Origin of the sequence: Trichodesmium erythraeum IMS101 (genome assembly GCF_000014265.1) — a bacterium.
In the GTDB taxonomy this organism is placed as follows: Bacteria; Cyanobacteriota; Cyanobacteriia; order Cyanobacteriales; family Microcoleaceae; genus Trichodesmium; species Trichodesmium erythraeum.
In genome coordinates, this window is the sequence record NC_008312.1 from 6,214,803 (window position 1) to 6,676,175 (window position 461,373).

The following is a 461,373-nucleotide window of genomic DNA, read 5'->3' on the forward strand; positions in this document are numbered from 1 at the left end:
ATGAGGATGAGAAGTTATTGGAAGGTGAGTAAATGTGGTCTATTGGCGATTTAGGTAAACAGATTAATGTGAATATTTAGAGATATTTTTTAGTAAATATTTAGTCATTAGTAATTACCTAAATAACTGCTAAGAGCATTTTTTATATCACAGAAAACTGTAGGATGTCTCAACAGATATCCTACAATTAGATGCTAATTTATTGGAAATAGAAGAATTAAATATGTCACAAAATTTAGATCATGAAAAGTTTGTTGTGTTGAATTTGCATGATGTTGTGAAAATTGATGCAAATTATTGTGATTTTTTGAGCTTGGATAGAAATGAACTTGAATATTTGTGCCTAACAATTGAGCAGTTAAAAACTGAAATTATCCACAAGTTTTCTCCTGATATATCTCATCGCTATCTTGTTGAGATACGAAATAAACTATTTGATTATAGTTTCGATGTTTGGATTTTGAAACCTGATGCCAAAAGCTGGAAAAAAGGGAAATTAAAGGTCGAATTTACTGTCAAATTTTACCCTGATGAACTTGAAGAAAAAATAGAAGAAAATCAAGCAGAAAATTATGGCAATAATAATTCAGAATTTTTGGAAGGGGATGAAGTTATTCAAGTTGATCAAAGTATAGGAACAAATTTAAATCTAAACTATAACTTTCAATATTTATATATGACAGTTAATCAATTACAAGGATCAATTATCAAGTTACTAAATATTAATCCTGTCATAAAGCATGAATTCTTTTATCCAAGTTTAAGGTGTGAAGTTTTGAGAGTAGGCACTCAAGGTTGGCAAAAAGGAAAATTTCATTTTGAATTTCCTGTCAAGTTTTACCTTGATAAGCCTCAAGAAGAAATAGAAGAAAATAAATTAAGTAACTCAGAAAATAAAGAGGAAAATTATGGCGATAATAATTCAGAATATCTGGAAACTGAACTATCTCCACTTGATGACTTACGGCAAAAATTTCATCAGGAAAATTAGTAGAAACTTTCTGGGAAAAATTTGATTTATGTCAGACATTCTCTCTCCCTACATATTTACTAGCTCCCTCCAAAATTCTGGGAGTAAATTTATCTGGAAAATCAATATAAACCACTAAAAACTGATGGCTAAAAATTTTCTGGAGAAAACAGGAAAACCTACAGAAACTTTCTGGGAAAAATTTGATTTATGTCAGACATTCTCTCTCCCTACATATTTACTAGCTCCCTCCAAAATTCTGGGAGTAAATTTATCTGGAAAATCAATATAAACCGCTAAAAACTGATGGCTAAAAATTTTCTGGAGAAAACAGGAAAACCTACAGAAACTTTCTGGAAAAAATTTGATTTATGTCAGACATTCTCTCTCCCTACATATTTACTAGCTCCCTCCAAAATTCTGGGAGTAAATTTATCTGGAAAATCAATATAAACCACTAAAAACTGATGGCTAAAAATTTTCTGGAGAAAACAGGAAAACCTACAGAAACTTTCTGGAAAAAATTTGATTTATGTCAGACATTCTCTCTCCCTACATATTTACTAGCTCCCTCCAAAATTCTGGGAGTAAATTTATCTGGAAAATCAATATAAACCGCTAAAAACTGATGGCTAAAAATTTTCAGGAGAAAACAGGAAAACCTACAGAAACTTTCTGGGAAAAATTTGATTTATGTCAGACATTCTCTCTCCCTACATATTTACTAGCTCCCTCCAAAATTCTGGGAGTAAATTTATCTGGAAAATCAATATAAACCACTAAAAACTGATGGCTAAAAATTTTCTGGAGAAAACAGGAAAACCTGTAGAAACTTTCTGGAAAAAATTTGATTTATGTCAGACATTCTCTCTCCCTACATATTTACTAGCTCCCTCCAAAATTCTGGGAGTAAATTTATCTGGAAAATCAATATAAACCACTAAAAACTGATGGCTAAAAATTTTCTGGAGAAAACAGGAAAACCTGCAGAAACTTTCTGGGAAAAATTTGATTTATGTCAGACATTCTCTCTCCCTACATATTTACTAGCTCCCTCCAAAATTCTGGGAGTAAATTTATCTGGAAAATCAATATAAACCACTAAAAACTGATGGCTAAAAATTTTCAGGAGAAAACAGGAAAACCTGTAGAAACTTTCTGGAAAAAATTTGATTTATGTCAGACATTCTCTCTCCCTACATATTTACTAGCTCCCTCCAAAATTCTGGGAGTAAATTTATCTGGAAAATCAATATAAACCACTAAAAACTGATGGCTAAAAATTTTCTGGAGAAAACAGGAAAACCTGCAGAAACTTTCTGGGAAAAATTTGATTTATGTCAGACATTCTCTCTCCCTACATATTTACTAGCTCCCTCCAAAATTCTGAGAAGTAATGGATATTTTTTCCCAGTTCGTACTCAGTGGAAAGCTACAAATATTTTCGTTATTGAAAGCTCCTAAAAAAATCGCGCTTCAAAGATATTTTTAATTGCATCTTCACAATTTTTGTGATATCTTTATAAGTGTAAGGGCTAACTCGTACAAGTGTATGATTTTTTGTTCAACTAATTTTACTAGTCCAGAAAAAGAATTAAATATTGTTGATAAATTTTCATCTTAAAAAGCTCCTAAAAAGAAATGGTGATTTTTTTATCATTAAACCTTTCCATCCATTCTTCTTCTCTTTTTCAGTGGAAAATCATAAATATTTTCATTTTATCAAGCTCTAAAAATTACAGATAAAAGGTATTACTAGTTGCATTCTCACAATTTTTTTTATATAATAAGGTTAGATGGGGTTGTTCGCCTATATGTATGATTTTTTATTCAACACAAATAGCATAATTTATCAGGGAGCACGAATTTTGTAGAAATAAAAATCAACGTAAGAGATACCAGATGGGTTATATATATTTATATATATTAAGTGAAAGAGAAAAATTATATGGGAAACAAATTTGAAAATTACAGACATGATTAAGTTATCTGAGTGGAATAAGAGCTTCGTAAAAATCAATCCCAAATAATCAAAAGTACAACCTTTCAAATTAATCAGTTAGTAAAAAAATTAGATAAAAAGATAGTTAGGGAGAAAAACTTAACTTTTAATAGTTTTGATTTTTAATTTATTCAAATTAAGTTTATGCCTTTGGGTAAAAGGTAAAATCAAACTTGCCGTATAATTTTATCCTGATGAAGAAGAAGTTTCTCAAAAACAGGAAAAAAGTCATCTAAAAATAGTAAATCACAATTTCCACTCGATGATTTATGAGAAAAATTTAATCAGTAAAACTAATATATAATAAAAACAATTATTTCTTATCGAAACTGCCAATAATTACAAATATTTTCTAATAGTCTAAGTATGTCAAAAATTTAATTTTTGAATATTTTTTTTGTAGGAGTTTAGTTGTTTTAAGAGTTTAGATACCAAGCAGGTTTGATTTCTAAACTCCAACCTTAGAAACTATTTCTATTTCCCACTATAATAAAAGGCAATTTCTTTTTCCTTCAATTGAGCAAAATCTGCATTTTTTAACATATTATTTAACTCATCTTGGGAAATATGCTTCGCCCCAATACGGACGATACGAGACCGCATTGTATTACTAACCCCGCTCCTTTGTCGTTGACCTTCTAATGCCATAACCTTGTGATAAAGTTCGAGTTTTGGTGATGGAATAGGAGAGCCATCTAAATCTATTCCTTTAGCGATCGCCTCATCAACTGCATCCGCTCCAGTAGTTGGTGCAGGCAGAGAATTTATTTCCGAAGACATAGCCATAAATTATTGAGTTTACATAATTATTTTATAGGCTCTTGGAGTATTTTTTTTTTAAATCCATTAAACCTAAATTAACGCTATAATTACATTATTTAAAATCAGTAATTTTCTGGGAAATTAATTATGAATAAAACACCACGGATAAAAATTCCTAGTTCAGTTAAAAAATATGTGTTTGAGCGGGACAATTACCACTGCCAAAGTTGTGGTAAAAGTTCAACCCAAACAGAACTTAGTATAGACCATATTATTCCCCTTGCTAGAGGAGGCAGTAATGATATTAGTAATTTACAAACTCTCTGTCAAAAATGCAATAAAAAAAAGAAACATCATTTTGATCCCCGCTTTCAACGAAACTTTAGTAATTAAAGAAAATTGCCATCAAACAAAATTAATTTATCAGTAAATATAACATAGCTAGAGGAGGCAGTAATGATATTAGTAATTTACAAACTCTCTGTCAAAAATGCAATAAAAAAAAGAAACATCATTTTGATCCCCGCTTTCAACGAAACTTTAGTAATTAAAGAAAATTGCCATCAAACAAAATTAATTTATCAGTAAATATAACATATAGCAAATCCTATAAGTATAAAATTGCTGGCGTTTATTTGTTTAAGTATAGTTTTTTTATTTGAGGTTCCCACAGATTTGTAATTGTGGAAAACGAAATAGAAAAGAATAAAAATAACTGTACCTGAGTAACTGCAGAAACCCTATAATAAATTGAGGAGAAACATAAAGTGAAATCAAACACTATCAGTTTTATCAAGATAAAAATGTATTCCTTAATTGAAAAAATGTCTGATTTAGAATTAAAAAAAGCTTGGGAATCTTTGCAAATACTTTATTATGATAGCTTTATTATGACAGCCATTCAAAAATCTAAAACAAGTCACAAACCAGGAGATATATTTACCAAAGAAGAAGCCTTACAAATATTATTTTTTGAAAAAGAAGATTAGGTAGATATTGACCTACTCGTAGTTAGTTTTTAGCTTTTTCATAAATAATGAATATAGACTATCCCTTGCCAAAGTCTGTTTTTTTTGAAAATTAATTTTAAATTATCCTTAGAGGATATCTGTAAATACAGTATTAAATTCTGGTTAAGAATTGGTTAAGCGTAAATTCATAGCATAGATAAGCTGAATAATCTCTGTAATTTGCCGTAAATTTTGGAAATATAAGACAAGCTTTAAATAGACCTAATAGATTTACCTAATAGATTTAGCTAATAGATTTATTTTATAGATATCGACCTATTGAAGCAGATAGAAAAAATTAATAACATATTTTTATAAGCTAAATCTTTATATACTGTATATCTTCACTATAAAATTAGGCAAGTCTGGTAATGACTTTTGAAGTGCAGATCAAATTCAAAAAAAGTCGTCACAGTAAAAAAAGGAATAAGAAACTAGGAAACAGGGAAAACCCTTCCTTTTTATTCTATTTTTTTTATTTGATTTTTCTGTATAACAAAATACTAGTTTTACCTAAAGAAAAAAAAAGTTAATATAGCAGTATTTTTTTGAAGCTGTCATTAAACTATCAATACCAATTTATGCTTATTAGGCAATGATTTAAGAACTAATAATTGATAACTTAATTCTTATAAAAATAGTTAAAGGAAAAATTAGCACTATTTATTAAACTAGAATAGAAAAGGTATATAAAAAAAATATTGTTGTGAACCTAGAAGTGCGTTATTGTCGGTCTTTTATTGAAGATCTTAAAATCATAGAATCTAGTGCCTATCAGCAAGTATATGATTTTGTTTTCATTCAATTCAGTAAAATAAATTACTTACAAGAATTGCCAGAACTCAAACAAATTGGAACTAGTAATATTTTCTACAGATTTACCGTAGAAAATTATTTAATAGGCATAGAAGTAACAGGTAAAATTGTTAAATTTATCCGTATTTTACCAAAGCCAGAAATCTAGTCTTCTAAACTACAGATAGTAGAAGAGCAAAAATATTGAATAAAGTAATTTTTATGGAATCAAAAGCACTTTGGCAACGCTATATTGACTGGCTTTACTACCACGAAGGATTAGGTTTTTATGTTGATATAAGTCGTATTAAATTTGACGACTCTTTTGTCGAGATCATGAAACCTAAATTTGAAAAAGCCTTCCAAGAGATGAAAAAATTAGAAGAAGGTAAGATCGCTAACCCAGACGAAAATCGAATGGTTGGTCACTACTGGTTGAGAGACCTCGATATTGCTCCTACTAAGGAAATTAAAAATGAAATTTCCACAACCCTAGAAGCAATAGAAACTTTTGCGAAGAAAGTCCATAGTGGAGAAATTAAACCATCATCTGCTCCCAAATTTACAGATATTCTGTCCATTGGTATTGGTGGTTCAGCTTTAGGCCCCCAATTTGTCGCCGAAGCTTTAGGTCTTGATGACCCACCAATGGAAATACACTTCATTGACAACACAGATCCAGCAGGTATAGACCGGGTACTCCACAAACTGAGCGATCGCCTCAAAAGCACCCTAGTTATAGTCATCTCCAAATCTGGAGGGACTCCAGAACCTCGTAATGGTATGATAGAAGTTAAAGCAGCCTTTGCATCTCAAAACTTAAACTTTGCCACTCAAGCTGTTGCCACCACTACCCCTAGTAGCAAACTAGGCCAAATTGCTAAATCTGAAGGATGGATAGATATTATCCCCATGGCAGACTGGGTAGGTGGACGTACTTCAGAATTATCCTCCGTTGGTTTGCTACCCGCAGCACTGCAAGGAATTGATATCCGGGCAATGCTAGCCGGGGCCAAAGAAATGGATAAAGTTACTCGTACACATGAAATAAAAGGGAACCCTTCTGCTTTATTAGCCTTGAGTTGGTATGCTGCAGGTAAGGGCCACGGGGAAAAAGATATGGTAGTTATCCCCTACAAAGACAGTCTATTGCTATTGAGTCGTTATCTACAGCAGTTAGTTATGGAATCTTTAGGTAAAGAAAAAGACCTAGATGGCAAAGTAGTCAACCAAGGTATTGCAGTTTACGGTAATAAAGGTTCCACAGACCAACACGCTTATGTACAACAGTTGCGCGATGGTGTACTTAACTTCTTTGTCACTTTGATTGAAGTTTTAGAAGATCGTGAAGGTACTTCTCCTGAAGTAGAACCAGGGGTAACTTCTGGAGACTACTTATCTGGTTTTATCCAAGGTACTAGACAAGCGCTTTATGAAAACGATCGAGATTCTATTACAGTCACTATTCCCAAAGTTAATCCTTATAATTTAGGAGCATTAATTGCCCTTTATGAGCGAGCTGTTGGTTTTTATGGCTCTCTGGTTAATATTAATGCTTATCACCAGCCAGGAGTAGAAGCTGGCAAAAAAGCTGCAGCTGCAGTGCTAGAATTACAACACAAGGTAATAAATATCCTCAAGCAAGAGAAATCTCCTCTATCTTTAGAAGAATTATCTGAAAAGGCAGGAGCTGGTGATCAGATAGAAACTATCTACAAGATTTTGCGTCATTTGGCAGCTAACAAGCGAGGTATTGTTTTCCACGGAAATGTCGGCCAACCAGATAAGTTAGGGGTAAGTTATAATTAAAAGTAAATAAGGTTAAACTCTTGAGAAGAAGCCATTATGATGTGAGTATTAATCTCAAACAATATTCAATGGCCGATAGCTTGTCTAAAAGTAAAGTCTTTGGATAATCAAAACTTTTCTGAGGAAAGTCTGTTAACGATAGGATAAAATACTGAAGTGGACATTTAATCTATCTAAATATTTAAGTAAGTTTGAGTAACTTTCATGAAGAGGAGTGTTGAAGGCCTACCTCTTTGTAAAGCAAACTTAATTGCATTTCTATAGTAACAGAAAAAATGGGATTGAAGCTTTGCCCTTCTAGGGCAACCTTCTCCCATAATAAAACCAGGCCTAATAAGACTGACCTGAAAAGTTAGATCAATTTTTTTCATCTTAACAACAATATAAAAAAGTGTTAAGACATTAATAAAATTGAAGCCCTTGACAACTAATAGTTTTTTCTTGAGCTAATTAGCTGTGTGCAAAGCATTCCAGTACGGAAATGCTTAATGGTAAATTTCGGGACAACTCTATTATTATTAATAATTTAAGTATTTTTCTATTCAAACACATTCACTTGTTTGACTCCCCCATAAAACCATGCCCCTCACAATTCTTGTTGTTGATGATGATTTAGGAACTAGGTTATGTATCAGTGACTACCTAGAGGTATCTGGTTACTTAGTTGTCAAAGCTGAAGATGGTCAACAAGCTTTTGATATAGTTGAAAAATCTGAGCCTCATCTTATTATTACTGATATTGCTATGCCAAAAATGGACGGTTATGAACTGGTAAAACGAGTTCGGGCACGTCCAAGTTTTCGTCTCTTACCTGTGATTTTTCTAACTGCTCATATAAGTACACAGGAAAGAGTCAAAGGTTATCAGTTGGGGTGTGATATTTATCTGCCAAAACCTTTTGAATTAGTAGAGTTAGGAGCAGTAGTTCGTTCTTTATTAGATCGATATGCTCTGATAGCCAAAGCCTCACCTAGATCCAATTATTTACCTATAAATAGTCAATCTTTGGTAACAGAAAATCCATCAAGATCAGATGATTCAGAATCAATATCTCAGTCAATTATTGTCAATTCTCAGATTAGTTTAACGAGTCGAGAAAAGCAAGTTTTAAGTCTTTTGCTTAATGGTCTTTCTAATGTTCAAATTGGCGATCGCCTGCATTTAAGTCCAAGGACTATTGAAAAATATGTTAGTGGTTTATTGAGAAAAACTGATACTAAAAATCGTGCTGAGTTAGTTCGTTTTACTATGGAAAATTACTTTACTAATTAATCTTAACTACGGTTTACTTAAAAAGTATTTTAGGGAGTAGGTAAAGACATTACATGCAAAATCTATAGATCGAAATAGGTATTAAGAGGAGGTAAGAGTAAGAATTATCCGTTAATTTTTCTGAAATTATTCTCCCTGCAAAGTTTGGTTTTTCAAGCAAATGAAAAGCTGACAGTTTTTTTAGACCCCAAAAGACTAAAGCCAATATCAGTTAATTTTCCGGTAAAGTATCTATAAAATCAATCTTAAGGTCTACTGAAATATCACCTTTCGGTGTGTTAGCGCAAATCACAGAAATTATTCAGTGTTAACTATAAATTATTACTTAACCCAACCTAAACCAATACTTAAACTTTATTTAAAGATACCCTCTGATGGTTAATCAGCAAGCCCTAATTAAGTTGAATTTAATTAAAAATTTTCAGGTAAATAATTTTGAATTCAGCCATTCTTATTACTAATTAATATTTTATTTTGATTGATCAAATAATCTAATAGCCCTTCACAAGCATCTAAAAGTATTTCAATCACATAATCAAATCCATCTGAACCACCATAGTAAGGATCAGGTACTTCCTGAACATCAAAATCTTTGCAAAAGTCACACATTAACTTCACTTTATCTCTATATTTACCAGCCTTATCTAAGGAAAGTACATCCCGATAATTTTCCTTATCCATTGTGAGAATTAAATCAAAATTATTAAAATCTTTTTCTTGAAATTTACGTGCTGAACCTTTGAGTTTAATACCTCTCATTTTAGCAGCATAAGTCATTCTAGAATCAGGAGGGCTACCTATATGATAACCTCCTGTACCAGCAGAATCACAAACTATAAATTCGCTCAAATTAGCTTTTTCTATAATATGATTCATAATATTTTCTGCCGAGGGAGAACGGCAGATATTACCAAGACAAACAAATAGTAGTTTATGAGGCATAAATTAATCAAATAGAAGAACGAATAAGTTAGGTATTAAACTTAATTAAGTCTAATATACTATCTATATTAACTAAGATAATTTACAGTAATACTGCATCAATATATAGGGTTTTGATTTGGGAGGTAAAAAATGAGTGCTCTTAAAAATAAAAGAGGCTTAAGGGAATTGTGACAATAGTAAAAAAGTGAAAAAGTAAGTATTAAATAGTGGCAAAAACTAGGATATACAGTATTTACTATTAGCGATTTTTTTCTGAGAAAAAGCCTGAATATAAACTTATATTTTTTAGACAACAGGCAAGATAAAATAGTAAATAAGGTAACAATAGACCCCTTATTTTGAGGGAAAAATTAACTCTTAATTTTACGTCTCATTAATTAGTGTTATTTTTAGGACATTCTCACCACTTCCAAATGTTGTCCATACTGCAAATTTTACTTCGCGCTTTTTGAGTTCTGACTTCTGAGTTAAACTCTAAAACCACAAGTTACGAATATTATTTTTATAAATCAAAAAAAAGACTAGGATACAGCTTTCCAGTTAGTCTACTAACTCATTATATTTTGTAGCTACCTAACTTGAAACCTTTCCTAGCCATTATTACTATTTAAACTAGGACTACCCTGGTAGATTTAAGCCACCTGTCAACTCTTCCATCCGTTCCCGCATAGTAGTAGTAGATTTCTTATAAGCATCCTGCATTGCTTCTGTCACCAGTTGATTAACTCGATTTGCATCTTCCTTCAATACATCTGGAGAAATTTCTACTCGTTTTGGTTGTTGATTCCCACTCATAAAAACCTTCACTAAACCTTCACCTGCTGATCCTTCAACTTCTAATTGTTCAAGTTCTTCTTGAAGTTTTTTGGCTCCTTCTTGAACCTCTTGAGCTTTTTTAAAGGCTTCAGTTAGTTCTTTCATTTTACCTAAGCCAAAGCCAAAACCTTTACCTTTGCTGTCCTTGTTTTCTGACATAATTAATCTTCTATGATAAGTTTTATCTGATATTTGTTTAGTTACCATTGACATATTCCTCAGTTAACCGCTATGCAGTAAAATTGAAGAATATTAAAATATAAGTTTAAGATTTCCTGCTTCATGGTATCAAGACTTGTAAAAGAGCCTGTTTCCCATTTCTACAGGTATTTTCTAATACCCTATGGACCCTCAGGCCTTTTCATAAGTTTTCTTGTAAATGACTACCATTCATCTCACTGTTAACCTCCAACCATTAGTTTAGTAGGGGTCGTATGACATAATTTTAGATAAAATCTAATTTTATTTTGCGCTATATCAGGAGTTGATGACAATGCCAAACTACTCTAGCATATTATTATAGTATTTATCATAAAAATCATAACACTGCATATATATTTTAGCACTTAATTATAATTAATAAATCGACATTTACAGTCCTAATTTATTGAATATCTCCTAAAACAATCAAACTATTTACAGCTTTTCAACTTCCTTAAATATATTAATCAATAGTTTCAGAAGGTGAGGAATCTGAAACTGCTGCTAATTTTAGGTACTTTTAAAAATAAAAAAACAATGGTAATTTATTTTTTTTTACTGAGTCAATTAGCATAAAAATTATCTTTTCCGCGATAATTTATAGATTTTATGTAGTTTATTTGTGGTCCTAAATTATACAACTATTGTCAAACAAAAGCTATGCTTTATTGTAATTATAAGCTTGCTACTTCTTAAAAATCTCCCACAAATTTTACCTCTGGTTTTAATAACAAAGACCATTGCTTTTCCACCTGTTCTTGAACATGGTAAATTAGCTGTAAAATTTCGTTAGCTGTAGCTCCACCACAGTTCAGAATAAAGTTAGCATGGCGGTGAGCAACTTGGGCCATACCTATTTGATAGCCCTTAAGTCCAGCTTGTTCAATTAACCAACCAGCAGTCTTTGGTCCAGGATTCCGAAAAACACTACCACAGCTAGGTAAATGATAAGGCTGGGTACTTTTTCGCTTCTGAAAATTTTCAGAAGTTATGGCCGTTATTAAGGCAGGCTTTTCTCCCGGTTGTAACTGAAATGTAGCTTGAGCGACCAAAATAGATTTACCTTGCAATTTAGAATAGCGGTAATTGTATTCCAAATCTTGAGGAGACAAAATATCTATCTCACCATTAGGTAAAATAACATGGGCATTCACTAATACATCAGCCATACATTTACCTTGTGCCCCAGCATTCATCACCACAGCACCACCAACAGTGCCAGGGATACCAACGGCCCATTCTAAACCTTGCCAACCCATTCTAGCTGCCTTCCAAGCAAGACGTGGCAAAAACTCACCTGCTCCTACACTAAGAAGACCTGTTTCTTGTTCAAAGGAGATGTGACGGAGATAACGGCTGCCAATAACTAATCCAGATAAACCACTATCGCTGACTAGTATATTAGATCCTGCTCCTAGAAAAGTTATTGGTAATCCTTTATAGTTAGCAAACTGAAAACTAGCTTGTAGTTGATCTAATCTTTTTGGTGTAACATACCATTCAGCAGGCCCTCCAACGCGGAAAGACGTTAGAGGTGCCAGAGGAACATTAGACTTAATTACACAGTCTTTTCCTAACAAGGGAATAGGTTGTCTTTGTGGCATTTTTTCTGAACTAGCTATGTGATAAGAAAGAGTCATGGTGATAACTAATGCTTGAATTATCGTAATTTAAGGAGTTTGTTTTGAAGTTAGTTAACTACCTATCAGCTTTTACCATTTCCGTGCCGAAATATTTTGCAAACAGCTATTAGTTAGCCGTTAGAGCTAGAGATTTAAATCCCTGCAAACCCCAACCGGATGATGTAGAAGTGGTTGAAACCAACTTATAAATGTCAAAAAAAATGAACTGAATGCTGAGTGTTGAGTGCTTCTTTGGCTCAAATTCATATTCTTCATTAGGCTATTTCACAAGACTTGACCTGGTAGTGAGGTTGTTGATAACGTGCCATAAGTTCTGGGATAATCTGATTTAGGTTACCCGCACTTAGAAATATTGCCAAATCTCCTGGTTTAAGAACTTGGTACAAAAATTTACTTACTGAGTCTAAAGATGATCGATAGTAAACTTGTCGATGATACCTAGAAATAGCTTCAGCTACTTGTTGGCTGTTAATTTGACCCTCAGATGATTCTCCTGCACTGTAGATATTGGTAACAATTACCATGTCAGCGTCATTAAAAGATTGAGCAAACTCAGAAATAAAAGCCTGAGTACGACTATAACGATGAGGTTGGAATATAGCAACAACTCTTTCGATCTTCAATGAGTTATTTTGTGTTTTGAGTGTTAATTTTTTTGTTGATATATGAGGCTTGGGACTTAATTCCTGATTTTTTTGTAAGTTAGCCGCTGCTAGAGTTGCATTAATTTCACTGGGATGATGAGCATAGTCATCAACAAATACAATACCATTGCACTCTCCTCGATATTCAAAACGACGATGAGCACCTTCAAAAAGAGCGATCGCCGAGGTAATAGTAGAAAATTCTAAACCTAATAATCTACCTACTGCCACTGCTGCCAAAGCATTACTTAAATTATGTTTACCCAATAACCTCAACTTTAATTGTCCCAAAATTTGGCCTTTTTCCCAAACACGAGCTAAGGTAACATTAGATTGGTAATGTACACAATCTACTTTATAGTGAGCGTCACTTTCGAAGTTAATACTATAACTAATAGTTGGCTGGAGTTTTTCTCTAACTGTAGAGCAGTCAATACAACCTACTAGATTTTGGCAGTTTTCTTTAAAAACTTGGAAAATTTCTACCACTTGATCCAAACTATCATAATGGTCTGGATGGTCTAACTCAATATTGGTCACTACACCAATATGAGCAGATAATTTAACTAAAGAGCCATCCGACTCGTCTGCTTCTGCCACCAGATAAGGACTTCTACCCAAACGAGCATTACCTCCCCAGGCGTCTACTTCTCCACCAATAACAATGGTGGGGTCCAAACCAGCCTCTAAAAGCATAAACCCAATTAAGCTGCTAGTTGTAGTTTTGCCATGGGTACCAGCTACAGCTATACTTTGATAATCCTGAATTAGGGCTGCCAATAAATCTGAGCGATGAAAAATTGGACATCCAAGTTCAACTGCTGCCTTATACTCAGAGTTTGTTGTATTAATTGCTGTTGAACAAACTACTTGTGGTAGTTGAGAAATTCCTTTGTGATTTTCTAATTTGACATTATGTTTTTTTGTTGTTACTTCTCCTAGACTTATGCAAGGAGTAAATTGAGATAAATTTAAGCTTGAATTGTTTGACAGAAATAAATTTTGTTCTTCAGTAGTTTGCTGAAATAACTCTAAATTTTTTGCTTCTTGGTGCCAGAATATGTGGGCTCCTATTGCTTCTAAGCGTCTTGTTATATGGCTTGATTTGATATCGGAGCCATAAGTAGGCAACTTGCGTTTAGCTAAAATATAAGCAAGAGCAGACATTCCGATGCCCCCAATACCAATAAAATGAAATGGTTTACCAGTTAAATCAACATATTTACTCATTAATTGCTCCTTAAAATCCACACACACCACACCCTTAACACGCGATATCATAGCAGTATTTTTTTTTTTTAGATAGAGTTTAGCAGTAATTTATTCAAAACATTGATTACCTTTGTGAATAGTCTCTATAATCTTGTGATTAATCTGTTTGATATCAAATATTTACTTATTGGCCCGTGTTTTTCCGGACATATCTCAAAAACTGTTTGAGGATTCATTATCTGGATTTTTTCACAAAATAACAAATATTTATGGTTTTATTACATAAAATAAAAGTTCTGAAAGTCTTATACAACTTATTCTATGTATATATGGTCTACTAATTTTAGTAGTAAAATATCCAAAGCATGAAAGCTTATTCAGTTTATCTCCGTGAAAAAAAATAGTTAAAAATAAGCTAACAATGTCAGATTTGCATCCCCCTTCGTAGTAACCCAATTTGATGTGAATAAAATATTTGTTCAAAAACTATTGAAACAAAAATAGCATTCGGTGGTAATGTTCACCTTAAAAAGCAAGGTAGCAAACTAAGAAGTATATTACATTCTCACAGAACTCAATTGATAGAGATGGTAGAAAAATATTCAGACTATACCCTAAATGAATACTTTGAATATTGGTTATAGTGAGATAACCAATTTTTGAGCCCTAGTATCATGTGTCGCTTTTTATATCGGTGAGAGCCGAAACTAAAAAAATGCAATCCTACCAGAAAAAACCATACGCAGAAGCCAATCGGCCATTGAAATAGTCAAAATTTTGAGGTATAAAATTGGGAAAAAGTGAAAAATGTAAAGCCTAAAAACTTAGTCTTCTTGAATGAAGTGGGTGTTTGATTGGGCTTAATACGTTTTATGTCTGCCAACTCTGAAACTTATGCACATTCTTAATCTAGTAGTAGAGTATTATGATTATTCACCATTTTCAAGAGGCAAAAAAGTTATATTTATTGAATAAGTTAGTATCACAAAATTGGTAATATCAATAACACTTAATGGGGTTTATATATGGTAAAAAAAAATATTTTTTTATATAACTTTTTTTGATGCCTAGTCTATGGGAAATAGCAGTAGTAGTAATGGATAATTTAGCAGCCCACAAATTCAAAATAATTGAAGCATTAATTTAATTCATTTGGGGTAAGTATAATGAATTTATCATCTTATTCATGGGAGCTTAATCCCATAGAATTATGGTGCTCACCATCAATTTTTTTTTGCTTGGGTTGAAACCTATCACAGCAAATATGGTCGATATAATATAAGCTAAGGATACTCTTTTTATTAAAAACTAATTACTTCAAAACTATTTTCCAAACTGTTTTTTTTGTTAATGTACCTCATAAACCACCGAATAAATGCTTATAACCCAAATCGGTTAATTGAAAAATAGAAATGGCAATGGTAAATAAGCTTCAGATAAAACCAAAACTATCAAATTATTGAAACCTTGATTGAGCAATTCATGTTATGAAACTGCAAAATAAATCCTAAAAATAAATCCTATACTCAACCATATTATAGCTATGAGAATATAGTATTTTTTGGAGTATTTTTCAATCTTTTTCCTACATCTACTTCTTCTAATTCTCCACTTAATAATACCAAACCTCAAAAGTCTTGCGATTTTTTTTGACAGTAGGGAATAGAAAGTAAGATTCGGTAATAAGTAGTTACTGTAGTTTGGCTCTATAATCCTTAAAAACTTTGCTTTTAATTATTTATTACCTAATAACTGAAGTATTGAACAAGTTGTCGCATTATTTTTAGGAATTAGTAACTTAAAATATAAATCGCGGGCGTCAATACTAAATGCCTTGTATCACCTATTCCGTCTCTACCGAACAATTATTTGGACTTTGGGAAAATCTCAGGTTCAGCTCATCTTAACAATCATTGACAAATAGCATCTTTTCTGAACCTATTGCCCTGAAAGTTTTTGAGATTAATTTAGTGAGAAAAATACATTCCAATTGTTAAGCCACGAAAACCGATAATATGAAAATTCTATGATCTTCATAATTCCTTAGAAAGCTTGTACTGCAAATAGATCATAAAAATATTTATTTGTCAATAAAATTTTAGGTGAGCTTGCCCTGGGGAAAATCTAAGTGTCGCGAGGATAAATCATTATTCCATTTTGGTTAATTGGATAATAAACAGTTGACTAATAGAGTAGGAGCAAAATTGTCTATTGTCTGTATACCGTAACCAAAAGTTTAATATGAAAAATATTGTAGTTTAAGTCTTTGAGGATATATAACCTCCATTTAAGATAAAACAGTAACTTTGTCAAGATTTATACCACAATTAGTACAACAGAACTTGAAGTTAACTGCATATTTGCTTTAATAAATTACTTGGAATCATAATTAAAACTACAAAAGAATATTAGATTACCACTTTGTTGTATGATAATTCTCAAGGTTAATTTTTTTTTAAGCTCTCCTGGGCAAAATTCATATAACTTCTTGAAAAATAAGGAATGTGGAGTTAAGCCCTCTTAGAGTTTAGAGCTGAAATAAATACAGCACTTTCTGTTTTTATGATGTACATGTTTGGCGATATTGATGCCCATAACACAAAAGTGTTACTGCTAACTCCTTGTACCTCATTTATCCTAAATCTGCTGTATCTGAAACTTTTGAAACTATCAATAAGTAACCGGTGGGGCATCTACGGGGACTTAAATCTTTTAACTGGGAATATATCCACTTAGCTGGATAAGTTTATTGAAAACCCTATACTGAAAATTTTTTTATTAGTATGTGGGACTGTCTAAAAATTTCAATTTTATAAGCTACTATTAGGAGGTAAAAAGTGATTAGAGTTGCCATAAATGGTTTTGGACGTATTGGACGGAATTTTTTACGTTGCTTGCTTACTCGTACAGATAGTCAACTCGATCTTGTAGCTGTTAATGATACTTCTGACCCCAAAACCAATGCTCATCTGCTAAAGTATGACTCAATGTTGGGTACTTTAAAAGATGTAGATATTAGTACGGATGAAAATTCTATTACAGTCAATGGTAAAACAATTAAATGTGTTTCTGACCGTAATCCTTTAAATTTACCATGGGCAGACTGGGGTATTGACTTAATTATTGAATCTACAGGTGTATTTGTGACTGAGGAAGGAGCTTCAAAGCATTTACAGGCTGGAGCTAAAAAGGTTTTAATTACTGCTCCTGGTAAGGGTGGACAAATTGGTACTTTTGTAGTAGGTGTTAATCATCAGGATTATAAGCATGAAGATTACAATATTATCAGTAATGCTAGCTGTACAACTAATTGTCTAGCTCCTATTGTCAAGGTCATCCATGACAACTTTGGTATTATCAAAGGTACAATGACTACAACTCACAGTTATACAGGCGACCAACGTATTTTGGATGCTAGCCACAGAGATGTACGAAGAGCCAGGGCTGCGGCGGTAAATATTGTGCCAACTTCTACAGGTGCAGCTAAAGCAGTAGCTCTAGTAATTCCAGAAATGAAAGGTAAATTAAATGGTATTGCGATGCGTGTTCCTACTCCTAACGTTTCTGTGGTAGATTTGGTTGCTCAAGTTGAGAAAAAGACATTTGTTGAACAGGTAAATGAAGTTATGGAGGTGGCTGCTAAAGGGCCAATGAAGGGAATCATTGAATACAGTGATTTACCTTTAGTTTCTATCGACTATCGTGGCCATGATTGCTCTTCAATTGTTGATGCTAGCCTGACAATGGTTATGGATGGGGATATGGTAAAAGTTATTGCTTGGTATGATAATGAGTGGGGTTACAGTCAGCGTGTTGTAGACTTGGCTGAAGTTGTAGCACAGAATTGGGCTGCCTAGTGTTTTTAAGTTTTGACTTTTTAAACTTTTAACAAAATCAGGAGTTACGGGGGCAAATCCGGAAACCAAGTTTTTTGGTAGATTTTTATTGTTAAAAACAATGATTTATTTTATAAACAGGGTTTCCCGTGTATAAGTTCTAACAATGAAATATCAAACTCCAAGTATTAAAATAGCCATGATCAGGTTTGGATTATAATGCAGGAGAAGATCACAATAAATAACTTTTTCAAAAATGTTGAAATCCTTGGCTAAGTGTAAGTTGCTCATTTGGGTATATTCCTTGGCTATCTATTAATAAGATGTCGGTGTTGTTTGTGGTTGTACCCACTATGGCTGCACCGACTCCAATCCTTTTTACTAATTCTTGGCCACAATTTGGTGGAAGGCACAAAACTAACTCGAAATCTTCTCCTCCATATAGTGCCCAGTTTAATGCTTGTTCATCTGAGACGAATTTAGTCAAGGAGTGAGGAATAGGAATTTGATTACGTTCTATCCTGGCCCCTATTTGGGATGCTTGACAAATCTGAATAATTGCATCTGCCAGGCCATCACTACTATCCATTCCTCCTACTAAAATAGAGTTTTTGCTACCTTTTGTAGCACTGAAACTATTTAAGGAAAGACAATCCCATAAAGTATCTAAAATGTCAAGCCTTGGTTTAGGTCTTTGGTGAGCCAAAATTAGGTCAGAACGTTCGAGTTCTGTGAGAGATTCACCTAGTTCTGGATAAAGTAATAATTCTAAGCCAGCCCTTGATGCTCCATGAACTCCAGTGGCAACAATTACATTTTTTGGTTGACAATTTGAGCGAAGAATGGTATATCCGCCATCTATTTGTCCAAAAGCAGTAATTGAGATCGTAGAAACTGGGGATCGCACAATATCTCCACCAACTATAGGAGTATTGTATGGCTGCAAGCATTCAGAAATACCTTGATAGAGTTGTTCGCACCAAGCAATGGGTGTATCCACAGTCAAACCAAGAGCGATCGTAATTCCAATGGGAAACGCTCCCATTGCTGCGATATCGGATAAGTTAGCAGCAGCACTACGCCAACCTACATCTTCAGGAGAGGTTGTGCGATCACTAAAATGTACTCCATCAACAAGTGTATCAGTTGTCACCACTAATGACTTGTTGGGTTGAGTTGGCAAAATGGCGGCATCATCCCCAATAATATTTTCTGGACAAAAATGGCGCAATTTTTTTAAAAGCTCTTGTTCGCTAATATCTTTAACTTTGAGCATGATAATTGATTTAAATTAATATTTCTGATTATTCTTTTTTCTTTCTTCCTATTTTAGTGTTTAATAGAGAGCTATAGTATACTGTAAAAAATCAATAATTTTTGCACCTACGATATTAATAGAAAATTTTATTATTTATAAATAGTTGATTAATTTGTTAATTTCACGAAAATCTCTCTTATTGATCTAAGCCCTTAAAAAAAAAGGGTCAGATTTAACAATCAGTTTTTTACCCTTAGTTGAAAATAGATTTATGGTAGATACTGGTGTATGATCCTAGACCATAATTAGGGCTGGCTAAATAAATATATAATCCTTATTTATAATTAGCTTAAGTGGTTCTAAACATTGAGAAAAGTGCCAAAAAATTATGAAATTAACATTCATCCTACTTGGAGTTTTCCCTGACCTAAGTCGAAAAAATTGAAAAATTTCGGGGTATTAAGCTTGTTACTAAACCAAGGGATAAATCTTTCTATAAATAGTAAATCCTATCTTTTACTTCCTCTTCCTCTCAAACTACAATTTATCCTGCACTCTATACAACGGGATAAATCGTGTAGTAAGCTACATTTTTTTTAGTTTAAATAATTAATGATAGTTTACAGTAGAAGATAAAAGAGGACTTATTAACATTACTTTAATAAATTTCCTGATCTATGAAACCTAGAATCATAGTTTGTGGCCTGGGTCGTACCGGTTACAAAATATTCCGTCTATTAAGACAGCAGGGTGCAACAGTTGTTGGCATAAGTGAGCGCCCACTCCGTGGAGAGGGTTCAGAAATTATCATCGGCAACTTTCGATCAGCATCTACTTTATTAGCAGCAGGTATTCAAAGTGCTCATACTCTGATTTTAACAGGGAAAGATGAATCTGTTAATTTGGGAGTTTTAATGTTAGCAAGGATTTTGAATCCTAAAATTCGGATTATTAATCGCTTGTTTAACACAAGTTTGGGCGATCGCTTAGATCATACTTTGACTGACCACACAAGCATGAGTGTGTCAGCTTTAGCAGCCCCAGTGTTTGCTTTTGCAGCACTAGGAAATCATGCTATTGGTCAGCTACAGATGTACAACCAGACCTGGCCTATGTACGAAGAATTAATCGATCATAATCATCCTTGGGTAGATCGTAAGCTAACTTCGCTTTGGGATGATCGTGATTTGATGTTAATTTACTACATACCAGTAGGAGATCCAATCGATCTAATCTCTGCAGTAGTACAAGAGCGAGAGTTAAAAGTAGGCGATCGAGTAATTATTGCTAGCAAACCTAGTATCCGAAATCGCAGACAAAATTTAATTCACAGCTTATTCAGAATATTTGGTAGACTTAGACAATTTCAGCGACATAGTAAATCTGCAGTCATCCTTAACTTAGCTCTTTTAGTAACAGTTTTAGTTTGTACTATTACTTATATTAGTATTAACCTGAATAATAGTTTCGTTGATTCTCTGTACTTTACTGTTGGTATGATTACAGGAGCAGGGGGAAATGAAAAAATAGCAGAACAAGCACCAGGTAGTATCAAAATATTTACCTCAATAATGATGCTTGTAGGTACAGCGATCGTCGGTATTTGCTATGCACTTCTAAATGACTTTGTATTGGGTACTCGCTTGCAAGAATATTGGGATGCTGCCCGCATTCCTGTACGCAATCATTATATTATCTGTGGGTTTGGTGGCATTGGTTTACATATTGCTAAGCAACTTATTGCTAGTGGTTATGAAGTAGTAATAATAGAACCCGATCCTAAGTGTCGATTTCTCAATATTGCCAGATCAATGAAAATTACTGTGATTGAGGGAGATGCAAGTTTATCTTCGACTTTAGAGGTTGCCAATATTGAAAAAGCCGAAGCTCTATTAGCTGTAACTGGTAATGATATTATTAACTTGAAAATTGCTTTGAGTGCCAAAGGTCTGATGCCGAAAGTATCAGTTGTAGTGAGAAATCAAGATCCGCATTTAGCCCTCATGGTACAACAAGTCTTTGAATTTGAATCTGTACTTAGTCCCACAGAATTAGCAGCTCCTGCTTTTGCTGCAGCAGCTATTGGTGGTAGAATTCTTGGCAATGGAATTACTGCAGATAGTTTGTGGGTAGCATTAGCCACTTTAATTACACCGGGACATCCTTTTTGTGGTAAACTTACTAAAAATGTGGCTCATAGTGCTGACTTTGTACCTTTGTATATAGAAAGCAACGGAAAAGAAATTCATGGTTGGGATTTGTTATCTGCGACTCTGAACTCAGGTGATGTTTTGTACTTAACGATGCCAGCTAATAGACTAGACAAACTGTGGAGAAATGCGAGTATACAATTAACGAGTAATGTAGTTGAATAAACAGAAAACCCTATCAATAAATTTTTAGGGCTAATCACTGTTGGTTATAATCTAATATTATCTATGATAATATGTAATTATCTTTCTTTATACTACTTGGATTCAAAACTGAATTAGACTAAAATAACCAGCCAAAAACATTGCTGGTCAAACACGAGCTCTGTAGTATGTCATGTAAATAAATTGGGGTTTGTGGTTAAGAAAAAACATCCTTTTTTCATAACTTCTCAAATCTCACCAAGTGTAAGATAAACTTTTCCAATACCATTGACTTATATAAGCTTTTGGTAGCTATGGTTAAACCAAAAACTGTTGGTATTATGAAGTATTATTATCTACTCCTCAGTGTGTTTTAAGGAATTTTTCATCAGCTTTTCAGTACTGTTTTACCAAAATGTCGGGAGTAGCTAAATTTCAAAAAAAAAGTAGGGGTGATAGCTTCACTCTTGATGTTTCCATAGTCACCCCAGTAAGAGGGCTGGGTCATAGGGTCATATTAAACTACGGCGAATTGGATGGGTTAAAACTTATGAAATATTACCTACCAGATAATGCTAATCCGAAGTTAGTAACTATTAGTTGAAAAGTAGACTATAAAGTAGAAAGAGAATCTATCACTTACTGATTTCTTGGTAGATGTAGTAGGTGTCGATTTATATGTCAAATCATTTTTCGAGTTATCCACTGGTGAAGTATTTGAAGGAACTATTCAAGAGCGAAAGTTTAGAAGCTAAATTATCTAGGCTACAGTACTTGAAGTAACATAAAGTTAAGTGTTCGTCTAACTGGATGCATGGCTTCTCTCAAAATGACTTAGTTACACATCGCAGATAGCTAATATTTGGAAAGATGCATTGCATAAACTAACTGCTTACTTGGCTTTTAACCACAGCCAGACAGTAAGAGAAGATCGTTATGTATCAGAAATGATATCAAATTACCACCCATATCCATTCCCTCGGTGGTAGGGAAACAACAGATATATTATTAATAACTATATCATCAAAAATTAAATAGTTATAATTTCCTCCCGTACATTAATAAGAATACTGTAAAATCCTTAGTTAACTTTTGATACGAATATTACTATTTGTACATTACTGTTCCAAATATCATTATTTGCACACTACCATCATTTTCAATGGATTATACACATATCCATCTTGGAATTGACCAATAATAAGCAAAAACAGGATATTCTGTTTTTCTCCGCTGATAAAGTCCTGACAATTTTCCAGTTTTACATAGCAATATTCGACAAATAAGGGGAGATCAATCTCAGTTTGCTTAATAGTTGTGACAACTTAAACATTTGACCTGAACCACCTATAAAAAGACGTTATTTGTGGATATCCAGGAAGCTGATCCAGCACAAATAGAATACAAATAGAATATCTTTTGTCATCGTTGACGGACTAAAATGCAAACTGATAAACTCCTGACAACACTTTTGAGAATAGTGAGGTAGAGTTTAATATTAATATCTCTTCCCTCCACTACTAAATTTGTAAAACTTTGTACCTCCAATATTTCAAAACTACTAAAGTGTGCTTAATAGTGAATATTATTTTAGCACTTGATTGATATTCAGTATTTTACTGACTTTTTTTGACCCACTCCACAATTCCATCTGCTAATGCTTTTGCTAATTTCTGTTGTTCTTGAGAATTCATAATCCATTCAAATTCATAAGGGTTAATCATAAATCCTAATTCTAACAACACAGAAGGAGCGATCGCGGGACGAGTTAAAGCCAAATTATTCCAAAATACTCCATAGGAAGGTCGGTCTAATTTTTCCACTAAATAATTATGTAAAAATATTGCCAAACTATGAGCTTGAGAATGATACCAAAAAGTACCAATTCCCTGAGTTTTTAGGGCATCTCCATAATCAGGTAAAGCATTATAATGAACAGAAAGTGCTAAATCTGGAACTTGTTGATTAATCATTTCTACACGGTCTTTAGGGTATAAATCTTCCTCTGCCTTTCGTGTCATATACACTAAAGCTCCTCGATTAATTAACTCATTTTGTAATAGCTTTGATATAATTAATGTCACATTTTTTTCAGGATAACCAGTCGGACCTATTGCCCCTAGATCATTCTCACTACCATGTCCTGCATCAATTAAAATTTTCATTCCAGTTAAAGGTTGAGTAGCAGAACTAATAACACTTTTTACCGCTGGAGGATGTCGCAAAGTTAATAGTAAAGTTGTACCAACATATTGTAATTTATAACCCCATTGTTGGTCTGTTTTTAAGTTAAACTTATATCTAACTGCCTGTTCATTTTGTACTGTTGAAGTCAAAACTGGTTGCCAGTCTAATCTCTCAATTAAGGGATCATCATCTAGGCGAATAGTATCAGTTTGAGCAGTAGTATTATGCAAAGTTAAACTTAAATAGCGAGCGCCCTGTTCAACTGTTACTGGCACCGGAACTTGCAGAGGAAACCTAATTTCCGTTGCACCTTGAACCTGACGAGCGATCGCACTCCGAATCACCGAACGCGGTGGTGTTGCATCTGTAAATATCCTGGTCTCGTTTGCTTTGATCCACCCACCATAGTCAAGGCGTAAATAATCTCCCTCTTTCCCTGTAATTAAAGCTTTAGTACCTTTTGGTAATGGTGTCAAGCGTGAATAGGTGGTACTGGGTCCGGTTCTGGCAACTCCCTCTTCTACTGTCACCTCAGCTATTTCAAACGTAGTTGGAGAAAGAATACTCACTTTTCCCGGTGCTTTTTGAGTCACTGTTTTCCCCATGAGACTAAGTTGAAACTCAGGTTGACCTAACTCTCCTGGTGTTTCTACTTTTGTACAACCTTGATAATAGTCTCCCCCAGAGGGAAAAGGTTGATTATCTCCTGTTAATACTGCTAAATTTCCTGGTAAATTTACTATTTGAGATTGGGCAAATAGGGGAATAGTTTGGGTAGCTAATAATACAGAAATATTAGCGTTTGGAGGAGCGATCGCCTGAAAACAAATCAACTCCCCGGGCATTCTAGCAATATCTTTTATCGGAGTCAAAGAATCTTGAGTAAAAGCTACCCCTACTGGTAAAGGTGGTTGATTTGAATTGCGTGTTATTTTTAAAATAATCTCTTCATTTTGATGTTGTACAGTAAATATATTTTCCCCTATTTGTAATGGAAAAGTAGGAGCAAAATGACCCATTCGACTACGCTCATTAATTAGTTTTCCATTAACAGTAACTTCAGCTTCTGGAGAAGCTGTACCAATTAAGAAAATTCTGTCAGAAGTAGTTTTATGATTGGGTGAAGGATAAGCAATAAATAGAGATTTTTTCCTTGACTTGGAGTCCTGTGGAAGTTGATTATTATCTTCATAATTTTGTGACATAGCATTAGGAGAAATGATATTTATTAGTCCTAAAAATATTATTAACTCTAGGGTAGATAAACTAATAATTTTCCTAAATACTTGGAAATTTATTGCTTTTCTTATAACCATTAGCAGTGGATTAAAATTTCCCATATTACTTTCTTTTTTTTGAGTTGATATTATTTAATTTTACCAAATTTTTCTTTTGAGAATTTGAGTTAAATTAAAATTTTTTTCCTTAACTTTTTAAGAGTTTTGTTACACAAAAGATAAAAATAGAGTATAAATAGCGACATATACTACAAGAAATCTCCACCCACACCAATATGAGTAAGTTTCAGTCCAAATCCCAATACAGAGCAAGTAACTAATCGGAATATGACCATGATGTACAATGAGCCAATAGTAAAATCTTTGTAAGTATTTTGCCTGCTCAATGTGTGCCTCAAAATCAGCTTTATTACTGTAATTTATACTTGCTAATCATAAAAAAACTAGGAAAAGGTATTATATATCCAAAAATACCGATATATGCTTATACAAACCAGATTTCTTTGCCTTTGTATAAAAATAATACTACCTAATTTGATATAATACAGCACTACAAAGACATTATTGATGAAAGAAACATTATGACCGAAAAAACCAACAATTCACATAAGTGGTAACTACCATAAAGACCGACGAATCATAACAGATAACAAAGGCAATATGGTTGAAAAAAATGCAGGTAATAAAGGTAATATGGTTGAAAAAAATGAAGGATATTTCATCTAATACTCTCCTGAATAAAAGCAAGATTTAGCCGAAACTGCTGCTGAGATTCAAAAACTACTAGAACAATTGGAGAATACTTACTCAGTAGAAACTACGACAGAAAAAATGACAATTGCAACAAAAGCCGTTGAGGAAATTGAGAAGAACCAGGGTTTAACACAGCGAGTTATTAATACTTTAAAAACAGTCGGTGCGGCAGCGTTGGCAAAATTCCTAAGCCATCTAGCTTCTAGTTTTATAATCGTAGCTCTTGATGATTGGCAAAAATCAAAAAAAAGGATTAGTTAGTAATAATTGAACCAAATAAGAGCGAAGGGGATATTAAAACTGATGGTGATTATTATCAAGACCGTCGGCTAATTTCTAATAGTAAAGGCTGTGTTGTGGAAAATTTTAAGGATAATATATCCCTAGACCAAACTGATATTAAAGCTCAAGCAAGTTATTTTTTTAAAAAAGTCGAAAAAGTTGTTATCCACAATCAAAATAACAATTATGAAACAAAACAAAGTAACAACAAATCAGACACTCAATTGGCTTTTGTGATAACTGGAAGTATTGAAGAGGGAAATTTAACTAGAGCTCAATTAAATGCTGCTGTGAAAGCTTTACAAAAAAATAAGTGGGGATGCGTCTTTGGAAATTGAGTTTATTGAAGAAGGGAGTATCAAAATTATATTAAAAGGAATTATATTAAAAGATTCAAATCAAGGTTTAAATCAAATAAAAGAACTGTTTTTATCTGATGAAATTGCTGACGATCCTGCTGTTTTAGAAGCTGTCCATGAAGATTTTTTTTTGTTGATGCAGTTCGACTTTTAACTGATTTAAAAAAAATCAAAAGATAGAGGAAAAATTTCAACTTGTAGCACAAATTAAGGAAAGGGAAAGGAAAAGTGAGTTTAGTTCGGAGCTAGCTAACAGAAAAACTAAACTGATAGAGAAAAATCTGAGAGGGTCAGACCTCAGAGGGGTTGACCTGGTAGGTGCAAATCTGAGTGGGGTTAACTTAAGGTATGCTGATTTGAATGGGGTTTATTTGAGCTTAGTTAATGTCATTAATACCAAATTTAGCAATCTTTAATTTTTAAAAGAAGTAAAGCAAGACTTCATTATCCGTGGTCATTTGCGCAGATGCTTAGAAGGAATTATTGAGGATGGATGGAAGACTTTAGAAGAAATCAAACAACTGGAAGAAAATAAACCTGCTTTTTGTCATGCTAAAATGTCTATTTTTTCTAGTGAACAACCCTTAATTACAAGAGTAAAAGAACTTATTGAATTGGAATTAGTTATAAACAAGCAAAAAGTAGCTTTAGTCATGAATATTTTCTCACAAACAGCTCAAGAAATAAATGTAAAAATATTTGATTTTTAAGCAGTTTTTTTCATGCCTAATCATATATTAATCAGCAGCTTTTTTCATGCCTAATCATATATTAATAATAGGTATTAAACCATTCACACAAATGTAAATTTTTCAGAATTAATTTTTTTTAAATAGTTATAATGCAAGAAAAATATCTTATTTACAAGCTTGTAAGCACCAATGGTTACTCAAAATAAATATTGGTAAAACTTGAAGTTATTAAACATCAATATTCTTATAAAAAAATCAGAAATTACAATTTATTTTCCTCCGGAAACTTTCCTAAAATATTACCATAATTGGCAGTTTCAATATAGAAATATACTGTTAAATCCCAGGGGGTAGTTTATATCAGGTCAAAGAACTATTTCTGTTGAGCAATGTAAAATATTTTCTCGACAACTTAAAGTAGAGCTTGATACTTGGCTAAATCCTCTAAAGGAACAATTAAAAAAAATTCTTGCCCTAAAACCAGGAGATGTTATTCATTTTCTGTTTTAAGGTAAAGACCAAGAATTATATAACTTAAATCGTTTACCTTAGATTTCATGGGATTTATTTCCTGAAAAATGTCAAGTAAAGGTAGGAAGAAGGTAAAGAATTAGAAAAGTTACGAGGAGCATATCCTTTTTTTCTTAATCAACTTCAACGTCGATATTTTGTCAATATTTGGAATAATAACTGGGATATTTTTTGTTTTCTGATCACAGCAAAATAGAAGGAAACACAGGCTTACTTACTCTGAAAAGAGATAAAAATAATCAAGAAATAAATCTGAATATTGAAGAAATTTTAGCAACTTTAACAAAAGCTATTAATAATGGGTTAAAGCTGGCAATTTTTAATTCCTGCGATGGATTAGGATTGGCAAAATTCATCCAAAATTTAACTCTTCTTCATCCCTCTGTTATTGTTTGCTAAGAACTTGTACCAGATAGGGTAGCTCAAGCTTTTATTAAACATTTTTTTAAGTCTTATCAAGATGAAAATACGTGTTTATATACTGCGGTTTTAAATGCAAGAAAAAGGTTAGATGAATTAGAAGGAAACAATAACCAAAAACTTAAGGATGCACTACCGGGAGCCACTTGTTTACCTATCATTATTCAACATTATCAAATATAACCGCTAACTTGGAATCAACTACGTGGCAAGCGCTCTGAAGAAATACCAACTCATCTGGAGCGTCAAAAGTTACTGAACAGAATCAAAACTTACTGGTTAGAAAATATATTAGAGAAACGTTTACAGGAAAAGGTGGTACTAAACCTGAATTTAGAAAAACGTTTAAATTTAGTAAAAAATGCTGCCAAAACTGAAACTCCCGAATAAAAAGTCATCCCCTTATCTCCTAGCACTAAGATAATTGATTTTTTTAGATAAAATAGAAACGCTTTTGATTTTAGGGGAACCAGGAGCAGGTAAAACAATAACTTTGTTAGATTTAGCTCGCGACCTTGTTGAATTTGCTGAAGATGATTCAAATTATCGAATTCCTGTTGTGTTAGAGCTGACTTCTTGGAGGGAGAAGCTTTATTTGCAAAATTTTAAACCTTTTCCCAAAATAGCCCAATTATTAAAGTAGGCTTAAAAATAAAAGATCAAATTTTAGAAATTGATGGTGTAAATTATAGATATGACTGACAAAATGAGTAATGAAGAAAAAAGAAAATTTTTAGATAAAAAAGTTGGAGAAAAAATGGTTATAAAAATTGCTCGCCCTGGTTTGATTATTGAAACAAAAACTGTAAGTATTACACACTCCTTAATTGACCTTTATTTAGAAGAAAAAATAGATTATGTTTTTGTAGGAATATTTGATGATAGAATCCTGAGCTGGAACGACGTTTTAGGTTGATATGATGTTCATCAGTCTTATCAGTTAAGGGGATATGCTTACTGCTATATTGGTAATGAGGAAAAAGGAAGGATGAATTGGAGAATCGCAGCAAAGCTTTTCTCTGATTCCAATGCATCTCCTAATGCTGATATTTTAAACAATCTTATAGAAAAATTAGATAAAAATCAAAAAGAGCAATCATGTATAGAAAAATTGGAAGGTATTGTTCTGAACTAGAAAATTTTTAATAGATATCTCCCATCATAAAAGTAATAAAAAATAAAACTCATTATTGCTCTGCTGATAATTTTTCTTTATTGGTGCATAAACTAGCCCAAAGCGCGATTCCAACAGAACGTTGAGGAGGTTTTTCCCAGTAATGTTTGCTCATACATTTAATCAAAAGGCTTCCAACTTGGATTCAAATTTTTTAGGATTTAATCGGTGTTTATGCTCTTTTGAACCTATCTTGTTTTAAGGCTCGTTCAATATTTAGCATTTTTCTAGTCAATTTTTTCTTCAGTCATTTTATCTTATTTCCCAACAACTTTAGTATATGTTGATAATTCTACAATTACTTCAATTTCCTTTACTCTCACACTTTTTTTATCCAACTATACAACAACTATTCAACCAGATTTGATATAAAGATTTCAGGAGCTAGATTTTTTTGATAACAAAAAAAAAGTCATCTTTTCTTTCGCGATATCATCGTCTACCCGGATTGATCATAAACAGAGGAATTGAGAAATACATAAGCCTTGGCATAGTTTAGTTTGAAAAGTCATATACTTGTCAAATAAGAGTTGTCACAAAAGTTTGTTATGACAGAATGTAATTACTCAATTTTTAGCTAAATTATTCAGATTCTTCCTCAGAAAAGTAGTATTTTTTTTCTAGTTTTAAGATTACTATAATTTTGGTAGCGTCTCCCAGTATATAAAATTAATTTTTGATAAATTCGGGTCAAATATTAGTGAAAGTCAGATATTTTTTCGGATTAAAAAAACTTTAAATAAAGGATTTTATTTTAGTTAATTAATAACTTGTACAGTGAAGTTTTAAATATATCCGTCAATACCTGGCTAATAAACATTCTAATCCTAGAAAAAGAGTTAATTTGTTTAGTTGGATTTTATTGAAGCTATTTATCTAATCAGTAATTATTTTCCTCATATTCATTCAGGAATTAACCCTTAAGGAAGTAATGTTCAGTTTTAATACTATAAATATCTATAATTTACTTAATATTTTTAAATAATTCCTCATATTTGTATAGAAAAACTTATTGTTGTTTATTCTTGAGATATTAAATTGATGCAAATTAACAAGATATTAGCCAGAAGCAATCAAGTTATAAACGAAAGTGATATCCTAATCTCTAAGTAGTTCAATCACAAAATTTATCTTCTATTTAAATCACTTGATGGCCTTGACAAAAAGAAAAAAATAGTATAATAATAAATTTATAACTAAATATCATGATTAATAAAAATTAAGGAAAGACACTAGATATAGTGCTTAATAATTATGATGTTTTTGTATTTAGTTAGAAAATTTGGATAGTGTCCTCAAGCTCTGTTATACTTTCTGTCGCCAGAGAAAAATTGTTTCGCTACGCGATCGTCTCATCAACATAAAGATTTGAATTGCTGAAAAAAAATTGAGTCAAGTCTTTCTATATTAATCAAGTATTATGATGTATAATCAAAAAAATTTTACAAAGACTTTAAAAATGGACTTTGATTATATACAATATTGTTAGCATTTAATAAGTAGTCAGAAAATTTATACTATTACAAATCTGGCGAATTATCCTCAAAAAGTTAGTTATGATCGGATTAATCGTTATTTTTAAAATCTTGATTTAGGGAGTAAAGTTTTATGGCAAAATATCAAAAAATAAATTGAAAAGACTAAATCTACACATGAAGATTTTATTTTTGACGATACAGTTAGAAATAAAATATATTCCCAAAAAATTGATAGTTTTTCTGCTCTAAAAGAGGAAGTTTTCCGATGTCAGCATAGTGCTAATAAACATACAGTAATTCGTGGAAGCTTAAGTAGTTAATTACTTATATTTTTATCCAAAAATAGAAAAATTGGGGAAACTTAGATGATCGTATTTATAACCCAAAGAGTGATAAGAAGAACCAAAAAGGACTGACGCAGTACCGTTACATATGATGTATTTTTGGTGATTTTTGCAGATTTTTACACTATAATTAGTTACTTTGGGTAAGTCCTGTCAAATATATTATGTAGAATAAATAATTATTGATGTGCTAAAAGTAATAAAATACTAGTAAAAAAAGTACCAATGGATAGCTAGTATGCAACTAAAAGACTCATAGCCTTCATAGATAGCTTAATTAAAATCTACTGTTTTCCTTTAAAAAAGAATTGTTGAGTAGACAAGACAGGGGGTGTACTATACTATTTCTAAAAAACTTTTCTATCCGCATCTTCTATAGAAGACTAACTCCTAACCTTGACGGTGGATGGAGAATAATTGAATGCAAAGTCTGTACGTCGAAGGGAGTAGGGTTAGAGGTGTTGCATACAACGTCCGTACAATACAACCTTAATAACCTAAAATTAGTATTAATTTAGTTAAAGTGAGGAAGAAGGTTATCAGTACTTAATGTTAATTACTTAATAACTCGTATGCTATCTAAGCATAGCATTAATGTATGGGAATTGGTATAAAAATATAAAAATATAAAAATATAAATCTGGAAAATTAATATGTTGTAAATCAGAATTAATCTCAGGAAAAAATGATTAAGATTAGAGATTTTCCTATAGATAAAAAAAATAAAATTATTCTAGGCTAGTGTTTCCACAAATGTAACAGAATATATAGAGACTAATTATTTTAATCAATCCTCTACATTATATGTGCAGTTTTAGTGACAAACTATATGTAAAATATAAGCATTTTACGGCATAATTAAGCAAGTAATATAAGTTTAGTTTTTCCAATGCTTAAAAATAAGAATTCAAAAAAAATATTGCTTGTATAATATTGTTTGGTAATTATTTTAAAAGCTAACAAAGGAAAATAGAAAAAACTATTGATAAAATAAAAAAATGAATTACTGTAAAATTATTGAAGCAAAAAAAATATATATAGTATAGCAATAAAATTTCAGTTACTTGGAAAAAATTTTGATGTTGATATATCAAGCAAAAATTAATCGTTTTTACAAATGTTTTTATGGTAAAAAAAACTCGAAGTAATGGCAATATAATTGATAGTAATTGCCTCTGATTAGTGTTAGTTATATATATATCTTTTGGCATCAATCCTAAATTTTTTAGTATGCTAATTAACTAGGATTGACTTAACTAATCAAAATATAGTTAGGTTAAAGTGTCTCTAATATTTATCAGGAAAATTATTAAATATTGATCAAAATCTTTAGAGTCAAATAACTAAAGACTAGGCATTGTAAAAATAGTCAAAATTTGGGATTTAGTAGTTATGAAAATTCTAGTATTAAGTTGGGAGTTCCCACCGAGAATTATAGGAGGAATAGCACGTCATGTTGCAGAACTATACCCAGAATTGGTGAAATTAGGACATGAAGTTCATTTAGTTACAGTCAAGTCTGGTGAAGCACCAATGTATGAAATTGTAGAGGGAATAGAAGTCTACAGAGTGCCAGTTGGACCAAGCCACAACTTTTTTCATTGGATAGGAAATATGAATGAAGCTATGGGTCGTTATGGAGGAAAACTAATTAAAGAAGAGAAAAATTTTGATATAATTCATGCCCATGATTGGCTAGTTGCAGATGCGACTATCGCTCTTAAACATATCTTTAAACTACCACTAATAGCTACTATTCATGCCACAGAAAATGGTCGCCATAATGGTATTCATAATCGTAGCCAACAGTATATTCATGAAAAGGAAAAAGAGTTAATTTATAATGCTTGGAGAGTGATTGTTTGCTCAAACTATATGCGAGGAGATGTAACAAGAACTTTAGATAGTCCTTGGGACAAAATAGACGTAATTTATAATGGAATTTGTCCTGAAAAAAAACCTACTCTAAATCAGTTTGATTATCTACATTTCCGTCGGCATTTTGCAACAGATGAAGAAAAAATTGTTTACTACTTAGGTAGAATGACTCCAGAAAAAGGTTTGTCAGTGTTAATTCATGCAGCACCTAGAGTAATTGAAGAAATGGGAGATAGGATAAAATTTATTATGATTGGTGGTGGCAAAACTGACTATTGGAAACAGGAAATCTGGAATTTAGGAATTTCGGAAAGATTCTATTTCACAGGGTTTATGTCTGAGGAAAAATTAGATAAATTCCAGGCGATCGCAGATTGTGCAGTATTTCCTAGCTTATACGAACCGTTTGGTATTGTTGCCCTAGAAAGTTTTGCAGCAAGGGTGCCAGTGGTGGTTTCAGATACCGGTGGTTTGCCAGAAGTGGTAGAACATGGTAAAACGGGTATTGTTACTAAAGTTGGTAATCCTACTTCTCTAGCATTGGGTATTCTAGAAGTTTTGAAAGGCCGTAGCTTTGTCAAAGAGTTGGTGAATAATGCTTATCAGGAATTAGAGAATAAATTTTGCTGGGGTAAAATAGCAAAACAAACTGATAGAGTGTATCACAGAGTACTAGCAGAAAGGACGCAAGTGACTTGGAAATAGAAAGTAGAGGAGTTGGTAAGTTTGTAAGTAGTTCGGTAATAGAAAGTAGAAGAGTTGGGGATGATATTTCCCTAATTCCCAATGTTTAATGCTTGTTTTTTTGTAGTGGTAAAAAATAAAAAATTACAGAATTAATCTTTAAAAATATGACTACTCAGACACTCAACTAAACATTCCTAATTATAAAGGTAAAAGTGGTACTTATGGTAGCACTAACAGTACTGATTAAATGAATAGTGGCAGCATTCAAACAATGATTGATTAAACACAATTGTATCGGGTAATTATAGCTAACTTTAACTTTGGTAGTCAATTGTTTTCATAGTTTTCAAAGACCAGAAGCAGCAAAAAATGCCACTGAAAAGATTGCGGTTTTATCAGTTATGACTTTTGATGATGGTCGATAATAGTACCTTCAAAAAATGGTTTAAGAGTTAAAAGTTCTAAAGACTCTGTAAGAGTTGATTTATCTATTACATGGAAAATACTAATTTTTTTGTTGTTTTATGAGTAAATTAATCACTTTCTGGTTCTTTTTATCCAACTATTACATCTACTATTTCTGTTGCTCAATATTAGTTATTATTTGTGTTTTTTATATATAACTCTTATTTTTGCCTAAATTATATTGTTTCTGTTGATAATTGTTATTTAGTCTATATCTACTCTTTTCTATACTATCTATAATTAATTTTTGTTCTTTCAACATTTATTGTATTGATAAATATTCATCTTATTTTTCCTGAAATTTTTCTAATAAGCTGAGTGATAATAATTATAGGAATATATCTATCCAATAATCAAAAATATTGTGAGCAGTCTATTAACTAACCCCCAAGTTTATTTCCAGTATGAGCAAATGTCAGTACATGATATAATCATATAAAATTAATATGATTTATTTCGATGTTTTGAAAATCTTTTTTTTCCTCCTCCTGATTAGATTAATTTTTTTTTATAATAGCGATCGCCTTTCTTTTTCTGATTTTATATTTTGAGTGTTTTTTATTAGACATCTCCAAAAATCTCAATTTTAGAGCTGCAGGGTAAGGGTTGGAGAACCTCCAAGAATGGGACTTATTGCATAAGATTAACTGAATCAAGCAAAATTCACTAGAAAAATTCTTTTTTATAAATTTTTCCTAAAAATCTCTAAAAATTTATTCCTTGTTGTCTGGTACCTGTTGCCTACTCTACCAAGAAGTATATTAAATAGTTGTGCAAAATGAATTACACATATTTGAGCAAGTTATTTATAGTATAAAAGACAAATACATTATATAATGAACATCGATTAAGTCTAATGATTAAATTTACCTCCTAACTATTTTCTGAGCAAAGAAAAAGGTTAGGTTTTTATGATTAGTAAATTATTAGTTTTATACCAAATATAAGCCTACTATTATTTAATACTCGTAGTTGCTTGACGTAAAGATTTAATTGTGGCGATCGCCTGTTCTGCTACTAGATCTATTTCTTCGGCAGTATTAAACCGCCCAATACCAAAGCGCACAGAAGCATAAGCTAACTTTTCTGAACGCCCTAAAGCTTGCAAAACATGGGAAGGTGAGATTTTGGCAGAAGTGCAAGCAGAACCAGAAGAAACCGCCATCACACTTTGTAAGCCCAACAATAAAGCTTGGCCATCTACACCCTCAACACTAATGTTTAAATTTCCTGGTAAACGCTGAGTCGGATGTCCGTTGAGAAAAATATTTTCTAATGTTTGTAACTTCTCCCATAACTGTTGTCGTAAACTAGTTAACCGTTTTGCCTCCGACTTTATTTCTGCTAACGCCAATGCCACCGCTTTACTAAAACCAACTATTTGAGGCGTACACAAAGTACCAGAACGTATTCCTCGTTCGTGTCCACCTCCATGTATTTGAGGCGCTATTTTGACTCTCGGATGGCGACGACGCACATAGATAGCACCAATACCTTTTGGTCCGTAAATTTTATGGGCAGTTAATGACATTAAATCAATATTCATTGCCTGTACGTCAAGAGAAATTTTACCAATAGCTTGTGCAGCATCAGTATGGAAAATAATCGAATTTTCTTTGCATATTTCTCCTATTTTTGCTAAGGGTTGTAAGACTCCAATTTCATTATTTGCTGCCATAATAGATACGAGAATTGTATCATCACGCAAAGCTGTTTCAAGACGAGTTATATCGATAATTCCATCTCTATTTACAGGTAAATAAGTTACTTCAAATCCCAAATTTTGTAAATAGGCACAGGGGTCGAGAACTGCATTATGTTCAGTAGTGATCGTAATAATATGTTTGCCTTTATTAAAGTAAGCTTCAGCTATTCCTTTGATGGCTAAATTATTTGATTCTGTTGCACCACTGGTAAAGATAATTTCTTCAGGACTAGCATTAATACCTGTAGCCAAAATTTCTCTAGCTTTTTTCACTGCTGCTTCTGCTTCCCAACCATATTGATGGGTAATGCTAGCGGGGTTGCCAAAATGTTCTGTGAAGTAGGGCAACATTGTTTTTAATACTCGTTCATCAAGGGGAGTAGTTGCATTACAGTCGAGATATATAGGACGTTTAAACATAGCGATCGCTTAATAATTAGTTAATTATTTTATGTTCTCATATTTTATAGTATCAAAAACTAGGTTCTTGGGAGCAAATTTAGGTATTGTGAGATGTATCATACGATGTCTAGTTATTATACATAACATTTTTTCATTCCTTTCTAATACTTCTAACTCCTGTCTTCTGCTTTACCTTCAGAAATATTGGTTTTGTCTAAACCGAATTTAGTTATAATACCGTTTCTTAAAAGTAATACTCCCATTAGAAGATAGTAAAAATAAGTACATAAATCACAAAGGTTAGTTAATAATAAATAATGCTTAATAAATAGTATTTAGAAATATAAAATCTAAGTATATAGTAACCCTAAATCATTAGTAAAAATTACTATTTTTATTGACAAATAGTTCTAACCATTCCTGCTTTTGCTTTCTACCTTCAGCATAGGTGCCTTCTAATCGCTTATCTCTTTCACTTTTAAGATAGAATTACTATATAATTGCCATAATACTAATACTATTTATCAAAAGTACTACTAGATTTTAAAATTAATAGAAATAAATATAAAAATCACAGAAGTTAATTAGTAATATAACTACGTCAATAAATCTTATTTGGAAATAGAAAATTTAAGTATAGTAAAGTTTTTAAGAAGTCGTATAGTCAATTTTATTAGCATTTTTAGGCTAGGTTTCCTCTATAAACAACTTTCTTGACAAGGTGTTAAGGAAACCCAAGAATTTAGGTAAAATAACTTGTAGGTGGGGTTGACATTAGGAAAACCAAACAATATAGAGTTTTTGGGTGTGGGAAAATTGAAAATGCTCAAAAGCTTACTCTTTATAGTTTTCAGTTTTTTTTATATTAAAAAATATGCTTTAACTTTGACATGATATGGATTTTAGCCTTTTTTTATTGCTTAATTCCCAATAACTCTAATATAAATAATGCCACTATTCTATTAGTGGCATTATAAAACTACTATAGAGTTTTTACTGACAATTACCACAGCCCTCTTACAGGAGCTGGAGGAATAGGTCGTGTAATAGGAGGTGGTGGTTGAAGCGGTGGAAACTCTAAAGATGGTGGACCTTGAAAGTCATATCGTGGTACATTAACTTTTATCCTTTCGTAATTATAATCTGGGATAACTTTAAAAAAATCAATACAACCACAAGGGTTTTCTGGGTTATCATCTTTTTTACCAACAACTGCATAAACCCGCATTCCAGGTACTAGACCTGCTATCTCTATATTGTGCTTAGGGGAAAAATATAGACTTCGTAGTTGACCACGTTCTTCTTCAGGAATTGTGACATAAGTTGGTTCACCATTATTTCCTGCAATTCCAGGAATGCCTAATTCTTCTTCTTCATCTATAAGAATTGTGACTACATTACCAACGATACCTTTAACATAGCCCACAACCTCAATTTGGTTTCCTCCCCTAGGGCGAGATCTTTCACGTTGAGCAACTAACTCAAGTTCAGGAGCCGCGATCGCAGGATAAACTGCTCCTAATGTAATTAATACTGACAAGCAACCACTTGTCAAAATTGTCTGTTTTGGAAGACGCATGACTACCTCACAAAATTTTACCCTGGCCTTAAGTCTGTTTTTCTATCAAATCTTGCCATTTAGGGCAAAGTTTTCAAAACAGGTATAGCTGGACAGTAGTTAGTTTATCGGCTATTTTATCAAACCTTGCTCTTTATAGCGGGATTTTAATTAAAGCCTCAGCCAAAAATTTATCACTAACAACTATTTTTGACAAGTCATTTCAATTTTAAATTATAATATCAGTACCTACCGCTGAAACGATGAGCTTAAAATACTGAATCAAATATTTTGTCATCTTCTATCTAATATGAAGTTTCATGAATTATAGTGATTGTAAATAAGAATGAGACACTATTGGGCACAATAATTACTAATAATTTCATCAAGATATTTGTTAATAGGTGAATACATTCTAGCTCTTTTTAATGCACTAAAATCATGTTCTTAGTCATTTAAATCAGGAGAGTATTTTGGCAAAAATAGTAATTGATGACCCCCTGCTTCTACTAATTCTCTAATAACCTTTTTTCGTTAGAATTGGTTAATTCTCTATAATTAGTACACTGGGAATTTTTCATGAGGGCAATAAATCATCATTTAACCATTATTCAAATCCTACGGTATTTAGGCTTCCTTTGAATATAATTGTTGCCATTAAATCCTTTTAATTTTTTATTTTCCAGGCTACTAAATTTTATCTTTTTCCTCATTTTACTTCTGGCTCATCATCAAGTTTTTTCCCTTTTTTTGACCAGGCATAAATACAGTATTGATTATCTTAAAATCCTGGCTCATAAATTAATACAAGGCTTTTAATCCCAATTTTTTTGATAATATTTCGTAGTTTCTGATAATATTTTATTCTTTCTTATCTATTTATTTGTCTATAACGAAGTTATTTTTTTTAAGGAAATTTTATTCTTTTCAAAGCATAAAACATAGCTGTAGAATAAACTCCAATTTTTTTAGCTCTGTCTGCTAATGAGATATTTTTTATTTGCTTTTATATCTTTTGATAATTCTTTCCAATCTAATTTTCTTTAACGAACTTTTACCTTAGTTGCTTCCAATTTTGGGGGGGGGGAGATAACTATTTATATATTAAGCTATTCTTATCCCAAATATATGAACTACTTCGGTAAGTATACCACCATTTCCTACAAAATTTATGACTTTTTGTCTTAAGTCTAAACTGTAAGGCATGGTTAAAAATAGTTTCTAGTTGAGTCGATTTTATTCTACTCAATTTTTTTCTCAATCTTAATTAAAACGACTATAACTATAATAAAAATGCTTTTCTTATATCAACTACTCCCCATTCCCAATTCACTCAAACTTTCCTAAAGTGGTTATTCAAAGAGACATGATATCAGGAGAGTTGTTAAAAATACAGAAGGAGATAGAGAGATAGTCATAACTGGGAAATTTTGGCACCCTAAGTCTGGAAACATACCATATTTATCAACTGAAAGACTTACCACTGCCGGCAAGGGTTACCTAAAAGCGGGCAAAATTTCTTAACACAACAGTTTTACTATTCAAGCCTTGTACTTAATGATGTCCGATCCCATGCTGTATCCTTGAAAGTCAATTAATTAATTGTTGCCATTTAAACTAATTGAAGCAGATAAGCAGGTAAACAAAATAAATTGCACATTTTGAGTAGATAAATGAGAAAATTTATAACTAAATAGGGTTAGCACATCTATTATCTATGGGCTAAGGTTTTTTGTAGGTCAACAGGTGAGCAGGTTGACACGGATGAATCCTTTAGTCAGCAGGTCCGGTATAGTAGGAATTGTCCCCTGCTTTTTCTGCTGTCAATATGCCCATTCATCAAATCTATGCATGAACTTAAGTAACCGAACTTATGGTATTTTTTGAAACTTCCTAATTTGGCTTAGGTATAATTTGTATCAATGTTTTGAGAATTCATCAGCAAGTCCTAAGTAGCCAAGCAAAATTAATTTTATATTTGCAACTTTTGTTAAGTAGGTAGACTCAATTATTTTTATCTACTTATAGAGTTTAATGGTATATTTTTTTCCCTACTCCCTACTCCTACTATCTATCTGAAAAATGTTAAATTAATTTAGCACAGGTAATTATCTCCGCAGAGAGTAAAACGAAGTGTAAAGAGGCAATTCTCTTGAGTTTCGACTACACTAATATGTTGTTATATAGTAAGATTTATTAGTGCTTACCTACTTAGAAGCTGAAATATAATCCCTGTATAAACATCACCCTTAGTCAATAATTATATGTAGGTGCTTATTTAGTGAGACTACTAAAAAAAGATTCGTAATTATTAAAAATATCAGTAATTATTGATTAGTTGTTTCTCCTGCCTTTACTTTTCTGTCTCCCAACATATATTCTTTTTCAATATTAATAGCTTCTATCCCCTCATTTGCCATCAAATCAAACATTGATCCTAATTGCACCCAAATCAATAAAGCAGTTGGAAATACTACTATTGCACCCATCAGAATAGATAACCATTCAATAATATTAAATACAGAAAGACTAGCTGCCACACATAAAAAGACAAATAAAGTAGTCCCTAAATAAGTAGCTATTATATTAGGTGTTTGATGATCTATTTTTCTTTTATAGTTTTTGCCTTGAGACCAGAGAGTTAATTTATACTCCAACATATCTTTAAAAACAACTCCTAAGAGAATAGCAAACAACAATGTCAACTGAATTACTGTATAAACAGGAAAATTAAAAAAAGTGTTACTGTACATTTTTGTCTAGCCACAAATATTTACAAATATTAACTATTGTAAATTATATCACGTTTTTTTATCTAATATGGGATAATAGTAAATCTGCTTATCGAAATCATATTTTTTTTTATTTTTCTCTAACCCTTCTGCCTGCTGCCTGACTCATAAGTACCTTACCTTCAGATATTAGTTGCTTTCTAAACCGGATTTAGTATAGCACTAAATTCAGCGCTTTTGAATTTCTGTATTGAAAATATTGATATAGGAATGAGCAGGTATATAGTTGATGTTGAGGGGTTTCGCTTATTCTAACTTCTGACTTAAAGTATCCTTTGTGACTATTGAGATCCTCCCCAGCTGTTAGGCACGCTTAAACCACCCAGCCTTAGCTCCGATGAGGGTTAACTTTTGATAGGCTGCCACACCTCGACCTATTGCTGGGGGGTGAGTTACACTTGCTTCTACATCTGTTGTTTGTATCCTTTTGCCCAAAGAGGGACTAATATATTTATTTCTTCATTTTCATCACGGTCGTGTTTTGCAGCACAGTTGAAAAATTCCCATTCTTACCCCTGAAAGGTCTAACTTTCTAACTTTAAAACCACAACAAGAGCAAATTTGAGATGTGGGTTATGTCCGACTAATTACTCTGAAATCACGACCATATTTTTCTGCAAATCCATATCTAACAGTATTCTAGATTGTCTTGAACCTAGTTAGAGTTGATAGGGGTGTTTCCATTCCTATCTTCTACTGTTTTCCAGTACTTGTCCATATTTATGCTCCTATTTCCTTTAGATTTAGCCCAAGTTCTTAATTTTTGGCAAACAAAGTGATCTAGTAAAAAAAATGTTTCCTTGCTGACTACAGATGAGTAATAGTTTGACCATCCTCTAATTATTGGGTTCAGCTTAATTATTAAAGCAGCTTGTGGCGAAGTCTTTAGGATATCTATTACTTACTTTTGTGATTCTTGGACAATGGGCCTTGATTTTCTTCTTAGAGGTTATTATTAGTGTTTTGAAACCTAGTGGTTATTCATTTGATTTACATACAGATATGTAATTTCCTACCTTGTGCTGTTGTATTTTGCTGGCCTTGTTGATAAAGCTTTTGCTTAAACGAAGCCTTACTATTTTTTTGACCTCAATACTTAGATAAGATAACTAGTTGTAGTGTAAATATTTTAAAGAATTACTAACAATACACTATATGTAGAGGTAATATGTAAGTCGTGAAACTTTAAGATTGAGCAATTTCTTGGCGGAAGTTTTGCCATCCATCAACAGCATTAAGATTAGAAGTAACTCCTTTTTCTAGTAAAACTACACCATCTCCAAAGTCAGTAATTCCATATTCACCAGAATTATAAAGTTCTTCAATTCGAGGAACAATTGTTTCTAGTCGTTGGCGATCGCTCTTAAAAGCTACCCGATACCTATTCAACCGCCACAGGTCAACAATAATATATTGTACTTTTTCAATCTTTTTAGCATCATTGCGAAATTGCATTCTGGGAAATCGCAAAATTGCTCGACGACTTGATAAATGTGGAATAATATAAGTTGTTGCTGCGACACTAGCATCATCAGGAATTTTATCTAACAATGGTCGCATTTGACTAACATGCTGCCATTGTTCGTTTGCTGGTATATAAACCCAAGGTTTAACTGAATCTGGTACTAAAAAATAGAAGGTGCGATTAGGATTAGATGTAAATGTAAAAAATAGTGACAGGCAAATACAAACTACCCAGAAACGAAGAAATTTTGGTGATGGTACTGGTGAATTCTTAACTTCTGATTCTCTCTTTCCCCACCATAAAATTGCACCATAAAATAATCCTGGCACTACTGTCATAGCATAACGAATTGTAATTGACAGTACAGACAAACCCTTAGCAGAAAATAGTTTCAGCAAAGGAAATCCTGCTATCATCCAAGCTGCAGGAGCAACAGCAGGCACAAATGCTAGAGGTAACCATTGACCTAATAAATATTTGAGAGTACCAAAAAATGGAGTAAAAATTTCCTTGATCAAGCGCCAAGGGTTGCTCATCATGCCCCAAATAATTTCTAGAGTAGAAGCTTGGTCTCCTTCTGTATATTGACCAAATCTTTCCATCATAAATCTCTGGGAAATGTCTTCAGAAAACACTGGCATAATAAGATTGGTTAGAGCTATCATATAGGAAAAACTGAGAGTACAGATAGCTAAACCTATTTTGGGATAGCGTTTACTTAAGATTAAGTAGAATCCGACTCCAAATAATACTACTCCTGAATCTTCTCGAACAGCTAAAGTTAATACTGCTAAAATCCAAAATAGAGACCACCAGCGTTTTTCCATGGCCAATAGCAAGCTAAATACAAACAAAGGTATTTGACAAATATCATGAAAATTGGCTAGGGTAGGGCCTATTACTGCATTAGCTCCATAGAAACTAATGCTCATCATGGCTGATAACTGTGGTTGGAGATGCTGTCTAGCCAGGATATATAGAACTAAGCCCGAAACACTAATTAATGTTACCTGTAAGACTGTTAGAGTAATAGGATATGGAAATAAGACATATATTGGCAACCAAAGCAAAAGAGCCGGGGTAAAATGTTGGCCTAAGCGGTGATAATATACTTCTGAGACTTGGCCTTGATGAACTACATTCGTGGAAAGAGCTGAAGAGAGGGAACTTTGAAAAAAATGACCGTGCATACTATTCCAAAAGACTTGGTTAAATATACCTTGGTCGTAAGAGGCGTAAAAACTGTAATAACGGTGTAGGTTGAACAACAGACAAACTACAAAAAAGGCGATCGCTACCACAAATAGCTTTATTTGGAACTGATTTTTTTGCCTACTAACCAACATTGTTATCCATATATACTTAAAGCTCGCAGTATACAACTTACCAGAAATTTACACCTTCTTGAGTCATCATAGCCACTAATCAGACTTATTGTTTTTATTTATATAAAGTATAAATTATGTCTAATGACTATTGGATAATTTCAATACTGTCAAGAAAGGCAATTTACAGTATTGAGTGTCACAATATAAAATAGAGATTAAGTTATTTCAGAAACAAATTTTCTGTTAATGGCCAATAAATTTCAAAGTAATTTGTGAATGGTTAAGTGGTAAACCCCGCCCTGCTTGTCCAGTCAGGCCTAATATCTAAGTAGGCGGGAATATTTTCGGAACGTTACAGATGGTTAATTCCTCTCTTTCTGTTCGGCAACAAGATACTAATAGCCCATCTCACTTAGCCAGGGATTTTGTACAGGTGTCTTTAGAAAAATCTAATAACGAAGGATTCTTGCAACTTTTATTGTTTATTAATAAACGTCCTGGTTCTGAAGAACAAATTCAAGCTATTCATAATTCTCTAGCCAATTTAAAAACAGATTACCCATTTGAGTTCAATATCATTGATGTAGGAGAACAACCCTACATGGCAGAACATTTTAAGTTAATTGCTACTCCTGCTCTACTAAAAACTCATCCTGAACCAAGACAAACTCTTACTGGAACAAATTTGGTGGCAAAAATGGAATATTGGTGGCCTCGTTGGCAACGTTCCTTAGCAGAATATTGGCACAGTTATAACTCTCCACCTCTATCACAAGAAGTTGTTAGTCAAAAATTATCCTCTAGTCCAATCAATTGTGCTGCTGAATTAATGCAAATGTCAGATGAAATTTTTCGCCTCAAGCGGGAAAAAGAACAATTGCAAGCTCAACTAAAATTTAAGGACCGTATCATTGCCATGTTAGCTCATGACTTACGGAATCCTCTGACGGCACTTTCATTGGCTCTGGAAACTTTAGAATCAACTCAAAAAAGGGCAAATAATGAGTCGGTAAAAAGTTCTCCAACTTTTTTTGAACGCTTGATTAAGCAGGCACGTTATCAAGTGCGTATGATTGATAGAATGATTACAGATATTCTAGAAAGACCTATAGGGAAAAGTACTAAGTTACCAATTGAACCTGACAAGTTAGATCTCGGAGCATTATGTTTAGAGGTGAAAATACAGTTTCGAGACCGACTCAAGGCAAAAAAATTGCAGCTAAAAACAGATATTCCTAATGATTTGCCCTTAATTTATGCTGATAGAGAAAGAATACGTCAGGTAATAGTTAATTTGCTTGATAATGCAATTAAATATACTCCTAAAGAGGGTGAGATTCAGATTATCATCCTTGATCGCACAACTCAAAAGGTGCAAGTAACGGTTTCTGATAGTGGGCCTGGTATTCCTAAGGAAAATCGCTATCGGATTTTTGAAGATTCTTTCCGACTAAAACGGGATGAGTCACAGGAGGGTTATGGTATTGGTCTGGCTTTATGTCACCGAATTATCTTATCTCACTATGGTAAAATTTGGGTAGATTCTAGTCCTAATAATGGTAGTTGCTTTCATTTTACTTTACCTGTTTATAGATAATTTGTGGTAGTTAGTTTTTCGCTTTTAGCTTTTAACTATTAGTCGGTTTTGTTGACCTTGATGTATTGTTTTATTTTTTGAGTTTGATACTAGAAAATTGCATAGCTTTTTCTTGAGTTAAACAGGTTCCAGTTAGAAAATAGCCAAAAATAATAATTATGTTAAGAAACTGGGTTTCTTGTTTTGGTATTTAATTACTGTTGAAGATAAAAATATCGCTTTTATAACATTTATCAAAAACTTCTCAGCCCATATCTTGAGTAGGATACCCACACTAACCCCTCCCATGAGGGCAGGGCTATTTCATTTGAAGCTTTTATATAAAAAAAATAGTTGGTCAATGTAATTATTTTTTTTACTTATCAACTGTTTTTTTGTATAAAATCGTGTATATAAATATTCTAATTAAACAGCTCAAAAAAATCCATGATTTCGGTAAATATCAAGGCTAAAGAAATGAATTGTTGTTAATCTTAATGATAACTATTCTGATATCTATGTCTTAATATACATCTATTTTTGATTCTTGGTGATTTGCCTTTAGCTAATAAATCAAATATTATGAATTTTTCAATATTTATCCAGAAAAAGTATCATCATCTTCAACAATTTATTTGAAAATAAAACGAATAAATTTTCTGAATACTCTTTAGGATTTTAATGAATAGGGAAGAAAATAATTTTGATATAATTGATTGCAAAAATGGCTGGCTGTTGATGCTCAAGGTTTCAGAAATACTCTTACTAATTTTCACAATAATCAGCAAAATTTTGTTTCAATGATTTCATTATTTAATCAAAATAGTGGATCTTTTTTTTTCTTAAAATTGTTGAAAATAAAAAACTATCATAAATCCAACAAGTGCAATACTTTATATCAAATATTTACTTCACAATACTGTTTTTATGATGGATTATTGAAATTGTCAAAAACCACTCAATTAATTACACAAATAAACAATAACTATTTAATTGCTGTTCAAAAATTAGCCAAATTTATCAAGGCAGATTACAACCCATGGTCAAAATATTTTATACTATAATTTATGGCTATTTTCTTGACCTAAACTTACTTAATAAGAAAGCCAATTTTTTAAATATTTATGAATAATTTGACATTGTGCGATCGCTGATAAAAAAAATTATTAAAAAGCAACAGAGTAAACAGCTTAAACTAGAGAGTTACAGCTAAATTAACTAGATATTTAATAGATTTTTCTAAAAACTTAATGAACTCAATTTTATTAGGTGAATAATTATTAAAGATACTTATTATATAATTCTTCTTTTAAAGTTTAATTATTTTTTTTCGGATTTGGCGATCGCTACTATGAAAGAGCGATAGTCAATCTAAAAATAAATTTTTTATTGGGAATAGAACGGAGTGGAAAGAGGCAATCTCTATTACTGTGAGATTGCTTCTTGAGGTTTATAATAACAATTATTTAACCATAATTTATTTTAAATAAAAGTCAAATCAATCATCAAATTTAACACTTATTTCAGCGCTACCTTTAGTCTTTATTTCATCTAGAATCTCAGTCGGAATATTTGTCACTCTCTTGACTGTAGCACTTGTTGTATTGAGAAAACTTTTTTCTCCTTTTTTACTGTAAGTTTTAATTTCTATCAATTCTTTTTGGTCATCAAGAATAAGACGGCTTCCCAACACAGAATATCCTTCTTGTTCAATTCTTGTATGGATATTTTCAATATCTTCCTCCAGTAAAGCAAAATTTAAAGTTTCCCTCTGGATACTATTCAAAGTATCAATATCAACAACATTTTCTTGTAATGCTTGTGATATTTTTTCCCCTGCATTTTTAACAGTATTGAAAAATTCACCAAACTTATTTCCTAAATTGTTTGCTTTTTTCATAGATATCCTCCTGAAAAAAATTAAAGTTTTTTTGAATCATTTTGTATTAACTTTAGTTGTTACTTTAAGTACCTCTTCGGCCTAACTCCAGCTTTGCTTTGTATTCGAGTTGATCCTCTAAGTCTTGAGGAACATCTAAGGGATCAATTTCCTCTTGGTCTGATAAAAGTCTTGTAGTTTTGTCATAAATATTTCTAGCAAAAATTTCAACTCTTTTGTAAATGCGTTTGCCTTTTTTAACTAGATAAACAATAGCATCAGAAGTTACCTCAACGGCTCGGTTTATCAAATCTAGTAGAGATTCTATTACGCGAGTAAACCAAGCTGTGATGTCATCCCAAAAATAACCAACAGCAGCACCACCAAAAAAACTTAAACCTATAATTGTCCAAGTTATAGGATCTATCGGCATAATTTATTCCTCCTTTAAATTTGAATTATTTCCGTTTTCTACAACAACTGTTTCTGCTAAATTAATTTTTTTGTGACGCAGTTTGATAGTTTTATATTTGTCGATTTCTTCATTTATAACTTCTTCATCAATAACTTTTACTTTACCAACTAGCAATTTTAATCCTAGCTTAATTGTGATGTTCCTAATATCTCCACCACATAATCCTTCACTAATTTCAGCCGCTCTTTCATAACTGATATTTTTAGGCACTTTTTCAGATATATGAAATTGCCAAAGTTGAGTTCTCATTTCTATATCTGGTACGGGAAACTCAACATTAAAAATAATTCTCCTTAAAAAAGCCTCATCATAATTTTCAAATAAGTTTGTGGCAAATATAATTACGCCATTAAACTTATCCATCAATGTTAATAAGGTGCTTTTGGCAGAGTTAACACCATGATCTGCTGCTTGGGATAAGTTGGAAATTCTTTTACTTAATACAGCATCAGCTTCATCAAAAAATAATAAGCTCTGATTTTCTTCAGCTAGCTTGAAAACCTTTGATAAATTCTTAGATGTACCACCTACTAATTCAGATTCTAATTCTCCATAATTAACCTTGATGATCTGAGTTTCTAACTTTTTGGCAATGGCTTCAGCAGTAATGCTTTTTCCTGTACCTGGTAATCCAAAAAAGTTGATGCTTAAACCATTACCTGTTTTGAGAAAACGATTAAATTCCCATTCAAGTAACAATTTATCCCGATTTTTTACATAAGCAATCATTTCTTTAATTTGCTCAATTGTAGTTTTTGACAAAGCTATTTCATCTAACGTCCATTTAGGTGTTTCGAGTAAACTACTAACTTCATCTTTGGCATTAGACTTGTTTTTCTCCTTGACTAGTTCAAATTTCATGGTTTGATTTTCTGTTGGCTTTATTTTGCCATTGTTAGAGATTTTTATAACAGCAAACAATACTATTCTAAATAAAAATAAGGCTTAATAATAGTGTAAAAAGTATGAACTTTACCCGTTCTATAAAAGTAGAAAAATTACGAAAAGTATAGTACTTTTAAAATGACTTAGTTTAAATACAAAGTTTATTCTGGTGACACTATATTCCTAAAATTTTATTTCTAAAAGGGATTTAGGGTTTTAAGTAAATGGTCTATTAGAACGGGATTTAATATTAATTGATTTATGAATAGTGCAGAAGTCTTGCAATTAGTAGATAATTTAATTTTTGCTAAAACCGGAAAACATTTAGAAGATTTACAAAAAAATTTATTGAAAGGCACTATAGAGGGTAAGAAATATTCAGATATTGCTAAAGACATTGGTTTTAGTGACAGTCATGTCAAAAATGTAGGACAAGAATTATGGAATATTCTCTCATTAGTCTTAGGTGAAAAAGTTAAGAAGTCTAATTTTAAAAGTGTATTTAGAAATATCAAAAGCCTTAATTTTTCATCGGCTATTATTTCGGGATATTGTCATGCTAACCCCACAGCTAATAATATTAATATTTTTTCAGATAGAGAGCGATCGCCTACTTCTATAGAAAATTCCCAAGAAACTAAAAATCAACCAAAAATTGATTTAGCTGAAGCACCCAACATTTTTAATTTCTACGATCGCTCTTCTGAATTAAAAACTTTAGAAAACTGGATAGTAAAAGATTCATCTCGCCTCATTGCACTTTTAGGAATTAGTGGTATAGGCAAAACAACTCTAATACTGGAATTAATAAAACAAATAGAAACTAATTTTAATTACATCATTTATCGGAGTCTGCGCTTTTCCCCTACTCTTGATATAACTCTTACTAAACTATTAAAAAATTTCCCCAACCAAGGAGATACTTACGAGAATATTGAAACCCAAATATCACAACTGCTCAACTGCTTACGTCAATATCGTTGTTTGATTGTTTTTGATGACTTACAAATACTTTTTTGTAGTGGAAAAATTGCCGGTCAATATCAAACTGAATATGAAAATTACCAGATATTTTTTCAGCTTATTGCCGAAATTAATCATCACAGTTGTTTAATATTAAATAGTAGGGAAAAACCCATAGAAATAGCTCAACTAGAAACAAATAATAAGTATGTGCGATCGCTCATTTTAAGTAACTTAGGATTAGCAGCAAAACAAATTCTCCAAAACCAGAAATTGTTAGACGAAGAAGCTTGGGAAAATTTAATTAATATCTATCAAGGTAACCCTCGTTGGATAGAATTTACTGGCACCATGATTCAAGAATTATTTGACAATAGTGTTGCTAAATTTTTGTCATGGGAAAAAGTAATTTTCAGTGAGTCTTTAGTAGCAGAATTAGATAAAAATTTTCAACGAATAACTCAGAATGAAAAAGCCATAATAATTCAACTTTCTCAAGCAAATAAACCAGTTACTTTGCATCAAATTGATAAAAATTTGGAGTTATCAACATCAGACTTATTGAATGCTATACAGTCACTAAAAAGACGATTATTATTAGATATAAAACAAGAATATCAGACAACTTATTTTAGTTTAAATAAAGTCTGGAAACAGTATATTCAAAATCAATCTACTTAGATTCATATTTTCTTCAAAGCAGTAATAATTTGCTCATTAGCTTCAGGAAAAGTAAATCTATCTATCTCATCTAATGTTACCCACCTAAACTCATCACATTCTATAGCTTTTGGTATTCCCCGCAAGTAACGACAATGATATACATGAAGGATGAGTCTAATTTCAGAATAATTATACTCTATTGTAATTAAATGCTTTTCTACTGCAACCTCAATTCCCAACTCCTCTAAAACTTCCCTTTTAATACAATTTTCTATTGTTTCACCAGCTTCTTTTTTACCTCCAGGAAATTCCCATAAACCACCAAACGAATCCCCTAATCTTCGTTTATCAATTAATATTTTTCCTGTTTCATCCCAGATGACAGCAACGCCAATTAACTTATTAGATAATGCCATATTAATTCTTATTTCTAATAAAAAAAACCCTTAGTCTAGCAACCAAGGGAATGATTAAAAATTGACTAATTAACCGTTCTACTAAAATTACCCAAACTTACTTATAGATGATTACATGAGCTTTGAAGCTAGCTTGGGTGTTTCAGCCATATACCACTGAGGACATTCTGTAACTTATTATCTCTCTTAAGGCTTGAAATCCCTTGAAACTCAAGCTAATGATACATATAGTTTTCGTGGGTTAATAGCGGCTATTTTAGTCTAGGCGAGGGAATCAAAATCGCCTATTTTAACAAAAACAATTGTAAGTTTTTAGGTCTAATGAAATCTTTAGTTTGTGAGTTTGTGTAAGATCAATTTTATGTCAATTAGTTATTTACCTCCTTCAGATAAATTAGACATAGCTCTCATATTATGATGACAAATAACATACAATTTTATCAACTTTTGTAAATTATTTGACTTCAATAGTTAGCCCTCATTATTAAACATTTGATTGACTTTAAAAGACTTTTCAAATGTCATTCTTTGTTCAGCATTTCTCAGAAAATAGCCACTTATCATTGCTGAAGCTAATAATTTGCCTAAATTTTCTCTGCTAGTTGTTACATTTACATTAAATTGTTCCGAAGGGATATTTCCCAAGAGTCCAACAATATTTCGCTCCATTACCTGAAAAACTTCTTGGGAAGTTGGTTTTGATAAGTGAGACACTGTATCTGGACTCATAGACTGAACATATTGCCAAAGTAAATTGGCTTCTTCCGAACTTTCTTCAAATAAATCTGACCCGTTATTGTTTCTATTAGCCATTTTTTCTCTCCATTTCAGAAATTTTTTTTGTTTTGACGACCATGGCTGATGGAATTAACCAACCATATCTCTTGAAATTATTAATATTTTTTGACTTCCTAATTACTAATTTAGCAGCTTGACATCTTCCCAACATTGTAATTAAGCTATAACGAGTAATTTATAAGAAAATATCTAGAAATCAAATATTAAATCCTGGTGTAGTAGAGTGGTGTGGTTTATCTTATTTGTGCATTAAATCTTTCAGTATAATTATTGTTTTGGTAAGGTTGGGGAACTTTTTCTCAAGGAACATTTAAGGCTTATCGGTTTACTCGTGTGGGTTAGGCGCAAATTACTCCGTTAAACTTAATAATCTTTGTAATTAGCCATAACCCACCGAAACTTAGACTTTGAGCAAACCTTAATATTTATTTTATAGATACCTTCTCAGATTTACAAAGGCCAGTTTATGTTTCATCGGAAATAAATCTGAGGTTACTTCCAGTATAGTCTTAGGGTTTCTCTACAGTACATAGCCCTAAGAATACTAAACAAACGTCTATGTATTTGCCCTAACTAGCTAAATAATCATTCATATCTTGTTTTCTTTTACGAAGTTTACTTAAAGCTTCCCGCTCTATCTGCCGTACTCTTTCACGACTAATATTCAGGTGGGCACCAATTTTCGATAGAGTCATAGTTTGGCCATCTTCTAAACCAAACCTTAAGGCCAAAACTTGCTTTTGTTGAGGAGTAAGGTCAACCATGATTGATTCTAAATCAGTTCGCATGGAAGATTGGAGAGCATAATCTTCTGGAGAAGCTCCTGTATCTTCTAGTAAGTCTCCTAATTCTGTATCTTGATTATCTCCCACTCGCAAATCTAGAGATAAAGGTAAGCGAGCCCGTTCTAAGCATTCCCGTATTTGTTTTGGAGTTAAACCTAGTTCTTCTGCTATTTCACCAGTAGTAGCCGAACGTCCTAGCTGTTGAGTCAGTTGGCGCTGAACTTTTTTAATCTTATTTAGCTTTTCTGTAATATGGATAGGTAAACGAATTGTGCGGCCTTTTTCTGCTATTGCTCTGGTTATAGCCTGACGAATCCACCAATAAGCATAAGTAGAAAATCTATAGCCCTTAGTCGGGTCAAACTTTTCTACACCTCGCTGCATACCAATGGTGCCTTCTTGAATTAAATCAAGCAAATCTACATTTCGCTTGATATATTTTTTAGCAACAGATACTACCAAACGCAAATTTGCCTCTACCATTTTTCGCTTGGCTCTTTCGCCTTCCCTAATAATTCGCTGCAATTCAGACTTCGACAGCTCCTTGGCCTCAGCCCATTCTAATAATGTTGGTTCACGGCCTAAAGCTTCTGCCAACGTTTGGTTAAATTCCTGCAAAGCCGTTAAGCGTTGAACTTGTTTTCCATAAAGAATTTCTTCTTCGTGGCTTAATAGAGGAACGCGACCAATTTCTCTTAGATAAGTGCATACAGAATCTATGTCTGAGGTTTTACCAATCTTCATAATCTTCATCCCGCTAGATAAATCTACTTTGAGATAGTAAGAAAAGCGGGCGGGCATTACGCTTTTCTTGAATTTTTCTTAAAAAAAGTTTTTTTCTCTGGCCATTTATGATTTATTTGGCTTATAGAGAGTCTAAATTATAGATTTTAGATTTTTTAGATATGAGTAAGGAGTCCAAGTATTATTTTTTTGGCTCTAAAATCGGTATTTATTGGCGATCTAAAGAAGTTTTACTATTTTGGAATTTAGATTTGGTAAATAATCCTAATGGGATTTACCTAAAATAGACTTTCTTATCGCTTCAGATAATTTTTGTGGGCTTTACATAAATAAACACTACGTTAAGAATATTAACATTTCTAAGACTAGATGGCTATACCATTACCAATTGATTTTTTGGATAAATAAGTTGAATTGCCTATATGACCCTACTCATAAATCCTAAAAAAAATTGCATCCTACACAACAAAATTACAAAAATTTTCTTTTCTAAAAAAACTTGATCGAACTAGAACTTCTGGACTTATTTTCTTAGTATTTGACTGTTATATTTTGACTTTTGAAAAAAAAGTTATATGTAATACTAAAAGACTAAAATAAAAGTCTACTTTTAGACTTTTCTCATTGCCTAGTTTTTTATTTAATAACGGCTGTAACTTTAAAAAAAGCCTCTCACAGTTGGCCGGTTTTATATTACTTATTATCTCAGTATGGTTACTGAATCTGGTTTTGATAAAATCAATTTTTATGAATCACAAATTTAATTTTTAGAAGATTTATTAGGACATGTAGTCGATATCATAGTAAAAGATTGTTTACACTCCTTTATACGAATTTAACAAATGTTTGTTAAACTTGCTTGAGTAAGAAACCTTCCCCTCACTAAGACCTTGGAAGGGTAAGAAACTTAGATACAAAGTTTATACAACATCAGAATAATTAACACACTTTTGGTTCTTTATTATCAAAAAAGCTATTGGTAAAGTGTTAATTACTTAATAATTGAATTTTCACCTAAGTTAAGTATTCTTTCTTTTCCTTTCATATTATTCGTGATTTTTTATGGGAATAAAAATTAATGGTATTCCTGGATAATTTTTATTTGTTATACCATTTATCCAAAACTTTTCTACATTTTATTGAATAAGAAAGTTAGGGCAGTGTAGGAGAAGTAAACATAATAATTAACATGAAGTTAGCTAAAGAGAGTAAAAAAAAATATTTTTTTTATTTTTATATTAATTAATTAATTATTTAATAACTAAATTTTTGTAAAAAGTTAGCATGAACCTATGAGAATTGGCATTAACTTTTTGAATGGGATCAAAAACTTAGAAAATAAAAATGATCAAGATTTAATTTACACATGCAGAGAGAAAATAAAAACCATCTAGGCTTTAGGTATTAGGTTTAATAGCTGACACAGATCAAACAATTAGAAAAGTCTTATAAGTTTTTTCAGCAAGTATTCCTGATTTTCCTGAAAGTTGATCTCAAACAAGTCTAATTCATAGGACTAATTCTGAGGAATGAATGGGTGGGAATCTAATAATTTTTGGGAACAGATACTACTAAATGCAGAGAATAAAGATGCGAGTAATTATCATCTAGTTTATACCTTAACTACTATCTACGAGTATAAATCTAACAATTAAGCTACTACAATTTAGAATAGTGCTTGATTCTCAGGTAAAGTCAAAGTTCTCAAGAAAAGAGAAAGACAGAAATCTATCACAAAGATTGCTTCCTCCCATTACAAATTTCAACCTATTTGACAAGGTTTGCTAACCATATATTTCAAGAAAATACTATGATTATTAAATACAAGAGTACTATATCTATTTTGAATATAGCATAAAGCGATCGATCAAGACATACAAACCCGGCAACATACAATCAAAACCAAACAACAATAAGATTTTTTTCTATTGTATCAATAATTTGCTTCATAAAAACTAGCAGTTTTATCACTTTGATAAATTGGTTAATTTGAGCTTTTTTTTTGGGGGGGAGGGATAATTCAGCCTAATTCCAGTTCATTTTGATCAGCACATTAAGATTTGAAGCCTCTCATTTTAAGAGGAAAAAAAGTCTTTTCGAGAAACTGGAGGTACTAATAACTAGTAACTGAAATAACTTCCCTCCCAGCTAGATATATTGAAAAACCTAAGCAGAATTTTCAACTTTTTGTTGTGATTTATAGGTACTGATAATCCTGAATTTAATAATACTATAATTATCTAAATTCTGCTAGTTTTAATAATTCAGCGCGGATGCAACCTTTTTCCCATTTCCAATTAGGTAAAGATTTTTGAGGAATAAAAATTGCCCAAATCGAACCTTCTGGACTCTTATAAAAACCCGTAATTTTAGCTTCTACCACATTACTCCAGGGTGCTGATACTAAAATTTTATCTCCTGAGCTAAAGATTTTTCCGTGAGCATTGGTCGCTTGTTTTATAGATTCTTTTAACTTTGGTTTACTTAGTTTTCTTGGTCTTTGTAGTTTACTCGGTTGATTTATACTTTCTGTTCTTGATGAGGGTTTTTTTATTAGAGTAGGTTTTTGTGGTTTGGACTCAGTTTTTTCGCGCAGTGTCTTCTCAGCAGAATTAGCTTCAATTACCTGTTTTGGTCTCACAGGCCTGTTAATTGCTATGATTTCGTGACTCATCTACTTAACTCCATATATCTGATTTTAGCGATCTTTGCTATTTATGATAGTACTACTGAAATTTTGCTTTTGTGTTTAGTAGTCTTAACTATTACTCAGTTTTCCATATTACACTTTTTACCAGAATAAATTTATGTTCTCGAATAACATATTTTCTAGAATTAATCATTGAGAGCTATTCTGAAATTTCTAATCTTCAGTAGTTAAATCAGGAAATTTTGTTAGTTAAGATGTAACTATTTAGTTGTTAGCTATTAGCTATCAGTTATTGGGGATAGAAGCAGGTCAAAGTAATTGAGAGAAAGAATAAAAATTTACTCCCAAACTACCCTAAGGTAGGAGAATATCTGTAAATAAAATATTAAATCCTGGTTTAAGCTTGGTTAAGAGTACATTCCTTCCTTCGTTTAACTTAATAATCTCTGTAATTAGCACCTAACCCACCGAAACTTAGATTTTGAGTAGACCTTAATATATATTTTATAGATACTTTCTTAACTTCAGCAGTAGTTATTCATTATTTGACTACTGATGAATCTCAAGCCTGTTATTACAGAGGTATTTATTAAAGATGCTTTAACAATTTAACTTTTACCTGTTAATGGGAGTATTAAGGCTTAAAACGTAAGTATTCAGTGGTCAGCTATTAGCTATGAGTTATTAACTCATTATATTGGAGGGAGAAATTAGTCTCCCAGGAGAGTTAAAAAGTTATGTTTGCACAGCATGACTTTTGCTCCCCATTCCATTTGCTTCCCATTTGGGATGTTAGAAATGTTTGTTTGTTATGTAATTGGTCATCAGGTAACCTTAGTAGTTGCTTGGCAGTTATTCAAAAGCCCTTTAGCTGACTGAATGCATTGCTGAATGCTTACTTTAAAACTATTTTTTTGAGCAAATAATTTTCAAAGTATATCTACTAATTTTTTAAGCTTTATTTTTGGCTATTTTGATAATTTATAGATGTCGAAGATGAGTAAATTGTTTTATGGCATAAGATAGGTTGGTAAAATTAATTAGAAAATGGAGAAAAGATGGGAACAAGCAACAGTGTCTCCTCTAATCTTGCTCTTTTTTACCTGATGACTAACTTAAGGCTGTAAATTTATTTATACTCAACTACTTAATTAAAACCCTCCTCTTAAGAAGGAGGTTTTATCAATAAAGAAAGGCTCTAGCATAATGGTTAAAAATATTTTAGATGGACGCTATAAAATTATTAAAATTATTGAGTCCGAAGGACTTGCCCATACTTATCTAGCCCAAGATATCCGTCGTCCAGGAGCTGCAGAATGTTTTATTAAGCATTTACAGCCAAGTATTTCTGACCAAAAATTTCTGGAAATTATTCGCCGTAGATTTCAACAAGAAGCACAAATACTAGAAAAGCTATCTCAAAATAATCAAATTCCTAAACTACTTGCTTATTTTGAAGAAAACCAAGAATTTTATTTAGTTCAATCTTTTATTCCTGGTAAATCTTTGGATAATGAAATATTACCAGGTAGAGCTTTATCTGAAATCCAAATAATTAGAATTCTTATAGAAGTATTAGAAATTTTGGTGTTTGTACATAGAAATAATGTAATTCATCGAGATATTAAGCCTGCTAATTTAATTAGAAGAAAATTAGATAATAAGTTAGTTCTAATTGATTTTGGAGCTATTAAAGAAATTAATATTGCTCAACCAAGTCGAACTGCAAGGATTGGTACAATGGAATATATGCCAATTGAACAATTTGAATATAACCCACAATTAAATAGTGATATTTATGCTTTAGGAATGATGGGAATTCAGGGGATTACAGGGTTACCTAGTAGTGAATTATCTAAACTAAAATATCAGGAAAATGGCAATAAAAAAGAAATATTTTGGCGAAACCGAATAAATTGTTCTACAGCTTTAGCAGATGTTTTAGATAAGATGGTGCGCTATAATTATCGTGAACGTTATCAGTCAGCAACAGAAGTTATAGAGGATTTAAAGGAAATTCGCTATAATTTAAATAAAACTAGTAAAATAAAAGCTTATCAGGAAGAGGTTATTCGTCGCGCTAGTTATCGCGGAGATATTTCTCCTGCAGGGAGAGGAATTTTAGAGGCACTACGAGAAAATTTAGAACTCTCACAAGAAGAAACAGAAATAATAGAAGATGATATATTAAATCCTTACCGTAAATATCAGGAGAAAGGAAAAAAATATGAGCAAAGATTACGAGAGACTATTCAACAAGAATATCCCTTTACTAATGAAACTCTTGAGGAGTTGAAATATTTACAGCAAGTGTTAGGACTGACTCAGGAGGACGTAAAATTAATAGAAGATAGAGTAGTTCCTAAATCTCTATTTTTAAAGTTAAAAAAAACATTTATAAATAACTATCAAAGAGCCTCTATTAGCTGGTTATTAATTGTACGTTTTGTCACTATTACCATTTCAGTAATATTTGTTATTTATATATATATAAAACTTCAAAATGATTATAAGATACAGCAAGAGAAAATTTTAAGAAAAGAACAACAAGAAGTGGCGCAATTAAATTTATTGAGAAACTTATATAGAGAAAGAAATTATGAAGATTGCATCAGTAAAAATACTATAATTACCGAAAATTCTAGTGTTTTTTCTGAAGCCCAGGATATTTTACAAAAATGTAAACAAGGTAAAAATTGGGAAAATTATCAAGTAGAAGATTTCTCTCAATATTTAGCGGCCGTTAGTAGTGTTGTATTTAGTCCAGATGGAAAAATGCTAGCTACTGGTAGTAGAGAGACAACAGTAAAAATTTTAGAAATACCTACAGGAAAAGTTATCAACACATTTCCTGCTGATGATTCTATAATTTGGTCAGTTGCTTTTAATAGTGATGCTACTCAATTAGTTGCAGGTACTTATTATTGGAGGGTAATGATCTGGAATGTGCCAACAGTAGCAGAAGAACCATTTCAAATTTTTGAACATCGAGCACCTATTTGGTCAGTTGTTATGAGTCCTGATGATGAAATAGTTGCTAGTTCTAGTGGGGATAAAAGGGTTAAAGTTTGGAATTTAAAAACAGGTTCTTTGATTTTTAGTTTCCCCGATCACTCAGATACAATTTATTCTATTGATATTAGTTCTGATGGTAAAAAATTAGTTAGTGGTAGCGCAGATCAAACTATCAAAATTGAAGATTTAGATACGGGAGATTTAATTAATACATTAAATGGGCACACAGGAGCTATTAGGTCTGTTAAGATTACTCCAGATGGGAAAAAAATAGTTAGTGGTAGTTATGATACTACGGTTAAAATTTGGGATTTAAAAACAGGAAAGTTAATCAAAACTCTCTCTGGTCATACTGCTGAAGTTATATCTGTTGATATTAGTCGAGATGGTCGCTATATTGCTAGTGGCGGTAAGGATAATAACATTAAGGTATGGGATTTAGAAAAAGGAGAATTGTTGAATACTTTGACCGGACATACAGATGAAGTTTATACAGTTGCTTTTAGTCCTGATGGCAATAGTATTGCTAGTGGTGGTAAGGATAGAACTATTAAACTTTGGCAGAGATAGTTATATAGCCATGGGTAAGTCAAAAGGTTAAAAGTAATCTCTCTTATTAGATAGGTAGGGCAACAGAAAAGGCTTGGTTGCTGAAGCTTATCAATTTATTTTTCGAGCAACTCTGGGCAACTCTATTGCCATATATTTTCATACTTCTAGGTTTTAATTTAAGTTGTGGCTGAATTTTTTATACTAATTTCATAAACCATAACTGCTACAGCAACAATACCAGTGAAAATCATTAATCCCCCAGGCATCATTTTACGAGTTTTTGCTAAACGTATCATGAATGTAATGATTAGGATAGTTGTAATAATGGTAGAAAATGTGAGACCCCAATTTATGCCCATCAGTTGAATGATTCCGCTAATAATTAGTAGCAAGCCGCTTATACTACCAGATATTAAGGATATTTTGCTGCCTACTTTTGTGTATCCAATAATGCCTCCAATAATGGCTAACATACCATAGGCGATCGCTGCTATTATTGCAATATTTATAGTCATTTTTATGATCTTCCAAAAACTCAAACTAATTTATACAGCTTACTTGCGCAAATAGCTAGCTAATTTATTAAAAATTAATATTGCATCATTAAGGTTCAATAATTATTAAATTCTGATTAAAGCTAATTTATTTTTACTATTTAATAATATTTTTTTCAATATTTCTTAGCTTTAAATTATATATTAAGTAAATGTAAAAAAAAGTGGTTTATAATTGGAGCTCGTAAAATTTATTAGAGAATGATATACTATCTAAAAAATCAAAAAAAATAGTTATTTATTAGTAAGGCAATTATATTATTAACTATGTCTTATTTAGATTCTCCAGTGTTAGCCCAAATTAAAAGCTTACAACAGCAAATAGCATCTCTATTGTTGTATCAGTCGGTTTTACAAAAAACAGTGGGTGAAGCTTTTATTAAGTTACTAGAATCTTTGTCTAAAAATGATGGAGTTGCTATAGAATGCCTTCGAGCTTATGGTAACTGGTTTAGAACTATTGCTAGTCAAAATATTTCCTGGCAAGAATATCTAATTGATCGGATAATTCAGGATGATAATCCCTTTAGTCAACAAGTTCAAACAATCAATATTACTAACCTATCTCCTAATCTAATTGCAGCAGCAAAAAATGATTTGCAAATTTTACAAAATCTTTATAAGTGCAATAGTAAAACAATTGGTCAGTGGGTAAAAACAATAGCTAAATTAGAAAAACTTCCTATTACTTGGGAAGAAAAAATAGAAAGAAAAGAACCTATCTATCAAAAGTTCATAAAGTCAGAAAATTGGGCAGATTCTATTGAGGCTTTAGCTACTCATTATCGTGATTTTGGTATAGGTTTATTTGCTGAATCAATTGCTTTTGAATGGCGTAATGATCAACTATTAACTATTACTTATCCTGATCCAGTTAAATTAAAGGAACTAGTAGGATATGAATTCCAACGAGATACTTTAATTAAAAATACAGAATTTCTTCTGGCAGGATATCCAGCTCTTAATGTTTTACTTTATGGTAGTCGTGGTTCTGGGAAATCTTCCTTAGTAAAAGCTTTATTAAATGAGTATAGTCAGAGGAATCTCCGTTTAGTTGAAGTAGCTAAGTCTGACTTAAAAGAGCTACCATTAATTGTAGAAAAATTACGGAATGTTCCACAAAAATTTATTATCTTTGTTGATGACCTTTCTTTTGAAGAAGATGATGATACTTTTAAGGCTTTAAAAGTTGTTTTAGAAGGTAATTTAACTGCTAGACCAGCAAATGTGGTAGTTTATGCTACTTCAAATAGAAGGCATTTAATAAGAGAATTTTTTAATGATCGCCCTTCCCCAAAAGATAGTGATGAGGTGCATAATTGGGATACAGTTCAAGAAAAGCTTTCTTTTAGCGATCGCTTTGGTTTAACTTTAACTTTTGAACCTGCTAACCAAGATACCTATTTAAAAATTGTTAGACATCTAGCCAAGCAAGAAAAGGTAAATCTAAATCCTGAAGATTTAGATTATCAAGCCTTACAATGGGCAACTAGAAATAATGGTCGTTCTGGGCGAGGGGCGCGACAATTTATTGATTTTATCAAAGCTAATTTAGCAGTTTTTGAGAAGTGTTGAACAAGGATATAGGATGCAAGTGATAAGTTTTAGTTTCTATTAAATAGTGGTGGAAGTTGGAGGTGTTAAGTAAATTTTTTCATCTATAACCTACAGACTATTTCCTAAAATCTGGCACTAAATATCTTAGAAAAATCAGAGTTGAGTGAAAGTAAAAAAATTACTAATAAGGTAACTAAAACATGGGTATTTTTGAGCAAGAAAAAACAACAATACAAGCTACTGATATTAAACTTGAACCAGCAGAAGCTTTTGCAGCGATCGCTTTAATTACTGTAGCTGTAGATGATATTATTACTGAGAGTGAAAAACAAGGTATTAGTAATATTTTATCTCGAATGGAACTGTTTAGTAATTATTCAGAAGAACGTAAAAAAGAAATGTTAGACCGTCTGTTAGGTATAATTAAGAATAAAGAAATTAAGCCTTTATTTGATGCTGCAGTTGCTAAACTTCCTAAAGAGTTAAAGGAGACAGTGTTTGCTGTTAGTACAGATTTAGTTTTAGTAGATGGAAACCTTGCTGAAGAGGAAGAACAACTTCTGAATGAATTGTATAATGCTTTAGAAATTTCTGAAACAGTAGCTAATAATATTATTGATGTAATGATGATTAAAAATAAGGGTTAATCTTAGTTATCAATTTCAGTACCTCTGACGGAAGCTGGTTACTTGAAATATGAATATTCAAACCTATTAATTATAGGTACTTAGCCTCCTATTAGTATATCTAATTGAGAGTAATTGGCTATATTCTATGTTTTTTATCCTCACAATTCGATTTATTTCTATTAATGTCTTTTTACTATAGAAGAATAGTTCATTTTCAGGATACTGATGCTGCAGGTGTGGTTTATTTTGTTAATGTTTTAGCAATTTGCCATGAAGCTTACGAGGCATCTTTAGCAGCATTTGATATTAATTTGAAGGTTTTTTTTAGTAATCAAGAAATTGCTATTCCAATTATTCATGCTAATGTTGATTTTCGTCGTCCAATGTTTTGTGGGGATGAGTTAACTATTGAATTAATGCCTAAAACTTGGGGAGATGATGAGTTTGAAATTTCTTATCAAGTTTTTTTAAAAGAGGTAGGAAAAAAGTGGGCAGCGAGAGCTAGCACAAAGCACGTTTGTATTCATCCTCAAAGTAAAAGTAGGCAAAAATTATCTGATGAAATAAGGCGATGGTTATTGAGTTTTCAAACTTTCTAGTTTAGTAAAATTATGGAATAATAAAATTATGGATATATTGGAGTCTTTTTTTGATTTTATAAATCTCTTTAGGAAAAGATTTATAATTTTTTCCTGATAGTTGGTTTATTGGCAGCTTGTAATAATAAAGTTCTTATTTTTGCGATAGCTGCAGCTATTATCATATTTTTTCTTGCTATCATTTTTTATCCTTTTATCCAGAATATTCAGGAAACTGAGGTTTGGTTTATTGATATATGTGTACCTAATTTATTAGCATTTATACTAGGGTTTACTTTAGGGAAAAGATTTAAGTGAGTAGCAAAAATACTATTAATATAAATCAAGTAAAATCGAATAATTTGAATATATAAAACCATAAGATACCAGAATTTAATAGTGGTTAAATTCAGTCATATTAATTTAATAATTGAATCAGCATATCAAAAAATATTGATTTTTAATTGTTAATTACTGAAGGATTATAGGTTTATTGATGATTTAAAATTTACTAATAATATTCTATTTTTTTGAATGTCATATAATTAATTCTAACTATTTAAACATTTTAAAAGTACAAATATATTTCCAAATACTCAAAATATTAGTCTCGTATTCTCAAGTTTTAAATGTATTAGTTATAATAGCTGAACCAACTTTCATCTAGTTAAGAATAATAGAAGACTTTCACTAATCAAAAAAATTTGAATTTCATATAGATTAAATGTCAAGCAATACTTATGCCATAATTGGCAGTGGTGCACTAGGAGGTTTTTACGGTGCAAAACTACAAAAAGCAGGGTTAGAAGTTCATTTATTACTACATAGTGATTATCATCATGTTCTGGAAAATGGCATAGTTATAAAATCAAAACATGGAGATTTTAAACTATCTCAAGTTAATGCCTATAAAAATACTAATCAAATGCCAAAATGTGATGTAATTCTCATAGGATTAAAAACAACACAAAATAATTTATTAGCAAAATTTTTGCCTCCTTTATTAAAAGAAAATACTGTTGTTTTACTCTTGCAAACTGGCTTAAGTGCAGAACCATAAGTTGCCAAAATTGTTGGAAAAAAAGGTTAATAAGAGGAATATGTAATCTTGCCTGTAACAAATTAAGTTTTGGTTATATTCATCATATAGATGATAGTTCAATTAGAATTGGAAGATACGCCAGGAATTATCAACTTGCTCAAATTACTAATAAAATGCGCGAGATTACTCATGATTTTAAAATTTCTGGAGTTCCGGTTTATTTCACTGAAAATTTACTACTAGAAAGATGAAAAAAATTGGTTTGGAATATTTCTTATAACAGTTTTTCAGTAATTTTAGATGCTCGAACTGACGAAATTATCGGAAATGCTAATACGATAAATTTAGTAGTAGAAATAATGCAGGAAGTTTTAGAGGGAGCAAAAAGTTGTCAGCTTCAAATTCCAGATAATTATATTCAAAAAATGTTAGACCATACTGAAAAATTACAACCTTATTTAACTAGCATGAAAATTGACTATTAGCGACGACGACCTTTAGAAATAGAAGGAATTATTGGCAACCCTTTACGAATGGCAAGTAAGGCTGGTATGAAGTTATCAAAAATGGGAATGTTGTATCAACAATGAAAATTTATAGATGCTATAAATATACAGAAATTTTCAAGTTAAATAAAAATCAAATAATGTATATATTTAAACTTTTTTATATTTCATAAATTTGTTGAGAATAGTATTGAGAATATTTTTATATTTATAGTTGCTTTTGTTGTAGCATTTGATTATCTAAACTTTTCTGAAAATTATATTTGTAGGTACATTCCTATTTTGATGGTGACTGTTTTTCCGATATCTATTCATACAATATGAAGAAATCAAGCTATAGATAAACACCCTGAAACTTTTAAATATATTGCTTGTTTGTTGCCTATTTATGTAGCAAACTGAATCAACCTCCATACTTGAGAAAAGCTATATAATTCTAAAGCAGTATTACCTTTCTCTCCTAATAAACCTTTTGATAAAACCTTTTGATAAAATTTATATAATTATGTCTAAAAATATTGCCAAAATTGGAAATCAAACCCTCTTCTAATGCGGAAATGTTTGCTAAAAACTGGCATATTTTCCAGAAAATTATCAAAAATAATCACATGAGACATAAAGAAATGTATAATGTCTTACATCAGTTTATTCTCAATTATCTAGATAAATTATTTTCTTTTTTAGACCTGGGTTGTGGGGATTTATCAACTATAATACCTTGTCTTATCGACAGTGATATCTATAGTTATACTGGTGTTGATTTATCACTATAAGCATTGAAAATTGCCCAGGAAAATATTGCCGATTTTCCTTGGAAAAAAAATTAATTATAGGCAATATTAAATATGTATTTAGAGAGTTAATTAGTCTCTACTAAAAACTTAAAAATTGATATTGTTTTTTCCTTCTATACTATTCATCACTTAAGTATATTAGATAAGCAACTAATTAATGATATTTGGCAAATACTGAATCCTAATTCTTGTTTTATTTTAATTGATCTTTTTAGAGAAGAAGGAGAAACTCATGATTGCTATTTAGCAAAATATAAGCAAAATATTAGGAAAAATTGGTTTACCTTGACTAAGGATGAAATAGATATAACAGTTACACACATCAAAAATTGCAATTTTCCTGAAACAGAAAATACAATTATAAATCAAGTAAAAAAAAGCTGGTTTTAGTAAATATGAATTTATTTATCAAGACCAAGAACATGCTGGATATTTGTTAGTTTGTTATAAATAGGGTGAAAATAATTTAATACAGCAATTTTCATGATTAGTAAACTAAAGTTGTGACGGTGCATGGAACGTTCCTAGAGATTTTTGGTTTTGATAATGTGGTTTATCTATCTAAAAAGTGCTGTAACAGTTAGACCTATTCTCCTATTCTTTGAATAGCAAATTTTTTGAACAACTCTCAATAATTTTTCCTTCATAATTACGAGGTAAACTTTCTACTTTTAGCCAATATTTAGGCTGCTTAAATTTGCTCAATTTTTTATCAATAGCAGCGCACCAATTTTTCCTATAAACTTCAAAATAATTACCCACATTTATGAGAATTTACAACCTGATGCCAAATATTTATCTGCACATATTTTTGGTTTTGATAATGTGGTTTATGTATTTTAAAAGTGCTGTAATAGTTAGACCTATTCTCCTATTCTTTGAATAGCAATTTCTTTTAAAAACTCTCGATTAATTTTTCCTTGAGAATTACGAGGTAAACTTTCTACTCTTAGCCAATATTTAGGCTGCTTAAATTTGCTCAATTTTTTATCAATAGCAGCTAACAACTTTTCCTTAGAAACTTCAAAATAATTACCCACATAAACAGCAGTTACAACTTCACCCCAATATTTATCTGCTAAGCCAATTACACAAATATCATCAACTAAACCAGTTGTCAAAATAGCAGCTTCAACTTCTGCCGGAAAAACATTTTCCCCACCAGTAATAATTTTTTGACTACTACGACCTACTATTTTTAAGTAACCTTGATGATCAAAAAATCCTAAATCATCTGTTACTAGACTTTCATAATTATTAAATATATCAGGATAATACCCTAACGCCAAAGAATTAGCTTTAATGCTAATATTACCAATTTGATTTTGATATAATATTTTCCCACTTTCATTTTTCACAATAATTTTAGCGTGAGGTAATACTTGACCGTTACTATTATTTCCTGCCAAAAAATCTTGTGGTTTAAGAGTCGCAACTTGAGAAGCAGTTTCTGTCATTCCATAAGTTGGAGCTAATTTAATTTGATATTTTCTTGCAGCATCAAATAATTCTTCCCAAGCTGCGGAACCACCTAAAAGCACTATTTTAAAATTAGATAACCAGTTAGCTGTTTCTGCCTTTTGTAACAAATGGTGTAACTGAGTTGGTACTAGGGAAATGAAAAATTCATTGGGGTTAATATTCCATTCTTTTTGTTCTAAAATATCTTTATAGGATGGCAAAATTATTAAATTTCCCCCAGTAGTAAAGGAGCGTATAAACTGCATTAAACCACTGACATGATATAGGGGTAAAACACAAAATGAATTAATTTCTTGTACTTGGAAATATCCTTGGAAACCTCTTACAGATGACATTAAAGTTTCCCATGTATGAATAGCAAATTTAATTTTGCCAGATGAGCCACCAGTAGGAATCATAATCAAATTTTCCTCAGTAGTCAGAGTTTTTTTACAGGGGTTATCTCTAGACAAACTAGATATTTTTTCTAAAGACTTTTCGAGAGATTTATGGTTAAGAATATTTCCCAAAATCATGTCTGGTTCTACTAATTTTAAAACTTTTTCCCATTCTAGTTGTCCCCATTTTGGATTACATAAAAATACTTGACAATTAGCACCAACAGCAGCAAGAAAACTAGAAATAAATTCTGTTGGATTTGATTCTGATATTAATACTTTGCTAGGAGTTCTTGGATTTGCAATTTTGATTAAGTTTTTAATTTTTTTGTTCGTAAGATAAGAAAATTCGCTAGAGCTCAAAAAAGTTTTACTTCTTTTGACTTGGTATTTTTTTAGGTAGTTAAAGATTAGGTTCATAAATTAGTTATAGTATTAGTATTTTGCTGATAGTTTATGATTAATTTTATTGTAAAAAAGACTATAAAGTTTGACTACCTCCTGCAAATAAAGACTGAAAATTTATAATTATGGCTAAATTTTCTCTAAGACAAGAGTTGATATGTTCGGTCAAATTAGCTGGTAACTAAAATATTTCATTTCTGAAAAATATATAGATAAATTTTGACTATCTCCCGCAGATAAAGACTGAAAATTTATAATTATGGCTAAATTTTATCTGAGACAAGAGTTGATATGTTCGGTCAAATTAGCTGGTAACTAAAATATTTCATTTCTGAAAAATATATAGATAAATTTTGACTCCCTCCCGCAGATAAAGACATAAATTTTTGAGTTTTGGCTTAATTTTCTATATCTGCATCAAAAAAGTGGGTGATACCAAAACCAAAAGCACGGTTTTTTCTTAAGTTTGGTTGTAATTTTGTGGCAAGCTGCAATGATGCTTTTCTAGCAATTTTTGTTTCAAATACTGAAGAAAAAACTGCATCAATGAGATAATTTTGACAAAAGTTACAGAGATCAATACGGGAACCAAAAATAGCAGGTTTAATTACGAATATTCCTTGCCAACCTTGTTGATAATATTGTTGCATTTTGCTGAGGTTAGCAACAGATTCATCTAAGGCAATAGGGGTAGAATAGAAATTACTTAAATCCAACATTTCGATAAATTTATCAACAGGTAAAGGTTGCTCAAGTAACTCAATTATATTGATATTTTCGCATATTTCTAACCATTGTTTTGCTTCTTCAAAATTTAATCCTCCATTGGCATCCAATCTTAAATTTATTCCGGTAGGGAGTTCTTTAACTAACTGCTGAAATATCTTTATTTCTGTTTGAATTTGATCAAGTCCAATTTTCCATTTGAAAGTGCGGTATCCTTTTTGCCAAAGTTGCTGCCAAGTTTCTAAAGCTGCTTTTCCTGCTGGTAATAGAGCACTGTAAAATTTCGGGTTTAATTCTTCTTTTTCCTGTACTTGTACTTCTTGAAAATTTTCCCAAGCTGACTCAAAGCCAAATTTACAACTAGGTAAATTATCGGGAATAGAAAAAATAGTTTCTGTTGTAATTTTTGGTGGTAACTGGTGACAAAAATCTAAAGCTTCCGACAAAGTTTCCGAACCAAAAAAACTTAAAGGTGCAATTTCACCTAAACCTATTTCTCCAGTTTTATTGGTTAGTTTTAAAATTATTCCTTCTCTAATACGCCAAATACCATGACTTGTTTTTAAAGGTTGTTTGAAGTTCCGTTTATAGGGAAAAATTTTTAGTTTATAATGCATATTTTTTTTGTAAGATTTTCTGGAAAAACTTAACTTTCTTACATTTTTATTGGTAAGTATTTGGCTTTTCCTGGGTCATGTTGTGCAAATATAACTTTTAATTATCCTTGAATATTAATTCCTCCTTCCAAGATAATGAGTTGACAACTCATAGCTGGTAATATAATTCCTCTGTAAGAGATTAGTTTACAGGTGAATACTTATCTTTATTGCAGTATAAGGAAATAATTTATAGTATTTTAATCATATCTAATACATCTATAAAATGTGTATTTTTACTATTTGATTAATTTACTTAAATATCATATTCATCCTTGATTTAAAATTTAAGACCTAATTTTAAATACTATTTTCATTATCCTCTATTCTGATAATTATAGAACTATTTATCAATATAAATAAATGCAGTTTTTCCTAGCTATTTGTTGATAAAAAAAACTGCTAAATATACATTTGCTAAATTTAAATTTATTCAAAACAATCGATATTTTAATAACAGTAACTATCCTAATTATTTAGATAACTGATATTTATCAATTCTCTGAATTTTAACTTTTATTGAGTTCTATAAAATTTAAAAAAAATTAGAGTAAAAAAATAGTTAGGAGTTAGGAAAAACTTTGATCTTGAATTTTCTATATTGCTAAACGAAGGTATTCATTCTCTAGCTACTAAAAAAAGGTTACTCTAGTAGTATTTTTTAAACTTATATTAGTTTTTTTCTTTCCCTTTATCAAGAAATTTATTATAGTTTCCATCCATTCTCTAGGATTTTCCCAGTGAATATTATGGCCAGATTCACCAATTACTTTCAACTTAGCAGGCAGGCATAATTCTGCTATTTCTGTATTAATAGCTTTAAATTTATGATCATACTTTCCCACCATTAATAATGTAGGAATCTGATGATTTGATAATTTATTCCAAAGTGAGGGTTGGTTACCTATTCCCAAATTTCGGAGAGATTTTCCTAATTCCAATGGATTATTTTCTAACCGTCTTTCTATGAGCTTTTCAAAATTATTATGCTGCCTCAAAGATTCAAATAACGGTTGATTATACCAGTTAATTAAAAACTCTTTAAAATTGCTATTTTCTAACTTATTAGCTAATTGAAAATCTGACTGACAACGAAGCGATCGCTCTGCTTTACTCTTTAGTCCTGGAGATGCTGATTCTAATATTATTTTTTCAAACCGAGTTGGAAAATTTATCCCTAGATATAATGCCAATCTTCCTCCCATTGAATAGCCAAATAAATAACATTTTTCAATATTTAAATTATCTAATAAACCAATCAATGCTGTGGCAGTATTGTGCATATTGTAATGTTTTTCACTATCAAAAACTCTAGTTTTTCCATGTCCTGGTAAATCAACTGTTAGACAGCAAAATTTTTTAGATAACTCAGGGATAATTTCTATAAAATCATTACTACTACCCATAAATCCATGTAACAATAAAATTATTGTTTTATTGTTTTTTTGAGATAAGGAGTAGTTGAATTTATAATTTTTCCCATTAAACATTAATCAATAATTATGAATAAAGTAATTTAATATTTATTTATATCCTTTAAAAAAAATAATTTTACCAAGAATCCTGGTAATAAATAAGTAACGGAAATAATATATAATTTTCTGAAAGCAAATCAATAACTTTCTACAAAAAATAAGCAGTTATAATCAAGTTCCTTAGTTTGTAGCTAACATTTATCTATTTTGGTGTTAATCACAACTAATTCCTCCATTATAAGAAATAAATATAGTCTCCAGCATCTGGAAGTTAATGATAACTGAAATGCCTGAACTAAAAAAATATGGTGGTATATTTCCCACCATAATTTCTAATTATTTATTCACCTTTAGAAAACTTTAGCGCAGCAGAATTCAAGCAATAACGCAATCCTGTTGGAGGGGGACCATCTGGAAAAACATGACCAAGATGAGCATCACAATTATTGCAAAGAACTTCTGTTCTCCGCATAAATAAACTCCAGTCAGTTTCTTCTTTGATATTTTCTTGATTAATAGGTTTCCAATAACTAGGCCAGCCTGTGCCAGAATCATATTTTGCTTCAGAACTAAATAGGTCAATACCACAACAAACACATTTATATATTCCTTTTTCTTTATTGTTGTAATATTCCCCTGTGAATGGTCTTTCAGTTCCCTTTTTTCTAGTTACATTAAACTGTTCTGGGGTAAGTTGTTCTTTCCACTCTTTTTCACTTTTTTTAATTTTATTAACCATGGCTTTAATGTTTATTTTGACAAACTATTTTCCAGTACAACACTAATTTTTAAGTGCTATAATATTTTATACTTTACAAATCATAACATATTCTTTATGGAAAAGCTAATGCTGAGAAGCCCTGTGAATAAATTTAGGATATTTACGAATGAAAGTTGATTGACTTTACTTTTGTAAGTAGATTATTTTTCTTACTATCTAATCTATAGATATAGGAATTATCAAATTGTTTGATTTTAGGAAATACGGAATAAGCAATAGAAAAAAAAGACTTTACCTGATTAATATTAAGAAAGCTTATAAATATATAGAACTACAAAAAAATGTCAGGGTAACTATAAGACTTTAAAACCTTAAAAATAACAGTTTTTATTCAAACTGATAACTGAATACTTATAAATATTCAGCTCTGAGAATATGTCAAATAACAAATCCTAAGCCAAGTAATAATCCACTAAAAAAATGTAGATAAACTGCAATAAATTTACAGTTACTAATTTTTTCTGGTTGGTCGTGATAATGACTAAGGTGACGACATAAATGAATAGCAAAAGGCAAGCCAGCAAAACTTAATAAAGCCCAAACTGGGAATAGTTTTAAACCTACACAAATAGAAATTAATACAAAAACAATTCCGCAAGACCAATTTAATACTTGAGAACCTGCTTTAGTTCCCATCCTCACAATAGGCGATCGCTTTCCTGCTGCTAAGTCATCTTTTACCTGATGAAAGTGGGAGCAAAAGAGAATAATAGTAGTAGTAATTCCAATAATTATTGAAGCCGTTAAACTAGTAATTGACCAAGCCTTAGTTTGACTATAGTAAGCAGCAGAAATTGCTAAAGGACCAAAAGCAAAAAAGCAGATAATTTCTCCTAAACCTTGATAACCTAATCTGAAAGGAGGACCTTGATAAACATATCCTAAAAAACAACACAGTAATATTAATCCAATTACAGTTAAATCTTGCAGCCACCAGCTAATTGTTGCAACTCCCAAAATACCTAAAAATAAACATAAATTACCTAACCAAAACATTAAGTTTTTATTCCCTGTTAGATTCACCAAAGAGTGGTGCTTATTTTTATCAATACCTGTCTCCGAGTCAAAGACATCATTACTAATATTCTCCCAACCCAAAATTAAAATTGCTGATGTGATAAACGTTAAAAAAATAGACCAGTCAATCCCATTTTTTTCCCAGATAGCTATTGCTGTTCCTATCCATATCGGCATAATTGCTACACTATACATAGGTGGCTTAATGGCAGCCAACCATAATTTTTTATCAGACTTATTTACTGTTTGAGCTGTCATATTAATTTGATAATTAATCCTTTATTTTAACAATAGTCATGTTAAATTGATTGTTATAGTTAAGTTGATTATGATAAAATTATCAACCCTAACTCCAAACAATTATAAATATAAATATGAGAGATTTTTTTGATGCTATAGCAATTTTTAATTTCTTACCACTTTCATTTCCTAGTCTAACTCAAATCTTAACAAAAAATAACTTAATTTATTTTTCCTTTACCTTTGATTTTATTTAGGCTTTCGACTTGCCTAAAAAATTCTCTATCTCTTATCGCTACAAAAGGGATGTCAAAAAAGATTTAATGTTAATTAAGGGATAAATTTTGCCTCTTTCATAAATTGGACATTCCCACTAATCACTCTATCTAATTCAGTGAAAATTTGCTATTCTTATTTTCATGCCTGTAACACCAACTTCTGTTAATCTATTTCAGACTTACCAAGATCTGTATCAATTTCTGTTTAATTGTCAACAGACATTAACAGACAATATGCAAACAAAAATAATTAGTATTTCTCGAGAAATATTATCAGTAGATCCCCTAGCAGTATTGCAAAAAATTTGTCAACCACATCAACTACATTTTTATTTAGAAAAACAAGCCATTGGAGAAAAAAACATCCACAAAAATAGGTTGGCGATCGCTGCTGTAGATACTGCTACCCATTTTACTGTTAAAAGTGGGAGTCGTTTTGCGCAAGCTGAGTCTTTTATTCAATCATGTTTAAACAATACAATTTCTCTAGGTGCAACACACTTACCATATTCAGGTCCCCACTTTTTTTGTAGCTTTACTTTCTTTGAAAAAGATACTCATGCCTATCTACAAAACCTTTATCAAAATGGTAATTACCAACAAAAATTATCTCTAAACCTTCACTTTCCTTTAGCAACAATATTTCTACCATGCTGGCAAATAACTCAGACAAATAAACATAATATACTTGTAATTAATACCGTTATTAATAACTCTATTAACATTAAAAATCTTTCCCATAAAATTTGGCATAAATTCCAGGAAATAACCCAGATAAAACATAATCATTTATCAACTTTAACCAAGCCCAATCAAAAACTTATAAAAATCAACGTCAATCATTTACAAAAATTTAAAAAATCAGTAGCTTCAGCTCTAGAATTAATCAATTCAAATTATTTAAGAAAAATTGTTTTAGCCCATGCTATAGATATATATTCTCAAAATAATTTCAACTTAATCAAATCCTTAAACAACTTGCGATTCATTTATCCAGACTGCTATGTATTTTCTATTAGTAATGGCAAGGGCCAAAACTTCATAGGTGCAAGTCCAGAACGCTTAATTAGTATTAACAATAATCAATTAGTTACAGATGCTTTAGCAGGTTCTGCACCTAGAGGCAAAACCCCTAGTCAAGATGCTAAATTAGCCAATAGTTTATTATGTAGTGAAAAAGATTTACGAGAACATCAATTTGTCATAGATTTCATTATTAAACGTCTTCAATATTTAGGATTAAAACCAAATTATTTACCCCAACCAAATCTACTACAATTGTCAAATATTCAGCATTTATGGACACCAATAAATGCAGAAGTTTCTCAAAATATTCATTTATTAGAAATATTAGCACAACTCCATCCCACACCAGCAGTGGCAGGAGTTCCTAGAGATATTGCTCAAGAACAAATACAGAATTTTGAAACTTTCGATCGCTCACTTTATGCAGCACCTATTGGTTGGATAGATCACCAAGGAAATGGAGAATTTACTGTAGGTATTAGGTCAGCTTTAATTGATGGAGAACGCGCTAGACTTTATGCTGGTGCAGGTATAGTTACTGGTTCAAAACCAGATCAAGAGTTAGCAGAAGTTCAACTCAAACTTCAGACATTATTAAAAGCTTTAGTTTAAAATGAACAGGACTTACCCACGGGCAATACACAAGCGTGAGGGCGAATAGCATTCGCCCCTAAATATGGCGTTTGCAAGGTGAATTTGCGTAAGTCCTGATGAAAATTCTGTAGCTTCGACAGAAATATTTGAATAATGTATCTGAAGTCCCTAGGCATAAAAATTAAGGTACAAATATATCCGACTACCTGCTCTCCTCTGTAGAAACATTTGCATTGTTATTATGCAACGTCCCTACATCTACTTCTGGAAGATATTAGGGGTGGATCCCCTACTCCTGAAAAAGACTTTTTCAGCTAAACCTTGCTTTAGTTCCCTAGATGCTAGACGAACAGTAAAATTCAACAAAAAAGATATCAATTTATTTATGCTAATACCCTACTTTAAACAATCAAAATTATTACTTTAATTCATATCTTTGTAAGGTTAAAAATTCAAATTTTCCTGATATATCATAATGAGCAATTAATTGGTGCATTTCTATTTCATTAATTAACCAATTAACTACACAATCAAAAGCATTCCCTATAGTTACTTGCTCAGGACAACTGATAGAAACACCATCAGGTAAAAAGAAGGTTTTATTTCCTTCCCAACTCCAATTAAATTGAGTAGTAACAGGTTCAGAAATTTGTAAAAAGGATATCAATTTATTTATGCTAATACCCTAATTTAAACAATCACAATTATTACTTTAATTCATATATTTGTAAGGTTAAAAATTCAAATTTTCCTGATATATCATAATGAGCAATTAATTGGTGCATTTCTATTTCATTAATTAACCAATTAACTACACAATCAAAAGCATTCCCTATAGTTACTTGCTCAGGACAACTGATAGAAACACCATCAGGTAAAAAGAAGGTTTTATTTCCTTCCCAACTCCAATTAAATTGAGTAGTAACAGGTTCAGAAATTTGTAAATTAGGAGTAATAGTTATTGACGTTCCCTGGCAATTTTGTGGTAAATCTCTTTGAGATAATTGTTCTAATTCGGTCGACCAATAGTCGGAGGGATAGCCAGTAGAGTCTTCTCGAATATTGGCAGTTCTAAACAAGTTTCCTTTGTCATCATAAATGATACCAAAACTATGTTTGAGATGTTGGTATCTAAAAAATAACTCCATCGCAAAATAAGCCTCTGATGGTAACTGAGTTACAGACCAAATAGCATGGCCAGAGGGAAAGAAATAAGCCCGCATCACCTCAGCTTGAGGATGAAAAATTCCATCAGATAAACTATTTGCTGATTGATAATAAGTCCAACTTTTTTCTTCCACATTATCTTCAGCATAAATATATTTATTTAGGTGATAAATCTCTGTTTTGTCAGAATTACTCTCAAAATTTCTAAGACTACGAAATGACTCTTCTACACATCCTTCTGGGGTATATTTGGTCCAAACACCATGCCAAGCATACAAATGTTGATCAATAAAGTTTTTCCAGTTTTGTGTTTTAAGATCCATAATTTTATTTCCTCAAAAAAACCTGCATTATTTAAATTAATGATGACTATAAGCAATTTCAAACTTAGTTTTAACTTGTTCAGTGATAACCGCTAAATAAACAGATAAGACAGAAGCAGTAACCATAATATATTATTTAATAATTTCTAGTTTAAAATTCATAAAATTATGATAAAAAAAGTGGCAATTGTTACCGGTAGTACTCGAGGTATTGGTTTTGGCATTTCCCAACAAATTCCGGTCGATAAATATGATCTAAATTATGGGGTTTAATAGTAATGAAACATCCGCAAAAGAGGCTAAAACAGAAGCTTGGAATTATTTAACAGCAAAATGTGATGGAGTAGATAGTGAAATGATACAGCAAATCATTAAAAATACCCCTATACAACGTTGGTATTTCTCAACAGAAATATGTCAAATTATCGCCTTTTTATGTTATCCTAAAGCTGCTTTTATTAAAGAAGAAGTTGCTTGACCTATTAATAGAAGATTAAATTTATAGTAAATTGAGATCTTTAACTTTGTAATAACGTCCAAAAATAGCCATCAGGAGCAACAAAAGAAAAGCTTTTTTCTTCAAATTCATTAATTATTATTTCTGTAACTTCTGTGGCTTCACTATTACTAACTTTTTGATGATATAAGTCAATATTAGTAACTTGTAGAGTATATAAAGATGTTCCTAAACAACCAGGACGAGAATATGTCTGTTTATTCTCTAAATTTCCTTCTAAACGTAAAAATTCAAAGTTACCTGACTGAATTTTATTTTTTTCTTTCAAGTCATAACCAGGAGCAATAAAATAATAGTTAAACATTCTTTCATCAGGATTCTCTTTTTTCAACTCAAGTATCTTACGAGAAGCAACACTATATCCACATTCAACATTATCAACAACTCGAACTAATCCTAAGACTTGATCATAAAAATCTAAGGCTTTATGTTCACAATTAACAATTAATCCAGCATGAACAAACTCTGAGGCTTTAAAATGAGAATCTAGGTTAACAATACCAGAATTAGGTCGATGATAATCATGACGTTGAAAGATAACCTGTCGGGTTAATGGTTGAATTAAAACCATTTCATGAACACAGGGGTTAGCTTGATAAAATGGCTGAAAATTTTCGGGACGATCAATTAAATTCCGTTGTGGAGAAATATAATATATTGGAAGTTTTATAGCTTGACCATCTTCAGCATGATTAGCAACATTAAACACATCTAAAGATAGAGAAGTTCCCCAGCGACTTCCTACTACTTTTAAAGGGCTTAATTCTAATCCTTAATTAATAGGATTATCCCAAACCATTAGGCGAACTAAACTTCTATCTGTGACTTTGTTTTGAAGACGCAAAGAATGTAAATTAGAGTCAACCCCATACAATTTTTTAGCTGTTTCTGCATGAAGGTTTCCAGATAGATTAACTGTATAACCAAACTTCTCCCAGTAGTTAATTAAATTGCTTTCATCTTCTACTGTAATACCGATAACAATTTCGTATAATCCGCTAATAGATGGATTACTCATAAATTAAAACTCCTCAAATAATATATATACTATAACAATCCTATTTTATTCATGTCAAAAATATTGCCACTTTTTAAGAATATGTTTGGAGGTAATGATTAATGAGTAAAACTTACAGAGTTTATTTCTATTTCTACTTTTTGAATTGTTACAGCCTCAGCCGGATTGTTATATTTAGACTTAAAAACTAGATGATTCGGAATTTCTATTCTTTATATCTGTTCTTATCCAACTATAACCTAATATATTTTTAGGATTGCTATTTTACTATTCAAGACTAAAAAATTAACTATGTCAATTGATTTTAGAAGCCTCAATACAGTATGGTCATCTATTTTAGTAGAAACACTACATCATTTAGGATTAACCACCGCAATTATCAGTCCTGGTTATCGTTCCACACCCCTAACATTCGCCTTTGCCACCCATCCCAAAATTGAAACTATTCCCATTCTTGATGAACGTTCAGCAGCATTTTTTGCCCTAGGAATAGCAAAAAAAAATTATCAGCCAATAGTTATAGTCTGTACATCTGGTACGGCCGCAGCTAATTTTTATCCAGCCATAATAGAAGCAAAAGAAAGTCGCATCCCACTATTAGTTCTAACTGCAGATAGACCCCCAGAATTACGAAATTGTCATGCTGGTCAAACCATAGATCAAGTCAAATTATATGGTAATTATCCTAACTGGCAAATTGAACTAACTTTACCTTCAGTAGAACTAAAAAGATTGGAATATTTAAGACAAACAGTTATTCATGGTTGGGAAAAAACTATGTTTCCTACACCTGGACCTGTGCATTTTAATATTCCTTTTCGAGACCCTTTAGCGCCCATAAATCAACCAGAAGCGATCGCTTTAGAATCAAAATTTTCCCAAAACTTTTTTGCTAGTTTACGACCAATTATTAGAACAGAATTAATCCCAAATTCTGACTTAATAGAATTATTAAAAAATCAATTTAAATCTCACTCAGGAATTATAATTGCAGGTTTAGCACAACCAGAAAAACCTGAAGTATATTGTCAGGCGATCGCTAAAATTTCCCAAACTTTAAACTTCCCTGTTTTAGCCGAAGGTTTATCACCTCTAAGAAACTACTCCCAGTTAAATCCCTATTTAATTAGCACTTATGATTTAATTTTAAGAAATCAAAAATTAGCCAACAAACTTATTCCCAAAATAGTCTTACAAATTGGAGAACTACCAACAAGTAAACAACTAAGAACTTGGCTAGAAGCAGCTAATTCTCACAGATTAATTATTGACCAAAGTGACCATAATTTTGATCCGCTTCATGGAAAGACAACTCATTTACGAATCTCAGTAGAACAACTAGCCAAAATTTTAATTACTCAATATTTCAACAATAACCATGATATAAATTACTTAAATTTGTGGTGTCAAGCCGAAGAAAAAGTCAGAGAAAATATTGACACAAAAATGGCAAAAATAAATCATATATTGGAACCAAAAATTTCTTGGTTAATATCTCAGACATTACCAAAAAATACATCAATATTTGTTGCTAATAGTATGCCAGTTAGAGATGTAGAGTTTTTCTGGGTTCCTAATAATTCCCAAATTCAGCCATTTTTTAATCGAGGTGTAAATGGAATAGACGGTACTTTATCAACAGCTTTAGGTATTGCCCACCGGTATCAAAAAACTGTTATGTTAACAGGAGATTTGGCGCTTTTACATGACACCAATGGTTTTTTACTAAGAAATAAATTAGTCGGTCATTTAACTATTATTTTGATTAATAATCAGGGAGGTGGAATTTTTGAAATGCTCCCAATAGCTAACTTTGAACCACCTTTTACAGAATTTTTTGCTACTCCCCAAGAGATTGATTTTGCTGATTTATGTAAAACTTATGGTTTAGAACACCAAAAAATATCTTCCTGGAACCAATTACAACAACTTTTAAATCCTTTACCAAGTAGTGGAATAAGGATTTTAGAATTACAAACAGACCGCCAACTTGACGCTAGATGGCGGTTAGATAATTTAGATACATTTATAGATTTATAGAATATTTTTTCTAAATTGAAAACTCAAAAAGAAGAGGTTTTAAAATTACCAGTTACTAAATTCTTTATGAAGTAGTGAAATAAGAGTTTCATAATTACAAACAAACCGCCAACTTGACCCTAGATGACGGTTAGATAATTTATAGATTTACAGAATATTTTTTCCTAAGTTAAAAATTCAAAAAGAAGAATTTTTAAAATTACCAAATACCCTGAAAATCATAAATAGATTTACAGAATATTTTTTTTCTAAGTTAAAAATTCAAAAAGAAGAATTTTTAAAATTACCAACTGCCCTGAAAATCATAATTTGTATCAAATCTCTTTTGCTGATCATCCTATACTTTGATATTTTCTGATATTTTCCCGGCGCTGCTTTACAAAACAGAGCAAGATTCATAAACCCTAAGTCCAGTTAGGTTTCTGTTGCCTATTTAAGAATAGATAAGCTTTTCATCTCATGAAGCGAAACATAGCAGCTAATCTGCCGAACTTTTTTATAGTCAAAAGCTCACTCCACAATACCTCACCAATTCGATGCTTTTTCTAGAAACTTTTATATCATTAAATATATATCTCTGCTATAGCACACTATTGTCAATATAGCAATATTAATTATTTTTTCCAATTGCAGAGTTATCGTGAACAAAAACCTAGGTCTTCAACCAAAACTGAGATCATTATAATTTTTGGTTTAATCTGGGAGAACCTCAATCAATAAAGGCTCTAATTGACCTTTGTTATCCAAAGCATAGATATCATCACAGCCACCAATATGTTGATTATTAATAAAAATCTGTGGCACAGTACGACTTCTATTAGCACGTTCACTCATACTATTTCTAGCACTTTCATTGCCATCTATTTTGTATTCTGTATAGTTAACACCTTTCCACCAAAGCAAAAGTTTTGCTCTAATACAATACGGGCAAGTTTGCCAAGTATAAATTTCAACCTTTGCTTTCATACGTTCTGGATGACGACCAAGAATAGGGTTAAGAAAATCAAGCATTTTTAGTAATTAATTAATAGTACTTAGACATTTTCTGGTATGAAAAATAGATCAAAGTCAGCCTAGACAAAGGAATTATTTTGAGTCACTCACAATAGTTAGAACCTGTGCTTATTCCAGATTTATATCTTGTTAATATCAAAGTCTTGGCCAGTCTATATTTGAACCTATTTTTTTTCTATTTTACCGAAAAATTGCTTTTAAAACCTCGACTACCCATCGGGCAACTTTCAATTATTTAATAAGTAGGGTTTGAATACTCACCTTATCTCATAAATACTTTAGAAAAGAAGAGGTTTATCGAATATTCTCTCATATGTCTGGATTTAGTGCCCCATATTATTGTCTGAAATTATTTATTACCTCAAAATTTAGTATCGATATCTTGTAGGTTTTGCCCTCATCTTCATTTGTGTTTGCATCTTATTTTTGATGTATAGCTGCCTAGAAATTTTAGAATAATAATGAGCCGTCAATATTACATTTATTGTAAAAACAGTTAAGACAAAAAATAGAAATAAAAAACCTACTAAAGTAGATTTATGGGATAAACTAATAATTAAAGATCCAATGGAAACAAGACCAGCTCCAGAGGCAGAAGAACTAAGAATTAGCCAGCGCAAATTAGACATAGTTAAGTTAATAAATATTTTTGATTAATTAAGACTGTTAATAATAATTATTTAATCATATAGCAATCAGTAATTATATCTGATAAACTATTTACCCCATTAGGTATTCTAGTCTTATGAATCATTCCTGATTGGTATAAATTAGTTGAACTAGTATCTAGTTATAAAAGTTAATATATTTATAAAATACTACTAATGATTATATTTTTCTGGCCATTAAGCAAGTAATTGAGGACTTTACAGATTCATACTAAGAGAACCCCAAGCTTTTGATTGAGAAAAAAGCGTCAAGTCAAAGATTCTTAACTCAAAAATACTATTACTAATTTTTACAATTAGATACTAGCTATTATCTTTAAACCCATATTACTCATTTCAAAATGTAGCACTAAAAGTGTCATAAGTTAGTGATATACTTATTGTATTTACTAAACCAACGCAATTAATCACGTATTAATACTGGGATGGCATAAAAATCGCCAAAGTTTTTATGTCAAAATACGGAGGTATATCCAGAAGAAAAAGTAGAGTTTTTATGTAAAAATTATTCATTGGTTTTAAAAAGTAAAAAAAATGTCAGTAGAAATTAAAAATGCACGACTACTTGGGACTAGTAATTAGAATCATTAGTTAAATAGGGATAATTGAAAAATTAACTACTAAAAAAAACTCTTGAATTAGTTCTAGAGATAGTAGTAAAATTCATGATTTTAAATAGTATTGAATTAGGGTCATTCTCCTCTATATTTATTCAAAAAATTATCTCAATAAAATGTATTATAAAATTTACTAGTAAAAGGAATAAAAGCAGAATATTTTAATGATAATATACTAGGTAATAGTCCTAAAAAATTATATGTGAAGTTGGTTAAAATAAAATTTTTCTTTTCATCATACTGGAAATTATAAAAAAAAGTATCAATTACATATCGAAGCATTTGACTTAGATTAAAGCTCATTTATTTCAATTTTATTGACAATAAAATAATAATGTTCACTCTCTTTTTAATTATTTTTTCATTAAATGTAAGAGAATAAGATTTTATTTTTTAGAGACTAAATTACTCTTTCTTACCGTACCATACTTTACTAAAAAGAGCCTATAAGTTTGTTGATCATAACGATTTGATTATAAGTAATACCATTTTGAAATAATAACGCTACGAATAGTAAAGGAAATAAAAATATTTTCAAGGAAATGTTCAATTGAGTAAAAAAGATGATTTACCTACTAAAAATGCTCCTTAATCTATTTATTATCAGTGATGAATTCTGAATTTTGAGTATTAAAAATTCTCCTAGCTATTTGTAGCAAACATTTATCATGCTAGGTATAAAGTATGGGAATCTAATTATGTAGATATTGCAAATATATATACAGCAGTAGAACCAAGATGGTTGTTAGTTGAAAGTAAAACAATAAAATATTTGGATTAAAAAAACTATCGAAAAATAATTTCAAAAAGCTGGAAAACGGCTCAAAAAAAACTGGGATAATTAGGAGTTAATGAATAAATCTAAAAATAGTTAATGTATTATTAATGCAAGTCTATTAATTATTTTTTATTATCATTATTAATTCAAATATAAGAATAATTATAAAAAAAGTTATACTTAGATTGTCTATTTATAAATACTATTTATTAACATCATTTTATTGTTACCTAACTCCTGTTGTTTTTTCATTCCTATTTTACTAGGTTCAGTGGGTAGGATTAAGACTTAATAAATAGAATAAGTTGAAATCATTAAACAGACCGCAAAAACTGTTTTTTCTCAAAAAAAAATGCAAAAAAAGAGAAAAAACTCTTTTCATAGGGCATAAATATTGATTACTAAAAAAGTAATTGCGATAGCATTTTTGGTATATTTTAGCTAAAAATAGAGCATAATTTATAATTAAAAATGCTGAATATGTTTACTGTCAAAAATATTGGATCTCTTAAAACAACTTAATCTATTCAAATATACTAATCCTAAAAGTATTATTTTATCTGAGTCCTGTAGAAGCTTATTAAACAAATTAACATAACTAAATTTTTGACACATACAAGCTTAAATATAACGGAGTTTATTTAATAAATATTGCCATATTATACATTTTTTTTATTAGTTAATAAATCAAATAATTGATAAAAAACTATAGATTTAAATGCAGATACTATCCTCATTTTTGGTAATCAATTGATCTATTTTTTAGTACATTTTTCTTTATATAATAGTTAATTGTTCCATGTCATATTATAAGTTTGATATTTTTTTTAGGGCTTAGTTATTTTTATTTTTATGTTTTTTTAGATTGGTTTTTAATCTCAACTTTGTTATTGTTTTAATAGCATAAAATTTTACCACTTGTTCTTTATGTTTATCTTGCATATTTTCCTACTTTAAAATTTCAATTATCTAATTCAATAATTTTTTTCTGATATTCAAAATTTATAGCGTAATCTGTTTATCTTTCATATTTTCCTACTTTCCTACTTTAAAATTTCAATTATCTAATTCAATAAATGTTGTATAAAATTCAAAAATTATAGCTTAAACTATAAGTTTTCTAGATTTAATCAGGAAATCCTAATCAAGTTTTTTTCACCATTTTCTCAATTTTAAATATTTCTAAATAATACATAATTACTAAATAAAACAATCCAGAATAACAACGATAAAAAGTATAATTTATTCCTAAATAAATTTCCATCATTAACAAGGAAAATACTACATAATTAGTAACTTAAATATTCCCCAGGCTAACAACGAAAAAAACTAAAAAAATAAAGTCTTAAGTTGAATATATATTAGCTATTTATGCATCGATAAAATTTGAAAACAAAGTGCAGGATTATTTCATGGGCAACTAAAGTTTTAAATACAAAATAATTAACTGAGAACTAAAACACTCTCAAAAAGCGAAAGTAGGTATAATGAGGTTTTATTTTCCTTAAAGACCAAATATTTTTAACGAATAGCTTATTTAAAAAATTCCCGAAACCTATTTTTTTGGAGTCAATTATGGGCTGATATTTATTAGTTTATAATAATAGAAGAAATCCAGGAATTTTTAAATTCAGTAAATTATATAATTCCTTTGAGCAGATTTAACTCGGGAATAATCAGCTAAATTTAGTTAAGTTTATGAAAAGTGTTTTTCATATAAAATAGGAAGTTACTTAGCCTTATAGTTAAGCAAAACTTACAATAATAATTATTCCTAAATCAAAAGCAATAAACTCGGTTAACTGTTTGGGCGTGTAAGTTATGAAATTACAATAAATATGGAGAGTCTTTATGGGAATTTTTGACCACTTTTGGCGGGTAATTCGTGCTAACGTGAATAGCTTAATTTCTAATGCTGAAGATCCAGAGAAGATCCTGGAACAGACAATAAAAAATATGCAGAATGACCTAGTAAAATTACGACAGGTAGTAGCAGAAGCGATCGCTACCCAAAAACAGACAGAAAGACAATCTTACCAAGCTAAATCTACTGCCGATGAGTGGTATAGACGAGCGCATTTGGCCTTACAAAAAGGCCAAGAAAATTTGGCAAGGGAGGCTTTGACCAGACGTAATTCATATCAAGAAACAGCTACGGTCATGAAAGTTCAGATGGAACAGCAAAAACAGGTAGTAGAAAAACTGAAGCAAAATATGAAGCAGTTGGAACACAAAGTTAGTGAAGCAAAATTAAAAAAGAATATGTATATTGCCCGGGCACGTTCTGCTAGGGCTTCGGAAAAGTTGAATAAAATGTTAGACTTAGTAAATACTGGCAATACTTTAAGTACTTTTGAGGAAATGGAAGAAAAAATAACGCAGCTTGAGTCTCAGTCTCAGATGATAGCTGAGTTAGGAATTGATAGTTTGGAGAAAAAGTTTAATACTCTTGAAGGAGATAATCATATTGAGGCTGAGTTGAAGGCGATGAAAGCTAAAATCTTGCGAAAGAGGTAGAAATTATCAATTACCTCATCAATAAAAACCTTTAGGAACAGGGACTAGGAACTAGCTCACTTGAGTAGGTTTATTAAAATAACTAGGGATAATAGAGTAAGACAAGGCAAACGCCGGATGGCAGTTTCAAAGTATCGTAAGTTAACAATAGGTGGGAGAACGAGAGATAAAGGAATAGCACAATAGGGAAATTTACCAAAATTTATTTTATTGCTAAATTCAGTATCCGAGTGTCATTAAACTCTTACTAAATATTTGGTTTAACTAGCTTAAATAACAATAATTAGTTAATTGACCCTCAAGAAAATTGATAAATTTAACATGTTTCCTCACTATAGGAGCCAAAATTTCTCAGTTATCCCTGTCTCTCTATCTTTCTTCCTTGACCTTTGAAAATGAAACAGATTGGCCAAAATGATAAGTAGGAAGTAGTCGAAAATTTTTTGGCTCACCTGAGTCCTGACTCCTGGCTCCTAACTTCCAGCTATTCCCGCAACTTTCTCAGCTAAAAAAAGGCTATGAATATTAGTATTGATTCATTCTTACTAATTTATGGTCATGAACTGATGCCTAGAATATGAATATTATTTACTATTATCTACTTGCTTTATATAAACTAACTTAAGTTTGGACAGCTTCTCACCGTTTCAGTTAAATTAGATATCATAGCTATAGGAGAAATACCCTTAATAAACATTTCAACAGCTTAGTTTAGAATAACTATATCTGTCATTAAAAACTGGGATCCAACTTATAACAAATAGTCAATTAAAAGGAAAGATAAAATTATGGGATTATTTGATCGGATTAGTCGTATCTTCAGAGCTAATGTTAATGAGATGGTCAATAACGCTGAAGACCCTCAAAAGATTTTAGAACAGTCTATTCTTGATATGCAAGAAGACTTGGTTCAGTTGCGCCAAGCAGTTGCTAGTGGTATTGCTACTCAGAAGCGCACCCAACAACAGTACAACCAAGCTGAGTCTCAAGCTAAACAATGGTACTCCCGAGCACAGTTAGCTCTGCAAAAGGGAGATGAAAATTTGGCAAAGGAAGCTCTACAGCGTAAAAATACTTATTCTCAGACAGCTAACACTATAAAAGTATCTTTAGAGAGTCAAACATCTCAGGTGGAAACCCTAAAAAGAAATCTAACAGCTTTAGAAGGCAAGATTTCTGAAGCTAAGGCTAAGAAAGATATTTTGAACGCGAGATTAAAAGCTGCTAAAACTCAGGAGCAACTAAATAACACAATAGGTTCTCTTAATAATAGCGGAGCAATGGCTGCTTTTGAACGGATGGAAGAAAAGGTGTTTCAAATGGAGGCTCGTTCCCAAGCTTCAGCAGAATTAGCTGGTGTTGGCTTAGAAGAGGATTTTCGAAAGTTAGAAGCTAGTAGTGATGTTGATGATGAGTTGGCAGCGATGAAAGCAAAACTGGTAGGGGGTTCAGTAAACCAGAGTCAATTACCAGCTTCATCACAAGGGTCAGCAGAAAAATCGGTTGTTGATGATGAACTAGAGGATTTACGTAAACAACTTGACAAAACGTAAACTTTATTTTAGATAAAAATTTTACCTTTAAGCAATACCTTTAGCTTTGATAGATATTTAGCTTTTCTGAGGAGAAATTCTACGGGCACTAGTATAATTATTGACTGGTACGTCCGTTTTTTTTATCTCGGAGTATCCTTAGAATAATAATATTATAACTAAATACTTAATCATAACATCTAAAATCAAAAAAAATTAAAAAGTTACTATAGAAGGGCGAGGCAATAGAGGCAAACTTTTCGCGCTTTGTCAATTAAAAGGAAATATAAAATTATGGGATTATTTGATCGGATTAGTCGTATCGCTAGAGCTAATGTTAACGATATAGTAAATAAGGCTGAAGATCCTGAAAAGGTTCTAGAACAGTCTATTATTGATATGCAAGAAGACTTGGTTCAGTTGCGCCAGGCAGTTGCTAGTGCTATTGCTACTCAGAAGCGCACCCAACAACAGCACAAACAAGCTGAGTCTCAAGCTCAGCAATGGTACTCCCGAGCAGAGTTAGCTCTGAAAAAGGGAGATGATAATTTGGCAAAGGAAGCTCTACAGCGTAAGACAACTTATTCTGATACTGCTAGCACTATAAAAGTATCTTTAGAGAGTCAAACATCTCAGGTGGAAACCCTAAAAAGAAATCTAACAGCTTTAGAAGGCAAGATTTCTGAAGCTAAGGCTAAGAAAGATATTTTGAACGCGAGATTAAAAGCTGCTAAAACTCAGGAGCAACTAAATAACACAATAGGTTCTCTTAATACTAGCGGGGCAATGGCCGCTTTTGACAGGATGGAAGAAAAGGTACTTCAAATGGAGGCTCGTTCCCAAGCTTCAGCAGAATTAGCTGGTGCTGGCTTAGAAGAGGATTTTCGACAGTTAGAAGCTAATAGTGATGTTGATGATGAGTTGGCAGCGATGAAAGCAAAACTGGTAGGGGGTTCAGTAAACCAGAGTCAATTACCAGCTTCATCACAAGGGTCAGTAGAAAAACCGGTTGTTGATGATGAACTAGAGGATTTACGTAAACAACTTGACAAAATGTAAACTTTGTTTTACGCAAGTTTTAATTTTTCAGCAATACCTTTAGCTTTGATAAATATTTAGCTTTTCTGAGGACAAATTATACGGACGCTAGTATAGTCTTTGACTGGTGTGTCCGTTTTTTGCCTCTTACTTCCTTTAGGGAGCTAATTTAATTAATATTTATTATAATATACGTCCCATAGCTACCTTTGGGATAGTGACTCATTACGAGACTTTAATTATCTTCCTGTTCGTCCACTTGTCAATCTCTGCTAGAAATCTCACTCATTTGGTAGTTAGAGCTTTGATTCCATTTAGACCAGCTTCGGGGATTGATGTTCAATCTCTACCCCATGGCCTACCCTGTCAACCTAACAACAAGGCGATAGGAATTTCAACTATAAAGTAATAACAGTTATTCACAAGTCGAGTCTGTCCTCATGTAGTGACTTGGGACGGCCATTTATATCCTGATTGAAGGCTTAGTGGCCAACAATTCCCATACAATTTTCTAGTGCAGTGTCAGGTTAGTCAACTTTATCTTTATATAGCTTGTACAAATAGAAATCTCACTTTTTGGTATATTCTAGCTAAAAACAGAGTAGAATCTCTAGTTCAAAATACCTTAAATTGTAACTGTGTAAGTTTTTTAGATTTAATTAGCAAGCTCTAATCAATAATTCTCAGGTTTTAATTTGTAATATTTTGGCTCCAGTCCTTCCTCGCGTAATCTTTGAAGAAAGATTTTTGCCCTTTCTGGCTCCGGAAATGCTCCCATCTGTATTTTGATACCATTAGTCGTTTCACGAATATAAGCATCCGAAATTATTTGCCGTGCTTGAGACAAAGATTCTTCATTCCCATAATCTACAACTACATAGTACCAACCATCATCTGATTTTATGGGATTAGTTATCTTTGAACTAATAGAAATTTGTGGGGAAGGTTTAGCTATTGGCGATGGAGTTGGAGAAGATTGAGTATTTTCAGGCCATAAAGTAGTCTTGAGATTATCCAACTGTGCAATTGAACTATTAGTAAGTTGTGGAGCATTATTAACACTTCCCGATATTTGTGGTGGAACAACTGGTTTGACTGTTGCAGTAGGGGATGGGAACTGACTAGGTGATGGGTCAATGTTACTTAGAGTATTCAAATCTAAATCTACAAATTCAACAGAAGCCAAGTCAGGGGAATTCGGTAAAGGCTGCTCATTTGTACTTGGAAGATCATCAGTGTTTTTTTGAGCAGAAGAACCTTTCAACAGACGGTCTAAACCTAAACCCAGATTACTTAGACCTGATGGGTTAAGAACAACATGACCCAAAGTCGCACAAGAGATCAAAAACAAAAACATAGAAACTATTCCCAGAGGAGTAAACAAACTTGTTAAGTAAGTAGATTTCTTCTGACGATTTGATTTTAATGTATCTAAACCTTCTAGAAGTTTCTCTGAAGATTCAAGATAATTATTTGGTGCTATTGAACTATCATTATTTAATTGAGATGTTTGTTTCTCACTATTATGATTTTCTACATCGCCTTTTTTGGGTATAGGATCTTCTTTTGGTGTGGGAGGATCGTACACTAATGGTACACTTTCTTTGGTAGAAGTATTAAAATTTTCAGAGTTTTCCAGCGGCCGCGGTGTATCGGTTTCAGATAATGGCAACGAGGATACTGTTTGGTTATCCACTGGTAATACAGACATTAATTCGGGTATTTTATAAATTTGTTTATTACTATTTTTATTAGGAACTGACGAATTTTCTGCTTGTCTACGGTACTTGCGATATCTTGTTAGTTCTGCTTCTAACTCTACATCCAAATTTTCAATTACAGCTTGTAAAGTTGGATTCAATTCCTGGGTAGAATTTTTAGTATATTTAACTATAGAACTTTGATTCATTTAAGAACTCCTACTAGTTATATTAATTGAAAAAGATTTGGCGTGGCTATTTTGGCTTTTTCAAGCTCCCTTGCAAGTTCTAGCTAACCCAAAAAACCTTCAAGTTTGGGTATTTAAACCATAGTGTATAGTACTAAAGCCAGTATCTAGATTAGATTTATTTTGTGAGTAAAGCTTATATAAATAGTTTAACTGTTAGACAAAATTTCAGGTATGGATTTTCAATCTCTCAATCAAATTTTAGCCTCTCTCAAAATTATGGAGCGATCGCCCCAACAAAAACAGTTTCAAAAAGTAATGGAATGTTGGGAACAACTTTTAGGCACTCTGGCTATAAATACTCAACCTCTATATATTAAGCGGGAAATTTTATATGTAGCAACCTCAAGCGCTACTTTGTCTACTGAACTTAGTTTTCAGGTTCCCCAACTTTTACAGAAGCTCAATCACCTTTTGCCCAAACCTCTGGATAATATCCGGTTTTCTAGTGCTCATTACCGTACCTATCATCGGAATAAATTAGTAGATACTGAAAAAAATGATTGGCTAGAACACCCTAGTATGATTTCTAAGTCTGAAAAACTACCCTTGCTAAAATCAACTCACAAAAATCAGAGTCCTCAGACCACATTTGAAAATTGGGCGAAAGCTGTCAAAGCTCGGTCCCAGCTTTTACCTATATGTCCTGAATGCCAATCTCCCACACCTCCTGGAGAAATTCAACGTTGGTCTGTCTGTGCAATTTGTGCCACGAAAAAGTGGTCATAAGCAGACTAAGAAAAGTCATCAACACAAAACTTGACCCAAAAATAAAACAAATCAAGTAAGCTGATGATTTGTATGTTGCAATTACCAACAGCATTGGAAAAAATAGAGTATCTGTACCTATCTGAATCTCGGTTTTTTATGGGGAGCAAGCTTAAGTTATACCTATTACTTGAAAATACCCTCGAACAAATAAAGGGTCGTGGCCGTAGATAGATTAAGTATTATTGGCTTTCTCCAACTTTTAATCAGTTTTGTTTACGGTTTAGTAATTGGCAATTTTGAGAGCAAATCTTACATCTAAATAATGGAACATGAAGCTGAGCAAGCCTGGGCATACTAGGATCACTTTTCAGAATAAGGGACTAATAAATTAATGTTGAGGGGTACAGCAATTATAGACAAAGCGGGACAGTTTTGGGTTGTATATATTCTTTTTACCTAAGTACTGCTCAGAAATAAACCCAATTTAGGAAGAGTTACAGCATCTCAAATAAAGATTTATCTTGTCAAATGGTTTGAGTTTTCACTTAAAGCAAGCTTTAAAAATAATTGATGGTATTTAGACTAGGGGAGAAAAGAAAAATTACAGCACAGAAAGTTTTACCGTAGATTTCGGGCAAATGATGTATGGAGTGAATAGTGAAAATCATGTAACGCTAGCATCTTACCCGCGTAGCTGTAACTTATAACAACGGAAAGCGCTGTAAATTTCACTCAAATAAAACTAGTTCAAATTTTTTTACAAATATGAGGGTGATCGGTGGGAGATGAAATGCACCTATCACATCTTTGAACAAATAATCTCTATTAAAGGTTTGAATAATAATTCAAGCAAATTCTCCACGCTTTTGCTAAGTCTATCTTGTAGCTTACTTTTCATTGATTAATTTTTGGTATTATCGGCGATCGTATTGGCTGATTGAGGATTTAGCTAAATTAGGACTTAGGCGGGTAAACCGATAAACCCGCTTTTTTAGTAGATCTCTAAAAACAACTATTTACTCTAAAAACCAGGGTATCTATGGGTAATTCCTATAAACTTTAAAATCTGATAATTATTACTGGTAAAACGTAATTGAAAAAAAAATAATTAATATAAATTAATCAATTGTGGAAAATTTTTGATTTTTTTCAGTTTTTATTTATGGGTTTATAGCCTAAAATATTGCAAAGTAATTCTTGAAAATATTGTTTATTTTACTTTGATATGAATTACATTTTTAATTGATCCCTATTAAGTTTTACCCGTATGTGTATTAATAAACACATCCATTTTTAATTACTTTTACAGATGATGTATCTATATATCAAGTAATTATAAAAATAATATAAAGTTTTATATTTTAATAAAAATATTAAGAAACTACATGTCAGAATGTATTTTATAAGCTCAAATAATGAGTCATTTAGATTCAAAATAATTAAAATCAAGTGATATAAATTTTTAGTTAGGAAAATTTTATGAAATCTAAATCTACTTTAGTTTGTCGTCATTGTCGATACTATTCACCAGAAGGAAGACGTGGTGGTTTTTGCCAAAAGTTAATGGCAGGAGTTGAAAGTAACTGGAAAGCCTGTTCACTGGCTCTGTCTCCTTTTGCCACATCCTGGGAAAATCTGAATGATACAGTTATGTGGAATCAGAAAATTGATCAAACATTAGAAGTAGTATTGCCCCTGCAACCTACTACTAATAACTTTTATCAAATAAATAATATGATTGGAGTTGCTTCTTATCATCAAGAAATTTAAGTACAGATTTAACATTTTCCCAGGGATAAAGAGGAATTCCTTTCAAGCCGTAGCTCCTCAGTGGGTTGAAATTTAATTATGTGAAGCACCCCTCCACCCCTCCAAGCTACCTACATCCTCTCCTGGGAGACCTTGGATAATTATTACTGTTTGTTTACTATTGAGATTTTTAAGTATACCAGAAACATTCAAATCTACTGAAATAATTGTTTGGTTTTCACGAATTATTTTAGTAGACAACTGATGATCGAAAATCTATTCTAGTATCTTTGAAATTAAGCTATTTTCACCACTACTTTTTCATACTTTTTAGACCCTTTGCTTTTCCTAACTTTTCTACATTTTATTGAATAGAAAAGTGGGGTAATATAACTACTGATCGTATCACGACTAATCCGAATTATAGCACTTGCTTGGGTCTTATTAATCCCATGTTATAAACTCAAATTAATGGATACTATGATCAAATTTTTATCAGAGCAAAATTAAATAAAAGTCGCCCCGAAGAGACGAGGCTTTATAAGCAATTTGCTGTTAATGAAAAATGCTAGACAAGTGGCACAAAGGTCACGGTAGCCAAGGATATTTACGAAAGTCTGGAGACCGTTTTTCTAAAAACGCCTTTTTACCTTCAGCTCCTTCCTCTGTCATGTAATAAAGAAGAGTAGCATTACCTGCCAATTCTTGTAGACCAGCTTGTCCATCACAATCAGCATTAAAAGCTGCTTTGAGACAACGAATAGCGATCGGGCTTTTTGCCAAAATTTCAAATGCCCACTTAATACCTTCTGTTTCTAACTCCTCTACTGGTACAACACAATTAACCAAACCCATGTCTAAAGCTTGTTCAGCTGTGTATTGCCGACAGAGAAACCAAATTTCTCGTGCTTTTTTCTGACCAACAATTCTTGCTAAATAACTAGCCCCAAAGCCTCCATCAAAACTACCTACCTTGGGGCCAGTTTGACCAAAAATTGCATTATCTGCGGCAATAGTTAGGTCACAAATAATATGCAAAACATGGCCTCCACCAATAGCATATCCAGCTACTAAAGCTATGACAACTTTAGGCATGGAACGAATTAACCGTTGTAAGTCCAAGACATTCAACCGTGGCACTCCGGCCTCATCTACATAACCTGCTGTACCTCGTACACTTTGGTCTCCACCAGAACAGAAAGCATATTTACCGTCTTTATGGGGTCCCGCACCTGTCAACAAAACCACTCCAATATTAGGGTCTTCACGAGCGTCAACAAAAGCATCATAAAGTTCAAATACAGTTTTAGGGCGAAAGGCATTACGTTTGTGAGGACGATTAATAGTTATTTTGGCAATTCCATCAGTTTTGTGGTAAAGAATATCGTTATACTCTTTAACAACTTGCCATTCTACTTGTGAAAGCTGATTACTCATATATCTAATATTCATAATGTTGCTCAACAAATATAACCCAAAAAACTTCTCTAAATAGGCTACGGTTTAATGGGGGTCAGTGCACGGAAAGCATTTGTTAAACCTCTATATCATTTCCCTTAAGCTATGTAGGGCAGTATTGAATCGGGGAAAATGAAATGATTTGAGTTGTCTGTCTAAATGATATCATAAGTAAAGCAAGGAGCATAGTTTTAACCTGCTTCAAGCAACGGCCTCGATCAACATCTGGTTTTAAACCATGGAGAACTCAAAGCATGATTGACGATCCAAGTTATCTGGTCCATAAAAAATGGATGAGTCGGGTATTAGAATTGGCCAAAACTGCTGGTGATGCTGGAGAGGTACCAGTAGCTGCTGCTGTAGTTAACTCAGATGGTAAGTTAGTTACAGAAGCTCAGAATCGACGAGAACGAGATTTTGACCCTACTGGTCATGCAGAAATATTGGCTTTACGACAAGCAGGACAAGTTTTGCAGAATTGGCACTTAAATCAATGTACTCTTTACGTTAATCTCGAACCTTGTCCAATGTGTACAGGGGCCATCTTGCAGGCAAGAATAGGTTTATTGGTCTACGGAGCGGACGATCCGAAAACTGGCACAGTTCGCACTGTGGCTAATTTTCCAGATAGTGTTTTTTCTAATCATCGTTTGTCTGTATTAGGGGGAATAATGGAAGGTGCTTGCCGTCAACAATTACAGTCTTGGTTTGCTAAGTTTAGATAATAGGAAAAGAAATCAATTGTGTTGTGAAATTCACTCTAATCTAGTCGCTTAAATATTATTTGTGGTTCTGGAAAAAAACGGGCAGCAAACTTAACTATGGTTTTAGAGGCAGCAGTAAAAAATATCAATGGGTAGTAAATTAGATAGTAAGAAAAAAGAAAAAATAGATCAAATATCTAAATAATCGGGATGAATTCAGGATATTGATATAATTTTTCATACAGGTAAGGTATTTTACTTCTTAATACTCTGAAAAAAAAATCAGAAAAAAGATATATATTATCTCAGGTATTTTGTCTATGAAGTTAGCATCAGAAGATTTAATCCCTAATTTCCAACCTAGCCAAATTGTTTGTTTGGAATATGAGTATACTTATTTATATGCGACAGTAATTCAGAACTTGGTAACACGAAAAATGTGTTGGGTTCGCCCTTTATTATTAAAAGTATTTGCTTCAGAAAGTAAGTCTGAAAATCATGAAGAAAATTCCGGAAAATTTACTATTTGGGATTTGCGAGAAGGTGCAGATTTAGTCTGGCCGATTTGTCTATTTAGAGAAGCTATTGATACAGAGTTTATTCCTCTTTTAACTGAATTAGAGTCCTTAGATAGTCAAGAGAAAGACCAGCCGGTATCACATCAAAAATTAAAACATTTTATTAGAAATGTTTGGCAAGCTTATCCTGATGTTTTTCCTGTAGTTGAAAGTTCATATTTGAATTTAAGTTAGGTTGAAAGCTATTTTGTGATTTGTTCTATGAACTAATAGTAGTTATAGCTCAATACAGTTCAGTGTGATATTCCCCAAGTGCCAAGTGAAAAAAAAGCAACCTCTTTTTTAATGAATTTTCTCAAACATAGTGATTACAAATGTTTGTTTTAAATAAGCCTAAAGTATATAGCAGTTCAATAGCTTTTATTGATTCTATAATTTTATTTGATACAGCAAAATGATAAACACTTTGATTTTTAATATCTCTATTTTAAAGATTAGATTCTTTAGCTATTCATGTAACTAAAATTTTCAGAAATTATTTTTGAGATTATTTTTAATGGGATGCTTTAATAAGTTCTCTAGCGACTATATTAAATAGCTGATAAGATATTTTTTTTTGTTTTTATGATTATAATTGAACATAGAAAAAAAATTGTTCAAACAAAAATTTAAGAGAAATTATTTGCTTTTTGAAATGATGATTATTCTTAAAGCATTCAACTATGATGACTTTGTTTTTGCTGACAATTTTACTATTAATAGTTAGGCATTTTTTGGGCGAAAAAATACTTGCTTATGCACCATTCTGTAGGAACTGTCACTGTAGGCAAGGGAACTATGCCGATCCCTAAAAATGGCTAAATCCCTTTTTTATTAATGATTAATGCTTTTTTGAAGTCAGAGTCTTTGCTTCTTACATTTTAGCCAATTTTATATTATAGTTTTGTGTAAGTTCTAGGGAATAGAGAGGAATAATTATTTAAACAGAAAAAAAAAGAAGAAAAACAACTACACTTCAGTAATCTTATAAACGCTATAATTAACTAAATACAGTTCAACAAGTTTCAGAAATTATTTTTATCTTAATAGCATAATTACATTTTTGATATTACACTATTATAGTAGACCGCTAATATATTGAATCTTTGTTAATATTTTACTGTCAATATATATACATCAACTTGGTCTAGCTATAAGTTAACTTGACTCAGTAATTAAGATATTTTTTCCTAGGATAAAAAAACTCTCTTATTAGTACCTAAACATAAATTTATCTAATAATTTTATATACTCAACCATTCCCTAAATCAAATATTCCATCAGATGCTATAGTTAAAATATAATATCAAAAATTACAGTTTTCTAAAAATCCAATCTTCATATATATATTTATAAATAAAATGCTTACTGAAGACAAACAAAAAACAAAACACAATTGGAAAAAAATAGCCAAACAATTTGAAGCAGTGGTTGGAAAAAAAGGTGTAGTTCAACGTAAAGAAGAATTATTAGTATACGAATGTGACGGTCTACCTAGTTATCGTCAAAGACCTGCATTAGTAATATTACCCCGCACCACCGAACAAGTCTCGGAAGCAGTAAAAATATGTCATAATCTCAATATTCCTTGGCTTCCAAGAGGTGCAGGAACAGGTCTTTCTGGAGGTGCATTACCAATAGAAAACTGCGTTTTAATCGTTACTTCATTAATGCAAAAAATCCTGAAAATAGACTTAGAAAATCAACAAGTTGTTGTACAACCAGGTATTATTAATAATTGGGTGACACAAGCAGTTAGTGGAGCTGGTTTCTATTATGCTCCCGACCCTTCCAGTCAAATTATTTGTTCAATTGGTGGGAATATTGCTGAAAATTCTGGAGGGGTTCATTGTCTCAAATATGGTGTCACAACTAACCATGTTTTAGGATTAAAAATAGTTACTCCTGAAGGTTCAATATTTGACATTGGCGGACCAATTTCAGAGATGCCTGGTTATGACTTAACAGGTTTATTTGTAGGGTCCGAAGGTACTTTGGGAATAGCTACAGAAATTACTCTGAGAATTCTTAAATCTCCTGAATCAGTATGTGTACTTTTAGCAGGATTTCCTACTATTGAAAGTACTGGGCAAGCTGTGTCGGATATTATCAGCGCCGGCATAATTCCTGGGGGAATGGAAATTATGGATAATTTTAGTATTAATGCTGTAGAAGATATAGTTAATACTGGTTTATATCCTCGGAATGCAGCAGCTGTTTTATTGGTAGAATTAGATGGTTCAGAGTTAGAAGTTGATGTGAATAAACAACGAGTAAAAGAAATATGTGAACTGAATCAAGCTATAGAAATTACTACCGCTAATGAACCAGAAAAACGGATGAAATTATGGAAAGGGCGAAAAGCTGCTTTTGCTGCTGCTGGTAATATTAGTAAAAATTATTATGTACAAGATGGCGTGATACCTCGGACAAAAATGGCTTATGTTTTGGGTGAAATTGAGGCAATAAGTAAGAAATATGGTTATCGTATTGCAAATGTATTTCATGCAGGAGATGGGAATCTTCACCCTTTAATTTTATATGATGATTCTCTAGAGGGAGATTTGGAAAAAGTAGAAGAAATAGGTGGGGAAATTCTCAAGTTATGTGTAGAGGTTGGTGGTAGTTTGTCTGGAGAACATGGCATTGGTTCAGATAAGAAGTGTTATATGCCTTTGATGTTTAATGAGACTGATTTGGAAACTATGCAATGGGTAAGAAGTGTTTTTAATCCGAAAGGTTTAGCTAATCCTGAAAAAATATTTCCTACGCCTCGAACTTGCGGAGAATCTGCTAATGTTCAAAAGGTTAAGCATTTTGAAGGAGCGGAAGTTTTTTAGACCATATCATGTCCGGATAATTAGTGCTTAAAAAGTATATGGTTTTTAGTAGAGATTTGGCCCTTGAAATATCTATCTTAGAGCTCAAGCCTTACTGCAAGCTTTAAGGGACCAGGGTTTCTCTGGCTGAAAAATCCCCCTTGGTTGGGCAAGTGCAATGTTGGGAGTATAGAGTTTAGGCAACTTACTTTTTTGTGATGATATCCTTTAAGGCCTCAAGAAAGAATAACTCTTGCCCTAATATTTTAGATCCTCTTGTCTTAACCAACTATATAGCCTTTCTTTTTCCAACACAGGTACACCAAAATAAAATTCACAGGCATAAAACCCTTCATCCTCAAGACCAACTGTATTAATATTCTTTTGATGTAAAGATTCAATAGTGTTTTGTTGCTCCAAGACACTAGCAAACTTCCGACCTTTCTTAAACGGAACACTGCTTTTGAGCAGAGTATAATCATAATCCTGAAACACTTTGTTAATTTCAGAAGAATAAAATGCTCGATAGATAACAAAAGCAAATAACGGTGATAAAGATTTATGAGAGATGATAGGAAATATTTGCTGAAAGAAATATTCACCAATGTATCCAAGAGAACCTGTCGCAATAAAGAGATCGGTTGTTTCAACAATGTGTTTCAACTCCTCCGGTAATGGCTCATGTCTCATATCAAAACAATAGGCTTTTTCACAAACCTGAACTCGTTCGGCAAAATCCATGGCAGGTTTAGAATTATCTGATAGATAAAATTTATATTCTGTATGACGGATGTCTTGATGCTTATAGAATCTTTCTATTTCTGCCCATGTTGGTTCTTGAGCGCCATCTCTCTCGATGAAAAAATCAATGAGTTGAGCCATCGTTAAATCATGGAGCAAAAGTGTAGAAATTATACCATAAGATGCACCAATATCAACAATGTTTATAGGGCGTTGTTCTTTTTCATATAACATTTTCAACAGTGGGCGAAGATATCGGATACCATAATCAGGTACTCTATATTCTTGTTGAGATACTATCTGTAAATATGATGCTGGGGTTGGCTGAACGTAAACTTCTGACCAGTTAGCTTTCTTGCTAATATCCATGATGATTTTCCTTTGTATATATCAAATACAGCAGTTTTCATTTTAGTAAACTACAGTAGGGAGCTTGCATGGAACGTCCCTATAAGGTTTTGGTTGTGACGATGTGGTTGATTAATCTGAAAAGCGCTGTAAGCAAGTCGATTCTTGTCTCATAATAAGTCTAAACAATATTTTCAACAAGACTTACGCAGTGCAGCTATATATAGTGCATTATTGACAATAAATTCAGATATTGATACTACAAGTATTGTCTTTACGTAAGTCTTATTCAATAAGCATGAACTGAAGCTCCTTACTGAGAATATACATATCATGAACGTATTGAAATATTTGTAGGGCAAGGGATTTACTTCAGAGGATGCCTATTGGAGAACAAATGCTTAGGGTCGTAATGTCATTAAAGGTCTTGATAAGCTTGCCAAGTGAATGTTATTCTTGAGAGCTAGTATTAGGCCAGCAGCTTCAGCATAGCTGTGAGCCTCAATAACATTATTTAATTGGAGTTTAGATTGAGAGACATCTAAAATGGTCTGATTCTCTCGCACAGCAATAACGGGTATATTATATTTTTCTGCCTGTAAAATAGGCACCCCTCCTAAACAAGTTGTAGGTATAACTACAGCTAATACATTATTAATATTGATAATATCCGCTATGCGGTTTTTGGATTGTTTAATTTGTGGCGCTTTTTGTAAACCAACTAATATACAGGCTAAACCACTTGTGGAAGCCATCTCTCCTGCTCCTCTTGCATCAACAATATTATTTACCAAATCTAAATCTTTAATATTTAGCAAAGGGGCGTGAGCAACAGGGATTTGGAATTTTTTCATCATAAGGTGTGACATAATGGCTTCAACACCACCAACAGGATTGGGACATTCACCTCGGAAATGCTTGGCGTAAATTTCAGAAGGTAAATCTTGAACATTTGTTGTGATAGCTATAGCATTAGCCCCTTTTTGAATCAGTTCTTGGCCAGCATTAATTAACACCTCAGGGTTATCCACACTACCCACAAAGGCTCCTACTTCATTTTGAATGCATCGACTGTAAATCGGTTCATCTGTAATTACAGGGTCTATGATATTAACACCATATATAGCTCTGACAGCATTAATCAGATTAAACAGAATGTCAATTTTCCAATCCTCTGATTTTTCAATAATTAGTCCGACGGTATTAGCATACGGAAGATGAAAATTGATGTAACCCCCACAAAATAGGTCAATAGAATGCCCTTCTGCATAGACAACATTATTCTTTAAGTTGATAAAATTGGAGGCATTAACTGTGTTAGGATTGGTAATTAAATAATCAACAGTAGAAGCTAACAAGTTAGCTGTTGGCGTGGCATCACCAGCATACCCTCCAATACTACAACCAATACCTGTGGGAATAATGTTTACCACCACAGTTTTCCCAGGATAATACTGTCCCTCTACAGACTCATCTATTTCAGCAAACTATTTAGAGTACAGTGTAGCTTAGATAATTATTTCATCTGATGTGATTTGGCTAATATACCAGCGAATAGCATCTTTTCCAACTACCTGTTTGATAACATCAATTAATGAAGTGTTTGGCGTTATTTCTGATTTATTAATGCGATATTGTTTATTCTTAATCATTTCAGAAAACCTTTGTAGTAATTTTTTGGCAGGGGACAAAGTCAGACTATAATTTCATGCGGTATTGATATAGTTCCTCATAAAAAGGTAGGCATTCTTCAAAAATGAGCTTTAAATGCTCAGGTAAGGTTGTTTCCTGCTGAGTAAAAGCAATAAATCCACTTGAATTGATAATTGTTGTATACCAACTTTTTGCCCATAGAGGATCTGTTTCTCTCATGCCGGCCTGCCATGTCAACATTTTCTCAGAATAATATAAGCCTAGTTTCGTGCATAATATCTGTAAAACTTTTTTGGGATTTTTTATTAAGTCAGTTGAATCAACAACAAGTGGTACTTTTTCAGTTTTGTCCTTAATTAGAAAGAAAAGATTATACAGATCTTCCATACCAATTTCATGCAAGGTAAAATTTTTTGGATAGTTGTATATTTTTTGTCTCGAGGCAATAATTTCACGAGGATGTCTGATTAGAAAAAAATTATCAAGGCACATTAAATGGTCTAGATCTAGGTTTTTGGGAAGATTGTTAGCCGTATGTTTTTGAAATGAAAAAGAGTACCCTTGAGGTAAATTACCAGTTATTTTCGATATAACTTTTTCATAATTAGTTTCATACCGTTCAATAATTTCTAATCTGTGGGGATGATCAAACCCTTGTGTTGTTAAATATGGAGGATAAAATGGCTCATCAAAAACTACACATCCGTCCAATTCTTGAAAAGCTCGCGTCATAAGTGTTGAACGACTTCTCGCACAAGTCCACATCGCAATATGCTTGTTAGCTGTCATGTAGCTCCTTGATTATGGCATTTTTAATGAATTTTGAGTCTTCCTATACAGAGGCATTGCATTTCTTAGAATCGTACTTTTTTTTATCAATTATTTCCTCTTACTCTCTACTCCCTAATTTTGCTAATAACTTCTCGCACTCGATAAATTGGACGTTCTTGAGATTCGTGATAAGTTCGCATGAGTAACTCTGCTAATAAACCAAAACTGAATAATTGTAAACCAGCTAGTAATAAAACAACAACCAAAATTAGTAGAGGGCGATCGCCAATATTCTCACCAAAGCCAAGTTTTAAAATAGTTAAATAAATCCCAAAAACTAACCCTAACCCCCCAGAAACTAAACCTAACATTCCAAAAATGTGCATAGGTCTAGTGAGGAATTTCTTCATAAAAAATACCGTTAATAAATCCATAACAACTCGAAAAGTTCGCCCTAACCCATACTTACTTTTACCATAGCAACGAGCATAGTGGTTAACTGGTATTTCTGCAATTCTTGCTCCTTCAATAAAAGCTAAAGCGGGTAAAAATCTATGTAATTCACCATAAAGGTTCATATCAGCAACTAACTCCAAACGATAAGCTTTTAAAGAACAGCCATAATCATGTAAATTGACTCCTGTTACTTTGGCAATTATCCAATTAGCAATTTTAGAAGGAAGTAGTCGTGTAACAAAATTATCTTGCCTATTTTTTCGCCATCCACTCACCAAATCATAACCTTCATCTAGCTTAGATAATAATAGTGGAATATCTGCAGGGTCGTTCTGTAAATCTCCATCTAAAGTCACAACTATTTTACCAGTAGCATGCTTAAATCCTGCTGCCATAGCTGCAGTTTGCCCATAATTTCGACGGAGAATTACTACTTTTAAATCTGTACGTTTTTGAGCTAATTCTGTTAGAAGTTTTGTTGAACCATCCTGAGAACCATCATCTACACAGATAATTTCGTAAGTAAGTTTATTTTCTATTAAAGTAGTAGAAATATTTGTCAGTAGTTGAGGAATACTAGCAACTTCATTGTAAATAGGCGTCACAATAGATATATCTAATTGAGTAGGGGAACCTTTATATAGCTCTATCTCTTGAATATGTAGGTGGTTACTCATTATTAATTATTCATCCAATTTTTTGAGAAAGTTTAGTTTTAAGCATTTAGTTTAAGTCTTTTACTATCAAGTATCCATACTGACAACTTATAAAATTTATAACAAAGGTTTTGAAATTTCCCTGAGAAGTTTAATCCATTACTATAATATCTGTTAAACCTCCTATTATTATAATTAAATATGCTATAAAAATGCAGATAAAATCAATCTCAATTTTTGTGATAATGAACCTCTTATGCCATATACTATCAGTACAATTATAGTAGATAAAAATTGTATAATGTGCTTAATTATTAATGCTAAACCTATTATAAATAGAGTGATATATAGCAAATATAAACTGAATAAATTTTTGAGTTTAGCATTTAATTAATTTTTGTGTTATTCCTCACCTACTTTCATCATACTAGGCTTTATTTAATATCTATTTTCAGACTGAAATTAACGTTTAATTTACTTTGTTATCTTTTCCTTTTAGCTAGCCAAATTTTCAATCTATTACATAAAACCTGAAAACCATGAGAAAAAGTCGGTAAACGTTGTAAATAAACACTAAGTCTCACTAAAGCAGCTAACCAACCATGCAAACTAATACCAAAACTCGAAACAGCAGCAGAATTTACTCCCAAAGTAATCATTTCTCCTAAGTGTAAATAACGAAAAGGTTTGGGACGTTTATTATTTAAAATTGCCCAGAGATTTTTTGCTGCTTGACTTGCTTGTTGATAAGCAACTTGAGCTGTAGCTGGAAGTTTTTTACCATTGGGATATAAAATCTCAGCAATATCTCCCAAGGCAAAAACTTCTGAATAGCCAACTAATTGTAAAGTTTGCTCGCAAATAAGTTGACCTCTAGAATTGTGGTAACAATTCAAATTTTTAACCCACTCTCTTACTTGAGTACCTGCAGTCCACAGTACCAAATCTGTTAGAATAATAACACTTTCATTAGACTGCCATAAAGTAATTTTGTCAACTTCAATAGTATCAACAGTTGTCTCTAAACTTATTAAAACATTTCGTTTATCTAAAGCACGTTGAGCATTTTTACGAGTAGCTGGAGTAAAGTTTTTTAGTATTTCTTTTCCTCTTTCTATTAAGCGTATTTCTCCTCGTCTTCCTAATCTATCTGCTATTTTTCCTGCCAACTCTACTCCACTTGGACCACCACCCACAATAGATACTCGAATTAATTCTTGATTAGAATTTTCCAAAGTTTGTAGTTTTTTCTCTAATATTTGAGCATCAGCTAAAGTTCGGAATGTTAAAACATTTTCTGCAGTAGTTGGTAATTTTCCATTAGTAACACCCACCGTAATAACTAAGTAGTCATAAGCTAAACTTCCTTGTTCTAAAAGTTTAACTTTACGAGCTTTAAAATCAATATTTTGAATCGTATCTTGACAAAAAAGTATTTTCTTATTTTGTAGAAGTTTAGCAAAAGAGGGAGCTATTTCCCAAGTTTGGAGTTCATCTGTAATTACCTCATACAGTAGGGGAGTAAAAACAAGATGATCATGTTGATCTATTAATATAACTTCACAATTTTTATGTTTAAAACCCCAAAAACTATTCAGATACAATGCCGTGTAAAGACCACCAAAGCCACTACCCAATATGCAAATTTTTGTGATTTTATTACTTGGTTTTTCTCCTTGAGGTATTTCTCCAGTTTCCATAGTTTCTCATGTTGATAAATATTAACCTTTTGTGTTGCTAGATTGTATAATATAAAATTAACTTTTGGAAGCGATCGCTTTATTCAATAAGAGCGCAAAGTAAAAAAAAGATAATGCTGTTTATTTGCTTGAGCTGAGTAAGCTACTTGTTTCTTGCTTACCTATTTGTTCCAAATCACTTCACAACAGATTCTAATAGTATAAAATACTATAAACTGAATAAATCTGTAGTTGCCCAATTTATCGACCACTTTTCTCTATTCAGTAGATAACCTCTAGTGACTTTTGTGGCGTTCAAATCTCTACTAATTAAGTCTGCAACATATTTTTTCTGAGTAGCCAAGGTAAATTCCTCCATGTTCAGATTTTTAAATAGAAGATTTTCCCTAAATAAATTTATAAGTTATAATTTTGTATCATCAAATACTATAAGCTGATTAGTCAAAGCATATATAATTATCAAATGAATAATCACAACAATCAAAACTTTAAAGAAAATCCTGAACTAGATCAGGGATATGTATCAAATTCATTGAACCCTTTCTCTAAATTTTTCAAATCAATCCAAGTTTTTTTTGCACAGTTCTTAGAATGGTTTCAGCAACTTCCTCAATGGGGAAAAATTATAGGTTTAATTATTATCCCCATCTTTGCCATCAAGATATTAGAAGCAGTTGTCAGTTTAGTTTCTTTGTTGATTACTATAGGTGTATTTGCCGGGGTTATTTATGTAGGATATCGCTTTTTAATCATTCCTAATTCACCAGAAAAAGGTCAGGATAAAAATACTAATATCTAGATTTTGCAGATAATAATTAATTATTATAAATCTCGCTAAATTAAAATTTCAAAAGTATTCAATAGATTGATTATGTCTATCTATAATACTAGAGAAAAACCTTCTTAAAATAATAGATATAAGTACACAATTTTTGAATTTTAGGTAATAGTAAGAAATACTAGAAGAACAAACTTAAAAATTTTACTTATCAGTTCTCAAGATCTGTAGCAATAGAGAAAAAATCAAATCTAAAATTCCCTTTTTTATAGCCCTCAAAGAGGAAACTTTAGACCTTATTTATTGGCAAATAAAATTTTAAAAATAAGTTTGACCACAAAACAATAATAGTCTATAATTTACCTGAAATTAATTTCAAAAACTATATAAACCTATTGTAGGTTTTATCTGTTAACAATATCTAAAGTTCACAGATAACTGGATAGTAAGTATCGGTAAAGTAGAGATAAAACCAGTTTCAATATAACACTTGTACTCTATTTTTTCCAAGTCAGGAAAATTAAGAATCAAGGCTAAAAACAGGTAAATTTAGCTACACTACCTTACTTAATAATGCAAAAAAGTTACTCTAAAAGTTGGGAATATTAAAGTAAATTATATAAATATGACAAGCCGTGATTCAGGGATTAATAACAACCCAGAGGCATCGTGGCATTTAAAATCTAAGCAACTACCAATGTGGGTTCGTAGATGTGGTGCTTGGGCTACGGAAATATCCCTCGTTCTAGTGAGTGGAACAGTTCCATTTTGGCTAGGTCAGTTAGGTAACATAGGTAACAAATCTGTTCCTCTTAATCCTGCTGTAGCAAAAACTAAAGAAGTAATTGCCAATACCTTCGGAATTCCTTTGCGAAATCGTTATCAAAAAGTAACCCCTTTAGCTAATTTACTATGGTCAACAGCATTATTAACTCCTGCAGTAATTATAAGTTGGCAGTTATTTTTATTAGCGACAACAGGTCAAACATTACCTAAACGTTGGTTTGAAGTTAGAGTAGTGGCAGCTTTAGGAAATTCTCCTGGTTGGAAAAAAACCTTGATTCGTGAGGGTTTGGGAAAGTGGGGATTTCCCATGGGAACTGCCTACTTAATTTGGCGTATGACTGGAGCATTTCCTTCTTTAGGAATCCTTTTTTTCTTAGGAGGATTAACTTCCTGTATTGATATTTATTTTGTTCGTTTTAATAAACTGGGTCGTACAGGGCATGATAAATTAGGAAATACTTTTGTTATAGATGCTCGCTCTGGTCAATTAGATTCTAATCCCTTTAATTTAAGTGATACTAATAGAAAAACTTCCATAGCAACAATTGTTCTGAGTGAAAAAAAATCAGAAAGTTTTCATCTATGGTCTTGGATGCGAAAAAATCCAGGGGTGACTTGGCTAATTGTGACTAGTGTAGGTATAGTCTCAGTTTTGGGAACTATTTTTGGTACTCACGTTTATATTCAAAATCAAGCAAATTGGCGTGAGTTTAAACAACAAGATAATGATATGTTTTTGGCTCTTATCAATAAATTGTCATTAACTTCCAATGAACCTCAGCAACGACGAGTATCAGTTTTAGCCCTTGGGTCCACTCAAGATCCCCGTGCCATACCATTATTGGTAGATTTGTTAGCACAAGAAAAGGAACCAAGCATACTTGACGGAATTCAACAATCTTTAGTTAGTGCTGGACCTACTGTGCTGCCAGAACTGCGTCGCTTAAATCAAGCTCTTAAAAATGATCTGGAGTCTTTAAGTTATGGTAGTAATACTAAAGAGCAAGTCTTAGTATCTCTGCGAATACGAGCCACTCAAAAAGCGATCGCCAAAATTCTCAAAGTTTATAGTGGCTCACTTTCACTTAGAGATATTAACTTGAGTGGGGTCGATTTAGGTCAAATTACTTCGACTCCAGCAAGTTTCACCTTAATCTTAGAAAACACTGATTTATCTGGAATTAAGCTCAGAAGTGCTATTCTCAATCAGGCTAGCTTTAAAAATAGTCGCTTCTATGGACCTGGAAAAGATAATCGTATAGGAACTTTTGATGACTCAATTGCCGATTTAAGTGGGGCCAATCTGATAGAAGTCAATTTAACAGGTGCTGTATTAGGTCCAGTTATTATGAAACGTGCAGATTTATTCAGAGCAACTCTTAGTAAAGCTATAATGCCAGGCTCCACCATAACACAAGCAAATTTCAGTAGTGCCAAATTAATAGAAACTAACTTACACCAAGCAAACTTAACAGAGGCAACTTTTACTGGTGCAGACCTAGGAAGTGCTGATTTATCAAAGGCTAATTTATACAGAGCTAATTTAAGTAAAGTCAAAGCTGAAGGTACTACTTTCCAATTATCTGATCTAAGAGAATCTAACTGGCAAGGAGCAAATTTATCGGGAGCAAATTTCAGTAGAGCTAATTTAAAAAAAGCAGACCTAAGTTTAGCCTTATTAACTAATGCCAACTTTCGGAATGCTCAACTGCAAAATGCTAATTTGCGAAATACCGATATAAGTTTAGCAGATTTGCGAGGAGCAAATCTAAGTGGAACTGATTTCAAAGGAGCAAAATTTGCAGCTCCAAAACCTAATCAGACGGATCAATTTTTGGCCAGCCCAATAGATACATTTAAATCCGATCATTTAAGAGGAGTTAATTTCAATTCTGCTAAAAACTTAAGCCCTAATCAAATTAATTATATTTGTAAACAGGGAGGAATTCACGAAAAATGTGGGGGCAATTGAGTTAGGAGGAAAAAAGTAGCTCAAACTGGAAAAAAATGAGAAGTCTTGAGTTATCTTAATCAGGACTTACCAAAAAAATAGAATTATATACCTTATATAGGGGTTAACAGCCGTCAATCCCTATATAGGTTAGGACATTTGACAATTCCTATAATATAAATATTTTACCTATAAGACTAACACTAGGAGTCTTGATAGTAAACGTAAAACCGGAAAGAAAAAAATCTCTGAGGGCAAGTGCGCAATAAAGCAAAAAGCCACTATTCGAAACAGAAAAGAATCCCGGGCTATCTCGCATATAACAGCGTCGGGATGATATCAATTCAAGAACTTCTGATCAACTAATTAAATTAATTAGATAATTAAGAACTTGGAATAAAAATTATAATTTTGCTACAAACTATACTGCAACTGCTGTCTTAGTAGTAGCAGCTAATTCTCCACGAGCATATCTATCAGCAAACTCATCTAAAGTTTGAACCTTAATCTTACTAGCATTACCAGCAGTACCAAACTGTTGATAACGATCTAGACATACTTGCTTCATATACTTGATAGAAGGCTTCAAGAAATGACGAGGGTCAAAGTTAGAAGGATCTTTAGCAGCAGCTTCACGAATAGCAGCAGTAATGGCCAAGCGATTATCAGTATCAATATTCACCTTACGAACACCACTCTTGATTCCTTTTTGAATTTCTTCAACAGGCACACCGTAAGTTTCTGGAATCTTACCACCATACTCGTTAATAATTGCCAACAAATCTTCAGGTACAGAAGAAGACCCGTGCATCACTAAGTGAGTATTAGGTAAGCGACGATGAATTTCTTCAATTCGGCTAATAGCTAAAATTTCTCCTGTAGGTTTACGGGTAAACTTGTAAGCTCCATGGCTAGTACCAATAGCAACTGCTAGAGCATCTACTTGGGTTTGTTCTACAAATTGAACAGCTTCATCTGGATCTGTTAAAAGTTGGTCGTGGGAAAGCTTACCTTCTGCTCCATGACCATCTTCCTTATCTCCCATACCAGTTTCCAAGGAACCTAAACAACCTAACTCACCTTCTACACTTACTCCAATGGAGTGAGCAACTTTAACTACTTCACTAGTAACATTAACATTATATTCAAAGCTAGCTGGAGTTTTACCGTCTGCCTCTAGAGAACCATCCATCATTACGCTAGTGAAACCATGGCGCATAGCAGAATAGCAAGTAGAGGGTGCATTACCATGATCCTGGTGCATAGCAATGGGAAGATGAGGGTAAGTCTCTACTGCAGCCAAAATTAAGTGACGTAGGAAATTTTCACCAGCATATTTGCGAGCTCCACGAGAAGCTTGGAGAATTACAGGGCTGTCTGCTTCCTCTGCGGCCTGCATAATGGACTGAATTTGCTCCATGTTGTTGACATTATATGCAGGGATGCCATAACCGTTTTCTGCTGCGTGGTCTAGTAGTAAACGCATTGGTACAATAGCCATACCTTTTCCTCCTAATATCCTTTTGTTATTATTATTAGCTTATTAGTAACTTGATTTACCTAAGCTTAATTCTTACGATAATATTAAGACAAATTGAAGATTCTGTCTATCAATATTATATATTTGGTTTTATCAACCTAATAGTTAAAAATGGGACTCATCAACCCCAATTAAAGGCCATATTTTAGAAATGATCCATACTGAGAATAGGCTCAAAAATTATGATTAATGAGGTTAGAATTCAGAGGTCACCATAAATTGGAATTAATTAGGAGGTAGTCCGATATATTTGTCCCTTCATCTTTTGTGCAATTATTCGGTCCCTAATAACAACATAAATGAGCAAGAGCCAGCCAAAAGGTAGAACTTTTTCCACCGAAAAAGATACTTGTTAATGTCAGTCAATGCTTTTAGATTTAATCAGTAAGCCCTAATTAATATCTGGGAAGATAGATCCAACAAGAGGCAACTAAAGAATTAAGGAATTATAAATTTTATTGCCAATCAAAATATCTGAAGGTTAGTTAACTGAAAGACTATATTCCAAGGAAATAGACATAGAAATCCTTTCACCATTTGCGATCAACAGAAATATTTCACCACACAGTTCACTACTTATAGATTAAATCAAATAGTTATAATGGGTCGCCCGGGATTCGAACCCGGAACAAATCGGTTAAAAGCCGAGTACTCTACCGTTGAGCTAGCGACCCTCACATACTTAATAAGAATAGCATAGCCATTAGGAACATTGCAAGAGTTTTCCGAAAAAAATTCAGATTTTGTGAAAAGTTTTGACATCTTCTCCAAACTTTAGGGACGGAAACTACCGTATCACTTCTTTTTGAGTTATCTGACCAGAAGACCTAGGCTCTAAATTAACCAGACGATCACCTGTATTGAGAGAATTATCAGGAGCATCATTCTATAATTATTTTCAATAAAAATCCAGGTTTTGAATAGCAACCTTGTTATTCGTCTTTGGATATGACCAAAAATTAGTCTTAAGGTTTGTAAAGGTCAATCCTAACAAGGAGGATAATTTTTACATAGAACTGAGAAAATGGGCTCTCAAAAACAATATAGCCAAAACTACAACAAATAATAAATTAAACCCAGGGTCAAAATAGAAACAAATTCGACCCAAAACTGGCCAGGCTTTGCTTGGTGTAGTGATAGTTATCATAATGTTTGTTGTCCCAATACAAAAATTTAATGCTACTTCAGCACCTATCACTATATTCACAGACTCAGGGCAAGCTTTTGGGAATTCTAAGAGCTCAGGTATAAGTTTAAGAGATGTGAATGGAGATAAAGAATTTGATGCTTTTGTTGCTAATTTTGACAATCAACCTAACAAAGTTTGGTTTAATGATAGTAATTTTACATTCACAGACTCTAAGCAAACTTTGGGGAATTTTTATAGCTTAGGTGTAAGTTTAGGAGATGTGGATGGAAATAATGACCTTGATACTTTTGTTACTAATACTAGGCAACCTAACAAAGGTTGGTTGAATAATCTCGATCCATCTCCCATTTGTAACAATACATCTGCGAACAAAGTTGTTAATGGCAGCTTTGAAGAACCTGAAATCTATATTTGTCAATTATCGAAAGAATCAATCAAGGGTTGGAATTTGGTTGAGGGACCATATATCGAACTTGATAGTTCAAAGATCGTTAAACCATACGATGGCTCACAAGTTTTGGATCTAGATAGTATAAATGCAAGAACTAAAATTTCTCAGAAAATTTCTACCGTACCACCGAAGACCTACAAATTAACTTTTGCCTATCAAGCTACTAATAATCTTCAGGCAGAAGTCGAACATTAAAAACTCAATGTATATTTTGGAAATGAATTAGTTGATGCCATTGATGAATTTGACAGTAATACTGAATGGCAGGAAAAAACTTATGACCTAACAGTTGAAAGTGACCAAACAGTTCTCAGCTTTAATCATCTAAATGAGGAAATAGCTAATGGTTTCGGCATTCGTCTTGATGACATTACTCTGAAAAAATGTCGAAAATAAAATCAGTAAAAAGCCCAAAATTGACTACAAAATTTTTAGCTTTTTTTGTACTTCCTATCATTAGGGTTGATGAAGATTAGTTAAAATTAAAAAGCCTGTGTAAAAGCTCCGAAGACACAGGCTTTTTATTTGTTAAAGGCAATGTACACAAATGAAGTCAAAGTCAAGGATAAAGATAATTACAGTAGTTAAAAAAAACTATTAATATCTATTAGTTAAATGAGAAAAAGTGAATTAAACTGTTAATTGGATTGATTGAAATTTGGTAAATTTTTGGAAATATACCGTAAGTATTAGTGCCAAATTCATTACACATCTCTTCTACTTTTGAGAATAACAAAACACAAAGAGTAGGACTACTAGCAGTTAGTTTTTGATATTTGTATAACCTTAATTAAATTTGTAAACGAGGCAATTCAATAAAAGGTTCTTTGATAAATGGCTTTTTAATGAAAGGATCTATTCTTTCTTTAGGAGTGGGTGCAGGACTTAATATTGGTGGTAAAGAAAAGCTATTATTATTATTACTTGCTTCTTGCTCTGAATTATTATGAGAAGAGCTTGTAGGATTTGGATCAGCTTGTGGAGATTTTAGAGGTAACTCAGGTAAAATTGGAGTTGAGAAAGTTTTAGAATTTTCTTCCCTAGGAAAAGAGTCAATACCAACAAAATTAAAATCATCATTTATCGTATTTATTATTATAGGAGTTCTCATTGGCTGGTGAAAAATACTAGAAATTTGAGCAATGTGTTTAAGAATTTCTTTACCTTTTTCACCTTTGACAATGTGGGGTTGGTACTTACTAACCACTACAGGCAAAAACTCAATCTTCATTTTTCCTGGTTTTAAAGATACCTTCAAAACTGCTGTGTCATAATCACTCTCTTTGTTAGAAGTGTCTCCAAAAATAAAATTTCCCAAAGAATATATAATAGGTCGTCCCCGATAAATTTCTGCCCCCTGCAATACTTTAGGATGATGTCCTACTACCAAATCAGCACCTTGGTCAATTGTCATCCTCGCTATATTCATCTGCCAATCTCCAGGATATTCTGAGAGTTGAACCCCCCAATGATAATTAACAATTATCCAGTCTACCTGCTTCTTCAAAATTTGAATATCTGAAGAGAGCCTATCCTTATTCCGACTATTTACATATACTGATTCAGTAGTTGGTTGAATATCTGTATCATAGTAATTGAGATATGCAATCTTTTGGCCTTTAACTTCAAAAATTTTTGGCCTTCTAGCCTCTTCTTCTGTTTTGCCCGCTCCTAAAGAATGAATACCCGCATTCTCTAAAGTTTCTATTGTCTCTAACAAACTTTTTTGCTCATAACCCAAAGTATGGTCATTAGCTAAATTTACCAGATCAACTCCTCCTGAGGTTAATGCCTTAACATAACTAGGATTTACCGTTGATTTTTGTTGCTGAGTTCTACTGTTGAGAGTAGAACGGGTCAAAGGACTTTCCAGGTTAACTATTGATAAGTCTGCAGCCCTATACTCATTCATTTTAGCAAAAGGTAACTTATAATCTCTCTTTACTAAATTAGAAACTTGGTTAGATAAATTAACATCTCCACCAAACATTAAAGTCACCATAGGATCCTGGGAGTTTTGTACCTTTCTATGCTCCACAACTCTCACCTTTTCTATAGCAGTTTCTACCCATTGACCTGAGGTTGAATTTCGTACCAAAACACTATAATAACTTACTAAAATACCTATAATGAAAGCTGCAACCGCTGAACTGAGTAAGATCAAATAACGAAATGTTTGAAATTGCAAATTATCACTTTTGTTTACAAAATTAGATTGCTTATTGAAATTTTTTTTTGCATGAGAATTAATTCTGACAGAGTGTTTCCATAGTATATTAGGTGAACCACTTAAACGCCCCACAATTTTTACTTTTTCTAGTGTAGGATAGTTAAGTTGAGAAAGTTGATAACAGATAAACTTAATTAATCTATCTACAGGAGGTTGAGTCTGAAACTCTACTAAAACTTCTAGATATCCAGTATTTTCTTTAGCTATACGAGCTGAAATTCCTTGAGGTTTAAGTTTTTTATTAATCCATTGACTAATTGCCTGAAAATCACCGGAACTTGCTAATTCAAAAAGAGATTTTTGAGTCAAATTAGGTATGTAATTCATATTTTAGATATTGTAAAGTTTTTCAACTTGTTGTATTCACCAACTTATCTTTAAGTTATAGAAGCAAAGAAATCATGTTTGTATAACTATAAAATTTGCCAATTAAAAACATATTATACTGTGGTACTTTCAACTTTTGGGCTAAAAACATTAATATCTTTATAAGCTGAGATTAGGAACTATGATGTTATTTGAAATGAAAAATACCATAATTTCTCAGTAAGCATTCAGCTGTCAGCTATGAGCTATTAAATCATTCTATTTGGAAGAGTGAATTAGTATCCAAAGAGAATTAAAAAGTTATGTTTGCAAAGCATTCTATATTCCATTTGCCCTGCATTTTGTTTGCTTCCTATTCCCTATGTTAGGAAAGTAGAGGAAAGGATAGAAAATGTAATTGGTCATTGGGTAACCTTGGTAGTTGCTTGGCAGTTATTAAAAAGTGCTCGAGCTAATTGCTAATAGCTGAATACTTAAATTTCTCAGATAAGTTTAATCAAATATTAAGTGAGGAGAAGTTATTAATTCAATGAACAAGGATGAATATTGTAGACTTTTGACCTGGAAAAGTTATACTAAATCTATCATAGTGAAAGTATGGCTAATTATGAAAAAGTTAGAGAATATTTGTCAAGCGTGCCTCACACTTTATCTATAGATTGATAGTAACTTTGACTTCATAAAGTATTTTCATAGTTAAAAATTTTTCTCTGACGACAATAAATAGAAGCAGTCTTGTTTGAGAGGGTATTTTTTTCAAGTTACAGCCCGTGCTAAATTAATAATTGGGCCATAAAAAAAGCCTACTGTTATATCAGCATTTTGTTTGAGTTGTGTTCTGAAAAAAAAAGATTATATTGGAAGATGAATAGGGTGGTTTCTTATGGAATCCTCTTTAAACTATGGCTTTGTTAACAGTTTATGAAGTCAAAATTTTGAGTATATTTAGTATAATAGTAAACGTAGTTAAGAACTTAATTATAATTTGCTCGCTTTAGCTAAATAAAATGAAAAAGCTGTAAAAATAACTACAAAGTTTGACCTGAAATAATTTTCACAGATAATTCATTGTAAACAGCTTTTTGCACCCTTTGTATAGATAATCAGAATGTTGATGAAAATTTGACTATAAAAGCAAAGTTTCTGTACTAACAAAAGATATTAATTTGCCTTGGACTAAAAAAACAAAACTATTAGGCCATATAGGCATCAACCCATAGAGTATGGCAATCAATATCATGATTCTATCAAAATGCTATTTTAGTTGTAATCTTTTGCTGGTGCTGAAGAATTAGGATCCAGTAGTCATAACTTCAATATTTTTAGTTAAAACTAGCTATTATAAAAATTGTCATAACCAATGATCAGATTGCTATATTACATTTATTCATGCTAATATAGAAAAAAAGTGGGTTCTAAGTTACAACTTATTATAATAAACTTTAAGTAAATATAAGAAACCAGAAATTTATTTTAATAAGTTTTTTTTGGATAGTCAACAGAAAATATTCATAGATTTCAGAAAAGACAAACAAAAGTGGATAAACTGTAAAACTATCTATCTATAAAAAATGATACTAACCCCTGATCAAGCTTTAACCCACTGAAAAGTTAAAAACAAGAAAACCACTGCACTAGAGGTGTAGTGAATATGTCAACAAATTATTAATTGGGAGTGTAACTAGCCAATGCTACAACGCAAGATATATCAACTTTGTTGCGATGGTCGTGAGGTCTGTATTTTCTTGCGAGACCAGCAGCGTTGGATTGAGAAAGCAAAGATATTAGACATAGAGGGAGATTTAGTAACAATACGTTATGAAACAGATGAAGAGGATGAAATCTGTTCTTGGGAAGAAATGGTGCGTTTAGAAAGTATTGGGGCTATTACCCAAAAGTTAGCCTCTGTTCCCAAGGCTGATATTGACCTTCTAGTATCTGAAGATTGTCCAGAAGCTGAACAAATTCGCAATCAGTATCCAGAATCCAATCAACAGGAATAATACATAATGGGAATAGACGATTTATGACTAAGTTATTTTGGCTAAGTATGTTAACACACTCGTTTTGTTTTTTATGATACATTAGTTTGAGTAATGCTCAACCTTGAGAAAAATTTCAAAAAATTACGAAACTAAGATTTTCTCAATGGATGTTTTCCCAGATGTGAGAGGGAGAAATTCTGAAAAATTAATATGCTATAACTATTACCTATTGCTCATTCTCTGCCAAGGGCAAAAGTATCTTGTTAATAAACTGTGGGCTATTTTAATAAGCTCTGGTTTATCAGGTTTGTTGAGAATATACTTTTCAATTACGATATTTATTTAATTTGAAAAACACTACATATAAGAATCAGTAAATTAGATTGTTGTCCCCTAATTCTCTGGCTTCACTATTAAACTTTTTCAGCAAACCCTAACTAGTTAGTTTTATCTGTTTCTTCAGTAGAAGGAAAATGAAAATGAACTGACTCAAACATGGGACAATATCCATCAAATGTTACCTTAAAGCCATATAAAGCTGAAACAGGATTAGAACAACGTTGTCCTCGGTAATGTAAACAATTACCACAACAATTTAAATCAGGAGAGCTCAAGCGGTCAGTGGTTTGACTAAGAAGTTCTCGTTGAGATATTCCTCTAACAACTAGCTCTTCTCCTTGCCAACGAACTTCTACAAGACCTGTATCAGAGAAAGTTGACCAACGACTATCATTTGTAATGCTTTGAGGTAAAGAAATTATTACCTCTGTGTTTAATTCATTTAATTCCCCTTCATAATTAGTTTCTAGTGATGTAGGTACTATAAACGTCTCACCTATTGGTAAATCTACTAATGTACCATTAGCTGGAGAGTGTAATTGATAACGGTTGCGTAACTCTTCAAGGTTAGTTAAGTCAGCTAAATAACTAGGAGAGCCATTAACAAAAATGACATGTTGAGGACGTAAGTTATGAATTAACTGTGTTGTACCAAGTCCATCACAATGATCAGTGAGAAGGTATGTTTCAGTATAAGCAAAATCTAATTCCTGTGATGTTTTTCCTGGTTGTTCCGGCAGTAAGATAAGAACAGAATTATCTTGATTAATAATGTATTGTCTCAAATCAGTATCCTTGTCTGCAATAAGGATATAAGGTAATTCTTTGTCTGGCAATTTTCCGGGCGATCGCCTCAGTACACGTGGTTTGACTTTTTCATCCCAAAATAGAGGTTGATGTTGAGCAAAATTTTGTACAGTTGTGGGAAATTGGGGCAATAGTTGTAAATAAAGGTCACAACCTCTAGCCACCTTTTCCTCTACCCAAATATCCAGATCGCGACCTGTGAAATAATGATGACTGCGTAGAAGCATTAACAATTCTTGCCCTAACCCTAAAGGGGGAGTGGGCAAGATAACTGAAGTTCCAAAAGCAATAGCTTCATATATCCTTTCTGCAAGGTTGTTTTCTAATTGTCGCCTATGTGGATAATGGGCTGTGCCATAGCTACCTTCAACTATTAATACATCTAGCTTGAGTCCTCGTAAGTATGCTAAAGGGAGACCTTCAACTAAACGGCTTTTAGATAAAAAGAAATCTCCCGTGTATAAAAGCTTATAGGTTCGATTTCCTTGAGTATAGGTGAGTAGAAAAGCTGTTGCCCCTGGTAAATGACCAGCAGGAAAAAGCTCTACAGTTAGACCACTACAAAGTTCTATTGGTGAGTGCCAAGGTAGAGGTTGACAAAAATCAGGGACTTCACAAATAGTAAGTTCTGGCCAATTTAGAGGTAGAAGTTTAGTTGTTGCCTCGCTAGCATATATTGGCAGATCTGGAAAGCTTCGGTGAAGTGCTAATAGTCCTTGAGCATGATCTGAATGTGCGTGGGAACACAATACAATATCAGCAGGTAGTTGTTGTTTTGTTTCATTAGTTAATAATGAAATATTTGTAATACCACAATCTAATAAAATCCGGTGTATTCCAATGCGAACTAGCAGACATATTCCATCATCTGCGTGACCTACACTGTAAGCTAAACATTCTAAATTTATCACAAGGTTAAACTGCTTGCGTCTAGGAAAACTTTAACTATTAATAAAATTGAATTTTTGGATATATTAAACTTAAGAAATATGAACGAAAATACCATATAAATACAAGCTAAAGTTAGCTAAATTGACGTTTAATGTCTTGAATTGCAAGTTTAGGGAAGCAGTATTTTTAGGTAAAAAATAAATATACAAAGTTTATTTATTCTTAAAAAATCAAAAGATTGAAGGCATCTTATCTTTGCTTTATTGAAAATTAATACAATTAAAATATATTATATATTATGCATTGTTTTCAATAATAATTTTATTAGCTAGCAAATCATATAATCTTCCATTCTGCTATTTTTAACTAAAAATTGCTAAATATTCAACTGTAAAAAGAATATACTAGCTTAATTGGCTAGTTTACGATCTTTGCTCAGAAAATATCCAGTGTACATTTGTATATAGTTAAAAAACTTTATAATTCTTTATAATTAAGAGTATTGTGGCGGTGTATATTCCAGAAAAGTATAAAGCTTAAAAAAATAGGCTCATAAATTCATACAATTCTTCGTTCTGCCGACAGAAGAGATTTGAGTAATGAGCCGGACTTTTTTTTTAGTTTTGTAACTAAAAAATATATTTTTTTTCAGTAAACCTTGTTGTCACCTAGGAGATAGTTCAAATGGTTTTTGGACCTGCATCTCAGTTAGGGGTTAGCCTTTTTGAAGATACAGAACCCGTAGAGCTCTTACCCGGACGCTCATCAGAAGAAATAGAAACTGTGATTCGAGCTGTCTATAAGCAAGTTCTAGGCAATGCTTATGTCATGGAAAGTGAAAGACTCACTGTACCAGAGTCTAAACTTAAAGAAGGCACAATTACTGTCCGTGAATTTGTACGTCAAGTTGGACGCTCTGACTTGTATCGTTCTCGGTTCTTTGACCCTTGCCCCCGCTATCGTTCAGTTGAGTTAAATTTTAAGCACTTTTTAGGTCGTGCTCCCGATGGCTACGATGAAATGAAGCTTCACAGTAATCTTCTGGATGAAGGAAGTTTTGAAGCTGATATTGATTCCTACATTGATAGTGATGAGTATAGTAGTGCTTATGGAGAAAATATTGTTCCTTATTATCGAGGTTACAAAACCCAAACTGGTAAAAAAATGGTTGGTTTTACTCATATCTTCCAACTATTACGGGGGGCTTCCAGCAGCGACTTAAAAGGAAGTTTATCTGGAAACAGCCCTGCTTTAAATAAATATGTGATTCAAGAAACACCTTTAGCAGTAGTTCCTCCTTCTGGGGGTTCAGATGGTTGGTCATTCCAGGATACACCTTTGGGTGCTAGAAGTAGACATGGAGTCGGAGCTAGTTCTAGTGGTAAAGTTTACCGCGTTGAAGTAACAGCTTATCGCTCAAAAGTAGTAAATCGTGTTTCTAGATTCCGCCGTAGTAATCAAGTATTTTTGGTACCTTTTGATCAACTTTCTAAAGAGTATCAAAGAATTCATCGGCAGGGTGGTGTAATTGCAAGTATTACTCCTATTAGTTAGGGGTTAAAATTAGAAAATTATTTACTCATATTTCCTGAGTTTTTTTTAGTTGCTAGGTTCATAAAAACTAAAAATGAGGTTATTACTCTTTAGTAATAATATCTAGGATAAAAAAGGGTACAATTTTTGAATTAATTTGTAGTAGTTTATAGTTGGTAGTTATTCATTTTGTACTTTATGGATGAATGGCTGTGAGCTATAAACACTGCAAAAATAGTATAAAAAAATCATAATCTTTGATTTGAGAGGAGTTAAAATGTCACTTTGGGTAGAAAAAATCGATCCAATAGAACTACGTTGGAATGCAACACAAGATGAAAAACAAGCTGTAATTAGAGCTGTTTATAAGCAAGTTTTGGGAAATATCCATGTAATGGAAAGCCAGCGTCTAATTAGCGCCGAATCATTGTTCATAGGTGGAGAATTTTCTGTCCGTCAATTTGTTAATATGGTTGCTCAATCAGACTTATATTTCTCCTTGTTTTTTGAATCATGTTCTCCTTATAGATTTGTAGAACTAAACTTTAAGCATTTGTTAGGTCGTGCCCCCCAAGACCAGGCAGAAATTTCTCAACACATTTGTATATATAATGAAAAGGGATACGAAGCAGAAATTAATTCTTACACAGACAGTTATGAGTATCTTCAAAACTTTGGGGAAAACATTGTTCCATATCCACAAGGTACTAGTACTGTAGTTGGGATGAAAAATATCACATTTAATAGGACATTTGCTTTGGAACGAGGAAATGCTACAAGTGATAGAAACAAACCTTCCCAATTGACTTTAGATTTAGGTGCTAATTTGAGCACAAAGATTCAAAAACCTGCTACTGTAGGTGGGCCGTATAATAACAGAGTTAAACGTTTCCAAATCTCAGTTACCAAAACTGGTATTGGGCCTGTTGTGAAGAAGAGCGCGACAACTTATACAGTATCTTACGAACAGTTAAGTTCAAAAATCAACAGTATCCAAAGAACAGGTGGTAAAATCTTAAAAATTACTGAGGTTCCTTAGACCAAAATTTAAGAACCTGCAAGTTATTCTTGAAAAGACCCGGTTAGTCGCGAAAATATGGCGGGATATAGTTGTCCTAAAATACAAAGAAACCGGGTTTTTCTTTGGAGTAAGTTTCAATTTTGATTTTATATTCAACTACAAAATAGTATCTTCTTTTATCAATATCACTTTAAATAATTTTAAAAATAGCAATAATGGATATCGAAGAATTTGTTGAACGTTCTATAGGATGTTGGCGATCTCAACGCAGTGGCCACAGTTTAGCATTGAGTCATTTTGAAGAAGTTCGTTCCACAATAGATATTGTTGATTTACCAAAAACTGATCATGAAGTAAAAAATTTATGTGATTCTAGTGGAGTAGATATAGAGAATGCTGTCTCTCCTTTTAAGATGAGTTGGGAAGGAGAATCAGATTGGGATGAAAATGAGATTATTAAAGGTAGTTGTGTCCTAGTACCAATACCTGAAGATGATAATCTAAAAAAAGGCAAATTATTACGTTCCCAAGGTTATGCAGAGACTGTTTCTGCTGTTGGAGAATATTACATTACTGAAGATGACACTTTTGTTCTATATACAGAATATGAAAGTGCTGCTGCGGAAGAAAAAATTTGGTTCCATACTTCCAATCTTAGGTTTAGAGTATCGTTGATTAAAACGAGTGATGGTAATGGTGTATTAACTGCTTCTTTTTCATCAGAAATTCGTTCTTGATCAACTGAATAAAAATAATTTGTAAAATAATCGCAATAGTTAATTAGCTAGGTACAAATAATTTTGACTACATAACACAGTTTTTTTGAGATAAAACTTTTGATATTGCTTGGTGTATACTCAGTTATAGTAACTGTGAGACATAGTTACATCTAATTATACTTAGATAACCAGATAAATAGGGCTTGCTGATAAAAAACTTGAGAATAAAAAGAAAAAAATTAACAATAAAGAGGGAATAAGGTAAATATTTACCATACAGCATACAAGAAAAACTTGAATAACTTAATTACTCTATCTAGTTAGATTACAGGATAATTTAGTAATCCAAAATCACCTTTTTTCAAATCAGACTCTTTATGCTAATATTTATGTTTTTTATGACCTGGGTCACAGACTTTTTTTCTGGTATAGGTTTTTGTTAAGAACAAGTTAATAGCTTATAATATCTGGATTATATATCGTAAAGGGGTACTTAAACTAATAAATAAAGGGAATCATATTTAGATCAAAAACTATAGTGTTAAAAACCCAATTATTTGTACATATAAATCACGATAACTTGATTTATTGCATACTATTTATTGAACCAAAAATTATTAAGAAAAAAATATAGGGTTAGCTCATATTAAAAATTGTTGAAAAATAGTATCTTTTATTATCCTATTGTCATGAAAGGTTTTTAGGTTAATTTAGTAATGAAAATACATTCCAATTGTTAAGCCGTAAAAACCGATAGTATGAAAATTATGTGACATTTCTAGTTCCTGTAAAAGCTTGTATTGCAAACAGGTTAGAAAAATATTGATTTGTCAATAAAATTGTGGATGAGCTTGCCCTGTAAAAAAATATAGAATATTGTTGAAACTATTCTATAGTTTATGTTTTTTCTAAATGAGATGGAAAAATATTTTTCGGTAAGTATTTTTAGGGGGGTGTTGAATCAGAAAATAAATGTTGAATTAATAATAGAAGATAGGATACTTATCTGCTTAGTAAAGTAGAGTAAGCTGAAAATATATGGGTTAGCTTAGATATGGTTCTGAATGTTAATCAAATGAATAGATATAGGGTTCAGCAGCAAAACTACTTAAGTTTGAAAAACAAACAAATTTTGTTAATGAGTTACCAAATACTAATAAGTAGTTAGACAAAATTATTTTCATGTTTACTATTGAGTTATGTTCTGATTTTTTTTATTAGCTCTTTCCCCAACCCTTAGGGATCCACAATGTATAGTTAATTTTGTCTAGGTACTTCAAAAACTAAAGGTAGCAGCAATGAAATAGTGTTAGGGAGCTAAAATAAAATGTTGCCACCAACAGCAGAGAAAAAATTACAGGGTTGGATCAGAAGTCGCCATATAATTTGTTCTGGAAATTTTTTTTTATTTGAAACTGTAGAGTATTCTACTATTGATAGGTTTACAGTATGTGTTCGAGCCTTGGGTGGGAGTTTGATATCTGTCAAACCTATTAAGAAAATTTGGATTGGTAATCATAGAAAAGTGGTTCTTTATCAAGCGAAAGCAAGTCTCCATACACCTCACCACGATTTAAAACAATATTGGGTCAAGTATGGTGGTTTTTATACCAGATTTGATGAACGAGGTTGATAAAGTTTTACTAGTACGTTTGATACCGAAACTGGTTGCCAAAAATTTCTTTTTATACCGGTTACTTGTACTTAGTTAGTAGTAGGTTAATCATAAAAAAATTAACTATCTTATCTAGGATATCAGAATGCTTTAATTAGGGTGTGCTACAAAAACTTTTTTAGGGAATAGGAAGTAAGGAGTTAGAACTCAGAAGTCAGGAGAATTAATTAGGAGGTACTCGGGTATATTTATTCTTTGATTGTTCTGTCCTCTAGAACTAAAAATACTAATATCCGTGACTTTGAGCAACTGAAAAGCTGGAAATTTTGTTTTGAGGTAAAAAGTGTAAAGCCTCTATCTGTAAAATCTTTGAGATTTAATCAGCCAACCCTAATTAATTAAGGAATACTATTAAAGGGTATACTAGAAAAGGTATGGTGGCCAAGGAGAATGTAAATGACGAAAAAACGTGGTAGTGCCACCTCTTATAGAGAAACCAAGGTTAAAGTAGGTGTGTCTCTTACTCCCACTAGCGCTGAGAAGCTAAAAGAAGTAGCAAAAGAACTTGGATTATCAAGGTCTGAGCTACTTGAGCGTATTGCTAGAGGAGACCTTGCTGTTTTGAGAGAGGCGGCACAGATAACAGCGAATTTAAATAATCAGTTGGTTCCAGTCAACAATGTGCTGGGTAAAAATGAACTCCCTGAAAGTGGTATAGATGTTGTGACAATTCCAGAACCATTAAATGAGTCTGTAGAAGCACAATATTTATTATCAGAAAGTTATCAAATTTTACAACAAGAGTTGGAATCTCAGATGGCACAGGTTAAGCATTTGGAAAAGCAAATGGTTAATATGGTGTCAAAAGAAAGTTATGAAACTTTACAAAAACAATTAGAAGAAGATAAGAAAGAAATTACAAGTTCTCGCCAAAAGTTAGCTCAACTCAAGCAATTAGAAGAGCAAGTGGCTTTAATGATACCAAGGGAAAGCTACAAAACTCTAGAGCAAGAGTCTCAAGAGCAAAAATTGCAATTGGAACTTTTGGAAGAGCAAGTAGGTTCAATGGTGCCCAAAGAAATTCATGATTCTTTGCAGTACCAGTCACAACAGCAAGAAACTCAAATTCAACAACTAGAATTACAAGTAGCTTCTATGGTTTCCCAAGAAGTATACGAAATTCTACAACAAGAGTCTCAAGAACAAAAAGTTAGGTTACAACTGTTAGAAGATCAAGTAGCTTGTATGGTGTCTCAAGGAGTTCATAATTCCTTGCAGGAACAGTCACAACAGCAAGAAACTCAAATTCAACAACTAGAGTCACAAGTAGCTTCTATGGTGTCCCAAGAAGTATACAAAATTCTACAGCAGGAGTCTCAAGAACAAAAAGCGAAGTTGGAGCTGTTGGAAGAGCAAGTAGATTCTATGGTGTCCCCAGAAATTCACGATTCTTTGCAGCAGCAGTCACAACAGCAAGAAACTCAAATTCAGCAACTAGAATCACGAGTAACTTCTATGGTGTCCCAAGAAGTATACAAAATTCTACAGCAGGAGTCTGAAGGACAAAGAGTCAAGTTGGAACTGTTGGAAGAGCAAGTAGCTTGTATGGTGTCCCAAGAAATTTATAATTCTTTGCAGCACCGATCACAGCAGCAAGAAACTCAAATTCAGCAACTAGAATCACAAGTAGCTTCTATGGTTTTACACGAAAGTTATGATGCTTTGCAACGTCACTCAGAAGAACAGGAAAATAAGTTGCAAGACCTAGAAGAACAAGTGGCCACAATGGTGACTAGAACAGTCTATGAGACTTTGCAAAAACAGTTACAAGAACAAGTGAATAACTTGCAATACATGGAATCTATGCTTGGTTCAATGATATCCCAGCAAACCTATGAAGCTTTAAAAAAAGAGTCAGAATTTCAAAAACAAATAATTGCAGATTATCAAAATAAGCTGACTCAGTTACAAGAGAAGTATCATAGCCAATCTGAGCTATTAGAGACTTCTAAAAAAGAAGTTTCTCAGTTAAAAACCCCAGCTATGATTGGAGAAAATCGATATCTTAACAAGTGGCAATATCGGACTTTTTCCAGATAATGTTAAATTATAAGAGAATAGATAATTTTTGGTAAATATAGAAGTGTTAAGTTTTCAGCTTTGAAAATTTAAAACAAAGCCAAGAGCAGAAACCAATTATTTTTCTGAAAGCGACAAAATCTCTCCGCTAATTTATGGATTTGATAAATTTAAAGTTCAAGCTGTCCATTGTCTACATGATCCACATAAGCTATGAAGCGGAGAGTACCTAAGTCGCCTGTTGAAGTATTTTTTAGGGGTGGGTTAGAGTATTTATAGGTTGAATATTTTTGATGGTAGGGGATTGAAAAAGTATTTTGAGGGAGTTTTTTGTAAGGATAAATTAAAATTATAGTTCAATACGGTTTACTTAAGGATTTTTTTCTGGGGCTTATCTAATGTGAATAATGACTTATTGTGGTGCCGTACTTTATGAGTCTTGAATATTATCTGAACTTTATTGAATTATAGAGGAAATAGACGTAAGAATAGTACCTGAATTTTTATGCTCTTGTCTGACAAAACTGCTAATTTTTTAGGCTGTTTAAACTGAAAACCTAGCAATTTTTGAAGTAAAAAGTCTTTTAGTCTCTCTCTGTAAATACTGTGAGAGTTAATAAGTAATTCCTAAATAAATGGGAATTGGGGGGGAAGAGGGAAATTTTGGTATAAGAATGAGGGTTTAATATTCCTTGTAATTAACGAGGGGCTTAATTGAGGATAAAGTCAAACTTTACCCAGACGACAAAGTTTTTTCGACCTAATTTACCTAATCAAGGATATTCTTGAATCCTGATTATTATCATTAGTAGGCAAAAAAATATGAATGACAAAATAATTAATACAAATCCATTAAAGTCTAAAATAATTATACAAAATCTAATTAAAATCTACGGTAAAAAACATCGTGCTGCTCTTAAATTATTTCGGGAGGGAAAAACAAGGGACGATATATTACAGTCTACAGGTAATGTTTTGGGATTAGCTGATGTATCTATTGATATTGGTACAGGGGAATTATTTGTGGTAATGGGGTTATCTGGTTCGGGAAAGTCTACCCTAGTTCGCTGCATTAATCGTTTAGTTGATCCGACAAGTGGACATATTTATATTGATGGTGAAGATATTGCTCATGCTGATGAGAAACGGATGCGAGATATACGACTGAATAAAGTTTCGATGGTATTTCAACGCTTTGGGTTATTTCCTCACAAAACAGTAGCGGAAAATGTAGAGTATGGCCTAAAGGTACGGGGGGTTTCAACAACTCATCGTCGTCAGAAAGCTTTAGAAACATTGGAGGTTGTTGGTTTAGAGAAATGGGCAAATTATCAACCTACTTCTTTGAGTGGGGGAATGCAGCAACGGGTGGGTTTGGCTCGTGCTTTGGCGACTGATGCAGATATTTTATTGATGGACGAAGCTTTTAGCGCTCTTGACCCACTGACTAGGGGAGAGATGCAGGATGAATTGTTACGACTTCAGAAAGAATTGCATAAGACTATAGTTTTTATTAGCCATGATATGCAAGAAGGTTTGAAGTTGGGCGATCGCATTGCGGTTATGAAAGATGGTGCAATTGTCCAATTGGGGACTCCTGAAGAATTAGTTACTAATCCTAAAAATGATTATATTAAGGCTTTTACTGAAGAAGTAAATTCAGCACAAGTTATTACGGTAGGGTCAATTATTAGTAAAAGAACTTCCCTGATAATTGGTCAAAATTCTGTTAGCTATGGTTTGGAGGAAATGTTAAAGGATAACCTTCAACTTTTGTATGTAGTTGATGAGTACAATAAACCTATTGGTTTGTTGAAAAGAGAAGGTTTGCAAGAGTTTATCAAACAGGGAGAGGAAGATTTTAGGGCAATTATGGAAACTGATTTTCCGATAGTCAATAGTTCTACTCCCTTGGAGGATATTTTTTACCTTTACAAACAGGGTTTTCCTCTGGCGGTGGTTAATGACAAAAAAGAATTTCAAGGTATGGTAGAGGCAGTTGATGTACTGACGAGTTTGGGAAAACCAAATAAAAATTATGGTTAAACCAGTAGTTGATACTTATACTTTATGAGGGTAGAAAATTTTGGGAAAAACTTTTCGAATTCTAAGCTTTTGTTACTCTTAAGTTGACCAACATTCTTGTAAAAAGTGTATGTGCTAGAAGCCAATTCTTGTTAATACTTTGAGTTTTGAGATTAAGTAATCTTTTGAGAATAACTGTGTATTTTTCATGGAGACTTAGCTAAAGGATATTGTTGATTTTCACAATACTTGGGTTTCCGCACTTGAGTTGTTAACTACAAAAAAAAGAATTTCAAGGTATGGTAGAGGCAGTTGATTTACTGACAAGTTTGGGGCAACCAAATCAAAATTTGGATTAAACCAACATTACAGGAGCTAGTCAATTGTGTTTATTTTGAATTATTTATCTTATTACTTGATCACTGAAACTCAAGGAGGATTAAACAATTTATTGAACCCTTTCGAGTCTTATACTTTACCCCTGGAGGAATGGGTTAACAATTTAGTTGATTTTCTGGTTGACAACTTTCGGTTTATATTCCAAGCTATCAGCTTACCTATTAGCGGAACTCTAAGAATAGTAGAATTGACTTTTCTAGCAATTCCGCCTTTAATTTTTCTCATTATCACTGGTTTGCTGGTCTGGCAATTAGCAGGTAGAAAAATAGCTATATACAGTTTTATTTCTCTTTGTATTATTGGTTTTTGTGGTGCTTGGGAACAATCAATGGTTTCCCTATCTTTAATACTTACTGCTGTAATATTCTGTATGCTTATTGGTATACCTCTAGGTATTGCTTGTGCCCTGAGCGATCGCTTTAATAAAATCTTGCGACCTCTCCTAGATGGGATGCAAACTCTTCCAACTTTTGTTTATCTGGTACCTGTAGTAATGCTATTTGGTATTGGCGAAGTTTCTGGTATAATAGCGACTTTTGTTTTTGCAGTTCCTCCTCTAATTCGCCTGACCAACCTGGGCATTAGACAGGTGTCCCCAGAAGCGGTAGAGGCTGCACTTGCGTTTGGTTCAACTCGCCAACAAGTTTTGTTGGAAGTGCAAATACCTCTAGCTTTACCTACTATACTTGCTGGTACGAACCAAGCCATTTTATTAGCCTTATCGATGTCAGTTGTCACCTCAATGATTGGAGTAGAGGGATTAGGACAAATGGTATTACAAGGTTTAGGACGTTTGAATGTGGGACTAGCGGCAATAGGGGGCTTAGGTATTGTATTAATTGCTATAATGTTAGACCGTATTACTCAAGGTGTTAGTCAAGGTAATATTCAGTCTTGGCAAGACCGTGGTCCTATCGGTTGGTGGCGGTCTCGTAAGTTTTTCAAACATCATAAAACAACTTTAGGGATAAGTATTCTGCTTGCCTTGTTAGTTGGTGTGACAGGTTGGCAATTAATGTCTCAAAAAAATATCAAGTCAACTGAGCATCTACTGCCAGGGGAAGGAGTAGTGGTGCGTCCAACTTCTGGCTTAGAAACCTACGGTATATTCACCACAGAAATTGTGAATATTGGACTGGAAAAATTAGGATATGAGATAAGAGGTGAAAAGCAACTGAATGTTCCAGCAATGCATCTGGCTGTTAGCAATGGAGATTTAGATTTTGCTGGAACCCATTGGGAAGCTAGCCATCAAGAATTTTTTGACAATAATGGTGGGGAAGAAAAATTAGAACGGCTAGGAACTCTGATTTCTAATTCTACTATGGGGTATCAGATAGATAAAAAAACAGCAGATAAGTACAATATTACTAATATATCACAACTTAAAGAACCAAAAATTGCTAAACTTTTTGACTCTGATGGTGATGGTAAGGCAAATTTAATTGGTTGTACTGCTGGTTGGTCGTGCGAAAGAGTCATAAATCATCATTTAGAGGTTTATGGACTTGAAGATACTGTTGAGCAAATTCAAGGAAATTATTCTTCTTTGTTGGCAGATATTTTAGTTCGTTATCGTCAAGGAAAACCAATTTTATTTTTTGCTTGGAAACCCCATTGGTTTTCTTCTATTTTAAGAGAAGGAGAAAATGTAGAATGGTTGAGTGTTCCTTTTACATCTTTGGTAGGAACTATGGAAAACTTCACGGAAAAAGATACTTTATTTAATGATAAAAATATCGGTTTTCCTATTGATAATGTCAGGATATTAGCTAATAAGAAATTCTTGAAGGCTAACCCAGTTGCTAAACGTTTATTTGAACAGATTGAGATTCCTTTAGAGGATGTTAGTATTGAACAGGAAAAAGTAAAAAATGGAGAAAATAAACCTATTGATATTCGCCATCATGCTGAGGAATGGATAGTTAATCATCAAGGGTTATTTGATAGTTGGTTAGAAATAGCAAAAAGTTAAATTTTAGTGTTAGTTTGTTGATAAGTTTGTTAGAGATTATTTATTGTTAAATTTATGACTTAAGTAGTCACGGTCTAGGTTTTTAGAATAAGTCGTTATTTTTAACAATAGATAGCTAGAAAAAATGAGACTTACACAGAGAATATGAAACTATAGATCATTTGTAGGGGTTAACTTCTATTAACTCCTACAATATATTTTGATTAAGCCTAATTTCTAAAAAAATCGGGGTTTTTTTTAGCTACCCCACTTAAGTCGTAAAACATTAACATCCTGCTGTACAATAACTATACAATTACGGAATTCAGTAGGTAAAATCTGGTAATGCCATTCAAAGATATTTGCTTCTTGCTTCAACTACCGGAGGTTGGCTTTGTCGAGTTCACAAGCATAAATTCAGATAAAGGCTACCAGATAAGTTTGATTAATTTCCCTATACTGAGATTACAAGGGTTTTATATCAGCTTAAGTGAATAAACATTAGTAAATCAACAATAGTTAACTAACCTCAACTTCTAGCAGCATTTTTTTGAACAATTTCTTCTAATTGTTTGCGAGTAATACAACGGCGTTCAGAACAATAAGCCATTAAATTAACACCATTCATCATTCGCACTGTATTAATTCGTACCCGAAAATCATCAGTCAAAAACCAACAACGTTCTTGTCCTTGATTTTTTTCATATTCTGTGTCAATTGTTAAGACTCCATCGTTGGTAAAATGATATCTACTCACTACAGGAATACTTTCAATATAACCACGATTACGCAAAAATTTTCCAGTTCTACCTGTTTGAGAATCAGGAATATCAACTAGAATAGCACTATAATTTGGGTTAGGTTCACCATGATCTAAATTATCTTGCCAGTTAAAACTTGCACCACCTTTTGCTAAAGCTGGGTTGACTTTTTGCTGTTCACAAACTTTGATAACTTTGGGGTCATCTTTTGTTAAAACTTTGACAAGTATATTAGATTTTCCTGATTCATCTTGAGCAGAATCAAAATGATGAACAGTACGTTGAGAAAACCATGTTCCCTCGCTTTTGAGAAAAAAATCCATCATTGTCATTGGTGGTTTTAACTTCATTTTTTACTCTTAAAGTTTTATTGACAAATGTCAGATTTTTAGTTAAGAAAATTAACAAAAATCTAGTTGAAAGTTATAAGATTATAGGATAAATCTAATGGAGGCTTTTGAGTAGATAATTAACGAATCTATATATATCAAAGTTATCAAAATATATCTCAAATCTGAAAAGTATTGCTAAATATTCTTGAAAGGAGAGAGGAAAGAATAGGGAGACGTAAAAATGAGATGTCAGATATTCACCCTTTTATTATAATCATTAAAAATATTACTTAATTTTATTGATTATTTAATAGATGAAGTGTTAAATAAGTGCCATATTATTTTTGGTAACTTATATGATCTACTGTAAATAAAAAAATATTTTTAGCCAAAATGCAGTTTCAATCAGCTACAGAAATTATTCAAGCTTATCAGCAAGATAAAAATCTTATTGCTAGTAATTTAGAAGGTATAGATATTAGTGAAATTGAACTATATGAAGTTAATCTGAGCAAAAGTAATTTACGACAAGCTAAGTTACATAATACTATTCTTATTGGAGCTAACTTAATTGAAGCTGACTTGAGTGGAGTTAACCTTAAAGGTGCTGATTTACGTGGAGCTAACCTTCAAGGTGCGAACTTGAATGGGGCAGATTTAACTAATACTTATTTGAATAGAGCTGAACTACAAAATGCTAATTTTACTAACGCTAATTTAGAAGGTGCTAAATTACAGGTAGCATACTATGATAGTTACACTGTTTGGCCTGAAGGATTTCCTTACAAAAAATCAGGTGCAGTTGGACCTGGGGCGAACTTAAGCGGAGCTTTCTTAAATACAGCTGATCTTAAAGGTGCTGACTTACGGGGTGCAAATTTGCGAGGTTCTTATCTGAGTGGTGCTGACTTACGGGGTGCAAATTTGCAAGGTGCGGCTTTGAGCGGGGCAAATATGAAGGGGGCTTTTTTGATAGGTGCTAACTTGCGTGATGCTCTCCTGAATGCTGTGGAGCTGGAAGGGGCAGATTTGCGAGCGGCTGATTTAACGGGGGCAAGTTTCAATAATGTTATTAGTATTGCTGGAGTTGATTTTACTCTAGCGCAGGGATTGAGTGATGATGTTAGGGGTATGTTATGTGCATATCCAGGTAAAGATTTGGGTACTTGGAATTCTTTTACTCGCACTAATACACAGAGTAGTTTATTATCCCACTTAACTGATCTGTGACTAGTTAGAAAACTAGGGTTAAATTTGAGGTTGATAGTTTAGAATTCTGGGTACTAATCATACTACAATCTAATATATCTTCTATGGTTAGGGTTGATTGCACTTTATAATTATGAATTGTGTATTATGTGCTAAATCACCCTTGCTTCAAAAGTCTAGGTCTTGGTAATTAATTTGGCAGCTCTATCTCTGGTGTGTGAGAGCTCTAGACCAAGGCGACATAAGTAATAAAGAAGTTATAATAGATTTTATAAGAATATAAGGATATGCCCTTACAAGATAGCTTTCTACTGAGTATTGCTGACAAATATTTAGCTCTTAAATTGTGTCAATTATTATAGTAAATCGCGATCGCTACTTAAATATACTTTTTCCTCAAAAAAGACTAACAAAAAAGACTAAATGGGTTTTATACTTTGCCTCTCCTCTTTGGAACAACAGACCTCATTCCCCCTTTAGTTCCTAACTCGTTCTTTTGATATCTAGGAATAACGTGAATATTAGTATGCATCATTTTTTGTCCTCCAGCATGATTAACGTTAATTCCTATATTAAATCCGTCAGGTTGATATTTTTCCTGTAAAATCTTCTGTACTTGATTTACCATTAACCAACATTCTAACTGGTCATTTATAGGCAATTCAAAATAATTTTCCTGGTGAAGTTTGGGAATAATTAATGTATGGCCTTTTGTGACTGGGTAACCGTCAAGTATTGCATAAGCTTTTGCTGATTCTGTAATTAATTGTAGATTTTTACGAGGATTACAAAATAAGCATTTGTTCTCTGAATTTTTTTGCTGATTATAATGAGTATATTCATAAATTTCACGAAGTTCATCAGTATAAATAGATTTAAAAGGTAAATTAACTAAACACTGATAAGTTGGTTTTTTGTGTATGTAATGTTCTCGAAAACCTTCTCCTTTCAAACCTCTTCTCACAGCATAATAAGCTTTTCCTTCAGAGTTTAATAACTGGGAAATTTGCATCAACACTTCGATTTGTGGTTGTTCAAATAAGACGTTTAAGACATAAAAACAAAGGATAGTATCAAATTTTCCCTGGGGATATTCTGGAAAATAATAAGGGTCGTAACCAATAATATCAAAGCCTTTTTTTTGTAGTAGTTTAACGTCTTTACCGAGACCACAGCCAAAATCAAGAATTTTACCTACTAGCAAGTTTTGTTTTAGTATTACTTGAGTTGGAAATGAGATAAATTTACGGTCTATAGCTGTAAGGTGGGTATATTGGTTTGGTTGTTTATTGGTAAACATTGGTATGGAGAGGTTAGGGAGTAGGGAAATTAGGTAAAATAGGATTTTTAACAGGATTTTTTAAGTTTGGGGCTTTTAGGAGTTAACTTACCCCTAGGCTTTCCCGGGAGAGGTAGGGAGGTTGTATTCAATGTCCCTAGAAAGAAGCAAACATCAGAATAATTAAGATTAGCTTAAACTGAGTTTTGCAAGAAGGTTTTTCAATTTTCGTTAATTACTTAAGTTTTTGAAGTGCTATTAATGCTGTTTTAGCATAACATTAATTCATGGGAATTAGTGTAATATATCTTGCTTAGTGGGTAAAAAAGTTTTACTTATAACCTTAAATATTCTTGACTTATTAAACTGTGAAGATGGGGAGCATAAGCAACTTCTTCAGGGAGGCTATACCCGAGTTCAAGTAGACTAGAATGGGTTTTACTTTTACTCTAAAAGGAATTTGTATTTAAAGCTATGGGGGTAGTTTTAATTGTTGCCAATTTATATTGGTGACAATACTTGTATTCAGGAAGCAAAATTTTAATTATCTTTGCCAAAATGATTATTTTTATAAGTAAATTATAAGTATGTTTTCTAGCTGTTTTAATTTGAGGTTTTGCATTTAATTTCTCCCCTTTGTTTTATAAATAGGTTTTATAAATAGGTTTGATAAATAGTTTGTATTTTAACTTAGAGCGATCGCTATATTTTAGATAAATATTTTAGATAAAATTATGCTGGGGCTACAATTTTATTTGGTATCAATTTCCTCAAGTATAATTACAGATAGTATTTTAATAATTAAATTATATCTTGTCAAAAAAACTAATGTCTTTTTTGCTAAATTTATGTCATAAATTTTTGATGATTATTCCTAAAATTTTTCAGAGATTGAGGATAGAATTTTTGATTTTTTTTCACTTCTATTCTTAGTCTTTTAATGGGATTAATTTGGGAAAAATAAGAGGATTAAAATAGTAATATGTTATCATAAAAAACTCATTTTTCTAAAACATTCTAAAAGCAAATATTTTGGTTTTTTTTACAGGATTATTTCATAAAATTATAGATTTTTTTACTGTTGATACTGTTTTATTTTTTCACAAATAAACAGCTTTAATTTTTGATTTTTATTGAATTTTATCCCAAATTTTTAAGAGTGATTTTATAGTTTATGCCCATTGACTGATACCACTTTTAACTACTCTCAATATTAGGCATCTTCTTCTCTAATAATTGCTTTTCAAAGCGTAACCCAGATTTATAAAACTAATATCAGTGCGTAAAGATTAATGATATTGGTGTTTATTATTTTTGAGTACAAAGTTTTCTTAAAAACGAATTGCTCTGTGAGAGGAAAATATGATGGGGTAACCCTTACAGTAGCTACAGTTAGAAAGATAACTTTTTTGAGCTTGATATCGCTAAAAACTTTAGTTAGCAATAGTTATTCCTATAACTTGGCACTGTGAATATCTATTACTTTGATTTTTATGGGAATAGTAATAAAATTTTGTCTCTTAATTATAAGTAAATATATTATATAAGATTAGACGAAAATTGGCTGGGAAGTTAAATATTATTTTCTTTTCAGAACTATTAACTATATTAATTTCAGTTTTTTTACAAAAAAATTATAGTTTTGATACTGTTGACACCAATTAGGTTCTTATTAAATGTTTTAGTTATGTTAGATTCTGTAATATTAAAATCACTATTCTTTCTCACATTTTGTTTGTGCTGTGATTTTTGATTATAGGTTTACCAAACAATTAGATTTTTTCAATAAAATAATGTATGTCTTACCACTAGGCAAATAGGAGATTTGAAAGTTAATTAAAAATTAACTATATTTATTCAAAACTACGGATAAATAGGAATATTATAGCAGTATGAGTAGTTTAGAAAACTATGTAAATAAGTAACTTAGAGTTCCAAGATATTTGAAGCTTGAGTCTGAGATGAGTTAAAGAGTATAGTCCCTAGTCTTTAGTGAAAGAGGAAGCTAGCCCCAAACCTTATGCAATTCAATTTTACGGGTAAGTTTGGGTAACTTTAGTAGAGGGCACAGAAATTTATAAATGCTCAAACTCCATCAGAACTTACTTCTAACTTTTGACTTCCCTCCCCTTACAGAAAAGGTAGCAAGTTCAATTTATTGTCACTAGAGAAAAATTGTATCCTTTGAAACCTCATTAAATCTCAGATATGTTATTAGCATTAGTTAAGCAACAATAGATATAAATATTCTCTGACAACAAAGACTAGCCCTATTTTTAGGAGGGTTAAAATTAAATTACGTGTAGCCCTATAGTAGCTTCCCTACTAATAATTTTTGATTAAGTTTGGGAGCAAATTACAAAATATATAAATAATTCAGAGGTTAAGCCATGACTAACATTCTCAAGTCTCGTCTAAATAAAGAACAAACCACTGCTTGGTTACGAGGACTAATGACTATTGCTTATGCAGATGGAAAGCTTGATGCTACAGAAAAGGATTTATTTGACCACTTTAGTCATGATGAGTTTGCTTCAGAAATTGAAATCTCAGAACTCCAAACTATTAGCCCAGATGAGCTAGCTAAGATTTTTAGGTATGATTCCAGCATAGCAGAAAACTTTATGAGAACTGCTGTAATGGTGGCTTTGGCAGATGGGGTTTACTCTAGTATTGAGGATGAAGTACTTCATAAATATTGTGAAGCCTTGGGACTAAAGGTTAAGGCTTTAGAAGCGCTGCGAAAGAATTTGGAACAAGCTAAGGAAGAAGCGGAAAATTATGACCTTAAAGGTTGGTTAGAAGGGACAGAAGATACTAATAATTCTGTTATTGCCCATGATCCTGAGCATGATAGAACTATACTCGCTCCAATTAAAGATTGGCTGGATAATTGGGAGATTAATGACTCAAAAGTGGCTCACATGGTTTGTAAAATGATTCCGTCTGAATGTCCATTTGAGCGAGATGTTGTGATTTTTGGTAAGAAAGTAGCCCATATTCCAGCTATGTGCAAACTTAACCCGGTTTATGATCAGTTGGTTGGTTTGCGCTTCCGTGCTTTGTCTTATTTGGCAGATGAATGTAAAGAAGATATTTCTAAGTATTATCAGTAAATATTGTTAGAAGGTGGAGGGTAGAGAGTAGAGAATAGGGAATAGGAGGTAATTACAGAAGATTTTAATTATATAAAATACAAATATTAATGATAAGATTTTTGTATGGTAGACGTCTTCCATGATAACTCTACCTCCCCTAAGATAAAGTCTTCTGTAAAATTTAAAAGACAATTTGAAAATCTTATAAGTTAATGACTTTGTTTTTTCCTACTCTTTACTCCCTGAGTTTAAAAAATGATTATTGGTCTGATGAAAAAATTTCAAAACTGATAACAAAATATTTTTTCTTATTCTCTAGTTTTGTCCTGTTGCCTTAATTATTTTTTTCTTTCTCTTTAATACTTATTATGCAATTCATTGACCAAGCAGAAATTCAAGTAGAAGCTGGTAAAGGTGGCGATGGCATGGTTGCCTTTCGTCGTGAAAAGTTTGTGCCGGCAGGAGGGCCTGCGGGTGGTAATGGTGGTCGTGGGGGTTCTGTTGTTTTAGTGGCGGTTGCTAATTTGCAAACTTTGTTAGATTTTAAGTTTCAGCGTGTGTTTAAGGCGGAAAATGGCAAGCGCGGGGGGCCGAAAAATATGACTGGGGCCGGAGGAAGCGATCGCTTAATTGAAGTGCCTCCTGGTACTATGATTTATGATAGGGAAACTGAAGAATTATTGGGAGACTTAGTGAAACCGGGGCAAACTTGTTGTGTGGCTCAAGGTGGTAAGGGTGGTTTGGGAAATAAACATTTTCTCAGTAATAGTAACCGCGCTCCTGAATATGCTTTGCCTGGGTTGGACGGTGAAGTCAGAATGTTGAGGTTAGAGTTGAAGTTACTGGCTGAGGTGGGAATTATTGGTTTGCCTAATGCGGGAAAGTCTACTTTAATTGCTGCTCTTTCTGCAGCTCGTCCAAAAATTGCTGACTATCCTTTTACTACTTTGGTACCAAATTTGGGGGTTGTGAGAAAACCCACGGGAGATGGTACTGTTTTTGCTGATATTCCAGGTTTAATTGAAGGTGCTTCTGCTGGTTTGGGTTTGGGGCATGAGTTTTTGAGGCACATTGAGCGGACTCGGTTATTGTTACATTTGGTTGATATTACGGATGTTGATCCGGTGGAGAATTTTGAGACTATTCAAAATGAGTTAGAAGTTTATGGGCGAAGTTTGGAGGATAAGCGGCAAGTTTTGGCTTTAAATAAGGTTGATGCGGTTGATGTGAAGGGTGCAGAAATACAAGAGTTGGTGAATAGGTTTAGGGAGATAAGTGGGGGAAAGGTTTTTCTAATTTCTGCTGTTGCGGGTATTGGTTTGGAGGAGTTGATGCAGGAAATTTGGGGGTTGTTGGAGATGGAGGAAGAGGTTAAGTCTTCGGAGCTAACCCCCACACCTCCTTTAGTTTCTAGGGAAGAAAGTTGAGTTTCTCCTGTTTTTGCAGGGGATGGTTTTTTTCAGAAGATAGTAATGGAAGTTGGGTTTGACTACTGTTGTACCCAACCTACAAATTCTAATAGCAATATTTTTCATCTTTGGGTTTAGGTTGATCTTTTGATATTCGCATTTTTCCTAAAAGGGTAGAAACCAATACACAGCGTTTTGCTTTACCTCCACTCTGAAGAGATAAAGTGAGACGTCCTAACTGACCGTTGACATGACCTTTGTGGTTAAATTGCACCCTCCATATATTGCTTGAAGGGTATTTACTTGAGGGGTATTTGTACAGGGTTGTTTCATCATCTACTTGTACAAATGAGTTTAGGTTTTCCCAGTTAGCTTTTTCAGGCTCAACCGTTGCCTGGTGAACTGCCCATTTAATTGTTTTGCCTTGTTCTTGTTGAAAACTTGCTTGCCAGGTCGTTTTATGTTGGATAGCTTTTGTCTGTGCAGTTTTAATTATTTGATATGCCCTGTTATTGGAAGCACGAAGGCGTTGGTTGTTGATCAAAGCACTCCAGCCAGGAGCAGCGATCGCTGCCAGAGCACCTATCATTGAAACTGTAATCATTAATTCTATCATACTAAATCCTGCTTTTTCTGGCTTTAGTAACTTTTCTGATAGACTCCGATGAATTTTTTTAACAATAGTTGATTTTAAAGATAGTGATGCATTTCTTTTCACTTTGACCCCGATATTCTAATATTTATTTATTTGATTTGAAGTTATTATTTTAGTAATTAAAAATTTTATGTCAAACATAGAATATGGTGATATCAAACAAACTTTTAAAAAAATTGCTATGCTTAAATTTGATATTTATAAAGACTATTTATTAATATAAATCTATTCTTAACTAATTTCTGTGGTTTATCTAATTATTTTTACTGCCCTCAGTAGAATAGCGCTACTTTCGAGAAATAGTAGGATATCTATTTACAATTATATACCTTTTAAAACCCTTCTTAAAAGTGTTCTTAAAAAATGTTCAAATTCCCCATATCTCCATCTCCCCAGTTTATATACAAAATATTAAGTAACTAACGTCTTAGAAATTAAGGGATAAATATTTTTTTGCTTTTTGCCCATCCTAAATCCTCTTTTCCCTACTTCCTACTGCCGAAAACCCTCAATATTATGTACTTCATAATTTGGGAAAAAAGGTGATGTTTTTGAAGACAAAAAAAACTGCCCTGTCGTTAGCCGGAGGTGGTATTGACAAAGCAGTCGTTTTGTGGTAAATTTCAGCTAAAGTTAAATTATGGGCATCCTTCTCCTTTACTTGAATTAAACTCTCCCTCTTCTATTCTCATGCTACCTAAGATAGTTTCAATAATTACGCATCGTTTAAAAGCATCCTCCTTTGCCGTAGAAACACTAACAGCAAAAGGCAGTTCTTGGGGTAGTTCTTGGTCATCTACTTCTACTGCGCCTAAATTGTCAAACTGAATTACACCATCTTCATCGTCTTTATAAGCTTTACAATTACCATCATCATCTTTAGTTTCACATTCTTTTACAGATAACTTAACCATTCCTGGCTTAATTTCACCATTAGCCCTTAAAGAATTCCATAAAAAACCATCAGAACCATCAGCATCGTTCTTAGGATAAGTTTCGCTAGGAGGATCCTCATCATCCCCAGGAGGATCATAAATAACAAACCTTGGTGGATCGTTATAAGGTTTATTTGTGTCAGGATCTTTTTCATCATTGTAGCGGAATTGAAGTCTTTTCTTTACCTTCGTTGACTTAGCATCACTTTGTGCTGCCCTTAAGGCTTGAAGGACCCCATTATTAACTGTGCGGGTGCGTTGTCTATTGATAAAAGCATTCCAGCCGGGGAGAGCGATCGTGCTCAATATTCCTATGATCAGCACTACGAATATTAATTCTATTATAGTAAAACCTGTAGTAGATGTTTTTGGCTGGTTTCGTAGTAACGTTTTAAATAAATTCAGAGGTTTCATATTAGTTTTTTATCTAGATAGTCTGAAAATCTTTTTGATTTTTTGTGGTATTTATACTCGTACTATTCCCCAAAGCCACTACGCGGTCCCACTTGTGCAGTTGCTTTTGGACAATATGGAGATTTTTTATACGTTGGAGGAGTTGTCGAATTGTCTTCTATGCAACTGAAGCCATCTCGACGGCGGCGCATAGCATTACCTAGAATTGTGACTCTAGCTAGCGTTTTACCTTTTGCTAATTCTGTTTGCTTTATTTCAGAGTCTTTTGTATAGTCACTTGCCGAGTCTAGGGTAAAGTCTTCTATGTAATTTACTAATACAACCGGGCTGTTACTGTAGTCTTCACCTTCTTTTTTAGTCCAGCCAGTAGGATTACTGTTATCATAGGAAGTGTAGCCCAAGTCTCGTTTAAATTTCTTTTTACTTCCTGAGCATTCTTCTGAGCGACCGTCAGTACCACAGAAATAGTTACCCCAATAATCTTTTACCCCATCCTGTATTTCAAACCTAGCTATGCGCTTGGGGCAACTACTACCAGATGGCTGACACCAGATGCTATTCTTATCCTGCTCTTCTATTAAATAATAAATAACTAACGACTGGACAAAGCCGTCGTCACACTTATTTTCATCTGCCGGACAATTAATAGACGTATCCTTATCGTCAATAGGTATAGAATGTTCTATAAACTTTCGCTTCCAGAAAACAAGGATAGGGTCTTTGTCCTCATCCTCAGAGTGCGGTAGTTGCTTAATAAAATCATCATAGCTAGGGATAGGAGGAGTTTTGCCTGGTTCTCCAACATAGTCAGGCTCATAAACATAAAACGCTTGACTCATATCCTGAGCAATATAGCTAATAGCCGTTTGTAGCTCCTGCTCACTGTTAGCCTTTGCCTGCTCCCCCACATCTCGGTTGAGCATATCTACGGCAAAGGTCAATATTGGTACAATAATTATGCTCGCCACAGCTGTTGCTACTAGCAGTTCAGTCATTGTGAAACCACTTGTTAAATTGCTGGCTTTTTGTAGCTTGCTATTTGATAGGGCTTTTATTAGTAGTTTTTGCAAGTTGTACATTGTAAATACATTTCCAAACTTTTTAAGAGTTATTATCCGTGTTAGTCGTCTTTTTATTCTGTGCCACAATGTTTTTCTGAGTGTTTGTCTTTCACGCGATCGCAAATATTTTTAAATGAACCATAGAGTTTCTTTGGAGCTATCTCTGTTGTTGTTTTAAACAGTGCCCTTTCTTTATCGCCATATCTAGTAGCCAACCCTGCATTATTAGAATAAGTCGATATGGTCTCATTCAACAGCTCAAACCCTTCGACGCCCCCACCCCTATAAACCCACACAAATAATTCGTAGCCATACTCAGGTTTCTCGTAATCCCCATGAAACCCTACAGCATATACAATCATATCTGTCAACCCTTTGCAGTCACCTCCGTCTCCTCCATCAACGCAGTATAAGTTGGAAGCAACTCCAAGGTGATTTACAGCTGTTTTACAATACTTCTTTGGGTTTAGTTTTTTGAGGTCTAGATCTTTGCAGTCTAGCTCTGTTGGAACCTTTACCCCTTGAACTGTGCTCCATCCCTCTGGATCAGTGAGAGCTATTTTTGGAGGCTCTATATCCCCTTGCCTCACAGCATCAATATAACTCCTGGCCGCTTGCGTCGCCAGTTCGACCCGTCGTGCCTGCACCCGCCTCCCCACTGATAAAGCAACAACCGGAGCAATAGCGCTCATTGTTGTCGCTACGAGAACCATCGCCACCAACCCTTCCAGGATAGTGTAACCTGAATTAGGATTAGTTTGTTGCCATTTTAGGATTTTTTGCTGAATTTGTTGTTTATTCATAGCTCCCTCATAAAACTGATATAAAACCTCATAACAAGTAACATTTTTATGTTTACTTCCTACCTTGGCTGAGACCGCCGGCGGTTACTCACCCACAAGTATTAATACTCAAGTATACCCCATTTTTTTCAATTAATGCTTGCATATCTACGGGGTCTATAGAAACTCGACGGTTAGGGCCATCATAAGCCCTGAGATTCAATAGCATATCTTTAACATCACCACACCTACTTTTTTGATTTAATTATATTTTGCCAAATATTGCAGAAAGAGGTAATAGGATAGATAGAAAATTTTAAGGATAAGACTCACGAAGAAACCGGGTTGATCAAATAAATTTTGTGGTTTAAACAACAACAACTATGGGAATAAACCCGGTTCCTTATTTGGGTGCGTGAGCCTTGAAATCTTGACCTCTACAAGATGTCTATTGATTTTTAGGTTTTATTTTGTCGATTTGTCACAGAATGCCTCGGGACGATAACCATCAGGAGTCGCGTTTTCAACAAAATTGCCATCGTCGTCTATGACTTTAGAACACAACAAAGTTTTTACCCACCTATCATCGAAACTTACTTCCCGATAATACCTGTCTGGTTTACCACTTGAGTCTTCCCCGCTCAGTAGTTGAGAAAAGTAGTCGGGGGGCTGAGATAACAAACCTACATCATATCCCCAGTTACGATCAGGTGGTAGGAAGTATCCCACCCTAGAGCCCCTTTTATCAATTACGTAGTTGTTGATTTTATAGGAACCCGGATATCCAAAATCGGTGGATACTTTATCCAAAAGATGTGGATAAGGTGCAGTAGCATAGGCACTACGACTTAATTGCATGAAACTACCAGTGATCTTGGCAGTAAAGTTGTTGTTCTTGTCTTTTGCCCAGTTTTCTAGGAAACGAGGCAAGTTTTGTAAACCACCATTGCTTTCTCCAGGACGAGGTGGCACGTCACCAGAGCCTACTATTAAGTTAAATATAGTATCTCCAGAAGCTCGGGTTAGCCACCTTGGCCCATTGTTTAGAGTTGTGTTATTCTCGCTTGGTAGTGTGGCTTGAGTCTCTTCAGGTGTTTCTGTTGGTAGATAGTTTTGTAGAACAGGTATTAGTAAAGGTTGTTGAACTGTTACTTCCTGCAAATAAGCCAAAGGATATTGGTTGCCATAGTTGTGATCATTTGGGTTGTTGCTGTGTGGCACAGGAGGATTGCTAGAAGAAGTTCTGAACCAGAGAGCATTTTCAGCTAGCCTAGGTAGGCTACCGCCGCTGTAGGGGAAAACATTCACCAGCTCATTATTATTTATTCCTATTGGAATTGGTAAACTACTGTCTAATATTAACTCGTTATTTGTATTCCGAGCAAACGCTACACGTCTTGGGTAACGGCGATCCTCAGCCTCTAGTGGGGGGCGAGCTGTTGTGCCTGCAACTAAATTATTGACACTTGTTCCAACTAGTTCAGATCCTTTCTCATCACTATTGACAGCATTGTTACCCACAAACCAATCACCAGGCCCACAAGAAAACACAGTAGGTTTACGACAGATCTCCATTACATACTCTGGGAAATTTCCACGTCGCTGAACAGGCGTCACATAATTATTGAAGTAAGAACTATTGACAGCAGGACCATTATTATTAGTCGCGTAATTCTTATCTGTTCGAGCCCCAGTTCCTGTAATATCAGCACCGCTACTCAGGCCATTGGTAACAAAATTGTTCTCATAGAAACCATTTAACATCCGAGCGCCAGCAACAGTAACATCGCTGGCTGAGACGTTGGTATTTGTGTTTTGTCTGTCGCCGTCTAGGTCAAAGTTTAATGCTGTTTCGTCAAACGGCCCTCCTACAGGGTATCCTACTTTGAGGGGGCTACCAGCATTATTTCTCAGATCAAAATCTCCTTCATCACGAAAACCCGTACGAAAACCTTCAGATAACAAAGTAATGGCATCTGACACCACAGTTGCGGGACGCCAACTATCTCCTTGTGTGCACTTAGGAAGCCTAGGATCTCCAGGACGACAAGCAAAATTAGGATTTATCTTATTTTTAGTGCGAGTATAGAAATTACTCCAGTTAGATGTTAACTCGTCATTAAACTCCTCTTGAGTATGAAGATTAAAATTACCTTTAATATACACTGGCAAATTAGTGACTAAGGTTAAACCCTTTTCTTTTACTACATCGGACAGTTTCTTAACGCCATCATCATTTTGGCCATCGTTATTATTATCATTTCTAGCTAGACGCTCACCATTGATCAACATTATGCCATTAGGTCGTCGAGTCGGATCTAACTTATAGTCTGTGGGACTTAAAGCCTTAGTCCTGTCCTCATCTATGCCTGTTCCTTCACTATTTTGAGATCGATCGCTCCTATCTGGCAAAGCATCATCCCGACTAGCATAAATAATACCGCTATATGGGAGTAAATATTCTTTTTTTAGTCCCGTTGATACCTCACTAGGAATTGCGCTACCAAAAGAAGATATACTTTGATTTCTCATTTGACCTAAGTCCAATTGAGTCAAGCGAATTTCCAGAGGTTGCCGCTCCTCTAAGGGCAGGTTATATTCTGCTTTTAATTGGGCTGGTTCAGCTAGAGTGCTATTAAGGGTAAAAGTCTCGTCAACATTAGGGGTACTGACGTTATCCGCATGTATAGCTTTTATTTGTCTGGCATCCAATAGAGTTACTTCTTTAATTACACCATCAGCAATAGTTACTCCAGGGGAAGGACTGTTAGTTGAAGTCAATGTGCCGTCTAATATATCCAAAGAACAGAGAGTAGAATCTATTGCTGCTTGTTCTGCTAAAGTGAGTTCGTTACCATTAGACAACCTTCTTAAAGCTTTTCGCAGAGGCTCGTTAGCAAACCTGCCATTTGGAAAAACCATGTTTGCTTGTGTTCCCAGTTCAGATGGGCTTGTTCCGGAAAACAAACCTGTAGTTGCGTCAAAACTAGCAGTCGTTGGTCTACTTGTTTTTGGTGGTGGGTAAACCACACCGTTGTTTGAGTTACCATCTGGTGCTGCACCAAACCCTACGTCTGGTAACGGCGATAGGTTTTTTGCTGTTTTCCTGCTTGTTGGGTCGTAGTAACTACTAATACAAGCAATAGGAGCTTGTTCGTTGTCTGTAGAATCAGATCTTTGGTCAATGGGGTCTCGTGCGTAGTGATACAACACTGTTGCACGCATTATCAGATCTCCTTTGGCATACTGGGGAGTATCTGGGTCAATTGTCGGAAGTTGAGAGGGATATAAAGATGTATCTAGAGGCCAATTTGGGCCTTGAGATGGAAGCGTAACACTGTTCACTTTAGCCCCAGGACTAGGCGACATTGGCATAGTATCTGGCCAGACAACTGTATATTGTTCAGTCTGAGGAGTTGCTGGGTCATCATAGGGGTTTCCTGGAGGTGGCGGCAGAAAAGAATTCTGGCGCTTATAAACTCCTGCTCCTGTAATTATACGTAAGCCACCAACGCCCTCTAAAGCATCTTCAGGCACTTGCGCCGCCGCCTTTTCCCAAAAGCCACCCCGATCTGTAGAACCCACATCAGGTAGTTCTGTGACGCGAGGTTTACGGGTACGAAGAGGATCATTGATTTGGTTTCCATCATCATCAAGCCATTTTCCACCTGTTTCTTGTGGATAAAAGACAAACTTAGAATCATTTGGGCTGGAGACGTCTTTAGAATCATCCCACCATTCAACTGGCAGGTTATTTCCTACAAGTATACGTTCTCCCAAAAAATTCTCTGGGCGATCATCTTGTTGATCATCTGGTTTCCTTGCTTTTAGTTGATCATTTTTGAGAGACAATTTAGTTTCAGCGTCTGTTGGCAGTATCCATTTATCTGGTGGTTTAAGTGTATTACCACTATTTTCAGGAGTATCTGTCGGATCATATACATCAGATGGGCTTACTTCTGCAAAAGTTACTCTTCTGGTTCTATCGCGGAAGTAAAGACCTATTATCTCGCGACGTATTTCTTTCTCCCTATCTTCGTCACCTTCTTTTCCTTCCTTCTTAAGCTGCTTCTCTACTTGGCTTTTAACTATTTCAGGGTCTTGTGTTTTATTTTTGTCCACTTGATCGTCAACCATAACCTCAATACGCTTACTGTATGCGTTGTTGTTATACATTGCCTCAAAAGCATTGTTATTCACAGACTGATCTGTAGTGGTAATTTTGTCTGTTGTTACAGTTACCCCTTGGCCCTGAAATAAATCTACCTCTACGTCGTTTCTCTCGTCTTTATTACTTGACATTCCATTAACAACGTTTCCCCCAACAATGATCTTGCTATTTTCTGCTTGATAGAAGCAAGACTCATTACTACTTACTTGATATAAGCGTAAAGCGTTCTCAAAAGGAGAAACTACTAAGTTACTGTTTGTTACAATTCTCCCATTCAGACGAAAAGCCGGACCTGGAGATATTTCCAAATCATCTTGATATACCACAGCATTGTTGCTCAGAGGAACTCTTTTCCAGTCCTCTTGATATTCCAGAGCAGTAATAGATGGGTTTGTTTTATTTTCCTGTATAGGAACAGCCACTGTGTAGACAAAAAAACTTTTGATGAAATCACCTGTTGCTGTGTTTTTATACCAGCCATTCCCTGTTGAGCTTAAGTCTCCAGAGCAGTCTTCCTTTTGCAGTGTTCCTACAGCTACTGGCGGAGTTCTTGCTTGTAAAGGTGTTTTCGCCCTCTTGTCAAGGGGAGTCTTGAGATATATGCCATATATTACATAATGATCATCGTCTCCATCTCCATTTGTGTCAAAAGGAAACCTCCACGCAGTTGTGATCTCATCTTCCGTTTTAGGATCGTTATCGTTGTAAGTCACCTTTAAGCGCCTTTCATCTGGAAACTTATACCTCTGATCAATGGCATCACTTAAATATGCGTCAACTCCTCGCTCACTAGGTGTTTGCCCCCTTGGTAAAGTAGGATCTTCCCTCAATAAATACTGAAGTTTAGCCTCCGCCCTATCAAGAGCAGGAGCAGCTAAACTCAGGGCTTCTTGGCTTGCTGTAACTTTGCTAACTTGTTCAGCTCGATCAAAAGACCGCAGTAATATAGCTGAAGTCAGTAATACTACTGCCAACATTACCATTGTAGCTGTTGGGAGCACAAACCCTGCATTAAAAAGGTTACCATTAACTTGTTTGCCTGGAGCGATCGCCCTGACAAACCCCTTAGCCAGTAGCCTTAGTTGTCTTCTTATCTTTGTGAGTCTACTATTGATATTTTTTAAAATACGATGGTAATACATAGGCTCTTACTTAATATTTAATATTCTTGGTATTACCTAATAAGATTTGTTATTAGGAACTCAAGCCATTACTTTTCATATTGCCCATATTGACTAAAAAAATTACACTGCCATAACAAATTGACTTAAATTAATATTTTAGCTTGACTAGGTCTAGATTTTTTTCCTCTCCCTGAATTAAAAACAGAAGCAGGCTATTGAAATAGAGCCAAAGCTTAGGGAGAGCAACCTACTACCCATGAGACGAGGCAAAATATTTAATAAAAGTAGACTCCTTGAACATTGGATCCTAATTTCATCCTCCGCCCCAGGAGTTGACACCGAGAAGTATGTCAATATAGTCCTATGATTTTAATAATTCTAAGTTAAACCCAGAAATATTATCCAATATATATTGCTTCTGAGATTCATCAAAGATTTTATTGAACTTGTCAGAACCAAATTTTTTAATTTCCTGACTAACTGTTCTCCCCCCTTTCTCTGAACTTAAAAACGTAGCAGCTTGACTGTAACTTGTGATCATCGTTTCATCAAACTCTAGAGATAGAAAATTACATACCCTCTTGATCATAGCAGAAGTATTTGTAACAAGCTCGTCATAACTCAGCAAAATATGATTAGATTTCTGAGAATACTTCATACTAATTTCTATTGACTCCTTCCATCTTTCTAGGCAGCGGTTTATGTCCCATGCCCCATACCATTCTTGAGGATATTTATGAGTCACTTCATACAAAGAAGCTACCACATCAGAACCATTTCTTAAAAGATGGATCATTCTAGCTTCAGGTAACATCTTTTCTATGTAGTCTAAATAAAGCAAATGGTCCGGTGTTTTTTCTAGCCACAGACTCTTACCTTCTTCTACAGTTAAAATATTTAAGACCTTAATAAAACTACGAGTATATAAATCTATAAAATCTAGAATGGGAATTTTAGGAAAATATTTTAACATTTCTGGGCGATTAATTTGATTTTTAAAGTATTGATTTAAATGTGGTTTTAAACGCCGGGAAATTAATCCAAATTTTTTTCGCTTAGGCTCATACTTAGCTACTCCATAGAGAAAAAACTTAGTTTCAGGAAAAGAAGCTATTTCAGGATGAGTTGCCAATATACTTTGTAATAATGTTGTCCCAGAACGAGGACATCCAAAAATAAAAATAGGTGCTTGAAGTTTTGGTTTCATAATCACCTTTTAATTAATGAAAAATTATAAACGCAAAAATCAAAATATTCTCCATTTTTTCTTATTTATTAAACCAGACCTGTACAAAATAACCCCAACTACGCCAAATACGACACCTAGTTGTTAATCGTACTCTACTTTGTGGCCAAAATTGTGCAATAACTCTTTTTAAATTAAGTAAATTCCACAAACTTTCTAGATATTCACGAGTTATGGACTTACCTATTATCTGATCAGCGATCGCATCAGACCGGCCTTGCCAATAACTGCGACTCAACAACCATTTAGCATTAATTCTTTCCTTCGGTACCCAATGCTGCACAGACGCTTTAGGGTTGTAATAAAACTTCCCACCAAATTGTTCTAAAGTTAAATTTAGTAATAACTCTTCTTGGGATAATAGTTTTTTTCCTTGACGGCCTAACTTTTCATTAAAACCCCCCACATTTTTGAGAGACTCCTTGGTATATGCCATATTTGCCCCATAGGGAAATTTATTTGTTTTAAACCACTTAGGTTGTGAGCCATAGTCAAGTACAGTAAAAAAATCCTCCATAGTTTTATCTATCCAGTCTGGTTTAGGAATTTCCCATAACCCATAAATAGGTCCACCAACACATACTGGAGATGGTTTAACCGTTGTAAAACTATCTAATATCGACTCTAACCATTCCTCACAAGGAATAGCATCATCATCTAAATATGCAACATATTTACCTTTGGCCAGACTTAAACCTAAATTACGAGCCCTTGACAGTCCCAGTACTGGTTCATATATATAACGAAAATTAGAATAGTTTTCTTGATAGCGATCGCCTATTTCTTTAGTATTATCCTCAGAAACATTATCTATAATTAAAACTTCAAAATTTTGATTAGGAAAAGACTGTTTTACCAGTCCTTCTAAAGCTAAAATCAACCTATCAGCTCTATTATGAGTGCATATAACCACAGAAACTATTGGTTGAATATTTTTTTGAATTTCAATTGAAGACATAAATAGTCTAATAAAACTTTTTTCTAGCAGTTTATAAATTGATCAAGCATGAAGCCATAGAGCAGTAGAGAAAACATCAAAATAAATAGATATTAATAGTTAAAACTTATTATTTACCAATCAAATTAAGCCAAACTAGCTAGTAGCTATTTAAGCTATTATCCTTAATAAAATGTGCGTACTTACTTTTTTTAATTGCTTGAATTAACTCCTCATAATTTTCTACCATTTTTGAAAGATCTAATGGCATTAACTTGACCAGATTAGTTTTCACAGGATTTGAGGGTAAATTAAATAATTCTAGAACTTTATCTACAGTTTTTTGATGACATTCCCTGTCAAGCAGATTCTCCTCATATGTAATACTAATGTGGGGTATTTTCTTCAGTAATTTCTTTTCATACTCTCCCAGTTCTTCGCTATATTGAATCCTTTGAAATACTTCTTCAATTTCTACCAATATCGGTTTGTACTCCAGTTCACCTTCACAAGAACGGTGGTGAAATTTTTGTTTCAGGCTAGCATTAATATTAGATAGGGCATGAGCCACTAAATTACTACGAGTTAAATAAATAAACTTATAACCATTTTCATATAGACTAAATAAAAACTTCTCTGGATCGGAAATAGGTTGCACATCTCTAACTTGATAACTCAAAAGTTTAAAACCATAAACTCTAGATTTACAACGCAAAGCACATAAGTCTATATAACTACGAGGAAATAAAAGACGATCGTGTAATATTTCATAATCACAATGAACTTTATCTTGACTATTTAAGAGGTTTACTAACAGCGTACTACCAGAACGCCCCCTGCCAAAAATTACAAATTTATTTGATGGTCAAAGTGGTTTTTGCCATAGATATAATCCATAATTACCTATTTCTTTTACGTAACGTTTAAATGCAGATAAACTCATGTATCTTCCCTAACTGTACAAGAATTATTTAAGAATAGAAGTTGACAATATTTTCATAAGTTTCTATAGTCTGCTGACCTAATATCGACCATTCTAACTGTTCTAAATTAGCCTGTGGCGATCGCCCCTGCTCCAAAGCCCACTCCAAACCTAACTTTAAAACCTCTGTTGTTAACTCCCCTTGATATAATTTTAACCAATTTTGTCCTACCTGTTCCTGTAATTCTGCCATCCCTCCCTCCTCAGGTACCAACACAGGACAATTAAAAGAAAGAGCCAATAATGTGCTACCTGAATTTAAAATCTCTTGAAACGGTAAAACAACTAAACTTGCAGCCTTAAAATATGTTTGTAACTGTTCATCGGGTATATACCCAAACTTTAACCTCACAGCAAAATCATTTCCTGCTGCCTCAGATATCTGAGCACCAAGCTCTGGAACTTCTAGCTTACCTGCCACTAACAACATCCAATTTGTGGGCGCCAACTCTCGAAAAATTCTGACCAAATGAGGCACATTTTTGTAGCAGTCAATGTAACCCAGAAACAAAAGTAAATGGTACTCAGAAGGAATATCTAAATTAGCTCTAGCTGTCTCACAACTTATACTATTAGGGTAAAACTCTCGATAATGGCCATGAGGAATAATTGTATGGGGGCGATCGCTCAAATATGTCCATGTCGACATAGCCCACTCTTTGCTTGCTTGACAATGACTGATACAACCGTCTACCCGCTTAACGAACTCTGACTGAAACCATGCGGCTAATTGAGGATGTAGTAAACTGTGAGGCCGTCGGTCGTGAATTGTCCAAATAATCTTTGTTCCTCTAGCCCTAACCCAGTCTATTGCCAAGAGCATAGCTATAGCCCGCAAAGCTGCTACAGCTCGGTTTGGGTGACGCACAATAGTTTCCATTGCCCAATGAAGATGAAAAATATGGTATTCTTGGCGCAAAAGCTTGCTGAGAGAAAACTCTGTCACCGTAACCCCTTGTTTAACTATTTGAGAATATAACAGCCAGTTATAGGGATTTTTATGCTTCGTTTTAAATGCTGGCCAAGCAATAACTTTCATCTAAATTTAAATTAACTAATATTTGTATTTGAGTAATTTCATTCAAACTACCCTAGATGCTATGGCTTAATATTGATTTTTTTCTAAATCTGCGAAATAACCATTTTTCCACAGATAAAAAGGACTAATTAAACTATTAATATATAACTCTAATTCACAAGCTGCTACTAGATCTGTTCCTAACTTTAAATTATATTTAAGTAAATGACAGATAATTTTCCGAGTATCATTAGCCATATAAGCCAATAAAACTAATTGTTTTAACCAAGACTTAACCCCTAACATTCGAGTTACATAACGACTCAAACCAATACCACAGAAAAAACTAATTAAATAATCTTTTTCCAATCTATTTTTAGGAATTTTGTGAGTTACCTCCATGCTCGGATTATACCAAATTTCCCAACCTGCTTGTTGAATATAACCAATAGTTTCTGTATCCTCACCTGTTAACATTGAACCTGGTTTTCTACCACTCAAAATACAGTGCTTTGGAACACTTTCTAACCAAGCTTTCTTCCGAATTACTAATCCTGCGGACGGAGGTATTACTTTTGATTTAGGTTTATATAGTAATGGTTTACCCCCCCTTTCAGTAATAGCAAAAAATGGTTGAATTCGATTAAAATTAGGAGGTAATTTTCCCTCAAAATCTCCATGTATTTGACTAGCATAAGCACCTGCTTTGGGATATTTTTGAGCAAACTCATAAGCTGCTGCAACCCAATTTTCTGCAGGAATATTATCATCATCTAGAAAACCAATTAAAGGAGAAATTGCTACTTGAACAGCCTTTTTTCTAGCAAAACCTGCTCCTTGTTTCTCCTCAAAAAAATATTTTAATCTATTTTCTTGATGCCAGTTTTTTTGATATTCTCTAATGACTTGTTCTGTATTATCTTGGCTGTTATTGTCTACAACAATTACTTCCCACGATAATTTCTCTGTATTGATTTGAGAATTTAGTTTTTCTAGAACTAATGGTAATTTTTCTGCGCCATTGTAAGTAGGAATTGCAATAGTAAAATCAATCATAATTGTCTATTTTCAATATTTAAGTAATTGTATCATTGAAAACCTATTAAACTAATACAATAATAGTATATTTTCGTAAACTACTAATTCAATATAGAGCTTTTTAGGAAAAACCAAAGCTTGATAATTTTTGATTAAGCAAACTTGATATCTTCCCCACCCCAAGACAATAGCTATGGCAACAGTATTCTAGTTAAATTGAAATTGTATAGTTAAAATCCCTAAAAACAAAATTTTCTTTTCCAGAACTTAATTTTTAGAAGTCTTCAATAATACTCATTCTCAAAACTTTTGAACTTAGCACTTTGAATAGAGGTAAGGACTTTATATCTAACAGATTTAGGTCTTTAAAAGCAGGGGAAAAATAAACCTCAATAAAATTAATATTCTCCCAGCTCACAATTATCAAAAAAGTTATTCGGTCTAGTGTATTAATTACTTAATCATTGAAGTTTTACCTAAGCATAAAATTAATACATAGGAATTAATATCATACCAAAGATAAAAAAAATAATCTTATAATAATCAGGATAAACTAAGAAAATATAATCAGATTTTCCTTTCATTAAAAAAGGAACATTCAAGGGAACATAATAATGTTTAAACTATTTATTTTGACCCCTAAGTACTTTTTCCTAACTTAACAGTAGCAGCCATTCATCAAAGAGTCAAATCCTGATATTTCTGGCATAAAATATATACAATTGACTTATATAAAGCTCCCTTTAGATCAATTGCCGATGAGATAAAAAATTAAAATCCCTAGCAGTTATCTCCAGCAATAACCTAATATTTAAAGACAAGTTAAAATAGACATTGATCCCCTGTTTTAACAACTTTTAGAATCTATGGGACTTTAGTCCGTGAAGAGTCAAAGTTGATAATAACAGGGCTAAATTAGACCGTTACAGGAACAGAAACATTAAAACTTATTCAAGTCAATACCAGCTTGTTTGGCCATAGCTTGTATGCCTTTGCTTTGTAAAGTTTTGATAGCTTTGGTAGATAATTTTAGCTTCACCCACTTCTTACCTTGTGGCCACCACACTTTTTTCCACTGGAGATTTGCGTGTTGTAATTTGTGGGTACGAATATGGGAGTGAGAAACTGAATAGCCATTATTAGCTTTTTTTCCAGTTAATTGACACTTACGACTCATGGTGTGATCCTAATAATTTAATGACAATATTTCTATTGTATAGGGCTTTAACTATTACTGATTTGGTAACATTTAGTGATGTAAATTGATATATACCGATATGGCATACTAATCAAGCTTAACTGATTGTAGTATAATTAGATAATAAAAGTAGTTTGTAGTGTGAAGCTAGCCCACTAAGTAATTTAATTCCTGATAGCTTCTCTAAACGCCTGGCCATATAATTCAACTTCTGTGAGCGCCGCTCCACCAAGGCGATGTAAGTACTTAAAAGCATCTACAAATTTTTACAGTAGGCATTGGGAGATACCGCCTCAGTAAATTAATTTCACTATGTATCGTTAATAATTATTAGTACTCAAAGTATGGGGAAATAAGATATCAAAAATATTATCGAAAATGTCATCGAAAAATTTAGCTTAAAGCCAAGAGCTTCATAGATAAATATATTAGTCATTAGTCCTGGGTGCGGAGTCCAAGACAAAAAATTAATGTACAAGGTTAAAGTAAACTATCCCTATCGTCCTGGTGGAAGGGAAGCAAGAGGAGAAGGTAAAGCAGTCTGAGAGAGCGCGGAGCTTTGGGATAGGAAAACATTAACCTGTAAAGGGGCTTTGGCTCCCAAGAAATTCTCCCATGGCTAATAGCTGGGGAGGACATTAATGTAATGTAGAGCTTCTCCCGAAAGTACCTCAAGGTAAACTGCTTGTCCCCGCCCTATGCTTAGACTGCTAGATAGAATTTTCAGCCCCAAAAGACTTAGTAAAATCTAGACTGCATGTTCTGTTAATTTAGTCAATACTTTATTAGACCGTTCGATAAATTCTTTCATCCCCTCAGCACCAAAACCTTTCTGTGCTATTAGGGCTAAATCATAAACATGATAACAAATTTCTTTTGCTAATTCTGCTGATGGAGATTCTCCACTGCCTTGAATAATACTACCCTGATTAATATTAGCAAGATTCTGAATTAGCGGGTGGGCTGTATTAACTAACAAAACGTGGTCTTCGGGAAATTCTGTTTTTTCCTGTTGGAATAAAGCTGTCATGTCCCGTAGCCTTCGCATTGCTTCTGGTAATAATACTATTGCTGGAGGAGTAGTTTTGGCATCTTCTGATTTTAATGCCTGAGCTTTAACATTTACTTTTGGTTTATTGAGGGCTTTTTCAAATAACTCTTTAATTTGTTCGCTGCGAGTTTTATTAGTAGTTGGGTCAACTATTTCGGATTGATTTTCTTTATCAATTAAAGTATCATCTAAATCTGAATCAACCCTAGAAAATTTAACATCTTGATATTCTCTTTCTAGGAAGCTAATAAAGTGAGTATCTATGAAAGAGTCAAGGAATAAAACTTCTAACCCTTGGTTTTTATGTAGCTCTACATAAGTTGCTTGAGATGCTGGTTCAGTACAATAATAAACCCGGTTTTCATGACGTTCTTTATTACGTTCTAAATATTCTTTGAGAGTTGTGTAATAAAAACCTTGTTGGTCAGTATTTTTAACTTCAGAAGTTTCTGGAGCTACTTCTTGCCAAACATCTTCTCCTTCTGCTTGTACTTCTACTGCTGGTTTAGCTTCAGTTTCAGTTGTTTCCTCTTTATTTAATTGGGCTGTAGTGCGGAAAATTACAATATCTTCTACTTGCTTTTTAAACTTATCATCATTGAGGGCACCAAACTTAACAAATGTACCAACATCTTGCCAACCACTAATATATTTATCCCGCTCATCACGATAAAGTTCTTTGAGGCGATCGCCTACTTTTTTAGCTATATAATCTGCAATTCTCCTAACAGTTCTATTGCTTAATAAAGAACTCCGAGAAACATTTAAAGGAATATCTGTACTATCAATTACTCCTCGTAATGGCATTAAAAATTTAGGAATAATTTCCTCACAATGGTCAGTAACAAATACTTGATTACAGAACAATTTAATATTGCCTTGAGTAACATCTACATCTGGCTTTAATTTAGGAAAATAAAGAATGCCATTAACAATAAAAGGGTAATCAGTATTAAGATGAACCCATAAAAGAGGATCTTCTTGAAAAGGATAAAGATGACGATATAATTCTAAATAATCATCTTTAGTCACATTCTGAGTAGACTCTCGCCATATTGCTTTATGTTTATTAACTTCTTCACCCTCAAATTTGATGGGCACTGGCATAAAATCACAGTAAGTCTTAATTAACTGATTTATGCGAGTAGATTCAATATATTCTTTTTCTTCATCTTGGAGGGTTAAGGTAATAGTTGTACCTCGTTCTGTACGAGTTGAATTTGATATTTCAAATTCAGGAGAACCGTCACAACTCCAATGAACAGCTTGGGCTCCTTCTTGATAGGAAAGGGTGTCAATTTCTACCTTTTTGGCTACCATAAAAGAGGAGTAAAAACCCAAACCAAAATGACCGATAATGGCGTCATTCTCACTACCTTTATATTTTTCTATAAATTCTTCGGCACTAGAAAAAGCAACTTGATTAATGTATTTTTTAATCTCATCGGTAGTCATACCAATACCATTATCGGTAATGGAAATACTTTGATTATCTTTATCTATTTTGATTTCTATTTCTGGGTTAGTAACATCACCACTATACTCTCCAGTTCTAGCCACCATTTTTAGTTTGGCAATAGCATCTACACCATTAGATACTAATTCTCTTAAGAAAATTTCATGGTCGGTATAAAGAGATTTTTTGATAATTGGGAAGATATTTTCAGTATGAATACTGATTTGACCTTTTTCTAGTGTTGTAGCCATAGTTTATCTATTTTATCTAGTTGAACATTGTAAGTCTTCAGCTATTAGCTATTAGTTATTAATTTTTCATCATACCAAAAGGGAATTATCCTTCAAGGAGTGGAGTATAATGAAATTGGACATTTGATTACCTTAGTAAGTTATTACATTCGATTATTTGGTGGCTATTTCCAGGTAATTCCATAAGGGAAATGCTAATAGCTAAAAGCTTACCTCAATACTATTTTATGATTGTGATTTATGGAGTGTTTTTTTTAAACAGGGATTGTACCAAATATCTGATTCGGATTTCACTACCTAGGAAACTATACTATAATAGGTAGTGGTTTGAAATAACTAAATATTTTTATAAGTATTTAAATTAATTAATTTCATATCTACAGGACCTAAACAAAGACACTAAATATATTTACGGCAAATAGAGCAATACCTAGCTATTTTTTTTGTGCGATCGCGCTCTATTGAGCAAAAACTTTTCCTAAGCATTTAGCTATCAGCTATCATACCCAGAGTTATTTTATTCTAATTTATGACTCGTTGTGCATTAACAAAAATATGTTTTTTATAAATAAAATAGATGAATCAATTTATCAAAGATAGTAAAACCTTAATTTGATTATAGAATGAAACTTGAGAATAATACTGTACTTTTATAGTAATCTTTAATTGGGTATGATTAAGTAATAAAACTTTGCTCTCAAATCAAGTCTAAAACTACAAAAATATATGTGTTAATCACAACCATAAGTAACTAGTTTTTTGAGAAATTTAATAGGTAATTTTTATTAAATTCTTGTTATTTTAAAAAAAGTAATTTATCTTTAATATTTAGTTCTAAAAATAAAATTATCACGGAATCAAATGAGGTCGAATTAAATGATAACTTAATTAGATTTTATATCTTTTTACTAATAGTGTGATTACGATTTATGATGGGCTAGGACGGGATTTACTGGGGAAAGCTAAATTTATTTTAGAATCTATTGAAGTAATTGATAGCAGTCGAAGCAAAGATTATGATTTAATGATTTAAAAACCATTTAGGAAAGATTATATCTTATCCTTATAGCATAGCTATGACTGAAGACAAAAATTTATTAGTGCTATTGATGGTGGAATGAGTATTATCAAGTAAGTTTTATATTTAAGGTTAGTAGTAATATTATTAATATTTAGTTATATAGAAGAAAAGAAACTGGGGATATAAAAGTAAAAATAGGTGCTCAAAAGGAGATAATCCCAAAATACTAGATTTAGAACAATTTCTTTGAATTTGTCCACATTTTAGGGACGCATTTATAGAATGTTTCTCAAAAAGAAACAGCACCCTTTCATTTTCTCCTGAATTAAATAAAGCTGCCACATAGAAAATTAATGGGATTATTAATTATTATAGTTTTCCGAGTAAGAATGAAACATTTTTGTAGCCAAAAATATTTTACAGCAACAAAACCTCGTCTCAATTTAAACCAGAAAGACTATATTTTTAGTTCCTTAGATGAGATTGTTTAATGATACTTAATCATCAATTATCAATATTCTGCACTGAATTCAAAACTATACTTACTATTAAAAGGGCTTATACTCTATTAGTATTTGAAAGTGCTGCTATTAGAAAAAAACTATTATAAACACTTATTATTAGAAGTTAGTTATAATAAATTGAAAAAGGTTGTTAGGTGGTAACCTTAATGAAGTTAGTTTAACTGATAGCTGATAAACAAAGACAAAATAAGACTTCAATTTATAACATAAAAATTAGTAAAAATTTGTAGCTTGGTTAAATATTTATACTAAACGAATTCTCTTTAATTTATCTTGATGAGGAGTCGAATTATCAGAGAAATATTAAGTATAAATACTGACTGAATTGTTAACCCCTATTGACCACTATAATTTTATTTTAAGTTTTGATTTTTGAGTTTTGATTTTTGAGTTTTGATTTTTGAGTTTTGACTTTTAAATTTTGACTTGTATTTTAATACTATATTTTGTCGTGCTTAATTGAGGTGATATGGAGATTTGGTATAATACAAAACCGACAACAATGGTTATGAGTAAGTCCTGTAACAAAAAAAACCACCAAAACAAGATATAAATCTCATCTGGTGGTCAAAAAATAAGGAGTAACCATGGAAAAAAAGAAAATTTTAGTCTAATCTCTTAGCTTCTATTGTTGTGGGTAATTTTTCTGGTTGGTCTTTAGGGATAGATAATTCCCAACCATTTCCTAAAGTTAAAATTTTATTGTCTCCCTCAATTTTTTGTGAGACAACTTCTTCTTCCAAGTCTTTCTTAGCAACATAAACTTCTAATTTTCCTGCTTCATTATTGCGTAACATTACTTTCATGAGTAGTTTTCCTCCACAAGTTCAATTTCATTTTGACGACAACCGATAACCATTCCTTTTTTGATGAAATGCACTGAATAAATATAAAATTTTTGTAAGAAGGTACCGATACCACAAATATAACCGACCTCTCCTCCTTCCAAAAGAATGTCACCTCGGTTTTTTCCGGGGAAAGTACCATCATTACGAACTAGTTTAGAAACCCTGACTTTTTGTTCGAGCTCAAATGCAGGGGGTCCATCTAATTCTATAAATTCATCTGCTTTCATTTAGTTACCTCGCTGATACTGATAAATTTACTATTTTTTCTACAATTTTTAATTGACACTAGATTAAGCTAAAGTCAGAAGGTGCGAAGTCAGAAGGCGCGAAGTTAAATTCCCAACTACGTTCCTTCCTTAAGAGGCACGAGAATGTTTTAACTGCCCTAGCTACTGCTATATTATCTGCATCATCTGCAGCCGTTATCATAATTTTTTTTACATAAAAAAGTAACATCTCATTCTGAATTATTACATATTCATGTTTGGAAAAAAAGTAGCGATCGCTGCTATTTTAGTTATCAGTTATCAGTTAATACTGTCTGCTGCTTTATCAAATTAGTACAAAACGTCACCTTTGCTCACTGAATGTTTAATTTTTGCTTCTTTTGAGGCCAATAGGCCTGATCATCCATAGGCATTGACGGTCTAGCCGAGAGTACCTTTTACTTTAATACTTGCCTTTAAATCTCAAGATATTAATAAGGGACACCTTCGACAATTATAAATTCTCAGATTTTATAGCAAATATTAAGGGTGAGCGCAGCTATAGCAAGTATTGGAAAATGGGAAAAACCATTCAGCCAAGAGAGTTTTTTGCCTTTGGTTAATTTTAAAAATGATCAGCTTAGTTGAAATCATTTCAAAATTGTTTTAATAGTACAGTAAAAACATTGTTGTAATGGTATTGCAAAAACTTACCATAACCATTCTCTATGTTCAGTCTTTTTAGCTTGAGTAATAAACTGTTTTTGTAGCGAGGGAGTTAACAGACTTCTTCTCTACTAACTTGTGTTTCTGACAGAACGCTAGAGTCTCATTCCAGACAATACGAACCAAACCATGAGCGGGCTTTGTATTCTCAGTATTTTTACTCTATTGTTGCATAGATATAATGCTTAAATATAGGGACTAATAATGTGAGTTTTTAACTCAAATTTAGGGTAACTTATTGTATTCAAATAAAATCAACTAAAAAGTAGCCTGATACGCAGACGAAACAATAGAGAGCTAATTTTTTTTGTAAAAATTCCTCTAAGTTTACGGTCATGCCGAACTGCAGCATTCGATAAACTTAACCCCCAGTGATCAAAATATCTGTTATTCTCTGCGTGTTAAGCCATCAGAGTTTTTTTGCTTATGGTATTGTAGTTAGAGTTTTGTTAGGCATAGATTTCATGTATATGTGAAGGCAAGTTGCTTGGTGGAGTCTCCTTTTTCAGCTATAGTAGTTGCTAAGGTGCTTAGGATATTCTCGTCACTGCTCTAATTTAATCTGTAACTGCCAAAAGATTTTGATGATTTACAAGATGGGATAAAATTTTTCTGGCATCAAGGGTTATAAGAGTAATAATAGTTACTATATTATATAGTATAGTGTATAATTATTTTTTGATTAATTCAATACCCTAACCAATCAAAAATTTGCTGGAGTTGATGAAGAGAAATCATACCCAACTTCCAGAGAACCATTGGTAGAGGACCGCAAGAAGTTTCACTATGTTTCCGTGCTACAGAAATTGCTGCTGGGGAAAGAGCTAGTTCTTCCTGCAAAAAATTAATTAATAGATTAGTTGTGCTATCGCCTTCCATAGTTACCATCCTTAAGTTTTAAATTAAAGGTAATAGAGCAAGAAAATAAATCTGTATCTATTACCAGTAGGTATTTTTTATTGATATACTCCCGAGGTTACGCTGACGCGACTACCCGGGTTCATTCATCCAAGGAAACCCTGAGAACTTTTTTAACTAATTCTGATTCTGATAATGCTTCTCCTTGAATTGAGGTATAATAATTGTCTTACTATTTTGATCGGGCTTATTGAAGTTATCCATAGTAGTTTGTAGTCTTTGGATAACATTTGATTAAACCTTAGAGTCTACTGACTTATGCTCACAAAATTACTTTTTAGTCTGTGTTAGGTTTGCTAGTTGAAAAGTATCTCACACAATATAACCATTGATTATGTTTGGATGCTGATCCTTTTGTATGATTATTGGTTGATCATTGTTATCTTTTTTTCTAGCATCCTGTATTTGTATTCAAAATTCAGGGATATTCTGATAAATTGAATCTACTGGCACTATTGAAATATGAAAAGGAGAAGTGTTTACTGGTTTTAGCCTTCTTTCAAACTAGTATAATGTTTTTGCTAAAAGGTAATTGTATTAATTAATAGCAAATTATAACTTTTGACTTTTTTTTGTTTGAGCTCGTCCTATATTTCAGTAGCATTTTAGAATAGACTATGATGTCAAGATTGGTATTCTATACTTGACATCAATTTTCATTTTGATGCAGAATTACAAATTACAGTACAGAATTTCCGGTCGCAGGCGTAAAAATTAATAGTTGTATTTAGGAAAAACTTCAGTGTTCCAACATCTTTCTAACCAGTCTACTAATTCTGCCTGAGGAGCAAGAAATTGCTTAATAGTGCTTTGGAGCAGAATAGCATCGGTGCAGTTGTTGACTTCTACTAATAAATCACCATTGTGAGTACACCAACTATTAATCCTTAGCTCTTGTAAGCGATGGTGAATAAACCAGCGGTCTATTTGAGAAAGATTCACGATTTTAGTCAGATATTTGGCATGAGGGTTAAAATTATGACTATTAAACATTATTATTTTTCCTTGTCTCGCCTATAAGAGTTTGTAATTTTTCTTCAAGTTGCTGAATTTTCTCAACTAAAGCACGAGTTGCGGTAGCTTCAGTATCTGGGAATTTTCCATGATCGAGAACTTCAGTCCGTTCGCTAGATTTTGATACGACTCTACCAGGTATACCAACAACGGTGCAGTCAGAAGGAACATGACGCAATACAATGGAACCAGCACCGATACGAACGTTATTACCAATATTGATATTTCCTAATACTTTGGCACCAGCACCAACTACAACATTTGTACCAATAGTAGGATGGCGTTTACCAATTTCTTTTCCTGTACCACCAAGAGTGACACCCTGATAAATTAATGAGTAATCTCCAACAATTGCTGTTTCACCAATAACCACTCCCATACCATGATCTATAAATACTCCCTGTCCAATTTGTGCTCCTGGGTGAATTTCTATTCCTGTGAAGAATCGTCCGAAATGAGAAATCAATCTTGGAATTAAAGGTATTTTGTGATAGTGCAATTTATGAGCAAGACGGTACAATAATAAAGCGTGCAAACCTGGATAGCAACATAAGACTTCTATCCAGTTCCGTGCTGCTGGGTCTCGCTCGAAAATTATCTGAAAATCTGTTAAAATTGTCTCTATTTCAGGAAATATAAAATATTTGTACCAAAATCTATGAAAACAAGAAGAGGAAGAAAGCTCTCTATTAGATTCTGATATTAGATTTTCTTGAGAAACTTCAGTCTCTACCGTTGGTTTGTTTTGAGACCTCAAGTTACCTTGGTATTTTTGCAAGGTAGAATTGTGAGTTGTATTAGGTAAGGTGCGGATATTGTCAGTCAGTAAGGTGGTCATTTCATTTATCAGTTATCAGTGGTCAGTTATCGGTATCTGCAATAATAGGGAGGTTTGAGATGTTATTTCTTGCTCATGAATCAAATAAAGGATTTCGTATTTAACAAGAATATTTGCTTTTTAATGTTTATATCAAGTCCATGGAAAACTACTGAGAAATATTTATTGCTCAGTGTTTATTAGATTTATTAGGTTTGTACTCAAAGCTTTTAAATCTTGATGGGAAAGGTATTACAGATATGTTTTAAATATATTTTGGGGTATATGTGCTAGTATTTTTTGTGGTATGTACAAGTATTTATTAAACGATGTACTAGCATTTTTGTACTCAAGCTTAATACTTCTATTTCAGGAGGTTGCGAGGATTTAAGTAGAGTTTTCTCCTAAACTTAAACTTGTACTCAACTTTAGTTTAACTCATAACTCTAGTAAAAATATGGAAAAAAATCTTAAAATTATCTGCTTAATTCTGAAAAAACTGCTAAGTTAATTACAGAAAGTAAAAACTTGTAGTTGAGGTTTTATAAGGATAAAATAAGTAAGAGTTGGGCAATAGCTTAAAAATTATATGGTTTGGCGATATGAGACAGGACAGAAAAAGGAGAGCTTGGCCTCAGCTATGAGCTAAATATGCAGGAGCTATATATATTGTTATTGGGTAAGTCCCGGGGTTTAGTTGTTAATTTAGAATATTTTGAGATATTGTTTGTTCTCAACAGTAGCCAAAAAAAGATATATCGTATACAGTAATAAAAGATTGAGTAAAATAAGTAGTGTATGAGTACAGAAGTGTAGAGAAAGAAAGGGTAGTAAAAAGAGAGCAAAATAACTAATATATATGACTTATAGCATGAGTACATACACTACTGTACCATTACCCCATAAATACATATACCCCACTTAAAAAATACAAGTACCTATACCCCAAAAAAAAAATTTAGATACCTTGAGATAATTGGAATCACTGAATTAGAAGCATCTGAGTACAAAATTAATTATCATAATAAACACTAACCACGATTTTTCAAAAGGTAAGGCTCAAACCCGGTGATATAAGAAGTATAACACTATAACGCCGGACACCTAATTCACTGATAGAACACTGCCAATGTTCAAGTCAATAGAAAAAGTGTATCGACGCGAGTAATCCGTCACCCACGGCGATAGCTAGTATAATAAGAGTGGAAACCTAGATGTTACAGCCAACAGAAGTATCTTCCCAACCAACAGTAAACAGCTTCGCAAACATGATAGCAACTCCAGAAAAACAACCTGGTGATTGCGCGTCAAAGGGTTGCGGAAGCAACGAACAAGAAGTTGCCTCCAGTATTCAAGAGCGCATTGCTAATCATCCTTGTTATAGTCAAGAAGCGCATCACCACTATGCAAGGATGCACGCTCCAGTTGCACCAGCTTGCAACATTCAATGTAATTTCTGTAACCGGAAATACGACTGTGCCAATGAAAGTCGTCCCGGTGTAGTCAGTGAACTGCTAACTCCTGAAGAAGCAGCTCACAAAGCTCTAGTAATTGCTGGAAAAATTCCGCAAATGACAGTGATGGGTATTGCTGGCCCTGGCGACCCATTAGCGAACCCAGAAAAAACATTTCGTACTTTTGAGCTTGTAGCTGAGAAAGCTCCAGATATCAAGCTTTGCTTGTCAACCAATGGTCTAGCTTTACCTGATCATATAGATCGGATTAAAGCATTAAATATTGACCACGTTACTATAACAATTAATATGGTTGACCCTGAAATCGGGGTAAAGATTTATCCTTGGGTTCACTACAAACGGAAGCGCTATAGAGGAATTGAGGGAGTCAAAATTCTGCATCAAAAGCAAATGGAAGCTTTAGACTTGCTCAGAGAAGCTGATGTTCTCTGCAAAGTTAACTCAGTGATGATTCCTGGTATTAATGACAAACACCTAGAAGAAGTTAATAGGGTTGTTCGCTCGAAGGGTGCATTCATTCATAACATTATGCCTCTAATTTCTTCACCAGAACATGGTACTTACTTCGGTTTAAATGGTCAACGTGGCCCAACTACTGAAGAACTAAAAGAATTACAAGACAAATGTGATGTTGGTGGTATGAACATGATGCGTCACTGTCGTCAATGTCGTGCAGATGCAGTTGGTCTTTTAGGTGAAGACCGTAGTAAGGAATTCACAAAAGAAGCGATCATGGAAATGACTCCAGAGTATGATCTACAAAAGCGCAAAGAATTTCATGCTGGCATTGAAGGTTTCCGCAGTAAACTAGTAAAGGCTAAGGCTTCAGGTCAAACTACTGAAAAAGTTGCCGAAGCTGGTCCGCCCATACTACTGGCAGTAGCAAGTAAGGGTAACGGATTAGTTAATCAGCACTTTGGTCATGCTAAAGAGTTTATGATCTATGAAGTAGATGGTGTGAAAGCTAGATTTATTGCTCACCGGAAAGTTGACCACTATTGTCTAGGTGGTTATGGTGAAGAAGGAAGTCTGGAGAATATCATCAAGGCAATTTCTGATTGTAAAGCTGTTTTTGTTTCTAAAATTGGTGAGAGTCCAAAGGAAAAGGTACGCAATGCAGGACTAAAGGTGGTTGAAACTTACGATGTAATTGAAACAGTTGCTTTAGATTTCTATAAGCAATTCATCGGACAACTACAAGTAGCATAGGTAATGAGTTAAACTATTACTAGCTAATGTATTTTCTGCAATTCTTGCGTTTCCCAATGCTTTTAATATCAAGTCCGGTAATGTTGTTAGTGTATAAAATCAGGTGGTAACAATAGGAATTATGCATAAGTGCCTTTTGCATTTGTGCCACCAAAGTCTAATTATTTCACCGGACATGATATAACAAGTTGATTTCTTGAATAGATATATTCAAAAATAGTCAAAGAATAAGACTAAGCTGGGAAATTATTGGCTTTAGTGGTTTAAACCCTACTTGTAAAGATTGCTGTAGCAATTTTTAGCTTCAATCTCCAAATTTATAAAAGCTAGTAGAGTTAGTCAGAAAGCGATAATATCAGAAGTTACGCACCTCAAGAAGAAACCAAGTTTATTGCCTTGATAGAAATTTCATCAATAAAATAGGTTTTTGCGTAGTTTATAAATATTTGACTACTGTTTTATCTTTACTAGTTCTTACTTACAACCATCACCTCAAATTTTTAGTCAGCTATGCAACAAACTATTTATCTAGACAACAACGCTACCACTAAAGTTGATGAGGCAGTGTTAGAGGAAATGCTGCCTTACCTGAGTCAGTTTTATGGTAATCCCTCTAGTATGCACACTTTTGGCGGAAAAGTTGGTAAGGCTACGAGAAAAGCGCGATCGCAAGTAGCAGCTTTACTCAACGCCGAAGATACAGAAATTATTTTTACCAGTTGTGGTACTGAGGGTGATAATGCTGCTATTCGAGCTGCTCTTACTGCTCAACCTAATAAACGGCATATTATTACTACTCAAGTAGAACACCCAGCAGTTTTGAGTCTCTGTAAGTATTTGGAGAAGCAGGGGTATACAGTTACTTATCTATCAGTAGATAGCCAGGGAATGATAGATTTAACTGAACTGGAAGCTGCTATTACAGGTAATACTGCTCTAGTTTCAGTTATGTATGCCAATAATGAAACAGGGGTAGTTTTCCCCATAGAGAAAATTGGGCAGATAGCTAAAGAATATGGTGCGCTGTTCCATGTTGATGGGGTACAAGCAGTAGGAAAAGTGCCTTTAGATATGAAAAATAGCACTATAGATATGTTAGCTTTGTCTGGTCATAAGTTGCATGCACCTAAGGGTATTGCTGCTTTGTATGTGCGCCGCGGTACTCGCTTCCGTCCGTTATTAATTGGGGGACATCAGGAACGAGGTCGCCGTGCGGGGACTGAAAATGTACCTGGTATTATTGCTCTGGGTAAAGCCTGTGAGTTGGCAAAGGAGCATTTGGCACATATTGACAAGGAACGGGAACTGCGCGATTTGTTAGAAAATGGTATTTTGAATACTATTCCTGATTGTGCTGTTAATGGTCATCTTATTCAAAGGTTGCCTAATACTACTAATATTGGTTTCAAGTATATTGAGGGAGAAGCAATATTGCTGCATTTGAGCCATTATGGTATCTGTGCTTCTTCAGGTTCGGCTTGCACTTCTGGATCTCTTGAGCCTTCACACGTTTTGCGGGCAATGGGTCTGCCGTATACAGTTTTACATGGTTCAATTCGTTTTTCTCTATCACGTTATACAACTCGCCAAGAAGTTGAGGAAGTACTGGCGGTGATGCCGAGCATAGCAGAACGTTTGCGTGCTTTATCTCCCTTTAAGAACGATCAAGCTGATTGGTTGCAAGAGCGACAACAAGCAACTGTATCCTCCTAAGATTTATCCTTTTTTAAGGATTGCTACACTTGATGTTGACACTACACTTTGTAGTAAAAGTAACAGAAAAGCTTGGTTGATTAAGTAACAATAATTGTAGAGGTAAAAAAGGGGTGTAAATCACGCTATAAACTCACAAAATTGTATTAAATTCAACAAAAAAAATATTTCCTAGCCTAGAATATAAGAATATAAGAATATAATTTCTAGGAGTAGTAAGTAATTTTGATGCCAATCATTTAAAAGTTATAAAATTTTAGGAAAAAATAAGGTAAAAAGGGGTTGCTTGATTCTAAAAAATGTGTAATACTAATAATATCAAGTTTAACCCACTTCTTAAAATTAATAAGTTACTACTCTACTAACTGGGTATTAAACTTCAAGAAAAAGCAGAATTTTTCATCAGTAAAATTAGGGTGTTCTAAACAATAAAAGCTATGTGGGAATATACTGAAAAGGTAATGGATTTGTTCTATAACCCCCAAAACCAAGGAACTATTACAGACAAAAAAGAGGGGGAAAAGATAGTTAGTGGTGAAGTAGGAAGTATAGCCTGTGGAGATGCTTTAAGTCTACACCTCAAAGTAAATGAAGCCTCCGGTGAAATATTAGATGCCAAATTTCAAACCTTTGGCTGTGCAAGTGCGATAGCTTCATCTTCTGCCCTAACAGCAATGCTCAAAGGCAAAACCATAGACGAAGCCATGAATATTAAAAACCAGGATATTGCCGGATACCTGGGAGGGCTGCCAGAAGAAAAAATGCACTGTTCAGTCATGGGAGAGGAAGCATTAGAAGCGGCAATATTTAAGTACAAAGGTATTGAAGTAGAAGTTCACGAAGAAGACGACGAAGGATCATTAGTTTGTAGTTGTTTTGCGATAACAGAAAACAAGATTAAGCGAGTTATTTTGGAAAACAATCTCAAAACAGCGGAAGAAGTAACAAACTATGTCAAAGCTGGTGGTGGTTGTGGTTCTTGTCTGGCAGATATTGATGATCTCGTCGCATCGGTTTATGAAGCGCCAGACACTACAACGCAACAAATTCCTACAACTACTAAACCAGCAACCAACCTGACAAACTTGCAAAAAATTACATTAATTCAGCAAGTATTACAACAAGAGGTGAGGCCAGTTCTCGCCGAAGATGGAGGAGATGTTGAGTTATTCGATGTAGATGGCGATCGCGTGCTAGTCAAACTCAAAGGAGCTTGTGGTTCTTGCAGTAATGTGCTAGTAACGCTAAAAGGAGCGATCGAAGCTACATTAAAAGAACGAGTTAGTGAAAGTCTTGTAGTAGAAGCGGTATAAAATAGTTACAAATATCAGTTATCAAGGTGTCTTCAATCAAATTTAAAAAATTAACTGTTGAGTGAAAGCCACAAAAAACCAATAAAGCTAATACATTAATCACAATTTTATATATGCAGGTAATACCTGATCAAGCTTTAGGGCGAGCGCCTCCGGGCACTCTAATGTTGCTGCTAGATACACGCTGTTCTTAAGTGAACAAAATTACGAATGTTGTGCTGTAAAGTCAAAAGCCCTAGAAACAGCAGCCACCAAACATAAAATCTAAGGAAACCCTTACACAGCAAAAAAAAATACATTCGTTCATAATTTTAAGTCAAATACGCTAACAAAACGGAGAGAATTTATCATGCGTCAGATTGCATTTTACGGAAAAGGTGGTATCGGTAAGTCCACTACTTCTCAGAATACTCTAGCTGCAATGGCTAACCGTCACGGTCAAAGAATCATGATCGTAGGTTGTGACCCTAAAGCTGACTCTACTCGTTTAATCTTAAACGCTAAAGCTCAAACTACTGTACTTCACGTTGCTGCTGAGCGCGGTGCAGTTGAAGACGTAGAACTAGATGAAGTATTGAAACCAGGTTTCGGTGGCATTAAGTGTGTTGAGTCTGGTGGTCCTGAGCCTGGTGTAGGTTGCGCTGGCCGTGGTATTATTACTGCTATCAACTTCCTAGAAGAAGAAGGAGCTTATACCGATCTAGACTTCGTAAGCTATGACGTACTAGGTGACGTTGTTTGCGGTGGATTTGCAATGCCTATCCGTGAAAACAAAGCTCAAGAAATCTACATCGTATGTTCCGGTGAGATGATGGCTATGTATGCTGCTAACAACATCGCTCGTGGTGTTCTTAAGTATGCTCATGCTGGTGGTGTCCGTTTAGGTGGTTTAATCTGCAACAGCCGTAAAGTTGATCGTGAAACTGAGTTAATTGAGAACTTAGCAGCTCGTCTCAACACTCAAATGATTCACTTCGTACCTCGCGACAACGTTGTACAGCGCGCTGAAATTCGTCGTATGACTGTTGAGCAATACGCTCCAGAAGATAACCAAGCTCAAGAGTACGATCAATTAGCTCAAAAGATAATCAACAACGAAAAACTAACTATTCCTACTCCTCTAGAAATGGATGAATTAGAAGAGTTGTTAATTGAGTTCGGTCTATTAGGTGACGAAGAAGATCGTCAGAAACAAATTGCAGCACAAGATGCAGCTATAAAAGCAACAGCAGCTAAATAAGCTTAAAATCTTTGAGCACAAAAGTGGGGATGTACAAAATACACCCCATCTAAAAAAAACAATTAGTGATGAGTTTTTCTTAATTAATTTGTAGGGGTAGATTTTGTATATACTCAAAAGGTAACTGCCCCTATTAATACAAAACTCAAATACCAAAATATTCAAATATCCGAAAGGAGATATGTAACATGGCATCTGAAAAGATTGAACAGAATAAACAGTTAATTCAAGAAGTCTTAGACGCTTATCCCGCGAAAGCTGCTAAGAGACGGAAAAAGCACCTTAACGTAATCGAAGAAAAAGGAGCTGACTGTGGCGTTAAGTCTAACGTAAAATCAGTTCCTGGTGTAATGACAACTCGTGGTTGTGCATTTGCTGGAGCGAAAGGTGTGGTTTGGGGTCCTGTTAAGGACATGGTTCACATTAGTCACGGTCCTGTTGGTTGCGGTTACTACTCTTGGGCAGGTCGTCGTAACTACTATAACGGTGTAACTGGTGTTGATACTTTCGGTACAATGCAATTCACCTCAGATTTCCAAGAGAGAGATATTGTTTTTGGTGGAGACAAAAAGCTCGCCAAAATTATGAACGAAATTGAAGAGTTATTCCCTCTGAATGCTGGTATCACAATTGAATCTGAATGTCCAGTAGGTCTAATTGGTGATGACATTGAAGCGGTAGCGAAAAAAGCTAGCAAAGAACTCAATAAGCCAGTTGTACCAGTACGTTGCGAAGGTTTCCGTGGTGTTTCTCAGTCATTAGGTCACCACATTGCTAACGACACAGTGCGTGACTGGGTATACGAACCTTCTGCTAAAGTTACTAACGAAGAAATTGGTTTTGAGAAGACTCCTTATGACGTATCCTTAATTGCTGATTACAACATCGGTGGTGACGGTTGGAGTTCTCGTTTGTTATTAGATGAAATTGGCTTAAGAGTTGTTAGCCAAGCAACAGGTGACGGTACTTATAACGAAGTATTCATGGCTCCTAGGGTGAACTTAAACCTCATCCACTGCTATCGTTCTATGAACTATATCTGCCGTTACATGGAAGAAGAGTATGGTATACCTTGGGTTGAGTTCAACTTCTTCGGTCCTAGTCAAATTGCTAAGTCTCTCCGGAAGATTGCTTCTTTCTTTGATGACAAAATCAAGGAAAACACAGAAAAAGTAATTGCTAGATATCAAGAACAAGCTGATGCAGTAATTGCTAAGTATCGTCCTCGTTTAGAAGGCAAGAAAGTAATGATGATGGTTGGTGGTCTCCGTCCACGTCACATTATTCCTGCTTTTGACGATTTAGGAATGGAAGTTATTGGTACTGGTTATGAATTTGGTCACGGTGACGACTACAAGCGTACTGCTGACTATGCTCAAGAAGGTACTCTAATCTATGATGACGTTAGTGGCTACGAATTTGAAGAATTTGCTAAGAAATTAAAGCCAGATTTAATTGCTTCTGGTATTAAAGAGAAGTATGTTTTCCAGAAGATGGGTATGCCATTCCGTCAAATGCACTCTTGGGATTATTCTGGTCCTTATCACGGTTATGACGGATTCGCTATCTTCGCTCGTGACATGGATCTAGCTCTCAATAGCCCAACTTGGAACTTAATCAAAGCTCCTTGGAAGCAAGCTAAGTAGAACCAGCCGCTACGCGGAAGTTATAGATTTAAAAGTTAAAAGTTAAAAGTATTAATTTAACCTTTTGGCTTTGAAGATCAATTTAGGAATGGAAATGGGGTAATGCTATTATTGCTACGGCAACCCCAATACACAAACAAAAGATTTGACTGGGAATTGGGAGTTAGAAGTTGTATTTCTTTCTTCCCCCTTCCTTCTGAAGAATACTATAGAGGATAAACACCATGAGTCAGAATGTAGACAAAATTAAAGATCACTTTCAACTTTTCCAAGAGCCAGAATACCAAGAAATGTTCGCTCGGAAAAGAGAATTTGAAGGCGGTGCTTCCAAAGAAGAAATAGAAAGAGTTCGTGAGTGGACAAAAAGTTGGGAATATCGTGAGAAGAACTTTGCTCGTGAGGCTCTAACTATCAACCCTGCTAAAGCTTGTCAGCCTTTAGGTGCAATATTTGCAGCTGCAGGTTTTGAAGGAACTCTTCCTTTTGTACATGGTTCTCAAGGATGTGTTGCTTACTTCCGTTCTCACTTAACTCGTAACTACAAAGAACCATTCCAAGCGGTTTCCTCTTCTATGACTGAAGATGCTGCTGTATTTGGTGGTCTGAAAAATATGATTGATGGTTTGGCAAACTCTTATGCTTTGTACAAGCCTAAAATGATTGCTCTTTGCACCACTTGTATGGCAGAGGTAATTGGAGATGACTTGGGTTCATTCATTACCAACTCCAAAAATGAAGGTGCAGTACCTCAAGATTTCCCAGTTCCTTTTGCTCACACTCCTAGCTTTGTTGGTTCTCATATCACAGGCTATGACAATATGCTCAAGGGTATCCTAATAGCTCTTACTGACGGTAAGAAGACAGAAACTGATAATGGAAAAATCAACTTTATCCCTGGTTTCGACCCTTACATTGGCAACATCCGGGATTTAAAGAATATTCTGTCTTTAATGGATGTTCCTAGCACTGTTTTAGCTGACAACGCTGAGAGTTTTGATTCTCCTAACTTGGGTGAATTCAAGATGTACAATGGTGGTACAACTCTAGAAGAAGCGGGTGATTCCATCAATGCTAAAGCTACTATTTCCTTCCAAAAATACAGCACTCCTAAGACTCTAGAGTACCTGAAACAAGAAGGTGGTCAAAAAACAGCTACATACCGCCCTATTGGTGTTCGTGGTACAGATGAGTTCTTAATGGCTTTGTCTGAATTGACTGGTAAGGCTATTCCTGAAGAGTTAGAAATTGAGCGTGGTCGTGTAGTTGATGCTATCACTGACTCTCAAGCTTGGTTGCACGGTAAGCGTATTGCTATCTACGGTGATCCTGACCATGTATTGGGCTTGTTGAATTTCACTCTAGAATTAGGTATGCAACCAGTTCACGTTGTTGTAAATAACGGTAACGTTGCTGGTTTTGAAGAAGAAGCTAAGGAATTGTTAGCTAATGATCCTAATGGCAAAGAAGCTACAGTTTGGATCGGTAAGGACTTATGGCACTTACGTTCATTGTTGGATACTGAGCCAGTTGATTTGTTAATTGGTAACTCATACGGTAAGTTCCTACAACGTGACACTGGTACTCCATTAGTACGTATTGGCTATCCTATTTTCGACCGCCATCACCAACACCGTTATTCTATCTTAGGATATAAGGGAGCATTCAACCTCATCAACTGGATCGTTAATACTATCCTTGATGAATTAGACCGTGGTAGCATGGATCTAGGTGTTAACGATACATCTTTTGACTTGGTTCGTTAAGCGATCGCCACAAAAAAAGTCAGTGTTAGTTATATTAGTGGCACTGGCTATTTCAATAAAGGAGGTAAAGTTACAAGTTTCCCTCCTTTTTTTATATCCTTCTACTTTATTTGCAGATTTGTCTGTTTTGGATATATTCTCGTTTCATTGAGCAGCAGACGCACTATTTTAGCAACAGTCCAGTCGGCTACTTGATACGGCATAAATTCAAACTATATAATGGATTTAGTAGTCTGTCGTCCGCACTCTTTTAGATGTGTCAATTCATTACTAAAATCTATTTGTTAGGTTTCGTTACTTAACCCAACCGACAAAATGCTAACCTTTATACAAAAATCATAATAAAAATTTGTCATTCTAAGATTAAATACTCCATCCCCGCCCCATAGTAGTTAATAAAGAGACTTAATAACATGGCTATGATAACCCCAGGCAAAGTTGCCGAACTTTTAAATGAGCCAGGTTGCGAACACAACCATCAAAAAAATAACGGAGATAAAAAACAGAAAGGCTGCCAGCAACAAGCAGCACCCGGAGCTGCTCAAGGGGGTTGTGCCTTTGATGGTGCTAGTATTGCTCTAGTTCCAATTACAGATGCAGCTCACCTGGTTCACGGTCCTTTAGGTTGTTCTGGTAACTCCTGGGGAGCTCGTGGAAGTCTTTCCTCCAGTTCCCATCTATACAAAATGGGTTTCACCACTGATATGGGTGAAAATGACATTATTATGGGCGGAGAGAAAAAATTATTGAGGGCGATCGCTGAATTAAAAAAACGTTATCAACCTCCTGCTATATTTGTCTATGCCACCTGTGTTACTGCTTTAATTGGAGATGACCTAGAAACAGTTTGTAAAGTCGCTACTAAAAAATTAGAAATTCCGGTCATTCCCGTTAACTCTCCTGGTTTCATCGGTAGCAAAAATCTGGGTAACCGGGTTGGCGCAGAAGCATTATTAGACCATGTAGTAGGTACGGCAGAACCTGAATTTACTACACCTTATGACATAAACCTAATTGGGGAATATAATATTGCTGGGGAAATGTGGGCAATGTTACCCCTGTTTGAAAAAGTTGGCATTCGGGTATTGTCAAAAATCACGGGAGATGCTACTTACAAAGAAGTTTGTTATGCCCACCGTGCCAAACTCAACGTTATGATCTGCTCTAAAGCTATGATCAATATGGCACGAAAAATGGAGGAAGAATATGGCATTCCTTACATTGAAGAATCATTTTATGGTGTTGCTGATATTAATAACTGCCTCCGGAATATTGCTGCCAAAATTGGGGATGCTGGCCTGCAAGAACGGACAGAAAAACTGATCGCTGAAGAAACAACTATTCTTGAAGAAATATTAGAACCCTATCGCCAACGTCTAAAAGGTAAAAAAGTTGTACTCTACACAGGTGGGGTGAAAAGTTGGTCTATTATTTCGGCAGCTAAAGATTTAGAGATGGATGTGGTTGCTACTAGCACCAAGAAAAGTACAGAAGAGGATAAGGCTAAAATCAAAAAGTTGCTCGGTAAAGATGGTATTTTGCTAGAAAAAGGTAATGCCGAAATACTCTTAAAAGTAATTGCCGAGACTAAAGCTGATATGCTTATAGCAGGTGGTCGTAACCAGTATACTGCTCTCAAAGCCCGAATTCCCTTTTTACACATTAACCAAGAACGTCATCATCCCTACGCCGGATATCATGGGATGATAGAAATGGCTAAAGAATTAGATGAAGCTCTCTATAGTCCGGTTTGGGAACAGGTGAGACAACCGGCACCTTGGTTAGAGGCATGTCAGTTAGATGATGTTTTGGCTGTTGAAACTTTACCAAGTTTAACTAATATTCCACCAACAACAGTCAATTTTCATAAACAATCATTATCCACAAATCCTCTGAAACTCAGTCAACCTTTGGGTGCGGCTTTAGCATACTTAGGAATTAATGGGATGATGCCAATGTTCCACGGTACTCAAGGTTGTACTGCTTTTGCTAAGGTATTATTGGTGAATCACTTCCAGGAAGCTATTCCCTTGTCTACTACTGCTATGAGTGAAGTGACAACTATTTTGGGAGGGGAGGATAACATTGATAAAGCGCTGCTGACTCAGCTTGAGAAGTCAAAACCAAAGGTAATTGGTTTGTTGACTACTGGTTTAACTGAAACCAGAGGGGATGACATGGAGCGTATTCTTAAGAAATTTAGGGAAGAGCATCCAGAATTAGATGGGTTCCCCATATTAAATGTTTCTAGTCCAGATTATAAGGGTTCTGCTCAGGACGGTTTTGCTACTACAGTAGAATGTATAGTAGGTTATGATTATGGGGAGCCTATTCCCAAAGAAATTAAAAAACCTTTGATTACAATTTTAGCTGGTTCTTGTCTTGCTCCTGGAGATGTCCAGGAAATCAAGGATATTGTAGAAGATTTTGGGTTCATTCCAATAGTTGTACCGGACTTATCTCAGTCTTTGGACGGGCATTTAATTGATGATATTTATAGTGCTACAAGCTCAGGTGGTACCACAATAGAGGATTTGCGTAATTTACGTCACTCATCTTTCACCTTTGCTATTGGGGAAAGTATGCGAAATGCAGCTATAATTTTGCAAGAAAAATTTGGTACTCAATATCAAGTGTTCTCTCGGTTGACTGGTTTGGGTGCTGTAGATAGTTTCATGTTAAAATTGTCTCAGCTAATTGTATCTCGAATTGATCCTCATCTTGACAAAGGCTGTGAAGTTCCTGAGAAATACCTACGCCAACGCCGTCAGTTACAGGATGCGATGTTGGATACTCACTTCTATTTTGGGCATAAGCAAGTATCTATTGCCCTGGAACCAGATTTACTTTGGGCAACAAGTTGGTTTGTGCGAGAAATGGGGGGAGATATTCATTCTGCTGTCACAACTACGCGATCGCCGTTACTTGAAAAATTACCTACGGAAAATGTGATAGTTGGGGACTTGGGAGATTTAGAAGAAGTGGCAGCAGGTTCGGATTTACTAATTACCAATTCTCGTGGTAAGATAATATCTGAGAAGTTAAATATTGATCTCTATCGGATGGGAATGCCAATTTACGATCGCCTTGGTAATGGTCAACGTTGTTCTGTTGGTTACCGTGGTACAATGAATTTATTATTTGATATTGGTAATATTTTCCTAGAGCAAGAGGAATCAAAAATTCACACCAATGATTATTCATTATTAAGTACTCAGGCATAAATAAATGAATCTTTGGCATTCAGGCTGAGTTAAACTAATAGTTTGACAAGATAAAAAATTGGAACAAATTTTAACAATTGCCTGATTTTGCCGTTTATTTTAGTCTGTGAACCCACAAGCTTGTTATCAAGGGCTAATAGTTTTTTTCTATTAGTTTTTGGTACATACAATAAGGAGAAAAAGTAACAATGAAAGTTGCATTTGCCACAACTGATTTTATTCATATAGATGGTCACTTTGGTTCTGCCAAACAAATGGCATTGTATGAAATAAATGACACAGGATATCAAGCTCTAGAACCCATGACTTTTGGTGGTAATTTAGAGCAAGATGCTTCCAAGCAAGATAAACTAGAAAAACTTCATGCCAAGGTTGAAGCTTTGCTCGACTGCACGATCGTTTATGTGCTAGAAATTGGTGGACCGGCAGCAGGTCGTTTAATTAATAAAAAAGTTACTCCAATGAAGTCAACTTCAGAAGAACAAACAATTGCTGAAGTCCTTGATAAATTGGTACAAACATTAAAAGGCAATCCCCCCCCTTGGTTAAGGAAAGCTTTACAAAAATCTTCTGAATCTGACTTAGAAGCTGCACTTGAAGAGGTATAAAACTATGACAGTTCAAACAGAAACAACAACAACAACTGACATTTATTCTGCACCTTTTATTAAGGAATTAATTAGATCAATTCAAGCTCAGGACTCCTATGGAGTATATAAATCTTGGTCTCCCGAATTAATTCTTAAGCCTTACATTGTTAGCAAGCAAGAAAAGCGCCAGATTTCTACTGATGAAGAAGTCAACCCCATGACTTTGGCTCGAATTAAGTTATTCTACAATGCAATAGCTACTAGCATTGAATTAGAAACTAATGAAATTATGCAAGTAGTTGTTAATATCAACCATGAAGGATTTGGTTGGGCTTTGGTATTTTGCGGTCGTCTTTTGGTGGTTGCTAGAACTTTACGAGATGCTCAACGTTTTGGGTTTACTTCTCTAGAAAAAATGGAAGATGAAGGAGAAAAAATGGCTAAAGCTGGCATTGAGTTGGCGAAAAAATATAAAGAAGTTTGTAAACTATAAAAAATTAAGCTTTTCCTGAGTTTGAGAGGTAAATTATATAAATATTCTGTGAATATTTAACAGCCTCTATATAGGAAAATATGACAATTTTTGTTGTTCTCAAAAATCTCCAACTCAATTAAAGTTGGCAACATTTATTGTTATTTTTATCTCTCATTATTAATGAGAAATATCCACTATTAAATAACACTGAGGTTCATCATCATGAAAACATTAAAAAATTTCAACGAACTAGTAGATGCAGAAGACTTTCTCAATTTTTTTGAAATTCCTTTTGACCAAACAACTGTAAATGTAAATCGCCTCCATATATTAAAAGTTTTCTCTTCAGCAATTGCAGAAGTTGACGAAAACACTAAACTGACTGAAACAGAAAAAATAACTGCATATAAAGCAGGATTAGAATCAGCTTATAAAACTTTTTTGACATCTAATGCTCAAGAACAAAAAGTATTTCCAGTCTTTCAAAAAGAACACAAAGATGTGGTTAAATTAACAGAAATTAGTGCTGAGTAAGGAGAAAACTTTCACGAATAGATAAAGTTAATTGCCTCCAGCCCTTTTAAGGGGATCAAAAAATAAATTTTGGGTTCAAGTCTCCCTATTGCTGGAGGTACTATTAATTAATAACTGAAATGATACTCCCAGGCTTTGGAGAGGAACCACAGCAGTGACTCAAGTCAACAACAGCTCTGGTCAAAGGAAATTTTGGATTTTAAGTTTCCTTATTGCTAGGGGTACTGAATAACTGATAAGTAATAACTGAAATGATCTCCAACCTTACACCAAAAGAATTAGAACGTTATAGTCGTCAAATGATGCTCCCGGGCTTTGGAGAGGAAGCACAGCAACGACTCAAGTCAACAACAGCAGTAGTAACTGGAGTTGGTGGCTTAGGTGGCACGGTAGCATTGTATTTAGCAGTAGCAGGTATCGGGAAATTAATTTTAGTCCGAGGTGGAGAACTACGGCTTGATGACATGAACCGTCAAATCTTGATGACAGACGACTGGGTGGGTAAAGTCCGAGTAGACAAAGCAAAGGAAACTCTATCTGCCATTAACCCAGATATTGAAATTGAAGCAGTTCCCGAATATGTTACGGCTGAAAATGTCGACCCATTGGTACAGTCTGCTGATATTGCTATAGACTGTGCCCACAACTTTGACGAACGGAATTTACTGAATGCTGCCTGTGTACGTTGGCGCAAACCAATGGTGGAAGCTGCCATGAATAGTATGGAAGCTTATTTAACCACCATAGATCCTGGTAAAACTCCTTGTTTGTCTTGTCTGTTCCCAGAAAAACCACAGTGGGACAGACGTGGGTTCGGAGTATTGGGGATAGTTTCTGGAACTTTAGCTTGTCTAGCAGCTTCAGAAGCTATCAAACAGATTACAGGATTTAGTAAACCCTTGTGGTCACAACTGCTAACAATGAATTTGGATAGCATGGAATTTGCTAAACTTCGCCCCTACCATGACCCCAACTGTCAGGTTTGCGGTTCTCTCAGTAGAGAATTAGTAGCTGACTCTATAGCTATTAAGAATAATTTTACGACAGAAATGATCACAACAAACAGTTTATAGTTAGACCTTTGGTTTAAGTTATAAATAAGGAATTAATATATACGGCAAGTTTAAAATATTTTAGGGTGTACGTTCGCGACAGCGATGTGCAGTAAGATCAGACTGACACTGAGGCGATAACTTTCAAAATTCAGGGTGCACTTGTATGAGCAATACAATCAGTTTAAGTGTTAGTCTGATTTACCTATAGCCTCTTAAAGTAACATTTTTCCTGACAATACTAAATTCACTAAGCCAGACAAGAGACGGGTGTCGCCTATCTGGATAATTATTTTATCGGTAAGTATAAATTACTTTTCCTAAAGATTATGACTCTGAGTTTAACAGAAAAAGCTGCTTCTCAACTGACAAAGTTCCTGCAAGACTCAAATCAAGGCATCCGCATCTCTGTTGTGGATGGAGGTTGCAGTGGCTATCAATATTCCTTGAATATTGCTAATGCTCCTAAGACAGATGACTTGCTCCTTGAAAAAGATCAGTTACGAATATTTATAGATCCTAAAAGCGCGCCTTTATTAGAAGGAGTTGTAGTTGACTACATAGAAAGTCTCACAGAAGGCGGTTTAAAGTTTATTAACCCCAACGCCACAGAAACTTGTAGTTGCGGAAAATCTTTCCAGGCAGGTAGCTGCACCCCCACAGCAGTACCTTGCAGTTAATATAGTTTTTAGCACTTAGTAATCACATTTAGCAAGTAAATCTTGTTAAAGTTGATAGCTGATAGCTGATAGCTCATTCACACAATTTTTCATTAAACAAAAAGGAGAATAAAACCAATGACTACTTATAAAGTAAGATTAATCAAAGGCAAGAAAAACAAACCCCCAGAAATGGATGTCACCATCGATGTTGATGAGGATACCTATATACTAGATGCTGCCGACGAAGCAGGCATAGATTTACCTGTTTCTTGCCGTGCTGGAGCTTGCTCTAGCTGCACTGGTAGATTAGTTGAAGGTGAAATAGATCAAGAAGACCAAAACTTCTTAGATGACGAAGTGATGGAAAAAGGCTTCCTATTAATGTGTGTTACTTATCCTCGTTCTGATTGCACTATCAAAACTCACCAAGAGGCTTATTTACCTGTGTAATAACACTTGTCAATAATTATTATCTTAGGGACGTTCCATGGAACGTCCCTATTAAGTTTTTAGCCGCTCAAATCTTTTTGACAACAGGAGCGATCGCTCTTTTCTGATTTAGAGGTAACTCTGCCCAAGTTATATTATGTCTGGTTAAATAATTAGATTTTAGTGCCAGGAAGACAGAAGTTTTTTCCTCTGCCTGACGTCATTTTACTATGACTTGTCTCTTTCGGGATAAAAGAGCAATAACAAAGGTGCTTACTATTCCTATAAGTAATGATGGTTCTGGTGTTGATTTATTATCAATCTTTGAGCCTTGGATAATATTATCAATTCCTGTATTAATTTTCCCTCCATCTACAGTAGTCCAGCGAATAGAACTAATTTCTTCACTAGCAAGTATTCCTAAAAATCTTACAGTTGTTGGGTCTTGATTTAGCACAAAAGTATCAAGGAGATTATTAGCACCAAAAACATTGACTGTTGCTGGACCATAAGTATTAAGATAAGTATCAAATCCTACTGCTTCCGTAGGTGTACCAAATTCCACTGTAAAATCTTCATCACCGGTAGCAGTAATTATACTACTAGTAGTTATAGGAACACCGTAATTAGTATATCCAGGGGAAGAAACCCATACATTGGGATATCGTGCACCAGTATGGCCTATATATGTATTGCCATTACTAACAAAGGATGACAAAGGCCGATTTTTTAGTGAGAAAGCCTCAAAATCTTCTATTAAAGTTGTATCTGTTAATGCATCAAAAGCATTAACATCAGTGAAAAACATTGTACTAGCATAAGCATTTCCAGCAGTAGCAGCTGTGAAAATTAACCCTCCAGCAACTATTGATAATTTCCCAAATATAGTTCCAATGTTCATATTATTTATTCCTTGTAGATTGTAGTATTATGAAGTAGAAGTTTGGTATGACTTAGCTTCATAAGTTTACTACCCTGATTCTATGAGAAATAATCATATTATAGTTCAGTTTTTTTTCAAAGAGAACAAAGGTGAAGAATATTCTGACCTATTTCTTCATTTCATAAAAAAGGTGAAAATATTATTCACTTTTCACCATAAAACAAAAAATATGGTTGAGTAAATTTCAATTTAAAACGACTAAAAATTTAAGTAAATATTTCGCCTAATATATAGTCCTTTTAGCTCCATTTGAAATAAATAAATCAAGTATAATTAGTCTACATTTTATATACAGTAATTTCTTAATTTGTAAAGTCAAAATATTCAATACTTCCTAAAACCCAAAAATTTCAAGAGAAAATAATAGGGAGACAAGATGAGCTCCGGTGAATCTACAGCATTAAGTTTTTGAGTAAGCAGTTTCTCATACTATTTCTCTGTAATAATGCTGTAATAATACCCTTAATAATTATTACCGGAATAAGTATTTTGCTAATAGTTATTATCCTTTGTTAAAGGCGACTTTATGGATAAATGGTATCAGTACCAAAATTGTAGAGAAAACATTAATCTTTGATGCTCAAGCCTTAAAGCCTGAAAGTATTGCACACAATATGTGATAATTATAGATAAAATATTACTTTTCAGAACTGAGGCAGAAGCGATCGCTAATTTTTTTGAGTTGCAAATTGGAGAAATTTAACCTAGATTTCGCCTCCGTATTGGAATTAGATATTTTATTATTTTATCGTTACTAAATAATATATTTTTCAAGTAATATCTATCATAAAAAAAACTAATTATAGTATTAAAAATTCAATATAAAAGTACGCGATATATAGTGTTATTGGGTAATTCATGATTACATATAAACTTTAGAAAAAATATCTATAATCTCATGATTAAAAACCTTTAATAATACAAACAGTTCTCAACAACGCAGGTTTAGACTACAAATTATAACTAGAAAATGGAAAAATATCAGCTTCCTAATCTAGGGGCAATTTATCAAGTTAATTCAGTATCTACAGCCCTATTTACTACTTTTTTAATAGTACCGTTGAAAATATTATGAAGGCTAATATTTATATTGAAGATTCTAATATAACATTGTTTTATCGTGGAATTTTAACAGAAAAAAATCTACAATATTAATAACTTTGAGAAAACTTAAACATGGGAATAATAGACATGAAAAAAAGCGCGATCGCTACCTTCAAATTTATAGCCATACTTACTTCTTTATTAATAATTAGTTGTAGCCCAAACACCAATAATTCATATTCTCAGCTTACCACTTCCAGAATCAACTTAACAATTTCAGCAGCAGCTAGTCTCAAAGATGCAATGGCAGAGATTAAACCTATCTATGAACAAAAAAAGCCTGATATTTCTTTAACATTAAACTTAGCTTCTTCCGGCTCTCTACGACAACAAATTGAACAAGGTGCCCCAGTAGATTTATTCATCTCTGCATCTCCTTCCCACATGAATATGTTGCAAGAAAAAGGTCTCATAATAGATAAAAGCCTTCGTGACTTACTCAAAAATAAAATGGTGTTAATAGTTCCCCAAGAAAATACAGCTTCAATTAACACCTTTCAAGATTTAACAAAAGACACTATTAAGACAATATCTATTGGTGAACCAAAAAGTGTTCCTGCAGGAAAATATGGTCAAGAAATTTTGAGTTATCTAGGTGTTTATGAAACAGTAAAACCGAAAATAGTTTTTGCTAAAAATGTGCGTCAAATCGTCAATTATGTAACAACAGGAAATGTTGATGCTGGAATTGTTTATCAGACAGATACTAAGGATTCAAGCCGAGCAAAAATTGTTGCTAATGCACCGGAAAAATCTCATACACCAATAGTATATCCTATGGCAATAATTAAAGATAGTAAAAACATTGAAGCTGCTAAACAACTAGAAGAATTTATATTAACCCCAGAGGCAAAAGCTGTATTTGAAAAATATGGCTTTATTACACTAAACAACGATGATTAATTTAGATAAAAGTTGCCATTCCTCCAGAAGTTTTCGGACATCTTTTACCTTTATTTATTCGTAGTGTTCCTGGAGTAATTTTTACAGGAGTTCCTCCATATTCATTATGGAAAAATCCTCCAGCTATTGGATGCATTCCTCCTCATAGTAGCGACTCTGGTGCGTTTTTATTGGCAGAATGTTTTAGGTGTAAAATCTAACTTTACTTAAAGATGTAAAGGGACCTTACAAGAAAAACCCTAATACCAAGAAAGATGCAAGCTTGATCTCAGAAATTTCCACAAAGGAAGTCAGAGAAAGTAATTTTGCAACCTTACCATTTGAAAGGGTTTTGTTAGATTTGCTTGATTATTTCCAACAAATAAGCCAAGTTCAAATTGTTGATAGTTTTAACCCCGATAATATTACTGCTGCAGTGAATGGTGAACACATAGGTACCATTGTTCATCGCTAAAAAATTCTCACAAATATAATCCCAATGCTGTCAGAACTTACGTCAAGCATTTGTATATTCTACATTTTGTTTTTTGTAGAAGTAATTCATATAAACCTTTGCCATGAAAAACAGAAATTATCCCTACAGGTAGCACTGTGGAATATTCCTAGCTCTGGAAAATCATTAATTTTATTGTATCATCGTAAAATTTGGTAATGCATATCTAAATATAGAAACCGGGTTTATATGTGTAGATATTATTTTTATAATATATCTAATATAAATCCGGTTTTTTATCAGTCTTCAAAGTTACTGAATTTGAGAACACTTATACTATCAGTTTCAATAGTAACGACTGCTATTAGAGTTAATTATATCATATTCTGGTAATTAATTATAAATAAAATTATTCTTTTGAGACCCTTCACTGAATGTCCCTATTTTTTTTTCTATAGGAATAAAATACTCCTCTATCCTGTAGTAAAAAAAACAGTTTATTGAATGAAAAAAGATAGAAAATAAACCTAGTTGTAGAAAGTAACTCCAGATGAAGACTAAAACTATTACGGAAATAATTGCAATGCACCAGTATCAAAATAACTACCTTGATAAAATTTATTGACATCAAATATTTTCATTTTTCCAGAAAATTAATACACAGGAAACATCAACCAAGGGTTGTTTATCACACTTAAAAACTACCCTTTATTAAAAATAATAATAATGAACTTAGACCTCTCCCCTGCTTGGATTTCCCTAAAAACTGCAACAGTAACTACAATAATCACCTTTTTTCTCGGCATTGCTACAGCACGTTGGATGCTAGGATATCGTGGTAAAAACAAAGGACTAATTGATGCTATATTAACATCCCCTCTAGTATTGCCTCCAACCGTCACAGGTTTTCTCTTACTATTATTGCTAGGTAGAAACGGTCCTGTTGGTCATTTACTCTCCTCAATGGGGATAACATTAATTTTTACTTGGCCTGCCACCGTAATAGCAGCTACAGTAGTCTCATTTCCCCTAATGTACAAAACATCACTAGCAGCTTTTAATCAAATTGATACCAGTTTGCTTGCTTGTGCCAGAACTTTAGGAGCTTCAGAATGGCGAGTATTTTGGCGAATTTTGTTACCTTTAGCAAAACCAGGAATAATTGCCGGAGCATTATTAGCTTTTGCTAGATCCCTGGGGGAGTTTGGGGCAACTTTAATGCTAGCAGGAAGCATTCCCGGCAAAACTGAAACTATTCCCATCGCTATTTTCTTTGCTTCTGAAGGTGGAAATATGAAAGAAGCACTTATTTGGGTGTTAGTCATTTTAGCCATATCTCTTGGGGTGATAACTGGTGTCAACTTTTGGTCAGAATCTCAAATCAAAAAGCGCATAGTACAAAAAACAGAAAAGCAAATTATTGATGTGCGCTCTATAACTCAAGTTCAACCTCAACCTTTTCTACTCAACTCCCGCAGCCAGTCACAAAGTCTATTTGTAGATATTCAAAAGCAACTTCACGGATTCATGTTAGATGTTGCTTTCAGCGCTAATAACAAACCAGTGGGGTTATTAGGAGGTTCTGGTGCTGGCAAAAGTATGATTCTGCGTTGCATTGCTGGCTTAGAAAATCCCACTCAAGGACGCATAGTTTTAAATGGGCGAGTATTATTCGATGCAAAACTGAAAATTGATTTACCTAGTCGCGATCGCCATGTTGGTTATCTATTTCAAAACTACGCTCTCTTTCCCCATCTAACTGTAGCTGAAAATATTGCTTTTGGTTTGCCCAAAGGTTTGTCATCAAGTGATATTCAACAAAAAGTACAAACCCATCTTTTAGCAGTGCAGTTACCAGGATATGAAAAACGATATCCTGGAGAACTTTCCGGAGGTCAGCAACAAAGGGTAGCTTTAGCACGAGCATTAGCAAGTCAACCAGAAGCTTTATTATTAGATGAAGCTTTTTCCGCATTAGATACCCACCTAAGACATCAAATTGAAACATTAGTTCTTAGCACCCTAGAAAATTATCAAGGAGTAACTTTACTAGTAACTCACAACTTAGAGGAAGCTTATCGCATTTGCCAACATCTATTAGTAGTTGATGATGGACTTATTCTTACTCATGGCCTCAAACAAGACATTTTTGAATATTCTACCAGTGTGAGAGTTGCTCAATTAACTGGTTGTAAGAACTTTTCTCAAGTCTTAATTATAGACGATCATAAAATTGAAGCTGTTGAATGGGGATGTAGTCTTGAGGTCGCCGAACCCATTCCAGAGTATTTCTCTCACGTTGGTATTCGTGCTCACCAGATTACTTTTATGGAGGAAGCAAACCAACCGAATACTTTCCCCTGTTGGTTAGCAGCAACCAGTGAAACTCAGCATCGGATGACTTTATATTTGAAATTATATCAACCTGCACTAAATTCTTTTGACTATCATTTGCAAGCAGAAGTATTCAAGGAAAAATGGTATCAAATTAAAAATAATCCTTTTCCTTGGCAGGTTTGTCTGCACCCTTTCCGTTTATTGTTACTAGAAGATACCTATCGAAATCATATGTTAACTGGTACATTGAAGTCTTCCCAGAAATTGTTCTGGTAAAACGTCAAATCAAATTCCTGAAGCATCGGCTATGAAATACTAAAGCACGAATATTTTTTCCCCGGACCAAGACAGAAAAAGCTATTGATCTAATTTTTTTGTCACTATGGGTAAACTTGTAAATTCTGATATCACAGGCAAGTTTGTACCCATGCCGAACAACGATAGGAACTAGATCAAAGTTTTTCCCATTAAGGTTTTCGTTATTTTTCTAGGGGAAAAGTTCTGGTATAAAATCAACCAAACTTTCCTTTAACACTTTCAATAATACTGGCTCGCTTAAATGAAACTTTGGGACAATTATTAATTAAATAGGAATGTAAATTAGTAGAGTTTAATAGGGAAGAAAACCACGTCCATATTTGGTTTAAGTATCATCCAAACGTTACATTAAGCAGGCTAGTTAATAACATTAAAACGTCGAGAAGCAGAAAACGAAGGAAAGAATTCGTAAAACAAATTAACAATATTTACTGGAAAGATGTTCTTGGGAAAAGTTCTTATTTTATTGCTTCTTGTGGCGAAGTAACAATTTATACTTTGAAAAAGTACATTAAGAATCAAAAAAAACCAGAATAATATTGTCAATACACAGGACATCAACCCCCATTAATTGGCCGTCGATTTATTTCAAACCAAATCAAAGATTATGGTATGAGGCTTCTCCACAATTTAGCTAAAAAATATCGTCAACAGTGTGTTTCGTAGCTTGAGCCCGTGGCCATCACATTTGCTTAAAATCCAGAGTATTTTAACCTCTGGACGCATCAAAATTGTTGTTAAGATTATTTAAGGAAAAACTGACTAAAATCAAATTGTTTTGACAAAAAACAGTAAATATGACAGAAGACAAAGAAAAATTGATAAGAATTGCCGTTGTCGGAGATATTCACAATCAATGGGAACCTGAAGATGAAATAGCCCTCAAATATCTGGGAGTTGATTTAGTACTATTTGTCGGAGACTTTGGTAATGAAGCAGTAGAAATTGTCAGGGAAATTGCTGCTCTTGACATACCTAAAGCAGCTGTTTTCGGTAATCACGACGCCTGGTATACTGCAACTTCTTGGGGTAGAGAAAAATGTCCTTATGACCTAACTCAAGAAGATAGGGTTCAAGAGCAAATAGATTTATTTGGAGAAGCCCATGTAGGTTATAGTAAATTGGACTTTCCAGATTTCAACCTGACAGTAGTGGGGACTCGCCCTTTTAGTTGGGGAGGTCCAAAATGGAAATATCAAGATTTTTATCAAAAACGGTTTGGAGTTAATAGTTTTGAGGAATCTACTGACTTAATGCTAAAAGCCATAGAAAGTGCCCTCCATGAAAATGTGATTTTTCTTGGCCATAATGGTCCAACTGGTTTAGGAAATGCTCCCGAAGATCCGGTGGGTCGTGATTGGAAACCTATCGGTGGGGATTTTGGCGATCCAGACTTTACTGATGCAATAATAGAATCCCGTAAGTTGGGTAAAAACATTCCTCTGGTTGCCTTTGGTCACATGCACCATAAATTACGCCATACTGATAAGCAGTTACGTAAGTGTGTTGATCTGGATGCTGAAGGGACTTTGTATTTGAATGCAGCAAGTGTACCACGGATTATTGATAATGAAGGCCACAAAAGACGAAATTTCTCAATTGTATCTATAGAAGCAGGTGTTGTTTCTCAAGTAGCTTTGGTTTGGGTTGGCCATGACTTGACAGTAATTTCTGAAAAAATTTTATATTACCCAGCAAAATCTGTTTTTGATCCTGCACAAGTGCTATAATAAATATTAGTCAAAATATTATGAATGTCCAAGCTTATTTGGTCAAAAATTCTATATAATTTATTTTTGGCTATCTTTAGCTTTATGGCTTTAATTTTTGGCTGATTGAGGAGAGGTGGCAGAGTGGTCGAATGCGCTCGACTTGAAATCGAGTGAGGCGAGAGTCTCCGTGGGTTCGAATCCCACCCTCTCCGTTTTTTTTATGATGTAATTTACCCCATGTTCTAGGTTTACCAAAACCGATGAATCCTGGTTTTCCATTCTTCTTCACCGTAAATTTTGATCCCTGTAGAATCTACTATCAAATGAATCCCTTCTGTTATTGGCATAACTGGTATCACTATATTTAATTTCGGGGACTCTAAGGGATATCAGTCCTATTTCATGCTCAGGTAAATCTAATCCCATCAAGTGAAAGATAGATTCTATAAATCTTTGTTTTTGTCGTCCTGGGAGTCCAAATAAACAACTCGAATGCTCTTCGAGATCTAATCTTCTTTTGATTGACCCACTCCCACTGCTTTATTACCTTATAGGGTGAGCCCATATATCAAAGTACCTCTTTGTTTTAAGGAAGTATGATACTCCGACCAGTTACTAAGACCTTACTTGGACTTTGATTTGGACTTAGACTTGGACTTAAACTTACTTATATTTACTTTTATGCCATGTACTGTCATTTTTACACTATGGGCATCCGCAGTGCAACAAAGCAAATAACCTGAGTAAATTTTCATTTAACTGTCAAGTCCCCTGAAAATTCTTATCAGTGGGATAGACTCCTTTAATTTATTTTTGACTTAAACCATACTTATCTCTCAAAGTATTTCTTGCCTGCTCTCGGTCATCAAAATGAATTTTTTCTGTACCGAGAATTTGATAATCTTCGTGACCTTTTCCAGCTATTAATACCCCATCTCCAGACTGAGCTTCCATAATAGCAGTACGAATAGCTTCAGCGCGATCGCTGATAACCAAAGGCTTAACTTCTGGGGATATTCCCTCCAATATATCCTGTAAAATTCTTTCGGGATCTTCAGTGCGAGGGTTATCAGAACTCACCACAGCTAAATCTGATAACTCAGCAGCAATTTTACCCATTTTGGGTCGCTTAGTACGATCACGATCGCCTCCACAACCAAACACACAAATCATGCGACCAGGAATAAAAGGTCGGGCTGCCTTTAACAAATTCTCTAAACTATCAGGAGTATGAGCATAATCAACAATTACACTTACATCCTGGCCCTCAGTAACCTGTACCCTTTCCATACGACCAGGTACTCCCGGAAAATCTGATAACTGAGTAACCACCATTGACAAATCTAAACCTAAATGCAACGTCGTCCCTACCGCAGCCAACATATTAGATAAATTGTACTGCCCTACCAATGGCAAACTAAAAATCATCTCCCCCTTGGGAGTATGCAGCATCCCCTTAACTCCTGTCGGCTTATATTCCAAATCTGATGCCCATAAATCTGTAGAAGTATCACTCGTGCTATAACTCCAAACCTTTTCTGACTCTAGTCTGGCAATTAACTTTTGGCCATAAGGATCATCAGCATTAACTATCGCCCGACCCTTGAGATAGTCAGAACTAAAAAGCCGTGCTTTAGCTTCAAAGTAATCATCCATATCTTTGTGATAGTCCAAATGGTCTTGCGTCAAATTTGTAAATACCGCCACCTCATAAGTACAACCCCAAACTCGTTTTTGATCTAGAGAATGGGAACTAACTTCCATGATTCCATATTTACTCCCTGCTGCTAATGCTTGTGCTAGTTGATTTTGTAATTCCACTGGGAAAGATGTGGTGTAAGCTGCCGTTTTTTGAAATCCTGGCCAACGCATATAAAGAGTACCAAATAAAGCGGTAGGTAGTTGAGCATTATTCAAGATAAATTCGACTAAATGAGTAGTAGTCGTTTTGCCATTAGTACCAGTGATGCCAACCATTTTCATTTTTTGCCCAGGGTAGTCATAGAAAGCAGCAGCAATTTCTGGGCAGGTTTGGCTCATATCCGCAACTGGAATAACACACTCATTTTTAGCTGGATGTTTTGTTGCTGCCGAGACTGAAACTATAGCTCCCACTGCGCCATTAGCGATCGCACTTTTCCAGAAATCTCCCCCATCAACACGGGTGCCTGGCATTCCTAAAAATAAATCCCCTGTTTGACAAGCATGTGAATTTGTCGCCAAACCTTTGATTTCTGTTTCTAAAGCTTGGTAATTATTAGTCAGTGAAATACTTGAAACTTTTGCTAATAATTCTCTCAATTTCATATTAGGAACTCCAATAGTTTTTGTAGTCATACCAATTCACCTTAAAGATATCACAATTTGATTTCTGTTTCTAAAGCTTGGTAATTATTAGTCAGTGAAATACTTGAAACTTTTGCTAATAATTCTCTCAATTTCATATTAGGAACTCCAATAGTTTTTGTAGTCATACCAATTCACTTTAAAGATATCACAAATAGTGTCTCACTTGAAAAGCTCAAATAATTTTCTAAAGTTACTGTCAAATCAAAGTTATAAACTTGTGAGATCTTAATGCATGACTTAAGAATTTCCAATACATGACTTCCGTTTACTGAGTGCTAACTGCTTCAAATATCTACCATTTATATCATATCTCTTTGAATACCCACCCCACCGTCTGTGGAAAAATTTTAGCCAATTGGGAACTGGGAGCAATTGATGTAAGAAAAATATTTTTATTAGAGTTGTTTCCTATGGGAAAGTTAAAAGTATTCAAAAATTTATAGGGTAAATTTTTCATGATTAAAATTCTGAAAAACACCTTTAAACCTAAACTTACTTGTTTTAAGTTTTAGCCATTTTTGGGGCTTAATTCCCAACAACTCTATTGTAGCTAATTAATCAGACTTGATATTACACTTTCTTGATATTAAACTTTTGATTTATTCAACAAATGACCCTGAATAATCATTAAGATTTTTTGTCATCCATAGCAAAAAATTACAAATATTTTTGTAACATTTGTTGCAATTTTCTCACCGGCATTCGAGGAGAGGGACGTGGTATAAGCTTTTCAGTTGTTGTATCTGTCTGAGATACACAAAGTACAGGTACTTCATATTGATAAGCTTGAAACCAGTCATCACGGGTGGTAATATCTCTAACCTCTAGCTTAAATTGACAGGGGTTTTCGGGGTCTTTCAGTATTTCTTCAAGTTTTTCTTGAAGTCCTTCACAAAGGTGACAGCCTGGTTTGCTGTATAGTATCAGGTTCATAATTTACTAAAAATTTTGAAAAATCTATTAGAGTTGTTGGGAATTAAACAAAAAAAATGGCTAAAACCCAAAACAAGTTCATGTTTAAGCATGCTTTGAAGAATTAAAATACTCAAAACCATCAAGAGTAAACTTTTGAGCATTTTTAATTTTCTCACATCAAGCAACTCTGTTATATTTATTTAATTACCAGAGTTGTTGAGAATTAACCCACAAAAAATGGCTAAAACCCAAAATCAATCTAGGTTTAAGCATGAAGATTGAGTATTAAAATAATGAAAAGCTTATAGAGTAAGCTTTTGAGGCTCTTTAATTTTCCCACACCAAACAACTCTATTATATAATCCTTATTTTAAATTCATACTTTTTCCATTTATTGAATCTTCCGATAAAATGCAGAAACTGTCTGAGTCATCATATAAAAAAATCCTTAGTTGGGAAACTCCCTAGTCACGTCCTTGTTTTTTTAACCATAAAAAAATTAGTTATCACTCCAGTTTTTTCTAGAAAAGAAGCGATCGCCATAGTCAAAAAAGACATATTGAACATCCCTCCCAATTAAAAAACCCTCAAATATACTTCTTAGCTTGCTGAGATTATGTATCCAAGGTATAGATGTAACTACTATAGCTATTTGTGCTAAAAATTTACTTATTTTTTATTCAAAGTATCAACAATATCCCCAAAGGCACTAGTTGTAGTATAAACATCTCAAATAATTACCAAAAACAAACCTTATGTAGCTATACCGCCTAAGTTTTGGGTATTTACTCTTCCTGAATATATCTTTGCAATTATCTATTAGATTTTCCATTTTTTCTAAGACTCCTTCACCTGTTTATCTTTGAAATAGTAATCAAGTTCAGTACTCAAGCATCTTATATAATAGACCTACCAACAATTTTTCAAATCCTACATAGTAATAGTAAATAGGTATGAACAACAAGAGCAAGGGTAAAATATATTCCCATTGACCCCACCCAAAGATTCAAATAACTACAGATTTTTCAAATCTAGTTAGAAACCGTTACTCTTAAATTTCTTTACTTTAATTATATTTGCTTTTGGCGGAGCATTCCCTCAACGAAGAGCTGGGAGCCACTTAAATTTAGAAGTAATTAACTTATTATTTTCGTTTTCTCTAAGACCTTATTTTTAATATTTAACTTAATTTCATAATACAGCAGTAGTTTAGCAATTCAAACTAGCTTGGTCAAGAATATTAGGTTTAGCTTAAAAATACCGAATTAAAATCCAACTTTGGCTAAATTATCACTAATTTTATCATTCTACTCAAATTACCAAAAATGATATTTTGACCAAAAAAAACAAGGTCTCAAGCCTACTTTTTAAGATTCGGAAAAAAAATAAACTTCAGTATTTTAATCTTAATACTGAACACTGCATTATACTTAGTAATTAATAACTAAAACTACTTTAAATAGATAATATAAAGATTGTAACACAAAATCTTATCTATGGCAAAGGTTGTAATTTTTTTAAATACCCTCTTACTAAAATTGATTTGGTATAATGCATTCATAAATGTCTTAATTTAAAAGACTTAGTTCCTCACAAACTTTTCCATTATTAAAAGAGGTTTAATAATATATGAAGTTGAATTTATGGCCAAATCATCCTTTTTTCAGATATTCGCTCTTTTTTTACTTACTCTTATCTATCAGTACAATCACTGTTAGTTGTACTTCAATTTTACCTCCGCTATTACCTGAACCAGACCCACAGAATCCCACTAATCTCTATTCTAGCGAGCCTTTACAGGTAGCAGTGCTGCCTTGGCAAAGTCCCGAAGGGCAGCAAGAAAAATTACAACCTTTAGCTGAACATCTAGAAACTCTTCTCAAACGCCCAGTTAATTTCCAAATCACGAAAAATTACGCAGAAGCAGTGGATTTGATTGTTAAAGAAGAGGTAGATATGGCATATTTGGCAGCTCTTACCTATATCAAAGCTAAAGAACGTAATCCCAATATTAGACCCTTAGTTATGCCCATAAACAGAATTAGTGGCCGACCTTGGTATACTAGTGTAATTATTGCTAATACTACCAAAAATATTAAAACTCTGGAAGATTTAAAAGGTAAACGTTTTGCTTTTGTTAGTCCATCTTCTACTTCTGGTTTCCTCATACCCATGAATGGTTTGGAAACTGCAGGTATAAATCCTACAAGAGACTTTTCTAAAATTCGTTACTCTGGCAGTCACGATAAAGCAACACAAGATTTAGTAGATGGTGTTGTAGATGCAGTCACTAACGATAAAGCCTCTTTCCTGCGGAGTCAAAAATCAGGAAAACTAGATGCTAATTACAAAATTATCTGGGAGTCAAACCCTATACCTGCACCTCCCATAGTTATCAATGCGAAGAAGTTTACACCCCAAATGATCGTTCAATTGCAAGAAATCTTGATCGATGCTCCCATAGGTGTTGTAGATGTAAGTGGTACTGAATCTAATGGTTATACTTTGGGTCAGGACGCAGACTTTGAGGAGATACGACAAATCTATACCCGTCTCAAGTATACAAAAGTGGCGGAAAAATGAAGATTCTAACTAAATTTATCCTTTCGACATCAATTTCTTTGGGATTAGTAACTTCTTTACTCGGAGTTAGTAGACTTTTGATTGGAAGGACAGAAAAATCCATAGAGAAAGCCCGCAATCATACTAATCAAGCAGTTTATATAACTCATGCACTTATGCTTTCTCTAGAAACACAAACTTCCTTCCTGAAAGACTATCTTTTGTTTAATCGTGGTGTTTTTTATCTGAATAGCTATCAGCAAGAGAAATTAAAGTTTTTGGCTAGTTTGGAAAAGATAAAAGAGCTAATACCAGAATCTCAAAAAACCGAAGTGGTAGGCCGCCGTTATCAACTTCTTGTACGCCTAGCTAATGAGATTATAAACAATCAAGATTATTCTACTTCTAGTATCAAGCAAGATATCAAAGCGATCAAGTCATTTGGGGGTGATATTCGGCTGTTTCTCAGCTTCTTGTTGGAGGAAGTCAGGGTAAAAAATGACCAGAGCCAACAATTTGCGATCCAATTTAAGCAAAATGCAGCTATTTTAACCTACTGTTTAATTTTGGTAGTTTTACTGATTTTTATTGGTGAGTTTTACCTAACATTGTTACCAGTAATTCGTTCAATTCAAACCCTGAAAACTGCCGCCACCAAATTAGATATCGGTACTTTAAATTATCATTTGGATATTCAGACTGGTGATGAAATCCAGCAAATAGCTCAACAATTTAACCAAATGGCAGTTAAATTAGCTAATTCTTACTATTCTTTAGATTTTTTAGAACAGAAGCGACAAGTTGCAGATGCAGCCAATAAGGCAAAAAGTGAATTTTTAGCTAATATGAGCCATGAACTCCGTACCCCTCTCAACGGGATTCTGGGTTACACTGAAATCCTGAGTCGTTCGGAAGCCTGGGGAGAAAAAGAAAAAAAAGGGATTGATATCATTCATCAATGTGGTTCTCACCTACTCACTCTGATTAATGATATCCTGGATATCTCTAAAATTGAAGCCCGTAAACTAGAATTGCAACCCCAAGCGATTCATCTACCATCTTTTCTTCAAGGAATTGGGGAAATTATTTGTATTCGGACAGAAAAAAAAGGCGTTGATTTTGTTTACCTACCAGATGCGAATTTACCCGAAGGCATTGTAACCGATCCTAAAAGATTGCGTCAGGTATTGATTAATTTACTAGGAAATGCTGCTAAGTTTACTGAAAAGGGTCAAGTGACATTTAAGGTAAGAATTATTGATTCTATGGCAGAACAAAAAAAAGATAAAGCTCAAATACCTCAAGATAATGTCAGACTCAGTTTTCAGATTAAAGATACAGGTATTGGCATAAGTCCAGATTCTTTAGAAAAAATTTTCCAACCCTTTGAACAGGTTGGTGAGGGTAAACGACACTCTGAAGGGACTGGATTAGGACTTACTATTACTGATAATATTCTCAGTCTTATGGGTAGCAATATTCAAGTGAAAAGTGAGTTAGGAGTCGGCAGTACTTTTACTTTTGAGATTGATTTTCCCTTAGCACTAGAGTGGCAAGATCAGGTTATCACTGACACTAAAAAGCAATTAATTGGTTATGAAGGGGATTTACAAACTTTGTTAGTTGTCGATAATAAGTGGGAAAACCGCTCGGTAATTGTTAACTTACTCGAACCGCTCAAATTTAATGTTATTGAAGCAGAAAACGGGGAAGATGGTTTGAATAAGGCTAATAAATTTCGACCTAACTTAATTATTACTGATTTGATGATGCCAGTAATGGATGGATATGAGTTTATGAAGCACATTAGAACATCGGAAATACTTAAGCCAATTCCGGTAATTGTCTCTTCTGCATCAGTTATATCAACAGTTAGACAGAAGAGTTTGGATGCTGGTGGGGATGGTTTTCTAGAAAAACCTGTTGGATCAGATGAATTATTTAAGCTACTACAAGAACACTTACAGATTACTTGGAAATATGAATCTATTCTTACTCCTGGTTCTAGTGATTTGCAACATCAACAAAATAGCAGGAAGCAAAAAACTACTGCTGTAGATGTATTACCCCCACTAGTAGTTCTAGAAGACTTATTTCAACTTGCTCAACAAGGTAGATTGAAAAAGTTAGTAGCAGTAGCTCAAGAGTTAGAAAAAGAGAACCAAGAATATGGGGCTTTTGTCGATCATATTGTTCAGCAAGCTAAAGATTTTGAAATTAAAAAAATTACAATCTTTATTCAAGAATCTTTAGAAAAATCAAATAATTAAGGGCTCAACTGGATGCAACTTTTCCTAACAAGTGGAAATTGAGGCAGTTATGAAATGAACCTTTTCAGCTTTATACTGAGAAACAGTTATATTTTTTGATCAAGTTATACATCATATAATAATAATATTTAAACTGATAAATTATGGACCATTCAGATTTAATTTTAGTAGTAGATGATACTCCTGCAAACTTAGCAGTTCTTTCAGAAGCTTTAAGTGATGCTGACTTTGAAGTGGCTATCGCCACAGATGGTGAATTAGCTATTACTCAAGCAAAATTAAGTTTACCCAGCTTGATTCTTCTTGATGTAATGATGCCTGGTATTGATGGTTTTGAAACTTGTCGCCGTTTCAAAGCTTGTAACATCACTAAAAATATACCCATAATTTTTATGACTGCTCTTAGTGATTGTATTGATAAAGTTAAGGGACTTAGTTTAGGAGCAGTTGATTATGTGACTAAGCCATTTCAAGAAGCAGAATTAATTGCCCGTGTGAAAACACAGTTAAAGTTGTACCACCTTACTGAAAACTTAGAACAGAAAGTAGCCGAACGTACAGTAGAACTAGAGCAAGCTTTAGAGCAGGTGAAGGAGTCACAATCACAGTTAATCCAATCAGAAAAAATGGCAGCTCTAGGACGCTTAGTTGCAGGAGTTGCCCATGAAATTAATAACCCTCTTAACTTTATTTATGCTAATCTCAATTATATGGAGGAATATACTACAATATTCTTGGATTTTCTAAAGCTCTATGAAAAAAACTACCCAAATCCTATTGATGAAATTAAAACGCAAGCTGAAGATATAAACTTAGAGTTTATCCGCTCAGATGTACTTCAAACCCTCGCGTCTATGAAAATAGGTGCTGAACGTATCCGAGAAATAGTATTGTCGCTGCGAAATTTTTCTCGTACAGATAAAGCTGAATTCAAACCCGTTGATATTCATGAGGGTATTGAGAGCACCCTAAGGATTTTACAACATCGCTTTAAGGTTCAACCTCAAGGGATAGAGATTCAAATAATCCGAGAATATGAGAAACTACCTCTTGTAGAATGCTCCTATGGCCAAATTAACCAAGTATTTATGAATATTCTGGTAAATGCCATTGATAGCTTAGAAGAAGCCAATACCAACCTTGCATACGAACAAACCCAGGATAGACCTAGTTCTAATCAAATCATAATTAGTACATCTGTAATTGACCCAGAATTAGTACAAATAACTATCACAGATAATGGTTGTGGTATCCCAGAAAATATTAAAAAGTATATTTTTGATCCATTCTTTACAACAAAACCTATAGGTAAAGGGACAGGTATGGGTTTGTCTATCAGCTATCAAATCATTACAGAAAAACATCAGGGTCAACTCAAATGTTTTTCAAAAGCTGGACAGGGAACAAAATTTCTCATTCAAATCCCAATCCATCAGCCTACGATCCTAAAGCACAAGAAAGGGTGAATATTTATTATTTATATTGTGTATAATTTATATTATCTAAAAAATTTAGTTACGATTGGCAGAAGCCCTTCTATCTTCTCGTCTCTGCCTTTATAACAATAAGAGGGTGAATATTTATTATTTATATTGTGTATAATTTATATTATCTAAAAAATTTAGTTACGATTGGCAGAAGCCCTTCTATCTTCTCGTCTCTGCCTTTATAACAATAAGAGAAAGACATTATCTTATATCTAGATCATGCAATGATTATCAGTCAGTTCATCAACCATTAAAAATCAACACCTAAGCTTTACTCCCTGAGTGACTTCTTTACTATCTAAGATTATCTATGGAGATCTACTAAGCTATTAACTTTAGTTGGATTGCTCCCTTTTTACCACTTAAAGAAGTTTCAGTTTTAGATATAGGTGTTGATTTTTAGTATTTAACGATAATGATACAAGTTTTATCTGACTTAACAGAGTTATAGCCTCCTGAGTTGCTTAAATTATTTCCTCTATATTACTACATAAAAATGGAGTAAAACTCAAACACAAACCTAAGAAATTTTTACTCCCAGATTATTAAATCTTGAGAAAATATTAGCCCCTGACAAAGGAGTAGCTGTTGATGTCTGAACAGAGAGATGATCAATTGATTAAACAGTTTTGTTTGTTACCTCCTTTAAGTTATCGCTTGAACTCTTGTACATCTTTTAAAGAAGTCTATTTACTTCTTCATATTTATAATCTATCACTATTAATCAATTATGCAAATTAATGTTATTAAACTTTACTTAGTAACTATTTATCCCTGTTGATATTGTAAATATAGGTTAAATTTTAGTTCGATTTACCATATAAGAAAAAGTTGACTGAAAGTAAATATTGGTAATAATTTAGTATTTAGGAAAATTAAAATCAATAACATTAATAATTGACAAACTCAACAATTGTCATTATCTATGAAAGAAGCTATAAGCTGATGACCTACTATTTATTGGACAATCCTTAATGTGGCCATAAAACTAGAGGTGTCAAAAGTGACTGATTCTTGACTAATATATGTAATTGGACAGTTTTTAAGGGCATCAACTGCAAAACCAAAATCATAATATTAGAGACTAAGCAAGTAACGGAGCAATTAGTTTAGACTTTTTGCTTTTAGCTCTCTCAATGAGATAAAATTTTGGGATTGTACTAATACATAAATAAAATTCAAGTAACTATCTCAAATCTCAAAAAGTAAATATAACAATAACTCAATAAACTAGCCCATAACAAGAATGTTAAAAACATCAATTCCATCTCAAGGAATTCAACAAAATCCCTTAGTATGCCAACTGGCAAATTCTATAGAGGCAGTTTGGCAGCGATACCTTAACCTAGAACCATATTATCTACCTGCAGATCTAGGTTATGTAGAAGGACGTTTGGAAGGAGAAAAACTCATAATTCAAAACAAATGCTATCAAACTGCTCAGTTCCGCAAGCTACATCTAGAACTAGCAACCATAGGCCCGAAGCTGGATATCTTGCACTGTGTCATGTTTCCCAGAATAAGTTATCCTTTGCCTATATTTGGTACAGATTTAGTAGGGGCAAGAGGCCAAATAAGTGCAGCAGTGGTTGATATATCACCTCAAAGTCAAGATAGAAAACTACCAGAAGTCTATAATTATCAACTCCAAGCTTTACCAATAAAAGAATTTGCTCATCCTCGGCAACTACCACAATGGGGAGAAATATTTTCAGAGTTTTGTCTATTTATACGACCAACTGGTTTAGAGGAAGAACAAAAATTTATATCAATAGTAGAATCTTACCTAGAAATACATTGCCAACAAGCGATCGCCCAAAAACCTGTTTCTCCAGAACAACAGCTTGAAATTCTCAAGGCTCAACACCATTATTGCACTCAACAGAGACAAAATGATAAAACCCGCCGAGTCTTGGAAAAAGCTTTTGGGCCTGAATGGACAGATTATTATTTAACAACTGTATTATTTGATAGTCCTAATTAATGATTAGAGAACAATTATGGGAGTAAGGTTCATTGGCTAAAGATATCTACACATCTTAATATCTAGAGCTGGAAAACATTAGAGTTGTTGGGTGTGGGAAAATTAAAAATGCTCAAAAGCTTACTAAATAATATTTTCATAATTTTAATGCTCAAAAGTACCCTAAATGCTGGACTTTTTTTTGTTTTAGCCATTTTTGGGGCTTAATTCCCATACTCTATTACTGAACCTTACCTGGAGTCTGTTGAATAAATCTATAAAGATTTTTATGTACTGGGTTTAAATCTGGAGGTAGTGTTAGAAAATGACTAAATCAATATTGAACACCAGGGAAAACTGTTTTTAATGTTATGAGGAGAAAAACTAAAAAAATGAACAGTAAAACTATTACTCTCCAAAAATAAAGCTTACCTTTCCCCTAAAGATTGTTCTAGCAGGGATCTCTACTTAGCCTGAGTTGTTGGGTGTGGAAAAATTGAAAATGCTCAAAAGTTTGCTCTTGATGGTTTTGAGTATTTTAATTCTTCAAAGCACGCTTAAACTAGATAAGTTTAGGGTTCAAGGGATTTTTTTTTGCTTAAATTTTAACAACTCTATTATAATTCTACCTAAAGTCATAAATAAATTATAGCATTATTTTCAGAAATTAGTATAACTTAATAGGGAAGGTAAAACTCCAAAATTCTTGTTTGTAAAAAGGATGACCAAGGTATAACCTGTAAAGTCGTAAATTTCAGGATAATTGGTAAAGTTATAACAGGGATGTCTACAATTAGTGAAAGGTTAGCAAATGAAATTTTTTTCTGTACATTCGCAGCATGGACTATATTTGAGAATAGTGAGAATGTTCTAACCGTCCTGGCGACTTCTACGTATTTGTTTTTAGGTTCCCGTTATAATCTATGAATACTATGGAAGAGAACTAACTCAGGTATAGACAAGGTATTTAATTTAATTAAGTGGGCTTAATGTTTCGGGCTTGGAACATGAAACGTGCAGTTGTGCAGAACACAAACTAAGAATCCTCGTTTCAGGAAAATCTCCGGGTCTAATAGAGAAGATGAAAGGGAATAAAACAATATTAACTGAAAATAGCTCCCCCCTGGGAATTTGGGCTAAGGAAGCTTTAGGACTTCCAGAAGTACAAGTACAGGTAAGATTGCGAGGTAATCATCTACATATTCTCTGTGAAGCAGAAAAATGTCCTGAAATGAGCTTTGCACTTGCCCAGTTTTCTCAGGCACTGAGTCAGATCAATATAGAATCTTTATTACCTCCTAATCAACCTCGGATTTACCAGACGTTTCTGTGTGGTCGTACTTTGGGACGTAGGCGACCTGACTGGACAGTAAAACTTGATAGTAATAAGGTAAGGGCTCAAAGTGGGAGACTAAATTCTCCTATCTTATCTAATGATTCAGAAACTAATTTCGATCCAACATCTACTTCTACTGCTTCTACTCCTCAAGAATACTCACAAAATTATCATGGCACTGAAGGTTTACCTGAAGAAAAATTCACAAAAATTGGTGTTGGACAATCTTCTGAACTGGATATCCATCGCGATGTTGCCTCTGAATTGCTGTTAGCTCCTGATCAGGATTTTGTCGGGTCTAATGACACATTAGATAATCTCAACTTTTTATCTCCAAAATTCGACTCAGAGACTTTTTCTAGTACTGAACCAGAAAAGTCTAAGTTAAAAACGCAGCTAGATAAACTCAAGGAATCAGATATTAATCTGATTAATTCTTCTTTAACAGTTTCTTCTAAAAGGTTAGCTAAGTATGGTCACCCAGATGCAATTGCTAGTTATCTGAGTGAAATTTTAGGTGAGTTAGGGGTCTGTGTAAATGTTAGTGTTAGAGAAAAACAATTTAAGGAAAAATTAACAGAAACAAGTTCACAATTAGAGGATGTTACTAAAAATTTTAAGTTAAAAACTCAAAAAATCTTATGGGTATCTTGTGAAGCAACTTATAGTCCCGATCCATCTCTGTTAGCTGAACCAATTACTCAAAAACTAAGAGACCTCAAACTTAAAGATTTCCATGAAGCTTTAATTTCTCTACTTGTTCGAGGTGAAACGGCTCCTGACTGGATGTTGCGAGTGGATCTAACTCCACCCGATCTGATGCTACAAGAATGGGCGAGTTGGGGGGATGTAACTGCAATTGAACGTTTGCTTAAACAAAAGCTGGCTACCCTGGGAGTTGATATTCGAGGGATCCTCAAAGAATCAACTTTACATTTATTTTGTACTAGTACTAATAATTCCAGCCAAGAGTATCCAGATCAACAGAAAACAAAAGCAGCGATCGCTTCTATATTAGCTACAATTATACCAAGAGGTATTCAAGCTGCTACCATATACGGTTGTACGGTTAATGAAAGTAACTACAAAAGGAAAGAATTTCCTCGCTGGATAGACTGGTTGAATTTACCGGCATCAGAAAATCAAGATCTATCTGCTAGTGCTGAGGTTTTGGCAAGTCAAGGAAACTATGAAGCAATTAGTTTTTTGTTAAATAGATTAGTTAATTCTAACCTTGATCAAAGACTTAAAACAGGTGGTATCCGGGTATTAATATTATCGAAGCAAGAATTATTGCATGTTATGAGCGAAGCTCCTACAAGTCCATCTCAATCTCAAGTAGGACCATGCATTGCTAATTTTTTGCGTCAACTTCAAATTCCTGGAGTTAGTGGGGTAAGGGTTTACGGTCGTCGTGCTGGTCAAAAATTACCTTTATGGCGCTACGGTATTAATTTTACTACGAAAAATCGACGATATTCTGAAAAACCTCCAGAGTTTGCTGCAACTGCCGAAATGGATTTTTTGTTGGGTAAAAGAGCAGATCGTGCTTTCCTCAAGTTAGCACCAAAAATGACTGAAAAAAGTGACTCAAGTCTTTTATATTTTCATGGGTACACATTATTTAAAGGACGTCTGTTGACAGGTATTCAGCAGTTACTTATTGGCTCGCGTTTATTTATTCCTAATGAAGAAGATTTGACAAAAATAAGTAATTCATTAACATACAATAGTCGCAGTTATGGTAAATGGTTTGCTGCTATTTCTTATGCTGCTTTGGGAATTTTATTGACGGTTCAAACTGATTTAAAAGTAGATGAAATATTAAAGAAAGTTCCAGATGTTTCTCTGTATGGAAATATTTGTCAAGGTCGAAATTGCCAAACTCAATCAGAAGAAATTGTAGATGAAAATCAAGCTTCAGGATTAATGAATTATCCTAGTTTTAATAGTCCGCAATTAGATGAACAGTTGCTTCGTTATCAACAATATTTAGAAGCAGAAAAAAAAATACCAGATATTTTAATAGTTGGTAGTTCTAGAGCTTTGAGAGGGGTCGATCCCACGGTGCTTGCTGAAAGTTTGGCAGCTTTAGGATATCCAAATTTCAGAATTTATAATTTTGGGGTAAATGGTGCAACTGCTCAAGTAGTAGATTTGATTGTACGTCAGGTTTTACCACCAGAACAATTGCCAAAATTAATTATTTTTGCTGATGGAGTTCGGGCTCTAAATAGTGGTAGAGTTGATAGAACTTTTGATATTATTGCTGGTTCTGAAGGTTATGATCAAGTAGATGCTGGTTCGTTTATTATTGGGAATAATAGATCAGACTCATCAGTTAATTATGATTTAAATAAATATAAGCAAATATTGAAAAAATTAGAGTCAAAAGTTAAGAAAATATCAGTGACTTATCAGCAGCGCGATCGCCTAAAAAGATTGATAGTATCAATTATTAAGAATCCGACAAATTTTGATTTTTTGTCTGGGGAAGGTAACCAGGATTTAGTAAAAGATCATAACCTAGAGTTAGAGCAATTTCAAGCAAATGGTTTTCTGCCAATTTCTATTAAATTTAAACCTGAAAGTTACTATCAAAATTATACTAAAGTTTCTGGTGATTACGATGCTGATTATGCTGAGTTTCAATTACGAGGAAAACAAACCACTGCACTCAAAAAATTACTACAATATACTCAGTCAATAGGGGTTAATTTTGTATTTGTAAATATGCCTTTAACTATAGTATATTTGGATGAAGTACGAACTGTTTATGAACAAGAATTTCAGGAATATATGCAACAGTTATCTGGGGAATATACTAATTTTATATTTCGAGATTTAGGCAGTGCATGGCCAGAAACTTATGACAACTTTTCTGACCCTAGTCATCTAAATCTTTACGGAGCGATCGCTGTTTCTCAAACATTAGCTGATGATCATATTATTCCTTGGCGAAAGCGTTAAATTTATGCTATGATAGATATAGATTCACAATTATTGTGCATCAAAAATAAAGGTTAAAAAACTAGCTATAACTATAGCTTAAATCGAAACCTAGGAAATAGATAAGTTGTTAAAAACTTTAATAACATATTATCAACTTAAAAAAACCATAAAATCCTAACTCTACAAAACTTGAACTGTTATTAGTATTTGTGAGAATAGGTAATTTAAATTGTTAAAATCTAAAAAAATATAGACAATTACCCCGTATCCGAATATTTAGGTCAATGTGATTACAAAATGGGTATATATTTATTGCTAACCTGAAAATTAAAATAAAAATCTCAGGAGTTTGATATGCTTAATTCCATCCAACAATTTATTCAACAGCTGCCTGAAGTATTAAAATCATTATTTATGGTAGCTTTTCCAGTATTTAACCCTCATCATAAGTTGTATTTTGTCTATACAATAGTATTTATTGTATTTATTTTGGGGGTTTATTATGTCCGTGAGTCAAAATCAAATGGTTTTGGCTTGAGAAAAGCATTAGCATATTGCTTTCCCAAATCTCTATATACTAAACAATCAGCAATTTTAGACTATCAGTGCTACCTGATTAACGGTGTATTGGCAATAATTGTTAGCCTGACTGGTTTTTTTACCCTATCACAAATTACTTCCGATTTCGTAAATCAGTTTTTATGTGGGTTATTTGGAAAGACTGAAATCCAAGTAGAAATGACTCTTGCTCTCAAAATTGTTTATACAACTTTTGCAGTTTTAGTAATAGATTTTGGTGTTTTTTTGGCTCATTATCTTCTACACAAAATTCCAGTACTTTGGGAGTTCCATAAAGCTCATCATTTAGCAGAGGGATTGAATCCTATTACAGGCTTTAGATATCATCCAATTGATATAGGATTAAAGCAAACCATGAAAATATTTTTTCTGGGAATTTATATGGGAATATTCGGTTACTTTGTTAACCAAGAAGTCAAAGCTATTACAATTGCTGGTTTACTGATATCAAGCTTTTTGTTTAGGTTTATTATTCATCTACGACACTCTCATATTTGGGTTTCTTTTGGTTGGCACTTAAGTCATATCTTCCAGAGCCCAGCTATGCACCATATTCATCATAGCGAAAAAGTAGAATATTATGACAAAAACTTTGGCTTAATATTCTCATTTTGGGACTATATGTTTGGTACAATTCACGTTCCTAAAGTCCGCGAAGAGTTAACTGTAGGACTTGGAGAAAGTGATTACCAGAATATTTGGCAACTCTATTATGTACCTTTTTTACAAGCCTATAAACTGGTGTCAAAATCCCTAGGTAAAGTAGCTAGTGCGAAGGCTAATTAAGGAAAGATGATGAGAAATAAAAGATAAGTTATTATTATAATTAATTAAGGGGAGATGGTATAACACAAAAACTATCAAAACCATCTTCCTGAAATAACCAGTTATGAAGAGCGTATCCCTGATGATGGGAATCATTCTGGCAAGATTTTATCTATCATTATTTTTGTTGCTTCATTGATATTTTTGTTGCTTCATTGATAGGTTGTCGCCTAAGATTTTCTACAAATTTTCGCCCATAATGAGGATCAGAGAAAGGAGGTTGACTATACTTTGGGCATGTCCATATTTAATAATTTTGGTCAACTTTCACTTAGGAAAATTCATCTTGACAAACCTAACTTTATTACTTTATTTTGATAAAAAACTATTACGCGATCAGGACTACTTTTTCCAGAGAATCTAGGGTTTGATTAAAAGTTAAATACAATGATATGATTGTTGTCCTAAATTGTTTAAGATATAGGTAAGGTGAAAAAACTTTATCTTGAGTTTCAATAGAAAGTCTCATTTATTTGTTCCCCTAAATAAGCCGAGATTCCTAGAAAAAGTAGGTCAAAATGAAGTTTCAGCATCTGGTTTTTCTGGGACTTAGAATACAGCATTCCAAATGCTCAAAAGCAAGTTTCAAGAGATAGTATTGCCAAGATAACTCCCAGGCCCAGAATTGTTGAGTATAATATTAGGATGAATGTTAGCGATCCTCAGAAATTAGAAAAGGATATCAAAGCGATCGCTGAGTTTCACAAATTTTTTTTTATTGATTATTTATTCATTTCAAAAGTTTTTTGAAATAGTTAAAAATATGATTAAAAAGGGTTGGTAATTACAAATAAAAATTAATAAAAGTGAATTTATTAGGCTTTTATCAAAACCATGTTAAGCAAAAATTTAGTCTATCCCAAATAGTAACATTACAAATATTATTATACGTGATTCTCAGTACATAAAACTGTACAAATATTAAAATTAAGCAGTTATTTTCTCCTACCAATAAAATTATAAGGTAAGGAAAAAAAGGTACAAATATTTTGTGCTTGTAAATGACTTTAGCATAGCTTTATTCTGGTTTCCTGTAGTTAAAAATATGAGTAAAATTTATTCCAATTCACTTCAGATATAGTATTAATTTGAGACCGTATTTACTGTTAATATCTTAATCTTTTAATGATTACTGTAGCTTCCAAAAAGATGGCTTTACCTATAGTAATTTAATAGAAAAAAAATAGTAATTTTTCCTGTGTTAAAATAATTGAAAGCATATTAAATAATTCTAACCATAGATAGAGAATTCCGTAGTATTTTCTTATCCCATTAGTTGAAAAAATATTAAAAACAAGATATATGTTTTGTTTTGAGATAAAAAAAATAAACTATCATTAGGATAAAATTTGAGATAAAAAAATAAACTATGATTAGGATAAAATATGAGCCACTATCAGAGTTAAAAGTCAATATCGGTGAAGCTAAATTATTATTCAATTAAAAGATTACCAATATGTAATAGGGAATATATAATTTACTCAATTATAAAAAACAGAAATATTGTCAAAAATATGTTGCAAAAAAAAATGGTATATTTTGACGAATTTATTATCCGTAGTCAAAGTTAAAAAAAATCTACAACCAGAGAATGGGAATAGAAGCAATGTTTAAAGATTATAAAAGCGTTGGTTATAATCTAGAAGGAGCTAATATAATTAAACGAGACTGGATAATTTAATTTTATTAATAGCTATTTCAGGCAGAATTAGTTATTTTTTATACTAAAAAATAAAAAAAAGAGGTTCAAAATATATATCAATAACTAATACAGAAAGACATAAATGAAATAAAAAAATAGTAGCTTTTTTGTAGGATTATCTTGTACTTATTGAGAAATAAATAATAATTTTTTTTTGATTAGTAGAAAATTTAATGAGGCTTAATCCTCATAGATTTATATATTATTGCAGGGGAATAAAAGCGATAAATACAGTGGTTAATTAGACCATAATTTTTGATTAAAGATAAATTTAAAAGTTAGTTTTTTTCATAATATTATTCTCTTAACTAGAATAATGATTCACCTTGACTAGGAGATTGTATTGGGTTCGCTCTTTGAACACACTACACTTCAAAATTTCTCAATAAGGGTTTCTTTTTGTTGAAATATTTTTCAGTCCCTGAAGGCTAAAACATTCTATATATGGTTTTTTAGCTAGCTTGTTACCCCGTGAATTTTTTTTACAGATACCCTCTAAGGCTTTAATATCAATTATTATGAATTAATACTATTTTTTTGTAAATTTTAAATTATTAATCAAACAAATAATTAGTTAATTTTTTTGATTATTAGCTAAACTTTTTTTCATGGATTACTAGGAAATTAAATCATTCAATAACATGATAATTGTGAGGATATATTTATGTAAAATCAGAAAAAAAAATATCTTTTAATTAACCACATTTTTTTTATAGGATGCCTCTGATAATCATAAACCAAAACAAGGGAAAAAGCAGAAAAAATAATATTAAAAATGTTAGTTTGGAAATAAGAGTAATTTCATCTTTAATATACAAATAAAAATAAGCTGCTAATTATTCTATTTTAACATTTTTTTACAGCCAAGATGTGGCATTTATGTAGGTAAAGCTATATAGCTACAAAACTTGTTTCATTACAGCTTGATTGTCATGATGAACGAACTAATTACTACTATTTATTGACTCTTTTAGAATCAATTTAAATAGAAAAAATTGATATTTCTGGTATAATTGAATTATGGCTATTATCAATTTAATAACTGATAAGGTGATAACTAAAATAACTTTTGGTTTTGAGGTGCAAATCAGCTTGTGAAGTAATCAGTACATCCTGTAATAAGGAAGCTTGAAAGACTCGAATATTTTTTTCATTTCCTATCCGAGGGGAGTATTGATATCATATCTCTGTCTTTGAACATGAAAAAAAATTAGGCAATTGAGAATATCGGATCAATTAAAGTGAGAAAAGTATTTTTATTATGGCTAATTAATGAGAGTTAACATGAAATTTTATTTTTGGTAAAATCAATAATAAACAATTACAATAATTATAGAAAACTCTGAATATACTAATAACTATGACACCAGCAGTTTTAATAGAAAATCTTCAAAAAAGTTATGGTTCATCCGTAGCAGTTAAAGACGTTTCCTTTAAGATAGAATCTGGAGAAATATTTGGTTTACTTGGCCCCAATGGTGCTGGCAAAACAACTACTCTACGCGCTCTATGTACACTAATTACACCAGATGCTGGACGCTTAGAAGTATCAGGTATTTCGGTGGTTGACCAACCAAGAATAGCCAGACAACGCCTTGGGTATGTTGCCCAAGAAGTAGCATTAGACAAAGTATTAACAGGTCGAGAACTACTGGAACTTCAAGGAGCAATATATCATATCCCTAGCAAACTGGCCAAAGAAAGAATCGACAAAGTGATTAGTCTTCTTGAGATAAAAGACTGGGCAGATAAAAAAACTGGTACTTACTCTGGTGGTATCCGTAAACGTCTTGACCTAGCAGCAGGTTTGTTACATCAACCAGATGTCTTAGTTTTAGATGAACCTACAGTCGGTTTAGATATTGACAGTAGGGTAGCCGTATGGGATTTTTTGCGTCAGTTACGCGACTCAGGCACAACAGTTTTGATCACTAGTCACTATCTTGAAGAAGTGGATGCTTTAGCAGACCGGGTAGCTATTATTGATAAAGGGGTGGTTATTGCAACTGGTACTCCTTCGGAACTTAAAGATCGAGTAGGAGGCGATCGCATCACTTTGCGCATTAGAGAATTTTCTCCTGCTGAAGAAGCAGAAAGAGCTAAAACATTACTGGCTCCCCTGCCAATAGTTCAAGAAGTTATTATCAATGCTGCTCAGGGCAATTCTTTAAACCTAGTTGTTACACCCCAGAGCGATGCTTTAATCAAAATTCAACGATCATTACAAGAAGCTGGTTTACCTATTTTTGGTATTGCTCAAGCACGACCAAGTCTAGATGACGTTTATTTAGCAGCAACAGGAAAAACCTTAATGGATGCAGAATTAGCTGCTTCTAATAGTCGAGACTTAAAAGCAGAGAAAAAACAGAGCATGCGCTAGTCAAAAGTAAACAGTCAAAACTTAAAAGTCAAAACTTAGAAAAAAATTTAGGAGTCAACAATTCAGCAAGTATTTATAATTAATATTTCACTGAGAATTTGACTCCTGATTAACCTAAAAGTCAAAACTTAAAAGTCAAAAGTCAGAAAAAAATTTAGGAGTCAACAACTCAGTAAATATTTATACTTAATCCTTTTTATAATTGTAAAGGATTTCAATTTGATTAATGTCCTAACACCTAAAAATTCTATGAATATATATCAGATCCTAAAACAAAGCCAACGTTTAAGAATTAGTGATGGCCAGACTGTTCCTATTCTCAGTGGTTGTGAAAATGTTAATCGTCTGTTAGTTTTAATCTGGTCACAATTGGGCGATTTTGATAATCTCGAATATGCTTGGTGGTTACAACGAGAATCAGCAAAATTGCAAGAATTGGGGATAACACTACGGGCGATCGGTATTGGTAATTACGCTTCTGGTGAGAGATTTTGTAAATATACCAAATTTCCCACTGAATCATTATTTGTCGATCCAGATGCCAAATTACATCAAGAATTAGAATTATATCAGGGATTAACCTGGAAATTTCCCTTATTAAATAAAGGTCAAAGTGCTTTCCTCAATTTAATGATCATGTGTGCAGGCATTGGTAGTCCAGGCACTTTAAGAGAAGTACTGAGAGGTTATCTAGGGGATAAAAAAGCACCTCAACTAATTGATGCTCATGAAGTAATTCATGCTAAACCTTTACCACCCCTAAAGGGTTCATTTTTTAACCTTGCAGGTGGAAAAGGTTGTCAACGTCCTTTTGAACTAGCAACACTCAGGTTAAGAAACATGACCGAAGTCCTAAGTAATTGGTCAACCTATATACCTAATTCTAGTTATTTAACTCAAAGAGGCGCCACTTTTCTCTTTGATCATCAGGGAAATTTGTTGTACAAACATTGCGATCGCGGCATTCTAGGTTTTGCCGAAGATAAAAGTAACCCTCTATCTTTTGTTTTAAATAGAGAATAGGGAATAGGAAAACATTAGGAAAAAATAGGTGTAGGGATATTGTCCTTTCATCCCATTTTCGCCCTTTTGTGGTGACTAAACCCCGGATTTATAAAATATTACAACATAAGTGCGGATTTCTATCAGAGCATACGCAACCAAACAAAAAAACCGGGTTTATTCCCATGACTATTGTTTTTCGCAATTCGATGGCAAATTTTGTTACCAACCCAGTTCCTACCTAAGTCGTGTCTGTTAAAGTCGATACTGGTCTAGCGTTAGTAAAAATTTCTTAATTCAGCCAGTCAGCGATCGTTCCTATTTGCTCTTTTGATAATAAAGGCGGGTTATGACCACAAGGAAAATGCTTAACATTTATTTGAGGATGAATAGATTGCATTTTCTCAATAGTTTTTGGTAACAATAAATAAGATTCTTCACCATGTAACAATAATACCGGACAACTTACTGATGACCAAGTTTGCCAAAAATCAATTGGCTTAGGTTCACCTACATTAGATCTAAATATATCTATAATGGAAAAATCGTAGTGTAATTGATATTTGTCTTCGGAAGTCTTTTTTACAGTATGTTTAGCTATATGTTCCCATTCTGAATCAGTTAAAGCACCATAACCAGAATAAAATTTTTTCACATATTCTGTTACTTGAGTCAAATTTTCAAAATCAGATCTGTCTTGACTTAAATATTGTCCTGCCCAACGTCTCAAGTTTTCAGGAAAAATCTCTGGACCAACATCATTCATAACCAATCTGTTAATTAAAGAATTGTTTTGAGAGGCAATAAACATTCCAATTAAGCCTCCCATTGATGTTCCTATCCAATCAACATTACTTAGATGTAGTTGATTAATTAAAGTTAACATATCTGAGATATAAAGAGGTAGACCATAATCAGATGAATTGAATAGCCAATCACTTTTCCCTCTGCCTACTATATCTGGGCAAATAACTCGATATTTTTGCTGCAAGGTAGCTGCTAAATAGTCAAAATCTCTCCCTGTACGACTAAAACCATGAACACAAATTAATACTCTTTTATTTTCAGGATTACCCCATTGAGTATAAGCTATCCGATGTTGACCGTTTGGGTTTTTACATTCTATATATTCATACTGTACCATGATCTTTCTTAAAGAGAATTACAATTTTTCTTGATAATATAAATACGCAATATAAATTAGGACTTACGCAAAAGCTCTAATTGTAGTAGAATTATATGAATAAATTACCAACAAGACAATACATATAGCTGTACTACGTAAGTCCTATAAATTTTATTCTTCAAATTGTGGGAAGGTTGCATAAAACCTCTGTACCTACTCCCCTATTCCTGATCCAGAAACAAAGGAAATCCTGGGTTTCTACTTAGGAGAAAGGAGAGAAAAAGGTACAAAGTGAACTCAAAAATCGCCATATTCAAGGAAGTTATAGCGATCACTTTTCAAACTTAACTGTTAATTTTTAAGTTACTCCTGCATAGTAATGATTAATTCATAAGAACAATGCCTAGCAAGGGAGCAAGATACTCCAACTGCCCTTCGTATTGACCAAAATCATTACGATAGACCACCACTACCATGAACAACCGACACTTTTAGCTTTCGGCAGGATCTATCATAATCTTGAGGTTATCAAAACTCATATTTAAGAACTCACCTTTCACAGGCGCATCTATTAAAAAGCCAATCTTAGACTCCAAGTTTGGATCATTGTCAGCAAAAGTATACTTAAACGACCATTGCTTTGTTTCTCCCCATGCAACGCGAGGCTTTGAACTAGATGTTTCAATAGCAGTAGTAAGCAATGTGCCAGGATTATCTTTATTCCCTCCCACAGTCAGGCCAATGTAATCAGCATGAGCAAGATCTGCTGATACACCGTCGTCGTTCTTGGGTCCATCGAAGTTGCAGACATCAATAGTTACAGCATATTCCCCAGGAACTAAAGGAAAATCGAAATTAATAAAGGCTTTTCCTCCGTAATCTGGAAAACTATTAGCCATTCCCAGTGTTGTTGAGCCAGCAGTGGCTTTGCAGCCCTCTGCACCATCAGGAAAGAAGTGATTCTCTGAATTTACAACCCAATCACCATCGTCTTCAATATCATTTGCAATTAGGAATATCTGTTCTTGGGCAGCGACTATAGTTGGATTCGTGCCTAAGCAAGTTAATACTAGTAGTACTGAAATTACCCATACTAGTATTGATTTCATATTAGGACCTCCAGTTTTTGTAGTTTAAATAAATACTTATGTAGTTTTTTTTCTCTATGAAAAATTGAACAACGCAGTTTTTAGCTCGGTCTGGAGATGAACCCATAAAGAATTATTTACCTTATTCTGATAAATAATAGTAAGAATTTAATATTTTTTTAATAAGTATAAATGACTATAACTTTTTTATTGTATAGCAATCGAATTAAGATGTGAGAAACAAAAACTTTAGGGTCCTTGTCTTTTCATCCTATTTTGCCCTCTTAATATGCTGTTGCTGCACAAGATATAGCAGATTTAGTTTATGAAGCTTTCAGTGATATTGGTAGAGTTAAAGTTTTTACCCCAGATATGATGATAAGTTGTTTTTGTCTATTAAATAGCGATTTTTGGCTTCTTCCAAACAAACAACAAGAAGATTCAGACCAAACCCTGGAGGCAATTAAGCGTCGTCCGGGTCAAGCTCAACTGATTATTTTGCTTGATAGTAAAGTTTTCCCAACTATTCCTAGTATAGCGTGATTAGAAAAAGTCCCCACCTATACTTATTCTTAGCTAATCGTTTATATAAATGAGTCGGGTATGAATAGCCAAAACAGTAAGATAATGGATAGATCAAAAAGGAGAACAATTCTACTCACTTTATACAGGGAAACCTCAAGAGCGTATCAACATGATTGCTGCCCTGTGAATAGGTAAGCCTAAAAGCTACATGGGTGAAAATCTAGCTAAATTCTAGTCAGGGCCTTAGCTGCGATCGCTACCTTCATTCAACAAAGTCCCAGGAACATCTACTTTCCTTCTTTATCCTTACTTCTTCCTTCTTCCCTTTCCCTTCTTTCTATAATCAAGACTCTTGACTAGTAACTAAGCTCTGGAGACCTTTTATCATAAAAAAAGCGTTGCTGAATTAAGGTATGATTTTAGTCCATAGCGATCGCTATGAATATCTATAAGTAACTGAAACATCCCAAAATTGATATTTACTGAACCAGTAAGAGAATTGAATGCTTTAACCTCTCGGAATTATTTTGAGTAGCAAAAAGTCCTTCGATGTCATCTGGCAAGATAATGCCGAAGTCTAGTATTTTCTTCTTCTACTCTGGTCATATAGGTTTTGCCGATAATTTTATCCCCATAATTAATAGGCCTTGGCATATACTTTCCATCCATCTGTAACTTAAAAATAACATTCCCCTTTTTTCACTTGTTCCCATAAAGGATAAAATGTTTTTCCACTAGGATTTCCAATAACCCATTCTAAAATTCCTTATGATTAACTCCAAATTTTTTAGCTCTGTCTGCCAATTTAAACTATGGATTTAGTTTGACATCTTTTTCTAATTCTTTCAAATCTAATTTTCTGCGACGACATTCTACCTTAGTTGCTTCCAATTTTGAGCGAGATAACCATCTACATATCGAAGCTATTCCTATCCCAAATACATGAGCTACTTCGGTGAGTTTACTACCATTTTCTACAAAATTTATGACTTTTTGTATGAAGTCTAAACTGTAAAGCATAGTGAAAAATAATTTATAGTTGACTTAAAATTATTCTTCTCAATTTTTCTCTTAATCTTAATTAAAACAACTATAAATGATTTTATTGTTACAGAGCTAGATTTTGCTTCTCCCGGTTTAACTACGCTAATGGGTGATTTTGTGACTCCACAACCAGGTATTACTGAACTTACTCCATCTCCTGTCATCTTAGAACTACTCCCGGAAGTAGTGGGAAATGTTGCCCCTTCTGTAATTGAGTGATTCGAGTATATTTGTGAATGTAGAATTATGAGCACATTTTCATGTTGCATTTCCCTAGGGCACAAAAGTCTCACCCACCCATTTCAAAAGATTTTTTGGAAGAAATAACAGCAAAATTTAAGCCCTTTTCCATAATAGGTAAAGAGTCATGGTTTCCTGCTATCTAGTAATTAGGAATATTGAGGGGACTAATTAAGGAAACCAGACATTGGTATGCTCCGAGGCTTTCATCCTTGACAACGCCCCTGGTCAATAGCAGTGCATCTAGTTGAGGTTGTAATTGTCCCAGTTTCTCTAAAAGCTTCAGGAAAGAGGTTTGGCCAGACACTCCATAAGTTTTTCCCAAAGTTAGGTCTGTAAATAGATGGGTGTCAGTCATTTGAGTAACAGTGATAGGAGATTTAGAAATCATGATTAATTAGAAAATTTTGATACAGCAGTTTGAAAAAATATGTGGTGTACGTTTTAAACTCAAACCCTAGAATATAAAAATCTTGCTAGCTACGGTTATAACTCACTGATATAAAACACCTTTTATTGATAGCTTCAAGTATTTGTCCATATTGCTTGAAAAACAAGGCCATCAGTAATTTAAACCTCGTTTAGTTTGAGGCTTGCTATATTTTCTGGAATAGTGTAAGATAAAAAGTAGTTTAGTAAGAACGGCGGCATGGCCAAGTGGTAAGGCAAGGGTCTGCAAAATCCTTATTCCCCAGTTCGAATCTGGGTGCCGCCTTTAAGTTTAGTTGTAACCTATCAATATTAATTAATCTATTGAGCAAAAAATCAATAAATAAGGTTATAGGTTTTTAGGTTTTTCTCTTTTTAGAGGTTGAAAAAAATCAGCTTTAATATTTCTAGAAAAATAATAATTGATAGCCCTCTTTTGTAAGTAATAAGTTATTAAAGATAGCTGATAGCTGAGGGCTGAAAGCCGAGGACTTATGACTCGCTTCTAATACTAAGCGTGAAAAAAAGAATGTTACAAATAATCTGGGTACAAAAAGAAAATTTAAAAAGAAAATTTAATCAGATTTCCCTTGAATTAAAAAGAAATTTTTCAACTAATATAATGAGATTTAAACTATTTATTCTGACTCCTTAGTACTTTATCCTAAATCTTAAATAGTAGACTAAATATTTGTAGCAAAAGTTTATTTTTCTGTTATAACTACTTTTCTAATGATGGTAGGTAACTAACTTTAGCCCATGCAGCAATAATATTACCTAACCATTGAATATTGTCATAAGACTGATAAGCAAGGAGTTGATAATCTTGATGGGTAGTTTTGATTAATAAACCCCATGATGATAATCTATTTCTTTTAAAACCGCTAGTTTTAATTTGTTGTATATATTTAATTTTTGAGCGTCTAATTTCGTGTTTTTTTTCTTTAAAATTACCTAATTTTTCATTGAAAACCAGGTAGTCAAGTCTTAAGTCAAATCTAGCTTTTGCTAGAAAAAAATATATGATTATATAGACTTGATCAACAATTTTAGCAACAAAAAAATACATCACTAAAGGAATAAATAAAAATATAAAAGTTAAAATAATAATTAAATAATCTTGAATCAGGAGAAATGAAGTTATTAGCAATATAGCAATAAAAATACAGAATAGTAGCCAAGCTAAAAGGCGTATCATTGAGAATATTATTAAATATCTCATGCCATTTGGACGGTAAACTAATAGAAGCTCACTGTGAGAAGAGTAGAAGATTTTAAATCCTTTCGGAGGTGGAATAATCGGTAACATAATAGGAGCAAAGATCATTAAAGATTTTCAATATTTGTTGCTAGGAAAAAAAATTAATTATACTAAAGATAAATTTTTTTTCATAAAGAAATTCTCAACTTAATTTTTTCTATAAGTTTTTGATAATTGGCATTAATTAGGTTCAGATCAATAAAGTAGACATTTGGTGAGCAAGGTACCTACACTATAAATATTTAATCAGAAAAGTTGGTATTTGTACCCATTGTCTATTGTCAGAGAGCATCCTATTTATATCAATTACTAACTAATAATAGCATTAGCATAATTATTAACTTGTTTCCAACTAAAATTTAATTTATTTTTTTCTTTTAACTGCAAAACTTTAACTGAGTAAAAAGCAAAACAATTTCATCAATAGCATTTCTTAAATATTTAGTTTCTAAATCAGATTGATTAACAATAACACTAAAAACTAAAGGTTCAAAATTAATAGGTTGCACATATCCTGCCAAACCAGAAACCCCACTAATTGTTCCTGTTTTTGCTTGTATATTTCCGGTAGCAAAACTATTTATAAAACGCCGACTTAATGTACCACTGACACCAGCAATAGGTAAAGAATTTCTATAAGCATTAGCCCAGGGAGAATTAGCCATAATTCTGAGAGTTTGTACCAAAGCCTCCGGACTAACTAAATTATGACGAGACAAACCAGAACCATCATTTAATCTAAAACTATTGGGAGTAACTCCTAACCTAGTCAAAATTACTTTTACCTCCTCCAAACTTTTTGCCAAAGTCTGATAGTCAGATTTTTTATTAGGAACTAATTTACTCCTAACCCCTAGTTGACGTAATAAAGCTTCTGCATAAACATTATTACTTTTTTTATTTACTTCCTCTATTAGTTCTCCCACCGTAGGAGACTCGACAAAAGCTAATTCAGTCAAGTTTAAATTAGAAGTTATTTGTGAACTTTTAACTATTCGAGAAACACTAATTCCTTCTAACTCTAAAACCCGACGAAAATTATTTAAAAAATTATCGGCTGGTTCCACAACTGCCACATAAACAGGTTCCGATGCCGAGCCAATTCGGAGTTGCCCAGATATACGAATTATTGGTTGAATAAAATCTCGCCCTACTTCAACAAACTCTTTTTTATTTGTCGCTACAGTCACCGAATTATTTTCAATTTGCCATTTTTTACTTTCCGCCGGATTAACAAAAGTAACTTTTAAAGGTTGACCATTACCTTGAGGCGATAAAACTAAATCTATAGCATTTTGATTAAATATTAAACTATTAATTGGTGCCCCATAACCAGCTTGGACATCTTCCCATTCCCAATTAGAATTAACTGCCATTCCTTGAAAATAAGTATCATCAGAAATTAGTTGATTAATATTTTCTATACCCCCCTCTTTTAGTTGTTCAGCCAAACTTTTTAATTGAGTTTCTGCTAAACTAGGATCTCCTCGTCCCACAATATATATATTACCTTTCCCATCACCATAAATAGAAGTTCTAATTCTAAAATTAGGTTTTAGTTCTTTTAATACTGCTGCAGTTGTTAATAGTTTAGCTGTAGAGGCAGGGGTAAAATAATATTCAGCATCTCGGCTATAAATTTTCCTTTTTCCAGATAAAGTTTCCACTAAAATTCCCCACCGAGAGCGATTAAATATTGGGCGATTTATTATAGAATTAATAGCATTATTTAATTCTATCGGACAAATTTTTCTAGTCGTTTCTTGGCTAAGTGCTATTAATGAATTTATAAATATGATCAAGAAAGTAATTGTAATTTGTTTAAGGAAAATTTTTAACATTTGCTATCTACTAAAAATAGAGTATAATACTAAGCTTTCTGAGTTTTTACTGCATTTTTTAATTTATAATTAGGGAAGTAAGGGGGAAGTAAAAATAAAAATAAAAATAAAAATAATTAATACTAATTAGCTCATAATTATTAAAATATTGTTCGGCATAATTTAATTATTTAATAATTGAGTTTTTACCTAAGTAAATAATTCTTTTTTTTTGCCATTTTTATAACATTTATTTCACTGGTTTTCAGACAAAATAGAGTTTTTAGACTCAGCTATTTGTATAATCTATAAATTAAGAGAATTTATCAAACTGGTTGATAACAATAATTCTAATATATTAAGAATATTCTGGTTAAATGTAGATTTTTACTTATATTGATTTCCAGTAGAAAAAAAGCTGATTTTCTCGTTAGGCATTTACTTATCAGAAAATTATAGCTGATTTTTTGGTTATACTTATTCTCAAATTAAACATTTTTAAACTCATAGAAAATGATGATTCAATTGCAGTTGTTAATAGTTTAGCTGTAGAGGCAGGGGTGAAATAATATTCAGCATCTCGGCTATAAATTTTCCTTTTTCCAGATAAAGTTTCCACTAAAATTCCCCACCGAGAGCGATTAAATATTGGGCGATTTATTATAGAATTAATAGCATTATTTAATTCTATCGGACAAATTTTTCTAGTCGTTTCTTGGCTAAGTGCTATTAATGAATTTATAAATATGATCAAGAAAGTAATTGTAATTTGTTTAAGGAAAATTTTTAACATTTGCTATCTACTAAAAATAGAGTATAGTACTAAGCTTTCTGAGCTTTTACTGCATTTTTTAATTTATAATTAGAGAAGTAAGGGGGAAGTAAAAATAAAAATAAAAATAATTAATACTAATTAGCTCATAATTATTAAAATATTGTTCGGCATAATTTAATTATTTAATGATTGAGTTTTTACCTAAGTAAATAATTCTTTTTTTTGCCCTTTTTATAACATTTATTTCACTGGTTTTCAGACAAAATAGAGTTTTTAGACTCAGCTATTTGTATAATCTATAAATTAAGAGAATTTATAAAACTGGTTGATAACAATAATTCTAATATATTAAGAATATTCTGGTTAAATGTAGATTTTTACTTATATTGATTTCCAGTAGAAAAAAAGCTGATTTTCTCGTTAGGCATTTACTTATCAGAAAATTATAGCTGATTTTTTGGTTATACTTATTCTCAAATTAAACATTTTTAAACTCATAGAAAATGATGATTCAATTCTACAGAAAATAATAACAAAAATAGTCTCGTCAGTATTAGCAGTTAAAAACTATTTTCACTATACATCAATACCTACAATAGTTTGATATTGTTAGTAGGAATTAAACTATTGACTGACTTATATTTTATACTAAAACTCACATAATAACTATCATATTTTTTGTGTTATAGTTGCAGTTTTGATAACTAAACTATCAGGAATTAATTTATAAACTATTCGTAATGATTCAGATATTATGTAAAAGCCTATAAATATTGACGGTAACAAAATAAATATGATGTAGTAGTGATAGTGAAATGTTCCAAAAACGAGCACCCTAATTTTACACTAATGATACTATCGGACATAATATAATTATTGCTTAAATTACTAAAACATATTCTAGTATAAAAAAGCCTAAATTTGAGTCTAGGAAACGGAGTTACTTTAACACTATAAAAATGCATTTCTCAAGGTAATTAAGAATTTATATTTGTTTTGTGTAAATCCCAATTCATCTCCTAAAATTAATCTAAATAGAAATAAAGCTTATAGTAATCATGATTGTATCTAACTCAGATAATATAATTCATCTTAGGAAGATAGTTGACAAAATCCCTAAATTATAAGCAAAAAACATTATTACAAAAAGTATAGATTTAACAGTACTATTTTGGAAGAGTATAATTTTAAAATTGCAAAACAAAAAGAAGCAATTAAGCCTTTAGAAAATAATTTAGTGCGGGCATATTGCCCGCGTACCTGTACCTTATAACAACAGAAAGCGCTGTATGTCTCAGAAGCTGATAGCTGATAGCTGGCTGCTAAATGCTTAGGAAATATGGTCAAACATATTACTTCAAATACCTAATCTTTGATAGACATCATCTAAATGTTTTAAGTGGTGTTTTGCGTCAAAACAAGCTGTAATTTCTACCTCAGATAAGTGACTTTTAATCTGTTCATTTTGACTAATTAAATCTTGAAAATTACCATTTGGTTGATTCCATGCTTTATGAGCACAAGACTGAACAATTTTATAAGCATCTTCTCGGATCATGCCTTTTTCTACTAAAGCTAAAAGCACTCGTTGGCTAAAAATTACCCCTCCATAAACATTCATATTTCGTTTCATGTTTTCTGGGTACACTAACAATTTCTTGACTAACTCAGTAGTTTCTTTAAGCATAAAATGAGTCAAAATACAAGCATCTGGTAAAATAACTCTTTCTACTGAACTATGAGAAATATCTCGTTCGTGCCAAAGGGCAACATTTTCCAAAGCAGCAACAGCATAACTGCGCACAATTCTTGCCATTCCTGTTAACCTTTCCGAACGGATAGGGTTACGTTTGTGAGGCATGGCACTAGAACCTTTTTGACCTTGAGAAAAATATTCCTCAACCTCCAATACATCTGTGCGTTGGAGGTTTCGAATTTCCACCGCAAAACGCTCAATAGAAGCAGTTAGCAAGGCGAGGGTTTGTATATACTCAGCATGACGATCGCGAGAAATTACCTGAGTAGAAGCTGTATCCGGTTCAAGTTCCAATTTTTGACAAGCGATCGCCTCAACTCGTGGATCAATATTTGCATAAGTTCCCACTGCCCCAGAAATTTTCCCCACAGCAATATTCTGACGTAGTTGTACTAACCTCTGACGATGACGACAAACCTCTGCCAACCATCCTGCTAATTTAAAACCAAACGTCATTGGTTCTGCATGAATACCATGGGAGCGCCCAACCATGACAGTTTTCCGATGTTGTTGTGCTTGATAGCGAATTGCTTGTCCTAATTCTTCTATACACGACAACAACAGATCAAGACTCCCTATCATTTGTAATGCCAGGGCAGTATCCAAAACATCAGAACTTGTTAAACCCAGGTGAATATATCGTCCGACATCACCAACATATTCATTAACATTTGTTAAAAAGGCAATCATATCATGGCGGACTTCCTCTTCAATTTCCAATACCCGCTTTAGGTCAAAATTAGCCTTGGCCTTAATTTCTGCTACGGCCTCAGCAGGTATATAACCAAGTTCTGCCTGAGCTTCACAGACAGCTATTTCCACTTGTAGCCAAGTTTTTAGCTTGGTATTATCAGTCCAAAGTTCACCCATTTCGGGTAAAGTATAACGCTCTATCACACTCTATCTGTAACTCAAACAACCGTTACATTGTACTACTGAGGACTAGGTATTATATCATTTTAAAAAATGATTATTACAAGGTATTAAGTGTTAGGTTCTAGGTTTTAGGTTTTAGGTGTTTAGTACTCCTGATTTTTGGCCACATAACCTTGTGTATTCATAAAATCTAAGAGAATTTTTTGATGAAATTCACCAAGCGATCGCTCCATTCCAGCATTTTCAGAATAAGCTTTACCTGTTTTAATTTCAGTGGGAGTTAATAGCCCCATATCCCAACCTTCTCCCAAAACTAAATCTTTTAATTCCACAGTTAAAGGAGCATAAAATACATGACGAACAACATTCGTATCATAGTAAACACCAAACTCCCAAATCATATCAGGTTTATAACCTATTTCTTCAACTAATTCTCGTTTTATAGCCACCTGTGGTATTTCTCCCGGTTCTATATGACCGCCAAAAAAAGCCCATTGACCAGGGTGAGCAATACCGGGAATATCGTCTCGTAATTGTAGGAGAAATTTCTCTTCTCGGTAAAGAATAGCGATCGCCACATGAGGTATATTATTATTCATAATTCTCTTCTTCTATTCGTTCTAACTCCTCTATATAAAAATCTCCAACATCCTTATTTCCTAATTGGGGGACCACAATACTTTGATAATGTATTTTTCCTTTAATTGTTATTTTTGCTCCTATCTTTGGTAATTCTGCTCTAGTAAGTATCCAAATACTACCTGTACTATCTGTTAACTCATAAGCACCTGTTTCTAAGAATGGAGCACGGCCCTCTACAACACCTTTTAAATAAACTTGATTATCAATTTTACCCTTTCTTTGAATTTTCCCAATCCAACTTACATTAAGATTTAATTTAATAGCTGTTTCTGTAATTTGATTACAACCAATTAGTCCACTCACCAAAAATATAATCAAAATCATTCTGAATTGAACTAAAAATTGATTTAATAAAGAAGAAGTAAACAGTAAAACATTAGATAAAAATCTATGGGATATTAATATTTGTATGTAATTCATTCCTCAAACTTTTTTCCCTATTTACATACATAATAATTTTCTAATTAATTATTACTATAGCAATTACAATTAGTAACATAACCTATGCACGCAAACCCAAAAATCTAGTTGTTTTCTTAGATGTCTATTATTAAAAACAAATATTTATCTTCAAACCGGGAGCGACCATAGGTAAGTCCTATATTTAAAAAATTACAAAATATACTTTTATATACTGATAATAATACTATTATTATTTATCTTATTAATAAGATACAGCAGATTCCATATAAGTGAGGTCAAATATTAAAATTAAAACCTCTAGTATAGACAGGATAACTGCTAGTACTGAACTGAAATAAAATTTGCCCTTGGTTTTAAAACTCAAACATAAAATAACAATGACAAATAAATTAGATGGTAAAGCATTAGCCAAAAAAATCAAAGCAGAACTCCAACAAAAAGTTCAATCTCTACAAATCAAGATTGGCCGTCCTCCTGGTTTAGCAGTATTAATGGTCGGAGATAACCCTGCCAGTGGAGTGTATGTCCGCAACAAAGAAAAAGCTTGTACCCAAGTAGGTATTACCTCCCTGGGAAAACATTTTCCTACCCAAACTTCTCAAGCTCAACTAGGCCAAGTTATTCAAAAATTAAACCAAGATCCACAAGTAGATGGTATTCTTGTACAGTTACCCCTACCAAAACATTTAGACTCTACTTCATTACTCTATCAAATTGACCCTAGCAAAGACGTAGATGGACTCCATCCCATGAATCTTGGACAACTGCTCCGTGGTGAAAAGGGTTTACGCAGTTGTACTCCCGCAGGAGTGATGCGTTTGCTACAAGAATATAAAATTGAATTACAAGGAAAACATGCAGTTATATTAGGGCGAAGTATTTTAGTAGGCAAACCAATGGCGTTAATGTTACTTGAGGCTAATAGTACAGTAACTATTGCTCATTCCCGGTCTAAGAACTTGGAAGCCATTACTAAAAAAGCAGATATTCTGATCACTGCGGTAGGTAGACCAAAGATGATTTCTGCTGAGATGGTCAAACCAGGAGCAGTAGTAATAGACGTAGGAATTAACCGAGTTATAGATGAAGCGGGTAATAGTCAGTTAGTAGGAGATGTTCAATTTAACTCTGTGGCACAAGTTGCAGAATATATTACACCTGTGCCTGGTGGAATAGGCCCGATGACCGTAGCAATGTTATTACAAAATACTGTAGAACGTTGGAGTACTTTAGTGGAATAACTTAGTAAGAAATAATTGTGTTTTCCCCCATTCCCTACTCTTTCTTAATCTATGTGTAACAAAAACTAAAGTAATCAAAAACCTTTTTTATCCTACAAATTAATAATAATATTCCCTATTACCTTCTCAAAATATTTTTTTTCTTTTTTTATTGCTACTGATTTATTCTCTTAGAATTATAGTAACGATCTTTGTAATAAATATATTGTTTCTTAGCTTATTCCCTATTCTCTATTATAGAAAACAATAGTGTATAATCTATGATGCTAATGCCAAATACTGGCAATCTAATTAATCCCATGCTCCCTCAATTTCAAATAGATACAACTTTTGACCTATCTAACTATTTAGTAGAGCGAAAAGCTCTCGTTGAAAAAGCTCTTGACAATTCTATCAAAATAGTTTATCCAGAGAAAATCTATGAGGCAATGCGCTATTCTCTATTAGCAGGCGGTAAGCGCTTACGTCCAATTTTGTGTTTAGCGACCTGTGAATTATCAGGTGGAAATATAGAAATGGCAATGCCTACTGCCTGTGCATTGGAGATGATCCATACCATGTCCTTGATCCATGATGATTTACCCTCAATGGATAATGATGACTATCGCCGAGGCCAACTTACAAATCATAAAGTTTATGGTGAAGATATCGCAATTCTTGCAGGAGATGGTTTATTAAGTTACGCTTTTGAGTTTGTAGTCACTCAAACTAAGAATGTACTACCAAAACAAGTTCTACAAGTTATTGCTCGGTTGGGAAAAGCTTCCGGAGCAGCAGGCTTAGTTGGAGGCCAAGTAGTGGACTTAGCTTCTGAAGGTATTTCACAGGTATCTGAAAAAACCCTACATTTTATCCATACTCATAAAACAGGAGCTCTTTTAGAAGCTAGTGTAGTCTGTGGAGCAATACTTGCGGATGTGTCCCAAGCTAATTTATACAGACTTGAACGCTATGCTCAAAATATTGGTTTGGCTTTTCAAATAGTTGATGATATTCTCGATATTACTGCTACAACAGAAGAGCTAGGGAAAACTGCTGGAAAGGATATTGAAGCTAAAAAAGCAACCTACCCGGTCATTTGGGGATTAGAAAAATCTCGGTTTCAGGCTCAAAAACTAGTTGAAAAGGCCAAGGCAGAGTTAGAAGTTTTTGGAGACAAAGTAATGCCACTAATAGCCTTAGCAGATTTTATTATCAGCCGTAGTAACTAGGGGGATAATATGCAGAATATTGCTGAAATAATGGACAATTATGTTCTATGGGTTGCTCTCGTGGCTTGTTTGATGGCTCAATTTTTGAAGATAGTGGTAGAGTTAGTTCAACATCGCCAGATTAATTTACGAGTTTTATTCACAAGTGGAGGAATGCCTAGTGCCCATTCTGCATTTGTGGCAGCATTAGCAGTAGGAGTAGCTCAGACAAAAGGCTGGGGTTCTCCAGAGTTTGCCCTGGCTTTAGTATTTGCAATTATAGTCATGTATGATGCAGCAGGAGTTCGTCAAGCAGCAGGGTTACAAGCACGAATTCTTAATCAAATTATAGATGAATTTTTCCAAGAAGACCATCACTTGAATCAAGACCGTCTCAAAGAGTTATTAGGTCATACTCCTATGCAGGTAATAGTAGGTTTTTGTCTAGGAGTGGCTGTGTCTTGGGTGGCTAGTTTCAATTATTAATTGCTGACAACAATTTTGCCGTTTTAGAGGTACAAAGTTTAACGAGTTTAGGAAGATGGGAAATAGAGATTGATATTAAACTGTACCTCACTATCCTTAAAATTTCTGTAGTTTAATTCTAGGACTAATTAATGTCACCTTACTACTATCTACCATAAAAGCTAAAAATCCGCGATTGCTTAACTTAACCATACTATTTGTTGCGGCTCCAACTCTATTTGTATAAGTTACTAATAAAAAAGGTTTTTGCCCATAAGCAGCTAAACCTACGTTACGCCCTAAGCTTCTTTGTAATTTTAAAGCTACTTCTGGTTGATTATTATAATCAACTAAAACAGCAAAACCATTACCTAAAGGTTGAGGGTTATAGCCTGCTTCTGGAAGTACTGGTAAAGATTCATTACGTGATGTTTTCTCTTCCCTTGGTTTAACGACATAAGCAGGAAATCCTAAAATGTCTTGAATGTAGCTAGCCCAATCATTAGCCACATCTTCGTCATCAAAGCCTCGGATACTACTAACTGTCTGGTCAATGTAACTACATATATCTATTCTAATATCTTCTGGTAAACTTTGGCGAAGAATATCTTCATTTACTGTTGTCTCTGTAAGTATTACTAATAAGTATTCATTACTAGCAGGGGATTGGCAATCATCAATTGCTTTAGCATATTTATTCTCAATTGTCAAAAATGATAAGAATAAAAAAGTTAAGGCGATCATTGTTGTTAGCTTCCCCAACCAAGATCTATTCAATTGCAGTTGAGTATTTATCATTGCGAAAGAATGGTTAATATTGACACCCTCCCCAGCTGTTGGGCAGGAAGATTACTACTAGGCTGAAGCTCTTCAGTGGGTTCAGGTTTTGTTTACTCATGAGTTCCACTAATACAGAGTAATGCACCAACCTCAACTCATCCCCTTAAGGAAGTGGGTTGAGTATTATGGTGCTGGTGATGCTTCTCTCCACGTCCATTTTTTGTCTCCCTTGAGCTTCCCTACATAAAAAGTAAAGCTCTTCGGAAAGAAATATGTCCAAGGATTAACTAGTACATTTATTTATAAAAGCAAGCTTGAGATATTAGCTCCCATCTATATAAATAATTACTATAAAATCACAATCATATTTTTCTGCTTTTCCTTCTAGAAATCTGCCTATGGGCTGCCAACATAGCCTACTAATTTCTGGATAATTTACGGTATTTTGGTGTGAACTCTCTTGCGAATATCATCGTCCTAGAGTTGTACCACTTTTTTTATCGTACCACTTTTTCATTATTCCATGAACATTCAAATCTTCCTTTACAAATTTGGTTTTCATTAATTATATTGGTTCATAATTTATGCAAAAAGTCTTTTCTCCTATCTCTAAATTGACCATAAAATTTCGCAATTTTTAATCTGGTTTTTTCATATGGTTTAGAACTTAAGAATTTTTCCCAGAAGCTGTTATACTAGAAGCTAAAGGTTCAGGAATAGTTTCTGAGGGTGCTTGAAATGCTCCTGTAATTACAAACTCTAAGCGTAATTTTAACCAATCAATAAATTGACGATTAGTAGAAATAATTGCTGCTGCTGGTTGAGGGCATTTTTCTTTGATGTTAGCTAGATCAGAAGCTTCTAAAAAAGCAGGTTGAGAAACTAACCAAAAATCAATTTCTTTTTCCTTCTCATGATAATCTCTTGTACGCTCTCTGAGTACTTCTTCTAGGGGTTCTTCCTCAAGTAAAAATTTTTTACTAGCTAAGACGTAATAATAAGTTTTCATTTGCATCAATTTTTTATAAATTGAAATTAGTAATTAGAACTTGCCATTAATAGCAAGCTTCATTTCACGGACAGCTCGCTCCATACCCACGAGTACCGCCTTAGAAACAATTGTATGACCAATGTTGAGTTCTTCCATGCCTTTTAGACAAGCAACTGAATAAACATTCTCATAAGTGAGGCCATGTCCAGCATTTACCCGAAGACCATGATTAATAGCTATGTTGCATCCATCTGCCAAAATAGTTAATTCTTTGTGGCGTGTGGCCTCATTTTTAGCTTCAGCATAAGATCCTGTATGGAGTTCAATAAACTTGGCCTCAATTTGGGCGGAAGCTTCTATCTGTAGTCTTTCGGGATCAATAAACATACTCACAGGAATACCCACTCCTTGTAACTGGGCTACAACTTTCCTCATTTGGGAGAGATTTCCTGCTACATCTAAACCACCTTCTGTCGTCACTTCTTCTCGGCGTTCTGGTACCAGAGTAATATAGTCCGGTTTAATTTCCAGAGCGATCGCCACCATTTCATCAGTAGGGGCCATTTCGAGATTCAAATGAGTCTGCACTGTTTGTCGGAGAATATGGACATCTCGTTCTTGAATGTGGCGACGATCTTCCCGTAGATGGACAGTAATGCCATCAGCACCAGCTAGTTCAGCTAAAACTGCTGCTGCTACCGGGTCAGGTTCTACAGTTTGTCGCGCTTGTCTAATTGTAGCAACATGATCTATATTGACGCCAAGAGTGGGCAATTTTTTCTTCTCCTGATTAATTTAAGCATCATATCCCTATTATATAAAACATCTCCCAAAATACCTATTTAGGTACAGCGGTGTAAGGGGTAAGGGAACCTTTTCTGGATCGGTTGAAGCGAGTGCGTCGGCGCAGCCACCGGAAGAAGTCAAATCTGTGTGTGTGTAAGTCTTACTACAAGCTTTCTGAGATTTCCCAAGTTACAGAAACTGAGGTAGTTGGTGGATAATCTTAATAAGTTCTAATTAAGGAATTTTGAGTATCAAGCCTGCCCCTAGTCTTGTAGTTTGCTCTTGAAGAGTAGGCTGAAAATTATTAGAATATTTTAAAAGCCAGGTTCATAAATTTAGTTCAAACTAAAAACTACTTGTTTTTGGTAAAATCTGGAAAATACTTTTTCTTAATAATTAAGACATTGAAATGAAAAATATAGCTATAGCTAATTAACATTTTTATTAATAGAGTTGTTTGGTGTGGGCAAATTTAAAATGCTCAAAAGCTTACTATATAAAGTTTTTATGATCTTGGATATAAAAGTGCTATAAACTTTAACTGATAAGGGTTTTAGCTATTTGTTTTCCAAAATTACCAATAACTCTAATTATGGTATCAAAGCTTAATAATTAATAAAAATGTTAACTATTTAGTTGTAAATTAGGAACTGTAATTATGCAAGTCTCACAAAATTGCCTAGATTTAATCAAAAAATGGGAAGGATTTTCTCTGAATGCTTATATAGATCCAGTAGGAATAGCAACTATTGGGTATGGAAGCATTCGTTATCCCAATGGAGAAAAAGTTCGTCTAGGAGATAGAATTTCAGAAAGAGATGCAGAAGGATATCTGGGTTTTGAATGTAAGAAAATAGCACTAGAAATTTCTAAATTAATCAAAGTTCCTGTTAATCAAAACCAATTTGATGCTCTAGTATCTTTTTCTTATGTGCGACTCGTTGGCTAGTAAAAACTGCTTAAAAGCAGCTATAGCAAGCCTTCCAGGTTTTTAAATGAAGTGAGTAACTTCAACCTGTGAAAACTCTTATGTCCTTAGTGGTGAAATTCCACCGCCTTGTTGTTGGGTAGAAAGCATAGGCCACGGAGTAGAGACTGAACATCAATCTCCGAAGCTGGCTTAAATGCGGGAAGATAATAGTTGCCAACGAAAATACCGCTAGCAGAGACTGACAAGTGGACGAATAGGAAGGTAATAAAACTCTCGTAAAAGATGGCCATTCCGAAGGTAGCTATGGAATGTAGGACGAAAGTTAGAGGGTTAATGGGTATAGATATATAAGAGTCTATATCAACAACCAATACGCACCCTCCGGGAGATTTTACCCCACTAAATCAGTTGTAATAAAGGCATAAGGGAACGAGAAAACCTCCCCAAGACACCTAAGAATATGGGTCGAGAACTTAGGAAGCCATTCAAGGTTAATCTACGCACTTAGTCGTAGGTCTTAGGGAGAGTAGGATTGGGTAAAAAGCATATCTATGCAGACGTACCCACTGTTAGACGTAATGTGAGGTAACAACTAGCAATGAATAAAGCTAAAACACTAAAAAGACATAATGGTAATCCTAATCTCTTTTTAAGTGTGGCATGGGATACAGACGATACACTGTCCCAAATTAGTATTAATCCTAATTTCAGCTGGAGAGATATTGATGGGAAACGGGCCCAGAAGAATGTATCTAAGTTGCAAAAGTTAATTTACATAGCATCCAGCCGTGGCAAAATCCCCAAGATGCGTAAATAGCAAAAACTTCTGACCAAAAGTTATTACTCCTTGTCCCTAGCTTTTAGGCCCGTGATACAGGTAGACCCGGGGAAGAAAACTGCTGGTATGAACTGAATTAAAAAGCTTCCTCCAATGCAGAGATTTAACTTGGTTGATTCGATTAGCAGAATTAGTAAATATTCTGGTGTAAGGAAAGAAGTTACGATGCTGTTAAATTGGCAAAAGAATAAATGCGCATCTTATGGATTAACTTTTAGACCAACTGACCTAATTGAATTGGACTATTTAATGCTTATTAATGTTTAGGTCTAAAGGTGGTGACAATATATAGAGGAATAAACAGTTGTTGCACCGACATTGTCACGATACTAAAACTGCTTTAGACAAGAAAACATATTTAAAAACAAGGCTACAGGAATTACTTGATGATTATCTGTGGGTTGACAATATGTTGGCGCTAAGGTGGGGATGTACCTTTTAATTGGGGCGTTTAAGAGAGGAGCCGTGTGAGGTGAAAGTCTCACGCACGGTTTTGAAGACCAGCAGACACTATAAAGAGTGATCGGAAATGGGTTTGCTGAGTTTAACAATGTAGGAACTGGCGCATTTCAAAGTAGTACCTTATTAAAAAAACTAAATCAAGGAGATTATCAAGGAGCAGCTAATGAATTTTCTCGTTGGGTAAATGGGGTGGTTAATGGTGTCAAGCAATCACTACCTGGTTTAGTATCTCGTCGTGCTGATGAAAAGAGGTTATTTCTTAAAGCTGGAGGAGAGAAAAAACCTTTAGAAGATGAAATTTCCAAACAAGATAAAGTAACTTGGTTAGAAGGATATCGTGATGAAAATAAGAAAACTGTAGTTGTAGCTTGGAATGGGGGTAAAGTAGAAGAAATTTTAACTCTAGAAAAGTTTAATAAAGAGTTATTGGCTAATGTTTTTCCTCAGTATAAAAATGCTAGGTATTATGTCACTGCTCCTGGTAATAAACGAATTCCTCCTGGTGAAAGAATTTCAGTTTTTGAAATTTCGGATATATATAATTCTGATAAACTTCCAAAACTCAATCGTGTACTAGTGCGAGGGAGTGAAGGTAGTGATGTGAAAATTTTACAAGAGAGATTGAAGGATTTAGGTTATTATCTAGGAGAACTTGATGCTATTTTTGGTAGGCAAACTGAGCTTGCAGTTATTGATTTTAAAAAAGATTATTTTGGAATCACAACAGATAATGCAACAGTAGAGTCCATAACTTGGAAAAAATTATGGGGAGATCCTCTACCTAAACCTCCCGTCTTACCACCCACGTCAAAGAAAAATTATCTACTATTAACAAAGACAAGTCGTAAAGATAGATATGGATGTTATGTACTTCACTTAGACTATTTTAAAAGTGGCAAGCTAGAGGACAGGTTAGAAGTTTGTTGCGGTGCCCCTGGAAGGCAATTTTTCCGTACCGCTGCTCGGAGTCGGGCAATGACTGGAGAACCATTACCAGAGGGAAAGTGGTACATTAATGATATTATTTGGGCTGATGGTCAAGATAATTATTATGGTCAAATTTTTCAAAGTGGTATTGGCCCTGTAACAGTTCCCTTAGACTATATAGAACCTGGCACAACTGAAAGAAGCGCGATTGAAATTCATATTGACTGGAATCGAAATTATGGTTCTCCTGGTACTGTTGGTTGTATAGCTACTTACAACATAGCTGATTATAAAAGGTTTATTACTTGGTTAAGGGATACAGATCCACGGGATCTTTATGTTGACTGGAAATTAGGGACTTCTCCTAAACCTTAGTTAAGATTATGGTGCGTTACGCTTGGCGCTTCGCACCTCGCTTTTGAGTTGATATTAATCAACTTTTTTTAGTTCTATTTCACCATCATCAGGATATTCTCCAATTAATTCACCCACTCCTTCTGACATAGTCCTCGGGTGCATAAATACTACTTTAGAATTAGCACTTTCACTTAATTTATGATTAATTTCTATGTATCTTTGAGCAATCAGAAATTTTATAAATTCCGGACTGTCTGGAGACAAGTTTAAAGTTTCAGAAAGAAGCTTGATAGACTCTGCCTCTGCTTGAGCTTTAGAAAGAACAGTTTGCTTCTGACTTAAAGCTACTCTTTCCGACTCCATCGCTATTCGCAATTTTTCAGGAAAAACAATATTCTGAATCTCAACACGAATCACTTTTACCCCCCAGTTATAAGTTGCTTCATCTAATTTTTTCAGCAAGGCTTTATCAATATCATCTTTTGTAGACAAAACTTGTCGCAATGGCAAGCGACCAATTTGAGAACGCAGAGAAGTTAAAACAATTTCTTGAATAGCATTTTCTACATTTTCAATTGCATAATACGCTCTCTCTATGTCTATGATCTGCCAGTACAGTACTGCATCTACTTTCAAAGTCAAGTTATCATTAGTAATAACTGACTGCTCAGGAATATCCAAAACTCGTTCACGAATTGTATCAACATAAGTTATTCTCTCTACTAGGGGTACAACAAACTGAAGTCCTGGCTTTAAAGTACGTCTATATTTACCTAAGCGTTCTACTAACGCTTCATCCCCTTGGCTAATAACTTTTACTGAGGAGTTAACTGTATAACTAACAATTGCGGTTGCTATCACAGGAATAATATATTGGAGCATAATTTAGGGTTGAGAATAATGGTTAATTTTCTTAATCCTAGCATTTTCTTGAGACTAGGAAGTAGAATTTTAGAGACAAAAATTTTTCCCTATTTGTAAAGGAATTGTTAAAAACGTTGCTTTTAGCTCACATCTCTTTGAATAACTACCCCGGGAAAATTTTAGGTACTGGGGAAAAAGGTAACAATTGATGGGAGAAAAGCATTTTTATTATTACTAATTAATGGGCAGTAATTAGGCAAAAACAATATATGTAGCGTAGTAATTTGTGGCTATACTAGAGAAATTAGATATAATTTGCTGCTTTCGGTAGTTCAATATGACTCCCATTCCAGTGACAATATTTCTATGATTTTTTCCAATCTAAATTATGATAAAGTGTAATGATTAACTACACAAAATATTTCAATTATTAGAGAATCAAATTATTCTTTAGTATTTGGAAACAATGAATTTGAATTATATTGGTTCTTGTCAGTATTTACTCTCATTTTACACAAATTTTACTATGACAAATTTGGCTAATTATCTGGAAAAAGTGAGTTCTGATACAATTAATTATTTGAAGTTTTGAAACTTTGAAATCGCAAAATTTATGGTTAAATGCCCAAGAATAAATTGTTAATAAAACAGGAAGAAGTATATCTAATTTTTGATGATACAGTTATAGTGATCGCTCCCCGTGGTTTTAGCCGTATCCCATAAAGCAGATAATGAAGATAGTCTAATTGGTCATACCCTGTATATATTATCTTTGCATAAGTCCTGATGTATACACTACTTTGATATCCATCTTAATTAGTGTAATTTAAAGCATTGATAAATAGATTTTCAAGGGTTATATAGTAAATTTATATGGGGTTCTATTAATCCATCCTACCTTTAATTTTTAATTTTTTCTTAAACTACCTCGTTTCATTTGTTCCCTTTCAATAGCTTCAAATAAAGCTTGAAAATTACCTTGACCAAAACCTGGTGTCTGAATTTGTTTACCATTTACCCAAACAACTTTACGTTCAATAAACTCAAAAAATACTGTTGGTTGGTTAAATATTGGTTGTGTAAAAATTTGTAGTAACATTGCTCCTGGTATTTTTTCTTGCCAGTCTACCAAAATTTGACAATTTTGAACTTTCTGCCAGTCAGTTTCTGATAGATGACTTAATGCTTCTGTTTGTAGACTATAGTAATATGTTTTTGGAACTTGTAAAAAAGGTAAACCAAGCGATCGCAACTCTCCGACCACCCCCAAAATATTTTCTGTATGTAAAGCAATGTGTTGTATTCCCGCACCAGAATTAGCATCCAAAAATTCCTGAATTTGAGAACTATCAGATGTAGGCTCATTAATAGGAAATTTGACTTCTCCCTCTGGGTGTATCATCACTAGACTACGCAAACCTGATTTATTTGTCTGAATGTCAAAATTTTGATGGGGTTGGAAATTGAAAATTTGATGATACCAATTGAAAGCAGGTTCTAAATTGTCTTTAGCTACATTTAAAACTACATGATCGATCACCATAAGATCCGTAGAAAGTTGAGAAGTAGAATTCAAAATTTTTGCATCATCAATTTTTTCTATCAAAGTATGAGTTAAGTCTCCCCATCCAGAAATTTTCGCCCATTTTAAACCGTTTAAGTTTTCCTGAATAGGTTGCAAAATTTCTGCTCCATTAGCTGCCGCATTTGCCACAACTGAGGTAATATCTCGAACTCGAAAAGCTACATCAGCGACTCCGGGAGGATGTAAGCTCAGAAAATTGGTAACAGGACTTGCTGGTGTGATGGCAGAAGATAAGGCAAAATATACTTGACCCCTGTTAATAATTTCCTTCTGGGTATGTTGACTGGTTTTAGAAGCAATGGCTTTAAAACCTAATTTTTCTCTAAACCAGTCTCTGGACTCTATAGCATTTTCAACGTAGAAATGAATGTGATCGAACTGCATAATCAACTTTTATTATTCAATCAAAATATTATTTGGAGAAAATAAATATTGTTACAAGTATAGCGCTACCTGCTAACGTTATGACATTTTGAGATTCCTCAACAACCTTTTTGGAGAATTAAAAGTTTTCAAGTGTCCCAAAGTCTTTTTGTACTGCTATATTAGGTAAGCTGTTAACTATTTAGATTCCTTATTCTAATAACAACCAATTAAAGCGAAAGTTTTGTACAGTAAGGATTTATCTATTGTCCTAAAATTTACAATAAGTTGTTTAAATGCTTAATAGTTTAATAGGTTTTAAGTAGTAGTTGAGTAAAACGGCTAAAATCTTGGAATAGTAGGGGGTGGGTTTATAATTCAAATAAATAAGATTGAACTAATAGATTATATGAAACCGCTCCCAAGGATATAATGCCAAAACTAGTTGTATTAGTCCAGTAGGTAAATCCTAAGCAAAGGACAAAAAGCTTGACTTTCAGAATAAGAGAAGGTTTCATAGAACTTAAAAACCATAATGTCCATGAAATATGAATATCAATAATATTAAAATAACATCATTTTACTACAAAAAACTTCTAAATTACAACTTTTCTTGCCATGGAGCCAGAATCAAATTTATCCCTTTATTTATCTAGGCCATATTTCAAGTCAAAAGTATTAACCAAGTACAAATAGCAACTTCATTCTCATCTAATGCTCAAGTAAGTTCTAATTACAAACCATTACCAAGGTTGTTCCCTCACTTTGACATAGATACCAGAGAGTTCCTCCAGACTGTAATTGCCATTATGAACTGCTCACAAAAATGGGTTTTGAGTAATTACTGAACTCAATGGCAGCTTGGAAAACATAGATACAACATTCTGTTGTTAGGAATTGTTGCTCAGAGCTTGGTAATTCCGATAATTTGGGATATTTTGCTGAAAAAAGGAAATTTCCAAACTACTAAACGAATAGATGTAATGGAGAAATTTTCTGCCTTATTAGGTAAGGAGCGAGTAGCATACCTAACAGGAGATAGAGAATTTCTAGGTAAACAATAGTTAAAATATCTTTCGTTTAATTGGGAGCTTCCTATCACCATTCGTCACACAGACTTAATTGGTAATGGATAATTATTTACCTTTAAGGGTGATTTTTAAGGAGTTTAGCTGTTTTACAACCACCATAGCCATATACCTCCCCCTTTTTGCTGTTGTTTTTACTCTATGAGAATCAACAACTGCTGCAGTAGGTTCCTGATGTCGTGCTTCTTTGACTCTTCTCTCTTGCCGTAGAGTATTATTAATTTGTTCCCAAATACCATATCCGTGGCATTTACGAAATTTTTTTGACACAGTTTGCCAAGGTAGTAGCTTCTGGGAGAAAGAACCCCAATGATAACCAGAGTAAAGGATCTAGGATATAGAATATACTATTTACTACTTCTGTGAGATTAGTATTTGCTTTGGGCCCTGGTTGAGAGAAGTTTCGGTAGCAGAGGTTCGAGTAGTTCCCAGTGGCGGTGGTTTAGAGCCCTGGCTAAGTTTTTTTTATTTTCCTACCTTCAATACTTCTTCATGGGCATCTTTAGCTTTTTTTTTACAAACAGTCTCTAATTAGATAACGATTATTAGGATAAAAACTTAATTAATTTTTAAGGATTCGGCGATCGCGATTTTTAAGCGGTAATGACAAACCTGATAGTTCCTTGTACGCAAACTTAAAAAATAAATAGCTTTTAAAAATATCATAAAAAACTTTTATAATAGGAATTTTATGAACATATTCTATATAATCTGAGAAACCGGCCGTGGGAGTCCGTAAGTTCTAAATATCTTATTCGGTCATTTACTCCCTACTTTTAATTCACTAAACAAGCTTCTATTGTTTCTAATACTGACTTAGACAAACTGGGTAAGTCATAACCACCTTCTAAACCAAATAATATCTTGCGGGTTATTTGCAAACAATATTCTGTAAATAATCTATAGTCTTCTGGTTGTAGAGAAATACTTGCTAATGGGTCGTCATGGTTAGCATCATAACCAGCACTAACAATCAATAAATCTGGTTGAAAATTAGCTAAAAAGGGGATGACTTTTTCCTTGAAAGCCCTTTGATAATTAGCTATTGTACTACCTGGCGACATAGGCAGATTTAGTACATTATTGTAAAAACCATGTTCCTCAGCAGACCCTGTTCCAGGATAACAGGGATATTGATGCAGAGAACAGTAAGCTATGTTCTCATTAGTTTCTACAATTTCTTGAGTACCATTACCATGATGTACATCCCAGTCGAGAATGGCAACTTTGTTAATGTCTAGTTTTTCTAGGGCATAATGAGCGGCGATCGCAGCATTGGAAAATAAGCAAAAACCCATGCCCCGTCTGCTTTCAGCATGATGTCCAGGTGGTCTTGCCAAAACAAAAGTAGGTTTCCTATTTGTTAATACCAAATCTACTCCATCTAACCAAGCACTTACCGCTAACAATGCCACATCATAACTTTTAACAAAAACTGGTGTATCTGTATCTAAAAAACCTCCACCATGATCAGCTATTTCTGCCACTGCTTTAATATGACTACGAGAATGAACTTTTTCTAGCAGTGTCATCAATAATGAATCACGCTGTTGTACTGGGGTAGGTGAGTGCCATTGCAGTTGGCCATTATCAGGAAAGGCTTTGAGAGCTGTCACAATTGCAGTTAAACGTTCTGGTCGCTCTGGGTGTAATATACCAGTTTTATGTTCGAGAAATTCATCGGAGTAAATAACAGAAACCATAATTTAATTTTAGATATTAGAAATTGTCCCATTTGATGAAACCTTGATAGGACTTATGCAGAAACTGAGTTGATTTACAGAAATTTCTTAAAAAATAGTAATCAAGGCAATAAGTCCGATTTTTTGTTTGGGTGCATAAGTCCTATTTTATTGTAATCATATCAAGATTTAAAATTAATATTTAATTAAAAATCTTGAAATATTTCTGATAAATTTTATGAAAAGATGCAGACAAAATGTGCTATAGTTTTAAATATAAAATAACTTTCTAAATATATCAAAATTAATCGAACAAAATTAGATTTTTTTGGTTTATTCCTAGTTAATTATAAATTTAATGGAGTTTTTCATTATATGACTACTTCTGAATCACGAATTGTACCAACAGATTTGCGCAATGAAATGTCCCAATCATACCTAGAATACGCTATGAGCGTCATCGTAGGTCGGGCGTTGCCAGATGCTAGAGATGGTCTCAAACCTGTACATCGTCGCATACTTTATGCTATGCATGAACTAGGTTTAACTCCAGACCGCCCTTTCCGGAAATGCGCTCGTGTAGTAGGAGAAGTACTGGGTAAATACCACCCCCATGGTGATACAGCAGTGTATGATGCTTTGGTGCGAATGGCTCAAGATTTTTCAATGCGATCTCCATTAATTCAAGGCCATGGTAACTTTGGTTCTGTAGATAATGATCCTCCGGCTGCGATGCGTTACACCGAATGTCGTCTGCAAGTGCTAACTTGTGATGCTATGCTGCGGGATATTGATTCAGAAACAGTAGATTTTGCCGATAACTTTGATGGTTCTCAACAAGAACCGTTGGTACTCCCTTCTCGTGTTCCACAACTATTTCTTAACGGTTCGTCTGGAATTGCAGTGGGGATGGCAACTAATATTCCTCCCCATAATTTGGGAGAATTGATTGATGGTTTGGTAGCTCTAATTCACAACTCAGAAATAACTGAGAACGAATTAATACAGCATATTCCCGGTCCTGATTTTCCTACAGGGGCTCAAATCTTAGGTAAATCAGGTATTAGGGATGCTTACACCCTTGGTCGCGGTTCCATCACCATGCGTGGTGTTGCTACAATAGAGACTATTGAACAACGAGGTCGCCCTGACAAAGAGGCTATTATTGTCACCGAGTTACCATACCAAACTAACAAAGCAGCATTAATTGAAAAAATTGCTGAATTGGTGAATGACAAAAAAATTGAGGGTATTTCTGATATCCGGGATGAGAGCGATCGCAATGGAATGCGTATTGTTATTGAACTTAAACGAGATGCTTATCCCAGAGTTGTACTGAATAATCTCTACAAACAAACTCCCCTACAAGCAAATTTCGGAGCCAATGTTTTAGCACTGGTAAATTCTGAACCCCAGTTATTAACTCTGAAAAAATACCTAGAAGTTTTCCTAGAATTTAGGGTAGAAACTATTACTAGGAGAACAGAATATGAGCTGCGAAAAGCTGAAGAAAGAGATCATTTATTACAAGGTTTACTAATTGCTTTAGATAACCTTGATGAAATTATTCAATTAATTCGCAATGCTGCTGATACCCCTAATGCTAAAAAAGAATTAATCGAAAATTATGGTTTATCTGAAGTTCAATCTGATGCAATTTTACAAATGCAGTTAAGAAGATTAACAGCATTAGAAGCACAAAAAATTCAAAAAGAACATGAAGAATTACTACTAAAAATTGCTGATTTGCAAGATATATTAGCTAAACGAGAACGCATTCTAGAAATTATCGAAACTGAAGCTATAGAAATTAAAGAACGTCATGCAACTCCCAGAAGAACTGTTATTGAACTAGCAGAAGGAGAGCTAGATGATACAGATTTAATTGCCAATGAAAAAGCAATTATTTTATTAACAGAACAAGGCTATATTAAGCGGATGCCAGTTAATTCCTTTGAAGCTCAAAGTCGAGCAACTCGCGGTAAATCTGGCACTAAAATGAAAGAAGATGATGTAGTTGAACATTTTCTCAGTTGTTATGACCATGACAGTATTTTATTCTTTAGCCAAAGGGGAGTTGTTTACTGTCTAAATGCTTATCAAATTCCTATTGGTTCTCGTGTTGCTCGGGGAGTACCAATAGTGCAAATGTTGCCAATTCCTAGAGATGAAAAAGTTACTTCTATTGTGGCTGTTTCTGAGTTTACTGATGACAAATATTTAGTCATGCTGACTAAGGGTGGATATATCAAAAAAACAAGTTTATCCGCATTTGCTAATATTCGTTCTAATGGATTAATAGCTATTTCTCTTGGAGAAGGTGATAGTTTAAGGTGGGTAAGGAGAGCTAAAGTTGATGATAGTCTAATTATTGGTTCTAGTTATGGAATGGCAATTCACTTTAGAACGGATAATAAACAGTTGCGTCCTTTAGGTAGAAATACTAGAGGAGTAAAATCTATGAAACTTATCAAAGGTGATGAGTTAATTAGTATGGATATTTTACCTAGTTCAATAGTAGAAAATATTGCTGATATAGATGAAGAAAATTTAGAATTAGAAGAAGAAGAGTTAGAAATAGAAACTGATGAAATAGAAGAGGTAGAAAGTGATGAATTTACTGCCACTAACAATATAGGATCTTGGGTATTAGTTATTACTACAAATGGTTATGGAAAGCGAGTACCAGTTTCTCAATTTACTTTACAAAATAGAGGTGGCAAAGGTCGTATTGCTACTAAGTTTAAACAGAAGAAAAAGAAACAAGACCAAGTAGCTGCTTTGCGAGTAGTAAATGAGTCAGAAGAGTTGATGATAATTACTGCAAAGGGAATTATTATTCGTCAAGCAATAGATGCTATTTCTATTCAATCTCGTAGTGCTACAGGAGTTAGAGTACAAAAACTTGATGATGCAGATGCTATAGCAGAGGTGGCTTTAGTTCCGGCTACGGAAACTGAAGAAACAATAGAAATAGAAGAAGGTATAATGGAAGCAGAAGTAGTGGAAACAGAAGAAGATATGGAAGAATAAACATTTGTTTGTAGTTGGGTTGGCACATCAAGATACATCTTTTGCAATTTAGCCATTCAGGCATTAGCTGTTAGTCTGTCAGCCATTAGGCTAACAGAAACAGCAAATTATAATCTAAATTATACTGTTTTTTTAAATCAAGTTGCGATAGTTTAATTACCTATAATTACCTAATTAAACTGATTATATTAAGTATCATTAATTAGTCATAATAAAATTATTTTCTCCCATCAACTGCTCTAAATTACCTAAAATTTACTAGCAACATTTTAATTATTCTTTTGTTTATTACAACCTGCTGAAATTCCATAGAATTTCCTTGCCTATTCCTCAGATAATTTATTTATGTTTACCTACTTATTTATAACATTTATTAGTGGCATTCTAATGGGAATGACCACAGCACCTATTGGTGCATGGTTTCTTGGATGGGTAGCTTTAGCTCCTCTCTGGGTATTAGTAATTCAACAGGAAAAACCTTTTAATAAATTTTTATTAGGTTTAGCTTGGGGAATAGGTTATCATGGTTTAGCTTTGTTTTGGATAACTGGAATTCATCCTATGACTTGGTTAGGAATTCCTTGGTTAGCTAGTCTAGCGATCGCTCTATTTTGTTGGATTTTTATCACCCTTTGGGGAGCAATTTTAGTTGCTATTTGGGCTTATTTATTTGGATTTTTAGCTCCTATATCTTTCTCAGATAAAATATCCTCATTTACTAGAATTTTATTAAGTATAACTATATGGTGTTGTTTAGAGAAAATTTGGAGTTTAGGAAATCTTTATTGGACTTCTCTAGCTTTTACTCAGAGCAATCACAATTTAGTAATTTTACACCTTAGTAGATTATCAGGGCCAATTACAATTACTGCAGCTATTGTAACAGTGAATGCTTTATTTGGGGAAGCTTTTATTAAAGGAAAATTACGTCAAAATTCCCCAAATTTTCAACAAATTATGTTTGGTCAAATTATGTTTGGTCAAAAACAAAATAATTCAGAGCTACCAAACTTATTGACTAAGTTTCCCTTTTTATACCAAATCTGGTTATCAAAAGGTAAATTTTTTAAATCCTCTTTAACCATCTCCGGAACCCCTCATATCTCAAGTTCCCTATATGATCAAAAAATGCTCCATAAACAGGATTTAGTATCCCTTACTCCTTCTTACTTTTTCCTGGTTCCAATAATAATTTTAATATTGTTCCATATCATAGGGTTTGGTCTATATAATACTCCTTTAAATTCAGAATCAACAGCAGCTTTAAAGGTGGGAATTATTCAAGGAAATATTCCCAATGAAATTAAGCTTAATTCCGGAGGTTGGTATCATGCTTTAGAAGGTTATACTCAAGGATATAAAGAGTTAGCAAAGGAAAATATTGATGCTGTATTAACTCCAGAAACAGCTTTACCTTTTTTATGGACAAATCAAAATAATCCTAGATTCCTTTCTTTTTATCAAGCAATTTTAGAGAAAGGAGTAGTAGTTTGGGTAGGAGGTTATGGCAAACAGAAGAATAATCTGACAAATAGCTTATTTACTATTGATAGTAAAGGAGAAATATTCAGCCGTTATGACAAAATCAAATTAGTACCTCTAGGAGAATATATTCCTTTTAATAAAATGTTAGGAAAGTTAATAGATAGACTCTCACCTTTAGATGCTAATTTAGTACCAGGAAAAATAGACCAGATATTTGACACACCTTTTGGAAAAGCTATAGTCGGAATTTGTTATGATTCAGCTTTTTCCGAAGTATTTCAAAGGCAAACATTAGCAGGAGGAGAATTTATTTTAACTGCTGCTAATAATGCTCATTATAGTTCTACAATGCCAGCTCAACATCATGCTCAAGATGTAATTCGAGCTATAGAAAATGATAGATGGACAGTACGAGCAACAAATACAGGTTATTCTGGAGTTGTAGATCCCCATGGTAGAACAATTTGGCTATCAGAAATTAATACTTATGTAACCCATACAGCTAGAATTTATAGGCGCAAGACCCAAACTTTATATGTCAAATTGGGTGATTGGTTGACACCACTATTGGTCTTAGGAGGAGTATTCACAAAAATAATTATATGGTTAAAATAAAATAATCTACTTCTGCTAAAATACAATAAATATAGGCTTAATAGTTAATTAAATATTAAATCACAATACTAAACAAAAAGTGAATAATATAACTGAAATATTTGAGAAAAAAATATGATTACGAAGAGTAAATTATGTAAATTAATTGGGTTATTTATACTTGCTTTAATATTAGTTACTTGTAGGGTTAATCCAAATAAGGATAATATCCAAAAGCCTCAATCAGATCAAGTATTAACAATTTGGTGGAATCGAGGATACTATCCGGAGCAAGAAGAAGCTCTTAAAAAAGTAGTTGTTGACTGGGAGGAAAAAACAAATAACAAAGTTAAACTTTTGTTTTTCAGTGAGGATGATATATTACAAGCAGCTATTGATGCTTTGGAAGTAGGTAAAACACCTGATATTCTCTTTTCCGAAAGAGCAGAGTTTACTTTAATTCCCCAGTGGGCTAGAGAAGGAAAATTAGTAGATGTTTCAGATGTAATTAAGCCTGTAAAAAAATCCTATGATACAACTGCACTGAACTCTTCTTATTTGTACAACCAAGTTAAGTCTAAATCTTCTAATTATACTGTGCCAATAATGCAGCAAACTCTCCATGTTCATTACTGGCTTGATTTAATTAGTGAAGCTGGTTTGGGTGAAGAAATACCAGAAGAGTGGGACGAGTTTTGGCAGTTTTGGCAAAAGGCACAAAAAGTTTTGCGTGAAAAAGGTCAAGATAATATTTATGCTTTAGGTTTGCCTATGTCTATTAATAGTACAGATACTTACATTATATTTAAACAAATCTTGGAAGCTAACAATTTACAAATAGTAGATAAACAGGGAAAATTACAAGTCGATAAACCAGAAATAAGACAAAAAATTATTGATATTTTAGACTGGTATACTAGCTTTTATAAAAATGGGTATGTGCCACCTAAAGCAGTTAACTGGAGTAATTCTGATAATAATATTAGTTTCCTCAATCAGAATACTTTAATGACAATTAATCCAAGTATGTCAATTCCTGGTTCTCAACAAGAAGATGAAGAAATTTACTTAAATAAAATGAGAACTATAGAGTTTCCGAATAATCCTAATGGAGGTGCTCCAACATATTTAGTATCTGTCAAAGAACCTATAATTTTTACATCTTCTCCTAATCCATTATTGGCGAAAAATTTTCTTTCATACTTAGTAAAACCAGATAATTTAGGACCTTATATTAAAGGTGCAAAAGGTCGTTATTTTCCAATTATGCCTAAGCTCTGGAAAGACCCTTTTTGGAGTAATATAAAAGATCCCCATATTTCTGTTGCTTCTCAACAATTTACTAAATCTCAGACTCGTTTACTTCACAATTCTATCAACCCAGCTTATTCTCAAATAGATTCAGAAAATATTTGGGGAAAAGCCATGGCAAAAGTGTTAATTGAAGGCTTATCACCAACTGCTGCAACAGACCAAGCTATTAATCAAATTAAAGAAATATTTGCTCAGTCAAAAACTCAGAATGAAAGGTAATATAGTAAAGCTAAAAATTAGAGTATTAAATGATGCACTTTTGGAAAAAAAGCCTCTTGATCCAAATTGTAGGTTCTTTTTTAATATTGTCATTAATGACAATATCAATTGTCGGATATACAACTTTTAGTCAAGCACGAGCATCTTTAAAAGAATCAGTGTTTGATCGCCTTAATTTTGCTGTAAAACTTAAGGAAAATGAACTTAATAATTGGATATTAGATCAACGTAGAAATATTTTGGCGATCGCCGACTTGCCAGAAATTAATAACCAAGCAAAAATATTGTTAACAAGCCAAAAATCTACTCCAGAATATAAGTCAGCTCAAACTTTACTATATGCTTCTTTAAAATCTTTTGTCAGTAATCTTAATAACTTGCAAGAAATTTTTATTTTAAGCAAAAGTAGTAGAATTTTAGTTTCGAGTAATTCCAATAAAGTAGGAAAATATCAAGCCCTAACTCAATATAGTCCAGTAACAAGATCTCCCACATATAAGTTAAGATCAAATCTTTACCGCAGTGCTGAAACAGATAAACCCATAATTACCTTTGCTATTCCTATTCTTAATGAAAATGGTAAACAATTAGGAATATTAGCTAGCCATCTTCGCCTAGAAAGAATTGATTCTATTATTAGAGAACAAGCAGGGTTAGGACAAACAGCAAAAATATATTTAGTAGGTAATATTGGTAATAGTTTTTCGAGGATAAATGTATTTGTTTCAGCTACGGAATTTGGTTCAAAAGAATTTCCTAATGGTATTAGTAGTAAAGGTATTAATGATGCTATTAATCATAAAAATGGTGAAGGGTTGTATCGAAATTACAAGGGTGTGCCAGTCATTGGTGTTTATCGGTGGCTAGAATATAAAGACTTAGCATTATTAGCAGAAATAGATCAAACAGAAGCATTTGCATCTGCTCGTCATCTTGCTAGTTCAATTTTGCTAGTTGGTTTGACATTAGCTTTAGTAATGGCAGTAGCTATGTTGTTATTAGGCCGTCAAATTGTACGGCCAATTTTAGCTATCGCTCATACAGCTAGGTTAGTAAGTAAAGGTGATCTAACTCAAAAAGTGCCAGTATTAACTAAAAACGAAATTGGTTTGTTGGCTAAAACTTTTAATGAAATGATTAAACAGCTAGAAAATTCATATCAGGAACTATCTAATTATAATCAAATTCTTGAGGTAAAAGTTAATGAAAGAACCCAAGAATTAAAAGAAAAAAATACATACCTAGAAAAAACACTTTTTAAGTTAAAACAAACTCAATCTCAATTAATTCAGGATGAAAAGATGGTAGCTTTAGGTCAATTAGTTGCTGGGGTAGCTCATGAAATTAATAACCCTATTAACTTTATATATGGCAATGTTAAACCCGCCAGAACTTATACAAAAGATTTATTAGATTTAATCAACCTTTATCAGCAATATTATCCAGAACGGGCATCTGAAATTTTAGAAATAGAAACGACAATAGACCTAGATTTTATAAGAGAAGATTTTCCTAGTTTGCTTGATTCTATGGAGGAAGGTTCTAGAAGAATTAAAGAGATAGTTTTATCCTTGCGTAACTTTTCTCGCCATGATCAATCTAGCCAAAAACAAGTTAATATTCACGAAGGTATAGATAGTACTCTACTAATTTTGCAAAATCGCCTTAAACCTAGGGTAGGATATCCAGAAATTCAGATAATTAAAGAATATGGTAAGCTGCCATTGGTAGAATGTTTGGCTAGTCAAATTAATCAAGTTTTTATGAATCTTTTTGCTAATGGTATTGATGCTTTAGAAATGTCATGGGAAAAATCTAAATCGAAGTTTTTTTCTATTAAACCCCAGATCATAATTAAGACGAAAACTCTCAATAAAGACTATATATCTATCCATATTATTGATAATGGTCTAGGAATACCAGAAAAAAATAAAAATAGAATATTTGAACCCTTTTATACAACAAAACCTGTAGGAAAAGGTACGGGTTTAGGATTATCCCTTAGTTATCAAATAATTGTGGAAAAACATGGAGGTAATTTTTACTGTAATTCTTTGGTAAACGAAGGTACAGAATTTGTAATTGAATTGCCTATTTTGTATAAGTTCTCATCAATGAGTAAAAGTTAATTCTTAAGGGAGTAGGGAATAAGAAATATAAAAAAGTTGTGCCTCAAGGGTTGGATAAATGGTATATAAATACGATTAAGTAGTGGCGCAAAATTAATTATACATTTATATAAGCTGCATTTTTTACATTCTCAAAAGCAAAGATAATTAAAATAAGTAAATATTTTTTTCATGGTACTTGATAAGATAAAATGTGCAAATTAAAATCCTGTATATAAATTTGTAAAATATGTGTTTTTTTGTTTGCAGTCTATTACTAAACTTTCCCAATAAATTCACCTTTATTACTTCTATACCTCGTTTTTTTATCAGCTAAAAATTAATGGCTTTAAGCAAATTAAATTATAATATTTTTGATAGAATTGAATTCTACTCAAAAAAAGTAGATAATAACTAGAATTGTAAAGATAAATCTGTATTTTAATACACGACAATATATCCCTATTAAAACTTCAAAAAAATTCTCTCTTTTTTATTTGTTCAATATTTTGTCTCCCGGATAAAAACTATCCCCCTAAAATTCTGTATGTAGCACTAGGAATTTAGGAGACGGATAACTACTATAATAGTATTATTTATTCCCTGTGATTTTTATAAGTATAGGTTGTTCAGCACAAGCAAGTTTATGTAATGAATTTATTTGGCATAAATAATTACCAACTGTGATGAATGTTTATTATAAGTTATAGAAGCAAGAAAAACTAAAGTTGAAATAGTAAAGTTGTAAGTACATCTTAAAATCAAGGGATATTAATAGAGATAACTTTATTAAATTAATTAGAGATGATATTTTTCAGCTACTATAATCAAGATTAACTAAAGATTGTCTATTATTTTTTTTTCACTCTTAGTATAAGACAAATTCTTATTAATTAGTCAGAATAAAAATGCTTTTATGAAATTAATTGCTCCCAATTCCCAATTCTTAATTCCCAATTCCCTAAAATTTTCCCACCGTGGTTATTCAAAGATATCTGATGTTATAATTTTTTTTTACTTTTGATTTTTTTTTCTGAGAAGGTAGTAGCAATTCCTATACATTAATACTAACTTTTGATCAAACTTTAGTTGTTAAATGATAAACACAAAGGGAATAACTTTTTTGCATAATGAACCCTAAATTAATGTTGATTTTATCAAGACTTTTATAAATATTTTACGGATTTTGTATTCAACGTCCCTATCCCTACTCCTCAAGGTTCGGGGTTAGGATCAAAATGTTAAGTTGAAAAGTATTTGAGAAATGGTATAAGAGGAGTTAACTTTTGACTTGCCCCTAGTGCTCACGTAGCGCTATACTCAATCATTAATAATTTAAATAATTAATTAATAATGCAAAACCAACCTCATTCCCAAATACAACAACAAAAATTACCTAACCAAAGGTGGTTGATACATCCAGAAAAACCAGAAATTACTAACAATTTAGCTAAAACTCTAGAAATATCACCCTTAATAGCTCAGAGTCTTATTAACCGCGATATTTCTACTATCGAAGAAGCACAAGTATTTTTAGACCCTGGGTCAATAAAACTACCTTCTCCAATACAAGAATTTCCCGACTTAGAGATCGCTCTTAACTTATTACAAACCACAATTTCCCAAAAGAAAAAAATTGCTATTTGTGGTGACTATGATGCAGATGGCATGACTAGCACTGCTTTATTATTGCGGAGTTTTAAACATTTGGGAGCAAAAGTTGACTACGCTATTCCCAGTAGAATGCAGGAAGGTTATGGTATCAATGAACGCATTATTGAAGAATTTCATCAAGAAGGAGTCAGTCTCATCCTGACTGTAGACAATGGTATCTCTGCATATAAACCTATCGCTAGAGCTCGGGAACTTGGTTTAAATGTTATTATTACTGACCACCATGACATTCCACCTGAGCTACCACCTGCTAACGCTATTCTTAACCCCAAACTCATTTCCGAAACTTCTCCTTATCAAGGTGTGGCAGGTGTGGGAGTTGCTTATATTTTGGCACTATCTCTGGCAAAACGTCTCGACAAACTTTCAGGTTTAACTGACCCACTTTTAGAATTATTCACTTTAGGTACTATTGCTGACTTGGCACCTTTAACTGGAGTTAACCGTCGCTGGGTGAAACAAGGGTTGCAACTTTTACCCCATTCCCAGTTAGCGGGGGTACGAGCATTAATTCAAGTATCTGATGTTAAAGCACAAGCGCAGGGAAATTTGAAAGAAACTAAGAATCAAAAATCTCTGAAACCAGATGATATTGGCTTTCGTCTTGGTCCCCGTATTAATGCAGTGGGACGCATTGCTGATCCACAAATTGTTATTGAACTTTTAACGACGGATGATAAAGAAGTGGCGGCAACAAGGGCGAAACAGTGTCAAGAAATTAATCAAACACGGCAGGAGTTATGTGCAGAAATTGAACAACAGGCGATCACTTGGTGTGAGGAGAGTCAGATAAATTTTGAGAAGGAAAGGGTGTTGGTCGTTGTACAACCAGGATGGCATCATGGGGTTATTGGTATTGTGGCTTCCCGGTTGGTGGAACGTTATGGGGTGCCTGTTTTTATTGGCAGTTATGAGGAGGAGCAAGGGCCAGATGCAAATTTGGCAAGTTCTCCAGGGGTTATGTTTGCTTCATCTGAAACAACTTATACAATTCGGGGTTCTGCTCGCGGTATTCCTGAGTTTCATGTTTTTGAAGGGTTACAATTTTGTGATGACCTATTAGGAAAATATGGTGGTCATAAAGCAGCGGGGGGTTTTTCTTTGCCTGGAAAAAATTTAGATGAGTTTCGCTCCCGTTTGAGTGAGTTTGCTCATCAATGTTTAAAAATTCATCACTTAAAACCTTTAATTACTATTGATGCTGAAGCCGAATTTAAGGAGCTCAATTTTGACCTTTATCATCAAATAGATTTACTTCATCCCTGCGGAATTGAAAATAGATCTCCGATTTTTTGGACTTCTAATGTCCGAGTTGCAGAACAGAAAATTGTTGGTGCAGGGCATATTAAATTAACTTTAATTAAGTCAGAAATAATCAAGGCGATCGCTTGGCGTTGGGGAGATTATTTTCGTTTACCAAGCTTAGTTGATATTGCTTACAAATTGCGTGAAAATACTTTTAATGGTCAAACTTCTATTGAATTAGAGTTAGTTGGTGTGCGTTTACCTCAGAAAGTTTATGCTAATCAAAAATCGTCACATTTACCCCCAATTAAAAAGTTTTATTATCGCAATTGCTCTTATACTTGTAGTCTTTATAAAGTTGGAAATTTACAGGAATTAAGAATCCAAAATTCCCGTGGTGACGTCTTAGCTATTCAAAAAGGGAAAAGAATAGGTTTGTTAGGAAAAAGCCGCAATAATGCGCAACAAGTCGATGTTTCTAAACCTCACTTTTTTCATTTAATTAAGGCAGCTATAAATGCTTTAAACCTCAATTTATAAGCTGATATTTATAACCGTGGTGCATTGTATTTATTGCACTACCGGATAAGTTATACTAAATCCTATTTATATAGGAAGTTTATTGAAAAGTTCAGCCATAAGGTTTAAAAGAATTTGGATAAAGTGGCAAATTATGAGTTATATAGGGTCATAAATGTGTTGACTACATTTTCTTCAATAAGGAAGTAGGTAGAAAGTTTATATGCAACTTCCTTATAGAATAGTTATTCACCACTACAACATCTAATTACACCAAGACTATCGAATCTTAATATAAATTATGCTCTCTACCCTTTGCATTTTCCTATCAAATAAACTTAAAGTCTGAAGAATCAATAATAGTATTAATAGCATCAGAAAAAACAGGAATATTATTGATAACTGCTAAATCAAAAGCAGGACTATTGTCGTCCTGAAGATTAGGGTCATATCCTAGAATAACTTTGCTATTTAAACTATTATTGACATAAATAAAGAAAGCTGGATTTGTACCAGAACCATTTTGATTTTTCAAAATAGAATTAACTTGCTGTACATTTTCAAATTTATTCTCAAAAATAATCAATTCTTGTTCGCTAATATTTTGACCTTGTGAACCTAAATTATCCAGAGAAACTATTACACTGAAAAATTCTGTAGCAGTACCAGGAGGATTAGTTAAATTACCAAAGTTCTTCGATCTAAACAAAAATGCATCTACATTATCCCCATTAAAATCAGTAATCACATCAACTCCTTCGTTAGGTACTTCAAAGAAGAAAGAATCAGCTCCTTGATTACCAGTTAGTCTGTCAGAACCAAATCCACCATTTAATATATCATCTCCTAAACTTCCATTAATAGAATCGTTACCTTCTGTTCCACTTAAGAAATCGTTTCCTTCATTACCGTCAAGAGTGTCAGATCCTGAGCCACCAAACAAAGAGTCATCACCTATGCCACCTAGAATACTGTCACTATCAGCACCCCCATTAATAGTATCGTTACCGGAATCACCTCTAAGAGTATCATTTCCTAGATTACCCAATAGGGAGTCGTTGTCATCTCCTCCAGATAGGGAATCATTATCTGTACCGCCGTCAAGGGTATCATCACCTAGCCCACCTTCAAGAGTATCTTGTTGTTCTGCTCCTAATAATAGATCGTTGCCACCTTGTCCTAACAAAGAGTCATTATCAGCACCACCATCAAGAGTATCGTCCCCTATTCCTCCAAATAATGTGTCAGTTTCTTCTCCTCCAAATAAAGAGTCGTTACCAGCTTCGCCTAATAAGATATCTTCTCCAGCTCCGCCATCTAAAATATCATCTCCATTACCACCACTGAGAGTATCGTTGCCAGAATTTCCTATTAAGTAATCACTTTCTTGAGTACCATTAATGTTATTATTACCATTTCCTCTTTCAATAATATTATCAACCACTCTAATGCTAAAAGATGTACTGGCAATACTTCCGCCATCACCATCAGAGACAGAAAAGAAAAAAGGAAAATTACCTGCTGTATTACCAGGAGTATACAGAATTAAATTGTTATTAATATCAGCCTGAGAGAAAGTATCATTCTGATTAAGACGTTTATTAACCAATCTAAGATTACCTTGTATTGGTGTTCTAATAAGGTTGTAGGTAATTTCTTCTATTGTGTTGTCGGTATCTGTAACTAAAAGATTAGTATTTAATATATTTTGTCTGGCTCCATTTTTGAGAAGAATAATACCTCGGTTGTTTGCTAACTGTGGTGGATCGTTGACTTTGATATTAACTTGGGCAGTATCAGAATTATTATTCCCGTCACTAATACTATAGCTGAAACTATCATTTCCCTTAAATGCAGGATTAGGAGTGTATACATAAGTTATACTATTTTCTTTTAGTAACGATCCGTTTTGTGGTCTATCTATAGCTGAAATACTGAAAGGATCTCCTTCTGGATCAGAGTCGTTTTCTAGGAGTTTTTCAGCAGTAATAGTTAATGGTTCATCTTTATTAGTTATGAAGTTATCATCCTCTGCTTTGGGTGGCAAATTAGAAGGTGTTGGTGTTGGTGTTGGTGTTGGTGCTGGTGTTGGTGTTGGTGCTGGTGCTGGCGCAGGTATTGGTGCTGGCGCAGGTGCTGGTGTGACCCCAGCACTTATTCCTAGGGGTATTGATACTGTTACTGTTAATAAGTCACTGTTAGTACCACCTACACTAACAATTGTGTTACCGGGGTTGTTTATGGGTTCTACAATATTTGGTGTGGGTGCTGGTGTTACGATTGGCGTGGGTGCTGGTGTTACAATTGGTGTGGGTGTTGGTGTAACTCTAGGAGGTGTTGCTCTGGGTAGTGAGACTGTTACAAAACTACTAGAGTCAATAGTGCTACTTTCAACTCCTGCTAATACTGCTAGGAAGTCACCATTAGTACCACCTACACTAATAATTGTATTATCGGGGTTTTCTTCGGATGGAAAAATACTTAGATCTTCAAATGTCAAACCGTTACTAAGATTAATTAAATCTTCATTGCTGAAGTCACTTATAAAGTCTGCACCACTAACTCCTGGACTTTCTGAGTTGGGTTCAAGATTAAAAGTATCTTGTCCAATACCACCTGTAAGTGTATCTTTACCAATGTCTCCTGAGAGAAAGTCTGCACCAACTCCTCCTTCTAGAGAGTCTGCATCTTTGCCACCAAAAAGTACATCATCTCCTGCGTTCCCTTCTAGAATATCTCTACCTGTTTCTCCAAATAAAGTATCTCCACCATCATTTCCTAATAAGCGATCGTCACCTACACCGCCAACTATTGTATCATTGCCAATATCCCCATTAACTACGTCATTGCCTCGATCGCCAAATAATAAGTCATCCTCTCCACCACCTATAATACTATCATTATCTTTACCTCCAAAAATACTATCGTCACCTTCATTTCCCAATATGGTATCATTTTCGCGATCGCCAAATAATATATCACTACCACTATTTCCTAGGAAAATATCTAAACCTTTCCCCCCCCGTAAACAATCATTTCCCAGACCTCCGTCGAGAAAATCATTTCCGGCATTGCCGTTCATGTAGTCTTGACCTTCACCCCCAAGGAGGGAGTCATTTTCATCTAGAGCAAAAACTGTATCATCTCCTGACAATGCTCTAATTAGATCACTTCTTGAACTTCCAATTATGGAGTCGCTCAGAGGAGTTCCCTCTCCCAAACTTTCAATAAAAATTGTTGGTGCTAGTTCGACTTGTTGTTTAACTGTTTGTGCCATCTTAATTTTTCCTCATAATTATTTTTGGGAAATCTCTTACATCAATGTGGGATTATTGTAATAGTTTTGTGGAATGAGCATCTTATATCATGTACCCTTGAATACTTATACTCTGGATGAGTTGGGCAGAAGAGAACAAAAAGCACTTATGGCAGAATGTTTTTGATCACTTATTACCCCGACATGATATTACCAGTTCCTTATATTTTCTGGCGGATAGGATGCTCATCCCACTTGCGTGAAATAGTATAACATCCTTTAATTTAGCAACTCCTTTTTTCGCCTTTTTGAGAAAGGGAAGGAAGTAGAATGTTTTTAATGACTCGTTGGCCAAGAGCGTGATTACTTTTTCGGTAAAGCTCTAAGTTTTAAGTCCTTAGCATGAAACATCTCTGCTTATTCTCCATTTATATAAAGTCAAAATCATCTGCCTCAATAATAGTTGAAATTTTATCTTTTTCTGGTTCAATAGATTCAAGGATACCTAACTCAAAAGTAGGCAAGGTATCATTAGCCAAACTGGCGTCATAACCAAGAATATATTTGTTACTTTGACTATTAAGGTAAAGAAAGAAAGCAGGGCGATCGGCAGATCCATTTTGTACATTTAAGGCAGCATTAACTGCTTGTGCATCATCAAACTTTCCTTCAAAAATAACCAATTTAGCATCAGCAATACTCAGACCTTCAGAACCAATATTTTCGTCCTGGAGAATTACACTAGAAAAATCATTATTAGAAAAATCATCATTGTTCAAACCACCAAAGTTAACAGATGTAAACAGGAATTTATCATCACCTTTACTGTCAAAATCAAGGATGATATCAATACCTTGATCAGCCACCTCATAAAAAAATAAATCATTCCCACCACCACCTATTAACCTGTCAGAACCAGAATTTCCAGTTATAGTATCATTGCCAAGACCACCATTAATCCGATCATTGTCATCACCACCTTGGATAGAATCATCTCCTATGTCACCCAAAATAATGTCTTGACCAGAACCACCATCTATAGTGTCATTACCATCATCACCTACCATTGAGTCATCACCATCTTCTCCAAATATTGAGTCGTTTTCTGAACCCCCTAAAACGGTATCTGCTCCACCGCCACTAATAATAGTATCGTTATTAGGACCACCATCTATTAAATCACTACCTTCTCCTCCAGTTACAGAGTCGTTATCAACTCCACTGCGAATAGTATCATTACCTGTATTCCCAGCTATACTATCTTGTCCATCTACTCCCAGAATAGAATCGTCACCTGCTCCTCCAATAATACTATCGTCACCATCTCCTCCTACTAAACTATCGTTATCTGCCTCCCCAAAGATACTGTCATTTCCTTGACTTCCCAAAATACTATCATTACCGCTACCACCAAAGACACTGTCGTTACCATCTCCCCCTATCATAGTATCTTGTTGAGTTCCACCAGATAGACAGTCATCACCAGAGTTACCAAAAATAGAATCATTTCCTTCATCACCACTAATATAGTCACTGTTATCCCCACCATCAATAATATCATCTCCTGCTAATCCGAAAATGTTATTACTTAGGGCAGTACCAGTGAAGTTATTAGCTTTATTAGTTAATGTTCTAGTATCATCAGCTATACCGATACTGAACGAAGTTAAAGGAACTTTACCACCATAAGTATCAGAAACGGTATAGCTGAAAAAGTCATTGCCTGCTGTATCATCGGGAGTAAATTGTAGTAAGTTACTATCAATATCTTGTTGAGTGAAAGTATCTTCTTTTCGTAACCGGGATGATCCTTTTCTGAGAATACCTAAATCTGGAGCATCTTCTATTGTATAAGTTAAGGTTAAATCATCAGGAATATCATCAGCATAAGAAACTTGCAAATTATTGGAAGTAATGAAATTTATACCTGAATCTTTTTCTATCACTATACCAGTATTTTTAACTAGCTCTGGTTTTTGGTTCACTGTAATTGTTACATTAGCACTATCACTTCCCCCATCGCCATCACTAATAGTATAGCTGAAACTATCAGAACCAACAAAGTCAGTATCTGGAGTGTACTCAAATATTCCATTGCTTTTCTTCACTAACTCTCCATTGGAAACCGTACCAAAATCAGTTACTGTCAGTGGTTTTTCTTCAGGGTCAGAGTCGTTTGTTAAGACATTGATCTCTACAGATATATCTTGACTAGCTTCTAGCTCATCATCTTGCGCATTAGGTGAAAGGTTGGGAATAGGTGGAGCTGTCGGTGTTGGTGCTTCTGTCGGTGTTGGTGTTTCTGTGGGTGTTGGTGCCTCTGTGGGTGTTGGTGCCTCTGTCGGTGTTGGTGCTTCTGTCGGTGTTGGTGCTTCTGTCGGTGTTGGTGCCTCTGTCGGTGTTGGAGTAGGAATAGGAAACCCACTAGCACCAATAAAATTACCAGAATTAATACTATTACTATCAACTCCTACTAAAATAGCTAAGAAAGGACCATCAGAACGATTCTGAATTATTGTATTACGGCCTTCTAACGTAGGACTTTCATAAATAACTAAATCGTTAAAACCAAGACCACCTCCTAGACTAATTAGGTCTATATTATTGTTAAAGTCGGCAATAACATCTGCGTCAAAAACTTCCAAAGCACCATTTTCAGGACTAATAAAAAATGTATCATTACCCTCACCACCTATCAGAGTATCTGTGCCTAAACCTCCCCCTAAAGAGTCGTTGCCAGAATCTCCTTGAACTTGGTCGTTACCATCTCCACCATTTATAGTATCGTTATCTTCGTTGCCACTCAGCAGGTCTGCTCCTGAACCTCCAAATATTGAATCGTTGCCTGAACCACCAAATGCTTGGTCATTGTCTTCTTCCCCAAAGAGAGTATCATTCCCATCACCTCCAAACAAGCGATCAACCCCTAGACCACCACTAAGAACATCTTCCCCCGCGTCACCATTAACATTATCATTACCCTCCCCACCAAAAACACTATCGTTACCATTTCCACCAGTAACCGCATCATCCCCTTTGTCTCCATATACGAAATCATCTCCTGCATCACCAGAAACATTATCGTCATCTTTACCCCCAAATATAGTATCTCTACCATCCCCTCCATTTACAATATCATTCTCGCGATCGCCAAACAATAAATCATTACCATCTTCTCCTAACACAAGATCATCATCTTTTCCTCCACGAACATTATCATTTCCTGGGTTTCCTATTACTGTATCATTCCCCCGACCTCCGTTAATAAAATCGTTATCGGCATCACCTCTAATTTCATCGTTGCTAGCTTCACCAAAAATACTATCGTCACCCCCAGCTCCAAATATTACATCTCCTTGGCTACTACCAATTAAGAATTCATTATCAGGAGTTCCTCGAAATGCCCCTTCGACTCTGATGGGTGCTCCTTCATTAAATACCTTAATGTTAACCGTCGCTAGGGAACTAGTTGTTCCATTACTTGTCTCATAACTAAAGCTATCAGTTCCGATAAAGAGTTGTCTGGGAGTATAAGTGAAAGTACCTGTATTATTTTCCACTAATGACCCATTTGTAGGCAAGCTAAAGTTAATAATGGATAGAGGATTTCCTCTCGGATCGATATCGTTATTGAGAACATTAAAACTAACAGCTTGGTTTTGATTAGTTGTCGCTTCATCATCTACAGCTATTGGTGGTGGCGGTGGTACTGGTGAAGTAGTTGGTGTTGGTTCTGATGGCGATGGTGTTGGCAATGGCTCAAAATTACCGTTAATAATAACGCCAACAAGTCTGCCACTGTCATCTCTAACTTGGATAACTTCTGTTTTTGGTGGTTCCGGTATTGGTGCTAGTGTTGGTGCTGGTGTTGGTGCTGGTAATTCCTGAAACTCACCGTTAATAATAACGCCAACGAGTCTGCCACTATCGTTTCTAACTTGGATGACTTCTGTTGATATTGCTTCCGGTGTTGGTGCTGGTGTTGGTGCTGGTGCTGGTGTTGGTGCTGGTGTTGGTGCTGGTGTTGGTGCTGGTGTTGGTTCTGGTGTTGGTTCTGATGTTGGTGCTGGTGTTGGTGCTGGTGTTGGTTCTGGTGTTGGTTCTGGTGTTGGTTCTGGTGTTGGTTCTGGTGTTGGTTCTGGTGTTGGTTCTGGTGTTGGTGCTAGTGTTGGTGCTGGTGTTGGTTGTAATGGTTGAAATTTACCATTATCCTTGTTGTAACCTTTTATAGAAACACCATTTATTTTTTCAGTAACTATTTCAATATTTGTTATTGTTCCTGCTGTTGCCATTCTTTTTCTTCCTTTAAAAATTTTATTTAAATTTATTGACGATATTTATTGACAAATACTCTATTTTATAATAGACATTAATTTTTGATTAGTCTTAAATTTGGCCAAAGACTACAATAAGTATTTATTCTGAATTGTGCAACTAATCAGTATGGGACATAGAACTGTAGACCAAAGGTAAAAGTGGCCCTGTTTGCTCCTGCCCATTGACAGCCAAATCGCTGTGACAAAGGTAAATCCGATGTTCATTTGACCCATTAACTGAACTAGAGTTGGAATAACTGACACGACTTAACAAATCTAGCAAAATTCGTCGCAATCTTTCCCGATCAGATTTTTGAGAATCTTCAATAGTCCAACATTTTCCTAACTGGCCTTGCAAAAATAATGTTGCTCCGTAGAGAGTGGCAGTACCTCCACTTAACCACAGAGGAGAACCAATATCCAACCAAAACTGCCATCTATGACATTTGCGACTAGCTCGGTATTGAAAAATCGTCGCCAAAGTTACCGCTGAAGGTGAACGACCCATTAAAGGGACTGGATATGGGTTCGCACTAACAACACCTCTGCGTAAAAACTGGATAAACTTCTCCACTGTACTAGAGGATAAACCTTCCTCCATTGAATCATCAGTCATATCTTCTGTTGCTTGCAGTTGGGAGTTTTGTTGTAATCTACGCTCTACTTCCCAATAGTGGGTTGCTGTTTCCATTAACTCTCGTAGCCCTGATAACTGAGCAAAAGAAAGATAACTAGAAATAAAAAATTTTTGAATTGCTCTATCTAGTAAAAATATTGGGTTAGGTAGTTGACCTTCTTGCTGTTGGGAACGCTGTTTTTCTATCCACTCTAAAATCTGATTATAAACATAAGTTGCTTGATGTCCCACCCGATCCCATCTAGAAAAAGTTCCTATGGGTAATAACTGTGGATGTGTAATATCTGGATAAAAGCAATTATCCGCTAATAAACCTGCCCTTACTGGATCAATATCATTAGTCTTTTGTAAATTTTCCTGACCATCTATTTGTTTTTCCCCTTTAGTAATTGACCTTTGACTTAATACCACCAGCATTTCTGCCACAGCATCACGATCTACTAGACGACCCAAACCAGGATAAACTAAAGTTAAAATAATCAACAATGCTCTAATCATCGGATAGCTAATTAGAGGACGTTGTTCTTTAAGAGATTCCACAGCAATTCCATCATTCTTGAGACTTGAAATCAAACTATAACGAGCGATCGCATCCAAACCAGGAGCTATTATTGCTACTTCTTCAGGCTTTATACCTAAACTTATATCTTTAACTATCACCTCTGCTATTTTTCGTAATAAAGCTACCCTGGATCTAGTTATAATAGATTTAAAATAAGTTGGGAGTTGATCAATATTCAGGTAATTATTGACGACTAATTCGATAATAGGTTCCCCTATTTCTTGTGCTAAATTCTGAGGATTTTCTAATGTTTCTGTTTGACAGCGCTTTTGTAGTTTTGCGAGATATTCCGGGTCAGCCCCCAAACCCAACCTAATACTACCATCAGGATTATAAGTAAAAACACTTATAGCTCCATTATCTAACAGAAAGTCAAACAACTGATAAGTTATGGCTGGATATTCATCCACATCATCTGCCAACACAAACGGATAGCGGTGAATTAAATGTTGCTGATAGGTAGAGTTGGGTAATAGATACCGCCAGTACAACTCCGTGATTATTCCGTACGTTAGGAAACCTCCTTGCCAACACCAATCTCGCCACTCTTGCATTAATTCTACTATATTGGCATAGAAGTTATCTAGAGTACTTAGGGAACCAGTCCCTACATCCTCAAATCCCTGTTGTAAAATCATTTCGATTTCTTTTGTAGGCGTACAACTGAAAGCAGCCAACTGAAATAAGTCTAGAGTTCGACGTATCATCCGCTCTAAACTAATCCCTGGCTGTTTGAGTTTATCTATCTGAGGACGCCAAAATCTACTAGCAAGTTCCTGTTCTTTTTCGGGGCGCAGTCGCAAGGGAAATTGCCCCCTCAAATCCAAGGTTTGAATGAGCAATGGCCAGAATAAGATTACCTCATCCTCAAAAAAACCCAATGGAGTAGTTGAGTAATAAGGGTATTGTTCTGATGTAGCTTCCGAAATTCTATCTATCAAATTAATCCGGCTCTTTGTATTAGCAGCTAAAACCAAAATTTTGGGTTCAGTATATTGGAAGTTCCCTATTTGATTATCACGATCGCTTTTGAGTTTTTCTACCTTCAGTACGGGAACAACTTTATTTAGGGGAGATTGAATCTCTTGGCCTCTGATACAGAATTCTTTTATTAACCGACTTGTTTTACCACTAAGAGTTTTTCCTGTAATCCATAGAGAAGTATCGGGCACTGTTAATTATCCTTTTTTGATTAATCAATTATAGTGCTTTGCACAGGGAATAAGGAATAGATACCTGGCGAAAAAATTTTTTTCTAGTATTTAGATTACACTATAATCTCAATTTTGATGAATCTTTATTATAAATGCTAGGGAGATTGTATCCAACACTCCTAATTCAGAAGCAACAGAGAAAAATTCAGAAAAAGTAAATGTTGAAAAAAAAGGAAAAATATATAGATATAGCTGTTTTATATAAATTGAAGCAGCTATTTTTAACCATATGTGATATAGGTTTACCTTTGTTTATATGGGGTTGTTTTTTTCAAACTTTGAAAATAACATTTTTCTAACCTTGATGCTACCCTTGAAAGGATATCTACTAATACAGGAAAAATCACAGAAGTTATCTAACAATGATTTAAATTACATCAATCAATAGTATTTAGGAATAGAAAATAAAAGTATAGCAAAGTTTTTGATCATTAGTACAAAACTATAACGTTTTTTGATATTATTAAATAATCAAAAAAATATTAGACAAGTGCGAATTTGGAAGTAAGACAGCTACAGCTAATGAAAATTTTGTCTAGGAAAATTTGCCTCATATATTCTATGAGTGAAACTGTGAAACATCAGCATATTTTATCAAAGAGTGCTGCCATATTTTAAAAGTCTTAGAGCCAAGCCATTAACAATATTAGATTTGAAAAATATTACAGCTACATTGTGCATAACTTTACTCGGTAGGGTGAAAAATATATTAGTAAAAAACCCTTTTTCTCATAAAAAAGATGATCAAAAGTTGGTGCGGTTAGTAGAGGATTAAAATCTTTTCCCAAATTTGCTGTATTATCAACCTCTATAGATAGCTTTTTGTAATATTTCTTTTGGCTCTAACTTCAGATATCTTTTACAAGTCCTAATCATAACAAATCAGGACTTACAGACAAATTTCATAATACCAATTCTCATGCATTAATCCTATACTTAAGTAATACTTCAGAAATTTAAGTAATTAACACAAAGGGAATAACCTTAATTACCGAAAAATTAGGTTTAAGGCCTCGTCCATAACCAGAGCGTTTTCATTGAAGGCGATCGCCAAAAAAAATAAAAGGGCTCTTTTTAGTGGTAAAATTAAAAAATTGTTTTTTTTGAATATATATGTTGTATGTTAAAGTAACATACTCCCAAAATTGCGCTGATAAAGGTAATGCAGAACTATTCAGTAATGTTCGCCCTTAGCAATTACAATTTTGAGGTGAGCTGATGCCCTCCCCCCGTATCAACCTTAATATCTATACATCACAGATAAGTTATTATAATAACTGTATTAATAAATTGTAAACAGCTATAAGAGAAAATAAGGACGAACCACATATATAGTGTCCGGCTTTCATCCCAACACTCTCCTTTTCAACCCACCCTTCTTACTAGTAATGGTTCATGAATTTTGTACATTGGGTCATAATCAACATTTATGGACCAAAAAGATTCCTTTCATATATTAATGTCTAATATCAAATGCCGGTAAAAATTAGGGAACTCTCTAAAGAAGATTAAATCTAGCATTACTCAAAATTTCTCTTTTCAGGAGAGAAAAAAATATTTGCCATCTGTATTTTAATATGGGTGCTTCAGCAGTCCATACTGATCAGGTGATAACTGAAATTACTTTAACTATAACCTGTAAAATTTTCTTTTAATGAATACACCAACTCATGGAATTATTAATCTAGCACTTCTTATTAAACCTCAAACACCACAGGCTAATCTTGCTATTGTAATTGGTGGAATTTTACCCGATATCCCCATCTTTATTTTCTACTTATGGGCAAAATTTATTGCTCGTTTGCCAGAGGTAAAAATTTGGTCAGAAGCATATTATCAACCATTTATACAAAATATTGTTGCCATCTTTCATTCTATTCCTTTAGCTATAATTTGCTGGCTAATTTCTTACTATTTTGGTTGGCAAATTCTACAAGTTATCTGTATTAGTTTACTCTTGCATTCTCTATTAGATTTGCCAGTACATAATGATGATGCTCACAAACACTTTTTCCCTTTCAGTAACTATAGATTTATTAGTCCGATTTCTTATTGGGATCCCAAACATTATGGTTCAATTGTTGCTTTGATAGAAATTTTGCTAGTTTTATTAGCAACTTTACGAGTATTTCCAGGAATTAATTCTGTTATAGGAAAGGCATTAATAATTTTAGTAAATATATTTTATTGGGGTAGTTATAGTTATTTTTATCTTCGTTCTAGATTTTTAATCAACTAGATAACTACGTAATACAATAATATTAGTGATTATCAAATGTCTAATACTAACCTTGATAAATAAATATTTACTACATTTTCTTGAGAGTAGGTAGGGACGTTGCTAGGAATGCCCGCAAACAGGAGTAAAGATACAGCATGATCTCTGACAAATAATTAACAAGGAGTGAACAATAAAACTCTGCTGCTGGGGGATATTACATTGTAAATGTAGACCTCAACCGCAGCAATAAGTTCTGTAATGATAATTAAAATGTCCTGATAGCTAACATATCAAATCAGCTTAAAAAGCCTGTTTTATACCAATTATCAAAAACCTTACTAGACTTATATTTTGTATTTTTAAATATTCCTAAATTAATGTAATCTTATTGTTGACTAACATCTGTGATTTCTCCAGTTCTAGTTGACTAATTTCGATGGGTAGGATAAAGGTTTGAGAAATGGGATTAATTACTTAATAATTAAGATGTCACCTAAACATAGCATTCTTTTTTTAGCCTTGGTTTAAAACATTCCCATATAAACAATTAACCTTTTAGCTTTTTCATTCTTGAATTTAAGAATATCGAATATTAAAACAACACCACTCTTCTTTTTTCCAAAGAGTAGCTACAACCCAACCATTTTGTTCTAAAGTATCACCAATTAATTTAGCTTGTTCTAATAGAATACCACTTATAATACCCCAAGTTTTCGGTTTAGCGATCGCTGTGAGATGTGGAATTATATCAATAATAACCTCAGCTAAAATATTGCAGACTATACCATCGACAGGTTTAGGACATAATTTAATTAATTTTTTAATATCTCCTTGTTCAACAATTAATTTTTCCGCCTTTATTTGATTCAATTTTCCATTATTAATAGTTGATCTAATTGCCAAAGGATCGATATCCACAGCATAAATCTGATGTACTCCTAATAATGCTGCTCCAATAGACAAAATACCACTACCACAACCAATATCAGCGATTATAGCTTCAGGATGAGGTTCCAAACCCAAACGCATTTCTAATGACTCTAAACACAATTGCGTAGTAGGATGAGTACCAGTACCAAAAGCTGCTCCTGGATCTAAACGGAGGATAATTTTATCTGACTGCTCTGGTAAATCTAACCAAGCAGGATGAATCAGAAAGTGATCGCCAATTTCTTGAGGTTGCCAATATTGTTTCCAACTACTTGCCCAATCTTCTTCCTCAATTAAATACCAATCCATTATTGGAACTGGAAAATTCATACATAGAGCATCTTGACGGAAATTTAAACTCAGAGCTGATAAGTCTAACAGTTGAGTTTGCTCTTCTGGTAAATAAGCTAATACCAAACAATTCTTACCTTGAATCTGACTTGCGGTGCCACGACAACCAAAACTATCCAGACGCCAGAATATTACTTCCTCTAGACTTTTGTTACACAATACTCTAATTACCCACCAGTTATAAGCCATAAAAGTTGCAGCTTTTCTAAGTTATATTGGAAATTTTTGAATTGAAGTAGTATATTCATCTAAAATTACTTAAATATTTCATCTTCCAAGTTCCCCACCCCAACCATATAATAAGTATTCAACCAGATTTTATATAAGCTCTCCAACCAATGAGATAGCTTGAAAACTAGAGTTAAAGGATTTAGCGCTCCAGATAAATACTTGTGGGTGAAAAAACTCTCAAGCCCTTTTCAGATTAATGACCTCACATCACAATCAAAACCCTATAGGCACATTCAATAAAATGTTTTTAATATAATCTAGGGAAATTCAAACCACTGTAATCAAGCTTGTAGAAGAGAAATCAAGTTTTTTGAGATGAGGGAATTGTATCCCAAGACATAAGTATACAGACTCAGTCTTAAGGTTTCGCAGCACAGCGCGAAAAGCATTTCCCTGAGCGAAATAAACAGTAAAGCTGCTCAAGAGAGAAGCAAATTTCATAAAAGCAATGAATCACTTTTATGCCCAGCAATCCCTAGCCTGAAAACAGAACCATATCTGAAATAAATGCCTTACGACATTTAATTATATCATAACTTATACACCAAAACAAGAAACCGGGTTTATTGCTATTATTATTGTTTTTCACGAATCTAGGGAAATGCTCTAGCTCAACCCGGTTTGATCGACTTTTTATACTTTATTTATAGTTGACACTACCGAATTTAATATTAACAAAATATCGGGGCTTTTAGGTATAACAGTACTTCAAAGAGCAACTGTATAAGCATTCCTAATTCCTGGTTCTTTAAGAATTTCAGTTAATATTTCTTCTGGTAATGGGTCATCAACACTTAATACCATTACAGCATCACCTCTAACAATTTTACGTCCCACCTGCATACTAGCAATATTGACATTAAAACTCCCCAGAAGTGAACCAATTTTACCAATAATTCCCGGCATATCTCGGTGGAGAGTCAATAACATATATGGGCTAGGAGGGACATTAATTGGAAACCCATCAATATTAGTAATCCGAATCTCATCTTTTCCCAGCAAAGAACCTCGAACATTATGTTCACCCAGAGACCCTTTTGCTTCTAGATGTAATGAACCAGTATAATCTCGTACTGAATCATCTCTAGTTTCCACTACTCGAATACCTCGTTCTTTAGCTTCAATAAAAGCATTTACATAATTGACGCGCTCTCGCAAAGCTTGAGAAAGTAATCCCTTTAAAGCTCCTACTACTACAGGTTTACTATCTCCACCGGCCAAATCTCCTTCAAGACGAACATTGAGAAAATCAATACGCCCACCGGCTAACTGACTTACCAAATTACCAAGAGTTTCGGCCAATCGTAAATAGGGCTTCAGTTTTTTTAAAGTATCAGGATACATACCAGGGATATTCACTGCCGATCTGGCAGGCAGCCCTAACAATACATCTCGAATTTGTTCAGCAACATCTATTGCTACATTCACTTGAGCTTCAGCAGTAGAAGCACCCAAATGAGGAGTCATCACAATTTTTTGTCCCAAATCTCGTAGTGGGGACTCAACTTCTAGAGGCTCATTTTCATATACATCTAAAGCAGCTCCAGCAATTTTTCCTTCTTTTAGAGCTTTGGATAAAGCAACTTCATCAATAATGCCACCTCTAGAACAATTAATAATCCGAGCTGTGGGTTTCATTTTGGCAAAAGTTTCAGCATTAATTGAGTGATAAGTTTCGTCAGTTTTGGGTATATGGAGAGTAATATAATCAGACTCTTGGACTAAAAGATCCAGATCTACCAAACTACAACCCAATTGTTCTGCTCTTTCTTCAGAAATAAATGGATCATAAGCCAAAATTTTCATTCCCATAGCTTTTGCTACCTTAGCTACATGGGAGCCAATTTTACCTAAACCAACAACACCGAGAGTTTTTTTGTAGACCTCGACCCCGACAAACTTTTTGCGGTCCCATTGAGCATTGATAATTGATTGGTTAGCTTCTGGAACGTGGCGCGACATAGATAACATCATTGCCAAAGCGTGTTCTGCTGCAGCAATTGTATTTCCTTCTGGTGAGTTGACTACCACAATACCTTTACGGGTTGCTGCTTGTACGTCTACATTATCTACACCCACTCCAGCACGACCAATAATTTTTAGTTTATCGGCAGCTTCTATTATTTCTTTGGTAACTTTGGTACCAGAGCGAATCATTAAACCATCATATTCTGGTATAATTTTTACTAGTTCTTCTACTGGTAGACCTATTTTTATATCTACCTGAGCTACTTGGGAGAGAATATTTATTCCATTTTGATCGATTGAATCAGATACAAGAACTTTTGGCATAGGAAGTTAGTTAAATAATTGGGTTATTTGATTATTTTTCTTACTGAAACTTCTGCTTCAGTTTAATTTTTTTGTGCCTTAAATAACAACTATACTCTTCAAAGTAACAGTATGGGCCTCTAACTTAATTGATTGTCAGAAAAATTTTAGCTAAACTCTTGAGAAGCTTCACACCATAATTTTCAGTTTTGTCTGAAATTAATCGACTCTAAATTCATGGGAGTTGATGTCCCATGAATTTACAAACACTATACAAATACTAGTTTTTGTCTTAATAGTAAAAATTCATGTTACTATTGTCAAATCTGAAAACAATGGACAAAAAAACAATAAATGTAAATCTAAATTGCATAATTCAAGATTACTAAAATTGTGGCCTAATGTTTCCGACAAGTTATTATAGAAAATCAATTCCTATCTACACTGTCCTATGTTGATGTGTTGGGATCTATACCCCCCATGAATTAACAAATATATGGCGGTGGGTTATCCCATTCTTAAACAGCCCCCTTGTCCGATGCAACAGCGGGACTGGGAAGCGATAAGCACACACTATATCGCCTGGTGATTTTAGGAGTATGTTATATTGCCTTTATTAATTTATATGAATTATCTCGTCGCTGTATTATCAGACCGCATTCAAGCTGAAGCTGCCTATTCTGCTTTGGAAAAAGAGGGTTTGCCTATTAAGCAAGTGGCAATACTTGGTCAGGGATATAAAACTGCTGATGAATATGGCCTAATCGATCCTAATGAGCAAGCCCGTAAACAATCACTCCGTATGGTGACTTGGCTTATACCTTTTGGGTTTGCTGCTGGTTTTACTTTTAGTCTGATTACAGGTCTGAATACTTTTGCATGGGCAGGAGAATTTGGCAATCATTTTATTGGTGGTATCTTGGGTAGTATTTCTGGTGCAATGGGTGGAACTTTTGTTGGTGGTGGAGTCGGTGCAATGCTTGGCAGTGGTGATGCTTTACCTTATCGTAATCGTTTGAAAGCAGGTAAATATTTGATTGTTGTTAAAGGTTCGGAGTCTTTGACCCGTATAGCAACTCGCACTCTATATAAGTTTAAACCAGAAAATATTCAAGGATATTCTACGCCGGAAAGTTAGAAGTCAGAAGTCATAAGTTGAAAGTCGGAAGAATCTTACAGTATAGAATTATATGGGTTTAGGCAACAGACCCAATAAACGTAAGTTTTAACCTGAATATAATAGATTTCATCAATGGTAAAGCACAGCTATAGTAGGCCAGGTTTTACTTAAACCCCGTCTGGCCCGGCGAGATATTTTTTAATATTTGTATTTATTATGCTAGAAATATGCTGTTTTTGAGGCTGAGATAAATATTATCTTTCCCTCCTGAATTTTAATTTATTTCTTCTTCTTTCTTACTTACTTAGAAATAATAATTATGTTACCAAAAGAAGAACTACTTAAAGGAATCCAAAATCGGGAAACTATCACTAGAATAATAGACTTAGCTGAACAAGCTATTAAGACTTGGGAAATTACTCAGAGTGATTTTTTATCCCCACCAGAAATATTTGAGTCGGAAACAATTTTTCAAAAATTAACTGAGGTAGACATCGTTTCATGGGGTGGTTATCCTCAAGCTGAACGAAAAAGATTGGCGATCGCTCGTTCAGATTTACCTATTGATACTTCGAGTGTAGAACTAAAAGCTATTAATATTGAAGGAAATTTTCTGTTTGATACTGCTACTCACCGAGACTTTCTTGGTTCTATGTTAGGTACAGGAATAGAGAGAGAAAAAACAGGAGATATTATTGTTTTGGGAGAACGAGGTGCTCAGGCAATTGTTGTTCCTAAATTGGTGGAATATTTAGAAATGAATTTTCAACAAGTTCGGTCTGTTCCTGTTAAAATTAAACCTATAGAATTCAGTGAATTAAAAATAAGACAACCGAAAAAGAAAGAGTTAACAACTGTGGAAGCTTCCATGAGATTAGATGCCGTCGCTTCGGCAGGTTTTGGAATGTCTCGCAGTAAAATGGTTGACTTAATTGACGGAGGAGATGTAAGGGTTAATTGGAAAGAAATTAGTCAGGCAAGTTATACAGTAAAAACTGGAGATTTAATTGCTATTCGAGGAAAAGGAAGGTTAGAAGTAGGGGATATTGCAATTACAAAAAAAGAACGTTATAGAGTGCATTTGACAAGATATGTTTAGTAATTCATCATATCATAGTAATAACTTGAGAGATTTGCTTTAATTATTATTCAAATTTGATAAGCCATATCAGTTAAGATTTACTGGGGAGATTTTTCCTTGAAAAATTATTCTTTGAAATCTTTTCTAAAGTAATTAGAATATTCTGGGATTATGGTTTTATTCTAACACTGTTGTTATTTGATATGAATATGAAGCAATTCTCAGATAATTGATATTGACAGTACTAATTATATTTAAGATTTCTTGAGTATCAGTTGTACTATTAATAGATAATTCTGTTTGTTCTTGAACTGTATTTATATTAAGTAGGTCACTCTTAAAATTTGTCCCTATATAACAAAATATAAATTAATCTCAAATCAACTGTCTGAAGGAGCTTAGAGTTAGTACAAAAATTTTAATATAGCCAAGTTTTTTTCACGCCTACCTACTTAGTTGGTTTGGTTATTTTTGCGAGTGGGAATTACACAACTTTTAAACCCAAATTTTTTCTGTGAGAGGAAAAAATCAATAAAATTATTAGTCAACTAATCAAAAAAATGGAAAGACATAGCTGTACAAAAAGCTTTATAAGCATCAGTAAATATCTTCAAAAATTTATGCCCCTATTGCCTTTGTCATCCTTCAGTTAGCTGATCCCAATTTATAAAATTATAAGCACTTGAATACTAAGATAAAATGGCTATCTTGTCTCCATTTATATCTGACTTGATATTCTTTTAATCCCAACTATCATGAGCACTTCTCGGTAAAAAACCTCTATTCAGTTTCTGTTTGAGTAGGTATTTACTATCCATTTAAATGTCACTTTTTACCTCTCAATATTGGTAATTAAATAATCAATCTCTGTTGCCTTTTCTATAGAACTAGCATTCATAGCGATAGGGAAAGTTTTTTCTCTTTGAAGGGGTGAAATTGAACCTTTAAATGTTCTCACCCAAACTATTTTTGGTTTTTCTACACTTAAGATAACTGGCTCAAAATCATTTTTTGGTATGGTTTTACCTAATTCATCTTTTCTAGTTTCTATTTCCTGAAATAATTTTTGTTTAACTACTATTTTTCTATTTTTGGCGGTGCCTCCGCGCATATTTTAATTCCTGGTTTTCGAGTTTTTTCAACAATCTTGTATTATTGCTTAATCCCAAATCAATTAAGACTATTCCTAAAGGATGACTTCTGGTCAGAGTAGAGTCTATTTATACTATTCCTTAATCCTACTTTTTCTGAAATAATTTGTCATGTTTTATCTCTGGTAAAGAGCTTGAATTTTGAGCTTATTTAATGTTATTAGGAAAATTTTTTTTGCAATCAGCAATCATGGGTTATTAAGGTTGCTATTCCATTATCTACTTTACCGATTTATCCAATGTATTGTTGCCCTACGACCGATGTAAAATAACCACTTTTGCAGTGTCCAGAATCGTCTAAATTAAACTAAATTCTTTCTTAAATTTAGCTTGAAAAGGTTTATTAATTATTTCTAAGCTAGGTTGATTGATTTTATTTAGTTCTCAAGGAGAATCTGAGATAAAATTATGTAGCCGATTATAAACTATTCCAATAGAGTTATTGAGAATTTACAATATGTTTTTCCTTCAAATATGCTTTATTAATCCACCTAGATAATGGCAAAATCATATTTTTTGAGGTTGATTTTTCCAAAAATTGTCAAACTTTTGGTACCTCTTTCAAAGCAGTGAGGCATGGTGTTAGGGGTTGTTTATCTCATCTAATAAAAGTTTTGAGGTAAAATCTTTTTTTAAAAAGTATTATAGCCTAATTTTACCGATTAAGTTTTGTAAGTTTTACTAGGTGTATAACTTGAAATTAATTTAGATCTTTTAGACCGGATAAGGTTTGATAAAATATTTGTCTTACCTGAGAGACTTATAGTGGAATTATCCTCAATATTGTTATTGTTATTATTTAAGGAAATTTCTTGATTAAGTAGCTGATTATTAAGTACATTCTGATTAGGAATTACTAAGGTAGTATCTAGATTTTGATTCACTCTATCATTATGAATAAAGTTAGTTATAGTAACATCAACATCTCCACCAATAACTGTTTGCTCTCCTGCGCTCAGGCTATCTCCAACATCGTCATCAATAATAACATTGACATTTCCAAGAATAACTGTTGGGTTTCTTGTAGTAATATCTTCTGATACTCTTTGTCTTAAACTTACTATTATACCATCTGATTTCAGATCTATATTATAGGTTGTAATGTAACCATCTCTCACGTCTACAAACGAAAATTTATCACCCTTGGTATAATTGTTAATTATTAATTCTCAAAAACATGACTATCAAGCTCAACCAAACAGAAGCCGTATCAATGGCCACAGCCATCAAAGCAGGGGAAACTACTGCTGAAATTTTAATAAACAAATGTCTTGAACAAATTTATGAGAATAACCGAACTTTAAATTGCTTCACCGCTATCACAACAGAAAGCGCACTTAATGCTGCCAAACAAATAGATAGAGACATTTCTCAAGGCAAAAACCCCGGTCTCTTAGCAGGAATACCCTTCGCCGTCAAAAACCTCTATGACATTGCAGGTTTAACCACCCTTGCTGGAGCCAAAATTAATGCCGAAAACCCACCTGCTACCCAAGACGCAACCGCCGTTACCAAACTAAAAAAAGCAGGTGCAATTCTGGTTGGTGCCCTCAATATGGATGAATATGCCTACGGTTTTGTTACAGAAAATAGTCACTACGGTGCAACACCTAATCCTCATGATCTCAGCCGTATCTCCGGGGGTTCCTCTGGTGCCTCTGCTGCTGCGGTTGCTGCGGGTTTAGTACCCATTACCCTTGGTTCCGATACGAACGGTTCCATCCGCGTACCTGCTTCTCTCTGTGGTGTTTTTGGGTTTAAGCCGACTTATGGACGTTTATCACGAGCTGGCGTTTTTTTGTTTGCCAGTAGTTTAGATAATGTTGGACCCTTTGCTCGCTCTGTACGAGATATTGCCACAGTTTATGATATTTTACAAGGGTCGGATACAAGAGATCCAGTTTGTACTAAACGTTCTCCTGAAAGTTGTTTACCTCAACTCAAACAAGATATTAAAGATTTGCGCATTGCTATTGCTGATGGTCACTTTGCCCAAGGTGGTGAACCGGAGGTGTTTACAGCAGTGGAACAAGTGGCAGAGGTATTGGGTGTCACTCAGCGGGTGACAATACCTGAAGCAGATCGGGCGCGAGCTGCTGCTTATATTATTACTGCGGCTGAAGGCGCAAATTTGCATTTGGATAATTTGCGCATCCGTCCCCAAGATTTCGATCCAGCAACTCGCGATCGCTTTTTAGCAGGTGCTTTAATTCCGGCAGACTGGTATATCCAAGCTCAACGTTTCCGCCGTTGGTATCAAAGTTCTGTTAAGGAAATATTTAATGATGTAGATATTATTCTAGCTCCAACTACCCCTTGTATTGCACCGTTGTTAGGAGCTGAAAAAATGACTATTAATGGGGAGGAGGTGTTAGTACGTCCGAATTTAGGTTTGTATACGCAACCTTTGTCTTTTATTGGGTTGCCAGTTTTGTCAGTTCCTATTCGACGTATTAATGGTTTACCTTTGGGAGTACAAATTATTGCTGCACCTTATAATGAGGCTTTGGTATTGCAAGTAGCAGCAGTGTTGGAATTTGAAGGGCTAACTACTGAAGTCAAATAGGTTTGTTGGGTGTGGGAAAATTAAAAATCCTCAAAAGTTTACTCTTAATGGTTTTTAGAATTTTAGGTTTGAAGAGCACTATAAACGTTGACTAATAATGGCTATAGTCATTTTTTTTATTAATTCCCAACAATTATAATCACAAGTAGCAAATAACTGGAGAAAATTAATTATACAAACAACTAATAATATATAACTCTATAAATGTCTGGTATTAAATGTATCATCATTTGCACTTTTCTTGGTTGTTACAAGTAAATTACTAATCCTTTTTGATCATGTTTTTAACTGTTTTGTGCATTTACTATAATGAACAAATAATTAACCAAGGATGGTGGTTGGAGTTCTGAGACGATCGCCGACCTATTTTCAATAAGCTTGATTTTGTATTTAGTTATAGTATTAGTCAAAATAATTTGACAAAACATCCGTAAAAAAATTTGATGGCTTGCTTGTCACCCCGTGAAATTTTCGCTATTAACTTATCTATACCAATGGAGTCCGTAACCGTTTATGTTTTTTTTCATTTTTATCAACCTTAGCAAAAACTTTTTAAAATACCTGAAATAGAGCAAGGCTTTAAGAAGCTTCAAAAAATAATTAATTATTTCAAATAATTTATTTTTCCTCTGCTTAAAATGATAAAAGATGGATAATTACTTGAGATAAAACTATAGCTATTTTATCAAGGTTTTATTATTTTTGTAGAGGCACAACATCATGAAAAAGTGAGTAATCTAAATAGAATCTACCATCAATTCCCGTAGAAATCAAATCTACAAAACGCTGATGCCAAAGAATCTGATCTAATCTATAAACATGGCGAGCATGAATAGTTTGAGAAACAGTTTCATCTAATCCTGTTAGGGTTATAAAGAGTTGAATACTCTGATTATTTATATTTTTAAAATCATCTTCAGACCAACCATATAGAGGACTATCTTTATCAATTTGGTGCATTACTAACCAGGTAAGAGAAAGCATAGGTGTTTCAGAACGAACCAATTTTAAATCACCAAATTTTCGCAAAGAATGCCCTTCAATACTAACCTCCTTATTAAGTAATACAGTTGCTTTAACTTCAGCTTCTACTATCCAGTTTTGGCGTTGGTTAGCAATACGAAACATGAGGGTAGGTACACCATCATAAGGAGAAATAACTGCTATCCTACTGAAAAGCACTCGTGCTGTTGGCAATGAGAACCGAGCAAACATTAATCCTGTAATCATTGCTATACCAATTAAACCAATAAAAACTTCTATAGCTACTAATATATGAGTATAAATATTTGTTGGATACATAGCACCATAACCAATAGTAGCTATCGTTTGTATGCTAAAAGAAAAAGCATCAATAAAGGAACCAGGTTTAGCATTATGAATTCCATCTCCACTACCTAAATATAACAATGCAAAAATAGTATTAATTAGAAAATAAAAACTAATGATTATTACCCATAATTGTCGCCAAGAAATTGTCATTAACCAATGATAAAAATCACTCCAGTAAAAACTAGGAATTCCTTTAATTACAAAGTCCATAAGACCAACTTTTCTTGCAAAGGCTTTTTGTTTTTTTGTTGTGTTCCTTTTCATGATAATTATCTAATATAGTAATGTGTAGATTAGTTGCGACAAAATTCCATACTCAAAAAGTTTAGGATAAATGAAAGAAGTGAAAATTTGCAATGCAAAAAACTTAAAATATAGCAGTGAGCGCTGGCATATTTACATTCCAAATCCTCTAAAGTAAGTCCTTATAATAAATATTGTAAATACACTAGCGCACTTTCCTATAACTTAACTTTTTTTAAAGAACTACAAAGATAATCAAACTGTCTTATAAAACTTTGGGCTAGCAACCGAATATATCCTTCAAAACTTTAGTTATTAAGTAATAAATTAAGTTTCAGCAACATTTTTAATAATTCTAGCTATTTGACTTAAACTACTTATTTAATCAAAGCTTACTGCCTGCAGATATTGCATGCAAAGCCCCTACCTATTCTGAATAAATTTATCTAAATCTGGTACGTTTACCCAAGTACCAGTTAAATTAGATTCATGGGTTAAATCCATTAATAACTGAGAATAAACACCCTCTTTCAAAGATGGAACTAGAGATTTTCCTGCAACTATAGCCTGTACCCAATTATCAACTACTCGAATAAAAGGTGCAATTCTACCATCAGAATAAACCTTCGGAAAATCTAAATTTTTAGGAATGTTTATTTCTCCTAAAGATTCCCCATTTTGAGAACCCCAAACTTTAAACCCATGTACATAATCTTTTTGATTATCGCTACCAACAATTAAAGTACCTTTACTACCATAAACTTCTACCCAATGACCACGCCCTTGATAGGTGACTGAGCTAATACAAATTTGACAGGGAGTACCATCTGCCAACTCCAACATAATGTTACAAGTATCATCTGCATCAACTTGTTTTAATTCATTTCCTGTAGCAGGGTCAGGACGAGTTTTAATGGATGTATTAAGTTGTCCCCAAAGTTTTTTAGCAGGACCAAATAACCAGTTAATATAATCAAAAGTATGGGAAGCGATCGCTCCTAATGCACCACCTCCTTTATCTTTTTGAGAATACCAATTCCAAGGACGGCTTGGGAGAGCACGACTTGATGCTAACCAATCAATTTTAATTAGGCGTTTATCCCCCACATATCCATCTGCTAAAATTTTGGCAAATAGTTGCCAAGCAGGAATATAACGAAACTCAAAATCCATAGTTACTAAACATTTATTAGTAGCAGCAAGATGATATAATTCTTGAGCTTCTTCTGCTTTTAAAGTTGTGGGTTTTTCTAACAATAAATGTTTCCCAGCGGATAATATTTGCTTTGCCATTTCATAGTGTAGAAATGGAGGAGTTGAAATGGTTACGGCAGTAACTTCAGGCAAGTCAATTATCTCTTCAATAGTGTTAAAAGCATAAGGAATATTATGGCTTGATGCAATTGATTTAGCTTTTGTATAATCTCGATTATAAACTGCTAAGACTTCAGTTTTGTGATGTGCTTGTAAACCTGGTATATGTACCTTTTGACCAAATCCTGTACCGATAACTGCTACGCCAATAGTTTGATTTTTCATTGTTTATAAGAAGTAAGAAGAAAAAAGGTAAGTTTTTAGTAATAATGATCAAGTCTTTGTAGTGTTGCTATTTTCCCCACAATGTACGTCAATAAGATGAAACATCCAAAATTAAATTGTTTAAGCTTAATGTATGCTGGCTGATTAAATATAAAAACCTTATACAGTAATAATTTCAACCATTTTTTATCATCAACTATGCCCACAAGGTCAGCTAAAGTATAGTTCCTTCTTTTAATTCTTCTTGGAGACTAATTCCTCCTTATAACTGATAGCTGACAGCTAAGTGCTTACTGGGTATTTCATTCATCACCTATAAAAAGCGTCAGGGAGCAAGTGCGGCAGCTACAACTGCCTGACTATAATTTTATAACTACATATACAGGACTACCAAATCTGATAAAAAGAGGTTAATAATTAAATATAAAAACCAGGACTTATACAAGTACAATATATATAACTTACTAATTAGTCCTGATCAGGTCTCATTAATTAGCCATCATAAAAATATTTTTATTACATTAATTGCTCCCAATTTTCAATGCCTTAAAGTTTGACCATAGTGGGTATTAAAAGAGAAATTATACTACATTATTATATTTATATCATAGTACTTTAAGAGCTATGAAAAAATAAAAATTTCTCTAATTCAAAATACATAAATTATAAATTTTAACAAGTGAATGACTATTTTTTACTTGTTACTTGATCAATTACCCATTCTATTACTTTTTTGCCCAAATTAACATGATCAAAAAAATCAATTTCTCTAATTCCTGTCGGGCTAGTAACATTAATTTCCGTAAGATAACCACCAATTACATCTATACCTACAAAATATAAACCATCTTCTATTAATTTAGGTGCTAATTGCTCACAAATTTCATATTCTTTTTGTGTAATTTCTGTCTGAGCAACTCTACCTCCTACCGCCATATTCCCTCGAAAATCTTGGCCAGTAGGAATCCGATTTACTGCTCCAATAGGCTTACCATTCAAAATAATAATTCGCTTATCTCCTTCTTTTGCTGCTGGTAAATAACTTTGAATCATCACAGGCTCTTGACCTTGTTTTGTACTAATTTCTATCAAGGAATTAAAATTTTTATCTGTGGGTTCTAAAAATAAAATTCCCTCCCCAGCTTTTCCTCCTAAGGGTTTCAAAACTGCTGCTTCTTGTGAGTCTAAAAAATCTCTAATTACCTGTTTATCTTGACTAACAATTGTTTCCGGAATTACTTTTGTAAATTGTAAAGCATAGATTTTTTCATTAGCAGCGCGTAACCCTTGAGGAGAGTTTATTACTAAAGTTTTTTGTGGATTAATATAGTCTAGAAGATAAGTAGCATAAAGATAAGGAATTGTTACTGGTGGATCTTGTCGCATAAATACAGCATCCATCAACTCTAATGGTTCCAGCACAGTTTTTTCTAAGCTATACCAAGGGTTACTTGCTACCCAATGATTTTCTCTTCTTTGAATTGGGCTCAAATTTACCCGCTGAGTTTTTGCGCAGGTTTTACTATTAATAACAGTTAGCTGGTTCATTTCTGTTATCCAAACTTCATGACCAAGTTCCTGAGAAGCTTCCATTAATGCCACGCTGGTATCGTGAACTGGGTTAAGTCGGTCTATAGGGTCTATGATGAATGCAAATTTCATCTTTGTTTGTTAATTAGTTCAAAATATTTTTACTTACTTAAGTAGAGGAGTAATAATCATTTTCTCAAAATATCTACCCCTCTAAAATCAGACATTTTAGTAGATTTTTTGTGTTACTGAAACCATTAACTATTTCTTCAAGAGTCGGTCTAGTTTCCCTTGAGCTTCCAGTCCATATAAATCATCACAACCCCCTATATGTTCCTCATCGATAAAGATTTGGGGCAAAGAATTACGGCCATTAGCTCTACAGGCCATTTTTTCTCGTTCTATATCATCGCCATCTATAGGGTATTCCTGATAGTTTACTTGCTTTTTATCTAACAGTGCTTTAGCACTGATGCAAAACGGACAACTTGACCAGGTATAAATTTCTATGTTAACAGACATAATAGATTACTCATGAGCAATATTTCTCATAATAATTGTAATATTAATTGGTTATTTGAGAATAGTTTTAGATTTTATATAACTAATATCAAGTATTGTTGATTAGCTATAATAAGTCCGACACCTTTAGTCATTTTTAAATTAATTTTATGGCCAAGCTATGATTATGATATAATGAGAAAAAAAATCAACAAATAATGGAAAAAAAGATATCTCAGCCTTGGGGAAAAAGTCTTTGAATTTTGAGGAACATAGTTCGATGGGTAATAAATCAGATGATGATCCAAGGTTTGAAAATTAAATTTGCTCCTGTGGAATAAATTAACTATTGAATTATAAAACTTGTGTAGAGACTTAAATCATCCATCAGTACAATTGCTATGGACCTGGTTAGAGGTACTAAAATTTGCTTGATATATGTTTTAAATACATTTTTATTTGTACTACCAGTTACTTTTATTTACTCAAATAAACCATAACTGACTTTCAGGAACTAAAACACTTATATTATTACTTTTATTTTTACTTTTATTTATAGGGGTATTGCTAAGGATTATCTTTCCTATTTTTCGTTGAAGATAAAGAAAAATCACTCGTTATTAACTCCTAATTTGTTGACAAAAAAAAATTATTTATGTCTACTAAACCAAGCTATTTCTAATGCACAAATGCTTTACATATTTGATATTTTATCTCTGTTAGTCACCAAACATAAAGACTTTTTTTTCTACTTATATTAATTTTTTTTTGCTCAATATATTGTTGATATACTTACTTTCACTCCGGTTATAATTTATAAATATTGACATAATAAGTCACAAAGTCAAATAACCCGTTTCAGATTTATAGGTGGGGCTCGACGGGGCTTTTGTTGACCCTAATTATTCACAAGAAAAATATCACCTGGATAGACATAATAAATATATTAACTTTTCCAACTGGACACTAGATAGACTTTGCCTCTACTATTATACTTTTATACCTATATAAATATACCTATATAAAAACTGGTAAAGCCCTTCTGTGAATTTACTTTAGCTTATTGATAATTGTCAAGTATGCATTAGCTAATTATAGATCATTATGAGTTTCCAAAACTGCTGTAATTTTCGATTAATAGTGGTAAACATTAAAATTGTTGGTGATTTTGGCAGATAATTTTTCCCAGTATATAAACCGGGTTTGTACTAGGTAGCATACCATACTAATATCTGTCTTCAAGTAACCCGGTTTCTCATGAGATTTCATAGTTCGATTCATCAACGCCCAAAAAACTTTCTTCCTTCAAGAAGCAACAACATAATCAATAAGCTGTGCGAGTCGTTGACGTAAGGTTTCCAAACCTAGAGCTTTTGCAGCAGAAATAAATACTGCCATCGGATATTCTTCATGAGCAAATTTTAAAGTATCTCCATCTACTTCATCAATTTTGTTAAAAGCAACTAAAGCAGGTCCTGGAGTTTCTGGCATTTCCTGCAAAATAGTCATCACAGAGCGTATTTGACTTTGCCAAGCCGGGTGAGACAGATCTACTACATGAAGTAAAGCGTCTGCATCTGTAACTTCTTCTAGAGTTGCTCGAAAAGCATTCATCAAAGTAGGAGGGAGTTCATGAATAAACCCTACCGTGTCAGTAATCACAATTGTAGTTGGTTTTCCAGTAACAGTATCAGGAACATTCAAACGACGAGTAATAGGATCTAGAGTAGCAAATAGTTTATCTGCTGCATAAACTTCTGAATTGGTAAGTGTATTCAATAATGTAGATTTACCAGCATTCGTGTATCCCACTATTGCCACTGTTGGCACTTCTTGATGTTGGCGATGTTGTCTTAGGCGGGAACGGTGTGCTTGTAATTGATTAACTTCTTTCTGCAAGCGAGATATCCTAGCGTTAATGGCCCGACGCTCTGTTTCTAACTTAGTTTCACCAGGTCCCCTCGTACCAATACCACCACCCAGACGAGACATTGCTTCGCCTTGGCCTGTAAGATGGGGAATAGTATATTTTAATTGAGCTAATTCCACTTGCAACTTTCCAGCGCGAGATTGAGCGCGTTGGGCAAAGATGTCCAGAATAACTTCGGTGCGGTCTACAACTCTCACACCAATTTTTGTTTCTAGGTTGCGTACTTGAGCAGGGGAAAGGTCTTGGTCAAATACAACTAGGTTCGCTCCGACCGTTTGAACACTCAGAGCAATTTCTTGAACTTTACCTTCTCCTACAACTGTTTGGGGATGGGGATGCGATCGCTTCTGATCCACTGTTTTTAGGACCTTACCTCCAGCCGTTTCAACAAGTCGAGCTAATTCAGCTAATCCATCTTCAAATTGCTGGTTGGTCATTTTATCTATTTTTAGCCCCACCAAAAGGACTAGGTCTTGGTCAGAATCAACTTCTTGAGCAATAAATTCTCGTTGAAATTCTGCTTCTAGTCCATCAATTAAGTCAATGAAGTCTTGTTTGGCCAAAGCATCAAGACTAAGAGGAGGTGATACGCTCCAAAAATTCAGCTTTTGAATATCAGTATTCACACCTTCGTGTGTGGGAATGGGTAATAGGTGAGCTAGATAAGCTTGTTTAATGTAACCTGTTGCTCCTCCACCTCGACGTTTAAATCCTTCACCGGTTAGCGTCAGTATCACTAGAGCATCAAGTCGTTGAATTACCATTGCAGTTAGAGCAGCTTCTGAAGGATCTTCTGCTTTCAGGTTAGTAGCAATACAACGAATACCACTAAGACGACCATTACCATAACGAGGTAATTCCAAGGGTGGAATTTGGGTTTGGTGGGGTGTACCAACTCCCACACGGATAATTTGTCCCCTACGATTAATATATACGCAGATTGATTGGCCAACTTCTGTACTGATGGAGGCGACTCTTTGAGCAAACTCAGAGGTAGTTAGGCGATCGCTTGTTAGTCGCTGATGATACAACCTTTGCAGTTGTTTAAGTTGGCTAGATTTTAGACCTTTCAGATTTCCGTAGATAGTTTCGATAGGCATTCCTAGCCACGTATTTGTGGCCCCTCAGTATATTACTTCTGATTATTATTATAGATATATATAAATATTTCAATTATACTAGTCCTATTTTAACTTTGTCCAAAATCTTGTCCCTTTTTGAGAATGGAGAATAGTCAATGGTCAATAGGCAAGAGTTTTGAAGTTGATTTCTAGTTTTTGAATCTTGACAACCCTGTTAAAGAATTACGATACAATAGAAATATTTGGGCGTCACTGATTAGTAATTATCTATTATGATTTAGGAAGAGTAAAAATTTTAGACAGTGCAGCAGAAGACGAGTAGAATATTTGAGCATCTCCAAGGACTTGAGTAAAAGGGTTTTATGAGGAAGGGTTTTTTATGGGACGGCAAGCCCAATATTAACGACTACAGATTTGAGATAGAAAATACTGTTGGCCAAGTAGTCGGCAATTTTTCCTGGTCTGGGTAGAGTTATATTTCCGACATTTTATGTGTGAAGTTCTACAACATTTATCATTACTTTTCAGCAATGCTGGATTTTCTTTTAGTTGAAGTATTTTTCAGTTATCGAAGGCAAAAACTTTCTATATATAGTTTTCAGATAGCTTGTCACCTCGTGAGCATTTCCACACTTTTTTGACGCACTACCAGTTATGGTTTGGGTGATGTCAAGGTAAACATTGAGGATAGGTCTTTTCATAGGAAACTATTACTTTGGTTTAATGGGTTTTTGGTGTTAGCAGAGCAAGTGTGACTGCTGTATCGTTACTATAAATATTTGGATCTATCCCATTTTATTAGTGGGATAGGTTTTTAATTATTAGAAAGCTTAATTTTTTGTAATAAATACCGATTTTCTCCTACTGGCAACATTTTTTTACTTTTGGTAACCAATGTATGGTTCTGGAAAACTTGTCACTTTTAAGGAGAAAAATTAATATATAAATATAGATAAAAAAAATACTATTAAATTCCTTTGATAAGATATATGGATAATTTACCACTAAAAATAAATAAATACTTATCATAGATCAATATATCTGAGATGACTTAGTATTAATAAAAAACTTTATCAAGGGTAAGGGTAAATTTAAATATTTTTGTCTAAAATTAAGACTTACGCAGAGGAAACAATAAATTGTTAAAACAAAAACAATGGTATCAACCGGACGCAACCTTAGGTAAGTTTTAAAATATAAAAATGTGACAAAAATACTTCAAAGTTGTACAGCTATAAAACAGCTTAACTTTAGGAGAAAAGCAATGACAAATATATTAGAAATCAAACAAGAGACTACTTCTACTAAAGAAAAATCTTTAATATTATGGTTTGATGAAGTTAGTATTAACGACATTCCATTAGTAGGAGGTAAAAACGCCTCCCTAGGGGAAATGATGCAACAACTTGCTCCCAAAGGCATCAACATTCCTAAAGGCTTTGCTACCACTGCTTATGCTTACCGTGCCTTCATCAAAACAGCAGGTTTAGAAGCAAAACTGCGCCAACTTTTCGCCGACCTTGATGTTGAAAATATTAAAAATTTGCAACAAAGGGGTAAAAAAGCCCGGGCATTAATAATGAAGACACCTTTCCCAGCAGAACTAGAAAGAGCGATAACTATAAACTACAAAACTCTATGTTACTTCTGCGGTCAAGACACAGATGTTGCAGTGCGTTCCAGTGCAACTGCGGAAGATTTGCCCGATGCCAGTTTTGCTGGGCAACAAGAAACCTACCTTAATATTCACGGAATTAAAAGTCTACTCAAAGCAGTCCATAAATGTTTTGCTTCAATATTCACAGACCGTGCTATCTCTTACCGTACTAGCAGAAACTATGATCACTTTGATATTGCTCTTTCTGTTGGTATTCAAAAAATGGTGCGTTCTGACCTGGCTACATCTGGGGTAATGTTTTCCATCGACACTGAAACTGGATTTCCCAATGCTGCCTTAATTACAGCAGCTTATGGTTTAGGAGAAAACGTTGTTCAAGGTGCAGTAAACCCTGATGAATATCTTGTCTTTAAACCAACACTCCAACAAGGTTTCTCTAGTATTCTCAACAAACGCCTGGGCACTAAGGCGGTCAAAATGGTCTATGATGGTAGTAACTCTACAAAAAACATATCTGTGCCATACCGAAAGCAACAACAGTTTGCTCTGAGTGATGATGAAATTTTACAACTCGCTCAATGGGTAGTAGTTATAGAAAACCACTATTCCCAGGTGCGAGGTAGTTACACTCCCATGGATATTGAATGGGCAAAAGATGGGAACAATGATACTTTATACATAGTCCAAGCGCGACCGGAAACTGTGCAATCTCAAAAATCTAGTAATGTGCTACATACTTATCACTTGAAAGATCAGGGGAAAGTTTTGGTGACTGGTCGCGCTGTAGGACAAGGGATAGCACAAGGTAATGTGTGCGTAATTCTGGATAAACATAAAATTGATAAGTTACAACCGGGAGAAGTATTAGTAACTAACAAAACTGACCCGGACTGGGAACCTATTATGAAAAAGGCTAGTGCCATAGTGACTAACCAAGGTGGTCGTACTTGCCATGCTGCTATTATTGCAAGGGAAATGGGTATTCCGGCGATCGTGGGTTGTGAAAATGCTACTCAACTATTGGAGGATGCTCAGGCGGTTACTGTGTCATGTGCTGAAGGAGAAGTGGGTATGGTTTATGAGGGTTTGCTACCTTTTGAGGATGTAGAAACAGTCTTGGATGATCTACCCGAAACTCGCACCCCCATCTTTATGAATGTGGGCAACCCAGAGGAAGCTTTTCGGTTATCGGCAATTCCTAATGATGGCGTAGGTTTGGCACGGTTGGAATTTGTGATTGCTAATCATATTGGGGTGCATCCCTTGGCATTGCTAAATTTTGATGAGGTGATGGATGAGGTTGAGAAAGCTAAAATTGCTAAATTAACTATGGGGTATGAAACAAAAGCAGATTTCTTTATTGATCGCCTAGCTTATGGTATGGGAACGATCGCTGCTGCTTTTTATCCGAAACCTGTTATTTTGCGGATGAGTGATTTTAAGAGTAATGAATATGCCAATTTATTGGGTGGAAAACAGTTTGAACCAGATGAAGAAAATCCGATGATAGGTTGGCGGGGTGCATCCCGTTATTATCATCCTAAATATCGGGATGCTTTTGGTTTAGAATGTGTGGCGCTGAAGCGGGTTAGGGATCAAATGGGATTAGTAAATGTGATTCCCATGATTCCGTTTTGTCGTACTCCTGAAGAAGGGGAGAAGGTATTAAGGGAGATGAGTAAGTATGGTTTGGAGCGTGGTCAAAATGGTTTACAGGTTTATGTAATGTGTGAATTACCCAGTAATGTGATTTTGGTGGAACAGTTTGCTGAGGTCTTTGATGGATTTTCTATTGGGTCAAATGATTTAACTCAGTTGGTATTGGGTTTAGACCGAGATTCAGCATTGGTTGCACAGGTTTTTGATGAACGCCATGATGCTGTGCGCAGGATGATCGAGATGGCAATTACTACTGCCCATGAATGCGGGCGTAAGATTGGCATTTGTGGTCAGGCACCTAGCGACTATCCTGAGTTTGCTCGGTTGTTGGTAGAGTTGGGAATTGACTCCATAAGTTTAAATCCTGATTCTGTTTTGAAGACTCGGTTTGAGGTGGCAAAGTTGGAAGTTAACTCCTCTATTACCCCCAGAACTGTTTCATTTTCTGAACATATGGGGAGATAGCAGAGCTGTTTCATTCTTAAGTTTGGTGATCGGTTAACCACAGAAATGTGCTGATAGCCTCGCCAAGGTAATTACAGCAATTGGTACGGATGGTGAGGTAAAGTTGATTACTAATTTCTATTCTCAATTTACTAAAATGATCAAATTTTATACCTCACCTATCTCCTAAACTGCTGTCAATTAAATATTGGGAGGAAAGAAAAATTAGCGTGACTAGGAAATTAAAATTGGGTTTATTATTTCAACCCAATTTTTTGTTGAGAAAACCCTTGAGGTTTAAATGGGAATAAAACTTCACTATATTAATTAAAAAATAACTAACGATAGAACGAGCTAACATAATAATAAAATACCATTTAAATAAGCTATATTCAATAAATTGTAAAACCTAATTCGTATATTAATAAACCGCAAGTCCTGAACTATTATTTTTCTTAAAACTTGGGAATCATAATCCTGACAATTCAAATCAGCAGCCTTTTGTACACTGAAATATTTTACTCATACTGCTACAATATTTCTGTATAGTTGTGTCAGTTTAAATCATAAAAGTTAATTTTGATTTAACTTTGAAGCCCTCCTCAAACTTCAATCTTAAACTTCAATCATTATTGCTTTGTGCTTAGGTATTTATATAGGAACCTAAATTCTTATCCCGAAGAATTTTGCCCATTTTGTCATACTCTCGACGTATGGCTCTTATTAAGTGAACCATCTCAATTACTTGATTATCATCTGCTGCTAAAAATGCCGCTGTCAGGGCGATATTGCGTATATATGTGGAAATCACAAACCATATTTATGACAAGGCATCAAGCTTTAAATCGAATCCTAAAATTAAATTATTCTATGTTACAACTGGAAAATGGACAGATGACCCAAATTTAAAGGGTATAATTAAACATGAAATTGAATCAGTTGAAGAAACAGAATTATTTGATAAAGTTTTTTTCAAAGCACTTGGTGCGAGAGATTTGTCTACTGCATATAGAAAAACTAAAGAATCTGTAAGCACAACAATTAACTTTAACAATAGAATTACAATGCCAGAGATAAATGGTATATCTCAAGCTTATATTGGACTTTTACCATATAAGGAATTTTATAAAATTGTATCTGACGATGAAGGTAATTTGCTAAGTATCTTTGAAGATAATGTTAGAGATTTTCAAGGAGAAAACAATGATGTAAATGGCGGTATTTCAACAACTCTAAAGCATGAAGGTTCAGAAATATTTAGTGTTCTGAATAATGGAGTTACAATAGTTGCAAGTTCAATTTCACCTACTGGAAACCAATTTACAATTAAAGACTATCAAATTGTTAATGGTTGTCAAACAAGTAACGTTTTATACAATAATTGTGATTCTCCAAATATCAATAATGTTAATATTCCGATTAAATTAATTGCTACTACAGATGATGATGTAAAAACGAGAATTACACTTGCAACAAACAATCAAACACCGATTAAAAAAGAACAATTAGCTTCTTTAACACAATTTCAAAGAAGTCTTGAGCAATATTACAATTCATTTTCTGGAGAATCGAAAATTTATTATGAGCGTAGGTCTAAACAATACAATTCTGACAACAAAGTATTAAAATCAAGGATTATTACTGTACCATATCAAATAAAATCATTTGCAGGTATGTTTCTAGATGAACCTCATAACGTAACAAGCTATTTTGGTTTAATAGTTAGAAGGTTAAATGAGGGTAAAATTCAAATTTTCAACAATGAACATTTTCCATCACCATATTATACAAGTGCATTTGCGTACTATAAACTTGAAACATTCTTCAGAAAAGGATTAATTGATAAGTCATATCGAAAAGTTAAGTTTCACATTCTTATGTTATTCAGAATGTGTAAAAAAACAGAATTACCACCATTTAACAGTAAAAAGATAGATAATTATTGTGAGGATTTATTGAATTTTTAAATGACGATGATAAAGCAGTAGAAACTTTCAAAAAGTGTATTAAAATAATTGATGATTCTGACTTTAAAAAAATGGATAAACAAGATGTAAAACTTTTATCTAAAACCAAAATACTGATTGACTATATGAACAGAAATAAATAAAAATTGGTGGCAACAATGGCTATAAGTAATTGCTTGTTCTCGCCTACTTCTGAAAACCCTTGCAGATTTTCAGTTTGGTGTGTACTTGAAAAGTTAACCGCTAAACCATGCAACTACTTATAGCCGAGACTGTTACAACACATTTGACCAAAACTATGGATATAATTTTTATTGATACTTCAATTTTTGAATCAAACAACTTTTTGGAAAGCGATAGGATTAAAGAAGTGTATAAGCTAGCTGAAAGAGGTGAAATAAAGGTTGTTCTTCCAGAATTGACTTATGATGAAATCTTAAACCGAATATCAAAGAATATTGAGGAGTCTAGTCAAAAATTCAACAAATATCGACAGGACACTCGAATTCTTAGGAATATACCTTCCCTCTCTGAAAAATTTAAACCATTTGAAAAAAGACAAGTTAAAGAAGAACTATACGAAATCGTAAAAGAAAAATTTTCGCAATCTAACTTCGAAATTATTGCTTACCCCACATTAAACATTAAAGAGATTTTTAGGAGTTATTTTGATAAAACATTTCCTTTTGGATCGGGAGGAAAAAAAAGTGAATTCCCTGATGCTTTTACTCTGAAATCCATAGAGATTTGGGCAGAGGAAAACAACGTTAAAGTTTTAGCATTCTCAAAGGACAAGGATATGCTAAAGTACACGAGCGAGCATTTAGAAATAATCGAAGATTTCAACAAGTATTTAAGTGACAAAATAAAAGAAATAGAAGTTGCTTCAAACAAAAAACGTCTTCGTCTTGACCAAGTAGAAGACATTATTCAAAACAGACCCGAAAGGACTCAAAAAGAAATTAAAGAATGGGTTGAGAATCAGCTTGATAATTATTCAAAATATTATGACTATTCGAACCAATGTGAAGTTCACGATGTGTCAATTATAGAAGTGGAAACTAATATTGAAGATTATACCATAACTAATATTTCTAAAGACTACATATCAGTTGAGTTGAGAGTACGGATAAACTATCAAGTTCAAATAATAATTGATGATGAGGACTCTATATATAAAGACGATGATACTAAAGAATTGTTTTTCCGAGAAACCAAGCCAGATTTAGTGGGCGACATAATAGATATTGATGTTGATTTAAGATTTTACTTTGAACCTGATGATGACACTGTTTACACTTACCAACCCCTAATCTAAACGATAAATAGAGGAGAAGCTCTTGAGGTACCAAAAAAAGAATGGATATAGTTCATAGAGGCTTTCAGCACGCTACGCACCATACCCGAGTCGTTGGGGGCAATTAAAAAAATAACAAAATGAGTATCTTTCAAATATAAAGACACCGCGGTAGTGCTAAACAAGTAATGATTGATTATAGTGATGAATAAAATACCAAATTGCACCCTAAAGATTTTCCACAGATCTAGAAAAAGACCAAGTTTTTCGCAAAAGCCTCGATACCCTTTGTCTAATGGTGTTATTGAATCGTTCAATGTAAGAGGTCTTTCCAGTTTCCTTTCCTACTGCTTGATGTCTTTTACTGGGTAGAACAGCACTGTAGGCAGCCCAAAAATCAGTGTATGCGAGCGCACATTGACGATAAACAGCGGGTACAGACAGCCACAAATGCCTGGCTGCTTCTTCATCCCGTGACCCAATATAGACACCAATAATTTCACGAGTCTCTACTTCCATGGCTAACCAGACCCACTGCTTATTACCTTTGTTGTCTACGAATGACCATAATTCATCACATTGAATTGTGAGCTTACCTTTTTTTTTGGCTGAACCTAAGCGCGAGCTTGGTACTTGTGCATATTTCTAGAGTACATAAGCCTGTAGCCATTGCTCTGAAACTTGGACTACACGAGGAATGCCGGCCAGTGAAATCCTCTCTAACAAAAGTCGATCAATCAGCTTTTGGGTAGGGTTTTCCACAAATTGTCGTCCACATTCGCAGCACAAAAACCGCTGCTTACCGTTATGGATATGGCCATTTTTAACAGCTTTTGAAGATTCACATTTTGGACAGGTCGGCATAGATAGACAACACTAACTTTTACTCCTCTATTCATAAATATTGAGCACTACCCATGGATCGTCAATTGCATAAGCTTTGGAGCTAGCTTCGGTTTTTCACCCATATATCACTGACCGCAGTTTGTAACTTATCTAGGACCCATGCCACAACATCCCTCTTCACTCAAGCTACTTATTCATATAGTTTTCACTCATTACTCATACTGTTATAATATCCCTTAGTATTGTGTAAGTTTAAATAAGTAAAGTTAATTTCTATTTAACTGTCAAGTCCCCTTTCAATAGAGCTAATATTCTAAACCAGAATTAGTATTACTATCTTTGCTATAATTTATGATCAGCAATACTAATATTTACAAATTAAATTTTTGCTGCGTAAAAGTTTTTCTGTTATAGTTGCTAGCCTCTGCAAACTACCCGCTAATTCATCAGCACGTTCTTGATGTTTTCGCTTTCGCATTAAAGCAGCACAAGCTAAATCTTCCCGTTCTTTTCTGAGAGCTGCAACTGCAACATTTTGCCAGTCATATACTTCCTGTAAATTCTGTTTATATTCAGATTGAATATTTTCCCAAGCCACTTTAATATCTGCCAAAGCTTGACTTACCAATTTGTCAGTATTGACCTGAGTTTTTCCCCCGAAAATTGCTTCCTTAACTTGTTCAGATATTTGCTCAATATCAATATAATTCAGTAGAGGAATAAAGTTTTTTATTTGTTGACTATCACTAACTCCAGTAATACACCAACTTGCAAAGTGTTCACAATTATTAAAAATAATATTATATTTTCTTTCTCCTAATCTATTTTCTGCTCTTTGAATAACTGTATCAGCAATATAACGAAGTGGGTAACGTTTAACATAAACTTTTCTCCCATCAGTAAAATAAGCTTTAGAAGTTCGTTCAATAGTTTCTGTTCCTTTGCGATAATGAATAACTGTTCCATCGCCATAGTCAATGCCATGATGTTCGTAAACACCGTCTATATTTAGAAACTCTCTAATAGTATATATTTGTTCTCCTCGTGCCATATTATTTTCCTAAATTTATCTCATTACACTTTAATCTAAAAATAAACAATAGATGTAGATTCTTATTATTAGCACTATTTTTAGATCAATTTAGTGGGACTTACACAAATTTTAAAACCCAATATAACCTAAGCTCTTTTTATTAAGAGGAAAACACATAAGTATTGTTAGTCAAAAAACAAAAAAAACAGAAATAAATAGCTTTTAAAGTACTTTTTCTGCATCAGTAAAAGCACTCAAATTTGATTTCCCCATTGCCTTTGTGGTCCTCCCCATTCGCTTATGCTAAATGATAAAATTATAAAGACCTACATACCAAGATAAAAGTTCCAGGTTCCATTTTTCTATATCCTTGATATTCCTATAATTGCAACCCCGTACTTTGACACTTTAATTTGAGAGCAAAAACTTAAGTGGCTATACACGATTAACTAGCATTATTTATTCTCTGTAATTTTTATACATATAGACTCTTGAACACAAGTAAGTATGTGTAATTATTTTGCACAACTACTTACAATATTATTTATTTTTCCAACTTCAAACCTTTTGAAAAAACTTTGAGAAAAACTAAAACTACTAGTCCTAAAGCTAATATTCCAGCGCTAATAGTAATAATCAGAATATTTAAATGACGAACTGCAATTGCTGTCAATGCCCAAACAAATACTAAAGTATAAGCAACATCTTGTTTTTGAATATTAATAATTGCTGCAATAACAGTTCCAATTATCAACATAATTATTGTCCAAACAATAGCAACTTGCTCTGAACTATTCCAGGATAAGTTATCTATAACACAGGCTACATTTACAATTGTTGCCACACTAATCCAAGCAAAATATATACTGATAGGATAATGTACAAACCATTTATCTTTTTTGGAGACTCTTTCATAACTAATTCCTAAATTTAGATATAGGCAAATCAAACAACCTAAAATACCTAACATTGCTAAGACTGAAAAAACAAATAGTTGATATTGAAATAAAAATATCCAAACAACTTGTGCCAAACTCGCACCTACTAAAAAATATTGACATCTGCGTAAAATTTGATTATCTCGTTGTGCTGGCAAGAGTTGATAAATTCCGAAGCTAATTAAACCTAAATAAATTAATCCCCAAATAGCAAAAGCATAACTGGCAGGGGTAATCAAAACATCCTTAAATATAGTATTAGAAATTTCTCCTATTGTTAGACCATTTGGAGGATAAATATTTACATAAATATTCAGAAAAAAAGTACCTAAAATAGCAATTAAATTCGCCCATTGTCGACTCATATCTGAGTTGAATTTACTTGTATTATTTGCCATAATAATTTTTGCTTTTGTGAATAAATATTGTGTTTATAAATATTGTTAAGTTACAGCATTTTTATTGATTAGTAAAACATAGTAGAAAATTACCATCAGATATCCCTACAGGATTATGTTTTTGACTGTGTTTCTCCCTCATCCTCAAAGTAATATAAAGAACTATTATTTTGGGAATTATAGGACAATAACCAATATCAATTCACTTTAAAGATATTGCCAATAATTTCCAACCATTTGATGTAAAATAATTGCTTGAAATTACTGTAACCTCAAAATTTTAAGCCGAGAAAGACTACAAGCTCGCTAATTGCTAAATAGTTACACAGAAAATCAATCTTGAATTACTTCCAGTCCACAAGCTTCTGCAAGTTGTTGTGCTATACTTTTATATTTTCGAGGTGGAGTCCGAGTATCAATATCTAAATTAAAACCCTCTACGACACGCTGAACTAATTTTGAACGCCATATAGCTTCTATTTCATAATCTGAACTAAGACTACCTTCAGATAAAGCTGCCATTAATTTATCTAATATTTGATATTGCCCTATTAAAATTGCCGCTTTAGTAACATCAGTAGAATCAGTATCCAGAGCATCCAATTGCCTACTAACTCGGTTCCATTCAGTATCAATTATTTTTGTTAAAACTGTCACTAGTTTAGCATCACGTTGCTGTTTCAATATTTGAAATTCCCTATTAGTCATTATTATTAACTCCTAAAATAAGTACCATGACAAAATTATTTATCTATATCCAATTCTTTCGCATTTTTAGAAAGTAAAGAATTCAGCTTTTATAGATATGTAATTAATTTTGTATACTTACTGATATTGTTGACATTATTTTGACTTATATGATTTTAATATATCCTATTTATATAGTTTTTACCATGAATATAATCTTAAATTTTTAATAATTCAGTTACTATATGGCCTATTTATTTTGATTTTAGATAGCAGTTAATCAAAAGACTTCTGGCAGAAATTGGAAAAGATAAAAAAAAATAAAAATGGACGAAAACAGATATATTTTTTTCATTTTTGCAAAAGTTATAATGTAACCACTCAGAACTTTAGCTGTCAGCGCGAGCCCTTTCCCTAGCTTATGCTGCGTCAAAAGATGAAGTTGAGCTGATCATCTTTTTCGTATCGGACTTTTACAGGAGTTTTGGAACTGGTAAAGTACCAAATTTTACAAGTTTAGGGAATAAAAATTAGTATTAAACTGTACTTTAATATCCTCAAAAATGTTGTAATTATTCTTGGAGCCAATTCCTCCTTCTACCTGAATGCTAAATGCTAAATGGTTACTTTTCATTGTTACTTAGTCATTGTTCCTTGGGTTGCCTTGACTGCTAGATTTTAAAGAGGAAGTGGAATATTTATTAATACTACTTTACCAGAAGAAAATCCTGCTTTTTTAAATTCTGTAGAAGTTACTCTTAGTAAAGAAAAATGCGAAAGCAAATTTTCTTAAGTTGTTATTATAATGACTGATTAACCTGAATATGATAATCTATCTAAAATAAAATTCTGTTAAAGGAATCTGATCATGACAAAATTACGAGTAGGTTTATTATTCGGTGGTTGCTCTGGCGAACATGAAGTATCTATTCGCTCTGCCAAAGTGATCGCTACTGCTTTAACTAAGGTTCAAAATAAAGAGAAATATGAACTAATACCAATTTACATTCAAAAAAATGGTCTTTGGCAACCAAGTGATTTTTCTCAAAAAGTACTAAACTCTGATCACCCATCATTGTTACAATTGACAAATGAAAATAATCATGACTTAAATACATCCTTAACTCAACAAAGCTCTTCTCCTCTCTGGCAAATTCCTCCTCAAGCAGCACAGGTAGATGTTTGGTTTCCCATTCTTCATGGTCCGAATGGGGAAGATGGCACCATACAAGGTTTACTAAAGTTAATGCAGGTTCCTTTTGTGGGATCTGGTGTTTTGGGTTCAGCAATGGGCATGGATAAAATAGCGATGAAAATAGCTTTTGACCATGCAGGTTTACCTCAAGTAAAGTATCAGGTAGTAACACGATCGCAAATTTGGTCGAATTCTTGTGTATTTCCCAAATTGTGTGATGATATTGAAACAACTTTAGAATATCCTTGCTTTGTAAAACCTGCAAACCTAGGATCATCCGTAGGTATTGCCAAGGTGCGATCTCGTTCAGAATTAGAAACCGCCTTGGATAATGCTGCTAGTTATGACCGTCGAATTATCGTTGAAGCTGGTGTAGAAGCAAAAGAGTTAGAATGTGCGGTTTTGGGGAATGATATGCCAAAAGCTTCTATAGTTGGTGAGATTACTTATAATAGTGATTTTTATGATTATGAAACTAAGTATACAGAGGGAAAAGCAGATTTACATATTCCGGCTCGGGTGAGTGAGGCGATCGCCACTAAAATCAAAGAAATGGCAACCCAGGCATTTTTAGCTGTGGATGCAGCAGGTTTAGCAAGAGTAGACTTTTTCTACGTGGAAAAAACCGGAGAAATTTTGATCAATGAAATTAACACAATGCCTGGTTTTACTTCATCCAGTATGTATCCTATGCTTTGGGAAGCAAGTGGAATTCCTTTTTCAGAGTTAGTAGATACTTTAATTCAGTTAGCTTTAGAAAGACATTCTAAGTAACTAAAAATTTTCGGCAGTGCAGAGCACAATACGTTGTGGGATAAGTAATTAAGTCGTTATAGCTTTTTTGGGGCTACTGCTAATTCCGCCCTTTGTGCTGCTGTACTCTCATCCTTACCTCTAAACATTATTTCGTTTCATAATTCACTTCAATAGACATCTATAAAAATTGCCAACGCTTTTTTGTTACTTTACTTTAGCTTCTTGATAATCATCAATAATTTTTAGCATCTTGTACACCATTATCAGTATTTGAGGTATTTCTTATTAAGAATTCAATGTATTCTTGCATCTTTATTTTATTTTTTTTGATTCAATTAATGAAAAATTTACTCATATAAACATTTCTATTATCAATCTAACTCAGTAACATATTGTTAAAATCAATTTTTGATAATTACTATATTGTAATTAGAACCTTTATCCTACCACTAAAAAAAATATCAACCTAATAACATATACAACAAATATTCTTTTTTTTTAGTTTTTTACTTGTTTTCTTATTTTCTTATTTGATTTTTGGTAGTAGTTATTGTTTTATATTTTTTTTTCGTTATTGTATCTGTCTCTGCTCCTTAATCTCCTTTACCTCCCTAAAATTTTTGTTATTTATCAAGATATATTCCATCTAAAAGGTCAGAAAATACTTGCTCCAAGATAAGCATCATTGGTACTCACTACCTCCTACTCCATGAAATTAGCTGTATCTCCTATAATTTACCTAAAATAACTATAAAAAGGTTGTTAAATATTACGGTACTTTTTAATGACCTTGAGGTGGAGATATTCAGGACCATAAAATAGGAGTTATACTATCTACTACTATTCGCTCCATATAAATTATTTTCCGATCCGATACTGTATATTTCTGGATAGTTTAGTATGCGCGATCGCAAGGTAGATAGTAGAAATTAATTTCAAGCCTTTGCAATTACTAAGCTCAAATTTAGTTTCCGGAAATACTAATAAATATAAATATTTATACCAATCTTTTCTTGATCAGTTTCAAGCCAAACTTTTATACAAATTTAATTATTTATAATATATCTATTATCTTAATGCTTCAAGGAACATGATAAAATATCAATTATTTCTTTTTCTTAAAATATTCCAATCTGTTCTCATCAAAAAATCCCAATCTCGTAGTGCCACTCGCGACCATAACCAATTTTGCCGCAGTTGAGGAATATGATATTCTCTGGCAGCTTCATTCATTACCTTTGTCCGATATTGAAGCGCTCTCAACCAGCGTTCTCTCTGCTCATCTCCTTGAGAAGTCAGAGCAGATTTCATCATGACTAATCCAATACCTGCATAAGCATTAAGAGCATGTTTTTGTTCAACTTCTGGAGTAGTAATATCTTCAGTCGACATGTTCTGCAATGTTTCTGGTAAAGTTTCTCCTGATAATTCTAATACTTTGAACCAAGCATCATAAGCTTTTTTCAATTCCCCTTTCGTATAATAAGCAAAACCTATAGCATTTTGATATAGAACATAATCAGGACTTTCAGAAATTGCTTTTTCCCAGAAATATAAAGCTTCATCTACAGAATAATTTCTATTTCCATCTTGGGCTAACTCCCAAACCAATCGACCATATAAAAAATTGATGTCAGGATCAATCTGATTGTTATTCTTAGGTGCATTTCTGACAATATTAAGAGCTTCTTTTGCCTCTAAAAAAGCGCCTCTATTTAGCAGAGATTCAATAGCTTTTTTGCCAACTTTAATATCATTTTTTTTAAACTGTTCAATAGCTAATTGTTTTTCTGCTTCTACAGTATTTGGACTATAATTAATAGGTTTTTCTTTATTATATCGTTCAAGGTTAATTGGGTCGGGAGTCAAAGGTATAGTTTCTGAAAAATTTAATGGTCGATTTTGAAACAACCAAACACCACCTAAAGTTAACAAAACAGCAATTAGGTGTGAGAGTATTCTCCCAGGAACTGAGTTAAAAAAATTGATAATATTTTCATGTTTTTGTGTCATGGTGATATTTTATATAATTAGATGAGTCATTTGAAAAATAAACTTTCAATATATCTAACCATTACTACTTTAATTAGGTAAGCTATTCAAAATTTTTCTTATATTAAACTAGTTTATTAACATCATATTCGGTTGAATACTTATACCAAGCGTGATAGATATTTGCTACTTTGAATACTAAAACTACTACACATCTTCCCTTAACTGTAAAAATGGAACCAATTCAATATACAAAGAGAAAAATACTTTGAATTCAATCAGCTTCAAACAGCCGAACAAACTCAAAATATAATTCGCCTTATGTATACCTTAGTAAATGTAATGGTAATCTTCTAGGGAAAAGGAAATAATTACTGAATAATTTAAGTCTCATATCAACAAGTATAGCATTATTTTTTTACCCTTGGCATTACAATTTGGAGAAAGGAAAAGAAAACGTTTTTTTATATATAGATAATATCAAATCTGGTAGTATTTAGCACCAAAAAGTATATAATTTCAGGAAAAGTATTAAATGCCCTACTATACTAAAATTTACCTCAGATAAACCCGGTTTCTTATAATACTTCAAAGCCAACTAATTTGATATTACAGTAGATTCCAAGTATGTGAAGTACAAATATTAACATTAAAACCTCACCAGTGCAGGATTTTCTTCCCTATTAGTCCGCCGAGTGTGAAATGAAATTTTCATTAGTTTATAAATTATAACAACCACCAGGGCGCTTAGTATATTTTCACCCCCATGCTGCGAATTTAACTGAACTACTTCAGACTTCAGCTATAAACTGTCACTGGCTCTAACATTACTATTACTAAGCCAGCTCTTCTGGTTTTTTATTATGTTCAAATTGTTGCCTTTCTCGAAGTTTCAATAGTAAATCCCAATCTTGACGTGCTTTAGGAGACCACAACCAATTTTTTTGTAGTTGTAGGACATGAAACTCTTGGCCAGCTTCTCTCATAACTTTACTAGCATATTTAAAAGCTTTATCAGGAATTTTTTGTAAATTTTGAGCATATTTAAGGGTAACTAATCCTAGACCTGCATAAGCATTTAGAACTTCTCTATTCTTGACAGATAAATTTCCCATGTAGTTATGAGAAACAGGGCTAACATTTTTTATTTCTGGGGCAATTTCTCCAGATAAATGCAACACTTTTAACCAAGCTGCATAGGCTTTTTCTATATCTCCTTTAGTGTAATAAGCAAAGCCTAAAGCATTTTGATATTGAAGATTTTCTTGGCTCTGGGCAGCAGCTTTTTCCCAATAATTTATAGCTTCATCTATCAGATTATGTTGATTTCTATCTTGGAATAATTCCCAAGCTAATCGACCTTTAAGAAAATTAATTTCTCGATCTTCACTAAGCTTTTCTGGCACAACAGCTATAACTTCTGCTGCTTGAGATAATTCTCCTTCTTCTAATAATGTTTCTACTACCATTTTACCAGCTCGAAGCTCATTTTGATTAAACTGTTGAATTGCCATGTTCTGTACTTCTGGGGTAGTATTAATTGTCTGATTAACAAGTCTAACTCTGTTGTATTTATATTTGATAGCTGGAGCAGGTGCTTTAGGTAATTCAGCACTCATTATTGATTGACGATTATTGAAAACAATGTAGTTAATTCCCAAAAATAATATTATTCCTGAAATTGCATATCCTAATGTTAATAATGTAAATCTTGTTTGCCAAAGAAACTTATGAGACTTATTTTTAGTCTTTGATGTCGTGAATATTAAATGAGTTGATTCTTCACTACTTTGTGTAGGTGTTATTAAATCTTCTTGTTTTTCATAGTCTTGATTATTTATTTGCCTTCCTATTTCTTTTTCTGGCAATATATCTTCTTTTTCTGGCAATATATCTTCAAGTGTCATAACTTGATATTTACTGTCTTGAAACTGGAAATTTAAATTATCATTTTTAGCCATAGTAGGATCCTCATCCAGGTTCCCTAAATCAATATCTGGTTGTACGGGATTTAAATTTTCTGATAAATTCGGAGTTTCAATTTTTTCATCAATAGACGTCAGGATATCCTCTTGTATTTCATTTTGAGAATCGCTTTGTTTTTCAATTAGATATCCACCAAAATCTTGATGTAGATAAACAACAGGCAATGCCCAGTAAAGTTGATGTGAACCATAGGCAGAAATCAAACCTTGTCTTGCCCGATTTAAACTTAAGTCTATCGGATAACCCTGATTGAGATTACGATAAAACAAACGTGTTAGGATAAGAGAAACTTCATCTGGAATACGTTCTGCCATTGCTAGCACCCCAGGAATTCCCCGTTTGACCATCGCTTCTGCTAAGTTGAGCTCTATTCCCTCATCAGTAGGTTCAATAAGATGGTTATACGCACCTCGACATGAGTTGAAGATCGCCATCTGAATGCCATTGTTAACTAGCAAACCTGACAGATCCTTACCACTCAGACTTTCTGCTAAACCTGTTATATTACTCACTAAAGATATTTCACCACCCGAAATACCCCAGTTGCTATGACCTGCATAGTGGAAAACTTGATATTTACCTTGTTCTAATGCTTGGGTAAGTTGTTCTCGCCCTGGTTGCCGGAGAATGTCTAGGTAAATCTGAGTTGCCCCACTATTTTTTTGCAGTTCTTCTTGTAATACCTTATATTCTTTTTCCAGTTCTAGACTATCCTTATCACTGGGAACCGCGATCGCCATTAAAATTTTTAATGGTTCTTCAGGTGTTAATATCCGGTTAAGTTTCCGTAAGCAGGTATTAGGTTGATATCGGGAGAAGACAATGTCAGTACCAGTCGCCAGGGGGCGATCGCCTACATGGAGTACCTCCCAAGGCAAACTAGATAGATATCTGTCTTTAGTACCTAAACGTAACTGTAAAACCTCACCTCGATTGTGAGCGATTCCTTGGGCACAATTCCAACTATCTCTCAGGCTATCTTTGAATAGTTCTTGATACATTTCTTGGCCTAATGCTACTAAACTTGGACTTACTACTTCCCCAGACCTGGACATAATCTGATTAGGGATCACTACCTGAGAGTTGGACTTTTCTTCTAGAAGATCAGTTAATGGATCACGAAATAGTTGACGGGCTTGAGTTAGCCATTTTTCTACAGGCCATTGGACTATTTCTTCTGCCACTGGGCCTCCAACAGGGACTTTTTCTGTCCGGACAAAATATTCGTCTTCTCCCAAGGGAGTAATTGAAACATGAAATTCTTGAGTCACTTGTTTTCTATCCTTTTACTCAAATTATTTCGTCAAAACTCCCGATCTTCGCTTTTAACCGTGAATAAATGGGAAATATTTGACGCGCTTTGGTTTTGGTACTAGTCGGTAGAACCTTCAAGCATTGGTGGTTATAATTTCCCAGGACTATTTGCGCAATGAGTTTTAGGATTATTACTTCTACTAACTTGACTGTTGGGATGACTACAGACTTGTTTGTTAGATGAGATAATTTTAATTTTGTTGCCTCTTCATCTATATTAATATCTAGGTTTCTGAGGCTTTACAGCAGATTCGAATATAGTGAGAGAATCTTGTTGGTTAACAACTGTGCCTTACACCCTGACCAAACCCGCTGTATCTTTAGATTTCCTATACAGCTACCTGTTAAATAATTCAGGAGTGCTTTTTGAATAATTTAACTATTCAGCACTAAAATATAGAGTTCCTAAACTAAGCATAAAACTTAAATTTGGCCAAATGTAATATGCTTTTTAGTTAATAGTTAGGCATTTTGTTATGGGACATGAAACGCGCTAGGGATCTGGAACATTATCACCATTTAATAAAAATAATAGCCACGTATCAGGAGTACCTTTAGTTTCATCCCCAACATCTAAAATAGTAGATATTCGGCAGTAAGTAGCAATAGTAATTATTAATCAGGTATAGCTGATACCATTCCTGCTTTGATGCACTTAATCAGGACTTACGCAAAGGATATAATTGTAGTATAAATATCTGAATAAATTACAAAAAATACACTATATATAGCTATATTCTGTAAGTCCTGTTAATATAAAATAATCAGTATAATAGGGCCGATACACAAAATTCTTAATCCCATTGTTATAGTTCAATGGTATCACTAGATGAAAGATTAATGTATTTTTATCTTCAATGATATTATATATAAAAAGTTTATTTGTTGTCTGCAATATTTACTAAAATTTTTTTCTGGTTACCATAACCGTATTTTTTAAAAGTTATTAAATCACCTTTTTTCCATTGAGAGAATACTGACTTATCAGTTAATTTTTTTAATCGTGTAAGCTAAACCATTATTTTGTTATATCATTGAAAGCTATAAAGCTTCTTTATAAAACAAATACAGCTATTGACATAAGTATAAAAATCTAATGTTGACTTCCTACTGACCCTGAAGCGTCGGCAGTTACTCATCCACAAGCATTAAAGAAAAATAGAGTCAATAAACTGCCCTTTCAAGGTTTGGGAAAATAAACATTCGATTCATTTTCAATCCTGATGCTGAGGGCTGCTAGGTACTACTAACTAATAACAGGACTTTAGTGAAAAAAATGGTAAAAAAAGGTATAAAATATATACATAGCAAGTCTTTGATATTGATTAGTATAGCTACGAAAGTATAATAAAATTAACAATTCCAGTGGCCATGCCATGGCGTCTAGTTTCTATAAATAGTGCGATCGCACTATTTAATGTATTTAAGACAAAATCTCAAAAAACTGGTTTGACAAACTATATAGGAGAATTGTTAAGAAAAAGCTTCCAGAAAATCTATCTTAGATATCAAACATTACATTCGGTCTGTCATACAAAAAACTACAGCATTTTTTAGTTCAAGCCAACTGTTCAGTAGAGACTGTCAATGAATGTCATTTCCCAGTGATGTGGGAGTATCATCAAACAAAACCTTCTCAAGTTTATTTATGAATTATAGACAATGTCACAATCTAAAGATCAATAAAAACTGTCAACTTTATGTTTGGATAAAATTGGCGACGAGGGAAATTTAACCCTTCAAGCAGTAGAATTGTTTATACATTCTACCCTATTTAACTTTACAATTACTGATTGTAAGCCGGAAAATTACAAAGTAAAAGTCTAGTTCATTCCTTCTATGGAGTAATTTTGTCTTGGCTGCAAGGCATAAAATACCAATTTTCATCGTCGCAACTTGCATCCATTTATCACTTTGATATCTTACATTGTTATTTGCCTGACCGAATGCTTCCAAAACCCATAAGGAGCAACAATAGTATCCACTCTCTCATTTTAAATTTTTACGTCCTACCCCACGAACTTCTCCCTTGTCTGGAGTCTCTCGGCTGAGGTGGAGTTATCTTGGAGGGGTAAAGCTGCTACATAAATCTAATGACTCCATAAATGCTTTCGGAACCGTTGAATTATATATTTTCCGATACGGAGATGGGCAAAGACAATATAAAGAGCAAAAGTATGTAGACCGTTTCCTTAGCTATCATTTTCCAAATCTGAATCAGAACATCATTCGCTGGAAAAGTCAATATCTCAACCAAGTCATGCCCTGAAAACTTCTGTCAGCATATTAGTTTGGCTCACCTATCCATTGAACAACCACAATTTTTCTCTTCCAACCATTGTTCTCCTAACTGTTTGAGAGCTATTATTACTGGTTGTATTTGTAGACCTTTCTCCGTCAGAGAATATTCAACATGGGGTGGCACTTCTGGATATGCCCGCCTTGCTAACAAACCATGCTTTTCAAACTCTCTCAGTCTTAACATCAGAGTTTTTGAGCTAATTCCTTGTAAAGCTTCTAATAATTCATGAGTTCGGCGATCGCCACTTAACAACTCTCGCAAAATCAACACTGACCACTTGCACCCTAATATTCCTAATGCGAACTGAATCGGACAACTGTTACTTAAACACGGTACATCTGTCATTTTCACATCTAATTTTAAAGTTTCATTTTATTGTAACTCTTAAAAATTAATTTTTCTTTAAAAAGAGCTTTTTCTACTGAAAAAACACAATTTTTTACTTTCTGTAACTATAGCTAATATCATATCCGGATAATTAGTACTCAAAAAGCATATAATATGATTTATAGTAAGGTTTGAGCTCTTAATGCCTATGGGGAGCAAGTGCAGCAGCTATATCGTCAACTTCATACAACCAAACCCATTGAAAAGAGCAAAAGACCAAAAATTAAGATCTCAAGCCTGCCCTTTTAAGGTTTGGGAAAAAATAAATTTAAATATTTGAAGCTTTTAGCTTCTACCGATAACTAATAACTAAAATGACTGAAATTTTCAAAGCAACTACTCAATGTAATTTAATTGATCATGTTCCCGTTGGCTTATGCCTACTGCGAGAAGATTTTGTTGTTCTATATTGGAATCGTTGTCTAGAAAATTGGACAAAAATTTTTAGGGATGACATCATAGGTAAAAATCTTTTAGACTTTTTCCCTCATCTCAAACAACCCAAATATATAAGTCGTTTCCAGCAAGTTTTTTTCGGGGGATTTCCTGCTATTTTTTCTCCTCAGTTGCACCCTTCTCTAATTCATTGTTTCCTACCGCATAAACAAAAAGCGATTCAAAAAACTATCGTTAATGCTATTCCTATTGAGGATACCAATAATTATTATGCTTTAATATGTATTCAGGATATTACTGATTTTGATTTAACAGATCGTATCCAAAGTTATCAAGAAAAACTGAAACAACGCCAATCAATACAAAGAGAACTAGAACGTTCTAATGCTGAATTAGAAAATTTTGCTTACCTTGCTTCCCATGATTTGCAAGAACCCTTACGAATGGTTACGACTTTTACTCAAATGTTAGGCCAACGTTACAAAGATCAATTAGATGAAGATGCCAATCAAATTATTGATTTTGCCGTAGATGGAGCTATCCGAATGCAGTCCCTGATTAACGATTTACTGTTATACTCAAGGGTTGGTAGACAATCCCAATTCTTTGAGCAAACTGACTGTGAAGAAGTTTTAGATACAGCATTAAGTAATCTTCAGTTGTTGATAGAAGAAACTAATACCCATATTTACCGAGACCCCTTACCTACTATTATGGCGGATAAGTCCCAATTAATTCAACTATTTCAAAATATCCTCAATAATGCGATTAAGTATCGCAGGGAAGAACCACCAAAAATTGAAATAGGTGTTCGTTCAGAGGATTACTATTGTCTATTTTCGATTAAGGATAATGGTATTGGTATTTCTAAACAATATTTTGAGCGAATTTTTATGATTTTTCAACGGCTACATACTAGGCAAGAATACCCAGGAACAGGCATTGGATTAGCAATATGTCAAAAAATAACTCAACGTCATCAAGGAAAAATTTGGTTAGAATCAGAATTAGGAAAAGGTTCAACATTCTATTTTACTATTCCTCAATATGTGACAGAATAAATATATTTTTTAGCCTATGTTATAAATATAACACCTGATTTTGCAGCAAAAATAATGAATATAAAAAATAACGAAATTAATATTCTTTTAGCAGAAGATAATCCAGGAGATGTTTTTATTATTAAAAAAGCTCTCCATCAAAATAGTTTGCCTTGTAAATTAACTCAAGTATCAGATGGAGAAGAAATTATGAAGTTTCTCTATCAAGAAGAAAAGTATATTAATTCTACTCGACCTCACATAATTCTACTAGATTTGAATCTACCTAAAAAACATGGCTTTGATGTCTTGAAAGAAATTAAACAAGATCAAGCATTAAAGTTTATTCCTATCATTGTATTAACTTCTTCTAAATCAGAAAAAGATATTATTAAGAGTTACTCTCTTCATGCTAGTTGTTATCTGACTAAACCAGTTGATTTGCCAGAATTTATGGCAGTAATGCAATCTTTAAAAGAGTTTTGGTTTAAATTTGTACAACTTCCTTGAACCTCTAAATATTTTTTTATACTAAATCCGGTTTACTTGTTTTATTTATAAAAGCAGATAAAAGCTTAATAGAGAACAGAATAAAATAGTTTTGTTCCATAAAGGGAGAAATTACTGTATAAATATTCAATGATTGGTATAAAAAGCTGAACTAAATAATGGTCTGTCAGTAAAACTCCCTCGTCTCAGCCCAAGTCTTCCTTCTTGATAAGTAATTGTTCTTATGGATGAGCCTATCGACATCAAAGGGTAAATATAATATTTTGCCTATCTGAAGAAGTGATAGAAAAGTTGCTCAAACTTAAAAAAAAACACAGGGTGTCAGGGAAAATCTAACAACTATATTGACGTAGTTATTCTTATCTTTTGATTGTTCAGAGAGCTTTGTTAAGTTTGCTGAGACGATAAACAAAAGCTTTTTGAGAATCTATATTTTTTTGATTGAAATAAATAGATTTATAGCTATTTTAATTAAGATTGAGACAAAAATTGAGTCAAATTACAAAAGTTAACTAGAAACTATTTTCAACAATGCCTTACAGTTTAGATTTCAGACAAAAAATAGTAAATTTTGTGGAAAATGTTGGTGAAATTACGGAATATATTGATATCTTTCATCACGCAGAATTAACTAATGTCAAATACTGTCAATAATATGAGATTATCAAGCAGTATAAAAAAAGATATAAAAGAAAATCTAGAAGCTAAATTAGCAAACAAAGCTAAAAAAATAGAGTACATTCTATTCCAATACTTTCTGCCTTTTTTATGCCTTGAAAAAAATAAAAATAACTAGCAAAAATAACTTTATAAAGAAATATATAAGAGAGAATAAAGTATAATCAAAAATAATAAAAGTTAATCAAAAAATATGGAAGTAAAAGCCTTGTATTTTACATATAATTAGACTCAAAAGATTTTCAAACTATTATACTCTGGTTCCAAAAACCGAACCTACACCTAATCTAAATCTTCAATGACACTGAGTAAACCATCAAAAGAACCTACTTTAAAGAACAAAATAATATCCCCTGTAATTTGTAAATCTTCAATATCAAATTTTGCCTGAGCTAAAAGGACAGAATTATTGGGTTCCTCCATTGGTAATAGCTGTGCAATATCTTCCTCAGCATAACAAGGAACATCATAGTAAATTTGTTTATATAACTTATTTCCTAAAGACCCCATCACACCATTAATGACAATATTCCCTACTTCAGTTAATGTCCCAATTTGGACAATATCCAAATCCGCATTTTCTAGGTTTTTTCCAGTGAGGACAGCAACTAGATTAGCTGCACTTTCTCTGGGAAAAACCAACTTTGCCGAACCAGCAAAATACCCCTTAAAATCTAATTGTATCGAAGATAATTTATCGTAACCTAAACGTTGCCTCAATACCTCTTGTACTTCAACCTTTGCTAATAACTTTAAGAAAGGTACTTGTAGATTAATTTGAGATTCTATCATTTCGTTTAGCATTTTCGCCCCTTGGCCAATACCGATATTAATTAACTCAGTTAAAATATCTAGTTGCTTGTCTGTCAGATTTACCACTTTATTTTCCACTGCTTTGAGTGCTTCAGAAATTGCTTTTATAATTTCAAGAGGTTTTGGGGGTTTTTGTAAGATCATAAATGCTCCTAACTCTTCACATTGAGTTCGGGTAGTATCTTGAATATCTGCTGATAATACAATAACAGGAATTTTAGAGCCTTTCTTTTGAAGTTCTTTTAGTACCCCAAAACCATCAAGCTCTGGCATTAACAAATCTAGAAGAATACAATCAGGAGAATTAGTGGCAACCATTTCCAAGCATTCTTGACCATTACTAGCTTCTATAATTTTATGGTCATCTTCTTTGATAGCTTTTTTGACCATCCGACGGGCAAATGCCGTATCATCTGTAATTAAAATTAAGGCCATAAATTTTGATTCACCACTTATTACTAAGCTTGGATTATACCTCATCGTGTTCTTCAGAATTAATGTAGTGGATTTATACACCTGATCAAGTTTAAGTTGGGTCAAACGATAGTAAAACCTAACAATAGTAAGTATTTTTTTTGATTGACAGATAAAAATTAGCTTATTATTTTTGTATTCAAATCATTCAGGAGAAATAATTATGCGGGTTTCAAACTATTACTATATTTAAATATCTTGCTTTTGCCTTTATTTGAGTATATTTTTTAATGGTTATTAGTCAGATAAAACTTAGCCTTGAATTAAATTATAATCAATAAAAAATTATGCTACTATTTACTAATATTAGATAATAATAACAGCTTATAAAACAAAAATATTAATTATATTTACTCAAGCTTATAGTTTAATTAATTGACTAAAATCTTACCTAGTTTTAATCACAAAACAAACTATTATACAAGGATTAAAATTTATTCTTTTTACTATATTTTTGTCAAAAAAATGATGTTATCTTAACTAAAAAATCGGAAAAATAAAGTAGATAAGTCTATAATTACTATCTATTTTGACTTAATATAGAAGTTTTAATAAAAATCATGACTGTTGGCATAGCTATTGTAAAATGACACTTTATTAATTTTTTTTTCGCATATTTCATTATTTATATTATGTAGATTATTCAATTGATGTAATTGTTAAAGTAGTTAATGATCATGAACAAATATTTGAACCAATAATTAAATTATTGGATAAATTTTTTTTACTATGAAGACCTTAAATATTAGAGAAAATACTATAAATCCAACATTATTTTCACTATTTATATTATCAATATTATAAATATATCAAGATACATAATAATATTTTTTACGAATTTTTTTGGAAAAAGTAAATGGTTAAAATTTATCATTTTGTTAACTATTTATTGGCTAATTTTTTAGCAAATTTTACTTTATACAGATCAATATTTTTCAAAATTGGGGATAGGAAATTAGATAAAATAACAACAATTAGTATATAATGCAGATATCAATTTAACCGAGAGGTTTTAAAGTAATAATTTAAGATGTTAGTCATCTTAAATTGCTGATATTTTAATGCCATATTTTAGATAAAATTGTTTAAATAAAACATATTTTTAAAGGTATTGTAAGAATAATTATTTATTTATTTAATTTTGGAGGCATAATTACTATTAGCTGTATAAGTATTTTAATCTAATTTTTCAAGTTTTTTCCTATATATTTGATACAGCAATTTTTTTATGTAGTTTATGCTCACAATTAGTACAATAAATTTTATATATAATTATAATTAATTGTAAAAATTAAGTTCACCGCCATTTTAACCATACTGAATTCAATTTTTAATCAAAGCACCCAAACTATGTCATAAATTGATTTTAATAATTTAGTATTTCTTGCTATACTTTAAATATTCAAGCTTTTAACTACAATAAAATCTTACTGTTTAACTAATTGATGAGGATATTCTCATGGGAAAGCTTCTATTTGTTTGACAATATTTTGTGTATATCTTTATTCTAAAATTCACTAAAATATGAATCAAACAAAAAAATATCTTAAAAAACTTGTAAAAACTCAGGAGGAAAATAGTTTATATGCTGGCTGTTTTCCTTTCACCGTTAAATCAAGGATTATAACGGAAGTCGCCAACAGCTATGGATGAAAATGGAAATAGATGAAGATATTCAAGCTTTCCTAATTGACAGCTATGAAACTATTAATAAGCTAGAGAGTGATTTGGTAGCACTAGAAAAACACTCGATAAATCCTGAGTTGATCCAATGTATTTATCGTTCGCTTCATACTTTAAAAGGAAACAGTGGATTTCTCGGTTTAGATACCCTTCAATCTTTAGCTCATGCAGGGGAAAATTTATTGGCCTGTTTGCAAGATGGTAGAATTATTATCACTCCTGAGATTATGAATGTTTTACTTCAGGCCATTGATGGGATTAAACAAATTCTCTACTGTCTTGAAACAACGGGAAAACAAGGAGATTATAACTATAACTCCCTCTTAAAGAATTTGGCAAGTATCACCTCATCAGAACAGACTGAAAAAGCCCAAACAGAGGTTTCTTTAGACTATGAAGATTCTTGGCCTCAGTTGGAAAAAGTAGACAATTCTTCTCAAAATTTGAGCACCACTGATGCTCAACAGACAGCCTTTGTTGAGGAACAAGCACTCCCTGAAAAAACCGAGCAATTATTGAATACTTCAGAGATTTCTTCAACGCTTCCTTTATCAGGAAATCTCTCGGAAGATATACTAACTACTAATTTAACTGCAAGTATCTCAGGTAATTACATTCGAGTAGATGTACAACTGTTGAATCAATTGATGAATTTGGTGGGGGAGTTGGTCTTATGTCGTAACCAAGTCTTGGTATTTAATAATAGACAGACTGATAGTGTTTTTGGTGATACTTCCCAACGTTTAGACTTAATAACAACAGAATTACAAGAAGGGTTAATGAAAACTCTGTTGCAACCAATTCGTAAAATTTGGAATAAATTTCCTAGAGTAGTGCGGGATTTATCTTTGTCCTTAGGCAAAGAAATAAATTTAGAAATGGAAGGAGAAGAAACGGAGCTAGATAAAACCTTAATTGAAGCTATTTCAGATCCCCTCACCCATTTAGTGCGTAATTGTGTGGATCATGGTATTGAACACCCAGATATTAGAATTAGTAAAGGTAAACCACCTATCGGTAGACTTTGGTTAAGAGCTTTCCATGAAAGTGGTTATGTCAATATAGAGATAGGGGATGATGGGAGAGGAATTGATATAAAAAGGATTAAAGCTAAAGCTCTTCAGCGTCATATTATTACTCATGAGCAAGCATCCTCTTTAACTGAAAATGAGGCATATAATCTGATTTTTATTCCAGGATTTTCTACTGCTCCAAAAATCACTAATATCTCAGGACGTGGAATAGGGATGGATGTAGTCCGAAATAACATCGAAAAAATTAGTGGTACTATTAATATTTCCAGCCAACTAGGTCAGGGAACTACTTTTAAATTAAAAATTCCCCTGACTTTAGCTATTATCCCTACCTTAATTGTTACTACTAATGGCGATCGTTATGCAATCCCCCAAGTTAGTTTATTAGAATTAGTACGTCTGGAAGGGAAAGATGCTAAAAAAAAGGTAGAAATGGTTCATGGTGCCCCTATTTATCGATTGCGGGGTAATCTTCTGCCTCTTGTATATTTAGATAATGTACTACAATTGGAAGCAAATAAGTCCCACCGTTATCCTTTGGCCACTCCCTGGTTAGAGGGTGTAAGTCTCAAGGGACAAAGTGATAACCTTGATATTCTCAATATTGTTGTTGTGCAAGCCGCGCATCAGTCTTTTGGTTTAGTGGTTGACGCTATTAATGATACTCAAGAAATTGTAGTTAAACCTCTAGGAAGACAGCTCAAAAAGATTTCTTGTTTTGCTGGAGCAACAATTATGGGAGATGGAAAGGTAGCATTGATTTTAGATATTCAGGGACTAGCTCAAACTGTTCATCTTGTTTCAGAAGAAAAAGATTCCTTGATAATAGCGCTAGAAAGTGAACCTCAACAAGCTTTTGATGAGTTGGAGATGTTATTGTTATTTTCTGGACCTGCTCACCGACGGATGGCTATTGCTAGGTCTAAGGTTGCTCGTTTGGAGGAATTTCCCATTAGTTCTGTAGAGCATGTTGGTAATCAAAAGGTGATTCAATATCGTGAAAAAATCTTACCTTTGATTTATTTATCAGAGTTTTTTGCTACAAATCAATTATCTTCTCAAAGCCAAAATGTTCCTCAATTATTAACTATTCAAGTGGTTGTAGTAGTGATAGATGAGGATAATTTAGTAGGATTTGTGGTGGAGCAAATTATGGATATTGTGGAACAAGAAATTAAGATTAAATATGCTGCTATTGAAAAAGGAATTGATTATGCGGCAGTTATTCAGGAGAGGGTGACAGAAATTTTGAATGTGGAGGAAATAGTTAAGGTGGCTAATTTAAAGTTTGATAGAAATTTTAAAGAGCAATTGTCAGACAAACAACTGGCAACATGAAAGGTGAAACTTCTCTGGAAAATACAGCAATTCTTAGAAAAGGAAAAAGCACTAGCAAAAACCAATAAACATAAGTTTTTGCTGGTTTTCCGACCTCAGCTAAACCTACAGTATTATTAAGTATTAAGTTTAGAGAGTTGAAGCTAAACTACAAACAAAGACTTTTTTATAACTAATTATCTAAACATAAGATTTGCTTATAAAAAATGGAAAATCTAATTCAAAAACCGACTCAAGAAAATAAATTTTGTACTTTTTACCTGGACAAACTATTCTTGGGAATAGAGGTAGAAAAAGTGCAAGAAATTATTCGTTATCAAAAGATAACTCATGTTCCTTTATCCTCACCAGAAGTGGCTGGATTAATTAATCTTCGGAGTCAAATTGTGATTGCGATTGATTTGCGAAGGAGATTGAATTTAACTGATAATAAAATGGAAAAATTACCTCTTAATGTAGTAATATCTTCTGAAGATGAAACAGTTAGTTTATTAGTGGATGAAGTTGGGGATGTTATTGATGTATCTCAAGAGAGTTTTGAAAAGCCACCGGAAACATTGAGAGGAAAAGTACGGAGATTAATTCGAGGCGCTTATAAGCTAGAAAAACAACTTTTACTAATTCTTGATGTGGAAAAAGTAATTAATATAAATGTTATTTAGACTCTATAGCAATCCCATATTGGTCGCAACAGATATAATAGTAAGAATAACAGATCTAAGAAAAAGACAAAAAATGAATATTATAGATAAACTAAATGATTTTATTAATCAAACAAAAGAGTCTAAAGAAATTAAAAGGGCCTTGGCCGTAAAAATGACCTTGTCAGGAAAATCCTACCATGAAGTCAAAGAATTATTAAATGTTTCTCACAGTTTTATTAGTGAATGGAAAAACCAAGCATTATTTCATGGTGTAGAAAGTTTAAGGCTTCAGTATCAAGGGAGACAAGGTTACTTAAAAACGGTCGAAAAAGAGAAAACAATTGAGTGGTTGAGAGCACAAGATTATCTTAGGTTATCAGATTTAAAAAACTACTTACAGGAGCAATATGATGTGGTTTTTGAGTCTAATCAAAGTTACTATAACTTGTTTAAAGAAGCGGGCATAAGTTGGAAAAAAACTCAAAAAAAGAATCCTGCTAAAAATGATGAATTAGTAGAAGTTAAAAGAAAAGAAATACAGGAATTTTTAGCTAAATGGCAACCAGAAATAGAAACTGGAAAGCTTACAGTGTTTATGATTGATGAATGTCATCTTCTATGGGGAGACATATTAGGTTATGCTTGGGGAAAAACAGATGAAAGAATAGAAATTGCAATTAAAAATGAAAAAGAAAGACAGACTTATTATGGAGCTTTAGACTATAAAACCAAGGAATTTCTTGTGCAAGAATATGAGAGTGGAAATACTAAAAATACTATTGAATTTATTAAATATTTGCAGAAGCAAAGACCGGGCAACAAATTGGCAATATTTTGGGATGGGGCAACTTACCATAACTCTCAAGAATTTCGAGAATATTTAATGACAATTAATCAATACTTATCAGAAGAAGAATTGTTGATAAATTGTACAAGATTTGCTCCCAATGCTCCGGAGCAAAATCCTGTTGAAGATATTTGGTTACAAACCAAAAATTTCAGTATTACTTTTTATCATCTTTGCAGTTCTTTTAAAGTAGTTAAGTGGCTATTTAAGTTTTTTGCGGATGGTCAAATATTCAATTTCCCAAAACTTTTTCAGTATGAAATTTTGCCGCAACCTACTTAGGATTGCTATATTTGCTTTCCTGATTTTTAAGTAGTTAGAATCAGGGCAATCAATGTTTGCTAGCAATCAATATGCTATTTATCATACCAGATCCAGAAAAAGTGTTTATTATTACTAATTGTTAGGACGCGATATTATATAAAGTATTTAATTTTACCTGATTATTGTAATAGATAATTTTTTAACAACGGTATTACTTTTAATATTTTACTAAAGAATAAGTGTTTATACCAAATCCATCAAGTGTGAGAGGGTATTTTTTCAACTTACAGCTTCTAACCCTAAACGTGGAAACGGATTAGTTATAAATGTTCCATAGAACGTTTGTACAAAAAATATTAAAATTAACACAATTTGAGAGCGTTAATAATGCAAAAAGTTTATTACCTTCGTATTAATTACTTTTACTTAAATTTATAAAGTTTGACAAAAAGTTAGTATTAATAAATGCTAATTAATATAAAAGCTTTTGTCAAGGGGTGAATACTTAAAGTAGTTTGCCAAATATTGAGTTTAACAGGAGGCCTATATCAAGGGTTATACAGAAGAATTAGAAGTATGATTTAACTTAAAATAAGTATTTTTATGAAGAGCTATAGCAATAATTTATCCTAATTGATTCGGAGATAAAAAATGTTATATAATAGTAAGTATATATTGAAACTCAAAGTACCTATTGAGGAGTTTCAATATTATGCTCCTGAATGGCGATCGCTGGATTTTTTAGCTTTTTTTAGGATATAAAAAAGCTTTAATTCACTTTGATATCCTACTTTCTGTTAAAACAAAGCAGAATGAATAGGATCAACTTTAATTAAGTTTTTTCTATAGTAAACCTGATTTGCTTTAATAAGAATATAATCTAGTTATTCAGCTATTTTATAAAGTTTAGTTTTTTTGTGGGGATATATCTATCTCACAGTCAACCTACTAGTTTTTTTACTTCCTAGTTTTGAAATTTGGAGGTTAAAGAGGGTTACCTTTTCTCTTCTCTTTTGGAGAACTAAAAAAGTTGATAGAAGCGAAGGGATTTGATTGTTCAGAAAATGAAACTTTTCTATAGCTTAAATGATTCAATAATTGCTATAATAGAAGAGCTAAAGCTGTATCATAACCATTTTCTTTATTCATTATTTGGAGCTTGAGTAACAAATAGTTTTGATAGTTCAAACAATAATGGTTTCTCTCAGCATAATTTAATAACTCATAGTAGGGAGAATTATTATTATTCCCAATAATATGGACACGACCAAATGGATTTTTTCTCTCTAGTTTTTTGATCATGAAATTTACTCAATACGATAATTGATGCTTATATTTAGTGCTAATAATTTTTTATATAAAACTTAAATAACAATCATAATATAATTATATTCAGTTGATTGATAAATAAACAAAGTTACCTTTTAAGGGTGAGGCTTCAGGCTTATTTTTTCACAGAATACCCTATTTCAGTGTGTGATCTAGATCTTAATATCTTTAACCTTTTAGCCATTAAGTTAATAAGTAATTCCTAGAACTTCTAGGCTTAGAGTTTGCACCAGAAAATTCAAGTGATGATTAAGTTATTATGCCTAAATTCCGTATCCTGATTGTTGATGATTCGGTAATTGTTCGCCGAATTATCAATAATATCCTATCTGAGTCAGATTGGATAGAAGTAGTGGGTGTAGCCCCAAGTGGCCAAATTGCTTTAGCAAAGATTCCTCAAGTTAACCCTGATCTGATCATACTTGATGTGGAAATGCCAGAAATAGATGGTTTAGAAACTTTAAAAAGAATTCGACAAACCTACAAGCAACTTCCAGTGATTATGTTTAGTGCTATTACTCAACGTGGGGCAATAGCAACATTGGATGCCCTGACTTTAGGAGCTAATGACTATATTACTAAACCTGCTAATATGGGCAGCAAAGAGAAAGCCATTGAATACATCAGAAAACAGTTGATTCCTAAAATTCAAGTTTTCTGTCACCGTAAAGTTAGTTTAACAAAACATTGCTTGGCCCCATCTATGACTTCTTTTCAGAGAAAGACTTCTACTCAGCTGTTGACCTTGAAATTAGAAATTGTCGCTATTGGAGTTTCTACAGGAGGACCTCAGGCTTTATATCAGCTTTTACATAAGTTTCCCGCCAGCTTTCGGGTTCCTATTGTTATTGTTCAACATATGCCTCCTGTTTTTACTACTCGGTTAGCTGAAAGGTTGTCTTCTCAATGTAAGATTCCTGTGCATGAAGCAAAAGACAGAGATGTGATTAAATCTGGAGAAGCTTGGATTGCACCAGGGAATTATCATATTATTTTAGTGAGGGAAGGTAAACAAGTTCGTATTCAGACCATACAAACCCCTCCTGAAAACTCCTGTCGTCCAGCGGTGGATGTTTTATTTCGTTCAGTAGCTAAACTTTATCAAGGTGCTGTACTTGGGGTTGTATTAACAGGCATGGGCCAAGATGGACTCCATGGTTGTACTTCTATTCGTGAAATGGGAGGACAAGTTTTAGTCCAAGATCAAGCTAGTAGTGTGATCTGGGGAATGCCAGGAATGGTTGCTAATGCGGGACTTGCTGATCAGATTTTACCTTTAAATAAATTAGCTGAAGAGATTATCCGTAGGATTGGTTGATTAGAGAGTTGGGAGTCGAGATTTGGGGATAAATTGATTGATATTTCATCAATTTACTTCTGGGGAAAAAATATTTTATATTTGATTAATTAAGTAGTTATTAATACTTAATTTTATTACTAAAAGAGATGCTCCCAATTTATGTCTATTAATTCTATTGATTTTAAATATATTCGTCAACTTCTTGACCAAAAAACATCGGTTATTTTACCGTATGATAAGGTTTATTTTGTTGAGTCTCGTTTGGCTCCTATAGCTAGTTCAGAAAACCTTAATTCTGTCAGTCAATTAATTACTAAGCTGCGGAACAATCCTTTGAATGATTTACATAAACGGGTAATTGAAGCTTTGATGACTACTGAAACATCTTTTTTTCGGGATAATTATCCTTTTGAAGCTCTGCAAAAATTTATCTTGCCAGAATTAATAAGTAAACAAAAAATGAAAAGTTCTCTTAGTATTTGGTCTTCTGCTTGTTCTAGTGGTCAAGAGCCTTACAGTATAGCAATTTTATTACAGGAATATTTTCCCGTAATTAACAATTGGAATGTTTCAATTATTGCTTCTGATATTTCTGAGCAAATGCTAGAATTGGCAAGGATTGGACGTTATAATCAGCATCAAGTTGAGAGAGGATTATCAGTTTATTTCCAGAATAAATATTTTCAGCGGCAGGGAAAGGAATGGCAAATTATTCCAGAAATTTGTCGTAAGGTAGTATTTAGGCAATTAAATTTATGTAAAAAATGGAATAATTTACCAAAAATGGATTTAATTTTTTTACGAAATGTATTAATTTATTTTAATATTGAGACTAAGCGAAATATTCTTTTTAAAGTTCGACAGTTATTAAAGCGTGATGGTTATTTATTTCTGGGAGGGGGAGAAACAACGATTAATATTGATGATAATTTTGAATTAGTTAGGTTTAATAGAGCTATTTGTTATCGGTTGCGTAAGAAATAGAATCTGCTTAATAAGTCTGTAATACCAAGAATGGAAAAATAATGTTATTAGTCATACTAAATCTGGATATGAAAGTATGCTTATTCCATAGCAAAATCTCTAATTTAGCAACAGCTATAACTTTAAATAATACTCTCTTAAAGTTTGCGGATTTGGTATAATAAGGTTGATAAAAATACTTGCTCAGGACTAAGGATAATGTAGAATTTGAGTCTTGTGGTCGAGATAGATTTGGAGAAGACATCAATTGAGAAATTAAGTAGTTAAAGCTATAGGATGCATGCAGTGTGTCGTTTAAGGATAATTCAAAAAATCTATTAGGCTTGTGGGATGGAACCTGTGGAACTTTTTTACAAGATTTGCTTATTATATAGGAAAAAGTCTTGATCAAGTTAAGGAATTATTATTAAAATATCTGACTGACCAATTGAAATATCCTTCAATTAAGATGAAGCAAATTTTAACTTGAATAAGTGATCATTATCCAACCTATACCCAGGTTAAGTTTATAAATTTTGAAGATTTTTTAGGTAAGACAGGGTAAGAATGGCGGTTGACTTTGTCAATATAGATTTAGATAACAGAGTTACTCTCTTTCAGCTAATAACATTCATTAAGCAACAATAAGATATGTGACGATTGCAGTTAATAATGGATCAGCATAATTATTACTTTCTCACCCAGATAACATATTCCCAGACTCTTCAATGACATACTTAACAAGGACTTGAGCACCGTGACGGTCATTTAGTTACCTAGATTACGTAGGTAGGACAAAAAAGCTTAACTATATTAAATTTTGTAAAATAACTCCCAACTTATCTAGAAAGTTAACTTGAGAATAAATTTATATTTTATTACATGGACAAATTTTAACGCCTAACTACTTAGTTTTATAATAAAATAGTTAACTAACCTAAAAAAAGCCCCCAATCTTAATCTACGGAATATAAGATTCTGACTTCTGATTCTTAAAAAATACCCTAGCTATTTGTAGCAATTTGTAGCAAAAATTTATCTTAATCACACTTGGTATAACATTCTTTCTTCAAAATGTTATAAAAGCAATAATCGAATTTAGAGATATTCAATGGAAACTCCCTAAATTAGATAGGGTTTAATTAATTTAACTTGATATTAGGGATTTTTTTCCATCTATTTTTAAGACTCAAATTACAGTTTCTAAAATTTAAACTGATTTACTAATTCATGTAAGTCTCCTGCCGTTTTGGATAACTCAGTTGCAGATTTTTGGGTTTTGGCTGCTCCATTACTGGTACTTTGGGCTGTTTTTGCCACGCTGGTAATATTAAGGGCAATTCCCGATGACCTTTCTGCTGCTTGGTTAACATTACGGGCAATTTCATTGGTAGTGGCGGTTTGCTCTTCTACCGCCGAGGCGATCGTACCTTGGATGTCATTAATTTGACTAATAATAGTAGTAATTTGACCGATAGCTTCTACTGCTCCTCTAGTATCCCCTTGAATAGCTTCAATTTTTTGACTAATATCTTCAGTTGCACTAGCGGTTTGTTTTGCTAATTCTTTAACTTCATTGGCAACTACCGCAAAACCTTTCCCTGCTTCTCCCGCTCTTGCTGCTTCAATAGTGGCATTAAGAGCAAGAAGGTTGGTTTGTTGAGCAATAGAAGTAATAACTTTAATCACATTACCAATTTCTGCACTACTAACTCCTAACTTACCAATAGTTTCATTAGTCGTTTCAGCAGTTTTTACAGCAGTTGTGGCAACTTGAGCAGCATTAGTAGCATTTTTAGCAATTTCTTGGATGCTAGTAGTCATTTCTTCTACACCAGTAGCAACTGACTGAACATTAGCGCTCACTTGTGCAGCGTTACTAGAAACTGACTCTGCTTGAGTCGAGGTTTCTTGAGATGCTTGACTCATAGTTTGACTTTCCGCCATCATCTCCTCAGATGACTTGGCCACAGCGATCGCTGCTTTCGCAATTTTTTTTACTTGTTCAGTTAGGTTAGCTGCCATACCATTCACATTATCAGTCAACTCTTTCCATGTTCCAGCCACTCCTTCCACCTTCGCTTGGCCTCCCAATGTTCCTTCGGTCCCTACTTCTTTAGCCACCCTACTGACTTCAGATGAAAACCCATTGAGTTGGTCTACCATTTTATTCAAAGTAGTCTTCAGTTCCAATATCTCCCCTTGAGCATCAACAGTAATTTTCTGAGTTAAGTCCCCCTGAGCAACTGCTGTAGCCACCTCAGCAATATTTCTCACCTGTAAAGTGAGGTTAGCTGCCATACCATTCACATTATCAGTCAACTCTTTCCATATTCCAGCCACTCCTTCCACCTTCGCTTGGCCTCCCAATGTTCCTTCGGTCCCTACTTCTTTAGCCACCCTAGTTACTTCAGATGAAAACCCATTGAGTTGGTCTACCATTTTATTCAAAGTAGTCTTCAGTTCCAATATCTCCCCTTGAACATCAACAGTAATTTTCTGAGTTAAGTCCCCCTGAGCAACTGCTGTAGCTACCTCAGCAATATTTCTCACCTGTAAAGTGAGGTTAGCTGCCATACCATTCACATTATCAGTCAACTCTTTCCATGTTCCAGCCACTCCTTCCACCTTCGCTTGGCCTCCCAATATTCCTTCGGTTCCTACTTCTTTAGCCACCCTACTGACTTCAGATGAAAACCCATTGAGTTGGTCTACCATTTTATTCAAAGTAGTCTTCAGTTCCAATATCTCCCCTTGAACATCAACAGTAATTTTCTGAGTTAAGTCCCCCTGAGCAACTGCTGTAGCTACCTCAGCAATATTTCTCACCTGTAAAGTGAGGTTAGCTGCCATACCATTCACATTATCAGTCAACTCTTTCCATGTTCCAGCCACTCCTTCCACCTTCGCTTGGCCTCCCAATATTCCTTCGGTTCCTACTTCTTTAGCCACCCTACTGACTTCAGATGAAAACCCATTGAGTTGGTCTACCATTTTATTCAAAGTAGTCTTCAGTTCCAATATCTCCCCTTGAACATCAACAGTAATTTTCTGAGTTAAGTCCCCCTGAGCAACTGCTGTAGCTACCTCAGCAATATTTCTCACCTGTAAAGTGAGGTTAGCTGCCATACCATTCACATTATCAGTCAACTCTTTCCATATTCCAGCCACTCCTTCCACCTTCGCTTGGCCTCCCAATATTCCTTCGGTTCCTACTTCTTTGGCCACCCTACTGACTTCAGATGAAAACCCATTGAGTTGGTCTACCATTTTATTCAAAGTAGTCTTCAGTTCCAATATCTCCCCTTGAACATCAACAGTAATTTTCTGAGTTAAGTCCCCCTGAGCAACTGCTGTAGCCACCTCAGCAATATTTCTCACCTGTAAAGTGAGGTTAGCTGCCATACCATTCACATTATCAGTCAACTCTTTCCATATTCCAGCCACTCCTTCCACCTTCGCTTGGCCTCCCAATATTCCTTCGGTTCCTACTTCTTTGGCCACCCTACTGACTTCAGATGAAAACCCATTGAGTTGGTCTACCATTTTATTCAAAGTAGTCTTCAGTTCCAATATCTCCCCTTGAACATCAACAGTAATTTTCTGAGTTAAGTCCCCCTGAGCAACTGCTGTAGCCACCTCAGCAATATTTCTCACCTGTAAAGTGAGGTTAGCTGCCATACCATTCACATTATCAGTCAACTCTTTCCATATTCCAGCCACTCCTTCCACCTTCGCTTGGCCTCCCAATATTCCTTCGGTTCCTACTTCTTTGGCCACCCTACTGACTTCAGATGAAAACCCATTGAGTTGGTCTACCATTTGATTCAAAGTAGTCTTAAGTTCCAATATCTCCCCTTGAGCATCAACAGTAATTTTCTGAGTTAAGTCTCCCTGAGCAACTGCTGTAGCTACCTCAGCAATATTTCTCACCTGTAAAGTGAGGTGATCTGCCATACCATTCACATTATCAGTCAACTCTTTCCAAACACCAGATAACCCTTCTACCTTGGCCTGGACTCCTAATTTACCTTCTGTACCCACTTCCTGAGCAACCCGCGTTACTTCTGAGGAAAAACTATTAAGTTTGTCCACTATTTGATTAACAATGCTCCCAATACGGTAGAATTCTTCATTTAAGGGTTTTCCTTCGAATTGAAAGTTAATTTTTTTTGACAAATCTCCATTCGCCACTGCTTCTAAAACCAGAGAAACTTCCCTACTAGGTTTGGTCCAATTATTAATTAGTTCATTGAGGCTATCAATACTTGATTTCCATGAGCCTTTAACTTCTGTGAAACTTTTTCTAGTGGTTAATTCTCCTTCTTGCCAAACTTCACGACTAATGCGCCCAATTTCTTCTGCAAAGTTTTGATTAATTGCTATCATTTGATTAAAAACAATAGCTACTTCTCCTAAGCCATTATTTTCTGGAATACGCACAGTAAAGTCTCCATCTCTAGCAGCTTTCATAGCTACTAATAATGGATTAATATTAGGATTATTATTTATATCAATATCAGTTTTTAGTTGAGACCTTGGAGTTGATAAAATTGTTTCAGATTCAGTTATAGTTTCTGGTTTTTTTTCTACATTTATTTCAGTATCTTCAAAGAATACCTGAAGACCAGAATTTCGTTTTTTAGGAATTGTCATTTTAGCTATTAGTTATTATTTATGAACAAATGCAGCTATTTGCAGTCAGCTTTAAATTATAATTTTGTTGGTACTTATCCCTTTAAAAGAGGATAGCTAAGACCTTATTGATTTTGTCAGAATTTTCTACTTTGACTTTCAACTTATTTAAAATATGATTCATCAAGTATAAGTCTGTTACTGCTAGAACAAAGGGGTGGAAAAAGGAATTATTTTTAATAATCTAATTATTAACCTATTTTTACTAAAAAAGTTTAGATCCCTAGAAACCCAGTAGCTTTTAAAATCTCTTAAAATTGCAGGCTTATTTATGATGAATTAATGGTAAGTTTAGTTATGATAAATCTCTGGCTATTTCCATATAATTTTTAACAATTTGACTTGTGGGTGAAATATGAGAAATTGGCATACCCTCCTGTTGTGAGCGATAAACTAAAAGGGATTCTGGAATTTTATATAGGGGATAAGACATTCTTTTTACTGCCTCCTCAATTTCTTCAAAAATGCTATTTTTTAAGCTTTTGTTTGATTTATGTGATACTTTAGATTTCGTATAACGATTAAAAACAACTGTAAATCTATTAATTTTATGTATCGTCATTTCCTGAATGTTCTGACAATAAATTTTGAATTTTTCTAACGCCTCTAGAGAAAAAACACTACTATCAATAGGAATAACAGCCTCATCTGCTGCTCGTAAACTATTGAGCATAAATAAGCCTGTGTCTGAGGGCACATCAATTAAAATATAATTATAATAGGATTTAATTAGGGTTAATATTCGATTTAAAGTTCCGACTTTATCTTTACCTTGCTGCATTAAAATAGAAGCTGTTGCTAAATTTAACTCAGAGGGAACTAAATGAAGATTTTCTATTTGTGTTGCTAAAATTGCCTGAGTAATAGGAACTCCTTGATATTGATTAAATTGATTTAAAATTACATCATAAATAGAGTTTTCTAAATTATTTTCATCAATTCCTAACCCAGAAGTTGCATTCGCTTGAGGATCAAAATCTACTACTAATATTCGACTTTTTGGATTAATTATAGTTAAACATCCAGCAATATTTATGCAAATAGTAGTTTTTCCTGTGCCTCCTTTGAGGTTAGCGAAAGCAATAGTTTTAGCCATAATTGTTGAATTATGATCTTTACTATATATTTTTTTGATCAAAACAATGATTCTACTAAATCTAGTTATTATAAGTTGATTATAGACTCAATAATAATATAGATATCCATAATTAGCTTTTCTTTCCGATAATTTGAGTAATGATACTATTGCTAGTTTTTCAATCTGAAATACTCCAATTGTTTTTGTTAATATCATTATACATAACAATCTTCTTTTTACCTTTTTCCAAGTCTGACCACTTTTGGGAAATAGGGAATAAGCTATAGGTTATAGGTAAAAGTCTCGGAGTTTATTTATAGTTTTCTTAGATCCTTTCGCTATAGCGGTTATTATAGCAGTCTTATTTAAGTTGTAAGATTTTTTTTGCTGAGAGTTAAAAGTTAAATACTCAAGAGTTAGGGGCTATAACTTCAAAGTTTTTCAAGTAAAATTAATGGCTGTAAAATTATCGCAACTAATGAGTAAATTACTATATATAAATTTCTAGATAAGTTAATATGTTGTAACAAAAGTTATTATAATGAATTAAATTTACATAAAAAATCAACTAGATATAAAGCTCCAAAATTGATAAGATAGAGGAAGAACTTCGACTACTAAACTTTAGCTTTTGACTTCTTCATCCTTTCACAAAGCTGTTAATTTAAGCAGTATCATAGCTAGAATGCCTGACACAATTTCGGCCATTTTTTTTAGCAAAATAAAGAGCTTTATCGGCTTGAGAAATTAATTCGTCTAGATGTGATTTTATAGTCGGAATAGTTGTTGCTACACCTAAACTAATAGTAATATATTTATCAACTTTTGAATCCTCATTAACAATTTTTAAACTATTAACTTGCATACGAATACTTTCAGCAATAAACATAGCTCTATGTTTGCCTGTATTGGGTAATACTACCACAAATTCTTCTCCTCCATAACGAGCAGCTAAGTCTGTTGTTCTTGTTAAAGGTTTTTTAATTTCTTGAGCTACTTTTCTTAAACAAATATCCCCTTCAGGGTGACCATAAGCATCATTAAATAATTTAAAAAAATCAATATCTATCATTATCAAAGAGATGGGCTGAGCGTCGTAGATAGATTTTTTCCAATCTTGTTGTAAGACTGTTTCCCAGCAATAGCGATTAGGAATACCTGTCAAAGGATCTGTATTTGAGATTTTTAGTAAATGTTCTAGCTGCTCATTTTGTTTCTTAAGTTCATCAGTTCTTATTCTGACTTCATGAGTTAATTTTTCATTAAAGCTATTTAATTGTTGTTCTCTTTGCTTGAGTTTTTGTACTAAATTAATTCTTTCCAAAGAATAGCGAATAGAACGGATTAAGACTTCTGCTGAAATTTCATTTTTCACTAAATAATCCTGCGCTCCTTTTTGAACTACTTCAAGAGAAAAATCCTCATCATTCTTACCAGTTAAAACAATAATTGGAATATTAGTAGTTATTTCTATCATCTGGGAAATAGTCTCAAATCCTTGACTATCAGGTAGTCCTAAATCAAGTAAAATAACATCAAAATTTGTTTGATTAAGTTGCTTAGTTGCTAAAGATAATGTACTACAATGAGTCACAAAAAACTTTAAGGATGATTCAAATTTTAATAACTGCTTAATAATAAAAGCATCCCCTAGATTATCTTCTACTAATAGGGTATTTAAAGAATCTTTTTGCTTAAGATAATTGTTCCTAAACATAGTTTTATTTTTATTAGACATTTAACAAAATTATATTTTGCTATTTTATTTTTTTTATGTTAGGATAAGGATCTGAGAATTCATCAGGAAAGAAATAAAAATTAGGGGTTAGTGAAAGCACAAAACATTAGATAGGTAATTAGGCATTCCGCTTCTGTCAAAACTGTCTCCGTCTTTCTAAAAAATAAGTCAAAACTAGTCTAGATATAAGAATTACCTTCATGCCATAAAAATGCCTAGAGCCCTTGCTGATTTAGGATTTATACTTTTTTGACCCAAGACCTTTTGTCCATCTATATTTGAGCCTGTTTTCTAGGTCTATTTTGTTTAAGTTCCACCCAGGGATCACTGTTTCTAAGAATTCAGAGAGGAGGGGATTTTTCATGATCTAGATACAAATTATAAATACTCACGCCTTTTCACTATAGTTTTTTTTAATGAGATCTAAAATTAAGAATAGCTTATTTACTAACATCTAAAATGGAAGGCTAATATTCTTACCTGTTTGTATGTATGGATGCTTTTTATTTCAAACCATTGTCTAAAAGCAGCCTGGTTTTTTATGCAATTCAAATAAAATTTATATTTTTGTTCTCGTTCCTATTAATTATAACTACTCCCTGCCTATTTTAATTCAACTTTTCTATTGATGGCGTTTTGGGATCAATAATTTTTTTACTCTTACCAAATTTGATACCTAAACTCATCTTATGTCCTTCACCCAGAATGTTTGTTACTAACCCCACACCAAAACTTTCATGCATCACTTTATCCCCGACTTGCCAACTTTTTATTTGATTACTTACCGATTTTTTTCCAACAGTATTTTTTGTGTTTTTCCTTTGATGCTTTGACGGATAAATTACTTTTTTCATCCCATTAGTATTAATCAAATCTCTTGGTAATTCTCCCAAAAATTGAGATGGAACTGTGGCATCTCTTGCTCCCCAAAGCTGTCGTCTTTCAGTTGCATAAGAAAAAAATAATTGTTCTTCGGCTCTAGTAATACCTACATAACAAAGTCGCCTTTCTTCTTCTAAAGATAAAGGGTCATTTATGCTCCGAAAATGAGGTAATAAACCTTGCTCCAAACCCACTATAAATACTACGGGAAATTCTAAACCTTTAGCAGAATGTAAAGTCATTAAAGACACAGCTTCCTGCCCATCTTGAAGGTTATCTAAATTAGAAGCTAAAGAAGCATTTGCTAAAAAACTTCCTAAAGTTGTATCTTCATTATCTTCTTGAAACTGAGCTACAGCACTACATAATTCTCCTAAATTTGCCAGTCGATTATCTGCATCTTCCGTATCCTGTTTTTTCAAGTTTTCAATATAACCAGAATTTTCTAAAATTCTCTCAACAATTTCCAGAGCAGTCAAATTTTCTAACTCATCTTGCAAATGTTGAATTACTTCGGCAAACTTATTTACAGCTTTTGATGAACGACCTGCCAAAGCATTTACTGAAGCTTGATCATTAATAATTTCCCACAAAGGTATTCCCATCTGGGAACTAGCATTTAATAAACTATCAATAGTTGCCTTGCCAATACCCCTTCTCGGAGTGTTAATAATTCTGAGTAAACTAACAGTATCAGCAGGATTTGCAATGACTCGTAAATAAGCTAAAGCATCCTTAATTTCTTTCCGATCATAAAATCTCAATCCCCCAATTATGACATATTTAATATCATAATGAATCAACTTTTCTTCGAGGGAGCGTGACTGAGAGTTTGTTCGATAAAGTACAGCGAAGCTTCCTAAATCTAAGTCTGGATATTGGTCTGTAATTTCTGCAATTTTACTACAAATAAATTCTGCTTCTTCTAACTCATTTTCTGCCTCATAACAATAAATTTCTTCCCCTATGCCCCTGGTTGGTTTGAGAGTTTTGTCAATACGTTGAGTATTATTTTCAATCAACTTATTTGCCACTGCCAAAATATTTTCCCGTGAGCGATAATTTTCCTCCAACTTAATCATTGTCTGAGTATATTCATCAGCTAAACCATCGCCAAAATCATTCTGAAAATCAAGCAAAATTGTATAATCTGCCATGCGGAAAGAATAAATAGATTGGTCTACATCTCCTACCACAAAAATAGAACGATTTTCCCAGTTTTTAATATATTTAGGGTCTTCACCATTAGTAGCTAAAAATCTAATAAAATTATATTGAGTCCGATTAGTATCTTGATATTCATCTACTAAAATATGATTAAAACGTTGATACCAATAAGCTAATATTTGCTCATTTTGCCGAAATAATTCTACTGGTATTCTGATTAGGTCGTCAAAATCAAGAGCATTGTTCGCAGCTAAATTATCTTGATAAATTCCATAAACTTCAGCAATTACCCGTCCCCGATAATCTGGCTCGGCTCTTTGATATTCTAGAGGTGACATTCCTTGGTTTTTAGCATTACTAATGGCATATCTCACAGAACGTGGTTCAAATTTTTTATCATCCAAATTTAGCTGTTTAGTGACAATTTGCTTAATTAAACTTTGAGCATCACTTTCATCAAATATAGAAAAATTTTTATCCCAATGACGTTTTTTTTCATCCTGATATTTGTTAATATCAAACCTCAGAATACGAGCGCAAAGATTATGAAAAGTTCCCACCCATAAATGTTTAGTGATATTTTTGTAGACTTGCGATCGCAACCTGATTTGTTCTTCTGATGTCAATGCTGAAAATGGTTTGTTATATTTAGCTTCCGCTTGTTCTTGAGCAAATACTTTTTCAATGCGGTCCTTCATTTCCTGTGCAGCTTTATTTGTAAAGGTAACCGCCAGAATATTTTCTGGATGTACCCGATGATGACGTATTAGATGGACTACACGATAAGTCAACGCCCTAGTTTTGCCAGACCCAGCACCCGCCACGACCAACATAGGTCCGCAGAAATGTTCTACTGCTTGGCGTTGGGATAAATTTAGCTGAGTCAGAAAGTCAGTGCTTGGCATATTTGGATTTTATATAAAGCAGATAATATATTGAATTTTATCACCAGACTAAAATAAAATAGCAGGTTGAATTTTATTTTACAGCTTGAATTGAAAGCCTAATGCACTATCAATAAGAACAAATGGTTTATTGTCTGTTAGACAATAAGAAACAACAATGCAATAACCTTAAGTTGGTTGTTCTGGGAACTAAACCAGAGTAAAGCTTTATTGATTAGGACTTAAAGTCTTAGTTGCTAAATAGCTTTCATAGCTTAAGTTTTTTTGTAGCTGTAGTCAAGCTTTAACCAGAAATGTTAATTTTTATTAATAATTATTTTTTTTTTGACTTTTTTCAATCTATGTGATATAATATAATAAGTTTTGTTGACAAGATTAGGTAGAAAAAGAAAACGAAAACCTATCCTTAATTACTTGACCCTCGACTGTATTGTTAATACTACTATTAGGTATGAATTCCATAATCCACTGATAGTTAGCATCAGTTTGTCATCAAAATTACTCTTATAATTAGAATAAATATGGCTGAGCTCTCAATAAAGTTTAACTCCGGCTTCCGTCGTTTTCACAGCTTACCCACAATTAAATTTAAATTTTGCTTTTCTGACTTTTGCTGTTCAGTTAATTCTCATCCCTGAGATTTTCATTGTGAGGCTTTACATTTGAATAAAAATCAACTTTACTTATTTAAAATAACACATACATAGGGATCTTGTAGCAGTATTAGTAGTGAGGGAAAACTATGTGAATAAGTAGCTTGAGTCAAGAGCAGTTTTGTTGTCTGGGTCGTAGATAAATTACAAACTGCGGTCAGTGGTATATGCATGAAACACTGCAGCTAACTCCAAAGCTGATGCAATTCCCGATCCATGTAAGTTTGTGGTAAGTTTGGGGTAAGTTTGGGAAAGTTTAGTAGAACGGATCCAGATATTGTATATTGGTTGTAGAAGAGAATATAGAACAACTTGTCCGTAACTGTTGTATCAACAAGCTTTGTATAAACAAACCTTACGGCTTTTTACAACAGAACTTTGAGGAAGTTTCTCCAGCAATACGATATCAGCATAATATCACTAAACCGTATTTCATCCTTATGCTTGGTCTCAAAGAAGAAAAAAGGCTTATGGGAATTAGATAGCAAAACTCACAAGGGGTAACATCTTAATTGCCAGAAAAATGGGCAAAGTATTTTGTTCTTAGCACCTTACTCACCCTACTTCAAAAAGGTTGAAGATAATTTTGTCATTCTCAAAAAGCAACGGATATATTCTCCACTAAACATATACAATCTCTAAAATAATTTTTGGTTGAAAATAAGTGTTATATGCTACTATAGATTTATGTGACAGTAATCTAAAACTATGGCATATCATAGCAGAGGTGGAGTAAGAGATGGTGCAGGTAGACCTTCTAAAGCTCCTACTAAAACAATAAGAATTGAAGAAAATTTGGCGGATAAAATTAAGAAATTAACGACCAAATTAGAATCTAATTACATTTTAAGTAAGTGGGAGAGTCTAGAAAACTTTCTGCTACATAATCAAACTTTCCCACAGCAAGATACAAATAATAAACTACCTCCAAAATTATCAAAAGCTTTAGAGGATAAAGCACTAGTAGAAATGCTAGAATTAATTTTTAGTAAATTTTCTCCTGGTGATTTTATTGACTATTGGTCAGATATTGACCTTACTGAAATAGAACCTATATCAGAAACTCAGTTGGCAGTGTCAAACGTATTACATGAAGCTACAACAGAGAAAGGATATACAGTAACCACTCCAGAAGTAAACAAAGTTTTGGATGTGACACTAGAAAAGTCAGAAGTTCTTTCAGTAGTTGAGTTTTCAGACTATAAGAATAGTAATGGAAATTTCTTAACTCAAGAGCAATTTAATATTTTAGAAGCTGTGCGCGATAGAATATCAGTTCCACTCCGCGATCGCATCCCTCAAGCTGAGAAAAAAGGATTATTAATTGAAGCATTAGCTGGTACTGGAAAAAGTACAATGTTAGCTGAGATAGCTAAAGTTTTGAAGTCTGAAAATCTATCCCCACTAGAATGCAGATTTGTTGTATTTGGTAGGAAAAATAAACAAGATTTAACTGATAAATTATCAGAGATAAAATGGGATAAATCAGTACAAACTCTTAACAGTTTAGGCTATGAAATTTTGAGAGATGCACTAGGTAAAGGCCATAAACAATTTAGACTTAATAATGGAAAGTATGAGAAAATAGCTCAGGATAAAGGTTATTTAGATTCTTATAATAAATGGGGTGAAAAAATACCAGGTAAATTACCAGTCGAAAATCGTAAGGGAGACTTAGCTATTATATCAAAGGCTGGTTTTGTAGATTTATTAGATAAAATGAGATTGCATTGTTATTTTCTAGATGAGATTAGTAGCGATGATGTATGGGAGATAGCAAATAAATATGGAATTGAAATATATAAAAATAGTCTAGGTGAAATAACTGAGGCTGTTTGTGATATTTTAGAGGCTGGTTTAAATGATGGAATTAATAAGTTAAATATAGATTTTTTAGACCAAATTTGGTTATTGTGGCACGACCAAAATGTATATAAAAATGTGTTTAATAAATGGTCAAATAAACTGAAAGTTATTTCTATAGATGAGTGTCAAGATACAGATTTGTTGCAGATAGAATTTATTAAATTGCTGCACAAATCATCTAATGATTTTATAATTGCAGTAGGCGATCGCTTCCAAGCAATTTATAGTTTCAGAGGCTGTTTAACAGATGGAATTGATGTAATTGCCAAAAAATTTAACTGTGATAAAATGCCATTAACTACTAACTGGAGATGTGGCAAAAAACATCTAAAATTAGTTAGAGATATTTACCCACATATAGATATTAAACCAGCTCCTACAGCTCCAGATGGTGAAATTAGGATTATCAAAGAGAATCACTTTTTAGATATATTTGATAGTGCTGATAGGAGTTTATCATTTTTTGGTGTTTGTAGGAAAAATGCACCCTTACTTATTTTTGCCATTAGACTTTTAACTGCTGGATATCCTGCCAGAATTAAAGATAGAAATTTAGGGGCAAAATTACTAAATAAAGTCAAGGAAGTTGTGAGAGGTAATTATGATGTTAATACTTTTTTGAGTCAGGTTGATAATTGGTTTAATTTTCAAGCTAATTCTATTAATAGATTGCCAGAAAAAGTTCAGAACCAAAGGTTAACTGAACTGAGAGATTATAGAGATTGTTTGGTGGCTTTTTTTGCTAAATTTCAACCTAAAAGTTTGAATGATTGGAAAACAGAAATAGATAAGATTTTTGATGAATCAACTACTACTAAAAAAATTATAGATTTATATACTATTCATAGTGGTAAAGGTGGAGAAGGACATTATACATTTATTATTTATCCTGAGAATATGCCTATAGAATTTGAGAAGCAAAGCACAGAAGAAAGGCAGCAGGAACAACATAACATTTACGTTGCTTTAACCCGCTGCCTGACTCGTGCTAAAGGTGGTATTTTGTGGTTGGTGTTGGAGGGTAAAAAGGATCCAATAACTTACCCTAAATGGTTACCAGATGAATACCGTCAGCTTTGGAAAGATGATAAAGATGAGGCCTTTGAGACTGATTTAGAAAATTTAGGAGATGAGTATGATATTGAGTTTTGAAGTGTTTCGGCTGTCGTAGACATTAAAAGCGGAGCAATTGCAGTCTATATCGCTTCCTATTTCTACTTTGACCAAAAATTATATTTGTCTATTTTTAAATCTCTAAATTCATCGAACTTTCAAATGTTATTTAAAGTAAAATTTTTGGCACAAGTATTTATCAACTAATTAATAACAGTAAAATTACCCTTGCTTATCTAACTTTTGATAGGTAAGATAATACTACTCTTTTGTAATAATTTCCATGACACACAATACCTCAGTAAATACTCCATATCTAGTCAAAACCCTGAGACAGGGTTTAGGACTATCTCAGACAAAATTTGCTAAACACTTAGGTATGTCATTCCAGACGGCAAATAATAGGGAAAATGGACATAGCCGCTCATCTCCAATAGTGATAAAATCAATCTACTCACTAAATTAAGGTATTAGGAAAAGATAAAACAGGTTTATTAAAGAGGTTTTTGTCTGAAGAGTCTGGAGTAAGTTTAGCAATTTTATTTCAGGCGTTACAACCTTTATCAAAACTAGAAAGAATGTCTAATATTACTGAGGGAGTAATGGAAATGAGTGATGAAGAAGCTCATTATTGGTTTGGTAAAATTAATAATGGTAAACGCAGTCCAGCTTTGAAAGCGATGAGAGTTTTATTAGGAGACCTGTAAATAAATATATATATCGCGGCCATATTTTCACTAATATCTATCCATTATTTATAGGAAAAAATAAATGAATAATTCCCAACGTCCGACTGTTTTTATTGAAAAAATTATGCCTGTGAAATTATTAAATCAACAGGTTTATTATGAACATGGAGGTAATCCTTTTAAGGGGTTGCATCGCTGGTATTCTCGTAAACCTTTATCGTTTTCAAGAGCTTCGGTTTTAGCTTCTTTATTGCCTGATGATATTTCTGTAGAAGAGTTTGAGTATTTATTAGGGTTGAAAAAGCGGAGCAATTCTATTCAAAAAAGTGAACAGTATAAAGATGATACTAGGCTTTATAAAATTCCTCCTGATGAAACAAGAATTAAGCAGGTACATGACTACTGTGAGAAAACCTGGGGGACGAGAACACCTACTATTTTGGATGCGTTCGGTGGTGGTGGGAGTATTCCTTTTGAAGCAGCGCGGTATGGGTTGAATGTTTTGGCATCAGATTTGAATCCGGTGGCAGTGGTGACAATGAAAGCAGCGATGGAATATCCTTTGAAATTCGGACCTGACTTGCAGCAGGATATTGATAAGTGGGTGCAGTGGGTAGAGGATGAGGCAGAGAAACGGTTAGCTGAGTTTTTCCCGTCGTTGCCAGGGGAAACGGTGCAGAATTATTTGTGGGCCCATACGGTGGTTTGTCCGAGTTGTCAGTCGGTTGTGCCTTTGAGTCCGAATTGGTGGTTATACAAACGCCCGGAAAAGCAGAATTTACATAAATGGTGTGCGGTGAAACCTATTCCTAATCTTGAAGGGAAGCGGGTTGATTTTGAGTTGATAAAAGGAAGTAAGGGAAAGGGTACGACTATTAAGACTGATGAGGGTGAGTTCGACCCGAATGATTACAACACTATTAGTAGGGGTGTGGGTAAATGTCCGAATTGTGGTAGCGTGATTGAGGATGATGCAATTAAATCTCAGGCACGGTCAGGAAAGCTTGGGCATCAAATGTATGCAGTGGCATTTAAAAAAGGTAAGGGAAGTTTAGAGTTTAGATTACCTCAAAATGTTGACTTTGATGGATTGGGTAAAACTGATTATTATTTGAATAGTAGTTTTGAGGAATTTCAATTAAGTGGTTTATTACCAGAAATCGAAATTAACTCTGGTGAGAAAACAGACGAACTTATTAGATATGGAATTAACCAATGGTCAAAATTATTTAATCCCCGTCAACTTCTAACCCTTGTCACTTATGTCGAAATTATTAACGATGTTAAGTTACAATTACAAGCAGAATATGAACCCGATAAAGTAGAGGCGATCGCTACTTATTTGACTTTGCTCCTAGAGCGGTGCATTGATAAAAATTCACGTTTATCTTGTTGGGATTCTTCGGTTGCAGTTGCTCAAAAGGCTTCTGTACAACACTCACTCAACTTGATGTGGAATTACCCAGAATTTAGCGGTAATGGAAAATTATGGAATTGGTGTTCCGATGTTACTTCAAATTACCAAAAGCTTTGTGCATTATTCAACTCTAAACCCCTACCTATTGACACCCAACAACACAACAAAACAATTCAAATAGACTCCGCATCAGCAGACACCCTCTACCACATCAGCGATAACTCAGTAGATGCCATCATCACCGACCCGCCCTACTACGCCACCATTCAATACGCCGAACTATCGGACTTTTTCTACGTCTGGCAGCGCCGAGTCTTAGGCGATATCTTCCCCGACCTCTACTTAACCGAACTCACCGACAAAGACAGAGAAGCAGTTGCCAACCCCTCCCGCTTCCGCAACATGGGAACATCCCCCGATGAACTTGCAAACCAAGACTACGAAGCAAAAATTGCACTCGCCTTTGCCGAACATTACCGAGTCTTGCGCGACGACGGCGTAATGACGGTACAATTTAACCACAAAGAGTCCGGCGCGTGGGATGTCTTAGCAAAATCTCTCATTGACGCTGGTTTTGAAATCACCGCATCTTGGGCAGTCAGTACTGAAAACCCCCAAAACCTCCATCAAGCTAAGAAAAATTCTGTTTCCAGCACCGTCTTACTTGTCTGTCGCAAACGTGACCCCAACGCCCCTCAAGCATGGTGGGATGACCTGCAACCAGAAGTTGCCAACCAAGTAGAGGAACGCGCCCCCGACTTTGAAAAAAATGACATCACGGGAATTGACCTATATCTCAGCGCATTCGGCCCAGCATTAAACGTATTCAGTCGTTCCTATCCCATATTAGACAACAGTGGAGTAGAAGTCCGCCCCGAAGTCGCCTTTGCTGAAGCTAGAAAAGCGATCGCTAACTACCGCTTCCAGAAACTTGTACAAACAGACACAGCAGGCTTTGATATTTTGACCCAATGGTATTTATTAGCTTGGGATGCTTTCAGTGCCAGGGAGTTCCCCTTTGATGAAGCCAGACAACTTGCCCTAGCCATAGGAGGTTTCAACGTCAACGACCTGGTTAAAGTTCACAAATTATTAGACTCAACGAGTGGCACTTGCAAATTATTAACACCCCGACAACGACTGAAAAAACGAGCATTTTCGGTCACTCCACAAGATTTTTCTAGTCAATATTTAGTAGATGACATTCATGCTATTATTGCTATTTATCAAGAAGAGGAAAATGTAGAAGTAGTCCGTCGGTTTATGGAAAAAACAGGATTATTAAGCAATGAAATGTTTATGCAAACTATTGAAGTAGCATTAAAAGTAATTCCCGATAAAATAGAAGAGGAACAAACCTTGATGAATTTGTGTTTAATGATGGATGAAATTAAAGATAATGTCAGTACCCAAGGGAAACAATTAGAATTATTTGAACAGCAGTTAAGCTTAGATTTTGGAGATGTTTAAATAGCAATTTATAGTTAAAACTTCTACATTCAAAACTAATAGAAGTTTTATCAGTAAAATTGCAGAGATAAAAGCCAACATAGACATTAAATTAATTCCCATAACTGATAATTGATAACTAATAACTGAAAAATGCCTAACTTCCGTTCCCATTATTGGTCTATTAGCTACTCCAGCAATGAAAATAATCCTATTGCTGACTTCTATATCCCAGCCTTAGAATGTGCTATTCAATATGATAGAAAATCTGGTTTTTTTAGTAGTGCTATTCTCAGTAAAGTAACCAGAGGATTAGGAGCAATGCTTCAAAATGAAGGTAAAATACGTCTGATTATGGGATGTCAATTTAACCCTCAAGATTTAGAAACCATTCAAAAAGGTTATGAGTTGAGAAAAGCTCTAACCCTTCGTCTTGATGCTGACTTAAAACCACCAGAAAATTTTGCCCAGCTCAAACATTTTGAAATTCTTAGTTGGTTAATTTCTACAGGTTATTTAGATATTAAAATTGCCATTCCTCTTAAAAATAACGGACTGCCAGAAGCAAGCGATCAACAATTAGACCCCCAACATATTTTCCATGAAAAAGTTGGAATTTTTACGGATAAAAATGGCGACCAAATAGCCTTTAGTGGTTCTAATAATGAATCATTAGGAGGATGGGAACAAAACGTAGAATCGTTTCATGTTTATTGTGCTTGGGAAGGAGAAAGAGACTTTGATAGAGTACAAGAAGAAGTATATAGATTTGAGAAACTTTGGCATAATTTAGCTCCTAATGTGAAAGTATTTAATATTCCAGAAGCCGTTGCAGAAAAACTTTTACGTTATACTCCCTCTACTAAACCCACTTGGAATGAAAAAGTTGAATTTGACACAAGACCATTACCATCAAAACTATCATATTTTTCTGACAACAAATCCGAGGAAAAAGAGGAAAGTAAAAACATATTTTCTACAGATAATATTGTCGAGAAAACCATCACAAATATCTCAGAAGCAGACAAAGAAAAAGAACTTCAAGCTTTTAATATTATCATAAATTCTCATCAACATCCTGGTTGCCTAGACTACTGCTTACAATCCATCACAATCGACCCTTGGCCTCATCAAATAAAAATTCTTAAACAAGTTGCTAAAAAATTCCCCTGTAACTTTCTCATAGCAGATGAAGTTGGATTAGGAAAAACAATTGAAACAGGTTTAATCTTACGTTATTTACTCCTCACAAAAGCCATCCAACGAGTTTTAGTATTAGCACCAGCTAGCGTTCAACCACAATGGCAAGAAGAACTCAGAGAAAAATTTAATCTGCACTTTTGGAGTTACAACAAAGGAGAATTTAAAGACCCCTACGATAACACTTCAACTATTAACAAAACTAACCCTTGGAACAGTCATAAACTAATATTAGCATCCTCCCATTTAGTCAGACGTGCTGAGAGAATGACAGAAATATTAGCAGCAGAAAAATGGGATTTAATTATTTTAGATGAAGCTCATCATGCTCGTCGCCAAGCCCCCCAAAATAGGAAAGAAACCCCTAACTCTCTCTTGAAATTAATGCAGCAGTTACGAGAAAAAACTAAATCTTTAATCCTATTATCTGCCACTCCTATGCAAATAGATCCTATCGAAGTATTTGACTTATTAGAACTTTTAGGATTAAAAGGACATTGGAGTTATGGGGATAATTTTTGTAACTATTTTGCCTCTTTATCAGGTAAACCAGACGAGCATACTTTCAATTTTTGGCAGGTAATGACTACAGATTATTTTAGACTAGGAGGAGTACCTTCCTCTCAGTTTGCATCCTATCTAAATAAAAGCGATCGCTTAATGTCCTACCGCCTCCGAGATATTTGGCAACAAGGGAAAAAAATAGTTAATCATAAAAAACTAGCACAGGATAAACCCTTTGTGAATACTTCCCGCCAATACCTAACTATTAATACTCCCCTCAAAGACTTGATGTTTCGTCACACCCGGGACACCTTACGTCAATATTATCGCCGTGGAATTCTCAATAGAGATATTCCCAAACGAGTTGTACAGGATAAAGCCATTATATTAGAACCCAACAGAGAAGTACAATTATATGTAGAAGTTAGTGACTATGTACGTCATTTCTATAAATTAGCTCAAAAAGAAAATCGTCAGGCGCTAGGTTTTCTAATGACTCTTTACCGCAAACGTCTCACCAGCTCGTTTTTTGCAATTCGGGAGTCATTGCAACGTCGTTTGGATGGTATTAGTATTACCGCTGACGACTTGGGAGACTTAGATGATGCTGACGATGCTATTATTACAGGATTAGAAAGTTATTGCCAAACTGAAACTGTAGACCCCCAGGAAATTGAATATTTAGAAAGTCTATTGTTGCAGTTTGAAAATACTGGTGAAGATACTAAACTATCTCACTTCATCACAACTTTAAGAACAGAATTAATAGATAGAGACAGTGTAATTATATTTACCCAATATACCGACACAATGGATTATTTACGACGGACTTTAAAAGATTTATATGGTAGTCAAATTGCCTGTTATTCTGGACGCGGTGGAGAAGTTTATCAAGATCAAAAATGGTGTCTAGTTCCTAAAGAGAAAATCAAACAAAAATTTCGAGCTGGAAGTATAAAAATATTATTATGTACTGAGTCAGCATCCGAAGGTTTAAACTTACAAACCTGTGGAGTAATTATTAATTATGATATGCCTTGGAACCCAATGCGAGTTGAACAGAGAATTGGTAGATTAGATAGAATAGGTCAATTTTATCCCACTGTGAGAATTTATAACTTTTATTATGATGGAACAGTAGAAGCTAAAGTTTATAAAAAACTGCGCGATCGTATTGATACTTTTCAAAATATAGTAGGCAACCTTCAACCTATTTTAGCCAAAGTTCCTACTTTTATAGAGAAAGCAGTTATGAGTGCCGACCCTGAAGAAGAAAATGTATTAATGTCTGATTTTGATAAAAATGTGTTAAATACTCCTCCATTAAGACCTGCTTTAGATGAGATGGTAGCCATGGATGTAGAGACAGACTTGACGGAAATTAGACAACCGCTAATTCCTACAAATTTATCTGCTGAACTAATAGAAAACTTATTTACTGATTCGTTACTATTAAAATTATCAGGGATAAAATTTACATTTTTAGAGGATAAATTGTGGCAGTTAAACTATCAAAATAGTAATTATCAAGTAACATTTGATGTGAATGTTTTTGAGGGTAAACCATCTGTAAGATTTATGAGCTTTGGAGAACCTTTATTTGAAGAATTGTTAGGGTTAATAATGAATAATAGCAGCAACCTTTAACTAATTATCAATTAAATCTCCTAATAAATCACTTATATCCCCTGTGCTTTGTTTAAATTATCATCACAAATTATCAAAGTTTTCGGGTTAGCATGATGAGAAAATCCTGAGTTTTTCTAATATTACCACTATGTCGTCTTGGAAAGAGGTAGAAACTGCTTACGAGGATCTTTCCCCTCATTGGGGAGGCGAAAACCGTCGTCAACACGAACAGCTATGGTTACCTGTGCAAGAACAAATAAAAAATTATCTAAATCGTCAAAGTCCTTCCTATACAGATTTTTTAAACTATAAATTACAAGTATTAAAGAGGTATTTAAGCGGTGGATAATTCTCTGAAAAATGCACTTTTATCCTATGAAACTGCCTTAAATCAGCATTTGCTGGTTCTTAAGGAAGAATTTGAGATGCTAGAAACAGCATGGCGATCGCTAAATGATGTCTATGAAGGATCAGCAGCAGAAGATTTCAAAGAAGTTTGGACAAAAACCATGGCCGATTTTGAAGATTCTGTTGGCAAGATAGAAACAATACTTTATTTTATCCGAGAAATCACTGAAAATGCCTAATTGATTTAATATGACCATTCAAGATCCCCGTATTCTCATTATCCTGCTCAATGACTTACTTGAAGAACTCAAACGGTGGACAATTACCACCCGTGAGACTTCAACTGATATGTCATGGTATCAAAATCAAGCAGAAGAAAAAGTTATACAAGCTCAATATAATGCTGCAATTATTCAAGATCAGGCAAGCAATGATCAAAAAGCAGTCGATCAGGCTAATGATGAAGTCGCTCAATTGTTGTCTAATTGTTATCAAGGGTTGGAAAATGCTCAACAAAATTTAAGACAAGCAGAAAACAGTGAACATCAGGCGCAATCAACCTTAAAGAATTGGCAAACTGAGTTAAATCTTGCGCTGGCTTGGTTAGAAAAAGCAGAAGCTAGATTACAATGCGCTATAGAGGAAAGAAAAAAAGCAGAAATTGATGTACGCAACGCAGAATTAGAATTACAGAACGCACAAGTGGCCCTCAGCCTTTGCCAAAATTCTGGTTCTACTGATGATAAGGGGCGATATCATGCCCCAAATTGCTATCGTCAGGAAGCAAGAGTGATTCGAGCAAAAAATGCGTGTAAAGATGCTATTCAATCTTTAAATCAAGCCATTGAAGAAGAAGCGGGAGCAAGGGATGAATTGGCCCAAGCACAAGTAAGGGTAAATTGTTGTCGTAGTGCTGTGGGATATTCTAGACAAGCTGTTCGCACAGCAAATATTGCTTTAAATCATGCTAATTCCGCCCTCAGTTTTGCCGAACGCAGTTTAGAAAATGCTCATGCTGCCAAACGTGAAGTGGAAAGAGCACAAATTGAAGCAAAAAATGAGCAGGAAATAGCAAATTTAATGTCTTTAGCCGTTAATACAGCGCAAAAACTGACAGAAGAAGCTAGAAGTGACTTTAAAGAAGCAGAAAACTTAGGAAACCTTGCCCAACGCCTAGAAGTAGCAGTTTCCAGAGAATTAGAGGATAGGGTAGAAAGTTTGATTGAGTTAAATCGTCCACCTTTATTTTAAACAATTTGGAGAGTAAAACAGATGGAAATGGGAGACACCCTTTGGAGAATGAAACAGCGATCGCGCACTTTACAAGAGTATCGTAAAGATATTCGAGGTTCGTGGCAAGATGAGGCAGCAAAAACTCTTAACCATCGTTATCTTAACCCCCACGAAGATGATGAACAGAAAATGATAGAATTTATGGAAAAACAGGTTCAAGGTTTAGAAAAAGCTAAGAATGAGTTGAAAAAGGCAAAAGAATACGCTTTAGAAGCCGATCGCTACTCCCAAAAAGTTGAACATTTCTTAGAACGAGAAAAGCAAGAAGTAAAACAAGCTAATCATTCTTATGATCTGTCTATAGAATATTATGGTTTAACTCAAGCAGAATTGCTTAATATTGACGAATTAATTCAACAAGCTAACCGCAGTTGTGGTTAACCCAACTTATTGCTATATTCAAAGCTATATTCAAACCCTATCAATGACCTGCTTAAAAGACTTAGAAAAGTCATCTGTAGGAACACCCACCATCAATGCCGAATCATGCCGTAGATGAATTTCCACATCCCGTTTTCTTTCCAAAAACAGACTCGCTTCCGATAAATGACGGGGTGAGAGAAAATGAACCACCTGATTAGAGGAACCTCGCCAACCTTTATTATCATTTAATTGCTCAATATATTGTCCGTCAATGAGAACATCTACTAAAGTCAGAATATCATCAATTGCCTGATCTGATTGACTTTGCAACTGCTGAAGAGAAAAACCCGTAAAACAAATAATTGAAATCTGACGACCCTGGCGAAGATAGATGAATAATTCCCTCAGAGCGATCGCTTGTAACATTGGTTCTCCTCCTGAAACCGTGACACCTTCAGTACCGGGAACCGACAAAATCATCTCAGCTAACTTTTTTGGCTCTATCAAAGTAGCTTGTGTTTGAGGTATCCATTCGGGAGAAACACAACCCTTGCAGTTAAAACAGCAACCTTGTACCCAGATCGCAAATCTTTGGCCAGGACCTAAAGTACGAGTAGCAGAACATATTTCAGCAATATTGAGTAAAGTCATATCAGTACCTGTACAAAATTAATTGAATATTTAGCATAAGTAGCACCAAAAGCAATTAGCATTTTTGCTTGATTTTGTATTCCTGATTCTAATTATAAAATAATAGAATTTTTCGTTTTAGCTTGTTCATTCTGACGACGAGCTTCAGCCAATTCTCCATCAATTTCTGATAATAAATTTCGGATATTTTCCATCATTTTTTCAACTTTATTCTGGTCTATTGGTAGTAAAGTTCCTAGAGCCTTATTAGATTGATAATGGGTATTTATAATAGCTAAAGCTTCCTCAGTAGCAGTTTGATACTTTTGAAATTCAGCATTTGCCGCTTGTAATTGCTCCTGCACCGAAACATATTCTTGTTGTTGCTTTGAGAGTTGATTTCTTTGTTCTTGGAGAAGATTTAACTCTCTGGATAAAGCAGCTGATAAATCTTCTCTTTGTTGTTGAGTTATAGTTATTAATTCCTTCACAGTTTCCGTAGTTTTAATTTCTCGATTATTTTGCCGAGACTGCCAGTATTCAATCTCTTCCCTCAGAGTAGTTTGCTGATGTTCTAGAGCAGTTATTCGATCATCCAATTCTGCCTTTTGTCTCTGTAGAGATGCTAACTTTTGCTTTTGTGGTTCTAGGTAAGCAGCTTGAGATTCGAGAGCTTCTTGTAAATTATTAATATCCGTTTCTTTGAGTTCTATTTCTATTTTCTGTAGGTGCTTTTCTTTTTGTTTTAAGTTTTGCAATTCCTGACTTTTTTGCAGTAGTTCTGCCTCTTGGTCAAACAGAATTTTTGCTGACTCTAGTAGCTGAGATTTTTCTTGAGTAATTTTTTGAATAGATGCAAAACCATTATTAATTTTATCTCTCATTTTGGGTGGAACTGACAACTCTTCTAAATGAGGCAACCAATTATTGAGAACTTCTAATTGTATATCCAGGGTTTTTCTCAGAGCGATCGCCCAAGCTTCCAAAGTATCTGAATCAGTATCTGCTACCTGTTGTAAGATTTCAGCAGTAAAGCACATTTTCCATAAAATTACTCCTAATTCTACCAATTCAAAAGGCAATTTAATGGTATCAAATTCCGTGAAATTTTTAGATAGCTGAAATTTCTGAATTAGTCTAATAAATCGTTGTATTTCTTGTTGCATTTCTTGTTGTTGTTCTGGTAGTAAATTCATCACTTAATAATAGGTATAGTAGGTAAATATCAGACAAATATTATATTTTCAATCCTCATCAGGTTTGAGTATATAACCAGGAAACATTTTAGAAATTATCTCACCCAACTCATATTCAATTTTGCTTTCTCCTCCTTGACTTTCGATTACTAAATAAGCTATGTGAGAGCGGTCTACCTTCATACCAACTCGATATTTTGTATTAGGAGAATAATTAGGTAACTCAATCATATCTGCCAGAGAGTTTTGATGTTTAAAACCTTTAGATTGAATTTGGACCCACAAAGTAACAGTTACTCGTCGTTCTATTGGTTCAATTTCTTTCTCATAAAAATTTGTCTCTGCCAAACTATCTAAACTAGAACCTCCTTTAATCAAAGGAATATTTATTTTATCTCTTTCTCCTGTAAGAGCAATTGTTTCTAAGATAATACCTAAAGTATGAACATATTTTTCTGTAGGCTCAACTAAACCATTAGCAATCAAACAAGCACCATAAGAGATAGCATAAGCACTATTAGTAATATTAAAACTTTGCTCAATTCGCACATCATTTCTCTCAAAACCCAAAATATTTTTAATCTCTTCTTGCACTAAAATAAACTGAGAAAATCCACCCACCATAAATAAACGATCTATTGAATAACCTTGGATTTTAATTTGCTCAATAACTCGTTTCATAACTTTTTGAATTCCTTGAGCAATAGGAGTAAATGCTTTCTGAACCTCCTCTAAAGAAACCGAATATCCTTCACCAAATTTATAAGCTTCATCATTAGCTTTGTCTTCTGGAGCATCCAAATAATTTATGAGTCTTCTAGTAGCTTTTACATGATTAGCAATTTTAACATTTTCAAATTCTCTAAGTAAGCGAATAAACTTTGAATCATTTTCCTGAATCTGTTCACCAAATTGTTTTTGATATGCTATTTGAACAATATTTTTATCGAAAGCAACCCCAGCAGATTCTAACCCTTTATCTCCTTCTCCATCAAAGTAGAGAACTTCAATTTTATTGTTGCTATAAATTCGACATAAACTCACATCAAATGTCCCACCTCCCATGTCGCAAACTAATAAGTTACCCTGAAAAGGATTAGTATTTTCTTCCTGAGCACGACGCTGCATTTCCCAAGCATAATAAGATGCTGCTGCTATAGGTTCGCTTACCAGTTGAATTAGTTGTTTTTCTAATCCTAAATCTTTCTTAATTAACTCCTGTAAACGTTCCCTACCGAGATTATAAATATCCCGCTGCCAAATTTCTGGCACTGAAACAACTAAACGTGAAATTTCTCCTTGTTCTTTAGTAAAACTATAGTCATTATCTGGAGAAATTAATAGTTCTTTTAAGTAATCAATAGTAACACTGATAGGAGTACGATTATTCTTAAAATATTGATTAAATTCAGATTCTGGTAACGGCAATCGCATTTTAAATTGACCGTAAGTTTCAATCTCAGGATCGTAGACAGCAATTTTCCGAGCTGAAGACCCTATTTCAATACCTTCTAAGTCATAGGCAATGAAAGAAGGAATATACTTTTCTCCATTTAATGGTGGATAGGAATAAGCTTCAGGTTTATCGTTAGTAATAAAAGAAATAATTGAATTAGTAGTTCCGAAATCTAAGCCAATTTTCATAATATATAAAGAAGAAAAAAGTAGGAAGAAGGAAAAAGGAAGAGAGAAAGTAAATGAGTCTATAGAACCATATAGTTCAGTTAGGGATTTTTTTGATCGCCATTTAATCTGAAGAGCTACTCTAATGGTTCCATAATTTATGAATTTTGGTATTACTTAGTATATAGCAATCGTCAATGATTTGTGAAAAAAAACTGTAGGGATTTGGTTATATAAATCCCATTTTCGGGCTTTTATGGAGACAAAACCCCTTTTTTATAAAATGTTACAACCTATGGACAAATTGGTATAAGACTACCTCAAGTGGCAAGATTAAAATATTATTGGTAATAGTTTCATAATTTGTATAGTAAATATTTGGAATTTTAATTATGATATACTATTACGAGTATTATATTGACTCATAAAAAGAATTAAATAGTATGGAACAATGTCCCATATGTGATACTAAATTTACGAAAGGAGAGGTTAATTATTGCGCTACTTGTGGTTGGGATTTAACTCCATATCCGATAAGTTTTGAATTACCAGAGTCTTTTGTTCAGAAGGAACGGGATAAAATTTATTGGGCTAAGAATTTATGGCAGAAAATGGAATCTCAATCAGGGCAATATAAATCCGATCTATCTCAACAACAATTTCAATTCTCTGATGCCCAATTAAAAATAGAAAATTTGGAGGCAGAAAATAGAGATTGTTTGTTTAGGATAGAAGGGTTGAATCAACAATATTCTGACTTACAAACTCGTAAAAAAGAAGTAGAAGAGCAATTAGAAAATTCCGAGAATAAATGTTCCCAACTCCAAAGTAAAATAGAAAATTTGGAGGGAGAAAAGATAGAATTTTTATCTCAAATACAAGAGTTAAATCAACAACATTCTGACTTGCAAACTCAGAAAATAGAAGTAGATGGTCAATGTTACCAACTGCAAATTGAAATAGAAAATTTAAAGGCAGAAAATAAGGGATTGTTGTCTAAAATAGAAGGGTTAAATAAACAATACTTTGACTTACAAACTCAGAAAAAAGAAGTAGAAAATCAGTTAGATTCGTCTCATAACAAGTCTTTTAACTTGCAAACTGAAAATGAGAGACTGGAGCAAGAAAACAAAAGTTTTTTGTCTCAAGTAAAACAGTTAAATCAAGAACTATCAAATGTGAAAAATGAGTTATCTGAAAAGAAAAGAGAATTAGAAGAACTTGAACAAGAATTATTATCTTTGCGATCGCAACAACCAAGTACAAACTTAAGAGGAAAAAGAAATATATGGGATATAGAAAACTAATTACTCATTAACCTCTAGTTTCCTATTGCTATTCTCGATGAGGAAATTTATTTTGTACGACTCTAAAAATTAACTCAAATCCCAATCAATTTGGATCTTTTTTCCACTTAAATAAATATCTGTACTACTTAAATCTTGTTCTCTAGCCAGTACATTTATCATTTCTATAGTTTTTTGTAATTGCATTTCTGCTTGTCCTAAACTTTCGTTCAGTCTCTGAATTCTACGTCTATTAATCCATCGATTAAATAAATTACTTTCCAGAACCTCAAGTTGATCATCAATTTCTGTGAGTTTTTCATCCTGTATTCGTGCTTGTTCTGTCAGGATACAATATAAGACAAAAGCTACAGGAATATCAAGATTTCTAGGTTCAATTTTTCCATTATCGCTATTTTTAGCAAGCTCCTTACCTAAAGTAACTGGACAGATCATTACTAACCAATCAGAGTTAGGAGCAAACAAAGGAGGAAACATTTTTTTGACATCTTCCATTAATTCTATTTTGTTTCTATGATAACAATAGTCATACTTAGTAACAATAATAACAATTGGAAAAGTTTTTTTTCGAGCTGGTCTTCTATTGATATTCAAATATTGCAGATACTGACCCATGAGGTTAGCTTTACTTTCCATTGCAATCTTTTGCAGATTAGCCTCAGTAACTGGCTCCCTTAAATCTTTGCCTGATATACAGAAGAATAAGCCATTAGATTCAGCAGCATAATTTCTAAGTGTCCTAACGTTATCATCACTGGATATGTCTAACATAGAACCGCCACGGTAGTCCAGCCATTCAAACTCTATTAATGATTTGTATGCGTAGCAAAGTTCAAAGTTGTAAATTTGAGGTGTATCGGTACCTCGAGGCCAACGTTCCTCACCAGATTCGCCCACGATCGTTGACCATAAAGTAGCCATTTCAACGCCTTCATCTGGATCGGTTGCCTTGAGACTGAATTTACTACCATTTTGAATAGCTGCATACATTCCTAACATAAAGCAGGTTTTGCCTGAACTTGAATCTCCTAGCATCAAAATTTTAATTTTCTCAGACATGTTGCTCTTTCTAACTTAACTAATTGGTATATATAAATTTTAAGATCAACGATAGTTGCTTTTATTTTTGGTTTTTGAAGTCATTCAATTTTTAGTTGTACTGTTCTCAAATACTCTTCCTAGATAAAAACCAATTAATATACTTATAAATATATCTAAGATATATATTTTAAAGATAAATAAGAGCATAAAAAAAAGAAAAGCTGAGATTAATAATATCCAAGTTATATGTTTCCAGAAAATAGAATCTGATAATCTTTTTGCAAAAGTATCTATTGAATTATTATAGACATCTTTTGTGCTATTGGAATCATCTTTAATGTCAGGTTTTAAGGAATCATTTATGACTTTTGAATTCGGTTTAACTAACTTTATAAGTTGAGTTGCGTCAGAAGTTGTAGCATTTAAAAATGGTCCTTGTAAAACATCTTGCTTTCGAGGAATACCTAGGCAAAGAGAAAGAGTTATATATTTATATGGATAATCAAAGAACTTACAACAACTTTCCCACAAATTGTGTCTATATTCTGGTTCGTCAGGGCAAATAAAAGCTTGATTTTCTCCTTCCGAGCATGGTATAAAATTTGGGTTTATAGATTTATTTAAGACATTAATATAATCTCTAAATTCTGTCACATTAGAATAATTTAGTACTAACTCATACGGATATGCATGAATCTTTCCTTTAGTAAATTGGTAATCTTTTAGATACCACAGGTTTTTTAAAGATGTTAGTAAATACTCAGACTTAAAAAATTCAAGGTCTTCTAAGCCAGGCAAAATCTTCAATGAATTAAAAGAATATTTGTTGATTCTAGCAACATAACCAACGAAAATATGGAGCGATCGCCCAGCAGCATCCTTGGCCAGATATTTATATTCTGGTTCGGAACCAATTAACTCCCTAACCATACAAGTCACGCCGAAAATACAATGCTTATGATTCTTAAATAGAGACCAACGAGGATTCCCCCGTAACTTCTCTGCATAGACTGTAGTCCCATGAATATATTTGCGTGCCCAATTCTTTTCTTCTATTCCAAAATCATTGGGAATGGCCAGAAAACGATAATCGGCTTCTTTGGTTCTACCGTAAACTATTACAGACCATAAGTCCATAAATTTATACCTCTAGCTTTGTATTTAGGGACACTAATTTATATATTATCTACTGTTTTATTGAGTTTTCAAATGAAGACCTCTTTGCCAACTCCTCGCATACGAATAGGAATTTTCGATATATTAAATATCTCTACTATCATAATAACTGTTATAATTAACTGCAAGATTTGGAATATTTTCGTTAAAACTGTCCATTAGACATTTCAAAAAGAATATAGAGTGTTAAATTCAATATTCTACCTACATCAATATTCTACATACATAAGGTATGAAAAAAGGTAGATAATTTGGAGAGATGTCTATTGTTAAGAACCTAGAATATTACAATTATTTTAAGATAAAAAAATAAACTAATTATGACAAATCGCATTCGACCTCGCTCTCGTCGTCAGAATAAACCCCAAGAAGAGCGTGATATAGCCTTAATGGTTGTACTGACTTTTTTCAACCTTGGTAGTGGTGCCACAACTATCTTGGGAGCCATGCAAATATTACCAATCAAATATTTAGCTTGGACTCTTGGCGGTGCTGTTCAACTAATGTTGTTCATCTTACAAGCAGGATTAGCGGCCAATCGTACTCCTTTACGCAAATGGTTAGCGATTATGGTATTAGCTACCGCCAGTGTTTATACTAGCTTTTTTACTTATTATGACAAACTAGCTCAAGGAACCAATGAAAAGCGGGGTATGGATATGGCACTCAAAGCTCATAATAGATTAATTTCAGAGGTATACACGCCAATGGAAGACCATCTTCGAGATTTACAACAAGAAGCTTTAACTCTTAGAGAAACTGCCAAAGCAGAAAAAGACAGAGGTATTGACACTGGATTGATTGGTTATGGAGATCAAGCAAGGAAATTTGATAAGCTAGCTCTAGAGAAAGAGATCGAAGCTAAAAATTTTCTGAATACAGTTAATCAACTTCGCCCATTGTTTGAATACAAGAGCAGAGACCTCAAACCAGTGGATATTTTGAACAAGGATAGAAAAGCTCTATCTTCGGCACCAGAAAACTTTCGTAATAATTATCCTGAATTAAAGCGTGGTGACTATATAGATGAAGACTTGGAATTTTCCTTACTTGCCCCATATCTTAAAGTAGTAAAGAATCAGGAGGAAGCTGCTCTCCTAGCTTTGATAATTGCAATAGGAGTAGATGGGATGGCAATTATGTTGGGAACAGCAATTGTTGTCAAGTTGATACCACCCGAAGAACGTCGCTCTCCTATTGCTATTGTTGGTAATTCTATCGCTAATTTTATTAGAGATATTAAAAAATCGTCTGCCAAAGTAGATAATGCTAGTAGAGAGTCTTTCCTAGCAGAAGACGAGGATTTGCAGGCTGCGGTAGAATATGTGACTTTGAACGTGAAAGGAAAAGGTTCAAATTTTCTCAACGATTTTTACTATGCTATCTTGGAAATAGAACCACATACTATTAATTATTCAGCACTGACGCAAAAATATAGAAATTATGATAATATGCAAAATCCAGTCCGAGCATTCATTGATAAGCTAAGAGAGCCAAGAAGGTTGTGGGTAATAAGAAACCAGGAAAATACTGAGTGGATGGTGCCGCCAGAACATTATCATCAACTTGTAAATTGGCTACAAAAAGAAATTAAACGCCAAAAAAGCTTAGAAGCAGAGAAAAAGATAGATTATGGTTTTGGATTTTCTGAAGAAGAAACTACTATCCAATTTCAAATGCCTAAAATGCCAGTAAATCCTAATTCTAACTGAGTTACGACTTAAGCCAAAGATGAAATAATATACCATTTGTAGGTGTTGACTGCCGTTAAACCCCTACTATATATGGTAGTTATGTTTAAGTTTTGTGAGTGTTATGTCTGATGACATCCATAATTATAGGGCTTTTGAGATTGATAAACCACATCGCCACAACCAAAACCTTGTAGGGAAATTCCTAGGAATGTCCCTACTGTAGTCTACTAAAATAAAAACGGCTGTAAGCGAATTTGATATTACTCAAATAAAAAGAGGAGAAAAATTATGAGCGGTGAAAAATGTAAATATGTCAGGGTTGAAGAACAAGAGTTACGAAGACTACGAGAACAAGAAAGTCGCTTACGTTCGGTACAAAATGATTTGCCCGAGCGATTGAATGCTGTAAGAGAACAAGCACGACAAGAATTTCAACAACGACTGGCACCACTGGAAAATCGCGCTCGCCAGCAAGAACAAGAAACTCAAAAGCTCAAAAGTGGTTTAAAAGATTTGGAAAAACAAACTCAAAAACGCTTACAAAGACAACGAGAAGAATTTCAAACTGCAGTAAAAGAATCAGAATCTCGCCAAAAGCAGGCCCTACAAAGAGAAACTAATCGTTTGGAGTCTGCCATGGCTCAAGGTTTTGAGTCACAACGTCGCGAATATTTGCAAATTACTCAGCAACAGAGACAAGAATATATTCAGTTGCTCGAACACCAGGACACTAAATTCACTCAATTGATTGATGAGGAGCGACAAGCTCGACAGGAACAAATTAAACAGGTCGTGGCCAATATACAGGAAGAGAGAGAGCGCAAAGCACAACTTGCTACCGATATGCTAGCAGATGTAGAGACAGTTTGGGAACAAATTAATCGGGATTATCAACACGAAAGATTTGCACCAGGAAAATTAGCAGATTTGCGTCGGGGACTGGAAATGGCCAGGAGTAATATTCAGTCTGGGGTGAATGAGGCAGCGATCGCTAATGCCCAACAAACTTATTTAGACTTAGCAGATTTGCGCTTGGAGTTGGAGCAGAAAGAACAAGAGTGGCAATTACTGTATAATTCAGCCTGGGAAGATTTGCGGAGTTTAATTGCTGAAGTGCAAGCCAACCGAGAATGTGAAATTGAAGTTGGTAAAGATAGTGAGACTGAGAAGTTTAAGTTTGAAGTAGATTATTGGGTTGATGGGCGTTTGAGTAAATACGAGGAGCAACTTGCTGAATTAGAGTCGCGACTAAAAGCTGGAGAATTAACCTTAAGTACAGAACAAGTAATACAGTTAGGAGCAGAAATTACCGCTTTACAACCAACTTTAGGAGAAATTGTGGAACAGGCAAAGTTGGCAATTTTAGGTTCTCAGTTGCGAGCGGAAATTGCCGATCGCGTTGTGGAAGTTTTAGATTCTTTAGGATATACTTTGGTAAATTCTGATGATGCAGTTTATGAAGGAGATGACGAGCGGAATGCTTATGTAGTAAAGGTGAAAAACATTGCTGGGGATGAAGTGGTAACAGTTATTAGTCCAGAAAAAGAGTTTGGAACAAATTCAGTTTCGATTAATTCTTTTAGTCAAACCTTGGTTGATGAGACAGCAACTCAGGAAAATGCTAAGGCGATTTTTGATTCTTTAGAACAGGAGAAAGTTCAGGGTGTTGGGGATGTGGAGTGCAATCAAGAAGCACGACAGGATTATTATAACATGAGAGAAGTACAGCAGCGTTCTCAAGAAGTAAAAAAAGGGGAAAGAGGAAGAAATAGTTGAGAATTACCACCCTAGTTATTGTTGATTATTCAGGACGTACACAAAATATGAACAGGACTTACGAAGGCAAACTCCGCAAACCTGGTTTTTCCTAGATATTTATGTGTTAAAAACAACGATTTACTGTAGAAACCGGTTTTTTTGCGTAAGTCCTAATGAAAATATACCCCATCTGTAGGGCTTAACAGCCGTTAACCATTACTAGATATGGCGCTTGGTGCGTAAGTCCTGTTATTGTTATATGTAGGGACGTTGTATCCAACCTCTCTACCCATACCCCCGCTCAATAAAATATTAAATTGTTAAAAATGACTGTAGAAAGAATTACAACAGGATTAAATTTACAATTTGGCGATCGCTTCCTCATCCTCTATGGTAGTAATACCAGCGACAGTTTTTGTACCCCCGACCTTCTATTACAAGACATTGAACAAGTATTGCATCAATATCTGCAATCTCAAAATTTTCAGAGAATTCTCTTTTATTCAGGAGTGCAAAAACTCTACTTTCTCGATCAACAATCCCGCGATCTCTGTCGCCAGCAGCCTCAAAATACAGCCCATAATTCTGCACCAGCACCAAAAATGCGAGTAAAATCTGGTCCCCTGGGGCGGAAACGTCGCTTGTTAGAGCAAGAAAAACCGACACCCACACCTGCGCCCACGAATTCAGCAACACCAAGATTACAAGATACTCAAGTTATACCAATCTGGGAAAAAGTGATGACAGATAACCAACAAAAATCAGCCATCGTTTTCTCTAACGCCGAAGACCTAGCAGAATTTGATAATAAACGTGAGTTATTTGGGCGATTTGTGAATTGGTCTCGACTACCTCCAAGCAATCACAATATTTGTATTTTGATTTTTCACCACGAAAACCGTTCCGAGCTACAACAGTTTTGCCAGACAATAGGATTGACATTTTTAGCTAATCTCATGGCTAATCGCGATCGCTCACATACACAATGGTTCAATTTTCATCGTCTAAACGGACCCAATATTGGAGAAATTATCGCTCTACAAAATTATTTTCGACTAGAACATCAAAAACCTGTAGATTGGAAAAGTGTTGAATCCTTACCAGTATATATGGCAGCAGAAAATCGCTCTTTAAATTATTGGTACGATCGCTATTTAACTTCGGAAGAAATTTCTCTAACTCAAGCACGACAGCAAAATTGGCTCTCTGGGAATATTAGCACTCAACCAGCTTTAGAGCGATTAGAACAAATGATTGGTTTACAGACAGTTAAAGATAAAATTCGAGGGTGGATGCGCAAATTGGAAGTTGAGAGCGATCGCCAACGGCAAGGATTAACACAAGAATCACCCCGCTTACATCTAGTATTTAAGGGTAATCCCGGCACTGGCAAAACCACTGTAGCCAGGTTAATTGGGGAAATATATCGCGACTTAGGATTACTGGCTCGAGGTCATGTGCGGGAAGTAGCACGGGGAGATTTAGTGGCAGGTTATGTGGGGCAAACTGCAATTCAAACTAATGAAGCAGTAGATGATGCTTTAGACGGAGTGCTGTTTATTGACGAAGCTTATACTTTGAGTCAAGGTGGTAATGCAGATTTTGGTCAGGAAGCGATCGATACATTATTAAAAAGGATGGAAGATAATCGCGATCGACTAGCTGTCATTGTGGCAGGATATCCAACACCGATGGATGAGTTTATTAATTCTAATCCTGGTTTGCAGCGACGCTTGGCAACAGAAATTGTGTTTGAGGATTATACCCCAGAAGAATTGCTAACAATTTTTCGTCAGCGAGTCTCGCGGGTACAGTCTTCTATTGCGCCTCAGTTAGAAGATACTTTGAGAAAATTATTGACGCAGTTGTATGAAAGTCGCAATGAGAATTTTGGCAATGCTGGTTTAGTGGAAAATCTATTTAATAAAATGGATAATTTACGAGCATCTCGGGTAATAGAAGCAAATCTTGACCCTATTCGAGAACCGTTTCAGGTTGAAGACTTGCCACCCCAGTATCAAGCAGGTGGTAGTAAAGAGGAGAATTTAGCAGATTTGTTAGAGGAATTAGAAAATAAAATTGGTTTAAATTCCGTCAAATCAGCAATTCGAGAGATAGTCAATAATCAGTTAGCAAACCAACAGTTGGAAGCAGCAGGGTTGCCAGCGGGTGGAACTGAGACATTACACATGATATTTTCAGGAAATCCGGGAACAGGTAAAACTACTGTAGCGCGATTAGTGGGGAAGATTTTTAAAGCTTTAGGGTTGTTGCGTCAGGGACATTTTACTGAAGTAGTTCGTAGGGATCTAGTAGCAGAATATGTTGGTCAGACCGCAATTAAAACTGCTGAAGTGGTGAAGTCTGCTTTGGATGGAGTTTTGTTTGTGGACGAAGCTTATGCTTTAACAAGGGGGAGTTCGGCAAATGATTTTGGTCCAGAGGCGATCGATACTTTAGTGCCAGCATTGGAGAATTATCGCGATCGTATGGTAGCAATATTTGCCGGTTATTCTCGTGAAATGGAACAGTTTATAGCAGCAAATCCTGGTATAGAATCTCGCGTTGCTTACAGAATAGAATTTCCTGATTATTCTGGTAGAGAAATGCTACAAATTTTTCTGAGTATGTGTCATCGGGATCAGCGTATTTGTCCGTCGAATGTATCAGTAGTTTTAGGGAATATTTTTACATATATGTATCAAAATCGTGGTGCAAATTTTGGCAATGCTCGTGATGTTCGCAACCTTTACGAACAGATGGTAAAAAGATTAAAAAATCGGATTGTACAATATAATCTTTTGGGTGAAAAAATGCTTAAATTTACTATAGAAGATATTCCGAATAAGTATAAATTAAATAAATAGTAACTCTAACAGGTTTACCCGATTCTAATCCTGGGTGTAAGTATGAATAAAAGACTATAGAATTCTTAAGAAAATTAATTGACCCTATCAACAGGAGTGTAGTTTATCAATTATGTTCTGCTACCAAAAAAAATCCATGGTTTGCCCAAAATATCCCACTAATTTTTTGTGTTCTATAGAATTAATTTGTTTAATTTATAAATTATGATGATAATTCATATAACTTTTTGCGTAAGTCTTGTTTATTATGTACCAAATATTTAATGCATTTACACTATAATTAATGTTTTTGCATAAATCATGGATATATAAATCATGGATAATATTAATATTAAATATGTGAGACCTCATATTTCAAGTTTTGAATTTTAATGTATGTAGGTTAATTCAGACTGATTTAAAATAATCATCTAGATTTAAAAACAACTATAATTTTAGGTAGTGAAAAAGCAAATACTGATTAAGAGTTTTTATCATTTTTGTTTTCTCATGAATACTATAGTTTTATTTCTGAAACATTAATGGTATTAAAAAAACTAAATAATCTTCTCTTATTCATAACTCCAAATACCAAAATTTCTTTGTGATCACAGGCTTATTTTATCTATAGAATAAAATTCTATAGTCTTAGCAAAGAAGTAATTACTATTAATTACCTAAACCTTAAACATAATCAAAAAGTTTTAGTTATTAACTAGAATTAAATAGATAATTAATAATATTATGATTATCTATAATTCACTATTCATATAATAATAAAATTCTGTTTTTTAATACTGTCTAGTATGGTGAATAATTAAAAGTAACTATATCTAACACCATAAATAATGTAAAAAAAAAATGACTATCTAGGGGATTAGATGACAATTCCTTGAAAGATGGTTACTCTTAATTCTTAAGTATTTTTAAAGATGTCTAATTATTGGCGCCACAAATCACAGCACAAATAGGAATGATTACCACATCAATCAGAAGATGATTAACACTATGTTCTACACAGGGATCTATTAAAAAATGAAAATGTTTTCCACGGATGCTATTGGTGAGTTAGTAATAAAATGTAAGTCCTACTTATATTAAGTTTTATGTGCGTTTGCCTAGTAACCTACCTTAAAACCCTAGCCATTAAGTCGTCTCCATCAAGAAGTAGGGTGTTCTCTAAAGTAGAAACCAACCCATCTCCAAATCCTTTCAATAAGGCATCAATGAAAACTATATCTTTATCTTTTAAAATAGCACCTTTGACTGTTAGATGATATTTGCTAACAAATTCTAGTACATTGATGTTTTCTGAAAACATATTAAAAGTTTTCTCCACAGGAAATTTAGTATCCCAAATATGACCAAAGTGTTTCAGGAAACTAGCAGGAGTTTTATTACCATCCCAAACTCAAATTTCACCTCCATCTAATCTTGCTTGCTCAATGGGATTAATGCTAAACATAATTTTATTTCAATTAATCATCATAACATTAATGTCAGCTACCTATATTTTTATGCCTATAGTAATACCATTAATATAAATTGGTAGTACACTCGTGAAAAAAAACTTTAAAACTCATGACTGGAAGGCCCACAAAGTAAATGTTATCTGTGAAGGTGCTGTGGTTGCAGAACATTTAGGCCAGATATATATATTCACTCCAATAAATAGCAAAGCAATATAGAAGCTTCGCTTTAGTATGTGAGTAAAAAGGGACAAATCATAATGAAAGTAACTACAGCAGACCGACTACCTTACGTTAGAAAAGTGTCTGTAAAAATAGTGTGGTCCATCGACGATTACTATGTAGACGTAGAAGCCGAAACTGGTATTAAAGAACTAATCTATATATACGAAAACCTCACAAAGTATGGGCAAGTATTTGCAGCTTATACAAACTCGCTGGAACTAGGCGGTCTCGAATACGATGATGCCTGGGGAAAAGTTTATGATTGGTCAAAAATAGCAGAGAATATTTCAGTAAAACACGCAAAAATATCAAACGCAAAGACCAAAAGAAAGTTCAATAACGAGCCACTGCCTAATTGGTCTGGTGCTAGTGTAGAAGACTTAAGCTCAGAAGATGCAATTGTCACAATTCATGGTGGATCTGTTTTTATTATGAAGTGCACTGAGGCTTCGCCGAAAGGGTAAAGTTAAGTGGCTTAGGGTAAAAAAGACCCCATCTAACAAACATTAAGAAGTAATGGGGTAGCTCGTAAAAAAAAGCTACCCCATGAACATGCTACAAAAAACAAAGCTAGGTAATATCATGAATATTATAACAGATGCACCATCAATAGAACACTCTAATGTTTTCTTAGACATAAACAAGAAAGACGGGAAATACAAAATTTTAACAGCCATGGCTTTTGACTCTACATTCACTAGAGTTGTTGGGAAATAACTTAGGAGAGAAAAAACTCAAACGAAAACTTGACATATTTCCCTAGTAATTTGACTACTTATGCTGTCATCAGATATAAGTTCCACTCACCAGTTGCTGTTAGCATTAATTTGTCATCAAAATCATACTTGTGATTACGAGAAATCTGACTGACAGCTCCATAACGCTTGACGCCCGCCAAGGCGTTTTCACAGACTACCCTTGATTGACTCAATTTCCGAAAATCTGTTTTTGTTGCTCACTTAACTCTCCCCCTTTTGGTTTTTTATGGGGGATTCGGATATTTTCATACTGATGCGTGGAGACCTTGGAAACCACTGTCTACTTCTATCGGAATCTCTAGAGGTATATTTCCTATCAATTTTTCCTGGTCATGGAACTTCGCTTCATGCAGCTTTCCTTCTCGTGCCTGACTCAATACCAGCACTTTCTTGTTTTGATTAACTGCTACTAGATGTTTGCGAGTGTGACGCTTTTTTTTTCCTGAATAATTCAGTTTTGGTTTTTCAGAGTGAGTTGGTCTTTGTACTGGCCGTTCTGTGCCATCCATTATCACTCGTTCTACTCGAGGGAAACGCTCTATGAATCCTTGGACACTGTTAATTTGACGCAATGCATCGCGCCTTTTTTTCTCCCAAGGCTGCTTCTAACATAGTTTGTAAGCGATGAACCCAATAATGTGCTTGACTACGGTCGATATCAAACAAGATACCAGCTAAGTCAAAAGTCGGGTAACATTTAAAGTAGAAGAGAATGTCAAACAATTTGTCTTGTAGAGTGCGTAAACGAGCCAAAAGACCTCCTCCAACAGAGCGTTGACGAGGTGAGCGAGTGCAATGTTTGCTCATACATTTGCCCAAAGGACTCCAAGAAAGATTCAAATGCTTTACGGTTTAATGGGTGTTAATGCTCTGAGTAATCTGTCTTGTTTTAAGGCTCGTTCAATATTTAGCATTTTTATGGCAAATTTTTTCTGAAATTATTTTACCTTATTTCCCAACAACTCTACTAATAAAGTAATAGAGTTATTGGGAAAACATGGCGATGTATTTGCTGCTTATGCTGATGCTATTGAATTTCTATCAACTAGAAAAGAGAAGATTCAAAAGGTTTACAGCTTCGATGTAGATATAGAAAGTCTTCAAGTAGAAGTAGTAGAAGTCTATCCAGACAGGGAAAAACATGATTGGAAAGGTCATCCAGTAACTGTCGGTTACGGTGACTTCTTAATTGGCCCAGAGACAACAGCTTGTTTGTACTTGGGTTATGTATATATGTTTAAAAAAAAATATCTGGAGGGTCAAGTATGATAGAAGATAACAATGCTGTAGTTTCAATTTCCAGTGATTTTAAAAAATTTTTAGAGATAACTAAAACCCACAACGACAACTTCTTCATAATGTTAGACTGCTCTCACAAATTTAAGTTTATAAAGGCAGTAGTTGAAGCGTTAGAACAATATGGAGATGTGTTTGCAGCTTATGTTAATACTATTAACCCTGGGCTTCCCCAAACCGAGAAAGAAGAGTTGGTCTACAACTTTTCAGAAGTAGCAAAGCGTCTTACTGTGAAAGCGGTGAAAGTCGACAAAGACTATCCAGACCACGACTGGAAGGATAGTAGTGTTGATGTTGTGTATGGAGATAGTAAAATATCAAATCATTTAGGCTACACATACATATTTACAGAAAACCCTGACGAAGCTACCGCAGAAAAAAGTGATGAGCCTAGTTTATTTTATTGATATGAAAAGTGAAAACTTCGCTTTAAACGATAGGGCAAATATGAAAGTAACCAAATCTTTTAGCCAGAAAAAGCTTATTGTAGTTGACAAAGTTAATGAGCAGTATATAGTTTCAGTTGTCTATTATAAAGACATTTCTGACAATCTTATTTCGGAGATGGAAAATAGGCTTACAATTTACGCTGACATATTCGCAGCATTTATAAATTCTCTGCCACTTGAAACTCCGTTTGAAGAGTACGAGAATATTACGTTTAACTTTAAAAGTGTTATACAAAAATATGATGTAAAGGCAGTACAAGTCGATACGAAGCATATCAAATCAGACTTAGGTTCAATATTTATAACGTATATAGCAGTGGGGAGAGTGTCTACTTTTGGAAACAACTGCTATGTGTTTCAGCCAATTCTACAGGAGCGTATGTGAGCGCTAAACTCTTGTAAATAAGCTTCGCTGGAACTAACGATGAGGTTAAAATCATCTCATTCACAGGATAATGGGTTTCCGCCTGTATAAGTTACAATGCTTATACAGGCACTACTTTACAGCACTTTTCAGGTAATTGAACCACAAAGTGCGGTAAAATGGGTTTGATGTAATTGTTAAATTTAATGCCAGTATCGTATTCGAGTGATTTGCGTCGTCGCGTGATTATAGCTTGGGAAGCAAAAGAAGGCTCTCAACGTCAGTTGGCTGAAAGATTTAAGGTCAGCTTGTCTATGGTACGAAATTTGTTGCGTCATTATCGTCACTCTTGGACAAATTGAGGCCAAACGACGTGGAGGATATCAGCAGCCAATAATTTCCTATGATAATCTCAACATCATCAAATCTCTGGTAGAGGAGAAAAATGACTTATTGCTGAGAGAATTATGCGCTCGCTATCAAGAAACAACAGGAATTAGGGTGAGTATCTCCACAATGCATCGCGCCGTAGAAAAATTAGGCTTACGGTGCAAAAAAAAAGTCTTTATGCCAGTGAGCAAGATACCCCAAGAGTCCAAGAGTTACAGCACTTTTCAGGTAATTGAACCACAAAGTGCGGTAAAATGGGTTTGATGTAATTGTTAAATTTAATGCCAGTATCGTATTCGAGTGATTTGCGTCGTCGCGTGATTATAGCTTGGGAAGCAAAAGAAGGCTCTCAACGTCAGTTGGCTGAAAGATTTAAGGTCAGCTTGTCTATGGTACGAAATTTGTTGCGTCATTATCGTCACTCTTGGACAAATTGAGGCCAAACGACGTGGAGGATATCAGCAGCCAATAATTTCCTATGATAATCTCAACATCATCAAATCTCTGGTAGAGGAGAAAAATGACTTATTGCTGAGAGAATTATGCGCTCGCTATCAAGAAACAACAGGAATTAGGGTGAGTATCTCCACAATGCATCGCGCCGTAGAAAAATTAGGCTTACGGTGCAAAAAAAAAGTCTTTATGCCAGTGAGCAAGATACCCCAAGAGTCCAAGAGTTAAGACATGACTATCGACGTTGGTTAGATAAAATTGATGTCAGAAATTTAGTATTTGTTGATGAAGCCCGAATAAATTTGTCAATGTCTCGTTTATTCGCCAGAGCCGTAGATGGGGAACGAGCTGTTGGTAGTAGTATCCCAGGTAGCAAGGGTGGAAATGTTTCTTTGATTGGTGCTTTGAACCTGGATGGACTGATTGCGTCGATGACTGTACCAGGAAGTACAAATACTGAGGTATTTATCACTTTATTAAACCCAGGTCTTACTACCTCAGTTGTGGCAAGGGGCAATCGTGGTAATGGATAATCTCAAGGTTCATCATGCTGAACGTGTCAGAGTTGCCATTGAGTCCGTCGGTGCTCAAGTCAAGTTTTTGCCCCCTTACTCTCCTGATTTATCACAAGTGTGAGCTTTGTTGGTCGAAACTGAAGCAATTTCTCCGTTCTTGTGAGGCACGTACCCATGAATCACTGGAGCAAGCAATGGCTGAAGTTGTAAATTTCATTACTGAAGATGATGCCTTCGGTTGGTTCAACCACTGTGGTCTATTTACCTGAAAATTGCTGTAAATATTGTGAGGCTAGATGGTGAAAACGATGCTGAAATAAAAAAACAGTTTAATATTGCAAGAGCAAACAACAAAGAACTGTTTTCAGTAGACGACTTTAACAATGGTGACATAAAAGCTTTACCAGCATCAACATACTAATCAAGCATGGGGCATCTAGCCCCTAATTAACCCAAGAAAACAACAGAAAAACTATGGGAATAATAGAACAAATATTAGAAGAGAGAAAAAGATTTCAGTATAAAATAGAGCACCTTTCCATAGAAACTCTAGCAGGCATATACCCTTTTTATGAGCTAAATCATAAGTGGCTTCCATCACAACAGTCAAAGTTTATTGAGTGGATTTTTCTTGGTTTGCCAGTAAATCCAATATATATTGTTTCAAGAGGCGGTCAGCTTGATGTAGGTTATTGCGCCGAAACAATTGACGGAGCAAAAAGAATCTCTGCTTTGAAGGCATTTGTTTGCGAAGATTTGGTTCTTAGTGGTTTGCACAGGTTAAAATGTTTAAATGGAGTTAGATTTAAAGATTTACCTGAAGAAGAACAAGAGCAGTTAACGAGCAAAGATATCAGAAGCAATTGACTGTTGTAGGAGCTCTAGCTACTGCCATTAAGCAAACTTTATCAGCTACAAAGCTTGCTGTAGAGGCGGGGGAACCTGAACTGGTAGAGAGTTTCTGGAAAGAAATGAAAGATATTCAGGAAGGTAACTATGACGAGAGAGAGAAGTTAGCTTTACCATCTAATAAAGGGAATAACAACGAAAACAACCCAGACGGTGGTCAAGGGCCTCACACTTATGAATCCCTAGTAAAGTTAACTCTGAAAGACATTAAAGAAATTGCTTTTAACCTTGATTTATCAGTCAAGCAAGCTAAGGAATATGGATCTGTTAGACAAAAGACTTCTTGGATAACAGCAATACTCAATAAGCAAGACGATCAACTTGCTGAGAGCAAGCCAATAGTAACTTCTCCACCACTAGAAAAAGGTGAAGATGAAATATTAGACGTTTCTTCTGTAACGCTAATAGAAGAATCAACTGATAACTCAATTAGTGAGACAGAGCCTAAACCAGTTAGCGAGACAGATACTAAACCAACTAGCAAACTAGAAACTGAACTAATTAATGAACCAATTAATGAACCAATTAATGAACCAATTAATAAACCAGAAACTGAGCTAGATGATTTTAACGACGAAGAAGAATATGCAGGATGGTAGAGGTATTATAATGAGTATATTTTTTTTTTTGACTTTAACGGAGTGTATTTGTAACAATATAAATAGTGAAATACTTGCTATAGAATTTATTGGACATTTTGATCCAACGAATTGCACACAAGAAAGCATATACAACGAAACCTCTACTTTAAACTCTATTAAGCCCTTTGACTCAAAAGTAGATCCAAGATTAGACGGCAGAGATACAAGAATTTCACCATATTACTACGAAACAGAAAGGAGTAATTTATTTTGAAAAAAGCACCAAGCTTAGCAGCGTCAAACACAATTACTATTGTTAAACCAAAAACAAACACAACACTTATATGGACCATAACCATAATGTTGTTATCAATAGTAACAATACCAGGTGTTTGGCAGTTTTCTTTTGACTTGTTTCAAAGCATAACCAAAAGTGTAGCTGATTAAGAAGTATCTGTGGCAAACTCCGTTAAAAGTTATAAAGCAAAAGGAGTTTGCGTCTACATGAGACAAGAAAATCCAGTAATATTAGGAAAAGTATTCAATCCTGATGAGCTTTGGCAGAAAATAGGAACTGTCAACCTAAATAGAGAATGCTTTTCCAAACATATTACAACAATTTACAACATCAACAACTGTGACTCAAGGCTTAGAAATTTCATAAGCAGATGTTTAATATCTTGGAAAAAAATAATAGTAGAAAAGTCTTTTGGCCAATCAAGCAGATTTAGCTTTGTAGCGCCACATCAAAAGATAATAATTTCCAATGTTGAAACAATAATTAGCTTAGAAAATAGAAAGTTTTTAGTCAAACCAAATGTAATAATCTCATGTTTTTCTACTAGTTGGGACATAGATAATTACAGAGATATTATTAGAACAACAATAACAGGCTTCAGATGAGATTTGATAATGAAGAAGACCGTAAGAACCAGAAACTTCAGATAAGCATTCTAGGATTCTACGACGAAGAAATAAGACTAATTAAAACTGAAGAGTCATCAGTAATAGTTACTAATTCTAAGGAAACATTACAGTCTAAAATAAAAGCTATTAATGCAGTTACACCTGTAATGAAGAATATTAATAATTCTAGTTACTACTACACTATTACTGTACTAAGAATTGACAATTTAAACGTCGAGTTCTATAACATAGATTCATACTATGAAGTAACAATGGCAAAAATAAACGAAACGCTAGACATAATAAAACGAGTGTTATACTCAGAAATTTCAACGTCAATAGTAAGGTATCCATCAGGAAACGTAATATTTTCTTCTGATACTTGCTTAAACAATGACGGAAGTTATACCATAACAGGATTTGACTACACTAACACAAGCGCTGAAAAATATTACGCTGTTGGTGAGTACGATAAAATGCTGAGATACCTTTTTAAAGATAAATTCCTTCGTGAATACAAGGTGTTAGGTTATCTTTCGAGAGAACTTTTGGATCCTAACAGGACTAAGCCCTTAAAGGAAGTCGAAGTCTACATAAATAGCAAAATAATTACATTCGGTGGTTTCCCCGCAGCTATAGAGGAATATTCTATTGCAGCATAAATCCTAATTCAACTAAATAATTGAACAACAGAAAGCTTGTACCGATTTTGGCACAAGCTTTTTGTCGTAAAGCAACTACTAACAATGTATCAATTAGCAGAGAAAAAAGCAACTATGATTACCGATGAAGAAGTATTTGAAAGCATAAACAAAGATTTCAAGCAGAACACAGGTTTCTTTGTGTCTGTTATAAAGTGTGGTACTGAATACCTGAGAAGTGTAGATTACGAGAACTCAAAGCTAAAAAACCGCTTAGAGTTTCCTACAAATCTTGTAAAAATAAGGGTAATAGATTCTCCCATAAATATAATAGAAAGTAACCAATTAGCGAACGCGCTAAACATTTTTTACTTTGAAATAGACTACCAGACAAACAGGTATTCGTGGGAGGAAAACAGGGAACGTTCTACAGAAAATTTTGTAAAGCTTTTTGAGAAAATAGATAAACACCTATTTGATACGATAGTAAAGAAAAGAGCGAACGTAGCCTTTCTAATGTCTCACAAAGTAGCTAAGATATCCTTTAAAACAAGGTTTTTCGGGCTTATAACTCGTTTATGACCTACGAGTTTAAGATGTCAGAGTTTGACCCTGAGATTGACTTAAAATACATAGGTTATTTAGCTTTAGCCTACGACAAAAAGGAAGGAAAACCTGTCTCCTCCCCAAACGACATTCTAGTAATAGAGCAGGAAATTAGGGATGTCTCAAGACGCATAAACTATAGAAACACAGAAATCCCCATAGAAAACCTTGTATCAAACATAATCCCGGGCTTCACATCAGAGTGGGGTATCGAGAAAAAGTCAAGGGTAATTGAAGATGTGTTACTTGGAGTACCTATTAACCCAATATGGGTTGTATCTCTTGACACATACGATGAGGATCGGTTTATAAAGATTATTACTGGAGAAGAAGTCGTAATGGCATTGAGCGATTTTATTTGTAATAAGTTTTCTTTGTTTGGAATGAAACTAATACAAAGCTCAAAAGGTGTAAAATATCAAGATTTCTCAGTGCAAATGCAGAGGAAAATTACCAGGTCAACTGTCAGGCTTTTAGAACTAAACCCACGAGTCGAAGGCAAAATCCTGGCATACTTACGCAAGTCAAACGCCTATGGAGTAAATAATGCCTGTTGAACTAACAAAGCCTTGGAACATAGACGAAATACACTACTGTTGGATAGAATGGCTAATTGAAACGCCTTACACAGAACCAGCAGTAGACTTTGACAACGATGAGAAGTCTAGAGTTATTGAAAAAATTTTCCTTGGAATTCCCATCGGTCCAATAACCGTAGCACCATTCTCAACAAAGGATTGTAACAAAATAATAGTTGACGGCGCAAAAAGAGTAAAAGCTATAAAAGACTTTTGTGCTAACAATCTAAAAATGTCTGGACTTCAGGCCTTGTTTAGCCTAAACGGCGCTACTTACCTTGACTTATCAGAGGAACAAAGGTTTGAGTTTAAATGTTCTATTATTCACATAGTAAAGCTTGAAGAACATGATGAAGACGCCATAAACTACGTTTGTTCTAGTAACCCAGGCAATAGCCACTGGCTAAAACATGGTGCTCCGCATGAATAGGTAGTGCTTTAGGTAAAACAATGACTGAAGAATTAATCAACCTAACATGGAAAAGTGTAAGTGATATTAACAACCCAGACAATCCAAAAAGGAGAGGTTGGTTAATACCATTGGATGACTTGGATGAAATAAAGCGAGGAACTTACTGTAACAAAACAGTAGTACTAAAGCTGGATAACTTAAACCCTCAACAGATAGTTTTAAGCGACTACATGGAGAGTAAGGACAGGGTAAAACTAAGAGAGACCCAGGAGCTAACTCATTGGGGAAAAGAGTACAAACTACGCCCTATAATTTACAGAAAGCCGAAAAACTATTTCCCTAAAACAGAGCATGAGTTACCAGCAGATTTTTTATCAGCAAGAGGAGTAATAAAACGTGGAGAAGTTTATGTAGCTTTTATTTACCAAACGTCAATTAAAAGAATATCAACAATGAATTTGTTTACTGTTTTAGAATGATAGTATGCGATGCTTCCCATGAATAGGCGATATCTATTTATTTAAAAATGGCAATGTAATGTAACAAATGTATAGCATTGCCATTAAAATCATTGATTCTAATCATCCTGTATATTTTATCAGGAAAGCTTTTTGAGAATTTTGCATTACTATTCTGAGCACCCATGTTTTTATGAAAACTGAACCAATTAAATGCAATGTTATTGGCCTTTACAATAAGGGAATAGCATTGCTTTTTTCAAAACAAGATTATGACAATTTGTTTGAGGGCGATCGCCTAGACGAAGCCTTAAATAAAGGTCTTAGCCTGGAAATAGACAACGACGTAACAGGCGCGAGAATAAATGGATATGAAGCCACTGAGAAAATAGCAATCAACGAGCACTTAAGGTGGCTTGACGTAGCAAATTCAGAGTATAAGATTCTTTGCAACGTTTCGCAACAAGTGGGTAACATTAAATTGCTAGGCAAATGTAAACTTGACTGCAACGTTGAAATGAGACTTCCAAAGGAAATGCTTATTTGCGTTTACTACAGCATACTTGAGTGTGAAATGTTTGAGGGGTAATTTTTATGAACACTGAACCAATTAAATGTAATGTATTAACTGAAGATGACCTTGACCCACAAGCTGGGTTTGTATTTTCAGTTGAAGAATACAACAAAGTTTTTAACGTAACCTTTGACTGTAAGAAGGTTACTTTAGAAGTAGACGGAGCGATCAGAAATGCAACATTAGAATCTTACAAGCTTGTGAATGAAACGGAAGTTTTCACCCATAGGCGTGAGCTATTTATTTCTAATTCAAAAGAGCCAGCGACACACGTAGTTGAATTGTACGAAGGCGCAATATATCGTGTGGGTAGTTGCATGTTCAGTTGCGAGGAAATTTTAATTGAGCCAGAGCCAATAAACATCTATATATACTACACAGATGAAGAGCTTTACAATAAAAGAAAAAGCAATGAATAATAAGGTATATCAGTGCAACATAATTATTGAGCATGAAAGGTCTTGGGAATGGTTTCAGCGAAACGAGAATCCTAATGGGAAGATATCTTATGAAGCTGGGTGGGCTTTCTTAATAGACGATTACAGGGAAGTGTTTGATGACAATTTTTCAAAAACTATTCTTGTATCTTTAAGTGGAGAAAGCCCTAACAAAACAAAAATCAGCAACTACGTGGAAGGAAGGAAAAGAATAGTCACTTATCACACACAGCACTTACGAGTTTGCGGATATGAAGACAAGGTTAACTCTATAGTCTGTTTTCAAGAAGGAAATCTTGAAATGGTAGGCACATTTGAGTTTAAGTTTTGCAATGAAAGTAGCGATTGGAAAAAAATAAACCTTTACGTATACATACCAGAATACTACGATAAAAATGTCTAATGAAATGAAAACCTACGAACTAAGTGTAGATAGTAGCATGGGCTGGTACATAAAAAACCAGGTAAAGTGGATGAAAGTCTCTGACTTAACTCCCGATGACTACGAAGAGCTAAATTCAAACTCAAGGTTATTCTTAATAGCTTACAAAGAAAGAATATTCAAGTTAACTTATACTTTAGTTCAAGAATTTTTCAAAATAGAAAAGTTTGACGACGGAACTCTTTATCTGTGGAGTTTAAGTGGTTATAAGTTTAATAAGGAACACAGAACTGCATATATAACCGCTTTAGAGATAGAGGATTGGAGAGTTGAGGACATCATAAGCTCCTATAGCTAATTATCACCCCCATCGTAGCCAACTACTTTGGGGATTAAACAGTAACAATGCCATGAAACAAATAATTGTTAAGCTTTTTCCAAGTAAAGTCCATTTTCTAGATAGTGCAGACTGTCTATAAGTACCACAAGATGATGAAAAAAGACTAAACGAAACTGCAACCCATATAGGGAGAAATGTTTTGGTCATTAATGCTGTAAAAATATAACAAAGCTATAAATAAAAACAATGCAAGACTGGAAAACAAACTTGTTAAACAAAATAGTAGAGAAATACGTAAATAACTCTAATGAGTGGGTGGAGTTAGAGTTTGATTTAAACAAAGTTTTAGAGTTAATAATAGTTTCTAACAATTTTTACGGCAAAAGTAGCCAGGAAAGGGGAATTTCTGTATCTAAATATTTAAAGACTATAGGTGCAGATGAAATTAGCAAGTATTCAACGTATTATACTGTCGAAGAGTCTTACTCAATAAACCTACGCAAGCCAAGCAGGTTAAAATATTTTAACCCAAGTACTTGGCTTGAGCTGGCTTACTGTGCTGCAAACCCTCAGAACTATACAAAGGTAGAGCGAGTTAAGCGATCGCCGTCACCTAAAGTAATAGTGTTTTATTCTTACAGGGATTCAGGAGATAAAACCACAAGTGTAGCAATTACAGGCTTAAAACTGGTTGAAAAAGGCTATAACGTTGCACTGATGGATTTAAACCTAGAATCTCCAGGTCTAAGTGCCTTGATTAACCAAAAAGAATTGCCGAAAAAGGGTTTTGTAGATTATTTCTACGACAAATCTTTTGGGAAAGTTGATGTCGAAGTTTCAATAGACCAAACATTTTTTGAAGTAAAAACTAAATTTGAATGGGCAGGCGGCAACCTGTTTGGCTTTTACCCAGGAGAATTATCGCCAGACTACACGTGTAAGTTAGAATACATTAACCCGCAAGTGGTTCTAGACGACAATGAAACACTCTGGTCTGTTCTAAAAAAGGAGGTATATGAACATTTAGACTTAGACTTTATACTAATAGATTCTGCTAGCGGTTTGAGTAAGTGGGCAGCGTTGTTACTAACACAGGCAGCAGACGAGGCATTAATTTTTACTGATACCAGTGATAATAGCATTAATGGAACTAATTTAATATTAGAGGCCATTGATGTACTAGGCTTAAAGAAAAAAATAGTCCTTTCCCTTTTAGAGTTTGTCAACAAAGACAAGGCGATAGAAAATGCCTGGGAAAAAATTAATTTCAGTGTAAAAAGAGAGGATGAATTTTTTGTAGTTCCGCATTTTTCCTTAAACAATTATACAAATATAAACCAAATATATTCTAATATAGCAAGATTCATATATTCAAACTAAAAATGATTTTATTTTACAAAAAATTGGGTATTTATTATTATGAAAAAACTTGAATTATTTTAATTTAAAATCTATGACAGTCCTAACCTCCATGACAGACTACCCACTAAAATATGACAAACCCTCTAAAAAGTCTGTCATCCTATAGCAGTATAAGCTTGAGGGTGTTTTATGACGCGATGACAGACCTATAACCAAGTTAGTTCAGTTTTATATTTTCTCTAAAATATTCAAATATTTTTAACTCAGCGTTTTTTTTTGAGAGAAATCCTAATTTTTTTTCTAAATGCCTTAAACACCTGTAAATATAAGAAATATAGGTTAAAAAATAGTGTTTCAATTTTTTTTCCATCGGGAGTTAGGATATAGCGCGTCATCGCGTCATAAAACCACCTCAAATCTATATTAATCTAGGATGACAGACTTGTTAGTAGGCTTGTCATATTTTAGGCAAAGTATGTCATATTTAGTTAGGCTTGTCATAGATCATTTACTTGTGATAGTTCTCAGAGAGAAAAAGCCTATCTTTTCATAAATAGATAGCTTAAAATAAAAAAAATGATAGCAAAAAATATGTTGACTTTTTGCTTATTTGTAATATAATATAGTTATTAAGGTTAAATTCTACGGACGTATTTATGCTTTATTTTTAACTGGTTCTAACTCTTACTTTTTTACTAGCTATTGATTTCTTATTAACTTTTATCATCCATTAAATAATCGACAAGTGGCTTTGATTTTTTCTGAGCTACTTTTCTATATTTATACTACAATTATAAATAGTAGTAATAATAGAAATATAAGTCTAATGCCAATATCTTGGGAGTCTAATCTTACATACTTAAAGCTCGGTAAAAACCTTATACCCTTAACTAAAGACGACAACGAGCCAGCCAAAGTGTATATAAGTTTTAGAGGCACTACGGTCACGTCAAAACCAAAATATCCTGACAGAGCAATAAGAGCTAAAGAAAAAGATGGAGGTGATTTTTACAACTCATCTACTACTTCCTAAAAATTTGTAATCATAGGAAGAACTTAGTTGCCAAGTTTCATCACCAACTACTTCTAAAACTTGTTGATGATATTCCAACAAAGTTAGGTGGAGTCTTACACTAATATAAGTTATAAGTAGTTGATACACATTACAAATGTTTGTAGATATTTTGTTCATTTTTCACATCCGGAGCGCTAATGGTGCTTTATCTAAAATTGCATGAGGAGGTTGAGTCAGCAACAAACGTGCAAGAGCAACCTGCTGTTGTTATCCCATGAAAAAACATGCTCCCGATCTTCGATCGCGCCTAAACCACTAAATCTTTTAGTTAAGTCTAGTAGGTCAACTTTTGTAAATCTTTAAAACAAAAGACCCCAGCTATTATATTTGGGAATTTGAGCAAGTATCAGATGTAGTATTAGAAATAGTCTCCTTAGTTGGGTAGTAAATTTGAAAATTATGTGGAAATGGGAGTAGAGTACTATGCAGTGTTGGAAGCGTTGCAAATGTTAGGTGAATATTTTCACTTGAGTCTATAAGTTGGAAGCGAGTGGTGATCAGCAAATGGCCGAAACTTGGTTAGAAAAACTCTGGTTGGGGTTGACTTTATGATCAGGAAAATTTGAGGGTAAGCAAGATATTTGGTTGTGTTGGTGCGATATTGAGGTGAATGTCATGCTGGTGCCGAAGGTGCGAACCAAGAGAAATTTAAAAAAGAGCTGGCTTGACAATGTGCTGAATGGGAAAAGCTGCAAAAGGAGTCTACTTTAACTGAAGTTAGCAGAACTTGAGGCGAGGTTGCGTGATTTTGGTATGGTAGGTAAATATTTATTTTACAGATACTTGTGGTATATTTAATAGTATTTGACTACAATCAATTTTTGTAAATATTTTGTCGTTAAGTAATTTTATTGCTGAATATGATATCTAAAATGAAAATAGATAAAACAATAAAAACACCTGCTCTTGATATTACTCATTTAATTATAGAGGATGAAATTCCAGTAGATAATTTTTAATCTGATCAACTGCAGGAATTTAGCTTTGGCTGATCAATATAAGTTTCATAATTTTTGTGAAACTTGATTTATAAGTGGGTAAAAATTACCGTCAAAATATTAAAGAACTAAGAATAGCAAAATTATTGATAAACAATGGAAAAAAAATCAAAACGCGATCGCGGAAGAATTATCACAACTTCTGGACTGAAAAAATTAAATGAAGCTATTGAAGAGTGGAAACAGAAATACAACCTTAGAGGTACTCTGGCAGAAATTGAGGCAGAGTCAGGAGTTGGTTCAGATACTATTAGTAAAATTCGACAAGGACGAGTAGGTGCAGACCTCAGCAAAATTCAACAACTTTTTGCTGCTTTTGATCTAACTTTGGATGAAACTGACTACCGCTCCGGAAAACAAAGCTCATCTGAAATGGACTCAGAACCACTATCACAACTACTACCACTTTTAAACGACGAACAAATAGTCACTAAAAATAGTTTCCAAATTTTCATCAGTTATAACAGGCAAGACCCGGATCAAGAATTGGCGCGACAGTTTGAAACAGCCCTCGCTGCTGCTGGTCATCAAGTATTTATGGCAGGAGACCATATTCGTCTGGGAGAAAATTGGTTTCGTCGAATTAATATTGAATTGAAACGCTGTGACTATTTGTTGTTATTTTTGCCTCCTCAGTCAGCACAAAGTGAGTTGCTCACCTATCAAGTGCAACTTGCCAGAGAATTACAATTTTCCCGACCAGAGCGTAAACCTGTAATTTTGCCAATTCGGGTAGGTTTTTCTCTGACTCAACCTCTCAACCATGACTTACGTGGTTATCTGTATCGCATTCAACAACGGGAGTGGCGATCGCCGGAAGATACAATTATTATTCTTAAAGAAGTTTTGACTCTTCTAGCTGCTCCACCAGGTAATATTGCCCTGGAAATAGAGGAGAAAAAAGAAATTTCTCTGAGTGAAGAAATTAGCAGTATCGCCTCTGCCAACTTCCCCCCTTTACCCTCTGCAGAACCAGAAATACCAGGGGGACAAATTGATGTAGCATCTAATTTTTATATTGAGCGTCCTCCCATAGAAGAACGTTGTTATCAAACTATCTTACAACCGAGTAGTTTGATTAGAATTAAAGCACCTCGACAGATGGGAAAAACTTCTTTAATGGCAAGAATTTTACATCATGCTGCATTCCAAGGATATCGAACAATACCTTTGAGTTTTCAGTTAGTAGATAAAGAAGTTTTTAGTAATCTTGAAAAGTTCTTAAAATGGTTTTGTGCTTATGTGGGAAGGGAGTTACGTTTGCCAAATCAATTAGATGATTATTGGGATGATATTTTTGGTAGTAAAGTTAATTGTAAGGATTATTTTGAGAAATATTTATTAGCACAAATAGATCATCCTTTAGTCTTAGGTTTAGATGAAATTGACCGAGTTTTTCAATACCCTGATATTGCCGAAGATTTTTTAGGATTATTACGAGCCTGGCATGAAGAGTCAAAACGACGTGCTATTTGGAAAAAGTTGCGCTTATTAGTAGTTCATTCTACTGAGGTTTATATTCCTATGAATATTAATCAATCTCCTTTTAATGTGGGGTTGCCTATAGATTTACCAGAATTTAATCTCCCGCAAGTTAAGGACTTGGCATTCCGACATAATTTGAATTGGTCAGAGCAAGAAGTAGAGAAACTAATGGCAATTATTGGTGGGCATCCTTATTTAGTTAGGGTGGCATTATATCACATTTCTAAACAAGATTTGACTCTAGAAGATTTACCGGAAAATGTAATGAGTGAAACTGGAATTTATAGCGACCATTTGCGACGACATTTGTGGAATTTAGAAGAATATCCAGAGTTAGTTGCAGCAATGAAAAATATAATTTCTGAAAATTTGAACGAACGTTTAACAGGGATATTAGGTTTTAAGTTAGACAGTTTGGGTTTAGTAAAATGGCAGGGCAATAAATACCATCCCAGATGTGAGTTATATCGTCAATATTTTCAGGTTCATTTATGAGGTTAGTCTAGTAATTTTAGCAATTTTTGCAGTTTGGTGTAAAATAATAAAAGTTTTTGTTTGTAGTAGGGCTTTAGCTCTATATATCTGAGGGGAAATTTCGTAACTTATAAAGTATGAATAATAAATCAGAAAAAAGCTTTTTTTACGATATTTAATTATAACTATTCAACCGGAAATAATACTATATATTTTTTCAAAAAATTATGTATACAGAAACAAAAAACTCAAATAAAAATGCAGTCATTGTCGGTGGAGGCCCGGCAGGTTTTGCCACAGCATTAATATTAGCTAAACGTGGTTGGCATCAAATTACAGTATTAGAAAAACGACCAGCTGCAGATTTTTATGAACCTGATAAATCATTTAATTATTTAATTGATGGGCGGGGTCAAAAATTTACCGACCTATTTAGTTTAACTGAAAAGTTAGCAAAAATCAGCGTACCAAATACAGAATTTTATCTTACAGAAATTAAGGCTAATGGTAATCGTAAAACATCAAAATTACCAATCATAGATCCTAATCGCAAAACTGCTTATTGGCTACAACGTCCAATATTTTTGCAGCTACTTTTTCAAGAAATTGAGGAAAATTGGCACAATAAGATTACAACTTTATTTAATACAAAATGTTTGGATATTAACAAGAAAGATGGAAAATTAACAATCATTGCTCAAGAAATAAATGACCAAAATAACTATGAATTTGAAGCAGATTTATTAGTTGGTTGTGATGGGATTAATTCTCTAGTTAGACAAACTTTAGATAAGTGGGATAATTCTGGAACAGATAAATTTAAAATGCAGTTTTTTCCCTCTGCAAGTTCTGGTTTGAAGTACAAAGTTTTGACGTTACCCCCTAACTTCCCTCTAGACCATAATAATTCTGAACAAGCAGTTTGTACAATGGCTTATGCTATTCGTGGAGCATTTTCAGATTCTCAACATTCTTTATCTCTAGGTATTTTGCCTTTTGCTGACCCTAATAAACCGAGAACAGCAAATATTATTAGACGACCAGAACATGAAATTTGGAAATTACAAGATGGTGAAAAATTGTCTGAGTTTTTCCATAAAGCTTTTCCACAATTGCCAATAAACGAAATAGTTTTATCAGAAGAAAAAGAGCGTTTTGCTAAAAGTGAGGGTGGATATTTCCCCATCCCTCAATATTGTTCTGGGTTGCATTTTTTATTATCAAATACAGATAATTCTAGTGGGGTAGTTTTATTAGGAGATGCGGTTCATTGTTTTCCTCCTGATATTGGGCAAGGTGTTAATTCGGCATTGGAAGATGTTTTTATACTTAATCAAGCACTTACTAAAACTAATGATATTATCTCTGATACTTTGCCATTATTTGAGTCTTTACGTTCTCCAGATATAAAGCCTTTAATACGTCTAGCTCAAACTGCTTATCCGTGGCAATATAATCAAGGTATTCTCGGTAAACGACTATGGAGTATTAACTTTTTTATGCGGTTCTTATTGAGTAAAATATTGCCTTTTATTTTTGCTCCTCCCGCTTTTATATTAATTCAAAATCATCAACTTAGTTATCGTGAAATATGGAGAATGGCTCAAAGAACAACTCTCTTTATATTTGTCTTGGGAATAGTTATTGTTTTAGGAACTATAGCTTTATTTTTAGAGAATTTATAGTATTTTTATAATCAGATGCAAAGCACTTTTTGAATTAGGGTTAATTATTACCTCTATAACACTAATTTTTTTTGCTAGGACAATAAAAATTTGGTTATAAGATAACAGAAAAAAGGAGTAGCTAGACAATAATAAAAATTAGTAAAACAGACAAGGTCATAGTTTAAGTATTCAGCACTTTAGCAGTCAGCTTTCAGGTTTTGAATTTATGCAAATAACTCTAAGGTTACCTGATGAGCAATTATATAATAAATATTCCTAATATAAAGAATAGGGAGCAACAGTCATATTATGCAAACATAACTTTTTAATTATACTTGGAGACTAATTCCTCTTTCCAATATAATGAGTTAATAACTCATAGCTGATAGTTGAATGCTGAGGGCTGAATGCTTACGTTACAGTTATAGTTACAAGTCATTTCTACGATGGATTCAAAAGTATTTATTATTACAATATAATCAATTTATCACTAATTTATTAGAAAAATATGGGTTCTTAAATGTTTAAATTTTTACTCCATTTTTATCTGGAATAAATCGATAATGTGATTTTTAAAATTTTGGATTTACCGAAAAAGTATCTACTTTATTAATACCTAACCTAAATTATATTTTTAGCTGAAATTCTAGCAATTGGTTAAATAATCAAAACATCAAAATTATCATATAAAACTTATCTATATTATGTTTAAAAGTCTAATAATTAAAAATTTCCGATGTTTTCAAGAAATTACTATTGATAATATAGAACGAATTAATTTAATTGGAGGTGTTAATAATGTTGGTAAAACAGCTCTCCTGGAAGCAATTTTATTATTAAATAGTTTAAATTCTATAGAAATTCCGTTTGAATTAAACTTTAATAGGGGAGTAATTCAACAACCAACTTTTGACATTGAAGAAATTTGTGAATGGTTATTTTATCAAAAACAAATTGGTAAATCTATTAAAATTCAAACCATAGATGAAAATGGTGAAGAGAGAGAGTTGAAATTGAGTTTAGATAAAGCATTAAGTCCAAGATTATTTCCTTTAAGTTCAAAAACAAATAGCAGAAAAACTATCAAAGACTTAAAACTGGAGCTGAAAAAAGCAGGTCAAAAATTATTGGGTTTTACAGCATTTATAACCATAGATAAAGAAGGAGAAATTAGGATAGAATTTCAGCAAGATGAAAAACAAAAAATTGAAGAAATACAACTTTTTTATCCTATTGTTTTTCATAGTAGTCGTTTAAAAGTTTCTTCAACAGAAAATGCAAAAGTGTTTAGTGATTTTGCACTAAAAAATGAACAAAATGAAATTGTAGAGATATTACAAATAGTAGAGCCAAGATTAAAACGTTTAGAAATTTTAGTCACTGGAGGAATACCTATTATTCATGGAGATGTTGGAGGAGATAATTTAATTCCTGTTGTATTAATGGGAGAAGGAATGGGAAGGCTATTATCTATGATTTTATCTATCATGAATACTCGAGGAGGAATAGTATTAATTGATGAAATTGAAAATGGCATACATTATTCAGCTATGGAAAAAGTTTGGCAGTCTATTAATATAGCAACTAGAAAGTTTAATACTCAACTTTTTGCGACTACTCATAGTTATGAATGTATTCATGCTGCTCATCGAGCATTTTCCGACTCTGAATCATATAATTTTCGTTATTTTAGACTAGAGAGAGAAAAAGAAACTAATTCTATTAAGAGTTTAGTTTATGACAAGGATAATATTGAAACTTCTTTAGGACTTAGCTGGGAGATGCGCTAAATGACTCATAATAAAAAAATTGAAAAGCCAAAGCTTATTATTGGTGAAGGAAAGGAAGATTTCCTTTTTTTTTATTCACTAATTAAACATTTAAAAATTAATGATATTCAAGTGGATTTTTATAATGGAAAGAATAACCTTAATAATTATTTTAAAACTTTGCATTTAAAACCAGGTTTTTCTAATTTGTGCTCTTTAGGGATTACTAGAGATGCTGATCAATCGTTCGATACTGCTTCTCAAAGTATTGATAATTCTATTATACAAAACCAATTAAATGAGAAAAAAAATTTAACCATCAAAAAATTTATATTTCCAGACAATAGTTCTTCAGGAATGTTAGAAGATCTTTGTTTAAGAGCGATTGATGATTCTGATATTGGTTGTATTACAGATTTTTTTCAGTGCATTAATAAAAACAAAAATATAAAACCAACTGAATTTTCTAAGGCTAAAATCCACGCCTGGTTGTCTAGTCAAGTAAAACCTGATAAACGTCTAGGTGAAGCTGCTCAAGCAGGATATATTGACTGGAATCACCCCAACTTTAACCCCTTGATAAATTTTATAAAAAGTCTTTAAATTTACTGTCCTAATGTTCATCTAATTACTCAATAAAGATAAAATAAAATAGTATAATTAATTATTCTTAATTTGATATTTATTTAGGGCTAATAAATTTAATAAATTATTTAATCTTAATTTTCAAAATAGGTATAAAATTCTATCATGTTTATTTGATAATTTATTCTGAGAAGATTTTATGAGTGCAGGCAAAAAGTTACGTCAAATATTAGAACAACCAGGTGCTCTCGTGTTACCAGGGGTTTATGATTGCATTGGGGCAAAAATTGTGGAACAAATAGGATTTCCTGTTGTTTTTACTAGCGGTTTTGGTATTTCTGGCTCTACACTGGGTCGGCCTGACTATGGTTTTATTACTGCTACAGAAATGCTCTATGCTATTAGGCGTATTACTGAGTCAGTTAATATTCCTTTGGTAGCTGATATTGATACTGGATATGGCAACCCACTCAATGTGATTAGAACTGTGACTGATATTGTCAATATGGGGGTTGCCGGAATTATTTTGGAAGACCAAGAATGGCCGAAAAAGTGCGGTCACTTTCAGGGTAAGCGGGTTATTCCTATGGCAGAACATGTGGAGAAAATTAAAGCGGCGGTTCATGCTAGGGGCGATAGTGGTTTAGTCATTATTGCTCGCACGGATGCTCGTGCTCCATTGGGTTTGGATGAAGCTATTAAGCGGGGACGTGCTTGTGCTGAAGCTGGTGCGGATGTGGTTTTTATTGAGGCGCCTCAGTCTCTGGAAGATTTGCAGGCGATCGCTACTGCTTTTGAGGATGTCTATTTATTTGCAAATATGATTGAGGGTGGAAAAACTCCGGTTTTGTCTGGTCAGGAATTGGCAGAAATGGGTTTTAAAATAGTGGTTTATCCTTTGTCAGGATTATTTTCTGCTACTCAAGCGATGATCAATTGTTATCGTCAATTATTTGAAAATGGAACTACGGCAGGGTTGCAAGATATTGTTTCGTTCCAGGATTTTGAAAATATTATTGAAGTGCCTAAATATCAAGAGTTGGAGCAGAAGTTTTCAGTTGATGTTAGGCATTAGGTTTTAGGTTTTAGGTTTTAGGTTTCAGGCGTTAGGTTTGAGGCGTCAGGTTTAAAAATTAACAAATTGATAACATCTAACTACCAAATTCATTGATTTTGGTCGCACTGTTAAATCTCCATAACCTTTTACTTCAATTCATTTTCAATTCTTTTTGTTAACCTGAAACCTGAAACCACCAAACCTACTCAAACTTAATATACAGCAGATTTCGGACACATGAGGTACAGGGTAAATGGTGAAAATTATGTAGTGCGAGTATCTTGCCTGCAAAGATCATCCTTGGTGTGAGTTATATCGTCAATATTTTCAAGTCAATTTACAAAAAAAATTATGGGTTCAGGTTTTCTGGAAATGTTTGATCAATAAATTTATTGGGAATTAAGCAAAAAAAAATCAAACAAAACCTCACTGACCGACTAAATTTTATTTTTTGGTAGTCTTGTATAGTAATAGTAAGATATGAGATATTTAGAGCAATAAAATTCAGTTTGTACCAGATAAATTGTCTTAAATTCCAGTCTACTAAAATTATAAGGTATGGACGTACTCACTATGCTAAGCCTCCCTTCCGTTTTCAGCATTCTGATCGACAATTTATGGAATATTCCAGCAGACAGCCTATTGATATCGTAGGAGTATATATTGGCGATCGCTCTAGATGATCAGCTCAAGGTCTTTGGTAATAATTACCTAAAGAAAATATTTCTTGGCATGACTCCAACTTAATAATTTATGGAACTCAACCAACTATTAGCACCAACCAAAAGTTTATTATTGTAGGTGATATTTCCTTAACTAATCTCCCAGAACTGCAAAAAAATCTAGATATTTCCCCTACTACTAATCCCAATTAAACAGTAGCTGAATTATGGCAAAATTGTGGTTTAGAAACCTTTTTATTATTAGAAGGAATTTTTGCTTTAGCAATTTGGGATAAGGAAAAAAGAGAACTATGGATAGGTCGCGATCGCGCAGTTTACGAGCTTGTTTTTCCTGATTCAAGACATAAATCAGTGGGGAATATTCAGGTTGAACAACTTATATAGAAAGATTAAATAATACTTTGCGTCAAAGAATTTCTCGGTTGGTCAGAAAGACTTTATCCTTTTCTATAAAGCTTCGGTCCCATCTAGGAGATATTTGGTATTTCATTAATCATTATAATGAAGCGATCGCTTCACTGTAATTTTATCACTACATATACAGGACCACCCAAAACTTTTAGCTCCAGTATTATTGACAGGGACGACCAATGCCGTGTGTTTTAATCATTGGCTTGAGCATCATCCCTATTCCAGAACTCAATCCCCATTCCCTGTTGATTATGGATAACGCTCCCTTTCATCAGAAGAAAGAAATCCGGGCGCTCGCAGCTCTTGATGGGCACAGTGTTTTGTTCTTAGGGCCCTACTCACCGGACTTCAACAAGATTGAAGAAGATTTGGCCATTCTCAAAAAGCAACGGATATATGCTCCACCAGAAACAACACTGGATGACATTGTTAGACTGTACGGAACTTAATTGTAATGACTATAGATATTAAACCAGCTCCTACAGCTCCAGATGGTGAAATTATGATGATCAAAGAGAATCACTTTTTAGATATATTTGATAGTGCTGATATGAGTTTATCATTTTTTGGGATTTGTATAAAAAATGCACCCTTATTAATTTTTGCTATTAGACTTTTAACTGCTGGATATCCTGCCAGAATTAAAGATAGAAATTTAGGGGCAAAATTACTAAATAAAGTCAAGGAAGTTGTGAGAGGTAATTATGATGTTAATACTTTTTTGAGTCAGGTTGATAATTGGTTTAATTTTCAAGCTAATTCTATTAATAGATTGCCAGAAAAAGTTCAGAACCAAAGGTTAACTGAACTGAGAGATTATAGAGATTGTTTGGTGGCTTTTTTTGCTAAATTTCAACCTAAAAGTTTGAATGATTGGAAAACAGAAATAGATAAGATTTTTGATGAATCAACTACTACTAAAAAAATTATAGATTTATATACTATTCATAGTGGTAAAGGTGGAGAAGGACATTATACATTTATTATTTATCCTGAGAATATGCCTATAGAATTTGAGAAGCAAAGCACAGAAGAAAGGCAGCAGGAACAACACATGATATACGTTGCTTTAACCCGCTGCCTGACTCGTGCTAAGGGTGGTATTTTGTGGTTGGTGTTGGAAGGGAAAAAAGATACTGTAAATTATCCAAAATGGCTACCACATGACTACCGGAAACTATGGAAAGATGATAAAGGTGAGTATTTTGAACTTGATTTTGAGGAATTGGAAGATATTGAGTTTTAGAATTTAGTTACAACTTTTTAAAATACTCTTGTGTTTTAAGTGCAACTTGACCGTATTAGCTAGTTTCAATACCATCATCAAGTCCTAATTCCTGGAGAGAAACTTTGGTTTCATTAATATTTTGAGATGTAATGCTTCCGGTTACAGAAAAATTAATTTCTACTGTTAAATTAAAATCTTTTTTTGCAGCAAACCTACTCAGAACTTTTGTATAAAATTGCATCCACTTTTGAGGTGTAATTTCTCCTCGCCAAGAAATTATATTAGGAATATTTGATGTTTCACCTTCAGTAATTTCATTAGTTCTATCTGACTTGGTTAAACTACTATCGGTAATATTATAATTTTCCGATTTTTCTTGGAGATGAGGTAACTTAAGCTCTACAGTAAATTTGGCTTTAATGCTAATATATTCTACTTGAGCAGTAACTATAAAATTCCCCTCATCTTTCCCGGCTGTTAAAACACCATTGAAGTTAATTTCTCCTCCTGTAGCACTCCAGTTAATTTCTTCTACATTAATTGACCGGTTATATTGGTCTTTTCCTGTCACTAAAAATGTTTGTTTTTGACCAGGTTTTAAGAGAACTTCTTCAGGAGAAATAATTAATTGAGTTAATCTGGGGGGGTCTTTAATTCTAGCTTCATAATCTTCTGCTACTTCTGCTTTAATTACAAATACATCATCAGATATTTCTACATCTTGAACAGAAAAGTTGGGTTGATTAAATATAAAAGGTTCATAACCATTTTTACTTTTCCCCACATAAGCTAATAATCCTTCCCGTACTCCATGAACAATAGCTTCTGGCACAGCTTTAGCTTCTAATAATCTAGGAAAAGTTGGGGAAGCAAAAAAGGCATCCTGAATATTTTTAATACTCCATTCTGTAAAAACAGGCGGCCAATTTCTGAGTAAAAACCGAGGATGAATGACGCTTGTAATTTCTCCATTAGCCTGTAGACGATTGATAATTAAACTTACCATTGAGTTAGCTTGACTCGAATTAAGCATTCCTAAATCAATCCACTGAATCTCTTGAATCTCTGGAATCTCTGGATTTTTTCCCCACAAAGCAACAGATGTATAAGACTGCCAAACAGTTTCTTGTAATAACTTTTTCGACTTGTCAATATTTTCCTTAAGTTGCTGTTTTTGCTCGGCATTTAATTCTGTTTCTTGGTCGCTAATATCCTCCCAAGCTAATAAATTTCTGGCTCGTTCTCTCAGGAGATTATCAGGATTAGCCACCACAAAAATTATCGCACTCTTAAAAGTTCTAGCTGAACTACCACAATTTAATATTATTGATTCTATAAATTTGCTTGTCTCCTCATCAGAACGAACATATTCGGGACTTAAAATAGCTAAATTCAGCACTGGTCGGTTGGCAATACTATTAGTATATTCTGGAAAATAAACAACTTGAATTACCCCATTAGTAGTAAAAACTTTTTTAATTTCGGCTGCGACTCTTTCCTGTATTCTAGAACTTTGTATATTGGCTCGACGGTCTGCTAAAATTTTATTCAAGTTGGGAGAAATATTAAACCGATATCTATTCTTATTTACCAATAAATAATAACTTTCATTTTGCAATGCTTCCAAAACTGTTTCTACATTGACAATATCAAAATTTGGCTCTCCCACTGCTAACCTAATTTCAGGAATAGTTGCTTCGGTGTTTTGTTGACCGCCATTAGATTCAAAAAATATAGTAGTTGCGACTTTTCGATGGAGACGAGATTTTTTAATGGTTGCTACTGCTTCCTTATCTAACCGGATAGCATGAGCATTCTGCTTACCACAAATATCTGTGGTGACAGCACCCTCTAAACGCTCTTCGCCCAACTGATTAAATACTGCGGTGCGAAACAGAGGGTCGTCTAGGGGAGCATTACCCAAACCAATGAGTGGGTCGTTGTGAACTTTTCTGTAACTTTCTTGATAGGCACGAGCAACCCAGAGTGCTAATAGTCTCAAAATACCCCTAGTTCGTTGAAACCTTGGTAAAACTTGCCACTTACGCTCAAATACTGACAAAACTGTGGGGTGAAATGGGTAGGTAGCGATGAATGCTTTTTGGGCGTTATCAACGTTAAACCAACTAGGTATTTGCTGGTGGTGGGATATCACCCATTCAGCGTATTCATTACAGGTGGCGATCGCATCTCTGGGCAACATAATTTTACCTTCGGTAGTAACCGCTTCTTTATCCCACTCAAACAAACGACGACGGATAATTTCTGAAGTTTCTGACTCTGCTGACATAACTATAGCTTTTCCCAGACGGTCTAACATTTTTTTAAGTCGTTGTTCGTCTGCTTCGTCTGCTTGGGTATATTCCATTTCTGAAGCTGGAATAGACACCACTAAAACAACATTTTCTAAACTTCTAGCTGTTTCAGAAAGTGCCTGCAAAAAATTATAAAAGCGGTTATGATATTCACGACTGCGATAAGTAGAAATATAGTTAATAATTTCATCCATTAAAATTAAACAGGGTCTATCTTTTGGAAATAATTTCCGAATCACATCACCCTTGGGTTCGATAAAATTTTTCTCATGTTCAGCAACATAATTAAAAGCTGTTTCTCCTCCTAATTGAAAAGCAATTTCTCCCCAGGGAGTTTTCCGTAGCGGAGTACCATCATTTCCACCTCTACCAGTAATAGAATCAAATTGTACTCCTACAAAAACTGCTACTGCTGCTTCGGGAATAGAATTAATTTTTGCTGTTTTGAGAATCTTATCTACTCCAGTCCAATTATTAGCTAAACTGCCATTTTTTGCTAAATGATATAGTAAAGTTAAGGCGTGAGTTTTACCCCCTCCAAATTGAGTAGAGAGGTTAAAAATAGCTGAAGTACCGCTAGTTTCTCCAGACAAACGACGGACAACTTGAGATGCTAAGTCGGTCAGAGATTTTGTTAAATAAGTCCGTTCAAAGAAACGCTCCGGTTGCTGATAATCTACCGGAGCATTATTGTTACGAACTTGGTCGAGATGAATGGCAAATTCAGAAGTATCTAAAGGTTTACCTTCTCGTAAATCTTCTCTAGGAATTAAACCATCTATTTTGTACCATGCTTTAATTGCCATAATGATAATATTTTTCTCCTTTTTTTGTTCCTAATTGAAGCTATAGCCTCATTCTGCTAATTCTTAGACAGAACACTGTAGGTGAGGTTTAATCCGGCAAACAAACAAAGTTCAAAAAAGTGTAAATTTGCCAATATTCACCTCCATTAACCACCACTTAAAGAAATCGTAGGGAAATGTCAAAGCTGCTTCTCTACTTCCTACTACAACTAAAGTTTCTCCCTGTAAATCTAATCTTTCTCTTGGTAAAATAGGTTGTAAAATTTCCCGTTCTAAATAATTAATTAATTCTCTTCTTTCTCCAGCAGTTTGGCAATAACAAAATACCACCCGTAAAGCCACTCGCACACAGAGAACTTTCCACAAAGAATAAGCACTGCGTTCCCAATTATTTTCTAATTCTATAACTGCAATAGGAAACTGCCAGCGTTGAGCAGCACCAACAAACGCCATCACATCCATTGTTAAAAACTCATTAGTAGCGACTGGCAACAACTCTAGAGAATAACCTTTAGCTGATGCTTGCCATCCCAATGTTTGACAAGTAGAAACTACTACAGCAGTTAAAGCTGAAGTCCACTCCTTAAGTTGTTTTTGCTCTCCGGCAGTTTGGAGAGTTTGAGCATGGGTAGGTTGTTGTACGACTTGCCAAAAAGCCGATCGCCATTTTTCAGCTAAGTTAGTTTGCACTTTTGAAAATTACTCTCCCACTGACATCAAGACTTGATTCATTAATCTCTCTGATAGATACATTCCAGACAACCTTAACTGTTCTAAAACAGGACGTGCTTCTGAAATTACTCCACGTTGTTTGGCAGTTAAAACTAAACCCAAAGTACCTCTCACCGGAATTCCTAACGCTTGGGCACAACGACGAGCAGCTAAATCATCAATAATCACTTCTGTATTTGGGTGATGATACCCCCAACTCAAAACCTCTGATTCTCCTGCTCCTAAATCCCAACTTTGAATCACAGCAGGAATAGCAGGAGTTTGAGTCACAACTAACCAATCTGTTTGAGCTAACATTTGGGCAGTTACATCTGTGTTTCCGTAGGCTTGAATTTCTGTAGCTACTGCTTGAGGAACAATAATTTTTGGACTCAGCATTTGCAGGAAGTTGAGCAAATTTGCTTGAGTCAAAAAAATCAAAGGTGAAGTATTTACTGCCGGAAATTCAGCCACGCTCTAACTCCCGTTGCAAATCATTAAAATCAACATTAAACACATCTATTTTTTCCCTTGCTAAACTAGCGAGAAAATCTCGACGGTTTAACCCGGCAACTTGAGCTGCTTTTTCTTGAGAAATTTCCCCTTTTTGATACCAATATATAGCTGCTGCTAAACGCATATCCCGAACAAATTCTTCAGGAGCTAAACGGCGGGCAGAAAAAATTTCTTCTGGTAAATTAATAGTAATTTCTGACATGATTATTTATGTAAAATTACTGGGATTTAATCAGATAAAGTAGAAAATTTAATGGACATTTTAGACAATATCCTCATAACAATTTTACCATTACTTCTGCTAAAAACCCAATCCTTTTTTCCTTGCCAATATTCCCTCTAACCAACGTTTCTCTTCCACATTCTGAGGATATACCCGCAATAGGGCATCTGCTAAATTCCAAAATCTGGGGTCTTTGCCTACTCCCTCCTCTACTAATAGTCGTTTCACTGCTTCGCTACGTCCTGTTTTGTGTAACAACATGGTTTGATGTATCCGGTCTAATACGGTTTTGCCTATCTCAGCGATCGCTATATCTGCTTCTACTTCTATTTCAGTTTCTTTTTCTGGCAAAATACCTTCTAAACTTAGTTGTTTTGGAGTCTTACTTTTGCGTTTTTTAGTATTAGTAGTAGGGGCAACTTTTCCGATTAAATAATGACTCCTTTCTTGTACTGGTAAAAGTCTGGCTTTATTACCTTTTATTTCTACTAAATGGGTGAGGTTTTCTAGGTGCGCTCCTAAACCTTGGGCGATTTTGCGGGCGGTGTCAAACTCTAAGGCAAAACCTGTAGATTTTTGATTTTTGCTGGCGGGGGTGTCTTCCTCATCTTGGTCTGACTCTGTTTCTGTTGCTGATTCGGTGCTGCCAGTAGAAAGCGTCCATAACCAAATGACTGTGAGACGAGCGTCTGCTTCCAGGTTATTAGTGTCAGCTTCCGAGAATATCTGTTTTAAGGCTTCGTTTGCTACTGTTCCCCAGAGATATTCTAGGTATTCGCCCAAAGTGACTGGTTGCCCATTGACTTTTTCCACGCTGGAGTAACGAGAGAATATTTCTAGGGCGGGTCCGATACAAGCAAAGATAGCATCAGCACCGACTATACCTTCTGATGTCAGACGTGGCATCCAGTCTTGGATGCGTTGGGGTAGCTCTTGGATGATGTCGCGCCAGTCGCCGATATTGTTATTGTTGCGGGGTCGGCAAACAAGATGGATGGATGAGGCGAGGGCAGCAGAGTTTTGGGCGCGGGGTCTGTTGCCCCTTTCTGTGTCTATTGCCCAGGATGCGGTTATTTTCCAACCAGCATCTATCATTGCTTGTAGTTGAGCTTCCCATCCAGCAGTTGATTTGTGGGCAAAGACAATAATACCTATTCCGTCTGAGGATATGATGCGACATCCTTCTGCCATTGCTTTTGCCATCTGGGTTTCAAACCATTTGCCGTTTTTGTGTGGGTATCTTTTGGAATCCCATCCTGCCATTTCACAAATTTCATCATCTTTCGGAGTAGTTTCACTAGAAAATAAGTTGGGGTAGGTTTTGTTTAGAGTTCTTTTTAGCCAGACATAGAAAAAGTCGGATAAGTCAGCGTAGGGTACAGCGTTGTAATAAGGAGGATCGGAAAAGAAGCATTGAGTAAAGTCGTCTGGTAGGGGGTGACTCGCTGCATTTGCTTGTTGGGTTTGACCGGGGTCGGGTAATAATGATGCTTTGATGACGGATAAAACCCAACTGACAGCACCTTGCCAGTATCCGTCAGAACCTCCCACTAGATTTGTTTCTCCAAAATCCCAAAGCATGGGTAAAGCTTGCCTAGCGAAAACACCGTCTATTAACTCTCGACTGTTATTCCACTTTGATAGAGAGCAAAACTGATTAGTGCAGCGATCAACTGCCAAAGCCAAACAAGTCTGAATAGCGATCGCCAACCTTTCATCCTCATTACTAGCCAATTTTTTTCCCACTTCCTTAACTAACCTCACCAAAGTAGTTAAAGCTAAAGCTTGACGAGAAGAAAATAAACTTCCCCAGGTGTTATGTCCGTAAATGGGCGCATTAAAAACACCGCTCATAACTGGCACCGGTTCATCCGGCACCAAACTCAACTCCCCACCATACTCCAACTTCCGCCTTGCCAACTCCTCACCTGCCATTCTCACCGCTTCCAAATCTCTCTCATTGGGCAACCGATAAAACCTACCCTTCACCTTCTCCCTAGTCGTCACCACACAAAACAACCGGGCATCATCCGCACCCCCACCCCTTGCTTGCAACTGCTTTCGCACCGAAGCCACCGGAGTCGTAAACCCACAACAAGGACAAGTCGCTGAACCTCGTTTCACCGTTCCATCCCCAACATCTTTCCCTTTCACCTGCTCCACAATCTCAAAATCAACTCGCTTTTCCTCCTGCCGAGGAATCAACCGTAACGCCACCGACCGATTCTTTTTCTTTGCCAACCACAAACTCCGCATCAAAGGAACCTCCGCCCCACATCCAGGCCCCTCACAAACAATCGTCCGCGCCCAAAGATAAGCAATAGGTGTTTCCACATCCCCATTCTTAAGTGTTGCAGCAGATTTAGGATAAAACTCCCCCAATTCCTTTTCTGCCTCCTGCTTTATCCATTCTCCCCACTTACGCACCTCATCCGCCAAAGTTTGCCCATACTTAGGAATATATTCCAACACAACCTTATTTAACAAAACCGCCACCGGATTCAAATCAGAGGCAAAAGCATCTGCTCCTACCCGCAAAGCCTCCAAAGGAATCGCACCTCCACCCGCAAAAGAGTCAAAAACTACGGGTTTTGTATCAGTAATTCCTCCTAAAGAATAATGACTAATTTCTGTTAGTTTACGACTGGTTTGTAAATAATCTGGATGTGTAGAATTATCCCAATTAGCAAAGTCAGCAATAAAGTCTAATAAGCGATAACGGAGTATGTTTAAATGTTCTATTTTTTCTGGATTTAACTGATTTTTAGGTTTAGCTAAAACTTGCCATTTTTTTAGGTTTGCTGTGGAGCCATGATTATCTAAATTTTTATCAACTATTTTGGCAAAACCATTAATAACTTTTGCAGCCTCAACCCGAAACAATTCCGGGCAATTATCATCAACTGGGTCTAACCAAAGAGCAGCACAAATTACAGCCCGACAAGCAGCCAAAGGTCGTCTTGCCCACCAAATATGTAAGGTCGAAATATGACCGTGACGAATTGATTTTTCTCGTCTAGCATGGGCAGAGATTTGTTTAATTGGGAGGTCTACTTCAATTAAGCGTTTGGGATAATTTGTCATTTTAGTTATCAGTTATAATTTATCAGTTATATCATGTTTGGAGCATCAACTAAAATACACTTGCTCTCCCGAAATACCTATTGAATGACAAATACATAACTTCTCTGTTTTGTCAAGTTTTATCTTAAGAAAAATATTTATAAAGCATAGCTCTTTCAAGAGAATAAGAAAAAGAACATTCCATACTTCAAACCTCTCTATTACAAGAGTTACTAATAAATGACATAACAGACATCCTACCTGTTATGTCAGTTATAAACTATCCATTACTTTATTGATACTTTATTGACTAGCACTAATAATTTTACTTGCTTCAACCTGATAATGTTCAATCTTATTCAAAGGTTCCCACCCTAACTTTACCGGGTTATTAATCGTATAAACTTCTGAATTTGTCGCACAATTAAAAACTACATAAAGCCAATAATCTCCTTGCAACCTAGCAGCAGTTTGATACTCATTATTTGTTAAAACCACAGTACCTACAGTTGCCCTACCTTTTACCTCAATAAATCTTACACTAATAGCCGTTTGAATATCTTCGGGATGAGGTTTCCGAGAAATCAAATCAAAACCCCGATTTTGGTTTTCTACACTCTCCACTTGCCAACCCCTCCCCCTTTCATACTCCATTACCTTATCAATAGCAATACACTCAATATCCCGATCGCTCACCATAGGAGCTAACTCTGGAGAAGAGCGTTCTGGATGGGGCAAAACCAGAGCGCAACCATAATGATGCACCCCCGAAATAGCACAACTCGCCTCTTTTTCCAACTCCTCCCGGCGAGACTCCAACCTACCATTCAACTCAAACAAACGGTCATCCATCTGTTTTATTCGCCCATCTAACCCTGCCTCCTTAGAACCCGCTTCCTTTTCTGCGTGTAACTCAGCAAACTGGCATTGTACCCGGTCAATAATTGTATTCAAACTAATCTCTGTATGATTAAGAATACTCTTGACTTCCTGCTGACGTTGTGCTAAATTTTCTGCCAAGAATGGCTGCAACGCTTTTTCATATAGAGCCAATTCTACCCATTCTAACCTCGGTCTTTCCATATCCACCTCTGACAACTCCGACAATTCCGCCACAGCTAAATCTAAAAACACAGTAGGTTGACGTACTATCATTTCACCATCAGACCTTGTTTCTACTACAAACAACCGCTCATGCAGTTTCCGTCCCCGACCATCCACAATAGCAGCAGCAAACACATCTAAATAACTAGGTTTCCGGCGATGCAAATCATAAAATATTGCCCCCCGTTGTAAATCTTCCGTGACTATTTCCCCTACTTTTTCTCGCACACATTCAAATAAAGGATGCCCCGGTGTCACCCATTCCAAGGTAGGGTCACTTTTGAGTAAGTCCTTATCAAAGATAATTTTTTTATATTCTCGCCCTAGTTTGCCATATTGAGGTTCCAAGCGATCGCCCACAGACCACAAAGTACGAGGCAGTTTTCCCACTCGATAAATGTGGGAATTTTTCTTGACTTCCTTAGGATGAATACCTGCTATGGGAGCAGCTTTGAGAAAGAAATTTTCAATACTTCTTGGCATCAGTCGGTTTTCCTTAGCTTCAGTAGACTTACCTATTAATTTAGATAGGTTAAGCTCCCGTTTTGCTAATCCTTCTAAAGCTGAATTAGTAATTTTTTGAAAATGTTTGCTGTCTACCTGTTGGACAATTCTATCTTTGATACCATCCTCACTAATATTACGAGCATACATATCTCGTAACATCTTTTCTAGTTGGTTAGCAGGAAAAATATCTCCCAAAACATTAAAGACTTTACCCGTATTTTCGGGGTCTAAGTCAGCTTCGATGGCGTAAATACGTTCAAACAGTTTCCACAAAACCCTACCTTCTCTGGTATTAGTAGCAACAAAGTTAAAAATTAGACAGTCTTTTTCCTGCCCATAACGGTGAGTTCTACCCATACGTTGTTCTAAACGGACTGGGTTCCAGGGAATATCATAATTAATAGTTAGCCAACAAAACTGTAAATTAATACCCTCTCCTGCTGCTTCGGTAGCAACTAATATCTGTGCATCTTCACGAAACTCTCGTTCAGCGTAAATACGAGTTTGGGGAGTATCCCGGTCTCCTATTTTCATCCCCCCATGAATTTGAGTTACTGATAATTTCCAGCCTCGAAGTTTGCCAACCAAATAATCTAATGTGTCTTTATGTTCGGTAAAAATTAATAGTTTCATCTTCCGGTCTTGGAAAATACCTTTGCTAGTTATTATTTCTTTTAGCTTGACTAATTTTGATTCTATTTCCCGTTTTTCTAACTCTAAAGCTAAATAAATTAACCTGGTTAATTGAGCAATTTCATCTTGTAAATTTCCAGGATTTACTGAAGCTACTACTGACTCTAAACTTTCCCTGATTTTATTCTGTTCCTGCTCAGTTAAATCCTCAAAATCATTAGGCAAATGACGACTAATTTTTTGTTCTCGATAACCTTGAGGATCATCGATAATTTTTTGTCGTTTTTCTTTCATCCGTTCCAAACTGCGACGGATAGCAAACATACTAGAAGCAAACCGACGTTGTAGCATTGCCATAGTAAAACCTAATGCTCTTCCCCTAGCAGAATTATCTTTAGAAGCTTTAATTGATTGGTCTTCAACATAGCGAGTTAGAGCATCGTAAAAGTCTAATTCAGCATCATCTATTTGAAATTCAATAGTTTCTACTTTACGGTTAGGAAAAAGTTTTTTTACTTCCTTAGTTTCGGGGTCAGGAAATGTGACAAGTGCTTCTTTTGTTCGGCGTAAATAAAAAGGAGCTACATTGTTTACCATTGCCTCCTCTAAACTTCTCACATCCCCATAAACATCTTTATCTAATAGTTCTAAAAATAGACAAAAATTTTTAGGGTCACCTTTGTGGGGAGTAGCCGTCATTAATAAATAATGATCAGTCATTTCTGATAGTTTTTCTCCTAACTGATAAGCTAAAGTTTTTTTATCAGATTTATAAGCACTCATTTTATGGGCTTCATCAACAATAATTAAATCCCAATTAGAACGCAATAAACTTTCTTTAGCATCTTGAATCCGAGAAACCCAAGAAACAGAAGTAACAATTTGAGATTTTTCTTGCCAAGGATTATTACCATAATTAGCTCTGAGAATGTCACCTTTTACTACTTCAAAATCTTCTCTAAACTTATCCTTAAGTTCCCGTTGCCATTGAAAAGTTAGATTAGCAGGAGCTACAATTAATGTGCGTTGAACTAATCCCCTAATTTTTAACTCTTTCAACAATAAACCAGCCATAATAGTTTTACCAGCTCCTGGGTCATCTGCTAGTAGAAACCTAATTCGAGGTAACTTAAGAAAGTAATCATAAACGGCTTCTAACTGATGAGGTAGGGGGTCTACACGAGCGATCGCTAAGGAAAAATAGGGGTCATATTCGTAGGCTAATTTCCAACGTAAGGCCTCTACTCCTAAGCGAAAACTGGCAGAATTGCCATCAAAAAGTTTGGTCTTGGTAATAGCACTAAGAGAAGCAATTTGTTGAGGAGTAAGAATAGGGTCATAAACTTGATTTGTTTGAGTTCCTTTACCAATTAATTTGATAGATTCCCCCATATGATTTGTAGTAATTATCTGAACTGGTTCAGAGAACAAAGAACCTGTAATTATTATGTTTGGTTGCAGTTCTGTTATTTGCATTTGTTGCAGATTATTTTAGACTGGGGTTGACAATAGATAAATTCTACCCCGATGAGGTTTTATTATCAAAACTTAACTTAAAAAGAAAGCAGAGGATGGGTAGGAGTAATTTATGAATTGCTTCTTATTGTGCGTACCATATTGGAGAGTTTTTAAATCGGTGCTGAGTACCCAATTCGCAATCGCAAGCATCTTCTCTTGAAGTTCTCGCAAATTATCTAAAATTATAATTTTTTTTGAAAAAAAATACTATAGTTCGCGTCATAAAGTGCAAGTTTATAAAGTTTTGTAAAGTTGCCTCTCACTGCCTGCTACCGTTTACTTTATCCTATTAGTAATACCATATAGAAAACTATACAGGTTTTGAAATAGACTAAGTTCTTCAAAGAAATTAGGCCCTTTTGGTGTGACAAAGCTCTTGGTTAGATAGAGGATTAGTTTTGTGTAAAGAGGCAAAGCTAAACCAGGATAAACAGGTTTTTGAGCCTATCCTACCTAGGAATGTCAAAATTGTCTCTGACAACTTGTCGAAAATAGTCAAAGAGATTATATTAGTAATGAAACCCAAGAACTGATTGATAAATTAAAATAGAGAAAAAATTAGTTTGGCTGGTATAATCCGTGTAATAGGTATGTCAAAAAAATAGCCCCAGAATTACGTCAATAATAAGTATGCTCAGGTTTCACGCTCTATTAAATGTACTAAAAAAAACCGGTAAACTCACCATTCAATGTGATGAAATGTGGTCATTTATAGGCAATAAAAATAATAAACAATGGCTGTGGTTAGCGATTGATATAGAAACTCAATAAATTGTGGGTTTCTACTTAGGGGAAAGAGGAGAAAAAGGGGCAGCATAGATTATGGAATTCTAACCCACGGTGTCTTAAGGCCGTGTGCAGTTTGTTATACAGATTTTGGGTCAGCTTACGAGCTTGTTTTTCCTGATTACAAGACATAAATCAGTGGGGAATATTCAGGTTGAACAACTTATATAGAAAGATTAAATAATACTTTGCGTCAAAGAATTTCTCGGTTGGTCAGAAAGACTTTATCCTTTTCTAAAAAGCTTCGGTCCCATCTAGGAGATATTTGGTATTTCATTAATCATTATAATGAAGCGATCGCTTCACTGTAATTTTATCACTACATATACAGGAACACCTAAATTTAAAAGTGCAGACCATATTTTAACCAAAGTAAATAACATGACTAGGGCGAATAAATTAATCGGACTTTCCCCATTATTTGACCAAAGAATTGTAGAACTAAGTTTAGAAATTCTACCAAAATATAAATTATCCGGCGCAGATGAAAAAGCAGTATTAAAACAAGCAGTAGCAGACCTATTACCAGAGAAAATATTAACCCGTCCCAAAAGTGGAATGATGGTACCTGTTAACTTTTGGTTTCGTAAAATATGGCAGCGTCGAACCAAGAATTTATTGTTAAGTAAAAAAGCAGCGATCGCTCCCTATATCAATCAAGATTTAATCAAAGATTGGTTAAATTATCAGGGAGATACTTGGAGGCGTTATGGAATTAAACTTTGGTTATTAGTTAGCCTATAAATTTGGCTACAAGTTAATCGTAAATAAACTAATATAAGCTAGACTCAATAACAAAAAAATCACAATTATTGGTAAGTTTTGTTGTAGCAGTAAACCCAACATATATATATAATAGAAATCGGTTTTTGTTGGGTTTACCTAGAGCTTAACCCAGCCTAAAGTATTATGAGTATAGCTTCAAAAAACATAGAAAATTTAGACTTGACCAAAACTATCAGATGCAAAAAAACCTATATTTTGACTACTACTATGTAGGTACGTTCCATGGAACGTACTCACTGTAGTCTACTAAAATAAAAAGCGCTGTATTGGTTGATATATCCCTTGAATTATTATCAGGTAGATGAAAAAAATCATTACTTGTTTACCCCTACCATCATTCTTACCTTTGACTTTCATTTCCCATGTCGTTTTTGATGCCACTGCCAAGCATGACTAACTATTTCCTTAACCTCTGGATATTTCGGAGACCAACCCAACACTTTCCTGGCTTTCTCACTACTCCCTACCAAAATAGGTGGATCTCCAGGTCGGCGATCGCGCTCCTCCACTTTAAACTCTCTACCAGTTACTTGCTTCACAGTCTCTATCACTTCCCTAACCGAAAACCCATTACCATTGCCCAAATTAAAAATATTGCTCTCACCACCATTCAACAAATATTCTAACCCCAAAACATGAGCATCCGCTAAATCACACACATGAATATAATCTCGAATACAAGTACCATCAGGAGTCTTATAATTTGTGCCAAAAATTGATATAGAATCTCGCTTGCCCAATGCTGCAAACAATACCAGAGGAATTAAATGAGTTTCCGGGTTATGATCTTCCCCAGTCAAACCATTAGGATGTGCTCCTGCTGCATTAAAGTAGCGAAAACAAACCGACTTAAAATCATAAGCGATCTCAAAATCTGCAAGTATTTGCTCTATCATCCGCTTACTTGCACCATAAGGGTTAATTGGATTTTTCGGATGATCCTCGGGAATAGGAATGGTTTGTGGTTTCCCATAAATAGCAGCAGTTGAAGAGAAAACAAACTTTTTTATGGATGCTTTAAGCATCGCTTCTAATAATGTTAGTGTCCCAACTACATTATTGTGGTAATATTTCTGCGGATCCTTTACTGATTCACCGACAAAAATATATGCTGCAAAATGCATTACTGCAGCAATGTTGTGAGTAGCAAAAATTTTATCTAATAAAGAGCGATCGCTAGTATCCCCAACAATCATTTCTACCTTCAGGACATTTTCTACAATGTCCCGATGTCCATAGACGAGGTTATCCAAAATCACTATATCATAACCTGCATTTTGTAAAGCCTGAACTGCATGGGAACCAATATATCCTGCTCCCCCACTCACTAAAATCGTTGGCTTGGTTTGTGACACTTTTTCAGTTTCCTTTTAAGTATTAATTTAGCCTTGGTACTTGGCACTTATACCCCAATACAGTTCACTTAAGGATTTTTTTAGGCAGTTTTTATCATCTGGGGAGCTACTCTAATAGTTCCATACATACCTGAGTTTTGGTCTCATCTGAACCCTATTGAATCATAACCGGAGCCACCAAAAAATTAATCTTAAAAGATCCCTACACTATATTTAATTCTTTCTTATCACTATACAGCAGAAAATTTCCAATCTCTTTGAGGAGATTGGAATTACAGAAAGCTACTATCAATCTGGAAACTTTTGTGTTATGCTTTTAATACGAAATGTTTTTGAATAACTTGAGGAATTTCTGCTGAACGAATACGACTATATTTAGCTTTCTGGGGCATAACTATTATATTGGGTCCAGCTTTACATTTTTTCAGACATCCTGTCTTCTTGATTTTTACCTGGTCTTGTAAATCATGCTCGCTCAATGCTTTAGACAATGCTTTACAAATTTTACTTGCACCTCGTTTTTCACAATCGGATTTTTGACATACCAAAATTTCAGCTTTTTTACCTACACATTTAGCATTACCTTCAGTCGTTTTTTGAGATTTACTAGATATCTCCTCAGTATCGGGCAACTTCATTTCTGTTAGTTGACTTGATGACTTTTCAAGTAATGCTACAGGCTGACTTGGCCATATTTCTGTAGCTTTTGCAGTAAAATCTGGTGTAATCTTAAAAGCCTTAAGCTCTTCTTCACCAGTTTTTTTACATAATGCCATTTCACCTTTGATTTTCACCTCTAAACCTGGTGTTAATACTGATGAAAAGTTTCGCCGTAAATGCTTGGCTACTTTGACAACATAATTATTTCCGGCCAGTGTCTCTACATGAACATATTTCAGCTTGTAGCCATCCTTGATAGTAACTTCTTGGACTTTTCCTTCCAGGCTGAATTTTTTCTGACGCTTGAATTTAGACATTATTGGTTGCTGTATGTTTACTAATAGTTATCTGTGTAGCTTGGGATAAGTTTAATTACTTAGATATAAAGTTTTTTATCTCTACTTTACAGATAAATACATTACTTTTTTCCCTAATTAATTCATGTTATTAATTAGGATATTAGCTAACCTCCCAAGAACTTTGTAACAGTTGAACTAATTCATAACGATGGGCTGTGAATTGTTTCAAGACACTTTCTAGTTGATTAGCTTCATTTGTGTTTTTTAGATGTACTTGTAATGGCTTTTCTGGTTCACACCAACAATCAATATCTAATTCTTGTAAACGTCTATATACTTGCCATCTATCTACACAGCTTACTTCTACAATTTCACAAATTCCTGGCTTCTGGTTAAATGTACTCATTTTTTAACAATTGAAATATTTTCGCACTAAATTTATATGTAAGCTCTGGTGGAATTAGAGTATATTTCTACCAGTCAGCCTTTATCCTTGAGTATACAATACTTAAGAAATTTTCCCAATAGTTTGATAAAAACTAGTTTTTAACTCATAATGTCTTTTATCTGTTAACCTGACTCTGGTTGACTCTCCTAGTAACTGTGGTAAACTTAAAACTACTAGCAATCAAAAAGCGCTAGACTAGAATAGATAGACTAAGTTAATTTACAAATAAGGAATAAATAATATGTCTAACGGCACAACAGCAACTCCAGTACAGGCATTTGGTCAGATTGCTGATAACCCTATTGGATTAGAAAAAAGTGTTACTGAACCTGTATGCGAGGGTATGAATGTAGCTTTGGCCAGTTGCCAAGCTTTATACCTCCAGTATGAGAAACACCATTTTGTCGTAGAAGGAGCAGAGTTTAACCAACTACATGAGTTTTTCAAAGAAAGCTATGAGGAAGTTAAAGAGCATGTCCATGAGATGGCTGAGCGTTTAAATGGTCTAGGTGGTGTTCCAGTTGCTAGCTTTGCTAAGTTAGCTGAGATGTGTTGCTTTACTCCTGAAGAAGATGGAAGTTTTAATGCTCGTAATATGATCGAACACGATCTAAAAGCAGAGCAGGATGTAATTAAGTTATTACGTCGCCTAGCTGCGCAAGCTGAAAGCTTAGGCGATCGTGCTACTCGTTACCTGTATGAGAAGATTCTACTGGAGACAGAAGAGCGTGCATATCATCTAGATCACTTCCTTGCTCCAGATACACTAGTAGTATTGAACTAAGTTAATTATCCTAGTTAAAAACCTGCAAATTCTAGAAAAATGAACAGAGTAGATATAGATAGGTAGATACAACACCCGGATTTTTGTTTGTAAGATCACAGTTTAATATAACTTACAAAAACCTAAACTTTGGTAGAGGTAGCCAAAAATTTAAGACATTAAAGTTTCATTTTTTGCCTTTTCATCTTCTTAGAGGAAGAAGATGTTATAAAGCACCTGGCAGAGAGGTACAGTCATTCTCTCTGTCATATTTTTTTGCTAGATCTAGTTGAACTAGCTGTTAATTTAATTATAACCATGTTGCAAAAATTTAGCAACTACCTTGAAAAAATTTTCTTTTTTGTTAAATTTATTACTGAATTCCGTCATTTTATTTTACTAATTGATTTAAACCAGCTATCGGGAATAACTAGCTTGCATTTGTTTTGTTATTACATATAATCCATAGTCCAATCCGAGTAATTGATTTTATTTTGTCAAAAGTCAAAATAAAAAAGTCAAAATAAAAGAATATGACTATATAACCTTAAATCTATACTATACCAATTTCCCAAAATAATATTATATTTTTTTAATAATTCAATTATTAAGTAAAAATTAGGTCTAATAATGGATTTAACTGTTCAAGTCTCTAATTACATTAGAGCAATATACTTATTGATTTGATCCAATAAAAAAAAGTCTGAAGCCAAGGAAGTCTCACCAAAAAAAAATAATATTGTCCATCTTAGCAACTAAGCACTAGGTATGAAGCGAAGATATCTCAATTCCTAATAACCCTAAGACCTAGGGACATTTCATAGTGCCATCTACATCAGAAAATATCTCCTACGTCTACAATACCATAGTATTAGGGAAAAACGATATAATAAGGCCACTTTTAAGTATAGGAAGTAGGAAAAACTCCTGTAGATAAAAGTTGGCAATAATAAAGGGGCGAGGGCAGTAATTTAAGCCACCCTATATATGCTTGAAATTCTAGTATTACGTCTTTTGGTTAGGACTGGGAAATTTTGCTTGTAATATAACAGGCAATAGGAGATGGGGAACAGAGAAATGTCCTAACCGATTTGCGTATTGCTATAGATTTGTTGCGTCGGCAATACAACTAATTATTAAGGGAGGGGATCTTTAGGGGATCTTTAGAAATGAAGAAAACCCTTGTCCAGTTAATGTTGGTCTATTAATAACGCCAATTCCTCAACTCAGAGATAATCAAGATTATTACTCCCAGAAAAAGGATTTGCTAAATACCAAAGACAAATTTCGAGAGTACAAATTAATTCATTCTCAAGTATTGCAAGATTGCATTAAACAAGTAAAACTAGGCTTTGATAGGTGTTTTAAAGTAGATAAAAATGGGCAAAGATTAGGGAATACTCAAGATTTAAAGGAAAAGGTTGTTATCGTAACTTCACTTATCCTCAAATAAAGTCAGACTGTGTTTAAGGAAATAAAATTAATTTACCCAAAATAGGTAAGGTAAAGTTAATTAAGATGGTTTTAAATAAAAACAGTTACTATTAGCCACAAAGCTGATGGGTATTATGTTACCATGTAGTTCAAGGATAAATCAGTTCCCACCTTGACTGCTGTTGTCAAACCTGCCTGGGATAACACTTTGGCTATTGATTAGGGTTCTGAAAGATTTTTTTGATAACCAAGGAAGTAGTATGACTTCCAATTCCTCAATATTACCGAAAGTCTCAGAAGTGGCTAAAGACTTTACAAAAAGGTTTATCTTGAAACAAAAAAGGCAGCAACAGATCGTTAAAGGCTTTCAAGTCAGTAGGTAAATAATATAAACAAGTGTGAATAGTATAAAAGCACTTTAGTGATAGCAGGTAGATTTTATCCGAGTTCTCAGATATGTTCTCACTGTGGGTATAAACAGAAAATGCTATTACATAAGAGAACTTATGAATGTGACAACTGCGGTTTGAAAGCAGACAGAGACTTTAATGCTGCAATAAAGAGCAAAAACTATGTGAATAAGTAGCTTGAGTCAAAAGCGATTTTGTTTCCTGAAGATGTAAGAAATGAGCTGGCTTAGTTTAACAATGTTAGGATTACTCATAGTTTTGAGCAAGTGTAGTTAGGAGTATTGACTTAATCAAAGAATAACGATATAATAGGCAAAAAAATATACTATTTAGATAAATAACCCGGAAAATACATGAAATCCATCAGGAGCAAACTAAAATTAAATAACCAGCAAAAAACTCTGATGGCTCAACACGCAAGTTATAACAGATGGTCTTATAACTGGGTTTTAAATTGGTGGAATGTTGCTGATAAAGATGGTTATCAACCATTAGCCATTAAACTCAGAGAGGTTTTGACGAGCCACACAAAACCTCTTGAACCCTGAATAAAAAATTTTTCCTCTAAAACTGAAAAATTTATATAGTAAGTTTTTGAGCAGTTTCAGTTTTTATTTTCCAATAATTCTATTCGTAGAAGGTAAAAGTCAAGAGTCAGTAGTAGGTTTGATTTAATTTTTCTTATTAAAAATATGGCAAAATCCCTAAAACCTGAGGCATTTTTTCAAGCACCAGGAGTCATCCTTGATGTTCGCAGTCCTGCTGAATATACTCAAGGTCATATTCCTGGCGCTGTTAGTTTTCCTCTATTTAATAATGAAGAACGGGCTTTAGTAGGAACTTGCTACAAACAAAAAGGTAAAGATGAAGCAGTAGAGTTAGGGTTAGCGATCGCTGGTCCGAAATTAGCTGATTTTGTTGCCTATGCTAAAATTTTAGCTCCAGACCGTCAAGTCAGAATTCACTGTTGGCGTGGTGGAATGCGTAGTGCTTCAGTAGGTTGGTTACTAGAAACTGCTGGGTTTAATGTGGCTCTACTCATGGGTGGTTATAAAGGGTTTCGGCGTTGGGCACTTTCTTTATTTTTAGTTCCACAAAAAATTATTGTTCTGGGTGGAATGACTGGCAGTGGCAAAACTGAGATTCTGCATGCTTTAAGAGATATGGGGGAACAGGTATTGGATCTAGAAGCTCTTGCAAACCATCGGGGTAGTAGTTTCGGAGCTTTGGGGCAGTTACCTCAACCTACTAACGAGCAATTTTGGAATAAGATAGCAATGGAGTGGGGAAAGTTTGATTCCACTCAACCTTTATGGGTTGAAGCTGAGAGCAGAAGTATTGGGTTGTGTCGTATTCCCCAGGAAATTTTTGAGCAAATGGAAAAAGCAATAGTTATTGAAATAAGTCGTAGTCGTCAGGAAAGAGTGGCATTTTTGGTAGAAATATATGGGGATGCAAATATTGATGATTTGATTGCTGCTACCGAACGCATTCGTAAACGCTTGGGAGGTCTGCGAGCGCAAAAGGCAATTGATTTTGGTAGAGAAGGCAATTTAGTAGCAGCTTCAGATTTAATTCTTCACTACTATGATAAAACCTATACTTATGATTTGGAAAAAAGGGGTGGTTATATTTATAAAGTTAATGTTTCTGGTTTATCAAATCTTGATGCTGCAGTGTTGGTACAACAAAAAAGTCAAGAGATTCAATAATTCAGTTATTTATCATTAGTTAATTTTCCTGATTTTTTTTGTCAATTTTTTTTTAGTCAAATAAAAATACTATGTCTGGTTAAATATCCATAGATATAGCTTTAATGAGTCACCTATCATATCAAATCTGGTAGCATGGGAGTAATTCAACCTAAATTTTTACTCCACCAATTGTATAGTAGTCAAAGCATAGCTTAAGACATCAATTTCTGTATAAACCGAAATTGAGAAGAGAGAGAGCGTCTTAAGCTTTTGTTAGATTTCTATATTGGGTTAGGACTTACACAACAACACTAATCATAGTTCAAATACTCAAAAACTACACTATATATAGCGTTACTATGTAATTCCTGTAGGTTATAGCCTTGATGAGAAACTGCTGTTTTCAAAGAAGTTGACAACCCTCAAACAAAACTGCTTCTAGCTCCTCAGGGCCAGCAAATGAATAATTTGCTATCAGTTCATCAATTAGAGGCCATAAGCCCTCTGCAGGTTGTAAATAAGAGTGAGTAGACGGGGTCATTACTCTAAGTACAAGCCCAAAGGAGTTTTTAACTCTGAACTTGTATGCCATCCAGCTGTGTTAATGGTTAAGAGGTGATTTATAAAGATAATCTCAAGAAAGCTTTGTCCAAGTCAATAATGGTGTTCTTCTTAATCAGACTATTGTAACTAATAAACTGCCTATTTGCGATCGCAAATCATCAACATCAACACCAAATTTAACCCCCCTTCAGGCAGCTCGCTGAGGTAGGTGTGAATTGGTTGCTTACGCTTGGTTCTAATTCTTACCATTGTTCATTTTTCCCTAGGGAGTGCAATAAAAGTCTTGGATAACAAGAACTTCCTGATCCTGTGCGAATATTATCCAAAATATATTTCATATCCCATCAAGCCAAATACAAATTATACAAACCTAAGTGTTAGTTGTAGAGGCAACTCACCCGTAAGCTACACGCAAGTTACTATTAGTTCAATAACTACATCCCAGTTATTATTAGATGAACCCCTACCTATACCTCTTGTGTTAGTTTACCCACTGCTCCATTACCATTACAGTAAGCCCAAATGTCAGACTCCTTCTTTGTTTATCAGAAGCATTATACTCCCACCAATTGCTGAGAATGTACTTGGTACTTGGACTTATAATTAGAAGCGCCCCTTGGACTTATTCATATCTACTTTGGTGTAGGTTTGTTGCGTGTTCGCAGATGTTTTATCACCATATTTGCTTTTTTTGTGCAACAAAGCCTTATACTACTTATCTGTAGCGTTAAATGTGAAATAATTTTCTCAATTTACTTAGAGCGTTAAAGTTTTAAATTTTTAACATCTTACTTCCAAACTTGGGGTCATGACTGTTTCAAATAGCAATAAGTTAGAGACTTTCAGATTCTGTAGCTGGGCCGGAATACGAAAAACAGGAAAATACAACTAAATTTATTCATATTTAGAGTATAATTTTAATTTTTACCTGAGTGTAATTTCTAACGAAAGCAAATCATATTAATAAAATTTATTAATAGGCTCAAATAATTGTGGGATAGCTTCGATAATTTTTTATTTTTGTAAGTTGGGAAATTTCTTCTGGCAGTCCATCTAGCTATCGGTGCTTTGAAATTTTTGACACCGAAAATCCTTAATAACCTACCCATCCCCCTCAAGACTTGTCTGTCTTTTAAGAGAGAGAATGAAACAGCCCTGCCGAGGGGTAAGGGGGAGGTAAGGAGGTTAACTTCTGTAAAACAGTACAACAATTTTAACCAGGTGGAGTTATCCCCTGTTTAAACAACCTTTGCTTCACAATGCTAATGCTTAAAAGCCATATTGTGCATTTAACTTACTCAAAGCTTGTACCCTGAACCTACACAAGCATTACCGCACCCATTAAAGTGACGGCTGTTACCAACTCTGCCTTGTTATTTGATAACAAGACGCTTATGGTTGATACTTTGGAGTATTTTGCCTGCTCGCACATAGCACTATAACAACAAGAATATCCATTTTTTGATATTTTTTAACTTACCAGTAGCCATCAAAACAGATGGCTTTTAGTTCTTCATTGGGCAAGAGTGTTCCTTATCAAATAAGTTACTAGTTATACAAATTATGATTTCACTTTTTAGCAGTTCTCAAGTAATTGACCAAATTTATTGGAAAAACTTTTTTGAACTACATAATTACATATCAGTAATTTTAAAAAGGTTTGTGTTTTGGTTTTTAGGTAAATATTTTTCCTCATAGGGTGATGACTACTTCTTATTTATCCCACTAGGAAATTGATCTATCTGAGCTACACCATAGAATGTAACTTCATTTCTTCCTACTCGTAGTCTATCTACTCGCAATTGAGTATTTTCTAATGCAAATTTATCTAAATCTAGTAAATTATTAACATGATTAACTAGAGATTTACTTAGGTCTACTGATTCTTGATTACCACTATATTTGACATTAACAAATTTTATTTTACGTCGCTTCTCCGCTTCAATATTAGCAGTAAAATCAACGTCTATAGGTTTATCTGAGGTTCCCACCCTAATTTGAGTTTTAATTCTGAGAGCTCTATCTTCTGTTATATTCATTTGAGTATTTTGAAAATGTAGGGGTTGTCCATCATAATTAAGCCTTTGGAGTTTCTCTAACACAAATGGAGTATTGAAAGAAGTAGTCAAATCTGACTCGGTTAATACTGTTCTCAGAGTTGCCTGGATGGGCTGCCTTAGTTTGACTTTACCTGTAAAAATTGCACTGAAGTCTATTGATACAGCTTGCAGGTAAAGTTCCATGACTTCGATGCGAAGGCCATTATACATCTGCATTCCTTTACCTATAAAGTCAAACCCATCCAGACTACCCTGTAATAATTTGGCCACTGGTTCTGCCCGAACATTGGCTTCGACTTGATCCGAGCTCTTAAACAGTGCTGCTATTGCAGCTCCTGCCACTTTGCTCACTAGGCGATCGCCTTTTTGATTCAGTATTGGTGTACTGGTAAACAATGCCGTCACCATAATTTTTTAATCTGCTTTTACTATTATAACCTTTTTGTGAATAATTGTAAATTTAACTTGTACTTATGCACTTTATAAGTTTAACTTTTGGCTTAATCAAGAGATGTACCTTCAAAAACGAGAAAATCAAACTTTTAAATGCATAAGTCCTCTCCTTGGAGACACAGCGGTTTCAAAAAGCAATAAATTAGAGATTTTCGGATTCCGCAGCCAGGCCAGACATGAAAAAGAGGAAAATACAACTAAATTTACTGACATTTGGAGTATAACTGTAATTTAAACCTAAGTGTAATTTCTGATGAGAGCAGCTTATATCAATGAAAATTGATTCATGGACTAGATTATGGCATAAATTTGGTGATTTTTCGTTTTTGCGCTTTTAGGAAATTTTCCCATCTTCTACTTTTCCCCCTGGACTCCATCTCCCCAGATGTCTTTTAAGAAAAATATTACAGCCCTAACTCTTTCGAAGGGGTAAGGGTGGGTTGAATTTTAACTTAATCAAGAGGTGTACCTTTAACACAAGCATCTGTTAGTAATGTCCCAGTCAAGTCAGCTTGTTCTACTGAAGCACATAGCAAATTAGAGCTTTGTAAGTTTGTGCCCCTAAGTACTGCTCCACTTAGATTAGCCTCTTCTAAATCTGCACTAGATAAATCTGCGCCAGAAAGATTGGCATTGCTCAATTCTGCCCGAAACAAATTTGCTTTACTCAAATTCACTCCTCGTAAGTCAGCCCCACGAAAATCAATGCCACTCAGGTCCAAATTATTAAATATAGCTCCATTTAAGAAAGCTCCTGCAAAGCTAGCTTCCCTGAGTTGAGCATCAATCAAAATAGCACCCCGTAGGTCTGCATTGCGAAAGTCTGCTCCTCTTAAGTCAGCACCAGTAAAGTCAGCACCTCTAAGATTAGCCCTCAGTTTTGCTTTCTGTAAATTAGCACCAGCAAAATTAACCCCAGGCAAGTAAGCTTGGTAGAAATCTGCTTCTGGGAGCATGGCCCCTGTTAAATCTGTACCTGGAAGATGAGCATTTGCCAAAAGTTTAATCTTGCCAATTCTAATGGCTGAAATGTCAAGAGATAATGATTTATTCATGGTTATTTTCATTTCGTTATTAGGCAGATTAATTTGGGGATGGATAAAAACCCATACCTTTTAGGTGGGGGATACGCAAACTCCCAAATATAAAGATAAGTAACATAAGATTGCCTAAATTTTACAATTAACTTTTTAAAATTAAAATAATTTTATTAAAGTATAGTTAAATATTATACTCAAGAATAAAGTTATATAGTCTTATTAGTTAAAATTATATAGAACTTATGTAAAATAATATATTTCTCTTATTATAAGGAAGGGCTACGGGTCGCAGTCTATCAGGACAGTAATTTCAGGACAATACTTTCGCAGTAGATTGGTAAGTCCTAATTAAAACTACCTAATATTTACAATATCACCAACACAGTTTTTAAATAAGAAGTTGCAATGACGCGACTTTAAAATAATCAGTGATGGTATGTTTGATAGTGTTTTTTTAGTAAATCCTCGCCAAAATCACCATCGAACTCACGCCAGACTGTGTGAACATGGGGAGCATCAATATTTGTGTCTACAAAATTGTCATACTCAATTAAATGGTTCGTGGTACAAAGTCGGTAATAGTGTGGTTTTCCCTTTTCCAATGAGCCTACCCAAACAAAGACCAGTGTCTCAATTTCTGTCAGTGGTGAATTGTCCAGATTTTTGATCAGCTCAGGGCGAAATTTATCAATATAGACTTTAATCAGATCTTTGATTTTCTCTTGTTGAGTTAAATTCATTTCACTGTATTTCAGACCTTTGCGAGGATCTAAAATATTTGTGTCTACTTTCGTCAAATCAGAAATTTTAGAAAAGATCTCTTTTGGAGGCGCTTCTTGGATAAAGGCTTTTTTTAATTGATCATCTGTAAGGGATTCTGCAATTTCTTTGACTAGATTTTCTTCATCTTTTAGAACCATTAGACTATCTTTAAGAACCTGAAAACCTTTGTATTCTCCTTTCAAAACCACAGTTGGGACTGCCCCATAAAAAGTTGGTGTAACAGATAAGAGATGGCCATTTACCAGAGTAATATTAATGGAAATGTGATGACCTTCAAAACTCCAAGCCCAGGTTTTATCCTTTGAAGGAGTTCCGAAAATAGAGACATAGTAGAGTTCTGGGTCAAAGAAAGGCTTTTTTGGGTTCAAAGAAAATATAACCTTTTCAAGCATCCTGACATTTTCCGTCGTGAGAATACCTTTTGCACTTAAAGCTGTTTCAAGAAGGTTCACAACCAGCTTTTTTTGATTTGAATTCATCTGTTTCATCGCCAAACCAAAGCGCTTTTTATCAGGGCTGCTTAAGGGAAGGAAATAGTCGGGAAGGTAAGCCCAGTCATTCCTGTTTTCGTGAGAAAATTCTGCAAAGGCCTGAGATTTTTGATCTCGAGTGAGTGAACCAAGAAAACTATTAGCCGCTTTTATCATGTTACTTCCCGAATAACTTAGCATGGAATCAGTCTCAGAGTATAGAGTCCGATCTTTTTGCTTTGAATTCATCTGTTCCATAACTAAACCAAGGCGCTTTTTTTCAGACTTGACGGACTTATCGGGGAGAAAATCCGAGCCATTCCTTTTTTTGTGAGAAAACGGTGCAAGAGGTTTAGATTTTTGCTCTGCACTCAGTAAATCAAGAAAGGCTACTAATGCTTTTTTGATTTCATTTCCCGGATTATTCGAGCATGAGACAAGGCTCAATACTAATAAGATCATGACAAATAATTTGTTCAATTGTCCCATTTATAACTCCTTCTTTACAATCTGAAAAATGATTTTCTATCAGTAAAAAAATACCATAAGTCTATCCCACTAATAAAATTTGAGAGCAGAAAAGCAACTGGAATACTCCAAGATTCAACGGGGGGCTGTGACAGTAATGCTTGAATAAATTTATTGGGTAAAAATAATTTTTTTGTTGAAAAAAACATGAGATGATAAATGAAAAACACTTTATAAATTGGTCGAACTAGTATCAATGCCGACCCCTATGTGGAGATTGCCCTGCTTCAACTGAAGAAGCTAGAAATATTATTCGTCAAGCAGTAGAACCGAAAACAAAAATCAGAGTATTTGGTTCAGGACATTCTCCCAGCGATATTACCATGAGTAATTACGATTTGATTTGTAGCGATCGCTTGAATCAGATTCTAAATATTAACTGGGACAGTAAAACTATTGTAACTCAGGCAGGAGTTACCCTAAAAGAGTTGAGTTAAGGCCTAGGCCAACATGGACTAGCTTTGCCCAATCTAGGTTCGATTTCCGATCAAACTGTAGGAGGTGCAATAGCAACAGCAACTCATGGTACAGGATTAAATTATGGGATACTCTCAACAATTATTCAGGAAATTACACTAGTAATAGGTTTAGGAGAAGTTATCAAAATCTCCAAAGATGAAAATTCTCAACTATTTAATGCGGCAAAATGCCGTCAGGGAAGTTTCGGATAAGTTATAGAAACCCTGAGTGTATCTTTAAAAAATTAGGCGATATAGCTACCGCCACCATCCTCTGCCAACGCTAATCTCTTGAGCATTAGTCGAATAGAACAAAGATTAATCTTGGCAGTAGCATTTTTCAGAGTTCCCATCAATTTTTTTGCTCAAGCTTTTACATCTCTCCATCCAAGAGTTAGCTCTCTCAATTACCCACCTTGCTTTGACTGGGACAAATCCTGTTTTCCCTTCCTGTTTTTTCTCTGCTTTTGATGGTTTTGGTGATAGTTTCAAGGGAATTTTGGTCCGTAACCCTGGATAAATTTTCTTTAACTCTTCTATTATCTTTTCGGGATGATATCCATGATCAAGTAAGATTGTAATTTTAGGAATGTTGACTGGTTTGGATTTAAAATAGTCAATATTGTCTGACAACATTTCTATTAATCCTGCATCATCAGATACTGATGCCTTAGTACAATGGGTGAAAAAAGGAAAACCAAGACTATCTACTGCTAGGTGTCTTTTGATACCGTTAGTAGCTTTGTAAAGACAAAATCCCTTGGACTTGACACCAGCATTACAAGTGTTTTTTACTGCCTGTGAATCAATGATTATTAAAGTTGTCCCGGAGCGCTTTTTTTTTACCTGTTGACGTACTTGAGAATGTAATACATCTCTAATTTTCTCAATTACCCCTGATTCTCGCCATTGTTTATAATGCCAAAATACTGTTGAATAAGGTGGTAAATCTTTATTGTATCACACCAATTACAACCATTTTTTAATTGATACAAAATACCATCTAAGATTTCTCTGTTGCTCCATTTTGTGGGACAAGTTTTCTTCTTATTTGGTATGGGATGGTTCAATCAGAACCCATTCTTTATCTGTTAAACTGCTTGAATATGGCATTTGCCTAACTCTTGTTTCGGATAATTGGCGATCGCTCTCTAGTATAACATTGGAGGAAAAAGATACACTCAGAGGTTCTATAGAACTCAAATTACGAACAACGAAAGAATTTGACCTAGAAGTACAAGAACAGCCAGGAACTCTAGAAAATGTATTAGATACATTACTAAAACGCTTACAAGCTGACCACTATCGTTTTTGGTATTTACCCCATGTAGATAGGGTATGGGAGTGGAGTGCAACTCGCAAACCACCAGGAAAAAATACTCCCAGACAAAACTTTTTCCAACGCCTCCAGAGTTGGTATCAAGAAAAACTCATTGGCTATTATACATTTGAACGGCTTTGTTGCACAAAGCAAGGAAAGATGGTAAAAATAACAGTGGGTAGCACCAAATCCTGCATTAACTCTCCTTATGAGTAAGTCCAAGTCCAAGTACCGGGTTAGCAACTGGTCGTATGGATGATGCCTCCTTAAAGCAGAGAGGGAGCCTGACATTTTGGCTAAGTTATGAAGTGATAGAACAGTGGGTAAATCAACATCAAACTGGGGGTCAGGGAGCATCGAATACCTATAGCGATGTAGCTATTGAACTAATGGTCACTCTCAGTAGTTTGTTTGCAGGGCGGGGCGACAGACAGAAGGATTTGTAGAATCTATATTTGATTTTTAGAGATTAGATTTACCTGTACCAGACCATAGCACTGTATGCCGTAGGGTCAGAAAACTAAATATCGGGATACCAGTGAGACCAAGGACAGAAGAGATGCATTTGGTAGTTGATTCTACAGGGGTCAAAGTCTACGGTGAAGGGGAATGGAAAACCAGGATTCATGGTGTAGGTAAACGTAGGACATGGCGTAAATTACTAGAGTGCGAATGAGGCCACCGGAGAGATTGTCACAGCAGTTGTCACAACCAATGATGTGAGTGACGACCAAGTATTTTCTGACCTATTAGATGGAGTAGAAGGTGAAATAGCCCAAGTTTCAGGTGATGGGGCTGATGACAAATACAAGTGTTATGAAACAGCTCACCAAAGAGGCATAAAAACGACCATTCCACCGCGTAAAAATGCTGTGATTAGGCAGCATGGCAACTGTAAAGCCCTACCCGCTCCCAGAGATGAGAACCTCAGAGGAATTCGTCAAATAGGACGGCAAAAATGGAAGCATGAAAGTGGATACCATAGACGCTCTCTATCTGGAACCACTATGTTTAGGTTCAAAGTTTTATTTGGTGGGAAGTTACGAAGACGATAATTTGATAATCAAGCAGTGGAGTTATTCATTAGACATCTCCAAAAATACCCACTTCCCTTACTGTGACTATTTTTCAAGGAATTAGCGCCTAATCCCCCAGATAGTCATTTTTTACATACTTTATGGTGTTAGAGATAGTTACTGTTTATTATTCACCATATTGAGCTGTTGTTTTTGTTATCTTCTTTTCTACATATATAGCAATCCCATATTGGTCGCAACAGATATAATAGTAAGAATAACAGATCTAAGAAAAAGACAAAAAATGAATATTATAGATAAACTAAATGATTTTATTAATCAAACAAAAGAGTCTAAAGAAATTAAAAGGGCCTTGGCCGTAAAAATGACCTTGTCAGGAAAATCCTACCATGAAGTCAAAGAATTATTAAATGTTTCTCACAGTTTTATTAGTGAATGGAAAAACCAAGCATTATTTCATGGTGTAGAAAGTTTAAGGCTTCAGTATCAAGGGAGACAAGGTTACTTAAAAACGGTCGAAAAAGAGAAAACAATTGAGTGGTTGAGAGCACAAGATTATCTTAGGTTATCAGATTTAAAAAACTACTTACAGGAGCAATATGATGTGGTTTTTGAGTCTAATCAAAGTTACTATAACTTGTTTAAAGAAGCGGGCATAAGTTGGAAAAAAACTCAAAAAAAGAATCCTGCTAAAAATGATGAATTAGTAGAAGTTAAAAGAAAAGAAATAGAGGAATTTTTAGCTAAATGGCAACCAGAAATAGAAACTGGAAAGCTTACAGTGTTTATGATTGATGAATGTCATCTTCTATGGGGAGACATATTAGGTTATGCTTGGGGAAAAACAGATGAAAGAATAGAAATTGCAATTAAAAATGAAAAAGAAAGACAGACTTATTATGGAGCTTTAGACTATAAAACCAAGGAATTTCTTGTGCAAGAATATGAGAGTGGAAATACTAAAAATACTATTGAATTTATTAAATATTTGCAGAAGCAAAGACCGGGCAACAAATTGGCAATATTTTGGGATGGGGCAACTTACCATAACTCTCAAGAATTTCGAGAATATTTAATGACAATTAATCAATACTTATCAGAAGAAGAATTGTTGATAAATTGTACAAGATTTGCTCCCAATGCTCCGGAGCAAAATCCTGTTGAAGATATTTGGTTACAAACCAAAAATTTCAGTATTACTTTTTATCATCTTTGCAGTTCTTTTAAAGTAGTTAAGTGGCTATTTAAGTTTTTTGCGGATGGTCAAATATTCAATTTCCCAAAACTTTTTCAGTATGAAATTTTGCCGCAACCTACTTAGGATTGCTATAGTAGGGTTCATGCTAATATTAATGCTCCTATTCTTAGTCTGACTAAACCACATATTGTTAAAATTACCTTTTCATAATTATATTCTTTTAATCTGAACCTTTCTCTAACTATTCCAAATATTTTGAGCAACCTAATAACATGTTCCACAAAGATTCTCTTTTTAGCTAATTTCAAGTTATTTTCTTTCATTTTTGGTGACATTTCTTGTTTTCTAGGCTTTTTTTTTGGTGTTATAGTTCTCTCTGCTCCTTGATACCCTTTATCTCCCTGAAATTTTTGTTCTTTATCAAATTTTGAAAGTTGTTTTATGAGTAAATTTACATCGCTTTCTGGACCTCTTTTTCCCACATTTACATCTACTATTTCTGTACCTTTTTCTGTCGTTATTATTTGGTTTTTTAATGTATGGTTTTTCTTTTTTCCAGAGTAATATTTTTTCTGTTTATCATCAGAGTATGGCCTATATATGCTTTTTTCTGTACTATCTACAATTAATTCTTGTTCTGTTAAAATTTATTGTATCCATAAATATTCGTCTTCTTTTTTTTGAAATTGTTCTAACAAGCTACTAGGCAGTAACTCTTGTAATATATCTATCCAAAGCCTGAAAAATATTATTTGCTGTTGATGAGCTGACACCAAAGTATATTCCTAGTATTTGGAATGTGGGGAAATGGCGTAAATAGTATAAAGTTAAGATGATTTCTTCCTCAAGTTTTAAGCTTTTTTTTCTGACTCCTCCTGTCTTAATTAGTCTTTTTTCTTGACTAGCGATCGCCTGTCTTTTTTTTAATGCAAGTCTTTGAGCATTTCCTAATATTTTTTTAAATTGCTCATTGGTAATCCCAATAACTCTTTTTATTTCTTTTGGGTGGTTATTAATATATTCTAATATCTGAGTCATTAGTAGGCTTTGTTGCATGAAAGTAGTGATCGCCAAAAACTTCCATCAGGAAGTTAACTAGATTTTCACTTTGTGACTTTTGGGTTTACCTGTTTGAATCATACGGTTCAGCATGGCACATTGTATGAACAACTCTACTGCTTGGGCTTTCGAATTTTCCTCGTCGTAACTGACCTCCAAAGCTCACTTTGAGTCTAAACATTGTGGTTTCTGATAGAGAACGCCGATGGTAACCACTTTCATGCTTCCATTTTTGGCGTCCTACCTTTCTGATTCTTCTGAGGTTTTCATCTCTGGGATGAGGTGGGCATTTGCAGTTGCCGTGTTGACCTATTACTGCATTTTTCCTGGGTGGAATTGTTACTTTTGCTCCTAGTTGGTTAGCTTTCTGGTAACATTTATACTTGTGCTCTGCTCCATCTCCTGATACTTGGGCTATTTCCCCATCTACTCCATTTCTCAAGTTCAGAAAATGCTTGTGAATCACTGACATCATTGGTAGTCACTACTCCACTGACAATCTCTCCTGTAGCCTCATTTACTCCTAGGTGTAATTTACCCCATGTACGCCGTTTACTGACACCATGAACTTTTGTTTTCCATTCACCTTCTCCGTAAACTTTCACCCCTGTAGAGTCTACTACTGTACGGAATAGTTTCATTAGTTGGTATAACTGGCAGTTGGATATTCAGTTTGAGCAAGCGACAGGATACAGTGCTATGGTCTGGTACTGGTAAATCTAAGTCCATCAATTGAAATATAGATTCGACAAAACCTTCAGTCTGTCGTCCGGCCAGACCAAACAATGATTGTATAGTGACCATAAATTCAATGGCCGTATTGCTATAGGTATTTGATGCCCCCCTACGTCCAGTTTTTTGTTGATTTACCCACTGCTCTATGACTTCATCATTCAACCAAAATGTGAGGCTCCCTCTCTGTCTTAGGGACGCATCAGACCTACGACCAGTTGCTGAAGAGGTACTTAGACTTGGACTTGGACTTACTCATCTCTACCCTTACTATAGGTTTCTTGTGCCACACGCTTATTGTTACCATATTTTCTATCTTTATACAACAAAGCCTCATTAGTATATAGTTTTTACAAATTTTTCATGACAATTATACCTTAATTTTTATTTTGGAGATGTCTATTCAATGCGCTATCCTGAACCCCATGATACAGAATGGTAAACCCGAAAGTTATCAAGTACACATCTAGAACTGCATCTCTCCAGGGAGTCATCTGCGATCGCAACATTCATGCAACAAAGCCATTTGGTTTTGCCACTTTTCAGGTTTTAGAAGAGCGACAAGTCTATTATATCAGAGTCGTTATGTTCGACTGACTAAGTGCTTACTCTCAGCACTAGAGTTAGAAAAGTTAACTATAGGTTTATGGTGAATACTATCAATATTATCTTTAATACATCATAAATCATCCGAAATCCGTTTTTTTTGTTTGTTGAGTATATCAGTGATAGTTTTCGCTGGAAAAGAGAAAATGTTTCTTAGTGTGGAAACCAAAGAAGCAAAGCAAGCAATTTTATCGATGGGTAAAGTTCAACAAACAGTTATTTATGAAGTTCCAATTCCTGGTAAATCTGGTAAAGTAGGGATAGCAGCCATTTGACCGATGGAGAACCTATCCTACTATTTTTTCCAACCATTAATTGAGGTAATATAAAAAGAGTGAAATCCCCAAAAATTATTTTTTGTGGGATAGACTTCACGGGGTGTTTGGAGGAAGGTAAAACTCGAACATAATTTTTTAAGTCACTTGCAAGAATTGTCACCTTCTCATGAGATCCCACAGATTATTCGATTAGCCTAGCAACATCTTCTAACCAAACGTTGGGTAATTGACTTGGCCTTTTAGGTAACTCCATTAGACCCATTTCTGTTAATCGAACTACATTGTTGAGGGTTTCTACTAAAGTAGGGTCAAAATAAGTGCCTTTGCGAGCGCTACACTTTTCTAGAGATTCTCCCAAACTAAGAGCAGGGCGTTTACCCCTTGGTATTGTCAGCTCTTGGAAGTAAGAAACTAAACCCAGAATACGAGATTCTATCGGTATTTCTTCTTCTTTGAGACCATCTGGCTTACCACTACCATCCCAGTATTCTAAGTAATGAGCAATAATTTTAGTGATAGGTACTAACTCTGGCATTGCTCCTAATAACTGAGATCCAAACAGATTCTGTTTCTGCCAAAAATTTAAACTTTTAGGATCTAACTCATCAGGTGTTTTAGAAAATACTTCTTTTGGAGCTGAAACTAAGCCAACTCGAAACAATAATCCTGCCAACCGTAAACGTCGCAATTTTGGGGTTGGTAAATCTAACAAGTTCCCTAAAGTTTCACATAAAGCTGCTACTTGCAAAGATGCAAGGGGGTTTGTTTGATCTTGCTCGTCTACTTTCTGTGCCATTCGTATAAATGCTTGCAACTTGTTAGTATTAAGGTTGTGAGTCACGCGTAATGCTTGATCTTCTAGTTCCCAAAGTTCCCTTGTTTGTCTATTGATAGCAATCATTTGTTCCTGAGTTTTTTGCAGGTAAGAAACTATTCTAGAAACTACACCGCTCATATCTGTGGGTGCTATACCTTTAGTCTCAATAATTTCCTGATGTTGTTTTTGAATTGTATCTGCGAGTTCTGGGTTGTAAGGGCGACATCTTTCTACAAGAATTTCGGCTGCTTTAGCTACTAAAGTTTCATCAAAAGTCCATAAACCATAGAATTTTCTTTCTATATCTACAGTTGGTTTACAGTTGGGTAAATATTCATCTTCAGAGAGTTCATGGCAAAGTACCATAGCTCGGTAACTTGGAGCTAGAATAATTAGATTCCATTCATTAACTATACTGTCTGTTGTTTCTAGATTAATTAAAGATACATTATCTAACTTACTTGTAGGATGTTTGGATAAACCACTATCTGCTACTGCTGCTATCATAATGTGACGGCTACATTGAGCTAATTCTTGATAGCGGTCTGCTTCTTGCAGATACCATTTTCCTTGTTGAAATGTTGCTAAAACTAATGGTTTAGCTTCTGGATGTTGACTGCTGACTTGTAATATGTGGTCTTCTAAAGCATGACATAGAGCTACTAGTGTATTTTTAAAATAAACTCCATAACTGCCGGGCAATTTTCCTTCTGGACTTCTTTTTTTAAGTTGATTTAAAGTTGCTTTGGAATCCATTTTTTAAAATTATAATTATTTAACTAAGACAGAATTAATTTAGGGTATTTGTTAAATTAGTAAGCTATAATATTTAAAGATAAATCATGTAAGACTTTCAGATTTAGCAACCTTCTAGACTTAGACATATAACTCACTTACTTTAAAAACCTACGAAATATAATATTTAGATAAAATTCACTGCTTCTTCTAAAAGCTGGATGGTTTTTCTGCACTCAATCATCTCTATTCAAACCTTTGAAAAGCTAATTAGTGAGTGTTGATACCTTTTTTATTTTATCTCCATGGCAAATGCATCTTGTCAAGAAATTCTAGTTAATTCTCAATCAACTCTGGTTTATTGTGCTTATTGACAATATACTTTCAATATATAGTGTTGATGTAATTGTTAAAACACTATATATAGGAATCAGCAAATAAGATAGGTTTGCCCTGACTTTATATCCTGGCTGCTAAATCTTTCTTCAAATGTTTGTCTTTTTTTTCTAGTTACCTTTAACAGTAGGATAATTCAATTTAGTGTATTTACACAAATTTTGATGATTTTGTCAAGTATCATGAAGTTTTTGTAATAAAAAAAGTGCTAAAATATTTTCTAATCTAATTAAGTATACAACTATGGCGGTCTATCAAGACAGGGAAGCATTTATTCCTTATTCTCGCAGAGATTTAATAGAACTTTGTATTAGAGATGGTAAATTACCAGATGCTTCTTTACAAAAATTTAGAGATTTTTGTTCTATTCTAGTGGCTTATTATCATTTTAAACTACATAAAAAACTAGAAATATTCAAAGAAAGCTATGCTCCTTTTAATCCTGATATTGATACTAAATCTATTGTTGATTGCTCATACTCACAACTTATAATAATGAAAAATAAGGTTGTTGAGAATTTTCAGGAAATTCTAGGGCAGAGTAATTATTACCCTATTTCTAAAGCTAGTTTGGAACGTGCTTTTCAAAAAAAATCACTAATTGAACTTAAGACAGATATCAATTTTGATGATTTTGAAGAGATAATATGTTATTGTCGCGGAGACATATATAAAACTATAAAGGTTAAGAAATTTTTCCAAAAAATTGAAAAGAAAATTGATATTTTTGAAAGGGTTGCTTTATTAATTAAATTCCAAAGCCAAAAGAATGTAGATTCTTCTGAAAAATTGATGGAAGAGTCTAATTTAATACCTAGTAAAATCTATCTTTCTCTCTACAAAAATATTCCTAAAGATGATATTGAGTTTCTATTTCCTAACCTAAAAATTAGTATGACTTTAAAAGATCGTCTCATGTTAGCAGTGCCTGCTATTGGTGCAGCAGTACCTCTTGCTCTAAAAATTTTACCCCAATTTTTACTAATTATTAGTGTCATTATCTTTCTAACTTTTGGTCCGTCTCATATAGAAAGATTCAATTTGAGAGTTAGTCCGGAAGATATTAAGAACATGACAGGAATTTTAATAGCTACATTATCTTTATTAGTTACTTTAGGAGGATTTTGTTTCAAGCAATATACTCAATATAAAAATAAACAAATTAAGTTTCAAAAGCAGGTCACAGAAACGTTATTTTTTCAAATAATTGCTAATAATGCATCTGTCTTTCAATGTTTAGTTGATGATGCTGAAGAAGAAGAATGTAAGGAAATTATCTTGGTATATTATCATTTGCTAACTAGCAATACATCACTAACTCCAGAACAATTAGACAATAAAATTGAGGTATGGATGGAAAAAAAATTTGATAGAAAAATTGATTTTGATATTGATGGTCCTTTAAATAATTTGACACAAATTAAAGGTAAAATTATCAGTGATAGTAAAAACGAAGATCAGATTCCGGATGTTTCATTGTTGAGCTATGATGAAAATGGTTGTTGTCAAGTTCTATCTATGGATAATGGGAAGAAATTAATAGATTATATCTGGGATAATCTTTATTATTGATGCTTTGTACTAAAATATTTATATTTTCTAGTTATTTCTACTGGTAGAATACAATGCAATTTTCAATAAGGTAATTACCCCCCAATTACTAACTGTTAAGGGTTACTATGCCTAGGAATTTTCCATAGAATGTCTGTACAATATAAGAATAATTTACAGACTCGGGAGAGATAAATACTTACACATAATTATAGGCTACATTGATTAATTACAATATGAAAAATATAGCAGATGAGCAATAGTCATCTTTGAGATAACTTAAGCTAAAAGTGCACAGATTAGGATTTTTGGTGATTCGATTTTATCTGCTAAGAAATAAATTTCTTACCTAATAGTATAAGTTATCTAAAGATGACTAAAACTAGCTACTTTATTATGACTAATTAATCATACTTGATATTATTCACTATTCGCTTCAGTATTTTTATCTTTGTCGCTAAATTGAGGAATATAATCAGGACGTTGAGTATTTTCCCAACCTGGAGGACGTTTAGAATTATACCAAGCAATTGAACCGATGGTTACAGCAGCCACAAAGCCTACGACAACAACTCCTATCGGAATCCATAGATTGCTTTCTACCATATTTAGTCTTCCTATTCTATTTTTTATTTGAGCATTATTAATATTATCTCATGGTCTGGATAGGTTCAAATAAAAATATACTAATCATATTATAGCTGTTGGGTATTCTTGTTATAATCTGTGATTGAACGGTGAGAATAAAATAGCTAACTGATTAACTATTTTTATTTTGGTTGGTTATTTTGATGTTAGTTAGCTTGTGAGGTCATAATTTTTAGCAAGTCAGGCTTTAATTATCTTTTTTTTAGAAGCTATTATTATAATTTATGCTTGAATGGGAAAGCAGTTTACTATTATTTCTAGACTGGGTTAAAGTTAATATCTATACTAATCAATTGAAAAAATAATGTGGTTAGTGGAGTTGAGTTATATTTTTTCTATTTTCAGAAATGAATCCATATTTGGAAAATCCTAAGTTTTGGCCATTAGTATATAAATATTTAATTATAGGAACAATCAAATATTTATTTAGATAATCGTAGGTTTTTTAGAAGGGTTTATACTAAGTTCTCAATTATCATTGATGAGTGGGTATTTTTTGAAGTTACAGCTTTTACTAAATAGGGTATTGGATAATTGGACAAGTCTCCTTTTCTAACTAGATTTTGTATAAACCTAAGGGTGTAATTAATTTTTTTTAATATATTTAATTTTCTCAAATATTTATTTAATTTAATGACCAATAGATGATTTTTCGATTTTGATTTTTTTTATGCTCAGAAAGGTGTTTATAAAGCATCGCTAAAAAAAAGGGGGAATTTAACAAGTTTTTTTCTTTTTTAGTGGAATAATTGATGATAGTAAATGTGCCTGATTTTTATGATAAATTTTATGACTTACTTTGATTTGAATTGGAGTGAATAGAAGTGGGAAAATTATATAATGGGTGAAATTTATTGAACTTAAATAACTGGATATTTTTGAGTGAACAGTTAACGATCGCAAAGGGAAATAAAGTTTAATTCTACCCTGCACAGAGTGTGAAGATTGCTCTTATTGATTATTCACTCTATATAGTAGTATACAGTTGAAGTTCATTTTTCAGGTATTGACAACTAATTGATATTAATTTAGTATATTAAGTAATTTAAAGTAGTTTGAGGTAAGTGTTTAAGTTTTTTATATTTTGTTGTTGTTGTTTCAATGATCGCGATCGTAGTAATAAGATTTTTTCCATTATCACAGATGTGTTGTGGGTCTGCTCACGTTATTGATATACTACTAGAGTGGTGACTTCGACTGTCAATACTTATGGACAAGTAACTGCTGATGGTTTTAGTAAAAGCAAGGGACGTTTTATTCAATTTTCTTAGAGATCATTATAATCTCTATTTTTAATGCTTTGTATCAGTCTTATTTATAGAACAGATTGTGAATTTAGAAAATCTAGAATTATTTGAAGCTGAATTTAATGCTGGTAAACAGGCCTTTGAAAGCGGCCAATATAGTAAATCATTACAGCATTTAGAGACTGCTTTAAAAAATGTTAATCCTAATTCTCGGTTGGGAGGAGAGACACAAATATGGCTAGTGACAGTATATCAAGCTGTGGGTAAGTTTCAAGAAGCTACTACTCTTTGTAAAAAACTTATTCATCATTCTTATTTACAGACTCGCCAACAAGCAAAACGTATATTAGCTATTCTGGAAGCACCTGTACTGAGAACTCGACCTGAGTGGGTAACAAAAATCCCTGATTTGGGGGCTATTTCTGAAAGTGATGCTCAAGATCGTGGGGGTAGTGGTCTGGTTTCTCAAGTTAAGTCGCCTTCGCCTCAGCCAAAAACAGAAATTTCTCAGTTAGAAGTTGTGGATCCGAGTAAGGTCAATACACAAGATAATCAGTTTGTTTTGGTGGCTTTAGTATTGATAATTCTGACTTTGACTGGGCTGGTTTGGTTGAGTTGATTTTTTGAAGTTTTTTTGGAGAGGGCAAATTTTCTATGAATAATGCATCAATTTGTAGAGTTGGAAATAAGTCATATCAATTCTGCATTGAATGTAGAAAAATTTTTGAGAAACTGTATGGTTTCCTTGGATACTAACTATGTACTATTACAAGTATGCAATAATTGAGAACGGATAACTAATATAGCTACTGTTAAATAAATTCTAGCACTAATTCGCTTCTTTTATTATGGTTTTTGTGTGGGAGAATTCAAAAGAAATTCTATAAAATTAACTAGACTCTTTTTTTTCTATTGTAAAGTAGATTTATAATAATAGAGTTTCTAAATTATGGATGTCAAATTAATTTTAGTCGGATTAACTTTTTTGTTTACTATTGGTTGCCTGTTCTTTGGTACACAGAATGGATTTTATGATACTGATGATTATCATGGTAATGGCTCTGCTCACTAAGTAGGCTATGGTTCATTCTTTTCTTGATTTTTTAGCTTTATCGTTGAGAAGCCTCACTCCACATCAAAGATGATGGTGTGAGGTTTTTTGCTGGTTAATAAATGGGACATTTCGTCCCATTTATTGGCAATATTATTCTGGTTTGGGGTGGGTATTAATGTACTATTTTCAATTTATCTATTTTGAGGATTTTTTTTATTTCTTGCTTGAGTTGATTTTCATCAAGAGCGATCGCTTTCCTGTCCTATTTTTTTTGTTGAATAAATAATCATGAGTATGGGCGAGCGAATCATTATATTCATAATATATCAAATTTTTTGAGAAGGTGCAATGGCAACGCCTTTGAGGATTTTTTTTATTTCTTGCTTGAGTTGATTTTCATCAAGAGCGATCGCTTTCCTGTCCTATTTTTTTTGTTGAATAAATAATCATGAGTATGGGCGAGCGAATCATTATATTCATAATATATCAAATTTTTTGAGAAGGTGCAATGGCAACGTCTCTTTTTTCTTGGAGCTTCACAGAATGAAAGTAAGGGTAAAGTAAAGTAGAAAGTTAGACCTAAATCCAGATTGTATAAATTATTGATGGTTTTTGAGCAGGATTTTTTTCAATTGTCTAATCTACTTATCCTAATTTTGATTTTTGGCTCACCTTACTTTTGACTTTCTTTAGTTATTTTTAGTATTTTTTAAGGAAAAAATTATTGTCAATAAGTAGTAAAAATAGTATATTATAAATAAAATAAATGTTAAATAATGATTTTTTTTATAGGGAGGCTATTATGAACAACAGATATAACAAACCAGATCAAGTAGACAATAGTCGGAAAAAAGCTTATCAAGTTGGAGCTTTGCAGAATGATGAGAAGTTTGAGGATTTTGTAGGTAAGTCTGATAAGAGGGATTTTTATCAGTTTAAGGTTGAAGAAAAGACGGATGTAGATATTAAGTTGGATGACCTGAGTGGGAATGCAAATTTGTATTTGCTGAATAATAAGGGGAAGCTTATTGAGAAGTCTACTAAAGGTGGTAAGAACGCAGAAGATATTGAGCGGACTTTGAACCCAGGGGCTTATTATGTAAAGGTGCAGTCGAATGAGGAAGATGCTAATTATACTTTGAGTTTGGATGTAGGTTCAGGTTCTCAGCAAGAAGATAAGGTAGGTAATAACCGGAAAAAAGCCTATAAATTCGGAGCTCTGAAGAATGATGAGAAGTTTGAGGATTTTGTAGGTAAGTCTGATCAGAGGGATTTTTATCAGTTTAAGGTTGAAGAAAAGACGGATGTAGATATTAAGTTGGGTGGCCTCAGTGGAAATGCGGATTTGTATTTGCTGAATAATAAGGGGAAGCTTATTGAGAAGTCTACTAAAGGTGGTGATAGCTTAGAAAATATTGAGCGGACTTTGAACCCAGGGGCTTATTATGTAAAGGTGCAGTCGAATGAGGAAGATGCTGATTATACTTTGAGTTTGGGTGTAGGTTCAGGTTCTCAGCAAGAAGATAAGGTAGGTAATAACCGGAAAAAAGCCTATAAATTTGGAGCTCTGAAGAATAATGAGCAGTTTGAGGAATTTGTAGGTAAGTCTGATAAGAGGGATTTTTATCGGTTTAAGGTTGAAGAAAAGACGGATGTAGATATTGAGTTGGGTGGCCTCGGTGGGAATGCAGATTTGTATTTGCTGAATAATAAGGGGAGGCTTATTGAGAAGTCTACTAAAGGCCTTAATAAGGTAGAAGATATTGAGCGGACTTTGAACCCAGGGACTTATTATGTAAAGGTGCAGTCGAATGATGAAGATGCTAAATATACTTTGAGTTTGGATGTAGGTTCAGGTTCTAAGAATCTAGAAAAGTACGAGTTTACTTACTACTATAGTGGTAGTCAGGATAATGAGTTTCAGGACTACTATAGTGGCTATTTTTACGCTCCAAAAGGAACTTATGAAGTAGATAGTTACTATGACTTTAATGAAGAAAAAAATGAAGCAAGTGCTAACGGTAAATACTATATTTCTAGTTCTAGTAAAGCGGGGGCTAAAGCAAAAGATGGAGAGGTTTACCTGGAAAGCTATTATGATTTAGAAACTAAAAAAGAGTATGTTCCTTATTATGCTAGTGAAGATTTGCCTTCTGGTGCTAGTGGCATGGGGAGTGAAGAAGACTTTATTGATTTTGAGAAAGATGAGGATGTAATTGAGCTAAAGCAGGAAGGCTTTTTTGGTGCTGACTATTCTCTGGCAAATATAGTTAAAGAGGCACAAACGTCTAAATCTGGAGATTATCAGATTGATGCGTTATTAAGCCCTTATAAGTGGGGAACTAACACAATAACTTATAGCTTCTATGATAATGATTCAGGTCCATATTATGGTGCGGAAAGAGATGTTGGGGAGGTTAGTGATAAGGTTCAGGAAGATATTCGACATATTCTTGAAAATATTTATGAGCCTCTTTCGGATCTTGATTTTGTAGAGGTAGCGGATACTTCTAATAGCTATGGTCTAATTCGAATTATGAAATCAAGTAACCCAAATTATGCTTATGCATATTATCCGTATGCAGATGATTATAATGCGGGAAATCTTCTTGATTTGGCTGGTGATGTCCATTTTAATGTTTATTATGATGGTAATGGTGATCATAACAATTTTCAGGGGGGTCCGGGAACTCATGGTTATATGACTCTGATCCATGAGTTAGGTCATGCTGTTGGTTTAAAGCATCCTCACGAGGATGGTGATACGTTGCCAGAAAATGAGGATAATACGAGCAATACTGTGATGTCATATAACTTTACTTACACCGCAGATAATCTGAGGTCTTATGACGTGAATGCATTACAGTATATCTACGGTTTTGAAACTCCAGAAGATTCAGTGACTGTGAAGTCCCCTAATGGAGGTGACACTCTGAAGTTAGGAAAAAGCTATACTATTACTTGGGATGATAATTTTAGTGAAAATGTGAAGCTGGAGTTGTACAAGGGGGGTTCGTTTGATAGCATAATTACTAATTCAACTGCTAGTGATGGCAGTTATGGTTGGACTTTGCCTACGTCTATGGCTATTGGTAGTGACTATAAGGTGAAAATTACTAGTGTCAGTGATGCTGGGGTTTCTGACTTGAGTGATAGTAATTTTACTATTGAACGAGATGGTGTTATTACTGTGAAGTCGCCTAATGGAGGGGATGTTATCAATACAGGGGATACTTACGATGTTACTTGGGATGACAATATCAGCGAGAATGTTCGTATTTATCTGTATCAAGGTAACAGGTATAAGCAGATGATAAGTAATTCAACTCCTAGTGATGGTAGTTACAGTTGGACGGTGCCGACTAGTTTGACTGCTGGTGATAATTATGAAGTTGCTATTCAAAGTGTTGAGAAAGGTAGTCTTTATGACTATAGCGACAGTAGTTTTACTATTGAACCAGATGGTGTTATTACTGTGAAGTCGCCTAATGGGGGGGATGTTATCAATACAGGAGATACTTACAATATTACTTGGGATGACAATATCAGCGAGAATGTTCGTATTGATCTGTATCAAGATAACAGGTATAAGCAGATGATAAGTAATTCAACTTCTAGTGATGGTAGTTTCCGTTGGAGGGTGCCGACAAATTTGGCTACTGGTGATAATTATCAAGTTGCTATTCAAAGTGTTGAGAAAGATCGTATTTTTGATTTTAGTGATAGTAATTTTACTATTGAACCGGATGGTGTTATTACTGTGAAGTCGCCTAATGGGGGGGATGTTATCAATACAGGAGATACTTACAATATTACTTGGGATGACAATATCAGCGAGAATGTTCGTATTTATTTGTTTCAGGGTAACAGGTATAAGCAGATGATAAGTAATTCAACTCCTAGTGATGGTAGTTACAGTTGGACGGTGCCGACTAGTTTGACTGCTGGTGATAATTATGAAGTTGCTATTCAAAGTGTTGAGAAAGGTAGTATTTATGACTATAGCGACAGTAGTTTTACTATTGAACCTGATGATTTTATTACGGTGATGTCGCCTAATGGAGGGGATATTCTGAATACAGGAGATACTTATAATATTACTTGGGATGATAATATTGGGGAGAATGTTCGTATTTATTTGTTTCAGGGTAACAGGTATAAGCAGATGATAAGTAATTCAACTCCTAGTGATGGTAGTTACAGTTGGAAGGTACCGACAAATTTGACTACTGGTGGTAATTATCAAGTTGCTATTCAAAGTGTTGAGAAGGGTAGTCTTTATGATTTTAGTAATAGCAATTTTAGTATTAAAACAGAAGATGTGAGTTCTGATAAATACTATTTTACTTATTATTATAATGTAGGTGATTCTTATAGTGGTTTTTTGTATGAAAAATCGGGTACATATTCTTCGGATGATATTTTAAGTGTTACTAGTGGTTTTTACCAGATAGATGATATTGAGAGTGGTGTAGGTAATAAAGATGATATTGGTGATGTTTACATTTCTTCTTACTATGATAGTAATTATACTGGGAATACTTACCAACCATTATTATCGCGTTATGGATGGCGGTCAGGTGGAAATGGTTTGGGTAGCGAGCGTGACTATTTAGGTTTCCCTAGTTATCAATCTTTTGACTCTAATAATGAGTTTAATGGTTTAATCTAGGGGTTTAAATGTTAAGTCCTAGGAGGGGAGCTGACTCTTAATCCCTCCTGGGATGGGGATTTGGATATGTTTGTTTCTTGATTTTTTCTTCTGGTAGACTATGGTAGGAAGGTTTTGGTTATGGGGATATGGTTTTTTTATTTGAAAGTCTCTTGAGGCTTTTTTTGTCGGTTTAATTTTGGTTTTGGCGATCGCTTTCCTATTCTTTTTTTTTGTTGAATAAATAATCATGTGTATGGGCGTGTTTGGCCTTATATTCATAGTTTATCAATTTTTTTCAAAAGTCGCAACCCCTATACCTCTTTTTTTTTTTGAGCTCCACAGGATGAAAAATCTCGGTACAGTAAAGCAGCGCTTTGAATATTAGTTGATCAGCTCTATACCTCTTTTTTTTTCGGGGCTCCACAGGATGAAAAGTCTGGGTTCTGGGTAAAGTAAGTCAGCACTTTGAATACTAGCCTACCAGCTCTAATTTATTGATGATTTTTTGATGAGCTTCTTCTTAGACTTGCTTGCTTTGGTTTTCTTCAAGAGCGATCGCTTTCCTATTCTCTTTTTTGTGTTGAATAAATAATCATCCGTATAGGCGTGCTTCCCCTTATATTTATAGTTTATCAATTTTTTTCAGAACTTGCAACTCCTATACCCCTTTTTTTCTTGAGCTCCACAGGATGAAAAATCTCGGTACAGTAAGGCAGCACTTTGAATATTGGTTTGTCAGCTCTAATTTATTGATGATTTTTGTGATGAGCTTCTTCTTAGACTTGCTTGTCTTGGTTTTCTTCAAGAGCGATCGCCTTCCTATTCTCTTTTTTTTTGTTGAATAAATAATCATGAGTATGGGCGTAGTTACCCTTATATTCATAGTTTATCAATTTTTTTCAAAAGTCGCAACCCCTATACCTCTTTTTTTCGGAGCTCCACAGGATGAAAAGTTTGGGTAAAGTAAAGCAGCGCTTTGAATATTAGTTGCAATTCCCATACCTCTTTTTTTCGGAGCTTTACAGGATGAAAAGTCTGGGTAAAGTAAGTCAGCACTTTGAATACTAGCCTACCAGCTCTAATTTATTGATGATTTTTGTGATGAGCTTCTTCTTAGACTTGCTTGCTTTGGTTTTCTTCAAGAGCGATCGCTTTCCTATTCTCTTTTTTTTTGTTGAATAAATAATCATGAGTATGGGCGTGTTTACCCTTATATTTATAGTATATCAATTTTTTTCAAAAGTCGCAACCCCTATACCTCTTTTTTCGGAGCTCCACAAGATGAAAAATCTCGGTACAGTAAAGCAGCACTTTGAATATTAGTTGATCAGCTCTAATTTATTGATGATTTTTTGATGAGCTTCTTCTTTTTTTTTTCAGAGCTCCGCAGGATGAAAAATCTCAGTACAGTAAAGCAGTACTTTGAATATTAGTTGCAACTTCTACCCCTCTTTTTTTTCGGAGCCCCACAGGATGAAAAATCTGGGTACAGTAAAGCAGTACTTTGAATATTAGTTGCAACTTCTAGACCTCTTTTTTTTCCGGAGCCCCACAGGATGAAAAATCTGGGTACAGTAAAGCAGCACTTTGAATATTAGTTGATCAGCTCTAATTTATTGATGATTTTTGTGATGAGCTTCTTCTTAGACTTGCTTGCCTTGCTTTTCTTCAAGAGCGATCGCTTTCCTGCCCTCTTTTTTTTGTTGAACAAATAATCATGTGTATGGGCGTGCTTCTCCTTATATTCATAGTCTATCAATTTTTTTCAGAAGTTGCAACTCCTATACCTCTTTTTTTCTCGAGCTCCACAGGATGAAAAATCTCGGTACAGTAAAGCAGTACTTTGAATGCTAGTGGCAACTTCTAGACCTCTTTTTTTTCAGAGCTCCGCAGGATGAAAAATCTCAGTACAGTAAAGCAGCACTTTGAATATTAGTTGATCAGCTCTAATTTATTGATGATTTTTGTGATGAGCTTCTTCTTAGACTTGCTTGTCTTGGTTTTCTTCAAGAGCGATCGCTTTCCTGTCCTCTTTTTTTTGTTGAATAAATAATCATGCATATAGGCGTGCTTCTCCTTATATTCATAGTCTATCAATTTTTTTCAGAAGTCGCAACCCCCATACCTCTTTTTTTTTCAGAGCTCCACAGGATGAAAAATCTGGGTAAAGTAAAAAAAAGCAGCACTTTGAATATTAGTTGCAACCCTAGACCTCTTTTTTTCGGAGCTCCACAGGATGAAAAATCTCGGTAAAGTAAAAAAAAAAGCAGCACTTTGAATATTAGTTTGTCAGCTCTAATTTATTGATGATTTTTTTGATGAGCTTTTTCTATGACTTGCTTGCTTTGGTTTTCTTCAAGAGCGATCGCTTTCCTGTCCTCTTTTTTTTGTTGAATAAATAATCATGCATATAGGCGTGCTTCTCCTTATATTCATAGTCTATCAATTTTTTTCAGAAGTTGCAACTCCTATACCTCTTTTTTTTTCTCGAGCTCCACAGGATGAAAAATCTCGGTAAAGTAAGTCAGCACTTTGAATACTAGCCTACCAGCTCTATGATGATTTTTTGATGAGCTTCTTCTTAGACTTGCTTGCTTTGGTTTTCTTCAAGAGCGATCGCTTTCCTATTCTCTTTTTTTTGTTGAATAAATAATTATGTGTATGGGAGAAGAACCCCTAATGCTTCAGCTCTATCATCAGCTATTGATCTAACACCGAGAAAACCTAAAGCCTAAAACCTAACGCCTAAAACCTAATGCCTATTTTGAAGAACTGATAATTTTGTCATTTTTTTACTTAAGGCTTTTGTCATCTGTCTCAGATTTAAGACATTTGACATTTAGTTCTAAAAAATTTTTCCCGCGGAGCGGGAAGTAAAGAACAAGAGGGCAAGAGGGCAAGAGGGCAAAGGGCTATTCAAAAGTCCTGGGGGGGAAACTCACAAGACGAAAACCAATATAGAAGTTGTCCGCCTCGTCCGAGATACAGTAGGAGCGGGACGCAGAGCGACACCTCCAAGGATAGATGATCCAGGAGCCGCCACGAAGTACTTTTATACTATTTTTATTACTATTTTTATTACTGTTGATTCTAGCACTTCCATCTGTAGGAGCTCCTACATAATTATTATACCTGTCGTCAGCACACCATTCATAAACGTTTCCGTGCATATCATATAAACCAAAAGCATTTGGTGGAAATTTACCTACAGGAGTTGTTTGGTTTCTATCTTCTCCTTTTGGCCCGTCGCCGTAAGTATCGTTGCCATTATAGTTAGCTAACTCAGGTGTTATGGTTTCTCCAAAGTAGAATGGTGTACTCGTTCCTGCACGACAAGCATATTCCCATTCGGCTTCACTGGGTAACCTGTACTTTCTTCCTGTTAGTTTTGATAGTCTTTTACAAAATTCTACTGCTTGGTTCCAGTTTACCTGCTCCACTGGTCTCTGCCATCTATCTATACTTTCGTATGGTTTAAAATATGATGGCTCTGGGTCTAGGTCTCGTTCTACTTTTATGTCTGTTCGAGTGGCGATCGCTTTCCACTGTCCTTGAGTTACTGGATATTTGCCCATAAAAAAGGAAGGAACAGTTACCTGATGTTGGGGCCGTTCATCATCTTCGCTATCCTCTTCATTTTCAGGAGAACCCATGGTAAAAGTACCACCAGGAATATAAACCATTTCTAGCTCTACCTTTTCTCGAAGACTTTCTTTAAAGTATCGGGCAGAGTTAATATCTTCCTTAATAATTTCTCCTTTTTGGTTGACTTTGGGAGTTTTATACTCATACTTAAAAACCTCGATATCTGAGGGAAAAAATATTCCACCTGTTTCTAAGTTTTCAACAAAAGCTGTATAGTCTCCCCCTAGTTCTTTTAAGATATTAAATCCAATTTCGGCAAAAGCTGGCACAGTTTCTTCCGTATTTGTAGGTAGTTTTAATAAGGCTACAAATTCTTTCATTGACTTCCCAAAATGCTCTTTTAAATATTGAGAAACTGCATCAAAAACTTTTTGAGAATCACTGACTGGAGCACTTTTTAATAAGATATTTCTAATTTTTTCGTCTACAAATTTATATTCTACTAATTCTGAGTTTGTGTCAGGAGTAATTTCTTGGGTTGGCTTTAATAAACCTCCTAAAAATACTTCGGCTGTATGAATAGGTAAAGCTTGTGATAAAAGTTTTGCTTGAATTATTCTGACTACGGGAAGGCATATCATTGGTGCGGCAGATAATAAGCTTGCTAATTTTCTGGCTATAGGAGAAGCGTTCATTCTAAAACGATGAACTCTTTTTTCTGGGTTTAATTTTTCAATTTTATTTTCTGGTAAATTTTCAGATTTTAGGTGAAGTTCATTTGGCAAAAGAAAGCCTGATACTAATGCTTCGGGTTTACCTATTAACATTTGACTCCAAACTTTTGCTAGTTCTGGTTGGAGAGTTAATATGGGAATTTTTATTCCTTGTTCTAATAAGAGATTTCTCCATAACAAAAATTCTTTAATAATCAAGTTTTTGTTGCTATTTCCTGGTACTAAATTTTGTAGTTGAACTGAGGATCCTATTCTTAAACCTGTTCTTCTCCACATCCAGTCTGGTAACATTTGTAAAATTGCTAATGGTTGGTATTCTCCCCATTCTCGTAAGGTTGATAGTATTGAACCGTCATGCCAAAAGGGTGCAATACAATCACTTACTATTAATATTAAACGACGACCTGTTCTGTCTATTAATTCTTGAGTTTTAGGGAAAGTTTTTTGTTTTCCTATTCCTGCTGTTAGTAAAATTTTATCTGAGTTTTTTTGATTTTTTTGAGTGTATTTTTGTTTTTGAATTGCTGCTAATTCTTGAGGGTATAGTCGGCATATTTTTACTTCTCGAAAGATGCCATAATTTTTGAGGAGTTGTTTTAATTCTTTGATGGTGTGTTGCCATAAAGTCATTGATTTATATTTGTCTATGACTAAAACTAGGTCTAACCAAGGTTCGGGTTCTGATTTTAATATTGGAATACAAATACCGCTTTTGGCTGTTTGGTTTACGGTTTCTATTTCGTCTAAGGTTGTTTTTTTTGGGGAGTTTACTTTTTGCATTAGAGGTTGTAATGCTTTAGCGAATTCTAATGGTTTTGGTATTGAGGGGGCGTCGGGTATTCTTAAGGGTAAGTTTTTTTGAGTGTCTATTTTTTGTTTGGTGTTATCTCTAATGTCTAAATAAATAAGGGTTGTTTTTTGGGGAGTTTTAGGATGTGGGGTTGATGTTATTTTTTTAGGGGTATGGGGGGGTGAGTTGGGATGGATGTTTGGTTTTTTCTTATTTTGATTATCAATGTTTGTTTGGGTTTTGGTTGATTTTTTGGTTGGTATTAGTTCTTGGCGTTTTAATGATAACCATAATATTTCGGCTATTTCTCTTCCGGTAAATTCTAGGTCTATACCTAAAGTTTTGATTAGTTTTTCAATTTTTTGTTGTTGATTATTATTGGGAGATTTCATAAGAAAGAATAAGGGGTAGGATAATTAAATAGTGGAATAATAGTGAAATAATTTTAAGTTTGGTTTAGGTGAGCAGTTTGTTTGGTTTCAGGAGTATTTAAGGTAAAAGTAAGAATATTAATATTGCTGTTTAATGTTTATTTTTTTAGTTTTGTTTTGATGGCAATTTTAAGTTTGTTACTATTACTATTATTTTTATTATTATATGATTTTAGTTATAGTGGCAAATATCATAAATAATGAAAATATTTTAATATACTTTTATGGCTATAAAGTAATAATTTAAATGAATCAATATTCTAGTTCTAATGAAAATCCTTTAATATACTTTTATGGCTATAAAGTAATAATTGAAATGAATCAATATTCTAGTTCTGTGGTTACTAAGGAAAAACAATGGTATCAAAGTGATACTGATAAGTTGGTCTGCGAGCTCTGTCGACACTTCTACAACTTGGGCTGGGCTAGTGGTACTGGTGGGGGCATTTCCATCCGTGACGAAGATGGGATCCACATTACTCCATCGGGGGTGCAGAAGGAACGGATATCCCCGGATGATGTGTTTCTCCTGGATGCTAGGGCACTTGATGGTGCAAAAGTTATACGGCCAGCGGCTAACTCTAACTTACGTCTGAGCGAGTGTACCCCTCTATTTATGGCTGCTTACCGACTGCGGAAGGCTGGGGCGGTTCTTCACAGCCATTCGATATGGGCTATGTTGGCTGGACGTCTGTGCTCCCCTAATGGTGAGCCTGGGGTTTTTCGTACCCGCAACCTAGAGATGCAAAAGGGTTTGCGTGGACGTGGCTGTTTTGAAACAGTTGAGGTCCCTATTATCTCGAATACTACCCGTGAGTCCCAGCTTACAGATAGCCTGACGGCGGCTATTGAGGATAACCCGGATGTGGATGCTGTGATCGTTGCTGGTCATGGGGTCTATGTCTGGGGTGAAAATTGGGCCCATGCGAAGACTCAGGCTGAATGCTATGACTATTTGTTCCGTGCGGCAGTAGAGGGGTATCGCTTAGGTTTACCTATCCATTAGAGGAGGGAGCTGGGTCGGCTAATGGTGCTTAACAAAGGAGGCCAAGGGTAAAAATAACTGTAGGTTGGGTTGAAGCACGAAACCCAACAGACAGTGGTTGGCAGATAATAACTTTAGGTTGGCTAATGGTTTTATGAAGTAGGTGTGATGTTTCTGTTGGTTTTGATTTTTTTTGCCTAACTTAGGTTTTATGGTTTTTTGGTGGAATAATTTTTGGGCGGAATAATTTTTTGGTGGAATAACTGTAGGTTTGGTTGAGGTACAAAACCCAGGAAAAGCTGGTTGGCAGATAATAACTTTAGGTTGGCTAATGGTTTTATGAAGTAGGTGTGATGTTTCTGTTGGGTTTGATTTTTTTTTGCCTAACTTAGGTTTTATGGTTTTTTGGTGGAATAATTTTTTAGCGGAATAATTTTTTGGTGGAATAACTGTAGGTTTGGTTGAGGTACAAAACCCAGGAAAAGCTGGTTGGCAGATAATAGCTTTAGGTTGGCTAATGGTTTTATGAAGTAGGTGTGATGTTTCTGTTGGGTTTGATTTTTTTTTGCCTAACCTAGGTTTTATGATTTTTTGGTGGAATAATTTTTTGGTTGAATAATTTTTTGGTGGAATAACTGTAGGTTTGCTTCAGGTACAAAACCCAAGACAAGGTGGTTGGCAGATAATAACTTTAGGTTGGCTAATGGTTTTATGAAATAGATGTGATGTTTCTGTTGGTTTTGATTTTTTTTGCCTAACCTAGGTTTTATGATTTTTTGGTGGAATAATTTTTTGGTGGAATAATTTTTTGGTGGAATAATTTTTTGGTGGAATAACTGTAGGTTTGCTTCAGGTACAAAACCCAAGACAAGGTGGTTGGCAGATAATAGCTTTAGGTTGGCTAATGGTTTTATGAAATAGATGTGATGTTTCTGTTGGGTTTGATTTTTTTTTGCCTAACTTAGGTTTTATGATTTTTTGGTGGAATAATTTTTGGGCGGAATAATTTTTTGGTGGAATAACTGTAGGTTTGGCTGAGGTACAAAACCCAAGACAAGGTGGTTGGCAGATAATAACTTTAGGTTGGCTAATGGTTTTATGAAATAGATGTGATGTTTCTGTTGGTTTTGATTTTTTTTGCCTAACCTAGGTTTTATGATTTTTTGGTGGAATAATTTTTGGGCGGAATAATTTTTTGGTGGAATAACTGTAGGTTTGGTTGAGGTACAAAACCCAGGAAAAGCTGGTTGGCAGATAATAGCTTTAGGTTGGCTAATGGTTTTATGAAGTAGGTGTGATACTTCTGTTGGTTTTGATTTTTTTTGCCTAACCTAGGTTTTATGATTTTTTGGTGGAATAATTTTTGGGCGGAATAATTTTTTGGTGGAATAACTGTAGGTTTGGTTGAGGTACAAAACCCAAGACAAGGTGGTTGGCAGATAATAACTTTAGGTTGGCTAATGGTTTTATGAAGTAGGTGTGATGCTTCTGTTGGTTTTGATTTTTTTTGCCTAACCTAGGTTTTATGATTTTTTGGTGGAATAATTTTTGGGCGGAATAATTTTGTGGAATAACTGTAGGTTTGGTTGAGGTACAAAACCCAAGACAAGGTGGTTGGCAGATAATAACTTTAGGTTGGCTAATGGTTTTATGAAGTAGGTGTGATGCTTCTGTTGGTTTTGATTTTTTTTGCCTAACCTAGGTTTTATGATTTTTTGGTGGAATAATTTTTGGGCGGAATAATTTTGTGGAATAACTGTAGGTTTGGTTGAGGTACAAAACCCAAGACAAGGTGGTTGGCAGATAATAACTTTAGGTTGGCTAATAGTTTTATGAAATAGGTGTGATGTTTCTGTTGGGTTTGATTTTTTTTTGCCTAACCTAGGTTTTATGATTTTTTGGTGGAATAATTTTTTAGCGGAATAATTTTTTGGTGGAATAATTTTTTTGTGGAATAACTGTAGGTTTGGTTGAGGTATAAAACCCAGGAAAAGCTGGTTGGCAGATAATAGCTTTAGGTTGGCTAATGGTTTTATGAAGTAGGTGTGATACTTCTGTTGGTTTTGATTTTTTTTGCCTAACCTAGGTTTTATGATTTTTTGGTGGAATAATTTTTTAGCGGAATAATTTTTTAGCGGAATAATTTTTGGGTGGAATAACTGTAGGTTTGGCTGAGGTACAAAACCCAGAAAAAGCTGGTTGGCAGATAATAACTTTAGGTTGGCTAATAGTTTTATGAAATAGATGTGATGCTTCTGTTGGTTTTGATTTTTTTTGCCTAACTTAGGTTTTATGATTTTTTGGTGGAATAATTTTTTGGTGGAATAATTTTTTGGTGGAATAACTGTAGGTTTGGCTGAGGTACAAAACCCAAGACAAGGTGGTTGGCAGATAATAGCTTTAGGTTGGCTAATGGTTTTATGAAATAGATGTGATGTTTCTGTTGGTTTTGATTTTTTTTGCCTAACCTAGGTTTTATAATTTTTTGGTGGAATAATTTTTTGGTGGAATAATTTTTTGGTGGAATAACTGTAGGTTTGCTTCAGGTACAAAACCCAAGACAAGGTGGTTGGCAGATAATAGCTTTAGGTTGGCTAATGGTTTTATGAAATAGATGTGATGTTTCTGTTGGGTTTGATTTTTTTTTGCCTAACTTAGGTTTTATGATTTTTTGGTGGAATAATTTTTGGGCGGAATAATTTTTTGGTGGAATAACTGTAGGTTTGGCTGAGGTACAAAACCCAAGACAAGGTGGTTGGCAGATAATAACTTTAGGTTGGCTAATGGTTTTATGAAATAGATGTGATGTTTCTGTTGGGTTTGATTTTTTTTTGCCTAACCTAGGTTTTATGATTTTTTAGCGGAATAATTTTTTGGTGGAATAATTTTTTGGTGGAATAACTGTAGGTTTGCTTCAGGTACAAAACCCAAGACAAGGTGGTTGGCAGATAATAACTTTAGGTTGGCTAATGGTTTTATGAAATAGATGTGATGTTTCTGTTGGTTTTGATTTTTTTTGCCTAACCTAGGTTTTATGATTTTTTGGTGGAATAATTTTTTGGCGGAATAATTTTGTGGAATAACTGTAGGTTTGGTTGAGGTACAAAACCCAGAAAAATCTGGTTGGCAGATAATAACTTTACGTTGGCTAATGGTTTTATGAAATAGGTGTGATGCTTCTGTTGGGTTTGATTTTTTTGCCTAACCTAGGTGTTATGATTTTTTGGTGGAATAATTTTTTGGTGGAATAATTTTTTGGTGGAATAACTGTAGGTTTGCTTCAGGTACAAAACCCAGGAAAAGATGGTTGGCAGATAATAACTTTAGGTTGGCTAATGGTTTTATGAAATAGATGTGATGCTTCTGTTGGTTTTGATTTTTTTTGCCTAACTTAGGTTTTATAAGTTTTTAGAGATTTATAAATTTTCAAAATTTTATTGACTTAAATTTTTAAACAAAATTTCCTTAAGAGACTCAATATTATTATCATCTTGAGGACTATTTGACTGAGTTAATATATGAATTGTATTGAGTAACTGATCTGTTGCTCTGTCAAATGCTTCACCTTCTTCTTGTTTGGGCAAAAATTCTTTAATTAATTCCCCAATATAGTCCTGATTTTGATTATACAATTCATCTCCGAAATGAGCTTGAACAATACTTTTTAAAGCTTCCTCTTTTGGGTCTGGCATTGTCACTCTTAAACAACGTCGTTTAAATGCGGGAGGAAAATCTCTTTCTCCATTACTTGTCATTACAATAATAGGAAAAGCTGCACATTTTACTTTTCCAGTTTTGAGGGTTACTTTGTCTTCATCTTGTGTCCAAACTGTAAATTGTTGTGGAGATTCTTGTGAAAATTCTTGTGAAGATTCTGCTGATTTTCTAGATTTACTTCTACGCATTAATTCGGGAATAATAAATTCTCCTTCCTCAAAAATATTGAGTAAATCATTGGGTAAATTAATATCACTTTTATCAACTTCATCTATTAATAAAACCCGAGGAAATTGAGAAGGTAAAAATGCTGTACCTAAGGCACCTAATGTAATATATTCTCCAATGTGTTGTTCTTTTTTTAATTGAGCATCTTGTAACCTGGCAATAGCATCATAACGATATAGTCCATCTTGTAAAGCAGACCTTGCTGTAATTGACCAAGATAATACAGTTCCCAAACCTAATTCATAAGCAATGGCATAAGCAAGGGATGTTTTGCCAGAACCTGGTTTTCCAGTTATTAATAAAGGTCTTCTCAAATAAATTGCTGCGTTAACACTGTTAATTACATCTTTTGCTTCTTTTTGTTGTTGAGGAAGTCGAAAGTTTTTACCTCTTTCTAATCCTTTTTTTTGTTGTTTTGCTAATTTTCTTAATTCTAACCATCTACTGTCAATTCCTTTTTCATTTACTTTAATATCTGTTGTTTCCCCAAATTTACGCCAAGGAGGAGGCTCTATATTTAAGAGTTTTTTTTCAACTCCTTTTTCTTTAATTCCATTCCCTTGAAATAAATGCCAATGGCTCATTAATTATGCTCCTTTTTTTTTATTTTATTTTACCCAAAAGTGTAGGCATCGTCTTCTTCAAATCTTGATAAAATTCGGTAAGGGTTATCACATAAAAATCCTAAGCCATATCCTAGTTTTTCTTCATTGTTATCATCAATATAAGCTTCTTCTCGTAATTTTTTTATGGAATTTAAAAGACTGGTTAAACTTTTAATATCTTGCAGTGTTAAGATTTGCAGAAAGTTTGTTTTTAACTTTTCAGGAGTATATTTAAGGTTAATACTCCATAATGCAATGGGAATTCCAGCAATAATAATTGCTTTCATAATCTCTTTGATTTCTTGAATATTTTTTAAAGGTGAAATAATGTTTATTCCTATTTTTTGATTGTCTCTTAAACGTGCTTCTAGTATTTTCCATTTTTCATAGCGACTATGATGTTCAAATTTATTTTCAATTATTTCTGAAGTTAATGGTGACTGGGATATAAAAAAATCATTTACTTCTTGCCAGTTATTTTCTAATCTCAGTAAATATTCACGATTATTTTGATAAGTTTCAAATCTTTCCAAAATTCTAAAAGTTAATGGGTGCTCACAACAAAGCTTTCTACTTTCTCCTGCAAATAGTGTTGAATTTTTTATTGGTAAAGGGATAGCTTCCATGGGCTTTAAAAAATATTTGATAGGCAAGAATAATTCAATAATGATTGACGGCTCAAACCTAATATTACTATTTCGAGAACGATAATGTTGTAATTTCCAATAACTTTTCTGAATAAATTTTTTAAGACAGTTTCCTATTTTTTTGAAGTTTTTTGCACATCTAACAGCTTGTGTTTGCTCCTGAATATAAATAGGTTTTTGTTTCAGAATTTTCTTACTATGATCTTTTTCTAGGACTAACTCACCTTGCAATAGTAAATCAGAACCAGCATCTTCTAAACTTATTAATAAGTAAGGCTGAATTTTTTCTGTGGGCAAGAATTTTGATAGATTTTTATTTTTTTCTTGAGTCTTTAATAGGGTATCTTTTTTCTGGAGTCGAGCAGTAAATTTTGAAAGCCATATTTTTAAATTAGATCTACTTTCCTTTTGTTTTTGAGTCTCTAATTGAATATTTAGTTGATGAGAAACTTCTGAAACCCATGTTTTAAATTCATTGGGAATGGTAGATTTTGTTGGAAGATAATTAGGGTTTGATAATATTGTCTGAAGTGATATATCTATTTGTTCATATGGCATTCTGCTTAAATAATCAACAAATTCTAAAACTACGGGAATTTCTCTTGAACTTTGCTCTCGTTTTTTAATTAAATTATCTTTTAAAGTATCTTGAGTTTCTTCAGCTTCTAAGGATTTTAAGTTAATTAATCTTGGATCAACTTCCACAATTTCTTTTGGTTGAAAGGTTTCCTGAAAAGCTAAATCTAAATAAGTTGGATGAATCTGAGAGAGTAATTTATATAACTTTTCCCATTGTTTTTCGGTAATGTAGAAAAGTTGATAAGTTATGTTTTTAATTGGCAAATTATGGGGATTTTGATCATTAGCTCCCCAAACTAAGTCTAATAGTTTATTTTGACTTTCAGCCCATTCAATTAATGCCAGAATAACATTGTCAAGAGGGTCTCGTTTAACAATCTCCTCAAGATTTTTTTCTAGATTTAATCTAAACATTATTCTAAGTTGATCATAGCTTCGATAGCCATCTTCTAAAGCTTTAAATAGATATTTCCTTTCAGATTTAGACAAGTTCATTATTGTGATTGTTTAATTTAATCAAGTTACATTTTTTCTAAAAATATTAGAGCTATAAATTTGGATTAATTTGCTTTAAAGTTTTAGCTATAAATAGCCTGCAAATAATTAATATAAATATTTTTTTAGAAATAGCGATCGCTCAATAGATATTTGATTTTAAATTGAGATTGGTTGATTATCATTGTGCTTATTTAATTAATTTAATTTACGTTGTATTCAAATAAATTATAGGCATAATTTTGTATTAATTTGCCTTAATATTTTATCTATAAATATCCTGAAAATAACTAATATAGATATTTTTTTAGGAGTAGCGATCGCTAAATATATATTTGATTTTAAATTGAGATTGGTTGATTATCATTGTGCTTATTCAATTAATTTAATTTACGTTATATTCAAATAAATTATAGGCATAATTTTGTATTAATTTGCCTTAATATTTTAGCTATAAAGATCCTGAAAATAACTAATATAGATATTTTTTTAGGGGTAGCGATCGCTCAATATATATTTGATTTTAAATTTAAATTAGTTGATTATCATTGTGCTTATTTAATTAATTTAATTTACGTTGTATTCAAATAAATTATAGGCAAATTTTGTATTAATTTGCTTTAAAATTTTAGCTATAAATATCCTGAAAATAACTAATATAGATATTTTTTTAGGAGTAGAGATCGCTCAATATATATTTGATTTTAAATTTAAATTAGTTGATTATCATTGTGCTTATTTAATTAATTTAATTTACGTTGTATTCAAATAAATTATAGGCAAATTTTGTATTAATTTGCTTTAAAATTTTAGCTATAAATATCCTGAAAATAACTAATATAGATTTTTTTTTAGGAGTAGCGATCGCTCAATATATATTTGATTTTAAATTTAAATTAGTTGATTATTATTGTGCTTATTCAATTAACTTAATTTACGTTTTTCTAGAGGAATTAGAGGAATAACTACTGTATAAAGCACCATTAATATTGAGCCATAAATAGGCTGATACCAACTAATAGAAATAAATGGTTTTCCACCAATAGCGATCGCCCAAACTATAAATGCTCCTACGGAAATAATCCCTTGTTTAATAGTAGGTTTCTTCTTTGAACTGACTGGTAATAAACAAATATAAGCGAAAGTTAAGAACAAACAAAAAATAAATATTCCCCATAAAATACTATTTTCAGGAACATTATTGTTTCCTTCTACCATAGTTTTAATAGTAATCCATACTCCTACTATTTCTGAAGGAATATATTTCACTATCTTGTCGAAATAATTATCTATATCAGATTTTGTTTCTGATGCTTGTAGTTCAGTTTCAATAATAGAACGGTTCATATTTTTCAGTAATTTAATGATTTAATAAATAGAATTTAGTTAAGTTGAATTGATTTTTGTTCTAAATCATGATGAATAGAACTAAACAAAATACCTTCACGAATAGTGCCAAAATATTTAGAACGTTGAGCATGATGTAAAGCTACTAATTCTCCATTTTCATTAAAACAGGGTGAACCACTGGAGCCTCCTGCTGTTCTATTAATATACTGAACTAATCCACTATGAGGATAAACTCCTGTAATTCCATCACAAGTAATAGAAAGTTTCATTGATTCTCCATTGGGATGTTGTAGAATATTAATACTATCAGCTTCAGAGAGGAAAATATGAGGCTGCCATTTAGCAGGTTTAATCTTTGTATCTTCTGAATCTAAAGCTTGACTAAAAGTTTTTTCAAGCTGTAGTAAAATATAATCAAGTTCTCCTACAGGACTAGAGGAAATAATAGGTTTTTCAGAATCTAATAAAAAGGATTTTGATGTGCTTTCTCTACTGTTATTTAAACTAAAACAGCCAAAACTAATACGAATATTCTTGGCATTTAACTCAAGATTATTATTGTTATTTTGTTTAAGCACATGATAATTAGTTAAAACATATTTTGAAGCAATTAATACCCCTGTTGCTGTAATATTTAGATTTGGTACATCAAGCCGACAAACTGATTTAGCTTGCTCAATAATTTTCTGCAAAAATCCTACATCATACCAATCTGGTTGTTTTTTAAATAATCCTTGTAATTCAATTTGGTCAGTTTTTCCATGCCAATCAATATTCGGACCAAAATCTCTAATGGGAGTCAAATCATAATCTAAAATTGCTCTTTTCTGAAAGTCTTTTGAGATTGTGTGAAAAAATTTTTTTAACTTTTGATTATCAGGATTTTGTTCATAAGCTCCTATAATTAAAGACTTTAATTTTCCCCGAGCTTCTGCTGAGTCAATTAAATTAAAAACGACTGTTTCTAAATCACCTTTCCCGGCAAATCTTTCTAAATTTTCTTCTAACTTAAATCTAACCATTCTTTGAAGCTTGCCATAGTCTCTATAAGAATCTAATAAAGCTTCAAATAGTTCTTCAGTTTCAAAACCTGATAATGTCATATTTAATTCCTAGGGTGATAAATATTTTCTAACTTATATAAAGCTACTAATTTTCTATGGAATATCTAAGTATTTAGCTGAAGTTTAGAGTTTTCGTTTTTATTTTTCATAATTGTTAAGACAGGAGCCTGAATCAAAATTTTTCCTTGAAAATAAAAATCAAAAAATCACAAAACCAATTTAAAATTTGGCTATAACTTAGGCTTAAATATACCCAATACAATAGAATATTTTTGTAATCAACCCTTGTCAAATTGCTAGTAATTGTGGTAAAGTTATAATATAATAATATGATTAATAGTTTTGATGTATTAATTGGGACGACTAAATCTATATTTTATTTGATAATAATAGTCAAAATTTAACTATATTTAAATGTAGGAGCATCCTCAAATATTTTAGAAATTCTATTAATTTTTCAGATAAAGTTTTTGATTAAATCCCCTAATTTAAAATCACTGTAAGCCATTATTTTTATTTACTTGGGCAGTAAAAAAAAATTATATAGCAATCTGCCGATAAGTCGTAATATATGATATAATTTAAATGAAAACTAGATAGGGTTTGCTCAAAAAATCTTTTTAAGGAATAAACCCGTCACGAAACCCCTCAAAAGAGGGGAAAGGATGGGGCTGTTTTATAATAAAGCTTCTAAAGATGATTATTTAGTTATGGGAAAGCTCAAAGTGCTAAATTTTTCAGCTTGTAAGGAGGGAAAACCAGGAATTTTTCTTCGACAAAAAAAGGCTAATACTTTTATGTGTCAATGCTTTTATATTTAATCAGCAAGCCCTAATTAACCAAAGAGTCCATGACTTACAAATAGCAGATTCAAGAAACTTTGAACTCATAACTAATAACTGAACTACCTTTTGGCATAAAAAGCTCTAGTTCCTTTAGCATTAATTGCTTGTCCTAATCTATCTAAACCATGCACATAAGCAGCAGTTCGCATAGAAATAGATAACTCCTGAGATATTTGCCAAATATTCTCTGTTTCTGCGACCATTTTTGCTTTCAATTTTTGATTAACTTCATCCAAAGTCCAATACAAACCACTACGATTTTGTACCCACTCAAAATAACTGACAGTCACACCACCAGCATTTATCAAAATATCAGGAAATACATAAACTCCACGGTCTTCTAAAATTTTATCTGCACCAGAAGTAGTCGGACCATTAGCAGCTTCAAAAATAAACTTTGCCTGAATATCTTTGACATTTTCCTCAGTAATTTGATTCTCCAAAGCAGCAGGAATTAAAATATCAACATCCAAAGCTAAAAGTTCTTCATTAGTCAAAACTGTATGCTCAACAATATTGCAAACACTATCCTTGCAATAAACTGCTTGTATCTGTTTATTAACTTCCTTATATTGACGAATACTTGGAATATCTAAACCTTGTGCAGAATAAATACCTCCCTGAGAATCACTAACAGCAACAACCTTATAACCATGAAGACATAGTAACTCAGCTAAAAACGCCCCGGCATTACCAAACCCTTGTATTGCTACTGTAGTTTTTTCAGGAGTATATTCAAACTTCGGCATAATAGTTTCAATAGCAAAAAAAGCACCCATTGCCGTTGCAGTATTTCTTCCCAAACTACCACCGATGCTCACAGGTTTACCCGTAATAACTGCCGGACTTAGTTGTCTGCGAATAATGCTGTATTCATCCATCATCCAACCCATTATCATGGGGTTAGTATACATATCCGGTGCAGGAATATCGGTATCAGGACCGATAAAATCAGCGATCGCATCAATATACCCCCGACTCAAACGTTCCAATTCCATCCGAGATAATTCTTTAGGATTAACAGTAATGCCACCTTTGGCCCCTCCAAAAGGCAAACTGACAACAGCACATTTAAAAGTCATCCAAAAAGCCAAAGACTTTACTTCATCAATAGACACATTGGGATGATAACGAATGCCACCTTTTGTGGGTCCTCTTGTATCATCATAACGAACTCGATAACCTTGAAAAACTCGTAATGAGCCATCATCCATCCGGACAGGAATAGAAACTATTAAGGTAGCTTTAGGGTATTTGAGACGTTCTTTTGTATCTTCTGAAAGAGAAACATATTGTAAAGCCCTTTCTAACCTACGACTAGCATCATCAAACAAAGAATCTGACATCAATACCTCTTTCTATAAATAAAATTATGTTGGTATTTAGGGCTTGCTGATTAACTTTTAAAGCATTGACTGATATTGGCAAGTGCTTTTTTTACCTGGACAAAAGTGTTAGCTTTTGGGTTGCTCAAGATCGTGTATGTTAGTATTTTGGGCAAACACCAGATAGAAGAATCAAAAAAAGGGCAATTCTGGGTGCTACTTCCTAATTAATTCCCATTTATTCTGAGTGATGATTTCTATCTTCACTTGTCAAGATTTTTCAGCAAACCCTATTCAGATCATAAATCTCTTGATTGATTGTAATGATTAAGAAAATTTAAGAAGATTTTATGCTAATTAATTTATTGTATTACGTCCGGATCATAACTTATCAAAAAACATCAGGACAGTAAGTGCCAATTCTATCTTTCTGCTCCAGAGCCAGAGGGTCTCTTGCAGAAATTCTCCAAAGTGTTAGGTATTCAAACCGGAGATGATATTAATTATCCACAGGAATTGATGGGTCTTGTAGGAGTGCATTTTTTAAATTTAAATTTATACTGAGGTTGAAATCTTGATCTTCTCTTGACCAAAAAATAAGTTCAATAGTAAGTCTTTTCAAGATTTAGGAAAAAAACTTGACTTTGGGTATTTCAATTTGGAGCTGAGAGGTTCTAGTTGCTTGTAATTGATAAGTGATCTTAAATATGAGTGCATCTATAGCAAGGTTTGAGAATTATTGCCACAGAAAATATGAAAAGTAGCGATCGCTTCACTACTCCGCTTTAAAGCCAGGCCTTCTCTAAATTGTTTCAAAGCTGGTCAAATAGGCATTTTCCTAATAGCTTAGGCTTTTTGAGTAGAAGCGATCGCTTCGTCTAACTTTCCCTCTGGTGAAAATTTATTTTCTATAGCAAAGGCGTTGGTAATTATGTGATTTTTTTGTTTTTGTTGTGTTTTTGTTCTTTTAAAGCGGATAATTTGGGCTAATTTTAATAGAGTCAAAAATTTATCTAGAAAGACTTTTGTTGTGCTTATGGGACTACATAGGATTTAAAGATTGTCTTTTCTCTCTCATCAGAGGTATGATTTGTCTTACGATTATATAACTTGACGATATCTTTTGATTAGTATTTACTTATGCGACGATCTTCACACTTTGTTTTATGGGTTGAAACTCCGTTATGCTTCGCGATCGCTTGACTATTGATTAAAAACGCTTGAGTTATCAGAGTCACATAAATTTAATTTTCATTGAAGAATATTTAAATTGTGATGCCAAATAGTCTGATCACAATTCATCCCTGTTTTTAATCAATAGTTTTTCTTATTTTCCCAATCTATTTTTTTTCCTCACACTAAAATTTTGCAAGGTATGAAGATTAGGGTTTATTGTTTTCAGACAATATTTACAGGAGCCCGGAGCTTATTAATTGCTTAATTAATATGTAAAATTCTTGGATTTTCCATCTAGAAATAGATGCTAGTTTACATCATATTTACTGTATTAACTAAGGTTATTAATAGTAGTATATTCTGTCCAAGTTGTTAGAAAAAACTCTATATGAGCTGCTTTTTTTATTCCGAAATAATTCCTTTAGTGCTAACTATTTTTACCTGATATTGTTTCCGAGCTTTTATATTTTTTTATACTACCAATTCCATTTACGGGACTAATTCTTTTTTAATAGACCATAATATTTTTTCACAATTTGTAATTAATTAAACTTTTATTGTATCATATTTTTGATTTTTTAATAATTAATGTTACATTTTAGTAATTTTTTAATAATTAATGTTTTGTTTTAATACAAATATTTTTACCTATACAAGAACGCTACTTATGTAGTACTTGAGTAATTCCTGTTGCTATAAATTTAAAAATTTTACCATTACCGAAGCTGTACTATTGTCACAAACCAAAGCCAGTATAGACATTCCATGAAAAGTCCTGAGTTTGGTCTACCGAGAAAAATCAAAAGTAGGGGATAAATACCTGGTTACACTTAAACATAATAGATAATTCCCAAAATACCAACTTGATAACCATATAATCAGGGTTTGAGAACCTTTTCGGGAAAAGTCTAATAACTAGATCCCAAAGTGCAAAAATACTGGTCATCACCTTTATACCCCATGCCCCTGAGGTCTTAAACCCCTTAAACTCTTAGTAATTATCAGAAAAAAAAAAGGGTAAAATAGATAGTAATGCTTTTTTTGTACTTTATGTTTGTACTATATGCTAGAAGTCCTCGCTGCCTTATCTGCATCAGCTGCGGCAGGCATTAGAATAGCTCTACCCCTACTGCTAATAGGCTTATTACAAAATGACCTATGGGCAAAAGTGCCTATGCTTTCTAAAATATCGCCGCAAATAGTGGTGGGAATTTTGGTCAGTTGGTCTTTATTTGAAATATTTGCCTCAAAACATCTCTTAGGCCAACGCGTTCTCAATTTAGTTCAAATTATATTTTCTCCCATAGTAGGAACAATTATGAGTATGGCGATCGCTGAGGCTACTCATTCAAAGGGCTGGTTAATCATAGTTATTGGAGTTGTCGGAGGTTTATTGGCCTTAGTGCTACAAATAGTTCAGGTTGGGTGGTTTTTTCGGTGGCGCGGTTTACCTGTTTGGATGCTTTTATCTCAAGACATTCTCTGCATTTGCTTAGTAATTTTTGCGTTGGACGCACCGCAACAGGGAGGATTAATTGCCTTACTATTGTTATGGCTAGCCATTCATAGCTATCAAGATTGGTACAAATTATATCAAGGAAAAACAAAACGAGGGAGTAGTCTTCAGCCACAAACTCATAGTAGTAATTTTGATTAAGATTAATAGAAGCAAGGGGCCCAATGCCCCCAGATTTATAATAAACCAGCAAAGTGTAAGGGACCATAACCAGTAATCAACTCCAACAACAAAGCCATAAAGCCCACCATTGCTAATCGTCCATTCCAGACTTCTGCTGTAGTAGTTAAGCCCCATTGCCATCTTTCTTGGGGATACATTTTAATAATTTTTTTCATCTGAATAGCATCAGAAAAATCACGGCTTGGAGCATCTAAAGCTTCCATAACCAAATCTGCTAAATCATTAATAAATACTGGGTGAGTATTCAGAGCAGGTACTCGGTAAAAATTACTAATTCCAGCTTCTTCTGCTAGTTCACGATATTCTATGTCAATTTCTTGTAGAGTCTCAATATGTTCAGAAACAAAACTAATAGGAACTACCAATAAATCTTTAACTCCACCAGCAGCCAATTCTTCGATAGCATCTTCGGTGTAAGGCTTCAACCATTCCACTGGGCCAACCCGACTTTGATAAGCTAAAGTATGAGGGTTAGAGCAATTCAAAGTTTTCATTATCTTATCTACACACTCTTCAATTTCTGCCTGATAAGGGTCTCCGGCTTCTTCAACATAGCTGACCGGTACACCATGAGCGCTGAAAAAGATATGTACTTGATCTGGGTTGGGAGATTGGTCTAATTGTTGAGTAATTAATTCTACCATTGCCTGAACATATCCTGGTCGTTGATGCCAAGAGGGAATAACAGTGTATTCAATTTTCTTCAGTTCTGAGTCTTTTTCCCAAAGTTTATCAAGCAATCTAAAACTTGAACCACTTGTGCTGATAGAATATTGAGGATATAGTGGTAGGATTACTAACTTTTCTACTTGCTCGCGCTTAATTCTAGTGAGAGCTTCTTCTGTAAAAGGATGCCAGTAACGCATTCCTATATACATTTGAGTCAGTAGTCCTTTTTGTTCTAACTGTTGTTGAATAGCCAGAGCTTGCTCTTCTGTAATTGATCTTAATGGAGAGCCACCGCCAATTTCTTTATAATTTTCCTGAGACTTTTGAAAACGCATAGTGGAAATGAACCATGCCAAAGGTTTCTGTAGCCAAGGAAAGGGTAGACGAATAATTTCTGGATCAGAAAACAAATTGAAAAGAAAGGGACGTACATCTTCAAGTTGTTCTGGCCCACCTAAATTAAGTAATAATATTCCAACACGACTCATAGTGTTAATCAGGCTCCCATTTTGATATTTGTTACCAAACTTAAAATATTTATATTTTTTTAATTATATTTTCTGAATAATGTAGAGTCAACCATAAGCCTAAATCTATTTTCTTTTAGTGATTAAGTATAAACCTAATTTATATACTTGCGACTTTTGTTTTTTTATTTTTGACTTTTGACTTTTCAATCCAATGGCAACAATTTTAAGAGACTGGAGCTATAGATATCAATGGCTGTATGACGGAATTTCCCGTTTAGCATCCCTAAGTGTTGGGGGAGAAACTCGCTTTCGCCAACTAGCTTTAGAAGGATTAATCATTGAGGAAAATACTCAGATACTTGACCTCTGTTGTGGTAGTGGTCAAGGGACTAATTTTCTGGCTAAATACTCCCAAAGTGTTACAGGGTTAGATGCTTCACCACTATCAATAAATAGAGCTAAAAAAAATGTGCCATCAGCTAAATATGTTGAGGGATTTGCTGAGGATATGCCATTTTCAAGTAATCAATTTGATTTAGTACATACCAGTGCGGCTTTACATGAGATGAATTATGAACAATTACGGCAAATTATTCAAGAAGTTTATCGAGTTCTGAAGCCTAGTGGAATTTTTACTTTTGTTGATTTTCACAGTCCAACTAATCCTTTGTTTTGGCCTGGGTTTGCCATGTTTTTATGGTTATTTGAAACTGAAACTTCTTGGAAATTTATTAATACAAATATATTGGAATTATTGACAACAATAGGATTTAATTTAGTTGATACTAAGTTACCATTACCTATTTTATATGCTGGTGGTAGTCTTCAGGTAATTCAGGTTCAAAAATGAATAGATAGTAGTTGAATACTAACTCTGGGTTATCCAAAAAATTATAATTTTTCCCAGATTCAACTGTAGTTTTAATCTTGAGTTATAATAAGTCAAATAAAAGGAAGAAAGAAAACAAGCAAAATTCGCATTTTCAATTTTTTTGAGAGTATCTTATTTAAGAATATAAGTGATAAATTGACATAATTTGGTCAATAATTTATAAAGTTTTGATAGAGGCTATAATTGCTACTAAAATCTGAATCTAGATAATCCTATCTCAAGATTAAACGGTTTAGCCTGCTTGAAGACAGGAAGCAAGAGGTAGTTGTGGCAGAGGAAATGGATTTGGAGTTATTTTTTTTATAAGTTCAATGGATGTGCATAACATTGAGGATTGGTATATATTCTAAAATATTAGTCTCTGAAAATATCTTTTTTCCTAGCTTACTAAGTTTCAATTATAATCCGATTTATACCCCAGAAAGTATTTCTCTTTGTTAGCCTTATTGTAAACCCATTTTAATACCTATTGTAAGATTTTTTTCTACTCAAGAGATTGTTGCAAAACTGCCATATCATACCTCATAATTTTCCCAATGAAATTATTTTAAGATTCTAGTTTTCAAGGTTGGGAAAGAAAACAAAGTTTATTGTTAATACAAATAAATCAAGTTCCACCCACCTGATTAATTTTAATATACAGCGCTTTCCTTTGTTATAAGGTCCACCCACTCAGGCAAGATGCCCGGAATACATAATTTTCACTATTTACTTTGTATTTTATATGGCAGAAATATCTTGTAAAAATGTACATCTTGATGTTGCCTATAATCTCATATTAATTATGAGTAAAAAATGAAATATGATAACAAATCTGATGGAATAAAAGCTGATTATATATTCTGTATATCAGACTAATTTAAATACATTAATTATAACTTTTTTTTACTTCAGTTATTAAATAATTAATACAAAAGGAAGAAATTTTTGGCACGAAAAACTAAGTTAATGCTAATTCTTATAAAGCCTAAGTTAAAAAGTTACTGAGAATAGTATTATCTCACCCTGTAATCAGTCTATAATAATCAGATTTAGTATGATATCTTGCCTTGTATGGTCGGAGATACTGATAACCGATAACTGATAAATAAAATGACTAACCAAGTTTTAATCATAGGTGGATACGGCAGAATTGGGAGTAGTGTTGCTCGAGATTTAGCAACTTATACCAACTCAGAAATTACTATTACCGGACGTAAACCAGAAGCAAATATCCAAGAAATTCCAATTTCTGGAGTTAAATATTTAGCTCTAGATTTAGCAGACAAAGAAAGGGTAAAAAATATTATTAATTCTTACAATAAGTCCTCTAAAAATTTAGTGATTAACTGTGCTGGTCCGTTTCATTATAGAGATGCTAATGTTTTAAAAAATTGCATCAAAGCTGGCATTAATTATATCGATATTAGTGACTATAGAGGTTTTACTTGTAAAGCTTTAGAATATTCTGAAGCTGCCAAAAAAGCTGGAGTTACAGCAATTATTAATACAGGAATTTTTCCAGGAATTTCTAATAGTTTATCCCGTGAATCTATAGAAAAACTTGATGAGCCAGAGGAGATACATTTAAGTTATGTTGTAGGTGGTTCCGGTGGAGCAGGAGTAACAGTTATGCGGACAACTTTTTTAGGTTTACAAAGTCATTTTGATGCCTGGATAAATGGTAAATGGCAATCTGTTAAACCTTATAGCGATCGCCAAGTTATTGACTTTCCAGCTCCCTATGGTAAAATTGGAGTTTATTGGTTTGATATGCCAGAATCTTTGACTCTAGCTACTTCTTTTCCTGTGAATACTGTAACTACAAAGTTTGGTTCTTTTCCTGACTTTTATAATCATCTGACTTGGATGACTGCTCATTTATTTCCTGTTAGTTGGTTAAATAATTTAGGGGTAATAGAGTTTTTGTCTCAAGTAAGTTATAAAATGACTGAATTTACTGATAAATATAGTGGTACTGGTGTAGTAATTCAAGCAAAAGTTATTGGGAAAAAGTCAGGGAAAAAAGCTGATTTTTCCTCGTCAATTATGCATAAAGATACTGCAACTGTTACGGGTATTGGTGCTGGTAGTATTGCTGAATTAATTTTATCTGGAAAGTTGAATAAACCTGGTGTTTCATCTGTGGAAAATAGTTTATCTACGGAATTATTTGAACAGGTAATGCAGAGCCGTGGTTTTGTGAAAAATTATGGTGATAACTGTGTGATTTATCAACCTTTGAACTGAAGTTTTACTTCTACTTATAAGTTGTCAGTAACTCTGATAAATATTTAAGGATGATAGACTTATAAATTATGATCAATAATATCTAAGTTTTAATTCTAGTAGAATTAAATAATAGTTTACAAAATGTATCTTGCTTTGGGGTACTGAATAATAGGTTATACCAAATCCGATTGACAAGGGAGATTGATTAAAATAGTAAGGCAGGAAACTGGAGGCAATTATGCTGAAAATTTAGAAGGATTTGGAGGAACTAGCCTTTCATAACCGGATTTGGTATTATATTATTGATGAAAAAGTTTTAAAATTGGCACTTTAAGTCAGTAACCTACCCTTAATCCCGACAGTGGAGGGGTAGGAAAGTTGTATGAGAGCATCTCTACAACATAAGAATAATTAACATTAACTGAGCTAAAATTAGCAAGAAAGTTATTCTTTTGTATGAATTAATTAATGACTAAAGTATTCTCTAAGCGTAGCATTAATGCATAGAAATTAGTATAACTTTGAAGGGCTTTCAAACATAAATTTTCCCTCTTAAAACTTTTGACTATTGTTGGGGAATTTATGGTTTTTATAATAAGGAAAATTTATCTCTCAATAAAATTATAGAATATCATTCTCTCCACGGTGCAACAATAAACATCATACTGCTTTTGCCATTGACTTAACTGATGTGAACTTTCCTAAAAAGGGTATGACTATCAAATTTGAAAAGCCTAAAAGTTACCGGTGGTTAGTTAATTTATCTTGCTCAGGAGTTGGGTTTTGAATACTTAATTCCACAAAAAAATTCACAAGGAGTAAGCTACGAACCTTAGCACTGAAGATATATTGGCTCGTGGCTAAGATGCTGCTGCTTTTGCTTAAGGAAGAAAGTTTGAGCCCAGGAGAGATAACAGTTGAGGTTATATAAAATGTATCTATTTGAGAGATAAATGAGTCAACCCTTTATCTCATATAAAATCCGATGAAAAGTTGTCATTGCCATGAAACCCAAGCAATAAACTTCCACTCTTAATTATTGCTTCTTTCCACTCCGTTCAAGTCGCTGGGGACTTGCAGTAAGCTGATTCAAACTAAGTTATTTCAACAAAGCGCGATCGCTTACAATTATTAAATACTTTGGTAATTAACTTATAGTTATAGCATATGAAAAAAAAATATATTATTGTGTATAATATAGTCCAATTATTTAACTTCAATAATTAGTCTTATTAAATTATTCATGATCCCAATTTAAAAAACTCACATTAAGGACAAAAAATCAAGATGATTACAACAACTGTAGCCTTACAACGACCAAAAGATATTTCCCTAGGAGAAATAGAAGAAGAACTAAGTAAAATCTGGCTTAGTCAAAATCAAGGTAAAGTAACTTCCATTGCTACTAAAGCTGCCACCTTTAGTATAGTAGTTTATGAACCGGAAGAATTCCAACAATTGCTAGGAGGACTAGGATTCTATAATGGTCCAATTGATGGTATTCATGGGCCAGAAACTAGAAATGCAGTTAAAGAGGCACAAAAAGCCTATAAACTGACAATTACAGGTAGAGTAGATCCTAAAACCCTAGCTAAATTGCGGGAAGAATTTGCCAAAAAACCAGAAGACTCTCAAAAAATCACAAATGTGAATCTGAGGGGGTTTAGTATGTCAAATGTGATCGCTGCTCAAAACCCTAGTCGTGTTATGACCCTATGTCCAACTATGGGGGAAGAAGATACAGGGGTTACAGCTCAAGTATCTGCCTATTGCCCAATTCAGAAGCAAAGTAACTCAAATCTAGTTTGTAGTGAGTATGTCACCCTCCGAGGAACAAAGTCAGCAATGCAAAGGGTAGATGAAACAATAAAATCATTAATGGTTCCCGAACTACCAAAGTTTGTCTGGTGGAAAGCGACCCCTAACACAGAGCAAAAATTATTTCGTACTTTGTGTGAGACGAGCAATTGCATGATTATGGACTCTTGTTACTTTTCCGATCCCGAGTCAGAATTTTTAAAGATGCAGGAGTTGATAGAAAAGAAAACTTATATTGCTGATCTCAATTGGCATCGTCTATCAGCTTGGCAAGAATTAATTGCTGCTAGTTTTGATCCTCCCCAACGCCGGGCAGCTTTATGGGAAGTTGATACTGTGACAATTGACTATGAAAAAGGAAATGCTGCTCAAGCACTAATGTTTTTAGGTTGGTTTGCTAGTCGTCTGAATTGGGAACCAGTATTTTATAAAGAATTAGGTGGTGATTATGATATTACCCATATCAAGTTTAGTGGGAATAAGGATCAAGAAATCTTGGCTGAGTTAGGAGCTATTCCTACTGCTGACTTTGGTGAGGTTCCAGGAGATTTGGTGGGTTTACGTTTAGGTTCGAGTAATCAAGATGCTGATGTTAATTGTTGCACAATTTTGTGTTCTGAAACTACTGGTTGTATGCGGTTAGAGTCTGGGGGTAAGGCGCAGTCTTGTTTGACTGAGCAGGTGACAGCATTAAGCGATCAGAAAGCAGAAGCTTTGATGGCACAACAGTTACAACGTTGGGGACAGGATGTTTTGTATGAGGAAAGTTTAGCATTGACAGTACAAATGCTGAAGTTAAGAACATAGGGAGGTATAGCTGAAGTAAGAAACTGGTATAAGTATCACTAGGGGAAACATTGGCCTAATAAAAGAGTCACAGTATAAGAAATGATCAAACAATTAAATTTAACTGTACTCAATCTCAATGAAATCAATCAGAAGTCAGCCTGTAGATAAGCAACTGCTGAGGGTATCATGGTCAGCAGGAAGGGGAGCTATTTTGTATCATTTTTTATATGAATTTATGATTCCTAATGCTATACTATAGGTGGCACTTCAGAAATTTAGGTGATTAACACAAGGTAAATAACTTTTTTGCGTGCTTTAATTTAAGTCAAGTTAATATTAATTTTTTTATGTTGTATGAACGGCCTTATGCAACTTCCCTACCCCCACCCTCATTCTCTCGGTGGTAGGGAGAACTTTTGGAGGGAGGTCCACTGGGATGATAAATGTAGAAAAGTTTTTGAGAAATGGTATTGTAGAGCAGTATTATAGGAGTAACAATTACTAGGTCGGATATTCTTGCGCCTCTCAAATTTAGTCCGTGGTGGGAATGTACTACAAATGGCCATTCAACCCCCTACTGACTTCTGACTTAGCGCCTTCTATTTCAGCTATACCTCACTAAACCTAAATCTTGGAGGATTTTAGATGACAACGAATAAAAAAAACACAGAAAATTTACCAAACAATAGGCTGAAAGACCATAAGAGTGTAGATAGTCTTGCTGAAAATTTGATGGAAGACTTGTTCAATGATATTGACCGAGTATTAGATGGTGGTAGTCGCTTACCAAAGGAAGTAACTCGACCAGAAATTGTTTCTTTGACGCCAATTAAAATACCTCAAATAGTTTTGCCTGACAAGAAGACTGAATCTCAAGATGCTGAGAAAGAGAAACATATCAAATTAGCTAAGACACAAGTAGTAAAAAAAGAAAATCAATCATTAGATAAATTGCTTTTAGGGGCGGCTTTTACATCTATATTAGTAACTCTGTCTTTGTGGTTAGCAACTAGAGGAGGATTTGATAAAATTTTAGGCTATTTAGGCTATGTAGAAAAGCCAGATTCATCATTAGAAACATTAAATCCTAAGGCAGCAGCAGATGCTAAATTTGCAGATTATATTGAGCGATCGCTAAATATGATTGAGCAACAAGAGGCAACTCAGAAACAACAAAAAAATCTAGGTGTACCACCTGCTCCATCTAGTAGTAACTTACCAACAATACCAGTACCAGCTAACCCACCCATAAATACTAGCTTACTCCTACCCCTCTATCGACTGGTGGACTTGATGGAGGCACAACTAGCAAAAGAACCTCTAAGGGTTCCTGAAACTAAAGTAGTAGTAATTCCACCTATGCCTACAGCGGTAGCAGTGACAACCCAATCTGAGGTAGCTTCCCCAAAGCTATCAGCAGCATCTGCATCTAAAGCTTCCGCAGAAGCTGCTGAAAAAGTTCAAGAAAAACCGGAAGCGCAAGTAACTGCCAAAGCAGAAGTCAAACCAGAAACTAAAGCTAAGATTAATAGCTCTAGTTCGGCGAAAGTTGAAACAAAAACAAAACCGAAACCTCCAGCCAAAACAACGGCACAAGCTAAACCAGAAAAAAGCTCAGAACCAGAACTAGAAACAAAAGTAGAAGCTAAATCAGAAATAGAAAAGCCAACACAGCCAGTATCATTGCCTCCACCTATGCCAGCAAAAATACCTGTAACAGAAGCAGTATTACCCAGTCAAATTCAAACCCCTATTAATCTTTTAGTAGGGATATTAGAATTAGGGGAACGTTCCGCTGCCCTATTTGAAATTGATGGTGTAGCGCGTCGGATATATGTGGGAGAAAATATTGGCAGTAGTGGTTGGACTCTTGTGAAGGTAGTAAACCAGGAAGCTGTGGTTCGTCGTAATGGTGAAGTTCGTTCTGTTTTTGTAGGCCAACAATTTTAGTTATTGACACAGCCAAACAAGAAACCGGGTTTATACCCCTGATTATTGTTTTTCGTACATACAATTAAGTGCATCTGGGAAATTTTGTTGATCAACCTGGTTTCTGTCTCAGTCTTAATACCATACATTAAAAAAGAATGTTTTCGAATAATAAGCACTATTAAAATACTTTAATTTGAAATGTCTATTTTATTATGACTCTTGATTCCTGACTCTTAAATTATAAGAAATACTCTAACTATTTATAAGAAAAATTTATCAATTGGGCATAACCATAAAGTATATGATTTCGGGGAAAACATTAGATGCCCTACTATACTTACAGATGTATCCCATAAACTCCGTTTCTTATAATACTCAAATTAATTCGCAGATTTGATATCAAACCTTGCCCTTAGAATTAAGAAAAAATAATATTAGCCATACATCTTTGAAGGCTCTAACTAAGGGCAGTCAGTGCTAATAACTGATAAGGTTTAATGGTGATAACTGATAACTGGAATAACTTATGGGTTTATTTGACGATTTCAGCCAATTTCTCGAAAACAGACTTGAAGAGTTCCTGCAGAATAACCCCCATTTAGAACTACAGGCACTTGAAGAGCAACTTCGCCAACAGGAAGAAGACACCCTGCGTCTCATTGTACAACTCCAGCGCCAAGAAAAAAAATTAGAACAAGATATTCTCTCAACGGCTCAAGAAGTTAAGCTTTGGCATAACCGAATTGAAAAGGCACAAACAGCTAATAGAATAGATTTAGTTCAAGCGGCTCAGGAAAGAGAAGCATCTTTTTTACGACAAGGTAATCAACAGTGGGGACAGATGCAAGGATACAAGCAGCGTATTCAGCAGGCGACAGAACTATATCATCAGATTAAACAACGTCGTAAGGAGGTACGAGCAAAAGCTACTCAAGCTGAGACTAGTAGTTATACTGCTAGGAATGAAAAACGTTGGGAAACTGATGGCTGGAATCAAAACAGCTCCTATAATTTTGATAATTTATTCGACGACTTAGAGGAACAGTTTAAAAGCATGGAAACAAACGAAGAAATTGAAAGAATGAAGCGGAATATGGGAAAGTAGTTGGATCTTTAGTAGGTCAGGAAATTTAATGATTTCCTGACTTTTCTACCCAGGAAAAATACAGTCATTATGTCAACTAGGCATGTAAATGCTAACGTTATCCCAGAGATGAAAACCTCAGAAGGATGAGAAAAGTAGGAGGCAAAAAATGAAAACGTGAATTTGGCTAGTAGCTACTCTCGTTGTCATAAACCACAATGAGATGACTTAAAGCCCTATTTGGAGGTGACGACGATGAAAAAACGAGCAAGTCGATTTATATTGGCGTTGCCAATATCCTTGATAGGATAAGATGGAATTGACTACAGAAGAAATGCTATTTAAATACAAGGGAAAACAATCTGTTGAAAAAGATTTTAGTTTTTTTACCCCCCTAGAATTAACTGATAGCATATTTCTTAAATCCCTTCATAAAGTAGAAGCTTTAGGACTAATTATGAGCTTATGTTTATTAATTTATACTTCAGGCCAACCTCAAGTACGTCAAACTTTAAACTGAACTAAATCTACTGTAAAAAATTAACTAGGCTTTTCTACTAATAAACCTACAAAATGATTAGACATTTCAGTGTTTTCAGTTGATTTATTGATTGATTAATTATTGATTAATTGTGGAGTTAGGAGTATCTCTAATCTAACTTATTGGCCCTGAGAATTATTGAATTTTTTTCCTCTAAGTTGTCAAAGATACTATCTACTCAGTTGAGAAACTTGATACAAGAACAGGTACAACGTGAAAATCATCAATGATTGAGTGGCTTGACCAGCAAGTCAAGTGATAGAGAGACTTTGGCTATTTTTGCAGATGTTTATTGGCGATTTAGAGTAACTGATCTCATTCTCAAAGCTGTGTAGGAGGAGTTAAGGGAGTTACAAGTAAGTTAAAAAGCTGAACCCAAAAACTTTTTCGTCTACGTCCCTCAATAAAAATTTAGGGTAGGGAATAGGTCATTGATGTATTGGTTTGGGTTGTTGGAGCCTAGGGGTAGCGATATCACCTCCTACTACTTACTATAAATTTAAGTACTTACTCAAGTTTTCTCGTCTTTTTATACTACATTTTATAGTGTAACATGTATGCTAAATGATTTTGAAGATAAATGAGGTATCATGAAAAAGTATAATTGTTTAGCAAATCTGATTTGACTACATATGATAGATACTTTTTCTAATATAATGATAAATTTCTATAAAACCAAAACTAATTTTGATAGAGATAAAAGTAGTGTATGTACCATAATCTTTACTAAAGGGAAGCAAAATATAGGTAAACTTAATTTTTTTAAGGTGAAAAATCTTTGTAAGTGGGTAAATAAAATAAATTACAGACTTAAAAAGCTAAAATCTAATCCTTGTGTAAATAATTTTGTGTAGGTACTTATATGTTTTCGAAGACTTTCAGATTAAGTTGGTTAGGAAAAATGAGCAGATAATTTGGATATTTGTACGATTTTATCCACTGATATTAATACAACAATATTTTCAATAATTTAAATCAGACAATTTATATAAGAATGCTATAATTATAAATTTAAACAGCTTAATTAGTTGAGGATTGAGGGAATACCACTATTTTTGGTAATGATTTCAGGTATGGCAATCTTCTGAGTCAGATGTTCTATCTGTTTGTTTTAGCAGGGATTTTATATGGAGTGTCCTTAAGGCTTTATATGTAATTTCTGTAAAGATTAGTAGCAGGTAAACAAAATAAATTACACATTGAGTGAAGCTAAATTTATTACTGTATAAACATCGTGTTTTGTAAATATATAAATAATTATGTGTAGGTGCTAAATTTGGTAAACAGACAATAAAAAAGAAGAAAAATAACTGTATCTAAGTAACTTAGAAAATGCTCTAAAATTGACTTTACCTAAGTTATGTAGTTGATGAAATTGTTATTATATAATTGTTATTATATTATTATTTATATAATAATTAGTCCATTTTTAAGACGATTCCAAACCCAGATATTTATAGAAGCAAAAAAAATGTCAATTAACGATGATTTTCTATACCCTCGCAGTCGCTATTATGGTAATTTTAGTCCGGAAAATTTAGTATTTAATGCTAACTTACAAGAATTTTCTCAGGAAGTTAGTTTTATCTGTGGCTTAGAAACAGGTGGGAAAATTTCTCAACAAGAAGCTTACTGCCAACTGAAGAAGCTTTGGAAAAAGTTAAAAAAGTCTAGGAAAAAGTTAGGTATCGGTGAAAATGATCAGAATAGTTCGGAGGAATAAAATATTTGAAATAAGTAAAAATGTTGAGGAAAAATATGTAATATAATATGATCAGGACTTACGCACTGACTGCCATATCAAGTAGGGGATACAGACAATTTACTACCTACAGATAGCGTATTATCTATGAGTTTGCCTAAGTCCTGATCACAAAAAATCAAAACTTATAAACCATAATGTAAAGATATAGTAATTTCCACAGTTTCACAGTTTACTGGTATAATAATAACGATGGGAAAACCATTTGCGGATATCTTTTTGGGTGACTTATAACATAGTAGAGATAGAGGAATAAAAGCCTGATTTTAACATACCCTTTTACCAATAACATGTTTAATTGGTTAATCTGCAACAAAAGTTTAACGTTCATGATATATTCTCAGCAAGTCTTCACTTTTGAACAGAGCGATCGCTTGAAGCAAAGTATGAGGTTTAACAACAAAATATTTCCACTTGCTTATCTTCAGTCTGTCACTTCTCTGATATTTAATCAATTCCTTGATGAATATTCTGGCATAACTCTTGTTAAATTTGAATATAAACTGATGTAGCATTACGAGGCAAGATATTAGCAGGTTAAGGTGGAATAAGAGAGACAAGAACAGAGTAGATAACCAGATACCCGATGCCAGCAACCTATAGCCATTATTGGCGACAAAAAGCGATGGAATTTGTTGACAATGGCCAAAGCTAGAGGGAAGTTATCCGGAATTTCGGTATCAGTAGAAATACTGGTAGTGCATGGATAAAAGGCAGAAAAGCAACAGGAGAATACAAAGCTTTGACAAGATTTTAGAAAGGATGTCACCGGAAAATCAAAGACTTAGAACAATTCGGAGAGTTTGTGAAATATAGTGGTCACATTATCCAGGAGAAATAGCTCAACTGTGGGAAGAGAAACTCAGACAGCAGAATGGTGGCGATGATCTGAAAAATTTGGGAATAATTTTGGAAAAAAAACTTGGTAGTTCTGATATATGTAGTGATAAGTTAATATAATTGATTAGTTCTTGACATTATTAAAAATTTGAAGATTCAATTATTGGCGATCGCTACATATAATCAGCTATCAAATTATCAGGAATTAACCCCAGGTATTCGGACTTAAATATACTATTATCTCATCATAGTAATTGTCAAAAAAATCTCTATAACTCAAATGTCAAATCACCAACTAATCTATACTATGTTTAATAGTAATATTATGGTCAAAAATGGTACTATTCACAACAAAAAACCAAAATATTAATCTCAAAATTGTCAAAGAAATCATATTAGTAATGAAACCAAAGAATTCCGAAAATAAATTACTGGCAGAAAAAATTAGTGCAGTGGTGCTTCCTCTTAAAAAATTGGAAGCTTCAGAGATATGATGAGTTTAAGGACTTTTGGCATTGTGTTGATGCTTCTTTCAAAAAATGCCACAACGTATCTTCGTAATGCTTAATTTTTCTGGTTTTAGCGTTTTGAGAATCAATTCGGTCTATGTGAGATAGAAATATTAACGTTTCAACCTCTTGAGTGTAGAGATATTCTCACTGCTCAAAAGTTGATCACCATACCAGATGAAATTCCAAAATGTTACTAAAAGCTGAATACAAGCTAGTTGACATCCTCCCAGACCAGGCTGGAGGAATTTAGCAGATTTCAATCCTAAACCAAGACAAAACTCCCTTTATGAGTAGTAAATACGTCAGTGTTTTCATCTAATACTAATTTCCTAAAGTCAAACTAAATATACCTTGACATTTTGGTTTTAAAGCTTAATAAATTACTTTTACAAATGTTGTTTAAATTTATGAAAAAAGCTCAAAAAATCAAAAAAGAATACCCAGGTGCTGAATATCTATATGGTTTTGTTAGACCGAAAACAGAAAAAATATATTAGCTATTTAATTTCAACAAGTTAATACTGAATGGCTAAATTTAGCCTATAAAATTTTGGCTCGATCTCTAATAATTTCTGAAAACAAAGTAATTTTAATCCAAGATAATGCAGGTTGGCACCGTAACAAAAAAGTTAATATACTAGAAGGAATGATAGTATATTTTATTCAGGCTTATTAATCTGAATTACAACCAGCATAAATATTATGGAAATTAATAGATGAACCTCTGGTTAATCAAAGCAAAGCCTTGAAACTATAGAGGAAATAGAATAATTTTTAGTAAAAAGATGTCATACTCTGATCAATCTGAAAGAAGATATAAAAAATTTGACTAATTACGATTGGTTTGATTTTGTTGAATTTATAACTAAGTTTTATGAAATAGATTTAGGATGATAACTATTCTCTATATTTAGTCTTTTTAGCTTAAGTAATAAACTGTTTTTTGTAGCGAGTAAGTTAACAGACTTTTTCTCTCCTAATTTGTAATTTTTAGTAGAAATGAAGCTAAATTATAATTCCAGACAACACGGACACAACCATGTTTATTTTTAGGCTATCGGTCTTTTTGCACCTGGATAGATACGATACTTAAATCTATCGAGTCATAATTTGAATTTTTAACTAATATTTAGGATCATAGGATCACATATTTATTAAAACAAAATCTACTAAAAATTACCCCGATTATGGATGGGTCTTTAAACTCAACTTTTTGCTAAATACTTACCTTAAATTTTTCTTAAAGAGTAGTTAATATACTTAAATTAAAAATCAATTAGTATAATTTTTTTATAGTATTCTAAAAAACCATCTAAAGTCTGCAAATAAATTTAGTTTATGTCCTTTTTCCTTCCGGCTTTTTCCTTTTACCTTACTCATTAATATTCTGCTTTTTCTATTTGGTAACGAATATCATTTAAGTCCACATATTGGTCTGTAGCATTTCGTAATTCTCTAGCAATCATTCCTTCAGTTGATACAACTGTAATATGAGTATTTTTAGAGCGCAATAGCTCAATAGCTCTTTCAAAATCTCCATCTCCACTAAACAAGACTACTTCATCATATTGGTCTACTGTATTAAACATATCTACAACAATTTCAATATCTAAGTTAGCTTTTTGAGAATAGCGACCTGAAACATCATCATAATATTCTTTCAAAATTTTAGTCCGTACTGTATAACCCAAACTAATTAAAGCATCTCGGAATCCTCTTTGATCTTGTGGGTCTTTTAATCCTGTATACCAAAAGGCATTTATTAATTTTACTTCTGGTTTATTGAAGTATTCTAATACTCTTCTTGGGTCAAAAAACCAACCATTTTTTTGTTGAGCATAGAACATATTGTTCCCGTCAACAAATATAGAAAGACGGTTCATGGAAATTTTCATAGAAACTTAATTTAATATTTATTTTAGATAATTTAGACTCAACCTATCAATGTATCAATATTTTTATCATTTATGCAATATTTAGCTGATCAAAACTTACTTTTTTTCTAGTATATTTCATATTCATACTACTAAAAATTACCCTAATATTTATCAAGGGATAAAATAATATTTTTCTGTACCTATAATTTTAATTAAGCTAGCAATCAGTTATTCTATATTTTAGGCTTTTTTTTATAAAAGAATATTATTTTTATACGGAAAAATTTTTAGTTCTCCTCCTATATTTCAATACAATACCTTTATTTTTTTATTAAGATAATAAGATAATAAGTTAATACTTGATTAACCTAATGGCTAAATTTAGCTAAATCCAAAATAATTCACATAATAAGTACCTTAGCCAGATTATTTACCTATTTTAATTATCTATGCTTTGTAGAAGGCAAATAATTCGGCTTGTATAAATAAAATATGTAATTAATTTTGCACGACAACTTAAAAGCTGTGTATGCAGAATTCTAAATATAGAAAATTGTGGGCAGTAGAAAATTACAGCCCTATAATTCAGAAATTAGATAGATAAAAACTTAAATCCTGATAGATTCTTGGAAACTTATATCAAAACTTAAGCCTTCTTACTTTCAATTGCCCAACGAGCTAACTCGGTCCGATTATGTAGACCAGTTTTACCAAGCATATTGCTCACATGACTTTCGATCGTTCTTTGACTAACTTCCATAATTTCTGCAATGTCACGATTAGCCATTCCCTGGGCTACTAATTTGACTACTTTTAACTCTCTGGGAGTCAACTCTACGTTTCGGCGTACCTTAATTGTTGGCCTATCGCTAAAACTGGAATTGTGATGTTTAATTAGGCGAGAAGCTTGTTTAAGAGAAGATTCTACTTGAGCCACAAGTTCTTCAGGTTCAAATGGCTTGACAATGTAGACGTCAGCTCCAGTATTAAGACCCTTAACTCGATCCTGAATTTGACCCTTTGCAGATAAAAATAGAACTGGAACCCATTCTGTAGCTAAATTTTCTCTGATATGCTGCACTAGGTTGTAGCCATTCATTTGTGGCATCATCACATCACATATAATCAGGTCAGGAATTTGTTCTTCTAAAAGTTCTAGAGCTTCTCGGCCATTTTCTGCTGTTATTACCTGATATCCGCGAAATTCTAAATAATCTTTCACTAATAAGATTAAATTAGGGTCATCGTCAACTAACATTAAATGTTTTGTATTTATAGCGTTTGTTTCCTTCATAATTGAAGAACTCACTTTTTTGATTCCTAAAAATATTAACTTTACAGAGGGGTGAGCCCACTTATTTCATAAGATACAGTTGGAAGTAGGACAGGTTTACATCTTTCCTTGAAATTAATAATATATATTTTTACCTAGAAGGGTTGGACAGTATCTAATGCTGAAAGGAGGTTTATCCCCTATTTATTATAGATTATAGATTTTATATTCAATCAATAGTTCTATAATTTAGGTAGATATAGCTAGATAATAGTTTTATAGTTGTGGAAAATAGCTCCTACTACTTTTAATAATAAATAAAATATGATAATTCAACTATATTCCCTACTAATAGTATCATAAATATTATATATAAATATAGTTTTTATTAACTAAAAAGTAACCCTGCAATGTAAATATTTAGACATATTTTTTCTATAAATTTTAATAATTTACTAAGTCACTATCTATTTTGACAAGAGTATAAAAAACTGTTGGCAAAATTAATTAAGTATCAAGAAAGTGTTTAGTAACTAAATCTTTCCGCTGGAATAAGCCTATTGTTCTTCATATCCCTCAAGTTATAATAAAAAAAAATTAACAAGTAATTATGTCTTCAGTTATTACCTAATATTCCTCTTACATATCTCCAAATTCTACATTTTCTTTTGGCAAAGGATGAGTTATAAAAAAATATTTATCTACAACTTGAGAGCCGATGATAGATTTTTGAATAATTCTTTCAATTATAGGGTTAGTTGCAGAATAGTAGGATACTTCTTTAGGAAAAATAACCATAGTTGCACCATGAAACAAACTCGTAAACAGTTAGCTTTAGCGTGAAATATATAACCTTAGCTGTTAAGGCCAGGGTCATTAAGGTTTAATTTTTTCACAAGTTTTTTGAGATAATTTCATGCTTCTAAAACAACTTTTTTTAAGCAAAATTTTGGTTTAGTTTGGTAAGCACCAATAAAAATATGTCTCTGAATTTTACCTAGTCTGAGAAATTGGACACAAATATCTAGGGACTCTTGACAAATATCTGAGTCAATATTCGACTGTTGAAAATATCCTTGGGATATGGCTAGCTGAACGTCAGTCCCATGAGCTTTTTCTCCTGTGTTAAATATATTAACTCTCATCAACTTTCAAGACGCTTTGAATCTGGTTCTACTACAATAGTCCCTAGTGAGTTAAATGTCTAATGGAGAATGTCAAATGACTTACATTTCTAGAAGATCAAAAGTTTGACTCCCATAATTTTAGTTTATAGTCTTCTGAGATTAATTTTTGCTCCACCGTTGTTAAGTCAAAAGTTAAAAGTTAAGACTTAATAAGTATACCAAACCCAGTGAGCGAAAAGCTAGTTTTTCCAAATCCTTCCAACCCTTCTGCTTTCTGCCTTGCTCTTTTAATAAAGCTTCCAGATTTAGTATTACGGCATGGGATCAGACATTATAACTATAAGGTTTGAATAGTAAAGCTCTTGTAGTGCTAACATCTTGCTCAGTAAATCTTTGCCTTATAGTAGAAGGAAGTGCTGTCAAAGTAATTTCTGAAAAAGTAAAGGCAATACTCAGGTTAAGTAGCAGGCAGGAGGAATTGATCCTGACACTGAAGGAAGTAGCCTTGTGACAATCTTAGGAAGCAGGCAGCCAGTCTATTTCAATGGTTCCTTTTCAGGAAGTCCTAAAGGTCAACTTCAGCTAAAGCGCCTCCTATCTCTTGTCTTTTCAATGAGTTTTCAGTGCCAAAATGTGGAGCAAACAGAATTTATCAATGTCCTTAATACTAACTGCCAGGCAGCTTAAGACATTCTTACTACTCTCAGATTTAATACGTGCTGTGAATTTAACTTCTGATTTTTAAGTTATGACCTTAGCTTATACTTTAGACTTTTGACTATTATATTATAACTTTTGGTAAATACCCAAATCCTCAGTTCGGGAACCCGTACAGCTTAGTTAGTTGCCATTGCCATAGTAATTCGGCTAAATTAGCACTCAGATAGTAAGAGTGCTAAAAAAGAACATGAAACTGAGAAATTTGTTTCACCCTTAAGGCTCTCAACAATAACAAAATATATTTGGAGGTAATGTAATGGCAGCTGTAACACTGAGTGTTTCCACTGTTAAGCCGTTGGGCGAACGTGTATTCGTCAAGGTTAGCGAATCTGAAGAAAAAACAGCAGGTGGCATTCTTCTACCTGATTCTGCAAAAGAGAAACCCCAAGTAGGAGAAGTTGTCTCAGCAGGTCCTGGTAAACGGAACGATGATGGTACCCGCGCAGAAATGGAAGTCAAAGTAGGAGACAAAGTTCTCTACTCCAAATATGCTGGTACCGATATCAAGCTCGGTGGCGATGAATACGTCCTACTAGCAGAAAAAGATATTCTTGCAATTGTTAACTAATAATTCTGAAGTTATTCTCCAGCATGGGCAAACTTTTTCTTCATACTTGATGTTTGCTAAACTGCTAAAACAACTAACTATCAAAATACAAAAAATAAGTATCCACAATTACTAATCAACAGAAATCACAACTATGGCTAAACGTATTATCTACAACGAAAATGCTCGTCGCGCCTTAGAAAAAGGTATGGATATTCTTGCGGAGTCTGTAGCAGTAACACTCGGTCCTAAAGGTCGAAACGTTGTTCTTGAGAAAAAATTTGGCGCACCCCAAATTGTTAATGATGGTGTAACAATTGCTAAAGAAATTGAATTGGAAGACCATGTAGAAAATACTGGTGTTTCCCTAATTCGTCAAGCAGCTTCCAAAACTAACGATGCAGCAGGTGATGGTACAACCACTGCAACTGTACTTGCTCATGCAATGGTAAAAGAAGGTCTACGGAACGTGGCTGCTGGCGCAAACCCTATTGCTCTCAAGCGTGGTATTGACAAAGCTGCTGGTTTTCTAGTAGAAAAAATTGCTGAACATGCTCGTCAAATTGAAGATTCCAAGGCGATAGCTCAAGTTGGTGCTATTTCTGCTGGTAATGATGAAGAAGTAGGTAAAATGATTGCCGAAGCCATGGATAAAGTGGGTAAAGAAGGTGTGATTTCTCTTGAAGAAGGAAAGTCAATGCAGACTGAGTTGGAAATTACTGAAGGTATGCGCTTTGACAAGGGTTACATCTCTCCCTACTTCGCAACAGACATGGAACGGATGGAAGCTTCTCTTGAAGAACCTCAGATTCTGATAACTGATAAGAAAATTGCTTTAGTACAAGACTTAGTACCAGTATTAGAACAAGTTGCTCGTTCTGGCAAACCATTATTAATATTGGCTGAAGATATTGAGAAAGAAGCTTTGGCAACCCTAGTTGTTAACCGTTTACGGGGTGTAGTGAATGTTGCTGCAGTTAAAGCTCCTGGTTTTGGGGATCGTCGTAAAGCTATGTTAGAAGATATCGCGGTATTAACTGGCGGTCAAGTTATCACTGAAGATGCTGGCTTGAAACTAGAAAATGCCAAGTTAGATATGCTTGGTAAAGCACGTCGCATTACGATCACTAAAGATAATACTACTATCGTTGCTGAAGGTAACGAAAAAGAAGTTAAAGCACGTTGCGAACAAATTCGTCGTCAAATGGATGAAACTGACTCTTCCTACGACAAAGAGAAATTACAAGAGCGTTTAGCTAAATTAGCTGGTGGTGTAGCGGTTGTTAAAGTTGGTGCTGCTACTGAAACAGAAATGAAAGATCGCAAGTTACGCTTGGAAGATGCTATCAACGCAACTAAAGCTGCTGTAGAAGAAGGTATCGTTCCTGGTGGTGGTACAACTCTAGCGCACTTAGCTCCTGAGTTGGAAACTTGGGCAAATGAAAATCTACAATCTGAAGAGTTAACTGGTTCTTTAATTGTTAGTCGTGCTTTATTAGCTCCACTGAAGCGCATTGCTGAAAATGCTGGGCAAAATGGTGCTGTAATTGGCGAACGGGTGAAAGAGAAGGATTTCAATACTGGTTTTAATGCAGCAAACAATGAGTTTGTTGATATGTTTGAAGCTGGTATTGTTGACCCAGCGAAGGTAACTCGTTCGGCTCTACAAAACGCTGCTTCTATTGCTGGTATGGTGTTAACAACTGAGTGTATTGTTGTTGACAAACCTGAGCCTAAGGAAAACGCACCTGCTGGCGCTGGTATGGGCGGTGGCGATTTCGATTACTAAGTTTTTTGAGATTGGGGACAATTTGAGAATTGTTCCCATCCTGTTTATTTGTGTAAATAGTGTGTATTATTATGTCAGTCACTTCCATTTTTTTGGAGGTGGCTTTGCTGTTTGACAGCGGTTTTTTATCCCTAGACTATACTCAGCGGTATTAAGAGCAAATCCAGGTATAACAATAGACTTGCCACATCGCCAGATATGTTAGCTATAGCAACGGCTATAACTTTTACAAATACTCTCTTACACTTGATGGATTTCGTATAGTATAGCAATGAGTTGAGGTTATCAAAATTCAAAAACTAGAAAGAAAGTCCGAAACTCTTACCTATTCATTGCCCATTTTTTATTTCTCATACCTAAAAAGCAGCAATATTAGATAATAAATAAGTTACGGACTACCCTCAGTGGTTATCATAGAAACGGGAAGCTATCTCCAAAGATTTAATGAAGAACAACTCATGGGGATGTATAATAGAGTTTTGACTAAATAGAGGGAAAAATTACTCCAACCTAGACAGAGCAATAATTTCAATTCTTTTTACTTACCAATAGTTACTACCAATAGTTATAATCTTTACACAACAAAGTTTTTTGGTGATTTTTTAAGTTATGAAGCGGTAAGTCTAATGAAATTGCTAAGGAAATGGGTATGACGGTTGGGGAATTAGATGACTATGTAGTGAGGAAAGGTGATGATTAGATATGGAGGGATAATACAAGAAACGAAAAAGCTGACTTGAAAAGGTTTACATTTCTTCTTCCTGTCTGATAACTGAGTCTTTTTTAATTATAATTGGCCATGATTTTGGTGGACAACCCATTCACTAACAATCGAAAACCATAAAGTTTCAAATTTCATTTGATCCAAAGATAAAAACCTTTGTCAAACACGAGGACGACTTTCAAATTTAGTATATTTTGGTATTTGATTAGCTAAGGTTTTGAAGTGTACCTATCTATCGTTTTGTATCAGGGTGATAAAAATTTTTAGCATGACCCAGATATTCAAGCTGAACTGATTGATTTTCTGTGTGTTAATGGTGCAATTATGGTAATTTATTCATTTTTATTAAGATGTTCATAAGCCGCTCAGTAGATATATAAAAACTAAAAGGCTTTTGTCTTCGGAGGTTTGTGAGAAGGCTATCACCTAGGCTTGAAGAAACCCTCTGGAGGTTTTTTTTCAAGTTAACAATTCAAACATATTAAAAATAGATAAAAATTCTTAAATCGGAGGATAAATAGGGTAGAATTTTGCTTTTTTTATAAACCTATTATATATGTAGCAATCCTAAATAGGTTATGGTAATTATTATGATAATTAATTTTAACTGAAATCCTGCGAAATTTTGACTTCTAACTACCATCAAAATATTCAAACATATTAAAAAGAATTGCTATACAGTATTACCTATTGAGATTACAATTATACTAACTGATTCTTAAGAATAGAGGAGTGTTTTGATGCCAGAAGCAGTAGGTGTCATAGAAGCTATTGGTTTTCCAGGAATCTTAGCTGCTGCAGATGCGATGGTCAAAGCTGCACGAGTTACCTTAGTTTACTATGGTATAGCCGAAAGAGGCCACTTTTTAGTGGCAGTTCGGGGACCAACCTCTGAAGTTCGTCCTTCAGTCCAAGCTGGTATTGAAGCAGCAGAAAAAGTTTATGGTGGTATAGTGGACAGTCATTATATTGTTCCTAATCCCCCGGAGAATGTAGAATCTGTATTACCACTAGAATATACAGAAGTTAGCGAACAGTTTAGATGAATTTTGTCCTAAATTATATTATAGTTTGGCTTAATAATAGTTGATTTATGGCAGACATCTAAAATTTTTACAATTAATTGAGAGAATTTAATTCTTAACTGAAATTTAGGAGAAATATAATGGCGCAACAAGCTGTTGGAGCACTGGAGACTAAAGGTTTTCCTGGTATCTTAGCTGCTGCAGATGCAATGGTCAAAGCTGGTAGAGTTACTTTAGTTGGTTATATTAGGGTTGGTAGTGCGAGGTTTACTGTTCAAATTAGAGGTGATGTTTCGGAAGTAAAAACTGCTATGGATGCCGGAATTGCAGCAGTAGATAAAGCTTATGGTGCTACCTTAGAATCTTGGGTAATTATTCCTCGTCCTCACGAGAATGTTGTGGCAGTTTTACCAATAGACTTTAATCCAGGTGTAGAAGAGTTTCGCCAACAAGTAGAAGGAATAACTGTACCAGGATTGCGTAGTAGTAGTATATAAGTTTTAATTAGCTAAAATATATACTAATTTTTTTTAACCGTCCACATTACTGTTGTATTGCTAAGAGTTATCCTCAGTATAATTTCAGTTAGTATTAACTAGATGGACGGTAAATATAAATATAAATTTAAGACCTTAATTTTGATGTCGCTATCTGTTATGATTTACCTTTTAACTATTGGGTGTAAAAGATTCAAAGTAAGCATAGCAAAATAAACTGTAATTGAATAAAATAGACATATTTTTATATAATAAATACCCAAAAATAAATTAACTGTAAGTATTAAAATCGGCAAAAAAAGTGATTAGTAAAAACTTTATGTATATGAAATACATTATGTTTTTTTTGTTAAAATAATAAAAATAATAAAAATAGTAATGTAGTTGCTGAAAATTGAAGCTATGCTAAAAAATATTATGGCTACTATTATGGACAGTTAAATATAAATCAATAGAACCTTGAATTAAAATGGCTAAAATCAACAAAGACTATCCTACTGGCATAGTCTTTATTTGTTTTAGATAAATTCTCTAGACTAAAACTTATCTATAATAGAGCCGAAAAATATCACTATTAATTTGCTATTAATTATATAGAAATCCTAAATGGATACTAGTATAATTAATAATTTATACTTAAATAAAGCAATCTATTGATCATTTAGAATGAATCAAATACTTTCTTAAGATAATAACTCTAACTCCTGTTTATTTTGCCTTCTGCCTCCTGCCTTAAAGTAGTATATCCTATTTCTTTTACCAATCAGATAGGATTATTATAGATAACTTAATGTTTGCCTACCTAACTAATTCTCATTTCCTGATATTTAATCTTATATCTGAAGTTATGAACACTTGGATTATACAACTACACAACTCTACGAATGAAACTACTTTTGTGACAATTACTGCTTTGATAACAGTGGTTTTTTGCTTTGGTTTGATTCCTACTGCTACAGATATTATGGTAAATTCTGCCGCAGGTTTAGCAGGTAAATATTTAGACAAAGACAAACGCACTATAGTAATCAATTCCAGTACAAATAACCCGGAATTATTTTTGATGTTGCTATCATTAATTCTTCGACGACTAGGTGGTATAGCAACTCCTCTAGGCTCAAATTTGGCTAATATTTATCTCATGTTTATTGTGGCGCCAATAATTGTTATTAGTAAATGGATATTGATGGGCAAAATATCTGCTATTAAAAATTTTATCGAAATTTTTAACAAAGAAAAAATGTTGTTTTTATGGCATCTTTTTATGTCATTATTGATGTTTACTTTTGCTACTACAGCTTACTGGTGTATTACAGGTAAATCTCAGTTTGCACCTTTGCCAGAAGGAATTAGTACTCGCACTTGGCCTTGGGTGGTTTTTGGTGGTTTAGTTTGTTTAATAGGGGTGTTAATTTTCTTATTTTATGAAAAACAATTTCAGAAAGAAAGACCAGAATTGTTTGATGATATTAGTACAGATGATTATACAGCAAGCTGGTTACAGTTTATTCTAGGGACAGCTTTATTAATTTTATTATCCTATATATTGAATACATTCTTTATCGCCTGGACGGAAATTTATGATGATTTACTTAGTAGATTATTTGGTGATGCAGTTTTTGCAGCGCTGCATTATTTTTTGGGAAGTTTAATATCATCTTTACCAGAAACAATTGTAGCTGTAAAAAATTATGAACGTTTAACTTCGCCAGATTTGAATACTGCAATGGCATCTGCAAGTCAGTCAAATATGACAAATTTGGGCATAGGATTTTTTGGTAGTGTTTTAGCAAGTTTGCTGTTAGTTATGGGGATGAATTATCAGTTATAAAAATAAAGCGATCGCTATTTTTAGGGAGTAGAAATTAGCAATTAGGGAAATATAGCTACTTGAGCAAATAATCAAGTCACTATAAACTAATACCATCTCCCTTTTGAATTAATTATTGGATCTCCTTAGTTGATTTAGTTATTTTTTTTGAGTATTATTCTTGGTAATTTGCATTAGTAAATACTACTTTATCAACCATAAATGTTGAATTTATATAGAAAAGTTTCTTGATGTATTTATAGTAATTTTATCAAGTGCAAAAATTAAAATTAATTATATTCACGGGATATAAATATAATTAATTTATTGACACATACAGGCTTGAATATAGGGAAATTGATTTAACATTTTATTACTTCATTGTTGGATAATGAGTAGAAGTTTTA

337 protein-coding genes, 3 tRNA genes and 17 pseudogenes (2 of these 357 running past the window's edge) are annotated in these 461,373 nt (G+C 33.8%); 200 read left to right on the forward strand and 157 right to left on the reverse strand.

Going from position 1 to position 461,373, the window contains the following annotated elements:
* The 10 genes from TERY_RS19305 to TERY_RS19315 all read left to right on the forward strand — a co-directional run.
* Positions 1-32: the end of a dynamin family protein gene (locus TERY_RS19305; RefSeq protein WP_011613366.1), read on the forward strand. 2,413 nt of this gene lie to the left of the window's left edge; 32 of the gene's 2,445 nt are visible here — the last part of the coding sequence; the start codon falls outside the window, past its left edge; its stop codon occupies positions 30-32.
* A gap of 191 nt (positions 33-223) precedes the next feature.
* Positions 224-991, forward strand: a complete 768-nt coding sequence (locus tag TERY_RS19310; RefSeq protein ID WP_011613367.1) for a KGK domain-containing protein — start codon at positions 224-226, stop codon at positions 989-991.
* A 124-nt stretch (positions 992-1,115) separates the two neighbouring features.
* Positions 1,116-1,262 carry a hypothetical protein gene (locus tag TERY_RS33590; protein ID WP_155994505.1) on the forward strand — a complete coding sequence of 49 codons (147 nt, stop codon included), beginning with the start codon at positions 1,116-1,118 and terminating at the stop codon, positions 1,260-1,262.
* A 14-nt stretch (positions 1,263-1,276) separates the two neighbouring features.
* On the forward strand, positions 1,277-1,423 hold the full coding sequence (locus TERY_RS33595) for a hypothetical protein (protein WP_155994506.1): 147 nt from the start codon (positions 1,277-1,279) through the stop codon (positions 1,421-1,423).
* A 14-nt stretch (positions 1,424-1,437) separates the two neighbouring features.
* Positions 1,438-1,584 carry a hypothetical protein gene (locus TERY_RS33600; RefSeq protein ID WP_155994506.1) on the forward strand — a complete coding sequence of 49 codons (147 nt, stop codon included), beginning with the start codon at positions 1,438-1,440 and terminating at the stop codon, positions 1,582-1,584.
* 14 nt (positions 1,585-1,598) lie between these two features.
* Complete coding sequence (locus tag TERY_RS33605; RefSeq protein ID WP_155994507.1) at positions 1,599-1,745, forward strand: hypothetical protein; 147 nt, start codon at positions 1,599-1,601, stop codon at positions 1,743-1,745.
* 14 nt (positions 1,746-1,759) lie between these two features.
* A complete protein-coding gene (locus TERY_RS33610) occupies positions 1,760-1,906 on the forward strand; it encodes a hypothetical protein (protein WP_155994508.1) in 147 nt (48 codons plus the stop codon).
* A gap of 14 nt (positions 1,907-1,920) precedes the next feature.
* Complete coding sequence (locus tag TERY_RS33615) at positions 1,921-2,067, forward strand: hypothetical protein (protein ID WP_155994509.1); 147 nt, start codon at positions 1,921-1,923, stop codon at positions 2,065-2,067.
* A gap of 14 nt (positions 2,068-2,081) precedes the next feature.
* Entirely contained in the window at positions 2,082-2,228 is a 147-nt protein-coding gene (locus TERY_RS33620; RefSeq protein WP_155994510.1) for a hypothetical protein, read from the forward strand.
* A 14-nt stretch (positions 2,229-2,242) separates the two neighbouring features.
* Positions 2,243-2,434, forward strand: a complete 192-nt coding sequence (locus TERY_RS19315; protein ID WP_044136931.1) for a hypothetical protein — start codon at positions 2,243-2,245, stop codon at positions 2,432-2,434.
* Between the two features lie 1,012 nt (positions 2,435-3,446).
* Here the strand turns inward: TERY_RS19315 and TERY_RS19320 are convergent.
* The gene (locus TERY_RS19320; protein ID WP_044137849.1) at positions 3,447-3,752 is read right to left on the reverse strand and encodes a small RNA NsiR4-regulated ssr1528 family protein; all 306 of its coding nucleotides are present in this window, start codon (positions 3,750-3,752) and stop codon (positions 3,447-3,449) included.
* 129 nt (positions 3,753-3,881) lie between these two features.
* On the opposite strand from TERY_RS19320, the gene TERY_RS19325 reads away from it, so the two are divergent.
* From TERY_RS19325 to TERY_RS19350, 6 genes and pseudogenes are all read left to right on the forward strand, one after another.
* Positions 3,882-4,127, forward strand: a complete 246-nt coding sequence (locus TERY_RS19325) for an HNH endonuclease (protein ID WP_011613369.1) — start codon at positions 3,882-3,884, stop codon at positions 4,125-4,127.
* 47 nt (positions 4,128-4,174) lie between these two features.
* Positions 4,175-4,285 (forward strand): annotated as a pseudogene (locus TERY_RS28755) (HNH endonuclease); the annotation flags it as partial.
* A gap of 216 nt (positions 4,286-4,501) precedes the next feature.
* Positions 4,502-4,723: a hypothetical protein gene (locus TERY_RS19330; protein WP_011613370.1), complete on the forward strand. Its 222-nt coding sequence runs from the start codon at positions 4,502-4,504 to the stop codon at positions 4,721-4,723.
* Between the two features lie 727 nt (positions 4,724-5,450).
* Entirely contained in the window at positions 5,451-5,708 is a 258-nt protein-coding gene (locus TERY_RS19335) for a hypothetical protein (protein ID WP_011613371.1), read from the forward strand.
* A 53-nt stretch (positions 5,709-5,761) separates the two neighbouring features.
* Positions 5,762-7,348 carry a glucose-6-phosphate isomerase gene (locus TERY_RS19340; RefSeq protein WP_011613372.1) on the forward strand — a complete coding sequence of 529 codons (1,587 nt, stop codon included), beginning with the start codon at positions 5,762-5,764 and terminating at the stop codon, positions 7,346-7,348.
* A gap of 579 nt (positions 7,349-7,927) precedes the next feature.
* The gene (locus TERY_RS19350; RefSeq protein ID WP_011613373.1) at positions 7,928-8,620 is read left to right on the forward strand and encodes a response regulator; all 693 of its coding nucleotides are present in this window, start codon (positions 7,928-7,930) and stop codon (positions 8,618-8,620) included.
* 441 nt (positions 8,621-9,061) lie between these two features.
* On the opposite strand, the gene TERY_RS19355 is transcribed toward TERY_RS19350, so the two are convergent.
* From TERY_RS19355 to murC, 4 genes are all read right to left on the reverse strand, one after another.
* Entirely contained in the window at positions 9,062-9,562 is a 501-nt protein-coding gene (locus TERY_RS19355) for a low molecular weight protein-tyrosine-phosphatase (RefSeq protein WP_011613374.1), read from the reverse strand.
* Between the two features lie 621 nt (positions 9,563-10,183).
* Positions 10,184-10,540 carry a YbaB/EbfC family nucleoid-associated protein gene (locus TERY_RS19360; protein WP_044137850.1) on the reverse strand — a complete coding sequence of 119 codons (357 nt, stop codon included), beginning with the start codon at positions 10,538-10,540 and terminating at the stop codon, positions 10,184-10,186.
* Between the two features lie 734 nt (positions 10,541-11,274).
* A complete protein-coding gene (gene murB, locus TERY_RS19365; protein ID WP_011613376.1) occupies positions 11,275-12,222 on the reverse strand; it encodes a UDP-N-acetylmuramate dehydrogenase in 948 nt (315 codons plus the stop codon).
* 257 nt (positions 12,223-12,479) lie between these two features.
* Positions 12,480-14,099 carry a UDP-N-acetylmuramate--L-alanine ligase gene (murC, locus tag TERY_RS19370; protein WP_044136935.1) on the reverse strand — a complete coding sequence of 540 codons (1,620 nt, stop codon included), beginning with the start codon at positions 14,097-14,099 and terminating at the stop codon, positions 12,480-12,482.
* Positions 14,100-16,918: 2,819 nt separating this feature from the next.
* Here murC and TERY_RS19375 point away from each other — a divergent pair.
* Complete coding sequence (locus TERY_RS19375; RefSeq protein WP_011613378.1) at positions 16,919-17,938, forward strand: type I glyceraldehyde-3-phosphate dehydrogenase; 1,020 nt, start codon at positions 16,919-16,921, stop codon at positions 17,936-17,938.
* Positions 17,939-18,167: 229 nt separating this feature from the next.
* Here TERY_RS19375 and thiL read toward each other — a convergent pair whose 3' ends face one another.
* Positions 18,168-19,193 (reverse strand): thiamine-phosphate kinase, encoded by a 1,026-nt coding sequence (thiL, locus tag TERY_RS19380; protein ID WP_011613379.1) that lies wholly within the window; start codon positions 19,191-19,193, stop codon positions 18,168-18,170.
* Positions 19,194-19,852: 659 nt separating this feature from the next.
* On the opposite strand from thiL, the gene TERY_RS19385 reads away from it, so the two are divergent.
* Positions 19,853-21,550, forward strand: coding sequence for an NAD-binding protein (locus TERY_RS19385; RefSeq protein ID WP_011613380.1), 1,698 nt, complete (start codon positions 19,853-19,855; stop codon positions 21,548-21,550).
* Between the two features lie 1,595 nt (positions 21,551-23,145).
* On the opposite strand, the gene TERY_RS19395 is transcribed toward TERY_RS19385, so the two are convergent.
* Positions 23,146-24,921, reverse strand: a complete 1,776-nt coding sequence (locus tag TERY_RS19395) for an N-acetylmuramoyl-L-alanine amidase (RefSeq protein ID WP_044137851.1) — start codon at positions 24,919-24,921, stop codon at positions 23,146-23,148.
* 825 nt (positions 24,922-25,746) lie between these two features.
* Here TERY_RS19395 and TERY_RS19400 point away from each other — a divergent pair.
* From TERY_RS19400 to TERY_RS19435, 10 genes are all read left to right on the forward strand, one after another.
* A complete protein-coding gene (locus TERY_RS19400) occupies positions 25,747-25,968 on the forward strand; it encodes a hypothetical protein (RefSeq protein WP_011613382.1) in 222 nt (73 codons plus the stop codon).
* A gap of 95 nt (positions 25,969-26,063) precedes the next feature.
* Positions 26,064-26,327 carry a hypothetical protein gene (locus tag TERY_RS19405; protein ID WP_011613383.1) on the forward strand — a complete coding sequence of 88 codons (264 nt, stop codon included), beginning with the start codon at positions 26,064-26,066 and terminating at the stop codon, positions 26,325-26,327.
* Complete coding sequence (locus TERY_RS19410) at positions 26,317-26,502, forward strand: hypothetical protein (RefSeq protein ID WP_011613384.1); 186 nt, start codon at positions 26,317-26,319, stop codon at positions 26,500-26,502. Before TERY_RS19405 ends, TERY_RS19410 begins: the two co-directional genes overlap by 11 nt.
* 115 nt (positions 26,503-26,617) lie before the next feature.
* Positions 26,618-26,764, forward strand: a complete 147-nt coding sequence (locus TERY_RS37470; protein ID WP_370497291.1) for a pentapeptide repeat-containing protein — start codon at positions 26,618-26,620, stop codon at positions 26,762-26,764.
* 42 nt (positions 26,765-26,806) lie between these two features.
* A complete protein-coding gene (locus tag TERY_RS19415; protein ID WP_011613385.1) occupies positions 26,807-27,058 on the forward strand; it encodes a hypothetical protein in 252 nt (83 codons plus the stop codon).
* A gap of 684 nt (positions 27,059-27,742) precedes the next feature.
* A complete protein-coding gene (locus tag TERY_RS19420) occupies positions 27,743-27,970 on the forward strand; it encodes a hypothetical protein (protein ID WP_044136937.1) in 228 nt (75 codons plus the stop codon).
* Between the two features lie 475 nt (positions 27,971-28,445).
* A complete protein-coding gene (locus tag TERY_RS19425) occupies positions 28,446-28,634 on the forward strand; it encodes a hypothetical protein (protein ID WP_196797125.1) in 189 nt (62 codons plus the stop codon).
* 63 nt (positions 28,635-28,697) lie between these two features.
* A complete protein-coding gene (locus tag TERY_RS19430; RefSeq protein WP_155994511.1) occupies positions 28,698-28,907 on the forward strand; it encodes a hypothetical protein in 210 nt (69 codons plus the stop codon).
* Between the two features lie 72 nt (positions 28,908-28,979).
* On the forward strand, positions 28,980-29,126 hold the full coding sequence (locus TERY_RS33625) for a hypothetical protein (protein ID WP_155994512.1): 147 nt from the start codon (positions 28,980-28,982) through the stop codon (positions 29,124-29,126).
* Positions 29,127-32,379: 3,253 nt separating this feature from the next.
* The gene (locus tag TERY_RS19435) at positions 32,380-33,570 is read left to right on the forward strand and encodes a glycosyltransferase (protein WP_011613387.1); all 1,191 of its coding nucleotides are present in this window, start codon (positions 32,380-32,382) and stop codon (positions 33,568-33,570) included.
* 1,402 nt (positions 33,571-34,972) lie between these two features.
* On the opposite strand, the gene TERY_RS19440 is transcribed toward TERY_RS19435, so the two are convergent.
* The 7 genes and pseudogenes from TERY_RS19440 to TERY_RS19455 form a co-directional block, all read right to left on the reverse strand.
* On the reverse strand, positions 34,973-36,142 hold the full coding sequence (locus TERY_RS19440; RefSeq protein ID WP_011613388.1) for an IscS subfamily cysteine desulfurase: 1,170 nt from the start codon (positions 36,140-36,142) through the stop codon (positions 34,973-34,975).
* Positions 36,143-37,127: 985 nt separating this feature from the next.
* Entirely contained in the window at positions 37,128-37,703 is a 576-nt protein-coding gene (locus TERY_RS19445; protein ID WP_011613389.1) for a hypothetical protein, read from the reverse strand.
* Positions 37,704-38,036: 333 nt separating this feature from the next.
* A pseudogene (locus TERY_RS31280) lies at positions 38,037-38,888 on the reverse strand (IS630 transposase-related protein).
* Positions 38,889-40,009: 1,121 nt separating this feature from the next.
* Positions 40,010-40,435 carry a hypothetical protein gene (locus TERY_RS19450; protein WP_011613390.1) on the reverse strand — a complete coding sequence of 142 codons (426 nt, stop codon included), beginning with the start codon at positions 40,433-40,435 and terminating at the stop codon, positions 40,010-40,012.
* A gap of 342 nt (positions 40,436-40,777) precedes the next feature.
* Positions 40,778-40,909, reverse strand: a complete 132-nt coding sequence (locus tag TERY_RS37475; protein WP_370495894.1) for a hypothetical protein — start codon at positions 40,907-40,909, stop codon at positions 40,778-40,780.
* 220 nt (positions 40,910-41,129) lie between these two features.
* A complete protein-coding gene (locus TERY_RS37480; protein WP_081432566.1) occupies positions 41,130-41,372 on the reverse strand; it encodes a group II intron maturase-specific domain-containing protein in 243 nt (80 codons plus the stop codon).
* Between the two features lie 287 nt (positions 41,373-41,659).
* Complete coding sequence (locus TERY_RS19455; protein WP_011613391.1) at positions 41,660-43,285, reverse strand: DUF2079 domain-containing protein; 1,626 nt, start codon at positions 43,283-43,285, stop codon at positions 41,660-41,662.
* Positions 43,286-43,625: 340 nt separating this feature from the next.
* Between TERY_RS19455 and TERY_RS19460 the strand changes: the two genes are divergently transcribed.
* On the forward strand, positions 43,626-44,864 hold the full coding sequence (locus TERY_RS19460) for a histidine kinase (RefSeq protein WP_011613392.1): 1,239 nt from the start codon (positions 43,626-43,628) through the stop codon (positions 44,862-44,864).
* A 1,477-nt stretch (positions 44,865-46,341) separates the two neighbouring features.
* Here TERY_RS19460 and TERY_RS19470 read toward each other — a convergent pair.
* The 3 genes from TERY_RS19470 to TERY_RS19480 form a co-directional block, all read right to left on the reverse strand.
* Positions 46,342-46,743, reverse strand: a complete 402-nt coding sequence (locus TERY_RS19470) for a hypothetical protein (protein ID WP_011613394.1) — start codon at positions 46,741-46,743, stop codon at positions 46,342-46,344.
* 64 nt (positions 46,744-46,807) lie between these two features.
* Complete coding sequence (locus TERY_RS19475) at positions 46,808-47,155, reverse strand: hypothetical protein (RefSeq protein WP_011613395.1); 348 nt, start codon at positions 47,153-47,155, stop codon at positions 46,808-46,810.
* A 3-nt stretch (positions 47,156-47,158) separates the two neighbouring features.
* Entirely contained in the window at positions 47,159-48,058 is a 900-nt protein-coding gene (locus tag TERY_RS19480; protein ID WP_011613396.1) for an AAA family ATPase, read from the reverse strand.
* A gap of 285 nt (positions 48,059-48,343) precedes the next feature.
* Here TERY_RS19480 and TERY_RS19485 point away from each other — a divergent pair, with 285 nt between their 5' ends.
* Positions 48,344-49,726, forward strand: a complete 1,383-nt coding sequence (locus tag TERY_RS19485; protein WP_011613397.1) for an ATP-binding protein — start codon at positions 48,344-48,346, stop codon at positions 49,724-49,726.
* Between the two features lie 2 nt (positions 49,727-49,728).
* Here the strand turns inward: TERY_RS19485 and mutT are convergent, their stop codons facing one another.
* The 4 genes from mutT to TERY_RS25745 all read right to left on the reverse strand — a co-directional run bounded on the left by mutT (position 49,729) and on the right by TERY_RS25745 (position 55,125).
* Positions 49,729-50,124, reverse strand: coding sequence for an 8-oxo-dGTP diphosphatase MutT (gene mutT / locus TERY_RS19490; RefSeq protein ID WP_011613398.1), 396 nt, complete (start codon positions 50,122-50,124; stop codon positions 49,729-49,731).
* A gap of 471 nt (positions 50,125-50,595) precedes the next feature.
* The gene (locus TERY_RS19495; RefSeq protein ID WP_011613399.1) at positions 50,596-50,937 is read right to left on the reverse strand and encodes a DUF760 domain-containing protein; all 342 of its coding nucleotides are present in this window, start codon (positions 50,935-50,937) and stop codon (positions 50,596-50,598) included.
* A gap of 554 nt (positions 50,938-51,491) precedes the next feature.
* Positions 51,492-52,451 carry an RNA polymerase sigma factor, RpoD/SigA family gene (locus TERY_RS19500; RefSeq protein WP_011613400.1) on the reverse strand — a complete coding sequence of 320 codons (960 nt, stop codon included), beginning with the start codon at positions 52,449-52,451 and terminating at the stop codon, positions 51,492-51,494.
* A gap of 2,236 nt (positions 52,452-54,687) precedes the next feature.
* Positions 54,688-55,125 carry a hypothetical protein gene (locus tag TERY_RS25745; protein WP_011613401.1) on the reverse strand — a complete coding sequence of 146 codons (438 nt, stop codon included), beginning with the start codon at positions 55,123-55,125 and terminating at the stop codon, positions 54,688-54,690.
* A 1,182-nt stretch (positions 55,126-56,307) separates the two neighbouring features.
* Here TERY_RS25745 and TERY_RS19510 point away from each other — a divergent pair.
* Positions 56,308-58,686, forward strand: a complete 2,379-nt coding sequence (locus TERY_RS19510) for a protein kinase domain-containing protein (protein WP_011613402.1) — start codon at positions 56,308-56,310, stop codon at positions 58,684-58,686.
* 158 nt (positions 58,687-58,844) lie between these two features.
* On the opposite strand, the gene TERY_RS19515 is transcribed toward TERY_RS19510, so the two are convergent.
* The gene (locus TERY_RS19515; protein WP_011613403.1) at positions 58,845-59,183 is read right to left on the reverse strand and encodes a TMEM14 family protein; all 339 of its coding nucleotides are present in this window, start codon (positions 59,181-59,183) and stop codon (positions 58,845-58,847) included.
* Between the two features lie 306 nt (positions 59,184-59,489).
* Here TERY_RS19515 and TERY_RS19520 point away from each other — a divergent pair, with 306 nt between their 5' ends.
* From TERY_RS19520 to TERY_RS19545, 6 genes and pseudogenes are all read left to right on the forward strand, one after another.
* Positions 59,490-60,797, forward strand: a complete 1,308-nt coding sequence (locus TERY_RS19520; RefSeq protein WP_011613404.1) for a DUF815 domain-containing protein — start codon at positions 59,490-59,492, stop codon at positions 60,795-60,797.
* Positions 60,798-60,979: 182 nt separating this feature from the next.
* Complete coding sequence (locus TERY_RS19525) at positions 60,980-61,426, forward strand: tellurite resistance TerB family protein (RefSeq protein ID WP_011613405.1); 447 nt, start codon at positions 60,980-60,982, stop codon at positions 61,424-61,426.
* A 164-nt stretch (positions 61,427-61,590) separates the two neighbouring features.
* Complete coding sequence (locus TERY_RS19530; RefSeq protein ID WP_011613406.1) at positions 61,591-62,007, forward strand: acyl-CoA thioesterase; 417 nt, start codon at positions 61,591-61,593, stop codon at positions 62,005-62,007.
* A gap of 703 nt (positions 62,008-62,710) precedes the next feature.
* Positions 62,711-63,046, forward strand: a complete 336-nt coding sequence (locus tag TERY_RS37485; protein WP_370495901.1) for a 2-dehydropantoate 2-reductase N-terminal domain-containing protein — start codon at positions 62,711-62,713, stop codon at positions 63,044-63,046.
* Between the two features lie 239 nt (positions 63,047-63,285).
* A pseudogene (locus TERY_RS37490) lies at positions 63,286-63,618 on the forward strand (ketopantoate reductase C-terminal domain-containing protein).
* A 443-nt stretch (positions 63,619-64,061) separates the two neighbouring features.
* On the forward strand, positions 64,062-64,307 hold the full coding sequence (locus TERY_RS19545) for a hypothetical protein (RefSeq protein ID WP_155994513.1): 246 nt from the start codon (positions 64,062-64,064) through the stop codon (positions 64,305-64,307).
* Positions 64,308-65,191: 884 nt separating this feature from the next.
* On the opposite strand, the gene TERY_RS19550 is transcribed toward TERY_RS19545, so the two are convergent.
* The 5 genes from TERY_RS19550 to menA form a co-directional block, all read right to left on the reverse strand.
* Positions 65,192-66,607: an AMP-binding protein gene (locus tag TERY_RS19550; protein ID WP_011613408.1), complete on the reverse strand. Its 1,416-nt coding sequence runs from the start codon at positions 66,605-66,607 to the stop codon at positions 65,192-65,194.
* 383 nt (positions 66,608-66,990) lie between these two features.
* Positions 66,991-67,935 (reverse strand): o-succinylbenzoate synthase, encoded by a 945-nt coding sequence (locus TERY_RS19555; RefSeq protein WP_011613409.1) that lies wholly within the window; start codon positions 67,933-67,935, stop codon positions 66,991-66,993.
* A 671-nt stretch (positions 67,936-68,606) separates the two neighbouring features.
* Entirely contained in the window at positions 68,607-69,464 is an 858-nt protein-coding gene (gene menH, locus TERY_RS19560) for a 2-succinyl-6-hydroxy-2,4-cyclohexadiene-1-carboxylate synthase (protein WP_011613410.1), read from the reverse strand.
* Positions 69,465-69,789: 325 nt separating this feature from the next.
* Positions 69,790-70,188 (reverse strand): peptide-methionine (R)-S-oxide reductase MsrB, encoded by a 399-nt coding sequence (gene msrB / locus TERY_RS19565; protein ID WP_011613411.1) that lies wholly within the window; start codon positions 70,186-70,188, stop codon positions 69,790-69,792.
* 420 nt (positions 70,189-70,608) lie between these two features.
* Positions 70,609-71,505 carry a 2-carboxy-1,4-naphthoquinone phytyltransferase gene (gene menA, locus TERY_RS19570; protein WP_011613412.1) on the reverse strand — a complete coding sequence of 299 codons (897 nt, stop codon included), beginning with the start codon at positions 71,503-71,505 and terminating at the stop codon, positions 70,609-70,611.
* 401 nt (positions 71,506-71,906) lie between these two features.
* Here menA and TERY_RS19575 point away from each other — a divergent pair, with 401 nt between their 5' ends.
* On the forward strand, positions 71,907-73,403 hold the full coding sequence (locus TERY_RS19575; protein ID WP_011613413.1) for an isochorismate synthase: 1,497 nt from the start codon (positions 71,907-71,909) through the stop codon (positions 73,401-73,403).
* Positions 73,404-73,803: 400 nt separating this feature from the next.
* Here the strand turns inward: TERY_RS19575 and TERY_RS19580 are convergent, their stop codons facing one another.
* The gene (locus TERY_RS19580) at positions 73,804-74,052 is read right to left on the reverse strand and encodes a DUF3598 family protein (protein WP_044136940.1); all 249 of its coding nucleotides are present in this window, start codon (positions 74,050-74,052) and stop codon (positions 73,804-73,806) included.
* Between the two features lie 40 nt (positions 74,053-74,092).
* On the reverse strand, positions 74,093-74,875 hold the full coding sequence (locus TERY_RS19585) for a DUF3598 family protein (RefSeq protein ID WP_044136941.1): 783 nt from the start codon (positions 74,873-74,875) through the stop codon (positions 74,093-74,095).
* A gap of 262 nt (positions 74,876-75,137) precedes the next feature.
* Between TERY_RS19585 and TERY_RS19590 the strand changes: the two genes are divergently transcribed.
* On the forward strand, positions 75,138-75,353 hold the full coding sequence (locus tag TERY_RS19590) for a hypothetical protein (RefSeq protein ID WP_044136942.1): 216 nt from the start codon (positions 75,138-75,140) through the stop codon (positions 75,351-75,353).
* Positions 75,354-75,393: 40 nt separating this feature from the next.
* Here TERY_RS19590 and TERY_RS19595 read toward each other — a convergent pair whose 3' ends face one another.
* Together TERY_RS19595 and TERY_RS35420 are read right to left on the reverse strand one after the other, a co-directional pair.
* The gene (locus TERY_RS19595) at positions 75,394-76,101 is read right to left on the reverse strand and encodes a hypothetical protein (protein ID WP_011613414.1); all 708 of its coding nucleotides are present in this window, start codon (positions 76,099-76,101) and stop codon (positions 75,394-75,396) included.
* A gap of 63 nt (positions 76,102-76,164) precedes the next feature.
* On the reverse strand, positions 76,165-76,410 hold the full coding sequence (locus TERY_RS35420) for a hypothetical protein (protein WP_011613415.1): 246 nt from the start codon (positions 76,408-76,410) through the stop codon (positions 76,165-76,167).
* 291 nt (positions 76,411-76,701) lie between these two features.
* Between TERY_RS35420 and menD the strand changes: the two genes are divergently transcribed.
* On the forward strand, positions 76,702-78,450 hold the full coding sequence (gene menD / locus TERY_RS19600) for a 2-succinyl-5-enolpyruvyl-6-hydroxy-3-cyclohexene-1-carboxylic-acid synthase (protein ID WP_011613416.1): 1,749 nt from the start codon (positions 76,702-76,704) through the stop codon (positions 78,448-78,450).
* Positions 78,451-79,143: 693 nt separating this feature from the next.
* Here menD and grxC (TERY_RS19605) read toward each other — a convergent pair.
* Positions 79,144-79,461 carry a glutaredoxin 3 gene (grxC, locus tag TERY_RS19605; protein WP_011613417.1) on the reverse strand — a complete coding sequence of 106 codons (318 nt, stop codon included), beginning with the start codon at positions 79,459-79,461 and terminating at the stop codon, positions 79,144-79,146.
* Between the two features lie 3,917 nt (positions 79,462-83,378).
* On the opposite strand from grxC (TERY_RS19605), the gene TERY_RS19610 reads away from it, so the two are divergent.
* From TERY_RS19610 to TERY_RS19620, 3 genes are all read left to right on the forward strand, one after another.
* Entirely contained in the window at positions 83,379-84,044 is a 666-nt protein-coding gene (locus TERY_RS19610) for a PspA/IM30 family protein (RefSeq protein ID WP_011613419.1), read from the forward strand.
* A 788-nt stretch (positions 84,045-84,832) separates the two neighbouring features.
* Entirely contained in the window at positions 84,833-85,597 is a 765-nt protein-coding gene (locus TERY_RS19615) for a PspA/IM30 family protein (protein ID WP_011613420.1), read from the forward strand.
* 273 nt (positions 85,598-85,870) lie between these two features.
* Complete coding sequence (locus TERY_RS19620; protein ID WP_011613421.1) at positions 85,871-86,635, forward strand: PspA/IM30 family protein; 765 nt, start codon at positions 85,871-85,873, stop codon at positions 86,633-86,635.
* Positions 86,636-87,287: 652 nt separating this feature from the next.
* Here TERY_RS19620 and TERY_RS19625 read toward each other — a convergent pair.
* Complete coding sequence (locus TERY_RS19625; protein WP_011613422.1) at positions 87,288-88,523, reverse strand: hypothetical protein; 1,236 nt, start codon at positions 88,521-88,523, stop codon at positions 87,288-87,290.
* A 213-nt stretch (positions 88,524-88,736) separates the two neighbouring features.
* Between TERY_RS19625 and TERY_RS19630 the strand changes: the two genes are divergently transcribed.
* Positions 88,737-89,291, forward strand: coding sequence for a DciA family protein (locus TERY_RS19630; protein ID WP_011613423.1), 555 nt, complete (start codon positions 88,737-88,739; stop codon positions 89,289-89,291).
* 1,461 nt (positions 89,292-90,752) lie between these two features.
* Complete coding sequence (locus TERY_RS19635) at positions 90,753-91,043, forward strand: hypothetical protein (protein WP_011613425.1); 291 nt, start codon at positions 90,753-90,755, stop codon at positions 91,041-91,043.
* Between the two features lie 72 nt (positions 91,044-91,115).
* Here the strand turns inward: TERY_RS19635 and TERY_RS33635 are convergent, their stop codons facing one another.
* Complete coding sequence (locus TERY_RS33635) at positions 91,116-91,283, reverse strand: hypothetical protein (protein WP_155994514.1); 168 nt, start codon at positions 91,281-91,283, stop codon at positions 91,116-91,118.
* A 327-nt stretch (positions 91,284-91,610) separates the two neighbouring features.
* Positions 91,611-92,474, reverse strand: coding sequence for a 1,4-dihydroxy-2-naphthoyl-CoA synthase (gene menB, locus TERY_RS19640; RefSeq protein WP_011613426.1), 864 nt, complete (start codon positions 92,472-92,474; stop codon positions 91,611-91,613).
* Positions 92,475-92,734: 260 nt separating this feature from the next.
* Here menB and TERY_RS19645 point away from each other — a divergent pair, with 260 nt between their 5' ends.
* From TERY_RS19645 to glcD, 3 genes are all read left to right on the forward strand, one after another.
* Entirely contained in the window at positions 92,735-93,205 is a 471-nt protein-coding gene (locus TERY_RS19645; protein WP_011613427.1) for a deaminase, read from the forward strand.
* Positions 93,206-93,504: 299 nt separating this feature from the next.
* Positions 93,505-93,936: a hypothetical protein gene (locus TERY_RS19650; RefSeq protein ID WP_011613428.1), complete on the forward strand. Its 432-nt coding sequence runs from the start codon at positions 93,505-93,507 to the stop codon at positions 93,934-93,936.
* 1,166 nt (positions 93,937-95,102) lie between these two features.
* Positions 95,103-96,581 (forward strand): glycolate oxidase subunit GlcD, encoded by a 1,479-nt coding sequence (glcD, locus tag TERY_RS19655; protein WP_011613429.1) that lies wholly within the window; start codon positions 95,103-95,105, stop codon positions 96,579-96,581.
* 237 nt (positions 96,582-96,818) lie between these two features.
* Here glcD and TERY_RS19660 read toward each other — a convergent pair whose 3' ends face one another.
* The 7 genes from TERY_RS19660 to TERY_RS35425 form a co-directional block, all read right to left on the reverse strand.
* Positions 96,819-97,670, reverse strand: coding sequence for a hypothetical protein (locus TERY_RS19660; RefSeq protein WP_011613430.1), 852 nt, complete (start codon positions 97,668-97,670; stop codon positions 96,819-96,821).
* A gap of 380 nt (positions 97,671-98,050) precedes the next feature.
* On the reverse strand, positions 98,051-99,085 hold the full coding sequence (locus tag TERY_RS19665) for a DUF3326 domain-containing protein (protein WP_011613431.1): 1,035 nt from the start codon (positions 99,083-99,085) through the stop codon (positions 98,051-98,053).
* 72 nt (positions 99,086-99,157) lie between these two features.
* Entirely contained in the window at positions 99,158-99,340 is a 183-nt protein-coding gene (locus tag TERY_RS33640) for a hypothetical protein (RefSeq protein ID WP_155994516.1), read from the reverse strand.
* Positions 99,341-99,347: 7 nt separating this feature from the next.
* On the reverse strand, positions 99,348-100,091 hold the full coding sequence (locus TERY_RS25750; RefSeq protein WP_011613432.1) for a sulfotransferase family protein: 744 nt from the start codon (positions 100,089-100,091) through the stop codon (positions 99,348-99,350).
* 107 nt (positions 100,092-100,198) lie between these two features.
* Positions 100,199-101,206 (reverse strand): glycosyltransferase, encoded by a 1,008-nt coding sequence (locus TERY_RS19675; RefSeq protein WP_011613433.1) that lies wholly within the window; start codon positions 101,204-101,206, stop codon positions 100,199-100,201.
* A gap of 461 nt (positions 101,207-101,667) precedes the next feature.
* Positions 101,668-102,885 (reverse strand): FAD-dependent oxidoreductase, encoded by a 1,218-nt coding sequence (locus tag TERY_RS19680; RefSeq protein ID WP_011613434.1) that lies wholly within the window; start codon positions 102,883-102,885, stop codon positions 101,668-101,670.
* A 208-nt stretch (positions 102,886-103,093) separates the two neighbouring features.
* Complete coding sequence (locus TERY_RS35425; RefSeq protein WP_196797126.1) at positions 103,094-103,243, reverse strand: hypothetical protein; 150 nt, start codon at positions 103,241-103,243, stop codon at positions 103,094-103,096.
* A 105-nt stretch (positions 103,244-103,348) separates the two neighbouring features.
* Here TERY_RS35425 and TERY_RS19685 point away from each other — a divergent pair, with 105 nt between their 5' ends.
* Positions 103,349-103,684 carry a hypothetical protein gene (locus TERY_RS19685; protein ID WP_011613435.1) on the forward strand — a complete coding sequence of 112 codons (336 nt, stop codon included), beginning with the start codon at positions 103,349-103,351 and terminating at the stop codon, positions 103,682-103,684.
* Between the two features lie 604 nt (positions 103,685-104,288).
* On the forward strand, positions 104,289-106,421 hold the full coding sequence (locus tag TERY_RS19690) for a pentapeptide repeat-containing protein (RefSeq protein WP_011613436.1): 2,133 nt from the start codon (positions 104,289-104,291) through the stop codon (positions 106,419-106,421).
* 400 nt (positions 106,422-106,821) lie between these two features.
* Here the strand turns inward: TERY_RS19690 and fba are convergent, their stop codons facing one another.
* Both fba and TERY_RS19700 read right to left on the reverse strand, forming a co-directional pair.
* Entirely contained in the window at positions 106,822-107,901 is a 1,080-nt protein-coding gene (gene fba / locus TERY_RS19695) for a class II fructose-bisphosphate aldolase (protein WP_011613437.1), read from the reverse strand.
* Between the two features lie 641 nt (positions 107,902-108,542).
* Positions 108,543-108,614 (reverse strand) — tRNA-Lys (locus TERY_RS19700).
* Positions 108,615-109,088: 474 nt separating this feature from the next.
* On the opposite strand from TERY_RS19700, the gene TERY_RS19705 reads away from it, so the two are divergent.
* Positions 109,089-109,736: an FG-GAP-like repeat-containing protein gene (locus tag TERY_RS19705; protein WP_011613438.1), complete on the forward strand. Its 648-nt coding sequence runs from the start codon at positions 109,089-109,091 to the stop codon at positions 109,734-109,736.
* A gap of 595 nt (positions 109,737-110,331) precedes the next feature.
* Here TERY_RS19705 and TERY_RS19710 read toward each other — a convergent pair.
* Positions 110,332-112,098 carry a CapA family protein gene (locus TERY_RS19710; protein WP_011613439.1) on the reverse strand — a complete coding sequence of 589 codons (1,767 nt, stop codon included), beginning with the start codon at positions 112,096-112,098 and terminating at the stop codon, positions 110,332-110,334.
* 1,688 nt (positions 112,099-113,786) lie between these two features.
* On the opposite strand from TERY_RS19710, the gene TERY_RS19715 reads away from it, so the two are divergent.
* Positions 113,787-114,101: a DUF6679 family protein gene (locus TERY_RS19715; RefSeq protein WP_011613440.1), complete on the forward strand. Its 315-nt coding sequence runs from the start codon at positions 113,787-113,789 to the stop codon at positions 114,099-114,101.
* Positions 114,102-114,520: 419 nt separating this feature from the next.
* On the opposite strand, the gene TERY_RS19720 is transcribed toward TERY_RS19715, so the two are convergent.
* Positions 114,521-116,140, reverse strand: coding sequence for an MBL fold metallo-hydrolase (locus TERY_RS19720; RefSeq protein WP_011613441.1), 1,620 nt, complete (start codon positions 116,138-116,140; stop codon positions 114,521-114,523).
* Positions 116,141-116,804: 664 nt separating this feature from the next.
* On the opposite strand from TERY_RS19720, the gene TERY_RS19725 reads away from it, so the two are divergent.
* The 7 genes from TERY_RS19725 to proX all read left to right on the forward strand — a co-directional run bounded on the left by TERY_RS19725 (position 116,805) and on the right by proX (position 127,486).
* Positions 116,805-117,674, forward strand: a complete 870-nt coding sequence (locus TERY_RS19725; RefSeq protein WP_011613442.1) for a phycobilisome rod-core linker polypeptide — start codon at positions 116,805-116,807, stop codon at positions 117,672-117,674.
* 256 nt (positions 117,675-117,930) lie between these two features.
* Positions 117,931-118,692: a phycobilisome rod-core linker polypeptide gene (locus TERY_RS19730; RefSeq protein WP_011613443.1), complete on the forward strand. Its 762-nt coding sequence runs from the start codon at positions 117,931-117,933 to the stop codon at positions 118,690-118,692.
* A 197-nt stretch (positions 118,693-118,889) separates the two neighbouring features.
* Positions 118,890-119,411, forward strand: coding sequence for a phycobiliprotein lyase (locus TERY_RS19735; RefSeq protein ID WP_011613444.1), 522 nt, complete (start codon positions 118,890-118,892; stop codon positions 119,409-119,411).
* A 1,309-nt stretch (positions 119,412-120,720) separates the two neighbouring features.
* Positions 120,721-121,026 (forward strand): hypothetical protein, encoded by a 306-nt coding sequence (locus TERY_RS19740; RefSeq protein ID WP_011613445.1) that lies wholly within the window; start codon positions 120,721-120,723, stop codon positions 121,024-121,026.
* Positions 121,027-121,464: 438 nt separating this feature from the next.
* Complete coding sequence (locus tag TERY_RS19745) at positions 121,465-123,108, forward strand: CopG family transcriptional regulator (protein WP_011613446.1); 1,644 nt, start codon at positions 121,465-121,467, stop codon at positions 123,106-123,108.
* An 801-nt stretch (positions 123,109-123,909) separates the two neighbouring features.
* The gene (locus TERY_RS19750; protein WP_011613447.1) at positions 123,910-125,133 is read left to right on the forward strand and encodes a betaine/proline/choline family ABC transporter ATP-binding protein; all 1,224 of its coding nucleotides are present in this window, start codon (positions 123,910-123,912) and stop codon (positions 125,131-125,133) included.
* A gap of 364 nt (positions 125,134-125,497) precedes the next feature.
* Positions 125,498-127,486 carry a glycine betaine/L-proline ABC transporter substrate-binding protein ProX gene (gene proX, locus TERY_RS19755; RefSeq protein ID WP_011613448.1) on the forward strand — a complete coding sequence of 663 codons (1,989 nt, stop codon included), beginning with the start codon at positions 125,498-125,500 and terminating at the stop codon, positions 127,484-127,486.
* A gap of 508 nt (positions 127,487-127,994) precedes the next feature.
* Here the strand turns inward: proX and TERY_RS19760 are convergent.
* Positions 127,995-128,576, reverse strand: coding sequence for a phycobiliprotein lyase (locus TERY_RS19760; RefSeq protein WP_011613449.1), 582 nt, complete (start codon positions 128,574-128,576; stop codon positions 127,995-127,997).
* A 375-nt stretch (positions 128,577-128,951) separates the two neighbouring features.
* Between TERY_RS19760 and TERY_RS19765 the strand changes: the two genes are divergently transcribed.
* Entirely contained in the window at positions 128,952-129,788 is an 837-nt protein-coding gene (locus TERY_RS19765) for a pentapeptide repeat-containing protein (RefSeq protein ID WP_011613450.1), read from the forward strand.
* A gap of 409 nt (positions 129,789-130,197) precedes the next feature.
* Here TERY_RS19765 and TERY_RS19770 read toward each other — a convergent pair whose 3' ends face one another.
* On the reverse strand, positions 130,198-131,067 hold the full coding sequence (locus TERY_RS19770; protein ID WP_011613451.1) for an HIT domain-containing protein: 870 nt from the start codon (positions 131,065-131,067) through the stop codon (positions 130,198-130,200).
* 2,369 nt (positions 131,068-133,436) lie between these two features.
* Here TERY_RS19770 and TERY_RS19775 point away from each other — a divergent pair.
* Both TERY_RS19775 and obgE read left to right on the forward strand, forming a co-directional pair.
* Positions 133,437-134,162: a Mo-dependent nitrogenase C-terminal domain-containing protein gene (locus tag TERY_RS19775; RefSeq protein ID WP_011613452.1), complete on the forward strand. Its 726-nt coding sequence runs from the start codon at positions 133,437-133,439 to the stop codon at positions 134,160-134,162.
* 350 nt (positions 134,163-134,512) lie between these two features.
* Entirely contained in the window at positions 134,513-135,571 is a 1,059-nt protein-coding gene (obgE, locus tag TERY_RS19780; RefSeq protein ID WP_011613453.1) for a GTPase ObgE, read from the forward strand.
* 88 nt (positions 135,572-135,659) lie between these two features.
* Here obgE and TERY_RS19785 read toward each other — a convergent pair whose 3' ends face one another.
* From TERY_RS19785 to cysE, 18 genes are all read right to left on the reverse strand, one after another.
* Positions 135,660-136,271, reverse strand: a complete 612-nt coding sequence (locus TERY_RS19785; RefSeq protein ID WP_011613454.1) for a prepilin-type N-terminal cleavage/methylation domain-containing protein — start codon at positions 136,269-136,271, stop codon at positions 135,660-135,662.
* A 575-nt stretch (positions 136,272-136,846) separates the two neighbouring features.
* Entirely contained in the window at positions 136,847-137,557 is a 711-nt protein-coding gene (locus tag TERY_RS19790) for a prepilin-type N-terminal cleavage/methylation domain-containing protein (protein WP_011613455.1), read from the reverse strand.
* A gap of 62 nt (positions 137,558-137,619) precedes the next feature.
* Positions 137,620-138,636, reverse strand: a complete 1,017-nt coding sequence (gene hpsC, locus TERY_RS19795) for a hormogonium polysaccharide secretion pseudopilin HpsC (RefSeq protein ID WP_011613456.1) — start codon at positions 138,634-138,636, stop codon at positions 137,620-137,622.
* Between the two features lie 53 nt (positions 138,637-138,689).
* Positions 138,690-139,421: a hormogonium polysaccharide secretion pseudopilin HpsB gene (gene hpsB, locus TERY_RS19800; protein ID WP_011613457.1), complete on the reverse strand. Its 732-nt coding sequence runs from the start codon at positions 139,419-139,421 to the stop codon at positions 138,690-138,692.
* Between the two features lie 444 nt (positions 139,422-139,865).
* Complete coding sequence (gene hpsA / locus TERY_RS19805) at positions 139,866-144,713, reverse strand: hormogonium polysaccharide biosynthesis protein HpsA (RefSeq protein ID WP_011613458.1); 4,848 nt, start codon at positions 144,711-144,713, stop codon at positions 139,866-139,868.
* A 343-nt stretch (positions 144,714-145,056) separates the two neighbouring features.
* Positions 145,057-145,902 (reverse strand): sulfotransferase, encoded by an 846-nt coding sequence (locus tag TERY_RS19810; protein WP_011613459.1) that lies wholly within the window; start codon positions 145,900-145,902, stop codon positions 145,057-145,059.
* A 61-nt stretch (positions 145,903-145,963) separates the two neighbouring features.
* Positions 145,964-146,899, reverse strand: a complete 936-nt coding sequence (locus TERY_RS19815; protein ID WP_011613460.1) for a glycosyltransferase — start codon at positions 146,897-146,899, stop codon at positions 145,964-145,966.
* A gap of 139 nt (positions 146,900-147,038) precedes the next feature.
* Entirely contained in the window at positions 147,039-147,557 is a 519-nt protein-coding gene (locus TERY_RS19820) for a hypothetical protein (RefSeq protein ID WP_370495921.1), read from the reverse strand.
* A gap of 292 nt (positions 147,558-147,849) precedes the next feature.
* On the reverse strand, positions 147,850-148,899 hold the full coding sequence (locus tag TERY_RS19825; protein WP_011613462.1) for a glycosyltransferase: 1,050 nt from the start codon (positions 148,897-148,899) through the stop codon (positions 147,850-147,852).
* Positions 148,900-148,965: 66 nt separating this feature from the next.
* Positions 148,966-149,934, reverse strand: coding sequence for a hormogonium polysaccharide biosynthesis glycosyltransferase HpsE (gene hpsE / locus TERY_RS19830; protein ID WP_011613463.1), 969 nt, complete (start codon positions 149,932-149,934; stop codon positions 148,966-148,968).
* 922 nt (positions 149,935-150,856) lie between these two features.
* Positions 150,857-151,093, reverse strand: coding sequence for a 50S ribosomal protein L28 (rpmB, locus tag TERY_RS19835; RefSeq protein WP_011613464.1), 237 nt, complete (start codon positions 151,091-151,093; stop codon positions 150,857-150,859).
* 769 nt (positions 151,094-151,862) lie between these two features.
* A complete protein-coding gene (htpG, locus tag TERY_RS19840; protein ID WP_011613465.1) occupies positions 151,863-153,872 on the reverse strand; it encodes a molecular chaperone HtpG in 2,010 nt (669 codons plus the stop codon).
* 2,150 nt (positions 153,873-156,022) lie between these two features.
* The gene (nifT, locus tag TERY_RS19845; RefSeq protein ID WP_011613466.1) at positions 156,023-156,223 is read right to left on the reverse strand and encodes a putative nitrogen fixation protein NifT; all 201 of its coding nucleotides are present in this window, start codon (positions 156,221-156,223) and stop codon (positions 156,023-156,025) included.
* Positions 156,220-156,492, reverse strand: a complete 273-nt coding sequence (locus tag TERY_RS19850; protein ID WP_011613467.1) for a nitrogen fixation protein NifZ — start codon at positions 156,490-156,492, stop codon at positions 156,220-156,222. Before TERY_RS19850 ends, nifT begins: the two co-directional genes overlap by 4 nt.
* Positions 156,493-156,550: 58 nt before the next feature.
* The gene (locus TERY_RS33645) at positions 156,551-156,694 is read right to left on the reverse strand and encodes a hypothetical protein (RefSeq protein ID WP_155994518.1); all 144 of its coding nucleotides are present in this window, start codon (positions 156,692-156,694) and stop codon (positions 156,551-156,553) included.
* 1,190 nt (positions 156,695-157,884) lie between these two features.
* The gene (locus tag TERY_RS19855; RefSeq protein WP_011613468.1) at positions 157,885-158,076 is read right to left on the reverse strand and encodes a DUF2949 domain-containing protein; all 192 of its coding nucleotides are present in this window, start codon (positions 158,074-158,076) and stop codon (positions 157,885-157,887) included.
* Positions 158,077-158,829: 753 nt separating this feature from the next.
* Complete coding sequence (locus TERY_RS19860; RefSeq protein ID WP_011613469.1) at positions 158,830-159,108, reverse strand: Asr1405/Asl0597 family protein; 279 nt, start codon at positions 159,106-159,108, stop codon at positions 158,830-158,832.
* Positions 159,101-159,754, reverse strand: a complete 654-nt coding sequence (gene cysE / locus TERY_RS19865; RefSeq protein WP_063823370.1) for a serine O-acetyltransferase — start codon at positions 159,752-159,754, stop codon at positions 159,101-159,103. Before cysE ends, TERY_RS19860 begins: the two co-directional genes overlap by 8 nt.
* Positions 159,755-161,160: 1,406 nt before the next feature.
* Here cysE and nifB point away from each other — a divergent pair.
* From nifB to TERY_RS19930, 13 genes are all read left to right on the forward strand, one after another.
* Positions 161,161-162,630: a nitrogenase cofactor biosynthesis protein NifB gene (gene nifB, locus TERY_RS19870; RefSeq protein ID WP_011613471.1), complete on the forward strand. Its 1,470-nt coding sequence runs from the start codon at positions 161,161-161,163 to the stop codon at positions 162,628-162,630.
* 510 nt (positions 162,631-163,140) lie between these two features.
* Positions 163,141-164,343: a cysteine desulfurase NifS gene (nifS, locus tag TERY_RS19875; protein ID WP_011613472.1), complete on the forward strand. Its 1,203-nt coding sequence runs from the start codon at positions 163,141-163,143 to the stop codon at positions 164,341-164,343.
* A 437-nt stretch (positions 164,344-164,780) separates the two neighbouring features.
* Positions 164,781-165,656, forward strand: coding sequence for a Fe-S cluster assembly protein NifU (gene nifU / locus TERY_RS19880; RefSeq protein ID WP_011613473.1), 876 nt, complete (start codon positions 164,781-164,783; stop codon positions 165,654-165,656).
* Between the two features lie 349 nt (positions 165,657-166,005).
* Entirely contained in the window at positions 166,006-166,896 is an 891-nt protein-coding gene (gene nifH, locus TERY_RS19885; protein WP_011613474.1) for a nitrogenase iron protein, read from the forward strand.
* 188 nt (positions 166,897-167,084) lie between these two features.
* Positions 167,085-168,542 (forward strand): nitrogenase molybdenum-iron protein alpha chain, encoded by a 1,458-nt coding sequence (gene nifD, locus TERY_RS19890; protein ID WP_011613475.1) that lies wholly within the window; start codon positions 167,085-167,087, stop codon positions 168,540-168,542.
* Positions 168,543-168,766: 224 nt separating this feature from the next.
* Positions 168,767-170,305 (forward strand): nitrogenase molybdenum-iron protein subunit beta, encoded by a 1,539-nt coding sequence (gene nifK, locus TERY_RS19895; RefSeq protein WP_011613476.1) that lies wholly within the window; start codon positions 168,767-168,769, stop codon positions 170,303-170,305.
* 413 nt (positions 170,306-170,718) lie between these two features.
* The gene (locus TERY_RS28785) at positions 170,719-173,529 is read left to right on the forward strand and encodes a bifunctional nitrogenase iron-molybdenum cofactor biosynthesis protein NifEN (protein WP_011613477.1); all 2,811 of its coding nucleotides are present in this window, start codon (positions 170,719-170,721) and stop codon (positions 173,527-173,529) included.
* A 188-nt stretch (positions 173,530-173,717) separates the two neighbouring features.
* Positions 173,718-174,137: a nitrogen fixation protein NifX gene (nifX, locus tag TERY_RS19905; RefSeq protein WP_011613478.1), complete on the forward strand. Its 420-nt coding sequence runs from the start codon at positions 173,718-173,720 to the stop codon at positions 174,135-174,137.
* Between the two features lie 4 nt (positions 174,138-174,141).
* Positions 174,142-174,612 carry a NifX-associated nitrogen fixation protein gene (locus tag TERY_RS19910; protein WP_011613479.1) on the forward strand — a complete coding sequence of 157 codons (471 nt, stop codon included), beginning with the start codon at positions 174,142-174,144 and terminating at the stop codon, positions 174,610-174,612.
* Between the two features lie 204 nt (positions 174,613-174,816).
* Positions 174,817-175,128 (forward strand): nitrogenase-stabilizing/protective protein NifW, encoded by a 312-nt coding sequence (gene nifW / locus TERY_RS19915; RefSeq protein WP_011613480.1) that lies wholly within the window; start codon positions 174,817-174,819, stop codon positions 175,126-175,128.
* Between the two features lie 251 nt (positions 175,129-175,379).
* Positions 175,380-176,201 (forward strand): HesA/MoeB/ThiF family protein, encoded by an 822-nt coding sequence (locus TERY_RS19920; protein WP_011613481.1) that lies wholly within the window; start codon positions 175,380-175,382, stop codon positions 176,199-176,201.
* 308 nt (positions 176,202-176,509) lie between these two features.
* Positions 176,510-176,860 (forward strand): HesB/IscA family protein, encoded by a 351-nt coding sequence (locus TERY_RS19925; protein WP_011613482.1) that lies wholly within the window; start codon positions 176,510-176,512, stop codon positions 176,858-176,860.
* Between the two features lie 117 nt (positions 176,861-176,977).
* Positions 176,978-177,292, forward strand: a complete 315-nt coding sequence (locus TERY_RS19930) for a 2Fe-2S iron-sulfur cluster-binding protein (RefSeq protein WP_011613483.1) — start codon at positions 176,978-176,980, stop codon at positions 177,290-177,292.
* Positions 177,293-177,491: 199 nt separating this feature from the next.
* Here the strand turns inward: TERY_RS19930 and TERY_RS19935 are convergent, their stop codons facing one another.
* Positions 177,492-178,172, reverse strand: coding sequence for a hypothetical protein (locus tag TERY_RS19935; protein WP_011613484.1), 681 nt, complete (start codon positions 178,170-178,172; stop codon positions 177,492-177,494).
* A 1,218-nt stretch (positions 178,173-179,390) separates the two neighbouring features.
* Between TERY_RS19935 and modA the strand changes: the two genes are divergently transcribed.
* A complete protein-coding gene (gene modA, locus TERY_RS19940; RefSeq protein ID WP_370495923.1) occupies positions 179,391-180,221 on the forward strand; it encodes a molybdate ABC transporter substrate-binding protein in 831 nt (276 codons plus the stop codon).
* A 1-nt stretch (position 180,222) separates the two neighbouring features.
* Here the strand turns inward: modA and TERY_RS37495 are convergent, their stop codons facing one another.
* Complete coding sequence (locus TERY_RS37495) at positions 180,223-180,357, reverse strand: hypothetical protein (RefSeq protein WP_370495925.1); 135 nt, start codon at positions 180,355-180,357, stop codon at positions 180,223-180,225.
* Positions 180,358-180,429: 72 nt separating this feature from the next.
* Here TERY_RS37495 and TERY_RS35430 point away from each other — a divergent pair.
* The 5 genes and pseudogenes from TERY_RS35430 to TERY_RS19960 all read left to right on the forward strand — a co-directional run.
* Positions 180,430-180,675 (forward strand): annotated as a pseudogene (locus tag TERY_RS35430) (hypothetical protein); the annotation flags it as partial.
* A 705-nt stretch (positions 180,676-181,380) separates the two neighbouring features.
* The gene (modB, locus tag TERY_RS19950; RefSeq protein ID WP_011613486.1) at positions 181,381-183,267 is read left to right on the forward strand and encodes a molybdate ABC transporter permease subunit; all 1,887 of its coding nucleotides are present in this window, start codon (positions 181,381-181,383) and stop codon (positions 183,265-183,267) included.
* A gap of 327 nt (positions 183,268-183,594) precedes the next feature.
* A pseudogene (gene tnpA, locus TERY_RS33650) lies at positions 183,595-183,846 on the forward strand (IS200/IS605 family transposase); the annotation flags it as partial.
* 260 nt (positions 183,847-184,106) lie between these two features.
* Positions 184,107-185,039, forward strand: a complete 933-nt coding sequence (locus TERY_RS19955; RefSeq protein ID WP_011613487.1) for a TIGR04168 family protein — start codon at positions 184,107-184,109, stop codon at positions 185,037-185,039.
* A gap of 109 nt (positions 185,040-185,148) precedes the next feature.
* A tRNA-Ser gene (locus tag TERY_RS19960) sits at positions 185,149-185,233 on the forward strand.
* 11 nt (positions 185,234-185,244) lie between these two features.
* Here TERY_RS19960 and TERY_RS37500 read toward each other — a convergent pair.
* The 3 genes and pseudogenes from TERY_RS37500 to TERY_RS19970 form a co-directional block, all read right to left on the reverse strand.
* Positions 185,245-185,356: pseudogene (locus TERY_RS37500) on the reverse strand (IS5/IS1182 family transposase); the annotation flags it as partial.
* A 472-nt stretch (positions 185,357-185,828) separates the two neighbouring features.
* On the reverse strand, positions 185,829-187,328 hold the full coding sequence (locus TERY_RS19965; RefSeq protein WP_044137866.1) for a UDP-N-acetylmuramoyl-L-alanyl-D-glutamate--2,6-diaminopimelate ligase: 1,500 nt from the start codon (positions 187,326-187,328) through the stop codon (positions 185,829-185,831).
* 699 nt (positions 187,329-188,027) lie between these two features.
* Positions 188,028-188,303 (reverse strand): glutaredoxin family protein, encoded by a 276-nt coding sequence (locus tag TERY_RS19970; RefSeq protein ID WP_011613489.1) that lies wholly within the window; start codon positions 188,301-188,303, stop codon positions 188,028-188,030.
* Between the two features lie 1,611 nt (positions 188,304-189,914).
* On the opposite strand from TERY_RS19970, the gene phnD reads away from it, so the two are divergent.
* The 9 genes and pseudogenes from phnD to TERY_RS20010 all read left to right on the forward strand — a co-directional run bounded on the left by phnD (position 189,915) and on the right by TERY_RS20010 (position 207,364).
* A complete protein-coding gene (phnD, locus tag TERY_RS19975; protein ID WP_011613490.1) occupies positions 189,915-190,868 on the forward strand; it encodes a phosphate/phosphite/phosphonate ABC transporter substrate-binding protein in 954 nt (317 codons plus the stop codon).
* Positions 190,865-193,117, forward strand: coding sequence for an ATP-binding protein (locus TERY_RS19980; RefSeq protein WP_011613491.1), 2,253 nt, complete (start codon positions 190,865-190,867; stop codon positions 193,115-193,117). The genes phnD and TERY_RS19980 overlap by 4 nt, the downstream gene beginning before the upstream one ends.
* A 143-nt stretch (positions 193,118-193,260) precedes the next feature.
* Positions 193,261-193,635: pseudogene (locus tag TERY_RS37505) on the forward strand (response regulator); the annotation flags it as partial.
* A gap of 69 nt (positions 193,636-193,704) precedes the next feature.
* On the forward strand, positions 193,705-194,583 hold the full coding sequence (locus TERY_RS19985; protein WP_370497294.1) for a sensor histidine kinase: 879 nt from the start codon (positions 193,705-193,707) through the stop codon (positions 194,581-194,583).
* Positions 194,584-195,850: 1,267 nt separating this feature from the next.
* Positions 195,851-196,588, forward strand: a complete 738-nt coding sequence (locus tag TERY_RS19990; protein ID WP_011613493.1) for a phycocyanobilin:ferredoxin oxidoreductase — start codon at positions 195,851-195,853, stop codon at positions 196,586-196,588.
* 1,060 nt (positions 196,589-197,648) lie between these two features.
* On the forward strand, positions 197,649-200,873 hold the full coding sequence (locus TERY_RS19995; RefSeq protein ID WP_011613494.1) for a DUF1574 family protein: 3,225 nt from the start codon (positions 197,649-197,651) through the stop codon (positions 200,871-200,873).
* A gap of 336 nt (positions 200,874-201,209) precedes the next feature.
* On the forward strand, positions 201,210-202,220 hold the full coding sequence (locus tag TERY_RS20000) for a sterol desaturase family protein (protein WP_011613495.1): 1,011 nt from the start codon (positions 201,210-201,212) through the stop codon (positions 202,218-202,220).
* Positions 202,221-205,321: 3,101 nt separating this feature from the next.
* Complete coding sequence (locus TERY_RS20005) at positions 205,322-206,341, forward strand: daunorubicin resistance protein DrrA family ABC transporter ATP-binding protein (RefSeq protein ID WP_011613496.1); 1,020 nt, start codon at positions 205,322-205,324, stop codon at positions 206,339-206,341.
* Positions 206,342-206,590: 249 nt separating this feature from the next.
* Positions 206,591-207,364, forward strand: coding sequence for an AhpC/TSA family protein (locus TERY_RS20010; RefSeq protein WP_011613497.1), 774 nt, complete (start codon positions 206,591-206,593; stop codon positions 207,362-207,364).
* Between the two features lie 271 nt (positions 207,365-207,635).
* Here TERY_RS20010 and TERY_RS20015 read toward each other — a convergent pair whose 3' ends face one another.
* Both TERY_RS20015 and TERY_RS20020 read right to left on the reverse strand, forming a co-directional pair.
* Complete coding sequence (locus tag TERY_RS20015) at positions 207,636-208,487, reverse strand: alpha/beta fold hydrolase (protein ID WP_011613498.1); 852 nt, start codon at positions 208,485-208,487, stop codon at positions 207,636-207,638.
* 473 nt (positions 208,488-208,960) lie between these two features.
* A complete protein-coding gene (locus tag TERY_RS20020; RefSeq protein ID WP_011613499.1) occupies positions 208,961-209,578 on the reverse strand; it encodes a hypothetical protein in 618 nt (205 codons plus the stop codon).
* A gap of 351 nt (positions 209,579-209,929) precedes the next feature.
* On the opposite strand from TERY_RS20020, the gene TERY_RS33660 reads away from it, so the two are divergent.
* A complete protein-coding gene (locus tag TERY_RS33660) occupies positions 209,930-210,100 on the forward strand; it encodes a hypothetical protein (RefSeq protein ID WP_155994519.1) in 171 nt (56 codons plus the stop codon).
* Positions 210,101-210,561: 461 nt separating this feature from the next.
* On the opposite strand, the pseudogene TERY_RS37510 reads toward TERY_RS33660, so the two are convergent.
* The 3 genes and pseudogenes from TERY_RS37510 to TERY_RS20030 all read right to left on the reverse strand — a co-directional run.
* Positions 210,562-210,848, reverse strand: a pseudogene (locus TERY_RS37510) (IS1 family transposase); the annotation flags it as partial.
* A 47-nt stretch (positions 210,849-210,895) separates the two neighbouring features.
* Positions 210,896-211,102 (reverse strand): annotated as a pseudogene (locus TERY_RS20025) (IS630 transposase-related protein); the annotation flags it as partial.
* A gap of 406 nt (positions 211,103-211,508) precedes the next feature.
* Entirely contained in the window at positions 211,509-211,757 is a 249-nt protein-coding gene (locus TERY_RS20030) for a 3',5'-cyclic-nucleotide phosphodiesterase (protein ID WP_011613501.1), read from the reverse strand.
* Positions 211,758-212,009: 252 nt separating this feature from the next.
* Here TERY_RS20030 and TERY_RS20035 point away from each other — a divergent pair.
* Positions 212,010-212,081 (forward strand) — tRNA-Cys (locus TERY_RS20035).
* Between the two features lie 435 nt (positions 212,082-212,516).
* Here the strand turns inward: TERY_RS20035 and TERY_RS20040 are convergent.
* The 6 genes from TERY_RS20040 to TERY_RS20065 all read right to left on the reverse strand — a co-directional run bounded on the left by TERY_RS20040 (position 212,517) and on the right by TERY_RS20065 (position 219,345).
* A complete protein-coding gene (locus tag TERY_RS20040; protein ID WP_011613502.1) occupies positions 212,517-213,122 on the reverse strand; it encodes a hypothetical protein in 606 nt (201 codons plus the stop codon).
* Between the two features lie 311 nt (positions 213,123-213,433).
* Positions 213,434-214,897 carry a D-alanyl-D-alanine carboxypeptidase/D-alanyl-D-alanine endopeptidase gene (gene dacB / locus TERY_RS20045; RefSeq protein ID WP_011613503.1) on the reverse strand — a complete coding sequence of 488 codons (1,464 nt, stop codon included), beginning with the start codon at positions 214,895-214,897 and terminating at the stop codon, positions 213,434-213,436.
* A gap of 424 nt (positions 214,898-215,321) precedes the next feature.
* On the reverse strand, positions 215,322-215,669 hold the full coding sequence (locus tag TERY_RS20050; RefSeq protein ID WP_011613504.1) for a D-alanyl-D-alanine carboxypeptidase: 348 nt from the start codon (positions 215,667-215,669) through the stop codon (positions 215,322-215,324).
* 1,339 nt (positions 215,670-217,008) lie between these two features.
* Entirely contained in the window at positions 217,009-218,304 is a 1,296-nt protein-coding gene (gene purB / locus TERY_RS20055) for an adenylosuccinate lyase (RefSeq protein WP_011613505.1), read from the reverse strand.
* Positions 218,305-218,426: 122 nt separating this feature from the next.
* Positions 218,427-218,882: an NUDIX domain-containing protein gene (locus TERY_RS20060; protein WP_011613506.1), complete on the reverse strand. Its 456-nt coding sequence runs from the start codon at positions 218,880-218,882 to the stop codon at positions 218,427-218,429.
* The gene (locus TERY_RS20065) at positions 218,875-219,345 is read right to left on the reverse strand and encodes a hypothetical protein (RefSeq protein WP_011613507.1); all 471 of its coding nucleotides are present in this window, start codon (positions 219,343-219,345) and stop codon (positions 218,875-218,877) included. The genes TERY_RS20060 and TERY_RS20065 overlap by 8 nt, the downstream gene beginning before the upstream one ends.
* A gap of 380 nt (positions 219,346-219,725) precedes the next feature.
* Here TERY_RS20065 and folD point away from each other — a divergent pair, with 380 nt between their 5' ends.
* The 3 genes from folD to TERY_RS20080 all read left to right on the forward strand — a co-directional run bounded on the left by folD (position 219,726) and on the right by TERY_RS20080 (position 222,265).
* Complete coding sequence (folD, locus tag TERY_RS20070; RefSeq protein ID WP_011613508.1) at positions 219,726-220,589, forward strand: bifunctional methylenetetrahydrofolate dehydrogenase/methenyltetrahydrofolate cyclohydrolase FolD; 864 nt, start codon at positions 219,726-219,728, stop codon at positions 220,587-220,589.
* A 269-nt stretch (positions 220,590-220,858) separates the two neighbouring features.
* On the forward strand, positions 220,859-221,800 hold the full coding sequence (crtE, locus tag TERY_RS20075) for a geranylgeranyl diphosphate synthase CrtE (RefSeq protein ID WP_370495934.1): 942 nt from the start codon (positions 220,859-220,861) through the stop codon (positions 221,798-221,800).
* Between the two features lie 9 nt (positions 221,801-221,809).
* Positions 221,810-222,265 (forward strand): divergent PAP2 family protein, encoded by a 456-nt coding sequence (locus TERY_RS20080; protein WP_011613510.1) that lies wholly within the window; start codon positions 221,810-221,812, stop codon positions 222,263-222,265.
* 96 nt (positions 222,266-222,361) lie between these two features.
* Here TERY_RS20080 and TERY_RS20085 read toward each other — a convergent pair whose 3' ends face one another.
* From TERY_RS20085 to TERY_RS20095, 3 genes are all read right to left on the reverse strand, one after another.
* Positions 222,362-223,042 (reverse strand): hypothetical protein, encoded by a 681-nt coding sequence (locus tag TERY_RS20085; RefSeq protein WP_044136948.1) that lies wholly within the window; start codon positions 223,040-223,042, stop codon positions 222,362-222,364.
* A gap of 649 nt (positions 223,043-223,691) precedes the next feature.
* Complete coding sequence (locus TERY_RS20090) at positions 223,692-224,033, reverse strand: MgPME-cyclase complex family protein (RefSeq protein WP_044137869.1); 342 nt, start codon at positions 224,031-224,033, stop codon at positions 223,692-223,694.
* 33 nt (positions 224,034-224,066) lie between these two features.
* Positions 224,067-224,789 (reverse strand): pyridoxine 5'-phosphate synthase, encoded by a 723-nt coding sequence (locus tag TERY_RS20095; protein WP_011613513.1) that lies wholly within the window; start codon positions 224,787-224,789, stop codon positions 224,067-224,069.
* Positions 224,790-225,459: 670 nt separating this feature from the next.
* On the opposite strand from TERY_RS20095, the gene TERY_RS20100 reads away from it, so the two are divergent.
* From TERY_RS20100 to TERY_RS35435, 3 genes are all read left to right on the forward strand, one after another.
* Positions 225,460-225,750, forward strand: a complete 291-nt coding sequence (locus TERY_RS20100; protein WP_011613514.1) for a glycoside hydrolase family protein — start codon at positions 225,460-225,462, stop codon at positions 225,748-225,750.
* A 637-nt stretch (positions 225,751-226,387) separates the two neighbouring features.
* Complete coding sequence (locus TERY_RS37515; protein WP_370495938.1) at positions 226,388-226,549, forward strand: hypothetical protein; 162 nt, start codon at positions 226,388-226,390, stop codon at positions 226,547-226,549.
* Positions 226,550-227,089: 540 nt separating this feature from the next.
* Positions 227,090-228,334, forward strand: a complete 1,245-nt coding sequence (locus TERY_RS35435) for a glycoside hydrolase family protein (RefSeq protein ID WP_011613515.1) — start codon at positions 227,090-227,092, stop codon at positions 228,332-228,334.
* Between the two features lie 54 nt (positions 228,335-228,388).
* Here the strand turns inward: TERY_RS35435 and TERY_RS20115 are convergent, their stop codons facing one another.
* Both TERY_RS20115 and hppD read right to left on the reverse strand, forming a co-directional pair.
* Positions 228,389-229,198: an SPFH domain-containing protein gene (locus TERY_RS20115; protein WP_011613516.1), complete on the reverse strand. Its 810-nt coding sequence runs from the start codon at positions 229,196-229,198 to the stop codon at positions 228,389-228,391.
* Between the two features lie 889 nt (positions 229,199-230,087).
* Complete coding sequence (gene hppD, locus TERY_RS20120) at positions 230,088-231,149, reverse strand: 4-hydroxyphenylpyruvate dioxygenase (RefSeq protein ID WP_011613517.1); 1,062 nt, start codon at positions 231,147-231,149, stop codon at positions 230,088-230,090.
* An 866-nt stretch (positions 231,150-232,015) separates the two neighbouring features.
* On the opposite strand from hppD, the gene TERY_RS33675 reads away from it, so the two are divergent.
* Positions 232,016-232,192: a hypothetical protein gene (locus tag TERY_RS33675; RefSeq protein WP_155994520.1), complete on the forward strand. Its 177-nt coding sequence runs from the start codon at positions 232,016-232,018 to the stop codon at positions 232,190-232,192.
* Between the two features lie 72 nt (positions 232,193-232,264).
* Here the strand turns inward: TERY_RS33675 and TERY_RS20130 are convergent, their stop codons facing one another.
* Both TERY_RS20130 and TERY_RS20135 read right to left on the reverse strand, forming a co-directional pair.
* Complete coding sequence (locus tag TERY_RS20130; protein WP_011613518.1) at positions 232,265-232,486, reverse strand: hypothetical protein; 222 nt, start codon at positions 232,484-232,486, stop codon at positions 232,265-232,267.
* Between the two features lie 506 nt (positions 232,487-232,992).
* Positions 232,993-233,919: a histone deacetylase gene (locus TERY_RS20135; RefSeq protein ID WP_011613519.1), complete on the reverse strand. Its 927-nt coding sequence runs from the start codon at positions 233,917-233,919 to the stop codon at positions 232,993-232,995.
* Positions 233,920-234,273: 354 nt separating this feature from the next.
* On the opposite strand from TERY_RS20135, the gene gyrA reads away from it, so the two are divergent.
* From gyrA to TERY_RS20160, 5 genes are all read left to right on the forward strand, one after another.
* On the forward strand, positions 234,274-236,931 hold the full coding sequence (gyrA, locus tag TERY_RS20140; RefSeq protein WP_011613520.1) for a DNA topoisomerase (ATP-hydrolyzing) subunit A: 2,658 nt from the start codon (positions 234,274-234,276) through the stop codon (positions 236,929-236,931).
* A gap of 387 nt (positions 236,932-237,318) precedes the next feature.
* Positions 237,319-239,031, forward strand: coding sequence for an apolipoprotein N-acyltransferase (lnt, locus tag TERY_RS20145; protein ID WP_052845880.1), 1,713 nt, complete (start codon positions 237,319-237,321; stop codon positions 239,029-239,031).
* A gap of 114 nt (positions 239,032-239,145) precedes the next feature.
* Positions 239,146-240,543 (forward strand): extracellular solute-binding protein, encoded by a 1,398-nt coding sequence (locus TERY_RS20150; RefSeq protein ID WP_011613522.1) that lies wholly within the window; start codon positions 239,146-239,148, stop codon positions 240,541-240,543.
* A gap of 95 nt (positions 240,544-240,638) precedes the next feature.
* Positions 240,639-242,672, forward strand: coding sequence for a HAMP domain-containing sensor histidine kinase (locus TERY_RS20155; protein ID WP_370495943.1), 2,034 nt, complete (start codon positions 240,639-240,641; stop codon positions 242,670-242,672).
* 1,332 nt (positions 242,673-244,004) lie between these two features.
* On the forward strand, positions 244,005-246,110 hold the full coding sequence (locus TERY_RS20160) for a DHH family phosphoesterase (RefSeq protein WP_011613524.1): 2,106 nt from the start codon (positions 244,005-244,007) through the stop codon (positions 246,108-246,110).
* Positions 246,111-246,417: 307 nt separating this feature from the next.
* Here the strand turns inward: TERY_RS20160 and TERY_RS31305 are convergent, their stop codons facing one another.
* From TERY_RS31305 to TERY_RS20175, 3 genes are all read right to left on the reverse strand, one after another.
* Entirely contained in the window at positions 246,418-249,366 is a 2,949-nt protein-coding gene (locus TERY_RS31305) for a cadherin-like domain-containing protein (protein ID WP_011613525.1), read from the reverse strand.
* Positions 249,367-249,773: 407 nt separating this feature from the next.
* Positions 249,774-253,637 (reverse strand): Ig-like domain-containing protein, encoded by a 3,864-nt coding sequence (locus tag TERY_RS20170; RefSeq protein WP_011613526.1) that lies wholly within the window; start codon positions 253,635-253,637, stop codon positions 249,774-249,776.
* 142 nt (positions 253,638-253,779) lie between these two features.
* Positions 253,780-256,032 carry a hypothetical protein gene (locus TERY_RS20175; protein ID WP_011613527.1) on the reverse strand — a complete coding sequence of 751 codons (2,253 nt, stop codon included), beginning with the start codon at positions 256,030-256,032 and terminating at the stop codon, positions 253,780-253,782.
* Between the two features lie 1,696 nt (positions 256,033-257,728).
* On the opposite strand from TERY_RS20175, the gene TERY_RS20180 reads away from it, so the two are divergent.
* Entirely contained in the window at positions 257,729-258,313 is a 585-nt protein-coding gene (locus TERY_RS20180) for a hypothetical protein (protein ID WP_011613528.1), read from the forward strand.
* A gap of 558 nt (positions 258,314-258,871) precedes the next feature.
* Here the strand turns inward: TERY_RS20180 and prmA are convergent.
* The gene (gene prmA / locus TERY_RS20185; protein WP_011613529.1) at positions 258,872-259,765 is read right to left on the reverse strand and encodes a 50S ribosomal protein L11 methyltransferase; all 894 of its coding nucleotides are present in this window, start codon (positions 259,763-259,765) and stop codon (positions 258,872-258,874) included.
* A 750-nt stretch (positions 259,766-260,515) separates the two neighbouring features.
* Complete coding sequence (serA, locus tag TERY_RS20190) at positions 260,516-262,099, reverse strand: phosphoglycerate dehydrogenase (protein WP_011613530.1); 1,584 nt, start codon at positions 262,097-262,099, stop codon at positions 260,516-260,518.
* Positions 262,100-262,703: 604 nt separating this feature from the next.
* On the opposite strand from serA, the gene TERY_RS20195 reads away from it, so the two are divergent.
* Together TERY_RS20195 and TERY_RS20200 are read left to right on the forward strand one after the other, a co-directional pair.
* Positions 262,704-263,216 carry a hypothetical protein gene (locus tag TERY_RS20195; protein ID WP_011613531.1) on the forward strand — a complete coding sequence of 171 codons (513 nt, stop codon included), beginning with the start codon at positions 262,704-262,706 and terminating at the stop codon, positions 263,214-263,216.
* A 301-nt stretch (positions 263,217-263,517) separates the two neighbouring features.
* On the forward strand, positions 263,518-264,297 hold the full coding sequence (locus tag TERY_RS20200; protein ID WP_011613532.1) for a photosystem II S4 domain protein: 780 nt from the start codon (positions 263,518-263,520) through the stop codon (positions 264,295-264,297).
* Between the two features lie 814 nt (positions 264,298-265,111).
* Here TERY_RS20200 and TERY_RS26480 read toward each other — a convergent pair.
* The gene (locus TERY_RS26480; RefSeq protein WP_011613533.1) at positions 265,112-265,390 is read right to left on the reverse strand and encodes a hypothetical protein; all 279 of its coding nucleotides are present in this window, start codon (positions 265,388-265,390) and stop codon (positions 265,112-265,114) included.
* A 702-nt stretch (positions 265,391-266,092) separates the two neighbouring features.
* On the reverse strand, positions 266,093-266,548 hold the full coding sequence (locus TERY_RS20210; protein ID WP_011613534.1) for a hypothetical protein: 456 nt from the start codon (positions 266,546-266,548) through the stop codon (positions 266,093-266,095).
* 59 nt (positions 266,549-266,607) lie between these two features.
* Here TERY_RS20210 and TERY_RS20215 point away from each other — a divergent pair, with 59 nt between their 5' ends.
* Positions 266,608-267,996, forward strand: a complete 1,389-nt coding sequence (locus TERY_RS20215; protein WP_011613535.1) for an Asp-tRNA(Asn)/Glu-tRNA(Gln) amidotransferase GatCAB subunit A — start codon at positions 266,608-266,610, stop codon at positions 267,994-267,996.
* Positions 267,997-268,692: 696 nt separating this feature from the next.
* On the opposite strand, the gene TERY_RS20220 is transcribed toward TERY_RS20215, so the two are convergent.
* The 5 genes from TERY_RS20220 to hflX all read right to left on the reverse strand — a co-directional run bounded on the left by TERY_RS20220 (position 268,693) and on the right by hflX (position 276,171).
* Positions 268,693-269,592: an ion channel gene (locus TERY_RS20220; protein ID WP_011613536.1), complete on the reverse strand. Its 900-nt coding sequence runs from the start codon at positions 269,590-269,592 to the stop codon at positions 268,693-268,695.
* A gap of 402 nt (positions 269,593-269,994) precedes the next feature.
* Positions 269,995-271,110, reverse strand: coding sequence for a Gfo/Idh/MocA family oxidoreductase (locus TERY_RS20225; RefSeq protein WP_011613537.1), 1,116 nt, complete (start codon positions 271,108-271,110; stop codon positions 269,995-269,997).
* A gap of 687 nt (positions 271,111-271,797) precedes the next feature.
* A complete protein-coding gene (gene gshB / locus TERY_RS20230; RefSeq protein WP_011613538.1) occupies positions 271,798-272,772 on the reverse strand; it encodes a glutathione synthase in 975 nt (324 codons plus the stop codon).
* Positions 272,773-272,901: 129 nt separating this feature from the next.
* Complete coding sequence (grxC, locus tag TERY_RS20235; RefSeq protein WP_011613539.1) at positions 272,902-273,162, reverse strand: glutaredoxin 3; 261 nt, start codon at positions 273,160-273,162, stop codon at positions 272,902-272,904.
* Positions 273,163-274,446: 1,284 nt separating this feature from the next.
* A complete protein-coding gene (gene hflX, locus TERY_RS20240; protein WP_011613540.1) occupies positions 274,447-276,171 on the reverse strand; it encodes a GTPase HflX in 1,725 nt (574 codons plus the stop codon).
* 1,246 nt (positions 276,172-277,417) lie between these two features.
* Here hflX and ppsA point away from each other — a divergent pair.
* Positions 277,418-279,895, forward strand: coding sequence for a phosphoenolpyruvate synthase (gene ppsA, locus TERY_RS20245; RefSeq protein WP_011613541.1), 2,478 nt, complete (start codon positions 277,418-277,420; stop codon positions 279,893-279,895).
* A gap of 622 nt (positions 279,896-280,517) precedes the next feature.
* Here ppsA and TERY_RS33680 read toward each other — a convergent pair.
* Positions 280,518-280,685 carry a hypothetical protein gene (locus TERY_RS33680; RefSeq protein WP_011613542.1) on the reverse strand — a complete coding sequence of 56 codons (168 nt, stop codon included), beginning with the start codon at positions 280,683-280,685 and terminating at the stop codon, positions 280,518-280,520.
* On the opposite strand from TERY_RS33680, the gene TERY_RS20250 reads away from it, so the two are divergent.
* Positions 280,675-281,841 carry an AIPR family protein gene (locus TERY_RS20250; protein ID WP_196797129.1) on the forward strand — a complete coding sequence of 389 codons (1,167 nt, stop codon included), beginning with the start codon at positions 280,675-280,677 and terminating at the stop codon, positions 281,839-281,841. The genes TERY_RS33680 and TERY_RS20250 overlap by 11 nt on opposite strands.
* A gap of 250 nt (positions 281,842-282,091) precedes the next feature.
* Positions 282,092-283,159 carry a PIN domain-containing protein gene (locus tag TERY_RS20255; RefSeq protein WP_011613544.1) on the forward strand — a complete coding sequence of 356 codons (1,068 nt, stop codon included), beginning with the start codon at positions 282,092-282,094 and terminating at the stop codon, positions 283,157-283,159.
* Positions 283,160-283,366: 207 nt separating this feature from the next.
* Here TERY_RS20255 and TERY_RS28815 read toward each other — a convergent pair.
* From TERY_RS28815 to TERY_RS20275, 4 genes and pseudogenes are all read right to left on the reverse strand, one after another.
* Positions 283,367-284,002 (reverse strand): annotated as a pseudogene (locus TERY_RS28815) (IS1 family transposase).
* 346 nt (positions 284,003-284,348) lie between these two features.
* Positions 284,349-285,035 (reverse strand): lecithin retinol acyltransferase family protein, encoded by a 687-nt coding sequence (locus TERY_RS20265; protein ID WP_011613545.1) that lies wholly within the window; start codon positions 285,033-285,035, stop codon positions 284,349-284,351.
* Between the two features lie 526 nt (positions 285,036-285,561).
* On the reverse strand, positions 285,562-286,353 hold the full coding sequence (locus tag TERY_RS20270) for a hypothetical protein (protein ID WP_011613546.1): 792 nt from the start codon (positions 286,351-286,353) through the stop codon (positions 285,562-285,564).
* Positions 286,354-286,686: 333 nt separating this feature from the next.
* Positions 286,687-287,061 carry a hypothetical protein gene (locus tag TERY_RS20275; protein ID WP_011613547.1) on the reverse strand — a complete coding sequence of 125 codons (375 nt, stop codon included), beginning with the start codon at positions 287,059-287,061 and terminating at the stop codon, positions 286,687-286,689.
* An 847-nt stretch (positions 287,062-287,908) separates the two neighbouring features.
* On the opposite strand from TERY_RS20275, the gene TERY_RS20280 reads away from it, so the two are divergent.
* Positions 287,909-289,009 carry a D-alanine--D-alanine ligase family protein gene (locus tag TERY_RS20280; RefSeq protein WP_011613548.1) on the forward strand — a complete coding sequence of 367 codons (1,101 nt, stop codon included), beginning with the start codon at positions 287,909-287,911 and terminating at the stop codon, positions 289,007-289,009.
* 1,083 nt (positions 289,010-290,092) lie between these two features.
* On the opposite strand, the gene TERY_RS20285 is transcribed toward TERY_RS20280, so the two are convergent.
* Positions 290,093-291,004, reverse strand: coding sequence for a heterocyst differentiation protein (locus TERY_RS20285; protein ID WP_011613549.1), 912 nt, complete (start codon positions 291,002-291,004; stop codon positions 290,093-290,095).
* An 815-nt stretch (positions 291,005-291,819) separates the two neighbouring features.
* Entirely contained in the window at positions 291,820-294,240 is a 2,421-nt protein-coding gene (locus tag TERY_RS20290; protein WP_011613550.1) for a CHAT domain-containing protein, read from the reverse strand.
* Between the two features lie 1,414 nt (positions 294,241-295,654).
* Here TERY_RS20290 and TERY_RS37520 point away from each other — a divergent pair.
* A complete protein-coding gene (locus TERY_RS37520) occupies positions 295,655-295,840 on the forward strand; it encodes a hypothetical protein (protein WP_370495953.1) in 186 nt (61 codons plus the stop codon).
* Positions 295,841-296,579: 739 nt separating this feature from the next.
* Here TERY_RS37520 and TERY_RS20300 read toward each other — a convergent pair.
* Complete coding sequence (locus TERY_RS20300) at positions 296,580-296,930, reverse strand: winged helix-turn-helix transcriptional regulator (RefSeq protein WP_011613551.1); 351 nt, start codon at positions 296,928-296,930, stop codon at positions 296,580-296,582.
* A 356-nt stretch (positions 296,931-297,286) separates the two neighbouring features.
* Between TERY_RS20300 and TERY_RS25760 the strand changes: the two genes are divergently transcribed.
* The 3 genes from TERY_RS25760 to TERY_RS33685 all read left to right on the forward strand — a co-directional run bounded on the left by TERY_RS25760 (position 297,287) and on the right by TERY_RS33685 (position 299,572).
* Positions 297,287-298,429: an ATP-binding protein gene (locus TERY_RS25760; RefSeq protein WP_011613552.1), complete on the forward strand. Its 1,143-nt coding sequence runs from the start codon at positions 297,287-297,289 to the stop codon at positions 298,427-298,429.
* Positions 298,430-298,483: 54 nt separating this feature from the next.
* Complete coding sequence (locus TERY_RS20310; RefSeq protein WP_011613553.1) at positions 298,484-298,918, forward strand: response regulator; 435 nt, start codon at positions 298,484-298,486, stop codon at positions 298,916-298,918.
* A gap of 531 nt (positions 298,919-299,449) precedes the next feature.
* Complete coding sequence (locus TERY_RS33685; RefSeq protein WP_155994522.1) at positions 299,450-299,572, forward strand: IS630 transposase-related protein; 123 nt, start codon at positions 299,450-299,452, stop codon at positions 299,570-299,572.
* Positions 299,573-299,878: 306 nt separating this feature from the next.
* On the opposite strand, the gene TERY_RS37525 is transcribed toward TERY_RS33685, so the two are convergent.
* Positions 299,879-300,844 (reverse strand): response regulator, encoded by a 966-nt coding sequence (locus TERY_RS37525; protein WP_011613554.1) that lies wholly within the window; start codon positions 300,842-300,844, stop codon positions 299,879-299,881.
* Positions 300,845-302,532: 1,688 nt separating this feature from the next.
* On the opposite strand from TERY_RS37525, the gene TERY_RS20320 reads away from it, so the two are divergent.
* From TERY_RS20320 to TERY_RS20330, 3 genes are all read left to right on the forward strand, one after another.
* Positions 302,533-304,938, forward strand: a complete 2,406-nt coding sequence (locus tag TERY_RS20320; RefSeq protein ID WP_011613555.1) for a chemotaxis protein CheW — start codon at positions 302,533-302,535, stop codon at positions 304,936-304,938.
* Between the two features lie 206 nt (positions 304,939-305,144).
* Positions 305,145-305,600 carry a chemotaxis protein CheW gene (locus TERY_RS20325; protein ID WP_011613556.1) on the forward strand — a complete coding sequence of 152 codons (456 nt, stop codon included), beginning with the start codon at positions 305,145-305,147 and terminating at the stop codon, positions 305,598-305,600.
* Between the two features lie 73 nt (positions 305,601-305,673).
* Positions 305,674-306,711 (forward strand): IS630 family transposase, encoded by a 1,038-nt coding sequence (locus TERY_RS20330; RefSeq protein WP_011610772.1) that lies wholly within the window; start codon positions 305,674-305,676, stop codon positions 306,709-306,711.
* Positions 306,712-307,794: 1,083 nt separating this feature from the next.
* Here the strand turns inward: TERY_RS20330 and TERY_RS20335 are convergent.
* Positions 307,795-307,995, reverse strand: coding sequence for a hypothetical protein (locus TERY_RS20335; protein WP_044136954.1), 201 nt, complete (start codon positions 307,993-307,995; stop codon positions 307,795-307,797).
* Positions 307,996-308,281: 286 nt separating this feature from the next.
* On the opposite strand from TERY_RS20335, the gene TERY_RS20340 reads away from it, so the two are divergent.
* Both TERY_RS20340 and TERY_RS20345 read left to right on the forward strand, forming a co-directional pair.
* The gene (locus TERY_RS20340) at positions 308,282-309,340 is read left to right on the forward strand and encodes a protein-glutamate methylesterase/protein-glutamine glutaminase (protein ID WP_011613558.1); all 1,059 of its coding nucleotides are present in this window, start codon (positions 308,282-308,284) and stop codon (positions 309,338-309,340) included.
* Positions 309,341-309,481: 141 nt separating this feature from the next.
* Entirely contained in the window at positions 309,482-310,306 is an 825-nt protein-coding gene (locus tag TERY_RS20345; RefSeq protein WP_011613559.1) for a CheR family methyltransferase, read from the forward strand.
* A gap of 1,182 nt (positions 310,307-311,488) precedes the next feature.
* Here the strand turns inward: TERY_RS20345 and TERY_RS20350 are convergent.
* The 4 genes from TERY_RS20350 to pcrA all read right to left on the reverse strand — a co-directional run bounded on the left by TERY_RS20350 (position 311,489) and on the right by pcrA (position 320,750).
* Positions 311,489-314,941 (reverse strand): HAMP domain-containing protein, encoded by a 3,453-nt coding sequence (locus tag TERY_RS20350; RefSeq protein ID WP_011613560.1) that lies wholly within the window; start codon positions 314,939-314,941, stop codon positions 311,489-311,491.
* A gap of 334 nt (positions 314,942-315,275) precedes the next feature.
* Positions 315,276-316,076 (reverse strand): AAA family ATPase, encoded by an 801-nt coding sequence (locus TERY_RS25765; protein ID WP_011613561.1) that lies wholly within the window; start codon positions 316,074-316,076, stop codon positions 315,276-315,278.
* 646 nt (positions 316,077-316,722) lie between these two features.
* Positions 316,723-317,796: a diguanylate cyclase gene (locus tag TERY_RS20360; protein ID WP_011613562.1), complete on the reverse strand. Its 1,074-nt coding sequence runs from the start codon at positions 317,794-317,796 to the stop codon at positions 316,723-316,725.
* 608 nt (positions 317,797-318,404) lie between these two features.
* Positions 318,405-320,750, reverse strand: coding sequence for a DNA helicase PcrA (gene pcrA / locus TERY_RS20365; RefSeq protein ID WP_011613563.1), 2,346 nt, complete (start codon positions 320,748-320,750; stop codon positions 318,405-318,407).
* A 1,361-nt stretch (positions 320,751-322,111) separates the two neighbouring features.
* On the opposite strand from pcrA, the gene TERY_RS20370 reads away from it, so the two are divergent.
* The 9 genes from TERY_RS20370 to TERY_RS20405 all read left to right on the forward strand — a co-directional run bounded on the left by TERY_RS20370 (position 322,112) and on the right by TERY_RS20405 (position 333,292).
* A complete protein-coding gene (locus TERY_RS20370) occupies positions 322,112-324,421 on the forward strand; it encodes a UvrD-helicase domain-containing protein (RefSeq protein ID WP_011613564.1) in 2,310 nt (769 codons plus the stop codon).
* A 244-nt stretch (positions 324,422-324,665) separates the two neighbouring features.
* A complete protein-coding gene (locus TERY_RS28825; protein ID WP_071820708.1) occupies positions 324,666-324,848 on the forward strand; it encodes a helix-turn-helix domain-containing protein in 183 nt (60 codons plus the stop codon).
* A gap of 40 nt (positions 324,849-324,888) precedes the next feature.
* Positions 324,889-325,089 (forward strand): DUF7680 family protein, encoded by a 201-nt coding sequence (locus TERY_RS20375; protein ID WP_011613565.1) that lies wholly within the window; start codon positions 324,889-324,891, stop codon positions 325,087-325,089.
* Between the two features lie 64 nt (positions 325,090-325,153).
* A complete protein-coding gene (locus tag TERY_RS20380) occupies positions 325,154-327,958 on the forward strand; it encodes a DUF1156 domain-containing protein (RefSeq protein WP_011613566.1) in 2,805 nt (934 codons plus the stop codon).
* 132 nt (positions 327,959-328,090) lie between these two features.
* A complete protein-coding gene (locus tag TERY_RS20385; protein ID WP_011612599.1) occupies positions 328,091-331,288 on the forward strand; it encodes a helicase-related protein in 3,198 nt (1,065 codons plus the stop codon).
* Positions 331,289-331,418: 130 nt separating this feature from the next.
* Positions 331,419-331,619 (forward strand): hypothetical protein, encoded by a 201-nt coding sequence (locus TERY_RS20390; protein ID WP_052845847.1) that lies wholly within the window; start codon positions 331,419-331,421, stop codon positions 331,617-331,619.
* Entirely contained in the window at positions 331,612-331,857 is a 246-nt protein-coding gene (locus tag TERY_RS20395; RefSeq protein WP_011613567.1) for a hypothetical protein, read from the forward strand. Before TERY_RS20390 ends, TERY_RS20395 begins: the two co-directional genes overlap by 8 nt.
* A 10-nt stretch (positions 331,858-331,867) precedes the next feature.
* Positions 331,868-332,869 carry a hypothetical protein gene (locus TERY_RS20400; RefSeq protein WP_011613568.1) on the forward strand — a complete coding sequence of 334 codons (1,002 nt, stop codon included), beginning with the start codon at positions 331,868-331,870 and terminating at the stop codon, positions 332,867-332,869.
* A 21-nt stretch (positions 332,870-332,890) separates the two neighbouring features.
* Positions 332,891-333,292, forward strand: coding sequence for a hypothetical protein (locus TERY_RS20405; RefSeq protein ID WP_011613569.1), 402 nt, complete (start codon positions 332,891-332,893; stop codon positions 333,290-333,292).
* Positions 333,293-333,322: 30 nt separating this feature from the next.
* On the opposite strand, the gene TERY_RS20410 is transcribed toward TERY_RS20405, so the two are convergent.
* From TERY_RS20410 to TERY_RS20420, 3 genes are all read right to left on the reverse strand, one after another.
* Complete coding sequence (locus tag TERY_RS20410) at positions 333,323-333,925, reverse strand: 4Fe-4S cluster-binding domain-containing protein (protein WP_011613570.1); 603 nt, start codon at positions 333,923-333,925, stop codon at positions 333,323-333,325.
* A 92-nt stretch (positions 333,926-334,017) separates the two neighbouring features.
* Entirely contained in the window at positions 334,018-335,100 is a 1,083-nt protein-coding gene (locus tag TERY_RS20415) for a hypothetical protein (protein ID WP_011613571.1), read from the reverse strand.
* Positions 335,101-335,148: 48 nt separating this feature from the next.
* A complete protein-coding gene (locus TERY_RS20420) occupies positions 335,149-336,744 on the reverse strand; it encodes an Hsp70 family protein (RefSeq protein WP_011613572.1) in 1,596 nt (531 codons plus the stop codon).
* A gap of 422 nt (positions 336,745-337,166) precedes the next feature.
* On the opposite strand from TERY_RS20420, the gene TERY_RS20425 reads away from it, so the two are divergent.
* Positions 337,167-338,030 (forward strand): chromosome segregation ATPase-like protein, encoded by an 864-nt coding sequence (locus TERY_RS20425; RefSeq protein WP_011613573.1) that lies wholly within the window; start codon positions 337,167-337,169, stop codon positions 338,028-338,030.
* A gap of 69 nt (positions 338,031-338,099) precedes the next feature.
* Here TERY_RS20425 and TERY_RS20430 read toward each other — a convergent pair whose 3' ends face one another.
* Positions 338,100-339,065, reverse strand: coding sequence for a hypothetical protein (locus TERY_RS20430; protein ID WP_196797130.1), 966 nt, complete (start codon positions 339,063-339,065; stop codon positions 338,100-338,102).
* A gap of 108 nt (positions 339,066-339,173) precedes the next feature.
* On the reverse strand, positions 339,174-340,208 hold the full coding sequence (locus TERY_RS20435) for a hypothetical protein (RefSeq protein ID WP_011613575.1): 1,035 nt from the start codon (positions 340,206-340,208) through the stop codon (positions 339,174-339,176).
* Positions 340,209-340,567: 359 nt separating this feature from the next.
* Between TERY_RS20435 and TERY_RS20440 the strand changes: the two genes are divergently transcribed.
* The 3 genes from TERY_RS20440 (at position 340,568) to TERY_RS20450 (ending at position 346,566) form a co-directional block, all read left to right on the forward strand.
* The gene (locus tag TERY_RS20440; RefSeq protein ID WP_011613576.1) at positions 340,568-341,959 is read left to right on the forward strand and encodes a hypothetical protein; all 1,392 of its coding nucleotides are present in this window, start codon (positions 340,568-340,570) and stop codon (positions 341,957-341,959) included.
* Between the two features lie 270 nt (positions 341,960-342,229).
* Positions 342,230-343,717, forward strand: a complete 1,488-nt coding sequence (locus tag TERY_RS20445) for a hypothetical protein (RefSeq protein WP_011613577.1) — start codon at positions 342,230-342,232, stop codon at positions 343,715-343,717.
* Positions 343,718-344,025: 308 nt separating this feature from the next.
* Entirely contained in the window at positions 344,026-346,566 is a 2,541-nt protein-coding gene (locus tag TERY_RS20450; protein WP_011613578.1) for an AAA family ATPase, read from the forward strand.
* A 1,105-nt stretch (positions 346,567-347,671) separates the two neighbouring features.
* On the opposite strand, the gene TERY_RS20455 is transcribed toward TERY_RS20450, so the two are convergent.
* Complete coding sequence (locus TERY_RS20455) at positions 347,672-347,866, reverse strand: hypothetical protein (protein WP_044136957.1); 195 nt, start codon at positions 347,864-347,866, stop codon at positions 347,672-347,674.
* A gap of 465 nt (positions 347,867-348,331) precedes the next feature.
* On the opposite strand from TERY_RS20455, the gene TERY_RS20460 reads away from it, so the two are divergent.
* Entirely contained in the window at positions 348,332-348,703 is a 372-nt protein-coding gene (locus TERY_RS20460) for a hypothetical protein (protein ID WP_155994524.1), read from the forward strand.
* A gap of 311 nt (positions 348,704-349,014) precedes the next feature.
* Here TERY_RS20460 and TERY_RS35440 read toward each other — a convergent pair whose 3' ends face one another.
* The 3 genes from TERY_RS35440 to TERY_RS37535 form a co-directional block, all read right to left on the reverse strand.
* Positions 349,015-349,170, reverse strand: coding sequence for a hypothetical protein (locus TERY_RS35440; protein ID WP_196797131.1), 156 nt, complete (start codon positions 349,168-349,170; stop codon positions 349,015-349,017).
* Positions 349,171-349,242: 72 nt separating this feature from the next.
* Positions 349,243-349,569, reverse strand: a complete 327-nt coding sequence (locus TERY_RS37530; RefSeq protein WP_370495966.1) for a transposase family protein — start codon at positions 349,567-349,569, stop codon at positions 349,243-349,245.
* Positions 349,556-349,804 carry a transposase family protein gene (locus TERY_RS37535; RefSeq protein ID WP_011610837.1) on the reverse strand — a complete coding sequence of 83 codons (249 nt, stop codon included), beginning with the start codon at positions 349,802-349,804 and terminating at the stop codon, positions 349,556-349,558. The genes TERY_RS37530 and TERY_RS37535 overlap by 14 nt, the downstream gene beginning before the upstream one ends.
* A gap of 180 nt (positions 349,805-349,984) precedes the next feature.
* On the opposite strand from TERY_RS37535, the gene TERY_RS20470 reads away from it, so the two are divergent.
* From TERY_RS20470 to TERY_RS20555, 22 genes are all read left to right on the forward strand, one after another.
* Entirely contained in the window at positions 349,985-350,266 is a 282-nt protein-coding gene (locus TERY_RS20470; RefSeq protein ID WP_011613580.1) for a hypothetical protein, read from the forward strand.
* A gap of 89 nt (positions 350,267-350,355) precedes the next feature.
* Entirely contained in the window at positions 350,356-350,700 is a 345-nt protein-coding gene (locus TERY_RS20475; RefSeq protein ID WP_155994525.1) for a hypothetical protein, read from the forward strand.
* A gap of 1 nt (position 350,701) precedes the next feature.
* Complete coding sequence (locus TERY_RS20480) at positions 350,702-351,127, forward strand: hypothetical protein (RefSeq protein ID WP_196797132.1); 426 nt, start codon at positions 350,702-350,704, stop codon at positions 351,125-351,127.
* A gap of 185 nt (positions 351,128-351,312) precedes the next feature.
* Positions 351,313-351,468, forward strand: coding sequence for a helix-turn-helix domain-containing protein (locus TERY_RS35450; protein WP_196797060.1), 156 nt, complete (start codon positions 351,313-351,315; stop codon positions 351,466-351,468).
* A 91-nt stretch (positions 351,469-351,559) separates the two neighbouring features.
* Positions 351,560-351,760, forward strand: coding sequence for a hypothetical protein (locus TERY_RS35455; protein ID WP_196797133.1), 201 nt, complete (start codon positions 351,560-351,562; stop codon positions 351,758-351,760).
* A 17-nt stretch (positions 351,761-351,777) separates the two neighbouring features.
* Positions 351,778-351,933 carry a helix-turn-helix domain-containing protein gene (locus tag TERY_RS35460; RefSeq protein ID WP_196797060.1) on the forward strand — a complete coding sequence of 52 codons (156 nt, stop codon included), beginning with the start codon at positions 351,778-351,780 and terminating at the stop codon, positions 351,931-351,933.
* A 186-nt stretch (positions 351,934-352,119) separates the two neighbouring features.
* Entirely contained in the window at positions 352,120-352,482 is a 363-nt protein-coding gene (locus tag TERY_RS33695; protein ID WP_052845848.1) for a transposase, read from the forward strand.
* Entirely contained in the window at positions 352,475-352,585 is a 111-nt protein-coding gene (locus tag TERY_RS33700; RefSeq protein ID WP_081432459.1) for a transposase, read from the forward strand. The genes TERY_RS33695 and TERY_RS33700 overlap by 8 nt, the downstream gene beginning before the upstream one ends.
* 117 nt (positions 352,586-352,702) lie before the next feature.
* The gene (locus tag TERY_RS33705) at positions 352,703-352,885 is read left to right on the forward strand and encodes a hypothetical protein (protein ID WP_044136960.1); all 183 of its coding nucleotides are present in this window, start codon (positions 352,703-352,705) and stop codon (positions 352,883-352,885) included.
* A 53-nt stretch (positions 352,886-352,938) separates the two neighbouring features.
* Complete coding sequence (locus tag TERY_RS25775; RefSeq protein ID WP_011613583.1) at positions 352,939-353,331, forward strand: hypothetical protein; 393 nt, start codon at positions 352,939-352,941, stop codon at positions 353,329-353,331.
* Positions 353,328-353,972, forward strand: a complete 645-nt coding sequence (locus TERY_RS20500; RefSeq protein ID WP_011613584.1) for a hypothetical protein — start codon at positions 353,328-353,330, stop codon at positions 353,970-353,972. Before TERY_RS25775 ends, TERY_RS20500 begins: the two co-directional genes overlap by 4 nt.
* Positions 353,973-354,410: 438 nt before the next feature.
* Entirely contained in the window at positions 354,411-354,857 is a 447-nt protein-coding gene (locus tag TERY_RS20505; protein ID WP_155994527.1) for a hypothetical protein, read from the forward strand.
* Complete coding sequence (locus TERY_RS20510; RefSeq protein ID WP_011613585.1) at positions 354,854-355,522, forward strand: hypothetical protein; 669 nt, start codon at positions 354,854-354,856, stop codon at positions 355,520-355,522. Before TERY_RS20505 ends, TERY_RS20510 begins: the two co-directional genes overlap by 4 nt.
* Before the next feature lie 84 nt (positions 355,523-355,606).
* Positions 355,607-356,083, forward strand: a complete 477-nt coding sequence (locus tag TERY_RS20515; RefSeq protein ID WP_044136962.1) for a hypothetical protein — start codon at positions 355,607-355,609, stop codon at positions 356,081-356,083.
* A gap of 14 nt (positions 356,084-356,097) precedes the next feature.
* Positions 356,098-356,664: a hypothetical protein gene (locus TERY_RS20520; RefSeq protein WP_155994529.1), complete on the forward strand. Its 567-nt coding sequence runs from the start codon at positions 356,098-356,100 to the stop codon at positions 356,662-356,664.
* A complete protein-coding gene (locus tag TERY_RS20525) occupies positions 356,654-357,115 on the forward strand; it encodes a hypothetical protein (RefSeq protein ID WP_044136963.1) in 462 nt (153 codons plus the stop codon). The genes TERY_RS20520 and TERY_RS20525 overlap by 11 nt, the downstream gene beginning before the upstream one ends.
* Before the next feature lie 20 nt (positions 357,116-357,135).
* Positions 357,136-357,576, forward strand: a complete 441-nt coding sequence (locus TERY_RS20530) for a hypothetical protein (RefSeq protein WP_011613588.1) — start codon at positions 357,136-357,138, stop codon at positions 357,574-357,576.
* Positions 357,577-357,748: 172 nt separating this feature from the next.
* Positions 357,749-358,144 (forward strand): hypothetical protein, encoded by a 396-nt coding sequence (locus TERY_RS20535; protein WP_044136964.1) that lies wholly within the window; start codon positions 357,749-357,751, stop codon positions 358,142-358,144.
* Between the two features lie 5 nt (positions 358,145-358,149).
* The gene (locus tag TERY_RS20540; protein WP_044136965.1) at positions 358,150-358,548 is read left to right on the forward strand and encodes a hypothetical protein; all 399 of its coding nucleotides are present in this window, start codon (positions 358,150-358,152) and stop codon (positions 358,546-358,548) included.
* Positions 358,541-358,969: a hypothetical protein gene (locus tag TERY_RS20545; protein ID WP_155994531.1), complete on the forward strand. Its 429-nt coding sequence runs from the start codon at positions 358,541-358,543 to the stop codon at positions 358,967-358,969. Before TERY_RS20540 ends, TERY_RS20545 begins: the two co-directional genes overlap by 8 nt.
* Positions 358,962-359,306, forward strand: a complete 345-nt coding sequence (locus tag TERY_RS20550; RefSeq protein ID WP_044136967.1) for a hypothetical protein — start codon at positions 358,962-358,964, stop codon at positions 359,304-359,306. Before TERY_RS20545 ends, TERY_RS20550 begins: the two co-directional genes overlap by 8 nt.
* A gap of 228 nt (positions 359,307-359,534) precedes the next feature.
* Entirely contained in the window at positions 359,535-360,668 is a 1,134-nt protein-coding gene (locus TERY_RS20555) for a KGGVGR-motif variant AAA ATPase (RefSeq protein WP_011613589.1), read from the forward strand.
* Positions 360,669-361,665: 997 nt separating this feature from the next.
* On the opposite strand, the gene TERY_RS33710 is transcribed toward TERY_RS20555, so the two are convergent.
* A complete protein-coding gene (locus TERY_RS33710; protein ID WP_155994533.1) occupies positions 361,666-361,842 on the reverse strand; it encodes a hypothetical protein in 177 nt (58 codons plus the stop codon).
* Positions 361,843-362,819: 977 nt separating this feature from the next.
* On the opposite strand from TERY_RS33710, the gene TERY_RS20565 reads away from it, so the two are divergent.
* From TERY_RS20565 to TERY_RS20595, 8 genes and pseudogenes are all read left to right on the forward strand, one after another.
* Complete coding sequence (locus TERY_RS20565; protein ID WP_011613590.1) at positions 362,820-364,703, forward strand: AAA-like domain-containing protein; 1,884 nt, start codon at positions 362,820-362,822, stop codon at positions 364,701-364,703.
* A gap of 206 nt (positions 364,704-364,909) precedes the next feature.
* Complete coding sequence (locus TERY_RS20570; protein ID WP_011613591.1) at positions 364,910-366,367, forward strand: FAD-dependent monooxygenase; 1,458 nt, start codon at positions 364,910-364,912, stop codon at positions 366,365-366,367.
* 686 nt (positions 366,368-367,053) lie between these two features.
* Entirely contained in the window at positions 367,054-368,139 is a 1,086-nt protein-coding gene (locus TERY_RS20575) for an AAA family ATPase (RefSeq protein WP_011613592.1), read from the forward strand.
* Complete coding sequence (locus tag TERY_RS20580; protein ID WP_011613593.1) at positions 368,140-368,721, forward strand: DUF3226 domain-containing protein; 582 nt, start codon at positions 368,140-368,142, stop codon at positions 368,719-368,721.
* A gap of 181 nt (positions 368,722-368,902) precedes the next feature.
* On the forward strand, positions 368,903-369,778 hold the full coding sequence (locus TERY_RS20585; RefSeq protein WP_011613594.1) for an isocitrate lyase/phosphoenolpyruvate mutase family protein: 876 nt from the start codon (positions 368,903-368,905) through the stop codon (positions 369,776-369,778).
* Between the two features lie 980 nt (positions 369,779-370,758).
* Positions 370,759-370,967 (forward strand): annotated as a pseudogene (locus TERY_RS37540) (IS1 family transposase); the annotation flags it as partial.
* Between the two features lie 66 nt (positions 370,968-371,033).
* Entirely contained in the window at positions 371,034-371,303 is a 270-nt protein-coding gene (locus TERY_RS20590) for a transposase (RefSeq protein ID WP_011613595.1), read from the forward strand.
* Between the two features lie 5 nt (positions 371,304-371,308).
* Entirely contained in the window at positions 371,309-372,100 is a 792-nt protein-coding gene (locus TERY_RS20595; protein WP_011613596.1) for a 3'-5' exonuclease, read from the forward strand.
* A gap of 55 nt (positions 372,101-372,155) precedes the next feature.
* Here TERY_RS20595 and TERY_RS20600 read toward each other — a convergent pair whose 3' ends face one another.
* The 6 genes from TERY_RS20600 to TERY_RS20625 all read right to left on the reverse strand — a co-directional run bounded on the left by TERY_RS20600 (position 372,156) and on the right by TERY_RS20625 (position 383,436).
* Positions 372,156-375,203 carry an ATP-binding protein gene (locus TERY_RS20600; RefSeq protein WP_011613597.1) on the reverse strand — a complete coding sequence of 1,016 codons (3,048 nt, stop codon included), beginning with the start codon at positions 375,201-375,203 and terminating at the stop codon, positions 372,156-372,158.
* Positions 375,204-375,314: 111 nt separating this feature from the next.
* On the reverse strand, positions 375,315-375,893 hold the full coding sequence (locus TERY_RS20605) for a hypothetical protein (protein WP_011613598.1): 579 nt from the start codon (positions 375,891-375,893) through the stop codon (positions 375,315-375,317).
* A gap of 9 nt (positions 375,894-375,902) precedes the next feature.
* The gene (locus tag TERY_RS20610; protein WP_011613599.1) at positions 375,903-376,388 is read right to left on the reverse strand and encodes a DUF3368 domain-containing protein; all 486 of its coding nucleotides are present in this window, start codon (positions 376,386-376,388) and stop codon (positions 375,903-375,905) included.
* Positions 376,381-376,632 carry a UPF0175 family protein gene (locus TERY_RS20615; protein WP_011613600.1) on the reverse strand — a complete coding sequence of 84 codons (252 nt, stop codon included), beginning with the start codon at positions 376,630-376,632 and terminating at the stop codon, positions 376,381-376,383. The genes TERY_RS20610 and TERY_RS20615 overlap by 8 nt, the downstream gene beginning before the upstream one ends.
* Before the next feature lie 99 nt (positions 376,633-376,731).
* Positions 376,732-379,737: a DUF1156 domain-containing protein gene (locus TERY_RS20620; RefSeq protein WP_011613601.1), complete on the reverse strand. Its 3,006-nt coding sequence runs from the start codon at positions 379,735-379,737 to the stop codon at positions 376,732-376,734.
* A 282-nt stretch (positions 379,738-380,019) separates the two neighbouring features.
* On the reverse strand, positions 380,020-383,436 hold the full coding sequence (locus TERY_RS20625) for a helicase-related protein (RefSeq protein WP_011613602.1): 3,417 nt from the start codon (positions 383,434-383,436) through the stop codon (positions 380,020-380,022).
* A gap of 520 nt (positions 383,437-383,956) precedes the next feature.
* Here TERY_RS20625 and TERY_RS37545 point away from each other — a divergent pair.
* Both TERY_RS37545 and TERY_RS20635 read left to right on the forward strand, forming a co-directional pair.
* Positions 383,957-384,575: pseudogene (locus tag TERY_RS37545) on the forward strand (IS1 family transposase); the annotation flags it as partial.
* The gene (locus TERY_RS20635) at positions 384,553-385,008 is read left to right on the forward strand and encodes an asparagine synthase-related protein (protein ID WP_011613603.1); all 456 of its coding nucleotides are present in this window, start codon (positions 384,553-384,555) and stop codon (positions 385,006-385,008) included. The pseudogene TERY_RS37545 and the gene TERY_RS20635, both read left to right, overlap by 23 nt.
* A 395-nt stretch (positions 385,009-385,403) precedes the next feature.
* Here TERY_RS20635 and galE read toward each other — a convergent pair whose 3' ends face one another.
* The 3 genes from galE to TERY_RS20650 form a co-directional block, all read right to left on the reverse strand.
* Positions 385,404-386,405, reverse strand: coding sequence for a UDP-glucose 4-epimerase GalE (galE, locus tag TERY_RS20640; RefSeq protein WP_011613604.1), 1,002 nt, complete (start codon positions 386,403-386,405; stop codon positions 385,404-385,406).
* A 308-nt stretch (positions 386,406-386,713) separates the two neighbouring features.
* Positions 386,714-387,382 (reverse strand): NAD(P)H-dependent oxidoreductase subunit E, encoded by a 669-nt coding sequence (locus tag TERY_RS20645; protein ID WP_011613605.1) that lies wholly within the window; start codon positions 387,380-387,382, stop codon positions 386,714-386,716.
* Positions 387,383-387,524: 142 nt separating this feature from the next.
* On the reverse strand, positions 387,525-387,770 hold the full coding sequence (locus TERY_RS20650; RefSeq protein ID WP_011613606.1) for an Asr1405/Asl0597 family protein: 246 nt from the start codon (positions 387,768-387,770) through the stop codon (positions 387,525-387,527).
* 283 nt (positions 387,771-388,053) lie between these two features.
* On the opposite strand from TERY_RS20650, the gene TERY_RS20655 reads away from it, so the two are divergent.
* From TERY_RS20655 to mnmH, 4 genes and pseudogenes are all read left to right on the forward strand, one after another.
* On the forward strand, positions 388,054-388,596 hold the full coding sequence (locus tag TERY_RS20655) for a Dps family protein (protein ID WP_011613607.1): 543 nt from the start codon (positions 388,054-388,056) through the stop codon (positions 388,594-388,596).
* Positions 388,597-390,415: 1,819 nt separating this feature from the next.
* Positions 390,416-390,595, forward strand: a pseudogene (locus TERY_RS31335) (zinc ribbon domain-containing protein); the annotation flags it as partial.
* A gap of 228 nt (positions 390,596-390,823) precedes the next feature.
* Complete coding sequence (locus tag TERY_RS20665) at positions 390,824-390,967, forward strand: hypothetical protein (protein WP_370495981.1); 144 nt, start codon at positions 390,824-390,826, stop codon at positions 390,965-390,967.
* Positions 390,968-391,111: 144 nt separating this feature from the next.
* The gene (gene mnmH, locus TERY_RS20670) at positions 391,112-392,131 is read left to right on the forward strand and encodes a tRNA 2-selenouridine(34) synthase MnmH (protein WP_011613608.1); all 1,020 of its coding nucleotides are present in this window, start codon (positions 391,112-391,114) and stop codon (positions 392,129-392,131) included.
* A 2,252-nt stretch (positions 392,132-394,383) separates the two neighbouring features.
* On the opposite strand, the gene TERY_RS20680 is transcribed toward mnmH, so the two are convergent.
* The 3 genes from TERY_RS20680 to TERY_RS20690 all read right to left on the reverse strand — a co-directional run bounded on the left by TERY_RS20680 (position 394,384) and on the right by TERY_RS20690 (position 397,972).
* Positions 394,384-395,145, reverse strand: coding sequence for an LmeA family phospholipid-binding protein (locus tag TERY_RS20680; protein ID WP_011613609.1), 762 nt, complete (start codon positions 395,143-395,145; stop codon positions 394,384-394,386).
* A 497-nt stretch (positions 395,146-395,642) separates the two neighbouring features.
* On the reverse strand, positions 395,643-396,245 hold the full coding sequence (locus TERY_RS20685; RefSeq protein ID WP_044136971.1) for a pentapeptide repeat-containing protein: 603 nt from the start codon (positions 396,243-396,245) through the stop codon (positions 395,643-395,645).
* Positions 396,246-396,655: 410 nt separating this feature from the next.
* Complete coding sequence (locus TERY_RS20690) at positions 396,656-397,972, reverse strand: DUF3500 domain-containing protein (RefSeq protein ID WP_011613611.1); 1,317 nt, start codon at positions 397,970-397,972, stop codon at positions 396,656-396,658.
* Between the two features lie 269 nt (positions 397,973-398,241).
* Between TERY_RS20690 and TERY_RS37550 the strand changes: the two are divergent.
* Positions 398,242-398,682: pseudogene (locus TERY_RS37550) on the forward strand (FAD-binding protein); the annotation flags it as partial.
* Between the two features lie 105 nt (positions 398,683-398,787).
* On the opposite strand, the gene TERY_RS20700 reads toward TERY_RS37550, so the two are convergent.
* Positions 398,788-399,360, reverse strand: a complete 573-nt coding sequence (locus TERY_RS20700; RefSeq protein ID WP_370497297.1) for a transposase — start codon at positions 399,358-399,360, stop codon at positions 398,788-398,790.
* Between the two features lie 136 nt (positions 399,361-399,496).
* On the opposite strand from TERY_RS20700, the gene TERY_RS20705 reads away from it, so the two are divergent.
* From TERY_RS20705 to TERY_RS20715, 5 genes and pseudogenes are all read left to right on the forward strand, one after another.
* Positions 399,497-400,006 carry a D-arabinono-1,4-lactone oxidase gene (locus TERY_RS20705; protein WP_044136972.1) on the forward strand — a complete coding sequence of 170 codons (510 nt, stop codon included), beginning with the start codon at positions 399,497-399,499 and terminating at the stop codon, positions 400,004-400,006.
* 35 nt (positions 400,007-400,041) lie between these two features.
* Complete coding sequence (locus TERY_RS33735) at positions 400,042-400,236, forward strand: transposase (protein ID WP_063823353.1); 195 nt, start codon at positions 400,042-400,044, stop codon at positions 400,234-400,236.
* 35 nt (positions 400,237-400,271) lie between these two features.
* Positions 400,272-400,466, forward strand: a pseudogene (locus TERY_RS33740) (transposase); the annotation flags it as partial.
* Between the two features lie 13 nt (positions 400,467-400,479).
* The gene (locus TERY_RS33745; protein WP_155994539.1) at positions 400,480-400,845 is read left to right on the forward strand and encodes a transposase; all 366 of its coding nucleotides are present in this window, start codon (positions 400,480-400,482) and stop codon (positions 400,843-400,845) included.
* A 265-nt stretch (positions 400,846-401,110) separates the two neighbouring features.
* Positions 401,111-402,148: an IS630 family transposase gene (locus tag TERY_RS20715; RefSeq protein ID WP_011610086.1), complete on the forward strand. Its 1,038-nt coding sequence runs from the start codon at positions 401,111-401,113 to the stop codon at positions 402,146-402,148.
* Positions 402,149-402,165: 17 nt separating this feature from the next.
* Here the strand turns inward: TERY_RS20715 and TERY_RS31345 are convergent, their stop codons facing one another.
* The 3 genes and pseudogenes from TERY_RS31345 to TERY_RS25790 all read right to left on the reverse strand — a co-directional run bounded on the left by TERY_RS31345 (position 402,166) and on the right by TERY_RS25790 (position 404,075).
* Positions 402,166-402,672 carry an HARBI1 family protein gene (locus TERY_RS31345; protein ID WP_155994541.1) on the reverse strand — a complete coding sequence of 169 codons (507 nt, stop codon included), beginning with the start codon at positions 402,670-402,672 and terminating at the stop codon, positions 402,166-402,168.
* 55 nt (positions 402,673-402,727) lie between these two features.
* Positions 402,728-403,063 carry a helix-turn-helix domain-containing protein gene (locus TERY_RS20725; RefSeq protein WP_370495985.1) on the reverse strand — a complete coding sequence of 112 codons (336 nt, stop codon included), beginning with the start codon at positions 403,061-403,063 and terminating at the stop codon, positions 402,728-402,730.
* A 57-nt stretch (positions 403,064-403,120) separates the two neighbouring features.
* Positions 403,121-404,075, reverse strand: a pseudogene (locus tag TERY_RS25790) (IS5 family transposase).
* A 176-nt stretch (positions 404,076-404,251) separates the two neighbouring features.
* Here TERY_RS25790 and TERY_RS33750 point away from each other — a divergent pair.
* Both TERY_RS33750 and TERY_RS37555 read left to right on the forward strand, forming a co-directional pair.
* Complete coding sequence (locus tag TERY_RS33750) at positions 404,252-404,413, forward strand: hypothetical protein (protein WP_155994543.1); 162 nt, start codon at positions 404,252-404,254, stop codon at positions 404,411-404,413.
* A gap of 155 nt (positions 404,414-404,568) precedes the next feature.
* A complete protein-coding gene (locus TERY_RS37555) occupies positions 404,569-404,697 on the forward strand; it encodes a hypothetical protein (RefSeq protein WP_370495988.1) in 129 nt (42 codons plus the stop codon).
* 184 nt (positions 404,698-404,881) lie between these two features.
* On the opposite strand, the gene TERY_RS20735 is transcribed toward TERY_RS37555, so the two are convergent.
* Positions 404,882-406,273 carry a DICT sensory domain-containing protein gene (locus TERY_RS20735; RefSeq protein ID WP_011613619.1) on the reverse strand — a complete coding sequence of 464 codons (1,392 nt, stop codon included), beginning with the start codon at positions 406,271-406,273 and terminating at the stop codon, positions 404,882-404,884.
* A gap of 618 nt (positions 406,274-406,891) precedes the next feature.
* Between TERY_RS20735 and TERY_RS20740 the strand changes: the two genes are divergently transcribed.
* Positions 406,892-408,220: a DUF3754 domain-containing protein gene (locus TERY_RS20740; RefSeq protein WP_011613620.1), complete on the forward strand. Its 1,329-nt coding sequence runs from the start codon at positions 406,892-406,894 to the stop codon at positions 408,218-408,220.
* Between the two features lie 399 nt (positions 408,221-408,619).
* Here TERY_RS20740 and psb35 read toward each other — a convergent pair whose 3' ends face one another.
* On the reverse strand, positions 408,620-408,805 hold the full coding sequence (gene psb35 / locus TERY_RS20745; protein WP_011613621.1) for a photosystem II assembly protein Psb35: 186 nt from the start codon (positions 408,803-408,805) through the stop codon (positions 408,620-408,622).
* A 389-nt stretch (positions 408,806-409,194) separates the two neighbouring features.
* On the opposite strand from psb35, the gene TERY_RS33755 reads away from it, so the two are divergent.
* The 4 genes from TERY_RS33755 (at position 409,195) to TERY_RS20755 (ending at position 415,820) form a co-directional block, all read left to right on the forward strand.
* Complete coding sequence (locus tag TERY_RS33755) at positions 409,195-409,281, forward strand: hypothetical protein (RefSeq protein ID WP_155994723.1); 87 nt, start codon at positions 409,195-409,197, stop codon at positions 409,279-409,281.
* Between the two features lie 895 nt (positions 409,282-410,176).
* Positions 410,177-410,713 carry a hypothetical protein gene (locus TERY_RS20750; RefSeq protein ID WP_011613622.1) on the forward strand — a complete coding sequence of 179 codons (537 nt, stop codon included), beginning with the start codon at positions 410,177-410,179 and terminating at the stop codon, positions 410,711-410,713.
* Positions 410,714-411,043: 330 nt separating this feature from the next.
* Entirely contained in the window at positions 411,044-411,166 is a 123-nt protein-coding gene (locus TERY_RS37560) for a hypothetical protein (protein ID WP_011613623.1), read from the forward strand.
* Between the two features lie 784 nt (positions 411,167-411,950).
* Positions 411,951-415,820: a Ser-Thr-rich GPI-anchored membrane family protein gene (locus TERY_RS20755; protein ID WP_011613624.1), complete on the forward strand. Its 3,870-nt coding sequence runs from the start codon at positions 411,951-411,953 to the stop codon at positions 415,818-415,820.
* Between the two features lie 2,894 nt (positions 415,821-418,714).
* Here TERY_RS20755 and TERY_RS37565 read toward each other — a convergent pair.
* Complete coding sequence (locus TERY_RS37565; protein ID WP_011613625.1) at positions 418,715-421,303, reverse strand: SAV_2336 N-terminal domain-related protein; 2,589 nt, start codon at positions 421,301-421,303, stop codon at positions 418,715-418,717.
* Between the two features lie 286 nt (positions 421,304-421,589).
* Here TERY_RS37565 and mtnB point away from each other — a divergent pair, with 286 nt between their 5' ends.
* Positions 421,590-422,348: a methylthioribulose 1-phosphate dehydratase gene (mtnB, locus tag TERY_RS20770; protein WP_011613626.1), complete on the forward strand. Its 759-nt coding sequence runs from the start codon at positions 421,590-421,592 to the stop codon at positions 422,346-422,348.
* A gap of 3,413 nt (positions 422,349-425,761) precedes the next feature.
* On the opposite strand, the gene TERY_RS20780 is transcribed toward mtnB, so the two are convergent.
* From TERY_RS20780 to TERY_RS33760, 6 genes are all read right to left on the reverse strand, one after another.
* Entirely contained in the window at positions 425,762-426,856 is a 1,095-nt protein-coding gene (locus TERY_RS20780; protein WP_011613628.1) for an AAA family ATPase, read from the reverse strand.
* Positions 426,857-426,885: 29 nt separating this feature from the next.
* Positions 426,886-428,598 (reverse strand): effector-associated domain EAD1-containing protein, encoded by a 1,713-nt coding sequence (locus TERY_RS20785; protein WP_011613629.1) that lies wholly within the window; start codon positions 428,596-428,598, stop codon positions 426,886-426,888.
* 924 nt (positions 428,599-429,522) lie between these two features.
* Entirely contained in the window at positions 429,523-429,945 is a 423-nt protein-coding gene (locus tag TERY_RS20790; protein WP_011613630.1) for a hypothetical protein, read from the reverse strand.
* 35 nt (positions 429,946-429,980) lie between these two features.
* Positions 429,981-431,051: a trypsin-like peptidase domain-containing protein gene (locus TERY_RS20795; protein WP_011613631.1), complete on the reverse strand. Its 1,071-nt coding sequence runs from the start codon at positions 431,049-431,051 to the stop codon at positions 429,981-429,983.
* Positions 431,052-431,916: 865 nt separating this feature from the next.
* Complete coding sequence (locus TERY_RS20800) at positions 431,917-433,203, reverse strand: Glu/Leu/Phe/Val dehydrogenase dimerization domain-containing protein (protein WP_011613632.1); 1,287 nt, start codon at positions 433,201-433,203, stop codon at positions 431,917-431,919.
* 825 nt (positions 433,204-434,028) lie between these two features.
* Entirely contained in the window at positions 434,029-434,187 is a 159-nt protein-coding gene (locus TERY_RS33760; RefSeq protein WP_155994545.1) for a hypothetical protein, read from the reverse strand.
* A gap of 1,234 nt (positions 434,188-435,421) precedes the next feature.
* Here TERY_RS33760 and TERY_RS20805 point away from each other — a divergent pair.
* A complete protein-coding gene (locus TERY_RS20805) occupies positions 435,422-436,015 on the forward strand; it encodes a DUF4126 family protein (RefSeq protein ID WP_011613633.1) in 594 nt (197 codons plus the stop codon).
* Positions 436,016-436,050: 35 nt separating this feature from the next.
* Here TERY_RS20805 and hemH read toward each other — a convergent pair whose 3' ends face one another.
* Complete coding sequence (gene hemH, locus TERY_RS20810; RefSeq protein WP_011613634.1) at positions 436,051-437,214, reverse strand: ferrochelatase; 1,164 nt, start codon at positions 437,212-437,214, stop codon at positions 436,051-436,053.
* A gap of 193 nt (positions 437,215-437,407) precedes the next feature.
* Between hemH and TERY_RS20815 the strand changes: the two genes are divergently transcribed.
* The 3 genes from TERY_RS20815 (at position 437,408) to opcA (ending at position 442,924) form a co-directional block, all read left to right on the forward strand.
* Entirely contained in the window at positions 437,408-438,046 is a 639-nt protein-coding gene (locus TERY_RS20815; RefSeq protein ID WP_011613635.1) for a methyltransferase domain-containing protein, read from the forward strand.
* A 1,134-nt stretch (positions 438,047-439,180) separates the two neighbouring features.
* A complete protein-coding gene (locus tag TERY_RS20820; RefSeq protein WP_011613636.1) occupies positions 439,181-440,317 on the forward strand; it encodes a saccharopine dehydrogenase NADP-binding domain-containing protein in 1,137 nt (378 codons plus the stop codon).
* 1,269 nt (positions 440,318-441,586) lie between these two features.
* Positions 441,587-442,924: a glucose-6-phosphate dehydrogenase assembly protein OpcA gene (gene opcA / locus TERY_RS20825; RefSeq protein WP_011613637.1), complete on the forward strand. Its 1,338-nt coding sequence runs from the start codon at positions 441,587-441,589 to the stop codon at positions 442,922-442,924.
* A 346-nt stretch (positions 442,925-443,270) separates the two neighbouring features.
* On the opposite strand, the gene TERY_RS33765 is transcribed toward opcA, so the two are convergent.
* Entirely contained in the window at positions 443,271-443,435 is a 165-nt protein-coding gene (locus TERY_RS33765) for a hypothetical protein (protein ID WP_155994547.1), read from the reverse strand.
* A 116-nt stretch (positions 443,436-443,551) separates the two neighbouring features.
* On the opposite strand from TERY_RS33765, the gene TERY_RS20830 reads away from it, so the two are divergent.
* The 6 genes from TERY_RS20830 to TERY_RS33770 all read left to right on the forward strand — a co-directional run bounded on the left by TERY_RS20830 (position 443,552) and on the right by TERY_RS33770 (position 449,559).
* Positions 443,552-444,856 (forward strand): hypothetical protein, encoded by a 1,305-nt coding sequence (locus TERY_RS20830; protein ID WP_011613638.1) that lies wholly within the window; start codon positions 443,552-443,554, stop codon positions 444,854-444,856.
* A gap of 508 nt (positions 444,857-445,364) precedes the next feature.
* Positions 445,365-445,943 (forward strand): TIGR04376 family protein, encoded by a 579-nt coding sequence (locus tag TERY_RS20835; RefSeq protein WP_011613639.1) that lies wholly within the window; start codon positions 445,365-445,367, stop codon positions 445,941-445,943.
* 292 nt (positions 445,944-446,235) lie between these two features.
* Positions 446,236-446,442, forward strand: coding sequence for a hypothetical protein (locus tag TERY_RS20840; RefSeq protein ID WP_011613640.1), 207 nt, complete (start codon positions 446,236-446,238; stop codon positions 446,440-446,442).
* Positions 446,443-447,934: 1,492 nt separating this feature from the next.
* On the forward strand, positions 447,935-448,186 hold the full coding sequence (locus tag TERY_RS20850; RefSeq protein ID WP_044136977.1) for a DUF7219 family protein: 252 nt from the start codon (positions 447,935-447,937) through the stop codon (positions 448,184-448,186).
* A 368-nt stretch (positions 448,187-448,554) separates the two neighbouring features.
* A complete protein-coding gene (locus TERY_RS20855; protein ID WP_044136978.1) occupies positions 448,555-448,737 on the forward strand; it encodes a hypothetical protein in 183 nt (60 codons plus the stop codon).
* Positions 448,738-449,400: 663 nt separating this feature from the next.
* Entirely contained in the window at positions 449,401-449,559 is a 159-nt protein-coding gene (locus TERY_RS33770; RefSeq protein ID WP_155994549.1) for a hypothetical protein, read from the forward strand.
* A 1,397-nt stretch (positions 449,560-450,956) separates the two neighbouring features.
* Here the strand turns inward: TERY_RS33770 and TERY_RS20860 are convergent.
* From TERY_RS20860 to TERY_RS37575, 4 genes are all read right to left on the reverse strand, one after another.
* Entirely contained in the window at positions 450,957-451,472 is a 516-nt protein-coding gene (locus TERY_RS20860; protein WP_011613642.1) for an NYN domain-containing protein, read from the reverse strand.
* Positions 451,473-452,100: 628 nt separating this feature from the next.
* Positions 452,101-452,748 (reverse strand): response regulator, encoded by a 648-nt coding sequence (locus TERY_RS20865; protein ID WP_011613643.1) that lies wholly within the window; start codon positions 452,746-452,748, stop codon positions 452,101-452,103.
* Between the two features lie 618 nt (positions 452,749-453,366).
* Positions 453,367-453,525 carry a hypothetical protein gene (locus TERY_RS37570; protein WP_370495999.1) on the reverse strand — a complete coding sequence of 53 codons (159 nt, stop codon included), beginning with the start codon at positions 453,523-453,525 and terminating at the stop codon, positions 453,367-453,369.
* Between the two features lie 116 nt (positions 453,526-453,641).
* Positions 453,642-453,872, reverse strand: coding sequence for a hypothetical protein (locus TERY_RS37575; RefSeq protein ID WP_011613644.1), 231 nt, complete (start codon positions 453,870-453,872; stop codon positions 453,642-453,644).
* A gap of 958 nt (positions 453,873-454,830) precedes the next feature.
* On the opposite strand from TERY_RS37575, the gene groES reads away from it, so the two are divergent.
* The 5 genes from groES to TERY_RS20895 all read left to right on the forward strand — a co-directional run bounded on the left by groES (position 454,831) and on the right by TERY_RS20895 (position 460,987).
* The gene (gene groES, locus TERY_RS20875; protein WP_011613645.1) at positions 454,831-455,142 is read left to right on the forward strand and encodes a co-chaperone GroES; all 312 of its coding nucleotides are present in this window, start codon (positions 454,831-454,833) and stop codon (positions 455,140-455,142) included.
* A 133-nt stretch (positions 455,143-455,275) separates the two neighbouring features.
* Positions 455,276-456,910 (forward strand): chaperonin GroEL, encoded by a 1,635-nt coding sequence (gene groL, locus TERY_RS20880; RefSeq protein WP_011613646.1) that lies wholly within the window; start codon positions 455,276-455,278, stop codon positions 456,908-456,910.
* Positions 456,911-458,374: 1,464 nt separating this feature from the next.
* On the forward strand, positions 458,375-458,680 hold the full coding sequence (locus TERY_RS20885; RefSeq protein WP_011613647.1) for a BMC domain-containing protein: 306 nt from the start codon (positions 458,375-458,377) through the stop codon (positions 458,678-458,680).
* A gap of 119 nt (positions 458,681-458,799) precedes the next feature.
* Positions 458,800-459,156 (forward strand): BMC domain-containing protein, encoded by a 357-nt coding sequence (locus TERY_RS20890; protein ID WP_011613648.1) that lies wholly within the window; start codon positions 458,800-458,802, stop codon positions 459,154-459,156.
* Between the two features lie 847 nt (positions 459,157-460,003).
* Positions 460,004-460,987 (forward strand): hypothetical protein, encoded by a 984-nt coding sequence (locus TERY_RS20895; RefSeq protein WP_047155576.1) that lies wholly within the window; start codon positions 460,004-460,006, stop codon positions 460,985-460,987.
* 360 nt (positions 460,988-461,347) lie between these two features.
* Here the strand turns inward: TERY_RS20895 and TERY_RS28860 are convergent.
* Positions 461,348-461,373, reverse strand: a pseudogene (locus tag TERY_RS28860) (transposase); its annotated part runs 871 nt beyond the window's last position; the annotation flags it as partial.

Excerpts from the sequence above, each read along its gene's own strand:
- msrB (WP_011613411.1), bottom strand. The coding sequence starts at position 70,188 with ATGGTTAATAAAATTAAAAAAAGTGAAAAAGAGTGGAAAGAACAACTT.
- TERY_RS20600 (WP_011613597.1), bottom strand. The coding sequence starts at position 375,203 with ATGGCAATTAAAGCATGGTACAAAATAGATGGTTTAATTCCTAGAGAA.
- TERY_RS20820 (WP_011613636.1), top strand. The coding sequence starts at position 439,181 with ATGACTAACCAAGTTTTAATCATAGGTGGATACGGCAGAATTGGGAGT.
- TERY_RS19460 (WP_011613392.1), top strand. The coding sequence starts at position 43,626 with ATGGTTAATTCCTCTCTTTCTGTTCGGCAACAAGATACTAATAGCCCA.
- TERY_RS19500 (WP_011613400.1), bottom strand. The coding sequence starts at position 52,451 with ATGAAGATTGGTAAAACCTCAGACATAGATTCTGTATGCACTTATCTA.
- TERY_RS19620 (WP_011613421.1), top strand. The coding sequence starts at position 85,871 with ATGGGATTATTTGATCGGATTAGTCGTATCGCTAGAGCTAATGTTAAC.
- TERY_RS37560 (WP_011613623.1), top strand. The coding sequence starts at position 411,044 with ATGGATGTCAAATTAATTTTAGTCGGATTAACTTTTTTGTTTACTATT.
- serA (WP_011613530.1), bottom strand. The coding sequence starts at position 262,099 with ATGCCAAAAGTTCTTGTATCTGATTCAATCGATCAAAATGGAATAAAT.
- TERY_RS25765 (WP_011613561.1), bottom strand. The coding sequence starts at position 316,076 with ATGGCTAAAACTATTGCTTTCGCTAACCTCAAAGGAGGCACAGGAAAA.
- TERY_RS20780 (WP_011613628.1), bottom strand. The coding sequence starts at position 426,856 with ATGAGCCATTGGCATTTATTTCAAGGGAATGGAATTAAAGAAAAAGGA.
- TERY_RS37495 (WP_370495925.1), bottom strand. The coding sequence starts at position 180,357 with ATGCATCCAATAGCTGGAGGATTTTTCCATAATGAATATGGAGGAACT.
- opcA (WP_011613637.1), top strand. The coding sequence starts at position 441,587 with ATGATTACAACAACTGTAGCCTTACAACGACCAAAAGATATTTCCCTA.
- modB (WP_011613486.1), top strand. The coding sequence starts at position 181,381 with ATGAACTTAGACCTCTCCCCTGCTTGGATTTCCCTAAAAACTGCAACA.
- TERY_RS19955 (WP_011613487.1), top strand. The coding sequence starts at position 184,107 with ATGACAGAAGACAAAGAAAAATTGATAAGAATTGCCGTTGTCGGAGAT.
- nifT (WP_011613466.1), bottom strand. The coding sequence starts at position 156,223 with ATGAAAGTAATGTTACGCAATAATGAAGCAGGAAAATTAGAAGTTTAT.
- TERY_RS20625 (WP_011613602.1), bottom strand. The coding sequence starts at position 383,436 with ATGCAAATAACAGAACTGCAACCAAACATAATAATTACAGGTTCTTTG.
- TERY_RS19825 (WP_011613462.1), bottom strand. The coding sequence starts at position 148,899 with ATGAAAGTTATTGCTTGGCCAGCATTTAAAACGAAGCATAAAAATCCC.
- TERY_RS20520 (WP_155994529.1), top strand. The coding sequence starts at position 356,098 with ATGTCAGAGTTTGACCCTGAGATTGACTTAAAATACATAGGTTATTTA.
- TERY_RS20550 (WP_044136967.1), top strand. The coding sequence starts at position 358,962 with ATGTCTAATGAAATGAAAACCTACGAACTAAGTGTAGATAGTAGCATG.
- TERY_RS19675 (WP_011613433.1), bottom strand. The coding sequence starts at position 101,206 with ATGAGTAACCACCTACATATTCAAGAGATAGAGCTATATAAAGGTTCC.
- folD (WP_011613508.1), top strand. The coding sequence starts at position 219,726 with ATGACAAATAAATTAGATGGTAAAGCATTAGCCAAAAAAATCAAAGCA.
- TERY_RS20200 (WP_011613532.1), top strand. The coding sequence starts at position 263,518 with ATGTTACCAAAAGAAGAACTACTTAAAGGAATCCAAAATCGGGAAACT.
- TERY_RS20895 (WP_047155576.1), top strand. The coding sequence starts at position 460,004 with ATGAACACTTGGATTATACAACTACACAACTCTACGAATGAAACTACT.
- TERY_RS20525 (WP_044136963.1), top strand. The coding sequence starts at position 356,654 with ATGCCTGTTGAACTAACAAAGCCTTGGAACATAGACGAAATACACTAC.
- nifW (WP_011613480.1), top strand. The coding sequence starts at position 174,817 with ATGAAAACATTAAAAAATTTCAACGAACTAGTAGATGCAGAAGACTTT.
- TERY_RS19990 (WP_011613493.1), top strand. The coding sequence starts at position 195,851 with ATGTTAAAAACATCAATTCCATCTCAAGGAATTCAACAAAATCCCTTA.
- TERY_RS20225 (WP_011613537.1), bottom strand. The coding sequence starts at position 271,110 with ATGAAAAATCAAACTATTGGCGTAGCAGTTATCGGTACAGGATTTGGT.
- TERY_RS19340 (WP_011613372.1), top strand. The coding sequence starts at position 5,762 with ATGGAATCAAAAGCACTTTGGCAACGCTATATTGACTGGCTTTACTAC.
- obgE (WP_011613453.1), top strand. The coding sequence starts at position 134,513 with ATGCAATTCATTGACCAAGCAGAAATTCAAGTAGAAGCTGGTAAAGGT.
- TERY_RS19495 (WP_011613399.1), bottom strand. The coding sequence starts at position 50,937 with ATGGCTAATAGAAACAATAACGGGTCAGATTTATTTGAAGAAAGTTCG.
- TERY_RS20220 (WP_011613536.1), bottom strand. The coding sequence starts at position 269,592 with ATGAAAAGGAACACAACAAAAAAACAAAAAGCCTTTGCAAGAAAAGTT.
- TERY_RS19750 (WP_011613447.1), top strand. The coding sequence starts at position 123,910 with ATGAATGACAAAATAATTAATACAAATCCATTAAAGTCTAAAATAATT.
- TERY_RS20280 (WP_011613548.1), top strand. The coding sequence starts at position 287,909 with ATGACAAAATTACGAGTAGGTTTATTATTCGGTGGTTGCTCTGGCGAA.
- TERY_RS20060 (WP_011613506.1), bottom strand. The coding sequence starts at position 218,882 with ATGAATAATAATATACCTCATGTGGCGATCGCTATTCTTTACCGAGAA.
- TERY_RS33595 (WP_155994506.1), top strand. The coding sequence starts at position 1,277 with ATGGCTAAAAATTTTCTGGAGAAAACAGGAAAACCTACAGAAACTTTC.
- TERY_RS20080 (WP_011613510.1), top strand. The coding sequence starts at position 221,810 with ATGCAGAATATTGCTGAAATAATGGACAATTATGTTCTATGGGTTGCT.
- nifD (WP_011613475.1), top strand. The coding sequence starts at position 167,085 with ATGGCATCTGAAAAGATTGAACAGAATAAACAGTTAATTCAAGAAGTC.
- TERY_RS20535 (WP_044136964.1), top strand. The coding sequence starts at position 357,749 with ATGAAAACTGAACCAATTAAATGCAATGTTATTGGCCTTTACAATAAG.
- TERY_RS20265 (WP_011613545.1), bottom strand. The coding sequence starts at position 285,035 with ATGGCACGAGGAGAACAAATATATACTATTAGAGAGTTTCTAAATATA.
- TERY_RS19435 (WP_011613387.1), top strand. The coding sequence starts at position 32,380 with ATGAAAATTCTAGTATTAAGTTGGGAGTTCCCACCGAGAATTATAGGA.
- nifB (WP_011613471.1), top strand. The coding sequence starts at position 161,161 with ATGTTACAGCCAACAGAAGTATCTTCCCAACCAACAGTAAACAGCTTC.
- TERY_RS19625 (WP_011613422.1), bottom strand. The coding sequence starts at position 88,523 with ATGAATCAAAGTTCTATAGTTAAATATACTAAAAATTCTACCCAGGAA.
- TERY_RS37565 (WP_011613625.1), bottom strand. The coding sequence starts at position 421,303 with ATGAAATCTCCCAATAATAATCAACAACAAAAAATTGAAAAACTAATC.
- TERY_RS19645 (WP_011613427.1), top strand. The coding sequence starts at position 92,735 with ATGATTGACGATCCAAGTTATCTGGTCCATAAAAAATGGATGAGTCGG.
- TERY_RS33645 (WP_155994518.1), bottom strand. The coding sequence starts at position 156,694 with ATGATAACGGCTGCAGATGATGCAGATAATATAGCAGTAGCTAGGGCA.
- TERY_RS20425 (WP_011613573.1), top strand. The coding sequence starts at position 337,167 with ATGGAACAATGTCCCATATGTGATACTAAATTTACGAAAGGAGAGGTT.
- TERY_RS20170 (WP_011613526.1), bottom strand. The coding sequence starts at position 253,637 with ATGGCAACAGCAGGAACAATAACAAATATTGAAATAGTTACTGAAAAA.
- TERY_RS19530 (WP_011613406.1), top strand. The coding sequence starts at position 61,591 with ATGTCTTTTTACTATAGAAGAATAGTTCATTTTCAGGATACTGATGCT.
- TERY_RS20480 (WP_196797132.1), top strand. The coding sequence starts at position 350,702 with ATGAAAAGTGAAAACTTCGCTTTAAACGATAGGGCAAATATGAAAGTA.
- TERY_RS20370 (WP_011613564.1), top strand. The coding sequence starts at position 322,112 with ATGGCATATCATAGCAGAGGTGGAGTAAGAGATGGTGCAGGTAGACCT.
- TERY_RS20285 (WP_011613549.1), bottom strand. The coding sequence starts at position 291,004 with ATGACACAAAAACATGAAAATATTATCAATTTTTTTAACTCAGTTCCT.
- menA (WP_011613412.1), bottom strand. The coding sequence starts at position 71,505 with ATGACAGCTCAAACAGTAAATAAGTCTGATAAAAAATTATGGTTGGCT.
- TERY_RS19360 (WP_044137850.1), bottom strand. The coding sequence starts at position 10,540 with ATGTCAGAAAACAAGGACAGCAAAGGTAAAGGTTTTGGCTTTGGCTTA.
- gshB (WP_011613538.1), bottom strand. The coding sequence starts at position 272,772 with ATGAAATTTGCATTCATCATAGACCCTATAGACCGACTTAACCCAGTT.
- TERY_RS19395 (WP_044137851.1), bottom strand. The coding sequence starts at position 24,921 with ATGTCACAAAATTATGAAGATAATAATCAACTTCCACAGGACTCCAAG.
- TERY_RS20155 (WP_370495943.1), top strand. The coding sequence starts at position 240,639 with ATGACAATATCAATTGTCGGATATACAACTTTTAGTCAAGCACGAGCA.
- TERY_RS20020 (WP_011613499.1), bottom strand. The coding sequence starts at position 209,578 with ATGAAATCAATACTAGTATGGGTAATTTCAGTACTACTAGTATTAACT.
- TERY_RS20540 (WP_044136965.1), top strand. The coding sequence starts at position 358,150 with ATGAACACTGAACCAATTAAATGTAATGTATTAACTGAAGATGACCTT.
- hpsB (WP_011613457.1), bottom strand. The coding sequence starts at position 139,421 with ATGAATAAACAACAAATTCAGCAAAAAATCCTAAAATGGCAACAAACT.
- TERY_RS20360 (WP_011613562.1), bottom strand. The coding sequence starts at position 317,796 with ATGTCTAATAAAAATAAAACTATGTTTAGGAACAATTATCTTAAGCAA.
- TERY_RS20785 (WP_011613629.1), bottom strand. The coding sequence starts at position 428,598 with ATGAACTTGTCTAAATCTGAAAGGAAATATCTATTTAAAGCTTTAGAA.
- grxC (WP_011613417.1), bottom strand. The coding sequence starts at position 79,461 with ATGCTTGATTTTCTTAACCCTATTCTTGGTCGTCATCCAGAACGTATG.
- TERY_RS20685 (WP_044136971.1), bottom strand. The coding sequence starts at position 396,245 with ATGAATAAATCATTATCTCTTGACATTTCAGCCATTAGAATTGGCAAG.
- TERY_RS19765 (WP_011613450.1), top strand. The coding sequence starts at position 128,952 with ATGCAGTTTCAATCAGCTACAGAAATTATTCAAGCTTATCAGCAAGAT.
- TERY_RS19855 (WP_011613468.1), bottom strand. The coding sequence starts at position 158,076 with ATGGAAGGCGATAGCACAACTAATCTATTAATTAATTTTTTGCAGGAA.
- TERY_RS20585 (WP_011613594.1), top strand. The coding sequence starts at position 368,903 with ATGAGTGCAGGCAAAAAGTTACGTCAAATATTAGAACAACCAGGTGCT.
- TERY_RS19520 (WP_011613404.1), top strand. The coding sequence starts at position 59,490 with ATGTCTTATTTAGATTCTCCAGTGTTAGCCCAAATTAAAAGCTTACAA.
- TERY_RS19470 (WP_011613394.1), bottom strand. The coding sequence starts at position 46,743 with ATGAAAAAAGCAAACAATTTAGGAAATAAGTTTGGTGAATTTTTCAAT.
- TERY_RS37535 (WP_011610837.1), bottom strand. The coding sequence starts at position 349,804 with ATGAGCAAACATTGCACTCGCTCACCTCGTCAACGCTCTGTTGGAGGA.
- mtnB (WP_011613626.1), top strand. The coding sequence starts at position 421,590 with ATGAATCAATATTCTAGTTCTAATGAAAATCCTTTAATATACTTTTAT.
- TERY_RS20855 (WP_044136978.1), top strand. The coding sequence starts at position 448,555 with ATGATATATTCTCAGCAAGTCTTCACTTTTGAACAGAGCGATCGCTTG.
- TERY_RS33685 (WP_155994522.1), top strand. The coding sequence starts at position 299,450 with ATGCCTTACAGTTTAGATTTCAGACAAAAAATAGTAAATTTTGTGGAA.
- dacB (WP_011613503.1), bottom strand. The coding sequence starts at position 214,897 with ATGTTAAAAATTTTCCTTAAACAAATTACAATTACTTTCTTGATCATA.
- TERY_RS20330 (WP_011610772.1), top strand. The coding sequence starts at position 305,674 with ATGAATATTATAGATAAACTAAATGATTTTATTAATCAAACAAAAGAG.
- pcrA (WP_011613563.1), bottom strand. The coding sequence starts at position 320,750 with ATGCCAAGCACTGACTTTCTGACTCAGCTAAATTTATCCCAACGCCAA.
- TERY_RS19965 (WP_044137866.1), bottom strand. The coding sequence starts at position 187,328 with ATGAAATTGAGAGAATTATTAGCAAAAGTTTCAAGTATTTCACTGACT.
- TERY_RS19325 (WP_011613369.1), top strand. The coding sequence starts at position 3,882 with ATGAATAAAACACCACGGATAAAAATTCCTAGTTCAGTTAAAAAATAT.
- TERY_RS20715 (WP_011610086.1), top strand. The coding sequence starts at position 401,111 with ATGAATATTATAGATAAACTAAATGATTTTATTAATCAAACAAAAGAG.
- lnt (WP_052845880.1), top strand. The coding sequence starts at position 237,319 with ATGGGAATGACCACAGCACCTATTGGTGCATGGTTTCTTGGATGGGTA.
- TERY_RS33620 (WP_155994510.1), top strand. The coding sequence starts at position 2,082 with ATGGCTAAAAATTTTCAGGAGAAAACAGGAAAACCTGTAGAAACTTTC.
- menH (WP_011613410.1), bottom strand. The coding sequence starts at position 69,464 with ATGTTTAATGGGAAAAATTATAAATTCAACTACTCCTTATCTCAAAAA.
- nifS (WP_011613472.1), top strand. The coding sequence starts at position 163,141 with ATGCAACAAACTATTTATCTAGACAACAACGCTACCACTAAAGTTGAT.
- TERY_RS20680 (WP_011613609.1), bottom strand. The coding sequence starts at position 395,145 with ATGGTGACGGCATTGTTTACCAGTACACCAATACTGAATCAAAAAGGC.
- TERY_RS20450 (WP_011613578.1), top strand. The coding sequence starts at position 344,026 with ATGACTGTAGAAAGAATTACAACAGGATTAAATTTACAATTTGGCGAT.
- TERY_RS20430 (WP_196797130.1), bottom strand. The coding sequence starts at position 339,065 with ATGCTAGGAGATTCAAGTTCAGGCAAAACCTGCTTTATGTTAGGAATG.
- crtE (WP_370495934.1), top strand. The coding sequence starts at position 220,859 with ATGCCAAATACTGGCAATCTAATTAATCCCATGCTCCCTCAATTTCAA.
- TERY_RS37485 (WP_370495901.1), top strand. The coding sequence starts at position 62,711 with ATGTCAAGCAATACTTATGCCATAATTGGCAGTGGTGCACTAGGAGGT.
- TERY_RS20565 (WP_011613590.1), top strand. The coding sequence starts at position 362,820 with ATGGAAAAAAAATCAAAACGCGATCGCGGAAGAATTATCACAACTTCT.
- TERY_RS19660 (WP_011613430.1), bottom strand. The coding sequence starts at position 97,670 with ATGGATATTAGCAAGAAAGCTAACTGGTCAGAAGTTTACGTTCAGCCA.
- TERY_RS20440 (WP_011613576.1), top strand. The coding sequence starts at position 340,568 with ATGACAAATCGCATTCGACCTCGCTCTCGTCGTCAGAATAAACCCCAA.
- TERY_RS19775 (WP_011613452.1), top strand. The coding sequence starts at position 133,437 with ATGACTAACATTCTCAAGTCTCGTCTAAATAAAGAACAAACCACTGCT.
- TERY_RS33590 (WP_155994505.1), top strand. The coding sequence starts at position 1,116 with ATGGCTAAAAATTTTCTGGAGAAAACAGGAAAACCTACAGAAACTTTC.
- TERY_RS19310 (WP_011613367.1), top strand. The coding sequence starts at position 224 with ATGTCACAAAATTTAGATCATGAAAAGTTTGTTGTGTTGAATTTGCAT.
- TERY_RS20065 (WP_011613507.1), bottom strand. The coding sequence starts at position 219,345 with ATGAATTACATACAAATATTAATATCCCATAGATTTTTATCTAATGTT.
- TERY_RS20300 (WP_011613551.1), bottom strand. The coding sequence starts at position 296,930 with ATGACAGATGTACCGTGTTTAAGTAACAGTTGTCCGATTCAGTTCGCA.
- TERY_RS20410 (WP_011613570.1), bottom strand. The coding sequence starts at position 333,925 with ATGACTTTACTCAATATTGCTGAAATATGTTCTGCTACTCGTACTTTA.
- TERY_RS19735 (WP_011613444.1), top strand. The coding sequence starts at position 118,890 with ATGGATATCGAAGAATTTGTTGAACGTTCTATAGGATGTTGGCGATCT.
- TERY_RS20800 (WP_011613632.1), bottom strand. The coding sequence starts at position 433,203 with ATGTCAGATTCTTTGTTTGATGATGCTAGTCGTAGGTTAGAAAGGGCT.
- TERY_RS19480 (WP_011613396.1), bottom strand. The coding sequence starts at position 48,058 with ATGAAATTTGAACTAGTCAAGGAGAAAAACAAGTCTAATGCCAAAGAT.
- TERY_RS25775 (WP_011613583.1), top strand. The coding sequence starts at position 352,939 with ATGGGAATAATAGAACAAATATTAGAAGAGAGAAAAAGATTTCAGTAT.
- nifK (WP_011613476.1), top strand. The coding sequence starts at position 168,767 with ATGAGTCAGAATGTAGACAAAATTAAAGATCACTTTCAACTTTTCCAA.
- TERY_RS20545 (WP_155994531.1), top strand. The coding sequence starts at position 358,541 with ATGAATAATAAGGTATATCAGTGCAACATAATTATTGAGCATGAAAGG.
- TERY_RS20635 (WP_011613603.1), top strand. The coding sequence starts at position 384,553 with ATGAAGCGATCGCTTCACTGTAATTTTATCACTACATATACAGGAACA.
- TERY_RS20400 (WP_011613568.1), top strand. The coding sequence starts at position 331,868 with ATGACCATTCAAGATCCCCGTATTCTCATTATCCTGCTCAATGACTTA.
- TERY_RS20385 (WP_011612599.1), top strand. The coding sequence starts at position 328,091 with ATGCCTAACTTCCGTTCCCATTATTGGTCTATTAGCTACTCCAGCAAT.
- TERY_RS20890 (WP_011613648.1), top strand. The coding sequence starts at position 458,800 with ATGGCGCAACAAGCTGTTGGAGCACTGGAGACTAAAGGTTTTCCTGGT.
- TERY_RS20255 (WP_011613544.1), top strand. The coding sequence starts at position 282,092 with ATGCAACTACTTATAGCCGAGACTGTTACAACACATTTGACCAAAACT.
- TERY_RS20735 (WP_011613619.1), bottom strand. The coding sequence starts at position 406,273 with ATGGATTCCAAAGCAACTTTAAATCAACTTAAAAAAAGAAGTCCAGAA.
- TERY_RS19585 (WP_044136941.1), bottom strand. The coding sequence starts at position 74,875 with ATGGATCTTAAAACACAAAACTGGAAAAACTTTATTGATCAACATTTG.
- TERY_RS19815 (WP_011613460.1), bottom strand. The coding sequence starts at position 146,899 with ATGTCTTCAATTGAAATTCAAAAAAATATTCAACCAATAGTTTCTGTG.
- TERY_RS20805 (WP_011613633.1), top strand. The coding sequence starts at position 435,422 with ATGCTAGAAGTCCTCGCTGCCTTATCTGCATCAGCTGCGGCAGGCATT.
- TERY_RS20150 (WP_011613522.1), top strand. The coding sequence starts at position 239,146 with ATGATTACGAAGAGTAAATTATGTAAATTAATTGGGTTATTTATACTT.
- TERY_RS20570 (WP_011613591.1), top strand. The coding sequence starts at position 364,910 with ATGTATACAGAAACAAAAAACTCAAATAAAAATGCAGTCATTGTCGGT.
- TERY_RS19715 (WP_011613440.1), top strand. The coding sequence starts at position 113,787 with ATGCTACAACGCAAGATATATCAACTTTGTTGCGATGGTCGTGAGGTC.
- nifX (WP_011613478.1), top strand. The coding sequence starts at position 173,718 with ATGAAAGTTGCATTTGCCACAACTGATTTTATTCATATAGATGGTCAC.
- psb35 (WP_011613621.1), bottom strand. The coding sequence starts at position 408,805 with ATGGTAGAAAGCAATCTATGGATTCCGATAGGAGTTGTTGTCGTAGGC.
- TERY_RS20755 (WP_011613624.1), top strand. The coding sequence starts at position 411,951 with ATGAACAACAGATATAACAAACCAGATCAAGTAGACAATAGTCGGAAA.
- TERY_RS19850 (WP_011613467.1), bottom strand. The coding sequence starts at position 156,492 with ATGAAAGCAGATGAATTTATAGAATTAGATGGACCCCCTGCATTTGAG.
- TERY_RS19810 (WP_011613459.1), bottom strand. The coding sequence starts at position 145,902 with ATGAAACCAAAACTTCAAGCACCTATTTTTATTTTTGGATGTCCTCGT.
- TERY_RS20135 (WP_011613519.1), bottom strand. The coding sequence starts at position 233,919 with ATGGTTTCTGTTATTTACTCCGATGAATTTCTCGAACATAAAACTGGT.
- TERY_RS37520 (WP_370495953.1), top strand. The coding sequence starts at position 295,655 with ATGCCATGGCGTCTAGTTTCTATAAATAGTGCGATCGCACTATTTAAT.
- TERY_RS20160 (WP_011613524.1), top strand. The coding sequence starts at position 244,005 with ATGCAAAACCAACCTCATTCCCAAATACAACAACAAAAATTACCTAAC.
- TERY_RS20515 (WP_044136962.1), top strand. The coding sequence starts at position 355,607 with ATGTATCAATTAGCAGAGAAAAAAGCAACTATGATTACCGATGAAGAA.
- TERY_RS20340 (WP_011613558.1), top strand. The coding sequence starts at position 308,282 with ATGCCTAAATTCCGTATCCTGATTGTTGATGATTCGGTAATTGTTCGC.
- TERY_RS20000 (WP_011613495.1), top strand. The coding sequence starts at position 201,210 with ATGCTTAATTCCATCCAACAATTTATTCAACAGCTGCCTGAAGTATTA.
- TERY_RS19630 (WP_011613423.1), top strand. The coding sequence starts at position 88,737 with ATGGATTTTCAATCTCTCAATCAAATTTTAGCCTCTCTCAAAATTATG.
- TERY_RS28785 (WP_011613477.1), top strand. The coding sequence starts at position 170,719 with ATGGCTATGATAACCCCAGGCAAAGTTGCCGAACTTTTAAATGAGCCA.
- TERY_RS33710 (WP_155994533.1), bottom strand. The coding sequence starts at position 361,842 with ATGAACAAAATATCTACAAACATTTGTAATGTGTATCAACTACTTATA.
- TERY_RS19760 (WP_011613449.1), bottom strand. The coding sequence starts at position 128,576 with ATGAAGTTAAAACCACCAATGACAATGATGGATTTTTTTCTCAAAAGC.
- TERY_RS19745 (WP_011613446.1), top strand. The coding sequence starts at position 121,465 with ATGACGAAAAAACGTGGTAGTGCCACCTCTTATAGAGAAACCAAGGTT.
- TERY_RS20115 (WP_011613516.1), bottom strand. The coding sequence starts at position 229,198 with ATGCTCCAATATATTATTCCTGTGATAGCAACCGCAATTGTTAGTTAT.
- menD (WP_011613416.1), top strand. The coding sequence starts at position 76,702 with ATGTCAATTGATTTTAGAAGCCTCAATACAGTATGGTCATCTATTTTA.
- TERY_RS20645 (WP_011613605.1), bottom strand. The coding sequence starts at position 387,382 with ATGTCTAAATTCAAGCGTCAGAAAAAATTCAGCCTGGAAGGAAAAGTC.
- TERY_RS20655 (WP_011613607.1), top strand. The coding sequence starts at position 388,054 with ATGTCTAACGGCACAACAGCAACTCCAGTACAGGCATTTGGTCAGATT.
- TERY_RS20590 (WP_011613595.1), top strand. The coding sequence starts at position 371,034 with ATGCCGTGTGTTTTAATCATTGGCTTGAGCATCATCCCTATTCCAGAA.
- TERY_RS20865 (WP_011613643.1), bottom strand. The coding sequence starts at position 452,748 with ATGAAGGAAACAAACGCTATAAATACAAAACATTTAATGTTAGTTGAC.
- TERY_RS19740 (WP_011613445.1), top strand. The coding sequence starts at position 120,721 with ATGTTGCCACCAACAGCAGAGAAAAAATTACAGGGTTGGATCAGAAGT.
- TERY_RS20390 (WP_052845847.1), top strand. The coding sequence starts at position 331,419 with ATGTCGTCTTGGAAAGAGGTAGAAACTGCTTACGAGGATCTTTCCCCT.
- TERY_RS19575 (WP_011613413.1), top strand. The coding sequence starts at position 71,907 with ATGCCTGTAACACCAACTTCTGTTAATCTATTTCAGACTTACCAAGAT.
- TERY_RS20325 (WP_011613556.1), top strand. The coding sequence starts at position 305,145 with ATGGAAAATCTAATTCAAAAACCGACTCAAGAAAATAAATTTTGTACT.
- TERY_RS20380 (WP_011613566.1), top strand. The coding sequence starts at position 325,154 with ATGAATAATTCCCAACGTCCGACTGTTTTTATTGAAAAAATTATGCCT.
- TERY_RS19790 (WP_011613455.1), bottom strand. The coding sequence starts at position 137,557 with ATGAAACCTCTGAATTTATTTAAAACGTTACTACGAAACCAGCCAAAA.
- TERY_RS20595 (WP_011613596.1), top strand. The coding sequence starts at position 371,309 with ATGACTATAGATATTAAACCAGCTCCTACAGCTCCAGATGGTGAAATT.
- TERY_RS19725 (WP_011613442.1), top strand. The coding sequence starts at position 116,805 with ATGGTTTTTGGACCTGCATCTCAGTTAGGGGTTAGCCTTTTTGAAGAT.
- TERY_RS20435 (WP_011613575.1), bottom strand. The coding sequence starts at position 340,208 with ATGGACTTATGGTCTGTAATAGTTTACGGTAGAACCAAAGAAGCCGAT.
- mnmH (WP_011613608.1), top strand. The coding sequence starts at position 391,112 with ATGGCAAAATCCCTAAAACCTGAGGCATTTTTTCAAGCACCAGGAGTC.
- TERY_RS35420 (WP_011613415.1), bottom strand. The coding sequence starts at position 76,410 with ATGAGTAATCCATCTATTAGCGGATTATACGAAATTGTTATCGGTATT.
- TERY_RS35425 (WP_196797126.1), bottom strand. The coding sequence starts at position 103,243 with ATGGAGGAATTTACCTTGGCTACTCAGAAAAAATATGTTGCAGACTTA.
- TERY_RS25745 (WP_011613401.1), bottom strand. The coding sequence starts at position 55,125 with ATGAGTCACGAAATCATAGCAATTAACAGGCCTGTGAGACCAAAACAG.
- TERY_RS20445 (WP_011613577.1), top strand. The coding sequence starts at position 342,230 with ATGAGCGGTGAAAAATGTAAATATGTCAGGGTTGAAGAACAAGAGTTA.
- TERY_RS20830 (WP_011613638.1), top strand. The coding sequence starts at position 443,552 with ATGACAACGAATAAAAAAAACACAGAAAATTTACCAAACAATAGGCTG.
- TERY_RS20180 (WP_011613528.1), top strand. The coding sequence starts at position 257,729 with ATGAATACACCAACTCATGGAATTATTAATCTAGCACTTCTTATTAAA.
- TERY_RS20580 (WP_011613593.1), top strand. The coding sequence starts at position 368,140 with ATGACTCATAATAAAAAAATTGAAAAGCCAAAGCTTATTATTGGTGAA.
- TERY_RS20015 (WP_011613498.1), bottom strand. The coding sequence starts at position 208,487 with ATGGTACAGTATGAATATATAGAATGTAAAAACCCAAACGGTCAACAT.
- TERY_RS19635 (WP_011613425.1), top strand. The coding sequence starts at position 90,753 with ATGAAATCTAAATCTACTTTAGTTTGTCGTCATTGTCGATACTATTCA.
- TERY_RS20010 (WP_011613497.1), top strand. The coding sequence starts at position 206,591 with ATGAATATATATCAGATCCTAAAACAAAGCCAACGTTTAAGAATTAGT.
- TERY_RS19440 (WP_011613388.1), bottom strand. The coding sequence starts at position 36,142 with ATGTTTAAACGTCCTATATATCTCGACTGTAATGCAACTACTCCCCTT.
- TERY_RS20620 (WP_011613601.1), bottom strand. The coding sequence starts at position 379,737 with ATGACAAATTATCCCAAACGCTTAATTGAAGTAGACCTCCCAATTAAA.
- TERY_RS20455 (WP_044136957.1), bottom strand. The coding sequence starts at position 347,866 with ATGTTTTCAGAAAACATCAATGTACTAGAATTTGTTAGCAAATATCAT.
- menB (WP_011613426.1), bottom strand. The coding sequence starts at position 92,474 with ATGAATATTAGATATATGAGTAATCAGCTTTCACAAGTAGAATGGCAA.
- TERY_RS19930 (WP_011613483.1), top strand. The coding sequence starts at position 176,978 with ATGACTACTTATAAAGTAAGATTAATCAAAGGCAAGAAAAACAAACCC.
- TERY_RS20005 (WP_011613496.1), top strand. The coding sequence starts at position 205,322 with ATGACACCAGCAGTTTTAATAGAAAATCTTCAAAAAAGTTATGGTTCA.
- TERY_RS20345 (WP_011613559.1), top strand. The coding sequence starts at position 309,482 with ATGTCTATTAATTCTATTGATTTTAAATATATTCGTCAACTTCTTGAC.
- TERY_RS20530 (WP_011613588.1), top strand. The coding sequence starts at position 357,136 with ATGACTGAAGAATTAATCAACCTAACATGGAAAAGTGTAAGTGATATT.
- TERY_RS19475 (WP_011613395.1), bottom strand. The coding sequence starts at position 47,155 with ATGCCGATAGATCCTATAACTTGGACAATTATAGGTTTAAGTTTTTTT.
- murC (WP_044136935.1), bottom strand. The coding sequence starts at position 14,099 with ATGAGTAAATATGTTGATTTAACTGGTAAACCATTTCATTTTATTGGT.
- TERY_RS37575 (WP_011613644.1), bottom strand. The coding sequence starts at position 453,872 with ATGAGAGTTAATATATTTAACACAGGAGAAAAAGCTCATGGGACTGAC.
- TERY_RS19970 (WP_011613489.1), bottom strand. The coding sequence starts at position 188,303 with ATGAACCTGATACTATACAGCAAACCAGGCTGTCACCTTTGTGAAGGA.
- TERY_RS20420 (WP_011613572.1), bottom strand. The coding sequence starts at position 336,744 with ATGAAAATTGGCTTAGATTTCGGAACTACTAATTCAATTATTTCTTTT.
- TERY_RS19550 (WP_011613408.1), bottom strand. The coding sequence starts at position 66,607 with ATGAACCTAATCTTTAACTACCTAAAAAAATACCAAGTCAAAAGAAGT.
- TERY_RS20650 (WP_011613606.1), bottom strand. The coding sequence starts at position 387,770 with ATGAGTACATTTAACCAGAAGCCAGGAATTTGTGAAATTGTAGAAGTA.
- TERY_RS19980 (WP_011613491.1), top strand. The coding sequence starts at position 190,865 with ATGAAGATTCTAACTAAATTTATCCTTTCGACATCAATTTCTTTGGGA.
- TERY_RS20270 (WP_011613546.1), bottom strand. The coding sequence starts at position 286,353 with ATGGCAAATAATACAAGTAAATTCAACTCAGATATGAGTCGACAATGG.
- fba (WP_011613437.1), bottom strand. The coding sequence starts at position 107,901 with ATGGCTATTGTACCAATGCGTTTACTACTAGACCACGCAGCAGAAAAC.
- TERY_RS33700 (WP_081432459.1), top strand. The coding sequence starts at position 352,475 with ATGGATAATCTCAAGGTTCATCATGCTGAACGTGTCAGAGTTGCCATT.
- TERY_RS20335 (WP_044136954.1), bottom strand. The coding sequence starts at position 307,995 with ATGATCAAAAAACTAGAGAGAAAAAATCCATTTGGTCGTGTCCATATT.
- htpG (WP_011613465.1), bottom strand. The coding sequence starts at position 153,872 with ATGGCTACAACACTAGAAAAAGGTCAAATCAGTATTCATACTGAAAAT.
- TERY_RS20050 (WP_011613504.1), bottom strand. The coding sequence starts at position 215,669 with ATGTTAAAAATTTTCCTTAAACAAATTACAATTACTTTCTTGATCATA.
- TERY_RS20860 (WP_011613642.1), bottom strand. The coding sequence starts at position 451,472 with ATGAAAATTTCCATGAACCGTCTTTCTATATTTGTTGACGGGAACAAT.
- TERY_RS35450 (WP_196797060.1), top strand. The coding sequence starts at position 351,313 with ATGCCAGTATCGTATTCGAGTGATTTGCGTCGTCGCGTGATTATAGCT.
- groL (WP_011613646.1), top strand. The coding sequence starts at position 455,276 with ATGGCTAAACGTATTATCTACAACGAAAATGCTCGTCGCGCCTTAGAA.
- TERY_RS20510 (WP_011613585.1), top strand. The coding sequence starts at position 354,854 with ATGAGATTTGATAATGAAGAAGACCGTAAGAACCAGAAACTTCAGATA.
- TERY_RS20415 (WP_011613571.1), bottom strand. The coding sequence starts at position 335,100 with ATGAATTTACTACCAGAACAACAACAAGAAATGCAACAAGAAATACAA.
- TERY_RS20275 (WP_011613547.1), bottom strand. The coding sequence starts at position 287,061 with ATGACTAATAGGGAATTTCAAATATTGAAACAGCAACGTGATGCTAAA.
- TERY_RS19925 (WP_011613482.1), top strand. The coding sequence starts at position 176,510 with ATGACTCTGAGTTTAACAGAAAAAGCTGCTTCTCAACTGACAAAGTTC.
- groES (WP_011613645.1), top strand. The coding sequence starts at position 454,831 with ATGGCAGCTGTAACACTGAGTGTTTCCACTGTTAAGCCGTTGGGCGAA.
- TERY_RS19680 (WP_011613434.1), bottom strand. The coding sequence starts at position 102,885 with ATGGAAACTGGAGAAATACCTCAAGGAGAAAAACCAAGTAATAAAATC.
- TERY_RS33615 (WP_155994509.1), top strand. The coding sequence starts at position 1,921 with ATGGCTAAAAATTTTCTGGAGAAAACAGGAAAACCTGCAGAAACTTTC.
- hppD (WP_011613517.1), bottom strand. The coding sequence starts at position 231,149 with ATGCAGTTCGATCACATTCATTTCTACGTTGAAAATGCTATAGAGTCC.
- TERY_RS20475 (WP_155994525.1), top strand. The coding sequence starts at position 350,356 with ATGTTAGACTGCTCTCACAAATTTAAGTTTATAAAGGCAGTAGTTGAA.
- TERY_RS19450 (WP_011613390.1), bottom strand. The coding sequence starts at position 40,435 with ATGTACAGTAACACTTTTTTTAATTTTCCTGTTTATACAGTAATTCAG.
- TERY_RS20575 (WP_011613592.1), top strand. The coding sequence starts at position 367,054 with ATGTTTAAAAGTCTAATAATTAAAAATTTCCGATGTTTTCAAGAAATT.
- TERY_RS19705 (WP_011613438.1), top strand. The coding sequence starts at position 109,089 with ATGTTTGTTGTCCCAATACAAAAATTTAATGCTACTTCAGCACCTATC.
- TERY_RS19685 (WP_011613435.1), top strand. The coding sequence starts at position 103,349 with ATGAATAATCACAACAATCAAAACTTTAAAGAAAATCCTGAACTAGAT.
- TERY_RS19910 (WP_011613479.1), top strand. The coding sequence starts at position 174,142 with ATGACAGTTCAAACAGAAACAACAACAACAACTGACATTTATTCTGCA.
- glcD (WP_011613429.1), top strand. The coding sequence starts at position 95,103 with ATGCTTACTGAAGACAAACAAAAAACAAAACACAATTGGAAAAAAATA.
- TERY_RS19355 (WP_011613374.1), bottom strand. The coding sequence starts at position 9,562 with ATGCCTCATAAACTACTATTTGTTTGTCTTGGTAATATCTGCCGTTCT.
- TERY_RS37525 (WP_011613554.1), bottom strand. The coding sequence starts at position 300,844 with ATGGCCTTAATTTTAATTACAGATGATACGGCATTTGCCCGTCGGATG.
- TERY_RS19315 (WP_044136931.1), top strand. The coding sequence starts at position 2,243 with ATGGCTAAAAATTTTCTGGAGAAAACAGGAAAACCTGCAGAAACTTTC.
- TERY_RS25760 (WP_011613552.1), top strand. The coding sequence starts at position 297,287 with ATGACTGAAATTTTCAAAGCAACTACTCAATGTAATTTAATTGATCAT.
- TERY_RS20405 (WP_011613569.1), top strand. The coding sequence starts at position 332,891 with ATGGAAATGGGAGACACCCTTTGGAGAATGAAACAGCGATCGCGCACT.
- grxC (WP_011613539.1), bottom strand. The coding sequence starts at position 273,162 with ATGTCTGTTAACATAGAAATTTATACCTGGTCAAGTTGTCCGTTTTGC.
- TERY_RS20840 (WP_011613640.1), top strand. The coding sequence starts at position 446,236 with ATGGAATTGACTACAGAAGAAATGCTATTTAAATACAAGGGAAAACAA.
- TERY_RS19730 (WP_011613443.1), top strand. The coding sequence starts at position 117,931 with ATGTCACTTTGGGTAGAAAAAATCGATCCAATAGAACTACGTTGGAAT.
- TERY_RS20040 (WP_011613502.1), bottom strand. The coding sequence starts at position 213,122 with ATGATCTTTGCTCCTATTATGTTACCGATTATTCCACCTCCGAAAGGA.
- TERY_RS33625 (WP_155994512.1), top strand. The coding sequence starts at position 28,980 with ATGAATTGGAGAATCGCAGCAAAGCTTTTCTCTGATTCCAATGCATCT.
- TERY_RS19590 (WP_044136942.1), top strand. The coding sequence starts at position 75,138 with ATGGGGTTTAATAGTAATGAAACATCCGCAAAAGAGGCTAAAACAGAA.
- TERY_RS26480 (WP_011613533.1), bottom strand. The coding sequence starts at position 265,390 with ATGCGCGGAGGCACCGCCAAAAATAGAAAAATAGTAGTTAAACAAAAA.
- TERY_RS19690 (WP_011613436.1), top strand. The coding sequence starts at position 104,289 with ATGACAAGCCGTGATTCAGGGATTAATAACAACCCAGAGGCATCGTGG.
- TERY_RS28825 (WP_071820708.1), top strand. The coding sequence starts at position 324,666 with ATGACACACAATACCTCAGTAAATACTCCATATCTAGTCAAAACCCTG.
- hpsE (WP_011613463.1), bottom strand. The coding sequence starts at position 149,934 with ATGATTGATTTTACTATTGCAATTCCTACTTACAATGGCGCAGAAAAA.
- TERY_RS19995 (WP_011613494.1), top strand. The coding sequence starts at position 197,649 with ATGAAAGGGAATAAAACAATATTAACTGAAAATAGCTCCCCCCTGGGA.
- TERY_RS20665 (WP_370495981.1), top strand. The coding sequence starts at position 390,824 with ATGGCTCAACACGCAAGTTATAACAGATGGTCTTATAACTGGGTTTTA.
- murB (WP_011613376.1), bottom strand. The coding sequence starts at position 12,222 with ATGACTCTTTCTTATCACATAGCTAGTTCAGAAAAAATGCCACAAAGA.
- TERY_RS19485 (WP_011613397.1), top strand. The coding sequence starts at position 48,344 with ATGAATAGTGCAGAAGTCTTGCAATTAGTAGATAATTTAATTTTTGCT.
- mutT (WP_011613398.1), bottom strand. The coding sequence starts at position 50,124 with ATGGCATTATCTAATAAGTTAATTGGCGTTGCTGTCATCTGGGATGAA.
- TERY_RS33610 (WP_155994508.1), top strand. The coding sequence starts at position 1,760 with ATGGCTAAAAATTTTCTGGAGAAAACAGGAAAACCTGTAGAAACTTTC.
- TERY_RS33605 (WP_155994507.1), top strand. The coding sequence starts at position 1,599 with ATGGCTAAAAATTTTCAGGAGAAAACAGGAAAACCTACAGAAACTTTC.
- TERY_RS19615 (WP_011613420.1), top strand. The coding sequence starts at position 84,833 with ATGGGATTATTTGATCGGATTAGTCGTATCTTCAGAGCTAATGTTAAT.
- TERY_RS20615 (WP_011613600.1), bottom strand. The coding sequence starts at position 376,632 with ATGTCAGAAATTACTATTAATTTACCAGAAGAAATTTTTTCTGCCCGC.
- rpmB (WP_011613464.1), bottom strand. The coding sequence starts at position 151,093 with ATGAGTCGTAAGTGTCAATTAACTGGAAAAAAAGCTAATAATGGCTAT.
- TERY_RS19350 (WP_011613373.1), top strand. The coding sequence starts at position 7,928 with ATGCCCCTCACAATTCTTGTTGTTGATGATGATTTAGGAACTAGGTTA.
- TERY_RS33660 (WP_155994519.1), top strand. The coding sequence starts at position 209,930 with ATGATGATAAGTTGTTTTTGTCTATTAAATAGCGATTTTTGGCTTCTT.
- TERY_RS19920 (WP_011613481.1), top strand. The coding sequence starts at position 175,380 with ATGATCTCCAACCTTACACCAAAAGAATTAGAACGTTATAGTCGTCAA.
- TERY_RS33735 (WP_063823353.1), top strand. The coding sequence starts at position 400,042 with ATGGATGATGCCTCCTTAAAGCAGAGAGGGAGCCTGACATTTTGGCTA.
- TERY_RS19710 (WP_011613439.1), bottom strand. The coding sequence starts at position 112,098 with ATGAATTACATACCTAATTTGACTCAAAAATCTCTTTTTGAATTAGCA.
- TERY_RS33600 (WP_155994506.1), top strand. The coding sequence starts at position 1,438 with ATGGCTAAAAATTTTCTGGAGAAAACAGGAAAACCTACAGAAACTTTC.
- TERY_RS20740 (WP_011613620.1), top strand. The coding sequence starts at position 406,892 with ATGGCGGTCTATCAAGACAGGGAAGCATTTATTCCTTATTCTCGCAGA.
- TERY_RS19385 (WP_011613380.1), top strand. The coding sequence starts at position 19,853 with ATGAAACCTAGAATCATAGTTTGTGGCCTGGGTCGTACCGGTTACAAA.
- TERY_RS33755 (WP_155994723.1), top strand. The coding sequence starts at position 409,195 with ATGAATCCATATTTGGAAAATCCTAAGTTTTGGCCATTAGTATATAAA.
- prmA (WP_011613529.1), bottom strand. The coding sequence starts at position 259,765 with ATGGCTTATAACTGGTGGGTAATTAGAGTATTGTGTAACAAAAGTCTA.
- TERY_RS20690 (WP_011613611.1), bottom strand. The coding sequence starts at position 397,972 with ATGGGACAATTGAACAAATTATTTGTCATGATCTTATTAGTATTGAGC.
- TERY_RS19430 (WP_155994511.1), top strand. The coding sequence starts at position 28,698 with ATGAGTAATGAAGAAAAAAGAAAATTTTTAGATAAAAAAGTTGGAGAA.
- TERY_RS19610 (WP_011613419.1), top strand. The coding sequence starts at position 83,379 with ATGGGAATTTTTGACCACTTTTGGCGGGTAATTCGTGCTAACGTGAAT.
- TERY_RS37570 (WP_370495999.1), bottom strand. The coding sequence starts at position 453,525 with ATGGTTATTTTTCCTAAAGAAGTATCCTACTATTCTGCAACTAACCCT.
- TERY_RS20215 (WP_011613535.1), top strand. The coding sequence starts at position 266,608 with ATGACTATCAAGCTCAACCAAACAGAAGCCGTATCAATGGCCACAGCC.
- TERY_RS33770 (WP_155994549.1), top strand. The coding sequence starts at position 449,401 with ATGGTACTATTCACAACAAAAAACCAAAATATTAATCTCAAAATTGTC.
- hpsC (WP_011613456.1), bottom strand. The coding sequence starts at position 138,636 with ATGTACAACTTGCAAAAACTACTAATAAAAGCCCTATCAAATAGCAAG.
- nifH (WP_011613474.1), top strand. The coding sequence starts at position 166,006 with ATGCGTCAGATTGCATTTTACGGAAAAGGTGGTATCGGTAAGTCCACT.
- phnD (WP_011613490.1), top strand. The coding sequence starts at position 189,915 with ATGAAGTTGAATTTATGGCCAAATCATCCTTTTTTCAGATATTCGCTC.
- TERY_RS20790 (WP_011613630.1), bottom strand. The coding sequence starts at position 429,945 with ATGAACCGTTCTATTATTGAAACTGAACTACAAGCATCAGAAACAAAA.
- TERY_RS33750 (WP_155994543.1), top strand. The coding sequence starts at position 404,252 with ATGGTAAACCCGAAAGTTATCAAGTACACATCTAGAACTGCATCTCTC.
- TERY_RS20835 (WP_011613639.1), top strand. The coding sequence starts at position 445,365 with ATGGGTTTATTTGACGATTTCAGCCAATTTCTCGAAAACAGACTTGAA.
- TERY_RS19650 (WP_011613428.1), top strand. The coding sequence starts at position 93,505 with ATGAAGTTAGCATCAGAAGATTTAATCCCTAATTTCCAACCTAGCCAA.
- TERY_RS20085 (WP_044136948.1), bottom strand. The coding sequence starts at position 223,042 with ATGATAAATACTCAACTGCAATTGAATAGATCTTGGTTGGGGAAGCTA.
- TERY_RS20195 (WP_011613531.1), top strand. The coding sequence starts at position 262,704 with ATGAATTATCTCGTCGCTGTATTATCAGACCGCATTCAAGCTGAAGCT.
- TERY_RS20310 (WP_011613553.1), top strand. The coding sequence starts at position 298,484 with ATGAATATAAAAAATAACGAAATTAATATTCTTTTAGCAGAAGATAAT.
- TERY_RS19320 (WP_044137849.1), bottom strand. The coding sequence starts at position 3,752 with ATGTCTTCGGAAATAAATTCTCTGCCTGCACCAACTACTGGAGCGGAT.
- TERY_RS20850 (WP_044136977.1), top strand. The coding sequence starts at position 447,935 with ATGTCAATTAACGATGATTTTCTATACCCTCGCAGTCGCTATTATGGT.
- TERY_RS37555 (WP_370495988.1), top strand. The coding sequence starts at position 404,569 with ATGTTTCTTAGTGTGGAAACCAAAGAAGCAAAGCAAGCAATTTTATCG.
- nifU (WP_011613473.1), top strand. The coding sequence starts at position 164,781 with ATGTGGGAATATACTGAAAAGGTAATGGATTTGTTCTATAACCCCCAA.
- TERY_RS20555 (WP_011613589.1), top strand. The coding sequence starts at position 359,535 with ATGCAAGACTGGAAAACAAACTTGTTAAACAAAATAGTAGAGAAATAC.
- hflX (WP_011613540.1), bottom strand. The coding sequence starts at position 276,171 with ATGCCTATCGAAACTATCTACGGAAATCTGAAAGGTCTAAAATCTAGC.
- TERY_RS19455 (WP_011613391.1), bottom strand. The coding sequence starts at position 43,285 with ATGTTGGTTAGTAGGCAAAAAAATCAGTTCCAAATAAAGCTATTTGTG.
- TERY_RS19515 (WP_011613403.1), bottom strand. The coding sequence starts at position 59,183 with ATGACTATAAATATTGCAATAATAGCAGCGATCGCCTATGGTATGTTA.
- TERY_RS19555 (WP_011613409.1), bottom strand. The coding sequence starts at position 67,935 with ATGCATTATAAACTAAAAATTTTTCCCTATAAACGGAACTTCAAACAA.
- hemH (WP_011613634.1), bottom strand. The coding sequence starts at position 437,214 with ATGAGTCGTGTTGGAATATTATTACTTAATTTAGGTGGGCCAGAACAA.
- TERY_RS20815 (WP_011613635.1), top strand. The coding sequence starts at position 437,408 with ATGGCAACAATTTTAAGAGACTGGAGCTATAGATATCAATGGCTGTAT.
- TERY_RS19860 (WP_011613469.1), bottom strand. The coding sequence starts at position 159,108 with ATGTTTAATAGTCATAATTTTAACCCTCATGCCAAATATCTGACTAAA.
- gyrA (WP_011613520.1), top strand. The coding sequence starts at position 234,274 with ATGACTACTTCTGAATCACGAATTGTACCAACAGATTTGCGCAATGAA.
- TERY_RS19445 (WP_011613389.1), bottom strand. The coding sequence starts at position 37,703 with ATGCGTCTTCCAAAACAGACAATTTTGACAAGTGGTTGCTTGTCAGTA.
- TERY_RS19770 (WP_011613451.1), bottom strand. The coding sequence starts at position 131,067 with ATGTTTACCAATAAACAACCAAACCAATATACCCACCTTACAGCTATA.
- TERY_RS20100 (WP_011613514.1), top strand. The coding sequence starts at position 225,460 with ATGCAAGTCTCACAAAATTGCCTAGATTTAATCAAAAAATGGGAAGGA.
- TERY_RS35460 (WP_196797060.1), top strand. The coding sequence starts at position 351,778 with ATGCCAGTATCGTATTCGAGTGATTTGCGTCGTCGCGTGATTATAGCT.
- thiL (WP_011613379.1), bottom strand. The coding sequence starts at position 19,193 with ATGCTCAAAGTTAAAGATATTAGCGAACAAGAGCTTTTAAAAAAATTG.
- ppsA (WP_011613541.1), top strand. The coding sequence starts at position 277,418 with ATGACAAATATATTAGAAATCAAACAAGAGACTACTTCTACTAAAGAA.
- TERY_RS20030 (WP_011613501.1), bottom strand. The coding sequence starts at position 211,757 with ATGATTTCTAAATCTCCTATCACTGTTACTCAAATGACTGACACCCAT.
- hpsA (WP_011613458.1), bottom strand. The coding sequence starts at position 144,713 with ATGTATTACCATCGTATTTTAAAAAATATCAATAGTAGACTCACAAAG.
- TERY_RS20090 (WP_044137869.1), bottom strand. The coding sequence starts at position 224,033 with ATGAAAACTTATTATTACGTCTTAGCTAGTAAAAAATTTTTACTTGAG.
- TERY_RS20885 (WP_011613647.1), top strand. The coding sequence starts at position 458,375 with ATGCCAGAAGCAGTAGGTGTCATAGAAGCTATTGGTTTTCCAGGAATC.
- TERY_RS20725 (WP_370495985.1), bottom strand. The coding sequence starts at position 403,063 with ATGACTCAGATATTAGAATATATTAATAACCACCCAAAAGAAATAAAA.
- TERY_RS19510 (WP_011613402.1), top strand. The coding sequence starts at position 56,308 with ATGGTTAAAAATATTTTAGATGGACGCTATAAAATTATTAAAATTATT.
- modA (WP_370495923.1), top strand. The coding sequence starts at position 179,391 with ATGGGAATAATAGACATGAAAAAAAGCGCGATCGCTACCTTCAAATTT.
- TERY_RS20320 (WP_011613555.1), top strand. The coding sequence starts at position 302,533 with ATGAAAATGGAAATAGATGAAGATATTCAAGCTTTCCTAATTGACAGC.
- TERY_RS20350 (WP_011613560.1), bottom strand. The coding sequence starts at position 314,941 with ATGACAATTCCTAAAAAACGAAATTCTGGTCTTCAGGTATTCTTTGAA.
- TERY_RS25750 (WP_011613432.1), bottom strand. The coding sequence starts at position 100,091 with ATGACAGCTAACAAGCATATTGCGATGTGGACTTGTGCGAGAAGTCGT.
- TERY_RS19935 (WP_011613484.1), bottom strand. The coding sequence starts at position 178,172 with ATGAACATTGGAACTATATTTGGGAAATTATCAATAGTTGCTGGAGGG.
- TERY_RS19525 (WP_011613405.1), top strand. The coding sequence starts at position 60,980 with ATGGGTATTTTTGAGCAAGAAAAAACAACAATACAAGCTACTGATATT.
- TERY_RS20795 (WP_011613631.1), bottom strand. The coding sequence starts at position 431,051 with ATGACATTATCAGGTTTTGAAACTGAAGAACTATTTGAAGCTTTATTA.
- TERY_RS31305 (WP_011613525.1), bottom strand. The coding sequence starts at position 249,366 with ATGGCACAAACAGTTAAACAACAAGTCGAACTAGCACCAACAATTTTT.